Below are 452,181 nucleotides of genomic sequence, written 5' to 3' on the forward strand. Positions count from 1 at the left end.
ACAGGCCAAGCCCCATTACCATCACCACCTGGAGCAGGCTCTTGTAGCCCCCGTTGCCGGTCCAGGCGGCGACCGCCTGGAAGACGTTGACCAGATAGTCCCCGCCGCCGACCGTGAAAATCTCGACCATGTCTGTTGTCCCGCCTGGATGTGGTTGGTCCGGTCAGTGGGTGAGGGCGCGGTTCTGGACGCCGCGCGACCAGTCCAGCGATGCGGCCATTCCGGGCGACATCGAGGCGGCCAGCACGTTCTCGATGAAGGCCGTCTTCTCGATGATCTGCAGCACCGCATTGACCTTGAGGTGCGTGTTGGCCTGCCGGTCAGCGAGAGCCTGACGCACGACATTGACCTGATTCTGCCACATCGCGATCTTGGCTTCGTCGGCCCCGATGAAACTCGACATCGAGCGGCCCGCCTCGCTCACGATCCGGTCGAGCACGGCAAACAACAGGTCGACACTGGCGATCTCGGCCAGGGTCTCCCGGTCGTCGGTCGGCATGCCCCGGCCATAGGCCGCCTGGACGGTCAGGATCTTGTAGAGCGGGATAGACGCGACTTGCAGCAGTTCCTTTTGCTCTTCGCTGATCGCGGTGTCGTCCCGGATGGCCTGAACCATACCGCCGATGAGCGCAGCCACGCGCGGCCGCAGTGCTTTCGATGCCGGCAGGCTCAGCGACTTGAAGCCCGGGTTGAGGCACTTTTCCGGCTCGTCGCAGTCGAAGATGAGGACGTTGCCATTCGAGGTGCCATCCAGCAGCGAAGTCACGAGGGTGGACGATGCCTCACCAACGATCGGCACGAACTTGCCCGGCTCGTCGTCCTTGGGGGGCACGTAGATGATTGTGCCCAGCAGCGTCATGGCATATTCGGCGAGCTCCTCGTCGAAGCGGCCGCCAGGCGAGAAGAACGCCGACTGCTTGAGGATCGTCCAGGTGTAGTTTCGCGGCACCCCGGGATTGACGTCGTCATACTTGCCCGAGCCTTGCGCGGTCGTGCTCGATCGCTGCCCCTTGGTGCCGCACCCATGCTTGGCCGCGGCATAGTCGGTGAAGATCCCTTCGGAGTTGCCGATCGCTTCGCAGATCGCCTTGTCGGCAAGGTCGCCCTTCGGCCAAATCCCGCCCACCAGACCCTGCGCCATTTCGCAGGAGTTGATGTTGAGGTTGTTCATGAGCTGAGCCTTCTGGCTGAACTCCTGCATGATCTTCGAGCATTCCGGGCAGACCGTGTCGATCGCCAGGCTGAAGGCAAAACCGACGGCATTGTTCGCGACTGCCTTCAGCATCGCGACGATCTCGCTCGCGTTGATGAAGCTGAAGGACCCGGCAAAGATGTCGATGCCGCCGCAACCGGCGCGGGCGCGCGGCAGCTGTAGATTGGCGATGTTGGTGGTCTTCTGCGGGAACCGCGTCCAGACATTGCCGAGGCTGTAGTAGCCGGCAGATTGCCCCTGGAACGCGGTCGGTCCGTTGACGTTGGCAGCGCCCCCGACGTCGTTCAGAAACGAGTCCATCGAACTGCCGACGTCGGCCGATGCGCCAGACAGCGGGAGGGCGAAGGGGAGGGCGGCTGCCAGAAGCGCAGCGACGGCTCTTTTCATCCTAGTAGTCACGTCCAGCTTCCTTCGATGTGAGGAGGTAAATCCGGTCCTGAAGCTCGTCGGCGCTCATGACGCCGTAGCCGATCGGAATGGGGCGGCCGGTCCGCGCGTCCCAGAGCACGACCGCTGGCGTGATCTTGGGCTCGAGCCCCATGCGGCTGCGCTGGTTGGTCTCGACCGTGTAGTTCGGGAAATGCCGCGACGGGCCGCCATCGGTCGAAATCGCGCGCACCGCGATATGCCAGGTCGAGGCAACGCTCTGCACGATCGGCGACATGACTTCGCAAGCGCCGCAGCTCTGGGCGAAGAAGTAGAAGAGCCCGTAACGCTCGGAAAGCTGGGCCATCGCGGCGTTGCGTTCCGCGCTGCGCGAATCCTGCCACTGGCGCTTGCCAAGCGTCGAGACCGGGCGCTGCAGCGTGTAGTCGAGCTCGGGATCCTGCCAGATCGCCCGCTGCCAGACGTCGCTGAAGAGCGACGCGCGGTCGAGCTGGGCGCGCTGGAAGCGGATATAGGCCGTTACATTCGCTGGCGTCGGCTCGAGGATCGCCTTGGCCTTCAGTTCGCGCAAGGTCGCCGTGATCGCATCAAGTTGGCTGGTCGCGCTGGCCGCAGGCGCTGGCGAGGGTGAATTCTGGTCCGGCGTCTTGGGCCGCTCGCAGTAGAACCAGTATCCGAGCCGCCGCTCCTCGCAATAGAAGCTATCCTGGCGCTCGGCCGATTGTGCGCTGGGAGGCGCATCGGTCCGGCTTGCGACCGGCTGGGCGGTCGCCGGAGAAAGCTGGCAAACGGAATTGGCAATCGCGCAGGCGGCGAGCAGCCGCCACGCAGCCTTACTGGCGGGCGCGGGCATAGTAGTCCTCGATTTTCTGTTGGATGTCCTGGGTGGCCTGCAGCTCGTCAGGCAGGCGGGCGGCGTCGGTAAACTCGGCGTAGACCTCGCTGAAGTCCATTTTTGAGAGGTCGAGCCGGGCAAACTCGTCGATGGTGAAGCCCTGGCATTGCTCGGTCTTCGGCTTGCCCCAGGGCTTGTTTAGCTGCTGGCGGCCTTGCTCCTGCAGGATCCGCGAGAGCTTGGACTCAAAGCAGCAATAGACCTTGCGCTTGGTCAGGCACACGCCAAGGAACGAGGACGAGCAATAAGTGCCGACGTAGGCGCACAGACCCTGCGCATCCTTCTGGTGCAGCAGCATCTCCTCGCGGCTGCAGCCCAGCGCCACGAGCAGCTGGATGCCCGGGATAAGCGGGAAGCCCTTGCCCTTGCAGCAGTTGAGCACGCCGAAGACCTTGGACGAGCAGCTTTCCCGGGTCCCCTTGAACAGAGTGAGGTTGTCCGGATCGAATTCGCGGCGCGCCTGGTTCATCGCGTTCAAGGCGACGGCCGCGTCCTTGAACTCGTCGTTGGCCTCGCGCTGGATGGTCTCGCATGAGCCATCGATGCAGTAGACATCGCCGTCGCAGATGAACTGGCCGGTGTTCGCAGGCTGGTCTGGAACCGGGCAATCATAGACCCGCTCCCAGGTGCGGCAGGGCTCCCCCGCGAGGCAGTCTTCGCGCACCAGCTTGCAGCCCGGAGTGGCTTCAAGTGTCTGGCAGTCCTGTGCCTCTGTGAACTGCGCACAGCTGTAACTGCGGCTCCACGCCCAGCACGGCTGCGTCACGGCGATGCCATCGACGATGCGGGTCACCGGATCGCTGTCCGTGCACGTCTCGGTGTCCTGCTGGCACGAGGTATCAGCTGCGAGACCAGCACACTGGCTTTCATCGCGCGCCGTTGTGACGACGTTCTCGCCTGTCACCGTGTAGGGCGTCGCGCCATCGACCGGCGCCGTGCAACTCACGAGATCGACCCTCAGATCGCCCGAGTTACAGCCCCAGTAGATCCCGAAATAAGGATCGCACAGGTTGATCGGATAGGACTGCGTGACCGTGCATTGCGGCGCGGGGTAGCGGTTGCAATTGTAGACCGAAGCCGGATCGACCCCGCTGCCGCCGACGCAATAGTAGCCGTAGACTTGCCGCTGTTCGACACGCGCGGTCAACGTCACGGGGCAGGTTCGCGTTTCCTGTGTCGCCGTATAGCCGACATTGCAGGTCGCCATGTAGCGCGCCGCGGTTCCGCTGGCCGGCGGCAAGGGCACGCAGCGTCCCTGCGAGCCGCCGATGGCCATTCCGCTCGTATAGGCGAGCGGGTCATCGCTGATCACATTGCTGCGCGCGATCGTTGCATCGAGATCCTGCGGCGCAAATCGGGCGCGCCGGTCCATCGAATCCCGCATGGCCTTGTAGCCGGTGTTGGTCGTCGCCTGGCTCGCCGCTTCGCGTCTCATCCGGTCAGGATCGTCGAAGTAACCCGACTGGCTCGGCGTGCCGCCGAAATTGGGAATGCGGCTTGCATCGGGGTTCGTCGTTGCCGCGCCTTGCGCCGAGGCTGTCTTGTCCCGCCCGAAAGCCTTGCCATCGGCCTTGGCAGCATCGGTTGTGGTTTGGGCGTAGAGCGGGCCGGCGAGGGCGAGCAGAAGCGCGCCCACGCCAGCGAGAGAGAGGACTGGTCGTTTCATGGAACCTGCCTTTCAAGACGGGCGAGGTGCTGGGCCGCGAGCAAGGCGCCCGGCCCGCCACCGCGCGCGAAGGTCTCGAGCGCGTAAGCTGCGCTGACATTGCCGCTCATCCGGTCGTGCGGCGGCACCCGCGTCTGGCAGTCGAACCCGTCGCACAGATCGAAGTCGCTGCTGGTGACGACGTAGGTGGGCACCGCCTCGATCCCGAAGGCGCGGAACAGCCGCGGGTCAATGCCGACGCCGTCCAGCTGCTCGCCGGGCTTGGCAACTTTGGCCAATGCCGCCGTGAGAGCCTTGGCGCTGTTGCCGGGCAGGCCGCGCAAGGCAACAACACCGCCAGCCTTGGTCACGTCATCGATCATCGCACGCAGCGCTGCCGGCGGCATCGATAGCGAAGCAAAGGCGATGAACCTCGGCGCCTCGCCCATGCCTTCGCTGGTCATGGCGCCTGCATCGGCCACCATTCGGTCAAAATCGAATGTGCTGGCCTCACCAGGCTTCGTGTTTGCGGCGGCCTCACGCATGTAGCGGCGAGCGTGCGCCTCGGCCTCGTCGGAGCTGGTCCTCGCCTCCCGCGCCAGGGCTTCGGCTCTGGCGCGGGCATTGGCAGACAGCGCGTCGGCATCGGGGGCACCAGCACTGGCCCGCGCCCGGATAGCGGCCAGATCGAGGTCCGGTTCGGCCGTCTGCGCCGAGGCGCCAGCCAAAGCAGCAAGGCTGGAAAGCGATGCGACGACAAGAAGATGAGGAAGTTTGTTCATAGCGCACAGCAATTCCGCTTGCGCCAGACCAGGTAGCCCATGTCCTCGCCAATGGCGGGATAGACCTGGCCTGCCGACATGAAGGTGGTGGAGGCACCGAGGGCTGCGCAGGCATAGCGGCCCTTGGTCTGCGGATTGGGATTGGTGGCCTGGAAGCGGTACTGCTGCTTGCGCATCACCGGCATCAGGTACTTGCCGCAAAGCCCTTTGCTGCCCATCGTCCCCCAAGCGACGAGTTCGCGGTGGAGCTTGTAGGAGAAGCGGGCGAGCGCGAGCCGCGATGCCTGCACATGGCCGATCGTTGCCGAAACATTGCCGTTGAGCGGATACATCGTGCCCTGGCAGCCCGCGCACCAGAACAGCTCATCGGTCGGCTGCTTGGCCGTTGCCGCCACGCAGTCCGCTGCACATGCGGCAAGCGCCAAGGGATTGGCGAAGAGGACCGCCTCGGGATTGATGATCGCGGTGAGCTCGCTGTCCTGCCACAGCGGGTCAATCTCGGTGATGTAGAGGATGTCGATCGAGCCGGACTCGAGGCACAGGAAATCGGCGACGATCTCCATCCAGTAGATCAGCGGATAGGCATACCAGTGGACATGCCACTGCGAGTTGTACTGGGTGTTGCCGCCAACCGCCGATGGTCCCGCCATCGACTTGAAGCCGATGTCGAATCCCGGATCGAGCTTCATCCCGCCGAGATTGACGAAGCACCATGGCTTCATGCTGACGTCGGCAAGCCGGACCGGCTCCCAGAACCCCATGGCGATGCCGGGCCGCAGCCCGCACAGGCAGACGGGGGAGTCGGGATTGTCGGTGTCGGGCCGCCCTGACGGCCAGATCTTCAGGCCGCCGACCGAGATCGGGAACAGGCACGACCAGCAGATGTCGGTGATCGGGTTGACGAACTTGCCCGTGCAGCGCCCGGGGCCGGCCGCAGCCTGGGCAGGAGCACTGGACACGACGCTCAGGCTGGTGAGCAGAAGCGCTCCGCAAAGCCATGACAGAAAGCGTTTTTTCTTGCTCATGACGGCGCACGCTCCTTGAGAGGGGGCTGTTCGGTGATGATGAGCGCGCGGCCCTGCTGCTCGACGGTTGCGGGCACCGCGCGAATGCCGAAGTGTTTCACCAGCGTGCCGCCCTGATCGAAGTAGAAGCGCCGCTGACGGGCCTTCATGAGTTCGAGCGGCGCACCGGCTACGAGGATGAGCTTCGCCTTGGTGCTGGCATAGCGACGGGTGGCCCAGGCGAGCTGTGCCGGGTCGTCCCCATCGAGAAAGACGAGCGGAGCCCGGAGCGGCACGGTATCGAGCGGATTGACCCGCGTGCCTGCGGCAATGATGAGCCGGCCCTTGTCGTCGGCAACATCGCGCGGGACGGTGATCGTCGGATCGAAGCGCCAGCTGCGCAGCGCAGAGGCGAGGGTGACGCCAGCGACAGGCTCTGGCCGGTTGACCCGGGCGATTGTCCGCCGCTTCAGCTCTTCGTTGAGACGGGCCGTTTCGCCGGTCTTCTCAAGCTGGGTGAGCCTGGCATGGATCTGCTGAAGCAGGTCCGGTTCGATGACCGGCCATACCGCGCCGTGCTGGCCGTAATCGCGAGCCATTGCCTGTGGTGCGATGGCCAGCGCCAGCGCAGTGGTGCAAACCGGCAGAGTCAGGAGCCTCACAGGATTGGCCTCCCGACTCCGAGTATGCGCGGTCCACAGATCCAACCGATCGCGGCATAGCGACTGTCGAAGCCATCCTTGTGTTCGCTGGTGACGAAGTAGCAGCCTTTCGGCACGCGCCCCGTAGGTCCAAGCGCCAGCGGTTCGCCGAGGCGGCTCTCAAGCTTGGCCTTGGCCACGGCCTCACCGTTGACGAAGTAGATGCGGTTTTGCTCGGTGATGATGTCGCCCGGAACACCGCTCACCCGCTTGCCGAACGGCTTGGGCTTCGCCCCGAAATGCTTGACTAACAAAGGCGAGGTAGGTGGGTCGAACAGGATGATGTCCCCGCGATGTACGGGTGCCCCCCGCGTGACCCAGATGGCCCAGTAGGGCAGGCTGGGGCTCACATTGATCATAAGCGCATGGCCCTGCGCGAAGGCGGCAAGCGAGGAGAGCGCCAGTGCCCCGGCGCCGAGCCCGCCCCAAAGCACGAGCCGGCGCGCCGATGCTGAGCGGATCAAGAGATCAGCGGGCTGCATCGGGAAGGGCTCCCATGCGGCGCACGACGTCGGCACGCACAGACCCGGTCAGGTCCGGCGTGCTCCCGGCGACCACTGCTTCGGCAACCAGAACTGTCCGGCCTTCGCGTCCGAGCTTCTGTACCGAGGCTTCCACGGCCTTGAGGTAGGCCTGGACGCGCAGTCTGGTTTCTTCAGGCGGCCGACCGGCACGTGCTTCGGCTTCGATGAAGTCGCCCATGATCCGGCTCAGCTGGACCGTGACGACCTCACGCTTCTCCAGGGTGAGCAGCTTGTCGGTCGCCCAGACACCCCACAGCACCTGACCAACCATGCCGACGCCGACAGCGATAGCGGTGAGATTGATCGATGCTAGCCGTACGCGCAGGCTCGATGTTGCCAGAATGTTCTTCACAGCTTTTCTCCGGAGAGTTCGCGGTCGAGATCACGGATGAAGCGCGGCATGCGTGCCATCACGATTAGCGTCGCGAGAGCGACAGCAACGAACTTGAATTCCCCGAGGAACGTCACGCGCCGCTCGAGATCGGCCCCCAGGAAGCGGTCAGCGAGATTGGCGACATGGGCGAAGAAGGCATCGGGATTGCCGCCTGACAAAAGCAGGAAGAAGAGCAGCGGCAGGCCCAGCGCCATCAGATAGGACGAGCCCAGAAACAGGCTGCCGCGAAGCACAATGTAGCAGCCATCGGCCATGCGCGAGCGCCAGTTGGGCACTCGATGGCTGGCGGGCTGTTCGACTTCGGACGGGGCGGTCCGGTCGAAAGGGGTGACGAGATGGAGAGGCATGGAAATAGGGATCCTTTGGTGAAGAGGTGTCAGCGGTTGGGATGAGCGATGCGCTCGATGGCATCGGCGAGCTGGTGGCCGCGCGCGATCTCGGCATCGATGGCGGCGAAGGTCTGGGGCGAACTCGAGAAGAGCGTTGCCGAATAGTCGTCGAGCACGAGCCGCCCGATCGCCTCGGTCTCCGGTCCTTTGATGAACACCTCGGAATAGTCGCTGCCGGAGCGCTTGAGGCTGCGGATCAGCGTCTCGGTGCGATCGTCCATGTCGAGGCGCTTGCTCGCCTTGAAATCGGCGATCGTCTCCGGCTTCTGCTGCAGGATCAGCATCCAGTCGCTGTTCTCGAGCGCTGCCGTCGCCCCGTCGGACTTGTAGTAGTCGTTGAGCGACTGGGTGGCGGTCGCAAGCGCGCCGCCATACTTGCGGCAGGTGCGGGCATAGGTTTCGACGAATTCACCCATCGAACCGCCCTTCAGCATCGACCAGGCTTCATCGATCAGCAGGAGTTTGCGCAGCGACCGCGGGCTGCGCGTCATCGCCTGGCTGGTCATGAACATGATCGCGGAGAGCACCACGCTGCGCAGGTCTTCCCGGCTCGCGAGGTCGGACATCTCGAAGACGGTGAAGTCTGCATCGAGGTCGAGACTGGCCTGGCCTTCGAAGAAGGCGCCGTAGGTTCCGCCAGCCATGTAGGGGGCAAGCGCAGTCGCAATGTCTGCGGCCGTGTCATGGCCGAGATTAGCCAAAATCTCGCCGACGGTGGTGACTGTGGCCGCCGCGCCATGTTCCGTCCAGACGAGGTTGACCGCCCGGTCGATCAGCCCGCGCTCGGTATCGGTCAGCTTCGCGCTGTGGCGGGCCATTTGCCCGACGATCGCCTTGATCATCCCGAAGCAGTCGAGGCGGTAATCTTCGTCCTCGGCGGCGCGCGTTCCGTCGATCATCGAGAAGGGGTTGAGGCAGAAGCCCGCTTTCATCGTGAACTCGACAAAGCGACCGCCCTGCAGCTTGACCGAGTGCTCGAAGCTGCGGCCATCGTCGATCACGACAACCTGTGCGCCGGCGCCGCGCAGCGCGGCGCACATCTCCTGGAGCAGCACCGACTTGCCCGATCCCGACTTGCCGCAGATCGCAACATTGTGGTTGCCGGCCTCGTTCTCGAACGGCGACCAGAAGAAGGGCTGGCCGCGCCGCCCGACGAAAAGCAGGTGGGGGTGGGCGCTGCCGAGATACTCGCCCTGCATGGGCGCGATATTGGCTGCGGTCGTCGACAACACGGTCTTGAACCGCTTCAGCCTTTCCATGTCGGCGCCGAGCCCGTCAGCCAGGGTGAGCGGCATCGCGGCGAGCAATCCCTGGATCTGGAGGTAGCGCTCGTCGGTAAGGTCCCAACCCGCCGCCTTGTAGATTGATTTGATCGCGCGTTCGTGGCGGTCGCCCTGGCCCAGCGGTGAATAGGTCGTGACACCGTAGAAGACCCGAACGAGCCGGCGGCCTTCCTGGAGCTCGGCCTGCACATGCTGCCACTCAGCCGCCTGTTCCCCGATCCGCGGCAGAAACCGGGCGCTGCGGGTTCCGGCGAGGCTGGTTGTCCGCATGAACTTGAACCCGGCTTTCGCCGAAGCCGCCTCCTGGTCCGGATAGACGAGACAGAGAATGGTGGCGGCCGGGCAGGGAAAACGCAGCTTGTCGGTGAAAAGGTCGCCGATCAGCCGCGCGCATTCCCACGGAGCCCAGCGCGATGGCATATTGCGTACGGCAAAATGCCGGACATCGAAGGCATCGGGATAGACGGTCCCGATTTCGGGCACGCCGTCATTGACCCTGCCAGTGGGGCGGAAACGCTCGGTCACGAGCCGCATGCGGTCTTCAGCCACCACCAGTTCGATGTCGTGGCGGATCGCCTGGGAGGCGATCGAATCGTTCGGGTTGTAGGGCACCGCATCGTCCTGCGGGGCGGTGGTAGGCGAAGTCAGATCATCGATGACAGCGATGAGCGCTTCCGGCCCGACTTCGACCACGCCGAGATTGAGCGACTTGAGCATCGCCACCAGGCCATCGCGGGTCTGCTTGAGATCCTCATTGCTGACCGACTTGGACGTCGGCACCCCGACCGAGACGATGACCTGGTGATGCCGCGCATGGAAGGGCGCGTCCGGCGAGCCGGACTCCCAGACGAGCGAATAGAGCCGCCGCGCCCGGTGCCGGGCAATCGCCTCGTACACCCCGCCCTGGATGTATCGTGGGGCGAACCACGGGGCGATGATCCTACTGATGCGCGGGCTTGCAAGGTGGAGTACCTGAAGGCAGGCGCCTGCTGGCAGTCCTTCCGAGAAGAACTGTCCCAGGATTTCCCCGGTGCGCTCGTCGGCTCCGATCAGCGGCGTAACCGAAAGGACAAAGCCCTTCGAGCGTGCGTTGAAGTAAAGGCGGGTTGCCGGATCGTAGACCCGGTAGGGGAGCCAGTCGGAGAGCATGTCGACCATGAGCTGCGGGCGGGCTCTGTCGGCGTGCTCGGCATCACCCAGCAATCCACTGAGCAGCCGATCGACGACGGTCTTGAGTTGTTCGGCCATCACTTGGGCTCCTTGGGCTGCGAGGTGCTGACGATGGGCTGTTCGCCGGTTCTGACTGCCGGGCGGATTGCAGCTTTCGCGGCTTCAATCGCCGCTGCGCTCGGGAACAGCGGAGCGCTCTGCCCCGCCTCAGGCCGAGGGGCTCGATCACGCGGGGGAGGCGACGTGTCGAACCCCTCGACCGCCGGTGTCTTGGCACCGGCAACGGCCTCGCGCGCCGTGGAGGGGAGGACCAGCGGCGAGGCATCTGAAGTTTCAGTGAGCAAATTGGGGGCTTCCGCGGCCAGGGGTTGCTCGGCCCCGGTTTCGGCAGTGCCGGCAGACGTGAAGGGCGACAGGTCGTCAGCAACGTCCGTGTGTTGGTCCGCCCCGTCTTGCGATGCGACTGCCTGAGCAGCCTTCAGTTGCCGACGCACCTGGCGCATCAGGGATCCGCCCTGATCCTCGCCCGCCTTGCGGCGCAGCTCGGTGGCCCAGCGCGGATTTTCGACGACGGTCCAGGCGACCGCTTCGTCATGCAGCGTTCCAGCTTCATCGACATGAGCGGGGAAGACGACGCGCAAGGTGCGTTCCGCTGTGCGGCTGGTGTCGGCATCCACGACGCCTGACCTCTGCCGCGCGTCAGCATGGAGCAGCGCGCCGTTCGACAGATTGTCCGTCGCCTTGGCATCGATGATGTGAGCCGGTGCGCAGTCGCCCTTCGGCGCGCGGCAGGTGAAATCGCCCTCGACGTTGGTGCCGAACGTGGCGCAGCCACTGGCAAGACCAGCCAGACAGGCGCAGGCAAGGAGACGTGTCGGAAAACGCATGGGTCTATCCTTTGGGAGCAGGGGTGGGGGCCAGGGAGGGGCCAGCGCGCAGGAAGTCCCGGAGCACAGCGGCAGGCCGGAAGCCTTCGAGAACGGCGCCATCGGCGGGGCGCACGATCACAGGGGTGCCGCCAAAACCGTGGGCCCGCGCGAAGGCCTCGTTGGCATCGAGCCCGCTCGTGTCGCAGGGTTTGGGATTGGCGAGCGCCAGACCCGAATAGGCCATATGCAGCGCCAGCTCAGGCCGCGGCGAGCACAGCACCCGTTCGGCATCGCGCCGGCTTTCCGCCCCGAAGATCGAGATCGGCCGCTCTTCAACCCGCGCCCCGATCGCCTTCAATTCGGCCTCGAGCTTCTTGCAATAGCCGCAGTGGAAGTCTGAAAAGACGACGACACGTGGACCATCGGCCGGTCCCCAGGTGATGGCGCCTTTGGCGGGAAGCTTGCCGAGCGGGACATGTCGCGGTGCCGCGTTTCGATCTGAAGCTGCGGCTGCGCTCGGGCCGCCTTCCGCTTGCGTCTCGGGATTGCTGCGCCGCGCTGCCCCCGCTGCCAACAAGTCCGGATTGAGGGCAAGCAAGCGGGCAGCCGTCAGATCCTGACGGGCTTCCATGTCGTAGACCCGGCCGATCACCAGATACTTTGCGGCCCGATCGACGTAAAAGAGCGTCGATTTGGAAGCGACCTCGCACAGGCCGCCAAGGCCCTTACAGTTGATCGCGTCGATCGGCGTCTTGGGCAGGCGCAGCTTGAGCGCCTCTCGAACCTTCGCCGTGTCCGGAGCGGCAGCAGGGGCAGCAAGGCTTGCCACACCCCATCCCGTCGCGGCCGACACGGCGATGATCGCCGCCAGTCCGGCGCTGGCACGCAACCAGCGGCGCCGACGATTGTCCTGCTCGAGGAGAGTATTTTCAATCATTGGGAGTTCCTCACGTAGACGCCGTCGAGGAACACGATCTCGACATCGATGCCGGTCGGCATCTCGACGACAGGTTGGTACTGTTCGGCGCGCTCGATCAGGTATTTGCTGACCGTGTCGGCCGCATCGGCGGCACCCTGGCCAAGCCCGCCGCCGAGAATGTCGCCCGCCGATAGCTTGGAGCGACTGCCGTCGGGGTTGGTCGTGACGCCGGAAAAGACGCTGTTGGCATTGGCCGAGAAGCCGCGCCCAAAGCCGCCGACGATCCCGGCCAGCAGGGCCTGGCTGACAAGGCTGCCTTCGCGGCTTACGACACGGCCGCGGACCCCGGACTTGCCAGCGAAGCTGATGAAGCCTTTGACCTCGCTCACTGCGACCCTGCCGCCAGGCTGATCGCAGGTCATGCGGGCGAGCTTCACATAGACCTTCTCACTGCTGAGATCCCCGCGTGCCGCGCCGTTGACAACGCAGCCCTGGATCCGGGTGGTCAGAACCTTTCCGTTCTGCATGACCGAACGAGCAGGGCCGGTAATCCGAAGCACCACAGGCAGCGGATCGTTCTGGCTGGCGACGCCTGCCGAGGCATCGACGCCGACGATTACGCGTGCCGGCGCGTAGGAGTTGGGCGGCAGGTAATCAGGCGAATCCTCGACGACGACCGGTGGCGCATCTGGCCTGCCCACACGGAGGCCATTGGTCGCTGCCTTGTCGGAGCTGAAGCTCATCAGCTTCACCTCGCCAGGCGAAGGGATCATGCCGCCCTGCGGATCGCCTGCTGCGGCGCCGGTACTGGTTTGGGGTGACCGGGCCCTTGCGTCATAGCCGCCTGCCTGCGGCCCATAAGCCGGTGGCGGTACAGCCGGTGCCGGTGATGCAGGCTGCGCGGCAAGCCGGGTCTTGAGCTCGGCGTTCTCTGCCGAGATAGCATCGATCGCAGCCTGTCCGTCGACACGCATGGCCTGGTTCTCGGCTTTGAGAGCCGCCAGCTGCGCTTCGATCTCGCTTCGCGGGATGCTGCCGTCTTTCAGCGCCTTCTGTTCGCGCGTGACCGCATCCAGCCGGTTGCCATAAGTCGCGACGAACTCGCGCTGGGATAGGTCGCGGTTGACCAGGCCTGCCGTGTCGATCGTCTGCGCCGCATTGGGATCGCCGGTCTTGGCCTTGTCGTCGCCGCCAAGGATGAACCAGCTTCCGCCGATGAGGGCGAGTGCTCCAAGCGACCCCAGCAGCAGCTTCTGACGGCGCGCGGTACGGGCGTTGAGCCCGGAAAGTTCGGACGATGCTGCGCTCTCGGCCTGCAAAGGGGCAGTGCCTGGCGTATGGGTTGCATCAGTCATGGCCGGTCTCCCCGCTTGCGCCGACAACAAAGGCCGTGGTGCTGGCCCCGGGTTCGAGCTTTGGCTCGGCGATCGAGACGGCGAGCGTGTCGCGCGGTGCGAGATCGCGTTCGGCGAGCGTCACGGGTTTCGCTCCGCGATTGTGGATGCGGACGACCTTCCCAGTGAGGCTGGCGCCGCGATAATCAGCGATGAGCTGGACTTCGAGATCGCCGACCCGTGCGGGTATGGCAGTCGATTGGCGGACCTCGAAACCGTCGACCGTCCGGTCATTGGCCATCGCCTGGATGAGCCTGACGGCGCTGGTCTCGATCGGGGTCTGGCTTTCCCAATCCGCCGCCCGGTTCTTCGCAATGGCGGGGTTGGTGATGAAGACCTGGGTTGCCGGAATTTGCTCAACTCGGCACGCGACCTTGTAGACAAAACCCTTCTTCGTGGTGGTGAAGAAGCTGATCGACCGTGCCGCGTAAGTTTCCGGCACCGACACATATATGTCGCCGCGCACAGGCTCGTTGGTCACTGCAAAGTCGTTGTAGGGCGTCCCGGTCGAGATCTTCGAGACGCTGGCGAACTGGTCGTCGACCAATGCGAAGCGGGTCAGCTCTCGCGCTGAAACGCTGCATTCGATCGCCGCGCCATCGGCGCCCTGTTTGAACTGGTCGGCCGCATGGGCGGATGTCGTTGCTACGGCGAGCAGCGCGGCCGCGCTCAGAAGTAGGACCCGTGCGTGGGCCGCTGGTCGGTAAGCCATCACTGGGCCTCCTTGGATTTGTCCTGTGGGGGGAGCTGCGCAAACCCGGAGAGCGCGAGGCGCAGGCCGCGGTAAGTCCAGCTGAAACGGAAGCGGCGTTCGTCACTGGCAATCACCTGCGCGCCGACGAAGGTCTTGAGCGTGCCGGTCACATCCGAGGTGAGGCCATTGGGATCGACCGTCATTGACCGGATTACGAATGCCTGGGTGACATCCGAGCCCCGCTGCTCTTCGACGATCCGGACGAGCTCGGCCTTGAGGCGGCCATAGCTTGCAGGATCAGCGAGCTTCAGGATCTCGTTCATCCAGTAATCGAGGCCTTCCGGACTGCGATTGAGAAGAACAAGGGCCGCATCGCGGGTGACGAGCTCGAGATAATCGGCCTCGACCCCGGCACTGCTCACGGTGAGCGCTTTGGGAACGGTCGGAACCAGCACCACTTCGCGGTCGCGGGTGGCGGCAAGGCTCCCGGCGACGACCAGTGCAAGGCCAAGGCCGGCACTGGTGAGCGCAAAGAGGTTCCGCTGGCGCAGCAGCGATTGCTGCCGTTCGTGGGATATGTCGGAATACATGGAAGTGCCCCTCAACCGGCGAGTAGTCGGCAGTGAGAAGGCGGCGTTGCCTTGAGGCCCAGAAATCCTGCAGGCAGATACCAGTATGCGGCGTGGGCTACCCAGGAGCTGGCGCGTCCTGCTTTTGCCTTTCGCAATGCGAACCAGGCGCCGAAGGCGACTATGATGCCGATAAAGATATGCTGGGTGAGGATCCCCCAGGTGAAGGGGGCCAGCATTCCCGCGAACTCGTCGATGGTCCAGAAGCCGATAAGCTCCGGGTCATCGAGCCGCCGAGGAATGATGTAAGGGTCTGCCATGGCGACGCCGCCTTCCCTTGCCGCGCTCAGATGACCGCGGTCACAACCGAGGTGACGATCGGAACACCCGTGCCGACACCGATGCCGACACCCACCGGAACGGCGACCTGGCCGAGCGAAAAACGCCCGGATGCCAGACCGATCAGGCCGCCAGCGAGGCTGAGGACCGTGATGATCTTGCCGCCCGAGCCTTCCAGAAAGTCGGTGAACTTCGTGAGGGCAGGGGTGAAGGTCGTGTCAGCGCCGGCATAGGCGGCGCTCGCCGCAAGCGCCGCGATTGCGACCGGGATAGCAATGTTGAGGGTCTTGCCGAGACCCTTGACGCTGGCGCGCCGGGGGAGGGTGAGAGACTGCATGTGAAGCTCCGGTTGGAGGGGTGGTCACAGCGTTCTTGCGTTCGCTGTGTGTTCCACATGCATCTAGGAAATGTTGGTAGGAAAGTGTTCAGCAGCAATACCGTCTGGAGGTGGAAGGATGCGGACGCATCTTTTCCAGCTCAACGCATAAAATCGACGATAAGGACGTAAAGTCAGAATTTTTGTGTCGGTGAAGCCCGTCACGGCAGCCGGGATTTGGCGACGACTCGGATAGAGGAACTGATTCGCCTCTAAACGAGATGTTCCATGTATGTTCTTTTCATTTTCCTACATGGGATGCTTCGCGATATGCCTGCGAATCGCATCAGTGCAGATGCAAGGAGACAGCCATGCACCATCCAACCACCGTTGCCAGACCGGCTAATCAAAGTCTGGCTCGCGTGCTCGCCCATGCGATCGATGCCGGCGGCAAACCCCGCCACAGGATTGCCAGTGAATGCGGGATGCACCGCGAGACCCTGCTTCGCGTAGCGCGTGGCGAGCGGCCTATCGGGCTCGACGAAGCGGCACTAGTGCTCGCCGCCTGTGGAGCGCACCCCCGCGCGACCATTATCCTTGCTCTTGCCGGGCAAGAAGAGCTCGCTTGCGAGTGGATGCATGGCGAGATGGGCGAATTTCTCGAAGAGTTCTTCACCAGCCTCCCAGTCCATCTTCAGCGGACCCTGGGGCGGCGGATTGAGGATCTGCGGCCTCGGTGGGCCAACGGCACCTCACAGCTCGTGGCACGAATGCTTGCCAAGCACATCGATGATTTCGTGGGCCGAGACATCACGATGTCACTGTCGCGGTAGCCTGAGAGTTCGGAGGGGACCGAACCCAAGCAAATGAGATCAACAATGCCGCATGCAACACCAGATGAAATGCACATGCCTCAACCGCCCGAAGCAGCGCCGCCGGCGAGGCTTTTACGCCTGCCGGAAGTGATCGCCCGCGTCGGACTGCGCCGCTCCGCCATCTATCAGCGTATGAGCGAGGGGCGGTTCCCGAGATCGCGATCGCTGGGGCCGAAATGCGCAGTTTGGGTTGAAGCCGAGATCGATGAATGGATCCGCGCCGTCTCCCAAATTCCAAGCTGATGTCGCTGTGATCTATTCGGTTAGGATTTCCAGCGCTAAGCTGTGCCAATGGTTTACCGTTACCCCCTTGGCAATTCTCTCCATCCCGAAGCCTTGAAAGAGAAGCAGCGCTCGCTGCGTGAAGGTTTTCAGACCCCCTTGGCACTGCGCGTTCATCGCGCGCTATCCTGGCTTCGGCGTGCGGAAGCTGAGGATCAGGACCATGACGTCCGCTTCATTCTTCTCTGGATCGGGTTCAACGCGGCCTATGCCGGTGATGTTGAGGCTTCAGCCAGTAGCTCTGCACCGGAAGGCGAACGCGGACTGTTCCAGGCTTTCTTCTCGACCTTGGTAAAGTTCGACGCGCGCCACCGGGTCTACGATGCTGTTTGGCAGCGGTTCAGTCAGGAAATACGGCTGTTGCTGGACAATCGCTATGTCTATCACCCGTTCTGGCAGCACCAGAATGGGGCCGCAGGCCACGCGGATTGGGAGCAGAAGCTTGAACGCAGCCGAACCGCGATCAAGCATGCCTTGCGCGATCATGACACCGCGCGGATCCTCTCGATCTTGTTCGATCGGCTCTATGTCCTGAGGAACCAATTGGTACATGGCGGCGCAACCTGGAACAGCGATGTCAATCGCGATCAAGTGAGGGATGGTGCCTCAATTCTGGGCTGCCTTCTGCCAATCTTCATCGATCTGATGATGGATAACCCGGAACACAGGTGGCCGATGCCGAACTATCCTGTGGTCGACTGACGCAGGTCTATTCTCTCGGTTTCATGCTGCTTCGTCCAACCGCTCTGCTCGTCGGGGTGGCGCAGTGTCCGAGTGGATGTGAAACCCCATCGTGCCCCTTGCGCGGTCGCCGCGTGCTTCAATCTCGTCACGCAGCCAGCGCACCAGGACAGCAGGATCTCGTTCCGCCAACAGATTTGCGCGGTGCGCAACAACGGCAAAGTCGCCCGGGGTTTGGCCATGGTGGATGGGCCACTCCAAAGGCCAGTCGATTCCGAATCTGGCTTTGAAAAGCTGGCTGGCCTGAGCGGGTGTCATGGCATTGAACGTGGCACGGATCGTGAAGCGGCGCTGTGTCGCCGGATCAAGGTTATCGGCCAGATTGGTCGTCGCGACGAAGGGAGTGCGGAGGTGTTCGAGCTGCACCAGCATCTCGTTGACCTGGCTGACCTCCCAGCTCCTCTGACCCACCTCGCGGCGATACAGGAAGCTGTCGACCTCGTCGATCAACAGCAGTGCGCCGCGCTCTGCCGCCCTGGCAAAGGCTTCGGCGATGTTCTGTTCGGTCTCACCTACATAGGGGCTCATGAGGTCCGAGCACCGCCGCTCTTCGATCTCCAATCCCATGACCTGGGCGAGATGCCTTGCAAAAGCGGATTTGCCAGTACCTGAAGGCCCAGACAGCAGCAGGCTCCAACCGCGGTCTGGGGTGGCGGCAAGGCGCTCAGCAAGGCGAGACAAATCCGTGTCCGCACGCGACAGATTGGGGTCGTAGACTGAGCAGCCGGACGCTTCCGGCGTGCAGGACTGTCCCAGAACGCGCATGACGCTATGGATCGCAGTCTTCGCGACATCTGCCCCGCCATTGGCAAGATGGGCAGCCTTCATACCTGCAGCCACCACGGCAGGGGGCGCTTTCAGGCAAGCAATATCGCGCAGTTCAGCATCGCTGAGGTCAACCGATGCGGCTTCAGCGGACCTTTGGGCTACTCGCTCTCGCACAGCCAGGCGCGGGCGATCGAAGCCGATCGCAAGGGTCATGCGTCGCAGGACGGCGGGGTCCAATCGCGAACGCTGGTTGACGATCCAGATCGTGGGAACCTGCGGTGCTTCGACGAGACGGTTAATCCATTGCTTGGAACTGCCTTTGCGCTCGCTCATCATCAGGACATCGTCGGCTTCATCGACGACGATGACCCTGTCGCGGTGATGACGGCACATCGCCCGCAAGATCATCAGATGATCGAGGCGCTCAGAGCGATCGGGCTCGTTGCCGAAATCGTCGCTCAAACCGGCAAAGATCGCGCCGCTTCCGGCCTCTGTGGCAAGGGTGCGCGCAAACTCGGTTTTGCCGGTGCCCGGCTCCCCGAACAGCAAGATGCTGACAGGCTCTTTGCTCGTGAGGACTTTGAGAGCGATACTCCGCAACGGATCGAGGTGCTCGAAGTCATGCCAGAGCAATCCCCCTCGCTCCGGTTCGGGCATGAGCCAGCGTAGCATCTCGTCCCGGCTTTCCGCGTGGATCCGAATGAGGCGCCTGAGCAGGGGGCTCAGGCTGTATTCTCCGTCGCGGTCGTCATGCAGAAGGCGCGAGGAAAACAGCGGTGCACCGGGCATCAGTTTTCGGTCGACGGTGTTGCCGGCGAGACCGGAGAGTTGGGCGACAGCACTCGGGGTGAGGTTGCTGCATGAGATGGGTGCCCGGCGCACGAGCTCTCGCCAGCAGTCAAATTTTCCCCAGCGGGCAAAGATGCTGAGGATGGTGACCTCAGCGGAATCGAGGCCGAACAGCTCGCCGACCCATGCAAACACGCTGTCCAACTGGGTTGGCACGGCGCGCTTCGCTGCCAATTGCCGAGCGACAGCCCGCATTTCCGCCACTGAAGGCTTTTCCCGATTGGTGAGCTTATTTAACGCAGCAACAGGCACCTCGCGGTCAATCAAGTCGATCAGATCCTCGCCGCACCGCTTGACCTGATTGACACTCAACGCCTGCAAAACGCGCGCAGCAGCGTGAGCGAAATGCGTTGCTTCACCCTGCTCGCTCTGGCTGAATTCCGCCTGTGCTGCCCTTTGACGTGCCATCTTGCGCGCAATCTCCCTGAGTTCTGGTTCCATTTGGAGATTTCAAACACAGAGGTGCGACAAATATGGTCGTATAACTTGGGGGTTGTGCGTGATGCGACTTGCGCTTGCAGGACAGGCAGTTAGCAGTGGCTGTAATGACAAAGCGCCTCAGTAACCTCGATCGTACACTCAAACTCGTGCATGCGTTGACGCAAAGCATCGAAGGCTTGTCGCTCGATGAGATGGCTGCATTGCTTGGGGTGAATCGCCGAACTGTCGAGCGACTTCGCAACGTCATACTCATTCATTTCGACTTGGACGAAGCCGTCGATGGGCGCATCAAACGATTCAGGATCAAGGATAGCCCGGGCCGGGCCTATGCTAGGCCAAACGCTGCCGAAGTCGCCGCGCTCCAGGCAGTGGTCGAAGCCGGGCGGATCGAGGGCACAGCCAACACCGAAGCGCTTGAGAAGCTGCTCTCCAAGATCAAGATCGCCTTTGACAGCGCTGAGCGGCGCCGGCTGGACAATGACCTCGATCTGCTCACCCGGTTGCAGCGATCCCGCGTTGCGGCAGGGCCAGCCGTCATCGCTTCGCCCGAGGATCTGACAACGATCCAGTCAGCGATCCTTGCCGCCCATTGTGTGGATTTTGATTATCAGCCCGATTGGGCTGCTGCGCCAGCATGGCGGCGGGTCATCCCATACGGCCTGATCCATGGCCCCATCACCTATCTGCTTGGCAAAATGCCTGACCGGGATGATCCCCCATTCACCTTTCGGCTCGATCGCATGAGCAACGTTCGAGATAGCGGGGTAGTCGGTTGCCCACCGGATGATTGGGATCTCGACGCCTGGATGTCCCGCAGCTTCGGCATCTGGCAAGAGGAAGATCACGATATTGTGCTGCGGGTCCGCCCGCATGCGGTCGAGCGAGCGCGGGCATGGCGGTTCCACCCGCATCAGCAATTCGAAGATGATGGCGAGGAGCTGCTGGTGCGATTTCGATCCGGAGGGCTCTTTGAGCTCGCCAATCACCTGTTTGGATGGGCGGGCGATTTGCTGATCGAAGGGCCAGCGGCATTGCAGGACACGATGGAGCAGCGGCTCGCGGCGGCTCAGGAAATGTTGCGACCGAAATTGTCGTAGCTAATGGGCAGAGAGCGTGTTGGGCGTGGCGTGACAGTCGTCGGGGGATTAGTTTGAATGTTTGAGAACTGCCATCTGCGGATCGGCCACGCGCCATTTGCGAGCTGCATGCCGCTCAGTCCGCAGCTCCTGGCGAGCCTCTATGCCTTGCCTCATTGTGCCGAGATGCCGCTGCGCGAGGTTCTTGAAGCGCAGAGTAAGGATGCCCCATGGGCGGAGAGTTTTACTGTCGCCCCCGAACAGACAGCCACGGCTGTTGCCGCAATGCTGCGCCATCTGATGATGGCCACGCGGGACCTCGAGCCTGGATCCATTGCGACCGCCGCCCTGGCAACTGGCCGGAGGGCGCGCACCCATATCGAGGCGCTACGGGATCTTTGGTTTGGTAATCCAGCAATCGTTCCGTCCGAACTGGCGATATTGAAGGCATTCCTCGCCTGTGAGGCAGGCGATGCGTTGCAGTCGCTTCAGGTGATCTGGGATCGGAATAGCACCCAGCTGACATCTCTCGAGCGCGCTGTGCTCGAGCATCTCGAAAGTCACTACGGCAAGCTGGACGAGGACGATATTGATTACGTCCGCCTGGTCTCGGCCCCCAAGACGTGCCGAGCGCCTGAATCGATCCTCGCCGGGCATGTCCAAAGGCATCTGCTTGATCCGTCGGCGCCAACGGTACCCATGGACGACAGCCTCGCGGTTTGTTCCGTCCGCGATGCACTCACGGAATGCGAAGCCGCCGCCGCCATCATCCAGCGCTGGCTTGCCGAGGATCGAACTTTGTCGGCGAGCGAGATCGGCATCATCCTGCCATCGGGGCCGGAGTATACGCATTACCTGTCGGAAGCCTTCGCGAATGCGGGCCTTACGGCATCATCGCTCCCTGCTGCGCCGGATCGAAGAAATGTCGGGGGTGAAGCGCTCCTGCATTTCCTGCAGTGCAGGCGGCGGCCTGCCCCCGCCATGGCGCTCGCCTCGTTATATTGTTCCCCCGTTCTGTGCTGGTCCCCGGATGTTGGATCGGCCTTGGCAAATGCGGTCATGGCCGGCGATTTTCAGCCGATGTTGATGCAAGACTTGAACGGAAAACAGGCTGCGCTCTTCTCGCTGATCCGGTCAGCGTCACCTACGACGAACGGTCAGCTCAAGGAGCAAATCCGTTCCTTCCTGAGATTGCTCAGTGAGGACGAGTTGCTTGCGTCCGATGTCGCTGAGACGAAGCAGCTGGCTTCGCGCCTTTTGGCCGCCCTCGGCAACGCCAATGATGCCGCCGGAGCGGAGCTTGAAAAGGCCATCCAATTGGCCGCAGCATACCAGGCACCGCCTTGCCCACGTGGACCTTACTACCTGGGCGGTATCTCGGTCATGTTGGCGCATGAAATGCCTAAGCGGCAGTTTCGCAAACTTCTCATCCTCGGCTTCAACGACGGTGCCTATCCGCCCCCGCCTTCGGGGAATCCGTTCTTCCTCGACAGCGAGGTTGAGGCGATCTCAAACACGATCGGCTTGCAGCTCCCGTCCCAGGCCAAGCAGCTCGATACATCGCTCGACCTTTTCGCGCGGCAGATTGGAGCCGCAAGTGACCAGGTCATATTCCTCCTGTCAGAACGCGATCGCAGCGGCAGCTTTCTCTCCGCCTCGTCAAGTTTGCCACTCATCTCCCGGCTCATCACCGGCATGGATGATCCTGAATCTTTGGTCGTACCACTCACGCATAGTGAAGGTACGATCTGGGACAGGCTGGTGGCCTGGAAGCCGCGGCCAGTGGTCGACCCCCTCGAGCCCATCGAAGTGCTAACGCACTATGAGTTTGATCTCGATCTCCTGAGCCTGCGCAAGAAGGATGATGGCACCCCGAGAGCGCAGAGCCCGAGCCGGCTTGAAAAGCTCCTCATCAGCCCGCTGGCCTGGGTCTTGGCTGAACTCGGCGCCGAGCACGTTTCGTGGCAGCCGGAAGCGCTTGACGTCATGCTGCGCGGCTCTCTCGCCCACGAGGTATTCGAACGCCTCTTCCCGCCGGGCAAGGACCACCCGTCCGACGAAGTGATCGAAGAAAAGGTGCCCGAGCTTCTTCTGGAACGCATTCGTGCAATTGCGCCGTTCCTGCAGACGTCGGCCTGGGCTGTCGAACGCAACACGCTGGAGGCGGAAATCACCAAGTCCGCCAAGCACTGGTCGATGGTACTGAAATCCCTCGACGCCGAGATCGTGGGCAACGAATTCTGGCTCTCGGGGACCCTGTTCGAGCATCCCGTACATGGCAAAGCGGATTGCCTGCTTCGCCTTCCCGATGGGCAGCCGATCGTCGTCGATTACAAAAAAAGCAGCTCCGGAACCCGCAGACAGCGCTTGCAGAAGGGCTGGGACCTGCAGGTCGATCTCTATCGGCGCATGACCGTTCGGATCGATGAGCGCAGCCACGAAGCTGTCGTTCGCATTGGCGAGACCTTGAACGGCTGGTCCAAACAGCCAGCGGTTGCCTATCACACGCTCAACGACGGCAACGTCCTTCTCAATGGCATCGAGGTGTTTGACAGCACTGATGTCGAACTCGTCGCAGGTGACATCGCCGTGAATGCACTTGCTCTGATTTCGGCGAGATTCGACGCCCTCAAGGCTGGCCGGCTCGAAACGAACACCACGGCAGACGCCAAATTCTTCCAGAAAGCCGCCGCACTTGGCACTTACGCTCTCGAAGACAGTCCGTTGATCACCGCATTCATGCGTGACGATACCGCTCCTTCTGTAATCCTCCCGGACGAACTCGATGACTGAACTTTCGATTGTGCCCGCAGGCGCCGGGGCTGGCAAAACGCACCATATCCAGGAAACCCTCACCCAATGGGTCAGGGACGGCAAGGTTCGCCCAGAGAAGATCCTCGCGGTCACCTTCACAGAAGCCGCCGCCGGGGAGTTGCGGCAGCGGATCCGGGGCGCTCTGATTGCGGACAGCAATCTGTCGGCAGCGCTGGCTGTCGAGAGAGCTTATGTCTCCACCATTCACGGGCTGGGGCGCCGATTGCTGATCGAGCACGCCTTCGCATCGGGTTCATCTCCGCAGCAGCGTCTGATCGCTGAAGACGAGCAGGACTTGCTGATCCGTCGCTCGATCGAAGAAAATCCTGCATTGAGCGAGCTTTCCCGAAACCTCGCCGCCCTTGGCTATCAAGGAAGCTTCTCCTCGGACCAAACCGCAGAGGACAGCTTCCGCAAGAAGTTGCTCGGCGTCATCGCCTTGCTGCGAACGCTCGGTCCGCGAGGCAGCGATCCGGCGATGGCCGACTTTGTCGAGGCATCCATCCGGACCGGATACGGTGCACCTATCGGCAAATCTGAGACTTTGGCTGCAGCGCTCCAGAAGACTGTCGATGCCTTGCTTCAGGCCTTTCCTCGCTCGCTCGCTGACGATGCTGGTAGTGCCACCGCCAAGACAGCATTCCGCGAGAACTTCCGCGCTCTGAAGCAGGCTCAGCAGCTGCTCGCATCCGGCGGTACAGACTGGCGGCTGTGGCAGAAGCTGCGGGGCCTGCGTCTGTCGATGCGCGGCAATCCGACCCCTGACGGCTACGACGATCTTGCATCTGCGGTCATGCTGGCGGCTGACAACCTGGTTTTTCACCCCGGACCGCTCGAGGATGCGGTTTCGCATGCGCGCGCTCTCGTCGAAGGCGCACAGTCGGCGATGACGGACTACGAGACCCGAAAACGCGAGCTCGGCGTCATCGACTTTAGCGACATGGTGACCAACGCTGCGCGGATACTCGATGAAAAGCCCGCCGTGCTTGGCGCCATCATGGACGAGGTCGACTGCGTCATTGTCGACGAGTTCCAAGACACCAACCCGATCCAGTTCACCTTTCTGTGGGCGCTGGCCCGCAAGGCCAAACGCGCCTTGATCGTCGGCGACACCAAGCAGGCGATCATGGGCTTCCAGGGCGCGGATCCGCGACTGACCATCGCCCTTACACAGCAATTTGAAACCAGCCCGCTCGACCGGAACTGGCGCTCTGATCCGCGCATCATGGCTTTTATGAACGCACTGGGGCCGTGCCTCTTCGGTGAGGACTATACGGCGCTTGCCGCGCAGAATGCCTCGGGACACGACACCGCTCTGGAGGTCATCGGGCTGGCCAACAAGCGCGGTGCCCGCTCCGGCGGAAAGCCCCAGCATTTCATCGCTGATCGTCTCCTGTCCCTGCTGACGGATGATCGGGTGACCATCGTGGACAGGCATTCCAAGGCCTTGCGCGACCTGGAGCCCCGGGATGTTGCCATCCTGTGCCCGACGCATAGCCACTGCGCGAGCTATGCCGCCGCGCTGCGGGCCCTGGGCTTGCCGGTCCGCGTTGCAGAAGGAGGCTGGTGGCAAAGCAAGATCGTTCAGGCAGCATGCTTCGCGCTTCGTTTCGCCGTCGATCCGGCAGACAACCATGCAGCGATCTGCACCGCAACGCTCGGCCCGGGCGCAACGCCGCTCGGCGATGCTCTTGGCGCTCTGGCCCGGGACGGCCGGATCGAGACACCAGAACTCATGGCATTGCAGGGACTTTGGCCTGACTCGCTTGCGACGCCGGTGGACAGACTGGTCCATCGGGTGATCCAGGTTGCCGGGCTGCGAGACTGGTGCGACCGGCTTGACGATCCCGCCCAAATGAGAGCGGACCTTCTTCGCTTCGAGGCTGAAGCGGCGGCATTCTTGGATGCACACCGGGATATGCGCGAAGCCTCAGGTTTCTATGGCCAGAGTGCCAACGTTTTCCTTGGGTGGCTCGAGAACAAGGTCGGCTTGAAGGGTGAGGATCTCCGTCCGAATCCCGCTGGCGCGGAGGCCGATGGCATCGAGATTGTAACCTGGCACGCCTCGAAGGGGCGGGAGTGGCCGGTCGTGGTCGTTTGCGGCCTCGATCACAAACTCGACCCGCGCGCCGGCACATTCAGCACAAAGTTTCCAGATTTCGACGATCTCGATCATGTGATCGAACAGGCGACACTTGCCTATGCGCCTGATTTTGCTGCTCCCGAAGCGACAGCTCGCTTTCTAGACGGACTGTATCCCGAGTGCGAGGAAACAGCGCGCCGATTGCTTTACGTCGCTCTGACCCGTGCGCGTAATCGCCTGATCATCGAATGGCCGCAGGACGACGACAAGGTTGAGCCGCCACTACCGATCACGGCGCGCCGTCTTTTGAACGACGGCTGTGGCATCAAGTTGCAGGGCAATCAGATCACTGTCGGGGCGGCGCACTTCCCGTCGCGCATGACGATTTGTGGCAAGGAGATCCCAGCGTCGTTCGACAGGGAGGACAGAGTTCGCCTTGAGAGCAACGATCGAGAACCCAGATTTGCCATTGAAAGGCGAGCTATCGGCCTCATTACCCCAGTCATCAGTCCTTCGCAGGCAATGGCCACCACTCGGCCGCTGCCTTTGCAAATTGAGACCCGGCCGATTTCAGCGGGTGTCCGGCTCACCGGATCGGATCTCGCACAGGCAACGGATAAGGGAACTGCAGTCCACGAGGCATTGCGGATTTTGCTATGCAGGCCGGATCTGCGGCACAGGGTGGGCCAGCATTGTCGGATCGCCGTGGCTGAAGTCGAGCTGCTCGCGCAACAGGCGCAAGCTCTCCGGCAGACTCTCACTGAGCTTGGTTATTCGCGCCTGCATATCGAACAGCCAATCGACATCGCTTTGTCTGATGGCGGACGCCAAATCATCATCCTCGACCTTATCGCTGAAGGTCCAAACGGCATCATCATCGTCGATCACAAAAGTGGGGCGGTGGCAGACCATGCAAAGCGCTTCGAAAGCTACTGGCCGCAGTTGGCAGCCTACATCGATGCGGTCGGTACCAAGGGTGAAAAGGCCGTTGATGGTGCTGCCGTTTTTTGGACGGAAACCGGCGAGCTGACCATCGGAAGGGATTGCCTGCCGAATGCTTGAAGCTTGAACTGCGGGCAGGTTGTTTGGGAAGCCGTCACCATGATAAGCGCCTCTGATTTTCAGTTACACTTTGACCGGTTCCAGCAGCTGATCACTGCGGAGAGCAAGGGGCATCCCTTCATCGATTTCGCGGAAGGGAAAATCGCTGCCTGGGAAGGCTATAAGCCAACTTTGCGTAACGCTGCCCTTGGAAAGCTATCCCTCGATGCCTGGTCGCGCGAGACCATCGGGTCTGGTGCGATCGTTCAGCATGCCATCGACAGTATCGAGATACAGGACAACAAGGCAAATTTGGTCAACAACCTTGTCTTTTGGCAAAACCGATTTGGGCATGCCAATCGAGATCATCGCGTCCTTCTCGAAGCCCGGACTAACCGCGGTTTGAAGGAAGCGCTCGATACACTTTTCTACGAACTCTATCTGGGAGATCGTGCAGAAGGCGCGGTCTTCGAGGAGCTGGCCGAACTCACCGGGCGCAAATACCCGCTGATAGCCTATCTCTACTTCCTGAAGGACATGAACCGCTTCATGCCCATTCAGCCAACGGGTTTTGATCGCGCTTTTGCGGCCATGAACTTAGAGTTTGCGACGCGGCAGCAGTGCTCCTGGGAAAACTACAAGGCGTTCAATGAGATTCTGTTGCAGCTCGTTCCGCTAATTGAGGAAGCTTGTCAATCGGCGTTCAATCGGGACCCCCTATCGGCGCGCAAAAGGGACCCCCTTGCTGAGATGTTGGGTGGTTGATGCTGGGCGCGGTTTTCGCGCTGCTGGCGGCGTAGGGAGGGCGTAGCCCGACCGGAGGCGTCAGCAGCGCGAAGGCGGTTTTCTGGCTGGGTCAGCTGCGGTTTTTGAAGCGCCAGCTGTCGTTGCCTGTCTCGACGATATCGCAATGGTGGGTGATGCGGTCGAGCAGCGCGGTGGTCATCTTGGGATCGCCGAACACGGTGGGCCACTCGCCGAAGGCGAGGTTGGTGGTGATGATGACCGAGGTCTGCTCGTAGAGCTTGCTGATCAGGTGGAACAAGAGCTGCCCGCCGGATCGGGCGAACGGCAGATAGCCCAGTTCATCGAGCACCACGAGATCAAGCCGGCTGAGCTGCGCGGCGATGGCGCCGGCCTTGCCGATGCGGGCTTCTTCCTCGAGCCTGGTGACGAGATCGACCGTGTTGAAGTAGCGCCCGCGGGCCCCGGCACGCACGACGCTGGCGGTGATCGCAGTGGCCAGATGGGTCTTGCCGGTCCCTGTGCCGCCGATGAGCACGATGTTGCGGCGACCGGGTAGGAACGAACCTGCGTGCAGGGAGCGCACCAGCTCTTCGTTGATCGGGGTGCCCTCGAACGCGAAGGCGTCGAGGTCCTTGATTACCGGCAGCTTGGCTGCGGTCATGCGGTAGCGGATCGAGGCGGCATGACGATGCGCGGCTTCGGCGCGCAGCAGGTCGGTCAGGATCTCGTGGGTCGTGCGCTTGCGCTGCAACCCGGTGGTGACCGCCTCGTCGAAGGCTCCTGCCATGCCCTTGAGGCCGAGTGAGCGCATCGCCTCGATCATCTCATGCCGCTGCATGGAGGCCTCGCACCGTATCGTAGCGCGCGCAGTCCGCGATCGGCGGGTGGCTGAGCTTGAGATCGGCGACCACATCCAGGGGGCGCTCGGATGGCGGGTCCCGGTATCGGGCCAGGATGTTGAGGATCACCTCGTCGCTGACGGCACCGCTATCAAGCGCCTCCCGGATCGCGGCCTCGACCGCTTCCAGGCCATCGGTCATTACCGATGCCAGCACGCGCACGAAGCGGCGGTCGGCGTCATCACCGCCGCCCAGCTTGCGCCGCAACCGCGTCAGTGCCGGTGGCAGGTCCCACCCCTGGAAGGGTGCGCCGTTCCGCAAGGCCCCAGGCTTGTGCGCCAGCACTGGCAGGTAATGCCAGGGATTATAGATCGTCCGGTCGCGGCCGAAGTGCCGGGCATGCTCGGCGATTACCTCGTCGCCTAGGCGCACGACGATGCGGTCGGCATAGGCGCGGACCTGAACGGCCCGCCGCGCCGCCTTGGCCATGACCGAGTAGCGGTTGCGGTCGAAGCTGATCAGGCACGTGCCGGTCACGGCATGGGTGGTCTCGTGGAAGCCGTCGAAGGGCGCCAGCATCGGCTGCAGGGCTGGCCGCTCGAGCTCCAGCGCCTCGGCGACGGTCAGCTCCTTCTGCTCGGGATGGGCGTGCGTTGCGGCCCAGCGCAGGCACTCAGCTTCCAGCCACCCGTTGAGCTCCTCGATGCTGGCAAAGCGCAGGCGAGGCTGGAAGAAGCGGCCCCGGATGGTCTGCACCTGGTGTTCAACCTGACCCTTCTCCCATCCCGCAGCCGGCGAGCAGGCCGTGGGCTCGACCATGTAATGATCGGACATGACCAGAAAGCGGCGGTTGAACACCCGCTCCTTGCCGACGAACACGGTGGTGACCGCGGTCTTCATGTTATCGTAGATGCCGCGCAGGGGAACGCCGCCGAAGAAGGCAAAGCCGCGCGCATGGGCGTCGAACACCATCTCCTGCGTCTCGCGCGGATAGGCCCTGACGTAGACCGCGCGCGACGCGCACAACCGCATCTGCGCCACCTTCACCCGCATCGGCTTGCCCGCGATCTCCACATCCTCGTGGCTCCAGTCGAACTGGTAGGCCTCGCCTGGCTTGAACATGAGCGGGATGAACGCGGGCGCCCCATCACCCGCATCCTTGCGCCGCGCTTGTGTCCAGCGCCGGGCGTAGCGCCGGACCGCGTCGTAGGATCCCTCGAACCCCTCACGGCAAAGCAGGTCATGGATCCGCGTCATGCGCAGCCGGTCACGCCGGTGCCGGGCCTCGTTCTCCGTCAGCAGCACGTCGAGCCGCTCCTGGAACGGCCCAAGCCGGGGCAGGGGTTGAACCGTGCGGCGATAATCGAACGCGCCTTCCGGCGCCCGGATCGCCTTGCGAACCACCTTGCGCGACAGCCGCAGATCGCGCGCAATCGCCTTGATCGCCTTCCCGCTCGCGTGCTCCCGCCGTATCCGAACAACCGTCTCCACCACCAACATCCCGAGGTCGCGTCCGTCAAGGTGGTGTAATTTCGGCTGTGGCCGTGGGCCATCGTCAGGCGGCTTTGGCGGTGATGTGTAGGGGCTGATTTTCCTCCTCGATCATGGGTTGGTTGAGTTCGGCCATGCCTTCGATCTGCATGTATCGGTGCTGGAGCTGCCACTCGTCGTTCTGCTCCATCAGCACAGCCCCGACGAGGCGGATGATGCTGTCTTCGTTCGGGAAGATTCCGACGACGTCGGCGCGGCGCTTGACCTCCTTGTTGAGCCGCTCGAGCGGATTGGTTGAGTGTAACTTCGTGCGGTGCTGGGTGGGGAAGCCGGTGTAGGCGAGCACGTCGGTTTCGGCCTCGTCCATGCAGGCGCCGAGCTTGGGCCAACGGGTGCGCAACTGGTCGGCGACCTGTCGCCAGACCTGCGTTGCGCTTTTCTGATCGGGCTGCAGGAAGACCTGGCGGATCGCGGCGGCGACGACAGTGTTCTGGCCCTTGGGCACATAGGACAGGGCATTGCGCATGAAGTGCACCCGGCAGCGCTGCCAGGTGGCGCCCATGACGCGGGTGATCGCGCCCTTGAGGCCCTCGTGAGCATCGGAGATGACCAGCTTCACGCCGGTAAGACCGCGCCGAACAAGGTCCTTCAGGAAGTCGGACCAGAAGACCTCCGCTTCCGAGGGGCCGATATGCAGGCCGACGATCTCGCGCCGGCCCTCGGTGTTGACGGCCATGGCGATTATTGCGGCAACGCTGATGATCCGCCCGCCTTCGCGTACCTTGAGATAGGTGGCATCGAGCCAGAGATACGGCCATTCGCCGGTGAGCGGGCGTTTCAGAAAGGCATGGACGCGCTCGTCAATGTCCTTGCAAAGCTTGGAGACGGTGGACTTGGAGATGCCGGTCATGCCCATGGCCTGGACGAGTTCATCGACCCGCCGGGTGCTGACCCCGCCGATCCACGCTTCCTGGATCACCGCAACCAGCGCTTTCTCGACCATCTTGCGGGGCTCAAGGAAGCCCGGAAAATAGGACCCAGCACGCAGCTTGGGGATTTTCAGGTTCAGCGTGCCTACCCGGGTATCCAGCGAACGGTCGCGATAGCCGTTGCGCCAGGTCGCGCGCTCGCTGCTGCGTTCGTGGCGACCCGCGCCGATCAGGCCATCAACGTCGGCCTCCATGATCAGCTGCAGCACGTTCTCGGCGATGGTGCGCAAAAAATCCGGTTGGCCGCCCTTTGCAGCCAGCTCTTCGATCAGTAATCTGTCCTCGGTCATCGGGAACTCCTCTTCGTCACGGTTGAAGTGTGCAAACTCCACCATAACGATGAACCCGGTGGCCACCAGCGACGCCGCATTCCGGGGTGGGGCATGCCCCACCCCGGAATACACCATCGCCTACACCGGAAATTACACCACGAGCGCGGACGCTAACCATCCCGATCTCACCACCTGGAAAACCAGGCAGCCTGCTACACCATCAGAATGAGGGGTCCCTTTTAGACGCCGATCACCCCGCTAACGGGGTCCCTTTTGCACGCCGGTCCACACTTTTGGCGGCAAACTTGGGTGACGATGCCGACACCACAGCTGCTATCACAGGCCAGTTAGCTGGAGCCCTTTATGGATCCTCGTCCATTCGGCCGTCATGGTTGGAAAAGCTGGCATGGCGCGAGGAAATAGAGGGTCTTGCTCGCAATCTGGCTTTCCCGACAACCGCGCCGCCGAGCCGGCACTGATCGATCTCAATGATCGAATCGCAGCACAGTTCACCAGTATGAGTTCGGGTGAAATCCGCGATCATCATTGCTACAAAGCACGTTTTGCTCCCGAGGCAGTTCGTCCAAACCGACTGCACTCAATCTGCGATCCGCAGAAGCAAGCTGCTTTCTGGTCCAGGCCACGGACTCGGAAACCCGGAGGTCCTGATCTCCGCAAGTTCTTCCTCACGCCTTGCGACAAAGTTCCTCAAGCGATCCCTGTCATCGAGGAAGGCCAGCCCATCAGCTTATGAGCGGAAAGCCGTTGATCTCGAGTTCACCACCCAGCGCAATGCGGACCTCTACCGCTGGCCGATCCCGGTCCGATGTTTCAATTGATGGGTCATATCGCTGAGACAGATAGTGAAATCGCTGGTTTTCAGATCCCACCCAGTTTCGCTGCGTATCGAGTTTGCCGGCAACGAATGGCCCGTCGACGACAACGTCTGCGTGAGCCAGCAATTGCTCAACTCCTGGGAGGGCTCGTCGACGAAGCTGATCCAATCGGAATCCCGTGAACAGCATTACCGACAGGTCCTGCAATTTGCAGAATTGGGCTATCTCGGCGAGTGCCTTCGCTTGGTACGCTGGCTCGCCGCCTAGGAAGGTGACACCTTCAATCGCATGGATTTCGCGTGCCAGCTCAATCTCGGCGATGATCTCGGTCGATGAAATCACTTGCCGGCGCACAAAGGGTAGCAGCTCTTGGTTGCAGCATCCGGGACAGTCGATGTCGCAACCCTGCACCCAAAGCGCGTAGCGCGAGCCCGGCCCTTCGACCGATGTGCACGGGATCCGCTTCGCAACGTTGAGGAAGCAGGTCATACCACCTCGAGGGATACGCGGACCGATCCGTCTAGGTCTTGAGCTATGACAAGAGCCTTGCCGATGCAGACGCTTCGATCTGCGACCTCAGTGAACAAGAAATGCGACACCGGGTCGATCAACCATTTCGTCAAAGCTGTTATTGCGCCGCGCCCGCCCATTGTTGCATCGATTTCGCCAGCTACACTTTCCAAAAACGCGCGTTCATTCGCGATCCGAACCGTTCGGATGCCGTACTTGTCCTGCAGTTGTGCTCTGAGAGGGCCGATCTTGCTGCGCAAAATCTCGACCAAGAAGCCCTTATCGCGCACGAAATTGAATGCGACGATATTGTCGCCGATCCGGTTCAGCAGCTCTGGTCGTCCCATCTCGCGTACAAAATGGTCTCGCACCCTGCGTTTGAAAGCGGCTCGGGTTTCCTCGTCACTGGCCGCTGGGTCGATCTCGGCCGCGCCAATATTCGAAGTGAAAATGATGATTGCCTCGGAAAAACTGACCGTTTGTCCGCGGCCATCCGTGAGACGGCCGTCCTCGAGAATCTGCAGGAACTTATCGAGTATCCGTACGTGGGCTTTCTCAATCTCATCGAAGAGAAGCACGCAAAACGGTCGCTTGCGGATCGCATTGGTGAGCTGTCCGCCTTCCTCGTAGCCGACGTAGCCCGGTGGTGCGCCAATCAGCCGCTGATCGCTGTGCTCGTGATTGAACTCGGACATATCGAAGCGAATGAAGGCTTCCTCATCTCCGAACAGAAATTCAGCGAGAGCCTTGGCCAATTCCGTCTTGCCAACACCGGTCGGCCCTACAAAAAAGAGGGTTCCCTTGGGCATGCGCTGCCGTTTGGAATGTTGAAGTCCTGCCAGCCCGGTAAAGGCTCGTATCGTAGCCGCAGTGACCTTATCGATGGCGTGAGATTGACCCTTGACCCGCTCCGCGAGCATTTCCGGCATCGCGAGGAGCTTGTCGCGGCTAAGAGCCTCCCACGCACTTGTTTGAATGCCATGGCGATACAGACTTAGCAGTTGCTCTGAGGTCAACTCTTCGGTTGCCGCGGATTTACGGGACAATTCTTCAATATTGAGGAGGTCCTGAAACGACATCCCGTCGAGTGCATCGACGAGATCCTCGTAGGCTACCTGCCCAGGCTTGGGCTGATTCTTCAATTTCCATCCATGGAGCCGATCTCCAAGTAGCATCAGTCGCTCTTCTCGATCAGGCAGAGGAACAACAACCTCGCGGACATGGGCAGGGCCCGGTAACATTGAGAGCGGAAGTGCCTGTGCGTTCGGCGAAACCAGAATCAGAAGATTGGCTGTCCCCCTCGCTTCCGTATCAGCCCGTCCGATGATCGCCTTGGCAAGCCGGGCCAGGATATCGCGTTCTGCCTGAGATGGCTGCTGACCAGAAAAGAAGGCAAAATTTGCCAGATTGACGACGAACGCTGTTGGCCGATCTGTGCCATCAACCATCGCTGTCAGCATAACCGCAACGAAGTCGTCGATGGTTACGCGGGTCGATTTGGGTCCGCTGTCGAAATGCTCGTCTGGGGCAATCGCATAGGCAGAGCCTTGCGTTTCAGCCGGTCCTACGGCGCTCGCAAGATCCTCCCATCTGGCCGCATCGCGCCCGCTCACCCCCGTCACGAGATCCCACTCGATGACCGTTTCAAACGGACCTTCCCTGAGAGTTTCGGCGACGAGCAGCGGCACACGCTGATATTCCATCGTCCATGGATTTCTACGCAGATCATGGACTTCGCCGTGGACCACGATGCATGGGACCAGCCCTGCGTGGGTTTCGAGACTGCGCAACCAAACCGGACGGTGCACCGTGCTCATTTGCTGCGCCCCCCCGCGCTATCGGGCAAACGCTTTTCCGATTTTCCGATCATGTCTGGGTTTTGCCAGGAGATGCTCTCCTCTCCGAGTTCAATGCCGTAAATATCCTGCAACTTGGGCAAAACCTTATCTGCGTCCTCGAGGCAGGCCTGCCCCTGATAGTGGTCAAATTTGTAGCTCATCTCATCCAGCTTCACTCGAAATGCCGCCTGCGCACCCGAGGGACGCTGTGCCTTGATCACCACGGCGCCAGCTTCTCCGCCTTCGAGCTTTGGCTCGGCAATAACGAAGCCTGCACTGCGCAACTCGCGTAGTAGTCCGCTGACTACATGCCTTCGAGCAGCTTCCTGTAGGGCGCGATCGTCAGCCGCCTGGCGTATCGCCGAAAGGTGGTCATCCAGACTTTGCATGTCCATCTGACCGCCAATGACCCGAGACTGCAATTGCCGGATCTCAGCCAATGCCACATCGTCGTGCAGTTGTGAGAACACGGCCAGTGCGTCTTCCAAGACTGCTTCCATATCGCGCTGCGCCTCTTCGCGTTGTTCAGAAAGCTGCAGTGCTTCGGCTTTCGTTCTGGCGCTCGCCGTCACCGCCTCGAGGCGGACCTTGAGGTTACTCTGGATTTGATCCAGCTCTTGCAGATTAATCTCACTCCGCTCGATTTCTTGGCGCAATGCCATCAGGTCTGACTGGCCGAGATCCCGCTCAACCGGTCCGGCCAATGACAGACGTGCTTGGTGGATCATGGCGAGCAAGTCTTCGCGTACAGCCTGCTCGCGAACCATTGCCTCTGCGCGAGCATCGCGTTCGAACGCCATTCGGTCCCGTGCGGCGTCACGTTCCGCTTGCAATGCCGCTTCGGTAGCATCTCTCTCGGCTACCTGCGCCGTACGACGATTTTCACGTGCCCGCGAGCCAATTGACCGCATCATGGCTGAGAGGCGCTTGTTCTCTTCTCGCGCCGCCTCTGGGTCTTGTACAAGCAAGCGTTCGACCTGAGCGAGCACGTCGCGGCAAGCGGCATAGTCGCCTGCAACGTAGATATCCAATTCCTGCGCCCTCAGAGCATCAAGGCGCTCCCTGTTTTTTGCAGCGAAGGCCTCTGTCGTGCTCCTGACCCGATTGAGATACATTTGCCTGCGTTGACGAGCCTCGATCGCCCAGCGTCGATCCGCGACATAGCTCATTGGTTTACACCTGTTTTGATGCTCTTGGATGCGCTGAGAAAGCTCTTCGCGTTCATCCAGTGGATGCCATAAGGTTTACAGCGCAGCAGGAAGTCGTGGTCTTCGCTCACGAGAACGACCTCATAGCCTCGCTGTCGGTATGGGATCAGGGCAGCAATAATCGCCCCGTCATTATTCCGATTGTCTCCCGGGGCGAGCAAGCTGCGATCAGAAAATGGAGCTGTCCAGCGCTCTCGCGGCAATTCATCAATGGCGCGTAGATTGCTGCGGCTGGCGATACGAAACGCTGCGCTATCAGTCTTTTTCCGCTCGACCTCGGCAGCTACGACCTGCGGGTTCACCAGGAAATCTGTCGGCTGGAGGCTTGCAACGAGTTCACCATTCTGAATGAAGGACGATGTATCAAAGGCGATTACCCTCGTGCACGACTGCGGGACAGGCGCAATATCTTTGCTGCCTGCTGCAGGCCCGGACATCATGGCCTGTGAGGAAGGGAAAAGTTCTGCAAATCCAGGATAAGCCGCGCGGAGACGGACCAATCGCTCATCGCTGGGTAGCCTGTCTCGCAAGGTCGCAAGAATCGAAGGAGGAAGGCTCTTCAGAGCGTTGACGATCCCTATCGTCCATTGCTTCCCATCCAACGGGCTAGCTGGCCTTTCATCCAATCTGCGCCAGAATTCTGCCGGATCGAGCCAGAACGCTGGCAGGATGGCGATCTCCGGAGAGTCCGAGTACTGGCATTCGGTTTCAAGCGCCTCGACCACATCGCTCCAGGCCGACCCATCCCGTGCGAAACCGGGTGCGGGCCGGTAAACACCGATATCTGCGTGCAGACCATTCCATGTGACCGGGAGGCGCAAGTATTCTTGCCCTCCATTGGTATAAAAAATTCCCGAAAGGCCTGAATTATCACTGCGCGGGTACGCGACCTGTCGAGCTCGCTGCGCCGAAGTGCCTTCAAGAAATGACGGTTCAAAGGCTTGCTCTGCCGCATCGAGAACGACATGAACAACTGATGGCGGCAAGGCGAGGCTGGCAAGCGCCTGGGCGGGAATGCCGCGTGTCAAAACTAGACCGCTCAGATTGTCCGGTACGTTAAGGTCAATCGAAAGGCCCGTGCCTCCCAGCGACGACCAATCGACAGTTGCGCTGGGAGTGCTCGGCAGAAGCCAGGAGCCTCGAACTCGCTGGCTGAGCCCACGTAGATAGTCGGTCTGCCGGGGATCTTCACATTCGACAGATAGTTCGCCGTCTTGGACGACAAGCCCCGCCGTCACACGCCGCCAGCCATGACCAAGCAGTTTCGGGACAGCGGAGTAAAGCTGCACATCGTCGCGCAATTCGCTTCGGAGTTCGCGCTCGACCCAATGCGTGGGCAAATGGGCCAGGAAGGGTTCGGCCGGTACGCAGAAGTCGCGCACCTCGTTCTCGTCGGGTGCTAGAGTGGCGACGTCGACGATCTCATCTAGAACCGGATCAAAGAATCGCTCTATTTTGCGGGCCTGGGCCGCATGGAGGTCGATCATCGGTGACCCGCTTTGACGCGCTTTATCCCCCGCACTTCGTCCTGGGGCGAGGTCAATGATCCGCAGCGAGGATGGATCGATCCCAACTTCTCCAATCTGATGAACCCGGCCACGTTCGATCAAGTCCTCCAGCACGTCGGGCAAGATTTCTCGGGCACCAGACACCCCGTAGAGCAGGCGAAAAAGCTCAGGAATGGGCACAGATGCCAGCGCGTTTCCGCTGCGATGAAACTCCAGCACAGCAGCTTCCAAAGCCCTATGGAGTGGCGTTAATTCCGGAAGGAGACGGTACGATGCCTCCGCCTGAAGGTGCAGGACCGGAAACCAAACAGAAAGTGATCCAAGCCTCATGCGGGGCGATCCCCTGATCGGCGCGCCCGTGGCCCGAGGATGTCTTGCGCTCGCCAGAGCCCGCCTGCATCCCTGATATCGTCGATGATCTGGCCGTAAACGCGGGTCCGCCGCGGCGGGCCGCCATCGACAGGCTCGATCGCAACCTCGAAGCTCTCAAACGTCTTTCGCGCACCGATTACGACCAAAAGGTCGCGCGCACGGGAAAATGCGACATTGATTCTCTCGAATTTCGCCGGGTTCGAATTGCGCCCCAAGCGCCCCTTTTGTGGAGATCGGTTACGGACCATGCTGACGATGACGATATCTGCTTCCTTGCCCTGCAACCGGTCCACAGTCTCGACATCGATCCGTTGCTCATTGAATCGGGAGCCGAGCTTTTCCCGAAGGCTTGCCTGGATCAGGCGCTTCTGACGATTGTAGAAGGTCGCTACTGCGATAGTCTTCTTGCGCTGCTCCCTCGCGCAGCCATCGACAATGTCCGCGACTAGTTGGGCAACCAGCCGCGCCTCAAGTTGGTTGCCGATGCCGCCGTTTTCACTGTCTTCAAAGGCTGGCTTGCCCGCATCATCCTCAGAACTATCAACCCAGAGCGCATGTTGGTGCGGGGACAGATAGTGCCCCCCGGTCCGCGAGTGTAGGGTGAGGCCGTGCGTTCGCCAGGACCACTCGGCAGTTTCGTCTGAACCATCCGGGTCGACCAATCCGGATTCCAACCGGCCGTCGTAGAAACGGTTGACCAGCGCCATGATCTGCGGGTGCATGCGGTATTGGGTATGCAGCGCGGCCCTGGACTTCGCATCGATTTCGGCGAAGCCGTCACGGAACAGCGAAGCGGTGGTCAACCGCTCGTACTTGCGAAGCAGTTCGACTTCGCGCTCAAGCGCTTCAGGATCCTCATCTTCGGTCCGCAATCTGTCTGATTGCCCGCTTGTCGCGAAATCGAATGTTGGAGGAAGCTGGCGATGATCTCCCACAAGGATGGTCTTGGGCGCCAACAGCATTGGCCGCAGCAGCTCAAGAGGGGTCGCCTTGCTCACCTCGTCGATGATCACCACGTCGAAGCGCGAGAACCCGGCATCCGAGAGGACACTGAAGTCGGAATTGCAGGTGATACCGATGACGTTGGCGTTGCGGATATATCGCTCCCCCATTCGGTCGGTAGCAGACGGATTTTCTGCCTGATTTTTGGCGTCGAGTACCCATTGATCGAGCAGCGGCAACCACGCTTTGAGCGGATCAAAGTCGTTAAGGCGAGCCTCCTGCAAGTCGGCATGATTTTGAACAGCGCCAATCGCTGCGGAGAGTTCACTTGGAACTTGATTCTGGTTGAGAAACCCTTCGATCTCCGACAGCAGTTTTCCAACTTTTTCTCCAACCGCATTCGCACGGCCTTGCGCATCGTCCAGCGACTGTTGTGCCCGCCGGAGTTGGCTCTCGGCTTGCGCGACAGTTAAAGAATTCTCCTCTTGCCCCTTTCGGTCTGGTTGACGTGACGATGGCAAATCCGGCCAGTCGGCAAGGACCGCAGTCCTCACCTGCAACATTGCTGTCTCGCGGTGATTATCTTCCGAATTCAATTGAGGCTGGAGTGCGCGAACCCTCTCTTGCACTTGGCGATTTAGAGCCCCTGGTGAAACATCAAGGCGCACCGCTTTTCCATCAAATTTAGCCAATAACTTGAGGAGATCGGCTGCATCCGCAGCGAGAGCAGGCAAAAACAGCGATGGATCCCAGTCTGAGGCATGGGCCAAGGCATCATGCGCCATAGCCCACCATTTTATGCGCGCATCGCTCTCCAACTCGCACCCCTCGCGGTGAAGAAGTTCAGTGAGCCGCTCTTGTGCTGCGCTCAAATCGCGCTCGCGGCGCTGGAGGTCTGATCCAATGGCCGCTCGATCACGCTCGAGCTTCCGGGCGCGTTCCAGCCAAATCTGCCAATGCTCAACGTCGTCCGCCAGTCCATGGAAAGGATCGCGGACTGCAGCTTCCACGTGATCTGCGGCCAAACGATACCAGTCGCCGATCGCTGAAGACTTTTTCTTGTCACCCTCAACCCTGCTTAGCCAAAGAGGGCGAGCCTCAGGATCTTCGATTAATCGCTCAAGTGCATTCTCAACCGCGAGGTTCGTCTGCGAGGCAATAAGGACCCGTTGTCCAGATCTAACGAAATGCGCGCAGGCCGCCGCAATCATCGTCGTTTTTCCGGTTCCGGGCGGTCCCTGAATGTAGGCAATTTCGGGAGCCGCAAGCATGACTTCCACCGCACGAGCCTGATCTTCGTTAAGGCGGTACAGGGTGGCAATTCCCGCATTGAGAAGTCGGCCTGATTTTGCCATCGGCCTCGACACTTGCGAAACATTAAAAATCGACGCCATCAAGTAGGGTGCGGCGGTCAGCCGGCTCCTATGCTTGCCTCCAGGCGCGAGGAATTGAAGCTGTCTCAGCGCATCTCGGTATCGTGCAATCTGTGTGCGAGCGCCGGCCGCTTCCGACATATTGCGCAATCCGAAAGATGCATCGTCAGGGAGTTCCGCTAGAGCTGCCGCATCTCTGACCCCAAGCACAATGCGAACAGATCTGGCTGCGCCATTAGGCCAAGGACAGTGCCTTGAGATATCGATCGTTGGGTTTTCTTCGACGACTTCGACACTGTCGCATCGAAAACTGCTTGCGGTGCTACCCAACTGTTCTTGAGCGCCCCATTGGAAAAGTTCCATACGCGGCTGTGAGCCAGCAAACTTCGGCCCGGATGTGAGCATCCGTGCAACCTGCTTAGTCTCGCAGAAGAGGTATCCTTCCCAGATGCGTCCCTTCCATTCTCCCGGACCAAGAATCGCCGAGGGAGCCCTTCGAAGGATCTGTTCATCGGCCCAGTCAAGGTAGCCGCGCCAGTCACGAAGGCGACCTTCGAGCTCAGTCAGCAAGACTGGCGCCGGAGATGCGGCTTGGCCCAGAAGATCTTCCAGAGGGTGCGCGGCTGCCGGAAGCCTGTTCCTGGACGTATGCCGGATCAATGTAATGACCCGCTCAAACGGGCGCGGCTCGCTGTCGGGAACAAGAGCGGCGTCTAGGAAATAGATGGTGGTATTGCCCGGGGTTCTTTCCTCGTCGTATGCGAGGCGGCACAAGACGCAGATCGACATTGCGTCCGGTAACGCGCTTTTCAGTTGGGGAAGAACCTTCGCAGGCCGGAAAAGTGCGAGTGTGCCGCGCTTCTCTTCCGAGACGACGGACACAAAGAACGCCCGCTCTTCTCCCTCATCGCCAAAAAATTTATCACAAAAATCATCAATGAAGTTCGCCCGATCTTCTTCGGCCGGCTCATCGGCTTCGAAAGATGAAGCAAGGACTGATGCCAATCTTTCATCGTCCCTGTTCACGTAGCCGGTCTGCGAGCGGCGCTGCAGAAGGACTGGCAACGAGGCAAGCGTCAGCGGTTCGTCGCTCGCTCGTCGATAGGCCATGTGGCCCATCGGCGTTGGGTTCCCCAGAGCTTCTTTTTCCCGGAACGATGAAGTGGTGGGGTCATAAACCATGCCCGCGCGTGGCGCGCGATCCTGAAGTCGAACACGCCATCTTTGCGCCTCGCTCTCGAGGCCTTCCAGTTGAGCATTTTCCTGACGCTCGCAGTCACGAAGGTCATCATTTAGCTTCGCGCGTCGTTTTTCGAGCAAGCATTGCAGCCGCTCTTGCTTGCGCCCAGCGCGAAGATGTCGGGAGTTCATCGTGGCAATGCTTGCCTCGATCGCTTCGAGGCTCAGCTGTGCCTTCCTAAGCCGATCATCGAAGTAGGCATCAATGAGTTTACGTTGCTCATCCTCGTAGCGCGCTTCTTGCAGGGAGATTTCGGATAGCTGCGCGGTGAGACTTGTCGAGATTCCCGCAGACATGCGTTCGATGTCAGAGAGATGTGCCGCCGCTTCGTTCGAGTCATGCAAGGCAATGTCTGTGAGTTTTTGGCGCACGGAATTTGGCAGTGATGCAAGTTGCCGTTCGTGCGCACGACGGCTTTCATCAAGCTTCAGATCGAGATTCGTAATCGTCGCCTGGGTCGTGCTCAATCTGCTCTGACATGCCTTCAGGTCTCTCGCGATTTCGTCTTCGCTGCGCGAAAGTAAGTTCCATGGATTCAGGCGGCGTGCAAGCCAGCCTAGTCCCTCGGCTGATGCTAACTGCGAGGCGCGCGCACGCGCTTCGTTGAGCTCCTTCTTCAGCTGCGAGAGCTCCCCTTCCGCGGCCAACTGCACATCACGCTGTTCTGCCAAAGAGTGTTGTAACTCTTGCGAAATTTTCCGAAATTTGATTTCGCAAGCGTCAATTTCCGTAGCAAGCGCATCTCGGTAGGGTTGCGGCTCCAGCCCTGCAATAAGAGACGAAAATAGGGCATCGCTATCGAACTTGCGTGTCGCAAAGGCCTGTTGCTCGTGGGCAAGCTCGTCACTGCGTTTCAGCAGCGCATCAATCTGACCTTTGCGCCGTTCAATCTCTTTGTCAGCGTCGGTCAAAGCTGCGTCAGCATGAGCCTTCGCCGTCGCTATTTCCGCTTCAGACCATTGATGTGCCTTGCCCCGTTCGAGAAGGAACCGAAGCTCATTGCGCTCTTCGGTGAGTCGTCGAACGCTGGCAGCAATCTGTTCACCTTCGCTGACCGTCTGCTCCAAGAAAACGTGCAGCCTGCTGAGCCTGGAATTGGCGCGTTGTTGCAGCTTGGACGCAGATAATTGAGCATTATTTCGGACATCTTCCGATCTCTGAGAAAGCGATTGCAGTGCAATTTCGTCGGCTCGGAAAAGGGCGCGAACATGATCAACAAGGAGGCTTTCAATCCCTTCGGAAAACCGGATCGCTGATGAACTACGGGACTTTTCGATCAATTTATTTGCCTTCGCGCTCTGCGCCTGTCGCGCTTACATCTAAATTGACCAATTGGATTTTAAAACGCATCGAGTGGCAGCAGTTTACGTTATCCAGATTAAAATTCGGCAACAGGTGTTATCGTAATTTTCGCTCGCCTCGTCCCGTGCCTTTAGCTGTCCTTGAGGCAAGCGGACATGGCAGCGAGATCCGAATCTAGAGCGGCGCGCAAGCCCAAAGCAGCTCGTGTTACATCGATGTCGCTGAAACCGTCTGCCATCACCAGGACATGGCCGGCTCCGCCGGCGGGACCCTGATGGTCAGGACAGTCGTAGAGCGCATCCACGGCAGGAATGGCCCCGACGATTTGATCGACCGAGTCGGCCTGGAAACATAGCTCGGTAGCTCCGCTCCCGAAATCGACGACGACGCACCGCCCGACTGCCTCCAACTCATCGGCGAGTTGTGCGTAAGTCCAGAAGTCAAACCCATTGAGGGGCGCCAGTGCTGCCTCGAAAGCGGCGTTCCCGTCGAAAATCAGACCCAGGAAACTCGGGATCTGCTCTGGTCCTTCGTCATCCGTGTAGTTGTCTGGTTCTATCAAGGGTTGCCTCCAAATGGCCCAGTTTTCGGATGGTCGTTACGGGTCATGCCGACCGACCGCAAAACGGTCGCCGACCAACTGTCGGACCATTGAGCCACCGCAGCCGCCCATCTGTTCGGGATTGCGGCTCTCGCTTGCCTTCTCGCGCAACGTAGGCTAGCATCTGGTGGTCATCAAGAGTTGGGTCGACGCCCACACCAACCTGCCGTTCCGGGCAAGGTGGTTTTGCGAAAGCAGATGTGGCCCACATCCGGGCAACGAAGCGGAAGCTGTGTCGACCCTCCAATCTGGAGGGTTTCCATGTCCAAGACATCACTCGATCCTACCCTTATTCAGGCCTATCGGCGAACGCGCTACAGCGCAGATCTGGGCGGTGAGGCCATCGTGCTGCGGATCGATGTGCCTTCTGTAGTGGTGGCCGCCGCGATCCAGGCGAGCAGTTCTCCCGGAGCTGCCTTCATCACCGCGGAGAATCCCTACAGCAGCCCGAACTCTGCACAGGAGAACGCGGCATCGATGGCGTTGCTGAAAGGTGAACTCGAAGCCCTGGGAGCCACGGTTTTCGAAGGGGTGGGGCAGGGGGACGACCCCGCTTGGCCTGGTGAGGCGAGCTACCTTGCTCTTGGCCTTTCGCGCGATCAGGCCTGCCTGCTTGGACGAAAGTACCAGCAAAACGCGATCGTATGGATCGGCGTCCATGGGACGCCCGAGTTGGTTTTGCTGCGCTGACCTGTCGGCCCAGGCATTGATTGGTTTGGCCCGCCCAAGGGCCGGGGGGATTTGTTCCTGATTGCCGCCCCCGACATCGTCAAAGCGGCTAAAACTGGAGACTTTTATGTCTGTTTTTGAAGGGTTGTTCACCTCTGAAGCCGTATCGGCCGGGCATCCTGATAAGCTCTGCGATCAGATTTCGGACGCCGTTCTCGATGCCTTCCTGAGGCTCGATCCCAATGCCCGAGTCGCTTGCGAGACCTTCGCTGCAAACGACAAAATCATCGTGGCTGGGGAGTTCCGGACCACCCGACCGGAAGACTTTGCCGCGGTTGAGGCAGGAGCACCTGAGCTGGTTCGCGCTGTCCTGCGCGAGGTAGGCTACGGCCACGAAGCCACTGATATTGATCCAGCTACTTGTGAAATTGAGGTCCGCTTCAATCGTCAAAGTCCGGAAATCGAGGCGGGAGTCGATGGCGGAGAGGAGACGGGTGCCGGCGATCAGGGCCTCATGTTTGGTCATGCCGTTGCTGAGACCGAACACTTCATGCCGCTGGCCTGGTCGCTCGCGACGGATCTTGTCGCTCGCGCCAGTGAGCTTGTGGGGGAGGGGGGCAGCGCGTTGAGGCCTGACGGCAAAGCTCAGGTCACTGTGCGTTACCGCGAGGGCAAGCCGGTCGGCGTGGAGACGGTCGTGTTGTCATGGCAGCATCAGTTTGAGAGCGAGCTCGAGGCGGTCAGGGCTCTGCTGCAGGCCGAAGTGATTGACCAGGTCATTCCGTCCCACCTGCGGACCCCTCAGTTCAAGGCGCTCATCAACCCGGCCGGGCCATTCACCGTAGGCGGGCCCAAGGGTGACACGGGCCTTACCGGACGAAAGATCATCGTCGACACCTACGGCGGCGCTTGCCCCCATGGCGGGGGCGCCTTCTCCGGCAAGGATCCAACAAAGGTCGACAGGTCGGCCGCCTATGTCGCAAGGCACATCGCCAAGAATATTGTGGCTGCCCGCTTGGCAAACCGTTGCACCGTTCAGCTGGCCTATGCGATCGGTGTCGCCGAGCCTGTGTCGGTGAACGTCGAGACCTACGGAACCGGCACAATTCCCGATGCCGCGCTGGCGACCGCAGTTCGAGCTGCGTGGGACCTGACACCTGCGGGGATCATCCGCGATCTCGACCTGCTGCGTCCCATCTATTCCGACACTGCCGTGCTCGGCCATTTCGGGCGTTGGCGCTCACCGGCGCACCATCGCTGGGAGCGCCTCGATAAGGCCGCAGCATTGGCTCACCAACTGTCCCAGGACAGCTTGGAGGCTGTAGGCTGACGCTTGAGAGGCGCGCGGGTCGAACCTTCGCATCCTCGGTACCGCGATGCCGCGCGCCCTCCTGCGACCTATTTTGTCATAGCTATTGCCTATCGAGCGCCAGCCAGAATGTCCCGCTTCGTCACTCAACAGGAGAAAAGCCTATTCGCACTTACGTTTGTCCACGCTGCCGGACCAAGTCGGGCGTCAACATCATCTACGGCATGCCGGGCCTAGACCTCATTGACCGTTCCGATCGCGGTGAAATCGTGTTGGGCGGGTGCGTCATGGGTAAAGATATGCCTGATCATAGGTGCCGCGATTGCGGCCATGAATGGCAAATCACTAATCGCTCGGAACGCCTTGGCGGGCAGTCTCTTGCGGGCCACGCCAACGGTAACGCTTTGGCTCTGGTTCTCGACGCGGCAAGCTTCGCCGCGGACCGGCACCGGCAGCAGCGTCGCAAGGATGTTGATGCTTCGCCCTACATCAACCATCCGCTCGCCCTCGCTCGCATTCTCGCCCTCGAGGCAGGCGTCTCTGATCCCCAAGTGATTGCCGCCGCGCTCCTTCACGACACGATCGAGGACACGGAAACGTCTCTTGAGGAGCTCGAAACGAGGTTCGGAGCGCTGGTCGCAAGGATTGTCGCGGAAGTGACCGACGACAAGTCCAAACCCAAGGCGGAGCGCAAACGGCTCCAGGTCGAGAAAGCTGCCACGAAATCGTCCGAAGCCAAACTGGTGAAGCTTGCGGACAAGATCAGCAACCTTCGGGACATCGTCGCTTCCCCTCCGGCAGATTGGCCGCAGCAGCGGAAGGCTGAGTATTTCGAGTGGGCGAGGGATGTCGTATCTGGCCTTCGTGGCGTAAGCCCGCAGCTCGAGGTCGCCTTCGACACTATTCACGCGCAGGGCACCGCGCTGTTTGAGTTGCCACAGGCACCGGGTTCCGAAGTCTCGACGAGGACGCCGTCAAACTCGAACAAAGGCCATACCTTCATCGTTGAGGATGGTGCAGTTGTGGCTGACTACTACCACTTCGGCGCCGACGTCGATTACGAGTTCGCCGTGCAGATCCGCTTCGGTCCGGACGCGCAAGAGCGGCTGGCAGAACTGCTGGTGCTCGCACAGCCGGTTTCGCCTGACGCACTGGCTGAGGCTCTGCGAGACCGGTTCGGCACCTATTACGCCACTCGTGATTTCGCCGATGAGAATGGCATCAGCTATGAGGCGCGGCGGGACATGTGGCCATGAGGGGCTGCGATCCTTCCACGCCGTAGCCACATACAAGGAAGCGGACGGGGGTGTAGCTTCGCGGATTCGCAGCTTCAGATGCACATCTCTGGTCTTGGTTTGGCTCTCAAACCGGTTGGCCGCATGGGAGGTGCACCCCATCGCAAAAGGACCAAAAACGGGGGTATGGGTGGGGGTATTTCAGGGCTCAGTGTTAGCGTCCGCGCTCGTGGTGTAATTTCCGGTGTAGGCGATGGTGTATTCCGGGGTGGGGCATGCCCCACCCCGGAATGCGGCGTCGCTGGTGGCCACCGGGTTCATCGTTATGGTGGAGTTTGCACACTTCAACCGTGACGAAGAGGAGTTCCCGATGACCGAGGACAGATTACTGATCGAAGAGCTGGCTGCAAAGGGCGGCCAACCGGATTTTTTGCGCACCATCGCCGAGAACGTGCTGCAGCTGATCATGGAGGCCGACGTTGATGGCCTGATCGGCGCGGGTCGCCACGAACGCAGCAGCGAGCGCGCGACCTGGCGCAACGGCTATCGCGACCGTTCGCTGGATACCCGGGTAGGCACGCTGAACCTGAAAATCCCCAAGCTGCGTGCTGGGTCCTATTTTCCGGGCTTCCTTGAGCCCCGCAAGATGGTCGAGAAAGCGCTGGTTGCGGTGATCCAGGAAGCGTGGATCGGCGGGGTCAGCACCCGGCGGGTCGATGAACTCGTCCAGGCCATGGGCATGACCGGCATCTCCAAGTCCACCGTCTCCAAGCTTTGCAAGGACATTGACGAGCGCGTCCATGCCTTTCTGAAACGCCCGCTCACCGGCGAATGGCCGTATCTCTGGCTCGATGCCACCTATCTCAAGGTACGCGAAGGCGGGCGGATCATCAGCGTTGCCGCAATAATCGCCATGGCCGTCAACACCGAGGGCCGGCGCGAGATCGTCGGCCTGCATATCGGCCCCTCGGAAGCGGAGGTCTTCTGGTCCGACTTCCTGAAGGACCTTGTTCGGCGCGGTCTTACCGGCGTGAAGCTGGTCATCTCCGATGCTCACGAGGGCCTCAAGGGCGCGATCACCCGCGTCATGGGCGCCACCTGGCAGCGCTGCCGGGTGCACTTCATGCGCAATGCCCTGTCCTATGTGCCCAAGGGCCAGAACACTGTCGTCGCCGCCGCGATCCGCCAGGTCTTCCTGCAGCCCGATCAGAAAAGCGCAACGCAGGTCTGGCGACAGGTCGCCGACCAGTTGCGCACCCGTTGGCCCAAGCTCGGCGCCTGCATGGACGAGGCCGAAACCGACGTGCTCGCCTACACCGGCTTCCCCACCCAGCACCGCACGAAGTTACACTCAACCAATCCGCTCGAGCGGCTCAACAAGGAGGTCAAGCGCCGCGCCGACGTCGTCGGAATCTTCCCGAACGAAGACAGCATCATCCGCCTCGTCGGGGCTGTGCTGATGGAGCAGAACGACGAGTGGCAGCTCCAGCACCGATACATGCAGATCGAAGGCATGGCCGAACTCAACCAACCCATGATCGAGGAGGAAAATCAGCCCCTACACATCACCGCCAAAGCCGCCTGACGATGGCCCACGGCCACAGCCGAAATTACACCACCTTGACGGACGCGACCGGGCTCAGTCTTCCGAATATCTCTTTAATACAGTGTGATAAGGTGGTTCTATAGATCCCTCCTCCGCTACCATCCGCACGCTTCCACAAAAGTCCGCATACCACCGATTTCAAGAGACATGGTATTATGGCCTTTATGGATAGTGCCCGCTACCGTCGGTCGGCTTCTTCCATGTTAAGGAACTTCGTTCAAAATTATTCAGATGCATCCACTTCTTTCGGGGGCAGTGCTGGGGGCACAAACGCGGCGTATCCGATGTCCAAAGCGCTAAATGCAAGGTTTGAAGCCTTGAATTCGAATCCCTCCCTCTCCGCCACTTTCCTGAGTAATTTCCTAAAGCCGGCGCCTAGTCCGGGAACAGCTTGAACTCGACAAGCCGGGTCGCCTTGCCGCTTGGCTGGGTCAGGAGCAGGCAGACCTTGCCGGTGCGGACGGCGGGCCAGCGCCCCTCGGCCAGATGGAAGCCGGTGGCGTCGTTCAGACGGGCATAGGGATGCCGTTGCCAGTCGACATCGCAGGAACTCGGTGGAGATGAAGCCTTCTTCGCCCAGGTCGCGCTGGTGCGCCCGGAAGAGGGTCCAGCGATAATAATGGACCGCGTCGATCCCGGGGTCGGCGGATTCGAAGAAGGGGATGCGCCGCTCATACCAGGGCGCGTCGTTGCCGAAGCGCTGGACGGCGATGCGGTGATTGTCCATCGCGGGAGGGGGCAGGGCGGCTCCGGTCGCGATCAGCGTCGCGCCCTGCCAGCAGGGCTTTCGCCAAAGCGCGTATCTTTCCACTCCCCCTGTCGTCACAAACAAAATGGCGGCCGGTCCGGGGATGGAGAGGGTCCCGGATCGGCCGCCATGGAAATGGGATGCGGTGAGGAGACACCGCATCCCATCGGGCACTCATTTATCGGCCGCTCTCACTTGAACGTGTAGCGGACGCCCAGCGCGAAGGTGCGCGCCAGCAGAGTGGTGCCGAGGTTGAACTGATCGGGGCCGCCGACATCCTCGAACTTGTAATAGGTCTGCTGCTTCGACTTGGTCAGGTTCACCGCGTCGAAGGTCACGCCCAGACGGTCGTTGACGTTCCAGGTGAGCTGAAGGTCCAGGCTCTTTTCGGGGTTGCGCCACACGCCGATCGGGTTGGCGAACAGGCGGGCTTCGTTGTTCGCCAGAAACTCCTTGCGCCAGATATAGGACAGGCGCGCGCCGATCGGGCCGTTATCATAGGCGAGCGTCGCGTTGTAGCTGAGGTCCGACACGCCGAAGAAGGATGAGGTGGATTCGCCGGTGACGACGCCCGCCGAGTTGGTTTCCGGAATATTCTGCTTGGAATCCAGTACGGTGACGCTGCCCACGAAGCCCAGGCCATTGAGCGGTCCCGGCAGGTAGCTGGGGAAATAGGTCAGGCCCAGTTCCAGCCCCTTCAGCACGCCGTTCGATGCGTTGACCGGACGGGTGATGGCGAAATTGTTCGTCGCGCCGGCGACGATGCCGTTGTTCGGAATATATTCCTGAACCGTCAGCGGCACGACCAGACCCTGAATCTCGCGACGGAAGCCGGTCAGCGTGATGGCGCTGTTGCGTTCGAAATACCATTCCAGCGCCACGTCGAAATTCTTCGAATGGGTGGGTTTGAGCGTCGCCGTGCCCGCCGTGCCGCTGCCATAGCCGACATTGGTGAGGTCGCCGGTCAGGTTGTAATTGGGGTTGATGTCGCTGAAATTCGGACGGCGCAGGGTTTCGCCATAGTTGAAGCGCAGGCGCAGATTGTCGAAAATCTCGTAGCGCGCGGTGAAGCTGGGCAGGAAGCGGTCCGACCCAGACGACACGCGGGTCTGTGCGCCGCCATTGTAACGGTCGAAGAAATTATAATCGGTGTCGACCGTCACATAGCGCACGCCCGCCTGCAATTTCAGCGGGCGGCCGAAGATCGACACCTCGCCATCGGCCTGCAGATACATGGCGATGGTGCTTTCATCGATGTCGAACGTCTTTTGCAGCGCGAGCTGGTCGGATGTCTTCAGGCCATAAAGGCCGCGGACGGTGTCGGCATTGTCATACAGCCAATAGCCATTGGCCAGGGTCCAACTGGACGGCACATCGGCGCGGCCCTGATAGAAGTCGGAATTGGTGAAGGCGGCGCCTTCGCCCAGCCCGGTCAGCGTGGTCCGGACCAGCGGGCCACCGGCATCCTGGGTACGCACGGCGGTCGACGCCTTGCGCTGGTCGATGCGGATGCCTGCCTTGATCTGGCGCAGAAAGCCTTCGTCCCAGCTATAATAGCCGTCGAGCGTGCCGGTGATGGCGCTGCCCTTGTCGCGATTGGCATTGTCGTAAAGCTGGGCGACGTTCCAGACGCCGGGATCGGCCAGCAGGCTGTCATCGTCGAAATGATAGGAAGGGATGCCGCCGCCCGCGTTGAAATCCACGTCGATCGAGTTCGCGACGCGATCCGTCCGCATGGCGAGGAAGGAGGTCTTCACCTTGCTGGTCTGATAGGCGATGTCACCGATGATCTTGCCGCGATCGCCCAGATCCCATTTGCCGTTCAACGCATAGACGAAGCTGTCGGTGCTGGTCTTGGTGAAGTCGCCGCTGTTGAAGCCATAGACGCTGTTCGCGGTGCGCGCCTTGACGATGTTGGTGCCGTCATAGAGCGTGGGCGCTTGCGGGTTGGCCCAATAGTCGACGAAGCTGAATTGCAAGCTGTTGAACGTCTCGCCCCGGAATCCCGCATAGAAGACCTCGGCGGTGTAGACCGAGCTGCTGTTGGGCGCCCATTGCAGCGCGATGTTGAAGGAGGGGCGCTCGCGCTTGCCGTAGAGATCGGAGCTGAAGGCCGCGTCGCGCGACAGATAATAGGGCGTTTCGACGCCGTTGACGTCCATCGTCGCGCCGGCCGCCGTCGAAAGGCCGCTGTTGAGGCCGGGATCCCACGCGCCCAGCGCCGGCGCCCGGCCGAATTCTCCGGTGATCGGGTCGCGGCCGACCGGGAAGATGCGCTGGAAAGCCGTCAGGCCCGTTCCGGCGGGCGGCGTCATCGTCGCGAAGGGCACGAAGGCGCCTGCCGTTACGGTCTGGTCGCGATATTTGGTGCGGCTGTAGCTGCCGTTCACCAATAGGCCGATGTCGCCAATGCCGGTTTCCCAGCGGTCGCTGACCAGCAGCGCCACGTTCGGATTATAGCTGTCGGCTTGCTCATTGTAGATGCCGCGGGCAAGGCCGGAAATGGCGAAGCCGTTAAAGTCGAACGGGCGCCGGGTTTCGACATCGACCTGCCCCGCAAGGCCGGTTTCGATCTGGTCGGCGGAGCGGGTCTTGAACACGTCGACGCGCTTGACGAGGTTGGCCGACACATCCTGCAACTGGAAGGACTGGCCGGCGGCGGTGAAGATGTTGCGGCCGTTGAGGGTGGTCAGCGCATCGGGCAGGCCGCGGATCGAGATCGCCGCCGCTTCGCCGCCGGTGCGGTTGGTGACTTGAATGCCGGTGACGCGCTGGAGCGCCTCGACCACATTATTGTCCGGCAGTTTGCCGACATCTTCCGCAACGATCGAATCGACGATCTGGGTCGATTCCTTGCGGACGTTGAGCGCGCCGACGATCGAGGCGCGGACGCCGGTGACGACGATGTCATTGGTTTCGTCCTGCTGCGGGACGGCCTGCGGTGCGGCCTCAGACTGGGCGTGGGCGGCGCCCGCCAGCATAAGGGCGAGCAGGGATGCAGACGTGAAAGCGACTGGCTTCATGGCCATGGTTGATCCTCCCCTTGGAGATTTGGGTGCGTTGGGCACTGGAATTACTCAGACTAATTATTTCTCGGAGTAATAGAAGGCAAGAGGGAATCTGTGCCGCTGCTTAAGAAAAAATATCCGCTTGTGGCAAATTTGTCTCAGCCCGAAAAATGGAGGTTCATGCGGGATGGCGCCAGCATGAAGAAGCCGTCCCCCGAGAAGGGAGACAGATTTATTCCTTTTATTTGTCAGACTTAGAAGTGGGTCAGTCGGCAATCCAACGCGCAGCAGCGTCGCGGCTGCCGACGAGGCGGACCTGCCCATTCGCCAAGCCGAGCGCCTTGCCGGTGACGGCGATCGATACGAAGCGGACCGTGCCCGATTTGTCGTCGGGGAATCGGACGAACTGGCTGCGCATCGCGAAGTCGGCGCTGCGGTCGTCCCTGGTAAGGGCGACGGAACCGTCCCTGGCCGCGACCAGATAATGATCGGGCAGCAATATGGGGGACAACATCACACTCTGCGGCCCCGCACGGCCTGCGGTCTGGCGGAACTGGGTGGCGGGCAAAGACGGATTGCCCGCGATCAGGCGGGTGCCCTCATGGGCGAGCAGCAGCTTCGGATCGGCGGCGGAGGCAAAGCGCTCGGGCAGTGGGCCGTTGCCGACGGGGACGCCGAAATCGGGCGCGCCGTCGGCCTTGTAATAGAGGCGTTGGATGCGGGTATGGCGGTCGGGGTTGAACAGCGGATCGCCCTTGATCGCCGCATAGTCGCGGCCATGATAGACGAGGATGTCGCGGCCTTTTTCGTCCACGGTGAAGCTGTTGTGGCCGGGGCCGTAGACGCTGGTTTCCTTGCAGGTGGTGAACACCGGCTGCGGCGACTTCACCCAGACATTGGGGTCCATGATGTCGGCATTTTCGTCCGCCGTGAGCAGGCCGAGGCAATAACGCGCATCGGTGGCGCTGGCCGAATAGGTCATGAACAGGCGGCCGTTGCGGTGGAGGACGGCGGGGGCTTCGGCCACCTTGTAGCCGCCTATTTCCCAGTCGAGCGTCGGAATGGTGAGGCGCGTGGCCTTGGCCGCCAGTTTCAGCGGTGATGCCAGCGGGGCGATATAGAGGTTGGAGTTGGTCTCGATCCCCGGCTCGCGCTGCGCCCAGGCTAAATAGCGCTGGCCGCAATGGACGAAGCTGGTGGAGTCGAGGTTGAAGCTGTCCCAGGGCGCCTGGAACTGGCCAAGGACGGTCCATTTGCCGGTCATCGGGTCGGGGCCATCGCAGACCACGGCATAGGTGCGGATACGGAACACATCCTCTCCGCCGCCGCTGGGACCGGCGGCGAAATATAGGGTCCACCTCCCGTCGATCCTGTGCAGTTCGGGCGCCCAGATGAAGCCCGACAGCGGGCCGGTCTTCTCATGGCGCCAGAGGACGCGTTCCTCGGCGGTGGTCAGGCCCGCCAGGGTCTTCGATCGGCGCAGGACCAGCCGGTCATATTCGGGGACGGAGCCGGTGAGATAATAATAGCCGTCTTCATGGCGGAAGACCTGCGCGTCGGCGCGCTGCTTCACCAGCGGGTTGACCGGGACCGGGGCAGGTTGCGCTGGCTGGGCGGCGCGCGCAATGAGTGGTGTTGCGGACAACGCGGCTGTTCCAGCGAGGAAGTGGCGGCGGTTCATGGGGTTCATTCAAAGCTCTCCTCTTGGGTCGCCCTCACCCTTCCGGCGCTTCGCGCCTCCCTCCCTCTCCCGCTGGGAGAGGGAAAGGGTGAGGGCGAGTTGTCAATAATCTGCAACGGGCCAGCCATCCGCACCCCAGCGAACCGGCGCGATCCTGAGCGTGGGCGCGCCGTTCGCCTGCTTGTCATAGGCGTGGTAGACGACATACTCCTTGCCATCCCGGTCATGCAGCCAGCCCGCATGGCCGGGGCCGCGCCAGCGCTGCTGTTCCTGAAGGTCGGCGCGCAGGAAGATGGTGCCGCCGCCCTGCATCATCGGGCTGCCATCCTTGCCCAGATAGGGGCCGGTGATCGCCTTCGACCGGCCGATCACGGTATAATAGCTGCTGTTCACGCCCTTGCAGCAATAGTCGTAGGACGCCATCAGCCAATAATAGCCCCCGTGATCAACGATGAACGGCGCCTCGACCGGAGCCGGACCGCCTGCTGGCGCGGGGCGGCGGGCGATGGAGATCGGCTTTTCGCCGGGATGCAACGGTTTCCCCGTTTTCCTGTTCAGTTCGAACAGCTTGATGCCGGTCCAGAAGCTGCCAAGCGTCAGCCAGTGGCGGCCTTCGCGGTCGATGACGAAATTGGGGTCGATGGCGTTATAATCGTCCGCTTTGGTCGACATCACCACCAGCCCCTCGTCGCGCCAGCCATAGTTCGGCGCCTTTGGATCGAGCGTCGGACTGGTGGCGAGGCCGATGGCGGAACGGTTCGAACCGAAGGTCGAAACCGAATAATAGAGCCGGTAGCGGCCGTTCACGAAACTGATGTCGGGCGCCCACATGCCGTCGCTGCTGGGGATCGCTCTGGTCGCCCATGCCGGAAGCGCGGTGAAGACCGGATCGCCCGCTGTCCAGTAGATCAGATCCGGCGAGGTGCGGGTTTCGATCAGGCGCTGGCCGTGGCCGGTGCTGAAGACGTGATAGCTGTCGCCCTCGCGGATGATGACGGGGTCGTGGGTCGGCGTCAGGTCGCCCGTAAGGCGGCTGTTTAGCGTCTCAGCCCCCGCGATGCTCGCGCAGGCGAGGAGGGCGAGGCTCGCCATTTTCAACATATTTGACAGCGCCATGCGGACTCTCTTCGACAGCGGTTCTGGGCGTCATGTGCTCCTGCGAAGGCAGGAGCCCAGTTCCGCCGTTTCAACTGGGTTCCTGCCTTCGCAGGAACACGGAACCCCTAAAAAGGATGGAGCGGGCGGCCATTCCACCCTCCGCCCGCTCCAAGGGCTTTATTGCAGTTCCAGCACCACCACCGATTTGGGCGGCAAGGCGACGGTCAGCGTGCCGCCGTTCACCTGCGCGCCGGTGAAGGCGGCGGGCTTCACCACTTGCGGATCGTCGAAACTGTTGTGCGCATTGATCGCCGGGGCCGTCAGGATGCGGCCCGACACGCTCGCCGCGTTCAACCCATCCAGCTTCACCGTCACCATGTTGGTCTGGCTGGGGTCGAGGTTCGACAGGCCGACATGGACCTTGCCGTCCTTCCCCTTGACCGCCGAGCCGCTGACGGCGGGCATCACGAACTTGTCCTTGTGATACCAGGGCGTGTCGATGTCGATCGGCAGCACCGTGGCGTCCTGCCAGGGCTTGTACATTTCGAAGACATGATAGGTGGGGGTGAGCACCATCTTCTTGCCTTCGGTCAGGATCATCGCCTGAAGCACATTCACCATCTGCGCGATCGCGGTCATGCGCACTCGATCGGCATGTTTGGCAAAGAGATCGAGGTGGATCGAGGCAATCAGCGCATCGCGCAGCGTGTTCTGCTGGCGCAGGAAGCCCGGATGCGTGCCGGGATCCTGCGTATACCAGGCGCCCCATTCATCGACCGCCAGGAAGACGCGCTTGTTCGGATCATATTTGTCCATGATCGCGCTGTGCCTGGTGATCAGCTCGTCCATCTTGAGCGCGCCCGCCAAAGCATCCGCCCAGCCGGTTTCGTCAAAATCGACCGCAGGCGCACGCGGCGGCCAGCCGCCCGCTGGGTGGACATAATAATGCAATGACAGGCCATCGAGCCGGTCGCCCGCCACCCGCATCATCGTCTCGGTCCAGTTATAGTCGTCGACATTGGCGCCCGAGGCGATCTTCATGATTTTCGTGCCGCGCGGCGCCTTCACGAAGGTCGCATAGCGGCGGGTTTCGTCCGCCGCGAATTCCGGCCGCATATTGCCGCCGCAGCCCCACAGCTCATTGCCGACGCCGAAATAGGGGACGGCCCACGGCTCCTTATGCCCGTTTTTGGCGCGCAGGTCGGCTAGGCTGCCTGCGGGCGCGGTCATATATTCGACCCACTCGGCCATTTCCTGCGGCGTGCCGTTGCCGACATTGCCCGCAATATAGGCCTGCGCGCCGACCTGACGGAGCAGTTCGAAAAACTCATGGGTGCCGACCGAGTTCGGCTCGGTCACGCCGCCCCAATGGGTGTTGACCTTGACCGGGCGGTCCTTCTTGGGGCCGATGCCCTCGCGCCAATGATATTCGTCGGCAAAACAGCCGCCCGGCCAGCGGATGATCGGCACGGACAGATTGCGCAGCGCCGCGACCACATCGTTGCGGAAGCCGTTGGTGTTGGGGATCGACCTGTCATTGCCGACCCACAGGCCGCCATAAATGCCGTTGCCCAGATGCTCGGCAAACTGGGTGAAGATCGCCTTGTCATAGGTTGGGCCGGGCTTGTCGGCATGGATCGTCGCCATCGTCGGCTTGCCATCGGTCTGGGCCTGTGCGCCGGTGAGCGCGGTGGCGCAGAGCAGAAGCGCGGCAGTCGTGCGGCGCAGGGCTTTCAACATTCCTCTCTCCCTTGAGATTAGTCGTAAAAGGCGTTGGTCGTTTCGCGCCGACCGCGCAGGAAGGCATCGGCAACCAGCCGCAGCGGGGCTGTGTCCACATCGCTCCGTCCGCCCCGAATCAGCGTGGCGAAGCGGCTGTAGAGGCCCGCATATTCGATATCCTCGCCATGCTCGGTGCCGCTGGGCAGCGACAGCACGGCGCCGCCTTGGCTCAGCTTCAGCATGCCTGCATCGGTTTCGACGATGATGTCCCAGCTTTGTGGGCCGGTCTGGCGCCAGTCGAGGTCCATGTGGATGTCCGCGCCCGCCGTGTCGCGAAAGACGATATCGGCGGCGATCGGCGCGGCGCGATTTTCGGGCAGCACCAGCGTCGCCTGCCTCAGAAAGAAGGGGCGCGGCAGGATATGGGTGACGATGGAGAGCGCATTGATCCCCGGATCGAATACGCCCAACCCGCCCGGTTCCCAGATCCATGCCTGCCCCGGATGCCAGACGCGCACATCCTCGCGCCAGACAATGGACACTTTTTCGATCTTCCGTTCGGCCAGCCATGCGCGAGCCGGAGCTACGCCCGCAGCAAAGCGCGAATGCCACGCCGCGAACAGGCTGACGCCAACCTTGTCCGCCTGTGCTTCGAGCGCGGCCACTTCGGCCAGCGTGGCGCCGGGCGGCTTTTCGAGGAACAGGTGGATGCCCCGCGCCAAGGCCTGCGACGCCAGCTCGTACCGAACCTGCGGCGGGGTGCAGAGCGCGATGGCGTCGACCGCCGGTCCCTCCGCCAGCAAAGCGTCGAGGCTGGCGAGATGCGGCACGCCGTCGAGCCCCGCATCCTGCGGGCTGACGGTCGCGGCGAGGCTGAAGGCACTGTTGCCCCGGATCGCGGGGACATGCTGGTCCCGCGCGATCTTGCCGATGCCGACGATAGCGATGCGGATCGGATCCATCGCCTTAGAGGACTTGGACCGTCACTTCGACCGGCGCGGCGCGCTTGAGCGGATTACGCACCGGCAGGGTGAAGGGCGCGGCGAGGATTTCGAACACATCGCCTTCCTGTGTCGCCACGCCGTCGGTGAAGGACAGGGTAGCCGTGCCGAAGAAATGGACATGCACATCACCGGGGCGGCGGAACAGCTCATATTTGAAATGATGATGTTCGAGGTTGCTCAGGCTGTGCGACATATTGCCCTCGCCCGAGAGGAAGGGCTTTTCCCAGATCGTTTCGCCATTGCGCAGGATGCGGCTGCTGCCCTCGATATGCTCCGGCGCGGGGCCGACCAGCAGTTCCGGGCCAAGCGACGCCTGACGCAATTTGGAGTGGGCAAGCCAGAGATAATTGTGCCGCTCGGTCACATGGTCGCTGAACTCATTGGCGAGCGCGAGGCCGAGGCGATAGGGTTGGCCATTAGGACCGATGATGTAGATGCCCGCGATTTCCGGCTCCTCGCCGCCATCCTGGGCGAAGGCGGGCATGGTCAGCGGATCGGTCGGGCCGACAAGCTGCGAACCGTCGCCCTTGTAGAACCATTCGGGTTGCTGACCGACGGCGCCGGGGGTGGGCTTGCCGCCTTCCAGACCTTCCAGGAACATGCGCATCGAATCGGTCTTGGTCTCGGCGGAGGCGGCCTCGCGGTGCATCTTGTCGCGGCCTTCGGCGGAACCGAGGTGCGTCAGGCCGGTCCCGGTCAGTTGCACATGCGCGGCGTCCTCATGGTCGATCGGCGCGAGCAGGCGGCCAGCCTCATATTCCGCGGCGATGTCGACGGCGTCGCCCTTGGCGGTGGCGGCGACGATTTCGGTCAGCGAAACGCCCTTGGCGATGGCGTCCAGCGCCAGGGCGCGGATGGTCTCAACACCGACAAGAAAATGCGCCGCATCGCCTTGGGCAGCGATGACGGAACGGGCACCGCTGTCGGCACGGTGCTGCAACAGGCGCAAAGTCATGAAAAAATCTCCTCCCGCGCGCCTCTGCCGGCGCTGGCTAAATTTCATCAAAAGGTCGAATTGTCAGTCATTTCATGCGCGCAAGATTGTCACGCGCCATCCCGCCTGCCCCGGCGGTTCGAAAGACGGGGCTTTATCCGTCCTGTGAATCTCCTTATTACTCCGACATATTACAGGAAGTCGGGGAAGGCAATGATTGTGTTTCGCCTTGCCCGATCGACTGCTAAGAAGGCGGTCGGAGGAGCAAGAATGGCTGATGAAAAGCGGCTCTTGAAGGGAGCTGGCGGGGGCGAAGCGGGTACAGCCAAGGAGGCTCGTGGGCCCGGCAGGCGGCTGCATGGCGCCATTGCGCACAAGTTGGGGACGGCGATCTTGTCCGGCCAATATGCGCCGGGCGACGTGCTCTCGGGCGAAGTCGCCTTTGCCGAGGAACTGGAAGTGTCGCGCAGCGCCTATCGCGAGGCGATTCAGGTGCTGACCGCCAAGGGGCTGGTGGAAAGCCGGCCCAAAGCGGGGACGCGGGTGTTGCCGCGCAACCGCTGGAACCTGCTCGATCCCGAAGTGCTGGCCTGGGCCTTTGCCGGTGAGCCGGATGTGCAGTTCGTCCGCGACCTGTTCGAATTGCGCGCCATTGTCGAACCGGCGGCGGCGCGGCTGGCGGCGACGCGGCGGACCAAGGATGACATCAGGCTGATGAAGGACGCGCTGGCCGCGATGCGCCGCCATACGCTGGCGACCGAGGCCGGGCGGGCGGCGGACCGCGATTTCCACAATGCGATATTGAACGCGACCGGCAATGATGCGCTGCAGACGCTGTCGGCCAGCATCGGCGCCGCGGTCAACTGGACGACCCAGTTCAAGCAACGCTCCCGCGCCCTGCCGCGCAATCCGATCCCCGACCATGTGCGCGTGTTCGACGCCATCGCGGCGGGCGACGCGGCGGCGGCGGCCGAGGCGATGGGGGTGCTGGTCGACCTCGCGCTGGAGGATACGGCGAGCGCGATGGCGCGGTGAAACAGGCCGCCATGCTTCTGCCGTCGCAGGAGCACGGAGCTTAAAAAAACCGGAGCAGGGTGTCCGCTCCGGCCTTTTCCATTGGCTCAAGACAGCTTCAAGCCAAATGCTGATCCGGCAGCGCGTGGGTCGGCTTCGACCCCCACAGCGCGTAGAACAGGATGTAAAGCTCGCACACCGCCGTCAGCAGGAAGCTGGTCTGCAACCCGAAATGGTCGGCCAGATACCCCTGCACCACCACCAGCGCGCCCCCGGCGATCGCCATGATCAACAGGCCCGATCCTTCTTCCGTCAGCGGCCCCAGCCCCTTGATGCCAAGGGTGAAGATCGTCGGGAACATGATCGAGTGGAACAGGCCCACCAGGATCAGCGACCACATGGCGACCGGCCCATGGGCAAAGACGGTGGTTATCATCACGATGAACGCGCCGATCGAGAAAGCCGCCAGCACCTTGCCCGCGTCGAAGCGCTGCATGATCGCGCTGCCGGCAAAGCGGCCGACCATCATCCCGCCCCAGAGGAAGGTCAGGTAACGGCCCGCCTGCTCATGGGTGAGGTTGGCGATGCTGGGCTGGCTGACGAAGTTCACGAACAGATTGGCAACGCCGATTTCCGCGATCAGATAGATGAAGATCGCGGGAATGCCGAACACCAGATTGCGATGCGACCAGAGCGAGAGACGCTTGCGTTCCTCCTTGGCAAGCCGCGAGGTGGAGGTGCCCATGTCGGGCAGCGGGAAGCGCGCGATCACCACGGCCAGCACGACCAGCACGACGGCCACCAGCGCATAGGGCAGGACCACGGACTGGGCGTCGGCCAGGCGTTCGGCCTGGGTCAGCACGATTTCGCCCTGCGCCGTGCCGCCCTTCGACCGGCCGAGGATCAGATAGGCGCCGAACATCGGAGCCAGCATGGTGCCCGCAGAGTTCATCGCCTGCACCAGATTGAGCCGCGAGGAGGCGGTTTCGGGCTTGCCGACCACCGCGACATAGGGGTTCGCCGCGACCTGGAGCAGCGTGATGCCGCTGGCGATGACGAACAGCATGACCAAAGTCACGCCATAGGAGGGGATGGACGCGGCCAGCATCATGCCCAGCGCGCCCGCCGCCATGATCAGCAGGCCCGTCACCATCGACCTCTTGTAACCGATCCGCTCGATCAGCTTGGCCGACGGGATGGAGGCGAAGAAATAAGCGATGAACCACACCGATTCGATCAGCGTCGTCTGGGTGTAGCTGAGTTCGAACACGCTGCGCAGATGCGGCAGCAGCGTGTTGTTGATGACGGTGATGAAGCCCCACATGAAGAAGAGGCTGGCGAGCAGCGTCAGGGCAGGGCCGTAGCGCGTGCCGGGATTATAGGCCGCGGTGGGCGCGGCTGCAGAGGAAACGGGTCCTGCCATTCATCCTTCTCCGGAAGTGTCGAAACGGAGCGCCGCCGGAACAGGGTTGCGTCCGATTATTATGTAGGAGTATATCCCCGTCCGCGGCGCGTCAATGGCGTCGGGGAGGAACTGCATGCGAAAGGCCTTTATGAAAAGATCAGTCTTGGCAACGTTGTCATACGGCAGCCTCCTCATGATGACAAGCACCGCGGCTCTTGCGGCGGAAGCGGGCCGCGCCCCCGCCGGCAAGCTGGCCGACGGCACCGCGATCGAGGCGATCACGCTCAAAAATGCGCAGGGCGTGTCGGCCACCATTCTGACCTATGGCGCGACGTTGCAGAAGCTGGCCGGGCCGGACCGCAGCGGGAAAGTGGCCGACGTGCTGCTGGGCTATGACGATCTGGCCGGCTATGTCGACCATCCCAATTATTTCGGCGTCACCGTGGGCCGTTATGCCAATCGCATCGCGGGCGGCAAGTTCACGCTGGACGGCAAGAGCTATCAGTTGCCGCTCAACGACAAGGTCAATTCACTGCACGGCGGCGGCAAGGGTTTCGACAAGCAGGCGTGGAAGGTCGTGTCGCTGAAAAGCGGGCCGACCGCCACGCTGGTCCTGTCGCTGACCAGCCCGGACGGCGATTCGGGCTATCCGGGGCAGCTCGACGCCACCGTCACCTATACGCTGGACGAGGCGGGCAATCTGGGCATCGCCTTCGACGCGAAGACCAGCAAGCCGACCATCGTCAACATGACCAACCACGCCATCTTCAATCTGGCGGGCGAAGGATCGGCGGATGGGGCGCTCGGCCATATGCTGACCATCCCGGCCAAGGCCTTCACCCCGGTCGACGCGAACCTGATCCCGACCGGCGAATTGCAGCCGGTGGAAGGAAGCGTATTCGATTTCCGCGCACCCCGCCGCGTGGCGGACGGCATTCGCGACGGCCGCGATGCGCAGATCGTCGCCGGGCGCGGCTATGACCATAATTTCGCGCTGGACAAGGGCGCGACCAAAACGCCCGGATTGGCGGCGCGGCTGGAAGACCCGGCTTCGGGCCGCGTGCTGGAGGTGCTGACCACGGAACCCGGCGTGCAATTCTACGCAGGCAATTTCCTCGACGGCACGCTGGTCGGCAAGCAGGGGCACCTTTACCGCATGGGCGACGGCATCGCGCTGGAGCCGCAGAAATTCCCGAACTCGCCCAACCAGCCGCAATTCCTGTCGGCGCGGGTCGACCCCGGCAAACCTTATCATCACCAGATGATCTATCGCCTGTCGGTCCAGCGCTGAGGGGCTGACCATGGCTGAATGGCGTAAGATCGAGCGCGAGGCGCGAGACACGCTGGGCGAAGGGACGCTGTGGTCCGCGCGGGAGAATGCGGTCTACTGGACCGATATTCTTGGCAAAGCGCTCAACCGGCTGTCGCTTGATGATGGCGCCATTCAGCGCTGGGCCATGCCCGAACCGCTCGGCTGGGTGGTCGAGCGAGCGGGCGGCGGCTTCATCGGCGGGTTCCAGAGCGGCTTTGCCCGGATCGCGCTCGATCCGCTGGCGATCACGCCCCTGGGCGACCCAGAGCCGCATCTGCCCGGCAGCCGCATGAATGACGGCAAGGCGGACGCCAGCGGCGCCATCTGGTGCGGCACCATGGATATGGCGGAAGAGCGGGATGTGGGGGCGCTTTACCGGCTCGATCCCGATGGGAACTGGGCGGTGATGGACAGCGGCTATCGCGTGCCCAATGGACCGGCTTTCTCGCCCTGCGGCCAGTGGCTCTACCATAGCGATACGGCCAGGCGGCAGATGTACCGCTTCGCCCGGACGGCCGAGGGTGGCTTGACCGATCGCCAGCCTTTCATCCGCTTTGCCGAAGAAGACGGCTATCCCGACGGCATGACCGTGGATGCGCAAGGGCATCTCTGGGTCGCGCATTGGGGCGGCGGACGGATCAGCCGCTTCACGCCCGAAGGGAAGCTGGACCGGTCGATCGCCCTACCCGCCAAGCAGGTGACGAACATCTGCTTCGCCGGGGAGAGGCTGGACCGGATGTTCGTCAGCTCGGCGGCGACCGGCTTGCCCGAGAGCGAATATGATGGGGCGTTTTTTGAGGTCTTCCCCCGCGTGCAGGGCCTGCCGACTTATCCATATGCGGGTTAGGTGCAGGCTGCTAGCGACCATTCATGGCCATTCGCTTCTTACGCTGCGCCGCCCGAAAGCGGCCTATCGGCTAGTAAATCGACGCCGGAGTTTTTCAGCGACTAAAACGGCCAGGACGGCAGGTAATCCGCCGACAAGACAGCCTATTGCAACCCAGAGTGCGAGCATGACAAGCATAACAGCGAACATGCCTAGATGCTCCCACGCCGACATTCTCCATGGCTGCATGAAGATCACGCCCAATACGTAGGAGAGCAAAAACGGTGAGCGGAAGCCGGGGCTGGGTTTTGACAGGATGCTTGCGCCAACAATCCACACGGCCGTAACGACCGCAGCGAGCGGAGTCAGCAGGAAGCCGGAGAAATCCATGGCCGTATTCTAGCGTCAGCTTTCTCTACTTTCCAGCATGTAAGCCGCCAGTCCGCCTTCCACCCTAAACCGGCGCCGGCCCAGAACTATCCCGCCGCACCAGAGTAAAGTCGAACTGCGGCGCATCTGCCGGGCCGCCTGCCAAGGCATCGATCACCGCGCTGCCCATCGCCTCCAGCGGCTGGCTGACGGTGGTGAGCGGCGGCCAGGCGGTGAGGCCGGCGGGCGTGTCGTCGAAACCGACGACCGACAGCTCTGCCGGCACGCGCAATTTCAGCCGATGCGCGACGGTCAGCGCGCCGAGCGCCATATCGTCATTGGTGGCGAAGATAGCGGTCGGGCGGTCGCTTCGGATCAGCAGATGCTCGCCTGCCTTGATCCCTGACTCGAAATCGAACGCGCCTTCCACGAACAATGCTTCATCCAGCGGCAGGTCCGCCGCGGCCAGACCGTCGCGAAAGCCCTCGACACGCTGCATGGCGGCCTTGTGGCTGGCGGGCGGGGTGATAACGCCGACGCGGCGATGGCCAAGGCCGATCAGATGATCCGCGATCATCCGCCCCCCCGCGCGTTCGGGCGTCGGGATGTTGAAGCTTTCCGCCATCACCGATCCGGCGATGCGGGCGCAGGGCAGCTTCAGTTCGGACAGGCGCTGGAGCAAGGGCGCGTCGTCGGACAGCGGCGGCACCAGGAAGACGCCATCGGGCCGCAGCGCTGCGACCAGCCGGTCGAGAATGGCGAACCGCTCCTCGCCCGCCAGCGGCATCGGTTCGACCACCAGATGATAGCCCAGATCCCGGCACCGGCTCGCCGCGCCCGACTGGATGCCGCTATTATAGGAGGGGGCCGGGTTGTTGTAGAGGAAGGCGATCATGAAGGAGCGGCCGCCCGCCAGCCGCCGCGCCGACTGGTTGGGCCGGTATCCGAGCTGGCGGATCGCGGCTGTCACCCGCTCCCGCAGCTCCTCGCTGACATTGGGCGCCTTGTTGACCACGCGGGACACGGTCTTGATCGATACGCCGGCCAGCGCCGCGACGTCATGGATGCTGGGCATCAGCGGCGATGCGGGGAGCGAAGGACGAGCATCCGCCGCTCTTGCCATGGAAGGCTGGGCAAGGAAACAACGTTTACCCGCGACAGCGCCCTGCCCGCTCCTCCTATTTCGTGCGGGAAGCGTAAATATCGCAGCATCCCAGAAAATGCTCGCGAGGCGCATGGAAAGAAAGGCCTTGATCGACCCTCGGCAAAAGGTTAGAGCGTTGAGACAACGTTGTCATACTCTCCAAGCAAGGCAACGGCTGTCATCCCGGGCGGCGGTCGGATGAACTGCACGCGTCAGGCCATCGTCCGGGATGCGCTTTTCTAGAGCAGAATCCGACCCGATTGCATCGGATCGGCTGCTCTAGACCTTTGTTTTGCCGCGTTTTCCGAGTCAGCAGATGATTGGCTTCGCCGAACTGCCGTTTCTATCTGCTTAGAAAACGCTCTAGTTCTTTGTTGTCGCATCGTTCTTGGCGCAAAACCGGTTCCCACTTTTGCGCTCGATGCTTGTCTTATGACATTGTTGTCCGTTTGGGTCAGGATGAGATGCCCGTTCCGGGGTGGCCACCCCGGAACGGGTGGAAGGGGACGGATCGCGCATCGATGCCGGTCGATCAGGGACCGGGTTAGAGTTGGATCGCCCCTTTCTTTTCCTTCAGGCCCGAACGGATACCGGGGCTTTGTGGCCCGGATGACAAGCATGGGACACGGAAAAGATGAGCAATGATCTACCACAAACCCTTGGCATCGACATCTCCAAAGCAACACTCGATTGCCATGCCCACCCTGCCTCAGCTGCCCGGCAGTTCCCCAATACCACCAAGGGCCACAAGGCGCTGATCGCATGGCTCGAACAATGGACAGTCGCGCAAATCGCCTATGAAGCAACGGGAACTTACCATCGTGCAATAGAACAGGCGCTCGCTCACATACCCTGCGTCAGGCTCAATCCCGAACGAGCCAGGCGCTTTGCTCAGGCCACCGGCACCCTCGCCAAGACCGACCGCATCGATGCCGCCCTGCTGGCCCGCATGGCAGCCACCGTGCAACCTCCCATCAGGCCAGCGCCATGTGCAAATCAGGTGCTGCTGGCCGAACTCATCAATGCCCGCGACGGACTAGTTCGGGATCGTACTGCACTCAAGAACCGAGATCAGAAACTCACCATTCCTTTCCTGAAGCGCCAGTGCAGGCAGCGCCTCGACCAGATCGCACGCCATATCGAAGCACTCGATGCTGAAATCGCCCAGATCATCGCTGCTGATCCGGCTCTGGTCCGCCGCCATAACATCCTCACCAGCATCGATGGCCTCGGAACGCTGACCGCCAATCAACTCATCGCCATCATGCCCGAACTCGGCAGCCTTGATAACAAACAGGCCGCATCACTCGCCGGTCTCGCTCCTGTCGCCAGACAGTCCGGCCAGTGGAAAGGCAAGAGCTTCATTCGAGGCGGCCGCGCAAACGTCCGCAAAGCCCTCTATATGCCTGCCCTCGTCGCTGCCCGCTTCAACCCCAATCTCAAGGCAAAATATCGACAACTCATCGCCGGCGGAAAACCACCAAAACTCGCCATCACTGCCGTCATGAGAAAGCTCATCGTCACCGCAAATGCCCTGCTCAAGGCAGATCGCATCTGGCGCAAATCACTCGCTTGACCATCACGGATACTCTATGGTCGCAGCAGGGTCAGCATGACCCGCAGGCCGGGGCCATTCTCCGCCAGCGTCACGCCGCCATGGTGCAGCCGCGCCACCGCTTCCACGAGCGACAGGCCCAACCCCGATCCGGGCTTGCCCCGCGCCGGGTCGAGCCGGCCGAAGCGTTTGAGCGCGGCGGCATGGCTTTCCGCCGGGATGCCGGGGCCGTTATCGGCCACGCAAATCAGCAAATGACCGTCCTCCAGCGCGGCGCTCAGGTCGATGCGGTCGCCGCCCTCCGCATAATGAAGCGCATTTTCGATGAGATTGGCGAGCGACTGGCTCACCAGTTCGCGATGGAGCGGAAAGACCAGCGATTCAGGCGCGGAAACGGTCAGCGCAAAGCCGCTATCCTCCACCAGCGGGCCATAGATTTCGCCCACGTCGCGCAGCAATTCCCCGACATGGGTGTCGCGCCGCTGATCGCCGCCAAAGCCCGCCTCGGTCCGGCTGATCAGCAGCGCCGTGGTCAGCATGGAGCGCAGCGTCTGCGCCTCATGATGCACCTTTTCCAACGCATCGAGCGCGATGTCGTCGCGCGTCTGGGCGCTGGCCTGTTCGACGACGGAGATCAGGCGCGTCACCGGCGACTTGAGGTCATGGGCCAACCCGTCGGTCATCATCCGGAGCTGCGTGACCAGCGTGTCGATCCGCTCCAGCATGGCGTTGATCGATGCCCCAAGCCGGTCGAAGGCGTCGCCGCTACCGTCTGTCGGCACCCGCCGGTCGAGCGCGCCCACCGCGACATCATTGGCGGTCTGCGCGATGTCGGACACTTGCCGCGCCAATATGCGGCCCAGCATGATGGCGATGCCCAGCGCCAGCACCAGGCTCATGATGAAGGCGACGCTCAGCGCCTCCTCATAGATGCGCGCCAGTTGCAGGCTGTTGGAAATGACCATGCCGGTCAGCAATTGCCCGCCGCCCTTCAGCTTCACGGGGATGACGCCGATCGGCTCCGGCTCGTCGCGGCCGATGCGGTAGAGCGATATGATCCGCCAGCGTCCGTCGGCGGACAGGCTGGCGGGCCAGGCGCCCAGATTGCCGCTGACCGGGCGCCCCGCCGCATCGGTCTGCAGCAGCACGGCGCGTTCCCCCTCCACACCGCGGAAGCGGCGCGCGATTTCGCTGCGCAGGGCCGCCGCGCCGCCGCTTCGATGGAGGGCGAGCAGGTCGTCGCGGGTATCCTCCACCGCCTGCTGGTCGGCGGCGACGACGGTGCGCTGGCTCGCCTGCTGGACGAACAGCAGCACGCCGCCCGTCACCAGGAACTGGCAGAGGAAGGCCAGGCCCACGAACCGCCCGATGGTCGAGCGGGCAAAGGCGAACCAGCGGCGGGAGGGGAGGTTTTTAGCGATTGCTCCTTGGGCTCCTAGCCATGACGTAACACTAATGGCAAACGATCCGCCCTAATTCTCCGGCCCCAGCCGATACCCCATGCCGCGCACCGTATGCAGCAGCGGCCTGGAACCACCGGCCTCGCCGCCTTCGTCCAGCTTGCGGCGCAGGCGGCTGACATGCACGTCGATGACGTTCGTACCCGGATCGAAATGATAATCCCACACCCCTTCCAGCAGCATGGTGCGCGTCACCACCTGATCGGGATGGCGCAGGAAGAATTCCAGCAGGCGGAACTCGCGCGGTTGCAGGTCGATGGTGCGCGATCCCCGCTTCACCCGGCGGGAGAGCAGGTCCATCTCCAGATCCTCATGGCGCAAATTGGTGACGACCGCGCTGCCGCTGCCACCCCGGCGCAGCAGCAACTGCACGCGGGCCAGTAACTCGGCAAAGGCGAAGGGTTTCACCAGATAATCGTCGGCGCCGTTGGTCAACCCTTCCACCCGGTCCTCCGGCGTGCCAAGCGCGGACAGGATGATGACCGGCGTCTCGATCCCCGCGGCGCGCAGCGCCTTCAGCATCGCCATGCCGTCCATCGCCGGCATCATCCGGTCGAGGATGATCGCGCCATAGCTGCCGTCGCTCGCCAGGAACAGGCCGTCGCGGCCATTGTCCGCCTGGTCGACGGTGAAGCCCGCCTCGCTCATGCCCTTGGCGACATAGGCGGCGGTGGCGGCGTCATCCTCCACCACCAATATCTTGTGGCTCATCGTCCCCCTTCCGGCCGGTCCAGCATCACCACGCGCATGTGATCCGCATGTTTCAGCCCCAACGCTATCCGTGGCTGGGGATGGTGTAACAGATAGGCGCTGGCCTGATCCAGCGAACTGATCGGCGTGCCGTTCAGGCTGACCACGCCGTCCCCGACGCTGATGCCCAGCCGTGCCGCCTGGCCATCGGTTTCCATGCTGGTGACGATGACGCCGGGATGACCGTCCGTCAGGGTCACGCCGGGCAGGGCGCGGGCCTTGGCCGCGGCCGCTTCGAAATGGCCGTCCGTGGCGCGGCGCAGGTGCAGGAAGAAGGCGCCGCTCATCAGCAGCGCGCACAGGGCAAGCCCGGCCAGCAGCAATCCGGTGGCGTTCCTGTCGATCGAGCGCTTTGCCATCCGCCTCACTCCCCCGTCTCGCAAGGGCCGGGGAAGGATGTCGGGAGTCCATCCTTCCCCGGATGTGCTGACGTCAGGACGATTTCGGCGCGGGCCTGGCCTTCATGGCGTGATGGGCGGCATGGGTCATGTGATGCGGCCGGTGATGCGCTGCCATCTTGCGATGATGGGAGATTTTGCGATGGGACGGGCGCATGGCGGCGTGGTGCATCATGTCGTGCGATGAGCCCATGCATTCGTCCGTCACGCTTTTCGAGCAGGGCGGATAGGATTTGGGCGCGCTGGGGGCAGGCTGTGCCATGGCGCCCGTGCCCAGGCCCAGCCCCAGGGCGACGAGAGGGAAGATCAGATATTTCATGGATCGTCTCCTTCACTTTCCGGCGGCATGACATCTGCCTTTCTGCCGCCGGATGAAGGATGATGCTCATGGGGAGCCAAGTCATGTTAAGCTTTGTTCATGCCCCGGACGGAACGGGCGCGACGGCGACCCGCCCGGTCCGCTCCAGCTTACCCCAGCCCACGACCCAGCCGCCAATGGCCGAGGCGATGGCCCGCACCACCACCCAATACATGATCTGGCGATAGACGAAGCGCTGCGCGACCAGCAGATGCGGCGGATAACCCACGTCGCGATTGTCGAGCGCATAGGCGACCCAGCCGCAGAGCACGTCGATGCTGGTGAAGGCCAGCCAGTAAAGCCCCATGGTCCACACGTCGTTGCTGGTCTGCGCCCAGCCATGCTGATGCACCCGGACGATGGTGCCGATGATCGAGGTGACGAGCGCCAGATCGATGAGGGGAGAGATGGCGGCGAACAATATCTGGAACAGCCAGGCTTGCGGCAAACCGACCAGAGCAAGCCCCGTGGGCCGCCGATCGCGCAGGATGCGGCGATGCTTCCACAGGCATTGCAGCGTGCCGAACGCCCAGCGATAGCGTTGCTTGGCGAGCGTCCTGAAGCTTTCGGGCGCTTCGGTCCAGGCGACGGCTTCGGGATCGTAGGTGACGCGCCAGCCTGCGCGCTGGATCGCGATGGTCAGATCCTGATCCTCCGCCAGCGTATTTTCGGGATAGCCGCCCACCGCGTCCAGCGCCGCCCGCCGCCACGCGCCGACCGCGCCCGGCACGACCGTCATGGCGTCGAATCCGGCCAGGGCGCGGCGCTCCAGATTCTGCGCGGTGATATATTCGACCGCCTGCCAGCGGGTGACGAGGTTGACCCGATTGCCGACCCGCGCATCGCCCGCGACAGCGCCGATGGCCGGATCAGCGAACCAGCGGGCAAGGCGGGTTATGGTCCACGGCTCGAACTGGGTATCGGCGTCGAGGGCGATGACGATCTCGCCCGTGGCCTCGCGCAAGGCCCGGTTGAGCGCCGCCGCCTTGCCGCCATTGGGGAGCGTCAGCAGCGTCACGCGGGGATCGCCGGCAAAGGCCTGCGCGACGATGGCGCTGGTCGCATCCTTCGATCCATCGTCCGCGACGATCAGTTGCAGCGCCGGATAGTCGCTGGCCAGCACGCGGCGGACCGAGGTTTCGATGACCCGCGCCTCATTATAGGCGGGGATGATGACCGAAACGGTCGGCTGATATTCCGGCGGCACAGGCCGTCCCCGCCGCGCCTGGAACCAGGCGAGCAGCGTCATCAGCACCGCCCGCGCCAGCCCCAGCGAGATCGCGACATAGAAAATCCAGCCAAGCAGCGCGGAAAGCGCCGCCAGAACCACGAACACGGCGACATCCACGCGCACCGCCAGCAGGTCGCTGGCCTTGACCAGCGGCATGGCGGCCTGCGCGGGAAGCCCGGCAAGCTGCGACACCGGCACGAAGCGATAACCCTCCGCCCTCAACTGCGCGATGATCCGGGGCAGCGCCTCCACCGTCTGCGACCGTTCGCCGCCGCCATCGTGCAGCAGGATGACATTTTCCGATCGGTCGGCGCTGTTCGAATGCACCTGATCGATCACCTGCCGCACGATCGCGTCGGTCCCGGGGCGCTGCCAGTCATTGGGATCGACGTGCAGGCCGACCACCGTATAACCCAGCTTCTGCGCCGCCAGCGCCGGTTCCAGTTCGTCCGCCGTGGTCGGCTCCGCATCCCCGAAATAGGGGGCGCGGAACAGCCGCATGCTGTGCCCGGTATAGGCCTGCACCAGCCGCTGCGTGGCGTTGAGCTGCAACCGGGTCGGCTCCTCGGACCAGGTGGCGAGGTTGGGGTGGTCGTAGGTGTGGTTGCCGATCTCATCCCCGTCCGCGACGATCCGTTGCAGCAGCCCCGGATGTTCCAGCGCATTTTCCCCGATCACGAAGAAGGTCGCGGGCGTATGCATCTGCTCCAGCACTTTCAGGATTTTCGGCGTCCAGTCCGCATCCGGCCCGTCGTCGAAGGTCAGCGCCAGCATCTTCGGATGCTGCGCGCCGGTGCGCTGTACCTGATAGGGCGTTGGCAGCGCATCATAGTTTTCATGCTCGATCGCCCCCTGCGGCCCGAAGGCGACGGCGCGATGGCCCTCCGTCGGCGTGGCGGTGATCCGCAATATCTCGCCCGCCCCCTCGACATCGGTGCTGAGCATACTCGTTACGATACTCAGGTTCGGGCGGCCGCCATTGCGCCAGGCGGTCAGGTCCGCCCAGATGCCGGGGTCTTCGCTGCCCAGCCGCCACAAGGCGACGCTCTGGATGCCGAGGCGCTTCAGCACCAGCAGTTCGTTCCAGCTCGCGGCGGCGTCCAGCATCCAGATCTGGTGGCGCTGCCCCGCCTCGTCATAGGCGAAGCCCGCATTGCCGCTGGCCGCGTCGTAAAGCGGGCGCGCATCGCTGTCATGCGCGGCGAGCCAGGCTTCGTCCAGCGATAGCGCATCGGCGGTGCTGCGGCCTTCGGCGCCATGCCAGTCATAGGCATAGCTGCCGAGCGCGACGATGATGTGATTGGCGCCGATCTCGTGCAAGGCGATCTCCGCCTGCCGCGCGAACCAGCCCTGCGCGGCGATCGGACCGGGCTCGCCGCCCTGCCAATGCTGGTCGTAATCCATCAGGATCACCCGGTCGGCCACGGCGGCGAAGCGGGCGAGCGGCCAGCCTTCCTCGCCGGCGGGCACGGTCAGCGCGATTTTCGTGCCATGGGGCATGGCGGCGCGCAGCATGTGGAGGAAGCGCAGATAGCCGGGCATGGCGCTGCCCGGCAGCGATTCGAAGTCCATGACCATGCCGGCCTCATGGCGGCGCGCGACATAAGCGCCGAGCTGCCGGGCGAGCGCCTGCGCGGCGGCGGGATCGCGCAGCAGTTGCGCCGCGCCCGCGCCGTCCCAGCTTTCCTTGCCGATATTCTGCACCATCGGCAGCACCTTGGGCGGACGGGGCATGGCGGCGATCATGCGGTCGAACGCCGGATCGGTCGCGACATGGATCGGCTTGCCGGGGCCGGGCACGGCGATCAGCGCGGGCACCACCCAGTCGAGCTGTCCGACATGGCGGCGCAGCGACGCAATGCTGCTTTCTTCGCCGGGAACGTAGAAGCCGACATTCAGCGGCCGGGCCTGGACCTGATGCTTGCCCCAATGCGGCAGCCATTTGGCGATGTCCCGGCGCAGGGTGGAGATGCCCGACAGGCGCGCCGCATGGGGCTGAGGAAGCGGCAGGGCGAGATCGCGCTCCGACGGCACGGCGACCAGCGTGGTGGCAAAGGCGATGGCGGCGAGCAGGATCGAAAGCAATCCGCCCGCCAGCAGGCGCCGCGCCCAAAGCCCCCTGCGGCCGGTGGGATCGAAGAAGATCGGTCTGCTCATGGTTCGCGCTGTCGCCCTGTTTTAGGGGTCCGCCTTTACGCGCCAGGCCTTGCCGGGCCGATGAGCCGTTCATGAAATATTGGTCATGATCGGGAGTGGGGGAGGATTTTATGTCCGCCCAATCAAGCTTTTCTACCCCCTCGATCAGCAAAGCTTGAAAGACAAATCTCTACCTGCAAACTAGATAAGAAGCCGTCTCGATTCGGCAGGGGAGAGGACAGATGGAATGGCGCTCGGCAATCGGTCGGCATTGGGGTCGCTGGAGCGACGCCATGAAGCGTGAATTGCTGCGGGAGCCGGACCGCGTCCTGATCGATCGCGGGCCTGACGCCGTCGCGCTCATGCAGGACAACGCCAGCGATAGGGCGGAGATTTTGGAACCGTCGCTCGATCTGCGGTGAAAATGCTCTAACGGGCTTGTCCTTCCCGACTCCGCTTCCGATATCGCGGCCATCGTCCGGACGGCTTTCGCGCCGCTCCATCCATGGATTTCAGGGAGATATTATGTCAGCCACCGCCCGCGCCGTGACCCGCGCCGTCGAACCGCTTTTCCTTGACCGCTGGTCGCCGCGCGCCTTCGATTCCTCCGTGATCCCGCAGGAGGATCTGGACACCATCTTCGACGCCACCCGTTGGGCGCCCTCCGCCTTCAACTATCAGCCCTGGCGCCTGCTCTACGCCACCCGCGACAGCGCCGACTGGAACCGCTTTCTGGGCGTGCTGCTGCCCTTCAACCAGAGCTGGGTGCAGAATGCCTCGGCGCTGGTCTACATCCTGTCCGACACGCTGATCGCCGCGCCGGGTTCGGAAGAGGCCAAGCCCTCGCACAGCCACAGCTTCGACGCGGGCGCGGCCTGGGCGCTGCTGGCGTTGCAGGCGACGCGGCTCGGCTATCACAGCCACGCCATGACCGGCGTCGATTTCGACAAGGCGCGGGTGGAACTGGGCGTGCCCGACCGTTTCCGCATCGAAGCCGCCGTCGCGATCGGCCGCATCGCGGACAAGGCGATCCTGCCCGAAGCGCTCCAGTCACGCGAAGCGCCGAGCGGCCGCAAGGATATCGCGGAGTTCGTCACGGCGGGCAATTTCCCGGCGTAAGGCGGGATAGAGTCGCTTAAATCTTATTTGCACACCGTGCTCCTGCGAAGGCAGGAGCCCAGTTCCAACGTCTGATCTGGGTTCCCGCCTCCGCAGGAACGCGGTGCTGCATGAAGCCCCCCCCCTCAAATCCGCGCCAGCGCCTCCGCCGTCGCGTCCATCGTCCCCGGCTCCTGATCGCCGGTCAGGGCGTAGGACATGTCGCCGCGCCGCCAATAGGCCACCGATTGCCTGCCCTCCCGCACCGCATCGGGATGTTCGGGCGCGGCGGTTTTTTCATGCACGGCGAAGATCGTCATCCTGTGCCCCGCATCGGTGCGCACCGCCATCAGCAGCGCGGGAGCCTTGTCGGTCGGGAATAGCTGGACGTCGGTGACATGCCAGTCGTCGGGCAGTTGCGGCATGGCGATGCGGGTGTTGAGCGCGACTTCCCGCGCATCGAAGCGGGGCGCTTCGATCTGCGAATTCATGTCGGCGCGCAGCATCGCGATCCGGTGCGAGGCGACCGCATAGCTGACATAGGCAGGCGGGCGTTCGAAGCCCACCATCCACACGGCAAAGGCCGCCGCCAGCCCCGATGTCGCCAGGCCCATCGGCATCATCCGGCGCCAGCGGCTTTTCGGCGGGTGCGCCAATCGTTCGGCCATTTCCGCCAGACCGGCAGGCACCGGCCGGCCGTCCTGCGTCAGCATGCAAAGCCCGCTGCGGACGCTGAGGTCGCCCATGACCCGGGCGGCAAGGTCGGGCTGATGCGAGAGATGGGTTTCGACGACGAAGCGCCGCTCCACATCCAGCTCGCCGTCGACATAGGCGTCAATCTCCTGATCGGTAATTTTCAGATCGGTTGGGCGATCAGTCATCGCTTCCTCCTATCAGCCGGAGGCCAGCTCCACCCGGCTGCCCCTGTTCCCTTTCTCTCAATGCCGCGCGCGCCCGCGCCAGCCGCGACATCACCGTGCCCACCGGCACGCCCAGGGTTTCCGCCGCCTGCTGGTAGCTGAAACCCTCTATCGCCGTCAGGTGCAGCACGGCGCGATGATGTTCGGACAAGGCGGCAAACTGCCGCGCAATCTGGACCAGCCGGGCATGTTCCTCCTGCCCCGGCTCCAGCCGGTCGACCAGCGTTTCGGCAAAGCGGCTGTTGCGCCGCGCCTCCGCCGCCTCGCGCCGCTTGGCGGAGAAGAAGACATTATGGACGATCGCGAGCAGCCAGCGGCGGCGGTTGCGGTCGGGCTGGAACGTCTCCTGCCGCTCGATGGCGCGGACGAGGGCGTCCTGCACCACATCGTCGGCCTCCTGATCGTCGCGGGTCAGCGACCGGGCATAGCGCCGCATCGCGGCCAGATCGTCCCTGATGTCTGAACCGTCGTCCATCATCCTGCTGTCATGCCGCCCAGGCCGCCGGGGTGGCAAGCGGCATGTGCAACGCCTCGGCATAGCTGCGCGCCACATCCTCCAGCACATCGTCCCAGGTGAAGCGCGCCGCCGCCTCGGCCGCCGCAGTGCCCAGCGCGGCGCGGCGATGCGGCTGGCGGACCAAACCGGCAACCGCCGCCGCATAGGCTCCGACATCCTTGGGCGGCACCAGCAGGCCGGTGCGCCCTTCGGTTATCAGGGCCGACGCGCTGGGCACATTGGCGGAGACGATGGCGAGGCCCGATGCCATCGCCTCCAGATTGACGTTGCCGAAGGCTTCCGTGACCGAGGGGTTGATGAGGATGTCGGCGCTGGCGACGGCGCGGCCCAAAGCCTCGCCCGACAAATGGCCCATGAAGGTGGCGTTGGGCAGCCGTTCGGCCAGCCAGCCCCGCGCCGGTCCCTCCCCGACGATCAAGGGCCGGACGGCCAGCCCCTGCGCCCGGACGGCGTCGATGGTTTCGGCAAAGATGCGCAGACCCTTTTCCAGCACCAGCCGGCCGAAGAACAGCGGCACCATATCCTCCGCATCATAGCCGAGGCTGGACCGCAAAGCCTGATCGCGCAGCGCCGGGCGGAAACAGGTGGGGTCGATGCCGCGCCCCCACAGGGCGACGCGCCCGGTTCCGAGCCGGGCCTCCATGTCCCGCGCGATCGGCCAGGTGGGACAGAGAATCCGGTCGCAATCGCCATAGAAGCGGTCGAGATAGCGCTCCACCGGCCCGCGCAGGAAGGACAGGCGGTAATAGTCGAGATAGGTTTCGAAGCGGGTGTGCAGGCTGGCGACCACCGGAATGCCTTGTGCGCGGGCATGTTTCTGCGCCTGCCGCCCCAGCAGGTCGGGGGCCGAGAGATGGACGATGTCGGGCGCGAACGCCTCAAAATCCTGCCGGGTGGCGGGAGGGAAACCCAGCGCGACGCGATATTCGGGACGGCCGGGAATGCTGATCGATCGGACGGAGCGCACATCGCCCACCGACTCGAACGCCTTGCGCGGCGCGGTGGGCGAATAGATGCGCACCTGCGCCCGCACGCGATGCAGCAGATAGGCGACCAGCCGGTTGAGCGCCTGATTGGCGCCATCGCGCACGCAATCATAATTGCCGGAAAACAGCGCGACACGCAGCGGACGGCCCAGCGCGCCCGTCAGCGCGAGGCGGGATTCGGGAAGGCGCATATGGTCGGCGCGAAGGTCGGCGGCGTTGTTCATGCCCGGTATACGCGGGGCGGGGGCGGTCTATTCCCTCCGGATGCGGGGCGTTTACAGGAAAATGACCGACGCTAGGCCGTAAACTCATGAATGTCGCGTTCGAGGCGCCAAAATGGCGAACATATCGGGCCGAAATGCGCGCCGCGAAGGTTGGACACCTTTGCAAGCGCATTTTGGTTCGAGATGGAAGCCATTTTGGCGTCCTGCGGATTTGACCAAAAAGGCCCATCCCGGCGTCGAGAGGGCTTGAAATATCGACATATTCCTGCGCCCTCTCTCCTTGTGCTGGGCCTTTTTGCCTCAAACCTCGAGCGCGACATTAATGAGTTTACGGCCTAGATTGAAGATGTGACTCGGCTCCGACCTCGCTTCATTCTGGCGCTCGCATTCCTGGCGGCGCTGCTCGCGGGCGCTGCCGCCTATTGCCGCTATCTCGGCTATCCGAACGGACGGGTCTTCACCGTCGTTCCGGCTACGACACCAGGGGAGGGCGGCACCGTAGCGGTCTTCTTCTCCGGCGATATGGGGTTCAATGCGGGCATGGGGCCAGTGATCGCCGGTCATATGGCGCAGGGCGGTCTGCCGGTGCTGGGCTTCAATTCTCTGACCGCCTTCGCCCGCCGCCAATCGCCGGAGGAAAGCGGCAAGCTGGTGGAGCAGGCGGCCCGCCGCGCCCTGGCCCTGCCCGGCGCGCGCAGGCTGGTGCTGGCCGGGCAATCCTTCGGCGCGAACATGCTGCTCGCCGGGCTGGAACGCCTGCCGCCTTCGCTGCGCGCCCGGATAGCCATGGTCGCGCTGATCGTGCCCGCCGACACCATGCTGTTCCGCGCAACGCCGGGCGGGGTGTTCGACTTTGGCGACGACGGCCCGGCCGCGCCCGCCGCCCATGCGCTCGACTGGGCGCCGGTGATCTGCATCCACGGTCTGGCGGAGAGCGGCAGCCTCTGCCCCGGCTGGCGCCAGTCCAATGTCCGCATCATCGGCTTGCCCGGCGGCCATTTCCTGCGCGACGACAGCGCGCTGGTGGCGGCAACCCTGCTCCGCGCCCTGCCAACCGCCCCGAACATTGCCAAAAGTTCAGACAGAGCAGAGCCTCCCGCAATCTGAAAGGGTCCAGAAGCGGTGATCGTTCCGGGGAAGGATGGGTCATATGGCGATGGGGAGGCTTTGGGCAGCGCTGGCGCTTCTGGCTACGGCCGCAAATGTGCCGGTCCCTCAGCCCGAAGGCCGACAACCCCAAGGATTGTGGCTCGGCCCGCATAATAATGTCGCCGTGCGCACCGGACCCTGCGGCGACCGGCTGTGCGGCTGGATCGTCTGGGCCGACCGCGAAGCGCAGGCCGATGCGCGCGACGGCGGCACAGCCCGGCTGGTCGGCACCGAATTGCTGGAAGACTATCGCGCCGAGGGCAAGGGACAATGGCGCGGCACCGTCTTCGTCCCCGATCTGGGCCGCCGCTTCAGTTCGCAGATCAGCCAGCTTTCGCCGGGCCAGTTGCGGGTCAAGGGCTGCATATTGGGCGGTCTGATCTGCAAGTCGCAGCTCTGGACCCGGATCGAGCGGTTGCCGGGGCAGTCATGATCGATTTTCGCCACGCCCGTCTCTGGTTGATACCCGGCCTGCTGGCGGGGGCGGGCTTGCTGCTGTCGACCGTCAACGTAATGAACCCGGCGCGGGCGGCGGCCGATCCTGTGCCCGGCGCGACGGGACCGATCGCGGAAAGCCGCTACAGCCTTCCGCCCATGGGGCTAATCGCAGTCTACCGGCCCGCGGGCGTGCCGAACGGAGTGGTGCTGGCGCTCTCAGGCAGCAATGGCTGGGACGATGACAGCGCCGACACCGCCCGCGCCCTGGCGGCGCGGGGCGCGCTGGTGGCGGGCATCTCCACCCCCTCCTTTCTGACGGCGTTGCAGGCTTCGCACCGCTGCATCAATCCCAATTACGGCATCATCGCCCTGGCTCGCGACCTGCAACACCGGCTGGCGCTGCCCATGTACAGCAAGCCGATCCTGATCGGCCGGGGCGAAGGGGCGGCGCTCGCCTATGCGACGCTCGCCGCCGGACCCAATGGCGCGTACAAGGCGGTGTTCTCGCAGGACTTCACGCCGCTTCTGGACGGTGGCCGGTCCTGGTGCCGGTCGGGCAGCCTGAAGGTCGCCGCCATCGCTCGTCCCCATCATGGCTTCGCCTTCGCCCCCAGCCGCCGACTCCCTTCGCCCTGGATCGCGCTGGCCGAAGCCCCGCGCCCCGCATTGCAGCGCTTCGTCGCCCGCACCGGCAGCGGCAGGCTGGTAACCGTCGCGAGGGGAGAGGGGGAGGTCGCGCTGCTCTCCCAGATTCGGCCTTTCCTCGCCGCGCCACCCGCCGATGCCGCGCTGCCCACCGGATTGCCGCTGAACATCGTCACCGACGCCGCCGCGCCGCGCACCGACATGATGGCGGTCATCTATTCGGGCGACGGCGGCTGGGTCGGGCTGGACAAGGATGTGGCGGGCCAGCTCGCCCAAGCGGGCATCCCCGTCGTCGGCGTGGACAGCCTGTCCTATTTCTGGAGCGAGCGCACGCCCCACGGCGCCGCCCGCGATCTCAGCGCCATCATCCGGGGCTATTCCCGCCATTGGCGGCGGCCCCGCGTCCTGCTGGTCGGCTACAGCTTCGGCGCGGATGTGCTGCCCTATATCGTCGGCGGCCTGCCCGCGCCCCAGCGCGCTCAGGTGCGGCGTCTCTCGCTGCTGGGCCTCAGCCCCAGCGCCGATTTCCAGTTTCACATGAGTAGCTGGCTGAACATGGATTCGAACCGCCAATATCCGACCATTCCCGCCATAGCGCGGCTGCGCGGCCTGCCCATGCTCTGCGTGCGCGGAACGCTGGAAAATGACAGCGCCTGCCCCTCCATCCCCCAAGGATTGGCGCAGATGGTGGTCGTGCCCGGCGGCCATCATTTCGACCGCAACGCCCCGCTGCTGGTGACTCATATGCTCAAGGGGCTGACGATATGATCCTGGTCGAACGGATCAAGGCCTGGAAAGCGCCGCTGACGGTCGCCGTCACGCTGGCAGTGGCGGCGCTGGGGCTGGTGACGCTGCACGGCCTGCTGGCGGAGGTGCGGCTGAAGGATATTCGCCATGCCGTGCACCTGATCGCGGGCTGGCGGCTGGCCGGGGCGCTGGCGCTGACGGCGGCGAGCTATGTCGCGCTCACCTTCTACGACTATGTCGCGCTGCGGATCGTCGGGCGGCCCTTGCCGTGGCGGACGGCGGCACTCGCCTCCTTCTGCAGTTACACGCTCAGCCATAATCTGGGCCTGTCGCTGCTGACCGGCGGGTCGGCGCGCTACCGCATCTACACCGCTGCTGGCCTTGAGGGCGGCGACATTGCGCGCATCATCGCCTCGGCGGGCCTGTCCTTCTGGGGCGGGGTGTTTGTGCTGGCGGGCGCACTGATGCTGGTCCATCCGGCGGATATCGGCATCATGGGATGGACGATCGGCATGCCGTTGCAAAGGCTGGCGGGCGGGGCGATCCTGATCCTGACGATGGCGGCGCTGTTCGTCCTTGGCCCCGGCCGCGCACCGCGCCTGTTCGGCTGGAGGCTGGCGTTGCCGACCAGGACGCAGGCGGCCGCCCAGATCGGCGTCGCCAGCATCGACCTCGCCGCCGCCAGCGCCGCGCTGTTCATCCTGGTGCCGGGCATCGCACCGGCGCTCTATCCCACGCTGTTCCTGGCCTATGCGCTGGCGATCATCGTCACTTTGGTCAGCCATGTGCCCGGAGGCCTCGGCATATTCGAGGCGGTGATCCTCGCCGCCCTGCCCGATGTGGACAGGCCCAGCCTGCTGGCGGCGCTGATCGCCTATCGCCTGATCTATTATCTGATCCCCTTGCTGCTGGGCGTCATCGCCATCGCCCTGCATGAAGGCAATAGCTGGCGCCATCCCGTCAGCCGGGTGCTGGATGGGGCACAGGCGGCTGCATCCGGCATGGCGCCGGTCATGCTGTCGCTGCTGGTGGCGGTGGGCGGCGTGATCCTGCTGATTTCCGGCGCCTTGCCCGCGATCCAGCACCGCATGCACATCGTCACCGACTGGCTGCCGCTGACCTTCGTAGAGGCGTCCCACTTCGCCGCGAGCATCATCGGCACGCTGCTGATCCTGCTGGCATCGGGCCTCTATCGCAGGCTCGACGCCGCCTTCTGGATGACCCGAGCGCTGCTGCTGGCGGGCGCGCTCTTCTCGCTGATCAAGGGACTGGACTATGAGGAAGCGAGCGCGCTGCTCCTCATCGCCGCGCTGCTGCAATGGACGCGGGGCGCCTTCTACCGCCGCACCAGCTTCACTGCCGAAGCGCTGACCCCCGCCTGGATCGCGACGCTGGCGGTGGCGGTCGGCCTGTCGATCTGGATCGGCTTTTTCGCCTATAAGCATGTCGATTATCAGAACGACATATGGTGGCATTTCGGCCCGCACGCCAACGCCGCCCGCTTCCTGCGCGCAGGCCTCGCGAGCGCGGTGCTGGCGGTCGGCGCCGCCTTCTGGCGCATGTTCCGCCCCGCGACCGCGCCCCTGCATGTCGACCGCCCCTCCACCGCCTTCAGCGCGGACGCTTTGGCGCTGGCTGAGCGGACCGACGCCTTCCTTGCGACCACCGGCGACAAGCTGTTCCTGACCTCCGACACTGGCCGGGCCTTCGTCATGTATCAGGTGCAGGGGCATAGCTGGATCGTCATGGGCGACCCTGTCGGAGACCGGACGGAATGGCCCGACCTGCTCTGGCAATTGCGCGAGATGGCGGATGCCGAACAGGGCCGCCTGCTGCTCTATCAACTGAGCCTCGACGCCCTGCCGCTGGCGATCGACCTGGGTTTCGCCATCGTCAAATATGGCGAGGAGGCCCGCGTCGACCTGCATCATTTCACGCTGGAGGGGCCGGACGCCAAGCCGCTGCGCTATGCCGAACGCCGCGCCATGCGCGAAGGCGCGATCTTTGAGATCGTGCCCGCGCCCGCCGTCCCGCCGTTGCTGGAGGAACTGGAGGCGATTTCCGACGAATGGCTCACCGCCAAGGGCCATGGCGAAAAGGCGTTCAGCGTCGGCCGCTTCGACCCGGCCTATATCGCGGCCTGCGATTGCGCCCTCGTCCGGCAGGATGGGCGCATCGTCGCCTTCGCCAATATCTGGGCGACCGCCAATCGCCGCGAGTTATCGGTCGACCTGATGCGCCATGCGACGCAAATGCCCTATGGCGCGATGGACTTCCTGTTCATCCGCCTGATGCAATGGGCGCGCAGCCAAGGCTATGACTGGTTCACCCTGGGCCTGGCCCCGCTTTCGGGCATAGAGGCGCGGCGTCTCTCGCCCTTCTGGGCCAAGGCGGGCGCCTTCTTCTTCCGCCATGGCGAGAGCTTCTACGGCTTTGAGGGGCTGCGCGCCTATAAGGACAAATATGCCCCCCGCTGGGAGCCGCGCTTCATCGCCGGGCCGCGCGGCATCTCCCTGTCCCGCGGGATGATCGACCTGCAAAAGCTGGTCGGCGGCGGACCGGGAAGCGCGGCGACACGGACAAGGCGGCGCAGGCCGGTTGCATCGCCTGCGGTGGGATTGAACGATGGGAACGACGCGTTGTCGGAGCCTCTGGCGTCGATGGGCGTGGGTTGAGATTTTCGGTGGAGCGAGCCGGAATTGAGCGACGCTAAAAGGGTGGATTGGCGACAGTCCGGTTCTGGGAGCCGAGTGCGAATTCCTGCCGAGATATGTCCAGCATCACGTCCTATGGCGTATCAGTCGCAGTTTTCATGATCTTAGGAAAGCTAAACCCCACGTAATCGATGATTCCTTGTTCTCGAACGGAAAGGGCAATTTGCATTTGCTTTTTACCATCGCGGGCGGCTTTTGCATCATTCAAAGAAAATTCACAGACTAAAATGAATTTATCAGGTTCAAGTTTAGTGATAAACTGGCATGATATTAAACGAATATCTCTGAATTCTGAATAGATAATCCGTGAACTATCCTTAATGCCTTTCAATCCTGATTGACTGGAAAAATCATTTTTACCATTTTTATAATTGATGGTTGATCTTTCATCGATATATTTTTCGATGCTTCCCCAGTTTTGCATCGTGAAATCATGGCTAAATCTCTTAGCGACGTCACAGTTGAGGACATCCATTCGATCACAGAACGAAGTCGATAAAAAGACCGGAGGCTTGGGTTGGGCGCGAACACACTCTACGGGAAGAACTGAAGCGGCCCCATATATCAACAGCCCTAGGTTGGCCCCGATTATTGCTTTGCCTCTATAAGCCATTCGAATAATCCTAAATCTCCAAACCGACATCTGCTTTCGGGGAATATGACTGTCAATCTGGATGGCCATTTCTGGTCGCCAGCAGCCATGCCCAAACCCCACCCCAAAAACGGTGAGGCCCGGTCCTGCTAGCGCAGGCCGAGCCTCATTCCCTCTCCAAACTGATGAACGGGATCAGCCGTCGTAATCGCCGCCGATATTCTGGTTGCGCGGCGGCGCGGCGGCGGTCAGGCGCAGAGCCTCCGCCGACTGGGCGATCGAACCGATTTCGTCCGGCGTATCGTCGTCGTCGATCTGCACCTTCTGCAGCGAAGCGACGAGCGAATCATGCAGATCGACCGGCAGGACGGTTTCCTCCGCGATCTCGCGCAGGGCGACGACGGGGTTTTTGTCGCGGTCGCGGTCCAGAGTCAGCTCTGCGCCGCCCGAAATCTCGCGGGCGCGCTGCGCGGCAAGCAGGACGAGGTCAAAACGGTTGGTAACCTTGTCGACGCAATCTTCGACGGTAACGCGGGCCAAACGGGCGCTCCTGAACCAAGAGAAATCGTGAAAGGCGCGCCTAACAGCGCCCGCATCAAGAGTCAATGAAAAGCCCATAAAGTCGTGGCCAGCCGCCCCAAATGCGGGCATGAACGGAGCATGGCAAGCATCGGGCAGGCAGAGCCGCGGCGTGGCGAGGAGCAGATCGGCCTGTCGCTGCACGCCAACCGCCTGCGCGTGATCGAGGCGGGACCGGCGCTGCGGCAGGCGCTGGTCGACCTGATCGACGGCGCGCATGAGAGCCTCAAGCTCTATTATTACATCTTCGCCGCGGACGGCAGCGGGCAGTTGATCCTCGACCGGCTGGTCGCGGCGCGGGCGCGGGGAGTGGCGGTCACGCTGATGATCGATGCCTTCGGATCGGGGGCCACGCCGCTCGCCTTTTTCGATCCGCTGGCGGCGGCGGGCGGGCATTTCGGCCGCTTCGGCGCGCGCCGCTCGATGCGCTATCTGATCCGCAATCATCAGAAACTGGCGATTGCCGACGACCGACGGCTGCTGATGGGCGGCTTCAATGTCGAGGACGGCTATTTCGGGATTCCGGCGGAGGATTGCTGGCACGACATCGGGCTGCTGGTGGAAGGGCCGCAGGTGCAGGCGATGGCGAGCTGGTATGGCCAGCTCTGGCGCTGGGTTTCGACGCGCAAGCAGCGTTTCCGCACGCTGCGCCGCATGGTGCGCAACTGGCACAGCCCCCTCCACAGCGTTGCGGGCGAGCCGATGCGCTGGGTGATCGGCGGCCCGACCCGGCGGCTCAGCCCCTGGGCGCAACTGGTGAAGCATGATCTGGAGCGGGCGCGGCGGCTCGACATGGTGGCGGCCTATTTTTCCCCGGGCCGGGGGATGCTGAAACGCCTCGCTTATGCGGCGCGGTGGAAGGGGTCGCGCCTGGTCCTGCCCTCCCGGTCCGACAATGGCGCCACCGTCGCGGCGGCGCGGCTGCTCTACGGCCCCCTGCTCAAGCGCGGGGTGGAGATATGGGAATATCAGCCCTGCAAGCTGCATATGAAGCTGATCGTGGTGGACGACGCGGTCTATATCGGCTCGGCCAATTTCGACATGCGCAGCCTGTTCCTCAACCTGGAGATCATGCTGCGGGTGGAGGATGCGGGCTTTGCTGAAGCGATGCGCGCCTTCATCGACCGGCGCGTCGAGCAAAGCCGGCAGATCACGCTGGCGACACACCGCGCCCAGCGCAGCCTGCCGACCCTGATCAAACAGTGGATCAGCTATTTCCTGGTCGGCGTGCTGGATTACACCGTGACCCGCCGCCTCAACTTCCGCAATCCGGACGCCGATTAGGGCGGGGGGAGTAAGCCGGTGGCGGGCCACGCCCGATGAGGATGGGCACTTTACCTTCGCCATAGCACTACCCTAGAGCCGCCGGGAGATGCCAACTATCGTCTATTGGCGCCGTCTCGCGCCGCTCGATCTACGAACCCGACAATGGCTTAGCCGACGTTTCGACGAGTCGGGTTCTGGGCGATGCACGAACCCGCTGCGCGGGAGGGGTGCTCGGGAACAGGTTAAGGCCCAGGCGGTAGGCAGGTCCTGAGTTGAGGGCGGTAGGGCGCGAGCAGACCATCGAGGTTCCTTCAACTGAGGAGCCTCACGATGACCGACCTCATACCCGTTGTCCCCCATAGCCCGCTGCGCCAGCGCCTCATCGACGACATGACCTTGCGCCGCTTCTCGCGCGAGACGCAGCGCAACTATCTCCGGGACGTTGGGCGGTTCGCGACCTGGCTGGGACGTTCGCCGCATACAGCCACGGCGGAAGATGTCCGCCGGTTCCAGATCGAGCAGCAGGATGCTGGCGTGCCGGTGCCGACGATGAACAGCGTGGTGGGAGCGCTACGGTTCTTCTTCACCCATACGCTCGACCGACCTGAGCTCGCCCGCAAGCTGGTTCGGACCGCTCACATCCGCAAGATACCGGTGGTCCTGTCCCTTGAGGAGATGAAACGGCTCCTCGAAGCCACCACGTGCCTGAAGCACCAGGCGGCATTGTCCGTGGCTTATGGCGCGGGCCTGCGCGTATCGGAGGTCTCAGCGCTCAAGGTGAGCGATGTCGACAGCAAGCGCATGCTGCTGCGCATCGAGCGTGGCAAGGGCGGGCGCTATCGCAACGCCATGCTTCCCGAGGGGCTTCTCCTGCTGCTTAGGGACTGGTGGCGTGCTGGTCGCCAGCAAGGCATCATGCGAGAAAATGGCTGGCTCTTTCCGGGGCAAAACGCCCAGGTGCCGCTGAGCACGCGGCAACTCTATCGTGTCGTCGTCGAGGCGGCTCTGGCGGCCGACATCAACAAGCGTGTCGGCATGCACACCTTGCGGCACAGCTTTGCGACCCACCTGCTCGAAGACGGTGTCGATATCCGCGTCATCCAGGCGCTGCTCGGCCATGCCAAGCTCAACACCACCGCCTTTTACACGCGCGTCGCCACCAAGACGGTGCGCTCCATCACCAGTCCACTCGACAAGCTGCTGCTGCCGTCTGGAGCCGCAACGGACGGCTGAGCCAGGTGCGGACCTCGCTCGAGGTCGCCGACATCTTCAGGAGTGCGGGCCCGGCATATCGCAGCGCGCGCGCCGGTCATCTGAGCTTGCACCAGCTGAAGATCATGTCGGCGGTTGAATATTGTCGTACGTCAGCGATGGGCGGGCATGTGGAAGCCTGCACAGACTGTGGTCATTGGCGCATCGCCTATAATAGCTGTCGCAACCGGCACTGCCCAAAGTGCCAAAGCGCAGCCGCACGCACATGGCTGGCCGAGCGCGAAGCCGACCTGCTGCCGGTCGGCTATTTCCATGTCGTCTTCACCCTTCCCGCTGAGGTCGCTTCCATCGCGCTGCAGAACAAGAGGGAGCTCTACGACCTGCTGTTTCGTGCCGCATCTCAAACCATGCAAACCATCGCTGCTGACCCAAAACACCTCGGCGCGCGCATCGGCATCACGGCGGTGCTCCACAGCTGGGGTTCAGCCCTGACCCACCATCCGCATATCCACATGATAGTGCCCGGAGGCGGGCTCTCGCTCGACGGCGAACGTTGGATCTCAGCCCGCCCGGCGTTCCTGCTACCCGTGCGCGTATTGGGAGCTCTTTTCCGCCGCCTGTTCCTGACGCGGCTCCTCGATCTCCACCAGGCCGGCAAGCTTGGCTTCTTCGGCGGTATGGCACATCTCGCCGACCGCCGGGCTTTCCTGCGTCACCTGTCTCCGGTGCGAAAGAAGCGCTGGGTGGTCTATGCCAAGCCACCCTTTGCCGGTCCCGAAGCGGTACTCGCCTATTTGTCGCGCTACATCCACCGCGTGGCCATTTCGAACAGCCGGCTTCTCGCCTTCGACGGGGACAAGGTCGTCTTCCGCTACAAAGACTACCGCCGCAACGGCACAGACCGGCAACAGGTCATGACGCTTGCCGCCGAGGAGTTCATTCGCCGCTTCCTGCTGCACGACCTGCCCAGAGGCTTCCATCGTATCCGTCATTACGGCCTGCTCGCCAGCGGTGCTCGAAGGGAGAATCTCGAACGGGCTCGCCGCCTGCTGGGGACGGAGCCACCCGCCGCCGAAGAAATGCCGCCGGACGCTTCAGGCTCATGTCCGCCATGCCCATGCTGCGGTGGCAACATGGTCATCATCGAGACCTTTGAGCGACGGTATCACCCACGCGGACCGCCATCTCCGCCGGCGCCCACCGGGAGAACAACGTCGTGACCCGGCGCGGCATATCGTTTCCACCCTCCGAAGGCCTTGTGCTCCGGAGGACCGCTACGCTCGTGCCTCGTCACCCGAAAAGCAGACGAAGTCGCCTCATAAGCGGACCGTCTTCATTGAGACGACCGTCAGAGGTGCTCAAAAACCGCCGGTCTGCTTTCGATACCGTCCACTTTGGGGCAGACATCCATCACCCCAAGGCTCGCGCAAAACGCAAATCCCCATAGATCACGCGCGGGAACCGCGGGTTCGGGCACCGTCGACTTTCTGACGCCTCACGGCGTCTGAAACTCTCAACGATTGCGGACAGGCAGACTTCCGTCAGGCGACTAGCGGAAGCAGACGGCGCGCGACGCGGCACACCTTTTCCAAAAAAATCGTGTATGTCCGGGAAGTTTGGGCCGATGCCCGCATACGCCGAATGCGTCGCAGTGCTCCGGGAAGACCGCCAGCCTGCGTGCGGGTATGTCGGGCGAAAGTCTGACTGGCCGTTAGTTTCGCTTGCGTCTCCATTGCTTGAGACGGCTAGAGAGAAAAAGTCGGGGGAGTGAGCAATTGATCGAGGGCACGAAAGTTGGCGCGGTTTGCTGGCGAGACGATAACGGCAATCCTGCGCTTCGACGATCCCTTGGGTTCATCAAAACGCAATACGCGCTGTCTTTTGATTTTCCACCGAGATTCCAGTAAGATGAGCCAGTGATCTTTGGAGTGCAAAGCCATGTCGCAAGGTAAGACAATCATCGTCTTGATCGTCACTTTGGCGATCGGTTTCGCGGGCGGATTCATCTTGCGGCCTGTCATCTCGCCATCGCCTGCAACCGTCGTCGCCAGTGCGCTGACACCCATGTCACCGGCATCGAGCGAGGCGCGCGGGACAAAGTATTTCATGGCGCATCTCGACGAAGCGCGACAGGTCGTGGCCGGATGCCGCGACGGCTCGGTGCGCGGCGGCGAATGCGCCAATGCCGAGGAAGCGATTATCAAGGTCGATGCCCAGGAGCGCCGCAGACGGTTCTTGGGTAATTGACCCTAGCCGGACGGCTCAGCCCTTGGTATCATGGCGGTGGGAGAGCCCCGGTCGCTCGCCATAAACTTCGCCAGCATCGGCGAAGCGAGCTTTTCGGGAGGAATGGCGTCCCCGCCGGTCTCGGCCGCGAGCGCAGCGGCGTAACTGTTTCCCTCCCCCACAGGGATCTTTGATTACAGCTTCCGGAGGCCGGGGACGTGGCATCGCTATCGACGGTCGCCAATGTGCACAGCTGCGGCTGGCCTCGATCGAGGCGGACGCCGCGGTGCCTATCGTGCCGGGTCGCCTTAGCCTTATGCGCGCTGGGCTATTACGATCGGTCTTCGATGATCGAACGACGTTCGCAAACCTGCTGACGGGCGTGACGCGCGACGGCGTCGCCAATCGGACGATGATCGCTGATCCTCGCAGCCGCTTCAAATCGATTAGCGGCGAGTTGCGGGTGACGCGCAGCTTCATCGAAGGACGGCGGCTGCACGTCATCCACCTCTCAGCGCGCGGGCGCGATTTGCGGCAACAATATTCCGGCTCGGCGGTGATCGACTACGGCCCAACCCGGATCGGGGAGCAGGCCGGTCGAGCCTGAATTCTCTTTCACCGAGCGAATCTAGAACCGCGTGCGCCAATGGACAGGTGGGATCACCTATGAAGGTCGCTGGCAGGGCGTCGGTGAACTGAGCTTTGGCGTGTCGAAGACCGACTATACCAAGCGGTTGGAGCTGCCGGGCCCGCCGCCGCTCGAGACGCACTCACAGCCTTGGCTCTACAATGTCACCGCGGCAGGTCTCCTCGGTCCACGGCTGACAGTCTAAGCGGGCTATGCTCGGGCTTGGAGGATAGCGGGGTTGCCCCGAACAACGCGGTGAACCGTCGCGAGATCCTATGGCCGAGCCCTTCCGCATTCCAATTTTTTATCCTCTTATTTCTGGCGGTTAAAGTTTCACCGCCCCTTTTTTCGCACCTAGGACACTAGGCCATGACCTAGGCCGCGTTGACAAAGTGTGGCAACCATCTGCGAATGGCGGCGAGGTTCAGGAAGCTTGCGAAGGATAGGGCTGTTTTGTCGTAACGGGTTGCGATCCGGCGGAACTGCTTGAGTTGGCCGAACATGCGCTCGATGCGGTTGCGGTCACGATAGCGGCGGAAGTCGCAGTGAATGGGTTCGCGGCGATTGGCCTTGGGCGGGATGATCGGCAGGATGCCGTGCATCAGCAGATTTTCGCGGACAGCATCACTGTCATAGCCCTTGTCGGCCAACAGCGCCTTGGGCTTGGCGACGGGGATCGCCATCAGGGCATCGACAGCGCCATAGTCGGACGCTTCACCGCCCGTCAGGATGAAGCCGATAGGGCGTCCCTGATTGTCACAGCGGGCGTGGACCTTGCACGTAAAGCCGCCGCGTGATCGACCAAGAGCCTGCGCAAAGGCCCCCCTTTATGGATGGCCCGCCCCTTAACCGAACCGTTGTTGCTTAACCGACATCGGATCGTTTGAGGAAGGAGAAGGTCATGGAAGTTTCAGTTCTGGGGATCGACCTCGGCAAGAACAGCTGCAGCGTGGTGGGGCTGGACGGCACCGGTAGGGTTGTCGTTCGCAGGCGTATGCGACGTGAGACGGTCATCGCCTTTGCAGGGTCACTCGCGCCATGCGTTGTGGCGATGGAGGCCTGTTGCGGTGCCCACCATATGGGCCGTGCGCTGGTAGCGCATGGACATACCGTCCGGTTGATGTCGCCGGAATATGTCCGTCCATACGTGAAGTAATGCTCACCTATCCATTACTTGACTAATCATCAGGTTCTCAAAATGCGAAGGAATGCGGGCTCGGTGTAGGAAATCCGCGCATTTCTGGCTTGGATCGGCAATTTGCTCCGCATTATTTTGCTGCGAACCTCTGCGGTCGTTTGACCAGCAGAGGAGGAATTGATGTTGCAATCCGAGCATGAGCTGCTCACCGAGCTCAGAGCCATACTGACAAACCAGCGTTACAATCCGACGGTAATCCGAAATCACTGTACCTATGCGCAGGAGTTTCTCGACTATCTCCAGCATCGAGGAATCTGTGTCACGGACGTGACTGAGGCGCAAGTTGAGCGATATCTGGATTATGCGATCGCGTTATTCCGGAAACGTCGTGGCAGGCATCCCAGCGAGCGCTGGCACGCAGTTCCGCGATCTGCAATTCACGCGTTGCTACGGCTTGGGCAGGGTCAGTGGCCACCCTCTGAAAAAGTAACATGCGACGCCGATGCGCTGCGGATTACGATCTGCAATGAATATGAAACCTGGCTTCGTGAGGAGCGTGGCCTTGCCCAGGCCAGCATCGACGCGTTCCTGTGGGAAGCGCGCTACTTCCTTGCCTGGCAACTCAACCGGTGCGGGGCCGATGGCCTCGAGGCAGTGACCGTGGGTGAAATTGACAGCTACATGGACTTGCGCGGTTCGAAACTGACGCGCAGTTCTCTGAAATCCACAGCCGAGCGGCTGCGCTCGTTGCTGCGTTACCTGCATTGGACGGCCCGCGTTGCGGAAGACCTGACACCGCATATCATCGCGCCGCGGCTCTACGCTTACGAAGGGGTGCCGTCGATTTTGGAGCGCGACCAGATCGCCGCGGTTCTGGCAAGTGTGAGCAAGGACAAGACGGCTGCCGGTTTGCGTGACCACGCGATATTACAGGTCCTCGCCACCTATGGCCTTCGCGCAAGCGAAGTCCGCAACATGCGGATCGAAGACATAGACTGGCGGGCCGAAGTCATCCGCGTCCGCCACAATAAAACGCAAGCCTACACGTTCCTGCCATTGATGGGACCGGTTGGCGAAGCGATCCTCGCCTATCTGCGGTCTGGTCGGCCCGCCACTGATGCCAGGGAACTCTTCATCCGAACGCGCGCGCCCTATTGCAAGCTTGAGAAGATATACAGCCTGATTCGGCAGCGGCTCCGGGATGCCGGCGTCAAACCCTCAGGCAGGAGCGGGCCTCACATCTTCCGTCACGCTCGTGCGACCGAGTTGCTGCGCGCCGCAGTGTCGAAAAAGGTAATCGGTGATCTGTTGGGACATCGCTCCGTTGGATCGACGGCGCCCTATCTCAAGCTCGCCACGGAGGATCTGAGAGCCATCGCTCTGGATGTGCCGGGACCGGAGGTGCTGGCATGACCTCCCGTTGGCCCGATTCCGATCGCGCGTGCATTGGCCGCTTTGTCTCAAGCCTTGATCTGCGCAATCCCAAAAGCCGCGTCTGCTATCAACAGGTCCTGCATAGCTTCCAGGATATTGTCGAACGGCATGGAGCGCTCGATCAGCAAGCCCTGCAGGCCTGGTTGCGCGAATTAGCCACTCGCTGGGCGACATCTACCCTTCTGCATCGCACCCGAATCATCGACCGGTTCCTCGATCATCTGCTCGCAACCGGGGGGATCGATCACCACCCGGTCAAAGCTCTACGCGAGGCATGTCATATCAAGCAGTGCATGCCGATCTGGCGCGCGCTGATATCGCGTGATCCAGAACAGGCTCTTGCCAGACTGCGCAAGCCCAAACCGTTCGGCAGCGTGCTGGGCGAGGCCATGGCCGAACATGTCGCGATGATGCGGCGCAGGGGGTACAAATATACTTCGCAACCCGAGCGGTTCTTGCAGTTCGACCGGTTCCTACAGTTGAATCCGCAACTGGAAACCGAGCCGCTGAGCGTTATGATCGATCAATGGGCGGCCACAAAGGGCACCCGCAACCATGCATATGAACGCGAAAACCTCGAACGTATCTTCGCAAAAATCCTACGGCGCCGCGACCCGTCAGTTCCTCGGCGTCGGCCGGATCCGCGACCCCGGAAAGAGGTGCGCAAGCAGTGGCGCCAGCCCCATATTTACTCTCCTGGTGACGTTCGGCGAATGCTCGACATTGCCCGTTCGTATCCCTCGCCACGCGCAACCCTTCGACCATTGTGCATCTACACCATGCTGTTGCTGGCCTACTGTGCGGGTCTGCGACGCGGAGAACTGGCCCGGCTGGATCTTGGTGACGTTAATCCCCGAGACGGCACCATCACGGTTCGGCAGACCAAGTTCTTCAAGACCCGAATCCTGCCGCTCCCCGACAGTGTGATGAACGAGTTGCGGACCTACATCGCAGCCCGACGTCGGGCTGGTGCATCGCAGGATCCGCACTCCGCCCTGTTCTGGCACGTCCAGGGTAGGTCCCGCTACACGCCCGAAATGATAACCTGGGTGCTTACAGACGTCATACGTCGCGCCGGGTTGAAGCCATTGCAGGGGCACGACGGACCTCGCGTTCATGATCTTCGGCACTCGATGGTCGTGAACCGCATCCTTGAATGGTACCGTCTGGGGATCAACCCGCAGGATCGGCTGCCGTTCCTCGCGACCTACCTCGGACATCGAGATATCAACTCCACGCTGGTCTACATCACCGTTACGCAGGATCTGCTGCATCTCGCGAACGAACGCTTCAGGGCCCTGGGCGCGCCATGCCTCAATCCTGAACGGGAGGTGCGGCCATGAGCAGGACCAATCCATTCCCGGAACTGATGCGCGCATTCTTCTACGAATGGCTCGTTGAGCAGCGCAATGCGTCGGTCAACACGGTCCGTTCCTACCGCGACACTTGGCGGCTCTTCCTCCGGTTCGTCGCTGATCGCGCGGAAAAGAAGGTTGCGATGATCTCGCTGGCCGATCTGACTGCCGCGCAGGTCACGGCGTTCCTGAGGCACGCCGAGCACGAGCGCGGTGGTACGATCGGTACCCGCAACTGCCGGCTTGCTGCAATCCGCAGCTTCTTCAACTTCGTGGCTACCAGGGATCCCGCATCGATCGCGCAATGCGTCGAAATCCTCAACATCCCGATCAAGCGGGCGCCGGTATCGGAACCCTGCTATCTGGATCCGCCGGAAGTGGCGGCGATCCTTGCCCAGCCAGACCAATCGACCCTAAAAGGCATGCGCGACCATGCGTTGCTCTCGTTCCTCTACAACAGCGGCGCGCGAATACAGGAAGCGCTCGATGTGTGCCCCGAAGCGATCCGGTTCGATAGTCCCAGTTGCGTCCGACTTATGGGCAAGGGCCGAAAAGAGCGCATCTGCCCGCTTTGGCCGGAAACCGTACTGTTGCTGGAAAGGCTGCTTGACCGGCAGCCGCGAGCACCAGACCAGCGGCTGTTCGTTAACCGCTACGGCGAGCCGCTCAGCGCTTCGGGCGTCCGGTTCAAGCTTGCCGCCTATGTGAAGGCGGCGGCTGAAACCATGCCGTCGCTTCAAACAAAGCACGTAACGCCTCACAGCTTCCGCCACGCGACCGCCGTCCACCTTGTATCGGCGGGCGTGGACATCACGGTCATCCGCAGTTGGCTTGGACATGTGAGTCTCGACACCACCAATCACTATGCCAAGGCCAATCTGGAAACGAAGCGGAAGGCGCTGGAGCAGGTCGCCGTGCCGTCGGCGACGGGGCGTTCACCATCCTGGAAACGCGATACGAGCCTGCTCGCCTGGCTTGATACGCTGTAAAATAATGCGAAGGAGTGTTGGGCAGAAACGCCGATAATCGGCCGATCTGTCCACGTTCCTTCGCATTTTGAGAACCTGATGATTAGTGAAGGCCCAGAAGAACGACGATCGCGATGCCGAAGCTATCGCAGAGGCGGCGACACGGCCGACTATGCGGTTCGTGGAGCTGAAGAGCCAGGAGCAGTTGGACATGCAGACACTGCACCGGATTCGCGACCAGCTCGTCGGCGAGCGGACCTCACTGATGAACCAGATCAGGAGTTTGCTCCTCGAGCGCGGGCATATCGTCCCGCAAGGGCGTGCGAAGCTCGCGGTTCGGCTCGGCGAGATGCTCGAAGCCGAAGAACCCGTTCTGGGGTTTCGCATTCATCGGCTCGTCGCGGACATGCGCGCCCGCTGGATAGCGCTTGACGAGAGGATTGCGGACCTCGACGCCGAGTTCGCGCAAGCAGCGCTGACCGACGAGCGAACGCAGCGCCTGCTGACCATTCCCGGCATTGGCGCCCTCAACGCGACTGCACTGGTCGCTGCCGTCGGCGATGCCCGGACCTTTGCGCGTGGTCGCGATCTTGCTGCATGGTTGGGCCTGGTCCCGCGTCAGGCCACCACCGGCGGCAAACCTCGGTTGCTCGGCATTACCAAACGCGGCAGCCGATACCTGCGTAAGATCCTTATCCAGGGTGCACGTTCGTCGCTGCCGACGATGAGCAAGAGCGATACACGTCTGGGCGCATGGGTGCGCGGCCTGCTCTCGCGAGCGCATCAAAACACCGTCGTCGTCGCTCTTGCGGCCAAAATGGCGCGGATCGTCTGGGCACTTCTGCGCCACGGACGGACCTACGAACCCACATTGCTGGCGGCGTGAACGAGATCGGCCGATGCCCTTGGCATCCGCTGCATGATGTCTGCGGGAGGTGAGAAGAAGATGGCCTGACAGTCGACCGGTGTCTTGGAACCCTATGGCGCAAAATGGCACTTCGATGCCGGCCCCTTTATGAGGACCAGGACGCGCGGATCTCCATCTTGGCCAACGGCATCATGCCGAAAGGCCGGATACGTTTTCGCAGACTGCTCAGATCGTCAGAAACAAACCGCTTGCCGACGGGGCGGGCCATACGTTTCCGCCCACCGCCGATACGTGGCCGCGGACTATGGTGCTGTCGATCATATGCTGCCAGTCGTCGGTCAGTCCCAATTCCACCAATGTCGCCAGGATCGCATCCCACACGCCTTGCTCGGCCCAGCGCCGGAACCGCACATAGACTGAGTTCCACAGACCATAGCGTTCGTGCATATCCCGCCACGGACAGCCGACCCGCAAAACATGCAGCATGCCGTTGAGGAAACGCCGGTTATCATGGGCAGGACGGGACTTGCGACCGCGCTCCGATGGCAGCAGTCCCGCGATCACATCCCATTCCTCATCCGTCAGATCGCCCCGGCCCATCGTCGCTCCTCGCAAAGAGAAGCTCTGAATCAGAAATCAGGCCGATTGGGAATCCACTTTGTCAACGCGACCTAAGTGTGGTTTACAATTGATACTCAATGGACTATCTATTGACTAATGATGGGAAGTATGCGAGTTACCCAGCGTGCACCAAAATAGGATCGGCTAGGTCAGGACGATGCAGGAGCCGTTCCGTCCGCGAAGGAGCACCGGAAGCTTGCGCGCCAGGTTTTACTCGAAAGGGGAGATATTGGGATGAAAGCCCATAGATCAGGGATACTAACGCTATGTCTGGGATCGGCGTCGCTGTACGCTCTAATGCCATGTGCCGCGCTCGCGCAGGACGCGGTCGATAGCGGCACCGATATCGTCGTCACGGCAAACAAGCGCGAGCAGTCGATCAACAAGGTGGGCCTGGCGATCACGGCGCTTAGCGGCGACACGCTCAAGAGCCAAAACATTGTCTCCCTGAGCGACCTGGCAAATTCCATTCCCGGTCTCAGCTATGCCCCTTCGGCCACACAGACCCCGGTCTATACATTGCGCGGCGTCGGCTTTTACGAGACTTCCCTTGCGGCCTATCCGACGACCAGCGTCTACGTCGATCAGGTTCCGCTGTCGTTTCCGGCGCTCTCTACCCATGCCAATTTCGACTTGGAGCGGGTGGAAGTTCTCAAGGGACCGCAAGGGACGCTGTTCGGCCAGAACTCGACAGGCGGCGCGATCAACTTCATCGCAGCCAAGCCGACGAACAGCTTCGAAATGGGCGGCGATATATCCTATGGCCGCTTCAATCGTATCGAGGGGAATGCCTATGTCAGCGGACCGCTGACGGACACTCTGCGCGCTCGTCTTGCCGTCACCGGCGCGCATGCCGATGACTGGCAACGCAGCTATACGCGTAATGACAAACTGGGCGAAGTCGCTTACTACGGCGCACGTCTGCTACTCGACTGGGATCCGGTCGATACCGTCAGCGTCGAGATCAACCTCAATGGCTGGCGCGACCGGAGTGATCCGCAGGCCCCGCAATATCAGACCTTGTTGTCACAATCCCCGGCAACCACGGTTCCGGGTTTGCGGGCATTCCCCTTCTCCCCGTTCAATGCGCGCGCGGCCGACTGGACTCCCTCGACCCGCCCGCATGCAGACAACCGTCTGCTGCAAGGGTCGGCGCGTATCAATTGGGATGTGACAAGCGATATCACCGTGACCTCGATCACATCCTATGTAGACTACAAGCCCGATCAGGGATTCGAAACCGATGGCACTACTCTTATGGCCGATGATTTCATCGTCGACAAAGGGCGCATCAAATCCTTCAGCCAAGAGCTTAGAATCGCGAACAGACCGAGTGGTGCCCTCCGGTGGGTCTTGGGGGCGAACTACGAAAAGAGTCATGTCTACGAATATCAGTTGCAGACACTTTCTGACATCAGCACCGCTCCCATATTTGGTTACACCGGTGCTTATGTCTATTCAGACCAGCGCATGCGTAACTACGCGTTCTTCGCCAACGCCGAATACGACATCAACGAACGGATTACGTTGAAGGGCGGCGCCCGGTATACGAATGCGCGAAGGACCGCAGCGACCTGTACGGGCGATCCCGGGGATGGCACCTTCGCCGCTGCATTCGACGGTCTGGCAAATGCGATCCAGCTCGGATCCTTCCCGGTCGCCGGCTTCACCCCCACCGGCGTTCCCGTGCCGCCCATTGGCGCGGGTTGCGCGCCGCTCGACAACACCACGCTCGACGGAACGCCGGCGACCTATCTCCCCGGCGAATTCCGGGACATGCTGAAGGAAGACAATGTCTCCTGGCGCGCGGGTGTCGATTTCAAGGTGTCGGGGAACGCGCTGCTCTACGTCAATGTCGCAAAGGGGTACAAGGCGGGCAGCTTCCCTATCGCATCGGCCGCGACTTTCGAGCAGTTCCTGCCGGTGACGCAGGAATCGCTGCTGTCCTATGAAGCCGGCTTCAAACTGTCTGCGCTTGAGCGGCGCCTTCAGATCGTCGGCGCTGGCTTCTATTATGACTACAAGGATAAGCAGCTTCGTTCGAAGATCGTCGACCCGATTTTTGGCGTACTGGATGCGCTCGACAACATCCCCAAGTCCCGGATGATCGGTGCCGAACTGGATGTGACGCTCACGCCCGTTCCCGGCCTGACGCTTGCCGCGTCGGGCTCCATCCTCGACAGCAAGGTCACGAAATTCGTTGGCCTGGATACAGCCGGCGGGCCGATGGACTATAAGGGATCAGTCATTCCCTATACGCCTAAAATCAGTTGAGGTTGGCTGCCGACTATAAATGGCAGATGGGCAACGCCGAACCCTTCGTGGGCATCGTCTTCTCGACGCGCAGCAAGGCCAATGCCAATATCGGCGGGGCGCGCGGACTGGTGATTACACCCGACTTCGCATCGTCCGTAGCCCCCCAAGATACCTACACCATCCCCGGCTATTCGCTGGTGGACGTGCGCGCCGGCGCATCCTTCAACGATGGCCGCTATCGCGTGACGCTGTTTGGCAAGAACGTGTTCAACAAATACTATGTGACGAGCATATTCACCGACTACGACACCATTGCGCGGTTCGCCGGACAACCGGCGACATATGGTGTGACGGTCGCATTCAAATTCAATTGAGCGGCGGGGCAGGTATGAGACGAATCGGAGCACTGAATTCATGAAGTTTCCGCCTTTTTCTTATGCCTGTCCTACGTCCCTCGCAGATGCGATCGAATTGCTGAGCGATGATGAGGATGCCCGTCCGCTGGCGGGCGGGCAGTCGTTGCTTCCGATGATGGCCCTGCGCGTCGCCGCGCCCCGGATGCTGGTCGACCTTGGAGGCATAGACGGGCTTCGGCAAAGCAGCGTCCTCCCGGAGTCGATGCGGATTGGCGCGATGGTCACGCATGCTGCCAATGCGTCATCACTGGATATCTGGATGCATTTCCCGCTCATGTCCGAGGCGCTGCATCATGTAGCCCATCAGGCAGTACGAAGCCGGGGAACGTTCGGGGGAAGCCTCGCCCATGCGGATGCCGGGGCGGAAATGCCTCTCGTGGTGTCTGCGCTGGACGGCATGTTGCTGCTTGAGGGGCCCGGGGGATCGCGCTCCGTTGCAGCGGTTGATTTCTTTCAAGGCCACTACACCACCGCGATCGAGCCCGGCGAGATATTGACCGGCGTAGAGGTCCCCTTTTCTGACATGGAATGGGCGTTTGAGGAACTGGCACGGCGGTCGGGCGATCTCGCGATCGCGATGGCGGCCGCGGGCCTACGTATCGAGGACGGGATCTGCCGCAAGGCCCGGTTGATGCTCGGAAGCATTTCCGACCGCCCCATCCGCGCGGTAGCCGCCGAGGCCTATCTGATCGACCGGGAACTGACCCCATCGGTCATTCGCGAGGCGTCCGCTCTGGCGACGACGGACATTCATGCGCGGTCCGACACCCATGCGAGCGCCGAATACCGGATGTCACTGGCCACGACGTTGATGCGCCGCGCGCTCACCCGCCTCGCAACGGGAGCGTTTTGATGCGCAGGGCCGAAGAAGACCAAACGCTGGAGGTGATCGCCACCATCAACGGGCGCGAGCGGCGCTTCAGCGTCTTACCGCGTCTGAGCCTTGCGGACACATTGCGCGAGGAACTGGGCCTCTATGGAGTCCGGACGGGCTGCGAACACGGCGTCTGTGGCGCGTGCACCATCATCGTTGACGACCTGGCGGTCCGCTCATGCCTGATGCTTGGCGTACAGGCGGACGGCAAGACAATCCGGACTGTCGAAAGCCTGGCCAAGGGCAATACGCTGCATCCCCTGCAGGAGGCATTCCGCAGGCATCATGCACTGCAATGCGGTTTCTGCACCGCAGGTATCCTCGCGACGACACAGGCCTTGCTCGCGGAAAACCCCCATCCAACGCGCGGTGAGGTGCGCGAAACGCTGTCGGGCAATATCTGCCGCTGCACAGGGTACCAGACGATCGTGGATGCGATCATGGACTATGCGGAAACCGGACGGCCCGACATCGCTGACGGCGATCGGGAGTGTGCCGAATGAGCAAGAGCGAAGTCGCCCAGCTCAGACCCCAATCGATCGGCACGTCGATCCCGCGCCGCGAAGACCCCGGTCTGTTGACGGGTCGGGCACGTTACATCGCCGATATCGTCTTGCCCGACATGCTGCACGTTGCGATCCTGCGCAGTCCTGTCGCGCATGGCAGAATCAGGCACATCGATACTGCCCCAGCGTTGGCAATGCCCGGAGTGGAGCTGGTCTGGACAGGCCAGGACAGCGGCGCGCGCTGCCCGGGAATTGCGTCTGCGCTCGAACATAAGGGCTTCGTCGCGACCATCCAGCCGCTGCTTGCCTATGATGAGATCTGCTTCGTCGGCGAAAGCATTGCCGTCGTGGTCGCGCATAGCCGGGCCCAGGCGGAAGACGCGCTCGAACGGATCGAAGTCGACATCGAGGAGCTGCCCGTCGTCACCGATGTCGTAACGGCCATCGGCACGGACGATCTGGCCAATGCCGCGGTGCCGGCCAATCTCGTCTATCGCTCGCATCGGGTGGCGGATCCGGTGGAGGATGTCTTCGCCCAAGCCGCCCTGTCGGTCGAGGGAAGGTTCCTCACGCCACGCATCAACGCATCGCCGATGGAAACGCGCGGCTTCGTCGCCCGGCACGAATGGACCACGAATATGCTGACCTGCTGGTCGGCAACGCAGATGCCCAGCTTCATTAAAACGATGACAGCGATCTTTCTTCAGTTCCCCGAGCAGAATATCGAAGTCATCACGCCGATGGTCGGTGGCGGGTTCGGGCAGAAGGCGCATCTTCATCCCGAAGAATTGCTGACGTGCCTGCTCAGCATAGAACTGGGGCGACCGATCAGCTGGATCGAAGACCGGCAGGAAAATCTCTTCCGTGCCCCCCAAGCCAAACAGCAGATCAACGAAATTGCGCTCGCGCTGGACGATCAGGGCCGTTTTCTCGCGCTGCGCGATCGTGTGACGACCGACAGCGGTGCCTATAATTCCCTGCCGTGGACTCCATTGGTCGAGGGCCATTCCGGCATGCTGGTTGTTGCCGATCCCTATAAGATCGAACTTCTGTCCGCCGAATCCTTCTCCGTCACGACCAACAAATGCCCGATTGGCGCGTATCGCGGTGTGGGCTTTACCGCGCCTACTCTCGCGCGCGAGGTGTTGATTGACCGAGCGGCGCGGAAACTGGGCTTGTCGCCTTTCGAGATCCGACGGCGCAATGTTCTGCGACAGGAGGATTTTCCTTATCAGACCCGGGCCGGCATGACGATCCGCGAAGGTACTTTCCTCGAAACCGTGGACCGGCTCGAGGCAATGGTCGGCTACGAAGACTTTCGAGAGCGGCAGAAGGAAGCTCTCGGGCAAGGCCGTCTGCTCGGCCTGGGCATCTCGATTTTCAGCGAGATCAGCGGGATCGGCACGCGCGCGCTCAATTTTCTCGATTATCCGCTGACCTCTCACGATACGGCGACCGTTCGTGTCGAGCCCACCGGTAAGGTAACGGTCACGACCGGCATTGTCACATCCGGTCAGGGCAATCCAACCACGCTTGCCCAGATCGCGGCAGACGCCTTTGGCGTGTCCGTAGACGATGTCACCATTTTGGCTGGCAGCACCAATCATGCGGTCGGATTCGGCAACGTGGCCAGTCGGTCCGCCGTGTTCGGAGCGGGGACAATCGGCCGTGCCGCCGAAATCGTGCGAGGGCGGATGCGCGCCGTCGCCGCGCGGCTGCTTCAGGCTTCGCCCGACGAGATAGAGATGAGCGGCGGCATGATCCACGTCCGTGACGATCCTGGCCGCAAGATGCCGTTCGCAGCCGTTGCCGGCGCGGCCTATTTTGCTGAGGCGACGCATCCCGACAATTTCGATCCGGCGCTGGAAGCCACTGCCGCGTTCGACCCGTCCGACATCGTGCTCGCCAATGGCGGCCATGCGGTGATCGTCGAGATCAACATCGAGACCTGTCTGGCGCGCGTCGAGAAGGCCTATGCCGTCGAGGACTGCGGTCGGATGGTCAATCCGATGATCGTTGAGGGCCAGATCAGAGGTGGCCTGGCACAAGGAGTGGGCATGATCCTGCTCGAAGAACTGGTTCATGACGAGCGGGGACAGCTCATAACGTCCACGTTTCAGGACTATCTGCTGCCGACCAGCCTCGACATCCCGGACATTGAGATATCCCATCTGGAAACGCCGTCCTCGCTCGTGCCTGGCGGGATCAAGGGCATGGGCGAGTCCGCGATGATTTCGGCGCCTGCGGCTGTCGCAGGTGCGGTCAACGACGCGCTCGCCTGCCTCGACGCCAAGATCGAGCAGTTTCCTGCCTCGCCCCAGCGGATTTTCGAAGCCCTGTCGAAAGCCGGTGCGTGGGCACGGGCCGAACACCTCGACGGCATTAAGGAGGAACCAGACCGGTGAATTTCCAGTATCGTTTCAAACTGCCCGTACCGGTCGAACGAGCATGGCCCATCCTCCTTGATGTTCGTCGCGTGGCATCCTGCATGCCCGGGGCAGGCATCGAATCCGGCGAAGGGGACGATTATGTCGGCCGCATGAAAGTGAAGGTCGGCCCGATCGAGATGGCCTATAGTGGAGATCTCCATTTCGTAGAGCGGGACGGAGCCGCGCATCGCATGAAAGTGGAAGGCGTGGGCCGCGAGGTGCGTGGCGGCGGCGGCGCCAAGGCGGTTGTGACGATGCAGGCCTCGTCTGTTCCGGGCGGCTGCGACATCGCAATCGACAGCGAATATGAACTCAGCGGTCGCGCCGCGCAATTCGGCACGGGTATGATAGATGAGATCGGCGCCAAGTTGATGCAGGAATTTGCCCGGCGTCTTGAGAAACTGATCCTAGGCAGTGGTTCGCAGGAGTCCGTCCCGGCAGGAGCTACCTCAAAGCCACCATCAATGCCGCAACCTGCGATGGCCACTGCATCATCGGCTCGACAGGACTGGCCGGAAGAGGAGAATGAAGCGCTCGACCTCGTCGGCTTAGCCTGGGCACCGGTGCTTCGGCGTAGCCTGCCGATCATTCATCTGCTGATCTCCGCGGCGACGCTGATCTATTTGATCGTTCGCCTGCAATGACCCGCAGCGATTGAACGAGCGTTTGCCATGAAAGGTGCCTCGGCCCTCTTCCGGTTTCTGAACGATGCCGCAGCCCGCGGCGAACGCACCGCGCTGGTGACGATCACCGGCGTTGTTGGCCAATCCTCGCGTGCGCCAGGAACACACATGGCCGTCGCCGAAAGCGGGACCTATCACGGCTCTCTTTCGGGCGGCTGTGTGGAGGCAGCCGTCGTTGGCGAGGCGCTCCGCATCATGAAGTCGTGCATTCCGGAATGTGTGCGTTTCGGTGCAGGTTCGCCCTATATCGACATTCGGCTCCCCTGCGGCGGCGGACTGGACTTGCTGATCATTCCCGATCCGGCCCAGGAGAGCATAAAGGCGGCGCAGCGGATGCTGGACGGCCGCGTCGCGGTCGCGCTTGTTGTCGGGCGTGACGGCGGCCTTGCTACGGAAGAGATTCATGCCTCCACAATCGGTTGGCGTGGGAATGCCTTTGTTGCACATCATCATCCCGACCTCCGTCTGGTCATCGTTGGACACGGCACAGAGACCGAAGTCCTGGCTCAGCTCGCTTACCCTTATGGCGCGCAGGTCACCGTCATCAGTCCCGACGCGGACCTCCTCGCCAGGGTGGCGGAATGGGGCGTGCCGGGCTTCTTGCTCAAGACACCGGCGCGGTCGGATCATTTGCGGATAGACGGTTATACGGCTGTGGTGATGCTGTTCCACGATCATGACTGGGAACCGGATCTGATCATGCAGGCATTAGAACAGGACGCATTGTTCATAGGCGCCATGGGAAGCCGAACAACGCATGCGCGGCGCCTGGCGGAACTGCGGTCACGCGGTGTCGAAGACGTAGCGTTGAAGCGTCTGGTCGGGCCGATCGGCCTGATCCCGGCAACACGTGACCCTGAAACGCTGGCGCTTTCGATCCTCAGCCAGATTGCGGCGCTGTATCAGTCGCTGATCCTTGCACGCAGACTCCAGCCTGCGAGCAGGTCGACCGACATGGAAAATAATCCGCTCAGGAGGGTGGCAGTTCGTTCGGCGTGATGGTTGCGCTGTCACGAGCAGCCTCTTCATAAACTCCCGTCAGTATCGAGAGAAAATTGGTGAGCATTTCCAGCTTTTCTGGCACATCCTGAATCTGCATCAGGCGATTCATTAAGATCTGCGCCTTAATACCGTGGTATTCGTCGGTAACTTTTTCGCCCTTTTCAGTGACCGCATAGGCGAATTGATTTCCTTTTCCTTCACGGATTTTTTGGACCAGGCCAGCCGATTCAAGTTTCCGAAGACAATATTGTATATTCGGAAGATCATCCCGGTTCATAAGTCGAGCAATGGTAGCGCCATTCTTCGGCCGATCCTGCATGCGAATTATGTGCAGAATTATATGTTCCGACATCTTCAGGTCACTTGTGAAGATGACTGAACCCGTTTCAGCGACAAACCGGGCAAACGATTCTGAGAAGCGCAGCACCGACCATTCGAAACCGGTAACGCGATATTCGAAATCTGATTTCGCCAAGTGCCAGCCTCGATAATATTTTGGTTCCATGACGCTGTTCATCTCGATTTTTCAGGACCTTCTATGAAAATCGCATGGCGCGCGGCCTACCGCAACGGGACAATCCCTTCAAGTTGCGAATCCTTTTTATCCATGCTCGATTGAAAATCTATTGACTTTCTCTTGATAAACTGGCTTCTCGCCTTCGAGTGCAGCCATGTCCCTTAGCGCGATGCGGGGGGGGGCGGCCGGGCATCAAAAATGGCGGAGAGACTAATGAGCGAGAGCGATACTTCGATCGTGCGACGGCGCCAGGTCCGTGGAGGCGACGACGCTGGCGCGGCCCGGGTGAACGATACCGGTCTTCAAAGCCAGTATCAGCCATACAAGGACGCAGCCTGGGGTTTTATCAATCACTGGTATCCCGCGCTGTTCAGCGAGGAACTTCCTGAGGAAGCTGTCGAAGGAATTCAGATTTGTGGAATCCCCATCGTGCTGCGCCGGGTGGAGGGCAAGATCTATGCATTGAAGGATCAGTGCGTTCACCGGGGAGTCCGTCTGTCCGCCAAGCCGACCTGCTTTACCAAGGATTCGATCAGCTGTTGGTATCATGGCTTCACCTTCGATCTTGAAAACGGCAAGCTTTCGACGATCGTCGCCAATCCCGACGATCCGCTGATCGGCACGACGGGATTAACCACCTATCCGGTGGAAGAGGTGGCGGGCATGATCTTCGTGTTCGTACGCGAGGATGACTTTGCGCTCGAAGACGTGCCGCCGCTGGCCGAAGATTTACCCTATCGGTTCCCGCAGAACAGCGAGCGTTTTCCGCACCCGCTCTGGCCTGCGGCGCCCAGCATTCTGGATGAGGGTGCGGTGACCAAGGGGATGCATCGCACTGGCTTTGGCGACTGGCGCATCGCGTGCGAAAACGGCTTCGATAACGCACATATCCTTGTCCACAAGGATAACAGCATCGTCCATGCGCTGAACTGGACGCTGCCGCTCGGCATTTTGCCGACCTCCGAAGACTGCATTGAGGTGGTCGAGGACGAGGGGCAGCCCAAGGGCATGATGCAGTGGCTGTTCACCGACAAGTGGGCGCCGGTTCTCGAGAACGAGCGGCTCGGCCTCAAGATCGAAGGGATGAACGGACGTTTCTATCGAACCTCGGTTGTGCTGCCCGGCGTTCTGATGGTCGAAAACTGGCCGGAAGAACATGTCGTCCAGTATGAATGGTATGTTCCGATCACCCACGACACCCATGAATACTGGGAGGTCCTGGTGAAGATATGTCCCGCCGAGGAAGACCGGAAGGCTTACGACTATCGCTACAAGACATTCTACAAGCCGCTGGCGCTGAATGGCTTCAATGACTGCGATATCTACGCTCGTGAGGCGATGCAGGACTTCTATGCCGATGGTAGCGGCTGGGATGACGAACAACTCGTCTCCACCGATGTTTCACCGATCACCTGGCGCAAGCTCGCCTCGCGCTGGAACCGTGGCATCGCCAAGCCGCCGCGCGGTGTGGAGGGCAAAATTCCGACCACGAGCCTTCGCATGCGCCGCACAGCCGAGGGCGTGCCTCCCGGTTACAAAGTCCAGAAGATCGAGGACTGATCGGTGGCCGGCTCTGCCGACGTGCTCCTGGCTTTCGCTGACGGTGTCGAGCGCACCGTCAGTGTAAAGCCGGGTGAGAGCATACTGGATGCAGGCATCGCTGCCGATCTGCCGCTGCTCTACCAGTGCCGGTCGGGAAGCTGCTCCAGTTGCGTTGCCCGGTTGATCGCCGGGGAAACGCGGCAAGCGGGTGGACACACCACGTTGCTCCGCAGCGAATACGAAGCTGGAATGCGGCTGCTGTGCCAGACGCAGGCGATCGGCTCTTGCCGGTTCGAACTCGGCTATGACAGCGAGGCAGGCGCGGTCCGGGCGACCAAGGCGAAGGCTTTCGTCAACGAGGTCGAGCGCATTGCCTCCAATGTCGTGCGGCTGCGGCTGGAACTGGCGGACGGCTTCTGGGTGGATTTCCGTCCGGGGCAGTTCTTCCAGATTTCAGTTCCCGGCGCCGAGGCTGTGCGCAGCTATTCGCCCGCCAGCACCCCGAAGGATCTGCCGCATCTGGATTTCCTCATCCGGCTCCTGCCGGGCGGCGTTATGTCGCAATGGCTGACTGACGAAGCCAAACCGGACGATGTGCTGGATATCGAAGGTGCGTTCGGCGCCTTCTTTCTGCGCGACAAGGTACGTGCGCCGCATATCCTGGTAGCTGGCGGTACTGGTCTTGCGCCGATGCTCTCCATTCTTGACGGACTGCGAGCCCAGTCCGGTCCGAAACCCAGGACCGTCTTGAGCTTCGGTTGCACCGATCCCGATGCGTTGTTCGGTCTCGATGCAATCCGCTTGCGCGAACAGTGGATGCCGACCCTGCGCTCGCGCATATCCGTCGATCGCGGGGCAACGGGTTCTTTGCTGGCGGGCAATCCGGTGGACGCGCTGGGGCCGGATGACGTCACCCACCCCGATACGGTCGCTTATCTGTGTGGTCCGCCCCGGATGATCGAGGCCGCCTTCGCCCGGTTGGAGGAGCTGGGCGTCAACCCGGACAACATCTTTGCCGAACAGTTCGTGCCCAGCGAAGCCGCGGGAGGAAATCCATGAAGCCCACAGTGCAGGTGCCTTTCGGCGAACAGCGTCAGCAATGGCTGGATGCGACGGTCGCACGGCTTGATCCCACGCGGCTCCAGCGGCTGATCTTCGATCTGACGGATATTCATAGCCCGACGGGCGCAACCCGCGAAGCCAGCGAGTTCATGGCATCCCGGCTTGGCAAGATCGGCATGAATGCGCGCTACATGCCGATAAACGAGATCACCGGCAATGTGCTTGCCGAAAAGCGTGGCAGCGGCGGCGGTGCAGCGGTGATGCTTTATTGCCCAATCGATACGCATCTGGAAGGCAATGCGGACGATCAGCCATGGGTCGGTCCGTCCCACTTCATTGATCTTCATCCGCAGGCGAAGATTCTGGGGGACTGGGTCTATGGTTTGGGAGCATCCAATCCCAAGGGGATGATCGCCACGCTGACCGAGGTGGCGACCGCGCTGATCGAGGCGGAAGTGCCGCTTACCGGCGATCTGCTGTTCGGCCTTGCCGATGGCGGCATGCCGGTGGACATTGCCGCGCGCGATCATGCGGGCATGTCCAATGGCCTGCATCACCTGCTGGCGCGCGGCGCGGCGGCGGATTTCGCCATTATCATGAAGCCGTGGAACTTCGTCTATCACGAAGAGCCGGGCATCGGCTGGTTCCGCCTGCGTGTTCTGGGCAGCTATGGTTACGCCGGAGTACCGCGCGGAACGCCGGGCTTTCGCAGTTCCATCATTCCGGCGGCCACAGTCATTCCTGAACTGGAACAATGGCTGATCGACTATGCCGATCGCAATGAGTCGGGCGTCATCAAGCCGCACGGCTGGATAGCGGGCATCCGTTCCGGCTCTGACGAGCGGCCCTCGTTCCCTTCGGCGGTGACCGAGCTGTTCTTCGACTTGCGGATCAACCCGCGCACCAGTCCGGCGGAAGTGAAGGCGCAGTTTGCGGCTTTCGTGCGCGATCTTTCGGCGCGTTTTCCCGATCTGGAGCTGGAATGGGACATGTATGGTTCCGTGCCTGGCGGCACGACCGATCCCGATAATTGGATTATCCAGTCTGCCCGGCGTGGCTGGGAGACGGAGGAGGGGCGTCCGCATCCCGTGCCCGATCCGCTGGGCGGGCAGACCGATGGCGCCGCGCTGCGCCGATATGGGGTACCCACTGCACGGATCGGCTGGCCTTGGCCAGCGAGTGGATCGCCCGAACCGGTGGCGGAAGGACTGGGTGGCATGGGCGCGACTTACGTGCCCGATCTGATGCCCTGCGCGCGCAAGATTGCCTACGCACTGATCGACACATTGACCCGCCCGCGCAGCGAACTGGGCCTTTGAAAACACGAACCGACGACGAGGAGAGAAGCAAATGGCCAAGATGAACGCGGCGCGTGTCCACGCGCCCGGCGGGTCCTTTCTGGTAGATGAAATCGATCGCCCTGCGCCCCGCGCGCTCGACGTTGTGGTCGCGGTCAAGGCGGCTGGCGTTGTTCCCAATCTGCGCAACGTGATGAGCAATTATGGTGACCGGGCCTATCTCACGGTGCCGCCGCTTCCGGCTATTTATGGGCTGGATGCCGCAGGCGTAGTTGAGGAAGTGGGAGAGATGGTGACGGGCATCGCGCCCGGTGATCGGGTTTATATCAATCCCGGCCGCTCATGCGGATCGTGCCACGCCTGCCGTTCGCTCGATGCGATCAATTGTACGGCCTATACCTTTCAAGGCTATTTCGGCTTTGGTCCGGCATCAACGGAAGTCTATCGCAATTATCCCTATGGCGGTTTCAGCCAGTATGCGACCGCGCCTGCCAACGGACTGGTGAAACTGCCCGAAGCGGTGAGCTTTGAGCAGGCGGCGCGATTCGGATACCTCGGCACCGCCTATTCGGGCCTTGTCAAAGCCGGGGTTGGACCGGGGCGGACGGTGCTTATCAACGGGGCGAGCGGCACGCTGGGCCTTGGCGCTGTCTTGCTGGCGCTGGCCATGGGCGCGACGCGGGTTCTGGGCGTGGGGCGGAATAAGGAACTGCTGGGGCGGGTGCGGGCGATCGATCCTTCGCGAATATTTGTGCTGTCATCTGGTGAGGAGCCTGTTGGCGATTGGGCCAAGGGGCTGACCGATGGGCTGGGCGTGGATGCCGTACTCGATACAATGGGGCCGGGTGCGCCCGCGCAAGTGATGATCGATGCCATCGACGCGCTGCGGCGCGGCGGCAAACTGGTCGACGTGGGCGGGATGAACGCGCCGATTTCGGTCAACATGCATCAATTGATGTGCGCGCAGATCAGCCTTGTAGGCTCACTCTGGTTCACCGTGGCTGAAGGGCAGGACGTGGCCGCGATGGCTGCTGCCGGAACGCTGGACCTGTCCGTTTTCGAACATCGTGTTTTCCCGCTCGATCAGGTGAACGAGGCGCTTGCCGTCGCTGAAAAGCGCGCGGGCGGCTTCGTCAACGTGGTCGTCCAGCCCTGATGCACGGCGCTTGAACGCGCAAGGAAAGGAAAATTGAGATGGTAAGACGTGTGGTAACGGCGGAGCGCGATGGACGTTCCTATGTCATGTCTGATGGACCGGTCAGCAACACGCACAACTTTGCTGCGGTGCCCGGATTCCAGACGACGCTGGCGTGGGAAGCTCCAGCGGTGCCCAGCCTGCCTTTTGACGGGAAAGATCCTGTTGCGCAGGTGGTTTCCATGCTGCCTTCGCCGCACGGTTCCTCGTTCATCATCGTTCAGTTCCCGCCTGACAGTGTGATGGCTTCTCCCGATTTCGATCCCGAAGCCGCCGGCGCCGAACAGATGAAGTTCCTGCCCGGTCTTGCCGAGACGTTCGATCCCGATGGTTCGGGCAAGCACAAGACCATGACGGTCGATTACGACATCATCCTCGAAGGGGAACTGTGGATGGAGCTGGATGATGGCGAGCTTACCCATCTCAAGGCCGGGGATGTCGTCATCCAGAACGGCACGCGCCACGCGTGGCGCAATCTTGGCGACAAGCCTGCGCGCATGGCGTCCATCCTGATCGGGGGCGGGCAATAAGACCTGCGGGGCGGTGTTGCCGCCTTCGCATTTTGGCATCGGACAGAACGCTACCATGATTGTCAACGACCTCCATTATGCTGATCTGGCGACTGTGGATATTGGCCGCGAAGCTTCGGCCATGACGTGTCAGCCGTGTGCGCCAGCGGCGAACGGAGCGCCGCTTGGCTTTCAGCTTGCGGCGGCGCGGGGGCGTAAAGACCTTTTATTGCGCGCGGGAATCGCCTTCCAGCGCGAGACGCTCTGGCACCTGAACCGCCCGATTGACTGACAGCAAGACGCTCTGGGAACTGAACGAAATGGAACTGCGCGGAAAATACGGGATCGTAACCGGGGGCGGAAGTGGCATGGGCCGCGCTGCGGCTCTCGCCATGGCACGAGAGGGCGCGACGTTGCTTCTGGTCGGCCGCCGTCTTGCGCCGCTGGAAGACCTTTGCTCGGAGATCGCGGGCCTGGGCGGCACAGCCTTTGCTCACAGCGCGGACGTTTCGGTACGTGACGGGATCAAGGGCGTAGTGGACGCGGCGGTCAGCCGCTTCGGGAGGCTGGATCTCGCTTTCAACAACGCAGGCGGCCATGCCGATTTCAAGCCAATCGACCAGATCCCTGAGGACGAGGCCGAATGGGTGATCAACCTCAATTTCAAGGCCGTTTACTGGGGCGTGAAATACCAGTTCGAAGCGATGGCGGAGACAGGCGGCGCCATCGTCAACAATGCCTCGATCTTCGGGCTCAAGGCGATGCCGGGCCTGTCCCACTATGTCGCGAGCAAGTTCGCGGTCGTCGGGCTGACCAAGGCGGCCGCGCTGGACGGCGCCAAGGCGGGTATCCGGGTCAACGCGGTCTGTCCCGGCGGCACACTTACCCCCAATTTCCTGAAAGTCACCGGCGGAGACGCACATGCGATGGATGATGCCGTGCCCATGGGGCGCATCGGCCAGCCCGCGGAAGTGGCCGAAGCAGTTGTTTGGCTCATGTCCCCACGCGCTGCCTATGTGACCGGCGCGGCGCTGCCGGTCGATGGCGGCATGTCCGCCGGGTGATGCGCTCTTCTTCTCAACTCTTGGTTCGTCAACACAAAACCGGATACCGATAAATGTCCCAGCAACACATAGCCGCCGAGCGCTTGCGTGAAGCCTATTCCAATGGAGCCGTTGCGCCCTTGCGCGATATCCTCGCGGTTGATGATGGCGCGGGCGCTTACGCCATTCAGTCGATCAACACGCGTCACTGGATTGATCAGGGCCGCCGCGTGGCGGGGCGCAAGGTCGGACTGACGGCCAAGGCGGTGCAGGCGCAGCTTGGCGTGGATCAACCCGATTTCGGCGTGCTGTTCGAAGACATGGCGGTGGCCGATGGTGGCACCGTTCCCGTCAGCCGCCTGCTCCAGCCCAAGGCGGAGGCTGAAGTCGCGCTGATCCTTGGGGCTGATTTGCCGGATCGTACGGTAATTCGCGAGGAACTGGAGGCAGCTATTGCCGAGGTGGCGGCGGCCATCGAAATCGTCGACAGCCGGATCGCGGACTGGAAGATCAGTTTCGCAGATACCGTCGCCGATAACGGCTCATCAGGTCTCTACGTGCTGAGCAATACCCGCCATGAACTCGCCGGGCTCGACCTGTGGACCTGCGGTATGGTGCTCGAGAAGAACGGGGAGATCGCGTCGCTTGGCGCGGGCGCAGCGTGTCTGGGCCACCCCCTCAACGCAGCCATTTGGCTCGCAAACCTGCTTGCCGAGCAGGGAGAACCGCTGCGCAAGGGCGACTTGATCCTTACCGGCGCGCTCGGCCCAATGGTGCCGATCGCCGCGGGCGACATTGTCAGGGCCACCATCGGTGGCCTTGGCACTGTCTCCTTCTCTTACAGGGACTGACTCATGAGCGACAAACTTCCCGTTGCGATCATCGGATCCGGCAACATCGGGACCGATCTTATGATCAAGGTGATGCGTCTTTCCGACAGTCTGCAGATGGGTGCCCTTGTCGGCATCGACCCTGAATCGGATGGCCTGAAGCGCGCCGAGCGGCTCGGCGTCCCCACCACTGCTGAAGGTGTCGCTGGCCTGGTAGCAATGCCCGGGTTCGAAAAGATCGGCATCGTCTTCGATGCGACGTCTGCAGGAGCCCATTCCCGGAACAACGAGATCCTCCAGCGCCACGGCAAGCATGTGGTCGATCTGACGCCCGCTGCCATCGGCCCGCACGTCATACCGCCGGTCAATGGTGACGATCATCTCGATGCCCGCAATGTGAACATGGTGACCTGCGGCGGTCAGGCAACGATCCCGATCGTCCACGCGATCAACCGTGTCGCCAAGGTCCACTATGGCGAGATCGTAGCGTCAATTGCGTCGAAAAGTGCTGGGCCCGGCACCCGCGCCAACATCGACGAGTTCACCGAGACGACCAGCCAGGCCATCGAGCAGGTCGGCGGCGCGACGCGGGGCAAGGCTATTATCGTTCTCAATCCCGCCGAACCGCCGCTGATCATGCGCGACACGGTCTATTGCCTCACCGAGGTGGCCAATACGGCCGCCATCGAACAGTCGGTGGCGCAGATGGTGGCGCAGGTGCAGGACTATGTTCCGGGCTACCGTCTGAAGCAGCCCGTTCAGTTTGAACATGTCGGATCCAATTACCCGCTCCGCATCCCGGAAATGGCGGACACCGGTCAAACCGAGTTCACCGGACTGAAGGTCAGCGTGTTCCTCGAGGTCGAGGGCGCCGCCCATTATTTGCCTGCGTATGCTGGCAATCTCGACATCATGACGTCCGCGGCGCTCCGGACCGCCGAAAAGATCGCGCAGCGTCTTCGCGAAGGAGTTTCGGCATGACCTTCGATCCAACCCGCGACAAGCTGTATATCCAGGATGTCACTCTGCGCGATGGTATGCACGCCGTGCGACATCAGTACGGAATCGATCACGTGATCGCGATTGCAAGGGCGCTGGACCGTGCGAAGGTCGATGCGATCGAGGTCGCCCATGGCGATGGCCTTTCAGGTTCCTCCTTCAACTATGGCTTTGGCGCACACACCGATTGGGACTGGATCGGCGCGGTGGCCGAAGTGTTGGAGCACAGCGTACTCACGACGCTGCTTTTGCCTGGTATCGGCACGATCCATGATCTGAAACGTGCTCACGAGATGGGCGTGCGTTCGGTGCGGGTGGCGACCCACTGCACCGAGGCTGACGTCGCGAAGCAACATATCGAATATGCGCGCGGCCTCGGGATGGACGTGTCGGGCTTTCTGATGATGAGCCACATGTCAGAACCGGAGGCGCTGGCCAAACAGGCGCTGCTGATGGAAAGCTACGGCGCCCACTGCGTCTATGTGACGGACAGCGGCGGTGCGATGACGATGGACCAGTATGCCGCGCGCCTTGCGGCCTATGACCGCGTGCTGAAGCCGGAAACCCAGCGCGGCGTTCATGCGCACCACAACCTCAGCCTTGGCGTCGCGAACAGCGTGGTTGCGGTTCAGGGCGGTGCGGTGCGTGTCGATGCCAGTCTGGCGGGCATGGGCGCCGGGGCAGGCAATGCGCCGCTCGAAGTATTCATTGCGGCCGCTGACGTGATGGGCTGGAACCACGGCACGGACTTGTTCGCGCTGATGGACGCCGGTGAAGAACTTGTCCGCCCCTTGCAGGATCGCCCGGTGCGGGTGGACCGGGAGACGCTGACGCTCGGCTATGCGGGGGTCTATTCCTCTTTCCTGCGTCACGCGGAAAAGGCGGCGGCCGAATATGGCCTCGATACCCGCGCAATTCTGGTCGAACTGGGCCGCCGCAAGATGGTGGGCGGACAGGAAGACATGATCGTCGACGTTGCTCTCGACATGCTCAACGACAAGGCCGGCTGATGCGCCACGCCCCACACACATTCTGGCTGGAGCCGTGATGATGACCATCAGTGAAGAAAATGCGAGCCATTTCGTCACCGTTGCGGAAGGCGATGGCGAACTGAATATTCACTATAACGACTTCCGCGCCGGATCGCGAGTGGTCGTGATGCTGCACGGGTCCGGTCCGGGCGCGAGCGGCTGGGCGAACTTTCACCGCAATGTCGAGCCGCTGGTGGATGCTGGCTTTCGCGTCCTGCTGATCGACGTGCCGGGTTGGGGGAAGAGCGACAGCATCGTCAACGCCGGTTCGCGTTCTGACCTCAATGCCCGCATCGTGAAGGGCGTCATCGACGCGCTCGGAATCGACCGGGTGGATATGCTCGGGAATTCTATGGGCGGGCACAGCGCGGTCGCCTTTGCGCTCACCTATCCCGAGCAGACCGGCAAGCTGGTGCTGATGGGAGGCGGAACAGGCGGGGCCAGCCTGTTCGCCCCGATGCCGACCGAAGGCATCAAGTTGCTCAACGCGCTATATCGCGACCCTACGTTGGAGAACCTGAAGCGGTTCAATGACGTCTTCGTGTTCGATCCCAGCGTGCTTACAGGCGATCTGCTCAATGTTCGGCTTGCCAATATGCTGGATCGGCGCGACCATCTGGAGAATTTTCTAAAGTCCTCTGAGCTCAATCCGCGCCAGTTCCCGGACTTCGGCCCCAGACTGCCCGCCATCGCTGCACCGACGCTGATCGTCTGGGGGCGTCAGGACCGGGTTGTCCCCATGGACGCAGGCCTACGCCTGGTCGCGGGCATCCCGGATTCGCGGCTGCACATCTTCAACCAGTGCGGACACTGGGCACAGTGGGAACATGCCGATGAGTTCAACCGGATGGTGCTGGATTTCCTGCGCCACTGATCGGTTACGGCTACACCTGCACCATGAGCCCGCAAAAGCGGGGAGAGGAACGAGGCGATGATTATGGGGGCCATCTGCATGAGCCATTCCCCGCTCATGGACCGTAACCGCACCGAGCCGGAAGCCGAGCAGCGTTTCCACGCGGCCGTGGCGGAGAGTGCGCGAATATTAGAGGAGATGCGCCCCGATCTTCTCGTCGTCTTCTATCCCGACCATATGAACGGCTTTCAATACAACATCCTGCCGCCATTCTGCATCGGTGCCCGGGCTCGCTCGCTAGGAGACTATGGCTCCGTGCCGGGAGCAATGCCGGTGGACGAGGAAGCGGCCCTTTCGCTTTCGGCCTCGGTGATAGACCAAGGCGTGGATGCTGCCTTGTCGTTTGACATGCTGGTCGACCATGGCGCGACCCAACCGCTCGAGCTGCTGTTTTCCAAAATAGGGGCGGAATTGCCGCGGCTCGTCCCGATATTCATCAATTGCGCCGCCGCACCGCGCCCGCCTTTCCAGCGTACCCGTGTGCTAGGCGAGGCCGTAGGCGAATGGGCGAAGGGCCGACCCGAACGGATCGTGTTCATCGGCTCCGGCGGCCTGTCGCACGATCCGCCGCTCCCCAACATCGCCACTGCCAGCCCCGAAGCGCGGGCACGGATGATCGCGGGGGGCGAAACATCCTTTGCCGATCGCGCCGCGCGACAGGGCAATGTCTTCCGGGCCGCTGCGGCTTTCAAAAGCGGCGGGACAGGTTTGCGGAACCTCAATCCCGAGTGGGACAGGCATTTCATGGCCGCAATGGCGAATGGAGAGATCAGCATCGCAGACCACTGGAATGAGTCCGATCTAATTGAGTCGTGTGGGGGCGGCGTCAATGAAGTGCGCTGTTGGATTGCCGCCATGGCAGCGCTTGCCCGGTCCCGTCCGTACCAGGTTGTCAGCCAATATTATGAACCCATACCTGAATGGATCACCGGCATGGGGATGCTAACAGCGCGATCAGGACAAATCTGATGCTACTAAACTGCATTTGATATCGGAATAGTATCTACAGATGTATTTAATAGGGGGGGGATATTTATTTTATGTAGAAAATGTATGATTGGCGGAGTGGTAGTTGCCTTTCAATATTTGTCAGCTTCGTTATGCAATCGCCGCGGCGGATCATGGCAGTTTCTACCGGGCTGCGCGCGTGCTGAACGTGGAGCAGTCCACGTTGAGCCGGGCTATCCTCAAACTGGAGCGCGTCATCGGCGGCCGGATTTTCAACCGCTCGCAGGCCGGTGTCAGCATAACGCTCGCCGGCGCACAGTTTATTCGCGCGGCGCGGCACATGGTGGCGAGCGCGGACAAGATGGTTACGACCATGCGGGCGGCGGGTCAGGGCCGCGCCGGCGGCCTCGCGATCGGGCACAACAGCGCGATCTCGACGGGTTATCTGCGGGCGGCGATGCTGGGCTGGCTGGCGGCCAATCCAGATGTAGAGATCGACGGTATGGAAGCCGATCGGGGCGCGCTGCTGGCAGGGTTGGACACGGGTGAGATCGATATTGCCATCCTGATCGGGGAAGCAAACCATGTCGATTTGCGCCGCGAGCCGTTTTGGACTGAGCGTGTCATGGCCGCGCTGCCGGCCAATCATACCCTTGCCGCGAGCGAAACCGTTCACTGGACCGATTTGCGGCGCGAGCGCTTTCTGCTGCCCGCCGCCGATCCCGGCCCGGAAATTCGCGACCTGCTGCTCGGCCGCCTGATGGTGGCGGGCGAGCCTCCCGACATCAGGATGCATCAGGCCAGCCGCGAGGCGATCCTGAGCGTGCTGGGCGGCGGGTCGGCCGTGTCGATCGTCTGCGAGGGCGCGACGGGCGCGCGCTATCCCGATGTCGTCTATCGCCCCGTCCAGGGCGAGCAGGGGCCGGCCTTCATCAGCTATTCGGGCTACTGGCGAAAGGACAACTGCAATCCCGCGCTGAGGCGTTTCCTCGCCTTCGTGCGCGACCGCCATGCGCTGTCCTTCGACATCCCGTGAACGCGCGATGCAGTGAGATGTGACGTTAACAGGCCGGATCGCAACCAACGGCCGGACTGATTTGGAACCGGACAAAGAAGCGCATCATGGCGCAAGGCGAGATAATCACCATCGTGCTGCTTACGCTGGTCGTCCAGTTCGGAGCGGGCTTCGTCATGCTTGGGGACCTGACCGAAATCCTTCGGTCCCGACGTGATGGTCTAGGATGCGGCGCGGCTTTCGGTATTGCAGAGTTACTTGTCCGCCTTTTCCTCTTTGGGCGCGATAACATCGCAAAGCGAGCCGCTGAGGCTGCGGCCGACCACTACGCCGAACGCGGCCAGCGCCTTCTTCGACAGGCACATGACGCGCGGCCCCGGCCCACGAAGCTGGACGCGCAGGAGCGCCGCAGGCGGTTCTTGGGTAACTGACCCTAGCCGGACGTCTCAGCCCTTGGCGTCACGGCGGCGGGAGAAGCCCCGGTCGCTCGCCATAAACTTCGCCAGCATCGGCGAAACGAGCTTTTCGGGAGGAATGGCGTCCCCGCCGGTCTCGGCCGCGAGCATAGCGGCGTATGCCGCAAGATCGCGGTGGACGGAAGCCGGCAGCTCCACTGTCAGCTTCACGGGGCGGTCGTCGGCGAGCGGACCCAGCTTTAACTTCGTCATCTTGTTGCTCCCACCGGTTCAAGCACCAGGTCGCGGGTGAGAACCACGCGCAAAGGATGCCCCGGTCGTATTGTGAGCGTCGGCTGCACGTTGAGCTGCCGCCGAACGATCTGCTGGCCGGTCTGATTGATGGTGTCCTGCGAGCCGCGTCGCAACGCGCGGGTCAGGTTGTCTTCATCGTCCGCGCCTAGCTCGGCGCCCGCGCCAAGCAGGGTCGAGATGGCCGCGGCCTTGAGCAGATTGCCCCAATGCTGGTTTACGCGGTCCTGTAGGCCCGCGAAGCCTGCACCGTCGGCGCCGGGCTGGCGCTCGAGAACGACCGAGCGGCCGTCCGGCATGATGAGCCGATCCCAGGCGAGCAGCACGCGGGTCTGCCCGGCGGCGATCTTGCTGTCATACTCGCCGATCAGGCGGGCGCCCTGCGGGATGAGCAGGATGCGGCCGGTTGGGCTATCATAGACGTTGGCCGTCACTTGGGCGGTGATCTGGCCGGGCAGGTCCGAACGGACGCCGGTGATGAGCGCGGCCGGGATGATGCTGCCGGCCTGCACGAGGTTCGGGGATGCCGGCGCGGTCAGTCGCTCGACGCTGACCGTGCGCTGGTTGGCCGCCGGCGCCATGAAGGCGCGCTTGCCGGCCTGATCGCCTTGCGCTTCCTGCTGAGTCGGTTCCTGCGCGGAAGGCGCCGGCAAGCCCGGCGTCGAGACCGGCTCCGCACCCGCGCGCGGGCCGCCGCTGCCGAGGAACACCGAGCTGGTGCGGGCCGCATCGCGCTCCTGCGCCGCACGTTGCCGAGCCGCCTCCGCGGCCTGCGCGCGCGGATCGGGCGGACCTGGCCGCGCGCCGATCGGCGGCACGGGCACGTCCTCGCCGCGCTGCTGCGCCGACACGATCGGGCGGCCGAGGTCGCCGGGGAGTGGCGGGCCTAGCCGGGGCGCCTGCGCATAATCGCGCGGGCCGGACGTGATCGTCTCGGACGTAGCGCGACTGTCGGTGTTGTAGAGTTCCTGCGCGGCTCGATCGCCCGGCGGCCGTAGCGCGTATATCAATGAACCACCTATGCCGAGCCCGGCGGCCACGCCGACGACGGCGAGCGCCTTGCGGGACAGCCGCATGACGCGGGGCGGATGGCCGCGAAGCTGGAACGCGGCGGGATCGGGGCGAGCGGCCTGCGGCTCCGACCGCGCTTCGGCTGGCGCATCGTGGCTGTCGGTCACGGCCGCCCCCTCCGCCCGTCGTCGCGCACGATGCGGACGCGCTGCTCGGTGCGCCGGTCGCCCAGGCGCAACTCGGCGGCGGCGAATAGGCGATCGACCACCATGTAGCGGCCCTGCACCCGGTAATTGACCAGCTCGGCGTCGCCGTGCGCGCCGGTCACGAACAGCGGCGGCATCTCGCCCTGCGAGATCCCTGCGGGAAACTCGATGAACACCTGCCGCCCGTCGTCGAACGCACGGGCTGGCGTCCACGGCACGCGGTCTCCTTCGATCCGGTAGCGGAAATTGAGCACCGTCACGTCCACGCCGGTGGCTGCCGGCGCGGCGGCAACAGCAGCCGCATTGCGACCCTGTAAGGCGATGAGCTGGTCCTGCGGATAGGACCAGGACACTGACGCCATGTAGGTCGCGGGCGTGGCGCGCAGCTCCAGATGATAGGTGCGACGGTCGGTGTTGATGACAAGATTGGTGGCGAGGTCAGGCCGGGTGGGCTTCACCAAGATATGCACGCGCGCGGTCGCGCCGCTGCCGCTCACCGTGTCGCCGATGATCCACCGCACCGTGTCGCCGGCCGCGACCGGCCCCGGCCCGACGAGCTGCTCGCCTTCCTGCAAGGCGATGTCCGTCACCTGGCCGGGCGCGGCATAGACTTGATAGAGCGCGCCTTCGGTCCACGGATATTGCTGGATGGCGTTGAGGAAGCCGTCGCGCACCGGCTGGATGCGCGCGGCGTCGTTGGCGTCGCCGACGCGGCGGCGTGGATCGGCGGGCTCCGCCGGCCGCGGACCTTCCGTCACCGGCTTCAACTGACCGGGCAGCGGCAGCGGCTCGGGGATCGTGACGATCTCGACCGCGCGGGGCGGCTCGGCCGCGGGCGTCGCCACGATCGCCGGGGGCGGATCGTCGAACGCGATGACGGGCGGCCTGGCCGACGTGGTGGCGCAGCCGGTGTGCGCGGATGCGGAGACGAACAGCGCGGCCGTGGCCGCGCGGCGGATGGGTATGCCGGTCATTGCGACAGCTCCTTCGACCAGTTGAGGGCATTGACGAAGACGCCGAGCGGGTTCTTGCGCAGGGCGTCGGGCGTTCGCGGCGGCTGCACGACGACGGTGAGGATCGCCGACCAGCGCTCGGTCGCGGCGAGGCTGCCGTCCTGATAGCGCCGCTCGGTCCAGGCGACGCGGAAGCTGTCGGACGAAGCACGGATCACGCTCGACACATCCACCGCGACCTGCACCTTGCCGACCTGCGCGAACGGGTCGTTGGCGCGTGCATAATCGTTGAGGAACAGCGCGCCCTTGTCGGTCGTGAAGTCGTAGGCGCGAAGCCAGTTCTGGCGCACGATGACCGGATCGGCCGGAACCGCGCGAACCTGCTCGATGAAGCGCGCGAGATGGAACGCGACTTGCGGATCGGTCGGGCGGTAGCCGCCCTCGGCGGGCGCGAGCGCCTGCGCCTCGCCGAGCCGATCGACCTGCACCACCCACGGGACGATGTGGCCGCGAGCCGATTGCCAGATGAGGCCGCCGGTTAGACCGCCCGATAGCGCCAGCGTCCCGAAGAAAGCGAGCCGCCAGTTCTTCGCCTGCACGCGCGCGGACCCGATGCGGTCGTCCCATGCCTGCGCCGCGCGCTGATAAGGGGTCGCGGGTTCGGGCGTCTGGCCGTAGCGGATGCTGGGGCGCTTAAACATGGATCAATCCTTCTGGCTGGTGTCGACGGACGCGCCGCTGCCGCCGCCGTCGCCGGAGCGCAGCGTGTGGGCGGCGATGGTCCCGCCGTGGGTCATGGTCTGGCGGTTCTTCATCGCGGACGCCCAGGCCGGAGCGCCAGCCGGTGCGTCCGGCGACGGCGTGGAGCTGCCGCCTGAAATGGTCCCGCCCGTTGCGGTGACGGCGGCGCGGCCGCCGGAGCGGTAGCTGTCCTTAAGCGAGGCGGCTGCCTTGCGCAGCGGCGACATGGCTGCGCCCACAGCGGCCTGACCGACGCCGCCAGCGCCACCGCCAACGGCTGCCGCGCCGGTCTTGCCGGCCGAGCCGAGCGCATAGGCGCTGTTGGCAGCGCCAGACGTAAATGCAGCGCCGCGGGCCGCGCCGCCGACTGCACCCGCCGCCGCGCCGACGCCGAGGCGGGCGGCGGCAGCGCCACCGGCGAGCGCGCCGCCGGCCGCGAGCGCGGTGCCGGCCGCGGCGCCTGCGCCGAGCGCCGGGCCGCCCGAGACGATGCCATTGGCGATCGACGGGCCGAAGATGCCGAGCCCCAGCAGGCAGAGCGAGGCGAGCGCGACGGCCAGCGCGTCCTCGATGCTTGGCTGCGCGCCGCCGAAGCCGGCGCGGAACTCGTCGAACAAGGTGGAGCCGATGCCGACGATGACGGCGAGCACCAACACCTTGATGCCCGACGAGATCACGAGCCCCAGCACGCGCTCGGCCATGAAGGCGGTCTTGCCCAACAGGCCGAACGGGATGAGGACGAAGCCGCAGAGCGTCGCCAGCTTGAACTCGATCAGGGTCACGAAGAGCTGGATCGCCAGAATGAAGAAGGCGAGAATGACCAGCAGCCAGGCGATCAGCAGCACGGCGATCTGGATGAAATTCTCGAAGAACGCGACCCAGCCCATAAGGTCGGAAATCGACTGGAGGATGGGCTCGCCGGCTTCCAACCCGACTTGCGCGACCCGGCCCGGCTGGAGCAACTCGGCGGCGGTGAAGCCCGTGCCGGACGCTTTCAGGCCGAGCCCGGCGAAGCTCTCGAAGACGATCCGCGCCAGGCTGTTCCAGTTGCCGATGATGTAGGCGAAGACGCCGACGAACAGGGTCTTCTTGACGAGGCGCGCGATGATGTCGTCGCCTTCACCCCAGGTCCAGAACAGCGCGGCCAAGGTCACATCGATGACGATCAGGGTGGTGGCGATGAACGCCACCTCGCCGCCGAGCAGGCCGAACCCGCTGTCGATGTAGCGGGTGAAGACATCCAGAAAGCGATCGACGACGCCGGTGCCGCCCATATCAATTCTCCTGCGGGGTAGCGCCATCGGCGATGCGGGCGGCGGGGCGCGCGCCGGGCGCGAGGAACCGGCGACGGTTCTCCCCCCAGGCGCGCAGGCAATCGGGATCGCTTGCCCCGGCCGCGCCGATCGACTGGCAGCGGCGCAACTCGATCAGCAGCGGGTCCGTCGCCGAGGTATCGGAGACGGCCGCTGGCGCCGCGCGCGGTGGTTCGGGCGCACGACTCATCTCGATCGCCGTCATCGTGATGGTGATGGCGATGAAGACAATGGCGCCGATGCGCGCGAGGAGCTTGCTGTCCACGGGCGTCAGTCGTGGAACATGCGGGCGTTGCCCGGCTGATAGCCGGTGGAGCGCGTCAGGAAGCGGCGGAGCCGTTCGCGGCTTTCGGCTTCGACGGTCGCGTTGCGCGCCGAGTCCAGCGCCTGCGCACGGCCCTGCGCGGCGAGCAGCGCCGTCAGGTCGGCGAGCTGCTGCGATTGCAGCGCGAGAAGCTGGTTGCCTGCCTGCGCCGCCTGGAGCGCACCCGTCGCCGACTGGCTGGACGTGACCAGGCCGTCCATCGTGGTGCGCGCGCCGTCGATGTTGCCGACGACACCGGCCTGAACGCGCAGCGCGTCCTCGAACGCGCCGACGCTATCCTCCCAGCGCGCATTGGCGTTGGCGACCATCTGCGCATGGGTGCCGGTCAGCGCCGCGCCCTTGTAGCGGCCATTGAACACCTGCTGGACGTTCTGCACGTCGTAGGCGATCCGCTGCGCCTCGCCGAGAAGCTGCTGGGTGCGCTGCACCTGCTGCTGCAATTGCTGGAGGGAGCTGAACGGCAGCGAAGCCAGGTTGCGCGCCTCGTTGATGAGGCTGGTCGCCTGCTGCTGGATTTGCTGAATCTGGTTGTTGACCTGCTGGAGCGACCGGGCGGCCGTCAGCACGTTCTGCGCATAGTTGGTCGGGTCATAGACGATCCCGCCGAACTGAGCGTGCGCCGGCGTGGCGGCGGTGATGCCGATCATGCTCGACGTGGCGATGGCGCCCGCCAGCATGGCGCGGCGCAGGATATCGGGTTTCATGGGGTCATGTCCTTCAAGGCAAGGGGGAGCTGGCCGGCATCTTCCCGGCGACCGGCCAGCGGATCGGGTGGGGGTTCGGGAAGAAGATCGACCGCCCAGGCGAGGCCGCGATGGCGCAGCCATTCGGCGGCAAAGCGCTCGCGGCCGTGGGTCTCGACCAGCTCGGCGATGCGGAGCTGATCGGTCTTGGAAGATGCGGCGGCGAAGGCCAGCGCGACCTCGCCGAGGCCTAGCTCGAACAGCCGGTTGCCACGCCGGGACTGGCAGTAATAGTCGCGCTTGGGCGTGGCCCGGCTGAGGATTTCGATCTGGCGGGCGTTGAGTCCGAAGCGCTCGTAGATGGCGGCAATCTGCGGTTCGGCCGCGCGCTCGTTGGGCAGGAAAATGCGCGTCGGGCAGCTCTCGATAATGGCCGGCGCGATGTTCGAGCTTTCGATGTCGGCGAGGCTCTGCGTGGCGAACACCACGCTGGCGTTCTTCTTGCGCAGGGTTTTCAGCCATTCGCGGAGTTGTGCGGCGAAGTCGGGGCTATCGAGGACAAGCCAGCCCTCGTCGATAATGATGAGCGTGGGCGAGCCATCCAGCCGGCCTTCGATCCGGTGGAATAGGTACGACAGGACGGCGGCGGCGGCCGATCCGGCGCCGACCAAGCCCTCCGTCTCGAACGCTTGGACCGACGCCTCGCCGAGACGCTCGGCCTCGGCGTCGAGCAGCCGGCCCCACGGCCCGCCAAGGCAATAGGAGGCAAGCGCCTGCTTGAGCTGCTGGCTCTGCAACAGCACGGCGAGCCCGGTCAGCGTGCGTTCCGGCACGGGCGCGCTAGCAAGGGAACCGAGCGCCGACCACAGATGCTCCTTGGCCTGCGGATCGACCGCCACGCCTTCGGACGCGAGGATCGCCGCCAGCCATTCGGCCGCCCAGGCGCGCTCGGTCGGATCGTCGATGCGGGCGAGCGGCTGGAGCTGCACGCCGTCGCCGGCCTCGTCGGCGAGCATCCCGCCAAGATCCTGCCAGTCGCCGCCCATCCCGATCGCGGTGGCGCGGATGCTGCCGCCGAAGTCGAAGGCGAAGACTTGGGCCCATTCGTAGCGGCGGAACTGCATTGCCATGAGGGCGAGCAGCACCGACTTGCCGGCGCCGGTCGGGCCGACGATCAGCGTGTGGCCGACATCGCCGACGTGAAGGGAAAACCGGAACGGGGTCGATCCTTCGGTCTTGCCGTAGAGCAAGGGGGGAGCACCGAAATGATCGTCCCGTTCCGGCCCCGCCCATACTGCTGACAGGGGGATCAGGTGGGCGAGATTGATGGTGGAAATCGGGGGTTGGCGGACATTGGCGTAGGTGTGGCCGGGGAGACTCCCCAACCATGCCTCGATCGCGTTCATTCCCTCGGGGATGACGGTGAAGTCGCGACCCTGGATGACCTTCTCGACCAGCCGCAGCTTCTCGGTGGCGATGGCGGGATCGCGGTCCCACACCGTCACCGTCGCGGTGACATAGGCCATGCCGGCATAGTCGGCGCCCAGCTCTTGCAGGGCGGTGTCGGCGTCGGCCGCCTTGTTCGATGCGTCGCTGTCCATCAGGACCGACACCTCGTTGGTCATCACCTCTTTCAAGATCGCCATGACGCTCTTGCGCTTGGCGAACCACTGGCGGCGGATGCGGCTCAGCAGCTTGGTCGCGTCGGTCTTGTCGAGCATGATCGCGCGGGTGGACCAGCGATACTCGAAGGCGAGCCGATTCAGCTCGTCCAGCAAGCCGGGGAACGTGACGTTGGGAAAGCCGACGATGGTGAGCGTGCGGAGATGATGATCGCCGAGCTTAGGTTCGAGCCCGCCGGTCAGCGGCTCGTCGGCGAGCAGCGCGTCGAGGTGCATCGGCGTTTCCGGCACGCGCACGCGCTGGCGGCGGGTCGAAACCGTGCTGTGCAAGTAGGTCAGCGTCTCGGCGTCATCGAGCCAGCGGACCTCGGGCACGAAGCCTTCGACCAGGTTGAGCACCCGGTCGCTGCGGTCGGTGAAACCCTTGAGCAGCTCCCAAGGATCGACGCCGGATGTGGAGCGGCCCTCGTAGAGCCAGCCTTCGGCGCGCGCGGCTACCTCGGCCGGCGGCATCCACAGCAGGGTAAGGAAATAGCGGCTCTCGAAGTGCGTGCCTTCCTCACGGAATTGCTCGCGGCGCTCGAACTCGACCAGCTCCGACACGGGATCTGGAAACGCAGCTTCGGGATAGTCCAGCGCGGGCGAGCGCTGCGCCTCGACGAAGATCGCCCAGCCGGAGCCGAGCCGACGCAGCGAGTTGTTCAATCGCGATGTCGTGGCGACCAGTTCGGCGGGCGTGGCGCTGTCGAGATCGGGGCCGCGGAACCGAGCGGTGCGTTGGAACGAGCCGTCCTTGTTCAGCACCACGCCTTCGCCGACCAGTGCGGCCCAGGGCAGGAAGTCGGGAAGGTTTGCAGCTTTGCTGCGATATTCACGCAAGCTCATCATGGCCGCATCCATGTCGGGTAGCGGAGGTGGCGCCGGGCCACGTCCACGAATTGCGGGTCACGGCGGGCGGCCCAGACGGACAGCCCGTGGCCGATCGCCCAGATCACAAGGCCGGCGATCCACAGGCGCAGGCCGAGGCCGATCGCGCCCGCCAGCGTCCCGTTGACGATGGCGAGCGAGCGCGGGGCGCCGCCGAGCAAAATCTGCTCGGTCAGCGCCTGGTGGACCGGGGCGAAGTAGCCGGGGATTGGCTCGGCCCCGTCCGCCATCAAACCAGCGCTCCACCGCCGAAGCTGAAGAAGCTGAGGAAGAAGGAGCTGGCGGCGAACGCGATCGATAGGCCGAACACGATCTGGATCAGCCGGCGCGAGCCGCCTGACGTGTCGCCAAAGGCCAACGTCAGGCCGGTCACGATGATGATGATGACCGCGACGATCTTCGCCACCGGACCCTCGATGCTTTCGAGGATGGATTGCAGCGGGGCTTCCCACGGCATCGACGAACCGCCCGCGCGGGCCGGGACGGCGAAGGTCAGCGCGATCACGCTGGCGGTGGCGGTGAGCATGGCGCGGCGTGCGCCATGCCGAAGGGCATGGATCATGGCAGGTCTCCGGGCTTGGGGGTGGTGAAAGGTGCGAGGCGGTAGTCGCCGGTCGCGGGGTCGAGCCCATCGACGCGGGCCAGTTCGGTCAGCCGGCGTCCGTGCGCATCGCGGACCAGCACGGCGATCAGGTCGATCGTCTCAGCAATCAGCGCGCGCGGAACCGTCACGACGGCTTCTTGGATGAGCTGCTCCATGCGGCGCAGCGCGCCGAGCGCTGTCCCCGCGTGGATCGTGCCGACCCCGCCGGGATGGCCGGTGCCCCAGGCTTTGATGAGGTCGAGTGCTTCGGCGCCGCGCACCTCGCCGATCGGGATGCGGTCGGGCCGAAGGCGCAGCGACGAGCGGACCAGCTCGGACAGCGACACCACGCCGTCCTTGGTGCGCATGGCGACGAGGTTCGGCGCGGCGCATTGCAGCTCGCGCGTGTCTTCGATCAGGACGATGCGGTCGTTGGTCTTGGCGACCTCGGCCAGCAGCGCGTTGACCAGCGTGGTCTTGCCCGCGCCGGTGCCGCCCGCGACAAGGATATTGGCGCGGGTCTCGACGCCGTGGCGCAGCGCCTCGGCCTCCTCCGCCGACATGATGCCGGCACGCGCATAGTCGTCGAGCGTGAACACCGCGACTGCGGGCTTGCGGATCGCGAAGGCCGGCGCGGCGACGACGGGTGGCAATAGACCCTCGAATCGCTCGCCGCCCTCGGGCAGCTCGGCCGAAACGCGCGGGGACTTAGCGTGAACCTCAACGCCGACGTGATGCGCGACCAAGCGGACGATGCGCTCGCCGTCCGCCGCGCTGAGCAGCTCGCCGGTGTCGCTGATGCCTTCGCCGAGCCGATCGAGCCACAACCGGCCGTCCGGGTTCAGCATCACTTCGATGACGGCGGGGTCGTCGAGCCATCCCGCGATCGACGGCCCGAGCGCGGTGCGCAGCATCCGCGCGCCGCGTGATTTCGCCTCGGATCGGATCGGGTGGACGGTCAACTACTGGCCCCTGCAAAGGACCGGGCGAACCGCCGCCCGGCTGTCGGGGCACATCAAGAGACGCAGGAATACTCGGGCCGCAACAGCCACTTGTCGGCGTAGTAGAGGGGGCGGCAGATACGGTGCCGAGGGCGGAAGCGGCTTTCCGCTACATCATGATCGGCCGTGCAATTCAGTCCGACTCGGACGATATCGAGCGCGGCCAGACATCTTCGGGAATCTCGTCCATTAAGGTCTTGCCGCTGGCGAAGCGCCGGCCGAGCGTTTCGATGAAGCCCTCGTAGCGCTTGCGGCCTTTGACCTGCGCCGCCGCCTGATCTTCGTCGGGCAGCGGCGGCGTCACCGCCAGCCAGAACCGGACGAACAGGGACAGCGCCTCGGTGGAAAGGCCGGTGTTGCGCTCCAGCCGCTGCACCTGTCGCGACAGCCGATCGAGCCGGCGCGCGAAAGCCGCCTCCATCCGGTCGGCGCCGTCCGGGGACAGGTAAGACGCAACCGCCGCCTCCACGATCGCGGATCGCGAGATGCGTCGGCGGATCGCCAGCTCATCGACCTGCTTGGCGAGTGCGGGCGGAAAATAGACGTTGAGCCGGGTTCGCATGTCGGCCTCCTACAAGTCGATCCCGTCGCCAGGATCGAGCGACGCCTGCCGCGCCATCCCCTGCATCCGGCGGCGCACAGCCGCCTGCCGCGCCGCGTCGTCCTGCTCGTCCTCCACGATCGCAAACTCTTGGCTCGGTGTGGCCGGCGTCTCCGGCGCAATCGCGACGTGCTCGGGCAGCTCGGGCTCGCGGCGCAGACCGCCATTGGCGGCGTCTTCCGCATCGCGGACGATGCGCGCGACCTGCTTCGGGTCAGCGGCCGCCTGCCGCCCGGTCCAGTCGTCCGCTCGCGCCTTGACCGCCTCCGGGTTCGGCGCCTGGGTGATGCGTTCGGACAGCCGGCGGTCCTGAAAGTAGCGCGCCTTCTTCGCGCGGATCGGGTGGACGCCCGCCACCATGACGATCTCGTCGTCGGGCGGTAGCTGCATCACCTCGCCGGGCGTGAGGAGCTGGCGGGCGGTCTCCGACCGCGACACCATCAAATGCCCGAGCCACGGCGACAGGCGATGCCCGGCGTAGTTCTTCATCGCCCGCATCTCGGTTGCCGTGCCGAGCGCGTCCGACACGCGCTTGGCAGTCCGCTCGTCGTTGGTGGCGAAGCTCACGCGGACATGGCAATTGTCGAGGATCGCGTTATTCGGGCCGTAAGCCTTCTCGATCTGATTGAGGGACTGCGCGATCAGGAACGCCTTGAGCCCGTAGCCCGCCATGAACGCCAGGGCGGACTCGAAGAAGTCCAGCCGGCCGAGCGCGGGAAACTCGTCGAGCATCAACAGCACGCGATGACGGTTGCCTTTGGGCGTCAGCTCCTCGGTCAGCCGGCGTCCGATCTGGTTGAGGATCAGGCGGATCAGCGGCTTGGTGCGCGCTATGTCGCTGGGCGGCACGACTAGGTAGAGCGTGGCCGGTCGCTCGCCCTCGACCAGATCCGATATGCGCCACTGGCACGCCCGCGTGACCTGCGCGACGACGGGATCGCGATAGAGCCCGAGGAACGACATGGCGGTGCTGAGCACGCCCGATCGTTCGTTGTCCGACTTGTTCAGCAACTCGCGCGCCGCGCTGGCGACGACCGGATGGACGCCGGCTTCGCCGAGGTGTGGCGTCGCCATCATCGCCGCCAGCGTCTGTTCGATTGTGCGGGAGGGGTCCGACAGGAAGCCCGCGACGCCGGCCAAGGTCTTGTCGGGCTCGGCATAGAGAACATGAAGGATCGCGCCGACCAGCAGCGAGTGCGAGGTTTTCTCCCAGTGGTTTCGGCGCTCCAGGCTGCCTTCGGGATCGACCAGCACGTCGGCGACGTTCTGCACGTCGCGCACCTCCCACTGGCCGCGCCGCACCTCTAGTAGCGGATTGTAGGCCGCCGATTCCGCATTGGTCGGGTCGAAGAGAAGCACGCGGCCGTGCCGTGCGCGGAAGCCGGCGGTCAGCGTCCAGTTCTCGCCCTTTATGTCGTGAACGATCGCCGAGGCCGGCCAGGTCAGCAGCGAGGGCACGACCAAGCCGACGCCTTTGCCCGAACGGGTCGGCGCAAAGCACAGCACATGCTCGGGGCCGTCGTGGCGCAGATAGTCGCGCGCGAGCCTGCCGAGCACGACGCCGTTCGGCCCCAGCAACCCGGCAGCATGAACCTCGCGATCGGTCGCCCAGCGCGCCGAGCCGTAGGTCTCGGCGTTTCTCAGTTCACGCGCGCGCCACACCGACATCCCGATCGCCACGGCGATCGACGCGAACCCGCCCGATGCGGCGATGAACGCGCCGGTCTTGAAGATTTCCGGGGCATAGGCGTCGAAGCTGAACCACCACCAGAAGAAAGCCGGCGGCGGATAGACGCGCAACCCGAACGCCTCGAACCAAGGCGGCCCAAGCTCGGGCTGGTAGGCGAGCGCGGCGGCGGTCCACTGCGTCGCGCCCCACACCCCGGCGAGCACGATCAGAAACACGATGATGATCTGGCCCCAGAGGATTTTGGTCGCGGACATGGAAGGTCTCCTGAGTCAGATGCCGAGGCCGCGCTTGCGGCCGAGCGTCCAGTCGATGCCGCCGCCGGCGCGGACGACGCCGGACACCTGACGGCCGAGTTGCTGTTCGAGGGTGCTGGCCCACGGCACGAGCCTGAAGCCGAGGCCGTCGTCGATCATGGCGAAGCGGCCGGAGGCGAGCGCGAGACGCTGGCGCACGATGCCGGCGATCTTCTCGCCGGACGCGGCGGGGCGATAAGCAAGGCCGGTCTCGCCCGCGATCTTCGCGCCAACCGCGTCCAACTCGCGCTTTCGCAGCGTGTCGAGCATCCCGCGCTCGAACACCGTCCGCTCGCCGAACCGGCGCGCGAGCCCTTCCTTGACGAGATGGTCGGTTCGCGCGTCCATCGCGCGTCGCACCTCCGCGCCAAACCCGCCATCCGCGACACTCGCGCCGCGCTCGATCAGCCGGTGGTCGAGCCAGGTCGCGCCGGGCGCCTTTACCTGCGCGGCGAGGTCGAGGTCCGACCGCGTGGCGAGCATCAGCGTCAGCTTCTCCTCGCCCGGCCGCCCGATCGCACGCAGCTCGACGATGCCGCCGAGCTTCGGTGTGTGCTCCAGCGCCTCGACGCCGGGCAGCCGGACATGGTGGGTGCGGCCATCGGTGCCGTCGATCACGGCATAGGCCGTGCCGATCAGTTCGTCGTGCAAGCCCTTGTCGATCAGCCTGCCCGCGATCGGCTTCTCGGGCGCGCTGGTGACGACGGCATAGCTATCGAGCGGCCGGTCCTGACCATGCTCGCGGAGCGCCGCGCCGATCGTGCGGATAATGTCGCCGCGCGTGCCCAGCTCGCGCAGCTTGGCCGCCGCGCCTTCGGCAACCGCCCACTCGCCCGGCTCGCCCTGCGCGGCGAGCCCCATCGACTCCAGATGCTGCAACCGCCCGACCATCAAGCGGCGGAGGCGCGGATCGTCCGGGCCGGGGCGCTCGGGCCGCAGGTCGATCACGCCCAGCTCGTCGGCCGAGCGTTTGATCTCGGTATCGAGCCGGGTCCAGCGCTCGGCCGCCACGTCGCGTTCGAGCGTGCGCTGAACCTCATGCTCGGGCTTCGGGCCAAGTTCGGCCTGCGCTAGTTCCTCGGCGTTGGAGCGCAGGTTGTGGCTGATGTAGTCGCGCGCCATGACGAGATCGGCGCCGGTGTCGGTCACGCCGCGCACGAGCAGATGGACATGCGGGTTGTCGGTGTTCCAGTGATCGACCGCGACCCAATCGAGCCGCGTCCCCAGGTCCGCCTCCATCTGGCGCACGAGGTCGCGGGTATATTCGCGCAGGTCCGTCAGCTCGGCCGCATCCTCGGGCGAGACGATGATGCGAAAATGATGCCGGTCGTCATTGCAGCGATCGGCGAAGCCGCGATCGTCGGCGTCGTCGCCGGCCGCATCGAACATGCGCGTCGGCGAGCCGTCGCGGGTGACGCCCTCTCGCTTCAAGTAGGCGACATGCGCGGACAGCGGCGCCATGCGGTATCCGCCCCGGCCGCGGTGATTAACGGGCAGCGCCTTCACCAGCACCCGCCGGCCCGATCCGAACAGTCGGCTGCGCGCGAATGCGGTGCGGCCCCGGCCGAAGTTGGACTGGCCGCGGCGGGACGGCCCGCTCCAGGCGCGGCGAGGGTTGCCGCCGCTCATGGCGGCGGCGCGCAGCACCTCGGCGACTAGGCCGCGGGCGTTGCGGCCCTGCGCCTTGCTGCGCTTGGCCTTACCCGGCCGGACGCGGAAGTCGCTGTCCTCGCTCATGGCCGGGCCGCTTTCGGCCGAAAATGGCCTGTGGTGCCATTCGAGGCGTTGTTTTTGCTGGCTTTTCTCTTCCGCGCGGCACGCGCGCCGACCGATGCCCCCGCGTGAAGCCTCGGAAAAGCCTCGGCTTTTCGGCGAAACGGGGCGGGCCTTGTATCTTGCCCTCGCACTATTCGGCCTTTTCCTGCCCCTTCAGTCACTTTCCTGACTGCAACCGGCAATCTGAAACGACGGGCGATCATTGCGGTCGGCCCGCGCGGGCGCGGGACACGAACAGCGTATCGGCGGGTTCACGGCGAGACCGATCGGCCGGCTCCACCTCGCCGGACTCGGGGCGATCGGATTGCGGTTCGGACGCGGTTTCGGAGCCGCCGCCCTGCGCCCCGACCGCATCAAGAGCAGCAGTCGCGGTGCGGACGAACAGCCCCGCACGGCGCCAGGCGAACGGATCGGGCAACGGCGCGGCGGCAAGTTGAAGGTCGTCACTGCCGCCGGTGATCGACGCGAGACGCGAGAGATAGGCGCGCGTTTCGGCAGGCAGCGGACGGCCGCGCGACAGATAATCGTCGTAGCGGCCCGGCCCCGCATTATACGCCGCCAGCATCGCGGTCGCGTTGCCGTAGCGGTCGTGCATGGCGCGCAGATAGGCCGCGCCCGCCATGATGTTGGCGCGAACGTCGAACGGATCGGACCCGAGGCCGTAGCGGGCGCCAAGATCGGTCCAGGTCGCGGGCATGATCTGCATCAGGCCCATCGCCCCGGCCGATGACACAGCGCGCGCATCGCCGTTGCTCTCGACGCGCATCACGGCCCAAATCCACGCTTCGGGAATGCCGAACCGGCGCGCGGCCTCGGTGACATGGCCCGCGTAGGGATGGACGGGGACCGATCGTGTGGCCGGCGCATCCTGCGCCATCGCAGGGACAGGCGCAGCGCCGCCGGACAGCAGCAGCACGGCAAGCGCCGCCGCCGATCCGACTCCGCTCCGCCGCCAGCCTGCCAGCGTGCTCGCTGCGGTAAAGGGTGCGCGCGGCGCGCCGGCCTTCGGCCGCCCTTGACCTTCGCTGCGCGCGCCGGCCGGCCTGCGACCGAGCGGGACGAAGGGATGAGACGGCCTTCCCGCGAACCAAGGGATGATGGACAATCGCACGATCTCAATCCTGCTCGCGCGACTTCGGCTGGCGGTTCCAGCGCAGCGACCAGGCCGATTTGTCGCCGGTGTTCTGAAACAGCGCGGCGCGGATGGGCTGCGCGAAGGCGGGATCGTCGATGCGCAGCGAGACGTAATCGCCGGCGCGCTCGCCGGTCTCGTTCCAGCCCGCGCCGATCTCCGGGCCTTCGCCGCCGTCGCCGCGATGAACGCGCCAGTCGGGCGCCTTATCGGCGTCGCCCGGCTCGGCCGGGACGATGGAAATGCGGATGTCGAGCGTTGCCGTCTCGATGATGCCTTCATAGCCATTGGCTGTGCGGATGAAGCTGCCGATCTGCATGGGACTCTCCTTTGGGTTGGCAGTGGGAAGTTGGGTCAGCAGTCGCAGCAAGGGGGGCAGGCGCTGCGCGGAGCGTGATCGCGGGCCAATGCCGGGCGCGCGGGCGGCCGGTCATTCGATTTTCCAGCGGCCCGAAGGCTTGGACCAGAACAGGTCGTGCCGGCCTCCGCCGAGCAGCGACGGATAGAGCGTCGCGCGGATCGGCGCGGCGAAGCTGGGATCGTCGAGCAACAGCTCGATGCACGGGCCGAGCGCGCCGTTCACGCGGGAAACGCCGCATCCGATGCGCGTCCCGAAAGCGTCGGGACCGAGCCGAACGTCATAGCCGGATATGGCGCGATCGTGGGACCGGAGCGCGTGAACGACGATTTCGGCGTCGAGGCAGAGCGTGCGGATACGCCCCTTGAAACCGTCGTCGACGACTTCGAATGTGCCGATGTCGATCATGGCAATGTCCTTTCTGCGGTTCGATCACGCGCCGTCCCGCGCCACCGCAGCGGCGCATCGGGCGTGTCACGGGTGAGGATCGGGATCGCGCGGCCGAGCACCGACGCGGCCGGCAGAGGACCGAAATAGCGGCCGTCCAGGCTGTCGGGACGATCGGCATTGAGCAGCAGCAGTTCGCCGGCCGCGAGCGTGCGGCAGCCGTGCCAGACCGGCAGCGGGCGGCCGATCCGGTCGCGGATCAGGGCGACGACAACCGCCCGTCCATCGACGCTAACCGTCACGCCGATCCGGCAAACCCGCTGCCCCGGCTTTGCCGCGACATGCTTCAACAGCGGCACATCCGTGCCGAGATATCCGCGCCCGGCCATCCACCGGGCCAGCGGTTCCGGCGGCGTGACGGCAACCAGCGATCCAAGCGATGGATTGCGATCGGGCTTGATCCGGTAGAGGCCGAGCGGCGCGCTCGCGCTGGCGTTCCAGAGAACGCGCGGCAGCGGATCTGTCATCGCGATGGTGACGAACGACGCGGCGAACGCCGACGCGGCGGCGGCGGTCGCGCGGAGATAGAAGCGGCGCGTCATCCCTCGATCTTCCGGCGCTTGAGCCAGGCGCGATGACGCTCCAGCGTGTAAGGGCGCGGGGCTTGTCCGGCGGCGATGCGGTTATGGACGTGCCGCCAATGGTCGGGCGCGGCGTCACACGGATCGACGCCGGCCGCTTCGGTCGCGTCGATCGCCGCGAGAACCTGACTGACTTTGGGCCAGCCCTCGATCTTGAGCAGGATGTCGCCACCCGGCCGCACGAACGGCAGCGTCGTGAACGGCTCGTCCGCGCCGACCGCGCGCACGATGTCGATGCGCGAGACTACCGTGCCGTAGTCGTTCGCCGCCCAGCGGATGAACGCGAAGATCGCGCCGGGCCGGAAGCGGACGATGCGGCGGCGGCGATCGACGATCTCGTCCACGGCGACGCGGCCGAACCTGATCCAGTGCTCGATCTGCTTCTCGATCCAGGTCAGTTCAACGCGTGTCATGCCGTCATCGGACGGCTGGCGGTGACGCATGGGTGACGGCGGGACGGTCATCGCCGGCTCCGGGCGATGGCCGAATCCGCGCGTGGCATGAGGTCGTCCTGACCCGGATCGGAGGTCGAATGCTTGATGCCGATGTCGGCCCAGGCGCGCAGGTCATCGACCGAATAGACGACGCGGCCGCCGATGCGGCGGTAGGCCGGGCCGGTTCCGAAATAGCGGTGCTTTTCGAGGGTGCGGCCGGAGAGGCCAAGAAAGCGCGCGGCTTCCGGCGTGCGCAGGAAGCGGGGCGGTAGGTTGGAGGGCGTATCGGACAAGTGACGACTCCTGCGGGCAGTGGCGGCAGGAGGCGTAAATGGCAGATCGGATTGCCCGCCGTAGGGGACGTAGATTTGTAACCGCACGGATATGACCACCCCCTCGCAGGGGGCCGTCGCCGTGGAAAATCAGCGGATACGGAGCAGTTTGCGGTAGTCGGCCTTCATCAGCGCGAGGCCGTCACGGACGAGGCGCACGGCGAAGGAACGCGAGGCCGACATTTTCCAGTCGCTGGACGACATTCGCTCCGCATCGTCGCGTCCCAGCGCGATCGCGATCTCACGATAGGTCGCGCCGCTGTCATGCAGGTCGAGCGCCCGCAGGATGAGGTCGAGCCGCGCGAGCTTTTGCGCCGTGAGCGGCCAGCCACGCGGAAATGGCCCCGTCGCCCGGCCAAGCAGGCGGCGATGGAAGCGCAACAAGCTCAACACCCTCGTGATGAAGTCCTTGTCGAGCGGAACGACGGCGGCGAGCGGCCGGCCGGGTTCGGGAGCCCGCAGCCACAGGCGATGCTCGCCGGCCGCGTCCTCGACGATGACGTGGCGACCTACGATGCCGGCGTGGTCTGCGAGCAGTGCGCCAAGCATTTGCGGATCAACAGGTGTGGCGTGCTCGAACCCCTCCGGTGCGACGTCCAGGATGACCGTGACAGCGGTCAGTTCCGGCCGCCAGACAACCGGCGCCGACAGGTCATCCGGCGACGTGGCGAAAGGACAACCCCCAGCGCCGCGCGAACGCGGCTTCCGCTGCGTCCTTCGCGACGGCGCCGCTGGCGATGCGTGTCTGCATCTGCGCATGTTCGGCGCGATAGGTGCGGTTTCGCCGCAGAAACTCGGCGGCAATATCGGCGCGCCCGAGGGCGTCGGACAGTCTTCCGGCGCCGCGCTGGCGACGCCCAGGTGGCGTCGGCATGGCATCCTCCCAACCGCGCTGCTGCGCGGATTTTTGGAGAGGCGACCATCTGCGGCGGCGCCACCAAAAACTAGAGCGGAGAGCGCACACAACCATGCCGGGCAGGCGGCGGGTTTGCGCCGAACTCGATCCATAATGGTGCGTAATTTTAACGCTTTGCCGGTCGTTCGCAGCCAAGTAAATGCACGTAGCCGACTTCGGTCATCCACCGGGCGCGGGCGAGATGGGTATCGTGCATGACCTTGGCACGATCTGGTTCGGCGTTAGGGTCGATGCCGAAAATCAGCCCCGCCGCCTCGCGCCAATCGGCTCCGTCCGTTTCGGCGTCGAGCAGCCGCAGATAGTCCGTCAGATGGCGCTCGTCGTAGCTGGTAAGCTGCGGCGACTCGGGCGCGCGATCGTCGAAACTCATCTTGTCCATCATACCCCCGATCCGCGCCCGCGTTAACCAATAGACCGGGAGCGCAGCATTTTCGATGCGCGTAATCGGCATGATTGCTTGCGGAATTTGCGCTGCCAATACCTTCTCAAAGGGGCTGCTGGTCTGCGGTGCGCCCCCGCAAACAGCTCCTGGACCCGTGATCGGGGAGTTGGAAAACCGGAATATCTCGGTCCCTATGACCTTTAGCCCGAGAGCCTGTTGTATACGTCACAGGCTCCCCGACCATGTGGTCAAGGATGGCGGCATCGTCACGGCCGACGCCAAACCGGATATTCCGGGGTTTCCACGCCCCAGGCCGCCGCGTAGCGACCCACGCTTCTTTTAAGTCAGCAATAGCGAGAATGCCACTACCAACCGCGAGCCGGGCGGAGCCCGGCGAGCGCGTTTGCGGCCGCGCGGACCTTGGGACGCGCTGCCGCCGCCGATCCGCCACAGCGGATCGGCGCGAGATGGGCCAACCGCAGGGCCGAAATTCCGACCCTGCGGTGACGAACGATCATACGGCCTTGAGGCGTTGCATTCCCTCGGCCAGCGTCCAGAGCGCCCGGTTGAGCGTCACATTCTGGTCGATGCCGTTGATGGCGCGGGTCTGCGCCCGGCGTATGCGGCCCTCGGCGTTGCGCTTGCGGCCCTGCAAACCGCCCCGCACGACATTCTCCTGAATGACGTTGAAGGTGGTCCACAGGCTATCGCCCATGTCCTCGCGGCGGCGCGGTTCGATGATCTGTTCAGGCCGTAGCGGGCTTTCATCCTCGCCATAGCGGGCGACCAAGCTGACCTCGCCAAGCAACCGCCGCTCGTCCTCGGAAAGCCGGACCTCTTTCATGGCCTCGCTCGCGCCGATCAGGCGGGGGAAGTCCTCGGCGACGGTGTAAACGCCTTCGATAATATCATGCTCGATATTGCCCTTGTGCGGCACGCGGACCTCCTCGAACCGCTCGCCCGCGATCATGGAATTGGTGCAGACGAAGCGCAGCATCCCGGCGAACATCTGGTAGGCGCTGGTCCCGTCATGGCTGTTCACGATGATGACTTCTGCGGCCTCGGCTTTGCCGATACCCTCGTCACGACGAAGGCGCAGCATGTGTTTTGCGTGGCCGTGGCGCGAACCGTCGCGCGGAACCGACTGGACGGCGAAGAACGGGAACCATCCTTCCCGGCGCAATCCCTCCACGATGTCGATGGTCGGGACATAGACATACCGCTCCGAACGGCTGTCGTGCGCCTCGCGGGCGAAGATGGACGGGACGTGGCGATATAGCGCCTCGTTGTCGAGCGGCTCCCAACCGCTGATCTGATGGGCGTTCCGGCCGAACCGGGTGGCAAGCTGATGGTACATGGCTGAACTCCTTGGGCTTGGGTTTCCGCGCAGCGGAGCGCCGCGCTGAAACCCTGCCCGTCGGCGAGACCGGGGGTGCAACCGGAGTGGGCGGCTTCGCGGGGAACCGGCTGCACGTAACGCGCAGCGTGGAGGAAGCTGGGCGGAAGCCGCTCCGAAGGGCGCTCGGGGCGGCGCCCCAAGCACCTCACAACATGCCGGGCCACTGGCCCGTCCATATTATGAACTGGCGGACCAGCACACGAAGGCGCCCCGCTCCGAGGGAGCGGGGCGCCGTGTCGAGGTCAGCGCGACCAGATGAGAGCGTATTCGCCGGGGGTCTCGGTTTCGACCAGAGTGGCGTAGATTGGAGCCGCGAAGGTCGGATCGTCCAGTTTGACCGAGATGTAGTCGCGGTTCTCGCGGCTGGTCTTTTTCCAGCCCGCGCCGCATTCGACCGTGCTGACCGCGAGGCGGAAATCGGGGGCCTTCTCGCTCTCCTTGTCGATCGGGCGAAGAGCCGCCTTGGCGTTGAGGGTGAGCGTCTTGAGGGTTCCGGTGAAGGAGCCGTTACCCGCCTGGGTGAAGGTGCCGATGGTCGCCATGTCGAAGTTCCTTTCGCTTTCGGGCCACGACCGCCGCGGCCTCGATGGCGATCGGTGAAGCGGGGATGATCGGACGCGCACCGCTTGCGGCCGGAGCGCAGCGGAGGATGGCGACGCGCGGCTTTTTTGTTTCGCGATGCAAAGCCGAAGGCAGCGGAAAAAAGCCGCGCGGCACCGTTGCGTCAGGCCGATCAAGGCGAAGCCGGCCCCGGTTAGATCAAGCCAATCGAGAGGCCGCGCGGTTGTCGCCGAACCGGAAATTCTACGCCGTGGCTAGGACGGGCACTGTCAGTCGGAGGCATTGGCTGCGTTGCTAACCTTCGCTGGATGACCTTGCCAGTAACCCTTCGCAGAAATGACGACAGAGCGGACGCGCCGATTCTTTGCCCATGTGTTTGCCGAGATCCAGCGTGAGGCTGGAATGGACGTCGCTCACCGCGCGCATCATGGTCGCCAGGTGATTCTACCGCGCGGGTCTGAAATAGCAATCGGCGAACCGAGCCCCAGAAACGCGACAGTCGATCCGCCATCAGAACGGCGCCCCGCTCCCTCGGAGCGGGGCGCCTGTGCAATGGGAAAGCGGCCGCGCCCCAACGGGCGCGGCCACGATTTCAGCCGGGGATGATGGCGCTGCGCGCGTTCAGCGCTGCGCCTCGCGCCAGCGGCGCGCCGCCGCCGCGTTGAACAGCGGGCTTCCCATGCAGGCGCGATGCTCGATCACGAAGGCAGCGCAGCCGTGCAGAACATAATCATGCGTGACGACGCATTCGTCGGAAAAGTCGTTGATCGGTTCGCCGCAGCGGATGCAGCACAATCTTCCGGGCTGGCTTTTGCGGCGCTCGATGACTCGGAACAGACGGCGCATGATCGACCTCCCTACAAGCGAGCGCTCCGTTAGCCGGGCCAGCGGAGCGCCGGGCACAAAAGAAGGCCGGGACCGCTTGCGCGGTCCCGGCTCCGTGCCGCTATTCGGCGGCGACAGCATAGGAGGCTTCGCTGTCCTCCGCTTCGGGCGGTTGCTCCACGCTATCCGTATCCTCCGGCTCCACAGGCGCGGGGACCGCTCCCCCCGGTTCGGGCGTCCGCAACACAGCGGGAAGCCATCCGGTCCCGGCCAGAAGCTGCTCGGCGGCCTGCGCCATGTCCGGCTTCTTCATGTCCGCGATGCGGCGTGCGGCGTCCTCGGACACGCCTTCGGTCACGGCCTCCACGATATGCGCCTTGGTGACACGGCCAAGGTAGCTGTCCACCGTCGGCGTCCAGTCCTTCGCCATGTCCAGCGCCAGCGCGCCCGCCAGCCTGTCCGCCGTTTGCAGCGACCGGGGTTTGCGATCCCACGGCAACCGCAGAGCATTGACGGTACGAGCCGCGCAATGCGCCAGGAGCAGGGTCCGTTTCGCCTCGTCCAGCCCCACGATGAAGCCCCACAGGTCCGCCACATCGCGCGGCATCCGTTCGGCCCATGCCTCGTGCTGCTCGCTCGCTCGCGCGGCCAGCGGGGTATCCTCGATCCCGTCCGCATGGCTCCCCAAGGGAGTCACGGTCGGACGAACCTCAAGGCAACCGGCCTCCGCATAGCTGTAGAACAATTGTGCGGTGAGCGTGTGGGTCAGCGCGATCAGCGCCATATCGGGCTGCTCGGCCAGCGCTACGCGAAGCGCCAAGGTCCGATGGGCGGACAGGTCGCGGGTGAGGCTGTCGGAAATCGGCTTGCCCGGTTCCTCGTCCTCTTCCTCGATCTCCTGCACGTCCTCGTCGCCGCCCTCGGCCTGCTCGTCCTCCACCGCCTCGCGGTCGATGGCTTCACCTTCGCCCCCATCCTCCGGCTGCGGGTCGGCCAGCGCCTCGTCTTCGGCTCGGACGAAACCGCGCTCGATCCTGACCGTGCCGTCATGGTGAAGGACGACGAACGCGCCGCCATGCGCGATCACGCTTGCGTCGTAGGCCGAACGCTTAGCCGAAATGGCGTCGATCTCGTCGGAAACCACCTCCAGCTTCGCCGCCACGTCCTCGGGCATCTCGTCATAGGACGAATAGCCTTCGGCCAGCGTGTCATGCTCGGTGGACAGCGCATCCAGCCGCGCCTCGTCCTCGTCAGACAGGGGAACCGTCTGCGGATAGAAGCGCCGCATCCCGTGGGCGTGGGGATAGTCGATATGCGCCTCGGTCCATTTCCAGCCCTCGTCCTGCACGGTCCCGGCGATCTCGCGCAGCTTCTCGGCGGCGAGCATGTCAAGCAAGCTCGCATCCTCGAAGAACCCGCCCCGGTCCTCGCTGAACAGGTCGCGGATGATGTTGCCGCCCGCCTCGATATAGGCATCGGCTCCGACGAATACCGCGCGCCGGTCGGCGGCGGGCACGTTGGCAGCGGTCATGTCGCGACGGATGATCCACGGCTCGCGATTGTGGTGCAGGTTCTCGAACACCTGCTCCTGACGGGCATGGTCCTCGTTGATCGCAAAGGCCATAAGCTGGTCCAGCGTAAGGCCGTCCTCGCGATAGACCTGCAAAAGCTTGGGCGAGACAGCGCCAAGGCGAAGCCGCTGCTTCACCACGCCAGCCGACACGCCGAACCGCGCGCCGATCTCTTCCGCGCCCCATCCCTTCTCGTTGGAAAGCTCCACGAACCGCTCGAACTGGTCGGCGGGGTGCATCGGCGTCCGGGTGACGTTTTCGTCAAGGCTCACCTCGGAAGGATCGTTGGCCGTGTCCAGCCAGCAGCGCACAGGTTCGGATTTCTTGCACTGCTTGCGCTTGGCGCGCAGCAGCATCGCCAGCCTGCGGCCCTCGCCTGCGGTGACGAGGTAATAGCCGGTCGGCGTCCCGTCCTCCTTGGTCTCCGGCTCGATCACAAGGTTCTGGATCAGCCCCTTGTGCTGGATCGACGCGGCCAGCGCCTCGATAGCAGCCTCCCCATGCGGCACCTTGCGGGCATTGCGCGGGGACTTCTTGAGCTTGGCGAGCGGTACGAAAATCTCGACGCCCGACACAGGCTCGGTGGCAACGGTTTCGATAACGGCGTTCATCTTCCTTACTCCTTCAAAACCACACACACCCCGGAATGGGGTGGGCGGCGAAAGAGCGACCGGCAGGCCCGCCGGCGGAGCCGGGCAGCATCCGTGAGGACCGGAACGCAGAGAAGGTAAGCGCGGCACGCGCGTTGCGGCCCGGCGCGGCGGGCCTAGAGGGAAGCGACGCCCACCCCATCTCGGGGAGTGCAACGACCGTCAACGCGATCGGGCCGGCGCAGCCTTGGCCCGATCTCCGCAGACCGGAAAGACGACAATCCGCGCGGCGGATTGCCCGAACGGCGCAGCGGCGCCACCCCGCCATGCGGATCGTCACCCGACAGGGAGTGCGCCGTTGTGGCGCGAAGAAGAAAGGAGTGTTCGAATGAACTGAGCTTACTGGCGTAGCTTATGCCTGACCGACTTACCGGTGCTGGTGATGAACCGGCTGAGATTCCGAAAGGGAAACGGGACCATAGCATGTCGGGGAATGGATCGAAGTCGGGTGCCGCAACCTGACGGTTGACCAACAGGCAAGGTGTGCATGGTGAAGACTGGATTGTCTGAATCCCAGATTCCAGCGGCTATCAGGTTGGCGATGGTGAACGCGGTTGTCACACCATTCCGAGCGGAGCGAGGAGCACGTCCTAGTGAATCGCTGCCAGTCCGCTCGGCGCAGCCCCGGTAAGGGGATTAAGGAAACGAACGGGGCACCTAAACACGCCGCGACTCCTCACTCGCGCAACTGCGGGATCGCCTAAACAGGACGGCTTGTTCGGACCTGCATGGCGACGGAGCCGTCATAGTAGTCAAATGCCCGGTGTAATGGCCGGGATAGCCGCCGCGAGGCGGACGGAGCAGCGGTATAAGCGGGAGTGATCCTTGTCGAAATCCGCAGCATCCGGGCGAAGGACGGCAGTTCTGTAACCTCGATGGATCAAGGGAAAGGGATTGCTGATGCAGACCGCTACTATCCTGAGACGGATCGAGACGCTTCCGGCCCTGTCGCGGGCGGGCAAGCGGATCAATGGTCTCCACCGCCTCATGCGGTACCGCTGCTTATATGAGCGGGCCTATGACAGAGTATCCCGGAATCGGGGTGCCATGACGCCGGGAGTAGACGGCCAGACCTTCGACGGCATGACGCTGGCAAGGCTTGATCGTCTGGTCGAACGCGTGGCGGATGGCCGTTACCGCCCTCGTCCAGTGCGGCGGGTCTATATCCCCAAGGGCAATGGTAAAATGCGCCCATTGGGCATCCCTACGGCGGATGATCGCATCGTTCAGGAGGCGGCGAGAATGATCCTCGCGGCGATCTATGAGCCTGTGTTCTCGAAACATAGTCATGGGTTCCGCGCGGGTCGCTCCTGCCACACGGCTCTCGAGGAGATCCGCAAAACCTGGACGGGTGCGAAATGGCTGATCGAAGTGGATGTTCGCGGGTTCTTCGACAACATCGACCATGACATCCTGCTCGGCCTCTTGGCCCGGCGCATCGATGATCCTGTGTTCATCGATCTGATCGGAACAATGCTCAAGGCAGGGTGCATGGACGAATGGAAGTTCGAACGGACCTATAGCGGCACTCCACAGGGCGGGGTCATCTCGCCCTTGCTTGCCAACATCTATCTCCATGAGCTTGACTTGTTCATGGAGGAAATGCGGGCGGGCTTCGACAAGGGCGTCAAACGGCGGGCCAATCCTGCCTATGCTGCTCAGGGCCAGCAGATCGCCGCACTTCGTAAGAAGATCGACGCAATCCGTGCCGGTGGCGCGGACGAGGCAGAAGTCCGGGCCTGTCTGGCTCGGATCGAAGCCATCAATCGGGATCGACGGAAAATATCATCCGTCGATCAAATGGACCCCAACTTCCGCCGCCTGCGCTATTGCCGCTATGCCGACGACTTCCTTGTCGGTGTGATCGGCAGCAAGGCGGACGCCGTCCGGATCATGGCCGATATACAGCACTTCCTCGCTGAGCGGCTCAATCTGGCGGTATCACCGGAGAAAACCGGGGTTCGCGATGCGTCGAAGGGATCGCCGTTCCTTGGCTTCCATGTATGCGCCTTCACGTTGCGCTCCGCCGGCACGATGGCGGGACGGCAGAAGGTCGGCGGTGGGATGCGTCGCGTCCTTCGTCGGCCAACGCGGGGGAATATCAAGCTGTGGGTGCCACGGGATCGGGTCTATGGGTTCTGCAGGCGGAAAAAGCTCGGCAACCTCGACAAGAGGAATGGCCGAGCACGTCCGCAGTTCCTCGACTCCAGTGTCGCGGAAATTATCGTTGCCTATAACTCGGAGTTCTGTGGCTTCGCCAACTATTATGCGATCGCCGACGGCGTAAAAGCGTCGCTCGACAAACTTGAGCTGGTCATGTTCAGGAGCTTGTTGGCGACGATAGCCTGTCGACGGCGTACGAGTAGAAAGCAGGTCATGAAATCCCTGAAAATGGGGGCGGACTATGGTGTCACCACCACGGTCCGGGGCAAACCGCGCGTCCACAAGGTGTGGAAGCTGAAACATCTGATCGTGAAGACGTGGGGCAATCCCATCGTCGATACCATCACGGTCGGCTCGCGCATTGCGCAGAGTTCGAACGACCTCGTTACCCGCCTCACCGCTGAAGAATGCCAAGCATGCGGCGATACCGATGGACCGTTCGAGATGCATCATCCCAACCGCCTGAAAGACAAACGGGGCGACCAACTGACACTGTGGAAACAATCGGCGCGGCGGCGCAGGACCATCGTTCTGTGCCGCAAATGTCACGTCGCACACCATGGTGGTCGGATGCCCGACAGAATGGAGAGCCGTGTGCATTGAAAGGTGCAAGCACGGTTCGGGGGGAGGCGCTGGGGCGTCCTCGAAAGAGGCGTCTCGCGCCCACCCTACCGAGACCCGTCAGGGGCTCGGTCGGAGCGCAGCGGAGATAGAGCGGCGGTCCCGTAGGGAGGCGCCAACCCTTCCTTGATTTTCTCAGCCTCATCGACTAAAATGCTGTCATTGACTTATGGAGGTTTGCATGGCGGTCATGACGATCCGAAACATCGACGACGCGATCAAGAATCGTCTGCGGCTGCGGGCGGCCATGCATGGTCGATCGATGGAAGATGAGGCCCGCGACATCCTGCGCTCGGCGCTCTCGACCGAAATCCCGCGCCCCCGCAATCTCGGCCAGGCGATCAACGAACGCTTCGGTGAGCTGGGCGGCGTCGATCTGCCTGTGACGCCGCGCGAGGCGATGCGGCCTCCGGTGGACTTTGGGGAATGATCGTCCTCGACACCAATGTCATATCCGAACTGATGCGGCGCGAGCCCGATCCGAGGGTCATGGCGTGGATCGCCGACCAGCCTATGGCGGGCGTGTTCACCACGACGCTGACCCAGGCGGAGATCTTCTACGGACTGGCGCTGCTGCCCGATGGCCGCCGCCGCGACGATCTGCTCGCGGCCGCACGCCCGATGTTCGATGTCGATCTGGCAGGGCGCGTCCTGCCGTTCGATGCCGAAGCCGCGACGGCCTACCCCGACATTGCCGCTGGTCGCAAACAGGGCGGAAGGCCGATCAGCCAGATTGACGCGCAGATTGCGGCCATCGCGCGCTCGCGCGGGGCGCGGCTGGCGACTCGCAACGTCCGTGATTTCACCGACTGCGGCATTACGGTCGTGAACCCGTGGGGCGAGCCATGAACCGCGCCGCCGTCCGCCCCTATCTGCGCTACGACACATCGGAGCCTTTGCACCAAGGCAGGACGGGCGGCACCATGCCCGCATGGCCACGTTTCGCAAGCCTCGTCGCCGAACGCCGCGCTGTCCCGCATACTGCCCGGACGATTTGCTCGACTACGCCCGATCGCCGGTTAACTCGGCTCGGCCCTGTGCCGGTCGGCCGTCCAAAGACGACATTTCCACCTGGACCGTTACAGACGACTGGCCTGATCGGGTGCCGGTCACGAGTGTCGAAGTGGACGTGTTCGAGGCATGGTTCGGCGATGTCTTCGACGAGTTGTTCGGGCCATGCCAATGATGTGAGGAAGTTGCCATGACTGTGCCGCTGCGCGCCGCCCTTTATCTGCGCGTCTCGACGGCGCGGCAGGCCGAGCATGATGTTTCGATCCCCGATCAGCGCAAGCAGGGCGAAGCCTACTGCGTCGCGCGCGGCTATGAACTGACCGAGACGTTCGTTGAGCCGGGCAACACGGCCACGAATGATCGCCGTCCCGAATTTCAGCGGATGATCGAGGCTGGCACGAGCAAGCCTTCGCCCTTCGACGTGGTGGTCGTCCACAGCTTCTCGCGCTTCTTTCGCGATGCTTTCGAGATGGAATATTATTACCGGAAGCTCGGCAAGAATGGCGTTCGCCTCGTCTCCATCACGCAGGAGCTTGGCGACGATCCGATGCACGACATGATGCGGCGGATCATGGCCCTTTTCGATGAGTATCAGTCCAAGGAAAACGCCAAGCACGTCCTGCGCGCGCTTAAGGAAAATGCCCGACAGGGCTTCTGGAATGGCTCGCTGCCGCCGATCGGCTATCGAATTGTCGCGGCCGAGCAGCGCGGGGCCAAGGTCAAGAAGAAGCTGGAGATCGACCCGCTTCACGCCGACACGGTGCGGCTGGCGTTCAAGCTGGCGCTGGAAGGCGACGGCACGTCCGGCCCGATGGGTGTGAAGACGATCACCAAGCATCTCAACGAACGCCGCATCTTCACCCGCGACGGCGGGCGCTGGGGCATCGGAACGGTGCATCGGATGCTGACCCGTCCGACCTATGCGGGGCGGCATGAGTTCAACAAGCGCGGCAAGAACAAGGAATTGAAGCCCGCCGAGGAAGTGATCGCGGTGGAGGTTCCGGCGATCATCGACCAAGCCACGTTCGATGCGGTGCAGGCGCATTTGAAGGCGCGTAGCCCGAAGGTCGCGCATCCGCAGGTCGTCGGTGGCCCGACGCTGCTGACGGGGTTGATCCATTGCGGCAAGTGCGGCGGCGCGATGACGATCCGCACCGGCAAGGGCGGACGCTATCGCTACTATACCTGCTCGATGAAGGCGCGGCAGGGCGCGACGGCCTGCGAGGGCATGACCGTCGCGATGGAGCGGCTGGACGATCTCGTCGCCAATCATCTGGCCAAACGGCTGCTCGATCCCGATCGACTGGAGAACGTGCTGTCGGAAGTTCTGGATCGGCGACAGGAACGATCCGAGCGACGCCGGGAGCACATCGCCGAGTTGAACAAACGAGCTGCGGAGACCGAGCTTCGTTTGAAGCGGCTTTACGATGCGATCGAAAGCGGAGTCGCCGACCTCGATGACCCGGCGCTCAAGGATCGCATCGACGGATTGAAGGCGACCCGCGATCAGGCGCGAGCGGACGCCGAGCGCGCCTCGGCGCTGCTCGTAAGCTCGGCGCAACAGACGATCACGCCGACGATGCTACGCGACTTCGCCTCTACCGCGCGGCGACGTATCCGGCGGGAGGGCGGCGGTTACCGACGCGACCATCTCCGCGCGCTCGCACAGCGGGTCGAAGTGGACAAGGGCGAGGTTCGCATCATGGGCAGCAAGAGCAACCTGTTGCGTGTGCTTGCCGCTAACGGCGTAGCCACGGCGGCGGGCGGAGTGCCCACCGTTGTACCGAAGTGGCGGAGCGGGAGGGATTCGAACCCTCGATACGCTTTTGACGTATACTCACTTTCCAGGCGAGCGCCTTCGACCACTCGGCCACCGCTCCGCATTGCACTGGAGGCGGCTCCCTATCGTGCGTCGGCGCGCTAGGCAAGGGGATGCTTTACTTTCCTTTCTCTCCCATGCTTGATTGCGCCATGCCGATCCGTTTCCTCGCTTTCCTGACCGCGCTTTTCCTGCCTGTTCCGGCCCTTGCCGCTCTTCCGGCGACCCCCTCCGCCATCGTCGCGCAGGCGCCTGCCACCGCATGGCGGACCATCGCGCCCGACACGCTGCTGATCATGACGCTGGAAGGGGGCAGGCGCGTGGTGATTCAACTCGCCCCGGATTTCGCGCCCGCCCATGCCGCCAATATCCGCGCGCTCGCCCGCGCCGGCTGGTGGGACGGCGAAAGCGTCTATCGCGTGCAGGACAATTATGTCGCCCAATGGGGCGATGTGACCGAGAAGAAAGCCCTTCCCGCCGGCATCGTCACGGACATCAAGCCGGATTATGTCCGCCCGCTCGCCGCACTCAAAACCGCCCCGGTGCCTTTGCCCTATCCGGACGCCTATGCCCCGCGCACGGGCTTTATCGACGGCTGGCCAGTGGCGATGGACAAGGCGTCGGCCTGGCTGCCCCATTGCTACGGCATGGTGGGCGTGGCGCGGAACCTGTCGCCCGATGCGGGGACGGGGGCTGAACTCTATGCCGTGATCGGCCAAGCCCCGCGCCAGCTCGACCGCAATATCGCCGTCGTCGGCCGGGTGATCCAGGGGATGAGCCTGCTCGCCAGCCTGCCGCGCGGATCGGGCGATCTGGGCTTCTACGCCGCGGGGGAAAAGCGCCTTCCCATCGTCTCCGTCCGTCTTGCCAGCGATCTGCCAGCCGCGCAGCAGCCGCATTATCAGGTCATGGACGTGACGTCGCAGAGCTTTGCCGACTACATCCGGCTGCGGGCGAACCGGAAGGATGATTTCTACGATCGTCCGGCGGGCGGGGTCGATCTCTGCAACGCGCCGGTGCCGGTGCGGCAGGCGCCCTGAGGCTCCGGTCGGTCAAAACGGGCAAATTGCCGGAACGATGCCTATCTAAAGGACATTACAGCTTCGCCGGCAAGGATGGAGAGGATGGTCATGATCGTAGGCACCGTCAGGGAGATCAAGAATCACGAATATCGCGTCGGCCTGACGCCGGAGAGCGTGCATGAACTGACCGCCCACGGCCATCGCGTGCTGGTGGAAAGCGGCGCGGGGGAGGGGATCGGCGCGCATGACCGCCTCTATGCCCGCGCCGGGGCGGAGATTGTGGACGATCCGGTCAGCATCTTCGCGGCGGCCGAGATGATCGTGAAGGTCAAGGAACCCCAGCCGGAGGAGCGCGCCCTGCTGCGCCCCGGCCAGATTCTCTACACCTATCTGCATCTGGCGCCCGATCCGGATCAGACGCGGGAGCTGATGGCGTCGGGCGCGATCGGCATCGCCTATGAAACGGTGACGGACGCCCATGGCGGCCTGCCGCTGCTCAAGCCCATGAGCCAGGTCGCCGGACGCATGGCGATCCAGGCCGGGGCGACCGCGCTGGAAAAGGCGCATGGCGGGCGGGGCGTGCTGCTGGGCGGGGTGCCGGGCGTCCTTCCGGCGAAGGTCGCGGTGATCGGCGGCGGCGTGGTCGGCTTCAACGCGGCGCAGATGGCGGCGGGCCTGGGCGCGGACGTCACCATTCTCGACCGTAGTCCGGAAGTGCTGGAGCGGCTGGGCATCCATTTCGAGGCGCGGGCGAAGACGCGCTTTTCCAACCGGGCCAATCTGGCGGAATGCGTCGAGGAGGCCGATCTGGTGATCGGCGCGGTGCTGATCCCCGGCGCCGCCGCGCCCAAGCTGGTGTCGGCGGATATGCTCAAGACCATGAAAAAGGGAGCGGTGCTAGTCGACGTCGCGATCGACCAGGGCGGCTGTTTCGAAACCAGCCATCCCACCACCCATGACGACCCCACCTATATCGTCGATGGCATCGTCCATTATTGCGTCGCCAACATGCCGGGCGCGGTGGCGCGGACCAGCACCTATGCGCTCAACAATGTGACCTTGCCCCACGCGTTGAAGATCGCGGACCTGGGGTGGAAGGAAGCGCTGCGGGCGGACCGGCATCTGCTGGACGGGCTGAATGTGTGGAACGGCCAGATCACCTACCAGGCCGTGGCGCAGGAGCTGGACCTGCCTTACACGCCGGCGGAAGAGGCTATTGGATAGAGGGCCGTGGCGGCAGGTTTGGTCAGTTCCAGCCATTGAGAGGCACGTGTTCCTGCGAAGGCAGGAACCCAGTTCCTACGGTGCGACGATCCACGAACGGCGGGACTGGGCTCCTGCCTTCGCAGGAGCACGGTGCACTTCAAGGAAAGCGACGCAAAAGCGGACCTTCCGCTTCCCACCCATCTCCGTTTCCTCCCCCCACTCTCCACAATATTGCTCCTCCCTTTGCGGGTTCCCCGGCTTCGTTCGTTTTGCGTGGATGTGGGGGCTGTTGATCGTCCCTGCCACGCACGTTCCGCCGAAGAGAGGCATGGGTTTCCAACATGGTCGATTGCACAGCTTCCGCCGCCTTGATCCATAGAGGCATCTTCCCCAACAGTGCCGCCTGCGCCATAGCGTCGGGGGAGCAGCGCTGATGCAGGGTGACATGATGACTTGGCTAGTACCCCTGGTCGCGATGCTGGGCGCGGGCCTGTTCGCCGGTTTCGCGGCGGGGATTTTCGGGATTGGCGGCGGCTTCGTGGTGGTGCCGGCGCTCTTCGTGGTGCTGCCGCTGCTGGGCGGCACGCATGATGCCATCGCCCATGTCGCCATCGGCACATCGGCGGCGACGATCATCGTGACGTCGATCCGCTCGCTGCTCGCCCATGCCAAGCGCGGCGCGGTGGAGTTCGAGGTGCTCAAGACATGGGCGCCGTGGATCATCCTGGGCGACGGCGCCGGTGTGCTGCTGGCCGGTCATGTGGACGGGCACATCCTGACCATGATCTTCGCGGTCGGCGTGTTCCTTATGTCGCTCAATTTCCTGCTGCCCAAGGTCGGCGGCAAGGTGATCAGCGACACCATGCCTTCTGGCATCGCGCGGGTCGGCATAGCCGGGGGCTTGGGCACCTTTTCCGCGCTGCTCGGCATTGGCGGCGGCACCATCGCCATCATGGTGATGACGCTATGCGGCCGCTCAATCCACCGCGCCATCGCCACCGCATCGGGCATCGGCACGCTGATCGCCATTCCCAGCGCCATCGGCTTCGCGCTGATCGGCCTCAAGGAAAGCGGCTTGCCCTGGGGATCGCTGGGCTATGTCAACATTCCCGCGACGCTGGCCATCGCCTCCATGTCGATCCTCACCGCGCCGCTGGGCGTGGCGGCGGCGCACAGCCTGCCCGCCGCACCGCTCAAGAAATTCTTCGGCGTCTATCTGGTCGTCATCGCCTTCGTCATGTTCCGCAACGCCATCAAGATGTGACTTCCTCCGACCGCCCGTGGCCCCTGCACAGGCCACGGGCGGATTTTATTCAAACTATTGATATTATTTGATTTAATGTCATTTTATGCGCTCCCCCGGTCGACGCTGGAGCGCATTTCATCCATTCTGCACATCCGTTCATGCACAAAATCCTCCTTTTCGGACGTTGACCCAGCAGAGTTCGCATCAGGAAGAGGAGAAGAGACATGAACCGCTCGATTGTCGCCAGCGCCCTTGCCATCCTCGCCATGGCGCCGGTTTCCGCGATGGCCGCGCCCTATGGCGCGATGAGCTATGAAGAAAGGCTCGCCGCCGCCGAGGACGACATGACCTTGCCCGCGCCGATTGCGGGTGTGCAGAATAAATATTGGTTCAACTATCGCACCGACCTGGCCGAAGCCCGCAAGGAGCTGGCCCACGACCTGCGCCACGCCACCGATGCGGAGGATGAGCGGGACGCCTGGGACGAATATCGCATCGAACTGGCCGATGCGCGCCATGATTATGTGAAGGAAATGCGCGAGAAAGGCTATCGCCCCGGCCAGGTGCGGGTCTATGGCTCCGGCCGCTAGCCGGACATGTCCCGCTTGCTAAGCCGCGTGCGGCTTGACATTTAGGGGTGGATGCGGGGCGAAAGCTATTCTTCCATCCGGCAAGCGCTTGCGCAGAACCCCGCGCAGGCGCTTGCGCTGTGCCTCGACCGGCTTGGGCAGGCCGCCGGGGATGCCGAAGCCCATCGCCTCGCCGCCCGCGCCCTGCGCGCCCTGAAGCGGGATGGGGAGGCGGAACGGCATGAATCCGCCGCGATCGACGCCGCCGCCACCGACCCGGCGCTCCAGCAGGCCGCCGTCGCCCTGCTCGACAACCGCCTGCATCTGGCCGAACCGATCCTGCGCGGGCGGCTCAAGGACAATCCCTTCGATGTCGCGGCGATCCGCATGCTGGCCGAACTGGCGGGCCGGATCGGGCGCAATGCCGATGCGGAAAAGCTGCTGCGCCGGGCGCTGGAACTGGCGCCCGCTTTCACCGCCGCCCGCGCCAATCTGGCGACCGCGCTGCACCGCCAGAACAAGACTGGGCAGGCGCTGGAGGAATTGGATCGGTTGCAGGACCAGTCCAACCCCGCCCACGCCAATCTGCGCGCCGCGGTACTGGGCCGGCTGGGCGATTTTGACGAAGCCATCGCGCTCTACGAGCAGATATTGGCTCAGGTGGCGGGCCAGCCGAAAATCTGGATGAGCTACGGCCATGCGCTCAAGACGGTGGGCCGCACGGCGGACAGCATCGCCGCCTACCGCCGCGCCACCGCGCTGCGCCCGGCTTTTGGCGAGGCGTGGTGGAGCATCGCCAATCTGAAGACGGCGGCCTTCGACGCCACCGACATCGCCGCCATGTCCAACGCGCTCAACGACGCGCATGCCAGCGCGGAGGACCGCTTCCACCTCCATTTCGCGCTGGGCAAGGCGTTAAGCGACCAGGGCGAGGCCGGCGCCGCCTTCACTCATTATGCCGAAGCGAACCGCCTGCGCCGCATCGCCCAACCCTATGAGGCGGCGCGCACCACCCGCGCAGTCGATGCGGCGGTCAGCCTGTTCACCCCGGATTTCTTCGCCACGCGGCAGGGCAGGGGCTGCGCCGCGCCCGACCCGATCTTCATCGTCGGTCTGCCCCGCGCCGGCTCCACGCTGATCGAGCAAATTCTCTCCAGCCACAGCCAGGTCGAAGGGACGATGGAACTGCCCGACCTGCCCGCGCTGGTCGCGGAACTGCGGCAGGAGGGCGATTGGCCCGCCATGCTGCGCGACCTCGACCCCGCCCGCCTCCGCGCCTTGGGGGATGCCTATATCGAGCGCACCCGCATCCAGCGGCGCGAAGGGCGGCCCTATTTCATCGACAAGCTGCCCAATAACTGGCTGCATGTCGGCCTTATCCACCTGATCCTGCCCCATGCGCGGATCATCGATGCGCGCCGCCACCCGCTTGATTGCGGCTATTCCAATTTCCGCCAGCATTTCGCGCGGGGGCAGGCGTTCAGCTACGACCTTGGCGACATCGGCCATTATTATGCCGACTATGTCCGGCTGATGGCGCATGTCGACGCCGTGCTGCCGGGGCGCGTCCACCGCGTCGTCCACGAACGGCTGCTCGACGATCCGGAAACGGAGGTGCGCGCCCTGCTCGCCGCGCTAGGTCTGCCGTTCGAGGAAGCCTGCCTGCACTTCCACCAGAACCGCCGCGCCGTGCGCACCGCCAGCAGCGAACAGGTCCGCCGCCCGATCAACCGCGATGGAGAGGGTCAATGGCGCGCCGTCGAAGCGCAGCTCCGGCCCCTGATCGCTGCCCTTGGCCCTGTGCTGGACAGCTATCCCGACGCGCCCTGACCGTGGCTTTCGGGTAACAATCGCCTGAAAAAGCGCATGATTGTCGGGACGCAACGATTTTCCATTGCGCGCTTCCGGCAGTTGATGACAATTTCCCGCAGAAACTCGTGCACCTGAGGGGAGGTAGCCGATGTCAGGTCGCTTACGCTTGATGGAGTTTTCGTCCGCATTGCTGGTGACCAGCGCGCTGGTCTTTCCGGCTCTCGCGCAGGAACCGGCGCAACAGGCCGCGCCGCCCGCCTACAGCGACGTGATCGTCGTCACCGCCCAGCGCCGCGAGGAACGGTTGCAGGATGTGCCGATCAGCATCAACGCGCTCGGCCAGGCCAAGCTGGAACAGGCCAATGCCAAGGCGCTGGACGATTATGCCAAGCTGCTGCCCAGCGTCTCCATCCAGTCCTTCGGCCCCAGCCAGGCGCAGGTCTTCTTCCGCGGCGTAGCCACCGGATCGGGCGGCCCGCCTCTGCATATCGGCCCGCTGCCGACCAGCAGCACCTATGTCGACGAAATCCCGGTCACGACCATCGGCGGCATGGTCGACGTCCATCTCTATGACGTCGCGCGGATCGAGGCGCTGGCCGGGCCGCAGGGCACGCTGTTCGGCGCCAGTTCGCTGTCGGGCACGCTGCGCATCATCACCAACCGTCCGGAACTGGGCAAGACGACCGGCAGCATCGACCTGCAAGTCAACAAGTTCAGCAAGGGCGATTTCGGCGGATCGGCGGAAGGCTATATCAACCTGCCGATCAGCGACAATGCCGCGCTGCGCGTCGTCGGCTTCTATGACCGGGCCGGCGGCTATATCGACAATATCCCCGGCACGCGCACCTTCACGCTGGACGATAACGACCCCAGCACCAACCTCACCGTCAACAACAACGCGCTGGTCGAAAACGACTATAACGACGTCGAAACCTGGGGCGGCCGCGCCGCGCTGCGCGTCGACCTGGACGACAATTGGACGGTCACGCCGCAATTTCTCTATCAGAGCCAGATCGCCCATGGCGGCTTCTTCTACGATCCGACCAAGGGCTATCTGAACGTCACCGACTATCTGCCCAGCCGCAACAAGGACCGCTGGTGGCAGGCTGCGTTGACCATCCAGGGCAAGCTCAGCGACTGGGACATCACCTATTCGGGCGGCTATTTCGAGCGCAAGGTCGATAATATAGCCGATTATTCCTATTATTCGGTCGCTTACGACAGCTACACCTATGTCGACGATAACGGCGTGACGCAGCCGGGCTTCACCACCTTTTTCCCGGACGCCAACGGCCATCCCATCGACCCGACGCAAACCGCGCACCAGTTCGACAAATATACCAAGCACACGCAGGAATTGCGCGTGAACTCGCCCACCGACAAGCCGTTCCGGCTGGCCGCGGGCATGTTCCTGCAAGTCCAGACCGACAAGATCGGGGCCGACTATCAGACGGTCGGCATCGGTTCGATCCCGACGCCGATCTGGCTCACTCCCTTCGGCACCAGCGACACCGTGTTCCTCACCCGCGTCAAGCGCAAGGACCGCGACTATGCGATGTTCACGCAGGGCGAATATGACATTGTGCCCAATGTCACGCTGATCGCGGGCGTTCGCGGCTATGTGGCCCACAACACCATCTACGGCTTTTCCGGCACCAACAGCGCCAGCAATCTCGATCCGGCCAATTGTTTCCCCACCAGCCTACCCGACGTCCCCTGCGCCAATGTGCACAAGAAGCAGGTGGAATCGGGCGTCATCTGGCGCGGCGGCATCAAATGGCAGGTGTCGAGCGACATCATGCTCTACGGCACCGTTTCGCGCGGCTACCGGCCGGGCGGCAACAACCGGCGGCCAGGGGTCAATCCGTTCAAATCGGACAAGCTCGACAATTTCGAACTGGGCTGGAAAAGCCGTTTCGGGCGCTTCACCTTCAACGGCGCCGCCTTCTACCAGAAATGGCGCGACCTCCAGTTCGGGCTGGTGCCGGTGGGTCAGAATGGCGTCACCAACACCTATAATGCCGGCAACGCGCGCATCTATGGCGTGGAGGGCGACCTGTCGGCCCGCTTCGGCGGCCTCAGCCTGTCGGCCAGCGCCACCTATGTCGACGCGCAGCTCACCAGCGATTTCTGCGAAGTCGATCCGGTGACGAAGAATATCGTCTGCAACCCCGGCGTCCCGCCCGCCGCGGCCAAGGGCACGCGCTTGCCGATTATGCCGCGCTTCAAGGGTTCGGCCACGGCGCGCTATGAATGGCCGCTCGGCGCGATGACGGCCTTCGTGCAGGGATCGGTGTCGCATCAGGGCGGCACGCGCACCTTCCTGACCGACGCGGACTATGCGGCGGTCGGGCCGACCAAACCCTTCACCACCGCCGATTTCTCGATCGGCACCCATTGGGATAGCTGGCGGATAGAGGCGTTCATCCAGAACGCCTTCAACAGCCATGGCGCGCTGGGCAAGAACACCATCTGCGCCACGGAAATCTGCGGCGCCTATGCCCGGACCTACCCGACCAAGCCGCAATTTTTCGGGCTGAAAGTGGGCTATGATTTCGAGTAGCAAATAGGTTCCGGTGCTCCTGCCTTCGCAGGAGCACGTGGTGCGAGCCTCTAAACCCGCTCCTCCTCCGGCATGACGTCCACCATCACCTGGACATTCTGCCCGGAGCCGCCCACGAACAGCCCATCCATCGGCGCGACGTCGGCATAGTCCCGCCCCATGGCGACGAACAAATGCCCGTCCCCGGTTATCACCCCATTGGTCGGATCGAAGCCGATCCACCCCCGCGTCGGCCCGCACCACAGCATCACCCAGGCGTGCATCGCGTCCGCGCCGACCAGCCGCGCCATGCCCGGCGGCGGATCGGTGCGCAAATAACCGCTCACATAGGCGGCAGGCAGCCCGAACCAGCGCAGCGCCGCCACCATCACATGGGCAAAGTCCTGACACACCCCATGGCGCGCCGCAAAGGCCTCCGCCACTGGCGTCGCCGCATCGGTCGCCCCGCTCACATAGGCGAACGCGCCCTTGATCCGCTGCGCCAGTTCCAGCGCCGCCCCCACAATCGGCCGCCCGGGCGCAAGCAAATCCCCCGCCCAAGCCCCGATCTCCGCCGCCAATGGCACACGCGGCGAGGCGTAGAGATAATGCGCCGGCCCCGCCGGCCCCATGTCCCGCGCCGCCAAAGCCGCCTCCGCCACCGCGCCGACGGTTGGATCATCCTCTTGCGGTTCGATGGGCGGGCCGCCCTGCACCCCGGCACGGAAGCTGCTTTCGATGCTGATCCGGCGCAACGGACTGTCGATCTCCAGCCGGGCGACATTCACCGGCCACGCCCCCGGTCGCGATTCGATGGAAGCGGGCGCGGGATCGACCGCCAGATGATAATCCGACGTCCACTGCCCCGGCCATGGCGCGGGCCGAAGCCGCAGGTTGAAGCGCGCCAACTGCACCGGCGCATCATAATGCACGATGGTCTGATGCCGGATGTGGTAGATCATGACAGCAGGCTGACGCCCTCATTCTTTTCCTTGCGCCGTTGCAGGAAATAGCGCTGCCCGATGGCATCCGAAAGACCGAGCAGCCGGCTCTCCGTGTCGGCCAGATCGGCCATGCCCAATGCATCCCCGGTCAGCGGCACCAACCGCGCCGCCAGCATCGCCGCCAGCCGCTGCGGTTCCTCCGGCATGCCGTCGCCATGCAGCGCGGGCAGCGCCGCGACATGCTCCGCCAACCTCTGCACCTGATAGACGATCGAGCGCGGATTTTGCGGTTCCAGCGCCACCAGATCGCGCACCGGCGCCAGCGCAGGCCCGGCGAGATAGCGGTTGCGATAGCTGATCTGGCTGTCGTTCAAATCCAGCAGCACGGTCAGATCATCCGCCGACGCCCAGTCGGCCCCGAACAGCATGGCCAGGCGGCAGCCGTTGATCGCCCGCTCCATCCGCCGCCCCATGTCGTGGAAACGCCACCCTTCGGTCCGCCCCATATTCTCCGCCGCCAACCCGGAAAGCGCCGAAATCCGCTCGATCATGCGGGAAGAGGCTTCCAGCAAAGTCTCCGTCACCCCGCCGTCGAAATCGGGCAGGGGCAGGCGCACCAGCCGCCAATAATCCACTGCCAGCCGGTCGCGCAGCCCTTCGCCAATCCCCGCCACCGCCGCCAGCAACGCCCGCACGCTGCCCGGCTGCACGCCGTCGCCCAACGCCTGCGCGCAAAGCGGCCCGACCGCCCCCGCCGCGTCGGGAATGGCCCCCCAAAGGGCAAGCTGCCCCATCAGCCGATCCATGGTGGGCGATCCGACGGCCGGTCCCAGATCGGCCTCGATCGACCCGCCGACGATCGACCGGATCACCCGCGCCGTCATCTCCGTGCGCTCGATATAGCGCCCTAGCCAATAGAGATTGTCCGCCGCCTTGGCGGGCAGCATCCCGCCCACGCGCCGGATCGCGGGCGCTGCGGCCACCGCCGACAGCCCGTCCTGCGGCACCGGCTTGCCGTCCAGCACGCACATGTCCGCTGACAGGTCGCCCTCGCCCATCAGCGCGGCGCGAATGTCGCCATGCGCCGCCAGCCGGGTGAAGGCGCCCGGCATGATCCGCCATTGCCCCAGCTCGTCCCGCGCCACGAACACGCGCAGGGTAAAGGGCAGGGGGGTCAGCTTTCCGTCCACGATCGCAGGCGTGGTCGACAGCCGCACCACCTCCTGTCCCACATAGTCCATCGGCCGCCGCGCCATGGCGTCGAGCAAGGCCGCCCGCTGCGCCGCATCCATGGCCGATCCGGGCAGGAAGCGCGTGCCCGTCAGCCCGGCCACATCGCGGTCGAAGGCCGATCCCACCACCAGCTCGTCCATCGCGTCCGCGACATGCGCCCGCTCCGCGCTCTGCCCGCACCACCAGGTCGCGATATTGGGCAGGATGAGGTCCGCCCCCAGCACCTCCCGCGCCAGCCCCGGCAGGAAGGCCGCCATGGCCCGCGATTCGATCACGCCCACGCCCGGCCAGTTGGCCAGCATCAGCCCGCCCTTCACGCAGGCGTCGAACAGGTCCGGCACGCCGATGCGCGATTCCGCGTCGAACGCCAGCGGATCGATGAAGCGGCTGTCCATCCAGCGCCACAGCCCATCGACCCGCTTCAATCCCTGGATCGTGCGCACGAACAATTGCCCGTCGGACACGATCAGATCCTCGCCCTCGACCAGCAACAGGCCCAGATAGCGCGCCAGATGCGCCTGCTCGGCATAGCTCTGGTTGAACCGTCCCGGCGACAGCAGGCCGATGCGCGGATCGCTCCGCTCGCAATCGGCCGCCAGCCCGCGCCGCAAATCGCTTAGAAAAGGCGCCAGCCGCCGCACATTGAGCGCGCCCAGCAAATCCCCGGTCGCCCGCGACAAGGCCAGCCGGTTCTCCAGCGCATAGCCCACGCCCACCGGCGTGCGCACCCGGTCCGCCAGCACGCGCCATTCGCCATCCGGCCCCCGCGCCAGATCGGCGGCGTAGAAATGGATGAAATGGCCATGGGGCGGCGGCGCGCCGGTCATCACCCGCCAATGATGCGGGCTGCCGGTGATGACGCTGGCGGGCAGCTTGCCGTCCCGGACCAGCGATTGCGTGCTGTATATGTCGCTGATGACGCGCTCCAGCAACTGCGCCCGCTGGACCAGGCCTTGCTCGATATGTGTCCATTCCTGCGCGCCGATCAGCAGCGGAACGGGGCTGAGCGGCCAGGGCCGTTCCTGCTGATCCCCGGTCAGGCGGAAGGCAAGCCCCAGATCGACCGCCTGCCGCTCGACATTGCCCGCCAGCACCGCCGGATCGCCCTGCGCCTGAACCGACAGCCGCTCCAGCATGGCCCGCCAATGGCCCGCCATCTCCTTGCTGGCTCCGGCGAACAGATCGCCCTTCGGCGCTCCCGCCAGATAGGTCTCGGCCCAGCCCGCCGCGTCTACAGGAAGGGCGTCCGCCATGCTCATGGATGCCGGAAACGCAGGTCCAGCGTCATCGGAAACTCGCTCGGAGCCTCGGCGGGCGGCATGTCGACCGGGCCGGGCGTATGGCCATGATCCTGGAACCGCGCCTTGCGCCGCGCCTCGGCCTCATAGGCGTTGATCGGCAGCGTGTCGTAATGGCGCCCGCCCGGATGCGCGACATGATAGACGCAGCCGCCCAGCGACCGCCCGCTCCAGCTATCCAGCACGTCGAAGGTCAGTGGCGCATTGACCGGCAGGGCCGGGTGCAGACAGGCCGCCGGCGCCCAGGCCTTATAACGCACGCCGCCCACCGCTTCGCCCGGCACGGCGGTCGGCGTCATCGGCACGCGCCGCCCGTTGCAGGCGACGACATGCCGCCCGGCGATCAGGCCCGTCGCCCGCACCTGCAACCGCTCGGTCGAGCTGTCGACATAGCGTACCGTGCCGCCGATCGCGCCCGTCTCGCCCAGCACGTTCCACGGCTCCAGCGCGTGGGCGATCTCCAGCCCGACGTCGCCCGCATCGACTGCGCCATGGATCGGGAAGCGGAACTGCTTCTGCGCCTCGAACCAGTTGGCATCGAAGTCGTACCCCGCCCCGCGCAGGTCGCCCAAAACCTCTAGAAAATCCGCCCAGACGAAATGCGGCAGCATGAAGCGGTCGTGCAGCGCCGTCCCCCAGCGCACCAGATTGCCCTGCTGCGGCTGGCGCCAGAACCACGCCGTCAGCGCCCGCAACAGCAATTGCTGCGCCAGACTCATCTTCGGCTCCGGCGGCATTTCAAAGCCGCGAAACTCCAACAAGCCCAGCCGCCCGGTCGGCCCATCGGGCGAGAACATCTTGTCGATGCAGATTTCGGTGCGGTGGGTATTGCCCGTCACATCGACCAGCAGATTGCGGAACAGCCGGTCGACGAGCCAGGGCGGCGGCGCATCACCCTCGCCCGGAGCAGGCACCTGCGCCAGCGCAATCTCCAGCTCATAAAGCCCGTCATGCCGCGCCTCATCGATGCGCGGCGCCTGACTGGTCGGCCCGATGCACAGCCCCGAAAACAGATAGGAGAGGGAAGGATGCCGCTGCCAGTACAGCACAAAGCTTTTCAGCAGATCGGGCCGCCGGATGAAGGGCGAGTCGATGAGGCTCGGCCCGCCCAGCACGATATGATTGCCGCCCCCGGTGCCCACGGATCGCCCGTCGACCATGAACTTGTCGGCGGTCAGATCGCAGGTCCGCGCCAGCGCATAGAGCCGCTCGGTGATCGCCACCGTCTCGTCCCAACTCGCGGCGGGCTGCACATTCACCTCGATCACGCCCGGATCGGGCGTGGCCTTGAGCACCTGCAATCGCGGGTCGGGCGGCGGCGCATAGCCCTCGATCCGCACCGGAATCCGCATCGCTTCCGTCGCGCCCTCGATTTCCGCCACCAGTTCCAGATAATCCTCCAGCGCCTCCACCGGCGGCAGGAAGATCGACAGGAAATGCCCGCGCGGCTCCACCGTCACGGCGGTGCGCACCGCCCCTTCGATATGGAACTGCTCGACCCGCTCCTGCGCGACAGTCCCGCCCGGCGCATCCGGCACCCGCTGCACCGGCTGGGCATGAACCTCATCCAGCGTGGCGCGGAAATCCGGCAAAGGTCCACGCGGCTCGCTCGGATCGCGGGGATGGATATAGGGAAAGGCCGCCTCCGGCACATGCGGCAGCGACCCCAGCGGCAAGCGATAGCCCAGCGCCGAATCCCCCGGCACCGCGAACAGCCTGCCACGCCGCAACTGCCATATCTCGCTCTGCCAACGCGGCGTCGGCACTTGGCTCTGCCAACGCTGCACCGGCAGCACGAAACCCACCGGCTGGTCCAGCCCCCGCTCGAACGCCCGCACCATTCTTGCGCGGGCTTCGGGATCGGAAATCTTGGGATCGTCGGGCGATGTGTTGACCGGCAGGTCCGCTTCCTTGACCGCCCAGACCGCCGGGTCTTCATAGACCGGCTGGATATGCTCGGACGTAAAGCCCATCGCGCCCGCCATATGCGCGATAAAGGCCTCGGCATCCTCTGCCGTCACCGCCCGCGCATCCTCAGCCGCCACCTCATCGGCGATCAGCCCGGCATCCCGCCAGATCGGCACCCCATCCTGCCGCCAATATACCGCATAGGCCCATCGCGGCAGGCTCTCGCCCGGATACCATTTGCCCTGCCCATGATGCAGCAGCCCGCCCGGCGCGAACGTCTCCCGCAGCCCCCGGATCAGCCGGTCGGCATAGCCCGCCTTGGTCGGCCCGACGGCATCGCCATTCCACTCGCCTTCGTCGCCGCCATTTTCCGCCACAAAAGTCGGCTCGCCCCCGGTGGTGAGGCGAACATCCTGCGCAGCCAAGTCGGCATCGACCTTCGCCCCCAGCGCCATCACCGCATCCCAGCGCGCATCGGTAAAGGGCTTGGTGATCCGCACCGCTTCGGCAATGCGGCTGACCCCCATGGAAAAGTGGAAATCCACCTCCGCCGGTTCGGCCATGCCGCTGATCGGCGCGGCGGATCGATAATGCGGCGTCGCGCAGAGCGGAATATGCCCTTCGCCCGCGAACATGCCCGACGTCGCATCCAGCGCCACCCAACCCGCGCCCGGCACATAGGCCTCCGCCCAGGCATGCAGGTCGACCACGTCCTGCGAAACCCCCTTCGGCCCCTCCAAAGGCTCGACATCCGCCACCAACTGGATCGAATAGCCCGACACGAAGCGCGCCGCAAAGCCCAGCCGCCGCAGCAATTGCACCAGCAGCCAGGCTGAATCCCGGCATGATCCGGTGCCGATCTCCAGCGTCTCCTCCGGCCCCTGCACGCCGGTTTCCATGCGGATCACATAGCCGACCCGTTGCTGAAGCTGCCGGTTCACCTCGACCAGAAAATCGATCGTCCGCCCCTCGAAACCCTGATGGCTCTCCACCAGCGCCTCGAACAGCGGCCCCTGATCCTCCAGCTCGAAATAGGCAGCAAGGTCGGTTTTCAGCTGTTCGTCATAGGCGAAGGGATACTCCTCCGCATAAGGTTCCACGAAGAAATCGAAGGGATTGATGATGTCGAGATCGGCCAGCAGGTCGACCTCGACCGAAAAATGGTCGACCGGATCGGGAAAGACGATCCGCGCCAGCCAATTGCCATGCGGGTCCTGCTGCCAGTTCAGGAAATGTCCGGAAGGCTCGATCTTCAACGCATAGTTGGGGATTTTCGTCCGGCTGTGCGGCGCGGGCCGCAATCGGATCACCTGCGGCCCAAGCCTGATCGGGCGGCTGTAGCGATAGGACGTCAGGTGGTGGAGCGCGGCCTTCAGCATGGAAGCGATGAAACGCCACCCCCTGCTGCAATGCAATATACAATCGTTTTGCGCCCAAAGATTCTGTCAGGGCAACAAATCCACCCGCTCCGCATCCGGCATCACCGCATCCAGCAGCAGCGAGCGATGGCACGCCGCCGCATCCCGCTCGAAACAGAGCACAGCCACCGGCTGCTCCTGCGCCATTTCAATCAGTTGCGCCGCCTGCACCATCGCCTCAGGCAGCGCCAATTGCCCTTCATAAATCTCCGCCAGCCGCTTGTGATCGCCCTTGCGCGCCGCCTCGCGCCCGGCGGCGGGCGTGCCCAGCGCCTTCAACCCCACATAGTCGATCCCCGCCTCCCGCAGCCCGGCGGCCAGGATATTCTTGGAAAAACCCGGCCGCCGCGACAAAGGCACCGCCCGCACATCGGCCAACAGGGTAACACCCGCCGTCTGCAACGCCGCGATCACCTCGTCCTGCGTCGCGCCCTCATAGCCGATGGTGAAGATTCGCATGCTCGGCAAGATACCGTGTTCCTGCGCGGGCAGGAACTGACTTAGTCTCCGTCCCCCTCAGCCCGCTCCATCATCTCCATGAAGTCCCGTGCCGCGTCCCGGTCGGCCGGGTCCGCGAACGCCTCGTCCAGATCGGGCGCATCGCCCAGCAGGAACATCAGCGACCAGAGCGCAAAGCGCCGCCGCCCATCAGTCTCCAGCCCGAAATCCACCCGCATATGCTCGATCCCGGCCGCCAGCGCGTCGGGCGTCAGCGCGTCCACGTCCCGCACCCCGAAATAGCGGTGCAACTGATCGTCGAAATTCATGGCACCGGCACCGTTTCAGGCAGACCCCAGTCGATCGACCCGCGCCCTTTCTCGTCCAGAAAGGCGTTGGCCTTCGAAAAATGCCCGCAGCCCAGAAAGCCGTTATGCGCTGAAAGGGGGGAGGGGTGCGCCGCCTTCAGCACCAGATGCCGCGTCCCGTCGACAAACTCCGCCTTGCGCTGCGCATAGGCGCCCCACAGCAGGAAGACCACCGGCTCGACCTTCTGGTTGACCAGCCGGATGATGGCGTCGGTAAACTGTTCCCAGCCGCGTTTCTGGTGGGATGCGGCCTTGCCCATCTCCACCGTCAGCACGCTGTTCAGCAGCAGCACGCCCTGACCCGCCCAATGCTCCAGAAAGCCGTGGCGCGGCGGGCGCAAACCCAGATCGCTCTGCAATTCCTTGTAGATATTGACCAGCGACGGCGGAGTCCGAACCCCCGGCTTCACCGAAAAGCACAGCCCATGCGCCTGCCCCTCGCCATGATAGGGGTCTTGCCCCAGCACCACCACCTTCACCTTGTCGAGCGGCGTCAGGTCCAGCGCCCGGAAATATTCGCTGCCCTTGGGAAAGACGCGCTTTCCCTGCGCCTTCTCCTCTTCCAGAAAGCGCTTCAGCCCCTGCATATAGGGGCTTGCGAATTCCCCGCGCAGCGGCGCGCGCCAGCTCTCGTCCAGCTTGATAGTGTCGCTCATGGCCCGGCGTGATGAACCGGGGCGTGAACCGATGTCAACGATCCTTCTTTCCCGCCCTTGCGCTGGACCGGCGAATCGGGAAAATAAGCAGGATGCTGCGCCTTCGTACCAAGCTGATCGCCTTCCTCGGGCTTTTCCTCGCCCCCTTGCCCACCGCCGACGCCTTCGGGCCGACGGCGAACCCGGTCGAACATAACGCGCAATCGCGTCTGATGGCCGAATTCGCCCGCTTCTCGACGCTGACCGACGGCACGGTCGGCATCGCCGTGCGCGACCTCGGCACCGGGGAGACGCTGGCTTATAATGGCGACACGCTGTTCCCGATGGCCAGCACCTACAAGGTGGCGGTCGCGGCCAAGATTCTCTCGCTGCTTGACGCGGGCAGCCTCAGCCTCGACGAACCGCTGCTTCGCCTCGGCCGTCCGCTGCCGGTGCGCACGCTGCTGGAAATGAGCCTGACCTTGAGCGACAATGAGGCGACCGACGCCCTCGTCGCCCGCGCAGGCGGTCCGCAGGCGGTGAACGATTGGGTCCATGCCGCCGGGATCAAGGGGCTGCGCGTCGACAGCAACACCCGCGACCTGCTTGCCCGCGCCAAGGTGGCCGGCGTGAGCTTCGGGGATGAAGCCGCCATGGAGTCGGGCCTTTCCGCCGCCCAGCGCGACGCGCGCGACATGCCCAATATCGGCTTCACCGCCGACCCCCGCGACACCGCCACGCCGCGCGCGATGGACGACCTGCTCGCCGCGATCCGCCTCGGCAAATTACTCAAACCCCAGACGACCGCGCTGATGCTGTCGATCATGGAACGCTGCAAGACCGGCAAGGCCCGGCTGCGCGCCATGCTGCCCCCCGGCACGCGCATCGCGCACAAGACCGGGACGCTGAACGGCCTTGGCAATGATACGGGCATCATCACCCTGCCGGACGGGCGGATATTCGTCATTTCGGTCTTTGTGATGAAGGACTATAAGGGGCATGAGATGCGCGACCGCATCATGGCCGAAGCGGCGCGGGCCGCTTATGATTATTTCCTGTTCGCCCCCGATCGGCACACGGCCTGACGCATCGATCTTAACTTCGATCACCTTTCCCGTTAGCCTGAAAGGCGATGGAGGAGGGGGAGTGCGATGGACGGCAAGGCTGCGTTCAGGGACTTCTGGCCCTATTATCTCCAGGAACATGCCCATGCGGGCACGCGGGCGATGCACTATGCGGGCACCAGCCTGGTCGTGCTGCTGCTCGCCGCGCTGCCCATCGCGGGAAGCTGGTGGATGGTTCCCGCGCTGCCGCTGGCGGGCTATGGCTTCGCCTGGGCAGGCCACAGCCTGATCGAACATAACCGCCCCGCGACCTTCCGCTATCCCCTCTGGTCGCTCCGCGCCGATTTCGTGATGTGGTTCCGTTTCATGACCGGCCGCATGGGCCGCGATCTCAAACGCGCGGGCGTCCGCCCCGACGGTTCGGTCGATCCCGCCCTGCGCCGCCAATTATAGTCCCTTGATCCTCGCCACGGCTCTGCCAAAAGGGCCGCAATGGCCCTCACCGCCCAATTCACCCGCCTCCCCGATCCCGCGATCCTCGCCACCCGCTGGCAAGCGCTGGAGTCCCGCGCAACCCCCAGCTTCTTCCTCGGCTGGACGTGGACCGGCGCCTGGCTGGAAAGCTACGGCGTCCGCCCCGAACTCCTCGCCCTCACCGACCCGCAGGGACAGGACATCGCGCTCGCCTTGTTCGGCCACGCCATGCAGCCCCGCCTGCTCGGCCCCACCGCCACATTGTCGCTCAACCAGTCGGGCGATGCCGCCGCCGATCGCCCCTTCATCGAATATAACGGCCTGCTGATCGCGAAGGGCAGGGAAGGGGAGGCGACCGAAGCCGCCCTTCAAGCCCTCCAAAAACGCAAGGACTGGCGCACCCTCCGCTTCAGCGGCATCGCGCCCGGTTCGCCGCTTCTCGAAATCCCCGCCCGTCGCAAGACCCGCCTCGACCGCTCCCCCGTCTATCAGGTCGACCTCGAAGCCGTCCGCGCCTCCGATTATCTCGCGCTGCTCAGCGCCAACAGCCGCAGCCAGATTCGCCGCGCTATCAAGGATCATGACGGCGCGCTCCCCACCATCACCAAGGCCAGCGCCGCCGAGATCGAGCCATGGCTGGCGGAGATGCAGGCTCTCAACACCGGGCGCCACGCCGACAATGCCTGGGACGACCCGGCCTTTCGCCGCTTCGCCGCGACGCTCGCCACCCGCAGCGATAAGGTCGAACTGCTCCGCTTCACCGATAGGGAGGGAGTCGTGGGCCTGCTCCTCAACTTCCTCCACGACGGCACGGCGATGAACTACCAGTCCGCCTTCGCCGCCCCGCGCACCGCGAAGGACAAGCCCGGCCTGCTCTGCCACGCCGCCGCCGTCGGCCATTATGCAGCGCGCAACCTGAAACTCTACTCCCTGCTCGCCGGCAAGGATCGCTACAAGCAAAGCCTCGCCACCCGCGAGGAAGCACTGGAATGGTGGCAGATCGACCGCTTCAGCCCCCGCCTCGAGGCCGAAGCCATCCTCCGCAAAATCCTTAAGCGCCCAGCTTCCGCATGATCCGATAGGCGATCCGCCGCACCCCCTGCGCCTCCGGCCTCGCGCCGATCCGCGCCGTCGGCAACCTCCGCCGCCGCAATAGCGCGTTCAGGCTATGCAACTCGCCCTCGGCCACGCTCCGCTCCGACCGCCAGGTGACGGACAGGCTGACCGAGACGGACGGCCCGTTCTCCACGAAATGCGGCGCCTTCACCGGCACATGAAGGGCATCCCCAGGCAACAGAGTCACCGCCATGCCCCGGTCGCGAAACCCCTCCCGCCAGTCCAGATTGCGATGCCCGCCCGCATGGAAGGCCTCGCTCTGCACCGCCGGCACCAATTCCTCGTCGCCCGCCGGAAAGACCGTCATGGTCTTCTCCCCCCTGATCTGGAGCAGGATATTATGCTCCGGATCCATGTGGAACGGCGTCACGCTCCCCGGCGAGGACAGGAAGATAAAGGCTTCCCGGTGCAGCATCGGCCCGGTCTCCCGCTCCACCAGCACCGCCAGCTCGCCCAGCGCCCGGTCCAGCAAAGCGCCATAATCCGCATCCCGCTCGACATTCTTCAGCACCGCCCAACTGCCGTTGGTCTCGATCGTCCGGATCGTCTCGCCCAGGCTCAGCCCGTTGGAAGGCGTATCCTCCGCCCGCACGCCCAGCGGCAATTTGCCCAGATTATACTCCACGCAAGCGGCAGGCATCCGCTCCGCCAGCCCGGCCAAAGCCTCCAGCGTCAGCAGCTCATGCCCCACCAGCCCATGGCTCAATTGCGCCGCCCGATCAGGATAGGCCGCCGCAAAATCCGCCCGCGCCCCTTCCGAAAACACCGCGTTCATAGCTGCCCTCTCAATCCTGACCTTTCAGGCGCCGCCCCAGCGCCTCGACGCCATTGGCCAGCGCAAAGGCCGCACTTCGGCCCGCGCCGCGCAAGGCAATGCGATATTGGGTAATCGTCCGCCGCTCGGCCCACAGGCTGTCGATCATCGGATGATCCGCCGCCGCGCAGCTATCCATCCAGCCGATGCCGGGATCGCCCAGCACCGCATGCAGATTGGCGATCTCGATCAGCACCCCCGGCGAAAAGCGGCCCAAAGCCTCGTCGAATGCGATCTTGAAGGAAAAGGCGCCTTCGCCATGCCGGAAATTGACCAGCATCGCGATCGCCCGCCCATCCAGGTCCATGCGCAGAAAATGCAGCCGTCCGCTCTCGAACGCCGCCGCGCAGGCTGCGCGGAAGAAAGCCGCATCATCGACCTTGCAGGCCAATGCCGACCCTTCCGACCCCTTCCAGCCCGAAGCCTCCAGCGCCAGAAATTCGCCGCACCACGCCGCGAGTTCCGCCCCATCGGCCAGCAACCGGCTCTCGACCGTGCCCATATCCGCCAGCCGCTTCTGCAAGCGCCGCAATTCCTTGCGCTTCTTGGCGCGCACATTGGCTTCCCAATAGGCATCCGCGTCCATATCCGACCGCAACATCGCCCGGTCGTAGCGATGCACCTCGCGCCGCCCCCGCCGCTGCTCGACGCACAACGCCTCCAGCGCCGCCGCATTGGCGCCCGCCGCATCCAGCCCGCGCAGGTGCAGGAAGCCCGGCGCCCATGGCGCGTCGTCCAACTGCCCCAACAGGCTGCGCCAGGCCGCGATTTCCTCGCCCCGCCGAATCAGCGGCGCGCCGAAGAAAATATGGTCGTGCATCCAGTTGGTGACGCAGCTTACCGGCAATCGCCCATGCCGCGGCGCGACCACCACCGGCATCAGCCCGATCAGATCGCTGCCCCGCTGCGCTTCCAGCACCCGCACGATCCTGTCGCCCGCCAGATGATCCAGCGCCGCGCACAGCATTTCGGGCATGTAGAAGGCATTGGCCTCCGCCGCCTCGTCCGCCAGCGCGGCCCATCGCGCGCGCTGCACCGGGGCATAGGCGCGCGCATTCGCCAATGCGGGATGGGAAGCCATGTCCATGGCCCCGGCCTTAGCCGCCAATGATTAGGGAAAGGCTAATCCGGGTGGATCATGGCCATTTCCGGACATTTTCGAAGTTCGTCATCCCCGCGAAGGCGGGGATCCATCTCCTGACCTAACCGCTTGATGCAACGCTGGGAGATGGATTCCCGCCTTCGCGGGAATGACAAAACAGGAAGCGTCCGCCTTCCACCTTCCACCCATGACCGGCCCCAATATTCCCATCCCCAACCCCAACAATTTTAGGGACTGATACGCCCCTTATGGGGAAAGCCCTTTACATCCCCCACCGGAAAGTCTGTGAAGAACCGAGCCAAGCAAAGACAGGAACAACGCGGCATGACAATCCTCGTGACCGGCGCCGCCGGCTTCATCGGCATGGCCGTGGCGGACCGGCTGCTGGCGCAAGGGCGCGCCGTCTTCGGCATCGACAATATGAACGACTATTACCCCGTCTCGCTGAAGCGCGACCGGATCGCCGCCCTGCATGATCGCCATGGCGGCCTGTTCACCTTTGCCGAACTGGACTTTGCCGACATGGACGCGCTCCAGGCGGCGCTGCACGACCATCCCATCGACGCGATCATCCATCTCGGCGCCCAGGCGGGCGTGCGCTATTCGCTGATCAACCCGCACGCCTATGTCCGCTCCAACCTGGCGGGCCACGTCAACATGCTGGAAGTGGCGCGGGAACGGCGGGTGCGGCATCTGGTCTATGCCTCCTCCTCCTCCGTCTATGGCGGCAACGACACGCTGCCCTTCCGGGTCGAGGACCGCGCCGACCATCCCGTCTCGCTCTATGCCGCGACCAAGCGCGCCGACGAGCTGATGAGCGAGACCTACGCCCATCTCTTCCGCATTCCGATGACGGGCCTGCGCTTCTTCACCGTCTACGGCCCCTGGGGCCGCCCCGACATGGCGATGTGGATCTTCACCTCGAAAATCCTCGCGGGCGAGCCGATCCCGGTGTTCAACCATGGCCGGATGCAGCGCGACTTCACCTATATCGACGATATCGTCAGCGGCGTGATCGGCTGCCTGGACCATGCGCCGGAGGATGACGGCGCGCCCAAGGCGGGCGGCAGCCGCTCGCCCCACCGGCTCTACAATATCGGCAACAACCGCCCCGAAGAGCTGATGCACCTCATCGCCGTTCTGGAGGATGCCTGCGGCCGGAAGGCGGAAATCGACTTCCAGCCGATGCAGCCGGGCGATGTCCCCGCGACCTTCGCGGACATCAGCGCCATCGCGCAGGATATCGGCTTCGCGCCGGCCACCGGCATCGAAACCGGCGTGCCGCGTTTCGTCGACTGGTATCGCGCCTATCACGAATGAAGGTGGCGCGCCGCAAAAAGCAGCGCAAAACAGCCCCGGCGGCAAAAGGTTCCGCCATCGGCCGAACTTATTGAGCGATTGATCGCTTTTTGGTCCATTGTGGCGTTAATGGCGCGTAAATCTTCATTCGCACTTGCGAAATAGATTGCCAATTCTAAGGGAAGACGCCTATCCACATCAGCCGGGTGCCGGTTGGTTCCAACCGGTCGGGTCGCGGAACGAGGTAAGGGCGGAACACCGTGGGGCGGTGGTTCGTCGCCGCTATCGTAAGCTGGGAACCAGGCGTCAGTCTGGAAAAACCGGCGTCGATGGTGGAAAAAAGGGCTTACGCGTGTCGACAGTAACGAAGATCGTGCCATTCGGCTCAGGCGGGCGGATCGCGGAAACCGCGCGACGCACCTTGTCCATCGCGGCGGAGGGGCTGAACGCCCTTGAGGCGCAATTCACCGATCGGGAATTTTCGGCCAATTTCCTGCGGCTGATCGGCGTCATCATGAATGTCCGGGGCCGCGTGATCGTCACCGGCATGGGCAAGAGCGGCATCGTCGCGCGCAAGATGACGGCGACGCTGACCTCCACCGGCACGCCCGCCATCTTCCTGCACCCCGCCGACGCCGGTCATGGCGATCTGGGCATGGTGACGCCGGACGACGTGGTGCTGATGCTGTCCCATTCGGGCGAGTCCAACGAACTTGGCCCTATCATCCAATATTGCAAGCGCTTCGCCATCCCCCTGCTGGGCATGACCGCGCGGTCGCACAGCACGGTCGCGGCGGCATCGGACATCTGCATCCTGATGCCCAATGTGAAGGAAGCCTGCCCCAATTCGCTGGCGCCGACGACCTCCACCACGATCCAGATGGCCTTTGGCGACGCGCTGGCCATCGCGCTGATGGAAATGCGCGGTTTTTCGGCGGACGATTTCCACAAATTCCACCCCAATGGCCGGCTGGGCGCGCAACTCGTCAAGGTGCGCGAACTCATGGCCTCGGGCGGCGACGTGCCCCGCGTGGAGGAAGACGCCTCGCTGCTGGACGCGACCATCGAAATGACCCGCGCCCGTCTGGGCGGCACGGCTGTCGTCAACGGCAGGGGCGAACTGATCGGCGCCTTCACCGATGGCGACCTGCGCCGCACCGTCACCGGCACCCGCCATATGAACGAGCCGGTCGGCCGTCACATGACGGTGGAACCCGTTTCGGTCAGCCCGGAAGAACTGGCCTCCGAAGCCCTGCGGCTGATGCACGACCATAATATCACCCTCCTTTTCGTTTGCGAAAAGGATCGGCTGGTCGGCGCTGTCCATATGCACGACCTGCTCCACGCAGGCGTCGCCTGAGAGGCGCTCGTCACTCGCCCCAAGAGCAACCGTGCTCCTGCGAAGGCACTGGCGCGAGACAAGTGGCTTGCGACAGCCCGGTCCCGCCGCCTGACTGCTTTTCTTCACATGCCATTTCGCACAGCCCCTCAACGCCGCTCCACCTGAGATGACCTCTCCCACGCTCGTCGTCATTCCCGCGCGCGCAGGCTCCTCCCGCCTACCGCGCAAGCCCCTGCGCCTGATCGCAGGCCGCACGCTGCTGCACCGGACCATCGCCATGGCCCGCGCCGCAACCGCCGGTCTCCCTCACGCGAAACTGCTGGTCGCCACGGATGACGAGGAAATAGCCGCCCACGCCCGCGCCGCAGGCTGCGATGCCGCCATGACCGACAGCGCCATCGCCACCGGCTCCGGCCGCGCCCTCGCCGCTGCCCGCCAATGCGAGAACCAACCTCGCTTCATCGTCAACCTCCAGGGCGACAGCCCCTTTCAGCCCGAAGGCACGGTCCGGGCCGTCATCGCCGCGCTGGAATCCGGCGCCGATGTCGCCACTCCGGTCATCGCCCTCGACTGGCCCGCGCTCGACGCCCTGCGCGACCACAAGACGCGCTCGCCCTTCAGCGGCACCACCTGCGCCCGTGCCCCCGACGGCCGCGCCCTCTGGTTCTCCAAAACCATCATCCCGGCGATCCGGGACGAGCATGTCCTTCGGCAAAGCCGGGATCGGTCCCCGGTCTGGCGCCATGTCGGCCTCTACGGCTATACGCTCGACGCGCTGACCCGCTTCGAATCCACCCCGCCGACGACGCTCGAAAATCTCGAAGGCCTGGAACAACTCCGCCTGCTGGAACTCGGCATCCCCATCACCACCGTTCCGGTCAGCCCGCCCAGCTTCGACAGCTCCGGCATCGACACCGAAGCCGATATCGCCCGCGTCGAAGCCCTGATCGCCACCCACGGCGACCCGACGCCGCCACTAGTCCCGTAACATGCGCCGCATCTTCATCATCCGCCACGGCAACACTTTCGAAAGCAGCGCCGATGCCCGCCGCATCGGCGCAGGCACCGACATTCCGCTGGTCGAAAGCGGCCGCGCCCAGGCCGATCGCCTCGGCGCCTGGTTCGCGACGCAAAATCTCCTGATCCGCCGCCTCCACAGCAGCCCGCTCCTCCGCGCCCGGCAAACCGCCACCCGCATCGCCGCCGCCACCGGCCACCCCGTCGACGGCCCGCTGCCCTGGCTCAACGAAATCGATCATGGCCCCGACGAAGGCCGTCCCGAAGCGCAAGTCCTCGCCCGCCTCGGCGCGCAAGCTCTCACCGCCTGGGACGAGCAAGGCATCGCGCCCAAAGATTGGATCGTGGATGCCGAATCCCGCATCGCCGCCTGGAAAGACTGGTTCGCGCAAGCAGGGGAGGGCGCCGACCTCCTCGTCACCAGCAACGGCGCCGCCCGCTTTGCGCTCCTCGCGCTAGGCCTGCCGCTGGCGAACCTCAAACTCCGCACCGGCGCTTTCGGTGAACTGGCGATCGACGAAACGGGCCGCGCCCAGCTCATCCGCTGGGACGAACGCCCGCTCAATTCTTCCGCTGCGGCACCGTAAACGTCCCCGACACGCGCCCGCCGGAGCTGCCCGTCACACCCGAACCGCCACCCCCGGCAGCCCGCCCATCCACGGTAGAGCGCCCGCTGTTGAGGTCGATCACCAGCCGCCCGCCGGTCAGCCGGTTCGCCCCCTGCGTCAGCGACACATTGCCCAACATGGTGATCAGCCGGCTGTTGAGGTCGTAGATGGCGACATTGCCCTTCGCCGTCTCATTCCCCTTGGTCACGACGACATTGCCCGAAGCATCGATCCGGTCGATCTCAACCCCGTTGGTCCCGCCGCCCGGCTGGTTCCGGTAGGCCACCGTCATCCGCGCCGCATTCAGCGTCATGCCCGCCTGCGTCACCTCGACATGGCCGGACACGACGACGCGGTCGGCGCGGTCCTGCACCTCGATCCGGTCGGCGGTGAAGTTCACCGGCGCATTGCTGTCATGATTCTTCAGCACCTGCGCATCCGCCCCGACATACATCAGTCCGGCCGCACCCAGAACGCTCAAGGACACCAAAAGAAGGGGCTTTTTCATCACTTTCGCCCTTTGAGGCCATTTTGTTCGATACGCAAGCTCGCTCGCCCGTTCAGCGTCACCGTCCGCGCGCCCAGATCCGCTTCCAGATGGTCGCCGCTGAACGTGCCGATCGGTATCCGCCCGTCCACGCGCCCGGCGCTCTGCATCCGCCGCGTCTTGAGGTCGACGCCCACATCCCGCGTCGTCATCCTGTATCCGCCCTCAGACTCGAACTGCACCGGCCCGTCGATCGCGACCCGCTCCGTATCCATGTCGTACCGGCCCTTCTGCGCCCGCAACAAGGCCTGCCCATCGGACAGCAATATCCGCGCCGACATATCGTTCAGATCCACGATCGGCTCTCGCGAACTCTTCTGCACCGCAGAGCCTGCCCGCAGCGAAAAGGGCTGCCCCTTGCTGTCCTCCCCGCGATAGAGCGCCTCGGTCACGCGCATCCGCTCCTTCGCCACCTCGACCTTGTTCTTGTCGAGCACGAAGCTGACCTTGTCCCCGCCGGTAAAGGGCGCCGTCGCCAGCAACGCCGCCAGCACGCCCACCGCCGCCGGCAGCCAGTTCTTGAGCAGCCCGACCAGCCGGTCATGGCTCCCCCCCGGCCTAGCCCAATGGCGGCGCAGATTGCGTTGCTGATCGGCCTGAATCGACATGGAAACCCTTACATATGCGCGAAGATATCGATCTCCGGCCATCCTTCCAGGTCCAGCGCGGCCCGATGCGGCAGGAAATCGAAACAGGCCTGCGCCAGCTCCATCCGCCCTTCGCGCACCAGCCGCTTGTCCAGCTCCGCCTTCAACGCATGCAGATAGCGCACGTCGGACGCCGCATATTCCTTCTGCGCGTCGGACAGCACCGGCCCGCCCCAGTCGCTCGACTGCTGCACCTTGGACAGCTCCTGCCCCAGCAATTCGCGCACCAGTTCTTTCAGGCCATGGCGGTCGGTATAGGTCCGCACCAGCCGCGAGGCGATCTTGGTGCAATATACGGGCGCGGCCACCACGCCCAGATAATGTTTGAGCGCCGCAATATCGAACCGCCCGAAATGATAGAGCTTCAGCCGCTCCGGATCGGCCAGCACCGCGCGCAGATGGGGCGCGGCATAATCGCTGCCGGGGTTGAAGCGCACCAGATGCTCGTCCCCCTTGCCGTCGCTGATCTGCACCACGCACAGGCGGTCGCGGGGCGTGATCAGCCCCATGGTTTCGGTATCGACGGCGATCGGGCCGGGGGCAAGGACGCCCTCGGGCAGATCCTCTTCATGGAAATGGACGGTCATGATTCCCCTCTATGGCTAAAGCCGCCATATCGCAATCACCGCCTGCATGGGGGAACGAAAGGCGCCCAATCGGTCCCAAAATCGCCATTTCCGGCCCTTTGCCTGCCTCAAAAATCATTCGCGCTCCCCTGAAAAGTTGATATAGTGAGTCCCAAACCGCGTGCTAGCGGTGGATTCTGCATGTCATTCGCCCGACATGTTTGTCCGGTTTAGTCTGGGGCGAAGCGAAAGTGACCAACAGGGCATGAGTTTTGATAGAGGTCGCCGCGGCGGGCGCGGCAAGGACAAGCGCGACGGTTTCGGCGACGAAGGTTTCTATGAGGGTGGCCGCGGCGGCTTCGGCGGTGATCGCGGTGGCTTTGGCGGTGGCGGTTTCGGCGGTGATCGTTTTGGCGGCGGCGGCGGCGGTGGTGGCTTCGGCGGTGACCGCGGCGGCTTCGGCGGCGGCGGTGGTGGCCGCGGCGGCTTTGGCGGCGGTGGTGGCGGCTTCGGCGGTGGCGGCGGCGGTGGCCGCGGCATGCCTGCCCAGGTCGTCGGTGAAGGCACCGGCGTGGTCAAGTTCTTCAACGGCCAGAAGGGTTTCGGCTTCATCGTCCGTGACGATGGCGCGGAAGACGTATTCGTCCACATTAGCGCTGTCGAGCAGGCGGGCCTGACCGGCCTGGCCGAAGGTCAGCAGCTCGGCTTCACGCTGGTCGATCGCGGCGGCAAGGTGTCGGCAACCGACCTCAAGATCGAGGGCGAACCGCTCCCCGTCACCGATCGCGCGCCTCGCGAACCCCGCGCAGGCGGCTTCGGTGATCGTCCGGGCGGCGGCGATCGCGGCCCGCAGCGCCAGCTCACGGGTGAGCGCGCCAGCGGCACGGTCAAGTTCTTCAACGCCATGAAGGGCTTCGGCTTCATCCAGCGCGACGACGGCCAGCCCGACGCGTTCGTGCACATCAGCGCCGTAGAACGCGCCGGCATGAGCGCCTTGAATGAAGGTGATCGTCTCGATTTCGAACTCGAAGTCGACCGTCGCGGCAAGTACGCGGCCGTGAACCTTCAGTCGAAGGCCGACTGATAAACATCTGACCGCTTTCGCGGAGAGGATAGAAGGGGTCGCCTGCCCGGCGGCCCCTTTTTTCGTACTGGAACAAGATTTGTAAGCCGTATGTTTCACTTGGCGTTCCTGCGCCAAGAAGTTGTCCCGGTAGCTGTACGGCTTCCCGTTCTATTGGGGCCATCTGAGGGCTTAAATTACCCTTCTAAAGCGGCTGCCAAGGGTGGTTAGCGGAAAGTCAGCTTACCGATCAGCAAAGTCGATTTGGACGCTAGCGGGGATTAGCAGATATGGGTGTGTCCGTGGGCGAGGTTTTCAGCCATTGGTCGGCTGGGAGCCGAAATCGGACCGTCTGCTCAATCGTGGTAGAACTGACCGAGAATTTTCCTTTCTCTCTCGTAATATTTCACAGGTCTTTTCCTGCAATTGCTTGGGAGCATCGCTCTCAAGCACTTCGCAGTTCGAGGCATGGGAGTCTGCATCGATCGTTAATTTTACCCGTATGAAACCACTGTTCATTGGCGGCTCACTCTCGCCAGCAATGATCCGTGCCGAATTCGGTTCGGCACTATCCTTTTTGAGAAGGAAGTCACCGCCTACAGTCCGCAATCGATAGTCACCGTTCGCATTCTTAGGTAGGCTAATCTGGCTGACAGGACTTCCCATGGCATAAAGCCTGAGTTGCGCGGTGTCATTCTTCCAATTGAGAAACCGATACTCAAGGATCGGCTTGATAGGCAGTTCCACGGCTTGACGCTTAAAAATGGGGGTGTTCACATAATCAAACGTGCCGGTCATCGGCGAGAAGTGGTCCCATAGATAAGGGTTCATTCTCGTAGGGGCTATGGCTGCGCGTTTCGGACTATTGCGCAACAGACATATGTTCTCTCGTTTCCCGCCAACGACGCGCGGTAGAAAGCACCACATGTCCATTGGTGGCGTTTGACCGAAACCTATGTAGCCGCCCGACACGACAAATGAGCCAGCATAATAGCCTGGCGAACCTGCTGGTGCCTGAACCCCTCCCACCGTGAAACTGAAACCCTTTACATCCTCGGTAACGATGGCCGTATATCGATAGGCGTAAGGGATGGTCAGCAGAGTATCATCCGGGCCAATAGCACCGTTCGCAACAATCGGCTTTCCCTTCGCCTCAATAACATCAGAAAACTGGACGCCAGGAATTCCCACATTACGCTCGACCTCCGTTAGAGGGGGAGGCGAACCCGGAGGGGCAGGCTCCTGTTTTGTTGCAGCGATACTTGATGAAAAGTGGATTGTGACAGTTACGGCAATTGCCACAACAAATGAACGTGCCTCGATCATTCTACGCTTCCCCCATGTGGAGCCTGTTATAGCGCCAAATTCAAATAAGCTAATGTAATTTCTGGCAAAGGTGTTTTGATTTGCTCGGTCGACGGGGAATGTCCGCTTTTGAGAACGCTGATCGAAATCTCAAGCGACTTACATTGGTCGCTAGCAGCCAAAGCCTCCTCGTCATGCCGGGCTTGACCCGGCATCCCGCTTTCTTTTCCACGCGTCGTAGATGAGGAAGCGAGACCCCGGCTCAAGGCCGGGGTGACGTTGGTATGAACGCCTGCCTTTGGTCGGAACCTGCCATTTTGGAGTCAGCTATTCCCTCAAACCCGCCGAAACGGAAACGGCGCCACCGTCCGCTCATAGCCATGTAAATCCAGCGCCCGCGTCACCGGGGGCAGGGCTCGGTCGGGGCAGTTGCGCCGCTCGCACAGATGGCAGGTCGGCCCCACCTGCGTCGCCGCGCCTTTCTCCACATCGATCCCGTCGGCATGCACGATCCTTGGCCCATGCTTCGCCTCGCAACCGAGCGCGATCGCGGACCGCCCCCGCGCGCCGCCCTCCATTGGCAGACCGATGGTCAGACTGACGAAGCGCCGCCCATCCATCGTCTCGATCAGTTGCGGGCGCACCGCGTCCGGCTCCTGGCTTTCATGCGCGTCCCAGCGCGGGCAGGTGCCGCCCAGCCGCGCAAAAGGCCAGGCCTCGCCATCGAAGCGCTTGGAGACTTGTCCCGCCCGGTCCACCTTCGCCATGAAGAAGGGCACGCCCCGCGCGCCCGTCCGCCCCAGGCTGGTCAGGCGATGCGCCAGTTGCTCCATCGACACGCCGAAGCGCGCCCGCAACAGCGGCAGGTCGTGCCGGCTCTGCTCGGCCGCCTTGGCGAAGCGGTCATAGGGCATGATCAGCGCCGCCGCGGCATAGTTGGTCAGCGCGATCCCGGCGAGGCGGCGGCTGTCCTCGTCCGGCGGCCCCGCCCGCGTCACCTGGCTGCCGATCGCGTCCGCCAGTTCCTGCGCGCAAAGCTGATAGGCGACCGCGAACAGCCGCCCCGAAGAGGCCAGCCGCTCGCTCAGCAACAGCCGCCGCCGGTGCATGTCATAATGGCGCAGCGTCCCGGCAAGCACATCCTCCCGCACGATCTGCACCGCCATGCCATGGCGTTCCTTCAGCCGCGCCCTGATGCCCGCCTGCATGGCCGAGGGATCGTCCCCCAACTCCTCCGCCAGCGATTCCGCCGCGGCGTCCAGTTCGGCAAAATGATTGCCCGCCCGCGATATCGTCTCGCGCAGCCAGTCCAGCGGCGCATGCAGCGGCGCCGCGCTTCCCGGACCCGCCGCGACCTGCTCGGGCAGGCGGCGCAAGTCGCTCAAGGCGCGGTAGAACCGACCGATCGCCTCGCTGACCCCCGGATAATTTTCCGCGACCTCCAACACCTCGTCGCGGGCGATCCCGATGTCGCGCACCAGCGCATCGGACAGGATTTCCCCCAGTGCGCTGGCCGCGCCTTCCTGCGTGCTGGCGACGAAATCGCGGATATCGATGTCATAGACATTGGCCAGCCGCAGCAGCATCTGCGCGGTCAGCGGCCGCTGGTTGCGCTCCAGATGGTTCAGGTAACTGGGCGAAACCCCCAATTCCTCCGCCATCCGCGTCTGGTTCAGCCCCAGCTCCCGCCGCAACACGCGCAGCTTGGGGCCAAGATAGAGTTTCCGGTCGTCAGCCATATTGTCACTATGTCAAATAATGACAGTATGAACAAGTCACCTCATGACACCGCGCCACTAATCGCCCTTACCTTGTGGGGTCATTCATGGTTTCTGATGTCATCCCAACGGAAAGGAACCCCAGATGGAAACGACCGAAACACGCGAACCCACCCGTTCCCGCGCAGTTTTCTCGCAGGAAGATTTCGGCCTGATCCGCACCGCCATCGCCCATTATCTGCGCGAGGTTCAGGACAAGCCGGAATCCGTCAAATACGCCAATCTCTACCACCGCCTCGGCCGGGTGAGCTGATCGTTCCCAAAGGTTCAGGAGAGGAAGGGTGCGGTCGTCAATCGACCGCACCCTCTTCGTATCAGAACAGCCGGGTCAAGCCATAGAAAGCCGCCCCAATGACGGCGGCGGCGGGCAGGGTCACGACCCAGGCGACGATGATGCTCGACGCCACATTCCACCGCACCGCCGACAACCGCCGCGAAGCCCCCACGCCGACGATGGCGCCGGTGATCGTATGGGTGGTCGACACCGGCACGCCCAGATGCGTCGCCAGGAACAGCGTCATCGCCCCACCGGTCTCCGCGCAGAAACCCTGCGCCGGGGTCAGCCGTGTGATCTTCGACCCCATGGTGTGGACGATCTTCCACCCGCCCAACAGCGTGCCCATGCCCATCGCCGCCTGACAGCTCAGCACCACCCAGAAGGGCACGTGGAAATCGCCGGTCAGCATGCCCTGCGAATAGAGCAGCACGGCGATGATCCCCATGGTCTTCTGCGCGTCATTGCCGCCATGGCCGAGCGAATAGAGCGAAGCCGACACGAGCTGCAACTTGCGGAACACCCGGTCCGCGCCCTGCGGCGTGAAGCGGCGGAAGATCCAACTGATGATCAGCACCAGCAGCAATGCCAGCACCAGCCCGATGGCGGGCGACAGCACGATCGCCGCGCTGGTCTTGAACACCCCGCTCCACACCACGGCGGAGAGTCCCGCCTTGGCCGTCCCCGCGCCCAGCAACCCGCCGATCAGCGCATGGCTGCTGGAGGAAGGTATGCCCAGCCCCCAGGTGATCAGGTTCCACGCAATCGCCCCCATCAGCGCGCCGAAAATCACCTGCGGATCGATGATGCTGGCGTCGACAATGCCCTTGCCCACCGTCTCCGCCACATGCAGGCCGAAGAACAGGAAGGCGATGAAGTTGAAGAATGCCGCCCAGGCGACCGCATATTGCGGCTTCAGCACCCGCGTCGACACGATGGTCGCGATCGAATTGGCTGCGTCGTGCAGTCCGTTCAAAAAGTCGAACAGCAGCGCGACGCCGATCAGCGCGACCAGCAGCGGTAAAGCGATATGGGCTTCCATGATTTTGCTCTGGCCGGGTCAGGCGTGGTCGATGACCAGGCCGGAAATCTCATTGGCGACGTCCTCGAACCGGTCGGTCACCTTTTCCAGATGGCTGTAAATCTCGTTCCCGACGACGAAGTCCATCGGATTGCCCTGCCGCGCCTGGGCATAGAGCGCCTTGAGGCCCGTTTCATGCAATATGTCGGCGTGACCCTCCAGCTTCACCAGCCGCTCGGTCAGGTCATGCAGCCGCGCCGAATTGAGGTTCAGCGACCGCAGCAGCGGCATCGCCTCCGCCGTGATCCGCGCGCATTCGACGATCAGCGCGCTCATATCCTGCATCTGGGCGGGAAATTCCTTCACCTCGAACAGGGAGATCGCCTTGGCGGTCTTGTTCATCTGGTCGATGGCGTCATCCATCACCCCGATCAGGCCCGTGATGGCGCTGCGGTCGAACGGCGTCACGAAGATGCGGCGGACGTCCTGCAGCACTTCGCGGATGATGTCGTCCGCCTCATGCTCGCGGTCCGAAATCTCCTTGATATGGGCATCGATGTCCGGCCCGCCCTTGAGCAGCTTGGCGAGCGCATCGGCGCCGGCGACCAAGGTCACGGCATGATCCTCAAACTGCTCGAAAAAGCGCCCTTGCTTGGGCATCAGCGCGTGAAACCAGCGCAGCATTCCAGTCCTTTCGGTTTGCCATTCCCTGATCCGCAACAACGTCCGCACGAACAGGCCCGGGTCTTTCGGGGGTTCGCGAAAGGCTGCGATAATGGATTGCAGATCGGGTTCGTCGACGGCCTTTGCAGCTTCGGCCACGGGGAACCAACGCAGTTCCCGCTGCCCTTGTTCGGGCCATTGCGGCAACTGGCCGGTCACTGCAAGCGGGAAAACCTCGACCGTCGCCTCTTTGGTGTCGCCCCGCCGCCGCTTCTTGTCATAGCGATAGCGGCCGATCGGCGCGGGGCAGGCGATGCCGTGAATGCCCGCTTCTTCAAAGGCTTCCAGTTCGGCGGCGCGATGGCCGGCCATGCCCTTGATGCGATTGCCCTTGGGAATCACCCAGCGCCGCGTTTCGCGCGAGGTGATCAGAAGAATGCGCATCGACCCATCGGGATCGGTCGCATAGGGAAGGGCGGCGATCTGACGCATCAGCCGCCTTTATACGCCGCGAGGCGTGCATGACTTATGAATGGCCACCCCTGAATCACCGGCGCCTTGTAACAAAATCGTCACATTGCGCAATCGATCCGCTTGTCAGATCGACAGGCGGGCCGTCACCCGGATGTCGCGTCCCGCCAAGGGCGCGTAATCCTTGAGGAAACTGGCGGCTCGCCGCGCCTCGACATCGAAGATGTTGTTGGCGGACAGGGTGATGGTCGTCCGGTCATTGCCCTTGATGGGCTTGAAGGAAAGCGACGCATTGACCAGCGTGAAGCCGTCAGTCGGCGTCTCGGTGTCGGCAATGCGATCCTGCGCGAAACTATGTTCGACCTCGCCGCGCAGGTTCAGCCGATCGCCCTGCAATTCAACGCCCCCCAACAGGCGGAGCGGCGGAATCCGCGGAGCCGGGCCAGATCCCTTGATGGTGGCGCGGACATAGTCGGCCACCCCATCGAGATTGATGGCATAGCCGCCGATCTGCCCGACTTTCAGCGTGCCTTCCGCCTCGAAGCCGAGATAGCGGGCATTGGCCTGGAGGTTCTGATAGCAGGGGAAGTCGAGCGGTTCGCCGCCATTGACCGCCATGCAGACGCTGTCATCGGCCAGGGAATCATAGATATAGCCGTCGAACCAATTGTGATAGGCGGACAGCGAGATCGTATAGCCCTTGCCCTGGCCGCGTAGCGTGCCTTCAATGCCCCAGCTTTTTTCCGGCCCGAAATTGGGGTTGCCGAGCTCGAAGGCCTGTGTGCCCGCATGGTTGCCGCGCGCGAACAATTCCTCCGCCGATGGCGCGCGTTCGGTGCGGGACAGGTTCAGCCCGGCGCGCCAGCCGGGGATGATTTCCTGACTGATCCCCAGAGAACCGGACAGCGCGTCGAAGCTGCGATGATAGGTCGGGTTGAGCAGCGTTTCGTCGGCATCCGCGCCGACCCGCGTATGTTCGTAACGCCCGCCCAGTTCGACCCGCGTCGTGCCCAGGTCGAAGGACTGCAGCGTGAAGAATCCGAGCTGCTCGGTCTGGTTGCGCGGCAGGAATTTCTCTTCCCCCACGACATGGAAATTGCGGGCGAAGAACTGCGCGCCGATCGCGCCGTCCCAGCCGCCCCGCTTGGCTTGCACCAGTTCCAGCCGCGATTCGATCGACTGGTTGTAGAAGGTCGTGCCGACCGCGCCCGATTCCTCGATTTCCTGATGCTGGTAATCGGCAAAGCCCGCGCGCAGGCGGATGGATTCCAGGAAGCCGCCATTGACCGGCAGTTCTGCGCGCAGATCGGCGCGGTCCTGCTTCATGTGCAGCCGAACCTGCTCCGCCGTGCCACTGGGATCGAGCGAATAACGCACCGGCACGCCGTAGAAATTGTCGGTATGCGCGACCGAGAAGCCCAGATTCCCCCCGTCGGTGATCAGCGCCGCGCCGCCCGCCACTTCCCAGGTCCGCGCCGCGCTGTTGGGCAGCTTGCCGCGCAGACTGGCCAGCTCCTCAATCGCCGGATCGCTGCTGGCGGCGGCCTGTGCGCGTAGGGCGGGGGTCAGAATGTAATTGCCGGTATCGAGATCGCCGCTCTTCGAATAGCTGCCGTCGAAATGGACCACGATCTTGTCACCGATCGGTGCCTCGATCTCGCCCGATCCGGTGCGCTCATTGGCGGCGCTGCCATAGGTGGCGATGCCGTCGATATGGACCGGCTCGTCGGGCACGCGGCGCGGGATGCGGCTGTCGATCACATTGACCACGCCGCCAATGGCCGACGACCCGTAGAGCAGCGCTGCCGGTCCGCGCAGCACCTCGATCCGATCGGCGGTCAGCGGGTTGATCGCCACCGCATGGTCGACCGAGGTGTTCGACACGTCGAAACTGCCGATGCCGTCGGTCAGGATGCGGACGCGCTCGCCCTGGAAGCCGCGAAGGACGGGGCGGGAGGCGTTGGGGCCGAAGGAGGTCGCTGAAACGCCCGGTTGGTGGGCCAGCGTGTCGCCAATGGTGGGGCGCAGCGCGCGGGTCAGCGCTTCGCCCGAAACCACGGAGGTGCCCGACAATATGTCGCCCTGCCGTCGGGGGATGATGGCGGTAACGACGATGTCCGCTCGTTGATCATGATAGGCCTGTGGCGCGGTGTCGCTGGCGGCGTCTTGGGCAAATGCAGGAAAGGCGGCAGAAAGTGCGGATAGGGCGCAACCGGCACGCAACAGCGCGGAACGACACATTCGGTTCGTCATCCTTGAATCGGGAGGAGATGCGCTCTCCTATCTGAAATGATATAGCATATCAATACCGCTTCGGCGTATGAATAAGCATTGGCCGCGAAATCGCCTCATCCAGCCGCAAATAACAGTTAAAGAAAGAGAAATTCTGCCAGCGCGGCGGCGGCGGCAGGGCTTTGCGGACGGACGGCCTGCCGCACTTCTATGGCTGGCAGAGGGCGTTCGAGCGCAATCCGCCTGATCCCCGTCATCCGCCCCAGATCACGCGCCAGCGGGCCGAAGGCGGCGAAGCAACCGGCCCCTTCGCGCAGGATGGTCATGATGTCGAAGAGATTGTCGGTTTCCAGAACGGGATTGCCCAGCCGCACGCCGCCGCGCATTAGCGCCTCGTCGATGATCAGCCGCAAGCCGTTGCGCGGTTCCATGGCGAGCGTCGGCATGTCGGCCAGCTCCGCCATCGCCACGCTTTCGCTGCGGGCGAGTGGGTGGTCGACGCCGGCATAGAGGTTGATCTGCTCCGACCAGCCATAGCGGGAGGGCGGGTCTTCCGTTTCGCCCAAAGCGTAGAAATAGGCGATGTCGGCCTTGCCCCGATGCAGCGCCCATGCGGCTTCGTCGGCCAGATGGACCGTCAGGTCGAGCGTGATCGCGATATCGTCATTTGCCGCCTCGAAAGCTGCCAGAGCCTCCTGAAAATGGCCGAAGACCGGCGCGGGCGCGGCCAGGACGATGGTCTCCCGCGAGGGCGATGGGGGCGGGAGGGAAGCGCCGGACGGCGGTGGCGCGATGTCGTCGGCCTGATCGACTTGCCAATTGTCCGGCTGATCCTGCGACAGCAGGGTCATGGCCTGCGCCGTTTTCCGACCCGCCGCGGTGAGGCGGGCTTCTCCGGCCAGATCGTCGAACAGGCGGTAGCCCAGGCGCAGTTCCAGCGATGCCAAATCCCGCGCCACGTCATCAGGAGTGACGCCCAGATCGCGAGCGCATCGCGAAAGGCTGCCCGATGCCACCATCTGCGCGAATATGTCCAACTGGCGCAGGGAAGGCGTGGTCATGCCACCTGTTAGTGCAAATATCGCGTGGGGTTAAGGCGGATATTGGCCCCTTTTGTCACTTTGCCATATTGACGAACCCTGTCCGATGATGGCAGGGCGCTCAACCTGACGGGCGGGTATAGCTCAATGGTAGAGCACTAGCCTTCCAAGCTTGTGATGCGGGTTCGATCCCCGCTACCCGCTCCACCGTTAAAATACATTTCCTCATAGAGGCCCGTCCTTCTTATGGGCGACATCATCAATCTTCGGCAGGCCCGCAAGGCCAAGGCGCGTGCGGACAAGGACCGTCTGGCGCAGAGCAACCGCGCCAAATTCGGGCGCACAAAGGCCGAACGTCAGGCGCAGTCTTTGGAAGAAGAACGGAAGAACCGTCAGATCGAGGGCGCGCGTCTGGACAATAAGGACGATGATCCCAAGTAACCGTTCCTTATTTCCTATGGAAATGGAAAATATGCCGATCGCTGAATGTGTTTGATAAGGATGAACGGCTGCTAAGATTGGTCGCGTTCGGATCAACTCGTCGGCAGTTTCGCCCGATTGGTCTGGAATGGTGGCGGAGCATTGCGCTGAATCGTCAAGCTTGCGGGTTCAACCTGGGCTATGACTGGATACACTCGCTCAGTTCGCCCGGCCAGGGCCGCGATTGCCGCTGTTCTGGCCTTCAGTTCCCCCGCGCTGTTGGCGCAGACCGTCATACCGCCCCCCGACCCGGCGGTGGCGGTTCCCCAGGCCGAACCCGCGCCGCAGGCTGCCGCGCCTGCTCCGGTTTTCGCGCCGACACAGCCGATGGTCCAACCTACACCCCCGGTCGAGCAGCGTTTGGATGCCGCCATCGCGGCTTCCAAGGCTGAGAATGCTGAACCCGCACCGCCTGTCGCGGTGAAGCGTGCCGTGCCCAAGCCTGCGGTCAAGACGGTGGCGCGGACAGTTGAACCGGCTGCGCCTCGCGCCGAACCGCCGGTACAGCGTGCCGCATCCTCTCCGACACCGCCGCCGCCCGCCAAAACCGCGGCCCCGGCTGAACCAGCAGTGCCTGCGCCCCAGGCGCCCGTTCCACCGTCGGAAGCCGGGATCGATCCAGCGCTGTTATGGGCCTTGGGCGGCGGTTCTCTGCTGCTCGTCGGGCTGGCGGGCGCGGCGCTGTTGCGCGGGCGCAAGCGGCGCGTTGTGGAAGAGGAATGGGTGGAAGAGGTGAGGCAGCCTGCGCCGATGGAAGCCGTACCTGCGCCTGCTCCGGCCATGCCGCTGATGACTCCGCCCCCGGTGAGCGTCACCGCGCATAGTGAAGAGGATCGCACCCTTGAGGCGATGGTGGCAGCGCCGCCCAGCCCGGAGAACCCGTTCCGCACCCATGCGAAGCGGATGACTCGCGCGAGATTCCTGCTTGCCCAGCAACAGAAGCAAGCGGCAATCCAGTCGGCTCCGGTCACGGCCCCGGCCGATTCGCCCCGGCCGATGACGACGCCCGCGCAGACGGTCTATCGCTTCGGTTCCGACCGGAGGCGCGAAGGCGTCTTCAAGCCACGGACAAGCTGAGTCCGATCGACTTCTGTCGAAAAGGGGATGCCGGTTTCGATCGGCGTCCCCTTCGTCATGCTATAGTTCCGTCGATTCGGTTGCACTGGAACGTCCGGCCTGATACCGGCCCGCCGGTAATTGCATGGCCGCTCAGGCCCGCCTCAAGGAAAGTTGCCCATGTCCGACAAGATCAACCGCATCGTTCTTGCCTTCTCAGGTGGGCTGGATACCAGCGTGATCCTGAAATGGCTGCAACAGACCTACCAGTGCGAGGTGGTGACCTTCACCGCTGACCTCGGCCAGGGCGAGGAACTGGAGCCGGCGCGCGCCAAGGCGCAGCTCATGGGCGTCAAGGAAGAGCATATCTTCATCGACGACCTGCGCGAAGAGTTCGTGAAGGACTATGTCTTCCCGATGATGCGCTCCAACGCGCTTTATGAAGGGCTCTATCTGCTCGGCACGTCGATCGCCCGCCCGCTGATCGCCAAGCGCCAGATCGAGATCGCGAAAATGGTCGGTGCCGATGCGGTGTCGCATGGCGCGACCGGCAAGGGCAATGACCAGGTTCGCTTCGAACTGGGCTATTATGGCCTCGCGCCCGACATCAAGGTGATCGCTCCGTGGCGCGAATGGGATCTGACCAGCCGCACCAAGCTGATCGAATTCGCAGAAAAGCACCAGATTCCGATTCCCCGCGACAAGCGCGGCGAAAGCCCCTTTTCGACCGACGCGAACATGCTGCACACCAGCTCCGAGGGTAAGGTGCTCGAAGATCCGTGGGAGGAAACCCCGGACTATGTCTATTCGCGCACGGTCAATCCGGAGGATGCCCCCGACGCGCCCGAATATATCACCGTCGATTTCGAGCGTGGCGACGGCGTGGCGATCAACGGCGTCGGCATGTCGCCCGCGACCCTGCTGGAGACGCTGAACGACTATGGCCGCAAGCATGGCATCGGCCGTCTCGATCTGGTCGAGAACCGCTTCGTCGGCATGAAGTCGCGCGGCATGTACGAAACGCCGGGCGGCACCATCTATCATTTGGCCCATCGGGGGATCGAGCAACTGACGCTGGATCGCGGCGCCGCGCATCTCAAGGACGAGTTGGCGCCGCGCTATGCCGAACTCATCTATAACGGCTTCTGGTTCTCGCCGGAGCGCGAGATGTTGCAGGCCGCGATCGACCATAGCCAGGAAAAGGTGACCGGCACCGTTCGCCTGAAGCTCTACAAAGGCGGCGTCTATGTCGTCGGCCGCAAATCGCCCAACTCGCTCTATAGCGAAAAGGTCGTGACTTTCGAGGACGATGCCGGCGCCTATGACCAGCGCGACGCGGCGGGCTTCATCAAGCTCAACGCGCTTCGCTTGCGTTTGTTGGGACGCCGCGACCGCTGAAGAAAGTCCGTCACCCGATACAAATTGCGACATTTTATCGGGTGACGTGACAAATTTGCGGGACAAAACTCCCCGATAAGCGTTTTCATGGACGGCGAGGCGCCGTTCGTGACAGGCGTTTTGAAGGAAGACCCCAATGATCCGCAAATTCATGACCACGGTGGCTGTTGGTTCGCTGTTCGTTGGCGGGCTCGCCGCCACGCACCTAGCCTTCGCGCAGGATGACGGCCCCCACGCTGGTGGAGCGCGTGGCGGCGGCATGTTGATGATGGCCGATGCCAATAAGGACGGCGCCGTCACCAAGGCGGAACTGACCGCCGCGCTGGAAGCCCGCTTCGCCAGACTCGACGCGAACAAGGACGGGACGCTCGATCAGGCGGATCGCGACATCCTCCGTCAGCAACGGCTCGATGAACGTTTCGCCGCGCTGGATACCGACAAGAACGGCCAGATCAGCAAGGCGGAATTTGCCGCCGGGCATCAGGGCCACGATGGCATGCATGACCATATGGGCAAGCCCGATGGGCCGGACGGCCGGGGCCATCGCGGATGGGGACACGGCATGGGGGGCGGTCCGGGCGGCGAGATGAAGAAGGACGGCGCCATCACCAAGGCCGAGTTCATGGCCCGCCCGCTCGCCATGTTCGACAAGGCCGACGCCAATCATGACGGCAAGGTGACCGCCGACGAAATGAAGGCGGCGCGGCAGGCCTTCCGCGACGGCTGGCGCGACCGCAAGGGTCCGCCGTCACCGCCACCCGCGAACTAAGGGCAGGGGCGAAGGCGTTGATCGCACGCCTTCGCCCTTCCACCCCACACCAGCCATGACAAGAACTGGACCATGAGCGAACGACCCCATCTGCTGCTCGTCGACGACGAGCGTTCGATCCGCGAGCCGCTGGCGCAATATCTCGTCCGCAACGGCTTTCGCGTCACGGCTGTCGAAAATGCGGGGGAAGCGCGGATGCGCCTCAACGCCAATGCGATCGATCTGGTGATCCTGGACATCATGATGCCGGGCGAGGACGGGCTGTCGCTCTGCCGCCATATCCGTGAAACCAGTGAGATCCCGGTCATCCTGCTCACCGCGAAATCGGAAGAGACCGACCGCATCGTGGGCCTGGAAATGGGGGCGGACGATTATGTGCTGAAGCCCTTTTCCCCGCGCGAACTGGTCGCTCGCATCAAGGTGATCTTCCGCCGCGTCGCGACCGGCGGCCAGCGCGTCACGGCGCCTGATGGCGCCACCTATGCCTTTGCGGGCTGGCTGCTCAAGACGCAGGAACGCACGTTGGTCGACGGCGAGGGGGTGGCGCTGCCGCTCTCCACGGCGGAATATAATCTGATGCTGGCCTTCACGACGCGGCCCAATCAGGTGTTGAGCCGCGACCAGTTGCTGGACATCACCCAGGGGCGAGAGGCCAATGCCTTCGACCGGGCGATCGACAACCAGATCAGCCGTCTGCGCAAGAAGATCGAGCCGGACCCCAGAAATCCCACCTTGATCAAGACGGTCTGGGGCGGCGGCTATACTTTGTCCGCGGATGTGCGCAGGCTGTGAAGCGGCTGCGTCTTTGGCCGCAAAGCCTTGTCGGCCAGATCATCATCCTGGTCGCGCTGGCGCTGTTCGTGGCGCAGGCGATCAATTTTGCCCTGCTGCTGCGCGAACGCCAGCGGATCGAGTTGACGTCCCAGACCGCGCCGGGCGTCTATCGGATCGTCGACGCGCTCGACAACCGGCCGGACCGGCGCGGCGATGACACCGACCGGCGGGGCCGCGTGCGTTTCCTTGCCGCCGCGCCGGTGTTGCAGGGACAACCCCGCCCCGATGTCGAACGTCGTGCCAAGGCGATGTTCGACGATATCGGCCTTGCGGTCCGTTCCATTCATGCGGTCGAACAGAGCCAGGCGCTGCCGCCGCGGCGCTGGGACAATTTCCGTCGGCGGGCGGCCGGGGGAAGGCCCGGCAATATGCGCATGGCGCGCCTCGCCATGGCGGTGGAATATGAGCCCGGCAAATGGGCGCTGACGCAGGCGCGCATCGGGGACCGGCCGCCGCGCTTTGGCGGATGGCTGGTGGGGCAGACGCTGATCCTGTACGGGATCGTGCTGCTGCCGCTGCTGTGGGTGGGGCGCAGATTGGCGCGGCCATTGAAACAGTTGACTGGGTCGGCGGAGCAATTCGCCCGCACCGGATCGGCGGACCCGGTCGAGGAACGCGGTCCCGGCGATGTCCGACAACTCACCATGGCCTTCAATGCCATGCGCAGCCGCATCTTCGCGATGCTGAACGAGAAGGACCGGATGCTGGGCGCGATCGGCCATGATCTGCGCACGCCGCTGGCATCGCTGCGGGTGCGGGCCGAATCGGTCGAGGACGAGGGCGAGCGCGCCCGCATGTCCGAGACGATCGAGGAAATGAACCGGATGCTGGAGGATATCCTCTCGCTGGCCCGCGCGGGCCGCAGCAGCGAGGCCCGGCAGAAGGTCGACCTGTCGGCGCTGGCCGATGCGGTGGTCGAGGATTTTCTGGAATTGGGTTCGCCGGTCGATCTGGCCGATAGCGACCGCGCAGTCGCCAATGTGCGCCCGCAGCAGATTCGCCGGGCGCTGCGCAATCTCATTGAAAACGCCATCGTCTATGGCGAGCGGGCGCATGTCTCGGTGGAGCGGGGCGAGGATGTGATCCGCATGATCGTGGCGGATGACGGCCCCGGCATATCCGAGGATCGGATGGAGGAGATGATGGAGCCGTTCACCCGGCTCGAAGGCTCGCGCAATCGGGAAACCGGGGGGGCTGGGCTGGGTCTGGCGCTGGTGCGGGCGATCATGGCGGAGCATGGCGGAGCGTTGAAACTGGCCAACCGGGCGCAGGGAGGGTTGGAGGCGAGTTTGGTTTTGCCGGCTTGAAATGGCCATTTTCCGCCGAAGTTCACAGTGTATGCGCGCGCGTGCCTGGGCGCGCGTAGGCGTGAGGGCGTGATGTGTCGGACGTTTCAAAGAAGGGATGTGGGATAGGCCGGTCGGCGCGGAATAGGACAGGCTTAATTGTGCGTTGATGGAGTAATAGGATGTTTTTGTGAGGAGCCTGTGGCCATTGGGTTACGGGTGAGTTGAGGCTTGGCTTGGGCCATAAGGGGAGGGGCTGAAATCGACCACTAGCGGACGTTAGACGATCGAGCTTGTGCCGCACATAGCGGACGCTATTCCTTTAACTCGCAAAATAAATATTTTTTGAGCATGGGTGCGGCTTTATTCGTCCATCGATAAGCGCTCGCAGCGGATTGCTGCGATACTTCCTCTAAATAGCCCAACGCCGATATTTGCCGCAGAAGTGCGTTGACCTCATTGTCCCTCTCGTCGTTGCCAGTTTGCAACCGAAATTCGCCATGTTGAGATAGGCTCAAATAATTAAACCGATAAGCCAGTTGCATTACCAGAAAACCTAAAACTTCTTCGAAATCCAAACCCCTTGTGAAGTCGGCGTCGGCCACTTCATCAAGTTTATCGAATAGAAATTCGAGCCGGTGAGCGTGATTATGCCCCTCGCTCATCAATCCTCTGCCTCGAAGGTAATCAAACACCGCTTCATCATGAGACATGGGTGAGATATAGTTCAATGCCCCGTCGTGCCAAAAAACGGGATTGGACTTGGCATTGTCGAGATCGACGCCCCAAACGAGGGTGACGCGCAGCAAACTCCGATATATGGCTTTCTGAAATTGTTGCTGTTGATCCGATATCACAGGTTCAATAATCCCTCTGACGCATGACTGCTATGGACGTTTTTGTATCGAATTGCAGTCAGTCGCAAAGCCACCCAAATCAGCCAATTCGCCTCAATGCTTGCCAGGCTTGTTCGAGGTGCCCTTCGCGGTTGGGTTGAGCAACTGCGCCCCGGCAGGCAGACTCGTTCCGCCCATGTCCAGCTTCTGCGCTTCACTGCGGGCGATGGTCATCGGATTGTCGCGTTCCTTGATCGCCGCCTTGGTTTCCGCGTCAACCTGCTCATCCGAATCGCTGTCCCCCGCACCCCGGCTCCACCCCAGGATGATCGACATGCGCCGGTTGCGCGGATCGTAGACATCGCCCTTCGCGAAAGGCTCGCGGTCGGCCACGCCCTCGATCCGGGCGAAGCGGTCATTGCCGATGCCGCTTGCAGCCAGCGCCTTGCGGGTCGCTTCGGCGCGGGCGGATGACAGCATCCAATTGTTCATCGTCTGGCCCGAGCTATAGGGCAGCCCGTCCGTATGCCCGCGCACGATCAGCGGATTGGGCATGGTCTGGATTGTCTTCGCCACCTCGTCCACCAGTTCGCGGGCCTGCGGCAGCAGCCGGTCGGTCCCCATGGCGAACATCGCGAAATCGGCCTCGTCGATCAGGTCGATGCGCAGCCCTTCGCGCGTTTCGGTGAAGCGGACATTCTTGCGCAGCTTGTTGATGCCCTGGCGGCGGGCCATGCGCGCCTCCAGTTCCTTCTTGATCGATTCGAACTTGGCGCGGTCGGCCGCCTTGGTGGCCTTGCCGCCCTGATCCTTCGTGCCCGACGCGTCGCGCGGCATGGTGATGGCCAGATTGCCCTGACCGCCGGTGGTCGGGTAATTTTCCTTGCCCATCATGCTGTCGCCGCCGAACATGCCGTTGGAGCCGGCCGAATTTTCCTTCATTTGCACCAGCGTCGGCGTGAAATAGTCCGCCAGCCCCTTGCGCTGCTTTTCCGTGGTCGCGCCCAGCAGCCACATCAGCAGGAAGAAGGCCATCATCGCCGTCACGAAGTCGGCATAGGCCACTTTCCACGCGCCGCCATGATGGCCGCCATGGCCCTCGACGATGATCTTCTTGACGATGATCGGCCGGGGTTCGGGCTCGTTCGCCCCGCGCTTCTTCTCCGCCATGGCTTATTTGCCCCGCATGCCGTCGAACACTTCGGCAAAGGCCGGCTGGTTCGCATGGGTCAGGCTGGAGCGCGCCGCCTCGATCACCAGCGGCTGCGGATGACCGTGCAGCGAGGCGACGATGATCTGCTTGACGACATGGTACATCGACCCGTCCGCCTCGATCACGGCGCGGCAGCGATTGGCGAAGGGATTGACCATGCCATAGGCGAGCAACACGCCCAGGAAAGTGCCGACCAGCGCCGAACCGATCATGCCGCCCAATATGGCCGGGGGCTGGTCGATCGAACCCATGGTCTTCACCACGCCCAGCACTGCCGCGACGATGCCCAGCGCGGGAAGCGCGTCGGCCAGTCCCTGAAGATTGTCGGCGGGCTTCAGCGACTCATGATGATGGGTCTTGAGCGCATTATCCATGACCTCCTCGACCGCATGGGGATCGAGCGTGCCGGAGGAGACGACCACCAGCCGCAGCGTGTCGCTGATCAGGTGGATCAGCGTCTTGTCGCCCATCAGGCGGGGATATTCGGAGAAGATGACCGAGCTGCTCGGGTCCTCGATATGCGGCTCCAGCGCCACCGGCCCTTCAACCCGCAGCGTCTTCATCAGCTTGGAGACGAGGAAGATGCAGTCGAGAAAATCCTGCTTTTTGTATTTCGGCCCTTTGAACACCTTGCCCAGTCCGCCGCCCAGCGCCTTCAGGTCCGCCCCCGAATTGCCGATGATGAGCGCCCCGACGGCCGCGCCGCCGATGATGATCATTTCATGGGGAAGCGCATGCAGAACCGGGCCGATGTCGCCGCCTGTAAAGATGAAGCCGCCGAACACCATGGCGAGCAGCACGACCAGGCCGATGATTGCGAACATGATTATCCCCGAAATTCTGCCCGAAGGCGCCGTCTTGATCGAAGCATCGCATGAAAGACGCTCTCGATTGGTTAATACGGCTTGGTTATCTGATGGTTTAGGGCGCCAGTCGAAAAATCCGTGGCGGTATTGCCGACAGGAAATAAAAACATTTCAGTATGTTATAGGGGGATGGCGTCATATAAGCGCGGCGTGCTCCCGCGAGAGCAGGAGCACGGAGCCAAGTCAGCCCGACAGCTTATTGCTTATTTGATCAGATCGAACAGCGTCTGCTGGTTGATCCGCGCAAAGGCGGATTGCGCTGCATTCAACTGGAGCAGTTTGGCCGATACCGAGGAAATGACCTCGGTCAGATCGGTCGATTCCAGATCGGCGCGCCGTTCCTTGAGATCGATGTCGATATCGGTGAGGCGCGTGCCGATCACGTCCAGCCGGTCGCTGCGCACGCCCTGCTTGGTCTGTTCCAAGATGACGTGATTCTGCCCCGCCTTTATGGCGTCCAGCGCGGCGATGACATCGGTGTCGGTGCCGCTTTGCAAGGCTGTGATGCTCTGGCCCAATATGTCGTCCAGCGTCATCGGCGTGCCGTTCACGTCGATCCCTTCGGACACTTCCTGCCGGGTGCCGACCACCGCGAGATTAAGGCCGCGGCTCACCGGAACGAGCACGCTCTGCCCGTCGTCGAAGGTTGGGACGCCGTTATAATCCTTTTGGTTGAGCAGCGAATCGACCGTCGTGCGGATCGTCTTCATTTCCTCGATGATCGCGGTCTTGCTGGCGTCGTTCAGCGATCCGTTGCGCGCTGCCGTCACCAGTTCCTGCGCGCGGGTCAGCAGCGTGTTCATCTCACCGAGATTGGATTCGGCATTGGCGGCGCGTGTCGTGCCGGTGCTGACATTGGACTGCCAGGCGGCCTGTTGCGCCTGCGCCCGGCCGATGTCCGACACCTGCACCCAGGCGAGCGCATTGTCCGATGGCTTGGTGAGCGTCTTGCCGGTCGAAATAGCGGTCTGGCCGTCGACAATGCCCTGGGAGAGCTGCTGCTGACGGCGGATTTCGGCCAGAAGGGTCTTGTTGGTGATGCCTACCATGGTTCGGTTCCTTGCCCTTCAGATGATCTGCAGGATCGCGTCGACGGTTTCCTTCGCGACCTGAAGGATCTTCGCGCTGCCCGAATAAGCCTGCTGGATGCGCAACAAATCGGCCGCCTCCATGTCGAGGTCGACGCCGCTCACCGCTTCGCGCGCGGACACGGCCTGATCGCTGCGGCTCTGCGCCGTGGTCTGCTCGGCCTTGGTGGAGGAGAGGAGGTTGGCATGGGTCGCGATCAGCGCGGTCCAGCCCTGTTCGACGCTGCCATTGCCGCGCAGAGACGCCGAAACGGTCAGCAGATTGCCGTTCGGCGTGCCGTCCGACGATTTGGCGGCAAGCTGGGCCGGGTCGCTGATCAGCGCGGTGACGCTGGCGGCGGTGGTTCCGGACAGCAGCGCCGCGCCGGCGGCGCCTGCATCGGTGCGTCCCTGGGCATGCCACGCGTTCATGTCGGTGACGAACTGCTGCGCCAGCGTGTCGAGGCTGGCGTGCCGATCGGCCACGGTAACGGCGACGGAAAAAAGTCCGCCCAGCGCGCCGCTGGTCGGCACGGCGAGCGCGGTGCCGCCGCTCGTCGCCAGCGCCAGCGTGCCGTTGCTATTGACGGTAAGGGCCAGAGGTGTGGCGCTGCTGCCCTGCACCAGCGTCTGGCCGTTCAGCGTGACCTGCGCCTGATCATGCGCGCCGAAGCTGACGTCGATATTGAGATTGGACGACAATGTGCCCAGCGCCGCGTCGCGCCCGTCGAGCAGTTGCGCATAGGCCGAAGTGCCCGGCGCCGCGCGCAGCAGGCTGTTGTTGATGTCGGCCAGCGCCGAGAGCGCCTGGTTGATCGTCGTCACGGACGCCTGCGCTTCGGTCGCGATGCCGCTCGACACCTGGGTCAGATCCGCCGCCGTCTGCTGGAACGCTTGCGCGACGCGGCTGATGCTGTCCAGCGTCGTCACGCGCAGGGAGTTGTCGTTCGGGCGGGCGGCCAGCTTGTCCATATTCTGGAACATGCCGGTCATGAGCTGGCCGACGCCGGTTTCCGTGTCGTTGAGCGCCGTTTCCGAATCGGTCAGCCAGCGCATCCGCGCCACCGCGCTGCCGAGCTGCATATTGGTATAGCGTACCGTCGCATCCAGATAGGGATCGGTGGCGCGGTTGACGCTCTTGACATCAGTGCCGCCGAAATTGCCGCGGGAAATATAGACGGCCATGGTCGCGGTGGAGGAACCGGACTCGATCGTCGTAACCGACCGGCGCGAATAGCCTTCCGTGCTGGCGTTGGCGATATTCTCCGCCACCGCCGCCATTGCGGTGCGATAGGCCTTTGTGCCGGACGCGCCGATGATGAAGAGGTCGCTCATTCAACCTTGCCTTCAGCCTGGCCCGCAGCGGCGGGGCTGGATGCGCCCAGCTTCGCGCCGAACTGGTGCATCAGCATTTCAGCGATGCCGAGCGTGCCCCGGCTCGCCATGCTGTCTGCGGTGCGGGCGTCGGCCATGTCGCGGAACTGATCGGTGGCGCTGGAATCGCTGATGCCTTCGGCCAGGCTGGCAGAGCGCATCGCGCCCATCATCTGGCGCAGGAAGATCGCCTCGAACTGCTGCGCGGCTTTTTCCAGCGACGCCTTGCTCTGGGTTCCGCCGGCCTGAGCCGCCGCCGTCGAAGTCGAGTGTATCTGCATCACAACACCACCAGTTCAGCCTTCAACGCGCCCGCCTGTTTCAAGGCTTCGAGGATCGCGACCATGTCCGCGGGGGAGGCGCCGATGGCGTTCACCGCTTTGACTATATCGGCCAAAGAGGCTCCACCTTTAAAATTAATCATCGGTCTCTTTTCCTGATCGATCGAAATCGAACTGGATTGCTCCACTGCCGTCTGTCCCTGAGAGAAGGGCGCGGGCTGGACGACGCGGGGCGATTCATTGACGCTGACCGTGATTTTCCCGTGCGCGATGGCGGCGGGATGGATCTTCACCGCGCCGTTGATGACGACCGTGCCGGTGCGGGCGTTGACGATCACCTTGGCGGGCGCATCGGCGGGCGAGACCTCGATATTCTCGATCAGGCCCATCATCATGACGCGGTCGGTGGCACCCGGCGCGGCGTCGATGGAGACCGAAACGGCGTCCGTGGCCTTGGCGCGGTGATCTCCGAAGGTGCGGTTGATGCCGTCCGCCACCCGGAGGGCGGTGGTGAGGTCGGCTTCCGAAAGGTTGAAGGTGAGGGTAGGCGCGGTGTCGAAGCCGGTGGCTACGGCGCGTTCGACGGTCGCTCCGCCCGGAATGCGCCCGGCGGAGGGAATGTTGACCGACACCTGGCTGCCGTCCGCTCCGGACACGCCGAGGCCGCCGACGGCGAGGTTGCCCTGCGCCATGCCGTAAATTTCGTTATCCGCGCCGCGCAGCGGGGTCATGATCAGCGTGCCGCCGCGCAGCGACTTGGCCTTGCCGAGCGCCGAGACGGTGACGTCCAGCCGCTGGCCGGGCTTGGCGAAGGCGGGCAGGTCCGCCGTCACTAGGACCGCCGCCGCGTTCTTGAGCGCCGGATTGATCCCCTGCGGCAGCGTCAGGCCGAAACGCGAGACCACGCCCTTCATGCCCTGCGTCGCATAGTCCAGGCTGTCGTCGCCGGTGCCCGCGAGGCCGACGACGATGCCGTACCCGGTGAGCTGGTTGGGACGCACGCCCTGGAAGGTGCCGAGATCCTTGATCCGCTCGGCATGGGCGGGAGCCGCCAGCAGCGCCATCAGGGGCAGGAGGAAGCGAAACAGGCGGGTCATGGCTTGCATGTCCATCAGAAGGGGCTGATCATGGAGAAGAAGCGCTGCAACCAGCCCTGACGGCTGGCGCGGGCGATCTCACCCTTGCCGGTGTAGATGATCTTGGCGTCGGCCACGCGGGTCGAGGCGATGCGGTTGTCCGGGCCGATATCGGCCTGACGGACGAGGCCGCTGATCTGGATATATTCGTCGCCGCGATTGAGCGTCAGCGCCTTCTCGCCCTTCACCAGCATCGTGCCGTTGGGATAGGTCGCCGCGATCGTCACGGTGATCTCGCCATTCAGCGCATTGGACTGGGTGGCGGCGCCCTTGCCGGTGAAGGCATTGCTGCCGCTGGAGCCGATGTCGCTGGCGGAAAAGAGCTTCGACAACGGGCCGGTGCTGGGCGGCGTCAGCGCAATGCTGCCGTCGCGTTTGGTGTCGGCGCTGTTGCTCTTGGTCGCCTGCGTCCTTTCGACCAGGACGATGGTGATGATGTCGCCGACGCTGGTCGCCCGCGCCCCGCTGGTGAGTGGGGTGTAGCCCATCGACGCCTGGAAGATCGAACCGTTGGCCGCAGGCGCGGCAGGAGCGGCAACGACCGTGGGGGCATAAAATTGCCGCTCGGCATCGCGCTTCTTGCCGGCCATGGCCGGGGAGGCGGCAAGAGTGACCATCGACAGGGCGAGCAGGGAGGCCAAAGCGAGGCGCATCGTCATCCTCACAATTGCTGGTTGACGTACTGGAGCATCTCGTCGGTCGCCTTGATCATCTTGGAATTGACCTCATAGGCGCGCTGGGTTTCGATCATGTCGACCAGCTCCTCCACGACATTGACGTTCGAGGTTTCGAGATAGCCCGAGCGGACAACGCCCCGGCCATCCAGCCCCGCGACGCCGACCTGCGGCGTGCCGCTGGCGGCGCTTTCCTTGAGCAGATTGCCGCCGACAGCGGTCAGGCCCGCCGGATTCATGAAGCTCGCCAGTTCGATCTGGCCGAGCTGGGTCGGTTCGGTCTGCCCCTGAAGCGTGGCGGAGACGGTGCCGTCATTGCCGATGGTGACGCTCGCGCCTTGCGGCACGGTGATCTGCGGGATCAGCGGCAGGCCGTCGCTGGTGACGACCGTGCCTTCGGCCGTGGTCGTGAAATTGCCCGCGCGGGTGTAGGCGATGGAGCCGTCGGGCTGCTGCACCTGGAAATAGCCCGAACCCTCGATCGCCATGTCCAGCGTATTGCCGGTCTGGTTCAGCGTGCCCTGCTCGTTGATCTTGCTGGTGCCCTGCAACGAGACGCCCGAGCCGAGGTTGAGGCCGGTGGCGAACTTGTTCTGGCTGTCGCTGTTGGCGCCCGCCGCCACGATCTGCTGATAGGCCAGCGTTTCGAAATCGGCGCGGTCGCGCTTGAAGCCGGTGGTGTTGACGTTCGCCAGGTTGTTGGCGATCACACGCATCTTCGTGTTTTGCGCGTCAAGGCCGGTGCGGGCGACATGAAGGGCTGCGTTGGTCATCGTCTATCTCCGTGAGGCAGGCTCATGCGGACTTCAAAGCAAAGATCGTGCCAAAATTAACCATTAACTGTCGAGGCGCATCAGCGATGCGCCGCCGTCGTCGAGCTGCTTGGCGGTGTCGATCATCTTGACCTGGGTTTCCCAGGCGCGGCTGGCCTCGATCATCTGCACCAGCGCGGACGTCGCGTTCACGTTCGATCCTTCCAGCGAACCGCCGGTCACGCTGGCGAGCGGATCGTCGGGCAGCGCGCCGCCATTCACTTCGCGGAACAGCCCGTCCGTGCCCTTGGCGATGCCGGAGCCGACCGGGCTGACCAGTTTCAGCTTGTCGACCTGCTGCGGATTGGCGGGGTCGCCGCCCTGCGGCACGCCCCAGATGCTGCCGTCCTTGGCGATGGAGACGCTGTCCATCTGCGGCAGGGTGATGGGGCCGCCTTCGCCCAGCACGGGCAGGCCGTCGCCGGTCGTGAGCAGGCCGCTGTCGGTGACCTTCAGGTCGCCGCGGCGCGTATAGGCTTCGCCGCCGTCCGGACCCTGAACGGCAAGCATTGCATCGCCGTTCAGGGCCACGTCCAGCGGATTGCCCGTTTCCGTGACCGCGCCTTGCGCCATGTCGGCGGCGATCACCTGTTCGGACGCTTGCGCCCGCGTGTTGAGGCTGTCGCCCTTGATCCAGCGCGTCTCGGCATTGGCGATTTCGGCGCGAAAGCCGGTCGTGTTGACGTTCGCCAGATTGTTGGAGATCGCCGCCTGCCGCGCCATCGCGCCGCGCATCGCGGTGAGTGCCGTGTTGACGAGCCGGTCCATGGGTGAGTCCTGTTCTTGCGGGTGCCGGAAACAATCCTGTCATCCCCGCCTACGCGGGAATGACGAAGGAGTTTAGGTGCGCATGTTCACGATGGTGGTCGACAGCGTGTTGGCCGCTTCGATCGCCTTCGAGTTCGCCTGGAAGTTGCGCTGGGCCGAGATCAGGCTGACCAGCTCTTCCGTGATATCGACGTTGGAGCGTTCCAGCGCGCCCGAGCGGACGGAACCATAAAGCCCGCTATTGCCCATGCCGAGCATTGGCGTGCCGCTGGCGTTGGTGGCGGTCCAGTGCGCGTCGCCCTGCTGGCGCAGGCCTTCCTGACTGTTGAACGCGGCCATGGCGGTTGCGCCCAGATAGACGGTGGTGCCGTCCGCATAGACGCCGGTGATCTTGCCTTCTTCCGACACGCCGACGCTGGAAAGCTGGTTGCCGGTGCCGCCGTCGGGCCAGTTGGTCGGAACCTTGAGGTCGGTGAGCGACGCGGTGGTCACCGTGCCCGTCACCGTCGAAACGCCGGTGACCGGATCGAGCGGGATCACCTGGAGCCGGGCGCCGGTGGTGTCGACGGCATAGCGGCTCTCATCGACCGAGAAGGCGCCGTTGCGGGTATAGCTGACCTGATTGTCGGCGGTGCGCTTGACCGTGAAGAAGCCTTCGCCGGTGATGGCGAGGTCCAGCGTCTTGTCGGTGGTTTCGATTGTGCCCTGGGTGAATTGCTGGTTCACGCCCTGCACGCGGACGCCCTGGCCCGACACCTGCGTCGTGGTCTGCATCGGCGCGGACGAGAAGATGTCACCGAACACGGCCTTGCTCTTCTTGAACGCGGTCGAATTCACGTTGGCGACATTGTTGGAGATGGTCGAGAGGTCGGACTGGGCCGCCTTGAGACCGGAAAGCGAGATGTAGAAGGACATGGCGTTGCTCCTTGGGTGAAAAGGATCTTGGGGTTGAAAAGGATTCGAGTGAAGTTAGGCGAGGGAAATGGCGTCGGACGGGCTGTAGGTGCCCAATGGGGTAATGAGCTTGGACGAACTGCCGTCGGCGGGTGACTGGACGGCGGCGATGGTAGTCCAGCTCGCGACGCGGCTGGGCGTGGCGCCGTTGACCTTGATCTTCAGCGCATCGGTGGCGACGGTGTTGCCTGCGTCATCCTTGCCGTCCCAAAAGAAATTGACGTTGCCCGCAGGCTGATTGCCAAGGTCGATGGTCTTGAGGACGTTGCCGTTGCCGTCGACCAGATCGACGCTCGCGCCGCTGGTGGCGTCGGCAAAGCTCAGCTGGCCCATATATTGGCCGGCGGCGTCGGGCGCGGCGATATTGCTCTGGACCAGCATCGACTTGCCGATCCAGCTCGCCGCATCGCCCAGCCGGGTGCCGCTCAGTTCGGACGCCAGGCCTTTCAACGTCTGATTCATTTCCGCGATGCCGCTGCTATTGGTGATGGTCGCCATCTGCGAGACCATCTGGGCGTTATCCATTGGTTCGAACGGATCCTGCGTCTGCATCTGCGCGGTCAGCAGGCGCAGGAAATCCGCCTGGCCCATTTCCGACTTGCCGGTGCCGACATTGGCATAGGGGTTATAGACCGAAAGCCCCGCGCTGTCGGTTGCGGTGGTGGTCGTCATTTGCCGATCCTTATGGTTTCGAGCATCAGGGATTTGGCGGTGTTGAGCACCTGCACATTGTTCTGGTACATGCGGGCGGTCTCGATCATGTCGACCAGCTCCGCGCTGCTATCCACGGCCGCTTCCCAGACATCGCCATTCTTATCGGCCAGCGGATGGTTGGGATCGTGGCGCTTGGTGGGCTGCGCATTGGTTGTGACGACATTCTGGACCTTGACGGTCGAGACGCCGGGGCTGTCGGTGACCGACTGGAACACCGGCTTGATCGCGCGATAGGCCTCCGCTGCGCTGCCGGTGACATTGCCGGCATTGGCCATGTTGGATGCGGTCGCGTTCAGGCGCACGAGCTGCGCGCTCATGGCGCGGCCGGCGATGTCGAAGACGTTCAAGGGGCCAGAACCCGAAGATCCGTAACCGCTCATGCTCATTCTCCCTTCAAGGCGCGCGTGATGGTGTTGATGCGGCCCTCAAGGAAGGAGAGGGTCGTGCGATATTTGACGGCGTTTTCCGCAAACAGCGTCTGTTCGGTGCTGAGTTCGACGGTGTTGCCGTCAAGGCTGGATTGCAGCGGCACGCGATAGCCCATCGAGTCATCGACAGCTTGCGACACGTCGGCGGCCGACTTGCTCTGCTGCGTGGTGGCTTCCTTCAGCGCGGACTCGAAATCGATGTCGCGCGCCTTGTAACCGGGCGTCGAGGCGTTCGCGATGTTGGACGCGAGCAGGGAGAGCCGCTGCGAGCGAAGCGCCAGCGCCTTTCCATGTATCCCGAACAATCCGTCTTCCAGCGACATTTTCGTCTTTCCGTTTTTTCGACCCTGAAGGCCTAAAACTTGCCGATCCTCCGCCGTTCTAAGGCCTGATGGCGTGAACTGCGGCTGATCCAGCCTGATATTCGCAAAAGCCGTGCCAATTTGCGTGGGTGACGCATCGGCAAGGCAGAAATGGCGGAAATCCGGGGGTTCGCATGGGCATGGCGGCAAGGGCGGCAGAAATTTGCCGGTCGGTGGCAGGGCTTTGCCGCCTGACCGGAGGATGAGTTGGGGACGGTGATATGATCGGTATCTTGGCGCATTTGTTCGATCCCCTGACCTTGCTGGCGATGATGGCCGGCATCGGGATCGTTGCGCTGTTCCAGAATGGCGGGCGGGCGCTGGGCCGCGCCTTTGCGGCGTTGGCGCCTTTGCTGAGCGCCGATCCGGCCAAGGATCGCGACGCCGCGCGGGCGGCGCTGCTCAAGATCGATCAGGTGGCGCAACTGCGTGGCCTGGCCTGCACGGACCGGGTGAAGACTGCCAATCCTTTCCTGACCCAGGCTGCGCGCAAGCTCGCCAATTGCGAGAAGACCGATCAGTTCGAACTGTGGGCGGCGCAGACCCTGGCCGACCGTGCGCAGCGGCATGCAAGCGCCCGCAACGTCTGGCTTTCGATTGCCGATGCCGCGCCCGCTTTGGGCATGGCGGGGACGATCATCGGGTTGGTCGGCATGTTCGCGGGGATGGACGATCCCGCCAGGCTGGGGCCGTCCATGGCGCTGGCCCTGCTCACCACTTTCTATGGCGTCGTGATCGCCAATATCATGGCCGCGCCCATCGCTGCGCGGCTGGCTGACCTGTCGGAACGTGAACTGGCCTGGCAGAAGGAAGTGGCGGACCGCATGGCGGCGATTGCGCGCCGGGAAAATGTGCCGCTGCGCCGCGCCTCGATCCGTGAGGTCGCATGAGCATCCTGACATCCTCCGGCGCCCGGCGCAGCCGCTGGGCGCTCAGCTTTGCCGATCTGCTGCTGCTGCTGCTCGGCTTTTTCGTAATGTTGCAGGCCAGCGGGCAGCGCCGGGACGCGATGCTGGCGCAGGTGCGTCAGCAATTTGGTGGACGAGCGCTTGCCAAGGCGACGGAAATGCGGGCGGCCGAACTGTTCCTGCCGGGCGAGGCGCTGCTCACGCCAGCGGGAGAGGCGCGTCTGGCGGCCTTGGCGGGACGTTTCGCTTCGGGCCGGACTCGGCTGGAGATCAGCAGCCAGGGGACCGATCCAGGGCGGCAGCGCTTCGATTCGTGGGATTTGGCGGCGGCGCGGCTGGGGGCCGTGGCGCGGGGCTTGAAAGGCCATGGCGTCGGCCGGGACCGGCTGGTCATTCGCGGGTTGGACCAGCTCGACGGTGCTTCGGGCAAGGGGCAGGTCATCCGGGTCATGCCGGGCAGGTAATGCAGCTTGGCACGATATTTGCTTTTCTCAATGGTTGATGCTGTCCGCTTCATCGGAGAGAAACCGTGACGAATTTCCCCAAGATCCTCCTTCTGGCGCTGTCCATATCGGCGTCCGATCCTGCGCTGGCGCAGCAGAAGTTCGAGAATCTGGATCGTATCGACAGCTTGGTTGCGATGACCGTGGGCGCCAATATAGGCGAGCCGGGCGGCCCCATCGCGCCGGTGGACCGGCGGTTGCGGCTGGCCGCCTGCCCCACGACGCCCGGCGTCGAAGGCCCGGTCTTCGGTGCGGCGATCGTCAAATGCGACGCCTTGGGCTGGCGCATCCGCGTGCCTTTGGGCGCGGGTGCGGCGGCGGCGTCTTCCGGGCCGGTTGCGCGCTACGCGCCTGCCGCGCGGGCCATCCCCAAGGAGGCCGTCGTGAAGAAGGGCGATCCTGTCCAACTGATGGCGGGCAATGCGAGTTTCAGCGTCTCGCGCATGATGGTCGCGGACGAGGACGGCGCGGTGGGTCAGACGATCCGCGTGCGCGAGGACAAGAAAGCCGCGCCGATTCTGGCGCAGGTCGTGGAAATGGGAATAGTTCGTGTTCCGGGATTTAATAATTTTTGAACCCGGCCGTATATAGGCTGTGCGGGACGAATGAAGGATTGAAACGATGATCAAGTCTGTCGGCCAGAATATCAGCGCCGCCCTGGAGGCGACCCGCCTGAAGGAAGGCGGCAAGACGACGCGTGCTTCGGCGGCCGGTTCGGCTGTCAGCGCATCTTCGACGGCCAGTTCCGCCAGTCCTGCTGCCCGCATGGCGGCGGAAGGCGCGCCGGTCGACATGGATCGGGTGGCCGCCATCAAGGCTGCGATCGCGTCGGGCAATTATCCGGTCGATCCGGCGGCGATCGCTGATCGCATGATCGCCCTCGACCTGCCGGTCGCGGACTGAACCGTCCCATGCCGCTCGGTCTTGCAGCGCTGGATGCGTTGAACGCGGCTTTCGAAGAGCTGCGGTCGGTGCTGGACGGCACGGACGTTGCGGCGATCGAAGCGGCGACCCGCCGGATTGCCGCAGCCGCCTCCACCGTCCGCGCCATTGGCGTGTGGCGTTCCGATGAGGTGGTGCGGGAACGGCTGAAGGCTTTGCAGCCCCTGATCGAATCGGCGCGGGTTCGCACCAACCTGCTCGCCGATCATGCGAATCAGCGGTTGACCATTCTCGCCGCTCAGGGCGCGGAAACCGCGCCGCTGGTATACGGCCGCTAAAAAAACCGCCATTTTCTGCTTGTTTCCGCAAGGCGCCCACGGGCGCCTTTTTTGCGTCGAACCGAACGCGAAAAGCAAATTATGACCGCGCGTTAACCAAATCTTGGCACGTCACTTGCTCTATTGACCCTCGATACCAATGGGGATTTGAGCAACCAGTGTCGGCTTTCGCAGACATCACCGCAACAGGCGCTTCGGCGGGCAATCGCGTGACCAACGCGATCGCCATGGCCAGCCGCAGGACAGGCGTGGACTTCGCCTATCTGCTGGGGCAGGCGAAGATCGAAAGCAGCCTGAACCCCACCGCCCGCGCCACGACTTCGTCCGCGACAGGGCTGTACCAGTTCGTCGATCAAAGCTGGCTGGCGGTCATCGACCAGCATGGCAGCGAATATGGCCTGGGCTGGGCCGCCGACGCGATCAGCCGGGGCAGCAATGGCCATTATTATGTGTCCGACCCCGATTTGCGTCAGCAGATCCTCGACCTGCGCAAGCATCCGGAAACCGCCTCCGTCATGGCGGCCGAACATGCGGCCGACAACAAGGCCACTCTGGAACAGCGGCTGGGCCGCGAGGCTGAGCCGGTCGATCTCTACATGGCCCATTTCCTGGGCGTTGGCGGGGCGAGCAAATTCCTGGCGATGAACGACCGCGCGCCCGACGCGACGGCAGCGTCGATGTTCCCGGCGGCGGCGCGGGCCAACCGCTCGATCTTCTACGACCGCCAGGGCAATGCCCGCAGCTTTGCCGAAATCCGTGATCGCTTTGCCTCGAAGCTCCAGAAGGGTTTCGATTCGATCGGCACCGGCGATATTCAATATGCCGACAACGCGCTGCCCTCCGGCGCGAAGACGGTCCAGCCCGCCGATTATGTGCGGATCGAAACCCAGCGCCTTGCGACCGCCGCCGACGTCACCGTCCGGCCGGAACCGCAGACCGCGCGCCTCGCCTATCTCATGCTCGCCACCCTCGGAAGGTAACGGCCAAAGATGACTCCTGCCCAAGTCAAAGCGAAGATCTGGACGAGCGCCGCCAAGGGAGCGGTGTTGCCCTTTGCGACGCTGATGGTCGTGCTGTTCATGATGGTGCCGGTGCCTGCGTTCATGCTGGACGTCGGGTTCATCACCAACATCATGATCAGCCTGGCCGTGCTGATGGTCGCGCTGAACGCCGCCAAGCCGCTGGATTTCTCCAGCTTTCCAACGGTGCTGCTGTTCGCGACGCTGCTGCGGCTGGCGCTGAACGTCGCCTCGACCCGCGTGGTGCTGGTGCAGGGGCATGAAGGGTCGGACGCGGCGGGCCATGTCATCGAGGCGTTCGGGCATTTCCTGATCGGCGGCGATTATGTCGTCGGCATCTTCGTCTTCGCCATCCTGATGATCATCAACCTGGTCGTCATCACCAAGGGCGCGGGCCGCGTGTCGGAAGTGTCTGCGCGTTTCACCCTGGATGCCTTGCCCGGCAAGCAGATGGCGATCGACGCCGATTTGAACGCCGGCCTGCTGACGCCGGAAGAAGCCAAGGTCCGCCGCCGCGAAGTCGCGACCGAGGCGGATTTCTACGGTTCCATGGACGGTGCCAGCAAGTTCGTGAAGGGCGATGCGGTTGCGGGCATCCTGATCCTGGCCATCAACATCGTCGGCGGCATCATATTGGGCGTGGTCAGTCATGGCCTGTCGATCGGAGAGGCCGCGCAAACCTATATCGTTCTTGCCATCGGTGACGCGCTGGTCGCGCAGGTTCCGGCGCTGCTGCTCTCCATCGCGGCGGCGGCCATCGTCACCCGCGTCGGCAGCGAACAGGATCTGGGCGGCCAGATCACCAGCCAGTTCGGTTCGGGCAAGGCCTGGATTCCGGTGGCGGCGATCCTGACTTTCCTCGGCATTTTGCCGGGCATGCCGCACATGATCATCCTGTCCGCCGCCGCGATCGCGGGGGGCATCGCCTGGCAGCTCCGCAAGGCCGGTCAGCGCAAGGCGGCCGAACCTGAACCGGTTGCCCCGCCGCCGAACCCCGCGCTGATCGAATGGAACGACGTGTCCGATGGCGCGGTGCTGGGGCTGGAGATCGGCTATGGCCTGATCGGCCTGGTCGACGAGCGCAAGGGCGCGCCGCTGATGGCCCGCATCACCGGCATTCGTCGCCAGCTTTCGAAGGAACTGGGCTTCGTCGTGCCGATGGTCCGCGTGAAGGACAATCTGGCGCTGGAGCCGAACCAGTATCGCATCACCATCGCCGGCGTCGTCGTGGGCGAGGACGAGATCTTCCCCGACGATCTGCTGGCGCTCGACAGTGGCGCGCTGGAGAGCACAGTGTCCGGCCGCGAGGCCAAAGACCCGACCTTCGGCCTCGACGCTGTCTGGATTTCGCCTGCCAAGCGCAGCGAGGCCGTGGTCGCGGGCTATACCGTGGTCGATCCGCCGACGGTGGTCGCCACCCATCTCAACCAGCTCATCGCGATGAACGCCAGCGAGATGTTCGGCCTGGACGAAGCGCGCAAGCTGCTCGACAACCTCAAGGAAGCCGCGCCGCAACTGGTCGATGGCCTCACGCCGGGGCTGCTGAACCTGACGCAGATTTCCGCGCTTTGCCGCGCTCTGCTGGCCGAAGGGATCGCGCTCAAGGACTTCCGCCGCATTTGCGAGGCGATGGTCGATGCGGCCCGCCCGGATATGAACCTCGACCAGCTTGTCGAAGCGGTGCGTCAGCGCATCGGCTCGCTCATCATCCAGGGGCTGGTGCCGGTGAAGATGCCGCTGCCGGTCATCACGCTGGACGGCGATCTGGAAGCGCTGCTGGCGCAGGCGATGCGCGTCGCGGGCGATGCGCGTCACCCGATCGAGCCCGCGCTCGCCAACCGCATCATCGAGGCGGTGGTGCAGGCCGCCCGCCCGTTGCTGGGACAGGCGCGCAACTTCGCCATCGTCACCTCGCCGCTCGCACGCCGCGCGCTGGCTCGCCTGTTCAAGCCGCATCTGCCGGAGACGCCCGTGCTGTCCTTCCTGGAAATCCCCGATGGCAAGGGCGTGGAGGTCGTCGCCGTGGTCGGCGGCGAGCAGCGGCCTGCGCCACGCCATGATCCTTTGCCCAGAGAGTCCGCCGCCCGAGAGCGCGTCGCCTGAGGAGCCTGACCAATGTATATGAACAGGGTCGTCGCCGGTTCCGATGCCAACACCTATGGCCGCACCGGCAATGCCAATTCTCCCGAACAGCTCGCGCGCCGCTATATGCCGCTCGTGCGCAAGACCGCCTGGCACGTCCATGGCCGCGTATCCAGCGCCATAGAGATTGAGGACTTGCTCCAGATCGGCATGGTCGCGCTGGTCGAGGCGGCCAATGGTTTTGAGGATCGGGGCCTGGGTTTCGCCTCCTACGCGCAGTTGCGCGTGCGCGGGGCGATGATCGACCATCTGCGCCGCCATGCGACGATGACGCGCTCCGCCATGGCCCAGCGCAAGCAGTTGGCGGGCATACGCGGCCGGCTGGAACAGAAGCTGGGCCGTGCGCCGCTGGAAGCGGAAATGTCCGCGGAGATGGGGCTGGATGCCGCCGCCTATCGCGAAGTGGCCGACAGTTGCGAGATGGTGCAGCATAGCAGCATGGATGAGGTCTATTCCGACCAGTCCATGTGGTTCGCGGATGTCGAGGATCGCGCCGACGATGTGATGGAGCGGGAGGCGCTCAAAGGCGCTCTCGCCAAATGCATCGGGGAATTGCCGCAGCGCGAGGCGCTGGTGCTTCAGCTTTATTTCGTCGAGGAACTCAATCTGGAGGAAATCGGCGCGACGCTGGATATCGGCGCGGCGCGTGTCTGCCAGATCAAGAAGGCGGCGCTCGACAAGCTGCGCGAGAAGCTGCGGGACTGGGACTGATCAACTATCGTTCGCCGGGTTCGACAATCCATCGAACGGCGGCTTTGCATTATCGAGCTGCAACTGCCGATAGCGCGTCTTCTGGTAATTCTGCATCCGCCACCAGGGCTCCGCTACCTGGAACAGCCCGCTTTTCGCGACATGGCCGCCCAGATCCTTGCGCGCCGTGAAGGCCGCGAAAAACGGCGCCAGCACCAGTCCCGCCGCCACCGGCATGATCCAGCCGAGCGAGGTGCCGGATTTGACCGCCAGCAGCGTCAGCCCCGCGCCCAGCAGGATATGCCATTTGAACAGCCAGATGGCGGGCAGTATCGCCATGCCGTCACGGTCGCGGGTCTGGCCGTTCCAACTGCTCTTGCGGCCCATCAGGATGCCGAACAGGTTGATGGTCTGGGTCAGCATGCTGACCGGCGCCATCAGGATCGACAGGGCGATGTCCGCGATCACCCCGCGCACCATCCTGACGCCGCCGCCAAAGCCGATGCGCCGCGCCGGATCGGCCAGCGCCCAGAGCAGCGCCAGCAGCTTCGGCCCGAACAGCAGCACGGCGGTCAGCGCCAGCAGACTGCCCGAGGGCAGGATCGCGCTCGGCGGCCACACGCCCGCCGCCGCGCCGCCCAGCACCACCAGCATCAGCGCTAGCCAAAGGGGGGAGGTGCAATAGGCCGAAGCGCCGACGAAAAGCTGGAACTTGCTGACCGGATGCATGCCCCTGATCTTCGTGAGCAGGGGAACATGCTGGATATTGCCCTGGCACCAGCGCCGGTCGCGGGTGGCGAGATCGGGCAGGGAGGGCGGAAATTCCTCGAAACTGTCGTCGGCCATGACGATATGCACGTCCCAGCCACGGCGGCGCAGCAGCGCAGCCTCGACCATGTCATGGCTCATGATATGCCCGCCAAAGGGCGCGCGGCCCGGTAGTTCGGGCAGGCCGCAGCTTTGTGCGAAAGCCTTGGTCCGCAGGATCGCGTTGTGGCCCCAGAACATGCCTTCCGACCCTGCCCACCAGATCATGCCGGCGGCCGAGATCGGCCCGAAGAGGCGGCTGGCAAATTGCTGCCAGCGGGCGAAGAAGGTCGTGGCCCCGACGATCGACGGCACGGTCTGGATCAGGCCGACATGCGGATGCCGCTCCATATCGGATGCCAAACGCGCCATGGTCTGGCCGCTCATCACGCTGTCGGCGTCCAGCACGATCATATAGTCGTAAGCGCCGCCGAAGCGTTCCACCCATTCCGCGATATTGCCGGGCTTGCGGCCGATATTAAGAGCGCGGCGGCGGTAGTGGACCGGGCGGGAGAAGCCCTTGCGCATTTTCATATAGGCGGCGCGTTCGATCTCGCCATTTTCGGGGTTGGAATCGCTGAGGATGAAGAATTCGAAGCGCTCGCCGCCCATCACCTGCGCCAGCGAGCGCTCCATGATCGACAGGCGGCCCAGTACGCCCTGAAAATCCTCGTTGCAGACGGGCAGCAGCACGGCTGTCTGCCCGCGCAGAGGTGGAGCGGTACGCGTGCGATAGGGCCGCACGCCTTGCCCTTTGCCCATGGTCAGCAGCAGAAAGCCGATCAGGCTGGTCGCGAAGCCGAAGGCGATCCAGGCGAAAAGAGGGATGAACAGGGCCAGATAAACCCCCTCCCACGCCGAAATGCCATCGAGGCCAATCGACCGCCGCATCTCATGCGCCGCCATGGATGCGGGCAGCAGCGCCAGCAGCACGACCAATGTCCGTCGCGCCCAGAGATCGATGTTGAAGGAGCGATGCGGCAGGTCGCGTGGAGTCGCGGAAAAATCCTGCGCGGGCATGGCCAGCGGTCGTTCCACGGGAAGATGCTCGAACGCCCGTACAGGCGCCGATCCCATGGTCTTATCCGTGTGCCTGCCGCCTGTTGCTTTCATGTCCGACCCATTTTCCGGTTCACCGCCTTATGCAAACCGGCCCAAACCCGCCGGGTTCCACAACAAGCCCTGCCGTCAGGCGCCGAGCGGGTAATGCACATATTCGCTGAACGGGCGATTGCCAGTGCGAAGTTGGGCGCGAATATCGGTCGACTTGCCCCGGTCCCGACGAATATCCAGGACCATCCGGAACATGTCCTTTTGATGCAGCACGGGATAACCCGCCTTTTTGACCAGCGTTCCTCCTGCCAGGTCGACCCATATGTCCGGGCGAGTCTGGGCCGGAACCCCGGCAAAGTCGACAAGAAAGCGTTCGACCCCGGTCTCGCCCGATTGCCCGGTCCAGATATTCTCGACCGTGGCAAGGCCGCTCGAACCGGGCGTTCGCGCCGCTGACCAGTCGAGCCGGTAGCTCGCCTCGATCCGGCTGCCTGCGCGGATGGAGGCGGCGGGCGTCCAATAGGCCGCGACATTGTCGGTATATTCGCTGTCGGTCGGGAAGGCGTAGAGTCGCACCTGCCCGGCGCCCAGCGGCTTGCGGCTGGTCGCCCAGAGCGACGGGCGCCGTTCGTAAAAGACGCCGTCATCCTGATAATGGTCGAAATCGCGGTCGCGCTGGAGCAGGCCAAACCCCTTGGGATTGCGCTCGGCAAAGACATCGACGCGTGGCGCGGAGGGATTGACCAACGGGCGGCAATGGGCGGTGCCGTCGGCGCTGGCGATGGACAGCATGTCGCTGTCATGGATTTCCGGGCGCCAGTCGGTGCGCTTGGCGCGGTCGGCCTGATCGTACCAGAACATGCTGGTCATCGGCATCAGTCCCAGTTCGGCTATGGGCTTGCGCGCGAACAGCACGGCATCGACATCCTGCCGCACGCCCTGCGGCGTCAACTCGTTGGCGAAGCGGAAGGCGCCGGTCAGCGAGGCGCTGTCCATCAGCGCATAGACGGTGACGCTGCTCCGCCCGGTCCGTTCCAGCCAGAAATGAGTGAAACGGGGAAATTCTTCCTTGCCCGAAATGCTGGTGTTGATCGCGACGGCGCGGGCCGACAGGCCGAACTGCTTTTCGGCGGGCGCCCGGAAATAGGTGGCGCCCAGGAAGGACAGCCAGTCGCCGTCCCGCGCCGCGTTCATGATGCGGAAACCCGAAAAGCCGGCATCGGGGCCAAGATTGCGCACCGCATTGCCGGGCGGGGCGTCGAACATGTCGGGATCGTAGCGGAGCGGCGTTGCCCGCCCTCTTTCGACCAGCGCGATCTCAACCGGCTGCTGCACCGTGCTGCTCAGAGGGAAAAGGCGAAGGCCGGTGTCGCCGCCCAGGTCGTTCCAGATCGTCCGTTCATCGCGGAAGCGCGCCTGGTTAAAGGCGTCATAGCCGATCTTGTCCGCGCCAGGGAAAAAGGGCGTCACGGCAAAGGGCGCGCGCGTCAGCCGCTGCGCCCGGCCGATCACCATGTCCCAGGAAAAAGCGCCGCCGCGGGGTTGAGCGAAAAGGGCGCGGGGAAGCAGCAGCGCCGCGCCGGAGGCGGCGATCATGGCGCGCCGCCCCATCCCGGTCGAAGAAATCTTGGTCATGGCGATCATCATGGGTGCGACAACTGCCAATGCAAGTGTTTCGATCCCGCATTGACTGGAAAATGGCCGATCGACAAATACGATGAAGCCTCCGCCCGGGGGGACGGAGGCTTCGTTAAGCTGGTCGTTTCATCGAAGTCTTTGCCCCCGGCACGGTGGGGACTGATAATGTGCCGGGGGCGGCATGACTGGCTGAGGTGACCAAGACCCCAGCCGGTCAATCTCTTGTCAGGCCTTAGCTGATCAGCTTCAGCACGCCCTGCTGGCTCTGGTTGGCCTGGGCCAGCATTGCGGTCGAAGCCTGGCTCAGGATCTGCTGCTTGGCGAGCGCGGTCGTTTCGGCCGAGAAGTCGGCGTCTTCGATGCGGCTGCGGGCGTCAGTCAGGTTGGTGACGTTCGCCGTCAGATTGTTGACCGTCGATTCGAGGCGGTTCTGCGCGGCGCCGAGATCGGCGCGCTTGGTCGCCACCGTTGCCAGTGCCGTGTCATAGGCGGCGAGATCGCCGGCTGCGAAAGCGGGGGCGGCCACGGTGCCGCTCAATGCGCCGCCGGCCGAGGTGGCGACGGCAGACAGGTCGAGCTGACCCAGGGTGAGGGAAACGGTGTCGGTGCCGCTGGCGCCGGCCTGGATGTCGATCGTGGCCGGGGCGGACGCGGAGAACAGGTCCTTGCCGTTGAACTGGGTCTTGCTCAGGACCGAGTCGATCTGCTTGCCGAGCTGGTCGATTTCATTCTTGATGTTGCCCTGCGACTTCGTGTCGTTGGTGCCGTTCAGACCCTGAACCGTCAGTTCACGCATACGCTGCAGCATGTTGCTGACTTCGCCCAGCGCGCCTTCCGCCGTCTGGGCGAGCGAGATGCCGTCATTGGCGTTGCGGATGCCCTGGGTCATGCCGCGGATCTGCGAGGTCATGGTCGATGCGATGGCCAGGCCGGCGGCGTCGTCCTTCGCGCTGTTGATGCGCTTGCCGGTCGACAGGCGTTCCATCGCGGTGCTGAGAGCCTTGTTGGCCATGGCCGAAGCATTGGTGGCGCGCAGCGCCGAGGAGTTGGTTCCGATAACAGTCATGATAATCCCTTTCCGTTCACTATCAGGTCGCTGCCATCAGGCTGCTTGCGGCCTCGAAAGGGGATAACGGCAGGGGCGAAAGAGCTTTTAGGCCGTTGCGCGTTTTTTCTGATATTTTTCAGGAAAGCCCGGAAAACCGGGGCTAAATGGACCCTTATGGGCGCCCCTATATACAGAAGCGGGGGAAAAGTTCCGGCAAGGCGGAAAAAAATTGCCGTTATGCGGCAAGGGGTTTGCCGCATTAACCATATGCTAACCACAGTCCGGCAGTTTCAAACCATCGAAGGGGTCAGGGGCGTGCGGGGGCACAATCCTACCAAATCATGGGGACAAAAGTTCATGTCATCGTTGGACGTGAGCCGAGGAGTCTGCGCGCTCGTTCCGGGCCTGCAGCACTGGCTGGAAAATGCGTTCTATTCCGTGCGGATCGTGGACGCGCAAAGTCCGCGTGAGCGCGAGGGCGCTGAACGGGATAATCGGCGCGTCCTGCTGGCGACCGAGATCGGCCATGCGACCCATCGCGACATATTGATCAACCTGGTGGACGGAGCGCCTTCGCTGGTGCCCGCCGCCAGCGGCCTGCCTGCCCGCGTGGCTTTCGGTCTGGAAGATATGGGCTTTGCCTTCGCGTTGATCGCGGAACTGGCCCGTCCGGCGGCTCTCCCGGCGGTGGGCGACAATGCCAGCGCGCGCCTGATGACGCTGGCCGGCCGCGTGGCGCGCAGCGACGCCACCGTGCTGATCCAGGGCGACACCGGCACCGGCAAGGAAGGCATGGCGCGCTTCCTCCACGCCCAGTCGGGCCGCACCACCCATGACTTCATCGCCGTCAACTGCGCGGCGCTCCCCGAAACCATGATGGAGGCGATGCTCTTCGGTCATAAGAAGGGCAGCTTCACCGGCGCGGCCAATGCTTCGGAAGGCCTGTTCCTGGCGGCGGACGGCGGCACCTTGTTCCTCGACGAAATCGCGGAACTGCCGCTGGCGCTTCAGGCCAAGCTGCTGCGCGCCATTCAGGAAGGCGAAGTGCTGCCCGTCGGCGCGACTCACCCGGTGCCGGTCAATGTCCGCATCATCGCGGCCTGCAACCGCAACCTTGCCGCCGAAGTCGCCGCCGGGCGCTTCCGCGAAGATCTTTACTGGCGCCTCAACGTCATGCCGCTGGAGCTGCGCCCGCTGGCCGAGCGTCCGGGCGACGTGACCGCCATCGCCGCCGCCATGCTGCTGCGGCATCAGGATATGGCGAAGGCTGCCTTTGTGTGGCCGACCGCCGCCGCTCTGGAAAAGCTGACCGCCCATGTCTGGCCGGGCAATGCCCGTGAGCTGGGCAATGTGCTGCAGCGCGCCGTTGTCCTGCGGGATGGCGACCGCATTTCCGCCGACGATCTGCACATCACCGGCGCGCCGCAGCTTCGCCTCGTGGAGCAGGTTCTGGCGCCCGCCGATCCGATCCGCCTGCGCGACGTGGCCCATCATTCGAAGCTGGAGGCTGTCCGCGCCGCGCTGCGCGAAACCGACGGTCACCGTGCCGCCGCCGCGCGCAAGCTCGGCATTTCCGAACGCACCTTGCGCTATCGGCTTGCCGAGATGCGCGAGCTGGCTGCTTAAGGGGAGATAGGGCATGTCCGGCATTTCTCCGACCGACAGCGTGATGGCGATCCGCAACGCCATCCTCCAGAAGAACGCCGCGCTGCGCGATGTCGCGCAGACCGGCAACACCAACGGCCCTTCCGCCGTCGGCACCAACGGCGCCACCGCGCCGGGCGGGTTTACCGACGCGCTGAAATCGGCGCTAAGCCAGGTCAACGGCCTGCAAAATCAGGCGGGTGAAGCAGCCGCCTCGTTCGAACGGGGGGAAACGACGGATATCGCCGGGGTCATGCTGGCCAAGCAGCAGGCGTCGGTGAGCTTCGAAGCCACCCTTCAGGTCCGCAACAAATTGTTGTCCGCTTACAAGGACATCATGAGCATGCCGGTGTAATATGAGCGAGAACGCACTCACCACCAATGTTGGCGGCGCTGCCGCTCTCCCCGCCACCAGCCCCGCCTTTGGCGGCGCCAAAGGCATGGATGCGCTGAAGGCGCGCTTCACCGGCTTCGTCAGGCAACCGGCCGTGGCGAAAAGCCTGCCGCTGCTGGGCCTGCTGGGCGTCGTCGCCATGGCTGGCGCCGCCTGGCTGGCGCTGCGCGAACCGCCGCAGCGCGACCTGTTCCGCGCTTTGCCCGATGCCGACAAGTCGGCGGTCGCGCAGGTGCTGGACCAGAATGGCATCCGCTACGACTTCGACAATTCGGGCAGCATGACTGTCGGAGAGGATGATTATTTCAAGGCGAAGATGATGCTCGCCGCCCAAGGCCTGCCCAAGAGCGCGCCCGACGGCAACAGCATGATCGACAGCCTGCCCATGGGGGCCAGCCGCGCCGTCGAGGGCGAGAAGCTCCGTTCGGCCCGCGAAATGGACCTCGCCCGCACGATCGAAGCGATCGACAGCGTCGAGAGCGCCAAGGTCCACCTCGCGGTCGAGCCGCCGAGCGTGTTCCTGCGCGAACGGGCCAAGCCCTCAGCTTCTGTGATGCTGCGTCTGGCGCAGGGCCGCCAGCTCACCGACGCGCAGGTCAGCGCCATCGTGCATCTGGTCGCTTCCTCGATCCCGGAACTCAATCCGGAGGATATTTCGGTCGTCGACCAGAATGGCCGCCTGATCAGCAACAATGACAGCAACGCCGCCGACGATCGTCAGCTCGCCATCCAGACCCGGATGGAGGATCGCTATCGCCAGTCGGTGATCGCACTGCTGACCCCGATTTTGGGCGCTGGCAAATTCTCGACCGAGGTGCATACCGAACTCAACTTCGCGGAACGCCAGGCGACCCGCGAAACCTATCCGCAGGACGAAGCGCGTCTGCGCAACGAAACCGGCAGTTGGCAGTCCGACCCGCGCGGGCAAGGAAACGGAGCCGGTAGCGAGGCGAGCGGCATTCCGGGCGCGCTCAGCAATCAGGCTCCGGTCAACCCGACCGTGACCCAGACCAATCCCAATGGCCAGGCCGTAGCCCAAGGCTCGACAAATCAGGGCACCACTAGCGCGCAAACCGCCGCCCAACCCGGCACGCCGCCCAATCCGCTGATGAAGACGGAAGAGACCTTCAACCGCAGCTTCGAACTCGGCCGCGAAGTCTCCGTGACCAAGGACGCCATCGGCACGGTCAAGCGCCTGTCGGTCGCCGTCGCGCTCGACAACGGCCCGGACGGCAAGCCGCGCAGCGCGCAGGAGATCGCCGCCCTCGAAGCGCTGGTGAAGGGCGCGGTCGGCTTCGATCAGGCGCGGGGCGACGTCGTGGCTTTGTCCTCGCGCAGCTTCGCCAAGGAAGAGGTGGTTCAGGCGCCCTGGTATGAGGCCGAATGGGTGTCGCCGCTGGTGCGCAATGTTTCGGCGCTGCTGGTCGCGCTGCTGGTGATCTTCGGCATCGGCCGCCCGCTGCTCAAGCGCCGCGCCGCCGCCCAGGCCGCCGTTGCTGAACAGGTCGCCGCGGAGGGGAAGAAGATCGGCCGCGAAATCTCGACCGAGATCACGCGCCAGGTGACGGTGAACCCCGATGGTTCGACGCCCATCACGCTCGACATGATCTCGTCGACTTATGACTACGCCCAGCGCGCCGACCTGATCCGCAATTTCGTGAAGCAGGATCCCGACCGCGCCGCCCTGGTCGTCCGCGACCTTCTGAAGGAAGGGAAGAAGGAAAATGCCTGAAGCCGCCGAAGCCACGGCGCTCAAGGGTAGCGCTGCCGCCGCCGTCCTGCTGATGCTGTTCGACGAGGATGAAGCCGCGCAGATCCTCTCGCGCCTGGAGCCTGATGAAGTCCGCCAACTCGGCTATGCGATGTACGATGTCGCGGATGTGCAGGTTGAGGAAGTCAACGAAGCGCTCGACCATTTCGTCACCAAGGCGAAGAAGCGCACCACCATCGGCTATGGCGCGACCCGCCATATCCGCGGCGCGATGACCAAGGCGCTGGGCGAGGAGCGGGCCGAGAATATGCTGGCCCGGATCACCCCGCCGACCCGCTCCACCCAGCTTGAAATGCTGAAATGGATGGACGCCAAGGAAATCGCCGTGCTGATCGAGGTGGAGCATCCGCAGATCATGGCGATCGTGCTCGCCCATCTGGAGGCGCCGATCGCGGCCGACGTGCTGCAATTGCTGCCGACCGAATATCAGGAAGAGATCGTCTATCGCATCGCCACGCTCGGCCCGGTGTCGAACGAAGCGCTGGACGACCTCGAACAGCTTCTGCTGCGCGGCAACATGTCGAAGAAGCAGGGCGGCGCCTCCCAGCGCGGCGGCACGGTCGAGGCGGCGGCGATCATGAACAATGTCCGCAAGGATAATGAGCAGCGCATCATCAAGGCGCTGGCCAAGCGGGACAAGATGGTCGCCCAGACGATCGAGGAGGAAATGTTCGTCTTCGACAACCTCATCGACATGGACGACAAGAATATGGGCACGCTGATGCGCACCGTCGACAGCGCCGTGCTGGTCGTGGCGCTGAAGGGCGCGAACGACATGCTCAAGGCGAAGATTTTCGGGTCCATGTCGGCCCGCGCCGCGCAGGCCATATCCGACGAGATCGAGGAACGCGGGCCGATCCGCCTGGCCGAAGTGATCGACGCGCAGAAACTCATCATCGGAACCGCGCGCCGCATGGCCGATGCGGGCACCATCATGCTGGGCGGCAAGGGGAATGATTTTGTCTAAGCTTTGGGCCAATGCAGAGGTCGCCAGCATTCCGCTGGGCGGCATGGGACAGGTGACGAGCGGCGGCTTCCGCAGCCTGTTCGCGCCGGTGCATGCCGCGCCCGGCCAGCCGGTGCATGACAGCGTGCCGCAAAGCGAAGAGGAAGTGCTGGAACAGGCCCGGATCGAAGCCTTCGCCATGGGCTTTGACGAAGGCAGCCGCGTGACGGCGGAAGCCAATGCGGCCGACGCCGAGGCGCGCAAGCGCCTTGCCGAAGCGCTGGAATTGTTGGCTCCCGCGCCCAGCGGCATGTTGTCGACCATGCTGTCCGCCACCGTGGTGCGGCTGGTCGAACAGATTGTGGGCGAGGTCGAGATCGACATCGAACGCTTGCTCCAGCGTTGCGACAGCGTCGCCGCCTTCATCGAGGATAATGACGAGAAGGGCGCGCTGCACCTGCATCCGGACGATATCGAACTGCTGGACGGCGAGAATATCGGCGTGAAGCTGGTCGCGGACCACGGCATGCAACGCGGCTGCGTCCGGCTGGAAACCGCTGACGGCTGGGTCGAGGACGGCCCCGACATACGCCTGTCGCGCCTGCGTGCGTTGCTTGACGATATGGAGGGTAAGGCATGATCAATGCCGCGCTCGCCCAGGCGGAGACGCTGTTCGACCATATGCAGGTGCAGAACCGCCAGCCGCGCCATGTCGGCCGGCTGGTCAGCCATGATGCAGGCATGCTGGAAGTCACCGGTTTCCGTCGCCCCATCGGCGCGGGCGCGCGGGTGATTGCATCGGACGGGTCGATCTGCCGAGCCGAAGTCGTGGGCTTTCGCGGCGACAAGACCCTGTTGGTGCCGCTCGACAGCGACGCGCCGCTGGAAAATGGGGCGCGGGTCGAGCCGGACAGCCAGGCGACCATGGTGCAGGTGGGCGAAGGCCTCATCGGCCGCGTGATCGACGCGATGGGCCAGCCGCTGGACCGCAAGGGGCCGATCATCGCGGGCGGTTCGTGGCCGCTCAACGGCGTCAAGGGCAATGTGCTCGACCGGGGCCGCGTCACCGAGCCGTTCGATCTGGGCGTCCGCGCCGTCAATGCGCTGCTGACCGCCGGGAGGGGACAGCGCATCGCGATCATCGCGGGTTCGGGCGTCGGCAAGTCGGTCCTGATGGGCCAGATGATCCAGGGCGCCGAAGCTGACATCGTCGTCGCGGGCCTGATCGGGGAACGCGGCCGGGAGGTCAGCGATTTCCTCGAAACCAAGCTCAAGGGCGCGATGCACAAGAGCATCGTCGTTGCCGTCCCCGCCGATCATCCGCCGGTGCTGCGTCTGCGCGCCGCCGCCCGCGCCACTGCCATTGCCGAATATTTCCGCGCCCGCGGCAAGAAGGTGCTGCTGCTGATCGACAGCCTGACCCGCTGCGCCCATGCCCAGCGCGAGATCGGGCTGGCGCTGGGCGAGCCGCCTGCGATGAAGGGCTATCCGCCTTCCGCTCTGGCGCTGATCCCCCGGCTGGTGGAACGCGCTGGCGTCGATAGCCGGACCGGGGGCTCGATCACCGCGCTTTATACCGTGTTGGCCGATGGCGACGATACGGACGATCCGATCGTCGATGCCGCCCGCGCCATTGTCGACGGCCATTTCGTGCTGTCGCGCCACCTTTCCGAGCAGTCGATCTTCCCCGCCATCGATGTCGGCAAGTCGCTGTCCCGCGTCATGGCCGATGTGGTGCCGGACGAGCATCGGCTAGCCGCCGCTTCCTATCGCCGCCTCTGGGCCGCCTATGAGGAAAATCGCGACCTTATCCTGATGGGCGCCTATCGCCCCGGCAATGATCCGGTGATCGACGAAGCGGTGCAACGCCGCCAGGACATCCTCGACTTCATCCGCCAGGATCAGAAGAGCTTCATCGACCTCGACACCAGCGCCAACGCCCTTATCGCGGAGTTCGGCGCGTGAAGGGAGAAGTCGCCCGCCGCCAGCGCGTGCTGCGCGTCCGCCATGTGCAGCATGCCATGGCCGTGGCCGAAACCGCGCGCGCCCGCGACGAGGCGGAAGGCATCGCCCGCAATGTCGATCGCCTGCGGACGGTGCGCGATGATCTTTTTACCGGGCAGGGCATCGCAACTGGCGCGAATTTTGCAGCGATGCAGGAACTGGCGGGCCGTCTGGAACAGGCGGGGCGTCAGTTGGACGGTGCGCTCTACGATGCGCGCCGCAAGGTGGAGGTCAAGGAAGGCCTTAGCCTGGCGGCCAATCGGGATCGCGAAATCGCCGTGAAGCTCAAGGATCGCGCCCGCGCGGACCTGGAGGAATGGCGGGAGAATAAACTCGCGGCCCTGCCGCGCTATCGCCGGATGCAGAGGACAGGAGATGTCTGACGTGAACATGTTGACCAGCCTCAAGGCTCTGCTTTTTTCGTCGGCCTCGACGCAGATGCCCGCCGATGGCGCGGGCGTGCTTGCCATGCCGGTGGAGGGCGCGGTGGATTTCGCCAAGCTGCTGAACGGCACAATGGAAGCCGCGCCCGAGGGTAAGCAGGCGGCGGAGATGCCTAGCCTCCCGCAAGTGGCTGCCCCGACCGTCACGGCTAATGCCGTTGCAGTCGAAGGCGTGGAGATGGAAGGAGCAGGTATCGCACCGGCCAAGGTCGATAGCGCCAAGGCTGAAAAAGGGGGGGTCGAAACCGCCACTCCCTTGCCCTTCGGTTTGGCGAACGCCCTGAAGGCCGTGCAGAGCCATCGCAAGGAGACGCTGCCGCTTCCGCCCGGCCTTGCCAAGAAAATCGAAGCGCCCGCTGAGTCTGCGGATGCGGTTCCGGCGCCTGTTGTTGATGGCGAGCCTGTCGAAGAGGTCGCGGCGGAAACGCCAGCGCCCATACTGGTGCCAGTGCCCGTGGCTGTAGAGGATAGCGAAGTCGACGCGCCGGAACTGCCCGACATCAAGCCTCATGCGCAGTCCAAGGCGGCTCGCCCCGTCAAGGAAGCCAAGCTGGAAAAAGCCGAGGCTTTGCCCGAAGCGCCTGCAACGGAACAGTCGGATGAGCCGGTGAAGGCCGATCAGGGCGACAAGGACAAGCCGAAAGAGCAGGGCGAAGCCGCGCCGCTTCCGCCGCCCGTTGTCGCCGTCGTGCAAACGCCGACGCTGCAAAGCGTTCCGGCGCAGCCGCTGCCGACATCTGCAACTGTGGCCACATCCGCGCCACTGCCGGAGACGGCAGCGGTGAAGCTGGATAGCGGCAAGACTCTGCCGGCGGAGGCGCAGATGCAGCCCCAAGCCGCCGAGCAGCCCGTCCCCGCTCAGGCGACGGCCGAAAAGCCGCGCGTGGTGGAGAGCAATGCGCAGTCGGCCATTCCCGCCCCGGCAATATCGGCGCCTGCCGACCGCCCGAAAACGACTGTCGCAACATCGACCACCGATAGTGCGCCCGTTCCGGTTGAACTGCCCGTCCCGGCAACGCCCGCAGTCGAGAGCCGTCAGGTGAAATCCGAAGCTCTTGCCTTGCTGCAACTGGTCCGCGATCAGGTCGCCGCCCGCCAGCCAGGCACGCCGGTCCGGGCAGGGGAACCGCTCGCGGTCCGCGCCAAAACCGGCCGCGCCGCCATTCCGGCCGAGCCTGCACCTGCCAACACCGCCCAACCGGTTCCGACCGACGCGGCGCCTCAAGCCCCGCTCGCCCAGCCTGGCACTGCTCCCTCAGTCCAGCCGACCGTCGCCACGCCGCCGGTAGTGGACCTGTCGGCTAGCCTTGGCGCGCAGGTCGTCGACATGGGTGTTTCCGGCCAGTGGATCGATGGTCTCGCCCGCGATATTGCCGGGCTGTCCGCCAATGGGGCGCAGGGCCGCTTCCAGATCAATGCCGACCAGCTTGGCCCGGTGCAGGTCGATATCCGCCAGGGCAGCGATGGCGCGGCGGTCAGCCTGACGGTCGCCAGCGAGGCCGCCGAAATGGCGCTGCGCCAGGACAGCGACCGGCTGCGTCTTGACGCCAGCCTGTCGGCGGTGCGCATCACCGAAGTGAAAATCGAGCGAACCCCGCATATCGGGGAAACCGCGCGGCCGGACAGCGCGAACCAGCAAGGATCGCAGCAGCAATCGTCCCAAACCGCCAATGCCTGGGCGAACAACAGCCAGAGCATGGCGCAGTCGCAGGGCCAAGCCCAAGGTCAGGGCCGTTGGCGCGCTCAGGAAAATGGCAATTTTGCCCCTAAAAATACCGGCGATCCTGCCGTTCTTAACCATGACGAGACGCGCCGGGCGGGTAATGACGCCGTGCGTGCGCGTTATGCCTGAGATGCGGGATTTACGGGGAACTTTCCATGAGTGACGATGCGAAGCCGAAGAAGAAAAAGGGCGGGGGCATGAAGATGATCCTGCTCATCGTCATCGCCATGGTCGTGGGCGGCGCGGGGGCCGCTGGCGGCCTGTATGCTGCCGGTTTCTTCAGCCCGAAGGAAGAAGGGCCGAAGGAAGACCCGAACAAGCCCGTGCTCGTCCTGGCGGGCGAAAGCGCGGAGGACGTCGCCAAGGCCCATGGCTATGCCGGCGGCGGCGGCGGTGGCGGCGAAGGCGGCGGTCATGAAGGTGGCGGCGGCGGTCATGTCGCGTCCGGCGTCCATGTTCCGGCCAAGGGCATCGACCTGCCCGTCCCGGCGAACCCGGCGGCCTATCAGGCGACCTATTTTCAGTTGCAGACGCCCTTCACCTCCAACATGTCGGATACGGACGCCTTCGCGCAGATTTCCATCGCCATTTCGACCTATTACGACATCCGCGTGGTGGAAGCGATCAAGGCGCACGAGACGGCGATTCGCAGCCAGGTCTTGATGATGCTGGCCGAACAGCCGGTGGAGGCTCTCTCCACGCCGGCGGGCAAAAGGGCGCTTCAAGGCAAGATCAAGGCCATCATTAACGACATTTTGAAGCAAAAGACGGGCTATGGCGGCGTCGATAACGTTTATTTTACCAATTTCGTTATTCAATAGGGCTGCCTGAACGTGCGGGAAGTCCCCCGCCCTGGACGGCAGGGGACTGAAATGACCGACGTTCAAGCCTATGCCTTCGGGCGGGGGGAATCGCAGGCGCCGCTGATGCTGTCGGGGCTGGACCGGCTGGGCGAAAAGCTCGGCCGGCGTTTGCGTGCCCTGATCGAGCCGATTGCCGGGGTCCGTCCGCATGTCGTCGCGCAGGATGCGCGCGCGCTGGAATTCGGAACCTGGAGCCAGGACGTGCCCGCCTCCTCCAGCATTGGCGTCTATCGCCTGTCTCCGCTGAAGGGACAGGTGTTGCTGCGGCTGGACGCGGCGATGATCTCGACGCTGGTCGATTGTTTCTATGGCGGCATCGGCAACCGTTCGCTGCCGCCGCGTGGCGAATTCACCCCGACCGAAGACCGGCTGATCGCCCGCATTTCCGACGCCTTCATCGCCCGGCTGGTCGAATGTTGGAGTGATATGCTGGCGCTCGACGCGGGCCTGATCGTGCGGGAAACCGGCATCGGCTTTGCCGCCGCCGCGCAGCCGGGCGAACAGATGGTGCTGCAACGCTTCCTGCTCAGCATCAGCCGGGACGCCGAATGGCCGATCGACCTCATCTTCCCGCTTTCCGCGCTGCGCGGGGTCGAGCCGCTGATGGGCGCCAGGATTCCGATCGATGACGAGCGCGCCGACCCTGTCTGGCAAGCCCGCATCGCTTCGCGCATGCGCGACATCCGCCTGCCTGCCCGCACGGTGCTGGCGCGCCCCAATCTTTCGCTGGCCGAACTGATGCAGCTCAAGGCCGGGGACATTATTCCCGTCACCATCAACCGCAGCCTGCCGCTCATCGTGGGCGACCGCATCGTCGCCCATGGCTCGATCGGTGAACAGGACGGCCGCGCCGCATTCCAGATCGAAAAGCTGGCCAACAATCAACCTTCATGGGGATCCGAACAATGAGCGACATGAGTGAAGCCCCGCGCCTCGACAGCGTGGGCGAGGACAGCATTTCCCGCATGGTGAACAACCGCCAATTCCGCCTGCTGGCGGACATTCCCGTCCGCATGTCGGTGGAGGTTGGATCGACATCGCTGCGTCTGGCCGAGGTTATGGACCTGGCGGAAGGCAGCGTGGTGGAGCTGGACCGTCAGGCCGACGATCTGTTGGACATCATGGTCAACGGCGCACTGATCGCCAAGGGCGAGGTGGTGACGGTGAACGGCCGTTACGGCATCCGCATCGTGGAGATCGCGGCAACGGAAACGCGCCTTGCCGGCATCGAACGGCGCGGTTGATCGCCCGGAACAGCAATATCGCTGAATTTTACCGCTTGCCTTGCGCGCCATTATCGGCAGACCGCATGACGGATTAACCATAGTCGCGAAAGCCCATCCATGATCTGGTACTTCGTCAAGCTGCTGATATTGTTGCCGCTGGTGGGTGGCATGGCCTTTGGCGCATTGTGGCTGTGGCGCAAATATCAGCCCGGCATGATGGTCGGGCAGAATGACCGCTCATTGAAATTGCTGGAAGCGCTGCCGATGGGGACTTTCGGCAAGCTCGCCGTGGTGGAGTTCGAGGGCAAGAAGATCCTGCTCTCCGTCACTCGCGGCCGCATCGAGAAGATCGCGGAAGGCGATACCTATCGTGCCGGGCGCTAATTCTGCTGTCGTTCCCGCGGAGGCGGGAACCCATCTCCCAACAGTAGCGTCCAGATGCGAAGTACGGGGATGGATCCCCGCCTTCGCGGGGATGACGAAATGGGCGTGGGCAGGATTGCTGCTCGCGGCGTTGTTCATCGCCATCCCCGCCTTCGCCCAAGCCGCGCCCGCAGCCCCGCCGCCCGTCGACAATGGCGGCGCGCTAACCCGCGCCATGGGGCAGATCGGCGGCGACGGCCGCTCACTCTCGCTCTCCCTGCAAATCCTGATCCTCATGAGCCTGCTGACGGTGTTGCCGTCGCTGATCCTCATGATGACCAGCTTCACCCGCATCATCATCGTGCTGTCGCTGCTGCGTCAGGCGCTGGGATTGCAGCAGACGCCGCCCAATCAGGTGCTGGTCGGCCTGTCGCTGTTCCTTTCCCTCTTCGTGATGCGCCCCGCCATCGACCAGATCAACGCCCAAGCCTTCGACCCCTATGGCAAGGGCCAGATCCCCATCGAGGAAGCGGTAGGCCGATCGGCCAAGGTGCTGCACGGCTTCATGACCAAGCAGACCCGCGAAACCGACCTCAAGCTGTTTGCCAATCTGGCCGAGGCGCCTGCGTTCCGCACGCCCGCTGATATTCCCTTTTCGATCCTGTTGCCCGCTTTCGTGACGTCGGAACTCAAGACCGCGTTTCAGATCGGCTTCATGATCTTCCTGCCCTTCCTCATCATCGACCTTGTCGTCGCCTCCACGCTGATGGCGCTCGGCATGATGATGCTTTCCCCCACCATCATCTCCATGCCGTTCAAGCTGTTGCTGTTCGTGCTGGTCGATGGCTGGGCGCTCACCATGGGGTCGCTTGCCGGCTCCTTCGCGACATAGAGGTGGGGCGATGGAGAATGCCGATTTCTTCATGGGGCTGGCGCAACAGGCGCTGTGGATCACGGCGCTGGCGGCAGCGCCGATCCTGATTCCGGCGCTGGTCGCGGGCGTGCTGATCGGCATGATCCAGGCGGCGACCTCCATCAACGAACAGACGCTGGCCTTCATTCCCAAAATCATCGTCGTCGGTGCCATGCTGGTGCTGTTCGGCGGCTCCATCATGGTGCTGATCGCGGATTTCACGCGCGAGATTTTCGAGCGCATTCCGGATCTGCTCCAATGATCGCGCCGGGCTTCGCCAATGTGGAAGTCCAGCTCTGGATCTGGCTGATCGCCATGATCCGTCCCGGCGCGGCCTTTGTCGCCGCCCCGGTCTTCGGCGCGCCTGCCGTGCCGCTGCAACTGCGCCTGATCCTCTCGCTCGCGCTGGGCATGGCGGCGCTCAACAGCGTGCATATCGTGCTGCCCGCCGATGGCGTCGCCAGTTTCCAGGGCGTGATGCTGGTTGCGGGCGAGGTGCTGGCGGGGCTCGCCATCGGCTTTGCGGTGCAGATCGGCTATGCCGCCGCGCTGGTCGCGGGCGAGGCGATCGGCAACACTATGGGCCTCAATTTCGCGGCGATGGTCGATCCGTCCTCGGGTCAAGCGACGCAAGCGGTGGGGCAGTTTCTTTCCATCCTTTCGACCTTCCTGCTGCTCGCCATGGACGGCCATCTGATGCTGGTGAGCTTCGTGGTGCAAAGCTATCAGGCGATGCCGCCCGGCGGCGCGATGCTGAGCAATGACGCCATCTGGCATCTGATCGAATTTGGCGGCGCGCTGCTGGGCGCGGGCGTCACCATTGCGCTCCCGGTCGGTTTCGCACTGGTGCTGGTGCAGATCGTCATGGGCATGCTGGCGCGCACCGCGCCCGCGCTCAACCTGTTCGCGGTCGGCATGCCGGTGGCGCTGATGGCGGGCCTCATCCTGCTGGCCGTCACCGCGCCGATCATGGGGGAGGGGATCACCGCCGCGCTCAAGGCCGGGCTGGACCAGGCCCAATATATTGCGGAAGGGCACTGACCCATGGCACAGAGCAATGGCGGCGGCGAAAAGACCGAAAAGCCGACAGCCAAGAAGCTGAAGGACGCCGCGAAAAATGGCGACATCCTCCAGTCCCGCGATCTGGCGACGGCGCTGGTGGTGATGGCGGGCATTGGCTGGATCGCGGTTACCGGCCCCTCCGTCGTCGAATCCCTGTCCGACATGCTGATCGAGGCGCTGCGCTTCCGGCGGGAGGATGTGGTCAATTTCGCGCCCGCCGACCGGGGGTTTGCGCTGTTGTCCGGCATCGCCCTGCCAGTGGCGGGGATCATGCTGGCGACGCTGCTCGCTGCCATTGCCGGACCGGCGCTGCTCGGTTCGCTGGGCTTTCGACCGGGCGCCTTCGCGCCCAAGGCGTCGAAGCTCAATCCCGCCGCTGGGCTGAAGCGCATGTTCGGGCTTCAGGGCCTGATCGAACTGGTGAAGTCGATCGCCAAAGTGTCGCTGCTCGGCGCGATCGGCGTCTGGATGATCTGGGACCGGCTGACGCAGATCGTCGGGCTCGGCAAGGCGGGTCTCGCCCCCGCCATGGCGGACCTGGGCAATATGTTCATCATGACCTGCCTGGTGATGGCGGGCGGCCTGTTCCTGATCGCGGGCATCGATGTGCCGGCGCAGCTCATCCAGCGCTCGAAACGCCTGTCGATGAGCAAGCAGGAGATCAAGGACGAGCATAAGGAGAGCGAAGGCTCGCCCGAGCTCAAGGGCCATATCCGCCGCCGCCAGTTCGAGGTGCTGAGCGGTTCCACCCGCAAGGCGGTGGCGGAGGCCAGCGTGATCATCACCAACCCGACCCATTTCGCCGTCGCGCTGCGCTACAAGCCGGGGCATGACGCCGCCCCGGTCGTGGTGGCGCGGGGTTGCGACGCGGTGGCCGCCGCGATCCGCGAACTGGCCGACCAGAATGGCGTGACGGTGCTGCAATATCCCGACCTTGCCCGCGCCATCTACTTCACCTCGCGCGCCGGACAGATCGTCAATGAGGGGCTGTACATGGCCGTCGCCACGGTCCTCGCCTTCGTCTTCCGGGTCGAGAACCGCATGGCGAGCGAGATGGACCGCCCGTTCATCACCGTGCCGGACGATCTGCGCTTCGATGCGGAAGGCAAGAAAACGACCTGATTTCAGACGGTTGATTTGCAATCGAAAAATGACACATGCTTAACTAAAGCTTAGTGCTTCTTGTCCGTATAATATTCACGGGGACGCATTACGATGGTGCGTCATGAACGACTATTTTTCGCGGGGCGAGATATCGCCGGTTGAACGCAGCGCCACTCGCGCGCCTTCCGCCGTGTCCGCCGTTCAGCCTATTTCCTCCTCCGCGACGGTTCGTCAGGGCGGAGGATCGTCGGCGCAAACCGCCTCGGACGATCAGGCACCCTCGGAAGGCCGCATCGCCAGCAGCGCTGAATATGCCAAGGTGCATGCCCGCATAGCCGACATATTGGCCGAATTGAGCACCCAAGGCACGACCAAGACGGTCGATGGAGCGGCGGAGGAAATCCAGTCCATGCTGCCCGCCCCGCAGGTTCTGGTACCGCTGCCCCCCGCTTCGAAGGAAGCCGTGGAAAGCTCCATCCGCATCGCCAAGCGCATTGCCGAACAGGCGGCTATCGCCCATGTCGCACAGGCCAATATGCGGCACGGAGCGGTCGATCAGATCATAACCGTCGGCGGCTGAAGCGTTCTGATGATGTCTCAGCGCGTTCTTGCGCTGAGATGTCCCGCCTTTTCCGGCTTTTTCCATTCCCGTGAAAATCATTCCTAAAGGTCTTGGGCTTAGGGCCGTTCTCATATTTGAAAGGACGGCCCATGACTTCGGTGAGCAGCAGCATCTTGACGGCGCTTGGCGCGGGATCGGGCATCGATACCGCCTCGCTCGTCTCCAGCCTGGTCAGCGCAAGCAAGGAGCCCAAGCAGACGGCCATCACCAGCCGCCAAACGCTGAACAGCGCGCGCATTTCCGCGCTGGCCTCCGCTTCCAGCTCGCTCGATACCTTTGCCGATGCGTTGAACAGCCTGCTCGCGGGCACCGGCTATTCGGGCACGCCTGCCTCCAACGACGCCAGCATCGCTTCCGTCAGCGCGCTGCCCGGCGGCGCGCCGACCGGCCTTCCCGCGCAGGTCGTCGTCAATCAGCTCGCTTCGGCGCGGACCCTGGTCTCTACGGTCAATGCCAATCAGGACGCCGCGCAGGGCGCTGCGGCTACCGTCGGCATCGGGGAATTGTCCCTGCAGGTCGGCAACGGCAGCCCCGTTTCCATCACGATCAGCGCGGCCAACAACAGCTATACGGGCCTGGCTGCCGCGATCAACAGTTCGGGGGCGGGCGTGACCGCGACCGTCGTCACGGACTCCCAGGGCACGCGGCTGATGCTCAAGGGACCAACCGGCGCGGCGAATGATGTTTCGCTGACCACGGTTTCTTCCACCACCGATGCGACGACGGGCGCCGACCTGTCCCAATTCGCCTGGTCCGCGACCACCCCGCCTGCCGGCAGCAGGATGAGCTCCGCCGCCCAGCCCAAGGATTCGATCATCCTGCTCGACGGGGTGGAGCAGCATTATGCCGGGAACACGATCGACAGCGCGATCCCCTATCTGCGCATCGACCTGAACAAGGCAGCGCCCGGCACCAGCGTCACGCTCTCCACGGCCGAGCCGACGACCTCCATGCGTGACCTGATGGTCGAGTTCGTCAACGCCTATAACACGCTGATGAAGGCGCTGAACACGGCGACCTCGACCGGCACGGACTCTTCCAATGCGGGAGTGCTGAACGGCGAATCCTCGATCCGCGACATGAAGCGGCAATTGTCGCAGATGGTCTCGACGCAGCTCACCTCGACCGGCGCCTACAAGACGCTGAACGATCTGGGCATCAGCACCAATCGCGACGGCACGATCTCGCTGGACACGGCCACGCTCGACAAGGCGATCGCGGCCGACCCGAAGGCGATCACGCAGATGCTGAACCCCTCGGCCAAGACCGCCACCAATATCGGCCTCGCCGGGCTGATGGACAGCGTCCGCGACAATATCCAGAAGACCGACGGCCCGCTCGCCGCCTCGCAAAGCAAGTACAAGGCGCTGGCCGACGATCTGGCCAAGCAGCTTGAGAAGCTCGACACCCAGATGACGGATTATCAGGCGCAGCTCACCAAGGTCTATTCGGCCATGGAAACCCGGCTGTCCGCCCTCAAGGCAACGCAGAGCTATCTGACGCAACAGGTGGCGCTGTGGACCAAAAGCGACAATTGATAAAAAAGGGTCAGGAAGATCATGTTCTATAATCATGGCGGTTTCGGTGGCGCGGCGGCGCGGCGTTATGCGGCGGTCCACACCGGCAGCCGGATCGAGGGCGCGACGCCCCATGCGCTGGTCAAGGTGCTGTTCGACGAACTGGTGCTGGCGCTGGACGCGACGGCCCTGGCTGAACGCAATGGCGACCGCCTGAAGGTGTCGGACAAGCAGGCCCGCGCCATGTCGATCCTGTTCGCACTCGAATCGAGCCTGGACTTCGACAAGGGCGGCGACATCGCGACCGGCCTGGCGCAAATCTATCGCGAAGCCCGCCGTCTGCTGCTGGCCGGCGCCAAGGAGCATGATGCCGCCCCGGTCGATCAGGCCCGCGTCATGATCGGTGAGATCGCGGAAGCGTGGAACCAGATCGGCTGAAAATATCTGTCATCCCAACGCAAGCTGGGATCTCGGGAGGCTAGGCCGTGCCCTCTCGTCTGAGATCCCGGCCTGCGCTGGGATGACGGACATGTTGCATGGGGTTGCGCCATCAAAGGCGCGCCTGTATAGGCAGCGCTCGCAAAGGGCGGCCCGGCGGGGGCCGCCTTTTTGCGTTTCGGAAGTGTTTGCATCAGCCCAGAAAGGGAAGGATCATGTCGATTACGCCGCTCATGCCCGTTTACCCCCGGTGCGATGTACGCCCGGTCCGAGGCGAGGGCTGCTATCTGATCGGGGAGCGCGGTGAGCGCTATCTGGATTTCGCCAGCGGCATCGCGGTCAACCTGCTGGGCCATGGCCATCCCAAGCTGGTCAAGGCGATCGCGGATCAGGCCGCGACGCTGATGCATACGTCGAACCTTTACGGCATGCCGCTGGGCGAGAAATTCGCGCAGCGTCTGGTCGACACGACCTTTGCCGATACGGTGTTCTTCACCAATTCGGGCGCCGAGGCCGTGGAATGCGCGATCAAGACGGCGCGCCGCTATCACTATGCCAAGGGCGAAGCGCACCGGCATAAGATCATCAGCTTCGACAACGCCTTTCACGGGCGGACGCTGGGGACGATTTCGGCCACCAGCCAGCCCAAGATGCGCGACGGCTTCGAACCGCTGCTGCCCGGCTTTACCGTGGTGCCGTTCAACGATCTGGAGGCCGCGACGGCCGCCGTCGATCAGAACACCGCCGGTTTCCTGGTGGAAACGGTGCAGGGCGAAGGCGGCGTGACCCCGGCGACCCAGTTATTTCTCGCAGGGCTTCGCAAGCTGTGCGACGAGCAGGGCCTGCTGCTGATCCTGGACGAAGTGCAGTGCGGCTATGCCCGTACCGGCACTTTCTTCGCCCATGAGCAATATGGCCTTAAGCCCGACATCATGGCGGTGGCCAAGGGTATCGGCGCGGGCTTCCCGCTGGGCGCTTGCCTCGCGACCGAGGAAGCGGCCAAGGGCATGGTGTTCGGCACCCATGGCTCGACCTATGGCGGCAATCCGCTGGCCATGGCGGTCGGGCTGACCGTGCTGGACGAAGTGCTGGGCGAGGGTTTCCTCGATCATGTGAACATGATCGGGGCGCGCCTGCGCTCTGCGCTGGAGCAGCTCATCCCCAATCATGACATGTTCGAGGATGTGCGCGGCCTTGGCCTGATGCTGGGCGTCAAGATGAAGGACAGCTACGACGCCCGCGCTTTCGTGGCGCATCTGCGCGACAATCATGGCCTGCTGACTGTGTCGGCGGGGCAGAATGTCGTGCGCATCCTGCCGCCGCTCGTGATCGAGGAAAGCCATGTCACGGAGTGCATAGAAAGGCTTTCGGCCGGCGCGCGGAGCTTTGCGGAGCCCGCGACAGCCTGACACCGGACATCCCCCTCCGTTCGCTGGAAACGAACGGAGGGCGGGAGTGGGGGTTATCATGACCAGACATTTTCTGAATCTGAGTGACGCCGGCGGCGATGCGATTGCCGCCATGATATCCGACGCCATCGACCGGAAGGCGGCGCGCAAGAGCTGGCCCAAGGGGCGGGCCGATGCGGATGCGCCCCTGGCCGGGCATACGCTGGCGATGATCTTCGAGAAGAATTCGACCCGGACCCGCGTATCGTTCGACATGGCGATCCGCCAATTGGGCGGCACGTCGCTGATCCTGGACGGCGCGACCAGCCAGCTCGGACGCGGAGAAACCGTTGCCGACACGGCGCGGGTGCTCAGCCGCATGTGCGACGCCATCATGATCCGCACCGACGATCATGCGAAGATCGAGGAAATGGCGCATCATGCCAGCGTTCCGGTGATCAACGGCCTGACCGACCTGTCGCATCCCTGCCAGATCGTCGCGGACCTGCTGACCGTGGTGGAACATGGTGTGGCGCTGCCCGGCAGCCAGTGGGCGTGGCTGGGCGACGGCAATAATGTGCTGCATTCGATCGTCGAGGCGGCGGGCCTGATGAAGTTCGATGTGCGGATTGCGGTGCCCGAAGGCTATGATCCCGACCCGTCCTTCGAAGCCGAAGCCCGCGTGCGGGGCGCGCAGATTATCCACAGCCGCGATCCGCAGGCGGCGGTGGCGGGCGCCGATATCGTCGTCACCGACACCTGGATCTCCATGGGCCAATCTCATGCCGAGGAAAAGCTGGCGGCGATGATGCCCTATCAGGTGACGCCCGAATTGATGGCGCTGGCCAAGCCGACGGCGAAGTTCCTGCACTGCCTGCCCGCCCATCGCGGCGAGGAAGTGGTGGAGGCGGTGATCGACGGCCCGCAGTCCGTGATTTGGGACGAGGCGGAAAACCGCATCCATGCCCAGAAGTCGGTGCTGCTCTGGGCGGTGGGCCGGCTTGGTTGAGTTTGGGTGAGCTGTTGTTTGAGTTGTTAGGCGCCGTAAGCGCGTCGTGTTCCTGCGCAGGCAGGAACCCAGTTCAGACGATGTGATGATATACGGAGGGCGGAACTGGGCTTCTGCCTGCGCAGGAGCACGGTTTACCCAGACCGAACATCCAGTCGGCTTCCCACCCAACCCAGCCAAAGCCCATTTGCAAGCCCGACGATCGCCCCCTATCTAAGCGCCTTTGCATGACCGGCCCGCTCTGGCGCGCCACACGGAGCCTGATTTGACCTCTTCCGCCTCACTCGACCAAGCCTTGGGCTTCACCATCCCTTCGCGCCATGCGCGCGGGCGGATCGTGCGGCTGGGGCCGGTCCTCGACGATGTTCTGGCCGCTCATGCCTATCCGCCGCAGATCGAGCGTCTGCTCGCCTCCGCGCTGGTGCTGGCGGCGCTGCTCGGCACGATGCTCAAGGATGTCGGGGGGCAGCTCACCATGCAGGCGCAGACCGAAAATGGCGTCGTCAGCCTGCTGGTTGCCGATTACAAGGGCGGCGAAGTGCGCGGCTATGCCAAGTTCGACGCCGACCGGCTGGCCGAACTTGGTCCCGATCCAACGCTGTTCGGCCTGTTCGGCAAGGGCTACCTCGCCATCACCTTCGACCAGGCGGTTTCGGGCGAACGTTATCAGGGGATCGTGCCGCTGGACGGCGAATCGCTGGCGGACGCGGCGGAGCATTATTTCTTCCAGTCCGAACAGATTCCCAGCATCATCCAGATCGCGACCCGCCACGATCCGGGCGAGGGATGTCTGGCGGCCGGGCTGCTGCTCCAGCATCTGCCCGAAGGCGAGGTTGGGCGCGAGCGGCTGCACGTCCGCCACGACCATCCGGAATGGGAGCATGTCCAGGCGCTGGCCCATACGCTCAAGGATGCGGAGCTGACCGATGGCGAGCTGCCGCTGACCGATATCGTCTGGCGGCTGTTCCATGAAGAGGATGAGGTGCGCGTCACCGATTCGACAGCGCTCAGCAAGGGCTGCCGCTGCGATCTCGACCATATCCGCAGTGTCATTGGCCGCTTTCCGGCGGCCGAGCGGGCGGAAATGGCCGACGATCGGGGGGTCATTGGCGTAGATTGCGCCTTTTGCTCACGCCTCTTCCCGGTGGCGCTCGACAGTTTCGGATAGCGTCGGACCTTTCGATCCTGCGCCATTATGGCCGGTCGATTCGGTTCCGCTATCAAATTGCCGCAATTGACGGGCAAGGCGGATGCGGATGGACGGACGATCGACAGGGGGATCGCGATGATGGCAGGACGGCGCGCCCTTGCGGCGGCCTTGGCGATGATGATGGTCACGAGACCTGCCGTCAAAGCGGCGGCGCCCCTGCCGCGCCTACCCAAAGGGCTGGAGGCGGGCGAGTGGGAATTGCGCGAGCGGGGGCCGGATGGCCCGATCCGCAAGCTCTGCATCGCCCATCTGAACCAGCTTCTGCAAAGCCGCCATGCGGGCAATAGCTGCAAAAGCTTCACCGTGAGCGAAACGCCCAAGCGGCTGGTCGTCACCTACGAATGCGGCACGGCGGGCAATGGACGGACCGATCTTCGCATCGAAACCGCGCGCCTGGTCCAGATCCAGTCGCAGGGCATCGCCAATGGCGCGCCCTTCGCCTTCGCGCTGGAAGGGCGGTGGGCGGGCGCCTGTCATTAGCCCACATTTCCCAAGTAAGGCGCTGATTTCGCTGTCCTGACCATTATATTTCCTATATAAAACATGGTGTTGAAGGCTGCGAGGGGCGCGTTTCATGGATCACCCAGAGGGTGCGGGCTTGCAACGGGCAGATCGGGTGGATTTCGACCCTCGCGTGCGGCTGGAATTTCGCGGCACGCAGCTCAGTTCCGACGGCGGCCTTCTGGTGATGCGCGAGCTTGATGACGCGCTCGGGTTGTCCGATTTGGCGTCAGCGGCGCTGCGCGATACTCGCTCTGGCAAGAACACGGTCCATCGGCTCGACGGCCTGTTCCGGCAATCAGTCTTTGGGCGGCTGGCCGGATACGAGGATGTCAACGACGCCAACCGTCTCGCCTGCGATCCGGTCATGCGCCAAGTTGTCGGCGGCAGAGCGGTCGATGCACAAGCGGCCTCGGCATCGCAGATGGGACGGTTCGAGACCGAGACGCTGGCTCTGGCCGGGAACCGTGCCGCGCTGGCCGACCTGAACGGGCAATGGATCGACCGGTTCCATGACCGTAACGGGCTGAAGTACATCGTTCTGGACATGGACAGCTCGGTCAGCCCGACCCATGGCGACCAGGAAGGGTCCGCCTGGAATGGCCATTTCGACTGTAGCTGCTATCACCCCAACTTTCTGTTCAACCAGTTCGGGATGCTGGAACGCTGCGCCCTGCGCCATGGCAACGTCCACAGCGCCGATGGCTGGCGTGATGTTCTCGACCCCGTCATTGCGCGCTACGCGGAGCGCGACCTTGGTGGCAGGTTCTTCCGGGCCGATGCTGCCTACGCGATCCCGGCGATCTATGAGCGATTGGAAGAAGCGCGGTTCTTCTACGCCATCCGGCTGCCCGCAAACGCGGTCCTCAAGGACAAGATCGCGCATCGGCTAACGCGCCCTGTCGGGCGGCCGTCACTGACCAAGGTCAAGCGGTTCTTCGAGGAATTCGAGTATCAGGCGGCGTCCTGGGACAAGGAACGCCGGGTGATCGCCAAGATCGAATGGCATCCGGGCGAACTGTTCCCGCGTGTCGGCTTCATCGTCACCAACCTGCCGATGGAGCCGGACTGGGTGGTGCGGTTCTACAACCAGCGCGGCACCGCCGAGCAGCACATCAAAGAGGGCAAATACGCCTTTCGCTGGACGCGGCTGTCGTGCCGGAAGTTCCGCGACAATGAGGTGCGGCTGCAACTGCACGCCCTGGCGTACAACCTGGCCACCTTCTTGCGCTGCATCGAGCTGCCCGAGGCCATGGCCGACTGGTCGTTGACCAGCCTGCAACTGAAGCTGATCAAGATCGGGGCACGTGTGGTCCGTCACGCCCGCACCATCACCTTCCAGCTGGCCGAGGTCGCTGTCACCGGCACGATGGTACGCGCCATCCTCGCCGCTATCCGCCGATTGCGAGCGCCACCGCTATGCGCATGATCGCGATCCACGCTCAAACTGAACGAAAGCGGCTGGACAGATCTGTCCGCTGCGCTGAAAAACGCCGCCCCTGGGCAAGGAAACAGCGGCTTCGCGGTCTGATCCGTCCAGATCCAGCAGTCTGCGCGACCGCAGGTGCCGCTTGCGGCAGAAAATCCTTGTCTAGCGCTCGGATACAGGCGATCTTCACCTCAAACGACACGCCACTTGGGGAATGCAGGATGAAGTGGGCGACGACCGATGCGATGTCGTGGCGGCGGATCGGGCTGGCAGGCTCGGTCTTTCTCGCCACCCTCGCGCTGTTCGGTGGGCTCGCTTATCATTTCGCGATCGTTGCGATGTGGATGCCGCTGGTCAATTCGGTCGCGTTGATTGCCACGACCCCCTCGGCTCCCTCGGCGCGGCCCTGGCCGATCATGGCGGGGCATGCCGCGACCGCGTTCGTCGGTTCGCTGGCCGGCTGGATGTTCGGCGCTTCGGTGCTGGTCGCGATCATCGCCGCCACGCTCGGCCTGCTGCTGATGATGGCGGCCCGTGCGGTCCATCCGCCCGCGGCGGCGACGGGGCTCGTCTTCACGCTGCATCCGGTGCCCCCGCATGTCGCGGTGCCGCTGCTGATGCTGGGCGCCGGTGCGGTGACGCTGATCGGCATGGCGCTGCGCCGCTGGGATCGCCCGTCCGCATGACCCCCGGATTGGGCATCGCCTGAATTTCGGCTAGGAGCCGGCGGATCGGGACTTCTATGATTTCCATCGTCAATACCGAATGCCACGTTCCCAAAACGTTCTCCGACTTGGCCAAAATCGCAGCTTGGGGCCGACTGGGCCTATACGGCACGATCCCGGCGCTCCGGCGCTTGATCGTCTTGCTGCGCTTGCCGACGGCATAGGCCGCGAGCTGGGGCACCAAAAGACCATCTCGAAACCGATCCGCCCTGCAGATCGCGGTGAGATCGAACGCTGAATCTTGTCATAAGTCGTCGGCCTTGACTCGACCTGCCATCCTTTGATGGAATCACCTAGCAGGAAGGAGGAATTATGTTCGACGATCAAGACCGCGCTTATTTTGCTCGGCGAGCAAAGACGGCCCGTGAATTGGCCTCAGAGGCTACCGATCCCGCCATAAGTAAGATTCACGCCGATATGGCTGAAGAATATGAAATTAGGCTGGACGCGCTTGCGCTGACGCGTCGGGAGGGGTAGCGCGAGGCTTATGGTTGCCAATAGCGGAAAATTCGCCGTCGTCCTGCTGTCGGGCGGGCTCGACTCCATGGTTGCGGGCGGGCTGGCGCGCGAGGCCGGCTATCGCGTGCTTGCGCTCTCGATCGATTATAATCAGCGCCACCGCCTGGAATTGCGGGCGGCGGGCCGGGTGGCGACGGCGCTCAACGCGATCTCGCATATCGTGTTGCCGCTCGACCTCACGGCCTTTGGCGGGTCGGCGCTGACCGCCGACATCGCCGTGCCCAAGGGCGGGGTCGGCCCCGGCATTCCCGTGACCTATGTGCCCGCGCGCAACACCATCTTCCTGTCGCTGACCCTGGGCCTGGCGGAAGTGGCGGGCGCGAGCGATGTGTTCATCGGCGTCAATGCGCTCGATTATTCGGGCTATCCCGATTGCCGCCCGGAGTTCATCGACGCGTTCCAGAAGATGGCGGCGCTGGCCACCAAGGCCGGGGTCGAGGGCCATCCTATCCGCATCAACGCGCCGCTCCAGCATATGAGCAAGGCCGATATCGTGCGAGAGGCGCATCGGCTGGGGCTGGACGCGGGGCTGAGCTGGTCCTGCTACGATCCGACGCCCGACGGCAAGCATTGCGGCCTGTGCGACAGTTGCCGCCTGCGTTCCAAGGGGTTCCAGGAAGCGGGGCTGCCCGATCCCACCATCTATGCAGTAAAGCCCTGACGCCATGAGCTATGCCGTCAAGGAAATGTTCCTGACTTTGCAGGGAGAGGGCGTCCATGCCGGACGCCGCGCGGTGTTCCTGCGCTTTGCCGGCTGCAATCTGTGGAGCGGGCGGGAGCAGGACCGGGCAAGCGCGATCTGCCAATTTTGCGACACGGATTTCGTCGGCACGGATGGCGATGGCGGCGGCAAATTTGCCGACGCGGACAGTCTGGCCGATGCGGCTCTGGCCTTTTGGGGCGAGGGGCGGGAGGGGCGCTATATCGTGCTCACCGGCGGGGAGCCGATGCTCCAGATCGATGATGCGCTGGTCGATGCGCTGCATGCGCGCGGCTTTGCCATCGCGATCGAGAGCAACGGCACTTTGCCCGCGCATCCCGGGCTGGACTGGGTGTGTATCAGCCCCAAGGCGGGTAGCGAGGTGGTCCAGCGCAGCGGCAATGAGCTGAAGCTGGTCTGGCCGCAGCCGGGGTTAGGGCACAGCCTGGCCGATGTCGAGGATATGGAAGGCTGGGCCTTCGATCATTTGCTGGTGCAGCCGCTGGATGACCCCGATGCGGCGAAAAACGCCCAGGCTGTGGTGGACCTGGTGATGGACAGGCCGCGCTGGCGCCTCAGCCTCCAGTCGCACAAATATCTGGGGTTGCGATAAAGAGTGCTGCCTGAATTGGGTGGCTGCCGGACATCATTTCCGTCATCCCAGCTTTCGCTGGGATGATGATCGTTGACGTCAGCAATAGGCCATTACAGCCATCAATCTATCAGGGCTGAACGCCGGTCTTCTGGTTCCACGCGATCTGGCAGGCGGGCAACATCTTGCCCTTCTTCCAGCATTTGGGGTCGAAGGACGGCAGTGTCAGCGAATAGCTCCGGCCCGGATCGCCATAAAATTGCTCGCCGGCCAGGATCAGCGACTTCTTGATCGAGCCAAGACCATTGCGCGCCACGTCGTTGAGCGTCCCGCGCTGGGCGAAGATCGCCTGCCGCCCCACCAGCGCCGCCGCCTGACAGAAGCCGCGCTGCGCCTGCACCGTCGAATAGCCCGAATAGATGCGCGTGCCATATTGGTCCGACGCCATCTGGCCGGGCTTGCCCTTGCCGACGGTGCGCTGGAAATAGCCGAGCAGCGTGGCCTGCGCCGCGTCGAGTTCGGCGTCATGATGGGCGATCATCGCATTATAGTTGCTGATCGACAGCAGGGTCGGTTCGAACTGGCATTGCAAAGCCGCTACATTGAGCGCGGCGCGCAGGTTCCACACCAGCCCTGCCTTGATCTCCGCCGGGTTTGCACCCGGCAGGCCGAGCGCGGTGGCTGCCTCCGCATCCGTCAGGGGCGGGGTGGAGAAATCGGGTGGGGACCAGAAAAATTGCGCGGCGGCCGGCTGCGTCAACAACGGCGCCGCCAGCGCGGCCAATCCCAGGACGGCCCTGCGCCCAAAGAATCCGTGCACTATGGAACGGAATGTCATCGAAATCCCTCTTTGAAGCGACCGCTGCGAACTATCTCCGGTTCGTCTGTATCACGCCTGAACGTGGACGCCAGCCTATTGATCCGACAGCACTTCCGTATCCGCGGCGGGCTTTTCCGCGCTCTCATTCTTGGGAGCGGGAGCCGGAGCGGCCGCATTGTCGCTGCGGTTCGCGGGCACGGCCATGGCGGTGCCCTCGCTCTGCACGCCGTCCAGATCGGTCATGGCGTCGGTTGCGGTGCCATCCACCACTTCCAGATTGTTCATCGGAACGGCGGTGCTGCTTTCCTTCTTGCTGCCGCATCCGGCAAGCGCGATGCAGCCCGTCAAAATCAGCGTCTTCACCATCGTCTTCGCGTCAGGACGCATCCGGGTCTCCTCAAGCGTTCAAGCATGCCCGGCAGCCCCCCACCTGGCGAAAGCGGCGACCCTAGCGGCCCATCTCGCATTGCTCAACCCCCGTGGGGTCGCCTGTCCCGCAGCGGCGCAGGCGGCCGATAAAGGCCGGGAGATGCCGGGCTAGCGCCGCGTCAAGCTCCGTCATCGACGCTTTTTTGCCGAGCGCGGCGATGCTGGTTACCGGATATTCGGCCAGGCCGCACGGCACAATGCCTCCGAAATGGGACAGATCGGGATCGACATTGATCGAAAAGCCGTGGAGCGTGACCCAGCGCCGTACCCGGATGCCGAGCGCGCCGATCTTCGCCTCGCGCCCTTGCAGATCGTCGGTCCAGATGCCGATCCGCCCCTCCGCGCGGCGGGCGGCAATGCCCAGGTCGCCCAGCGCATCGATCATCCAGCCTTCCAGATGATGGACGAAGTTGCGCACATCCTTGCCGCGTTCCCGCAGGTCGATATTGAGATAGCCGATGCGCTGGCCCGGCCCATGATAGGTATAGCGTCCCCCGCGCCCGGCATCATGGACCGGAAAGCGCGGGTCGAGCAGTTCGGCCGGATCGGCGCTGGTGCCTGCCGTATAGAGCGGCGGATGTTCAAGCAGCCAGACCCGTTCGCTGGCCTGCCCCTCGAAGATCGCCGCCGCCCGCGCCTCCATCTCCGCCAGCGCCGCGGGATAGTCGACGGGCGCGCTTTCCACGCGCCATTCCATGGTTTCGGCTAAGGGCTGGGGCAGGGACGACATGGCGCTTCCTTGACTTGGCGTGAGCGAGCGATCAAGTCTCCTCCGCGTTTTTCCAAAAGCATCGCGGGCAAAAGTGGGAACCGGTTTTGCGCAAGAAGCGATGCGGCAGCAAACAACAGGGTTAAAGATATGGCGACAATGTCCATCGGCAAGGCTTGGGAGGAGGCGGTCGCCTTCGTCTCGCGCGAAAGCAGCCTGCTGTTTCCGGTCGCCCTGCTGTTCGTGGCGCTGCCGGGCTTGATCCTGCAGGAAATGACGCCGCCCGAACTCGCCAAATGGAACCTGTCGGAAGCGAGCATGCCGCAGGTGCCGGGCAGCTTCTGGCTGGCGATGATGCTGGCGGTCGTCATCATCTGGTTCGGATCGCTGACGCTGTTTGCGCTGGCCCTTCGTCCCGGCATCAGCGTGGGGGAGGCGCTGCGGCTGAGTTGCGCGCGCTTGCCGGTGCTGCTGGGCACCGCGCTGGTGGTCGCGGGCTTTCTGGCGGGGGCGGTGATCGCAGCGACGCTGGTCGTGACCGCGCTGTCGCTGGTCGCCAAGCCGCTGGGCGCGACCCTGGCCCTGCTGCTGGGCGCGGGGGTGGTCGCCGTCACCATCTTCGCCAGCGTGCGGCTGCTGCTGCTCAACCCCGTGGTGATCGACGGGACGGAGGGGGTGATGGCTTCGCTGCGCTACGGCTGGGCGCTGACACGTGGGCATTTCTGGCGGCTGCTGGGCTTCGTGCTGGCGCTGACGCTGCTGTCGGCCATTATCGGGGGCGCCGCGCAGTCCGTTTTCGGCGTCATCGGCACGCTGGTCGGCGGGCAAACGGGGGGGCGGCTGATCGGCGGCGTGGCCGCCGCCGCTGTCTCGACGGTGGTGCAGGTCTATATGCTGGTGATGCTGGCGCGGCTCTATCGTCAGGCCGTAGCCGACTGACCCAGCATCGGCACATGGGGCGCGGCGTCGGGCGGCAATAAACCAGCCAGTCGCGGATCGGCAAAGATCTCGACCTCGCGCTTGGTCGGCACGAAGCCTGCCTTCTGGTAAAAACCCAGCGCTGCCGGACTGTCCAGCGTGCAGCTATGCACCCAGAAGCGCATGACATCCTTGCGCCAGGCCAGCGTCTTGGCCTGCGCGATCAACCATTTGCCCAATCCCTTGCCGTTCAGCGTCGGGATCAGCCCGAAAAAGGCCAGCTCGCAATCGGGCAATGAGCGGAAATCCAGCTCCAGCAGCCCGACCTCCACGCCGCGCGGGTCGGTCACGGCGTAGACCTCGACAGCGGGATCGTGGATGATCGCCGTCAACGCCGCATCGTCCATCATCAGGCGAGAGAACCATAGCCACGGTTCGCCCACGCGCCGGAACAGCGCGCGATAGGCGTCGGGCGTCGGGGTCTTCCACGGCACCAGCCGCAGCGGGGTGGGCGGCATCGGTGCGGGCCGGGGCCGCTCCCGCATTTCCAGATGGGTGACGATCGTCGCGATCTGGCCGTCGGGGACGGTTGTCAGACTCATGGGCGGCGTCAGCTCCAGCTTGCCATCGGCGGCAGGCTCATCAGGATCGCGTCGACATTTCCCCCGGTCTTGAGCCCGAACAGCGTGCCGCGATCATGCACCAGGTTGAATTCGGCATAGCGGCCGCGCCATTCCAGCATGCGGGCATACTCTTCCTCCGACCAGCTTTCGTTCATCCGGCGGCGGACGATGGGCGGGAATGCCTTGACGAACGCTTCGCCCACATCCTGGGTAAAGGCGAAATTGGCGTCGAAGTCGCCCTCCAGATGATCGTAGAAAATCCCGCCGACGCCACGATGTACGCCGCGATGGGGGATGAAGAAATAGTCGTCCGCCCATGTCTTGAAGCGGGGATAATAGTCCGCGTCATGGGCATCACAGGCGGCCTTTAGCACATCATGGAAATGGGCCGTGTCCTCATCGCGCGGCAAGGGCGGGTTGAGGTCGGCACCGCCGCCGAACCAGCTTTTCGACGTCACCAGATAGCGCGTGTTCATGTGCACGGCGGGCACATGGGGATTGGCCATATGCGCGACCAGGCTGATGCCGGTGGCGAAGAAGCTCGGGTCGTCGCTCGCGCCATGGATGGTCTTGGCGAATTCGGGCGAAAAGGCGCCGCCGACGGTCGAGACGTTGACGCCGACCTTTTCGAACACCTTGCCCTTCATGACGCCGCGCACGCCGCCGCCGCCTTCTCCGGCAGCTAGGCCGGGAGCCTCGCGATCCCAGGCTATATAGTCGAAGCGGGCATCGGAACCTGCCTCGCGCTCAATCGCCTCGAATTCGGCGCAGATGCGATCCCGAAGCGATTCGAACCAGTTGCGGGCGGCTTGCTGATGCGGATTGAGAGACAATGTCATGTTGGAAACTCGGTCATTGCGGGAAACGTCCAGTCTGGCGAAGAGCCTCGGCAATCGCGATGCCCGTGGAAACGGCGATGTTCAAGGATCGAAAGCCCGCCGCCATCGGAATGCGCACGCGCACGTCCACCAGATCGCGGACGGTATCGGGCACGCCGGCGCTTTCCGACCCCATCAGCAATATGTCGTCGGCACGGAATTCGACGTCCGGCAGACGCTGCGAAGCATGGCTGCTCATCAGCATCAGCCGCCGTCCCTGCGCCCGGCGAAGGGCATCGAACGCCTCGAAATTGGCGTGGCGCGTCACATCGGCCGACGCGCCATAATCCATCGCCGCCCGCTTCAGCTTTGCGTCGGAAAAGGCGAATCCCATCGGCATGATGATGTCCACGGGCACGGAAAAGCAGGCGGCAAGGCGCAGAATTGCGCCGACATTGCCGGCGATTTCGGGTTGGTAAAGGGCGATACGCATAGCCCGCGCCATAGAACAGCCCGGTTAATTCTCATAGCCTGTCTAAATTGCTTGGCAAATGGCGCATCCTACGGTTATCAGGCCTGCAAACCGCGCCAGGGGGAAAAGCGCGCCCATTTATATGGGCGCTGCGGCTCTCCTGATAACATAGCCATAAGGGGCGATGCGGCGGGGCCAGGGACGTTCTTGCAAGGGTTGAGGTGCATGGCGATCGTTGAACATGTGGAGAGTGAGGCGGCATCCGTCTCCGGTGGGGGCGGCGATGGTGTTCGCCGGCGTGATTTCATCAATATCGCCGCGGTGAGCTTCGCCGGCGTCGGTGCGGTCGCGGTTGTCGTGCCGCTGGTCGACCAGATGAACCCCAGCGCGGATGTGCTGGCGCTCGCGTCGACCGAAGTCGATATCTCGTCGATCCAGCCGGGTCAGGCGATCAAGACCACCTTCCGGTCGCAGCCGCTGTTCGTGCGGCACCTGACCGACAAGGAAATAGCCGAGGCCGACAAGGTCGATCCGTCCACGCTGCGCGATCCGCAGACGCTGGAGCAACGCACGGTCGACGGCAAGAAGCAGTGGCTGATCACCATGGGCGTCTGCACCCATCTGGGCTGTGTGCCGCTGGGCGCGGGCGAGGGTGAGAATCGCGGCGAGTTCGGCGGCTATTTCTGCCCCTGCCACGGTTCGTCCTACGACACCGCCGCCCGTATCCGCAAAGGCCCCGCGCCGAAGAACCTGGAAGTGCCGAAGTACAGCTTCACTTCCGACACCGCCATTCTCGTGGGTTGAGGGGGACTGTCATGAGCTTTCCATGGGCTGAACATTATACTCCCAAGCATCCCGCGATGCAGTGGATCGACGAGAAGCTGCCGCTGCCGCGCCTCGTCTACAACGCCGTGGGCGCCGGCTATCCGGTGCCGCGCAACCTCAATTATTTCTGGAACTTCGGCGTGCTCGCCGGTCTGGCGCTGATGATCCAGATCGTCACCGGCGTGATCATGGCGATGCACTATGGCGCGAACGCTGCGGTTGCATTCAGCACCGTCGAACACACGATGCGCGACGTGAATGCGGGCTGGCTGATGCGCTACGCGCATGCCAATGGCGCCAGCTTCTTCTTCATCGTCGTCTATCTGCACATCTTCCGCGGTCTCTATTTCGGCTCCTACAAGGCGCCTCGCGAAATGGTGTGGCTGCTGGGCCTCGTGATCTTCCTCCTCATGATGGCGACCGCCTTCATGGGCTATGTGCTGCCCTGGGGTCAGATGTCCTACTGGGGGGCGAAGGTGATCACCGGCCTGTTCGGCGCGATTCCCGTGGTGGGCGAGCCGATCCAGACCTGGCTGCTCGGCGGTTTCGCGCCCGGCAACGCCTCGCTCAACCGCTTCTTCTCGCTGCACTTCCTGCTGCCCTTCGTGATCGCGGCGGTGGTGATCCTGCACATCTGGGCGCTGCACATTCCGGGCTCGTCCAACCCGACCGGCGTGGAAGTGAAGGGGCCGCAGGACACTGTGCCCTTCCACCCCTATTACACCGCGAAGGACGGCTTCGGGGCGGGCGTGTTCCTGATCATCTTCGCGATCCTGCTGTTCTATGCGCCGAACTATCTGGGGCACCCGGATAACTATATCGAGGCGAACCCGCTCTCGACGCCCGCGCATATCGTGCCGGAATGGTATTTCTGGCCCTTCTACGCGATCCTGCGCGCCTTCACCGTCGACTTCTTCTTCGTTCCGGCGAAGCTGCTGGGCGTGCTGGCGATGTTCGCGTCGATCCTGCTGCTCTTCTTCCTGCCCTGGCTTGACACCTCGGGCGTGCGTTCGGGCAGCTATCGCCCGACCTTCAAGAAGTTCTTCTGGATCCTGATCCTCGATGTATTTGTCCTGGGTTATTGCGGCGGCGCGCCGGCGGCGGAACCCTATGTGATGATCTCCCAGGTCGCTGCGGCTTATTATTTCGCGCACTTCCTGATCATCCTTCCGCTGATCTCGCGCTTTGAAAAGCCGCTGCCGTTGCCGAACTCGATCACCGAGGCGGTGCTGGCGAAATATGGCAAGACCGACGGCGAACCCGTCGCGGTTCCGGCCGAATAAGGGGGTAGACAGAAGATGGTTCGCATTGGCGCATTTCTCGTCGGCCTCTTTTTCGCTGGCTGGCTGTTGGTTTCCTTTCTGGTGGGCGCGGTGGCCTATGTCACCGATCCGCCGGCGGTCACGGTGGAACATGAATTCCACCGCGATCCCAAGCATGTCGCTTTCTCGTTCGACGGCCCCTTCGGCAAGTTCGACCAGGCGCAGCTCCAGCGCGGGTTTCAGGTCTTCAAGGAGGTCTGCTCGGCCTGTCACAGCCTGAAGTTCGTGGCTTTCCGCGACCTCAAGGGCATTGGCTATAACGAGGCGGAGATCAAGGCGATCGCCAAGCAGTGGGCGATCAAGACCCCCGACGTCGATCCCAAGACGGGCGAGATGTCGACCCGCGATCCGATCCCGGCGGATTATTTCCCCAAGCCCTTCGCCAACAATGTCGCGGCGATGGCGGCGAACAATAACGCGATCCCGCCGGATTTGTCGCTGATGACCAAGGCCCGCCACCATGGCAGCGCCTATGTCTATTCGCTGCTGACGGGCTTCCAGGCGCAGCCGGCTGAGTTGCTGAAGGAATTCCCCGACGCCAAGACGCCGGAGGGGCTGCACTTCAACCCCTATTTCGCCAACCTGAACTTGGCCATGGCGCCGCCGCTGACGGCCGATGGTCAGGTGACCTATGGCGACGGCACCAAGGCGTCGGTCGACCAGATGGCGCAGGACGTCGCGGCCTTCCTGACCTGGACGGCCGAACCCAAGCTGGAAAACCGCCGCCGCGCGGGTCTGGCGACGATCTTCTTCCTGCTGATCGCGACGGGCTTGGCTTATATGGCCTATCAGAATATCTGGGCGGACAAGAAAAAGGCCGCCTGATCGCGACCTGAAACGGACATGGGAGGGGGCACGGGAAACCGGGCCCCCTTTTTCTTATGAGGCAAAGATGAGCGCTGACAGTCTGGCGGCCCTGGTCCGCACCATCCCCGACTTCCCCAAGCCCGGCATCCAGTTCCGGGACATCACGACCCTGCTGGCGGACGGGGCCGGTCTGGCAGAACTGGTGGAGCGCATGGCGGCGGTCGCCCGGCCGCTCGATCCGGCGTTCATCGTGGGGATCGAGGCGCGGGGTTTCATTCTGGGCGCGGCGTTGGCCCATGCGCTGGGGGTGGGATTCGTGCCCGTCCGCAAGAAAGGCAAGCTGCCCGGCAAAACCGTCGGCATCGATTATGTGCTGGAATATGGCACCGACAGGCTGGAACTGCATGAAGGGCAGATTCCGGATGGCGCGCGGGTGGTGCTGGTGGACGATCTGATCGCGACCGGCGGCACCGCGCTCGCGGCGGCTCAACTGGTCCGTGAGCAGGGTGCGACCGTGTTGATGGCGCTTTTTGCCATCGATCTGCCCGATCTGGGTGGCATGGCGGCGCTGGAAGCGGACGGCGTGGCGTCTGCGGCGATCATTGCCTTTGAAGGGCATTGATCAGTTAAGGCCGCAATTGGCCAATTGCTGACGAGAGATATCCGTTCGGGCTGAGCCCTTCGTCTGCCTGCCAAGGCAGGCGCTCAGGATAAACTTGCCTTCGGCAAGTCGAAGTCCTCAACCGAGCGGAGTGAGGCTCCCATGCTTCCCCTTCGCTCAGCAAGACCCTTCGACAAGCTCAGGGCGAACGGAAACTGAAAATCCGCTCCCCACCCATTGCTCCGCTATGAGGTTAAACGTCTACCCTCCAAGCGCGCCCTCCAGCATGTCCACCGCTTTCGCCAGGCGCTCGTCCAGCAGCGCCAGCAATTGGGTCCATCCCAGCATGTCGCCCAGTTCGCCGGGGCCATCGGAAATGCCCCGCAGCCCCATCACCGGCACTCCGAAGCGCTGGCAGGCGCGGACCACCGCAAAGGTTTCCATGTCGACCATGTCGGCATCGATCGCGGCATAATCCTCCCCACCCACGATATTCGCTCCCGTGGAGAGCCGGGCAGCGCGCAGTTCCAGCGGCGTATGCAGCGGCATGTCGACCGGATGATCCGAAAAAGGCGTGACTCCCTTGGGAAAGCCGAGGCGGGAGGCATCCATGTCCCGCCAGGACACGCTGGCGACCTGATACACCTCCCCTAAAGTGCAGTTGCGCGATCCCGCCGAACCCAGCGAAACGACGAGATCCGGCAAGGACTGATCCTGGTTCAGCCGCTGGAGCGCCAGCCCGGTGCTGAGCGCCGCTTCCACCGGGCCGACCCCGATCATCAACGGATCGAATCGTGCCTTGAGATGAGGCCCATATTCATCCTCGACCGCCATCACGAACAGAACCCGCTTGTTCGCGATCATTTCTCCGCTTGGCATGGCCGTCCCCCTCTCCTTCATTGATGTCCGCTCAGGGCAGGCGGGCAAGCAGCGCGCTCATGCCGGTGTCGATGGCAAGGTCGGCAGTCCCTTCGATCAGCCAGCATTCGCCCTGCCGCCAAGCCTGCCCATCGATCGTGCCGGAGCCCGCCAGCGGAATGAACCACAGCATCTTGCCCTCGATCTGCCGGACGGTTCCTGCCTTGCCCTGCACCATGTCCAGGATGAAGGGCGCATCGGAGCTTGCGACCAGCGTCTCTTCCGCAGTGATCGGAACGATGCGGTCCGGCATCGCATGGGGCGTGGCGATGCTGACGGCCATCGCCTCGTCCAGATGCAGTTCGCGCGGACGGCCATAGTCGTAAAGGCGGTAGGTCACGTCGTTATTCTGCTGTATTTCCACCAGGGTCACACCGCCGCCGATCGTATGCACCGTACCGGCGGGGATATAATAAAAGCTGCCTGCGCTCACCGCCTTCCAGTCCATCAGCGCTTCGATTTTGCCGTCCAGGGCGGCGGTGCGCAGTTCCTGCACCGGCAGGTCGCGTGTCAGGCCGATGCCTAGCCGTGCATCGGGCTCCGCGTCCAAAATATACCAGCATTCGGACTTGCCGCCCGCCAGCCCTTGTTTCTGCGCCTGCGCATCATTGGGGTGAACCTGCACCGACAGCTTCTCGCTGGTGAAGATATATTTGACCAGCAGCGGCAGTGGCCTGGCCTGACCGGCCTCCTTTGGCGGCGAGAACCAGACTTCGCCGATGCGCTTGCCTTCGGTCGAGGCGATGGCGGAGGGGATGTCGGTGCGGCCCCAGGGTTTTTCGACCAAGTGAGTGAGAAGGCGGGTCGTGGTCATGTGGCTCTTTATGAGCGGTCGTTCCCGGCAGGCAAGCGCTCTTGTCGGGACGCGGCGGAATGCGTGTTGGAAAAACGCGCGGCGGTCGGCAACGGTAATGCTCCGCAATGGCGGGAGAAAGGCCGCAGACCATTCCTCCGTCCGGACTGGAAACGATGCGTAGCGATCTTCGCGTCTGGAAATTGGATTTCCAGTTTCTATATGAAACTAGTATTTTCAGCGAGGATAAAAAAGAGATGAACCGGCCCGGCAAGGACAGGAAGTTCGGCGTGCGCCTGCCCGACCGGCGCGGCCTAGGCCAAGGGGAGGGGTCCATCATGGCCCGGACCCGGCAGGTTCTTCCAAGGGTGGAGGAAGGCTTGGTTCGTGTCCTCTTCCCTCTTCTGGCAGGGGCGGCGGTCCTGGTGTTCTTCACGATTGTCTATCGACTGGTCGACGATCCCTTGGTCGCGGGCGTGATCGCCCTGATCGTGCCGATGATCTTCCTGCCGCTCTTCCGCGGGCACAGAGTCAATTGATCCCCGCCCCCTCCAACGCATCCATGGCCAAGGCCACCGTGCCCAGAGGGCCGGCCTGATCGCCCAGCAGCGGCGCGGTAACGATTCGACTGACGCTGTCGCTGTCGACATGCGGCAAATAGCCTCCAAGCTGGGCGACGACCTTTTCGCGGATCCGATTCAGCAGATCGACCCGCCCCATGCCGACGCCGCCCCCGATCAGCACCTGGCGGGCCGCAGTGCTGAGCAGGATGGTCGAAACCAGATGCGCGATATCGTTCGCCACATCATCCCAGCGCGGATCGGCGGCATCGATTTCATGGCCTGGAACGCCGAAGCGTTTGGCGAGTGCGGGGCCGGACACCAGCCCCTCGATGCAGTCGCCATGGAAGGGGCAACTGCCTGCGAAGCGGTCGCCTGGAGCGCGGGGCACGCGGATATGGCCGATTTCCGGATGCATGGCGCCATGGACCGTGCGGCCGTTGAAGGCGAAACCCCCGCCCACGCCGGTGCCGATGGTGATGTAGCACAGGCTGTCGGATGGCCCATCGGCTTGCGCGCCTGCTCCCCATCGCGATTCCGCCAGCGCGGCGCCGTTGACGTCGGTATCGATCGCGGCGGGGCAATCGAAAGGCGCGGTCAACGTGCCGAAAATATCCGCGCCTGCCCAATCGGGCTTGGGCGTTGGCAGCATGAAGCCGAAATCGGGCGCGCGGCGGTCCAGACGAAGCGGACCGAAGCTGCCGATCCCGATCGCTGCGAAGGGCGTCTCGGCATGCCAGCGCTCCAGGATCGCGACGGCCCTGGATAGCGTGTCTGCGGGGGTCGTGGTGGGAATTATCTCCCGGCCCAATATCGTCCTGCCGCGTGCGCGCAGCACGAAGACCTTGGTTCCCCCGAGTTCGACCCCGGCCAGCATCGGTTCAGCGTTCATCATCGCGCACCAATCATATTGGCCCAATCCTCTCAAGTCCGGAAGCGCCCCGCTTTACCGTCCATCCCGAAGGTGATGGTCCAGTCCCGGCTTCATGCGGAATATGGCTCAGGCTGTTGATGGGGATCGGCCCAAATCAAAAACCCCGCTGGCCTATCGAGGTCAGCGGGGTTTTCAATGGTGGGCGTGGCAAGGATTGAACTTGCGACCCCTGCGATGTCAACACAGGGATGAAAACGTAAGTGATTGAAAAACGTCACGTTGTCCTCGTAGCAAACGAGTACAAGAAGTGAACAGACGGTGGTTTAGAAGGATTTACACGCAAGTTTCACGCAAGCTCTGATTGTCGAGGATCGAGGCAGATGGCGGGGGAAATCAGGCAGGCCGTTACGTCTCACAGGGCGGCGAAGCCAGTCCCGGCATCCCGAGTGAAGCTCGCTCTCAGTGCAACGAAAAAAAGCGCTCGGCAACCTACCGATCACTTTTGCACACCGATCGTGACGCACCATCGCATCAATCTCAGGCGGTGTTCGCCACCGAAACAGCGGTAGTCGAGCGAGGCGGCACCTTTGCTCCAGGAGGGGGATGAACGGTTAGGATTAGCATTTAACTGTGCGCGCCGCGCACCTCTGACAACAATCAGACCATCGCAAGGCTTTTCCGCCGCCGCGTTTTTCTTTCGGATATCATTGGGAGACCGGATAGCTGTCAGGCTCACAGAGATAAGGCACGCCATACGGTTATCGAGTCTTGGCGGCGTCGACAGCGGATATCTCGCTACCATGAAGTGATCGGTTGCTTTCGCTTTGTTTCTATCCGCCAATCCGCTAACGCACCCGGCCATGCCGTCGAACAGGACAGAAACCTACCCAACCGCAAGTCCCGGCCTCTGGTTGAAGCTGTGCATCCATTTCGATGCCTTCCTTGCTTCGCCGCGGGGCTATTCGATGGCTGCCTGGTGGCGCCTGCGTCGAAAGCGGCTGCGCTCTCATAGCCAGTTTGCGCGGCTGCTCGGAGGCTCGCGCCGAGCCTACGACATGTGGTTATCATTGGAGGAGAAGAACGCCCTTCCTCCGGCGAATTGCGATGCGGGGCCGCCGATCCTAGCTCTTGTTGAGGTCGGAGCGGGTAAGCGGGAACTGGAGAAAACCCTCCTTAACCTATCTGCTGAGGGCGTGCGGGCGCTAGTGATTGGTTCCATGGACGTGCCCTCCCTTGTGGAGGCAGCCCGACAAATCCATTGGGAGGGTGAGCCTTGGTTGCTGCCTATGGCAGCTGGCGATCAGCTCGCGCGGGGAGCGATGCAAACTTACCGAACCGCCACTGACGGTACGGATGCGCGGATCGTATACGCCGATGATGATCTTCTGAACGGGAAAGGGCGCCGAACCGCGCCGCATTTCAAGCCAGATTGGAACAGCGAGCTATTCCACTATTTCGACTATCTGACTGGCGCTTGTATCTTGCGCTCCTCGCGTCAGGAGTTGGAGGCGGTTGCCGAGGCACCTGACTGGGCGCGGCAGCTGGTAACGCGCAAAGTGGGGGAGGCGGATCCTCTGCATGTTCGAAAAATTCTGCACCATCGCGGGAGCCGTCCTCGTCCTCAGGTCCCTGCAGTTCCTTGCCAAGTGAAGGGGGAGCTACCGTGCGTCACTGTCATCGTGCCTACGCGCAATCGACTGGACCTGTTGCAGACCTGTCTGAAGGGGATAGCGGCGACTGACTATCCCGATGTCGAGGTGATCGTCGTAGACAATGACAGCGATGATCCGCAGACTCTTGCGTTTCTCGCCGGCCTCGACCTGCCCCGCCATCGGGTACTGCGCCATGCGGGTGCATTTAACTATTCCGCGATCAACAATCGCGCTGTGGGAGAGGCGCGGGGGCAACTGCTGTGCCTCCTTAACAACGATATCGAGGTGATTGAACCCATGTGGCTGGCGACGATGGCTGCCCAGGCCTTGAGGGCGGATGTCGGAGCTGTGGGTGCGCGGCTGCTTTATCCAGATGGGCGGATCCAACATGCCGGTGTCGTGATCGGTGTGGGAAATGCGGCAGGTCATGCCCATCGTTTTCTCAAGCCGGATGAAGAAGGCTATTTCTATCGCCACGCGCTTCCGCAGTTCACCACAGCGGTGACGGCCGCTTGTCTGGTTGTATCGCGCGAGCGCTTCCTTGCGACGGGTGGTCTAGACGAGTGCAATTTTCCTGTTGCCTTCAATGACGTGGATCTTTGCATGCGGCTCAATCAGCGAGGCTGGCAGTCGCTCTATGAACCGCGTGCGACGCTGATTCACCATGAATCGGTTTCACGCGGCTTCGATCGTGACCCAGTCGGAGCGGCCAGATTCGCGGGGGAGCTTGCGGCGCTTCAACGGTCGTGGGGAACGGCGAAGGTCGTTGATCCATTCCATCACCCTGAACTCAGCCGTGCGAGCGAACGTTTTGTGGTGGGGCTGTAGGACGCTGTGGCGGCGTTACCCTCCAGACGACTCGCTTTGCCACAAGTGACGCTGTGCGCGGTCACCTCGGTCAACGTGCCGGCAACGTTACGGGCGCTCGAATTATGTTTGGCCCAGATCGATTTCGCTGCTTGCAAGCTGTTAACTGACGCCCCCGTAAGGCCTGATCATCCCGAAATTTCCGTCATCCCCATCTCTCGGCTCGACTCCTCCGCAGCCTATTCCGAATTTGTTCTGTCGCGGATGGTGGATTATGTGGCCACTTCCCATTGCCTGATAGTCCAGTGGGATGGTCATGTGCTCGACGCAGCAAGATGGCGTCCTGAGTTTCTCGATTATGACTATATCGGCGCGAGTTGGCCGCAGTTCGATGATGGCCATGATGTAGGCAATGGCGGCTTTTCCCTTCGCAGCCGGTGCCTGCTTGAGGCTTGCCTCCATCCGAGGTTCAGCGCGTCCCATCCCGAGGATCTTGCTATCGGGCGCGCCAATCGCTCTTGGCTCGAAGGGGAAGGGATGCGCTTTGCTCCACGTGCGCTTGCCGACTTGTTCGCCACCGAGCGAAATGGCGATTTGGAAAGGAGCTTTGGCTATCATGGCGTGTGGAACATGCCTCGCGCAATCGGCATGGAGGCTTTCTGGCGGGTTTATCGAGGTCTTGATGACCGTGGAACGATAAAGCATGATCTCACCAGCATTTTGAACGATGTCCGGCATGGCCCTGGCGGTTTCTTGCGCATGGTGAGGATGATTGTGGACTACGTGAAGCAGTACACCGGATCCAAAGCAACTGTGGTAACCCACAGTCTGCTGAAGCCATCCAGCAGAAGGCGTGACAATCTGTGACCAACCCATTACCTGGTTTACCGCTGATCGAGTCTCCGCTGTTTCCCGTGCTCAAGGCAGAGCAAGGGCTAAATGCTGAGGAAGAGGGGATCGCCGCCAGCCTGTACGAAAAGGGCTACGCGGTGTTCGATTTTCCGGACGCGGATCTCGATGCGCGAATTGATCGGATTAAGCGCAATTTGTCACCTCGTTACGGGATCGATTTCGACGATCCTCAAAGCGACAAAACGATAGGCGAACGCCGCATCCAGGATGCTTGGGCCGTCAACGAAGATGTTCGTGCTATTGCCGCAAACGAGGCGGTGCTGGATCTACTGAGTAAGCTATATGGGCGTCGTGCCTTTCCATTTCAGACACTCAACTTCCCGGTCGGCACGCAACAGGATGCCCACTCAGACTCCGTGCATTTTTCGAGCCTGCCGGAACGATTTATGTGCGGGGTATGGCTGGCCATGGAGGATGTCGGTCCCGATGCAGGGCCGTTACTCTATTATCCCGGATCTCATCGCTGGCCGATCATGTCGAATGCGCTGATTGGGCGGCGGGGTTATGGGGGCGATCTGAGTTCGGCACAGGATCCTTACGGACCGGCTTGGCGCGCACTGTGTGAAGTTCATGACGCAAAGGAGGAAGTTTTCTTGGCACACAAGGGGCAGGCGCTGATCTGGTGCGCGAACCTGCTGCATGGTGGCAGCCGCCAGGCTGATCATCGTTTGACGCGCTGGTCACAGGTGACGCATTATTATTTCGATGATTGCATCTATTACACGCCAGCCTTTTCCGACGAAGCGCTGGGAAGGCTGGCTCTGCGCGAACTGGCATCAATCAGCGATGGCCAGCCACGGATAAGCCATTATCAGGGAGAAGATGTCAGGGCGCCGCCGCCTGAAAGGAAGGCCAAGGGCCGGTCCATCTGGCGGAAACTGAAGCGGGTCATGTCGTCTGCCTTTTAGTCCAGCCACGCCGCGCTCGGTTCAAATCCTGCAAATTGGCTATGGCACCGAACGATTTGCCGGGCGACCGCTTCCACTCTCGTCCGCAGATAGGGGGTAGCGACCAGAATGTGATAATTATGCTGACCGACATGTCCGTTCGTCGTCAAGGCGCGTCGAATTCGTCGATGAAGTTTATAGATTAAGAATATCTATTCGCTACGCATCATCATGCCATTAATATTTATATATATATGATTTTCAGAAATCTATCGCGACAATATAGGCGTATAGCTCAGGGGGTTATTAACCTTGCGGTTGAAAGGGCACGCCCGACATGGAGGGGGTCGTTCATTGGAATTTACTGTCCGCCTGAGAGCCTGTCTTGAATCTCATGCATAACGAGCGATGCGCCTGATGAGGACGATGGCAGTAGCGGCATAGAGTAGGGCAGTTGCGGATTTGATGGTTCGCTCGAAGTCCTTGGCCAAGCGGCGATTTCGATTGAGCCATGCGAAGGTTCGTTCGATCACCCACCGTCTGGAATGGACGACGAACCCGGTCTGGTCGGCGAATTTCCGAACGATCTCTATCGTGATGGAGGTAGCGTCTCGGACGCGATTGCTGTTGTAGGCGCTGTCGGCATAGGCGTGCGCGACCAAGGGGTGCCGCTGGCGTGATTGCCTGAGCAAAGGCACTGCGCCGTCTCGGTCCTCCACATCAGCGTCATGGGCCAGCAGTTCAAGCGCACGGCCATCGGTATCGACCATGGCGTGGCGCTTGCGGCCCATGATCTTACCCGCATCATAGCCGCGCGGTCCGCCCGCTTCGGTGATCTTCACACTCTGGCTGTCGATGGCCGCTGCTGACGGCATCGGTTCTCGCCCTGTTCGGACGCGGTCCATCTGGACGAGATGGTGGTTGAGACGTTCGAATATCCCGTCATCACGCAGTGTGCAGAACCACCGGTAGACCGGTAGACCGTGCGCCATGGTGGAAAGCTGTCAGGCAAAAGCCGCCAAGGACATCCTGCCCGCAGCAAATAGAAAATGGCCTCATGATCTCCCGCATCGGCCAACGCCGTCGCCGTCCGCTTTGGCATGACGCGGGCGAATAGGGTTCGATCAAATTCCATTCCGCGTAGTAAGATCGCTTCCTGTGGACCGGCGTGCAAAAGGGACCCCGTTAGCGGGGTGATCGGCGTCTAAATGGGACCCCTCATTCTGGTGGTGTAGTTGACTGCCTGGTTTTCCAGGTGGTGAGATCGGGATGTTGGTGGTGGAGACGGTTGTTCGGATTCGGCGGGAGCACGCGAGCGGGAAGGCGATCAAGGCGATTGCGCGGGATCTGCGGCTGTCTCGCAAGGTAGTGCGCAAGGCGATCCGGGCGCCGGAAGGCGCGTTCGATTATCGCCGCACGGTTCAGCCGCTGCCCCGGCTTGGTCCGTTCCAGGAGCGGCTTGATACGCTGCTGGCGGAGAACGAGGTCCGGCACCGGCGTGATCGGCTGCGCATGACCCGGATCCATGATCTGCTGTGCCGTGAGGGGTTCGAGGGATCCTACGACGCGGTCCGGCGCTACGCCCGGCGCTGGACGGAAGCGAGGCGCAAGGATGCGGGTGATGGGGCGCCCGCGTTCATCCCGCTCATGTTCAAGCCCGGCGAGGCCTACCAGTTCGACTGGAGCCACGAGGATGTGGAGATCGCGGGCAAGCCGATGCGAGTGAAGGTGGCGCAGATGCGGCTGTGTGCGTCGCGGGCTGTCTACGTCCGGGCCTATCCGCGCGAGACGCAGGAGATGGTGTTCGACGCCCATGCCCGGGGCTTTGCCTTTTTTGGCGGCGTTCCCCTGCGCGGCATCTACGATAACATGAAGACCGCGGTCACCACCGTGTTCGTCGGCAAGGAGCGCGTGTTCAACCGCCGCTTTCTGGTCATGGCCGATCATTACATGGTCGAGCCGACCGCTTGCTCGCCGGCGGCGGGATGGGAGAAGGGTCAGGTCGAACACCAAGTCCAGACGATCCGGGGCCGGTTCTTCCAGCCTCGCCTGCGCTTTGCCAGCATCGAGGAGCTCAACGGGTGGCTGGAGGCCGAGTGCCTGCGCTGGGCCGCAACGCACGCGCATCCCGAGCAGAAGGAGCTGACCGTTGCCGAGGCGCTGGCTCTCGAACGGCCAGCCCTGCAGCCGATGCTGGCGCCCTTCGACGGCTTCCACGAGACCGCCCATGCCGTGACCGGCACGTGCCTGATCAGCTTCGACCGCAACCGCTACTCGGTCATGGCCAAGGCTGCGCGGCGGGCCGTCCAGGTCCGCGCCTATGCCGACCGCATTGTCGTGCGCCTCGGCGACGAGGTCATCGCCGAACATGCCCGGCACTTCGGCCGTGACCGGACGATCTATGATCCCTGGCATTACCTGCCCGTTCTGGCGAACAAGCCCGGCGCTTTGCGGAACGGCGCGCCCTTCCAGGGGTGGGACCTGCCACCGGCACTAACGCGGTTGCGGCGCAAGCTGGGCGGCGGTGATGAAGCCGACCGCCGCTTTGTGCGCGTGCTGGCAGCCGTAATGACCGATGGTCTGGAAGCGGTCGAGGCCGCGATCCGGGAGGCGCTCGATAACGGGGCCGTCAGCGACGAGGTGATCCTCAACATCCTGGCCCGATACCGGGACCCGCCATCCGAGCGCCCTTTGGACGTGGTCGTTGATCTCAAGCTCAGCCACCCGCCGGTTGCGGACTGTGCGCGCTATGACACAGTGCGAGGCCTCCATGCAACGGCATGAGATGATCGAGGCGATGCGAGCGCTCGGGCTCAAGGGCATGGCAGGGGCCTTCGACGAGGCGGTCACCACCGGGTTGCAGCGCAAGCGCACGACCAACGAGATCCTGACCGACCTGCTGCGGGCAGAAGCGGCGCATCGTCATGCCGCCTCGATCCGCTATCGCATGACCGCGGCCAAGCTGCCTGTAATCAAGGACCTCGATGCCTTCGTGTTCGAGGGCACCCCTATCAACGAAGGGCTGGTGCGTTCCCTGCACGCAGGTTCGTTCCTGCCCGGTCGCCGCAACATCGTGCTCATCGGCGGCACAGGGACGGGCAAGACCCATCTGGCCACCGCAGTCACCGCCAGCGTCGTGCGTGCCGGTGCCCGTGGGCGCTACTTCAACACGGTCGATCTCGTCACCCGGCTCGAGGAAGAGGCGCGCATCGGCAAAGCCGGATCCATCGCCGCCCAGCTCAGCCGGCTTGATCTCGTGGTGCTCGATGAACTGGGTTATCTGCCGTTCGCCCGATCCGGCGGGCAGCTCTTGTTCCACCTGATCAGCAAGCTCTACGAGCAGACCTCGGTCATCATCACCACCAACCTCGCCTTCGGCGAGTGGCCCACCGTGTTCGGCGACCCGAAGATGACCACCGCGCTGCTCGACCGCATCACCCACCATTGCGACATCGTCGAGACCGGCAACGACAGCTGGCGCTTCAAAAACCGCAGCTGACCCAATCAGAAAAACGCCTTCGCGCTGCTGACGCCTCCGGTCGGGCTACGCCCTCCCTACGCCGCCAGCAGCGCGAAACCCGCGCCCAACATCGATCGATCTATGCAACGCTAACGGGGTCCCTTTTGCGCGCCGATAGGGGGGCCCGATTGAACGCCGATTGACAACCTCGCCGACATTGGCCTGGCGCCGACGTCCGGGGATCCCTGCGATCTTGTGACCGATAAAGGCTATCATTCGCGCGAGCTCCTCAAGGGTCTCGACGGCGACATCTGGAAGACGCGCATCGCCGAGCCGGCACCGCCGAATGGATATCTGCGCTGGCACGGCGACGAGGCTGCCCAGAAGGCCGTCTACGCCAATCGGTCTCGCCTGAAATCCGCCGTCGGACGCAAGGCGATGCGCAAGCGTGGTGAGATGGTCGAGCGTAGCTTTGCCCACGTCCTGGATCGCGGCGGCATGCGCCGCGCGTGGCTGCGCGGGCGCGAGAATGTTCACAAGCGTTATTTGATCCACGTCGCCGGGTTCAATCTTGGCATTCTCATGCGCGCCCTGTTCGGTTGCGGCACTCCGAGGGGCGCCAGGGGCGCATCCAAGGCATTCTTGTTCGTAGTTCAGACCGATGTTGCGCTCGTCATCGCCCTCGTCGCCGAGTTCGACGGAGAAAGGGCCATGCTCCTCATCGTTTTTACCCCTGAAGGCGCTGACAGACCCGGCTGAAAACCGACTTCGTCACCGCGCTGTTAGCATGAACAGATAGCGCAGATGCCGCCATCCGTCGCGCCAAGGACGAAGATGGGGTGCTCGCATTCGCAGGTCCGGTGACAGCGTGGCCGGAACCTCATCTATGCGAAGGCGATGGAGGCTCGCCTTGATGATCATCTCGCTCGCAAATTCCATGCCCGAGCTCTGCAGGTTGAGACGGGCGCATGCTTCGCGTCGGATCGCCCGTAAACCGCAGTGAGCATCTTCTACGCCAGCCCGGAAGAACAGGTTCAGAATCGCGGTCAGCGCGGGATTTCCGATGTAACGGTTCTTCCAAGGCATGGCACCTGGGCCGATACCTCCTTTGAAACGGGAGCCCATACAAAGGTCGGCTCCGTCGAGTAGGCGGCCAATCATCTTCACGCCATCAGTGAAGTCGTAGCTGCCATCACAATCGCCCATGAGGATGTAGCTGCCATAGGCGCCGCGACAGCCGCCGATCAGCGCAGCTCCGTAGCCTTTCTCCGCAACCGGGACGACCCGCGCGCCAAGGCTGAGCGCCAGCGCCTGACTGCCATCAGTCGATCCGTTGTCCGCGACTAGAATCTCGCCGGTAAGGCCGTACTCTGCCGCAATCTGGTCAAGGGCGTCCTGCGCATTTGCGATGCAGTGAGGCAGGCATTGAACCTCGTCTAAACAGGGCATGACTATCGATACGTCGACGCCGCCTTCCTCTGGTAAGGCAAACACCGTCTTGAGCGATTTAATCATGCCGTTTCCCCCAAGGTGCATGGTAGACGGCTACGAGAAAATGGTAAATGAAACTTAAATGTCTTTGAGAGCAGACCTAACAGGCCGCGAAGCGCCTACAGGCTGAGTACAACCGAGTGCCCAATCCGCGTCTAACCGCGCAGGGATTAGCCGGTGAACCGGCTGGTTCGCTGGAGGTGATTTAGGTTTGAGCTATGCTGCAGGGTCTGTCCTCCAGCGTCGCATGATATTGCGCTTCAGCTTCTGCCGGAGGAATATGTCTCGCGGCTGTCTATGTGAACCAATCGATTGGTTCAGCGTGGAACGCTGCATTGCTTGGAGCGAGCGCCATGGTGTGCGCTGGTGTATCGCCCCCGTTGCTATTGGAACTTAAGCGGACTGCCTTCGAGTATTGAGGTGAAGGACTCAGTGCGCTCCCAAAGAGCTATCTCTCCGAATCACATCCCCTGCCTGTGAAACAGATGGGCCTCTGCAACAATGGAGGTACCTATGCAGGACTATCAGAATGAAATGTTCCCTGACGTTGTCGGCATCACTGACGCGGACATGATCCCGGACCCGAAGCCGGAATTCACTTTGAGCGCGACGCCCGCCTTCTCGCCCAAGTCCCTCTTCGTTGACGCGGAGAAATGCGTTGTCTGGCAGCATACCGCACGCGACGCCGATAAGCTGGTCGATGCGGATATCCGTCCGCTGGCGGAATCGATCAAGGCGTCGGATCAGCAGGTTCCCGTCCGTGTCCGCCGCCTTGAAGATGACCGCCTCGAAATTGTCGCGGGGGTGCGCCGCTGGAAAGCCATTCGCTTGCTCAACGATGAAGGCTATCCCGTCAAGCTGCTGGTCCAGATCGTCCAGATGGACGAGGACGCTGCGTTCCGCTTCGCTGCCGCCGAAAATGGCCCCCGCTCGGATCTCACGCCGATCGAGCGCGCCCGCTTCTACCAGGCCGCCATCGATCACCAGTATCACACCGGAAAGGCGTGCGCCGATGCGTTCGGCTTGCACAAGGCATCGATCTCGCGAGTTCTCGATGTTCTGCGCGTGCTCCAGTTCGTCGGCAAGAAGATCGATGATCATCGCGCTATCTCGGCAGCGCAGGCCAGTTGGCTGATGAGCCTGCTTCGCAACGTGAATGACGAGGCCGATCCGACAGACGAGGGTTTCGAGGGGGATCGACACGCCGAGGTCATCGCCGCGATCGATGCGGCCGCGCCGGGCAGCGCAGCGGAGGTTTTCGGCCAACTTCGTCAGGCGCTCGCTCCCTCCCACAAAGATGGCGGCATCGACATCGTCGTCGATGACGACATCATCCTCGGTTCGGTCACGCGCTCCAAGTCGGGGGCGGTTCGTATCGCCATCGGCCCCGAGGCGGGGTCTGTCGAGTTGCCGATGCTGATGGCTTCGATCCGGGTGGCGCTGACCACGCTGCGTGCTGGCTAGGGCGGCAGAGTATGGAGGGCGGTTGCGTGCGCGCAACCGCCCTCTTTTTTGCCGGTCGAACGGAAAAGATCCGATCGGTCCCAGCTTTGAAGGGTGAGAAGACTAATTAAAGTTATGGGCGCGCGATAACGTGTTCTCCTCCGCCGCAGGGGGTGGAGGACGGTGTGGCCCATAACTTTCCGAGAGAAGGGGTGGGGTAGGTGACAGGTCATGCTTGGACGATCGGAGGCAGATCCGCTGATATGCATGCCTTGCGTGAGGCACTCGCGCTCGAACGCCAAAGCCGCAAGAAGGCATCGGTGCTCGAATATGAGCGACTTCAGGCAGAGCGCAATGCGCGCAAGGTCGGCACTGCCATTCGCCGCCAGATGCGCGAGGCTGGCATGACGCCGACCTGGATCCAGGTCCATCCACGATCGCTGAGTGGATACCGCGATGGTGGGCGACGCTGCCGGCGTATCGAGATCATGTCCGGGCTGATCGTGGCAAAGCGGTCCCATCGCGGTAGCGACGGGCTATCGTCATTCCATTTCAAATGGACCTCGCGCGGCCTCGGCAACCGGCGCAAGCACGGTTCCCACCGCTATCGCCGGGGCGAGGCAGTCCGGCATCTGCGTTATATCCTTCGTGAACAGGCGCGCGAGATCGACGGCGGGGGCCTCGTTAGCAACATCTCCACCGACCCAGACACGCTCGCCAGCGTCTTTGACGCCCTTGAAGAGTTGGAAAGCCACGGCCGCACGAATGCTAACGTCTATGTGTCAATCGTGCTCAGCCTACCAAACGAGCTGACATCCGCCGAGCGACAAGTCCTTCTCTCGAATATTTGCGCGATATTCGAGCGCGAAAAGCTGCCGCATGCCGCGGTGCTGCATGCGCCTGACCCGGATGGGGATCAGCGCAACAATCACGCGCACATAATGTTGAGCCTACGGCCCTTTCGCGCCGAGGCCGATGGGGGTTTCGCCTTCGGCGTCGGCACGGCGGCCGACCTCAACGACAAAGAGTTCATCAAAGCGATGCGCTTGGAGATCGCGGCGCTGATGAATGCTGCGATGATCGAAGCCGGCCATGAGCGCCGTTTCACTGCTCTGAGCAATCAGGAACGCGGACTGCTCGTCCGACCCAAAAGCGAAGGCAAGTCGTCACCTGGCCGCAAGCATCGCGAGCGCCGACAGGAGCGGATAGACTTGATGGCCGGTGAGAAAGCCTATCGCGAGGAACGGATTAACGCCCTCGGCGTGGTACAGGAGGAACTGATCGCCGCCCTGGTGGCGCCGCAGGTTGACCGCAACGCTGAACTCGAAGCCATGCGCGCCAAAGTTCACGCTGCCCCCGCTGCTACGACAGTTTGCGCTGCAGTCACGATCTCGCCGGTTGCGCGCGTGCAACCGCCGGCATCACCGCCGGTCAGGTCCAATATGGCACCGCAGCAGACATCACCGGTTCCCGCTCCTGTCCCGCCGGACCTTGACATATTACTTGCCCGCCTCTCGGAAATGCGATGGCCGCCGCTCGAACGGCAGAATGGGCGCATCGTTCTAGGTTCGCCCACGCGCTATCTCCACGAAAAGGCCGTAATCGATCGCTTGCGACCGGCGCAGATGGACCAGCGCGTCCAAGCGAGGCTCGAAGAAGAATGGGCCGTTGCGATCGACGCACTGCGTAAGCGCCTGACGCAGTCAGAGCCCTTCGGCCGGGCACTCGAAGCCGATTTTTCCGACCAGGCACTGATCGACAAGGCCGCCAAATCATTCTTCGAATGTAATCAGCATGATCCTGATGTGATCGCGTTGGTCGTGGCGCAAAGGTCGGCGGCGGAACGTCGTGTTCTTGAGCTGCAAGAACGGAAGCGGGTCGAGAAGCAAAAACGCCAGCAACGCGCTAAAAAAGTAGGAGCCGCCGTGGCACGGATCTGTGGTGCTGCCGGCGCGGGGCGTGTCAGCGAAACAGACAGGGCGCCGCTACGACCACTGATCGCCCTTCTGGAGGAGCCTCTCATCGATGGCAGGCTAGCCCTCTTCATTAATAGCGGGAAACTCTATGTGCAGGCCCGCGATCCTGAACTGATCGATTTAGCAGGCAAGCTCTTCGACATGAAGGCGGGATCAGCCGCGCTGGCACTCCTGGCACAGGAGACCAACGGTCTACTCTCGCCAATCGCGCAGCCGTTCCAGACGTCTTACGCCTTGAACCCGGTCGGCGTCGATACCCCGCAGACGCCGCTAGGACGCGCGGAGAGAGGGCGAGAATGACCAACAAAGGGCGAGGGCTATTTGCGCCGATCACCATGAACAGTCGGAATTCGCTGCCATCGGCCCGATGAGCAGCACTGACTTATTGGAGCTTGGATGAGGGAAGTGGCTGACGCTGGAAAGTGAAAGACATCTCCCGAGCACCGGGATCGCAGCCGACCCTGTGCCGACCAATGAGTACTAACTGCATGATCTACCTCAACGAAGAAGACCGCCAACGCGAAGCGCAGGCGAAGGAGGGCGCGATCGCCCTTGCTACCGTCGCGAGCTGGCAGACGGAGCCATGTCCCATTATGCTGCCGCCGGTGCTCGCAGGATTTGTTTACTGTCGGACGGTTGACCTTGTGCTGGCGCACTGGCGCCGGAACGTGTCGCTCGGCAGGCTTCTTGCGGTGGCACGCGAGACGCGGCTGGACGTGCTGCTGGTGGAGCCCGCCTGGATGGCATCCGGATCAGACTTCCGGGTGTCTGCGATCCTCTGCCGCAGCGGCGAGACGCACGTCTATCGGGGCTTGCGGCTGTGGGCCGCTGGCGTGGATGGTCCAACTTGGCTGATCCCCGATCCTGCCGACAGGGATCTGGATCCATCCTGCTTCGACCTAAGCCTGAAGCGGATGACTCCAGATGAACAACGACCCTTTAGCGATCTCGAGACGCGCGATCTCGGTCTGCTGGTGGGCGGTATCCGGTGGAAGGCGATAGCGGGGGGGCACCTAGTATGAGCATGGCCTGCGAATTTGCGCAGCGCTTGCCAACCAACGGGAGGCAGCGTGCCTGCGATCGCTTTGATGGTCAGCGGCTGGGCGGCTCCTGTCGGCGGCAGCGTTAAGAAGACAGGAAGTTCAGACAGCTGAGCACTGTGAAATGAAATAGGGGAAAGGCGTGGGACCGGCTCGGCGGCCATGCCCCCTGCTGAAATAAGGTCCACATCAAATGAACATGCCCATCATGTCGCGTCCTGCACGGGACGCGACAACCCTTCCGTTCGTCCGCGAAGCGGTGCGCCGCCGCTTGTTTGCGGTCGCGCATCAGATCGGCGGGTTGATTGATTTCGAGCCGCACCACAGGATTCCGGGTGCAGAAGGAGGAATCCTGCTCATGGAGCGGAACCTGCTCGTCATGTGCACATCGCAGTTCCGGCCGCTCGGCTGGGATTTGGCGGAGGAGATCTGCATGCGGCAGGGCCTGGATATTCTGCTGCTTCGTTTTGATGCTTACCAGCTGACTTTTGACATCTGCATGCACAGCGGTAGTGCGTGGCTCAGCCACTATCGCGGTTGGTCGGCCGACGGAGAATTCTGGTTCGTTCCGCGTGTCGATGATGGCAGCCGCTATGTGAAGGCCAGTCGATATGGTCTCCTTCTTACCGATCATCCACCCTATGCAAACGCTCGGCAGCGCGAAGTGGGGCTGGCCACTGCTTGCCCTTGGGACGCGCGAATGGAGGTCCGGGCATGAGTCCGAAGGCCAAAACGAAGGTAGTGACGAAGCCTGAGCCAGAAGCCCTGTCGCGCTATGTCGCCGATGCGAGCGATCATCCCGGATTTCGGTATGCGCGCTATTTCTGGAAGGAGAATAATCTGAAATGTGGGATCAAGACGGCCGTCCTGGCGAAGCTCCAGCCCGCGGGTCACCCTGCTGCGCGCCACGACCTGTTGCTGCCTGCAACAGCCGCTGGAGAATATGCGGACCTCGATTACCTGCTTACGCGCTATGATGCGACGCAGCCCCTCATCGAGCGCAATGCCTATGTCCAATATACGGTCGATCTTCCGGCCGACCGCCCGGTCCACGCCAGTTGGGAGGAGGTTCGCGAATGGGTGATGGGCTATTTCGTGCGGGAGTTGCAGCTTGCTGCCCTGTTGGTGTTGCACATGCCTTTCCGCGCCGGATCCGCCAATGCTAGCCATGTTCACATCCTGCTGCCCGCACGCCGGTTAGGCCCCGATGGATTCGGATTTCATGCGAGAGCGACCTGCTCAGACTCGGGGTTCAAGGATGGACTCACCAATTGGATGGCATTCCAAGCAATGAAGACACGTCCAACATAGCTATCGCGCAGCAGACTGCCAGAGTCGTTCAGCCGCCTGGCGGTATAGTGGCAGTCAGGCGGTGCGCTTTAACCCGCATTATCTCCAATCGGACATTTGCGGGTTAAACGCCCGCTATGATGCGGCGACGCTGGAAATTGGCCAATGGCCCGTTCAGGCGACAGCGGGTCCACCCGGCTATGAGCACGAGCACCACGTGCTCCCATGCGCCCATCGGGTCGCCATTGCGCGTGTCGGGGTCAGGTCTTTCGGAGGCTTCCCCTGGCCTCAGCGGTAGGGCGTTGGATGATGTATGACTATGCTTTTAGGACGTAATTTGAAGCGTTATTAAATATCAAATGTTGAAAAATAGAGCGAGGATGATGTATATAAGATTATTATTCTGAGTAAATGATATAGAAATGGACATCAACTCTATGATTCTTGAGGAGTTTGGGCAAAAGGTGCTCGATGCGCGTAGGCGCAAGGGCCTCAGCCAGCGCGCTGTGGCGGAGCGAACCGGCGTCCCCCAGGCGCACATCTCCAAAATCGAGCAAGGTCGGGTCGATATCCGGCTGTCGAGTCTGGTTGAGCTCGCACGCGCACTCGATCTCGAAGTCCTGTTGCTACCGCGTCAGGCCCTACCTGCGGTTGAAGGCGCTGTACGGGCCGTTGAAAGCGAAGCTAGCGTCGGGGCGGAACGCCGCGCGCTGGCGACGCTTGCCCAGCATGAGCGGGCGCTGGAGCAGATTCGCGCTGCCAATCCCAGTTTAACCCTCGTGGAGAAGCTACTATCGACGAGCAGGGAACTGAAGCTCATGCCCTATGATGCCGAGACGCTTAAGGCGCTGCAGCGCGCGCTTGCGCCGGTGGAACAGATCAGGCAGCAACTCGCCTCGGCTGGCCCGGACGACGCTAAATTGGGGAAACTGCTCGATCGAGTGAACCGGAGTTTGCGGGCTTTACGCAACGCGCAGGTCAGTGCGCTGCCGCGACCCGCGTCAAGGTCAGCGCTCCCGGCCTATCGCCTAGATGAGGATGATGATGACTGAGACACGCGTGCTCGACATCTATCTCGCCGATCGCAAGATCGGCACCATTGTCGCGCTCGACGGCGATCGCGCCATCTTCAGTTTCGCCGACGATTACGCCGCCGATCCGGATCGGGCGACGCTCAGCCTCGGCTATCGCGACACGTATGGAGCCCTGATTGACGAGCCTCGGGCGCATCGCGTCCGGCTCGAGCCGTTCTTCTCCAACCTTCTGCCCGAAGGCGCGCTCAAGGAATATCTTGCGCGGCGCGTCGGTGTGAAGGCATTGCGCGAGTTCCAGCTCCTCGCAGCCTTAGGTGGCGATTTACCGGGCGCCGTGCGAGCGATGCCGAGCGAGGTGGCGTCGGCGGACCTAGCTCAGGTTTCCGAGGTGGCCGCGGCGCTTCCGCCGCGATTGCGCTTTTCGCTTGCCGGGGTGCAGCTCAAATTCTCCGCACTTAAGAATCAGGGCAAGAAGGGCGGGCTGACCCTTCCCGTCGAGGGTGAGAGCGGAGAATGGATCGTCAAGCTCCCTTCAACGAATTTTGCCAACCTTCCCGAGAACGAATTCTCGATTATGACGTTGGCGAGATTAGTCGGCATTGACGTGCCCGAGATCGAATTGCTCCCCATCGACAGGGTCGAAGGCCTACCGGCGGGCGTCGAGCAACTGGGCGATAGCGTTTTCGCTATCCGCCGGTTCGATCGGTCTCCGCAGGGGCGCATCCACATCGAAGATTTCGCCCAGGTGTTTCGTGTCTATCCGGACGACAAATATGAAACCGCCAGCTACCGCAACATCCTCGCGGTGCTCGCCGACGCGACTGATGACCGGAGTATCGACCAGTTCATTCGTCGGCTGACGTTCAGCGTGCTAGTCGGCAATGGCGACATGCATCTGAAAAACTGGTCGCTCATCTATCCCGATGGCAGGAGTCCCATTCTCTCACCGGCCTATGATCTACTGTCGACCATCGCCTATCTACCGGGTGATCAGGCGGCGCTGAAATTCCGGCGGTCCAAGGAATGGGGCGAGTTCAACGAAGGCACCCTTATCCGCCTCGCTGATAAGGCGCGCATCGCGACGCGGCCTGTCCTCAAGGCTGCGCGCGAAACAGTAGAGAGGTTCGACACCGCCTGGTCCGAAGAGAAAACGAAACTGCCGCTGCCGACCAAGCTGATCGAAGCTATAGAAAAGCATCGCGGTGGCCTGGCCATTTGACGGTGGTCACATCGCTTTTGGATATTGGAGAGGGCGACGAACCGCCATTATGCTGACTAAAGCGATCTGGCCTGCTCCGCTACGCCCTACTGGCTGCGCTTCACAGGCCATTGTTTCATCCGCGCTCATGCGAACAAATGACGCTGTCCCGCGGGTGACGATCAGACGCTAAGCTGGATGAGGATGCTTCCCGCCATCTCGCCACGAATGCGGACGTGTTCCGGGCGATCCGGGTCGTCCTTCATTTGCGCGAGCAGAACCGACGCTGAAGTGGAAGCCGCATGCGAAAATGGCTCCGCACCAGCAGGCTTGCCAGCCTCAAGCTCCCAAAGAATGTCGGTGAACTCGTCGAAGCTCTTTCCGGCGTCCTTATTGAACTTGCTCGCCGCCGGTGAGCGGGGATCGGCCACGAAATAGTTGCGCAGCAGGAAAAACAGGGATCGAATATCGCCAACATCCTGTTCGTGTGAAGTAGGCTGAAGGATAGGCCGGGATTGGCGAGCCTCCTCCAAAGCACGGCGGAGCGGAGCGACCGGATCGCGAGCACAACTGGCCCACGCCACCGCTTGCGTCACGGCGAGCCAGAGAATTGTCAGCGCGTCGGGACCATGCAGGCGGTGCAGCGGCCTGCGATACGCATCCCGCTGCCGGGCGAACTGTCCAGCATGGCGCTTGATGTGTCGTGTCCAGAGGCGTGCCCGGTTGGCCAACAGGTCAATATAGATATTTGCGTATTCATCGCCGAGGGCATTGAAAATCCGCGCCTCATCTATGCGAGCCACTCCTACTTCCGGGTGGGCCTCCAATTGCCCCAACTCGTCTTCAGTCAGGTTACGATGTTGAGCGGTCTTATAGAGATCCAATGCTGAAAGCGCCCGGCTGGCCTCGGTGGTGAGATAACGCGCACCGGATGCCTCCGACGTAATCTTACCATTGTTGTAATCGAGACCATCGTGCCCCGTCGGCTCGAAAACGCGCCGAAACCCGTCTTCACCAGCCCGGATAAGGTTGGCAAGCAGATGGTAGCGAGCGAGCAATTCCAGCACGTCCAGGACTGCCTCGGCCGACAGTTCGCCGATCCCAGTCGTCGGGATCGCGATCGAAGCGCTGGCGAGGCGCCCTTGCATGGCGAGAAGAAGAAATTCACGGTCTGTGTTGCCAATCTCCGCGAGATCCACGGCAAGTTCGTGCGGGCAGCCGAGATCCAAGACATCGCGCATGCGCCGAGCGACGCGACCCTTGCCCCCGGTCCGCTTGGTTAGCGTCGCCGCGAGAGATGCAGGGCTGCGACCGAGGTTGCGGCAGTCGAAGATGTGACGCTGATTAACCAAATGCACCTTGGTGGCCTCGGTGATGTTCGGCGCGGAGGCAGGGATTTCGAAGCCCTGGCCCAGCGCTTCGGCCATATAAGGCGCGATCTTGTGTCCAACTTCGTACGCGAGAATTTCGTCAGCGACAGCTGCGAAGTCATGATGATATTTAGTCATAATAGTCCCCAAAAAATGGACGGTCCTCCAAATTGAAAAAGGATCGCCGTGCTTTGCCCAACAAACGCTGCACTTGAGGAGACAAGCGCATCAAATGAGATGTGAAGATGCGCTCGGGGGGAAGCACATCAGCCGAGGTGTAAAGATACACTCGGGGGGGAGCACATCAGCCGAGATACTTGCTCTCGACGTCTATAAGCTTGGACCATGTAGAGATTAGATCAAGCGGTTTTTTGAATGGCCGAAAATTTTTTAAAAGGTCTCAAAGCTGACTGACCGAATCGTGCTGACCAACCTGCGATGATGCGGCCATGACGACCGACGAACTCACAGCCGATCTGCGCGAAAAAATGGGCGCGCTCCTCAAAACTTCGGGTGAAGTACGCATCGCCGAGGAGGCACGGGTCAGCCTTCTCGATGATGAAATTAGGGAGGCGCAGACTTGGGCCTTTCGGCGGGCAGCCTACCATGAGCGCGATCGTCGCTGCTATCGCGTCGGTAGTGCTTTTGAACCGGGCGGCGGCTTGGACCTCGATGATGTCGCGCTGACCGGGCTCGACTGCCTTGGCATCCGTGGCGTGCTGCTGGTCGCTGCCACTGCTCGGCAGCATCCGAACCTTCCGCTGAACGGCATTCTGAAGAAGCTGTTTGCGTCCGAGGCAGGCCAACAGATCCGCGCATGGGGCGCATGGCGCCGCTGGCACTGGCTCTCCGACCTTTATCGCGCAGAGACCCAGACTTTCCTCAATTCTAAAAAAGGCAAGGATCCGGCCCAGCAATGGCGCAGCGGCAAGCCAACGGCTGCACAGGAACATATCATCCGAGAGATTGCGCGACTCCTGCAAATTGATCGGCCTGCGTTTGCGCGACGCGGTGACGCCTTTGAATGGATCAAAGCCGCGGGCGGCAATCCCCGCTTTCATGAGCCGCCACCCCTTCCGGATCTGCCCGAAATCGGTGAATGAAAATGCAGGATCATCAAAAGGACGCACCCGGAGCAGCGGAACTTTACTTCGCGGAGACGGCGCTGCTTGCAGCCGGCGCCGCAAGGCTACGTACCCTCCGACGCGAGCATGGTCAGCTCATGTCAGCCTTTGTGGCAGTGACCGTCGGCGCAGCCACAGCGGATGCGCTGGAACAGGCGAGCGCCTTCCATCGCAGGCTGACTGAGCTCGAGCAGTTGCTTGCCGACAATATTGAAGAACTCCAGATTCTGATCTGCCCAAGTTGGCACCCCGCCAAAGCTATCTGACCGAATCGCCCGTTCCGGTGAGGGTAAAGCTTACGCCATGAAGAAATCAGCAGATATTGAGGGACAGCACGAAAAATGCACAGGATGCAACGTACCATCATCACGTCGCCGGGCACCGCCGACGCCAGCTCGCGAGAAAAGATCTCGCTCTTCGATGGACAGATTTTGGAAGGCACGCAGCCCGAGGTGGCCCGCGTTAGCGCCGATATCATCAAGTTAGATCGGAAAATCACCAACGCCGTCCAGGCGCAGCGGGGAATCAACCTCAGTCCGGCGGATCTCGATGTGCTCACCCTCATCGGTGTTTTGGAATTGCTGGGAGCAGCTAGGAACATAGTAATAAAGGAAAATGCACAATGGCGATCCAGGGCGGCCTCTACGCCAGAGGCGGATATTACCTCGACTACATCAGGGGGAAAGGGGGCAAGCTTGCAAGCTCCAAGCTATACATCTGCTGGTACCAAAAAGAGGCAGGTCGGATCCGACGAAAGAGCACAGGCACGAGCGATGTTCGGCTAGCCAGCGAGGCGCTGGATCGCCATTTTCTGGAAGCCACGAAACCGTCGTCGCCCGCTGCCGTAGAGGTTTATACGGTTAGCAAGGCCCTGACAGATTATTGGCTGACGACGGGTAGCAAGCGCGTCAGTTCCGACGCCATTCGCGCGAGGCTGAAGCTTTTTTCGCGGTTCCTGGATCATGAGGTGGAAAACGGTCGCATGCGGGACCCCATTCTTCCGATGGATCTTGACGATGATGTCATTGATCGTTTCCGCTCGTGGGGCGTCGCAGACCCCATCCTGACGCGCAAACGCGGCCTATCAGGGGAATGGACGGTTTCGAGCCGATCCCGGGCCGCATCAACTGTCGAAGAAAGTGTCATCCAGCTCAAGGCGGCGCTGAATTATGCAGCCGTGAAGGGGCGGGCAGCCGTACCCCAGCTGAAGCATCTGACCCGCGACGAAGTGACTGCTCCGCGCAGCTACAGGCTTTCGATTGAGATGCTAGCTAAGATGCTGGATTATACCGCCACGGGGGCGGGAAAATACGCAGGACATGCTGATCGCCTGGTTCCGCTCAGGAGGTACCTCATCGGGGCGATCTCTACGTTGGCAAGACCGGACGCGATCATGGATATGTCCGTGCAGAGCGATCGATCCCAATGGTATGCCGATGCCATGGTCTTTGATTTGAATCCGGCAGGCCGGATCCAAACGCGCAAGCGGCGATCGGTGCTTCCTATCCCACCGATGCTCGATCATTGGCTGCGGGCCACCGATGGTAAGCTGGTGTGCCGCGAGGTTACCCGACGTGGCTCGGACGGGAGGGAATGGATTGAGCAGATACCTGTCACGTCTGTCAAAAAGGCCTGGAGCGCCATGGCGCAGGACTTGGGGATTCCGACAGGATGGGGGCCAAAGCTCATCAGGTATTCGGTCGCGACGATCATTACCAAGAACCGGGTCGACCTTTTCGAACTCGAGATGGCCCTTGGGCACCGCGTGCTGAAAAGGACAACCAGCATCTATGCGATCTTCGATCCCGATTACCTCAGCACCGTCCGGTCTTGTATCACTTCCCTCTGGGAGGAACTGGAACGCTTATGCGAACATCCTTTACACGCAACTCTTACGCAAGTTGGCGAGGATGGGCGGCGACGGCGATTATAGACAAGGTCCGCTAAGCTGGACAACAAACCCCCCGTCTACCAGGTACAGGATGAAAGCTGGCTCGGAAGCAGGGCATGGCTTCTCATGCCAGCCTTGGGTAAATGCAGCCTTTAAGTCGGCGAGCCTCACCATCCGTTAACCATTCCAGCCCATAGCATGGTGTCAATTTTCGGGTGGATCAGGCCAAGGCCCATGCGCATTTCGCTGTCGATCATCGTTCCGGTCTTCAACGAACAGGAAAGCATCTCGCTCTTCCTGGACGCAGCGCGTCCGGCGGTCGCCGAAGCGCTCGACCTCATCGGTTCAGACGCTCGCGCCGAGTTTCTCTTCATCAACGATGGCAGTACAGACCGCACCGGCGACATATTGACGATCCTTGCCCGTTTTAACCCCGATGTCCGTTTGGTCACCCTGTCACGCAACTTCGGCAAGGAAGCGGCGCTCGCGGCCGGCATTGACCGGGCGAGGGGGGACGCCGTCATCCCGATTGACGTGGACCTTCAGGACCCGCCTGAGGTCATCATCTCGATGGTGCGCCACTGGCTGGCGGGGGCGAAGGTGGTCAATGCGCGGCGCGCCGACCGGTCGAGCGACGACTGGTTCAAGCGCTGGAGTGCCCATGGCTTCTATCGGCTGATCAACCGCCTTTCCGATCATCCCATTCCGGAAAATGTCGGCGACTTCCGGCTGCTCGATCGCCAGGCCGTGGACGTCATCAAACAACTTGGCGAGCAGGCGCGCTTCACCAAAGGGCTCTTCTCCTGGGTGGGGTTTCGGGTCGCCACCATCGATTATGAGCGTGCGCCGCGCGAAGCCGGAAGCAGCAAGTGGCGCGTCAGCAAGCTCTGGTCGCTCGCCGTCGACGGGATAACCGCCTCCACCACCATGCCGCTGCGCATCTGGTCCTATATCGGCGGCGGGATCGCGCTTATGGCCTTTGCCTATGCCGCCTTCCTGGTGGTGCACACGCTGCTGACCGGGGTGGATACGCCCGGCTATGCCTCTATCATGGTTGCGGTGCTGATGTTGGGCGGCCTTAACCTCATGAGCCTTGGCATTATTGGCGAATATCTGGGCCGCGTCGCGCAGGAAGTGCGTCATCGCCCGCTCTATGTCGTGGCTGACGAAAGCGAAGCGGCAGCGTCGCCCCTTACCCAGTCCCATTGCAAGGAAGAGGACGAATGGACCGATCAGCCTATGCGAGCATGAGCGCGCAGGAGCATGATCATTGGTGGTTTGTCGCTCGCCGCACCATCATCGATCACCTGGTCCGTGCCCATGTGCCGCTGCCGTCCGATGCTCGCATCCTTGAAGCGGGCTGCGGCACCGGCGGCAACCTCGCCCTGCTGGCCCAATATGGCGCGCTCGATGCCATGGAATATGACGAGGATGCACGCGCCTCGGCGACTGCGCGCGGTCTCTGCCGGGTGGAGGCGGGCGCCTTGCCTGACGCGATCGGCTTTGCCGAAACCCGTTATGATATGATCGCGCTGCTCGACGTGCTCGAACATATCGATGAGGATGAAGCATCCGTTCGCGCCTTAGGCGCCCGGCTGGCGCCGGGCGGACGGCTGCTGCTGACCGTGCCGGCAGCGCCTTGGCTCTGGTCGGATCACGACGTGCTGCATCACCACAAGCGCCGCTATACGCATGACGGTCTGTTGGAGGTTATTAGTGCAGCGGGATTGAAGGTCGAAGTTTCTGGCTACTTTAATAGCTTGCTCTTCCCGCTCGCGGTGGCGCAGCGCTTCGCTCACCAACTGCTGCTGCGTGACACACCGCTCGATGCGCGTCCCGCGCCTTTCGTCAATGCCGCGCTTCAGCGGGTCTTTGCGGCGGAACGACACCTGCTTGGCCGTGTTCCTTTCCCCATGGGCCTATCACTTTATGCCATTCTCTCTGTCTGATGGAGCATTGCGCGGGTCATAGGGGAGTTTCCACGAGCCATCCCAGCAACGCGCCGGCTCGCGTGCATCGGCACGAGCCGGATCAACAGGGCGGATAAGTGCAGGAACCTTGTCCACCGGGGCAAGATAGGATCCTTTGGGAAAGGCTGCGAAGTGCTGGTCCCAGGCTTTGAAGAAGCTGCAGCGCACTTCAGGTGCTGCGGGATAGACCAGCGCGCGGCGGATTTCGGCAAAGCCGGTCAGGCTGCCGACGGCAAGCACCACCATGAACCAGGGCCGTCTCTCGCCCCGCTGCACCACATGGTCGCTGACCATCACTGCAAGCACCGCGAGTGCCGTGATCGAGCCGCGCATCATGAAATCGGTGGACCAACCGATCTGCACGAAGGGGATGATCATCAGCCAGGCAAACATCAGCCACAGACTTTCCCGGCCGAACCGCGTCGATCGTCCAGCGATGGCCAGAGGGATCAGGTAAGGCAGCGTCTCGAAGGATTGGAACAGCAGCCATTGCACGAATGGGATCGGCTGGAAATGAAAGCCGACATCGTCCGATGCGGCGCCCAGATAGATCAGCGAAGGAAGGCTGAGGAGAAGCGAAGCTGCCGGCGCTATAAAGTCGCGCAGGCGAAGCGCACGCGTGACCAGCGCCCGCACGCCTGCCAAAGCAACGAAGGGCATGGCTCCCATCAATCCTAACGGCGACCAGACCGCCGTCAGCGGCAGCACCGCCAGCCAGGGGGCAAGAGGTACGCGGCCCTCGCGCCACAGCATATAACCGACGGCGCCTACCCAGCCGGCAATGGCGTGTTGCGGCACCCAGAAAAGCAGTGTGATGGTCGAGGAATATTGGATTTCAGCCCAATCTTCCATGTGACCGGTGAGCATTCCCTGCATGAGCAGATCGCCGATCGCATCCATGCCGGAGAAAATGATAAAGATCGTCAGACCGATCAGGCGTGATCGCCGATCGGCGAACAGCTGGCTGGCGAGGGCGAGCAGGAGTGCGATCAGCGTCGCATTCTGCACCAGCAGTGCCATATCCGCCGCCCTGGAGCCAAAGACCTTGAAGACCAGCGCCGGCACCAGGAACATGCCGATCGGCGCGCGCAGCAAGTCAGGCTCCGGGCGCGCCGTATATATGAACGGCCAAGGGTTGATACCCATATCCCGCAGCACGGCAAAGCGCACCTGCCAGTCCACATTGGCATAGAAGAACCGACCTTCGCCGCTCAAGAGCAGCAGCGACAGCGCAACCAGAATGCAGGTCAGCACCGTGCCCCAGCTAATCCTGCAGCTATCTCTCGTGACTTTGACGGTGACGACGCAAAGTGCTGCAATGACCAACCCGCCGAAGGCGTAGGCCCAGACAGGCACGATATCGAGAAAACGCCAGAGCAGTAGCTGACTGCAGCCAAACCAGGCGATAAGTATTGCCCATATGCAGCCGGGCTCGGTAGGTGTGACACGCCATGACCTTCGCAACGCTGCAGCCGAATCAACGTTGCGGAACTGCTCTGACATTTGCGCTACAATTGATGCTTCCCCCATGCGTGTAACTTAGAGGTTTTTGATCTGCAGGTCGATGATGTGTCGAAATTCGATCAGTTAGCGGATGCTAATTATTTTCTCATGCCGGTAATATCTTCTGGTGCTTCGGCCACCGCCCGCTGCACCACCTGTTCCATTCCGGCGATCTCGGGATCGGTCAGTTCGTCGAACTGACCACGCTTGCTGTTGGAAAGACGTCCGCCGTTCTGAAGCATCAGGCGGATCAGCAATGCAGCCCGGCGGTCCGGCATATCGACTATTTTGCGGACACCTTCCATGGCGCGGTCAAACAAAACCGAGAAGGCCAGTTCTTCGCGCAGGTCCCTACGGACGGTATCGACTACGCGGTCATAGAGATATTCGGCGACAGAGGTGGCGTCGATCGCGCCTAACAGGGGTCTTGAGAAGCTCTCCAGAACTGCGTCATAGCTGCGCTGATCGTGGACGATGATGGCCCAACCCAGCTGCTTCGCGGCACAGATATGGGTTATCGCTATAGGCCGCCCATTCCGTCACTCATTGGACGCCGACCGTTCTTATCCTGCAACCTTACATGTAAAGGCGCGGGAACAATGTTTCTAACGTGTCACTCGGAAAGCGAAGGGAAACCGGCCCCTTCGGTTTCTCGGAGGCGAGCAGCCCCTCGTCGGTCAGTTGTTTGAGGACCCGACGGGCAGAACGTTCAGGCAATTGCGTGATCCGTTCCGCCTCACCCCGGTCAAATTCTCCGCGGATCAGCGCTTCCTGCAGAAGACGGCTGCTCTCTTTTGGCAGTGTCGGGCTGAGCGCAACATATCGATCGAGCCGTTTGGCCAACACGTCCAGTTCGAACAGGCTCGACATATAGGCCAACTGATCGAGGCACACTTTGAGGAACCAGGTCGTGAAAAGCTCCAATCCCTTCAGCGACAGATGCCCGCGACCATCACGCTCCCCCTGCCGGACCTCGTCCGCCCAGGCCATATGCCTTTTATACTCGCTGCGCCCATCAAGCCCCGGCTCCAGTCCACGCGCCAGTCCGCGAGAAATGGACCACAGACCATGGGCGCCGATGCCAGCTTTATGGGCCATGGCGTGGCTCATGAGGCGGCTGACCCGGCCATTGCCATCGGGGAAAGGGTGAATCCAGTTGAAGCGATGATGCGCAGTCGCCATGGCAAGGACGCGTTTCGCCTTTCCAGGACCGACGCCTTGTAGAACTCGTCCAGGGGCAGGCTCAAAGGCGAAGCGCAGATTGAAATAATCCATGAACGCGGGCACGCACCGGCTGCTCGGCGGCAGGTGTCGGCCGATCTCGACATCCTGATCAGGTCCCGCCCGCCATTCCCCGGGCGTCATCATGAAGGATCGATCGCCATTGCGTATGGTCAGTATCTCAGGTGATGCATCCGCGTAGAATTGCCGGTGTAGTTCGCGTATATAGTCCGGATCGGCAGGGTCGGGGAGAGTGCCCGTGGCCGCTTGCCGGTCGATATGTTCCTGCAGGCGATAGTGGGCGACGGCTTCCTGCTGGAGATCGCGCTGCCCTTCGTCCCTTGCTCCCTCCAGTGCTCGCTCGATATCGCGCGGACGTGTGTTGTGGCCTTCGATCAGATTACTGTAATAGGTGTTCATCAGCCGTACGAGGTCGGCTAGGTTCGAAGCGGTCGTAGGATGGAGCGATCGCCCGAGGCGCTCTGCGTTGGCCGCTACCTCGGCAATCAGGTCGGGCAAGTCTCCATTTAACGTATCGATCCGTGCAGGCTCAATGCGGCTAGGGCTTTCATCAGGCTGTTGAGCGATCATTTGGCCGATCTTAGCAAGTGCACGAAATTAAGGCAACAGCCCGAGTTTCCTTGGGTAAATGCCTTGTATCCTCTCTTTTTGGCCGATCATTTGGCCGATCTACTGGCCGGTCAATCCAGCCGGGTCACTTCGCGAGCAGCGACCATTTGCGCTTAAAATCGGATGTGGCCGCACTCCACTATGCCCAGGAGTGAGATGACGACCGAAAGAATGTCGCCCACTTGGCCGTTGAGGCGTGCCAGGAGATCGCGGGATACTCCCACGCCATCGCTTATCTTATAATAAAAGCGGTGGTTATGCGACAGTTATATCGTTCGAGCAGGCGGGCAGCGAGGCGGGGTCGACGCGTCATGATCGATAACCACCCCTTTCATAAATCACAGATCAAGCATATCATGATTTATAGAAAGGCATTTCATCGATCATGCTCTGGAACTGGCAGCTCCCTGACTGGACCCAATTCGGCTTCGATGAAACCCGCTTGCGCGAGGCGGAGGCGCGCTTTCTCAAGAGCGCCGGTATCGTCGTTGGATCGATGCATCATCTCGATCGTGAGGCTCGTCAAGAAATTGTGATCGAGCTAATCTCGCAGGAAATGGTCGATAGTTCGGCCATTGAGGGTGAGATTCTGGATCGCGACAGCGTCCAGTCCTCCATTGCCCGCCAGCTTGGCTTCGCGGCTGACAAGCGTCGTTCGAATCCCGCTGAGGCCGGTGCGGCTGAGTTGATGGTTGACCTCTATCGGCATTATGGGGAGCCGTTGACCGACCGGCTTCTGTTCAACTGGCACAAGATGCTGATGAATGGTCGCTACGATTTGGCCGACATCGGCACATATAGGACCCATGCCGATCCCATGCAGATCGTGTCCGGTGCGCTGCATGCGCCGCGTGTTCACTTCGAGGCGCCGCCGTCAGACCGGCTGCGGGAAGAGATGGGACCGTTCATTGCTTGGTTCAACGATAGCGCGCCGCAGGGCAACTCTCCCATGCCTGCGATCACGCGGGCGGCAATAGCTCATCTCTGGTTCGAGACCATCCACCCTTTCGAGGATGGCAACGGTCGACTTGGTCGCGCAATAGCGGAGAAGGCTTTGGCGCAAAGTCTGGAGGCGCCGACGCTCACCGCCTTGGCGGCCACCATCAACCGCCACAGGAAGGCCTATTATTCGCAACTGCATCGTGCCAGCCAGACCAACCAGATTGATGCTTGGATGGGTTGGTTTGCCGACATCGTGCTGGAGGCGCAGACGCGTACCATTGAGAGTATCCGGTTCTTAATCGAAAAGACCCGCCTGCTTGATCGTCTGCGCGACAGGATCAATGCACGGCAGGAAAAGGCGCTGATCCGCATGATGGCGGAAGGGCCGGATGGCTTCGTCGGTGGGCTGAGCGCCCATAATTATCGCACGATCACCGATGCCGCCTCGGCGACAGCAACTCGTGATCTGGCGGAACTTGTCACACTCGGCGCGTTGAATCGGGTCGGCGAGCGGCGCTACGCCCGCTATCATCTCGCGATTGCCACTAGAAAGGGTAGTGAAGGCGCGAGCGGGTAACGCTTTGCTAGCTCAATACCTGCTTGATCGTCGCGTCGAGTCCGCTGCGCGGCCTGCCGAGTCAATGATGATGACCGGTGCAAAACCCTTACAAGCCCAAACGCTTCGGCGAAGCCCTACGCGAGTTGGAGAAGGACGGGATTAACCGCAAGGCGCTTGACATCATGCGCTTGTGGATGCTGACTGGATGCCACCGCGAGGAGATCGCGAGCCTCAAATTGCAGGAAGTCGATTTCGAGCATGGCTGTCTGCGCTTCGGCGACACCAAGACCGGTAAAGCGGTGCGGCCGATCAGGGCGGCTGCGATCGCGGTATTCGAGACGATTGAGCGCGCCGACGATTCGGCATTCGTTTCCCCGCCGGAGAGGGCGACGGCTATTTCCGGGGCTACAAGACGCCATGGAAAAAGGTCGTCGAGAAGGCTCGCCTGCCCGGCGTAACGTCGCACACCCTGCGGTACACAATAGGTTCGACCGCGATTCCCTCGGACGAAGCGATGGCATTCACCGGAGCGATCCTGGGACACGCCAATCCGCAATTGACGGCGATCTATGCACACGTCCAGCACAACCCGGCTCGCCGCGCGGCTGATCGCGTGGCGGAGAGGATCGCCGCAGCGCTCGCCGGCATGAGCGACCTTGAAGTTGATGCCTCGGCTCCCGACAAGAATGAGGATCTGCTCCGCAGGGTGGCCGAAACGCCCATGAGGGCGGCGTGGAGTCCGATCATCTGCGGAACGTGCTCGCCGTCATTGCGGAATAAGCCACGCCAGACCGAGCAACCATCATTGCGCGCAAAAGCTTTAGTTGCGCAAAATCAGATATGGTTGCGCATTGACACTCTTAATTGCGCGGTTCACTTTGCGCGCAAGTAGGAATTACCATGGCCCGCCCGATCCCCGAACCCGAACTGGAGGCAATCACGGCTGCTGTCGCCGGCCACACGGACGGAGCGTCGATTACGCAGATCGAGGAAGCCCTCGCAGTGCCTATCGCCCGTCGCACGCTGCAGTACCGACTTCGGGCTCTGGTCGATGGCCGCCGGCTGCGCGTTACGGGCGAAAACCGCGCCGCGCGATACCATCTCCCGAGCAATGCGCCGCAGGGTCAGAAGGCACAAGCCGACATCGTCCCTCTGTCAGAGGAGGGCCAAGCCGCCCTTGTCTATGTCCGGCAGCCCGTCGAAGCACGCCGGCCCGTAGGCTATGACCGTGCTTTTCTCGATGGCTATCGTCCCAATACAAGCTTCTACCTGACCACAGCCGAACGCGCTCATCTTGCTGGCCTGGGCAAGCCAGGCGTCGTAGCGGCACCCGCAGGTACCTATGCGAAGCAGATTCTAGGCCGCTTGCTGATCGACCTGGCCTGGAATTCCAGCCGCCTTGAGGGAAACACCTATTCACTGCTCGATACTCGGCGCCTGATCGACTTCGGCGAGGCGGCCGAAGGTCATGCGCAGCGCGAAGCGCAGATGATCCTCAATCACAAGGACGCAATCGAGTTTCTTGTCGCATCCGCCGACGAGATCGGCTTCAACCGCTATACCATCCTCAACCTGCACGCGCTGCTCGCCAATAACCTGCTCGCCGACCCGGCCGCTGTCGGACGGCTGCGTCACATCATCGTCGGCATCGATGGCTCGACCTTTCATCCCCTCGAAATCCCGGGATTGATCGAGGATTGCTTCGACGAGTTGCTCGCGACCGCGGCCGCGATCGAAGACCCCTTCGAACAGGCCTTCTTCGTCATGGTCCAACTGCCCTATCTCCAGCCCTTCGACGATGTGAACAAGCGCGTGTCGCGCCTCGCCGCCAACATTCCGTTGATTAGAGCCAATCTGGCACCTCTGGCGTTCACCGACGTACCGGGCGATCTTTACACCCGCGCGATGCTCGCCGTGTACGAGTCGAACGACATCACCTTGCTCCGCGACGTGTTCCTCTGGGCCTATGAACGCTCCGCCCAGCGCTATGCCGCCGTGCGCCAGTCGATGGGCGAGCCGGACCCCTTCCGGCTTCGCTACCGCGAACCGCTGCGCGATATCGTGCGCGATGTTCTGCGCACACCGATGAACCGCAAGGCCGCGCGCGCACATCTCGTGGCGGTCACCGCTGAGCTCATTCGCGCCGAAGACCGCGAACAGTTCATCGAAGTCGCGGAGACAGAACTGCTCGGGCTCCATGACGGGAATTTCGCTCGTTACCAGGTGCGACCATCTGAATTCGCAGCGTGGCGCGCAGTCTGGAATCCGTCCTGAGCATTCTTCAGCGAGGCGGAGATCGGCAGGACGGCGCGGGACGAATGTCTCATCAGTTTCCTGATCGTGTTTCCCGTGACGTTCGACAGGTCAGTCACTATGTTCCTGCTCGCCCGCATCGAACGGGAGGACGGGCTGCTTGACCGGGCCGCGCTGGAGCAGGTCTATATCCGCGAATATTTGGGCGATATGCACCAGATGGACCGGCGCATCCAGGAACAGAGCCTGTTGGGCAACATTCACGTTGAACAGGGACGCATTCACATGACGGCGCAAGGCAAGCGCTTGCTCGAAGGCGGCCGCATTATTGGCGGCTGGTTCGGGGCCGATCCCCGCTTTCTCGATGCCGCTGCGGTCCGCTAGCATCAGGATCTGTAATTGCGGAGCTAGGCGGTTTGACCCCTTGAGGGTTTTATGGATCTGTCCGACTGGCCGAAGCCTGTACCGGAGCAAACCCGTTTGGAAGCATGGGGTCCGCTCAATGGCATGCTGGTGCTGGCGCATGCCTTTGCGTATAAGGCGCCAAGCAGCACGCTGATTGGCGCCGATCCGCCCCCTCCACTCTCCTTTGCGCGGAATTATCGCGCATGTGAGATGCGAGATAAGTCTTGCCTTCCATACCCCTCGCGGCTGAGGCCGAAGTAACTTGGCACAGCATGGCGGCCATCTCGGACAACCGAAGCGTCGATCTTATGGATCTTGAGATTGCGTCTCGCCAAGCAAGGTCTCCAATCGCTGCGCGAGCTTCGATCTGAGCACTGTCAGAGAGGGAAATGAGGATGTTGGTGCCGACCTCAGTTGGAAGGTTGGTCGATCCTTCACGCAAGCCTCACGCAAGGTCACGGCAATGTCACCGTGCTGAAAGCATAGAAAAAGCCCGCCAAGTCATTGACCTAGCGGGCTTTTCCATGGTGGGCGTGGCAAGGATTGAACTTGCGACCCCTGCGATGTCAACACAGTGCTCTACCACTGAGCTACACGCCCACGGTGGAGTGGGCCAATAGCGGGGGGCGGCAGGCAGCGCAAGCGGGAAATTGAGCGCTCCCGCTATTCTTCTGGACAGCAGCCTGCCAAGCCATATGCTGCGGTGCGAAAAAGGGGACGCCAACCACCATGTTGCCATCGACCATGCCGTCCGATCAGGCCGTCGTGCGCCTGCCATTCTATCGCCAGCTCTACGTCCAGGTGCTGATCGCCATCGGGCTGGGCGTGGGGATCGGGCATTTCTTTCCGGAAACCGGCGTGGCGCTTCAACCTTTGGGAGAGGCCTTCATCAAGCTGGTCAAGATGATCATAGCGCCGGTCATCTTCCTCACCATCGTGACCGGCGTTGCGGGGATGAAGGAACTGGGCGCGATCGGCCGGGTGGCGGCCAAGGCCTTCGCCTATTTCCTGACCTTTTCCACTCTGGCGCTGATCGTCGGGCTGATCGTCGCCAATGTCGTGCATCCGGGCTCGGGCCTCAATATCGATCCGGCGACGCTGGATGCCGGCAAGGTGGCCGAATATCAGCAGCAGGCGCACAGTAGGACGCTGACCGGCTTCCTGATGGACATCATCCCCGGCACGCTGATTTCGGCCGTGGCGGATGGGCATAATATCCTGCAGGTGCTGTTCGTCGCGATCCTGTTCGGCATCGCGCTCACCATGATCGGGGAAAAGGCCGATCCGCTGATGACCGTGCTCGAATCGGCCAGCCATGCCATCTTCAAGCTGGTATCCTTTCTGATGAAGGCCGCGCCTTTGGGCGCATTCGGCGCGATGGCCTTCACCATCGGCAAATATGGCGTGGGGGCGCTGGCCAATCTGGCGGGGCTGGTGGCGACCTTCTATCTGACCTCGCTACTGTTCGTGCTGGTGGTGCTGGGCGTGGTGGCGCGGCTGGCGGGGTTCAACATCCTGCATCTGATCCGCTATCTGAAGGCGGAACTGCTGTTGGTGCTCGGCACCTCCTCCTCCGAAGCGGCGCTGCCGAGCCTGATCGAGAAAATGGAGCGCGCCGGATGCCGGAAATCGGTGGTCGGACTGGTGGTGCCGACGGGCTACAGCTTCAACCTCGACGGCACCAACATCTACATGACGCTGGCGGCGCTGTTCATCGCGCAGGCGACCAATGTCCATCTGAGCCTGGAGGAGCAATTGCTGCTGCTGCTGGTCGCCATGCTTTCCAGCAAGGGGGCGGCGGGCGTGACCGGGGCGGGCTTCATCACTTTGGCAGCGACCCTCTCGATCGTGCCTTCGGTGCCGGTGGCGGGCATGACGCTGATCCTGGGCGTGGACCGATTCATGAGCGAATGCCGGAGCCTCACTAATTTCATCGGCAATGCGGTGGCGACCGTCGTGGTGTCGGCATGGGAAAAGGGGCTGGACCGCGAGCGATTCGCCGCGGCCATGGCCGGGCAGCCGCTGCCTCCCACGCTGGATATGGAAGAGGTCGTATCGGGCTGAACGACTCTCAGTTGAGTCCGGTCAGGCTCTCCGTGCCGAACATCCGCTCGACCTCCAGCACCAGGTCGCGCAGGTGGAAGGGCTTGGACAGAACCTTTGCCTGCGGCACAGCCTTGCCCGCCTTCAGCGTGACGGCGGCAAAGCCGGTGATGAACATGATTCGCATGTCGGGCGCCACGGCGGCGGCATGCTGGGCGAGTTCGATCCCGTCCATTTCCGGCATGACGATGTCGGTCAGCAACAGGTCGAACCGGTCGCTGTCGATATGGGGCACCGCCTGCGCACCCGTGGCGACGGCGACGACGTCATAGCCCGAACGCTCCAGGGCGCGAGCCAGATAGGCGCGCATGCTTTCATCATCTTCGGCTAGCAGAATTCGAACCATTGCCCCGTACGTCTCGTCCCCAGGCCTTTAAGGCCGCCCCCGGATGCCCCCTTCGCGGATGGCGTGAAGCGGCTATATATGCGACAAGGTGTAAATATTATCCAGCCGAGTAACCATTTTTGGGCGGCGGCCTTTGGAAACGGGCAGGGAAGGAGCTTTTTTGGGACATAGCGCGCCGCCGGTTCCGACCGAAACAACGCCCGCCTATGATCTTTACGAGCCGGATGTCTCTTCCGGCCCGGTCGTCATTTCCGTGCCGCATGCGGGGCGGGATTATGATGAGGCGCTGTTGGCGCAGGCGCGGGTGCGGCAGGATGTGTTGCAAAGGCTGGAGGATCGCTGGGCCGATCTGATCGCCTATCCGCTGGTCGAACGCGGCTTTCCGGTGCTGGTGGCGCGGGTGCCGCGCGCGACGATCGACCTCAACCGGCATGAGCGGGAAATCGATGCGGGCATGGTCAGCGGCATTCCGCGGGACATGGCCTTGCAGAGCAGCGTCAAATTGCGCGGAGGGCTGGGCCTGATACCGCGCCGCTTGCCCGGCGCGCATGAACTCTGGCTGCGGTCGCTCGGCTGGGCGGAGGTCGAACGCCGGATCGATCAGTTCCACAGACCCTATCATGCGACGCTGGGCCGGTTGATGCGGGCGGCCCGCGATGCCCATGGCCATGCGATCCTGATCGATCTGCATTCCATGCCGCCGCTTCCGCCACCCACTGCGGGGCAGGTCGCGCCGGGGCTGGTGCTGGGGGACCGATTCGGGCGCAGCGCTTCGGCCCGGTTGATGACGCTGGCGGCGGACGTGGGGGCGGCCCATGGTCTGACCGTCGCGCAAAATCACCCCTATGCCGGTGACCATATGATCGAGCGCCATGGCCGCCCCGCCCACGGCCTTTATGCGATCCAGTTGGAATGCGACCGGAGCCTCTATCTGGACAGCGCCCTGGATCAGCCGGGGGCTGGGCTTGCCCGCTTGCAGCAAGTGGTGGGCGCCATCGTGAACGCGCTTGCCCATGAGCTGCCGCGTTCGACCTACGCTTTGGCGGCGGAATGAATGTCATAAAAATGTAATCAAACAGACGCTGAATCGTAACCTGCTTTTCATATTGGCGTCCTGATTTTCAGGGGACCTTCATGAATCGAACCTCCCGATTGGCCGGTGGGCTGGCGATGTGCATCATGCCTTCGCCGGTTGCGGCCCAGGCCATCAGCGAAACCGAAGCCGTCGAACTGAGGGCGCAGATCGCGGCGCTCAAGGCGCAGGTCGAACGGCTGGAAGCGCGGCTCGGCAGCGCGCCGCCGCCGCCTCCCGTTGGCCAAGCCGCTGCCGCCGCGCCGAAGTCGGAAGCGACCAGCATCAGTTGGAAGGGCGGGCCGGTCTTCAGCAAGGGGGCGGCCAGCTTCAAGGTGAAGGGGCGCATCCAATATGACGCCGGGTTGCTGATGACGCCGCAGAGCGTGCAGGATCGGGCCAAGGGCTATTCCAATGAGCTGCGCCGCCTGCGCCTGGGCGGGGAGGGGCAATTGGGCGGCGGTTTCGGTTATAAGCTGGAACTGGAACTGTCCGATAACAGCGTCGATCTGGTCGACACCTTCATCACCTATGAGAAGGACAAGTGGCTGGTCACGCTGGGCAACCACAATGCGTTCCAGTCGCTGGACGAGCTGATCAGCGACACCGGCGGATCGGTGATGGAGCGCGCCGCCTTTACCGATGCTTTCGGTTTCGAGCGGCGGCTGGGGCTGTCGGCGCAATATCGTTCCGGCATGCTGCTGGCGCAGGCGGGCGTCTTCTCCGACAGCGCGGATTCACTCACCAATGATGCGGATGGGCCGGAGGGGGGCGATGAAAATAACAGCTATGGCGTCGATGGCCGCATCGTGCTGGCGCCCAAGCTAGGCAAGACCCAGTTGCATTTCGGGCTTTCTGGTCACTGGCGGGACTTTCAGCGCTTGTCGGAAACGCCGCAGCGTTACCGCCAGCGCGCCTATCTCCACACCGCCAACAGCCGCTTCCTTTCGACGCCCCGCATGGCGGCGGATGGCGAAACCCATTATGGCGCCGAATTCGCCGGCGCGCGTGGGCCGCTCTGGTGGGCGGGCGAGGCGCATTGGCTGCGTGTGTCGTGGCCTGGCCTGGCCGATCCGACCTTCTTCGGCGGCTATGGCGAAGTCGGCTATGTGCTGACCGGGGAATCGCGGGGCTACAAGAACGGGATATTCGGCATCGTGAAGCCCGACCGCCCGGTCGGCAGCGGCGGCTGGGGCGCGCTCCAGGCGACGGTGCGCTATGATTATCTCAGCCTCAACGACAAGGACATCGTCGGGGGCACGCAGAACGGCATCATCGCGGCGCTGGTATGGACGCCGGTCGAATATCTGCGCTTCAACGTCAATTACGCGCATCTGGACTATAGCGACGCGGCGATCCTGGCCGGGGGGCGCAATGATTATGGCGTGGATGTCATCGGCTGGCGCGCGGAGCTGGATTTCTGATCCGGTTGGGTTGGGGTGCGGACATGCGATAATATCGTCATCCTAGCTTTCGCTGGGATGACGGAAATGAGGTCTGCCTTCCACCCAAAGTCGTTGTCCAAAGAAAAAGGGTGGCGCCCGAAGGCACCACCCCAATTTCCTCCGGCCGAAGCCAGACAGCGGCCCCGCTTGCGCGGGAACTCGACCGAACTTACTTGAGTTCGACGGTCGCGCCGGCTTCTTCCAGCTGCTTCTTGACCTTCTCGGCCTCGTCCTTGCTGACGCCTTCCTTGATCGCCTTGGGCGCGCCTTCGACGAGCGACTTGGCTTCGGTCAGGCCCAGGCCGGTGATGGCGCGGACTTCCTTGATGACGTTGATCTTCTTGCCACCGTCGCCGGTGAGGATCACGTCGAATTCGGTCTGCTCTTCAGCGGCCGGAGCGGCGGCGGCAGCGGCCGGGCCAGCGACGGCGACGGCAGCGGCGGCCGAAACGCCCCACTTTTCTTCCAGAGCCTTCGAGAGTTCAGCGGCTTCGAGGACGGTCAGGGCCGAGAGCTGATCGACCAGTGCGTTGATGTCTGCCATGTTAGTTTTTCCCTTCTGGGCGGGGCATATGCCCCATAAATTGAGTTGAAAACGTGACTTTCGAAAAAGCCGTGGCCCTTAGGCCGCGTTCTTTTCCGCATAGGCGTTGAAGACCCGCGCGAGCTGCGCAGCCGGCGCCTGGGTGACGGTCGCGAGCTTGGTCGCGGGTGCAACGAGCAGCCCGACGATCTTCGCACGCAGTTCATCCAGCGACGGCATCGAGGCGAGCGCTTTCACGCCCTCCGCGTCCAGCAGCACTTCGCCCATCGCGCCACCAACGATCTCAAGCTTGTCGTTGGTCTTGGCGAATTCGACTGCAACCTTGGCGGCTGCAACCGGATCGGCCGAGGAGGCAAGACCAACCGGGCCGGTCAGCAGGCTGCTGAGGCTGGTATAGTCGGTGCCTTCAAAGGCGATGCGAGCGAGGCGGTTCTTCGTAACCTTGTAGGTGCCACCGGCTTCACGCATCTTCTGACGCAGGACGGTCGACTGGGCGACGGTCATGCCGAGGTTGCGGGTCACGACGACCACGCCAACCTCTGCCAGATGTGCGTTCAGCGCGGAAACGACCTCAGCTTTCTGATTACGATCCATGCCATTCTCCACTTCATGTCCATCGGACGACCCGATGAACGGCAAAACCCGCGACGAATCGCGAGGCATTGGTCCGAAGGGGAGAGATCGACTGGCCCATATCCTCAAAAGGAACAGGCAGACCCGGACAGGCGCTTGCGCCCGGCCGGCAAAGAACTTTTCCCCGTCTAGGCCGGAAATTAAGAAGGGCATATTCCCTTCACCGACTGTCTCGGACGGAAGACCACCGGCATTGCTGCCGGGGGTCCGCTGCGGGCGCCCCTACAGATTTGGAGGCGCGCTGTCACGCAGAATCTGGCGCTGGCTGTGCAAAGCGGCGGAAAAGCGTCGTTTTTCGCCGAAGTTCACACCATATGCGCGCGCATATGCAGGCGCGCGTAGGCGTCGTGGGAAGCGGATCGACATTTCAAAGACGGGGCTGCGATAGGCACGTCTGAGGGGAGTAGGACAGGATAAAAGCGGCACCGGGTCAGGCAATAGGATGTTTTTTCGCCAGCCGTGGCACGGAGGTTACAGTTGGCGGAGCGAGGGCCGATTTCGACCAACGACGGACCCTAGCAGAATTGGCCCGTTATCCTAAAAGCTGCCCGTGAAATTAGCTTGCACGGTCTGGATAAAGATAAACTTTTTTGAAAAGATTGATTCCACTTGAAGTGAGACGGAATGACGGTTCATAATTGCATGGAATGGTAGCAACATAGTTTAATCTTATCAAACCGTGTATGAACGCTAGAATCTCGTCTATTTCTCTTTTAGGCACTGGTATTTTTCGGATCGAATTTCGTCGATGTACTGAAATTATATCTCCTTCTAAGAGGCTGTGTCAGAACGGTCTCGTAATGGTGGACGATCGGGTTTCGATATGATTCCGAGGGGTTGCGACACCAACCTTGGAAGCCATCATGTGGAACCCGACCGCCCGCGTGCATCATAGCCGCGCACAGCTTCGCTATGGAAGCGATCTTACCGACGCGGAATGGCATTTGATCGAGCCATATTTGCCTGCGCCGTGCCAGCGCGGACGACGGCGATGCTGGCCGATGCGCGAGATCGTCGAAGCCATTTTCTATCTGCTGCGGACAGGATGTCCCTGGCGGCTTTTGCCCGACAGCTTTCCACCATGGCGCACGGTCTACCGGTGGTTCTGCACCTTGCGTGACGATGGGGTATTCGAAAGCCTCAATCATCATCTCGTGCAGATCGATCGCATCCGGACAGGGCGAGAACCAGCACCATCGGCCGCAGTCATCGACAGCCAGAGCGTGAAGACCTCCGAAGCAGGCGGACCTCGCGGTTACGACGCAGGCAAGAAGACCATGGGACGCAAGCGCCATGCAATGGTCGATACCGATGGTCGCGCCCTTATGATGCTGGTCCATCCTGCCGATGTGCAGGACCGCGACGGCGCGGTGCCCTTGCTCCAGCAGTCTCGCCAGCGGCATCCCTTCGTCGAGCGCACCTATGCCGACAGCGCCTACAACAGCGATCGCGTCCGGGACGCCACCTCCATTACGATCGAAATCGTCCGCAAATTCGCCGATCAGACCGGCTTTGTCGTCCATCCCAGACGATGGGTCGTCGAACGCACCTTCGCATGGATGAACCGCAATCGTCGCCTCGCCAAAGACTTCGAGCGGACTATCAAATCCGCAACCGCGCTTCTCTATGCCGCCGCTGCCATCGTCCTCATCCGACGCATCGCTCGTTACGCATGAGATTCAAGACAGGCTCTAAAATGGTGAGCCATCCGGCCATATAGGAGATCACCCAAAGCATCTCCTCCAACGCGGAATCCAAATCTATTCCTTTGTCATAGGCTGCATCTGTCGCGTCGCCTAACTCGTCCAGCGAACATGTAAGCACGTTATCCTTAAGCAACCCAACTTTATGAAGGTATTCATAAGCACCAGAGTAAGATGAATCATGATGGTAATAATATAGCTGCCCATCCGTCACGGATTCTGGGCCTGCCGTGAAACTATTTTTGTCTATTCCCCAAACTAGTGCAGACCGAACAAGGCAATGAAATACAATCCTCGCTGGATCGCATTTATCAATTTCCTTAAGAGAAGGTATTTCTATGTCGCGGCAGGGTCCCGCTTCCCATTCAGCAAGCCTTGCTAGGCGGGTAAAGCGCTCTTTTGCACCTCGCCGGTATGAACGGAACAAGCCAATGGCGGGGAAAATTGCTCCGGCCAATAATCCTATAATAACCCATGAGATCAATGACATTGGGCCTCGCGATCTAAGTAGCCCCATCTTTCGTCAATTTGGTTGTTCTGCAATCGTTTTTGTCGACTTTGCCGGGATGGCGTCTCCGAAACCGCCCGTCCGCAAACCACCCTTCTTTGCCCTAAACCCGATCCGCCTGAACCACCGTGTCCAGCCCGCGCAGGGCTGAAAGGATGCGGTTGAGATGCTGGGCGTCGGCCACTTCCAGGTCGATGATATCGGTGTGGAAGGGGCCTTCGCGGTTTACCAGTTGCAGGTTGAGGATGTTCGCCTTGGTCGCGCCGAACACATTGGTGACGGCGGCCAGCGCGCCCGGCTGGTTCTTCACGATCACCTGGAGCCGCGCCGTGCCGCCCTTCGACTTGCTGTCCCAGCTCAGATCGACCCAATCGTCATTCTGATCGACTTCCAGCGAGCGGCAGTCGATGGTGTGGACCTCGATCGGCTCGCCGGTGCGGCGGACGCCGACGATGCGGTCGCCGGGGACGGGGTGGCAGCAATCGCCCAGATTATAGGCGATGCCTGGCGTCAGGCCGCGGATCGAGACCGGGGCATGCTGGCGCGGATGGGCTTCCTCCATCCCTTCCCCGCTGGTGGAGCCGGGGACGAGAGCCTCCATCACTTCCGAATCGAGCAGCCGGTGCGTGGCGATGGCGACCATCAGCGAGGCGCGGTCGTCCAGTTTGAGCCGTTTCAGGGCGGCCTTCAGTGCCTTGTCGCCCAGTTCGCTTGCCAGTTCGGGGGAGAAGCGGCCGATAATCTCCTCATAGAGCTTCTCGCCCAGCGCCACTTCCTCGCCGCGCTGTTTCTGGCGGATATAGCGGCGGATGGCGGCGCGGGCCTTGCCGGTGATGGCGAAGGTCAGCCAGCCGGGCTGCGGCTCCTGCCCCTCCGACTTCAATATTTCGACCTGATCGCCATTTTCCAGCGTGGTGCGCAGCGGCACGACGCGGCCGTTGACCTTGGCGCCGACGGTCTGGTTGCCGAGCGAGGTGTGCACCGCATAGGCGAAGTCAACCGGCGTCGATCCCTTGGGCAACTGGTGCAGCTCGCCCTTGGGGGAGAAGGCGAAGATTCGGTCCTGATACATCGCCATGCGGGTATGTTCGAGCAGCTCGTCCGCATCCTGACTCTGCTCCAGGATTTCGACCAGATCGCGCAGCCAGGCGGCATGGTGGTCGCCCGCATCGCCCTTCTGCTTATAGGCCCAGTGCGCGGCGAGGCCGAGTTCGGCGTCATTGTGCATGTCGCGGCTGCGAATCTGCACCTCGATCCGGGCATTGTCCTGATGGATGACGGTGGTGTGCAGCGATCGGTAGCCGTTGCGCTTCGGGGTGGAGATGTAGTCCTTGAAGCGGCCGGGCACCATTTTATAGGTCTGGTGGATGACGCCGAGCGCGCGGTAGCAGTCCTCCGTCGTCTCGGTGATCACGCGGAACGCCATGACATCGGTGAGCTGCTCGAAGCTGATGTGGCGTTCCTGCATCTTCTTCCAGATGGAATAGGGATGCTTTTCGCGGCCCGAAACGGTAACGGGCAAGCCCTTGCCGCCCAGCAGCAGTTGCAGTTCCGCGCCGATCCGGTCGACCTTGTCATGGCCGCCTTCCTTGAGCTGTTCGAGGCGCTTGGTGATGCTGTCATAGGCTTCCGGCTCCAGCTCGCGGAAGGCCAGAAGCTGCATCTCGCGCATAAAGTCGTACATGCCGATCCGCTCCGCCAGCGGGGCGTAGATGTCCATCGTCTCGCGGGCGATGCGGCGGCGCTTCTGCTCATTCTTGATGAAATGCAGCGTGCGCATATTGTGAAGGCGATCGGCCAGCTTCACCAACAGCACGCGGATATCGTCCGACATGGCGAGCAGGAATTTGCGCAAATTCTCCGCCGCCCGCTCATTTTCGGACATGGCCTCGATCTTGCTGAGCTTGGTGACGCCGTCGACCATTTTGGCGACGTCCTTGCCGAAGGCGTGCTCGATCTCCTCATAGGTGACGAGCGTATCTTCTATCGTGTCGTGCAGCAGAGCCGTCACGATGGTCTGGTCGTCCAGATTGAAGTCGGTCAAAATGCCTGCGACTTCAATCGGATGGCTGAAATAAGGGTCGCCGCTGGCGCGCTTCTGGCTGCCATGTTTCTGGACCGAAAACACATAGGCGCGGTTGATCATCGCTTCGTCCGCATCCGGATCGTAGCGTTTTACCCGTTCAACAAGTTCGTACTGGCGTAACATCCTACTGCGATTGTCCGCGATGCCCCTTGCTGTGCAACAAAAAAATCCCATTTTAGGTGAATAGCGCTGCGCTTTTGCAACGCAGGTGGCTTTGAGCTATCAAGTGAAGACGATGACACATAATCTGGCGCAGGATCTGGAACAATGCGCGCTGCCCAGCGCATTGGAGGCGATGGGTGAACGCTGGTCGTTCCTCATCTTGCGGGGCGCTCTATCGGGAATCCGGCATTTCGAGGAGTTTCAGTCGACTCTCGGCATTGCCCGCAACATCCTGGCGAACCGGCTCGCGCGGCTGGTGGAAAACGGCATCATGGTGCGCCAGCCGATGCAATGCGACCGGCGCAAGGTCGAATATCGCCTGACCGAAAAAGGGCAGGATCTGGCGCCTGCCATGATCGCGCTGCGCCAGTGGGGCGAGAAATGGGGCTGCGGTCCCATCGCCTGCCAGGTGCTGGCCGACAGCCGTGACCGGCAACCGATCCGTCAGATGATGATCCAGGCGCATGATGGCCGTCCGCTGGAACCCAGCGATCTGGTCTGGCTGTGCGTCGATGAAGTGACGCTGATGACGCAGGAAGCGGCGGCGGCCTGAGGGCAGCGCTGGCACATCCCCTGTCGTTCAGTCATGCCGGCCCGGTTTCCGCATGGCGAATTGCCTTCGTTTTTTTCGCCTGCCTGCGCGCCATTCGCAAAAAACCGGTTCCCACTTTTTTGCCTGATGCTTTAGGCTGAATGCAATGTCAGTCCATCGCTTCCAGCCCCAGCCCTTTTTCGCGGACAAGAACCGCGCATTCTGGAACCTCCAGTCGGTGGGGTGGGCCGGTGCCTTCCTGCTGCGCGGTTCCTCCACCATCGCCAATGGGCAGCCGCTCTCCAGCCTGATCCCGGTGATGATCTCGACCGTGTCGGGCTATTCGGTGACGCTGCTGATCGCGGTGGTGTTCCGTTTTCTCCAGCGCCAGCGGCCGATCGTGACCTGGGGCGCATCGATCGTGACGGTGGTGATCGCCGCCGGGCTGGTGGCGTTCATCGATGCCTGGGTATTCTCGACCCAGAATCGGGGCAGCGATACGGCGGGCGTGCAGCTTTTCTTGGGCGCCTTCTATCTCAGCATGACGTTGCTGGGAGCCTGGTCGGCGCTTTATTATGCGATCAACTTCTACCTGACGGTGGAGGAGCAGGCGGACCAGCTTCTGCATCTGGAAAGCCAGGCATCGAGCGCGCAGCTCGCCATGCTGCGCTATCAGCTCAATCCGCATTTCCTGTTCAATACGCTGAACAGCATCTCGACCCTGGTGCTGCTCAAGCAAACTGACCGGGCCAATGCGATGCTTTCCCGCCTGTCCTCCTTTTTGCGCTATACCCTGATCAACGAACCGACCGCGCAGGTGACGATCGAGCAGGAGATCGAGACGTTGAAGCTTTATCTGGAGATCGAGAAGATGCGGTTCGAGGATCGCCTGAGGCCGGTTTTCCATATCGATCCGGCGGTCGCGCAGTCGCGCCTGCCCTCTCTGCTGCTCCAGCCGCTGGTCGAAAATGCCATCAAATATGCCGTCACGCCCAAGGAGGAAGGCGCGGAAATCTCCGTCACGGCGCAGCCTGCCGGTGAAAACGTCCGGATCATCGTATCCGATACGGGTCCGGGATTGAATGAGGGGTTCACCCGCCCGAACAATCCGGTGAGCGAAGGAACGGGCGTCGGTCTGGCGAATATCCGCGACAGGTTGATTCAGGCCTTCGGGGAACGACAGAGCTTCGAAACGCGTTCAACGCCTGGCGGCTTTTCGGTCCTGATCGAAATGCCGCTTAATTTGGATGAACCATCGAGAGTGGCCGCATGACCATCAGAACAATCCTCGTCGACGACGAAAGCCTGGCTATTCAAGGCCTCAAGCTGCGTCTGGAAGCGCATGAGGATGTCGAAATCGTAGAAACCTGCTCCAACGGCCGCGAAGCGATCCGCGCCATCAAGACGCATAAACCCGACCTTGTGTTCCTCGACATTCAAATGCCTGGCTTCGACGGATTTTCCGTGGTGCAGGGGTTGATGGAAGTCGAACCGCCGCTTTTCATCTTCTGCACCGCTTACAGCGACCATGCGATCCGCGCGTTCGAGGCGCAGGCCGTCGACTATCTGATGAAGCCGGTGGAGGAAGGCCGTCTGGCCGATGCGCTGGACCGGGTGCGGCAGCGGCTTTCCGAAAAGCGCCAAGTGCAGGAAGCGGAAAAGCTGCGCGAGGTGCTGGCGGAGGTCGCGCCCGACGCGATGAACGACTTTTCGGGCGATGGCGATGCGCCGGCCGCCAACCGCTTCGAAAAGCTCATCAACATCAAGGATCGTGGGCAGATTTTCCGCGTGGATGTCGATTCGATCGAGCGGATCGACGCGGCGGGCGACTATATGTGCATCTATACCGCCGACAATTCGCTGATCCTGCGCGAGACGATGAAGGATCTCGAAAAGCGTCTGGACCCGCGTAATTTCCAGCGCGTGCACCGCTCCACCATCGTGAATCTCAGCCAGGTACGGCAGGTGAAGCCGCATACCAATGGCGAATGCTTCCTGGTGCTGGAATCGGGCGCGCAGGTGAAGGTCAGCCGTTCCTATCGCGACGTGGTGGCGCGCTTCGTGCATTGATTCGCCCCTCCCTTCCGAGAGAGGCTCAATTTACCGAAACACCCATTGCCGGTTGAGGCCGAACATCACGGCCGGCGTCACGAAGAGCATGGCCGGGATGGGCGACCATTCCGGCCAGCGCATATGGGTGACGCACAGCCACACCCAGAGCGCGTTGAGGGTATAGCTGATCAGCGACACCGCGACGAAGCGGACGCCGCGCGCCGCCTGATTGTCGCGGCTGCCATGGCCGCGGAAGGTGAAGCTGCTGTGCGTGACATAGCCGATCGCCACCGCCGCCAGATAGCCGATGCCGTTGGCGATCTGCGGATGCAGTCCGGCGGGCGCGGCCAGCGTCCAGTAGATCGCCGCCTGACAGGCCGTCACGAACAGCCCGGTCACGCCATAGCGGACGATCTGCCAGAACAAGGCCTGCTTTTCCGCTGTGAGGATTTGGAGGATTTTCATGCGGCCCCGTTGCGCTTTGATGCGAAGCCTCTAATCGAGCCATCATGAAACTGCAAAGCTGGCCTGTCCTGCGCGCTCATATCGTCCCTCTCGCGGCGAAATTTTCCCTTTATGCCGAGCGAAATTGGAAGTGGCTGACCGTCCTTTTGTGGATGTTCGCCATGGCCTGTCTGATCGCCACGCGCTGGCCGCAGATTCATTGGCTGACGCTCAGCGATACGGACGACAATATCCGCTATTTGCAGGTGAGGGACTGGCTGGCCGGGCAGGGCTGGTACGACCTGCGGCAATATCGGCTCGATCCGCCCGCCGGGTTCAACATCCACTGGTCGCGGCTGGTGGACCTGCCGCTCGCCGGGCTGATGCTGTTCTTCCGCGCTTTCCTCGATCAGGGGCTGGCCGACCGGCTGGCTTGCGGGATCGCGCCGATGCTGCCGTTATTGCCGCTGATGCTTGGGCTGGGCTTCATCGCGCGGCGGCTGGCGGGGGGAAATAGCTGGTTCCTGGCCGCGCTCGCGCCCTTCGCCGCGCAAATGGGCATCAGCATGTTCATGCCGATGCGGATCGATCATCATGGCTGGCAATTGGCCTTCACCGTGCTGATGCTGGCAGGGCTGATCGACCGCAACTGGCTGCGCGGGGGCATCGTCGCGGGCGTGAGCAGCGCTCTCTCCATCGCTATCGGCATGGAGATGATCGTCTATCTGGCGGCGGGCGGCGCGCTGATCGCGCTGCGCTGGGTGTTCAAGGAGGGCGCGGCGCGGCGGATGCTGCCCTATGCGATCAGCCTTGGCGGAGCGACGTCGGTGCTGTTCGTGCTGTTTGCCAGCTATGCCAATCGGCAGATGGTGTGCGACGCGATCTCGCCCATCTGGGTCGCGATCTTCGCGACGGCTTCGGCGGGGATGGTGCTGCTGGCGCTGCTGCCGCTCAGAAGCTGGCCCGCGCGGCTGGGGGCTGGGATCGTGGTCGGCGCGGCGGTGGCGGCCTTTGCCTGGGTGAACTGGCCGCAATGCCTGTCCGGCGCCTATCAGATTTCGCCCGAACTGGAGAGACTGTGGCTCGCCAATATCCGCGAGGCCAAGCCGATCACGGTGCAGGCGCGCAGCCTGGTCGTGCCGCTGATGGCCATCCCGGTGGCGGGCCTTTTCGGCCTGATATGGGCGTTGTGGGATTCGCGGCGGGACGGGGACCGGCTCTGGGCCTGGGCGACCGTGGGGCTGATGATGCTCTTTTCGACCGCGCTGCTTTTCTGGCAGCTCCGCGCGGGTCCGGCGGCGCAATTGCTGGCCATTCCGCCTGCGGCCTGGGCGGCCTATCGCCTGCTGTGTCTGATCGGGGCGGGCAGGCCGGTGGCGCGTCTGGCGGCGGGGCTGGGCGTGGCGGCGTTGGCCGTGGCGGCCTTTGCGACGCCGCTCTATCCGCAGATCAACCAGTTCTGGGTCAAGACGACCGGCGAGAAGCCCAAGCCGCAAAAGCCGACGGTGCAGGCGCGCAGGAAGGCCATAGACAAGGCCAATGGCCGCTGCCGCACCCTGCCCGCGTTGGAGGTGCTCAACCAGCTGCCGCCCGCCACCATCTTCACCATGGTCGATCTGGGGCCGCGCCTGATCGTCGCCACGCACCACAGCGCCTTGGCGGGCCCCTATCATCGCAACGGCGCGACGATCCTCGACATGCACCATGCCTATGACGGTCCGGCGGAGGCTTTCCGGCCGATCGCGGCGAAGCATCATGCGACCTATTTGCTGGTCTGCCCCGGCTTTCCGGAGGGCACCATCTATCAGGCGCGCAGTCCTAGGGGCTTTTACGCCGGGCTGATGCGGGGCGAAGTGCCGGGCTGGCTGAAGCCGGTGATGCTGCGGACCGGGATGACGCTGCCTTACACGCTGTATCGCATCGATTATTCAGCGCCGGGCTAGGAAAAAATCCCGCAGCAGCGTTGATGCCTCGGCTTCGGCCAGGTCGCCATAGACATCCGGCCGGTGCAGGCATTGCGGATGGGTGAAGAGGCGCGGTCCCTGCTCGATCGCGCCGCCCTTGGGGTCGGATGCCGCATAATAGAGGCGGGCGATGCGCGCGTGCGAGATTGCCCCGGCGCACATGGCGCAGGGCTCCAGCGTCACCCAGAGATCGCAGCCGGTCAGGCGGAAGTCGCCCAGATGCGCGGCGGCGGCCCGAATCGCGACCATTTCGGCATGGGCGGTGGGATCATTGTCGCGGCGGTTGCGGTTTTCGCCTTCACCGATGATCCGGCCGTCGAGAGTGATGACCGCGCCGATGGGCACTTCCCCCGCGTCGGCGGCGGCGCGGGCAAGGTCCAGCGCGCGCCGCATCGGTTCAGGCAATGGGAAGGGCGAAACCATGGCTTCGCCCATACAGGATCATCGCACCGTTCGGAAAGGGTCAGGGCTTTTTGACGTCCACCGTCGGCACTTCGACCGTTTCCTTGCGCTTGCCGACCTCCACCTTCGCCACATTGGCCTCATATTTGGGCAGGGAGCCGCCCTTGATCGCGACTTCGGGCAGGCGTCCTTCCTGCGTTTTCTGCAGGTCGATGAAGCCGGTGGCGATGCCGCCAGCCAGGACCAGCAGCAAAATCAGCAACAAGCCACCAATGAATCGCATTTCGGCCTCCTTTGGCTTATGGGGCGTCAACGCTCATGAGTCGGAAAGGGTTGCGGCGCTTGATGGCTCTGGGCGGGTTGACGTGCGCGGGGAATCCCGTTATCCGCGCCGCTTTCCGAACGAACCCGAATTACAAGGTTGATTGACTATGTCGCGCATTTGCGAGCTGACCGGCAAGGGCCGCCAGGTGGGTCACAATGTTTCCCACGCCAATAACAAGACCAAGCGTGTGTTCCTGCCCAACCTGCAGAACGTGTCGCTGATCTCCGAAGCGCTGGAAACGACCGTGAAGCTGCGCGTGTCGACCCATGGCCTGCGTTCGGTCGAGCATAATGGCGGCCTGGACAACTGGCTGCTGAAGACTAACGACGACAAGCTGTCGCTGAAGGCTCGCCGCCTGAAGCGCGACATCGTGAAGAAGAAGGCCGCCGTAGCCGCCTGATTCGGTTCGATCCGTTCGCATGAGGAGCGGCCTGGCGACGGGCCGCTTTTTGCGTTGGTTTGGACCTTGGGTCCTATTCCTCTGCATTCCAATCCAGCGTGAATTTCAGCAGCAGGGTGCGTTGGAAGAATTCGTGATTGTCGTCGGAGGCGATCCAGATGACCCGGCGGCCCCCTTCCTGCGTGACCGCCAGCCCTTCGAAATTATCGGCCAGCAGGGGCGGCGCCAGCCGGGCGAGGGCGCGCGCCTTCAATCGGTCGCCGGGGCGTGGCCTTTCCGGCAGCTCGACGATCGCCAGCGTGGCCGTGAACAGCTCCTGCAAGGTCAGCCGCCGGTTGAGCACCAATATGTGCCGATCGTCGAGGGCGATAGCGTCCGTCGGGCGATAGCCACGCGGCGGCACATAGCGCAGGTGCATGGGGGCGGCCGTCGTGGCTTCGGCAGGGTCGCCCGCGAACAGCAGCGTGTCGTGGCTGCCGTCGGCGGTCATGCCCATCTCCGCCAGGACGAGAAAGCGGCCATCGGGCAGCCGCGCCAGCGATTCGATCGATCCGGTCTCGGGCCAGGCTTCGATCTCCGGCCAGGTCCGGCAGGCTTCGACGCGCGCGAAGCCGGGCGAATAGCGGCAGATCATCTGTTGCAGTTCGAAGCCTACCCAATAGCGCTGGGTCGCCGGATCGTGGGTCATGGCCTCCGAATCCCAGGCCCACCAGGGGCGGTCGCGGTCCTGCGGGCGGATGGGAAGGGGGGCGATGAACGGGCGCCGATCCGCTTTGCCGGGGCCGATGTGAAAGCCCATCAGCGTGCCGGAATCGCTGAGCGCCAATATCTGACCGTCCGGTTCCGCCAGCAGCGAGGAAATGCCGCCAAAGCCATGATGGGTGCTGTTGAGCTGCCATCCGCCCAGATAATGGAGGCGCCCCAGGTCGCGCTGGGCAGGATCGGCGGCGTTCAGGGACAAGGCGCGCGCCCGGACCAGCAGCGGGCCGGCGCCGAAGGGCTGGGGCTTGTTCTTGTGCGGCGCGGGGAGCAGCAGGATCGCGAGCAACAGGACGATCAGGATTCGGCGCATCGCCTTCGCCATAGGGGATTATCCGCCCTTGTGCAGGGTTTTTCGCGGCTCTGGCATCGCCCGTGAAAAAGCGTGATACTGCGTCCTTTCGGCCGGACCAATACTGAACGATGGCTGACATCGCCATTCAGGCTTGGCTCAATGCGAATCGGGCAAAAGGGCTTCAATCGATGGCGAGTCCTCCTTTGGAAGATCTGCCTGGATCGATGGCAAATTGAGGAGCAACGCCATGAAGACGAAGTTTCTGATCAATCTGGGGGCGGCGCTGGCGATGGGCGCTGCCTCTCTGGCCGCCACTGCGACGCCGGCCATGGCCCGCGACGGCTGGGGCCGCCATTATGAACGGGGCGATTATTATCGCGGCGACCGGGGCTATCGGGGCTATCGCGACGGCTACTACCGTGGCGACGGCTATTATCGCGGCGATGGCTATTATCGGGGCTATCGCGGTTATCGCGGCGGCTATCGCTGCCGGGACAGCGGCACGGGCGGCACCATCATCGGCGCGATCGCCGGTGGCCTGCTCGGTAACGAAGTCGGCAAGGGCAGCGGCCGCTATGGCCGTCGCGGCGACGGCACCACAGGCGCCATCATCGGCGCGGGCGTGGGTGCGCTGGCCGGCCGGGCGATCGACCGGGATTGCTGACCCGCTTATCCTTCGGGAGAAAGTGACGAGGGCCGCTCCATTCGGGGCGGCCCTTTCATTTTGCCGGGGGCGGTGCCTGCCGCGGATCGATCCGCTGATGATCGGAGCGGTTCGATCCGGCTTCATCGCCCGAACCCGGCGCGCAGGCGGCCAGGGCCAGCAGCAGTCCGCCGATCCAGGGACGGATCATCGCATTTTCCCCTTCCCCAAAAGAAAAAGGCCGCCCCGTTTCCGGCGCGGCCTCTTCCAGACAATTCCCCGATAGGGAATTACATCGCGTTCGCGGCGGCGTTGCCCGCAACGTTGGCAGCGTTCGAAGCGGCGTTCGAAGCGTTGTCGGCAGCGTTCAGCGCGGCATTCATGGCGTTGTCGGCAGCGTTCGAAGCGTTCTCGGCAGCATTGGCCGAAGCGTTGGCGGCATTTTCCGCACCGCCCGAGCAGGCGGCCAGGCCGAGCGACGCGGCGAGAACGAGCGAAAGAGCAATCGACTTGGTCATGGGTTAACCCCTCTCTGAGAATAAAAACGGTGCAGACCACTCTCGGAGAAAAGTTCACCCCCCATTGCGTCTGCGCCGCGATTCGTAATGAATCCGGCGACTCATGGCAATCCCATTCCTGCTTCAAGCCCCTGATTGGGGGCGTAAGGGGGTTGGAACGGCGCGGCCCGAACGGCCATTGACGCATATAAAGATTTCTTTATATGATCCTTTCATGAGCGCAGCACTCGACATTTTCCGGGCATTGGGTGACCCGACGCGGCTGCGCATCATCCATCTGTTGCGCGCCATGGAACTGGCTGTCGGAGAGATCGCGCAGGTCGTCGGGCAAAGCCAGCCGCGCGTCTCCCGCCATGTCCGCATTCTGGCCGAAGCCGGTCTGCTCGAACGGCGCAAGGAAGGCAATTGGGTTTTCCTGCGGTTGCGCAAGCAAGCGGAAATCGCGCCCTTTCTGGTCCTTTTCGATCAGTTGGTGCCGTCGGAGGCGGAGCTGTTGTGGCAACGCGCCGATCTGGCGCGGCTGGCGGCGGTGCGGGCGGATCGCAGCCGTGCAGCGGAAAGCTATTTTTCCGAACATGCCGAGGAATGGGACGCGATCCGGTCGCTGCATGTGCCGGAAGGCGATGTCGAGACGGCGATGACCGTTCTGTTGGGGGCAGAGCCGATCGGGCATCTGCTCGACATCGGCACCGGGACAGGGCGGATGATCGAGCTGTTCGGGCCGTCGGCGGACCAGGTGACGGCGCTGGATCGCAGTCCGGACATGTTGCGGCTGGCGCGGGCCAAGCTGCCGGAGGATGCCGGCGACAAATATGCGCTGGTGCTGGGCGATTTCGGCGCGCTGCCGCTGGAGACGGGCAGCGTCGATACGGTGGTGCTGCATCAGGTTCTGCATTATGCGCAGGAGCCTGAACGGGCGATCACGGAAGCGGCACGGGTTGCGGCGGCGGGCGGCCGGGTGCTGATCGCTGATTTCGCGGCGCATGAGCGGGAGGAACTGCGGCTGCGCGACCAGCATGCGCGGCTGGGCTTTTCCGATGAGCAGATCGAAAGCTGGTTCGCGGATGCGGGCCTGGTGCTGGAGCGGGTGGAGGTGCTGCCCGGCCAGGAACTGACGGTACAATTATGGCTGGGACGGCGCCGGGGCGCGCGCATCCTGCGACACGAAGGACGACTTTCCGCATGACCTTGAGCTTCCCCTCCGTCGAAGAGGCGCGGCGTGCGCTGGATGCGCCGCTCTACGCCGATCTGGCGGGCGACCTGAACGTCAGCTTCGAATTCTTCCCGCCCAAGACGGAGAAGATGGAGGAGCAGCTCTGGTCCGCGATCCAGACACTGACGCCGCTGGCGCCCAAATTCGTGTCGGTGACCTATGGTGCGGGTGGCTCGACGCGCGAGCGCACGCACAATACCGTAGCGCGGATCGCGAAGGAAACGCCGCTGTCGGCGGCGGCGCATCTGACCTGCGTGGCGGCGAGCAAGGCCGAGATTGACGAGGTGGTCGACGCCTATTGGGAAGCGGGCGTTCGGCATATCGTTGCGCTGCGCGGCGATCCGCCGGAAGCGGGGACGAAGTTCGAGCCGCATCCCGATGGTTACAAGGGCGCGGCGGAACTGGTCGAGGGGCTGGTGAAGCGGCATCCGTTCGAGATTTCGGTGGCGGCTTATCCGGAGACGCATCCGGATGCTTTGAGCGCGCAGAGCGATATCGACAATCTCAAGCGCAAGCTGGACGCGGGCGCGACGCGGGCGATCACGCAATTCTTCTTCGAGCCGGACACCTTCTTCCGCTTCCGCGACACGGTGGCGGCGGCGGGGATCGATGCGGAGATCATCCCCGGCATCATGCCGGTCAGCAATTTCGCGGCGGTCCAGCGCATGTCGGCCATGTGCAACACCGATGTGCCGGGCTGGATGGGCAAGCTGTTCGAAGGGCTGGACGATCTGCCCGCCGCGCGGCAGCTCGTGTCCGCCACGCTGGCGGCGGAATTGTGCCGCAAGCTCTATGCGGGCGGGGTGCGCGACTTTCATTTCTATACGCTCAACCGGGCGGAACTGAGCTATGCGATCTGCCATTTGCTCGGGCTTCGGCCCGCCACATTGGAGAAGACGGCATGACCGCCGAAGCACGTTTTCGCGCCGTTGCGGCGGAAAAGATCATGATCTTCGACGGCGGCTACGGCACGTCGATCCAGAAACATGGGCTGACCGAGGCGGATTATCGAGGGGATCTCGATCTGGCGAAGGATCAGAAGGGGAATAATGACCTGCTCTGCCTGACGCGACCGGACATCGTCGAAGGCATCCACACCGCCTATCTCGACGCCGGCGCGGACATGATCGAGACGAATACTTTCTCGTCCACGAAGATCGCCATGGCCGATTATGGCTGCGAGCATCTGGTGCGGGAGATCAACATCGCCGCTGCCCAGATCGCCCGGCAGGCTTGCGAGGCGGCGACGGCGAAGGATGGACGGCCGCGCTTCGTGGCGGGGTCGATCGGGCCGACGAACAAGACTTTGTCGATTTCGCCGGATGTGAACGACCCGGCCTATCGCGAGGTCGATTATGATACGCTCAAGGCCGACTATCGCGAGCAGTGCGATGCGCTGATCGAGGGTGGCGTGGACTTTCTGCTGGTCGAAACCTGCTTCGACACGCTGAACGCCAAGGCGGCGGGCATGGCCGCGCGGGAGGCCGAGGCGGCGGCGGGGCGGCCTGTGCCGCTGATGCTGAGCTTCACCATCACCGATATGTCGGGGCGGAACCTGTCGGGGCATACGATCAACGCCTTCTGGTATTCGCTGCGGCATTTGAAGCCGCTCACCATCGGGGTGAATTGCGCTTTCGGGGCGGATTTGCTGCGGCCTTATCTGAGCGAGCTAGCGAAGAATGCCGATACGCTGATCCTGGCTTATCCCAATGCGGGCTTGCCCAATGAGCTGGGGCAATATGATGAGCTGCCCGAGACCACGGCTTCGCTGATCCGCCAGTGGGTGGATGAGGGGCTGGTGAATATGGTCGGCGGCTGCTGCGGCACCACGCCCGCGCATATCGGCGCGGTGGCGAAGGCGCTGGCGGGGCAGAAGCCGCGTATCGTTCCGGAACTGCCGGTGGTGACGCGGCTTGCGGGTCTCGAACCGATGCACATCGCGGCTTAAACAGAATATCGTCATCCCCGCGAAGGCGGGGATTCATCTCAGACGTGAGCGTCTGGACGCGAGGTAAGGGAGATAGATTCCCGCCTTCGCGGGAATGACGGAAGAGAAGAAATGACCACCCAATCCACCGCCACTTTCGTCAATATCGGTGAGCGCACCAACGTCACCGGATCGGCCAAGTTCAAGAAGCTGATCATGGCGGGCGACTATGCAGCCGCCATCGACATCGCACGCGATCAGGTGGAGAACGGCGCGCAGATCGTCGACGTCAACATGGACGAAGGCCTGCTCGACGCGGTCGAGGCGATGACGACCTTCCTGAAGCTCATGACCTCCGAGCCGGACATCAGCCGCGTGCCGGTGATGATCGACAGCTCGAAATGGGAAGTGATTGAGGCGGGGTTGAAGTGCGTCAGCGGCAAGCCGGTCGTCAATTCGATCAGCATGAAGGAGGGCGAGGAGGCCTTCTTGCATCATGCGCGGCTCTGCATGGCCTATGGCGCGGCGGTGGTCGTCATGGCCTTCGACGAGACGGGGCAGGCGGACACGAAGCAGCGTAAGGTCGAGATTTGCGAGCGGGCTTACAAGCTGCTGATGACCATTGGTTTCCCGCCTGAAGACATCATCTTCGACCCCAATATCTTCGCGGTGGCGACGGGGATCGAAGAGCATAATAATTATGGCGTCGACTTCATCGAGGCTTGCCGCGAGATCAAGAAGCGCTGCCCGCATGTCCATATTTCGGGCGGACTGTCGAACTTCTCCTTCTCCTTCCGCGGCAATGAGCCGGTGCGGCGGGCGATGCATTCGGTCTTCCTCTACCACGCCATTCCGGCGGGGCTGGACATGGCGATCGTCAATGCGGGCCAGCTCGACGTTTACGACGCTATCGATCCGGCGCTGCGCAAGGCCTGCGAGGATGTGCTGCTGAACAGCGATCCCGAAGCCGGGGATCGCCTGGTCGCGCTGGCCGAGAGCTTCAAGGGCAAGGATGCGGCTTCGGAAAAGGCGGCGCAGGAATGGCGCGGCTGGCCGGTCGCCAAGCGGCTGGAACATGCGCTGGTCAAGGGCATCGACATGTATGTGGTTGAGGATACGGAGGAAGCCCGCCTCGCCGCCGCCAAGCCGATCGAGGTGATCGAAGGCCCGCTGATGGACGGCATGAACGTCGTGGGCGACCTGTTCGGCGCGGGCAAGATGTTCTTGCCGCAGGTCGTCAAATCCGCCCGCGTCATGAAGAAGGCGGTGGCGCATCTGCTGCCCTTCATCGAGGCTTCGAAGGAACCCGGCGCCAAGGGCAAGGGCAAGATCATCATGGCGACGGTGAAGGGCGACGTCCATGACATCGGCAAGAATATCGTCGGCGTCGTGCTCCAGTGCAACGGCTTCGAGGTGATCGACATGGGCGTGATGGTGCCCTGGCAGGACATCATCAAGGCCGCGAACGATCATGATGCCGACATGATTGGGCTTTCGGGCCTCATCACGCCCTCGCTGGACGAGATGGTGACGGTGGCGGTGGAGATGCAGCGCGCGGAGATGACCATGCCGCTGCTGATCGGCGGCGCGACGACATCGCGGGTGCATACGGCGCTGCGCATCGATCCGGCCTTTACCGGGCCGGTGGTGCATGTGCTGGACGCGAGCCGCGCCGTGGGCGTGGCGACGGCCTTGGTGTCGGAGACGCAGAAAACCGATTTCGTCCAGAAGACCAAGGATGATTATGAGCATGTCCGCGTCGCCCGCGCCAATAAGGGGCAGAGCGCGCTGGTGCCGATCGAGGATGCGCGCGCCAATGGCTTCGAGATTGACGAGAGCCTGAAGCCCGGCAAGCCGCGCCTGCCCGGCGTCCATCGCTTCCCGGACTGGGATCTGAAGGACCTGCGCAACTATATCGACTGGACGCCCTTCTTCCGCGCCTGGGAGCTGGCGGGCAATTATCCGGCGATCCTCGAAGACAAGGTGGTGGGCGAGAGCGCGACCAGCCTGTTCAACGACGCGCAGGCGATGCTCGACCGCATCATCAACGAGAAGTGGCTGACGGCGCGCGGCGTGTGCGGCCTGTGGCCCTGCCGCCGTGAGGGCGACGACATCATCGTCCATGTCGAGGATGAGAAGCATTTCACCCTGCCCATGCTGCGCCAGCAGATCGCCAAGCGGGAGGGGCGGGCCAATATGTGCCTGGCCGACTTCATCAGCCATGACGGCGACTGGATGGGCGGCTTTGCCGTGTCGATCCATGGCATTGAGCCGCATCTGGCGCGCTTCAAGAACGCCATCGATGACTATTCGGACATTCTGTTGAAGGCGCTGGCCGACCGTCTGGCGGAAGCCTTTGCCGAGCGGCTGCACCATTATGTCCGCACCGCGCTTTGGGGTTATGCCGAGGGCGAGCAGCTCACGAACGAGGCGTTGATCAAGGAGCAATATCGCGGCATCCGTCCGGCGCCGGGCTATCCGGCCTGCCCCGAGCATAGCCTCAAGCCGCTATTGTTCGACATGCTCGACGCGCACCATGCGACCGGCATCACGCTGACGGAGAGCTTTGCGATGCTGCCGACGGCTGCGGTCAGTGGCTTTTATTTCGGGCATCCGCAGGCCGAATATTTTGGCGTGGCGCGGGTCGGGCGCGATCAGCTGGAGGATTATGCGGCGCGGCGCGGCGTGGATCTGGAGACGGCCGAGCGCTGGCTGCGGCCGAATCTGGATTGAGCTGCCGCATAAAGGTTTTGTGTTCCTGCGTACGCAGGAACCCAGTCCCACGGTAGCCATGATACGGAGACGGCGGAACTGGGCTCCTGCCTGCGCAGGAGCACGGTGGTTAGCTATTCAACGTGCCTCGTGGTTGGCCGCGACTGCCTTGGCCACCGCCTGCATCAGTTGCCAGCGCGTCGGGATCGGTTCGGTCGTGCTGCCGATCATCACCGCGACCGCATAGCTGGTGCCGTCGGGCGCGGTCATGATGCCGATGTCGTTGAACCCGGTCGACCGCGCGCCCAGTTCCTGCCCGGTGCCGGTCTTGTGCAGATAATGCCAGCCCGCCGGCACGCCGCCCTTGATCCGCTGCGGGCCGGTTTTCGCCTCGCTCATGATCGACATCAGCAGTTGCGAGGAAGCGGGCGAGAGCATGTCGTTCTGCTTGAGCTTCGCCAGCGCCTGCACGATCGAGGAGGGCGCCGCCCCGTCCGGCGGGCTGGCGAGATAATTGTCCAGCGCCTTCTGCCGCACCGATAGGGGCAGCTTGGCGCGGGCGGCGTAGAAATTGCGGCCGATCGAATAATCCTGCCGCCAGTCCAACCCTGCCGTCGTCGATTGCAGCAGCCGCTCGCCCGGACCGAAGCGGATATCCTTGATGTACCGCCGCGCCAGATAGCTCCGCACCGCATCCGGCCCGCCGACGGCGCGCAGCAGCGTGTCGTTGGCGGTATTGTCGCTCTGCGTCATGGCGCGGCGCATCAGGTCGGAATAGGTCGTGGTCCAGCCCGAATTCCCCACCAAAGCGGCGGTCGGCTGGTGGAAGAGGGTCAGATCCTTCTTCGTGATCGTCGTGCTGTCGCTGAGGCGAATCTTGCCCCTGTCGACCGCGTCGAGGAAGGTCATCGACACCCAGAGCTTCGACACGCTCTGCTGCGGAAAGAGCAGGTTGCCGTTCCAGGCGACGGTCCAGTCGCTGCCGACGCGGCGCACGGCGATGCCGACCTTGCCGTTGAAGCTTTGGCCGAGATTGCGCACGACGCTGACCAGCGCGGGCGGCGGCGTTTCCCGCTGATCGACATCGAGAGCCTGGAAGGATTTGGGCGGATTGGCGACCGGCTTGATCGGATAGGTCGCCGTCGTGGGCTGCGGCCGCTGGACCGCCGCATAAGGCTGCTGCGGCGCGCTGACGCAGGCCGAAAGCGCCGCCATCAACAGGACGAGGCGGGCCGAGCCGCTATTGCCGCCGCCATTTGGGCGCTTGCCGCGCCCTCCCTTCAAAATGGTCATCAAAATCCCCGCACTCTCCTTTCGCATTAGGGTTCAGACCCGCGCCGGGTGACAAGAATCATGCGACGAATGATTCTACAAATGCGATGTAAGGAGGCTGAACGAGGCGTGCCTTAACTCAGTTGAGGTTCAGGCGGCAGGCTGCAACAAAGCGCGCATGAATCGAGCGATGAACAGACGGATCATGATGCGGGCCATGATGCAGGGCGCGGCGGCCCTGCTGGCGGGCGGTGTGCTGGCGTCGAAGGCGTGGGCAGCGCCCTTCGCTTCCCGCCGAATCGCGGTGACGACGCGCGGGGCGGGGCGCGACGTCGTGCTGATCGCGGGGCTGGCGAGCGGGCCGGGGCTGTGGAACGGGGTGGTCGGCGCGCTCCCCGGCTATCGCTGGCATCTGGCCCATGTCCGGGGCTTTGCGGGCCTTGCCGCAGACGCCAATGCCAGCGGGCCGCTGGTTCAGCCGCTGGCGGATGAGATCGCCCGCTATATCGCGGCGGCGGGGCTGGAGCGGCCCGCGATCGTCGGCCACAGCATGGGCGGCACGCTGGCGATGATGCTGGGCCTCAAGGGACTGGCGGGGCGGCTGATGGTGGTCGACATGTTGCCCGAAGGCGCGGCGATGGTCGGCGGCACGGCGCAGGGCATGGGCTTTCTGGCCGATCAACTGGGCCAATATTTTACGGGAACCGAGGCGGGGCGAGCCTATCTGGCGCAGATGCTGGCGGACATGCCCGGCGCCAGAGGCAGCGATCCGGATGTCATCGCCAATGCGTTGCGCGATCTGGCCAATGTCGATCTGGGGCCGCAACTGGCGCGGCTGACGGCGCCGATGGAGGTGGTCTATGCCGTGGGCAGCGATGCGGCGCAGGCGGGCGAGATCGGCAGAACCTTCCGCGCTGCCTATGCGGCGAAGCGCGGCGTCCGGCTGGTGCCCATCGGCCCCAGCGGCCATGTCGTCATGGCGGACCAGCCCGCGCGCTTCAACGCGGTGCTGGGCGATTTTCTGAAAGGCTTTTGACGCCGATCAAAGGCGGGGCGTCATAGCCGGGCTAGAAGGAGTTCGACGCCGACCTTCGCGTCACTCCTCCCCTAATGGCGCAGCGCGATGGACCGCTGCGCCATTTTTTTCATGGCGTCAGCACCGTGTCGACGGCTTGCGGCAGCATGTCGGGATAGTCGAGCGTATAGTGCAGGCCCCGGCTTTCCTTGCGATGCAGCGCCGAACGGACGACCAGGCGCGCCACTTCCAGCAGGTTGCGCAGCTCGATCAGGTCGGGCGTCACGCGGAAATGGCCGTAATATTCGTCCACTTCCTTGGCCAGCAGGTCGATGCGATGCTGGGCGCGCTCCAGCCGCTTGGTGGTGCGGACGATGCCCACATAGTCCCACATGAAGCGGCGGATTTCCTTCCAATTATGCTGGACGATGACCTCCTCGTCCGAATCGGTCACGCGGCTTTCGTCCCAGGGGCGGATCGGTGGGGGCGAGGGCAGATCGTCCCAATGGGCGCGGATGTGCCGGGCGGCGGCTTCCCCAAAGACGAAGCATTCGAGCAGCGAATTGGAGGCGAGGCGATTGGCGCCGTGCAGGCCGCTTTCCGTGACTTCGCCCGCCGCGTAGAGACCCGGCAGGTCGGTGCGGCCATCAAGGTCGATCACCACGCCGCCGCAGGTATAATGCTGCGCCGGGACGACCGGGATCGGTTCCTTGGTGATATCGATGTCGAGGTCGAGCAGGCGCGCATAGATTGTGGGGAAGTGGGTGCGCACGAATTCCGGCGGCTTGTGGCTGATGTCGAGATGGACATAGTCGAGGCCGAGCCGCTTGATCTCATGGTCGATGGCGCGGGCCACCACGTCGCGGGGCGCCAGTTCGGCGCGCTCGTCGAAGCGGGGCATGAAGCGCTCGCCGCCGCCAGGGACGCCGGGGGGGAGCTTGAGATGCCCGCCTTCGCCCCGCACGGCCTCGGTGATGAGGAAATTCTTGACCTCCAGATTGTAGAGGCAGGTCGGGTGGAACTGGTTCATCTCCATGTTGGAGACGCGGCAGCCCGCGCGCCAGGCCATGGCGATGCCGTCGCCGGTCGCTCCCCTGGGCGCAGTCGAGAAGAGATAGGTGCGGCCCGCGCCGCCGGTGCACAGGATGGTCGCGCGGCCCACTATGGCATCGACATGGTCGGTCTGCTTGTTGAAGGCGTAGATGCCCCAGACATGGCCGTCGCCCGAATATTTCTCGCCATGGCGGCTGGTGATGAGGTCGAGGGCGACCATATCCTCCAGCAGCGTGATGTTCGGATTGGCGCGGGCCGCTTTCAGCAGCGCGACCTGCACGGCATGGCCGGTGGCGTCGTCGACATGGACGATGCGGCGGTGGCTGTGGCCGCCCTCGCGGGTCAGGTGCCAGCGTTCGCCAAACTCCTCGCCGCCCTCTTCATTGGCGTTGAAGGGGACGCCGAGTTCCGCGAGCCGCTCGATCGCGGCGGGAGCTTCGGAGACGACGAACTCCACCGTGCTGCGGTCGTTGAGGCCAGCGCCCGCGACCATCGTGTCTTCAATATGTGCCTCGAAACTGTCACCGGCGTCGAGTACGGCGGCAATGCCGCCCTGCGCCCAGTTGGTGGAGCCACCGTCGAGCGCGCCCTTGGCCAGAACCACGACCTTGCGGTCCTGCGCGAGGTTGATGGCGGCCGTCAGCCCTGCCGCGCCGGAGCCGATGATGACGACGTCATAGGTGGTGATGGGCATCTTCGTCCTGACGTTTTTCTTATGTGCGGGCTAGGCTGCGGCCGTTAGGTTGAGGAACACATCCTCCAGGTCTGGGTCGCGCGTTACGACGTCCACGATCGAAAGTCCGCTCGCCTGCACGGCGCTCAGCACCTGACCCGCATTGGCGCGGTTCTTCATATAGGTGATGGTCAGCGTGCGTTCGTCCGACAGTTCGATCTTCTCGAAGCTGGGGTCGGCGGGCGGCGTCACGATGTCGCGGTCGACCGTCACCTGCACCACCTTTTCCTGCGCCATGGCGATCAGTTCGCGGGTCGGCTTGTCGGTGATGACCTTGCCATGGTTGATGATGGCGATGCGGTCGCACAGTTCCTCGGCTTCCTCCAGATAGTGCGTCGTCAGCACGATCGTCACGCCCTGCCGGTTGAGTTCGCGGACATAGGCCCAGAGCTGCTGGCGAAGCTGCACGTCCACGCCTGCAGTCGGTTCGTCCAGCACCAGGATCGGCGGGCTGTGCACCATCGCCTTCGCGACCAGCAGGCGGCGTTTCATGCCGCCCGAGAGGGTGCGGGCATAGGCATTGGCCTTGTCCTCCAGATGCACGGCGCGCAACAATTCCATCGAGCGGCGGCGCTCCTTGGGCACGCCATAATAGCCAGCTTGATTCTCCAGCGTCTCGAACGGGGTGAAGAAGGGATCGAAGACGATCTCCTGCGGCACGATGCCGATCGAGTTCTTGGCGTTGCGGGAGTTCTGGTCGATGTCGAAGCCCCAGATCCTTGCGCTGCCGCTGGTCTTGTTCACCAGCCCCGCGAGGATGTTGATCGTCGTCGACTTGCCCGCGCCATTCGGACCCAGCAGGCCGTAGATCTGCCCGCGCGGGATCGACAGGTTGATATTGTCGAGCGCTCGCTTGCCGCCCTTATAGTCCTTGGTGAGGTTGGTGATCTCGATGGCGGGGGGCGGGGCGGGGGAGGGGGCGGTGTCGGTCATGGCTGCCTATTTGGTGGGGAACAGCGGAAAATTAAAGCACCGTGCTCCTGCGAAGGCAGGAGTCCAGTCCCACTGTTCGATCTGGGCTCCTGCCTTCGCAGGAGCACGGAACACTGTAAAGGCGATGCAGCTTCAAAACTCGTCCGCAGCGTCTATCAGGGTTGTGAGCTTCCTCGGCGCCACCTCCCTCCAACTGCGCTCCAGCCGCTCGCTGATCTGGTCCCAGTCCGTGTCGCCCAGGTCGACGCGGATGCCGACCCAGCCGTCACCGAAATAAGCGGGGCGGTAATAGCGGGCGGGGTCGCTTTCGATCAGCATCGCCTGTTCCTCGGGCGCGGTCGTCTTGACGAGGACGGCTATGATGCCGTCGCCATGATGATCCTGCGTGAAATAGGCGAATTTCTTGCCCTTCTCGATACCGAAGCAGGGCATGCCGTGGGAGGTGACCTCATCCGTTTGCGGCAAGGCGAACACGCGTTCGCGCACCTTGCCCAGCAGCCATTCGGGCTGCCGTTCGCGGGTGACGAAATCGGCCAGGGTGCGGGAATAGAGCTGATGTTCGGCCATCAGGATGCGCGCGGCGAGACTGTCGGCGGTGTCGCCGGGCAGGATCGCGACTTCGGTCTGGCCCAGCACCGGGCCGTCGTCCAGTTCGGCGGTCACGATATGGACCGAGCAGCCCGCATGGCTGTCGCCCGCGTCGAGCGCTTTCTGGTGGGTATCGAGACCCTTATATTTGGGCAGCAGGCTGGGGTGGATGTTGAGCATCCGGCCTTCCCATCCGGCCACGAATTCCGGCGAGAGCAGGCGCATATAGCCCGCCAGCGCGACATATTCGGCGCCTGCCTTGCGCAGTTCGCCGTCGATGATCCGGTCGAATTCGGCGCGCTTCATCCCCTTGTGGCTCTGGCCGAAGGTCGCGATGCCCTCCGCAGCGGCGAGGGTCAGGCCGGGGGCTTCAGGATCGTTGGCCGCGACCAGCACGATCTCATAGGGGCAGGACGGGTGCTTGGCGGCGTAAAGCAACGCCGCCATGTTCGAACCGCGCCCGGAAATCAGAACGCCGACCTTGGCTTTTTGCATGAGGCTACCCCAGATGCGTGGCGGTCCAGTCGGCCTTGGCGCTCCATGTGCCTTGGCTTCCCTTGACCGTGCAGCCCTTTTCGCCCGCTTCCACGACACCGACGCGGACGACGGTTTCGCCTGCCGCTTCCAGCTCGGTGGTAACCGCGTCGGCGGCATCCGCATCGACCGCCAGCACCATGCCGACGCCGCAGTTGAAGGTGCGCGCCATCTCCTCCGGCTCGATATGGCCCTGCGCCTGCAGGAAGGCCATCAGGCGCGGCTGTTCCCACGCGTCGGCATCGACCACGGCATGACAGCCGTCGGGCAGCACGCGCGGGATATTCTCCAGCAGGCCGCCGCCGGTGATATGGGCGAGGGCGTTGATTTGGCCAGCCCGCACCAGCGGCAACAGCGATTTCACGTAAATGCGCGTCGGCGCCATCAGCGCGTCGATCAGCAGCACTTCATTGTCGAAGATCGCCGGGCGGTCGAGCTTCCAGCCCTTGTCGGCAGCCAGGCGGCGCACCAGCGAGAAGCCGTTGGAATGCACGCCCGAGGAGGTGAGGCCGATCAGCACGTCACCCGCCTTGACCTTGTTGCCGGTCAGCGCCTGGGACCGCTCCACCGCTCCGACGCAGAAACCGGCGAGGTCATAGTCGCCCGGCGCATACATGCCCGGCATTTCCGCCGTTTCGCCGCCGATCAGCGCGCAGCCCGCTTGCTTGCAGCCTTCCGCTATGCCCGCGATCACGCGTTCGGCCACGCCGCTCTCCAGCTTGCCGGTGGCGTAATAGTCGAGGAAGAAAAGTGGCTCGGCGCCCTGTACGATCAGGTCGTTGGCGCACATGGCGACCAGGTCGATGCCCACGCCGTCATGGGCGTTGTGGTCGATGGCGAGCTTCAGCTTGGTGCCGACGCCGTCATTGGCCGCGACCAGCAGAGGGTCGTCATAGCCCGCCGCCTTCAGGTCGAAGAAACCGCCAAAGCCGCCCAGTTCGGCGTCGGCGCCGGGGCGGCGGGTGGCCTTGGCAAGCGGGGCGATGGCGCGGACCAGCGCATTGCCTGCGGCGATGTCGACGCCAGCCTTGGCGTAGCTATAGGATTCGGTGTCGCTCATAAGGACGCGCCCTAGAACAAAGCTCAAGAAAACGGAACGGGAAATGGGTTGCCGCTTGGCAGGGCAGGCAAATCTCGCCAAAAGGGCGCGCGTGAATGTGCCTCATGTCCTTCGTGGCCTGTCTTTTCGGCCTCTGAACCTGTTTCGCGTGCGCTCTCTTCGGGTGTTGGCGCGACCACTCCAGATTATGGGGGCGATCGCGCTCGGCCTCGCCGCAGCAGCGCTGGTGGCGCAGATGGAGGGGGAGCGCGGGGTTCCGCCGATCGCCAGCGGCGGCGACTTCCAGGTGAGCCATGTGAAGGTCGACGTCTTCGCCAAGGATGCCGACAGCGCGCGCAAGGCGGGCTGGCGTCTGGCGCAGCGGCGGGCCTGGCAGATGCTCTGGACGCGGACTCATGGCGGCACCGGAGTGCCCTCGCTCTCCGATTCGCAGTTGGAAGGCATGATCTCCGGAATTGAGATCGAATATGAGCAGGCCGGGCCGAACCGCTATGTGGCGACGCTGGGGGTGATGTTCGACCGGGCGCGCACCGGGCAGTTGCTGGGCGTTACCGGCAGCAATGTGGTGCATTCGCCGCCTTTGCTGGTGATCCCGGTGATGTGGGATGGCGGATCGGCCGTGTCCTATGAGCGCATCAATGAATGGCAGAAGGCCTGGGCGCGGTTCCGCACCGGCGACAGCGCGATCGATTATGTGCGCGTGGCGGGCTCGATCGCTGATCCGATCCTGCTGAACGCGGGGCAGATCGGGCGGCGCGGGCGGCTGTGGTGGCGGGTGCTGCTGGACCAATATGGCGCGGCCGACGTGGTGATTCCCATGGCCCGGCTGGATCGCCAATATCCCGGCGGCCCCGTGACCGGCACCTTCACCGCGCGCTATGGCCCGGACAACAGCCTGATCGGCAGCTTTTCGCTCCGCGCCTCCAATGACAGCGCCATCCCGCAGATGCTGGATCAGGCGACGCAGCGGATCGACCAGCTTTACACGCAGGCGCTGAACGATGGCCGTCTGCGGCCCGATCCGTCGCTGATTATCGAGGAGCCGGTCGATCCTGACGCTCTGGCCATCGAAAATGCAGCCGATCTGCCGGTGGAAACCCTGGACGTGCCCACGCCGGCCGCCACGACCGGCAGCTTCTCGATTCAGTTCGACACGCCCGATGTCGGATCGGTGGCGCAGGGCGAGGCGGCGCTGCGCTCCATCGCGGGAGTCCGTTCCGCCGCGACCAGCAGCCTGGCGCTCGGCGGCACCTCCGTCATGCAGGTGAGCTTCGACGGCACGGTCGATGCGCTGCGAGCGGCTTTGGCGGCGAAGGGTTATAGCGTCGCGGTGTCCGGCAATACGCTGCGCATCCGCCGCGCCGCTGCGACGGGAGCCGCTCCGGCACAATGAGACAGATCAGCCTGCCGTTCGACCGGCCGGGCCAGGGAGCGGGCGACGAATTCCTGGTCAGCGAAGCCAACCGCATCGCCGTTCGCCATCTGGAAAATTGGCAGGGCTGGCCGCTGGCGATCAGCGTGCTGACAGGGCCGCCTCTGTCGGGCCGCTCCACCCTGGGCCGCCATTTCGTCGCGATGAGCGGCGGCGCCGTGATCGACGACGCGCCTGGGCAGGACGAACAGATGCTGTTCAACGCCTGGAACGAGGCGCAGACGACGCGGCGGCCATTGCTGATGATCGGTGACGTTCCGCCGGAGCAATGGCCGGTGGTGCTGCCCGATCTTCGCTCCCGCCTTGCCGCGGTGCCGCATGTCGCTTTGGAGGAACCGGACGAGGCGCTGGCCCATGCGCTGATCGAGCGGTCTTTCGTCGTCGCGGGCGCCAAATATGCCGCCGATCTGCCCGACTGGCTGCTGCGGCGGATTGAGCGCAGCTATGCGTCGATCGCAGCGGTCACGCGGCTGCTGGACGAGGCCGCATTGTCATCCGGGCGTAAGATTTCTATCGCTATGGCGAAAGATGTCCTGCAAGGCGCGGGATTTTTGCCTATAGTCCCGGACTGACCATCCGGTTCTGAAAAATATGAGAGATATGTGGCCGAAGCTGACCCCTCCGCCAGCCTGACCCTGCCCGGCGACCGCTATTTCAACCGGGAGCTGTCCTGGCTGGCTTTCAACCAGCGCGTGCTGGAGGAAGCGATGAACCGGGCGCATCCCCTGCTGGAGCGCCTGCGGTTCCTGTCGATTTCCGGAGCCAATCTGGATGAGTTCTTTTCCGTACGCGTGGCGGGCCTTAAGGGTCAGCAGTTGCAGGATGTCGACATGCGCTCCGCCGATGGGCTGACCCCGGCGCAGCAACTGGCCGCCATTACCGATGAAACCGCCCGGCTGATGGGTGCGCAGCAGAAGGTCTGGGGCGCACTGCACGGCGAACTGGGGAAGGTGGGGATCGAAGTCATCGGCCCATCCAGCGCGCTCGACCCGAGCTGCGAGAATTGGCTGCGGGAGCATTTCCTGACGCAAGTCTTCCCGATCCTGACGCCGCAGGCGCTGGACCCGGCGCATCCCTTCCCCTTCATCCCCAATCAGGGGCTGTCGATCGTCTTCGATCTGGAACGGTTGTCGGACAAGGAATCGATTCGCGAACTGGTGATGATCCCGTCCTCGCTCGCCCGCTTCGTGCGGATGCCGGGGGAAACGGCGCGCTATATGGCGCTGGAGGCGGTGATCCGGCGCTTTTCCGCCGATCTCTTCCCCGGTTATCGGGTGCGCAACAGCGGTGTGTTCCGCATCATCCGCGACAGCGATATCGAGATCGAGGAAGAGGCGGAGGATCTAGTCCGCTATTTCCGCAGCGCGATCAAGCGCCGGCGGCGGGGCCGTGTGATCCGCATGGAGATAGAGGAGCGCATCCCCGAGCCGGTCGAGGAGATGTTGCAGGACATGCTCCAGGGCCATGAGGCGATCATCGCGGAGGTGGAGGGGTTCGTCGGGATCGGTGACCTGAGCGGGATTGTCGAAGAGGACCGGCCCGACCTGAAATTCGAGCCCTATGCCCCGCGCTTTCCGGAGCGCATCCGCGAATATGGCGGGGATTGCTTTGCCGCGATCCGGGCGAAGGACATTGTCGTCCATCATCCCTACGAAGCCTTCGACGTGGTTGTTTCGTTTCTGAAACAGGCGGCATCCGACCCCGATGTGGTCGCGATCAAGCAGACGCTCTACCGCGCGGGCAAGCAGTCCGCGATCATCCGCGCCCTGATCGACGCGGCGGAGGCGGGCAAGTCGGTGACCGCCGTGGTGGAACTCAAGGCCCGCTTCGATGAGGAGCAGAATCTGATGTGGGCCGACGCGCTGGAACGCGCGGGCGTGCAGGTGGTCTATGGCTTCATCGACTGGAAGACCCACGCCAAGGTGTCGATGATCGTCCGGCGCGAAGGCGGGCAGTTCCGCAGCTACTGCCATTTCGGCACGGGCAATTATCATCCGGTGACGGCGCGCATCTATACCGATTTGAGCTTCTTCACGGCTGACCCGGCCTATAGTCGCGATGCGGCGGCGTTGTTCAACTACATCACCGGCTATGTCGAACCGCAGCGGCTGGAAAAGCTGGTCATGTCGCCCCGCGACCTGCGCAATCGCCTGTGCGAGCTGATCGATGCGGAGATCGAGCATGTCCGGGCCGGGCGGCCGGGAACCATCTGGGCGAAGATGAATTCGCTGGTGGACCCGGCGATCATGGAAAAGCTTTATGCGGCGAGCAATGCGGGCGTGCAGATCGAACTCATCGTGCGGGGCATTTGCTGCCTGCGGCCGGGCGTTCCGGGCATGTCGGAGAATATCCGGGTGAAGTCGGTGGTCGGCCGCTTCCTGGAACATAGCCGCATCACCGTGTTCGGCAATGGCAAGGCGCTGCCGAACAATGGCGCCAAGGTATATATCAGCTCGGCCGACTGGATGCCGCGCAATTTCGACCGGCGCGTGGAGTTTCTGGCGCCGGTCGAGAATCCGACCGTGCACGACCAGATTCTCGACCAGGTGATGGTCGCCAACCTGATCGACACCGAGCAGAGCTGGGAACTGGATTGCGACGGCCAATATCATCGGGTCGAGGCGACCGACCGGCCGTTCAACCTGCACCGCTATTTCATGACCAACCCATCGCTGTCGGGCCGCGGCGCGTCGCTGGACAGCGGGGCGGTGCCGACCCTTCGCCTGCGCGGGCGGGCCTGAGGTCCATGAATTCCATGCTGAGCCAGGTCCGGGCGCTCGCCCCCGGCATGGCGACGTCGCCGCAGCAGGCCAAGGCGCGCACGGCGATCATCGACATCGGCTCCAACAGCGTGCGTCTGGTCGTTTATGACGGGCCGCGCCGCATTCCCTTCATCCTCTTCAACGAGAAGGTGATGGCGGGGCTGGGCGCGTCGCTGGGCAAGACCGGGCGAATCGAGCCGGAGGCGATGGACCGGGGTCTGCGGGCCGTGGGCCGCTTCGCCCATCTCTGCCGCGAAATGGAGGTGCAGGAGGTGCGCTGCGTCGCCACTGCGGCTGTCCGGGATGCGGACAATGGCGACGAGTTCATCCAGCGTGCAAAGGCCATGGGGCTGGACGTCGAGCTGCTGTCGGGTGGGCAGGAGGCGATCGCGGCGGCGCATGGCGTGCTGTCGGGCATTCCCGGAGCGGACGGCATCGTCGGGGATCTGGGCGGCGGCAGCCTGGAACTCGCCCGTATTCGCGATGGCGCGGTGCATGAGACGGTCTCGCTGCCGCTGGGCGTGCTGCGCCTGCCGCAGATCCGGGCCAAGGGGCCGGCCGTGCTGGAGCGGCTGGTCAAGAAGATGCTGGTCAAGGCGGGATGGGACGCGCCCGCGGACCTGCCCTTCTACATGGTCGGCGGGTCGTGGCGCGCGCTGGCGCGATTCGACATGGAACTCACCCAATTCCCGCTGCCGGTGGTGCATCAATATGATATGCCTGCCGGGCGCGCCGAACAGTTGACGCGCATCGTGTCCCATGTCGGCAAGGCGCGGTTCAAGGATATTCCCCAGATCACCGGATCGCGCGTGCCGACCCTGCCCAACGCGGCGGCGCTGCTGTCAGTGATCGTGCGGCAGTTGAAGTCGAGCCGGCTGGTGGTGTCGGCTTACGGTCTGCGCGAAGGGTTGCTGTTCAGCGATCTGCCTTCGGACATTCAGGCGCACGATCCGCTGCTGATCGCGGCCGAGGCGGAGGGGGAGGCGCAGGGCCGCTTCGCCGGTCATGGCGACATGATCGAACGCTGGATCGCGCCCCTGTTCCTGGAGGACGGCAGCGCATGGCGCCGGATAAGGCGGGCGGCTTGCCTGCTGGCGGATGTCGGCTGGCGCGCCAATCCCGATTTCCGGTCGGAACGGGGGGTCGAGATCGCACTGCACAGCAATTGGGTGGGCATCACCGCGGCCGAGCGAGCGATGCTGGCGCAGGCGCTGCACAGCAATTTCGGCGGCGGCGTGTCGACGCCGCCCGGGATCGAGCGGCTGGCTTCGCCCGAAGCGCTGCAGCGCGCTACCTTATGGGGGCTGGCCATCCGATTGGGCCAGCGGCTTTCCGGCGGGGTCGAAGGGCCGCTGCTCGCCTCCCGGCTGGAGATGGAGGGCAATGTGCTCGAACTGCGGTTGCGGGGCGTGGACGCCGATCTGTTCGGGGAAGCGGTGGAGCGGCGGCAGCGTCAACTCGCGCAGGCCATGGGCGTGAAGTACCGCCTGGCTTGGTAGGGATTGGGTGGAGAGAGCGGGCTGGTTGGTCGGAGCAGGTATCATTTAGTGGCGGCAATTGGCCATTGGCAGCCATTGAGCGCATCCGTGTTCCTGCGAAGGCAGGAACCCAGTTCCGCCGCTTGTGGATCATCGCGCCGTAGGAACTAGGCTCCTGCCTTCGCAGGAGCATGATGTGTTTCTAGAGCATCGTGCGGAAAAGTGGGAACCGATTTTCCGCTTAAAACGATGCGACAACAAGGAATTAGAGCGCGCGCCCTGCGTCTGATCACCGTACACGACAGAGTGTCGAAGGGCGGCATGATGTGCTTGAACTGAAGATTCTCGACCAAGAGGATCTACGATGTTCACAGCTTGTCATGCCGCCCTGATGAAGACGTTATGCCGCCAGTTCAGGCTGGGCAAGAGCCGGCTTGAAACATTGGCGGTGCTTGTGATGGCGCTTGCGCAATCGCGGACAGTGAACCTGACACATCTGGCCTGTCATTTGCCCGGGCAAGCAACGCACGCTTCGGGCTATCGCCGACTGCAGCGCTTTTTCCAGCACGTTCAACTGGAATCGGATCGGCTGGCGCTGCTCGTGGTGAGCATGCTCAATCTGTCCCGCAAGAAATGCCTGGTACTCGATCGGACCAACTGGAAGATCGGCTCGACCGACGTCAACATCCTCATGCTGGCGATCGTGACGCGCCGTTTCCGAGTGCCGTTGCTGTGGAGCATGATCGGACATCAGGGCTGTTCCGATACCGATCAGCGCATTGCCTTGATGCAGCGCTATCTGGCCCTGTTTCCCGCTGCTTCAATCGAACTGCTGCTCGCCGACCGCGAGTTCATCGGCGCACAGTGGATGGATTTCCTCAATGAAAACAATATTCCCTTTGCGATCCGCCTGAAGGAAGACATGACCCTCAACCTGGCTAACGGCACAACATGGTCGTTCCGCACGCTCTTGCGGCGAAAGCGGGTGGGCGGAACGGCAATATGGGAAGGGCGGCTCAATGGAACGACAGGCGCCACCAGCCAGCCACTGCGGATCGCCGCAAAACGCTTGGCCGACAAGCAGGTTTTGATCGTCGCGACCAACCAGCCGGAGGCAAGGCAGGCTCTCAATCTCTACCGCAGGCGCTGGGGCATCGAATGCCTCTTCGGTGACGCCAAAACCCGCGGTCTCAACCTGGAAGACACCCGCATCAAAAACCCACGCAAGCTCGACTGTCTGCTCGTCGTCGTCACCCTCGCTATAATCTGGGCATATCGATGCGCCACCCGCGTCATGGGCATGAAAGCCATCCCGCGCAAAACCCATGGGCGACGCCAAAAATCATGGTTCCGGCTCGGCTTCGACAGCCTCAGGCAATGGATTATCAACGATCAACCCAAAGCCGCCTCCGCATGGAGCGACGCCGCTCCCATACGGCTACTCATTCCGCTCCATTCCCGATGAGTCGTGTACGGTGGCGTCTGATTTAGCGCAGCGCGCTCTAGGAAACGGTGCGAGTAGACCGTCCGCCTTCCACCCTCATCCCGCCTTCCACTCGTCCGGAATGCCTCAGCCCACCATCCCTGCGCCCAGCAGCAGCAGTAGTTTCACATCGATTGCTAAACCCTCCGCCCGCCATGCCGCGATCCGATCATGAATCCCATTCAGCGGCACGCGGTGGACGCGGATATCCTCCCCCGCGACGCCGCCGCCTTCGCCGGTTTTCTTAAGGTCATGGGCGCGGAACAGGGTGAAGCTTTCCGACACCATGCCGGGCGAGCTGTAGAACTCCCCCAGCGATTCCATCCGGCCGGGAAGATAGCCGGTTTCCTCCTCCAGTTCGCGGGTCGCGGCGAGCACGGCTTCCTCGCCCTCGTCATGGTCGCCCACCAGTCCCGCGGGCAGTTCGATGCAGCGGCGGCCCAGCGGTACGCGATATTGGTCGACCAGCAGCACATGGGGGCCATCGGCTGCGTCCTCGACGGCCAGGATGACGGCGGCATGGATGCCCCGCGCCCTGCCGACATATTCCCAACGCCCCCGCCGCTTGGCCGTGATGAAGCGGCCTTCCCACATGATTTCTTCGGGGGAGATCATGTCCTGCTCGCTCATAATTCGATCAACCTGTCGGGCAATTCATTGGGATTGTCGCCGGTCGCCGGGAAATGCCGGGCCAGCACCACGCCGACCTGCCGCACCGCTTGCGCCATGCCGTCGGCGGCGCGGCCTTCCCGCACGCCGTCGATCAGCGCGGCCATGGCCTCGCCCCAGATTTCGGGCGCGACCTTTGCGTTGATGGCGGCATCCGCGACCAGTTCCGCCCGATGCTCGTCCAGCGAAAGGTAGATGAGCACGCCGGTCTTGCCGCGCGTGCGCCCCTGGGCGACGGCGCGGAACAGGGTGATGGCGCGGCGGCGCACGCGGCGCGCCTTGGTGGCTTTCGGGGTTAGCGCCATGCGCAGCGGCATCCAGGCCAGCGCATAGCGGACGATCAGGAATTTGAGGATCAACAGGCCCAGCAGAACCGTCAGCAGCTTCCAGTCCTCGACCTCATGCTCCCAGCTTTGCAGCAGCCAGGAGCAAAGCGCCCGGAACTGCTGCGGAAAAGCCGCAGCGGCGGACAGAGCCAGGAACACCGCGCCGATCGCCCAGTGCAGCCCGGCATCATGATAGGCATCCGAGCGGCGCGCGACGATGGTGACGATCTCGCCGTCGGTCGCCTTTTCCGCTTCGGCCACCGCGGCGGTCACGCGGTCATGGTCGGCTTCGTTCAAATGCAGACGCATCACCAATCCCCCGAAGCGCCGCCGCCGCCGAAGCTGCCGCCGCCGCCCGAAAAGCCGCCGCCGTCTCCGCCGCCCCAACTTGATCCACCGCCGCTGCCCCAGCCGGAATCGCCTGGTCCCCAGAGGATGATCGGGCCGGACCCACCGCGATAGCGGCGGCCTTTGCCCCGGCTGGAGAACATGGACAGGACGATGATCGCGACCACGAACAGCCAGAACACCAGCATGAAACCACCGCCATCGTCCGACGCGTCCCGCGCCTTGGCCTCCGCTTGTGCCGCCAGCGCCTTCGCCTCCTCAGGCGGGAGGGTGAGCAACCTGCCGATCGCGTCCACCCCCGCATCGATCCCGCCGGGCATGTCGCCGGCCTTGAAACGGGGCGTGATGTCGTTGCGGATGATCTGGGACGACAGCGCGTCGGTCATGATGCCTTCCAGGCCATAGCCGACCTCGATCCGCACCTTGCGCTCATTGGGCGCGACGATCAGCAGCGCGCCGTTGTTCTTTTCCTTGTCGCCTATCCCCCAGGCCCGGCCGAGCTGATAGCCATAATCGGATATGTCATAGCCCTGAAGGTCGGGCAGCGTCGCGACGACCAGTTGCCGCCCGCTCTGCTGCTCCAGCGCCGCGAGCTTGTCGGTCAGCGCCTGTTCCTGTTGCGGGGAGAGCAGGGCGGCGTCATCCACCACCCGCCCGGTCAGTTTGGGAAAGCTCTGCGCTCCCGCCGCCGCCGGGATGAACAGCAGCAGCGACATGATCAGGAGCAGGCGGCGGAGCATCACCGGCTCAGTTGCCGAAATCGACCTTCGGCGCTTCTTCCGCGCCCGGCGTGGTGGCCTGGAACGGGGTCATGGGCTTGGCGCCGTGGATGATCTTGGCGCCGATCGCGTCCGGGAAGGTGCGGATGCGGGTATTATAGGCGCGCACCGCTTCATTATAGTCGCGGATGGCGACGGCGATGCGGTTCTCCGTCCCTTCGAGCTGCGATTGCAGGTCGAGGAAATTCTGGTTGGTCTTGAGGTCCGGATAGGCTTCGACCGAAGCGAGCAGACGGCCCAGACCTTGTGAAAGCTGCGCCTGCGCCTGTTGGAACTGCTGCACCTTGGCGGGATCGGACAAATCCTCGGCGCTGACCTGCACGGAGGTCGCCTTGGCGCGAGCCTCCGTCACCTTGACCAGCGTGTCCTGTTCCTGCTTGCCCGCCGCCTTTACCGTGGCGACGAGATTGCCGACCAGATTGGAACGGCGCTGATATTGCGCCTGCACGTCGGCCCATTTGGCCTTGGCAACCTCCTCGGCGGCGGGGACGCTGTTGATGCCGCAGGCGGTTAGCGCAAAGGCGCCCAACAGCGGCAGGAGGAACAGGCGGAGTTGGCGCAGGATCGTCATGGAACATCCTTAAGCTTGTTTCGCTGACGGAAATAGGCGGTTGTGGAAGTCTTCGCAACGGCCCATGCTGTCAATATCGCAATCAGGACAAGGGGTTCACCATGGGGCTGATTTCCGAATTCAAGACGTTCATCGCTCGCGGCAATGTCATGGACCTGGCCGTCGGCGTGATCATCGGCGGCGCCTTCGCCACCATCACCAAATCGCTGACCGATGACCTGATCATGCCGGTCGTCGGCTATGTTTTCGGCGGCGCGGATTTTTCGCGCTACTTCATCCGGCTGGGCGATATTCCCGCCGGGTTCAAGGGCAATCCGGAAAGCTATGCGGACCTGAAAGGGGCGGGCGTCGCGATGCTTGGCTGGGGCGAATTTCTGACCGTGTTCGTCAATTTCCTTATCCTGGCCTTCATTATCTTCCTGCTTGTCAGGGCGGTGAACAAATTGATGCCCAAGCCCGAAGACGCGCCCGCCGCTACGCCTGAAGACGTGCTTCTGCTTCGGGAAATCAGGGATTCCCTCAAAAAATAAGTCGTTTCCGCGACGAAAGGAGCGTGCGGCGGGAACCATCCTTCGCGCGACCAGTTGATGGGCGTCAGGGTTCCGGGCATCCGGTCCCCTTGCCGCATGACGTCAGCCCATGGGGGCGCAACAGGAGAAAACGCCGTGAAAACCTTCGTATCAGTCCTTGGCCTTGCCAGCCTGATCGCGCTTGCTGCGTGCGATTCCAAGCAGGAGAACAAGGTCGAGAACGCGTATGAGAATCAGGCGGACGCCATCGACAATCAGGCCGATAATATGGAAGCGATGGCCGACAATCTGAGCGGCAATGCCGAAAATGCCGCTGAAAATGCTGCTGACGCACTGGAGAACAAGGCCGACGCCACCCGCGAGGCTGGCGAAAAGGCGGCTGATGCGGTTGAAAAGACCGAAAAGCATTAAATCCAGCGCCGCTGCCAGATCCGCAAGGGGCGTCGCGACGACAAGTCGCGGCGCCCCCCTTTTATTGCGGATTTTCTGTCTTTAACGGGGATTTAACCACAGCTCCGCCATGGTCCGCCCGCTATCCATTGAGGCGGTGGAATGGACGAGTTACTCCAGGAATTCATATCCGAAACGCAGGAAACGCTTGAGGCGTTGGCGGGGGAAGTCGTCGCCTGGGAAGCCGATCCCACGGATCGCGACCGGCTGGACGCCATTTTCCGCTTTTTCCATACCGTGAAGGGGAGTTGCGGTTTCCTGAATCTGCCGCGCTTCGAACGGCTGAGCCATGCGGCGGAGGATGTGCTGGCCGAGATACGCGCCGACAAGCGCATTGCCGATCCCGCCACGGTCAGCGCCGTTCTGGGGATCATGGATCGCATCGCTGAACTGGCCGAAGCGGTCGCCATCGGCGCCGCGCTGCCGCATGAAAATGACGATTATCTGATCGCCGCCCTGACCGAGAAGGAGGCTGCGGCGCCTGAGGAAAGCGAGGCTCCCACGGCGCCTGTCGCGGTGGCGCGGACATCGGGGGGGCAGGCGGCGCCGCGCACCATCCGCCTGCCGCTATCGCTGATCGACCAGTTGATGAACGGCGTGTCGGACATGGTGCTGGCCCGCAACGAACTGTCACGCAAGCTGCGCGAGCGGTCGGGCGATCCGGAACTGGAAAGCGCCTTCGAACGGCTGTCGACCTGCGTTGCGGACATGCGCGACGCCATTTCCAAAACGCGGATGCAGCGGGTCGACCGCCTGTTCACCGCGATCCCTCGCATGGTCCGCGACCTGGGCCGCGATCTGGGCAAGCGCATCGACCTGACGCTGGAGGGCGGCGATGTCGAGATGGACCGGGAAATGGTCGAGATGGTGGTCGATCCGCTCACCCATATCGTCCGCAACAGCATCGACCATGGCATAGAGACGCCGGAAAAGCGCCGCGCGCTGGGCAAGCCCGAAACGGGACGGCTGAAGCTGGAAGCGCGCCAGTCGGGCAACCAGATCGTCATCGAGATTTCCGACGACGGGCAAGGCATCGACACGCGCAGGCTGGTCGACAAGGCGATCGCGGCGGGCCGGATGACGCCGGAAGCGGCGGCTCGCATGAGCGAGGCCGAAAAGCTGGACCTGATCTTCCACCCCGGCCTTTCGACCGCGAGCGAGGTGACGGCCATTTCCGGGCGCGGCGTCGGCATGGACGTGGTCCGCGCCAATGTGGAGCGGATCGGCGGCGTCATCGCGCTCGACAACCGGCCGGGCTGTGGTTTGACGATCATGCTGCGGGTGCCCCTGACGCTGACCATCATTCCGGGGCTGATCGTCCGGGCGGGGGGTCTGCATTTTGCGATTCCCCGTTCTGCGGTGGTGGAAATCCTGCACGACAACAATGAAACGCTACGCATCGCGGAAGTCGGCGGCGCCAAGATCGCCACGATCCGATCCATCCGTCATTCGATGATCGATCTGGAAGAGGTTCTGGGCATGGAACGGATCGCCCAGCCCGGCCCGCGCGCGATCATGGTCGTGCGATCGGCAACCGGCGTTCCCTTTGCCATGGGCGTGTCGGCGGTGGAAAATCATGAGGAACTGGTGATCCGTCCCGCCTCGCCGCTGGTGATGGCGACGGGCGTCTATGCCGGCATGACCCTGCCCGACAATGGCAAGCCGATGCTGCTGCTGGATGCGGCGGGCCTCGCCAACGCGGCGCGCCTGCCCAATATCATCGACGATCAGGCGGCGCGCCGGGCCGAAGAGACGCAGGAGGCACAGGGCGGCGTCGAGATGGTTTCCGCCTTGCGGTTCGAGGAATATTCGGGCGAGCGGCGGTTGCTCAAGCTGTCGCTGATCGAGCGGGTCGAGGATATCGACGCGCGGCTGTTCGGCCGGTCGGGCGGGCACGGCTTCGTGCGGCTGGACGGACGGCTGGTGCCGGTCGCCAATGGCCATCACGACTTTGCCGGGGAAAAGGTTGCGGCGCTCCGCCTGCGCGATGGCGCCCGCGAAGCCTGTTATCCTGTCGCTGCGGTACTCGACATCGTGGACATGCCCGCCGTGCCGGACATGGTCGCGATGCACGGTTTGTTGAGCGGCGTCGCCGTCATCGACGGCGAGCATCTGGAGGTGATCAATCCCTTCGCCCTGTTCGCCGCCTTGCCGGATGCGCCGATTGTTGAACGAACTGGCGGCCGCTGCCTGCTGGCCGACAGCGAGGACGGTTGGACGCGTGAGATATTGGCGCCGCTGCTGCGCCAGGCGGGGCATGAGGTGGTGATGGGCCTGCCCGGCGATGCGGCGGTCGATCCGCAGGATGTCGTGCTGTTCACTGGATCGGAAGCGTCGGAGGCGAGCGAATTGCTGGGTTGCCGCGTCGTCCATCTGCGCGCCACCCCCCGGCCCAACGGCCCGCAGGACAGCAGCATCTATCGCTATGATCAGGACGCGCTGATGGCGGCGCTGTCCGGATCGCGGCGGTAAAGGGAGGAGCATAGCCCCATGAACCAGCTTTATCTCTTCGCCACGCTGGCCGGCACGCGGGTCGCCGTCGAGGCTCGCGAGGTCGAGGCGGTGGTCAAGCTCACCGACATCTCGCCGGTGCCGGGCATGGGCGCGCATGTCGCCGGGCTTTCCGCGCTGCGCAGCCGGGTGCTGACCATCATCGATGTCGCGGCGCTCGTCCGGGGGCGGCCGACGCCCGCGGAACAGCGCGGCTTTGCGATCATCGCGGACATTAGCGGCCACAGCTATGGGCTGATGGTCGATGCCGTCTACGACATCTGCCAGGTGCCGGAGGGCGAACTGCCGCTACGCGGTCAGCTCGATCCCGTCTGGTCGCCCTATGCCCGCGGCCTGGTGGAGCATGAGGGCCAGCCCTATCTGCTCGTGTCGCTGAGCGGTTTCATCGAGGCGGGCGCCATGGCCCAAGCGGCATGACCGCAGCCGGCATGACGATATTGTACCGGCGTTTACCAAATGCTCGCCTTTGCCGGTTAGGCTCGTGAAGATGGGACGCAAAACAAGGGACGCTCTATGAAAAACTGCCTGGTCGTGGATGATTCGAAAGTCATCCGCAAAGTTGCCCGCCACATATTGGAATCGCTCGACCTTTCCGTGAGCGAGGCGGTCGATGGCCGTGACGCCCTCACGCAATGCGAAACGTCCCTGCCCGACGTGGTTCTGCTCGACTGGAACATGCCGGTGATGAGCGGCATGGAATTTCTCCAGGCGCTGCCGGGCGCCAATCTGGCCGCCCGGCCCAAGATCATCTTCTGCACCACGGAAAACGGCATCGGCCATATCAAGGCGGCCGTCGAAGCGGGGGCGGACGAATATGTGATGAAGCCGTTCGACCGGGAAACGCTGGAAAGCAAGCTGACGATCGTCGGCGTGATCTAGCGCTGACTGGCGATCGATCGCCCTGCTCCTGACCTGATTTCTTGCCTTCGTTCAGAAAGATTTCCCTCGATGACCGTTCACGTGCCGATCATGGCCAGCAACCGGGACGAAGACAGGGCGTTGCGCACCCTGATCGTCGACGATTCGGTCGTGGTCAGGACGGTCATCGAACGGATATTGAACGCTGACCCGAGATTTTCCGTCTCCCACAAGACCAACAGCGCCGAACATGCGCTGGGATATCTGAGCGAGCATGAGGTCGATCTGGTCCTGCTGGACATCGAACTGGCGGGGCAGAGCGGGCTGATGGCGCTGCCCGCGATCCTGCGGACCAATCCGCGCGCCAAGGTCGTAATCCTGTCGGGCAATTGCGAGGAGGGGAGCGCCGCGGCGGTCGAAGCGCTGGCGCTGGGCGCGAGCGATATATTGGCCAAGCCTGGCAGCGGCAGCTTTGGCGAACATTTCCCCCAGGCCTTGATCGATCGGCTGTCGCGCCTGTTCAACGGCGACGCGACGCCTGTCATCGCCCGGCCCCCGCTGCGGATCGAACCGGAGCAGGCGGCCCAGCCGCTCGCCTGCCTGGGCATCGGCGCATCGACTGGCGGCATCCATGCCTTGGGACAGCTTTTCGCCGGTCTGGCCGCGCCGCTCGGCGTGCCGATCCTGCTGACCCAGCATCTGCCGGCCAGCTTCACTCATTATTTCGTCCAGCAATTGGGCCGCATGACCCCCTTGCGCGTCAAGGCGGCGGAACAGGGCGAAATCCTTGCCCCGGACACCGTCTATGTCGCGCCCGGCGACGCCAATCTCCAGTTGCGGCGGGGGCTCTATGGCCGGGTTTCCATCATGCTGAATCCGGACCGCACGCCCGCGGGCAATCTGCCTGGCGTCGACCCGATGTTCGCCAGCATGGCGCACGTTTACGGCGCGGGGGCTGCGGGCGTGGTCCTGACCGGCATGGGACGGGACGGCACGGTCGGCGCGCGGGATATCGTGGCGGCGGGCGGCTGGATTGTGGCGCAGGACGAAGCGAGCAGCGTCGTCTGGGGCATGCCCGGATCGATCGCGGGCGAAGGATTGAACTGCGCCCTGCTGGAACCCCATGCGATCATGGATTTCGTGGCGCGAAGAGGAAAGAACAGAAACTGATGGCATTGCCCCCTTCGGCCCCTTCCGTCTCGTCCGGTTCCGCTTCGTCCGCTTCCTCATCGTCCGGGGCGGCGCGCATCTTTTCCGGCCTGCTGGAAGCGCGCACCGGGCAGATATTGTCCGAAAGCCGCGCCTGGCGGATGGAAACGGTGCTGAAGCCGGTGCTGCGCGCCCATGGCCTTGGCGATATGGACGCGCTGGCGTCCCGGCTGATGGCGCGCAAGGACGCGGCGCTCGAAAATGACGTGGTCAACGCGCTGCTCAACAATGAAAGCAGCTTTTTCCGCGATTTCCAGATTTTCGACATGATCCATCGCCACATCCTGCCGCACATTCAGGCGCAGCGGTCCGACCGGACGCTGCGCATCTGGAGCGCGGGTTGCTCGACGGGGCAGGAGGTCTATTCGCTCGCGATCCAGCTTTGCAACGACATGGCGCGCTGGCGCGGCTGGCGGATCGAGATATTGGCAACCGACATTTCCACCGCCGCCATCACCCAGGCGAAAGCGGGCACCTTCACCCAGATGGACGTGCAGCGTGGCCTGCCTGTGAGCGACCTTCTCAAATGGTTCGAACCGTCGGGCGATGACTGGTGCGCCAATCCGGAGTTGCGCCGGATGATCGATTTCCGCACCGACAATCTGTTCGATGCGCAGGCGCCGAAGGGGGAATATGACCTTCTGCTCTGCCGGAATGTGCTGCTCTATTTCACGCCCGAACGTCGGCAGAACGTGCTGCGCCTGCTGTCCCGGCACAGCCATGGGCGGTCTGTCCTGCTGCTGGGGGCGGGCGAGACGGTGATCGGGCATAGCGACGAGTTCGTTCCCCATGCCGAATTCCGCGGCGGTTATGGCCGCCGCGCCGACGTTACGGCACAGACGGAGGGAGCGATGCGCCGGGCGCTTTGATCCTGCCGACCGCAAAATGCTGCGAGTCCGCTTGATTGGCCTGCCGCTGTCGGTCATGGTCTGCCTTGCGCCCGATGGCGGCGCTGACAGATAAGTGCGAGTGACTGGCCCTTCGCGATGACCGACTTTCCGATGATCGATACGCCGTCGCCCAATTTCGACGAGCGCAGCCTGCCGGTTTCCATGCTGGTGCTGCACTATACCGGAATGGTCGACGCGGCGACCGCGATCCACTGGCTGGTCAGCCCGGAATCCAAGGTGTCCGCCCATTATGTCGTGACCGAGGATGGGCAGGTCATCCGCATGGTGGATGAGGACAAGCGCGCCTGGCATGCAGGCCGGGCGCATTGGCGGGGCATTGACGACATCAATTCCGCCAGCATCGGGATCGAGATCGTCAATCCGGGCCATGAATGGGGCTATCGGCCGTTTCCGGATACGCAGATGGGGTCGTTGATCCCGCTGATCCACCAGATCGTCCAGCGCCACAAGATCACGCGCGGCAATATCGTCGGCCATAGCGACGTCGCCCCGGCGCGCAAGCAGGATCCCGGCGAGCTTTTTCCCTGGGGGCAGTTGGCGCGGCTGCGGCTGGCCCTGCCGCGCCCGACCAAGAATCTGATGGACCCCCATTGGAGCGACGGCGGCTTCATGCTGGCGCTGGAACGCTTCGGCTATGACATAGCCGAGCCGCAGGCGGCGGTGGTCGCGTTCCAGCGGCGCTTCCGGCCCGAACTGATCGACGGGATCATCGACGGCGAGTGCCGCGCGATCCTGCTGGCGCTGCTCCTCCCCAAACCGCGAGGGGATGATGATTAAGTGGGGATGACGGGGGGGGCGGACCTGTGTATAGGCGCCTCTGCCAGAGGGCCGGGCGGCCGCGGCGTGGAGGGGTACTTCCACGGCGAGGAAAGTCCGGGCTCCACGAAATGACGGTGCCGGCTAACGGCCGGCTGGAGTGATCCAAGGGACAGTGCAACAGAAAGCAGGTCGCCCAGTCTTTACGACTAAGCCTTCGGGCGGGCGAAATTGAAAGGGTGCGGTAAGAGCGCACCGCGTCTCCGGCAACGGAAGGCGGCACGGTAAACCCCACCGGGAGCAAGACCGAATAGGGGCGGCGCGCAGCTTGACTGCTAGGCTAAGTTTCGGCTGAGACCGCCCGGGTTGGTTGCTTGAGGGACGGAGCAATCTGTCCCCTAGAGGAATGGTCGCCACTCTCCTTACGGGGAGGACAGAACCCGGCTTACAGGCCCTCTGGCATTGGGACCGCATGATTTTAACCCCGCCGGGGGTGGCTTTCCGTCGGCGCCTTACCTAGTTTGAGTCGATGGCAAGAAGCAGCCGATCCAATGACTGGGGCTTTCCCCGCTGGCGCAGTTATGGCGCATCGCGAGAGGCGCAACAGGTGCGCCTGTGCGATCGGCATGGCTGCGACCGGCCGGGCGACTGCCCCGCGCCCAAATCGCCCAACAGCCGCGAGCGCTGGTATTTCTGTTCCGATCATGCGGCCGAATATAACCGCAACTGGGACTATTTTGAGGGTCTCGACCAGGAAGAACGGGAACAGCGCGAGCGCGCCGAGCGGCGCGATGCCGGTGGCTATCAGAACAGCGCCTATCATGGCTGGGGCGGTCCGGGCGATGGCACCCGATCGCGGGACGAGATGCATGCGCTCCAGGCGCTGGAGCTGGAGGACGATGCCGATTTCGAGGCGGTGAAGAAAAGCTGGCGCCGTCTCGCCAAGGAATATCATCCCGATGTGAAGCCCGGCGACGCGCAGGCGGCTGTGCGCTTCCAGACGATCCAGGCCGCCTATGAAGTGCTGCGCGCCGCCGAGGAACGGCGGACATGGAAGCCGCGGGAGCGGGCGGATTGAAGGATCATGTCCGGTCGAACTGGGATCATGCGGTGCTTGTCTGCCGCAAATGTTCGAAGAAACTGGACGGCGGCTTTGGCCGCGATGGCGACGAGCGGTTGGCCAAGGCGCTGCGCCGCCATCTTTCGCTGAAAAAGGGGCGTAAGGCGGCGGCGGGGATCGTGGAGGTCAATTGCCTGGGCGTTTGCCCCAAGGGCGCGGTGACGGTCGTTAACGGCGCCAGCGCACGCCAATGGCTGTTGGTGCAGCCCGATGCCGACCTTGATGAACTGGCCGCTACGTTGGGTCTTTTGCCCCACGCCTGAACCAATGGTCAGCCGGCACGGCGAACCGAGATGGGCGAAGCCAGATTTTTGTTGAGCATGGGGATCAGCGTCCGTTCCTCCTGATCGATCCGGCTCATGAGGCTTTTCACGATCTCGCGCGTCTCCTGGCAGAAGTCGGCCCATTCGCCGGCGATCCGGTGGTCGCTCCAGCGGGTCATATAGGCGGCAAAGGCCTCGCCCAGCGGTCCCATCTCGATCTGGAGACGCTGGGCGGTGGTGCGCAGTTGTTCATCGGCCATGCGCTGAACGCCGGGGTAGAATATCCGGTCCTCCAGCGCCAGATGGGCCATCAGCAGGCGCGCAAACTGCCAGCGCAGCGCGCCGATGGCTTGCGGCACGCGGTCATCCGCCACGGCGCGGGACAATTTGCCCGCCAGCACATGCAGTTCTTCATGTTGTCTGCACAGTTCAGTGAGATCCATCGCCGCTTCCTCGCTACCCTGAAGGCATCATGCGCGGCGTGCCTTAACAAAGGGTTGTGCAGACCTTCGGCAAAGCGGAAGGGCCGTCCGCCACCCGTCCCGGGCGGCGGACGGCCTGCCCGATCAGGCGGGCTGGTCGGCGCGGCTGACGCCTTCGCCGTCCAGGTTCAGTGCGACGAAATCCCAGTCGATCGCTTCCTTCAGCAGCTTTTCGGCATAGTTGGGGCGCAGGTTGCGATAGTCGATATAATAGGCATGTTCCCACACATCGAGGATCAGCAGCGGCGTGTGGCCATGCGCGACCGGCGTGTCGGCGTCATGATAGCTGGTGACTTCCAGCTTGCCGTCCTTCAGGATCAGCGCGGCCCAGCCGCTGGCGAAATGGCCGACGGCTTCGGCCTTAAGCTTGTCGACCAGAGCGTCGACCGAGCCGAAGCCTTCGTTGATGAGGTCGAGCAGCTTGCCAGAGGGCGCCTTCTTTTCGGGCGAAAGCGACAGCCAGTAGAATGTGTGGTTCCAGATCTGGCCGACCTGGTTGAACAGGCCGCCCTTGCTGGTCTTGATCAGCTCGACCAGCGACTTGCCCTGGAGCGAGGCGTCGGCGGCGACCAGTTCATTGGCCTTCACGACATAGGCATTATGGTGCTTGCCATGGTGAAAATCGAAGGTTTCAACCGAAAGAATATCGCCAAAGGCGTCTTTGGGATAGGGCAGGGGGGGCAGAATAAATGCCATGTCGGAACTCCTCGGTTCGTGATGGGATGGCCGCATAACGTTGATGCGGCCGGAAGGCTCCACGCCCCTAGCAGTCTTATTGCGCTGCGGAAAATACGATATTTTCTTTCAAGAGCGCGGAAATATCCATGTGACAGGACCGTAATGATGACATAGACTTAACGGTTAGGATCGGATGGCCGAATGGCGACCGGTTCGGAGGCCGCCCCGAAGAATGCGGCGGTCATAAATGGGGGAAGGGTCCAATGGCAAAATTCTTCGGCAATCTGCATCTTGTGCTGATCGCGGGGCTGCTGCTCGCGATCGTGGTGATGTTCGGCGCGCATGCCGGGCTGGTCGACGCCAACAGCATCTTTCGCTGGCTGCACCTGTTCTTCGGCATCACCTGGATCGGGCTGCTTTATTATTTCAACTTCGTCCAGATCCCGACCATGCCGGAAATCCCGGCGGAACTGAAGCCGGGCGTGTCCAAGCATATCGCGCCGGCGGCATTGTTCTTCTTTCGCTGGGCGGCGGCCTTTACGGTTCTGACGGGCCTCATCGTCGCCTGGCTGGCCGGTTACATCCACCAGGCGCTGCTGGTTCAGGCGCCCTATACGCTGATCGGCATCGGCATGTGGCTGGCGCTGATCATGGCGTTCAACGTCTGGTTCGTGATCTGGCCGAACCAGAAGAAGGCGCTCGGCATCGTTCCGGCAGAGGATGATGTGAAGGCGAAGGCGGCGACCACGGCGATGATCGCCAGCCGCACCAATACGATCCTGTCGCTGGCGATGCTTTATTGCATGGTCAATTTCAGTTGAATTGGCAGGGGCGGGCGTCCCGTGACGCCTGCCCCTATCCCTGTGGCGGGGTGGTTTCGCCAATCTCTTCGCTGTCCAGCTTTTCGCCCAGGTCAAGGCCGTGGCGCATCAGCATGGGAATGTTGGCGGCGGCGAAGACGACCGACACGATGGTCACGCCCCACACTTTGACGGCGAGCCAGCTATCGAAGCTCATGGAGCGACGCATGATTTCATTGGCGAGCGCCATGGCGACGAAGAAAAAGGCCCAGTTGCGCGACAGCTTGCGCCAGCCGGCTTCGGTCAGGCCGTCATAGGCGGCCTGTAGCAGATATTTGAGCAGCGGCTTGCCGCGCATCAGCCCCGCGAACAGCATCAGCGCGAAGAAGGCGTAGATGATGGTCGGCTTCAACTGGATGAAGCTCTGGTCGCGGAAATAGATGGTGAGGCCGCCGAAAAAGAGGATCAGCATTGCCGACAGCCAGAGCATTGGGGAAACGCGGCCGAGCTTCACCTTGGAGATGAGGACGGCGATGACGATGGCGGCCATGAAGGCGGCGGTGCCGAAGGTCATGGCGGTGATCGGATTGCCCGGCCCCCAGACCCAGCCCGCGCCCTTGTAGGTGAGGAAGAAGACCAGCAGTGGACCGAAGTCCAGCGCGAGGCTGAGATTGCCGCCATGGGTGGGTTTTTTCGGGTCAGCCATGACTAGACGCTCCGTTGCTCCTGCGAAGGCAGGAGCCCAGGCCCGCCGTCTGAACTGGGCTCCTGCCTTCGCAGGAGCACGTTGTTACGCCACGGGAAGGCCATTCACCGCGCATAGGCCGTCCCCGCAATCGCCCGCGCCATGTCGCCGGGATCGAAGGGGCGCAGATCCTCGATCTTCTCGCCCACGCCGATGGCATGGATGGGCAGGCGATATTTCTCCGCCGCCGCGACCAGCACGCCGCCGCGCGCCGTGCCGTCCAGCTTGGTCATGACCAGCCCCGTCACCTGCGCGACTTCCTTGAAAACCTCGATCTGGCTCAACGCATTCTGCCCCGTGGTGGCATCCAGCACCAGCACAACGTCATGCGGCGCTGCCGGGTTCAACCGGCCGAGCACGCGGCGAATCTTGGCCAACTCGTCCATCAGCTCGGTCTTGTTCTGAAGTCGGCCCGCCGTGTCCACGATCAGCACGTCGATGCCGGTGGCAGTCGCCTGCTTGACCGCATCGAAGACGATGCCCGCCGCGTCGCCGCCTTCCTTGCCCGCGACGATGGGGATGCCGAGGCGCTCCGCCCAGACCTTGAGCTGGCCGATCGCGGCGGCGCGGAACGTGTCGCCGGCCGCCAGCATCACGCCATAATCCTGTTCAAGGAAGAGGTTGGCGAGCTTGGCGATAGTGGTGGTCTTGCCCGATCCGTTGACGCCGATGACGAGGATGACCTGCGGGCGGGGAAAGGCTTCGATCTCCAGCGGGCGGGCCACGGGGGCGAGGGTCTTCTCGATCTCCTCCGCAATGATCTCGCGCAGATAGTCTTCGGTCAGTTCGCGGTTATAGCGGCCTTCGGAGAGCCGGTCGCGCACGCGGGCGGCCATGGCCGGGCCAAGGTCGCTGACGATCAGCGCTTCCTCGATCTCGTCCAGGGTCTGCTCATCGAGCGCGGCCCTGGTGAACAGGCCGGTGAGATTTTCTCCGAGCTTGTCGGAAGTGCGCTTGAGGCCGCCGAAGAGGCGATCGCGCCAGGATGTTTCAGCCATTATGCAATACCGTCATTCCCGCGAGGGCAGGAATCCATCTCCCGCCATATCCGTAAAGGGCTTGCGCCGGAGATGACGAAGAAATGGAAATCCCAATCACGCCGCCTCTTGCGCGATCAGCGCGCCATTCTCAAGGCCTGTGATGGTCGCGCGGACGATGGAGGAGGGAGGCTGGGGCACGGCGAACCGCACCGGGGCGAAATTTTCCGCATGGCCCGAAAGCCCGTTGCGCTCCACCAGCACCGATTGTTCGGAGCCGAGGAGGCTTTTGAGCCAGTCTTCCCGCTGCGCCTCGCAGGCCGAGCGGAGGCAGGCGGCGCGCTCCTTGACGCGCAAGCGATCGACCTGCGGCATGCGGGCGGCAGGGGTTCCGGTGCGCGGCGAATAGGGGAAGATATGGCCGTGGACGATGGCGCATTCCTCGACCAGCTTCAGGCTGTTTGCGAACATCGCTTCATCCTCCGTCGGGAAGCCCGCGATGATGTCGGCGCCGATGCTGATGTCGGCGCGGGCGGCCTTGAGGCGTTCCACGATGCGGATCGCATCGGCGCGGCTGTGGCGGCGCTTCATGCGCTTGAGGATCATGTCGTCGCCCGCCTGGAGCGAGAGATGGAGGTGCGGCATCATGCGCGGCTCATGGGCGAGCAGGTCGAAGAGGCGCTCGTCAATCTCCACGCTGTCGAGCGAGGAAAGGCGCAGGCGAGGGAGGTCGGGCACGCCCTTCAATATGCGTTCGATCAGCAGGCCGAGCGAAGGCGCGCCGGGCAGGTCGGGGCCGTAGCTGGTGACATCCACGCCGGTCAGGACGATTTCCTTATAGCCCGCATCGACCAGAAAGCGGGCCTTTTCGATGACCGCGCCCGCGGGGACCGAGCGGCTGTTTCCGCGGCCATAGGGAATGATGCAGAAGGTGCAGCGGTGGTCGCAGCCATTCTGCACCTCCAGAAAGGCGCGGGCATGTTCGGCAAAGGCGCTCGCCATATGCGGCGCGGTTTCGCGCACGGCCATGATGTCGGAGACCTGGACTTTTTCCGCCGCCCCAAGATCATTCGTCATCCCAGCATAGTGGCTGGCCTCCATCTTCTCGCGATTGCCGATCACGGCATCGACTTCGGCCATGGCGGCGAAAGTCTCAGGCTCGGTCTGCGCCGCGCAGCCCGTCACCATGATCCGCGCATCGGGCCGATCCCGGCGGGCGCGGCGGATGGCCTGCCGGGTCTGGCGCACCGCCTCGGCCGTCACGGCGCAGCTATTGACGACGATCAGATCTTGCCTGTCGCCCGCCATTTCGCGGCCAGCAATCTCCCGAATCGCCTCGCTCTCCGCGATGTTGAGGCGGCAGCCTAAGGTGATGATCTGCGGCGCGTTTTTGGTGGGGGTAGGCATCTAAAAGCGCGCCCAGTCAGCCTCGCCGTCAAAGACATGGGTGGCAGGCCCGGTCATCAATATGTGCCCGCCCGGCGCCCAGTCGATCACGAGATCGCCGCCGGGCAGCGTGACTCGGGTGGGGCCGCTCACCAGCTTGCGGCGCACCGCCGCCACCGCCGTCGCGCAGGCGCCGGTGCCGCAGGCGCGGGTGAGGCCTGCGCCGCGCTCCCAGACGATCAGGCGGATATGATTCTCACCCATAATTTGCGCGAAATTCACGTTCACTCGAGCCGGGAACAGCGGGTCCGTCTCGATAAGCGGTCCCAGCCGCTCGATATCCACCGCGTCCAGATCGTCGCAGAAGAAGATGACATGCGGATTGCCGACATTGACCGCTACTGGCGCGGGCAGCTCTTCCCAGCTTACCGGCATGACCAGCGTGTCCATGGCGTAGGCGAGGGGGATCGCATCCCACTCCAGCCGGGGTTCGCCCATGTCGACGCTGGCGCCGCCGTCCACGCCCTTCGCGTCCAGCAGTCCGGCCTTGGTTTCGATCAGCACGTCCCGCCCGACGAACAGCGGCACGCAGCGGGTCGCGTTGCCGCAAGCCTCCACTTCGCTGCCGTCGCTGTTGAAGATGCGCATCGACACGTCGGCGCGGTCGGAATGGCCGATGAGGATGAGCTGATCGCAGCCGATCCCGGCATGGCGGTCGGCAATGGCCTGCGCGCGCGCAGGCGTCATGTCGAGCGCCGCGTCCCGCGCGTCGATCACGACGAAGTCGTTGCCCAAACCATGCATTTTCGAAAAACGGCCCATAGCGCGGCGCATGTAAGGCCAATGCGGGGAAAAGACCAGCCTATCCGGCGTGCCTATCCCGTATTCAGGGCCGCACGCTTGCGTCCATAGAGGAAATAGACAGCCAGCCCGATCGCGTTCCAGATGAAGCAGGCGAGGATGGTCTTCACCGGCAGGCTGATGAACAGATAGGCGCAGCCGCCAATCGCGCCAAGGCCGACCAGCCATCCCGCAGGGGCGCGGAAGGGGCGCTTGAGGTCGGGCATCCGCCGTCGCAGGATCAAGAGGCAAGCGCCCACGGCGGTAAAGGCGATCAGCGTCCCCGCATTGGCGAGCGCGGCGATCTCATCGATGGGTAGCACGCCCGCTATGATCGCGACCAGCACGGCGGTCATGCCGGTGATCCGGGCGGGCGTGCCGCGCTTGGAGATCAGCGCCAGCCTCTGCGGCAGGAAGCCGTCCCGCGCCATGACGAGGAAGATGCGGCTCTGCCCATAGAGAAAGCCGAGCAGCACCGTCGGCAGCGCAATCACCGCCGCTATGGCGACGATCCTGGCCACCTGTCCCTGCCCCATCTCCCGCAGGATCAGCGCCAGCGGCTCCGGGCTGTCGGCAAAGCGGGTGAAGGGCATCGCCCCGATCGCCGCCGCCGCTACAGCCACATAGATCAAAGTGCAGACGATCAGCGACCCGACGATGCCGATGGCAAGGTCGCGATCCGGGTTCTTCGCTTCCTCCGCCGCGGTCGAGATCGCGTCGAAGCCGTAAAAGGCGAAGAAGATAATCGCCGCCGCCGCCATGACGCCGCGCTCGACGCCATCCGGCCCCATCGACTTGGCGAAGCCGAAGGGCATGAAAGGCGAGAGATTCTGCGCGTCGAAGGCGGGCAGAGCGATGGCGACGAACAGGCTGAGGGTGGCGATCTTGATGAGGACCAGCAGCGCGTTCAGTCGCGCGCTTTCATGGGTGCCCAGCATCAGCAGCCCCGCCACCACGGCGATGATGAAGATGGCAGGCACATTGACGAGACCGCCCAGTTCCGGCCCCTTGGTCAACAGCTCGGGAAAGCCCACCAAGGTCAGCAGCGGCGCGGCATAGCCCGACCAGCCCACCGCCACGGTCGACACCACCAGCGAATATTCGAGGATCAAGCTCCATCCGACGATCCAGGCGATGCCTTCGCCCAGGACCACATAGCTGTAGCTATAGGCACTCCCGGCCGCGGGCATCATGGTGGAAAGCTCGGCATAGGCCAGCGCCGCGCAGGCGCAGATCGCGCCCGCGATGGCGAAGGACAGCAGCACCGCTGGCCCCGCCCGGTCCGCGCCGACGCCGATCAGCGTCAATATGCCGGTGCCGACGATCGCTCCCACGCCCAGCGCCAGCAGATGCGGCCAGGACAAGGTGCGTGCCAGCCTATGCCCTTCCTGTGCGGGCATCATCGCCCCCATCGGCTTGCGGCGCGTCCAGCTCATGTCCTTTTTCTCCCCCTTTTGCGGGCACCTTGCCGTTGCAGGAGCGGCTGGCAAGAAAAATTTATACAAATGTAAATCAACTGATCGCCGCCTCTCGCGACTCCGCTGATATTCTGTTACAGGGCCGTAAACAAAGGTCGCGACAGCTTTAATCTTCCAAGGGGGGCGTCCGATGGATGCTGCTGCGTCGACCGTTCCGGTATCGGTCCGGAACAATGGCTTTTATCTGGGAATGTCGGTCGCCATCGCGGCGACGGTGATTGGCGGTTTCGGTTCCTTCGCGCTGCGCGGGTTCGTGGATGTCGGACGCGTGCCCTATTGGGTGCATGTCCATGGCGCCGTGTTCGTGAGCTGGACGCTGCTGTTCGTGATGCAGAACGCCTTCGCCCATCGCGGGTCGATGGCCCTGCATCGGCGCATGGGATGGGTCGCTGTCGGGCTGGCCACGGCGATGGTGCCGCTGGGCGTCGTTACCGTGTGCATGGCGGTGGTCCTCGATCGGGTGCCGCCTTTCTTCACCCCCACGATCTTCCTGGCGTTGAGCGTGCTGGAGCTGATCGGCTTCATCACGTTGCTGACTGGCGCGATCCGGCTGCGGCGCTCCACCGAATGGCATCGGCGGCTGATGCTGTGCGCGATGGTGGCGATTATCGGACCGGCCTTCGGGCGCTTGCTGCCGATGCCGCTATTGGGGCCTTGGGGCGGGCTGGCGGTCATGAGCGGGCAGATGCTGTTCGTGGCGGTCGGCGTCGTCCATGATCTCGCCTCGCGTGGGCGGGTGCATCCGGCCTATGCGGTGGGCGCGGCGGTGATTTTGGCGGAAGGGCTGGCGGTGCCGATCCTCGCCGCCACGCCGCCCATCGTCTGGCTGGCCTCCGCTTTGGCAGGCTGAGCCGCTTTCGGTTGCGTCGGGGGCGTGCTTGCGTTAAGGGCGCCCCTGCAATCGGACGGCTTGCCGTTTGATACCCTGACAGATCCATGGCGCTTGAAATGGGGCACCGGATGGACGCTGGCCGGCGAGGATTCGCCCGCCGGCGATTTTGTCGTTTGGCGGGGTAAGCACAGTTTTCCGGGCTTTTCGGCCCAAATGAGGTGATGATGTTCGATTCGCTAAGCGATCGTCTCGGTGGGGTATTCGACAAGCTGCGTGGGCGCGGTGCGCTTACGGAGGACGATGTCCGCGCCGCGATGCGCGAGGTGCGAATCGCGTTGCTCGAAGCCGATGTCGCCCTTTCCGTCGTCCGCGAGTTCGTCGAGGATGTGACCGAACAGGCGGTCGGCCAGAACGTCCTGCGTTCGGTGACGCCGGGCCAGCAGGTGGTGAAGATCGTCAGCGACGCGCTGACCGCCGTGCTGGGGTCGGAAACCTCCGATCTGCTGATCGACGTGACGCCACCCGCCGTCATCATGATGGTCGGCTTGCAGGGGTCGGGCAAGACCACCTCCACCGCCAAGATCGCCAAGCGCCTCAAGGAAAAAGAGCGCAAGAAGGTGCTGATGGCGTCGCTCGACGTCCAGCGCCCCGCCGCGCAGGAGCAGTTGGCGGTTCTGGGCACCCAGACCGATGTGGCGACGCTGCCGATCGTGCCGGGCCAGCAGCCGGTCGAGATCGCCAAGCGCGCCTTGCAGGCGGCGAAGCTCCAGGGTTTCGACGTGGTGATGCTCGACACCGCCGGGCGTCTGCATGTCGATCAGGCGCTGATGGACGAGATGAAGGCTGTCGCTGACGTCTCCAACCCGGCGGAAATCCTGCTGGTGGTCGACTCGCTGACCGGCCAGGACGCGGTGAATGTCGCGTCCAGCTTTACGAGCCAAGTGCCGCTGACCGGCGTGGTGCTGACCCGTATGGACGGCGACGCCCGTGGCGGTGCGGCGCTGTCGATGCGCGCGGTGACCGGCCGTCCGATCAAGTTTGCGGGCACCGGCGAAAAGCTGGATGCCATTGAGCAGTTCCATCCGCAGCGTGTCGCGCAGCGCATTCTGGGCATGGGCGACGTCGTGTCGCTGGTCGAGAAGGCGGCCGAGAGCATCGACGCCGAGGAAGCCGACAAGCTCGCCAAGAAAATGGCCAAGGGTCAGTTCGACATGAACGACCTGCGCGCCCAACTGGGTCAGATGCGCCGCATGGGCGGCCTTGGCGCGCTGGCGGGCATGTTGCCGGGCTTGAAAAAGGCGCAGGCGGCGATGGCCAATAGCGGCGCCAACGACAAGACGCTGATTCATCTCGACGCGATGATCGGCTCTATGACGCCCAAGGAGCGGGAAAAGCCCGCCCTCATCAACGCCAAGCGCAAGATTCGCATCGCCAAGGGTAGCGGCACCACGGTGCAGGAAGTGAACCGTCTCCTGAAAATGCATCAGGAAATGGAAACGGCGATGAAGAAGATCCGCAAGATGGGCGGCCTGAAGGGGCTGGCCAAGATGTTCACCGGTGGTGGGCTCGATGGGATGCTCGGCGGTGGCGGCGCGCCTCCGCAGGGTCTGCCGGGGCTGGGGGGCAATATGCCCAACCTTCCGCCCGGTTTTCAGAATTTCCTCAAGAAATAAATATTTTCAAGCAATTAGATTAGTCAGAAAGGTAAGGTCAGTTATCCATGGCAACGTCCATTCGTCTTTCGCGCGGCGGTTCCAAGAAGCGTCCCTATTATCGCATCGTCGTGGCCGACAGCCGCGCCCCGCGTGACGGCAAGTTCATCGAGCGCATCGGCAGCTACAACCCCGTCCTGCCCAAGGGCGACGAAAAGCGCGTCGTGATCGACGTCGAGCGCGCCAAGCACTGGGTTGCCGCAGGCGCCCAGCCGACCGACCGCGTGGCCCGCTTCCTCGATGCCGCGGGCGTGAAGGAACGCGCTGCCCGCAACAACCCGAAGAAGGCCGAGCCGGGTCAGAAGGCCAAGGATCGCGCCGAAGACCGCGCCGCCAAGGCTGCGGAAGCCGCTGAAGCTGCCGAAGCCGCCAAGGCTGCCGCCGCTGAAGCCGCTGCCGCTCCGGCCGTGGAAGAAGCCCCGGCTGCTGAAGAAGCGGCTCCGGCTGAAGAACAGGCTGAAGGCTGAATCCTTTGACCGACACGCCCGTCACTCTCGCCGTCATCATCGGTGCGCATGGGGTGGCGGGCGAAGTCCGTCTGAAGCTCTTTGGGGAGGGGGCTGAGGCTCTCAAATCCTATAAGGGCTTCGATGCGGCGGGGCGCACGCTGACCTTGAAGTCGGTGCGCCCCGGCCCCAATGGCGCCGTCGCGCGCTTCGCTGAGATTGGCGACCGGAGCGCTGCCGAAGCCCTGCGCGGGACCGAACTCACCGTGCCCCGTTCCGCCCTGCCTCCGCTGGGGGAGGGCGAATATTATCATGCCGATCTCATTGGCTTGCCCTGCCTCTCCAGCGATGGCGAGGCGTTGGGCCATATCGTCGCGGTCGAGAATTTCGGCGCGGGCGATATCATCGAAGTCGAACGGACAGCTATTGATGGCAAGGGCGGCAAACGCTTCATGGCGCCGATGCACGCCGTGACCATCGCGGATGATCGGGCGGTGATCGAGGTGGCATTCGCCGTCTGATTGATCGAGTTTAGTGAAGCATGGAAGATCGTGCTCCAGCCTTTGCAGGAGCGCGCATAGTTGAAAACCACAGTAAGGCGCCCAACCATGCCGAAAATCCTTGCTGCCCTCTATCTGCTGTTGATGGTCGCCGCTGGCTGGCGGCTGTTCACCATGTCCTGGTCACGCGGGCTGAAAATCGCTGCGGCGGTAGGGCTGATCATTCCTATTCCCATGCTGTTCCTGCTGCCGGCGCTGATGCAGCCGGATCGGCCCTTCGCCGATCTGCTGCGCGCCATCGGCGTCGCATTGATGGGTGGTGGCGCGGTGTCGCTGCTGGGCGGCATGGCGGGGGCATGGCTCAAGGCGCGCAAGGCATGAGCTTTCATGCGCAGATACTGACGCTTTATCCAGAGATGTTTCCGGGGCCGCTTGGCCTATCGCTTGCGGGACGGGCGCTGGTTGAGGGAAAGTGGGCCTGCGACCCTATCCATATTCGCGACTTTGCCACTGACAAGCATCGCACGGTGGACGATACTCCGGCGGGCGGCGGTGCGGGCATGGTGCTGCGCGCCGATATCCTTGGCCTCGCCATCGACCATGCGCTGGAAAAGGCGCCCGATCTGCCCGTCATCGCCATGACGCCGCGCGGGGCGCCGATCACCCAGCGCCGTATCCGCCAGCTCGCCGCCGGACCCGGAGCCACCATCCTCTGCGGCCGGTTCGAGGGTTTTGACGAACGGATTTTCGAGGCGCGCCCGGTCGAGCAGATCAGCATGGGCGACATCATCCTCTCCGGCGGAGAGATGGGCGCGCTGATGCTGCTGGATGCTTGCATCCGCCTGCTTCCTGGGGTAATGGGCGCCGCTTCCAGTGGGGATGAAGAGAGCTTCGAAAGCGGCCTTCTCGAATATCCGCACTATACCCGACCCGCTGAGTGGGAAGGGCGCACGATCCCTGAAGTGTTGCGATCGGGGGATCATGCGAAGATCGCCGCCTGGCGGAAACAAAGGGCGGAGGATGACACACGGCTAAGGCGGCCGGACCTTTGGGAACGCCATATCGGCGTTCGGGACCAGTCGCCCTCTGGTGCGCAACGCGAAAAGTAGGACTAAGCTCATGAACTTGATCCAGCAGATCGAGGCTGAAAACATCGCGGCTCTCGCCAAGGATATTCCGGAATTCCGTCCGGGTGACACGCTGCGCGTCGGCGTGAAGGTCATCGAAGGTGAGCGCAGCCGCGTTCAGAATTATGAAGGCGTCTGCATCGCCCGCTCGAACAAGGGCATGGGCAGCAACTTCACCGTGCGCAAGATCAGCTTCGGTGAAGGTGTGGAGCGCGTTTTCCCGCTCTATTCCCCGAACATCGATTCGATCACCGTCGTCCGCAAGGGCGTGGTGCGTCGCGCGAAGCTCTATTATCTGCGCGGCCGCACCGGCAAGCGCGCTCGCATTGCCGAGCGCCGCGACGTGCGCAGCGAGGATTGATCGCTTTTACGCCGTCTTGACAGTTGTAAAAAAGAGACAGGCGGCGTCCCATCGGGACGCCGCCTTTTTCTTTATATCTCAATGATTTGATGAAAGATGAACGCGTTTTTCGTCTTCCGTTTTCCAAGAGATTTTGCGCCGCAGCAGAAATTCATTTTTCTTTGATGGCGGTTTTGTGTCAGCGTTCCGTTTCCAGAGATTGCTCAATATTTCCAAAATTCAATCCTGCGGGTTTGGAGCAGGATCAATGCGTCTCAAATAATTTGCCGAAAACGGATAAATAATAACGAGAAAATATCGGTCGGGAGAGGCTCTCTTCATAATGAAGCAAGGGGCTGGTTCATGAACCGTAAGAGTTTCGTTTCTCGCGCAGCCATGGTTATAGCGCTGTCTTCTCCAGCGGCCGTTCTGGCACAGACCGATCCGCAGGCGGCCTCCGCTACCGATGGCGCGGCGATCATCGTCACCGGCACACGCGCGACCGGCGTCACGGCGGCCGAAAGCGCTGCGCCGATCAAGGTTCTCGATAGCGAAGCGCTGACCAAGGTCGGGCAACCCAATCTCAACCAGGTGCTGACGCAGCTTGTTCCTTCCTTCACTGCGGAAGCCTTTGGCGGGGACACGGCGAACCTGACACTCTCGGCGCGTCTGCGCGGCCTCAGCCCGAACCATGCACTGGTCCTGGTGAACGGCAAGCGGCGGCACGGCACGGCCAATCTTCACGTTCTGGGTGGGCCCTTCCAGGGTGCGGTGGCGCCCGACCTCGACCTGATCCCGCCGGGCGCAATCGGCCGGATCGAGGTGCTGGAGGACGGCGCGGCGGCGCAATATGGGTCCGATGCGATCGCGGGCGTCATCAACATCATCCTCAAGGAAGACAAGGGCTCCATCTCCGGCAATCTGACCGCCGGGCAATATTATAAGGGCGACGGCAACACTTATTCGGGCAGCGTGACCTTCGCGCCGGACGTCGGGCCGGACGGCTATCTCAACTTCACCATGTTCCATCGCTTCCACGGTTTCTCGCAGCGCGGTGGCGTTGATTCGCGCATCTATAATGAAGACGGCACGCTGCGGTCCGATCTTGGCGCCGCGCATACGGCGATGGCGGCGATCGGCCTGCCCAATGCGCCCTATACCAACCGCATCGTTGGCGATTCGCGCTCGACGCTCAGCACTATCATGTATAATGCGGGCTATGATTTCGGGGGCGTCGAACTTTACGCTTTCGGCAGCTATGGGCGGCGCGAGGCGAGCGCCTATGAAAATTACCGCCAACCCTGGCGCGTCTCTCGCTCCCCGGTCCTGGGCGTTGCTGGCGAGCAGATTCTATATAGTGCCACCGGCTTCAACCCGCGTGAGGCGATCAAGGAGGATGATTTCTCCAACACCGGCGGGATCAAGGGCGAGGCGGGCGGCTTCCGCTGGGATCTCAGCACCACCTATGGGCAGGATTATGCCAAGCTCTACACGCTGGATTCCGCCAACCGGAGCCTGTTCATCAACACCGGATCGACGCCGAGCAATTTCTATGACGGCTTCCTGAAGGCGACGGAATGGACCAGCAATCTCGACATCGCAAAGGAGTTTGATGTCGGCCTGGTGCAGCCGGTCAATCTGGCCTTCGGCGCGGAATATCGGGAGAATACATTCTCCATCGGCAAGGGCGACTTCGCATCGACCTATTTCGAGGGGGGCCAGTCCTATCCGGGCTTCGTGTCGACCGACGCTGGCAAGCATAAGCGGCACAACGTCGCGGCCTATGTGGACCTGGCGCTGAATCCGATCGACATGTGGAAGATCGACGGAGCTGTCCGTTACGAGGATTATAGCGATTTCGGCACAAAATGGACGTGGAAGGTCACGACCCGCTTCGACTTTACCGAGCAGTTCGCATTGCGCGGTACGGTCAGCACCGGCTTCCGCGCGCCGTCGCTGCTGGAGGAATATTATTCCTCGACCAATGTCGGGCCGACGACGGCCTTCGTTCAGTTGCCGCCCAACTCGGCCGCGGCGAAGCTGCTGGGCTATGACGACCTGAAACCGGAAACGTCGACCAATTTCAGCGCTGGCCTGGTCATCCGGCCAATCCCCAAGCTGAACGTCACGATCGATGCTTATCAGGTGAAGGTGAAGGACCGAATCGTCGGGACAGGGTCCATCTTCGGTCTCGTCGGTGGGCAATTGGCGCCGAGCAACGGCCAGTTTTCAGGTCAGGACGTGCTCGATGCCATTGCCGCCCATGGCAATGTTCTCGATCCCTTCGTGCTGCAGAATGGCGATGCTGGCATCACGCTCTTCACCAACGGTGCCGACACCCGGACGCGCGGCGTCGACGTGACGGCCAGCTATCCGACGCCCATCGGGGACGGCAGCATCCTCTGGTCCCTGTCAGCGAATTATAATGAAACGAAGATCACCCATCTCAATCTGACCGATGCCTTCTTCGCGGCGGACTCGCGCAGCATATTGGAGAACGCCTCACCCAAATATAAGGTGATTCTGGGCGCTCTGCTGACCTGGGGCGGCTTCAGCATGAACCTGCGGGAGACCTTCTACGGCAAAGCCTCGCAGGTGGTGCTGTATAATGGCACGACTCCCACGGTGAAGTCGGGGGCCGCCGCGCTCACCGATCTGGAAGCGAGCTACGACCTGACCCCGGCGATCAAGCTGTCGTTCGGCGCCAACAACCTCTTCAACAAGAAGGCGGATACGGTGCCCAATGGGGCTGACGGCCTGCCGATCGATGGTGGAGCGGTGCTGAATGCGCCGGTCACGTTCACGCCCTATGGCATCAATGGCGGCTATTATTACGGCCGTATCAACTTCAGCTTCTGACGGCACCTTGGGCGGTCACCGGCTTTCGGGCCGGTGGCCGCTTTCCTTTCGGGGATATGGCCGCCAACCGGGCCGATCATGACCTTACTGACTCACAGGCTGGCCACGCTCACGGATGAAGCATCGCTTTCCGCTGCTATGACATTGGCCATTGACCGGTTGCAGGATGATTTCCTCACGCCGGCACAGGTGAGGGCCAGCCATGCCTTCATGGGGCTGGACAGCCGGTTGATCAGCGACGGCACTTATTTCGTGATCGAGGATCGGGGGCAGATCGCCGGTTGCGACGGCTTATGGCGGCAATCATAGCGCAGGCCGTGACGACCGGCTGCTCGATCCGGGGACAGAGGCGGCCAAGGTGCGGGCGATGTACACGCATCCCGACCATGTGCGCAAAGGCGTTGGCAGGTTGATCCTGTCGCTCTGCGAACAGGCGGCGCGGGTGGAGGGTTTCTCCGCGCTGGAACTGTCCGCCACCATGGCGGGCGTGCCGCTTTATCGCAGCTTCGGTTTCATCGATGTGCACGCGTTCGAGGATCGCGGCGTGCCGCTGATCTTGATGCGCAAGCCTATTGCCGACTTGTGAACCAGAGGCCGATCAGGCTGAGCGCCGCTGCCGCCGACATATAGAGGCCGACCAGTTCCACCCCCTGAACCTGGATCAGCCAGGTCGCGACGATCGGCGCCAGCGCGCCGCCGATGATCCCGCCCAGATTGAAGGCGAAGGACGCGCCGGTATAGCGAAGCTGCACCGGGAAGAGATGCGGCAGATAGGCGCCCAGCGGGCCATAGACGAAGCCCATCAGAAACAGCGCGAGGCTGAGGATCAGGAAGATCGGCAGCAATTGCCCGGTGCCGATGGCGGGGCCGAAAATCACGCCCATCAGCACCGTGCCGATGCAGCCCGCCACCAGCACGCGGGTCGGGCTGCTCCTGTCCGCCCACCAGCCGGCGAGGATGATGCTGAGCGCCATGAACAGGATCGCGCCGAGCTGGATCGCCAGGAAGGTTTCCCGGTCGATCATGAGCGTGGCGGTGCCGTAGCCAAGGGCAAAGGCTGTCGCGATATAATAGACCGCGAAGCAGGCGGCGCAGGCAAAGGTGCCCGCGATCGCGGCGCCCAAATGGTTCTTGAACAGCGTGGCCAGCGGCACGGCGGGCGGCGGGGCTTCGGCTCTGGCGGCGGCGAATTCCGGCGTCTCGGTGAGTTTCAGGCGAATCCACAGACCCAGGAACACCAGGACCGCGCTGCCCAGGAAAGGCAGGCGCCAGCCCCAGGCGAAGAAATCCTTGTCGCTGAGGAAGGTGCCAAGGATCAGGAACAGCCCGTTGGCGGCGAGGAATCCGACCGGCGCGCCCAATTGCGGGAACATGCCGAAGCGCGCCCGCCAGCCAGGCGGGGCGTTCTCCACCGCCAGCAGAGCCGCGCCGCCCCATTCGCCGCCCAGCCCGAACCCCTGACCGAAGCGCAGGATGCAGAGGATCAGCGGCGCCCACCAGCCGATGCTCTGATAGGTCGGCAGGAAACCGATGGCGAGGGTCGATCCGCCCATCAGCATCAGCGACGTCACCAGCGTCGTCTTGCGCCCGATGCGGTCGCCATAATGGCCGAACACCGCCGCGCCCAAGGGCCGGGCGAAAAAGGCGAGGGCAAGGCTGCCATAGGCCGCCAGCAATTGCGCGGAAGGGGAGGAGGAGGGAAAGAAAAGCGGGCCGAAGACCAGGCTGGCGGCGGTGGCGTAGATATAGAAGTCGTAAAATTCGACCGCCGTGCCGATCAGGCTGGCCGCCAGCACCCGCTTGTGGCGCAGCATCGCGTCCATCCCGCCCATTTTCCCGGCCCCTGCCTCCACCGCTTGCACGCCCCCCGTCGCCATTATTTCGTCGCCCGCTTCTGGTTCAGCAATTCATAGGCCATGACCGCGCAGGCGACCGCCGCGTTCAAACTGTCGGCCTTGCCCAGCATCGGCATCTTCACCAGCAGGTCGCATTCGGCCTCATAGCTTTCAGGTAAACCCTGCGCTTCATTGCCGACCAGCAGGAAGCTGGGGCTTTGGTAGCGCGGCTCCTGATAGTCGTGCGTGGCCTTCAGGCTGGTGCCGATCAGTTCGCCCGGCCCCTCGCGCAGCCAGTGCATGAACTCGCCCCAGCGCGCCTGGGTGATACTTTGGGTGAAGAGGGCGCCCATGCTGGCGCGCACGGATTCGACGGAAAAAGGATCGACGCAATCGTCGATCAGGATCAGCCCGCCCGCGCCCACGGCATCTCCGGTGCGCAATATGGTGCCCAGATTGCCGGGATCGCGCAGCGACTGGGCGACGATCCAGATATCGGCCTTGCCGCGGTCGAGCTTCGCCAGCGGGGTCAGCCGGTCGCGATAGACGCCGACCACGGCCTGCGCATTATCCTTGCCGGAGATTTTCGAGAGGATATCGGGCGTGGTTTCGATGACGTCGCCGCCCGCCGCCTCCATCGCCGCGATCAGATCGGCGGCCAGCGGGTGGGTCGACCCGGCATGGAACAGCATTTCTGGCAGCACGCCTTCCTCGCGCGCTTCGGTCAGGATGCGCAGCCCTTCGGCCAGGAACAGCCCCTCGGCCTTGCGGAATTTCTTCTCCCGCAGGGAGCGGACGCGCTTCACCAGCGGGTTGGAAAATCCGGTGATTTCTCGCGCCACGATCCTGTCTCAAACCTTTTGAATGTCCGCCGAAACGGCCTCTCTATAGGGGGATCGCGGAAAAGGGTAGGGGGCTTGGATGTGAAGGGATTTGGTCGGAAATGGCCAGAGATGGCTATTTGCAGTCCGTCATTCCCGCACCCTAGGTCGCGTGGGACGCGTCATGCCGTGCGACGGCGATCCGGTTGCGGCCGGAGCGCTTGGCTTCGTAGAGCGCCATGTCCGCCACCGCCATCCAGCTTTCGCCGGTCGGCCAGTCGCCGCGCAGTTCCGCCACGCCGAAGCTGACCGTGACGTGCAGCGGCGGCGTGCCGGGGATTTCGGTTACGGCAATCGCCTCGCAGAAGCGTTGCGCCGCTCTGGCGGCATCGTCTTCCCCGGTTTCGGGCAGCAATATGCCGAATTCCTCACCGCCAAGCCGGCCAAGCGAATCGCTGGGCCGTTGCAGGCTGGTGCAGAGCCGGGCGATGCCGCGGATGACCTGGTCGCCGGCGGGGTGGCCGTGGGTATCGTTGATCCGCTTGAAATGATCGATGTCGAACAGCAGCAGGCTGGCGGGCCGCTCATGCCGTTCGAACAGCGCGATGGCGCGGTTCATTTCGTTGAGGAAGGCCCGGCGGCTGAGCGCGCCGGTCAGATGATCGCGTTCAGCGATGCGGCGCAGTTCGAGCTGCTCGACCACCAGCGCCGCCAGATTCTGGAGGATGGCGATCTGGCCGGGGTCAAACTGGCGCGGCACCGTATCGATCGCGCAAAGCGAGCCGATATTATAGCCGTCGGGCGTTTCCAGCGGGATGCCGGCATAGCTGCGGATATTGGGATCGCCCGTCACCAGCGGATTGTCGCGAAAGCGCGCATCTTCCCTCGCGTCGGTGACGACCATCGGCGCCCGCTCGCGGATGGTATGGTTGCAAAAGGCGACGTCGCGCGCCGTTTCGCTGCCGTCGAGACCGGCCAGCGACTTGAACCATTGCCGATCGGCGTCCACCAGCGAGACGGCGGAAATCGGCACGCCCAAAATGCTGCGGACCAGATCGGTGATGCGATCGAAAGAGGGTTCCCGTGGCGTGTCCAGAACTTCGTAGCGATCAAGCGCGGCGAGACGCGCCGGTTCGTCCATCAGCTTTGGATCGAGCATGGCCAATTACCCTCAACTGGCGAGGTGGCCTCTCCCACGTCCCGCGATTCTCGTTCAGTCTTCTCGTGATAATCGCCTGCCGATATTTAACAAAGGCTTGGCGGGCGCAGCCTGCCTTATTCTTCCCCGAACTTGTCCTCGACCAGCGTCACCAGCTTGCCCAGCGAATCGGCCGCTTCCGGACCAGTGGCGCTGATGGTGATACTGTCGCCCATCGCCGCGCCCAGCATCATCAGGCCCATGATGGACGTGCCGGTGACTTCGCTGCTGTCCTTGCGCACGGTGATCTGGGCGGGCAGGCCGCTGGCCAGCGTCACGAATTTCGCGCTGGCGCGGGCATGCAGGCCGCGCCGGTTGCTGATCCTGACTTCCTGGCTGATTTCGCTCATGTGGTGCTGCCCAACAGTTCCGATGCAACGCTGATATATTTCTGGCCCGCTTCCCGCGCGGCGGCGACGGCCTGGCGCACGTCCATGACCTTGCGGGCGCTTTCCAGGCGGATCAGCATGGGCAGGTTGATGCCCGCGATCACCTCGATCTCGCCCGCCTTCAGCAGCGAAATGGCCAGATTGGACGGGGTGCCGCCGAACAGGTCGGTCAGCAGGATGACGCCCGACCCGTCATTGACGCGGGCGACCGCATCCGCAATGTCGGCGCGGCGCATCTCCATATCGTCCTCAGGGCCGATGCAGATGGTCTCGATCTGCTGCTGCGGACCGACCACATGCTCCATCGCGACGACAAATTCCGTCGCCAGCGCCCCGTGGGTGACGAGTACCAGTCCAATCATCTTGCTTACGTGGCCCACCTGTTTTTCATGGATTACGCTTTCGGGCCTCCCGGTCCGCGCTTCTCCAGGGCGTCCTGGGGCGCTGATTCCATATTGCGGTGCGAGACCGTGGGCGAAAAGCCCGCATCTTGCAAGTATCTGGCGACGCGTTCGGTCACATGGACGGAGCGATGACGGCCCCCCGTACATCCGAAAGCAACGGTAATGTAGCTTTTTCCGCCCCCCGCATAGCGCGGCAGCAGCAGGGTCAGCAATTGTTCGATGCGCCCGATCGCCTCCTCATAGGCCGGATCTTCCATGATATAGGCGGCGACATCGGGATCGAGGCCGGTTTTCGGCCGCAATGCGTCCTCCCAATGCGGATTGCGCAGGAAGCGCATGTCGAACATCAGGTCGGCGCTCAGCGGCACGCCGCGCGAATAGCCGAAGGACATGATCGTCAGAACCGGGTCCGACAGCCCCTCGCGGGAGAAGCGGTTGCGGATTTCCTGCTGCAATCCATTGCTGGACAGGCTGCTGGTGTCGATCACCTGATTGGCCCAGCGGCGCAGCGGCTCGGTCAGTTCGCGTTCGCGGGCGATGCCATGGGCGGCGGGGCGGTCGGCGGCCAGCGGGTGACGGCGGCGCGTCTCGGCAAAACGGCGCTCCAGCTCCGCGTCCGAACAATCCAGGAACAGCGTCTCCACGTCATGGCCGTGGCGGGACCGCAGCGCCTTGATCCGCTGGACGATGGCGCCAGCGTCGAAGCCGCGGGTACGCGCATCGATGCCCAGCGCGAGCGGCCGGTCGATCCCCTCGTTATGCCCTTCGGGCAGGGGAGTGTCGAGCAGCCGGCCGAGCAGCACCAGCGGCAGATTGTCCACCACTTCCCAACCCATATCCTCCAGCGTCTTGAGCGCGGTGGTCTTGCCCGCGCCAGACAGGCCGGAAACGAGCAATATGGTCTTCGGCGTTTCGAAACTCACGATAGGCTCATGGTCTTCAGGCCCATGTTCCTGACGGCCAGTTCCACCTTGATCGCGGCGGAGGCTTCGAACGGGGCGAGCCGGACGACGGGGACGTCGATACCGGCGATCGGACGCATCGCGGGTTCCAGCGGCATGCGCTCCACCATGTCGCTAAGGTCGACGGCGAGGGCGACAGGGGCGTTGTCGGCATGGGGCATGTCGATGAGGCCAATCCCGCGCACTTCCATCATGCCGACGATCCGGTCGGGCGCGCGGGCGAACAGGCGGCCCTCGATTTCAAGCACGCGGGTATAGTCGTCGCTGACGAGCACGGCGCCGCGATCGATCAGGCGCAGCGCCAGATCGGATTTGCCCATGCCGCTGGGACCGCAGAGCAGGACGGCCTGGCCATTGATCGCCACGCTGGTCGCATGCAGGGTTTCGGAAGAAGGTGTCGACGCCATATCGCCTTATCGCTTTGACGTCATATTAGCTCTTGTTGGCGCTGGTGGGAATGGAATTAACCGGGGCGTTTCTCATTATGGTGCACGTTCAATGCACGAAGCGGTGCGCCTATTCCGAAATCATGCCGGGGTCGCGTTCCACCGCCATGGGCAGGCGCATGATGAAGCAGGCGCCGCTCTGCGCATCCTGGCGGTCGGCAATGCTGATCTTGCCCTGATGCCCCTCCACGATCGAGCGGGCGATGGCCAGGCCAAGGCCCGAATGCTTGCCGAACGCCTCATTTTCCGGACGGACGCTGTGGAAGCGGCGAAAGACATGTTCGCGCTCGGATTCAGGGACGCCCGGTCCCTGATCCTCGACGCTGACCAGCACTTCATTGTCCGCCACCGTCGCGACGATCTGGACCAGCCCGCCATCGGGGGAGAAGGACACCGCATTGTCGATGAGATTGTCGAGCACGCGGATGATCCGCTGTTCCTCGCCCAGCACCACCGCGACATTCTTGCGCGGGCGGGCGAAGGCCAGGCGGACGCCGCGGCCGACGCCGCGCGCCTCCCGCGCGACGACCATCTTCTCGATCAGCAGGCCAAGGTCGATCGGCTCGAACCGGGTGCGCGACAATTGGGCGTCGATGCGGGAGGCTTCGGCAATGTCGGTGACCAGCCGGTCGAGCCGGCGCACATCGTCCTGCGCGATCGCCATGAGCTGGGCGCGCAGCTCCGGCTTGTCCACCCGGTCCAGCGCGTCCAGCGCGGAGCGGAGCGAGGCGATCGGGTTCTTGAGTTCATGGCTGACATCGGCGGCAAAGGCGTCGGTCGCGTCGATCCGCTGGCGCAGCGCATGGCTCATGTCCGACAGGGCGCGGGCGAGCATGCCGATTTCGTCGCGCCGGTCGGGCAGGCGCGGCACGGTGACTTCGCGCGCCCGGCCCAGCCGCACCCGCACCGCCGCGCGGGCGAGGCGCTGCAACGGCTGCACGATGGTCCGCGCCAGGAAAAGCGATAGCAGCACCGAAGCCAGCACCGCTGCCGCCAGCACCATGCCCAGGCGGAACCGCTCGGCCCGGACGACGCGGGTGATGTCGCGGGCATTTTCGGTCCCGAGCAGGTTGGTGCCGTCCTTCACGATGACGGCGGCCGAAATCATGAAAGTGCGGTCTGGCGCATAGCGGTTCACCGCCTGGGTCCGGCCGCTTTTCCGCGCCAGCACCAGTTCGGGCCAGGCCTGCGCCCGGTCGACTGCCGGCTCCTCGAAATTGGGCGGCCGGTCGGCGGAGACGACGCGGTCGATCACCTTGTCCAGGAAGCGGGCGACATGGCGCTGCCATTCTTCCTCATCGGGCAGGCGCAGGCGATAGCGCGGCGCATTCATGGTGAAGCTGTCCGCGATCAGCCGCCCCGCGCCGTCATAGCGGCGGACGCGATCCCCCGTCTGCCACGCATAAGTGGCGATGAGCGCGTTCTGCCGGTCCGCCGGGGCATTTTCCAGGCCGATCGCCAGCAGCTCCAGTTCCCGCGCCGATTGCTCCAGCCGGTCGTCGACGATGCGCGTGCGATAGCTGTCGAGATAGAAGAAGCCCCCCGCCAGCAGCGCCAGCGCGAACACATTGACCGCCAGGATGCGCGGGGTCAGGCTGATCCGGCCGGACCAGCTCCACCCTGCGCCCGCGTCATACTTCTTCGGAGAAGCGGTAGCCGGCGCCATAGAGGGTGTCGATTGCGTTGAATTCGGGGTCGGCTTCGCGGAACTTGCGGCGCAGGCGCTTGATGTGGCTGTCGATGGTGCGGTCGTCGACATAGACGTCATCCTGATAGGCGGCATCCATCAACTGGTTGCGGTTCTTGACCACGCCGGGACGCTGGGCGAGCGTTTCCAGGATCAGGAATTCGGTGACGGTCAGCGTCACGTCCCGGCCCATCCATTTCACCCGGTGGCGGGCCGGGTCCATTTCCAGCCGTCCGCGCACGATCGGTTCCGCGACCGGCTCGTCGGGCGCGGCATCCGCCTTGCTGACCTCCGCCCGGCGCAGGATGGCGCGGATGCGCGCGATCAGCAGCCGCTGGGAGAAGGGCTTGGAGATATAGTCGTCCGCGCCCATGGCCAGGCCCAGCGCCTCGTCCAGCTCATCGGCCTTGGACGTCAGGAAGATGACCGGCATATGGCTTTTCTCGCGCAGCCGCCGCAGCAGTTCCAGGCCGTCCATGCGCGGCATCTTGATGTCGAACACGGCAAGGTCGGCCGGATTGTCGATCAACGCCTTCAGCGCGGACTCCGGATCCGAATAGAGGCGCGTCATGAACCCCTCCGTCTGCAACGCGATCGAGACGGAGGTCAGGATATTCTTGTCATCGTCCACCAGAGCGATGGTTGCGGTCATACTGCGCCCCGAAAATCGTCGGCAATGGAAATGTGCCCATGCGTTAGACGAAGGTGGCTCCCCCCGCAAGGAAGCTCGGGCAGGCGGGTTATGCGGCGTACCCGTGGGAATTCGGGATAAATGCAGCGGTTGCGGCGTTTTCCGGGGTTTGACGCACCATCTGCAAAAGCTTATGCCCGCTTCGTCTGCAGCAGATGGCGCCACGCGGCACGAAGATCGCGGCGCTGAGAGGCGGACCGGTCGTGAACATGATAAGATGGCGGCCGGACATAATGATATTCAGGAGCAAAGGCGTGCAGGCCAAATCCTCTTTCACCCTCGATCAGCAGGGCATTTCCACCAAGGCTGATCAATTTTGGAATCTGGGCACCGCGCCCCTCGTCGAAGCCGCGCTCGCCAATGGCGAAGGCATTTTGGCCAAGGACGGCCCGCTGGTCGTCAAGACCGGCAAGCATACCGGCCGCAGCGCCAGCGACAAGTTCATCGTGAAGGATGCGGAAACCGAAAGCACCGTCTGGTGGGGCAAGACCAATGTGCCCATGACGCCGGAGCATTTCGCCGCGCTCAAGGCCGATTTCTTCGCCGCTCTGGGGCAGAAGGACAAGCTCTACGTCGCTGACCTGTTCGGCGGGTCGCAACCCGAACATCGCGTCAATGTGCGCGTCATCAACGAATTGGCCTGGCACAATCTGTTCATCCGCACGCTGCTGGTCCGTCCGGGCGCGGATGAGCTGAGCGGCTTCGCGCCCGAATATACGATCATCGACCTGCCGACCTTCAAGGCCGATCCGGCCCGCCATGGCAGCCGCAGCGAGACCGTGATCGCGGTCAACTTCACCGAGAAGCTGATCCTGATCGGCGGCACGCGTTATGCGGGCGAGATGAAGAAGTCGGTCTTCGGGATCTTGAACTATCTGCTGCCGACCCACGGCGTGATGCCGATGCACTGTTCGGCCAATATCGGCCCCAATGGCGACACCGCCGTCTTCTTTGGCCTGTCGGGCACCGGCAAGACCACCCTGTCGGCCGACGCCAGCCGCACGCTGATTGGGGACGACGAGCATGGCTGGTCGGACACTGCCGTCTTCAATTTCGAGGGTGGCTGCTACGCCAAGATGATCAACCTGTCGGCCGAGGCCGAGCCGGAGATCTTCGCCACCACCAAGCGGTTCGGCACGGTGCTGGAAAATGTCGTGATCGACGAGGAAACCCGCGAGATCGACCTGGACGACAACAGCCTGGCCGAGAACAGCCGAGGTTCCTATCCGATCGATTTCATCCCGAACGCGTCGGAAAAGAATCTGGGGCCGGTGCCGAAGAACATCATCTTCCTCACCGCTGACGCTTATGGCGTGCTGCCGCCGATCGCGCGGCTGACGCCGGATCAGGCCATGTATCACTTCCTCTCGGGCTATACCGCGCGCGTCGCGGGGACCGAGATCGGCGTGACGGAGCCGTCGGCCACTTTCTCGACCTGCTTCGGCGCGCCGTTCATGCCGCGTCATCCGTCCGTCTACGGCAATCTGCTCAAGGAACGCATCAACAAGGGCGGCGTCACTTGCTGGCTGGTCAACACCGGCTGGACCGGCGGCAAATATGGCGTCGGCAAGCGCATGCCGATCAAGGTCACGCGTGCTTTGCTCAACGCGGCGCTCGATGGCAGCCTGAATAATGCCGAATTCCGGACCGATCCGAATTTCGGCTTCCAGGTGCCGGTAGCGGTGCCGGGCGTAGATTCGACCATGCTCGATCCGCGGGCGACCTGGACCGACAAGGCGGCTTATGACGAAACCGCCGGCAAGCTGGTGAAGCAGTTCGTGGACAATTTCGCCCAGTTCGAGGACCATGTCGACGCATCGGTGCGCGAAGCGGCGCTGACGGCTGCCTGACGCCAGAGCGATCCGTAACGAAAGAGGCCGGGGGAGCAATCTCCCGGCCTCTTTCGCTTTCTGTCGGCGGCGCGGAATGCTATCATGCATCGAATTTTCAGCGGGATATTTCCTATGGCTATGTTTGATGATCTGATGGGCAATTTCGGTGGTCTGGAGGCGGTTGCCGCGAAGATCGGCCTTCAGCCTGAGCAGATGCAGGCGTTGATGAGCGAAATCGGCGGCAAGATCGCTTCGGGCGAAACGGATGTCGCTGCCCTGGCGACCACGGCTGCCGAACATGGCGTTTCGGCGGACAAGCTGCAGGAACTGTTCGCGCATTTCGGCGGACCCGAGGCCATATTGTCGAAAATCGGCGGCCTGTTCGACCGTGACGGCGACGGCAATCCGCTCAATGAACTGGGCGGGCTGGCCAAAGGCCTGTTCGGCTAATCTCCGTCATCCCAGCGCAGGCTGGGATCTCGTGAGGCCGGGTCGTGCCCTATCGCCTGAGATCCCAGCTTGTGCTGGGATGACGTTTGGCGGAAATAGCCGGACATACCCATGATGAGGTATGCTTTTCGATAGGGAAGCGGCTATGGCCTTGCTGCGGGGACGGGCGTGTCGGCGCTCGGCAAGCAGGGGAATTCATCATGATGGGGGATATGCTGCGCGGCAGCGCCGCCATTGCAGCCATATTAAGCGGCAATGCACAGGCGCAGAGCCAATTTTTGTCTGGGGAATGGATGCAGGACGGCGCGTGCGCCCCCAGCTATCGCGCGCTGCATGCTGCGGAGCCGCGCAATCTTCCCTGCTGCGTTCCGGCGCGCCGGGCGGTGCCGCCCCTTTGCCCACGATCCTGAATCGGGCGCGGATGATCGTCAGCTTTCGCACCGACAAGTTTTTTTCGCCTTGCCTTGAAACGTCCCAGGGGGCATTCGCGCTGCATAGCTTATTGCGAAGCCCACGCAACTGACGCTCTTACCGGCGACGGTCGCCCTGGATTTGGCAGGGGAAAAGGTTTTGAACGACGTGACGATCGAAAAGCCGGTGCTGGAACCGACCGGCGCGCTTTCAGTGGAAACCGTGCTGTCGGTGCGGCATTGGAACGAACATCTTTTCAGCTTCCGCATCACGCGGCCGGCAAGCTTCCGCTTCCGTTCGGGCGAGTTCGTGATGATCGGCTTGGCTGGCGACAATGGCAAGCCGCTGCTGCGCGCCTATTCGGTCGCCAGCCCCGCCTGGGACGAGGAACTGGAATTCCTGTCGATCAAGGTGCAGGACGGCCCGCTGACCTCCAGGCTGCAATTGATCCAGCCTGGCGACCAGATTTATCTGGGCCGCAAGCCGACCGGCACGCTGGTGACGGACGCGCTGCTGCCGGGCAAGCGGCTGTTCATGCTGTCGACCGGCACCGGGCTTGCGCCGTTCCTCAGCCTGGCGCGCGATCCGGACGTCTATGAATTTTACGAGCAGGTCGTGGTCGTCCATTCCGTCCGCCGGGTGAGCGATCTGGCCTTTCATGACGAACTGTCGGGCAAGCTGACGGAGGATCCGCTGGTGGCCGAACAGGCGGCGAGCCAGTTCCATTATGTGCCGACCGTGACGCGCGAGCCGTTCCGGAACAATGTCCGCATCGACACGCTGATGGAGACGGGCGCGCTGTTCGAAGGCATAGCGGGCGAGGCCAAGTTCAATCCGGAAACCGACCGGATCATGATGTGCGGCAGCATGGAAATGATCAAGCAGTTCGGCGCCTGGTTCGAGGAACATGGCTTTGCCGAGGGCTCCAACGCAGCCCCGGGCGCTTATGTGATCGAGCGCGCCTTTGTCGGCTGATGGGGTTGTTGTCATAACGGGAAAGAAGGGGCTGGCGGCGACGCCGGCCCTTTTTGCTTTTTGGGGAATTGTCTGAATTTAGCCGTCGCGGCCGTCGCTTGGCCGTGCCGTTCCGATAATTTCTCGACCCCACCAAGCTTTTTGCGTCTGCAAGGAAATGCCCTATACTGTTCGCTTGATGCCAGGACTCAGGACAAGCATGAAATCCAATTTCTTCCGGGGCGCGGTTGCCCTTGGCGCGCTCGCGCTTATTCCCGCCACCACCGCGGCGCTCGCTGACGGGGAAGCGAGCAGCTACAAGGCGCTCGACGAGTTCATGGACGTGTTCCAGAAGGTCCGCAGCGACTATGTCGAAAAGGTCGACGACGAAAAGCTGATCAAGGGCGCGATCGACGGCATGCTTGCCAGCCTCGACCCGCATTCCAGCTTCCTCGACGCGCGCGATTTCCAGAATCTGCGCACCCAGACCGAGGGCAGCTATGGCGGCCTCGGCCTCTCCGTCACGCAGGAGGACGGTGCGGTCAAGGTGATCGCGCCGACGCAGGATACTCCGGCCTGGCGCGCCGGGATCAAGGCGGGCGACTATATCACCCATCTCGACGGGCAGCTCATCTATGGCGGCACGCTGGATGAGGCGGTCGACAAGATGCGCGGCGCGCCGGGCACGCAGATCAAGCTCACCATCGTCCGCCCCGGTCGCGACAAGCCGATCGACCTCACGCTCACCCGCGAGATCATTCAGCTCAAGCCCGTGAAATGGGAAGTGAAGAACGGCATCGGCGTCATCAACATCGTCAGCTTCTCTGCCAATACTGGCGCCGACGTGCGTCAGGCGATCCGCAGCATCGACAAGAGCCTGGGCCGCAAGCCGACCGGCTATATTCTCGACCTGCGCTCCAACCCCGGCGGCCTGCTGGATGAAGCCGTGTCGGTCAGCGACACCTTCCTGGAACGTGGCGAGATCGTGTCGCAGCGCGGTCGTCAGAAGGGCGATGTCGAGCGCTATTATGCCAAGCCCGGCGATGACGCGAAGGGTCTGCCGATGATCGTGCTGGTCGACGCAGGGTCCGCTTCGGCGTCTGAAATCGTCGCGGGAGCCTTGCAGGACCAGCATCGGGCGCTGGTGATGGGCGAGCGCAGCTTCGGCAAGGGCAGCGTCCAGACTATGCTCCCCCTGAGCAACACCACGGCGCTCAAGCTGACCACGGCGCGCTATTACACGCCCTCGGGTCGTTCCGTGCAGGAAGGCGGGATCGAGCCGGATGTGCGGGTGCCGCAGCTTAGCGATCCCGATTACAAGAACCGTCCGAAGTTCCGCGAGAGCGACCTGCGCCGGCATCTGATCAATGAGATCAAGACCGACAATGCCGCGCTGGAAGAGGACAGCAAGGACGATCCGCGCTTCGCCGCGACGGCGGAGGAATTGAAGAAGAAGGGGGTCGAGGACTTCCAGCTCGACTATGCGCTAAAGACCATTTCCCGCCTGGCAGCCAAGCCGGGGGCTGCCGTCGCTCAGGTCGATCCCAAGGCCCAGCCGGCGCGCAAGCCTGCGACGCGCTGACAACAAAATGACCTTACCGGCTGAACTGCTCCTGCCTTCGCAGGAGCACAACGGATAAAAACGATGTCCTTCCGTCCGCCCGCAAGTTCAGCATGACGAAAGGTGCGGGACGGTTTAAGCGAACGCTATGAAAAGCCTGCCCCTCGCCCGCGCTCTGGCGCTGATCGTGCCCTTGGCCATGCTGGCGGGCGCTTATGCCTTTCAGTTTATCGGCGGCCTGCACCCTTGCGAAATGTGCTGGTGGCAGCGTTATGCCCATATTGCGGCGATTCCGCTGGCGCTGATCGCCTATGCGACGCGGGGCAAGGCCTGCATCAGCGCGCTGTTCACGGGCCTTGCGGGCTTCGCCATCGGCATTGGCGGCGGCATCGGCCTGTTCCATGCGGGAGTCGAATATGGCTGGTGGCAGGGGCTGACCGCCTGCTCGACCAGTCCCGGCGGCGGCAGTTCGGCGGACATTCTCAACCAGATCATGGCGACGCCCATCACCCGCTGTGACGTCGCGCCGTGGAGCCTGTTCGGCATCTCCATGGCGGGTTATAACGGCCTCTTGTCGGGGGCGGCCGCGCTCCTCATCTTGGTGCTGCTGCTCGGAAAAGGGAGCAAGGTATGAGCGCAAAGGATTTCCCCCGCCCCGGCCGCCGCGTCACCGACAGGCAGCGCGCTTCCATGCTGCGCGTCGATCAGGCCGGCGAGTTCGGCGCGACCCGCATCTATGCGGGCCAGCTCGCCGTGATGGGGGACCGCCATCCTGATTCCCGCGTCATCGCCGGCATGGCTGTGCAGGAAGAACGGCACCGCAAGCATTTCGATGCGATGATCACGCGGCGGGGCGTGCGGCCGACGGTGTTGCAGCCGATCTGGAGCGTGGCGGGCTTTGCCTTGGGCGCGGTGACGGCGGCGATCGGGCCGCGCGCCGCCATGGCTTGCACCGCCGCGATCGAGACCGAAATCGACCGCCATTATGCCGAGCAGCTCGAGCAATTGGGGCAGGACGATCCGGAACTCTCCACCGCCATCGCGGATTTCCAGGCGGAGGAGGTGGAGCATCGCGACGCCGCCATTGCCCATGGCGCTGAGCAGGCTCCGGTCTATCCCTTATTGTCGGGCGTCATCCGATTGGGCTGTCGTGCCGCCATCGCCCTGTCGAAGCGCATTTGAGGAGAAGCATGATGAAGACCCGCCTGATCGCCGCCATGCTTTTGCTGGGCGCCGCCTCTCCCGTCATGGCGCAACAGGGGCCGAGCGTTCCGCAGGAGCAAGCCCCTGCCGCCCAATCGGGATCGGAACGCGTCAATCTGGTCATCGTCTACGGCGATGATCCCTGTCCGCAAAGCCAGGGCAGCGACATCGTCGTCTGCGCGCGCAAGGGTGAGGAGGAGCGCTATCGCATCCCCGAACCGCTGCGCGGCGATCCGAATCAGCCGAGCCACCAGGCCTGGGGCGAACGGGTGAAGTCGATGGAATATGTCGGCCGCAGCGGCACCGAAAGCTGCTCGCCGGTCGGCGGTGGCGGCGCGACGGGCTGCTTCGCGCAATTGGCGCGGTTGGCCAAGGCGGAACGGCAGGCGGCGGACAATGCAAGCTGGAAGGATCTTGTCGCGGCGGAGCGGGCCCGGCGTCTTTCCACCATCGATGTGGAGAGCAAGGCGATCGAAGCGCAGGCCGTGGCCGAGGAGAAGGCGCAGGCTGCCCAGCAACAGCAGCAGCAAAGCCAACCACAGGGTGCGGGGCAAGGAACGGCGACGCCGCAGCCCTGACGGCATTTGCCGTCGGGCGGCGTCTCGCAAAAAGGCTGCCGGCAACCGGATAATCCGGACGGCGGAAACAGGGGACGAACAAGGAATATGAATCGATGCGTCTCCTCACCACCCTTTCCCTGGCCGCCGTCGCGCTTGCGCCCTTGACGGTCGGCGGGGCGGCCCATGCCGAACCGCCGCAGAAAATCTTCAACCTGGTCGTCTATGGCGACGATCCCTGCCCGAAGGGGCAAGGCGACGAGATCATCGTCTGCGCGCGCAAACCCGAATCCGAACGCTACCGTATCCCCAAGAAGCTGCGCGAAAAACCCGAACCGGCGGGTGGTCCCGGTTGGGGCAGCCAGGTCGCGACCATGGAACAGGTGCAGCGGCAGACCTTGCCGGGCAGTTGTTCCGCCATCGGCAGCAACGGCTTCACCGGCTGCACCGCCAAGGCGCTGGAGCAATGGTTCGCGGAGCGGCGGATGCAGGAATCCAAGGGCGAGCCTTGAGCCGTCCTATTTGAAGCTCGCGATGCACTCGATTTCCAGCGGCGCGCCCCTTGCCAGCCCATCCGCGCCGAACGCGCTGCGGGCGGGCAGTCGCTTGCCCTGGTAATAGCTGACATAAACGTCATTGAAGCGCGGCCAGTCCGCCATATCGTCCAGCATCACCGTGCATTTGACGACATGGCCGAAGTCGAGGCCGTTATCCTTCAATATCTTGCCGATCGAATCCATCGAGTTGCGGACGGCAGCGTCGAAACCCTCCTTATGCGGGTCCATGCCGGTGGGCACCTGCCCGATCTGGCCGGAAAGATAGAGGGTATCGCCTGCCCGCACCGCGGGGGAGAAGGGAAGAGGCTGCTGGGCCGCCAGCGGCGCGGCGCCGAGAGCCAGGAACAAGGCAAGCCATTTCTTCATGTGCAAGTTTCCCCAATGCAAAAAGGGCCGGTCCTTTTCCGGACCGGCCCTTCCTTCGTGACGCTTTAGAATTTGAAGTCGAGGCGGGCGTAATAATAGCCGCCCGACGTGCTGTAGGGACCATGGCCATAATAGCTGTTATAGGCGCCGGCGCCGTTGATATAGGGTGAAACGCCCGCGCCCGGCGTGACGCCTTGCATCAGCGCCGGGATTTCAGGCCGCTTGTTGAATAGGTTGTTCGCGCCCACCGAGAAGGTGACGGAATCGGTGAAGTCGTAGCTCGCCTCCAGATCGGTGAGCGCGGTCGCCTTGACCACGCCGTTGAAATAGAGCTGGTTGGCGTTCACCCCGTTCACGAGGGCGCCGTCCGCAATCAGGAAGCCGCCATTCGGAATGAAGCCCCCGGCGGGCGTGAAGGCGGGACGGACAAGCACGCTGGTCTTGCCATAGAATGTTTCCCGCAGGTTGAGCGCGAACTTCCCGCTCTTGAACAGCGCCCCGGCGACGATCTTATAGTCGGGATTAGAGCGTTCGATATTGCTTTCCGACGCGGCGTTGAAGATGGGATAGCCCACCTTGTTGTTGGTGATCTTCGTCTTATTGTAGTTCGCCGTCAGCGACAGGTTCAGCGTGCCAAAGTCCAGCGCGACCGGATAGGCGGCCGAGAAATCGATGCCCCAGGTGCGGGTGTCGATGCCGTTGGTGAAGCTCGACACGCCGATCGTGCCGTTCGTGAACAGGGCACTGTCGAGGACGATACCCGCCGCGTTCAGGGCGTTCAGGATTTGCGCCCCGCCCGGCTGCGGCACGCCGTTGAGGACGGCGTTGCGCGCCGCCGTGCCGGTGATGCGATCCTTGATCTTGATGATGTAGCCGTCGACCGTGACGGCCAGCTTGGGCACCGGACGCAGCACGACACCGGCCGAGAAGTTCTTCGACTTTTCCGGCTTCAGGCTGCCGAAGCCCAGCAACGCCGCCGCTGGGGTTCCGGCGGGGAGCTGGGCGATGGCGCTGGTCGGGCCGACGTTGATGGTCGAATATTTCTGTTCCGCCAGCGTCGGTGCGCGGAAGCCGGTGCTGACCGTGCCGCGAAGCGCGAAGGCGTCGCTGAAGTCGTAGCGCGTGGTGATCTTGCCGATCGTCGTGTCGCCGAAGTCGGTATAATCCTCGTAACGGCCGGCAAGGTCGACGGACCAATGTTCGATTGGTTCTGCGATCAGGTTGATGTAGCCCGCGCGCGAACTGCGGCGGAACTTGCCTGCGTCGGTCGCCTTGTAGCCGGGGAAGGACTGAACGCCGGTCTTGTAGGTCGAATAATAGTCGCCCGCGACGATCTCATAGGTGTCGCGGCGATATTCGCCGCCGAACGCGAAAGTCAGCGGCCCGGCTAGCCCGGCTTCGAATTCCTTGCGGATGTCGGCGGTGACGGTGGTCTGGCTCAGGCGGAAGCCTCCGTCATAGGCCTTGTCCACCGTATTCGGCGCGCCGATGCCTCGCAGCGATGCGGCATAGCTTTCCTGCCAGACTTCGCGGTGGGCGGACGATTCCGTCCAGATGTCGTCCTTCTGATGGCCGTAGGTGGTGCTGAGGTCGTAATTCCAGCCCGAAACCTCTCCCTTGGCGCCAACGGTGAAGCTGTATTCGTCCTCGATCACATGTTGCAACGGGACCATGCCATTGATGCCGGTGTCGCCATAGCAGACATTCGGATTATAGGGCGCAGTCGTGATGCCGCCGCCCGCGTTTGTCTGAGTGATGACACCACCGACGTTCGTATATTCGTAGCAGATGCGCTTGGGATGACGGTAGCCCTGCTTGGCATAGCCGATGCGGCGGGCATAGTCGCCAAAGCTGTAGAGTTCGATGCCACCGAAATCATAGCCCATATTGTAGAAGGCTTCGGTCAGATAGGTTTTGGGCTGGCCGCCATTGATGCCCGACAGCGCGTCGCCGGCCAGGTTCGACCATTGGGCGGGCGTGTTGGGTTGAAGCGTGCCGTCCGGCTTGGTGATCTGCACCTGCCCGGTGCCGACGGTGGTGTAATCCTGGCGGCGGTGGAACAGGCTGAGGTTGAAGAAGCCGTCCTCGCCCAGCTTGAAGCCCATATTGCCGGAGACGGAGAACAGCTCGCCCTCGCTGTCATAATATTGGCCGCCAGTGACCTTGAAGCTGCCGCCTTCGTTGTTGTCCTTGAGGATGAAGTTGATGACGCCCGCGATCGCGTCCGTGCCGTACACGGCCGCCGCACCTTCCTGAAACACTTCGACGCGGGCGATGGCGTCCGGCGGGATCAGGTCGATGCTGGGCGCCGCCGAACCCTGGAAGGCGCCGGAGATCACCTGGAGGATGCCGTTGCCGTGGCGGCGCTTGCCGTTGACCAGCACCAGCGTGTGGTTGGGGCTGAGGCCGCGCAGACGGGCGGAGAGGGAGAAGCTGGAAAGGTCGGTGCCCTGCGTTTGCGCGGTGAAGCTCGGGACGATCTGGGTCAGCACCTGGTTGAGGTTCGGCTGGCCGACGTGGCTGATCGCTTCCTGGCTCAATACCTGGATCGGCGCGGCGCTTTCAGCGGCCTGCATGCCGACGGCGCGGGTGCCGGTGACGATGATGGCGGCGCCTTCATCGGCCTGCGCGGTTTGCGCTTCTTGCGCCATCGCGCAGGCCGACCAGGACGAGGCCAGCGCAAGTGAAAGTCGAAGAGCGGATAATCTTGTCATCTATGCCCCCTGTTTTGCATTTATTCATGACAAGGGGATCAACGAACTTTTCGGATTAAACCTCTATTGCGCTGCACAAAAATTTAAGAAAAATGACATGTTTCTCGTTTATTTCCATGATAAAATCACGCCAGATTGCTATGTTGCAGGGCGGCTTGGCAATTGATTAGGACGCACGTGGCCATGCGCATTTTGCAAGCAATGCGCATAGCGGGTTTTTGACGTAGGTTCGTTTCAGGCAACTTCACCTCTAATTCAGCATGACGGTGGGGTAAGGGGCGTCAGCTCGCCATCGCCGCATCGATCAATGCACGGCCTTCCTTGCTGCTCCAGTCCATCGCGCCGACCACCCGCGCCATTTCCTTGCCCTGCGCGTCATAGATGACGGTCGTGGGCAGCATCCCGGTGTTGTAATGGAAACCGAACTGGTTTTCCGGATCGATCCAGCCCTTCAAATGCGGCAGCGGGTGCTTCTCGAAAAAGGGCTTGATGACCGTTTCGCCCTGGCTGTCCTGCGAGATGGTGAGGACGGCCAGGCCTTTCTTGCCATATTCCGCCGCGACCGCATCGAGGGTGGGCATTTCCGCCACACAGGGCGCGCACCAGGTCGCCCAGAGATTGACCAGCATCGGCTTGCCCGCGAAATCCTTGAGACTGGCGTCGCTGCCGTCTGGGTTCTGGAAGGTGAAGTCGGGCGCGGGGGTGCCGGCCTTCGACCTGTCGAGCGTGTAGCTGAACTCGCCTCCCTTGCCCGGAGCGCCGCTTTGCGCGGGTCCGGTCGCCTCCCCGCTGGCGTTCGGGCCTTGCCCGGCGGGCGGCGATTGCTTATCGCACGCGCCAAGGCCAGCCAGCAGGAGCAGTGTCATTACGCAGGGTAAAGATCGGAACGGGGAAGATCGCACGGGAAAAAGCTCCAACAGCATGTGGGGCGGACGCTTTGCGGCCGGTCCGGCTTCGGTCATGCGGGAGATAAATGCCTCCATCCCCTTCGACAAGCGCTTGTGGAAACAGGATATCGCCGGATCGAAGGCGCATGTCGCGATGCTGGCCAAGCAGGGCATCGTCGACGGCGAGGACGCGCAGGCGATCACCGAGGGGCTGAACCGCATCGCCGCCGAATATGAAGCGGACGGCGTGCCGGTCGATCTGGACCTGGAAGACATCCACATGGTCACGGAATCGCGGCTGGCCGAACTCATCGGTCCGGCGGCGGGGCGGCTGCACACGGCGCGCTCGCGCAACGATCAGGTGGCGACGGATTTCCGCCTCTGGGTGCGCGACGCCATCGATGAGGTCGAGGCGGGGTTGGAAGGCTTGCAGGCGATGCTGCTGACCCGTGCCGAGGAACATGCCGATGCGGTGATGCCGGGCTTCACCCATCTCCAGTCCGCGCAGCCAGTGACCTTGGGTCATCATCTGATGGCCTATTATGAGATGGTTCGCCGCGACCGCAGCCGCTTTGCCGATGCGCGCGAGCGGTCGAACGAATGCCCGCTGGGCGCGGCGGCGCTGGCGGGGACGGGCTTCCCCATCGACCGGCATGCCACGGCGGCGGCGCTCGGTTTCGCCAAGCCGACCGACAACAGCCTCGACAGCGTATCGGATCGCGACTTCGCGCTCGATTATCTGATGGCGGCGACCCAGTGCAGCCTGCACCTTTCGCGGCTGGCGGAAGAGTTCATCATCTGGGCGAGCCAACCCTTCGGTTTCGTCAAGCTGCCCGACGCTTATTCGACTGGCAGCTCGATCATGCCGCAGAAGCGCAACCCCGACGCCGCCGAGCTGGTGCGCGGCCATGCCGGGCGGATCATGGGCTGTATGAACGCGCTATGCGTCACGATGAAGGGCCTGCCGCTCGCTTATTCGAAGGACATGCAGGATGACAAGCCGCCGGTGTTCGAGGCGCATGACCTGCTGGGCCTGTCCATCGCGGCGATGACCGGCATGATCGAGACGGTGACGTTCCGCACCGACCGGATGCGCGGGCTGGCGGAGAGCGGCTTCGCCACCGCGACTGATCTGGCCGACTGGCTGGTGCGGGAGGGCGATATTCCCTTCCGTGAGGCGCATCACATCACGGGCCGCGCCGTGGCGGCGGCGGAGGCGGCGGGCGTGCAGCTTGCCGATCTGCCGCTGGAAACGCTCAAGGCCATTGATGCGCGGATCGATGAGCGTATCTATGCGGTGCTGACGGTCGACGCCTCGGTCGCCAGCCGCAGGAGCCATGGCGGCACCGCGCCCGATCAGGTGCGGGCGCGGATCGCGCAGGCCCGGAACGACGCGAAAGGGCAGAAGAAGTGATGACGGCACGGATCGCCAAGGGAGTTGCACTAGCCGCGCTGGCGCTGGCTTTGGCGTCCTGCGGCGGTCGCCAGCCGTTGAAGCCGGTACAGGGGCAAAACCTGCCCGCCGTGCCGGTGGGTGCGGCGACGGCGCCGACCGCTGCGCAACTCACCACGCCCTCTATCCAGGCGCGGCCGGAACGGAACGTCGAACTGCTGACCCAATCGAGGGTGCGCGGCGACGACCCGTTCGACCTGCCGCCGGAGAGTGACCCCCGCTGATTTTAGCGAAGATTTCTAGGATAGACTGACTTGGACCATTTTACCTATGTCGACGGCGCGATGCTGGTGGAGCAGGTGCCGATGGCGGAGATCGCCGCGCAGGTCGGCACGCCCGTCTATATCTATTCGACCGCGACGCTGACTCGCCATGTCGGCGTGTTCCGCGACGGGTTGTCGCAGCTCAATGATCCGCTGATCGCCTTCGCGGTGAAGGCCAATCCCAATGCCGCCGTGCTGGCGACTTTGGCGAAGCTGGGTCTGGGCGCGGACGTGGTGTCGGCGGGCGAGTTGCTGCGCGCCATCGCGGCGGGCATTCCGGCGAACCGTATCGTCTTTTCCGGCGTCGGCAAGACTGCCGAGGAAATGCGCATCGCGCTGGAGCAGGGCATCTACCAGTTCAATCTGGAGAGCGAACCCGAAGCCGAGATGCTGTCCGAAGTGGCGCTGTTGATGGGGAAGAAGGCGCCGGTCGCCTATCGCATCAATCCTGATGTCGATGCCGGAACCCATGCCAAGATTTCCACCGGCAAATCTGAAAACAAGTTCGGCATCCCCTATGACCGTGCGCTGGCCAGCTATGCCGCCGCCCGCGCGCTCCCCGGCCTCGATGTGCAGGGCGTGGCGGTGCATATCGGCAGCCAGCTTACCGACCTCAGCCCGCTGGAAGCCGCTTTCATCAAGGTCGGCGCGCTGATCGAGAAGCTGCGCGGCGAAGGCCATGACATTCGCACCGCCGATCTCGGTGGCGGGCTTGGCGTGCCCTATGATCCTTCGCAGCCGTTGCCGCCCAGCCCCGCCGCCTATGGCGCGATGGTGACGAAGGTGACGCAGGGCTGGAATGTCCGCCTGATGTTCGAGCCGGGCCGCCTGATCGTCGGCAATGCGGGCGTGCTGCTGTCGCAGGTGGTGCGGGTGAAGCAGGGCGCGCAGGCGCCTTTCGTGATTGTCGATGCGGCGATGAACGACCTGCTGCGCCCCAGCCTCTATGACGCCTGGCACGACATCCGCGCCGTGCATCCCAAGGGCGACCGCGCCGCCGCCAATGTCGTCGGCCCGGTCTGCGAGACGGGGGACACCTTCGCCATGCATCGCGACATGGACGTGGTCGGGGCGGGCGATCTGATCGCGTTCATGACCGCCGGAGCCTATGGCGCGACCATGGCGAGCACCTATAACAGCCGCGCGCTGACCCCGGAGGTGCTGGTTTCCGGCGACAAATGGGCCGTTGTCCGCGCCCGCCCGCCGATCGAGGCGCTCATCCAGGGCGACAACATCCCCGGCTGGGTGAATGATTGATGCATAGCCTGCCCGTCTTCCTGCGATTGCATGGGCGGGCCGTCATTCTGACGGGCGAAGGTGAGGCTGCAGACGCCAAGCGCCGCTTGCTGGAACGGGCAGGGGCGCGGATCGTGGGCGAGGCGGAAGACGCCGCACTCGCCATCGTGTCGGATGGCGACGAGGTGACGGTAGCCCGGCTCCAGGCACGCGGGATATTGGTCAATGCGACCGACAAACCAGAGCTTTGCGACTTCACCCTGCCTGCGATTGTCGATCGCGAGCCGGTGTTGATCGCCATCGGCACGGGTGGCGCTTCGGCGGGGCTGGCCAAGGCCTTGCGTCAGCGGATCGAGGCTTTGCTGCCTGCACGGCTCGGCACGTTGGCAACGGCACTTTACGATGCGCGTGCTGCGATTCGGGCGCGTTGGCCGGATGCGGCGGCGCGGCGACGGGCGATCGATGCCGGGCTGGCGGTGGGCGGGCTGATCGATCCGCTGTCGGACAAGGCGGCCGACGCCGTGCCGGACTGGCTGGCGGGAAGTGCCGATGTCGGTGCCGACCGGCTGGAAACGATCCGGCTGCTCTCCGCCGATCCGGATGATCTCACCCTGCGCGCTGCGCGCCTGCTGGGCGAGGCGGACCGTGTCTATCATGCGCCCGATGTCCCTGCCGCGATCCTCGACCGGGCGCGGGCCGACGCCGTGCGGATCGAGGCGAGTACGCCGCCCGATCGGCCGGGCGAAGGTTTGTCGCTCTGGCTGGAGAGAGTGCCATAAGCCGGGTCTTTCTCTTCGATGGCGGCAAGGCGCACGAAATCTCGCTGGAGGCTTTCTGCGCCAGGACCGAAGATGCGCCGTTTAGCTGGGTTCACGCCGATGGCTGGCGGGAGGATGCCCGCGCCGTCGCTTCCCGATGCGACCATATGCCTGAAGCTGCGCTTTCCGCGCTGCTCGCGCAGGAAACCCGGCCGCGCTGCACGCTGATGGCCCATGGCGCGCTGGTGAACTTGCGCGGGCTCGGCGCGGCGGATGACGATGTGGGCGATCCGCTGGTGTCGATCCGCCTGTGGGCCGAACAGGCGCGTGTCATCTCCGTCAGCTATCGCCCGCTTGCAGCGATGGAACCGGTGACGGCGCAGATGCTGGGCGGCCTGATCCGCGATCCGGGCGATCTGATCGCCGCCTTCGCGCAGCAGATCACTGAAGCGCTCGACCCCGAAGTCGCCGATTTGGGCGACGGCCTGGACGAGATCGAAAGCGCGCTCACCGCACATGGTCCGGCCGAAGCGCGGCGGCGCGTGTCGGAAATCCGCGCTACCGCGATCAGCTACCGCCGCTTTATCGCGCCTCAAAGGCAGGCGCTGGAAAGACTGTCCACCGCCGACGCGCCGTGGCTGGAACCTGACGACCGGCTGCATTTGCAGGAAGCCGCCGACCGCTGCGCCCGCATGGCCGAAGAACTGGAAGCGGTGCGCGAACGGTCTGCGCTCGCCCATGAAGAGCTGACCGATCTGCGTGCCGAGCAGATGAACCGGCAGGCGCTGATCATTTCCGTCGTGGCTTTGGTTTTCCTGCCGCTGACCTTTCTGACCGGCCTGCTCGGCATGAATGTCGAAGGCATTCCTTATGCCCATGAACCCTGGGCCTTTTGGGGCGTGGTTGGAGTCTGCGTTGCCATGGCGGGTGGGATCGCTGGCTGGTTCGCCGCAACCCAATGGCTGAGGTGAAGGACGTCAGTTCCGCGCCGCGTTGAGGCGGGCGATCTCGTCATGCAGCGCCTGGATCGAGGAGACCAGACGTGCCCGGTCCGCCTGCATTTCGGCCAGGGCATCGCGTGTCTCGCCCAGTTCCAGCGCGCGGCGGGCGATCCGGGCGTCCAATTCCGCATTGTGCCGGGCCATCGTGCCGATCTGCTCGGCCCGCGCGCACAAATGGCGTAGCCGCGCATCCAGGAGGTCGAAGTCGAACGGCTTTACCACATGGTCGTCCGCGCCCGCGTCCAGCGCCTCGACGGCGGACACCTTGTCCTGCCGCCCGCCGATCATGACGAAGCAGGCATTGTCGGCCAAGCCCGCCGCGCGAATCTTCCGCATCGTCACCAGTGCCGGCAGCAGCGTCAGCCCCATGTCGATCAGGATGATGTCCACCGGCCGCGCCACCAGCATGCTGAGCGCGCCAAAGCCGTTTTCCGCCAGCGCCACATCATAGCCCAGATGCGACAGCCGCCGGGCCACGACCGCGCGCGACGTGGCGTCTTCATCGACCAGCAGAAGCCGCAATCGCCGGGCCGAGCGCGCCGTTTCCGGAGCCTGTGCCGGTTGCAGCCTGCTGATGCTGTCGCGTTTCCAAAATTGCATGACGTCCCACCTCTTGCCACCGCGCAGCATAGGATTGGGAGCCAAAGAAATGGTTAACGGGCGTCCGGCGCATAGGCGCGCATGAAGCAGTCGAGCCCATGGTCGACATCGGCCGCGATCTGGTCCGGGGTCGCCTGTGGGATCTGTCCCCAGATGACCAGTTGATGGCAGCCCGAAAGCATCATCATCGTGAAGGTGCGCGCCGCCAGTTCCGGGTCGGCCCGGCGCAGCAGGCCGCGATCCATGGCCCGTTCCAGAAATTCAGCGACCAGCCGCCGCGTATGGCCGGGGACGTGTTCGTAGAAGATGGCGCCCATTTCGGGAAAGCGTCCCGATTCGGACACGACCAGCCGGTACAGGGCAACGCTGTCGGACGAGGTGATCTTCGTGAGCAGGTTCAGTCCCAGCCTGCGCAACGTTTCCACCAGGTCGCCGCCAGGATCGAGGATTTCGGCCAGGCGGGCGAGATAGGCGGTGGTCGCGTCATCCAGAAAGGCGGCGAACAGGGCTTCCTTGGACGGGAAATAGCTCCATAATGTGCCCTTCGACCCGCCCAGCGTCGCTGCGATCCCCGACATCGTCGTCGCGGCATAGCCATTTTCCAGGAAGGACCGCGATGCCACCGCCAATATGGCTTTGCGCCGGTCGCGGCGACGCGCTTCTCGTCGGCTGAGCGGAGGGAGGAGCTTTGTCATAAAACCGTACCATATAGTACGCTATTTCTGTTGACAAGGATTCGCAACCGGCGCAAAGGCCAATTTCATACTATTTGGTACGGTTTGCTAATGTCCGTGAGTCGCCCCCCGAGTCTTCCCGCTCTTTCCGGTCGCGCCGGGCTTCTCGCAGGAGGCTTGGCGCTGCTCTCTGCCTGCGCGGCGGTGCCGGATCTGGGATCCCAGCCGGCGGTGCGCGCGCCTGGCAGCATTGCGGCGGAGCGCAGCCTTCAGGCTGACTATGCCACGCAATGGCCGTCCGAAGGCTGGTGGACGGCTTATGGCGATCCGCAATTGGATGCGTTGATCGAGGAGGGGCTGAAGGGATCGCCGGACGTGAGCGCTGCCGCCGCCCGCTTCGCCCAGGCCAACGCGGCCGCGCAGCAGGCGGGGGCGCCGTTGTTGCCGTCGGTCGATCTCGACGCCAATAGTGGCGTGACCAAATCCAGCTACAATATGGGCATGCCCAAGGAATTCGTGCCCAAGGGCTGGCTCGGTACGGGCCGGGTGGGCCTGAATTTCGGCTTCGACCTCGATCTTTGGGGCAAGAATCGCGCGGCGCTGGCGGCGGCGACGTCCGAAGCGCGCGCGGCGGAGATCGACGCGCGGCAGGCGCGGCTGGCGCTGGCGACCGGCGTGGCCGATGCCTACGCCGATCTCGCCAGGCTCCATGATGAGCGCGACATTCAGGCGCGGGCGCTGGAAATCCGTACCGCCAGCCAGAAGCTGGTGGCGGATCGCCGCGCCAACGGGTTGGAAACGCGTGGCAGCGAGCGGCAGGCCGATGCTACCGTCTCCTCCGCCAAGGCGCAGCTTGCCGCCGCCGATCAGGCGATCGCGGTGCGCCGGCATCAGATCGCGGCGCTGATCGGCGCGGGGCCGGATCGGGGCATCGCCATCGCCCGGCCGCAACTCCGCAAGCCCGGTCCGCTGGGTCTGCCCGCCGATGTGACGACCAATCTGGTCGCCCGCCGTCCGGACATTGCGGCCGCGCTCGCCCGGACCGAGGCGGCGGCCAAGGGGATCAAGGTGGCGCGGGCCGATTTCTTCCCCGCCATCCGCTTGAGCGCGCTGATCGGCGTGCAGTCGCTGGGCTATCAGACCCTGCTCCAGAACGGCGCTTTTTCCGGCGGGGCCAGTTCCTTTGCGGACACGCTGTTTAAGAAGGATTCGCTGTTCGGCAATGCCGGGCCCGCGATCAGCCTGCCGATCTTCCATGGGGGTGCGCTGAGCGGCCAATATCGCGGCGCGCGCGCCTTCTATGACGAGGCGGTGGCCAGCTATGACAAGACCGTGCTCGGCGCCTATCAGCAAGTGGCCGACGCGGTGACCGGGCGGCGGACGCTCGACCAGCGGCTGATCGACGCCCGCGCCGCGCTGACCGCATCGGAAGAAGCCTATGGCATCGCCCGCCAGCGTTATGAAGGCGGCCTCAACACCTATCTTGACGTACTGAACGTGGAAGACCAGCTTCTGGCCGCCCGTCAGACCGTCGCGGAGCTGGAGGCCAGCGCCTTCACGTCCGACATCGCCCTCATTCGCGCGCTGGGCGGCGGCTTTGCCGCCAGCGACGCCCAAATATCGCACCAGTTGTCCAAGGATATCCCCAATGGCTGATGCCAGGCCCGAATTCACGTCCGAAGCGAGCAAGGCCGAGGGTGCCACGCAGCGTCAGGACACCCGCAGAAAATGGCTGGTGCGGCTGGCGCTGGTCGTGCTGGTCGTCGGCGCGGCCTATGCGATCTGGTATCTGCTGATCGGGCGCAATCATGTCAGCACCGACAATGCCTATGTGAATGCGGAAGTGGCGCAGGTGACGCCGCTGATTTCCGCGCAGGCGGTCGAGGTGCTGGTGACGGACACCCAAGCCGTGAAGCGCGGCGACATATTGGTGAAGCTGGACCCCACCAACGCCCGCATCGCCATGGCGCAGGCGGAGGCCGATCTGGCCGAAGCCCGGCGCAAATTCCGCCAGACCGTCGCGACGAGCGGCGCGCTGGCCGCGCAGGTCGAGGCGCGTGGCGCCGACATCAACCAGGCGCGTGCCCAGCTTGCGACGGCGCAGGCTGATTTCGACAAGGCGCGCATCGACCTTCGGCGGCGCGAGGCGCTGGCGCCCAATGGCGCTGTCTCGGGCGAGGAACTGACCAGCGCGCGCAAGGGCTATGCCGCGGCGCAGGCGGCGCTCGACCTGGCGAGGGCCGGCGTGGCGACGGCGGAGGCGACACGCGGCGCGGCCAGCGGCCAGCTTGCCGCCAATGACGCGCTGGTGCGGGGTTCTACCATCGACACCGATCCCGCCGTGCTGGCGGCCAAGGCGAAGCTGGACAATGCCCGGCTCGATCTTGGCCGCTCCGTCATCCGCGCCCCGATCGACGGCGTGGTGACGCGGCGGCAGGTGCAGGTCGGACAGCGCGTCGCGCAGGGCACGCCGATCATGAGCATCGTGCCGCTCGCCCATGTCTATGTCGACGCCAATTTCAAGGAGCGGCAGCTTGGCCGGGTGAAGCCAGGCATGCCCGCCACCGTCACGTCCGACCTTTATGGCGGCGGCGTCGTCTATCATGGCAAGGTGGTCGGTTTTTCGGGCGGCACGGGGGCTTCCATGGCGCTGATCCCTGCGCAGAACGCAACCGGCAACTGGATCAAGGTGGTGCAGCGCCTGCCCGTGCGCATCGCGCTCGATCCCAGGGAACTGGCTGAGCATCCACTGCGCGTCGGCCTCTCCATGGAAGCCGAGATCGACCTCTCCGGCGAATAAGGAAGCCTTTGGTGAGCCGTCCGGCAGAGACATTCTCGCTCCTGTCGCCCCGTCACCGCCTGCTGGCGGGGCTGACGCTGGCGCTCAGCAATTTCATGGTCATGCTCGACCTGACCATCGCCAATGTGTCGGTGCCGCATATTGCCGGCAATCTGGGCATTTCCGCCGATCAGGGCACCTGGATCATCACCAGCTATGCCGTGGCGGAGGCGATCTGCGTGCCGCTGACCGGCTGGCTGGCGCAGCGGTTCGGCGCGGTCAGGCTGTTCGTCTTCAGCATGTTGGGTTTCGGCCTGTTCTCGCTGCTGTGCGGCCTGTCGATGAGCCTGACCATGATCGTGGTCTGCCGCATTGGCCAGGGTCTATGCGGCGGTCCGCTGATGCCGATGTCGCAGACCTTGCTGATTCGTATCTTCCCGCCGGAGCGGCGCGGGCGCGTCATGGGGTTGTGGGCGATGACGACTCTGCTCGGCCCGGCGCTCGGCCCGATCGTCGGCGGCTATATCAGCGACAATTGGAGCTGGCACTGGATCTTCTTCATCAACCTGCCGATCGCGGCATTGTGCGTCTTTTCCGCGCTGCTGCTGCTGCGCCCGGTGGAAACGGAGCGGGTGAAGCTGCCCATCGACTATATCGGCCTGGGGCTGCTGATCTTCTGGATCGGCTGCCTGCAGATCATGCTGGATATCGGGCGCGACCATGATTGGTTCGGTGACCCGCTGATCGTCGTGCTGGCGGTGCTGGCGGCCATCGGCTTCTGCGTGTTCATCATATGGGAACTGACGGAGGAGCATCCGATCGTCGACCTGCGCGTGTTCCGCCATGTCGGCTTCACTTCGGGGGTGTTCACGCTGGCGCTGTGTTTCGGCGCCTATTTCGCGGGCATCGTCATCATCCCGCAATGGCTGCAGATATCGATGGGCTATACCGCCGCCTCGGCCGGCCTGGCGACGGCGTTCACGGCGATGACGGCCATGCTCGTGGCGCCGATCGCCGGGCGGCTGGTTGACAAGGTCGACGTGCGCATCATGATTTCGGGCGCGGTCGCCTGGATCGGGTTGATGACGCTGTGGCGGGCGCATTGGACCACCGATGCGGATTTCTGGACGATCGCGATGCCGCAGTTGGTGCAGGGCTTCGGCATGCCCTTTTTCATGATCCCGCTGACGACGCTGACCCTGGGGTCGGTCCGGCCGGAGGAAACCGCCTCGGCTGCGGGCATGCAGAATTTCCTCCGCACGCTGGCCATCGCCATTTCTACCTCCATCGTGCTGACTGGCTGGGGCGATGGACAGCGCATATCGCGCAACGAGATGGTCGGCACGCTCCACGCCGATACGACCATGGCCGACCTGACGAGCAGGGGTTTCACCCAGGACCAGGCGCGGCAGATGGTGGCCAATCTGGTCGACGCGCAATCGCTGGTGCTGTCGATGAACCATGTCTTCTTCATCGCCGCCATGGTGCTGTTCCTGGCCGCGGCCGTGGTGTGGCTTGCCCCGCGCCCGACTAGAACCGTGGATCGCTCGGCAGCGCACTGAGCCCGACCGATGCGCCGTCATGGGCGAGCGTCGCGCATCGCGCCCGATTGACGCGGCGCGGCATCGCCGTCACTGAGTGGCAAAAAGGTGGGGTCCATGCGAATCGTCATCATCGACGACAGCGGCTTGCGCGCGACAGTCCTGGAAGAAGGCCTGCGCGAGGCGGGCTATGACGATATTCACATCGTCCCTCCGCGCGGCGGCTTCGTCGCGCGGCTGGAACGCATGGCGCCCGACGTCGTGCTGATGGACCTGGGAAGCCCCAGCCGCGACACGCTGGAGGAAATGCTGACCGTCAGCCGCGCGCTGGCCCGGCCCATCGCGATGTTCGTCGACCAGTCGGACGAATCCATGATCGGCGCGGCCATCGACGCAGGCGTGTCGGCCTATGTCGTGGATGGGCTGCGCAAGGAGCGGGTGAAGCCGGTGCTGGAACTGGCGGTGCGGCGCTTCAACGCCTTCGCCCGGCTGCAGACCGAACTGGACGAGGCGCGCACGGCGCTCTCCGACCGCAAGATCATCGACCGCGCCAAATCCATCCTGATGAGTCAGCGCGGCCTTTCGGAGCCGGATGCCTATGCGTTGCTGCGGTCGAGCGCGATGAATCAGGGGAAGAAGATCGTGGATGTCGCTCAGGCCCTCATCACGGCCAGCGATCTGTTGGGAGGGATGTGATGACGACCGACCTGCGCATCGCTTTCCTGCCGTTGACCGACGCCGCCGTGCTGGCGGTGGCACGGGAAAAGGGTTTCGCGGAAGAGGAAGGGCTGCATCTCGACCTCGTCCGCACGACGAGCTGGGCGACATTGCGCGACCGGCTGGTGTTCGGGCAGGTGCAGGCGGCGCATATGCTGGCGCCGCTGGCCGTCGCGGTGACGCTGGGATTGAGCCAGCAGGCGGCGCCGCTTTCCGCGCCCTACAAGCTCAACGTCAACGGCAATATGCTCGTGATGGCGAACGAGTTCGCGCAGGCGCTGGATCCCGACATATCGGCGCGGCTGGACGATCCGCTGGGCACCGCGCATGATTTCGCGGCGGCCATCGGTTTGTGGAAGCGCAAGCCGGTGATCGGCGTCGTCCATCGTTATTCCAGCCATTCGATGATGTTGCGCTACTGGCTGGCGAGCGCGGGCGTCGATCCGGATCGCGACGTGGTGCTGCGCGTCCTGCCGCCGTCGCTTACCGTGGAGGCGATGCGCGCCGGGGAGGTCGATGGGTTCATCGCAGGCGAGCCCTGGGGCAGCGCGGCGGTCGACGCGGGCCTGGCCGAAGCGGTGGCGATCGGGGAACGCATTTGGCGGCGCGGCGTGGAGAAGGTCCTGGCCTTCCGCACGCCCTGGCTGGATGAAAATCCCGACAGCGTCGACCGGCTGCTCCGGGCGCTGGTGCGGGCTGCGGCCTGGTGCGACGAGCCGGACCATCATGAGGCGCTCGCCCACCTCTTGTCGCAACCTCATTATGTCGACCAGCCCGCCGAGGTGATCCTGCGCGCTCTGTCGGGCGGGATCGTGGCGCGGGTGGACATGGCGCCGCTGTCCATGCCCGATTTCATGCTCTTCTCGCGCGAGGCCACGCCCTTTCCGTGGCGCAGCCAGGCGCTGTGGATCTATTCGCAGCTCGTTCGCTGGAAGATGGTGGAACATAGCCCGGAAAATGCCGCCAAGGCCGCGTCGGTCTTCCGCCCGGACATCTTCCGCCGCGCACTGGCCGACAGCGATGTGGCGATGCCGGGGGCCAGCATGAAGGTGGAGGGAGCGGTAGCCTCTCCGCTGGCAGTGGGATCGAAACGGGGTGAATTGACGCTGGGGCCTGACAGCTTTTTCGATGGGCGGGTGTTCGATCCCGAGCGGATCGAGGATTTTCTGGCAAGTTTCTAAAATCCGCCCCAAGCCTTCGGCGCAGGGAGGATTGGATTGGCTTTCGCAAATTTGTGCCTTGCAACATGAGGCGAATCACGAGATAAGATAAGAGTCGCGCGATGAAGCGCGTTTTCCGGGATGAGCCCTTCCCAAGGCTGGGATCGCGTTCTCCCTACGATTTTACAGCAAAGCCGCTGGCCGGATTTCGCAAAGAGCGAGGTCCGGACGCGGCTTTTTTCGTGTCCATTTTACAAGATTCGAGGGACATCATCATGGCAACTGCTCATTGGGAGAGCCCGGAAGGGGGCGAAGGGCCAGAAGGTCAGAAACAAACCGGCCAGACCAGTTTCTGGAAGGCTGGGCATACGCCGACCCTGATAGCCGCTTTCCTCTATTTCGACCTCGCCTTCATGGTGTGGGTGCTGCTTGGGCCGCTGGCGCCCTCCATCTCCAAGACGCTGGGCCTGACCCCGGCTGAAAAGGGGTTGATGGTCGCCGTGCCGACGCTGGCGGGGGCCGTGCTGCGCGTCGTCAACGGCCTGCTGGTCGACCGGATCGGCTGCAAGCAGGCGGGCGCAATCAGCCAGGTGATCGTCATCCTCGGTCTTGCGACGGCGTGGTTCATGGGCGTCAACAGCTTCGGCGGCACGCTGGCGCTGGGCGTGATCCTGGGCTTTGCCGGGGCGAGCTTCGCGATCGCGCTGCCGCTCGCCAGCCGCTGGTATCCGGCCGAGCATCAGGGCAAGGCCATGGGCCTGGCCGGCATGGGCAATTCCGGCACGGTGCTGGCCTCGCTGTTCGCGCCGATGCTGGCCAAGCTGTTCGGCTGGAACGCGGTGCTGGGTCTGGCCTGCATTCCGCTGACCATCGTCTTCGTCATCTATATGATCATGGCCAAGAACGCGCCCAATGCGCCCGCGCCCAAGAAGCTGGTCGACTATTTCCACCCGCTGAAAAGCGCCGACGCCTGGTGGCTGATGGGCTTTTACTCGGTGACTTTCGGCGGTTTCGTAGGGCTGGCCGCCTCGCTGCCGATCTACTTCACCGACCAGTTCGGGCTGACCCCGGTGGTTGCCGGCTATTGCACGGCTGGCTGCGTGTTCGCAGGGTCGCTGGTGCGTCCGATGGGCGGCGCGCTGGCTGACAGGATCGGCGGCGTCAAGGCGCTGATGATGGTCTATATCGCCGCCGCGCTGGCGCTGTCGGGTGTTGCTTATGCGCCGACGCTGGTCTCCGCCCTTGGCTTCTTCGTCGCCGCGATGCTGGCGCTGGGCGTGGGCAATGGCTCGGTGTTCCAGCTCGTGCCGCAGCGCTTCAAGGAAGAGATCGGCGTCATGACCGGCCTGGTCGGCATGGCGGGCGGCGTCGGCGGCTTCTACCTGGCATCCTCGCTGGGTATCGCAAAGCAGCTCACCGGCAGCTTCGCGCCCGGCTTCCTGATCTTCGCGGGTCTGGCCCTGGTCGCGTTCCTTGGCATCTCCCTGGTTCGCGCCCGCTGGCGCACGACTTGGACCAGCGCTGCCCGCATCTGATTGTTTCACGCTCTGACAGGAGGGGAGGCGGCGGCCCGCGACAGGCCGCCGCCCTTTTCGCGTTTGCGATAAAATGCGGTGGCGCGGAAGCAAAATACATCGTGCTGCGAGGAATCGCTTGACCTCGTCGCGATTCGGAATATGCTGCAATGCAAGGGACAGGGTTGTCCTTCTTCCATAGCTGCGGTGGTCCAGGGACGGACGATCAAGGCGCTTATGATGGCAAGGCCGCCATCCAGACCTTCGGTTTCAAAGCCGAGGGTCCGGATGGCGGCCTTTTTCTTTTTCTGGAGTCAAGGGATGGATTTTCAGAACAACGGACCGGAAGCGGCGAACGAAGAGGACATCTTCGTGCCGTCCGAGGATGTTCAGGAACATCTGGTTGTCGTGGGCAACGGCATGGCCGGTTGCCGCGCGGTCGAGGAACTGCTGGCGCGCGACAAGGATCGCTATCGCGTCACCATCTTCGGCGCAGAGCCTTATGTGAACTATAACCGCATCATGCTCTCGCCGGTTCTGGCCGGGGAAAAGAGCTTCGATGACATCATCATCAACAGCCGCGAATGGTACTCGGAAAATAATATCGAGCTGATCGCGGGTGATCCGGTGACGGCCATAGACCGCACCGCAAAGACCGTCACGAGCCATTCGGGTCGCACCGTCGGCTATGACAAGCTGTTGATCGCCACCGGGTCGGACCCCTTCATCGTCCCGGTTCCGGGGAAGGATCTGCCCGGTGTCATCAGCTTCCGCGACATGAAGGATGTCGACACCATGCTGGAGGCCGCCGATAAGGGCGGCAGCGCGGTGGTGATCGGCGGCGGCCTGCTCGGCCTGGAAGCCGCGCACGGCCTGACGTTGCGCGGCATGAAGGTGACGGTCATCCACCTCATGGACACGCTGATGGAGCGGCAGCTCGACGAAGCGGCGGGCTGGTTGCTCAAGAGCGCGCTGGAAGGACGGGGCCAGACCATCCTGACCGGCGCCAATACCGAAGCCATCTATGGCGACGGCAAGGTCGAGGGCGTGCGCCTTAAGGACGGCACCGAAATCCCGGCGAGCCTGGTGGTGATGGCGGTGGGCATCCGCCCCTCGACTGCTCTGGCGCGGGAAGCCGGCCTCGACGTCAATCGCGGCATCAAGGTCGACGATCACATGGTGACGAGCGACCCCGATGTTCTCGCGGTCGGTGAATGCGTCGAGCATGACGGCAATGTTTACGGCCTCGTCGCGCCGCTTTGGGAAATGTGCCGCAGCCTCGCGGACGGCCTGACGGATCAGCATACCGGCTACAAGGGCTCGGTCACTTCGACCAAGCTGAAGGTCGCGGGTCTGGACGTTTTCTCCGCCGGTGACTTCTCGGGCGGTGAGGGCTGCGAGGATATCGTCCTGCGCGACGCTTCGCGCGGCGTGTACAAGCGCGTCGTCGTCAGGGACGATAAGGTCATCGGCGCCGTGCTCTATGGCGACACGGCGGACGGCGGCTGGTATTTCGACCTGCTCAAGAAACAGGAAGACGTCGCGGACATCCGCGACCTGCTGATCTTCGGTCAGGCTTTCGCCTCGGGAGGGGGCGCGCTGGACCCTAAGGCGGCCGTTGCGGCGCTCTCGGACGATGCCGAGATCTGCGGCTGCAACGGCGTCAGCAAGGGCCAGGTCGTCGCCTGCATTGCAGCGGGCAATTGCAGCCTCGACGCGGTGCGCGGCACCTGCAAGGCTTCGGCAAGCTGCGGAAGCTGCACGGGGCTGGTCGAAAATCTGCTGGCGGTGGTGCTGGGCGATGACGTCCAGTCCGGGCCGAAGACGATGTGCAAATGCACCAGCTTCACCCATGATGATGTCCGCCGCGAGATCGTGGCGCAGAATATGCGCTCCATCCCCGAGGTGATGCAGCTTCTGCACTGGTCGACCCCGGACGGCTGCTCTTCCTGCCGCCCGGCGCTGAACTATTATCTGCTCTGCGCGCTTCCCGGTGAATATCAGGACGACCAGCAGAGCCGCTTCGTCAATGAGCGCATGCACGCCAATATCCAGAAGGACGGCACCTATTCGGTCGTTCCGCGCATGTGGGGTGGTCTTACCAACCCGCGTGAATTGCGCGCCATTGCCGATGTGGTCGAGAAATATGATGCGCCGATGGTGAAGGTCACCGGCGGCCAGCGTCTCGATATCTTCGGCATCAAGAAGGAAGATCTGCCCGCCGTCTGGGCCGACCTCAATGCCGCGGGCATGGTGTCGGGTCACGCCTATGGCAAGTCGCTGCGCACGGTGAAGACCTGCGTGGGGTCCGAATGGTGCCGCTTCGGCACGCAGGACTCCACCGGCCTTGGCGTCAAGATCGAGCGGATGACCTGGGGATCGTGGATGCCGCACAAGTTCAAGATCGCGGTGTCGGGCTGCCCCCGCAACTGCGCGGAGGCGACGATCAAGGACTTTGGCGTGGTCTGCGTGGACTCGGGTTACGAGCTGCATGTCGGCGGCAATGGCGGCATCCATGTCCGCGCTACCGACCTCTTGTGCAAGGTCGCGACCGAGCAGGAGGCGATGGACTATTGCGCTGCCTTCACCCAGCTCTATCGCGAGGAGGCGCGCTATCTGGAGCGCACTGCGCCGTGGATCGAGCGTGTCGGCGTCGACTATATCAAGCAGCGGATCGTGGAAGACGATGCGGGCCGCGAGGCGCTCCGCAGCCGCTTCCTCTATTCGCAGAGCTTCAGCCAGGATGACCCCTGGGCGCAGCGCGCAGCGGGTGCGGATAGCGAACTGCACCAGCCTCTCGCCCCTATCGCCATCGCTGCGGAGTGAACGACATGACCGATTGGATCGACATCGGAACGCTGGCCGACATTCCCCAGCGCGGCGCTCGCACGGTTCAGATCGCCGGGGAGAAGGAAATCGCCATATTCCGCACCGGCGACGACCATGTCTTCGCGCTGGTCAACGAATGCCCGCACAAGCAAGGCCCGCTGAGCCAGGGCATTGTGCACGGCCACAGCGTCGCCTGCCCGCTCCATAATTGGAACATCGCCCTGAAGACGGGCGAGGCGCAGGGCAATGACGAGGGCTGCACGCCGACCATCGAGGTCAAACAGGAAGGCGGTCGCATCCTGATCGCCCGCCCGGCCAAGCTCAAGGCGGCAGCATGAGCTTCCGGTCCCTGCTCTTGCCGGCAGGGGCCAGGGTGGAGGGGACGTGCTGTCCATCCCTTGCGGCACGCACCTCCACCCAATTCTCTCTCAAGGAAGATGAGGTAAGGGCATGAATCAGGCCATCCGCACCACCTGCGCCTATTGCGGCGTCGGCTGCGGCATCTCGGCCACGCCGACCGGCCCGCGGTCGGTCACGATCAAGGGCGATGAGGCGCACCCGGCCAATGGCGGGCGCCTCTGCTCCAAGGGCACGCATCTGGGCGAGACGGTGGGCCTGACCGGCCGCCTGCTCCACCCGATGATCGGCAACAAGCGAGCGAGCTGGGACAAGGCATTGGACCTTGTCGCCAAGCGTTTTCGCGAAACCGTCGAGCGCTACGGTCCCGACAGCGTGGCTTTCTACGTCTCCGGCCAGTTGATGACCGAAGACTATTATGTCGCCAACAAGCTGATGAAGGGCTTTATCGGCTCGTCCAATATCGACACCAATTCGCGCCTCTGTATGTCCAGCGCGGTCGCCGGTCACAACCGTGCCTTTGGCGAGGATGTGGTGCCCGCCAGCTATGACGATCTGGAGGAAGCCGACCTGATCGTGCTGGTCGGCTCCAACACCGCCTGGTGCCACCCCATCGTTTATCAGCGCATCCAGGCGGCCCGTGCCGCGCGTGGCACCAAGCTGGTCGTCATCGACCCGCGCCGTACCGAAACCTGCGAAGGCGCCGACCTGCACCTCCCGGTGAAACCCGGCACCGACGTCGCGTTGATGAACGGCCTGCTGGCATGGTGCGACGCCGAGGGGATCACCGATCCCGGCTATGTGGCCGATCATGTCAACGCCCCCGAAGGCTTCTGGGAGCATATCCGCACCGGCCACGATCTCTGGAGCACGGCCAAGACCTGCGACATCGCGCCCGCGCTGCTGGAGCAATTCTACAAGCTGTTCGCCGCGACTCCGCGCACGGTCACGATGTTCAGCCAGGGCATCAACCAGTCGATCCGCGGCACCGATCAGGTCAATGCGATCATCAATGTCCACCTCGCCACCGGCCGCATCGGCAAGCCGGGCGCGGTGCCCTTCTCGATCACCGGCCAGCCCAACGCCATGGGCGGGCGCGAGGTGGGTGGCTTGGCCTCGACGCTGGCCTCGCACATGGACTTCGCGCCGGAAAATGTGGAACGGGTGGGCCGCTTCTGGGCCGCGCCGGCCATGGCGACCAAGCCGGGCCTGAAAGCCGTCGACCTGTTCCGCGCCATCAACGAAGGCCGGGTCAAGGCGCTGTGGGTGATGGCCACCAACCCCGCCGTGTCGCTGCCCGATGCTGGCCGCGTGCGCGAGGCGCTGGAGGGCTGCCCCTTCGTCGTGGTGTCGGACATCATGGCCGACACCGATACCGGCGTTCATGCCGATGTTCGCTTGCCCGCCGCCGGCTGGGGCGAGAAGGACGGTACCGTCACCAATTCGGACCGCACCATCAGCCGCCAGCGGCCCTTCCTCGCGCTGCCCGGCGAGGCCAAGCCCGACTGGTGGATCGTCAAGGAAGTCGGCCGCCGCATGGGCTGGCGCAATGCCTTCGCCTATGACCGGCCTGCCGATATCTGGCGCGAACATGCCCGCCTGACTGCCTATCAGAATGACGGCCAACGGGTGCTGAACCTGCGTGCCCAGGCGACCATCGGCAATGATGCCTATGACGCCATGGAGCCGTTCCGCTGGGGCGATACGCCCTTCACCGATGGTCGCTTCCCGACGCCCGACGGCAAGGCGCGGCTGGTGTTGACGAAGCAGATGGAGATTCAGGAGCCGCTGAAGCAGTGGCCGATGACGCTCAACACCGGCCGTTATCGCGACCAGTGGCACACGATGAGCCGCACCGGGCTTTCACCGAAACTGGCTCGCCATCGCGAGGAACCGCTGGTGGAAATCCATCCCCAGGACGCCGAAGCGCTGGGCATTGTCGACCACGACCTCGCCCGCGTCCAGACGGCGCAGGGCAACAGCATCTTCCGCGTGAGCCTGAGCGAAGGCCAGCGCTTGGGGGAAATCTTCACCCCCATTCACTGGACCGATCAGATGTCGAGCGGCGGCCGCACGGGCCTGCTGCCCCGTCCGCTGGTCGATCCGCATTCGGGCCAGCCCGGCTTCAAATCCACCCCGGCCAGCGTCGAGAAGGTCGCGACCGAGTGGAAGGGCTTCCTGATCCTGCATGGCGATCAACCCGTCAAATTACCTTGTCTCTGGTCCACCCGCATCACCGTGCCGGGCGGCGCGCTGTACGAGATCGCCGGCAATGGCGACCCCGTGCGGCTTGAGGCCTGCCTGCCCAAGGGCGACCGCGTCGAAGCCATCGACCAGACGCGTGGCACGCGCCGCATCGCCATCATCAGCGAAGGCCGCCTTGCGGGCGTGCTGTTTGTCACCCGCACCGGCCTGCTACCCTCGCGCGACTGGCTCATCAGCCAGCTTGAAGTCGAGGGGGTGGGGGCTTCCGTCCTTGCTGCGCGTGGGCCGGGCAATCAGCCGGACAAGGGGCCGACCGTCTGCGTCTGTTTCGACATCGGCCTTTATCAGATCATGGCGGCGATCCGTGAACAGCAACTGGTCGATGTGCCCGCCATCGGCAAGGCGATCGGCGCCGGGACCAATTGCGGGTCTTGCCGTCCCGCGCTCGCCAATATCCTTGCTCAAACCACGCAGGAGACGCTCCATGCAGCCGAATGAACTGATCGCCCCCGGTGAGGTCTGGCTGGTCGGCGCAGGCCCCGGCGACCCGGACTTGCTGACCCGCAAGGCCGAAAAGCTGATCGCGGCGGCGGAGATCGTCTTTTACGATGCGCTGGTGGGGCCGGGCGTGCTGGACCTGATCCCCGAGGGCGTGGAGCGCGTGAGTGTCGGCAAGCGCTCCGGCCGCCATTCGAAAGCGCAGGAGAGCATCAACGACCTGCTCCTCGCGGCGGCGAAGGCGGGCAAGCGCGTCGTGCGCCTCAAGGGCGGCGACCCGTCGGTCTTCGGCCGCTCGGCGGAGGAGATGGAGCATCTGGCGGCGGATGGCATTTCTTTCCGCATCTGCCCCGGCATCACCACGGCCAGCGCGGCGGCGGCGAGCGGTCATGCCTCGCTCACCCTGCGCGGCGTGGCGCGGGGACTGACGCTGGTGACGGCGCATCTCAAGGCGGGTGAGCCATTGAAGCTGGACTGGGAAATGCTGGCGCGGCCGGGCGGCACGCTCGGCATCTATATGGGCCGCGCCGCTGCGGGCGAGATCAGCCGCTCGCTGATCGCCGCCGGGCGTGATCCCGAAACGCCGGTGATGGTGGCGGTCAACGTCTCGCTGCCCAGTGAACGGCTGATCCGGGGCCAGCTGTCGGCGCTGGCCTTCCTGGTGGCGACGATCAGCGATGAAGATCCGACTTTGCTGATGATCGGTGAGGCGGTGGCGGGCACTTACTCTTCGGCGGACATGTCGGTGAGTGCTACGCTGACGGTTTGAACTGAAGCGATGTGCTCCTGCGGAGGCAGGAGCCCAGTTCGAACGCCTGATCTGGGTTCCTGCCTTCGCAGGAACACGCTGCTTTGTCGATTCTATTGATTACTCTTTTCCAACTTCTCCAAATCTTCGGGCCGATTGATATTGGGCAATATAAACTCCGGCCGCTCGACGATCCGCGCGCCGATCCGTTCCAGCCAGCCATAGATTGATCGGTTGTTGTCCTCGGCCAGATGCGTGTCCAGTTCGGTCGCCAATGAAACAGGCCAGAACCCCGCCAACTGCTGGCCTTTGAGGATCGCCGCACCTTCCCCGATCAACGCTTCCGCCAGCCCGTCCGGATAGGCGGGAACATCGCACCCCGTCGTCAGCACCGCGTCATAGCCCTCCGCCAGCGCGTGATGCAGCGCTGCATTCAGTCCGCCCAAAGGCCCCATATCCGCCGCCGGTCGATCCGGCAGCCCGGTCATTCCGTCCACCTGTCGTCCGCAAATCACGACCGCCTCGACATGGCGCCCTAGCGCCGCCGCCGCATGGTCCAGCAGGGTCCGCCCATCCAGCATCGCCAGCGCCTTGTCGCTCCCGAACCGGCTGGATCGCCCCCCGGCCAGAACCGCTCCCAGCAACCGCATCATGCCTCTCCCGAGATGATCCGGGCATAGGCGTCCGGGTCGACATTGCTCCCCGAAATCACCACCACGCTGGCGTCCTCCGCCGCCGGAGCCAGCCCCGCCAGCATCGCCGCCAGAGCGACCGCGCCGCCCGGTTCGACCACCAGCTTCAATGCTGAAAAGGCCAAGCGCATCGCTTCCCGCACCTGATCGTCGTTCACCACCAGGCCACCGGACAGCAACGCCCGATTGATCGGAAAGGTCAAAGCCCCCGGGGTGGGTGACAGCAAGGCATCGCAGATCGACCGTGCATCGGGCGAGACGCTTTCCCGCACGCCGCTGGCGAGCGCCCGCGCCGTATCGTCGAACCCTTCCGGCTCGACCGCATAGATCGCCACGCCGGGCTGCCGCGCTTTCACCACCGTCGCGATCCCCGACACCATGCCGCCGCCGCCGCAATTGACGAGGATCTGCCCGATCTTCGCGCCCCATTCGGCCGCCTGCTCCATTATCTCCAGCCCGATCGTCCCTTGCCCCGCCATGATGAAGGGATCGTCGAAGGACGGCACCAACACCGCGCCGCGCTCGGTCGCCAGCGTCGTCGCGATCTCCTCCCGGTTTTCGGTGAAACGGTCATAGGCGACGATTTCCGCGCCCAGCGCCCGCGTATTGGCCGTCTTGATGGCGGGCGCGTCGGCTGGCATCACGATCGTCGCCGCGATCCCCAGCAGCCGCGCGGCAAAGGCCACCCCCTGCGCATGATTGCCCGACGACCAGGCGACGACCCCCGCCTTGCGCTCCGCCGCGCTCAATCGCGCCAGCCGGTTATAGGCGCCACGGAATTTGAACGAACCGCTGTGCTGCGCGCCCTCGAACTTCACCAGCACCCGCCGTCCGCAGCGCTCGTTCAGCACCGCATTCTCCAGCAGCGGCGTGCGGATCGCCGCCGGCGCGATGATCCGCGCGGCGTCCTCGACATCGGCGGCGCTAATGGCGAACGGCATGCAATCTCCCTCCGTGGCCGCCTCTTGGCATGGCCAATGCTTTCCCTTATGGCGCGGGGCGCGGGCGGGGCAAACCCCGTACGCAAAGAAGATCGCGCCGGTGCCCGAAAGGGCTGAAAACGGGAATGTGGTGCGGACGGGAAACCGTCCTATTCCGCGGCTGTCCCTGCAACTGTAAGCGGTGAGCGCGATGCATTTCGGTCGAACGACCGGCCACTGGGCGACAAGTCCGGGAAGGCGTGCATCGCTGCATTGACCCGCGAGCCAGGAGACCTGCCGGCGCATGGTCGCTCTTGCCCTGGCCCAGGGGTTGGCCATGGCACGGTGTTTTCCGTCTGAGCGACGAAGCGGCGCAGGGCCGCATCGGTGCGGGGGGAGGGCATTGGCGTCGACTTCCCCCAGTTCCGACCGCGCGAGCGGATGCCCTGAGCCATGAAGTCGCAGCGGCGCTCAGGGAAACAGATATAATGTTGAAAGCCACCATCTCTCTTGCGGCTCTGCTCGCCGCCACGCCCGCGCTCGCGGAGGATGAGATCATCGTCACCGCGCTGGGCATCGAGCAGCCCCGCGACGAAGTCGGCCAGGCCGTCACCGTCATCGACGCCGAAACCATCCAAACGCGCCAGAGCGTGAGCGTCGCAGACCTGCTCGCCACCACGCCCGGCGTCCGCTTCAACCGGGCCGATGCGGTCGGCGGCGTCACCGGCATTTCGCTGCGCGGCGCGGAAACGACCCAGACGCTGGTGCTGATCGACGGGGTGAAGGTCAACGATCCCAGCAGCATTGGCGATGCCTATGATTTCGGCAATCTGCTGGTCGGCAACATCCGCCGGATCGAGGTGCTGCGCGGTTCCAACTCGGTGGTCTATGGCAGCCAGGCGATCGGCGGCGTCGTCAACATCATGACCGGCACGCCCGCCGAAGGATTCGCGGCCAACGCGTCGGTCGATTATGGCTATAGCGATACACTGAATGCCAAGGCGGATGTTTCGGGCACCAGCGGCATCGCATCGGGCGGCCTTGGCGTCGCCTATTTCCGCACGGACGGCATCTCCGCCGAGGCTGGCGACGCGGAAAAGGACGGTTATGAGAATATCGCCGCCAACGCCAAGTTGAAGCTCGACTTCAGCGATGCCTTGAGCCTCGACCTGCGCGGCTATTATATCCATGCCGATCTCGACACGGATCTCTTTTCTTTCCCCCCGATAGACCGGACCGCCACCAGCACGCTTGATCAATATGTCGGCTATGCTGGCCTGAACCTCAGGCTGTTCGATGGCAAGCTGACCAATCGCGCGGCGGTGACATGGTCCCGCAACGATCGCGACTACACCTCCATTTTCGGCCCTTATGGCTATTCGGGCACGAATCTGCGTTTCGAATATGAAGGCGTTTATCAGCCGGTCGAACAGGTGACGCTGGTGTTCGGCTATGAGCATGAGCGGCCGGACTATGATTTCGCCGGCTTCGGTTCGCATGACCGCGCGAAGATCGACATCGACAGCGTCTATGCCGTCGCCGTTGTGAAGCCGGTGGAGGGTCTGACGCTGACGGGTGGCGTGCGCCGCGACGACCATAGCCAGTTCGGCGGTGCGACGACCTTTGGCGCCAACGCGAACTACACGCCCAATGGCGGCCGCACCAACATCCGCGCCAGCTATGGCGAGGGTTTCAAGGCGCCCTCGCTCTATCAGCTTTACGATCCCTTTGTCGGCAATAGCGGGCTGCGCCCGGAACGGTCCAAGAGCTATGATATCGGCTTCGACCAGAAGCTGGCCGGGGATCGTGCTATCTTCTCCGTCACCGCCTTCCGCCGCGATACGCGTGACCAGATCGACTTTGACGGCGCCTTTGGAGCATTTGGCGGCTATAACAATCTCGATCGCACCCGCGCCAAGGGAGTGGAAGCGTCCTTCGCGCTGAAGCCGGTCGACGCGCTGACCGTCACGGCATCCTACAGCTATGTCGATGCGCGCAACCGCTCGCCGGGCAGCCCGGACGAAGGCCTGCGTCTGCTGCGCCGGGCGCCCAATGCGGCCAGTGTGTCGGCGGACTATGTCTGGCCTTTCGGCCTGTCGACCGGCGCAACGATCACGATGGTGGATGACAGCGTCGATATCGATTCCAGCACGCATAAGCGTGTCCAGCTCGACGGCTTTGCGCTGGTTGGCGTTCGCGCGTCCTTCCCGATCAATGAGCATCTGGAAGTCTATGGCCGCATCGACAATCTGTTCGATGAAGGATACGCCACGGCTTATGGCTATGGCACCTATGGCCGGTCGGCCTTTGGCGGCGTGCGTGTCCGCTTCTGATGGAACAGGCGAGGGGCGGGCGTGACGCTTGCCCCTTCAGCGTCAGGGCGCAGCGTTGACCTGCGTCACGATATAGCGCGCGGCCTCGACATAAGCGGGGCCGCCGCACACCGTCCATGCCTGCGGCACGCGGATGCGCGGGATGGCGCGCAGGATCGGATGGTGCAGCATTTCCGTCCCCTGGTCGACGATTGTCTCGCTGCCGCTTTCGACGATCAGCCAGTCCGGGCGGGCGGCGAGCATCTCTTCCAATGGAAGCTGCGACAAAGCGGGCTTCCCCAGCTTCCCCGCCAGATTGACGAGGCCTGCGCGCTTCATGAGGTCATCGACCAACGTGCCTGTCCCGGTCATATAGCCGCGCCGCTGATAATAGGCGGCAACCCCGCCGCGCCTGGATCGAGGCAGGGCGATGAGGTCGCGGTTCATGCGCGCAATCAGCGCTTCGCCCCGTTCGGGATGGCCGACCGCCGCCGCCACCTGCCGGATCTGCGCCAGGATCATGGGATAGCTGTCCGCGCTCGCCAGTCCCAAAGTCCGCCATTGGCCGGGAGGCGCTCCGACGACGCCGTTTCCGGAAGGAAAGCCGACCAGCAGATCGGGCCGGAGCGCCATCACTTCCTCGGCGGGCCGCTTGAGCGTCTTGAAGCGGCGCGCCTTGTCGACCGCCGCAGAGAGTTCCGGATCATGGCCATAGGGGCTGAGCGCCGCGATCTGCCCCGGATCGGCCAGCGCCAGCACATATTGGTCGGCGCAGGTATTGAGCGACACGATCCGTTTCGGCGGAGCGGGCGCGGCGCCGGTCAGCATGAGCGCGCAGAGCGCCGTCGCGATTATTCTGCCGCGCATCCATTTGCCTCTAAGTCTTGCCTCGAAAAGCAGCCGTGCTCCTGCCTTTGCAGGAGTAGGGAGCGCTGTAGCAAGCAACGCGAGGCGCGCAAGCCATGAGCGTGCGCCGCCATCCCCTGCTGATCCCCGCGCTGATCGCGCTGGCCCTGCTTGCCGCCCTCGGCTCTGTCACGCTTGGCGCCGTGCCGCTCTCTCCGGCGCGCATCTTCGCGGTCCTGATGGGCGGTGGCGATGATGTCGCCCGCGCCATCCTCATCGACCTGCGCCTGCCGCGCATGCTGCTTGGCCTGATCGTCGGCGCGATGCTCGGCCTGTCGGGCGCGGCGCTTCAGGGCTATTTGCGCAACCCCTTGGCTGAACCCTCCGTACTGGGCGCGTCCAATGCCGCGGCCCTCGGTGCTGTGGGCGCGCTCTATTTCGGCCTGGCGCAGATGCACCCGCTGGCGCTTCCGGCCTTGGCCATCGCGACCAGCCTCATCGGCATCGGCGCGCTGTTCCTGCTTGCCGGACCGGCGGAAAGCCCGCTCACCCTGATCCTCGCCGGGATAGCCATCGCCACGCTGGCGGGGGCGGGGATCAGCCTGTCGCTGAACCTCTCGCCCAATCCCTTCGCGGCGATGGAGATCATGAGCTGGTTGATGGGGAGTCTGGAAAACCGTGCCTACGGTCATGTCTGGATCGCGCTGCCCTGCGTGGCGGTCGGGGCGGCGCTGCTGATCGCGGATGGCCGGACGCTCGACGCGCTGACCCTGGGCGAGGATGGCGCGCAGGCGCTTGGAATCGATCTCCGCCGGGCGCGCCTGCGGCTGATGCTGGGCGTCGCCATAGGTGTGGGCGGCGCGGTGGCGGTGTCGGGCGCGATCGGTTTCGTCGGCCTGATCGTGCCGCATCTGGTGCGGCCGTTGACCGACCGTTCGCCCTCCGCGATCCTGCTGCCTTCCATGCTGGGCGGCGCGGTGCTGCTGACGCTGGCGGATATCGGCGTGCGGCTGATCCCGACCAGCAGCGAACTCAAGCTGGGCGTGCTGACGGCCTTGCTCGGCGTGCCCGTTTTCCTGATCCACCTGATGCGGGAGCGGCGGCTATGGTGACGATCCGCACGCAGGGGCTTTCCGTCCGCCTTGGCCGTCATCCGGCAGTGAACGGCATCGACCTTCATCTGGAGCCGGGACAGCTTGTCGGCATCATCGGTCCCAATGGCGCGGGCAAATCGACCCTGATCCGCGCGATGCTGGGCCTGGTGAAGCGGGAAAGTGGCATCGTCCTGATCGACGGCGCCGACAGTGCGCGCCTGACCCGGCGGGAAATCGCCCGACGCATCGCCTATCTGCCCCAGGGCCAGACCCTGCATTGGCCGCTGGCGGTCGAGCGGCTGGTGGCGCTGGGCCGGATGCCGCATCTGGGGCCGCTCTCGCGCCTCTCGACAGAGGATGAGGCGCAGATCGACGCAGCGCTTGCCCGCGCCGATGTGCTGCATCTCAAAGGGAGGGTGGCGACCGAACTGTCAGGCGGCGAGCGTGCCCGCGTGTTGCTCGCCCGCGCGCTGGCGGTGGGCGCGCCTGCGTTGATTGCGGATGAGCCGCTGGCGGCGCTCGATCCGGGGCATCAGATCGATGTCATGGATTTGCTCAAGGCTGAAGCGCGGGCGGGTTCGCTGGTCGTTACCGTGCTGCATGATCTCGGCATGGCGGCGCGCTATTGCGATCGGCTGGTGTTGATGGATCGCGGTTCGCTGGTGGCCGATGGCGCGCCGCTGGCTGTGCTGACCGAGGCGAGCCTCGCCAGCGTCTATGGCATTTCCGCCTGTATCGAGGCGGATGGAGACTGGCCGCTGATCCTGCCGACGGGGCGTATCAAAAGCTGAACTTGCCGTCGTTCCCGCGCAGGCGGAAACGACGAGAGGGTGTACGCCCGTTACTCCGCGAAAGCCCGAGGCGCGGGCGCGACCACCGTGAAGGTGCCCGCACCGATCTCGGAAACCTCCAGCGCCCGCTCGGCTATCCCGTCGCGTCCGAACCGGAACGCCCCGTCGATTCCGGCAAAGCCCCCCGCATCGCGCAGCCGCGCCGCCGGGAAGGTGGTGCCCGGCTTCCAGTCGCGCGCGATCCGCACCGTCAGTAGCACCGAGTCGTAACCCAAAGCCGACAGCCGAAACGGCGCATTGCCATAGCGCGCCCGATATTTGGTCGCGAGTTGGCCGTAGAGGCCATCCGACACGCTGGCGAACCAGGCGCCGCGCAGCGCCGGGCCGGATGCCAGACCGCTGTCGGTGTTCCAGAGTTCCGTGCCCAGCAGCCGCGCCGTCGCGCCGCCATTTTTCCGCACGATCGGCGCCACCTGCATCGCCACCTTGCCGCTGTCCGCGATCAGCAGCGCGTCATAGCTGGAAGAGGCCTGCAATTTCTTGACCGCCGCGGTGATCGAGCCCGGCGTCCGGTCGAAGCTCTGCATCGACACCACGGTCCCGCCCACACCCTCGACCGCGCGCAGCAGGGCCGTGCCCGACCGCTCGCCATAGGTCCCCTTGGGCACCAGAGCGGCGAAATGCGACATGCCCTTGCCCTTGGCGAACTGGACAACGCGCTCGATCGACTGGTTGGGGTTATAGCCCATGATGTAGACGCCATTCCCGGCGACGCTGGTGTCGTTGGAGAAGCTGATCACCGGCACATTGGCCCGCGCCGCGATCGGCCCCACAATCCGCGCATCCTCCGCCAGCAACGGTCCCAGGATCAGCTTGTTGCCGTCCGCCAGCGCCTTGTTGACCGCCGCCGCCGCGCCGATGCCGGTGTCATAGGTGGTGATGCGCACCTTGTCGGCCTTGGTATCCAGCAGGGCGAGGGTGGTCGCATTGGCGATGGACTGGCCGACCCCCGCATTGGGTCCGCTCATCGGCACCAGCAGCGCGACGCGATGGCGCAGCGTATCGGTGGGCAGGCCTTCGGTGACTTCCGGGCCGGTCTGCGTGGGTCCGGGCTGAGCCGGACCTGGCCCCTTGGGCACGATCGACTGACAGGCGGCGACCAGCAGCGCAGTGGCCGCGAACAAAATCCGCCCGGCGCGTTGCATCCCCACCCCTTTTATCAAAGCGAACAAGTCCGCTTGCCGGGGGGCATCCGTCTCTGTCATCTGGCGTCCTTATGGAAACTGATAAGAATCTTGGTTCTTTGGGGCTTGAGGCTGGGCTTTACATTGTTGCAGGGCCGATCGGCAACCTTGGAGACCTTACCCCCCGCGCGGCGGAAGTCCTGCGGCTGGCCGATGTAGTCGCCGTGGAAGATACACGGGTCAGCGCACGGCTGCTGCGCCATGCCGGGTCTGACCGGCCGATGGTGCCCTATCACGACCATAGCGCCGAAGGGGTGCGCGCCCGCCTGATCGAGCGGATGGCGAGCGAATCGGTCGCGCTGCTGTCCGATGCGGGAACCCCGCTGATCTCCGATCCGGGCTATAAGCTGGTGCGCGACGCCCGCGCCGCCGGGCGCAGGATCACGACGCTGCCCGGCCCGAGCGCCGCCATTGCCGCGCTGACCTTGTCGGGTTTGCCGACCGATCGTTTCCTGTTCATGGGCTTCCTGCCATCGAAGCAGAAGGCCCGAGGGGATGCTCTGGGCGAGGTCGCGGCCCTGCGCGCCACGCTGGTCTTCTACGAAAGCGGCCCGCGCCTGTCCGAAAGCCTTGCCGCCATGGCCGAGCATCTGGGCGACCGTGAGGCCGCCGTCTCCCGCGAGATCAGCAAGACGTTCGAGGAAACCGCCACTGGCACGCTCACCGAACTTTCCGCCCGCTATGCCGACGCGCCGCCCAAGGGCGAGATCGTCGTCATTGTCGGCCCGCCTGGCGAAGCCGCTCCCGCCAGCGCAGAGGATGCCGACGCGGCATTGCTCGAAGCCATGGAACGCCTTCCTGTCTCCAAGGCGGCGGGAGAAGTCGCCAAGAAACTCGGTCTCGACCGCCGCGCCCTTTACGACCGTGCGTTGGAACTCAAAGCGTGAAGAAGCCCCTAAGTGCCAAATTGGCGGCCGAAAAGCGGGGACGGCAGGCCGAACGCATTGCGGGCTGGTGGCTGCGGCTCAAGGGCTGGCAGATCGTCGGCCGCCGCCTGCGTACGCCCGCGGGGGAGGTCGATCTGGTCGCCCGGCGGGGCAAGATGCTCGCCTTCGTCGAGGTCAAGGCCCGCGCAACCGGAGCCGATCTCGACCTGGCCATCGACGAACGCCGCCTTTCGCGGGTCGCGGCGGCGGCGGAAATTCTCTTCCACGACCTTGCAAAACCGGGCGATGACATGCGAATCGACGTGATGCTCCTTGCGCCCGGCCGCCCGCCGCGCCATCTGGCCAATGTCTGGCACGGGGGCTAAAGGCCTTCCTGCTCTGGAAGGGAATTGAACACGCCTATGACCCAGCTCAATCCGCTCACCGTCGCCGTGCAGATGGACCCGATGGAAGGGATCAAGATCGGCGGCGATTCGACCTTCCACATCATGCTGGCGGGACAGGCGCGGGGGCACAGCCTCTATCATTATCTCGCCACCGACCTCACTTACCGCGACGGCCGCGTGCTGGCCAAGGCGCGCCCGGTGAAGGTGCAGAAGGTCGAGGGCGATCATTATGTCTTCGGTGAGCCGGAAACGCTCGACCTTGGCCGCGATGTCGATGTGGTGCTGATGCGCCAGGATCCGCCCTTCGACCTCAGCTACATCACCGCCACCCATTTGCTGGAGCGGGTGCAGGCAGAAACGCTGGTGGTGAACGACCCGGCCTCCGTCCGCAATGCGCCCGAAAAGCTGTTCGTGCTGGATTATGCGCGCTTCATGCCGCCGACGATGATCACCCGCGATCTGGATGAGGTGAAATCTTTCCTCGCCCAGCATGGCGAAGTCGTGGTGAAGCCGCTCTATGGCAATGCTGGCAATGCCGTCTTCCATGTGGGGCAGTCCGGCGCGAATCTCTCGGCGCTGGTGGAACTGTTCAACGCCTCCTGGGTCGAGCCCTTCATGGTCCAGGCTTTTATTCCCGGCGTCGCGGAAGGCGATAAGCGCATCGTCCTGATCGACGGCGAAGTCGCGGGCGCGGTCAACCGCATCCCCGGCGCGGGCGAGATTCGTTCGAACCTTGCCGTCGGCGGTTCGGCGGCGAAAACCGTGCTGACCGAGCGTGAACTGGAAATTTGCGAAGCCCTCAGTCCCGAACTCAAGCGCCGCGGCCTGCTGTTCGTCGGCATCGACGTGATCGGCGGCGAGTGGCTGACGGAGATCAACGTGACATCTCCCACCGGCATCGTCTCGATCGACGCCTTCAACGGCACCGACACAGGCGGCATGATCTGGGACGCGATCGACGCTCGGCTCGCTGCGCGGGCTGCTGCTTGATTTTGTGTTCGTCATCCCGGCGAAAGCTGGGATCTCGCGCCCCAGCCCGTGTCCTATGGAGAGAGATGCCAACCTCCGCCGGAATGACGCGTAAATGACCGACTGGGTTCTCCGCCTGATCGACGCGGGCGGCTATTGGGGCATTTTCGCCCTGATGGTGATCGAAAACCTTTTTCCGCCAATCCCGTCCGAACTCATCATGGGCATTGGCGGCATCCGCGTCGGACAGGGGCGGATGGACATGGGCTGGCTGCTCTTTGCGGGCACGATCGGCACGACCATCGGCAATTATTTCTGGTATCTGGTCGGCCATGTTCTGGGCTTCGGCCGATTGAAGCCGGTGATCGACCGCTATGGCCGATGGGCGACGCTGGAGTGGAAGGATGTCGAGGCGCTCGACCATATTTTCGGCAAATATGGTCAGATCGTGGTGTTCGTCTTCCGCTTCATGCCTGCCTTCCGGACGATGATTTCCTTGCCTGCCGGTCTGTTCCGCATGGGCCATATGCGCTTCCTGCTATGGACCAGCGGCGGCGCGTTGGTGTGGAACGTCATCCTTGCCTATGCGGGCTATATTCTGGGCCAGAATTTCCGCGACATCGACAAATATGTCGGTCCTGTGGCGACGGCCTGCGTGGTCGGCGCGATCGTCTTTTACCTCTGGCGTCTCGCCACCTGGAAACCGCGCGGCTAAGCTCGCGGATGCGCATTCCGGTAGATGTCGAGCAGATGCGCCGCATCCACCTGCGTATAGATTTGCGTCGAGGACAGGCTGGCATGGCCCAGCAACTCCTGCAACGACCGCAAGTCCGCCCCGCGCCCCAGCAGATGCGTCGCGAAGCTGTGCCGCAACGCATGGGGCGTCGTCCGGTCGGATAGCCCCAGCCGCCCCCGCGCACTCTGTACCGCCCGCCGGATTAACGCTGGCGATAGCGGCCCGCCCCGCGCCCCCCGGAACAGCTGCGCATCCCTTTCCTGCCGGAAGGGACAGAGCGCCACATAGGCCTCGATCGCGTCCCGCACCTGGGGCAGCAGCGGCACGATGCGCATCTTGCCCCGCTTGCCCGTCACCCGCAGCGTCTCGCCCAGCGGCAGCACCGCTCCGGTCAGCCCAATCGCTTCCCCGATGCGCAGGCCCGCCCCGTAAAGCAGCAGCAGCACCGCCCAGTCCCGCGCCCCGATCCATGGCTCGCGCGCCGTTTCGGCAATGTCGCCCGCCAGCGCGATGGCCTCATCGGGCGACACCGGGCGGGGCAGGCCGCGCTTTACCCGCGGACCTTTCATCATCGGCACGCGGGCATCCTCGCCACCGACAAATTTCAGGAAGCCCCGCACCGCCGACAATTCCCGCGCCGCCGAGACATTGCCGATCCCGTCCATCCGCCGCGCCGTCAGATATGCGCGCAGATCGGCCTGCTCGACCCCGGCCAGCAACGCCGCCGTCACCGCTTCGCCGCGATGCTCCTCCAGAAAGGCCACCAGCCGTTCGGCGGTCGCCACATAGGCGCGCACCGTATGTACCGACCGCCGCCGGTCGAGCGCCAGATGCCGCCGCCACTGTTCGCAAAGATCGCCTGAAGCCGTCATGGCGCCACTGTAGGGCAGGGGATCGCCCTTGAAAACCGCCCGGAAATGGGCACATGGGGGATATGGCACCTCCCTTCGACCTGGACGATCTCCCCACGGGTACGCTTATGCGGCTTTCTCCGCTGGTGGGGCGCGTGCTGGCGCCCAATCCGTCGCCCTTCACCTATACGGGCACGCAGACCTATGTGGTGGGCGGGGAGGATGTGGCGGTCATTGATCCCGGCCCGGACGATCCGGCGCATCTCGACGCGCTGCTGGCCGTGATAGGCGGCCGTCCGGTCAGCGCGATTCTCTGCACCCACACCCATCGCGACCACAGCCCCGCCGCCGCGCCGCTCAGCGCGCAGACCGGCGCGCCGATCATCGGCTGCGCGCCGCTGACGCTGGACGATGACGGCCCCCGCGCCGATGCCGCTTTCGACGCCGCCTACCGGCCCGACCGGGTGCTGGCGGACGGCGAACGGCTGGGCGGTCAGGGCTGGACGCTCGCCGCCGTCGCGACCCCCGGCCACACCTCCAACCATCTCTGCTTCGCATTGCTGGAGGAAAAGGCGCTCTTCACCGGCGATCATGTGATGGGCTGGTCGACCAGCGTCGTTTCGCCGCCCGATGGCGACATGGCCGCCTATATGGCGTCGATGCAGCGCCTGCTGGAGCGCGATGATGCGATCTATTATCCCGCCCATGGCGAGCCGGTGGAAAGCCCTCAGCGGCTGGTGCGCGGCATGATGGGCCACCGCAAGCAGCGCGAAGGCCAGATTCTTCGCTTCCTGGAACGCAACGGTGCATCGGAAATCCCGGCCATGGTCATGGAAATGTACAAGGGCGTCGACCCGCGCCTCCACAGCGCGGCGGGGCGATCGGTGCTGGCTCATCTGATCGACCTCGACGGACGCGGCATCGCCGGCGCGACGGGGGATGGACGGTGGCAGTTGCGTTGAGAAAACGCCATGCCGTCTCGATCGCCTGTCAATGAGATGCTGGCCAACAAGCGCAACGCCCGCTAGGGGCGCGCATGGAGGCCGAGAGGAGTGAGGCACATGACTGCGATGACCACTATCCCGCAGGGGATCGACCTGCGCGCGGAAATCGACCGGCTGCGCAAGGAACGCAACGCCGTCATCCTTGGCCATTATTATCAGAAGCCGGAAATCCAGGATCTGTCCGATTTCGTCGGAGACTCCCTTGAACTCTCACGCAAGGCGGCGGAGACGGACGCGGACGTGATCGCCTTCTGCGGCGTGCGTTTCATGGCGGAAACGGCGAAGATCCTCAGCCCCGAAAAGATCGTGGTGTTGCCCGACATGGACGCCGGCTGCAGCCTGGAGGACAGTTGCCCACCGGCGCAGTTCAAGGCCTTCCGCGAAGCCCATCCCGATCATATCGCCTTGAGCTACATCAACTGCTCGGCGGAGGTGAAGGCGCTCAGCGACATCATCGTCACCAGTTCGTCGGCGGAAAAGATCCTCTCGCAGATTCCCAAGGACCAGAAGATCATCTTCGGCCCCGACAAGCATCTGGGCGGCTATCTCAAGCGCAAGCTTGGCCGCGATATGCTGCTCTGGCCGGGCGTCTGCATCGTGCATGAGGCGTTCAGCGAGACCGAACTCCTAAAGCTCAAGGCCCAGCATCCCGACGCGCCGGTCGCCGCGCACCCGGAGTGCCCGCCATATATTGTCGACCATGCCGATTATGTCGGTTCGACCAGCGGCATCCTGGAATTTTCCAAGACCATGCCCGGCGACACGCTGATCGTCGCCACCGAACCGCACATCATCCACCAGATGCAGAAGGCGGTGCCTGAAAAGACCTTCATCGGCGCGCCCGGCGCGGACGGCAATTGCAACTGCAATATCTGCCCGTACATGGCGCTCAACACGATGGAAAAGCTCTATCTGGCGCTGCGCGACCTCCAACCGCGCATAGAGATGGACGAGCAGCTTCGCCTCGGCGCGAAGAAGAGCCTCGACCGCATGCTCGAAATGGCGAGCGGTACGGTGGGGCAGGGCGACCTCGGCAACCGTTGATCCAGGGGAAGGGCGGGATCAGCCCCCGCCCATTTCCGCCGCCAATTCCGCTACGCCCTCTTCCAACTGGTCGAGGCCGCTGTTCGTCCCTTCCTCGAAGCCCTGACCCAGATAGTCGTCCCGCATCGCCTTGCTTTCGAAGACGGTGTGATGGGTGAGCAGCGTGCGCCCCTCCGCATCCTCGTCAAAGCTGATCGTCGTCACCATCACCGGCGATCCCGGTTCCTCGAAACTATTGTCGTAGCGGATGCGGCGATGGGGAACGATCTCCAGATAGGTGCCGCCAAAGGGCGGGCCCAGCTCGCCCTTATCGCTGGTCATCTGGAACCGGAAGCGGCCTCCCACCCGAAAATCCATCTCGCATTTGGTGAGCGGCCAGCCCACTGGCCCGAACCAGCGCTTCACATGGACCGGATCGGCATGGGCGGCGAAGACCAGATGGGCGGGGGCGTCGATCAGCCGGGTGATGAAAATCTCGCGGACGGATTGCGGTTCGTCGCTCATGTTTCCTCTCCATTCAGATAGGTTTCCAGCCGGTCATAGCTGGCGTTCCAGAAGACCTCATAATCGCCCAGCCAGTGCGCTGCCGCCCGAAGCGGAGCGGGTTCCAGCCGTACTGGACGGGTCTGCGCGGCCCGTCCCCGCGACACGAGGCCCGCCTGCTCCAATATCTTCAGATGCTTGGAAACGGTCGGCTGGCTGAGGCCGGACGGCTCGACCAGCGCATTCACGGTCGCTTCGCCTTTGGCAAGGCGGCTGAGGATCGCGCGGCGCGTGGGATCGGCCAGGGCGCTGAAAATCCGGTCGAGCTGGGCAGGCTGCAAAATATCGCTCTCTATCTATATAGCTAATAGGCTATATAATGAATCAGGGGCTGTCAACCGCCTGGCGACTATGCCACATCGCTCGGCATGACCGCTGATTCTTCCTCCTTTTCGCTCCCTGGCTTCGATCTCGACGCCTTCATCGCTTCCACCCTGGCGGAAGATCTCGGCCCAGATCGCCGCGACGTGACCAGCGAGGCGGTGATTCCCGGCGATGCGATCTTCGATGGCGTGATGGACAGCCGTGACGCCGTGACGCTGGCGGGCCTGCCGATCGCCGCCGCCTTCTTCCGCGCGCTCGACCCCGATGTGGAGGTCGAACTGCTGAAACAGGATGGCGACCGCGTGGCGGCGGGCACCGACATCATGCGCATCCGGGGCAAGGCCCGCGCCATGCTGACTGCCGAGCGGTCCGCGCTCAATACCGTCCAGCATCTGAGCGGCATCGCCACCATGACCCGCGCCTATGTCGACGCGATCCTGGGCACCGGCACGACCCTGCTCGACACGCGCAAGACCATTCCCGGCCTGCGCATATTGGAAAAATATGCGACCCGCATGGGCGGCGCGACCAATCACCGCATGGGCCTGTGGGATGCGGCGATGATCAAGGACAATCATGTCGCCGTCGCCGGATCGGTCGAGGAAGCCGTCCGCCGCGCCGCCGCCGCCGGCATCGCTAGCATCATCGTGGAAGTCGACCGTATCGACCAGATCGAACCGGCGCTTGCCGCCGGAGCCACCCATCTCCTCCTCGACAATATGGATGCGCCCACCCTGCGCGGCGCTGTCACGCTGGTCGGCGGCCGCGTTCCCACCGAGGCGTCGGGCGGCGTGACGCTGGAAACCATCCGCGCAAAGGCGGAAACCGGCGTCACCTATATCAGCGTCGGCCGTCTGACCCAGTCGGCTCCGGCCGCCGATATCGGCCTGGACTTCGCTTTCGCATAGGGGGTGGGCTTTTTGCTTAAACTTGCGCTGCCGCTGCTCCTGCTCGCGGCGCCCGCGAGCGCTCTGGCGCAGGCGGCGCAGTGCAGCCTGCCAGCACAGATGCCCCGACCGCGTCCGGACCTGCCGAGCGAGAGTCAGGGCCGGCGCCTGCTGCCCATAGGCGGCTATACCCTGGCGCTCACCTGGTCGCCGCAATATTGTGCCGGTGCTAAAGGTGGCGACGACGCCTTCCAGTGCAGCGGCCGCAACGGGCGTTTCGGCTTCACCCTGCATGGTCTTTGGCCCGACGGCGTAGGCAAGGAATGGCCGCAATATTGCCGTGCGACAGACCTGCTGCCGCGTCCGGTGATCTGGCAAAATCTCTGCGTCACCCCTTCGGTCCAGTTGCTCCAGCATGAATGGGCCAAACATGGCACCTGCATGGCGACGAGGCCGGAACTCTATTTCAATCTTTCCCGCGCCTTATACCAGTCGATCCGCTATCCTGATATGGCCGCGCTGGCCCGCCGAAAGACGTTGACGGTGGGACGGTTTACCGAGGCCTTCGCCGCCGCCAACCAGGGGATGCGGGCCGATATGATGCGCGTCACCGCGACCCGCGACAATCGGCTGAGTGAGGTCTGGCTCTGCATGGACAAGGCGCTGGAGTTCGCCCGTTGTCCAAAGCATCAGGGCGGGACAAGCAACCAAACCAGCCTGCGCATTGCGCCCGGTCCGAATATTCCCAATCCGAAGCGTGCCAAGCCTGCGCCGGCAAGTCGGTCCGGCCTGATCCTGCACCTCGATCCCAATGCCGAATTGCCGGAGAATTAGGAGCGACGTTCGCGTCCGTCAGCGGCGAGAGAGGCTAACCGTCGATCACCACCGTCGAGGGGTGATGCCTGTCCAGATGCTTGCGGATGATCCGCAGATTCTTCGTGTTGGACTTGTAGAAAAAGTCGAAAATATCCCCGGCGAAGGGAATGGCGCCGATCAGCGTATCGAAGCCGACATTGGCCGCCATGCGGGTGAGTTGCCATTTCGACATGCCCAGATTGCGCGCTTCCCACACCATCCATGCGCCCATCGCCGCCGTGGCGAAATCGCCCACCACCGGGATCAATCCCACTAGGCTGTCCAGCCCGACGCGCCGGTTTGTACCGGGCAGCACGAACAGCCCCTCCAGCAGCGCCTCCATCGCCTCTATCCGTTTGCGCACCGAGGCGGGATCGCGGCCGAACCCCGGCATGTCGCGCACGATCCGGTCGAACTGGTCCTGCGAAATCGCCATCATCTTGTCCTCCAGCGACCTTAATTGGTGCTCTTGAACAGATGGTTCAATGGGTGTCGCGCCCGTGGCGAGGCCATGAAGCCCGTCAGCCGCCGCGCCACCAGCGACCAGCGAACCGGCGCGCCCAAGGCGACGAAGCCGTTATGCGCCTGCATCAGCGCCTCGGCCTGCGCCACCCGCGCCATGCGTTCCTCCAGGCTGCTGGCGAGGCTCGCCGCCTGCAATTGCGCGTCCGCTTGCAGCGAACAATGCACTTTCCGCGCGCAGCCGATCCGGCCCAGATACCAGAGCGCGCTGTCATAGGCGGCGACCTCATCGACCAGCCGCAGGTCGGCATCCGCCGCCATGTCGACCCGCTCGACCGCCAGCCCGATCATGCCGAGATCATGCCGCACCAATCCGAACAGCATGGTCGCGCCCGGCCCCTTGGGCAGCGCCACGCGCAGCACCGGCGGATCGCCATGCTCGCTGCGCCAGCGTTTCATGACCGCCTGCCCTTGCGCCCAGCGATCCTCCTGCGACAGCCCTGTCCAGTCGGGCACGGCGGGCGGCACAGGCAGGTCGAGTTGCCCCGGCACGATCTGCTCGGTCGTGGCCCATCCGCCGACCGGGAACATCACCGGCAACTGGCTGCGGTCGATCGCCATGTTGATCGCCCGCCGCACGCCGTCATCGTCCAGCAGCTTGCCTCTGTCTCCGCCCTGGCCGGTTATCGCCAGCCCCAGCAGCCCCTGCACCGGATCGATCCGCACATCGTCCCGGTCGACCCCGGCAGGCACCAGCAGCGGCAGGTCGGAAAAGCGCCCGCCCAGCACCAGCGCGGATTTCCCCTGCTGAAAGCGGGTGATGGCCAGCGCCGCCCGCTCTGCCCGGACGATCCGGGTCTGCCAGGTGGGCACCGGCAATTCGTCCCCGGATTCGTTCGTCGCCCGCTCCACCGGCGTCAGCACAAGCGCCTTGCCCCGCATCGCGCGGCGATAGGGGCCGGTGCCCCCGTCGCGCGACAGGATCGCCATCTGGGGCTGGGCCAGCATCTGCAGCACATAGGGGCGCGGCGCGGCAAGGCGGATTTCGATCACTTCGCCGGTCATCGCCACGACATCCTGCACCGCGTCCAGCGGCCCGGCCGGGTCCAGCCGCCGCAGCGCCTCTATCCGCGCCATCAGCAGCCGCCCGACATCCTTCGCCATCACCTTGCTGCCGTCCGGCCAGAAGGCTCGGCGCAGGCGGAAGATATAACTGCGCCCGTCATCCTCGACGATCCAGCGTTGGGCCAGCGCCGGCAATATCTCCCCACTGGCGTCGAACGCCACCAATCCCTGCGCAGTGGTTTCCAGGAACAGTTTCGCGCCGGGATCGGGCAGATTCTCCAGCGGTTTGGCGAAATCGGCGGGGGCGCCCACGACACTGACCGTCACCGTTCCGCTGCCTTCGTCCGAACAGCCGCCCAGCATAGCCGCCATCAGGGCGGCCCCGCCCAGGGTCAGGCAGGCAAAAGGCGAGCGGGGGCGGCCGGAAATCATGTCCGGACAAGGCTTAACCCGCAACCGCGTCCGCGCCAACCATCATGACGTGCCTTTTGCGCGCGGACGAAAGGTCATGAAATCCAACCGTCCCGGTCGATGCAAGGGCGGTTTCCCGGCTGTCCCATAGCGGAACAATATTTCGTTAACCATGACTCCGCATTGCTGATGGCCGCTGTGTCCCTATAACTTTCGTTATGCGCCTCTTCTCGGCCGTCCTGCTCCTGTCCGCCGCCGCGGTGGCGGCAACCGCGCTGGCGCAGGGCGTCGCCTCGCCCTTCACCGTGGCCGAAAGCGGGCGCAGCTATGCGACGCTCAGCGATGCGATCAAGGCGATCGGCAATGGCCGCGGCACCATATTGGTGGCGCCCGGCAGCTACGCCCAGTGCGCGGTGCAGCAGGGCGGCGACCTTACAATCCGCGCGCAGAAACCCGGCACCGCGATCCTCGACGGGGTGGCGTGCGAGGAAAAGGCCGCGCTTGTCCTGCGTGGCCGGTCGAGCGCGATCGACGGCCTCATCTTCCAGAATCTGCGCGTGCCCGACGGCAATGGCGCGGGCATCCGGCTGGAAAGCGGCAATCTGACCGTCGCCAACAGCCTGTTCCGCAACAGCGAGGAAGGCATTTTGACGGGCGATGCGCCCGGCAACAGCGTGCAGATCGACAAATCGACCTTCCGCCATCTGGGCCGCTGCGACCGTGACCTCGCCTGCGCGCACGGCATTTATGTGGGCCGTTATGCCAGTCTGACCGTCACCCGTTCGCGCTTCGATCAGGGGGATGGCGGCCATTATCTCAAAACACGGACGCCGCGCGTCACCATCACCGACAACAGCTTCGACGACAGCGCGGGGCGGCTCACCAACTACATGATCGATCTGTCCAATGGGGCCAGCGGCACGATCAGCGGCAATGAAATGGTGCAGGGCAAGGATAAGGACAATTACAGCGCCTTCATCACTGTCGCGCCTGAAGGCCGAGAGCAGGACAGCGCCAATCTCTCCATCGCCAACAACAGCGCCTCCTTCGTGTCGGGGCTCCAGCGCAGCAGCAGCTTCGTCGCCAATTTCACCGACGATGCGGTGAAGATCGGCCCGAACCGGCTGGCGAGCGGCATAAAGGTCACGGATCGGCGCTGAGCGGGTTTGGCCAATACAAGCCATTAAGTGATACGTGTTCCTGCCTTCGCAGGAACACGGTGTACTTCAAGAAAACAGCGCGAAACAGAACGTCCGCCTTCCACCCAAGAATGCATCCGACTTGCGCAACGGTATCGCCGGGCCGATAATCCTGCTCATGCGCACCACCTATAATTCGGCCACTGTTCGCCTTTATCATCTCAGCGACGCCGATGGGGGCGGCGCGGCGACAACGCTGTTCTATGGTCCCTTGAGCGAAGCGATGCTGATTGCCGGACAACAGCCGCAGGATATGCAGGACGGCCTGTTTCTCGCCACGGACAATGACGTCGTGGCTTATCTCGATCTTATAGAGGGTTAGCCTTCTCTTTTTCCGAAGGCCCGGAGGCAGTCGGAACAAAGCCCGTCAACACTGGTTGATCCCTTGCAGGCGGCGGGCGTCGATTGCGGCTTTCCAAGGGCCGCGAGGAGAGAGATGTCATGGTCACTCTGACCCCGCTGGAAGTCGGTTTGGCGCTTCTGGCCCTTGTTCTGGTCGCCGCAATTGCCGTCATGATCGTCACCAACCGCCGCCGCGCCAATCTGCGCGCCAAATTCGGCCCGGAATATGGCCGGACCGTGGAAATGACCGGCAGCCCGCGCAAGGCCGAGGCGGAATTGCAGGAGCGCGAGAAGCGCGTCGCCGCCTTCACCATCCGTCCGCTTTCGCCGCAGCAGGCCGACGCCTTCACCGATGCCTGGGTGCGGGTTCAGGCGCAGTTCGTCGACGATCCCCAAGGCGCGGTGTCGCGGGCCGACGTGCTGCTGACCGAAGTGATGGAGGTGCGCGGTTATCCGATCACTGACTTCGAGCAGCGCTCCGCCGACCTTTCCGTCGACCATCCGGAAGTGGTCCAGAATTACCGCTCCGCCCATGACATCGCCGTCCGCCATGCGCGGGGCGAAGCCGATACGGAAGATCTCCGCCGGGCGATGATCCATTATCGCGCGCTGTTCGACGATCTGGTCCATGAGCCGGTCGATCATCGCATGGCGCCCTCCGTCTCGCGATTGAGACAGGATGATTTGCGCGGGTCTGATCCGCGCTAAAAGGAAAAAGGGGCGGACGGGTCCGGCTCAGGTCAGCCGGACCCGCCACGATCGGCAGTCATCCCGGATTACCCGTCCGCAAAGCCGAAAGGCGCGTGAGTCCGCCGGAAATCCTCCGGCAGCATGTCGCGCCCGATCGGCGGGGCGGATCGCGCCATGCACTGGCTGCGATGGCACAGGCGGCAAGTGACGCCGATCGGGGTTGGTTCGGACGGCGTTTCGCCCGCCGTATATATCAGCCGATGGGCATGTTCCGCCGCGCAGCATAGCGCGATCGCCCGCTCGATCTTCGGCACGCCCCAGCCGCCGCCGCCCGCCGTCACCGTCCGTGCGATCGAAAAGAAGCGCTGCCCGTCCGGCAATTCCAGCCATTGCGTCAGCAATTCCCTGGGACGCTCAAAGGCGTGATGCACCGACCAGAGCGGGCATGAACCGCCATGGCGGGCAAAGGGAAAGCCTGCGCTGTCCAGCCTCTTGCTGACATTGCCCGCATGATCGACACGCAGGAAGAAGAAGGGAACGCGCTCCTGTCCCGGCTTTTGCAGCGTGGTGAGGCGGTGCGCGGTCTGCTCGAAGCTCGTGCCGAACTGCCGGGCCAGCGCCTCCACGTCATAACGTCGCGCCTCCACCGCCTTGGCGAAGGCGGTATAGGGCATCAGGATCGCCGCCGCGCCATAGCTGGCGAGCGCCCGCCGGGTCAGCCTCCGGCCGCTTTCGCTGGCGAATTGGCCATCCTTCAGCACCGCGTCGAAATCGCGGCGCATCTCCAGATAGGCGATTTGCAGCGCCAGTTGGAATTGCGTGCTCGCCCCGTCCAGCGCATCGTCCAGCAGCACCGCGTCGCGATGCCGGTCCAGCCGCCGCATCGACCCCGCCATGACATCCGAAGGCAAGCGCCGGACGCGCAGATTATGCTTTGTCTTCAGCCAGCCGGAGAGGCCGCCCGCCGCCTCGACCTCTTGACCCAGCTTTTCCCCGGCATCGTCCAGCAGGGGAAAGCTGTTCCGCCGCGCACCCAGAAAGCGCCGGGATTCGGCCACGGGATCGGGCGCTTCGGCGGCATCCTCCCCCTCCATGCCCGTTGATCCCGCATCTCTGTCGGCCAGCGCAAGTTGCTCCTCGCGATAGGCGGTGTGCAACCGCAACAGGGCTTCGGTAATGCCGGGATAATTGACCGCAACATCCCCGGTCGCCAGCGTGGGCAGGTCGATGTCCGCGAACATCGGATCCTTCAGCACCGCCTGCAAACGCGCCGTCTGCTCCGCGCCGCCGTCGCCCGCCAGTTCGCTCATGTCCATCTTGTATGTGCGGGCGAGGCGCAGCAGCATGTCGGCGGTCAAGGGCCGCTGGTTGCGCTCCAGCAGGGCGACATAGCTGGCGGAAATCTCCAGATCCGCCGCCATGTCCGCCTGGGTCAGGCCCAGCTCGCGGCGCAGCCTGCGCAGGCGCGGCCCCATGTAAACCGGACGATCCTTGGCCATCTCGTAAAGCGCTCCTGTGCAGCCTTTACAACTTTACACGCAAATATTGTAAAGTTCTACAACTGAACTTCGCGCCCTCTGCCGCGCCGCACAAAAGGCGATTAGGTCGGCTTCATTCCCCATCGAGCGACCAAGGACTGAGCATGACCTACCAACAGGAAATCACGAAGGCTGGCACCGCCATCGAGGGCCAGGGCCATTGGGACGGCATCGCGGCCGAATCGGTCGCTCGCATGCGCCTCCAGAACCGTTTCCACACCGGCCTCGACATCGCGCGCTACACCGCCGGGATCATGCGCCGCGACATGGCGGCCTATGATGCCGATCCGGCCAATTATACCCAGTCGCTGGGTTGCTGGCACGGTTTCATCGGTCAGCAGAAGATGATCAGCATCAAGAAGCATTTCGGCACGACCAAGGGCCGCTATCTATACCTGTCCGGCTGGATGGTCGCGGCGCTGCGCAGCGAATTCGGCCCGCTGCCCGACCAGTCGATGCACGAAAAGACCAGCGTTCCTGCGCTGATCGAGGAACTCTACACCTTCCTCAAGCAGGCCGACGCCCGCGAGTTGGGCATGATGTTCCGCGATCTGGATGCCGCCCGCGAGGCCGGTGATGAGGTCAAGGCGCAGAAGATTCAGCACGACATCGACAATTACGAAACCCATGTCGTTCCGATCGTCGCGGACATCGACGCCGGGTTCGGCAATGCCGAGGCGACCTATCTGCTCGCCAAGAAGTTCATCGAGGCGGGCGCCTGCTGCATCCAGATCGAGAACCAGGTCTCGGACGAAAAGCAGTGCGGCCATCAGGACGGCAAGGTCACCGTGCCGCATGAGGACTTCATCGCGAAGATCCGCGCTGTCCGCTACGCCTTCCTGGAGCTGGGCATCGATGACGGCATCATCGTCGCGCGCACCGACTCGCTGGGCGCAGGCCTGACCAAGCAGATCGCCTACAGCAAGGAAGATGGCGACCTGGGCGACCAGTATAACAGCTTCCTCGATGTCGAAGAGGTGACGGACATCAACAGCCTGCGCGGCGATGTCGTTCTGGCTCGTGAGGGCAAGCTGTTCCGTCCGAAGCGCTTGCCGTCGAACCTCTTCCAGTTCCGCTCCGGCACCGGCGAGGACCGTTGCGTTCTCGACTGCATCACCTCGCTCCAGAACGGCGCGGACCTGCTGTGGATCGAAACCGAAAAGCCGCACATCCAGCAGATCGCAGGCATGGTCGACCGCATCCGCGAAGTCGTGCCCAATGCGAAGCTGGTCTACAACAACTCGCCCAGCTTCAACTGGACGCTGAACTTCCGTCAGCAGGTGTTCGATAGCTGGGCTGCCGAGGGCAAGGACGTCAGCGCCTATGACCGGGCGAAGCTGATGAGCGCGGACTATGACGCGACCGATCTGGGCCGGGAGGCCGATGAGAAGATCCGCACCTTCCAGAAGGATGCGGCGGCGCGGGCCGGCATCTTCCATCACCTCATCACCCTGCCGACCTATCACACGGCTGCCTTGTCGACCGACAATCTGGCCAAGGAATATTTCGGTGAGGCGGGCATGCTCGGCTATGTCGAGGGCGTCCAGCGCAAGGAAATCCGCCAGGGCATCGCTTGCGTCAAGCACCAGAACATGTCGGGCTCTGACATTGGTGACGATCACAAGGAATATTTCGCGGGTGAAGCGGCGCTGAAGGCTGGCGGCGTGCACAACACGATGAATCAGTTTGCGGCCTAAAGGCCGCGGGGGAACCAGTTTGCGGCCTGAAGGCCGAGAGGGAACCGGCTTGCAGCCTGAAAGCTGCTGACAAGTCCGGGTCGTGGGGGTGCAAGCCTCGCGATCAGGGTGGAAGGACTGGACGGCCCGGAGCTGCATGCTCCGGGCCGTTTTTTCATAAGCGCAGCTTGTGTGACCCTCGCTCGTTCCGGCTTTTGTCCCGAAGCGGAGGCGCCTATTCTTCGCGCGCCTTTCAACAAGGGGAGAAGCCGATGTCCTACGCCCTCATCACCGCCAACCGGAATTATTCGAGCTGGTCGCTGCGCCCCTGGGTGCTGATGAAGGTGCTGGGCATTCCGTTCACCGACCGGATGGAGCCTTTCGCCGCCGCTGAAAATTACGCGGCCTTTCGTGAGTTTTCGCCAACGGGTCAGGTGCCGGTGCTGATCGACGGCGACCGGACCGCCTGGGATTCGCTCGGCATCACCCTTTATCTGGCGGACCGCCATCCCGGCGTCTGGCCGCAGGAAGCGGCTGCGCGGGCCTGGGCGCAATGCGCCGTCGCGGAAATGCACAGCGGCTTTGCCGCGCTGCGCAACGATTGTCCGATGAATGTCGGGGTGCGGGTGGAACCGCATCTGCCTTCGCCCGCGCTCAACCGGAACATCGCCCGGCTAACCGAATTGTGGGGGGAGGGGCTGTCCCGTTTCGGCGGGCCTTTTCTGGCCGGGGACGGCTTTACCGCCGTCGACGCTTTTTACGCGCCAGTGGTGTTCCGGGTGCGGACCTATGGGCTGGACGTCGGGCCGGTCGCCATGGCCTGGGTCGATCTTATGCTGGCGCTGCCTGCCTTGCGCGAATGGGAAAGCGCGGCGCTGGCCGAAACATGGCGCGAGGAAAGCCATGAAGCGGAAGTCGGCGCCACCGGGCGCATCGTGGAGGATCATCGCGCCGCCACTCTTTCGATGCCGCATTTTCCAAGCCGTTGACCGTCAACGGTCAACTTGAAAATGCTCTAACTGTCTGACCTTGCATCATCGCAGCGCGGCTATCTGCGAAAACAGGAAAAATTGGCCGCTTTCCCCCTTTTCCCCCGTCCTGTCTGGGTCTAGGGGGAAGGGATATGGTAAAGCCCCGCACGCTCTATGAGAAGATTTGGGACGCGCACGTCGTCGAACGCCGTCCTGACGGAACCTGTCTGATCTATATCGATCGCCATCTCGTGCATGAAGTGACGAGCCCGCAGGCATTTGAAGGGCTGCGCCTTGCCGGCCGCAAGGTGCGCCGCGCCGATCTGACGCTGGCGGTGCCGGATCACAACCTGCCGACCACGGCGCGCCGTGATGCGGCGGGCAACCGCATTCCGATAGCCGATCCGGAAAGCGCGCAGCAACTCGCCGCGCTGGAAAAGAACGCGCCCGAATTCGGCATCCGTTACTTTGGCGATGCCGATGCGGAACAGGGCATCGTCCATGTCGTCGGGCCGGAACAGGGCTTCACCCTGCCGGGCACGACGCTGGTCTGCGGCGACAGCCATACCAGTTCGCATGGTGCGCTGGGTGCGCTGGCCTTCGGCATCGGCACGTCGGAGGTCGAGCATGTGCTCGCCACCCAGACGCTGCTGCTGAAACAGTCCAAGACGATGGAAGTCCTGGTCGAAGGCGAATTGGGTTTTGGCGTCACGCCCAAGGATGTGGCGCTGGCGATCTGCGGCCGCATCGGCACGGCGGGCGGCACCGGCTATGTCATGGAATATCGCGGTTCGGTGTTCCGCGACATGTCGATCGAGGGGCGTCTGACCGTCGCCAACATGTCGATCGAGGCGGGCGCGCGTTCGGGCCTGTTCGCGCCCGATGAGAAGACCTTCGCCTATTTGAAGGGCCGTCCCATGGCGCCCAAGGGCGCGGATTGGGATGCCGCCCTTGCCTATTGGAAGACGCTGGTGACGGACGAAGGCGCGGCGTTCGACAAGAGCGTCGTGATCGACGCCGCCGACATCGTGCCCAATGTCACCTGGGGCACCAGCCCCGAGGATGTGGTGCCGGTGACGGGCGTCGTGCCCGATCCGGAGAGCTTTGCCGATGCTTCCAAGCGGGCGGCTGCGCAGAAGTCGCTCGACTATATGGGCCTGACCGCCGGGCAGCGGATGGAGGATGTGGCGATCGAGCATATCTTCATCGGAAGCTGCACCAACAGCCGGATCGAGGATCTGCGCGCCGCGGCCACGCTGCTCAAGGGCCGCCATATCGCCAGCGGCATCAAGCACGCCATGGTCGTTCCCGGTTCCGGTCTAGTCAAGCGCCAGGCGGAAGCCGAAGGGCTGGACCGCATATTCACCGAAGCCGGTTTCGAATGGCGTGAGCCGGGCTGTTCGGCCTGTCTCGGCATGAATCCGGACAAGGTGCCCGCAGGCGAGCGCTGCGCGTCGACCAGCAACCGCAATTTCATGGGCCGGCAGGGGCCGGGGTCGCGGACGCATCTCGTCTCGCCCGTCATGGCCGCCGCCGCCGCCATCACCGGACATCTCACCGACGTGCGCGAACTGTTGGGTGAAAAAAGGGGAGAGGCGGTCGCATGAAAAAGGTTTTCTGGCTGCTGGCGCTAGGCGCGCTGGCGAGTGCCGCCATGGCGGCGACCTTGGGGCGCGCGGAAGACTCGCATCGCTCCGCCGTCAAAAACGCGAGCAAACAGGCGCATTGATGGAAAAGCTGAATATCGTCGACGGCAAGGCCTATCCGTTCGGGATGAAGAATGTCGACACCGACATCGTCATTCCGGCGCATTGGTTGAAAACCATCAGCCGTGCGGGTCTGGGCAAGGGCGCGTTCGAAGTGCTGCGCAAGGAACCGGGCAATGTCTTCGACGACCCCGACTATGCGGGCAGCCCGATCCTGATCGCGGGCGACAATTTCGGTTGCGGGTCCAGCCGCGAACATGCCGCGTGGGCGTTGGCGGACCTTGGCATCAAGGTGGTGATCGCGCCCAGCTTTTCCGACATTTTCTCCGGCAATGCGTTCAAGAACGGCATATTGACGGTGGTGCTGCCGCAAGAGGCGATCGACCGGCTGATGGAGGTTGCCCAAGGAATCAATGGGACTCCTGACCCGATCCATGTCGATCTGGAGCATCAGACCGTCACGACGCAGTTCCAGGACCGCTTCCAGTTCGAGATCGACCCGTTCCGCAAGCATTGCCTGCTCGGCGGCCTGGACGAGATCGGCCTCACGCTGGGGCAGGCGGACACGATCGGCGCGTTCGAGGCGAAGGACGCCGGAACGCGTCCCTGGCTCGTTCCCGCCGTTGCGTAAGCATCCCGATCTTCCTATTTCGGACGAGACGATCCGTTTTTTATACAGGGCACAGGCATGACCACCTTCGACGACCGCGAAAAGGCCTTTGAAAACATGTTCGCGCACGACCAGGAGATGCAGTTCCGCATCCAGGCGCGGCGCAACCGTCTGCTCGGAGAATGGGCAGCGGTGAAAATGGGCCTGACCCCCGAAGAGACCGACGCCTATGCCAAGGCGGTCGTGCAGGCCGATTTCGAGGAAGCGGGGGACGAGGATGTCATCCGCAAGCTGCTGGGCGACATGACCCAGGCCGGCATTGAAATCGACGAGGCTGGCGTCCGCGCCGCGCTGGACGAGCAGCAGGTCATTGCCCGCCGCACGTTCATCGAAGCCCAATAAGCGTCAGGATCCTCCCGCCGTGCCGATGGCCTCCGACGAAATTGCGGACATGATCCGCGCCGCGATCCCCGATGCGGAGGTCGAGATCACCGACCTTGCCGGAGATGGCGACCATTATGCGGCGCGTGTCGTTGCGGAGAGTTTCCGGGGCATGAGCCGCGTCGCGCAGCAGCGGGCGGTCTATGCCGCGCTCGGCGGGCGGATGGGCGGCGTGCTTCATGCCTTGCAACTCACCACTGCCGTTCCCAATTAACGGCCATCGGACAAAGCGCGCGCCGAATTGCGGCGCCTGACAGGAATGGACCAGATAATGACCGACGCCGTGCAGCAGCGGATTGCTGATATCGTCACTGGCAATGACGTTGTGCTTTTCATGAAGGGCACGCCGCTGTTTCCGCAATGCGGCTTTTCCAGCCGCGCCATCGCGATCCTGGAGCATCTGGGCGTCGCCTATGAAAGCGTCGACGTCTTGCAGGATCAGGCCGTCCGTCAGGGGATCAAGGCCTTTTCCGACTGGCCGACCATTCCGCAGCTCTATGTGAAGGGCGAATTTGTCGGCGGCAGCGACATCATGATGGAAATGTATGAGGCTGGCGAATTGCAGCAGTTGATGGCCGATCAGGGCGTCGCCTTGGCCAACTGAGCTTTTCTTGCGCGAGATTGGAGGCGGTCCGGTTTTCCGGGCCGCTTTTTTTATGCTCCGCCGAGTTCCTGCCTTCGCGGGAACATCGTTCGCTGAACCGGATGAGTCAGGGAAACCCGGGTGGGAGAATGCGGCGGAGACTGGTGCCACATCCTCCCGGTAGTTGAACGGTTCGGGTATGACTGAAACATAGCAAAGTCAGTGCCAGTTTCAGCAAAGGCTGCATTCCCAGGCTTCAGAAAGGTTAATCGGCTCTGGGCGGGAACCTCCCGTGTAAAGCGCACCGACAGTTTATGTCCGCGCGCTTGACTACGGATGTAATCAATGCGATTACGTCTGTAGTCGATTCTGGACGCGGATGATTGCTGTGAGCGAGAAGATCAGCGAAGCGGAACTGGTGGTGATGGAGGCGCTGTGGGAACGCGCGCCGCAGACCGCCACCGATGTGGCGGACCGCGTTGCCGCCGGGCGCGACTGGAGCGTCCAGACCGTCAAGACGCTGCTTTCCCGCCTGATGGCGAAGGATGTCATCGCCGCCGATCAGGATGGCCGCCGCTTTTTGTATCGCCCGCTCGTCGCGCGGGAGGAGTATGTTGCCATCGAGTCGGGACGGCTGGTCAACCGGCTGTTCGGTGGGCGCGTCTCGCCCCTGGTGGCGCAGCTTGCCAGCGCGGACCAGTTGACGGCGGAGGATATAGCCGAGCTTGAGGAAATCCTGAGGGGATTGAAATCATGAGCGTCTGGATCGCAGAAACGCTGATCGCCACGACCCTGCTGATGGCGTTGGTCATGCTGTTGCGTGGGCCAGTGGCGCGATGGCTGGGTGCGGGAGTGGCCTATTGGCTGTGGTTGCTGCCGCTGGCGCGCATGATGTTGCCCGCTCTGCCGCAGGAGGTCTCCAGCCCTTCGCCCCTGCAGCGGGCGGTGGACCAGGCGGGCCTGTCGACCTTGCTGGATGCGGCGCCGTCCGCGCTTCCCGTCCAGTCGCAATGGAGCATCCCCTGGCTGGAGATCGCGGCGTCGCTTTGGCTGCTGGGCGTTGCTGCCTTCCTGATCGTACAGGTGATCGGCTATGTCCGCTTCCGGCGTTTCATCCTGAATGGCGCGACGCCGATCGGTGAGGAAGGACGCATTCGCCTGATCACCAGCCCACGGGCAAGCGGGCCGCTCGCCTTCGGGGTGCTGCGGCCCATTATCGTGCTGCCCGCCGATTTCGCGCTGCGCTTCGACCCGCAGGAGCAGGCCATGGCGATCGCGCATGAGCGCGCCCATCATCGGGGCGGCGATCTGGCCGCCAATATGATCGCGCTGCTGCTGCTGGGCCTGCACTGGTGCAATCCCATCGCCTGGCTCGCCTATCGTGCCTATCGGGCGGATCAGGAACAGGCCTGCGATGCACGGGTCTTGTCGCTCTACGGGCAGGATCAGGCCCATGCCTATGGCCGCGCCATATTGAAGGCTGCCGGAGGGCGCCAGTTCGCCGGCGCCTGTCATCTCAATCGCATCACTGCGCTCAAAGGGAGGCTGAAAATGCTGTCTGCCCATGAAATGTCGCTGCGCCGGATTAGCTGGGGCATGGCGGCGGTCGCTCTGGTGACTGCATCGGGCTTGGTGCTGACCGCTTCGGGGAGCCGTGCGGCGCAGCAGGTCGCCGCGATCACCGGCAAGGTCGATTCGATGAATTTCGGCCGGCTTGCCGATCTGGTCGCGCAGCCTGCCTCCGCCAGCGAGATTGCGTTGCCGCAACCGCCGGTCGCGCCCGCTGCGCCCCAGCCGCTATCCCATGTCAGGGCTGCGGAGGAAGCCGATGGCGTGCCCCCGGCACCTCCCGCCCCGCTTGCCCCTCCAGCGCCCGTCGCCGACATGGTGCCGCCGATCCCGCCGGTTCCTCCCGCGCCGCCCATGGATATGCGCGATGAGGGCGACCGGGCCTTGTCCCACGCCATCCCGAGCGAAGCCGAGATCCGCCGCATGGTGCCGCATGTCGATGTCGCCAATGGCTGCGAAGACGGCAAAAGCGTGAACCGGCGCGAGACGGTCGATGCCGATGGCCACCGCCACATCCGCGTCCGCATTTGCGAGGCGCAGATCTCGGCGCAGGCGCACCGCGCCGCCCGTGCCGGGCTGATCGCTGCACGGGCGCAGATCGCCGCCGCTGCCAGGATGTCGGACAAGATCAAAGCCGATGTGCTGCGAGACCTGGACAAGGAAATCGCGCAGATGGATGGAGAGGAATGAGGGGTCTTAGACCGCCACAATTTCCGGCAGGATAGCGTCCAGCAATAGCATGCCGGAAGGTTCGACGTACAGCCGCTGTCCCTGTCGCCGGACAAGCCCATGATCGGCCAATCGTGCGACCGCGTTCCCATCGACAAGAGCCTCGACCGCCAGGCCTGAGAGGCGCGAGATCCGGTCCAGATCGACGCCTTCCCCAAGCCGCAGCCCCATCAGCAGCGCTTCCCTGGCCCGATCGTTCCCATCCAGCGGTTCCTCGCTTTGCAGGCCGTGCCCGTTGCGGATGACCGCATTCATCCAGTTTTCCGGCTTCTTGTGCCGCAGCGTCGCCAGCCCTCCGCGCCGGCCATGTGCGCCCGGCCCCACACCCGCATAGTCGCCATAGCGCCAATAGGTGAGGTTATGGCGGCTTTCCTGCCCCGGCCGGGCATGGTTGCTGATCTCATAGGCGGGAATGCCGGCCGCTGCGGTCATCGCCTGTGTCTGCTCATAGAGATTGGCGGCATGGTCCGGATCGGCAAGCGTCAGCTTGCCCTGCGCCACCAGTGTCGCAAAGCGGGTGCCGGGCTCTATGGTGAGTTGATAGAGCGAGAGATGGTCGGTGCCGAAGGACAGTCCCTGCGCCAGTTCTGTTTCCCAATCCGCCTCGCTCTGGCCGGGCCGGGCGTAGATGAGGTCGAAATTCACCCGATTGAAAACCGATTGCGCGATATCCAACGCCGCCAATCCCTCACGCACGTCATGGGCGCGGCCCAGGAAATGCAGCGCTTCATCGTCCAGCGCCTGGAGACCAAGCGACACCCGGTTCACGCCCGCCGCCGCAAGATCGGCAAAGCGTGCAGCCTCGACCGAGCTGGGATTGGCCTCCAGCGTGATCTCGATATCGGACGCGGGCGCCCAGTGGCACGCCGCCGCCTCGATCAGCGCTTCCACGATTCGGGGCGGCATCAGCGAGGGCGTGCCGCCGCCGAAGAAGATCGAGGAGAGCGGCCGCCCGCCGTTCAGTGCCGCTTCATGGGCAAGATCTTTTAGCAGCGCATCGCGCCACGCATCGCTGTCGATGTCCGTCCGCACATGACTGTTAAAATCGCAGTAAGGACATTTCGAAACGCAAAATGGCCAATGCACATATAGGGCTATGGGGTCGGCCAAGTCCGATGCGTGAGGCGCGGGAGCGGGTATCAAGGGGTCGGGTGACATGAGTGGGGGCGTTCTTAAAGGGCTTTGGCCTGCGCGGCTAGCGTGGGCTGCTGTTTTGCTGACGGTTGCGGGGCAGGGCAGTGCTGCGCCTTCCCGTGGAGCGCCTTCCCTGCCGCCCGCCATGCCTGCTTCCTATTACGGCATGGAGGAAGCGGATCGCGATGACGGCCTGATGCGCGAAGTGATCCTGGGCATGCATAATGAGGAACGCGAATCGCTAGGGCTTTCGCCATTGGCGTGGGACAGCGCCTTGGCGGCGGATGCGGCGCGTTATGCGCGGCAGATGGCGCAGACCAATATCTTCCGCCATTCCGCCCGTGCCAGCCGCGCCATTCCCAGCGGCGAAAATCTCTGGATGGGATCGCGCGGCCTCTATGATTATGAGGTGATGGTCGGCTCGTTCCTGGATGAGAAGCGCTATTTCCGGCGCAGCGGGACTTTGCCTGATCTCAGCACCACCGGCCGATGGGAAGATGTCGGCCATTATACCCAGATCATCTGGCGCGGCACGCGCAAGGTGGGCTGCGCGTTGGGCGAAGGGCAGAGCTACGACTATCTCGTCTGCCGCTATTTTCCCGCCGGGAATGTCTTTGGGCGGAACCCGCTGGACCGGGATGACGGCGCGCCGTCGCAATATGCCAGTGGGGGACGTTGATCGAGGGACAGCCTGTTCCTGCGCAGGCGTACGGCTCGGCTAAAGAGGCGCTCGTCAGAAAACCGTCGCCACCAATTGCGCGAAGGCATCGGCTCGGTGGCTCATGCCGTGCTTCTTCTCCGGCTCCATTTCTCCGAAGCTGATGCTGTGACCATGCGGCTGGAAGATCGGATCATAGCCGAAACCCTTGTCCCCGCGCGGCGGCCAGGTGATGGTGCCGTCGACGCGACCTTCGAACACCTCCACATGCCCGTCGGGCCAGGCCAGCGCCAGAGCGCAGATGAAGTGGGCGCCATGTCCCGCATCCGGTCCCTGAGCCTGGATATTGTCCCAGACGAGCTGCATGGCGAGGCTGAAATCCTTCGTCTCGCCAGCCCAGCGGGCGGAGAAGATGCCCGGATCGCCGTTTAGCGCCTCGACGCACAGGCCGCTGTCGTCCGCCAGGGCGGGCAGGCCGGAGAGGTCCGCCGCCTGCATCGCCTTCAGCTCCGCATTGGCGACGAAGGTCGTGCCGGTCTCGTCGGGTTCGGGCAGGTCCAGCGCGGCGGCGGAGACCGTCTCTATGCCATAGGGCGCCAGCAGCTCGCCAATTTCGCGCACCTTGCCGGGATTGTGGCTGGCGATCACCAGCTTGCCCGGCCCCAGCTTGCGGATCGCCTGTTCCTGTCCGAACTCGTCGCTCATCTTATCGTCCCGTAGCCTTGTCCTGCGCCGCGAAGATCTGCGCGCAGCCGATGCGGGCGAGGCGCAGCAGGCGCAGCAGCTCTTCCTCATCATAGGTAGCGCCTTCCGCGGTCGCCTGCACCTCGGCAAATTTGCCGTCGCCGGTCAGGATCAGATTGGCGTCGGCCTCGGCATTGCTGTCCTCGACATAATCGAGGTCGAGAACCGGCGTGCCTTTGTAGATGCCACAGCTTATCGCCGCGACCTTCTGCACGATGGGGTCTTCGGTGAGGGCGCCCGAAGCGAGCAGCTTGTCGATGGCGATGCGCAGCGCGACCCAGCTTCCCGAAATGGCGGCGGTGCGGGTGCCGCCATCGGCCTGGATCACGTCGCAGTCGACGACGATCTGGCGCTCGCCCAACTTGGCCAGGTCGACCACGGCGCGCAGCGAGCGGCCGATCAGCCGCTGGATTTCCTGGGTGCGGCCGGACTGCTTGCCCTTGGCGGCTTCGCGGCTGCCGCGCGTGTGGGTGGCGCGGGGCAGCATGCCATATTCCGCCGTGACCCAGCCCGAACCCTTGCCACGCAGGAAGGGCGGCACCTTTTCCTCGATAGAGGCGGTGCAGAGAACGCGGGTATCACCGAAGCTGACGAGGCAGCTACCTTCGGCATGGATGGTGAAGCCGGGCTCCATGGTGATTTCGCGCATCTGGTCGGGCGCGCGGCCGGAAGGACGCATAAATTTTCTTCTCCGAAGCGTTGTGTTGGTGCGGCTTAGCGGCAGGTGTGCAGTCTTGCCAGTGGCGATCGAGTCGAAAGATGGTAGAGAGTGGGGCATGGGGACGAAAGCGATAGTTATGTTGGCGGCCACCGCACTGCTGGGCGGTTGCGCGACGGAACAGACCGAACTGGAAAAGCCGACAAAGGTTGGCGACACCATTCGTTTTTCCGCCGGTCCCTGTTTTGGAGCTTGCCCCAGCTACACCCTGCGCGTGACGCCGGACGGGTCGGGCCTGATCGAGCCGGAGCGCTTCACCGCCGTGCCGGGGCCAACGCGCTTTACCGTGACGCCAGTGCAATATCGCCGCTTCCGCGCCGCGCTGGCGCAGTTCCGGCCCGCGTCCGGCACCGTCAAGCGAATCACGCATGGGGAAAATTGCACTCGCTTCGCGACCGACATGCCCGGCTATGTCATCGAATGGACCCATGGCGAGGCGCAGCCCACGCGGCTGGAATTCCAGTCGGGCTGCATGGACGCAAGCTATGGCAAGTTGCGGGCGACGATCGCATCCATCCCCCGGATGCTGGATATCGCCGCGATGGTGAAGCCAACCCCCGCCAAGGGCAAATGAGCGTGGGCTTGAGCGCCGCCCGCTGCTTGCCTAGATAAGCGTCATGGCGGTCACCCCGATCACCGAGCTTAACGAGCGCGCGCGCGACGTTTTCCGTCTGGTGGTCGAGAGCTATCTCGGCACCGGGCTGCCGGTCGGCTCGCGTACGATCAGCAAGATCGCGTCGCTCAGCCTGTCGCCTGCGTCCATCCGCAATGTGATGCAGGATCTGGAGGAGCTCGGCCTGCTCGCCGCGCCGCATACTTCGGCGGGGCGGATGCCGACCGAAACTGGCCTCAGGCTTTTCGTCGACGGCATGATGCAAGCGGCGGAGCCATCCGTTGAGGAACGGCGCGCGATCGAGGCGGGCATTTCCGAGGGTGGACCGATCGAGGAGGCGCTGTCGGCGGCGACTGCTGCGCTGTCCGGCCTGTCCGCCTGCGCCGGGATCGTGATGGTGCCCAAGCGCGAGCCGGTGCTGCGGCAATTCGGCTTCGTGCCGTTGAACGAGCGGCAGGCGTTGGCGGTCTTGGTGGGGCAGGACGGGTCGATCGAGAATCGCGTGGTCGACCTGCCGCTGGGCATCACACCGATGATGCTCAATGAAGCGGCCAACTTCATGTCGGCGCGCTTTGGCGGGCTGACGCTGGCGCAAGCGGGGGAGGCTTTGCAGCGCGAGCTGGAGCATGAACGCCATGCGCTCCAGGGCGCGGCGCGGGAGCTGGTGGAGCGCGGCATCGCGATCTGGTCGCAGGATGCCGATGAGCGTCCCGTATTGATCGTGCGCGGCCAGGCGCATCTGCTGGATGACGGAACCGCCGCCGATCTGGAGCGGGTGCGGCAATTGCTTGAACAGCTGGAGGGCAAGCAGGAAATTTCGCGGCTGCTGGAAAGCGCGCTGGCGGGCAGCGCGACCAAAATCTTCATCGGATCGGAAAACAAGCTCTTTTCCCTTTCGGGTTCTTCGGTCATAGCCGCGCCTTACCGGGGCGGTGACGGCCGGGTGGTCGGCGTGGTCGGCGTAATCGGCCCCACGCGCTTGAACTATGCGCGGGTGATCCCCATGGTGGACTTTACCGCACAGACGCTGTCGAGATTGATGAGATGAGCGAAGACAAACAGAATATCGAGAATACCGAAGTCGTGGATGAACTGCCCGAGGATGCGGCGCCTGCTGGCGACGCGGCGGCGGAGCGGATCGCCGCGCTAGAGAATGAACTCGCGACCGCCAGGCAGGACGTGCTCTACGCCCATGCCGAAACGCAGAATGTGCGGCGGCGGCTGGAAAAGGAACTGGCCGACGCGCGCGCCTATGCCGCGACGGCCTTTGCCCGCGACATGCTGTCGGTGGCGGACAATCTGGCGCGCGCGCTCCAGACGATCCCCGCCGACCTGCGTGAGGATGAGAAGTTCAAGGGGCTGGTGGTCGGTCTGGAAGCCACCGGGCGCGAGTTGGAGGCCGTTTTCGGCCGCAACGGTATTGAAAAGCTGGTGTCGGTCGGTCAGCCGCTCGACCCCAACAAGCATCAGGCGATGATGGAAGTGCCCTCCGCCGATGCCGAACCGGGCACGGTGCTGGTGGAAATGCAGGCGGGCTACACGATCAAGGATCGGCTGCTGCGCCCGGCGCTGGTCAGCGTGGCGAAGAAGCCCGACTGATCTCAGGCTCCTTGCGAGATAAAAGGCCCGCCGAACCAATGTTCGGCGGGCTTTTTTGTTTGCCGGCGCGTGGCTCTGCTACCCGCTCCTGCCTTCGCAGGAGCCCGCGAGTTTTCCGGCAGGCGTCTCTTCGATATAAAAAGATATATCGTAAATCTTGACGTTCGCTATTTTTAAGATATATCTCAAACCATCATAAATCAGTTTGAAGGTTCACATATGCATTTTCATCATTCTCACCACGGCGGACGTCGCGGCTTTGGCTATGGCCGTTTTGCCAGTCCGGAAGGCTTCGATCGCGGCGGCTTCGGCGGTCGTTTCGGGGACGGACCGTTTGGAGGTGGCCGGGGCGGACATTTTGGTGGCGGTCGGGGCGGTGGCCGCCGTCGTCTGTTCGGCAATGACGCGCTCAAGCTCATTCTGCTCAAGCTCATCACGGACAATCCGCGCCATGGCTATGACCTGATCCGCGAGATTGAAGCGCTGTCGGGGGAGGTTTACGTGCCGAGTCCCGGCGTCGTTTATCCGACCCTGACCTTGCTGGCGGACATGGGTCTGATCGCTGAACAGCCGGGCGAAAGCAGCCGCAAGCTGTTCGCGATTACCGAAGCGGGCACCGCCTATCTGGCCGATCATGACGAAGGCGTGAAGCTGGTAATGGATCGTCTGGGTTCGCTTGCTCAAAAGGCGGAACGCACGGATGGCGCGCCGATCCGGCGGGCGATGCACAATCTGGGCATGGCGGTCCGGGCGCGGCTCGAAAAGGAAGGGGCCGACGCTCAGACCATGTTCGACGTCGCGTCGCTGATCGACGAGGCCGCCAGCAAGATCGAAAGGCTGTAACCCATGGTGTTGACCGCTCATGTTCCGACCGCCAGCGCCAGCCGCTCTCTTCAGCAGCTATGCAAGCATTGAGGCCACAAGTTCGAAACCGAATTTGATGCGCAGCAGGGCGTGATCGCCTTTCCCATGGGGTCGATCCGGATGGCGGCGGGGGCGGAAGCGCTCACCGTCACCATCGAACCGCAGGAGGGCGCTGATGTCGAGCGCTTCAAGCAGGTGGTGGCGGACCATCTGGACCGCTTTGCCTTTCGGGAGGCGCCGTTGACTTTCGATTGGCAGTAATGGGTGGAGAGCGGACGGTAGGCTTAGCGCTTTTTCTTGAAGCGCATCGTGCTCCTGCGAAGGCAGGAGCCCAGTTCCTACGGTGCGATGATCCACAAGCGGCGGAACTGGGTTCCTGCCTTCGCAGGAACACGGATACGATCAATGTCTTGGAATGGCCACTTCCTGATACCTATTGCGAAGGCGCCGCCTTACTTGCGCGGAATCCGACGCGCGCTCGCCAGATGATGGGCGTGTGTAATGGCAACCGCCAAAGCATCCGATGCATCCGGCCCCGCGACTTTCGCGCCGGGGAGAAGGCGGGACACCATGGCGTGGACTTGCTCCTTGGAAGCATTGCCGACGCCGACGACTGATTTCTTGACCAGCCGGGCGGCATATTCGCCCACTTCCATGCCGGATCGCGAGGCTGCGAGCAGCACGACGCCGCGCGCCTGCCCCAATTTCAGCGTGGATTGCGGATTCACGTTGACGAACACTTCCTCGACCGCGGCGCCATTGGGCTGATGTTCGAGGATCAGGTCCGTCAGCGCCAGATCCAGCACCAGCAGGCGCGATGCCAGCGCCATCTCCGAATCGGTCTTGATCTGTCCATTGGCGATATGGGTGAGGCGATTGCCGTCCGCGGCGATCAGTCCCCAGCCGGTGGTGCCGAGACCGGGGTCGAGGCCAAGGATGATCATGATCTTTTCCTCGCCGCTTCAAGGGAGAGGATAGGGGCGCTTAGCAGCTTGCCGCCTAGCGAAACTTGGAGAGGGGCGATGCAACGATCGAATGCAGCGCTCCCGCCTCTCCCAACTTCGCCCAGGCGGCAGAACCGCCAAGGCTGCGTAACCCTCTCCCTCGCGGGGAGAGGGACGCGCATCGTCAACCCAGCTTCTCCATGACCTCGTCCGAAACCTCATAATTGCCCCAGACGGTCTGGACGTCGTCATCTTCTTCCAGCGTGTCGACCAGCTTCATCAGCGTCGCGGCGTTGCTTTCGTCGACTTCGACGGTGGTCTGCGGTCTCCAGGCGAGCTTGGCGCCTTCAGCCGGACCGAGCTTGCCTTCCAGCGCCTTGGCGACTTCATGTAGCGCGTCCATGGCGGTCCAGATTTCATGCTCGTCTTCGTTCGAGGACACGTCTTCCGCGCCCGCTTCCAGAGCAGCTTCGAAGATCGCGTCGGCATCCCCCGCGCTCGCCGGATAGGTGATGAGGCCCATGCGGTCGAAACCGTGGCTCACCGCGCCCGACGCGCCCAGATTGCCGCCATTCTTGGAGAAGGCGGTACGTACATTGGTCGCGGTGCGATTGCGATTGTCGGTCAGCGCTTCCACGATGATCGCGACGCCGCCGGGGCCATAGCCCTCATAGCGGATTTCCTCGTAATTCTCCGTGTCGCCGCCGATCGCCTTGTCGATGGCGCGCTGGATATTGTCCTTGGGCATGGACTGCGCCTTGGCGGCGTTGATCGCCAGGCGAAGGCGCGGGTTCATGTCCGGGTCGGGCATGCCCATTTTCGCCGCCACGGTGATTTCGCGGCTCAATTTGGAGAACATCGAGGAGCGCTTCTTATCCTGCGCGCCCTTGCGATGCATGATGTTCTTGAATTTGCTATGGCCGGCCACGGCCTGCTCCTAAACTTGTCTGTGATCCGAAGCGCGCTCTCTAGCGGGCGCGCCCGGCAAGCGCAACTCAGACAAGGATCGCGGTGCCTGAGGCCGTCACCATCAGCATCGATCCGCTTGAACCCACCGTCTCATAATCGAGATCGACGCCGACCACCGCATTGGCTCCCAGCGTTGCCGCACGAGTGCGCATTTCGCTGATGGCCTGTTCGCGGGCGCGCTGGAGCACATCCTCATAGGCGCCCGAGCGCCCGCCGACGATGTCGCGCACGCTGGCGAACAGGTCGCGAAAGAGGTTGGCGCCCACGATCACCTCGCCGGTGACGATGCCGAGATATTCCTTCGCGGGCCGGCCCTCCAGAGAAGGGGTGGTGCTGACGATGATCTCGGAATTTCCAGGCATCGGGACGCTCTCCTTGGTTTGTGGGGTTATTCCAGCCCAAGCGCCGTTTTGTATGTATCCAGCAGCGCTTCGGCTTCCATCCGGGCGTTGCGCTCCATCTTGCGCAGGCGCACGATCGACCGCATCGTCTTCACGTCATAGCCATTGGCCTTGGCCTCCAGATAGACGTCCTTGATGTCGTCCGCGATGCCCTTCTTTTCCTCTTCCAGACGCTCGATGCGCTCTATGAAAAGGCGTAGCTGTTCGGCGGCGACATTGCCATCGCTCATGAGAATCTCCAGTCAGTGTGAATCGGTCGGGACACGCTCCTAATGGCTGTCGGCGTTCTTCGCCACACTCTCCTGCATGCGGGCGATCTGTTCCGGCGTCGTTTCGCTCTGATAGCGGGCCTTCCATTCGCCAAAGGGCATGCCGTGGACGATCTCCCGCGCTTCATCCTTGCCGAGAGTGCCGTCGGCCTCGGCAATCCAGTCGGCCAGACAATTGCGGCAGAAACCCGCCGCGCCCATCAGGTCGATATTCTGAACGTCGGTGCGGTGCTGCAAATGCGCCACCAGCCGTCGGAAGGCGGTTGCGGCAACCGCGTCGCTGAGTATGTTGTCGCTCACGGCGAACCCTTTCGCTGATCTACATCATCCTGTCGTGCAGCACGGATAATCGAAAACCGCGCCCTGGCAACCCAGAGGCGACCATGACGGTCAGGAGTTTGAGAATGACAAGATTACCGCCCCGTTCGCGCAAGGTCCGCATCCTCGCGACCCTTGGGCCCGCGAGCGACAGCCCGGAGATGATCCGGGCGCTGTTCGTGGCCGGGGCAGACGCTTTCCGCATCAATATGAGCCACGGGGCGCATGAGGATCATGCCGCGCGCATCGCGGCGATCCGGTCGCTGGAGAAGGAATTCGGCCGCCCGACGACGATCCTGGGCGACCTGCAGGGACCAAAGCTGCGTGTGGGCACCTTCGAGCGTGGACTGGCGGTGCTGGAAACCGGCGCTGCCTTCGTCCTCGATAGCGATCCGGCGCCGGGCGATGCCAGCCGCGTGAACCTGCCGCATCCGGAGATTTATGCCGCGCTGGTGCCGGAAACCCGGCTGCTGCTGGACGACGGCAAGATGGTGCTGCGGGTCAAGAAGGTGGCGGAGGATCGCATCGACACGGTAGTCGAGGTCGGCGGCACGCTGTCCAACCGCAAGGGCGTCAATGTGCCGGACGTGGTGGTGCCGGTGCCGGCGCTGACGGAGAAGGACCGGCGCGACCTCAGCTTCGCGGTGGAGCAGGGATGCGACTGGATCGCCTTGAGTTTCGTGCAGCGGCCCGAGGATCTGGCCGAGGCGCGCAAGCTGATGGGCGGCCATGGCGCGCTGATGGCGAAGATCGAGAAGCCCTCCGCCGTGCAGCGGCTGGAGGAGATCATCGAGCTGGCCGATGGCGTGATGGTGGCGCGTGGCGATCTGGGCGTGGAGCTGCCGCCCCAGGCTGTGCCGCCGCTCCAGAAGCAGATCGTGGCGCTGGCCCGGCGCATGGGGCGGCCTGTCGTGGTGGCGACGCAGATGCTCGAATCGATGATCAAGGCGCCGACGCCGACCCGCGCCGAAGTGTCGGACGTGGCGACGGCCGTCTATGACGGGGCGGACGCGATCATGTTGTCGGCGGAGACGGCGGCGGGCGACTGGCCGGTCGAGGCGGTGACGATGATGGACAGCATCGCCCATAGCGTGGAGCGCGATCCGGGCTATTTCGGGCGCCTGCACTATACGGAGACCAAGCCCGATCCGACGACCGCCGACGCACTGGCGGAGGGCGCGAGCAGCATCGTGTCGGTGGTCGGGGCAAGCGCGATCACCTGCTTCACCTCCTCGGGCAGCACCGTGCGCCGCGTGGCGCGCGAGCGGCCGATGACGCCGATCCTGGCGCTGACGCCGCGGGCGGACACGGCGCGCAAGCTGGGGCTGACCTGGGGCGTGCATGCGGTGCGGACCAAGGATATCGGCACGTTCGAAGAAATGGTCGGCAAGGCCCGGCGCATGGCGCTGCGGCATGACATGGTCGGGAAGGGCGGCAAGATCGTCGTGCTGGCGGGGGTGCCCTTCGGGACGCCGGGGTCGACCAATGTGTTGCACGTCGCGGCGATTCGGGGGGATGAGCTCAGAGGGCGGGACGAGAGCTGATTGGGGACGGGGTGGATGGAGGTGCCCCGGTCTTCATCCGTCATGTTGAACAAGTTCAGCATGACGGGTGGTGGTTGGCTATCCTTGCGCGCTGAATGGGGCGTCGATCAGGCCCAGCGCGGCGAGTTCGTCCCGCAATGTGGCTGCATCGCGAAACAGGTGCCCGCGCATTCCCTCTGCCTCCGCCGCTATCACATTTTCTTCCCGGTCGTCGATGAACAGCGCTTGTGCCGCGTGCAGGCCGAATCGCTCAAGCGCTAGCCGGTAGATGGCGGGATCGGGCTTCACCACCTTTTCCACGCCAGAGACGACGATGTCGCGGAAGGGCGCAAATAGTGCGGCTTCGCGGGCATGGAAGGGCGGCCAGAATTCATCGCTGAAATTGGTGATCCCGAAGAGCGGGATGCCGCAGTCGTCCAGTTCACGGACGATTTCCTGCATGCCCGCGATCGCTGGCCCCACGCTGTCGATGAACTGCTCGCCCCAGAGGCGAATCAGGTCGGCGCGCTCTGGATGACGGGCGATCAGTTCGGCGCTGGTTTCCGCGAAAGGGCGGCCCCGATCATGCTGCAAATGCCAGTCCAGCGTCACCACATCGTTGAGAAACGCGTCGAGCGCCTGATCGTCGTCGATCAGGCGCTCATATAGAACCCTGGGGTTCCAATGGTAGAGGACATTGCCGACGTCGAAGATGACGGCGGCTATCCCCACCCCGCTAATCAGCCCTGGCGGGCCTTGAAGCGGCGGTTGGTCTTGTTGATGACATAGGTGCGGCCGCGACGGCGGATCACGCGGTTATCCCGGTGACGGCCCTTGAGCGACTTGAGCGAATTGCGGATCTTCATGGAACCAGCCTTTGAATGAATCTTGCGTGATCGAAAAATCGAAGCGCAGCCCCTATGGGCGAGGCAGCCGAAAGTCAAGGGTAACTACCGCAATTCGCCGCCGTTCATCCCCCATGCAGCAAAGCCATGGCTTCAACGCTTTTAGGGGATTGGCGGCGCGGTGTCGTGTAGAGGATGATATCCTTCGGAGTTCAAGCCATGTTGAAAAAGATCGCCTTTCCTTCCCTGTTGGCCCTTTCCCTGAGCGCCTGCGCCACGGCCATTCCGGCGGTGGAGGTGACGCGATTCCATATCGACAATCCGGCGCGCAGCGGGACGGTCGCCATTGAGGAAATGGCGGGCAATCCCGATGTCGGCCTTGAATTCCGCACCTATGCCGCCGCCGTGGACCAGGAATTGCAGCGGGTGGGCTTCACCCCCGCCAGGGAAGGGGCGAAGAGCGACTATGTCGCGCTGGTGGGCTTCCGCCGAATCTTCCGCGAACCCAGCAGCTATGGCGCCAATGGCAAGCCGGTGAGCGTCGGCGTGGGTGGGGCCGTGGGCAGCGGCGGCTATTCGGGGCTTGGCCTGGGCATCGGCATCAATCTGTCGGGCAAGCCCAAGGGGCAGGTGATCACGGAATTGCAGGTGCAGATCCGCCGCCGGGCCGATTCGACCACCATCTGGGAAGGCCGCGCGCAGACCGAGGCGCGTGAAGGAACGCCCGCCTCTCAACCCGGTCTGGCGGCGCAGAAGCTCGCGGCGGCGCTTATCGGGGGCTATCCGGGAGAATCGGGCCGGACTATAACCGTCAAATGAGCATCTCCATCACCAGCGCTTTCGACAGCGGCAATATTCGCGTTATTTCCCTTGATGATAGCCCGGCAGGCGTTCGCGCCGAGCTGGAGATCGTCAAGGACCGGCAGAGCGACTTCTACCAATGGTTCCACTTCCGCGTGGCTGGCGTGGCCGGGCGGGAAGTCGAGCTGGCGATCACCAATTGCGGCGCGTCGGCCTATCCCGATGGCTGGCCCGGCTACAAGGCGCGGCTCAGCGAGGATCGGGAGAACTGGCTGCTGGTGGACACCAGCTATGCCGATGGGACGCTGACGATTCGCCTGTCGCCGGATGTCAATGCGGTCTGGCTCGCCTATTTCGCGCCCTATTCGATGGAGCGGCACCATGATCTGGTCGCCTGGGCTGCGTCCCAGCCGGGGGTGGAGCATCGGGAACTGGGGCTGACGCTCGACAAGCAGCCGCTCGACCTGCTGGTGGTGGGCGAGGGGCCGAAGAAGGTCTGGCTCTATGCCCGGCAGCATCCGGGCGAGAGCATGGCCGAATGGTGGATGGAAGGCGCGCTGGAGCGGCTCTGTGATGAGGAGGATGCCGTGGCGCGGCTGCTGCGGAAAAAGGCGACCTTCTACATCGTGCCGAACATGAATCCCGATGGCAGCCGTCGCGGGCATTTGCGGACCAATGCGGCGGGGATCAACCTCAACCGCGAATGGCATGAGCCATCAATGGAGAAGAGTCCCGAGGTTTTCCTCGTGCGGGGGGCGATGGACGAGGTCGGGGTGGACTTTGCCATGGACGTGCATGGCGATGAGGCGATCGCGGCCGTGTTCCTGGCCGGGTTCGAGGGGATTCCCTCGATCACCGAGCGACAGTTGACCCTATATCGCCGTTACCGCGATACGCTCGCTGCCCGGACGCCTGATTTTCAGACGAAGAAGGGCTATCCTTCCGCGCCGGAGGGCAAGGCGAACCTGTCCATGTCCACCAACCAGTTGGCCGAGCGCTTCGGCGCGGTGGCGATGACGCTGGAAATGCCGTTCAAGGATAATGACGACCTGCCCGATGCGGACTTCGGCTGGTCGCCGGCGCGGTCGATCCAGCTCGCCAAGGATTGTCTGGGTGTGCTGGTGGAGATGATCGGAGAGATCTGACCCGACAGGATTTTTCCAGGACGGAAAGAGGCAAACTTCCCCTAAAAACTTGCCTTCAGCCCGTCGATCACGAACTGCGCGGCCAGCGCCGCCAGCAATACGCCGAGCAGCCGGGTGATCACCGCCTCGATCTTGGCGCCCAGCAGCGCCATGATCGGCCCGGCCGCCAGCAGCGATCCCAGCATCAGCATCAACGTCACGACCACCGCGCCGATCACGACCAGCCGTTCGCTGATCCCCTCAGCGCGCGACATCAGCAGCATGACCGTGGCGATCGATCCCGGCCCGGCGATCATCGGCATCGCCATGGGAAAGACCGACACATCTTCGACTTCCGGCGTTTCCGCGATCTTCTGCGCCCGGTCCTCACGCCGCTGGGTGCGCTTTTCAAACACCATGTCCATGGCGATAATGAACAGCATGATCCCGCCCGCAATGCGGAAGCTGTCCAGCTCGATCCCCAGCACGCCGAGCAACTGCTTGCCCCAGAGCGCGAACAGCAGGAGGATCGCCGCCGCGATGCCTACGGCGCGAATCGCCATGCCGCGCCGCTGAGCCATGGTCGCGCCGGTGGTGAGGCTGGCATAGATCGGCGCGCAGCCCGGTGGATCGATCACCACGAACAGCGTGACGAAGGCGGAGATGAACAGCTCCGTCATCCGCCCGCCGCCACCTTGTCGTCGATCACGGTTTCATAATCCGCGCCGTTCCACATGCGCACGGTCACGCGGCGGCTGCCGTCCGTCGCGACGTCGGCGCTCCAGGTCAGGCTGTCGTCGCCGGACATCGGCGGCGTCTCGCCCTTGTCCGGCTTGCCGCCTGGCGGCGGGCCGACGGGCCGGGAACCCTCCCCGTCGCGGCTCCGCTTGCAGGTAGCGACCTTGCCAGTCAGGAATTCCGGCGCTTCACGGGCAATGGCGAGCGTGTCGCCATGGTCCATGATCCACTTCCATTCGCCTTTCTTGTCGCGCCGCCAGATGGTGGTGAAATAGCCGACCGACCCGTCCGGCCTTTTCCAGTTGCCGGTGCTGGCGGCCAGATTGCCGTCGCAGGACACGATGATGGTCGAAGCTGTCCAGCTTACCGAGGCAGGCGGATCGGCGCGGCCCTTGAGCCACTGCTTCGCCAGTACCCGTTGCGGCGTGAACATCACCGCCTCGTCCGCCGCCGTCTCGCGGAAGGCGGTCCATTGCCCCTTCTGCTGCGCCAGCCGGTTGAAGGCGAGTTCGGCGGCAAAGACGGAGCTGGGATCAGGCTGATAGCGCATCGGCGGGCGCGCGCCCGTCAAGGCCAAAAAGGTTAGGGCAAGAAACGCACAGCGCGCCTTCACACCCCCTCCGGCTTCGCCAGACCTGCCCGCGCATGCGCCGCCACCAGCGTATTGCGCAGCAGCACCGCGATGGTCATCGGCCCGACGCCGCCGGGAACCGGGGTGATGGCGCGGACATGGGCAAGCGCCTCGGCAGTGGCGACGTCGCCGACGATCCGGCTTTTGCCGTCCTCCGTATCGGTGACGCGGTTGATGCCGACGTCGATCACGGTCGCGCCGGGCTTGATCCACTCGCCCTTGACCATCTCGGCCCGGCCCACCGCCGCCACCACGATGTCGGCGCGATGCACGACCGAGGCGAGATCGCGGGTCCGGCTGTGCGCGATGGTGACGGTGCAATTTTCCGCCAGCAGCAATTGCGCCATCGGCTTGCCCACGATGTTCGAGCGCCCCACGACCACTGCTTCCAGACCCGACAGATCGCCCAGTTCATCCTTCAGCAGCATGATGCAGCCCAGCGGCGTGCAGGGCACCAGCGCCTCCTGCCCCGTCGCCAGCCGACCCGAATTGACGACATGGAAGCCGTCCACATCCTTGGCCGGATTGACCGTCCCGATCACCGAGGCTTCGTTGATATGGGCAGGCAGCGGCAACTGGACCAGAATGCCGTCCACCCGCTCGTCCGCATTCAGTTCCTCGACCAGATCGAGCAACTCTTCCTCACCGATGGAGGCGGGGAGCTTGAACTCCATGCTCTCCATGCCGACGGCGACGGTCATCTTGCCCTTGTTGCGGACATAGACCGAACTCGCCGGGTCCTCGCCCACCAGCACCACCGCCAGTCCCGGTTTTCTCCCGGTTTTCGCGATAAAGGCCGCCACCCCGTCCGCGACCTTGCCGCGGAGCGTCTCTGCGAACGCCTTGCCGTCGATGATCTTGCCGATGGTCATGATGCTTCAACCTGTTCCTTGATGATGGCGGAAAGTCTTGCGAACGACAACAGCTCACCGCCCCCCTTGATCCGCAGCCGCTTTAGCCGGTTGGTGTCACCCGATTCCAGCGAAATCGCGCTGCGCGGCCAATCCAGCCGCTTCGCCAGCAGAGCGATCAGCGCCGCATTGGCCTTGCCCTTTTCCGGCACGGCGCGAACGCGGGCACCCAGCCACTGCGCACCCTTTTCATCCGTCCAGACGCCGCCGATCTCCTCCTTCGTTGCCCCCGGCGTCAACCGGATGGAAAGGACGAGATCGCCGCCGTTCTGGCTCCAGACCGTCACACCAACCCGAAAAGCGGCGGCAATATGGCCTGGCGGATGATGAGAATGCCCAGCAGCACGACCATCGGGGACAGGTCGAGCGCGCCCAGATCGGGCAGCACCCGGCGGATCGGATTGTAGATCGGCGCCGTCATCCGATCCAGCGCGACCATCACCGTGCGCACGAAGTCATTGGAAAGATTGACGACATTGAAGGCGATCAGCCAACTCATAATGGCCTGAATGATGATGATCCACCACAGCACATCGAGCAGGATGACGATGATCTGATAGAGGGCGTAGGCCATGCGATCTCCGAATTGATGGGAATTCGCTCTAGCCGACGGGATGCCCGCGCCACAAGCGCCGAACCGGATTATTCCACCAAATGCAGGGCTTGTTCGGCCAAGAGCATGGATTTCACCAAGCCGCCATTATACCGCCATGCCATGGACTTTCGCGACGCCACCCTGGATGACGCCCCGGACTGGTGGTCGAGAATACGCAAAAGCTTGGCCCCGATGGCCGAACCCAGCCGGAGCAGCGCTATCATTGGGCTGATCCGGCGGTGCTGATCAAAAAGCCGATTACCGGCGCACTAAAGTCCCCGCACCGCGATCGGTGAAGATTTCCAGCAGCATCGCATGCGGCACCCGCCCGTCCAGGATGACGGCGGCGTCCACCCCGCCCTCAACCGCGCGCACGCAGGTTTCCAGCTTCGGGATCATGCCGCCGCTGATCGTGCCGTCGGCCTCCAGCCCCTCGATCGCCTTGGGATCGAGATCGGTCAGCAACTGCCCCTGCTTGTCCAGCACCCCCGCCACATCGGTCAGCAGGAAGAAGCGCGACGCGCCCAGTTCCGCCGCGATCGCGCCCGCCATGGTGTCGGCATTGACGTTGTAAGTATGCCCATCAGCGCCGATGCCCACCGGCGCGACGACGGGGATGATGCCGTCCCGCGACAGCGTGTCGAGGATGCTGCGGTCGACCTTCACCGGATCGCCGACGAAACCCAGGTCGACATTGCGCTCTATGCCCGAATTAGGGTCCGCTTCGCGCTTGCCCAACACCTTTTCGCAGAGGACCAGGCCGCCATCCTTGCCCGAAATGCCAACCGCCCGGCCGCCGGCGCCGGCAATCCAGCCGACGATTTCCTTGTTGATGGAACCGGCCAGCACCATTTCGGCAATCTGCGCGGTTTCCTTGTCAGTGACGCGCAGCCCGCCGACGAACTGCGATTCCACGCCCAGCTTCTTGAGCATCGCGCCGATCTGCGGCCCGCCGCCATGAACGACGACGACATTGATGCCGACCGCCTTCATCAACACGACGTCTTCGGCAAAATCGCGCGCCGCCTCGGGATCGCCCATGGCATGGCCGCCATATTTGACGACGAAGGTCTTGCCCGCATATCGCTGCATATAGGGCAGTGCCTCGACGAGGGTTTCGGCCTTGGCGAGGAGCGCCGGATCGGGGGCGTGCTTGCTGTTCATGCGCGGGCGCATAGGGCCAATGGCGCGCTATCGCAAGTTAGCGATCCAATCGCCGTCCCAAAGCGACCAGCGCATAGATGACCGGAGGCACCAAAATGGCCGATAGAGCAACCTTCGCCAGCATCTGCCCCAGCAGCAGTTCCCCGATCGGAAAGACGCCGTAAAAGGCGATGGAAACGAAGAGAAGCGTGTCCGCGATCTGGGAGAGGATGCTCGCCACCGCCGCGCGCAGCCAGAGCAGGCGGCTGTCCTTCCGCCCCTTGAGCGCCGCGAAGAGCGTGACATTCAGAGTTTGCGAAATGCCATAAGCGATGATCCCGCCCAGCCAGATGCGCGGTGTGCCGCCCATCATCAGCGCAAAGGCGTCGCGCCGGGCCGGGTCCATGTCGCCCGCCGCCGGGACGGACAGCACGACGATCGAGAGCAATATGGAAGCGATCAGCGGCAGGAACCCCACCTGCACCAGCCGGTTTGCGACCGCCCGGCCATGCAGTTCCGCGACGGCGCTGGAGATCGTCACCAACAGCAGGAAAGCGAAGATTCCCGCCTCCACCGCCAGTGGTCCCAGACCGAACCACGGCCCTATGGCGGAAAGCGGCCCCAGCGTGACCTGCTTGTTCCCCAGCACGCCCGCAATGCAGACCATGCCGCCATAGAAGATCGAAAAGACGAAGAGCGAACGCGCAATCGGCGTGGGAGGGGAAGCCATTGCAGGCACTTACCGGCATTTCATCGGAGTGGGAAGGGATAGGAGCTAACCGGTTTTGGCTATTCCGTTCCCTTACCCTTAGCTACCGGTTCATCCAAAGAGATCGCCCAGGAAATCGGCCATCGAGCGAAAGCTGCGGTGGTCGGCGTCCGGTTGATAGGCCAGGCTCCTTTCCGGCATGTTTGCGTCATGGTCCGTAAAGGCGTGGCCGGTGTGCCCATAGGCGTGAATCTGCCAGTCGCAGCCCGCTTCGGTCAGTTCTTTCGCCAGAGCGACGGTGGCTTCCGGTGGCGCGATCGGGTCGTCCCAGCCGTGGCAGATCAGCAGCCTGGAAGTGATCTTCGCGTTCGGGAAGGGGGGCGCTTCATAGACGCCGTGGAAGCTGACGCCGCCCGCTATGTCCGCGCCGGAGCGGGCGAGGTCCAGCACGCATTTGCCGCCAAAGCAGAAGCCGATCGCGGCGGTGCGGGTTTCGTCGGCTTCGTCGAGGGATTTCAGCAGGGCATGGGCGGCGTTGACGCGATCACGCAGCAGGGTGCGGTCGGCGTTCAGTTCGGCCATGTAGCGGCCCATGTCGGGATCGGCGCGGGTGGTGCGCTTGCCCTGGCCGAAGACATCCGTGACGAGGACAGTATATCCCAGCGCCGCGACCTTTTCGGCATAGGCGAAATCGGCTTCCTTGGTGCCCAGGACATTGGGGAAGAGCAGGATGCCGGGGCGCGGGGCGCTCGCGCTGTCATCGAACACCACCATGCTCTCGAACTGGCCGCCGGGACCTTCATGCACGGTGACGCGGCGGGTGATGGTCATGGGGTGGTTCCTTGTTTTGGGGATGGGGCAGGATGCGACATTAGGATGTCGTGAAGGATCGGCAAGGGGGGAGGGTTTCGGCCACAGGTGGATATTGATGACGGAAAAGAATGGCCGCTATCCACCCCTCCTAAATGTCAAAGGCTACCAAATCCCGGTGCTTCGCCACGGGCGTTGCTGTCGATGCGGGTCGGGCGTTTCCAGCCGATCCGGGGGCGTTTGCGCAGGCGCAGCGTCGGCCAGTCGCCCCTGTCGGTGCGTTCGGCCAAGCGCATGCCCTGGGCCCGATAGGCGGCCAGAACTGCATCGGCCTGTTCCTTGAGCAAGCCTGCCAGGATGATAGTGCCGCCTTCCTCCACCAGCGCGCAGAGCGATGGGGCGAGTTCGATCAGCGGGCCGGCCAGGATATTGGCGATCAGCAGGTCATAGGGCGCGCGCGTGGCGATGGCCGGGTGATCCACCCCCGCCGCCGTATAAAGAGCAAGCTGTCCCTGGCCCCTCCCGGTCGCGATGCCGTTGGCGGCGGCGTTTGCCGCGCTGATCTCTACGGCGACCGGATCGATGTCCGATGCCGTGGCATAAGCCCGTGGCCAAAGGTGCAGCGCGGCGAAGGCAAGCAGGCCGGTGCCGGTGCCGACGTCCGCGACATTGCCGAACCGCATGCCGACGCGGCGCATCCGGTCGAGCATGATCAGGCAACCCGCCGTGGTTTCATGCTGGCCGGTGCCGAAGGCGCGGCTTGCCTCGATCAGGAAATTGACATGGCCTGACGCTTCCGGGTCGCCGGGAAGGTTGCGGACGTGGAAGCGGCCTGCGGTGACGGGTTCCAGACCCTGCTGGCTCAACGTCACCCAATCTTCGTCGGGGAGCTGTTCGACCTGTGGCTTGGTGCCGGCGGCGCTGGGGACCAGGGATCGGAGCAGCTTGATCGCGGCGGGGCTGGGCTGGCCTTCGAAATAGGCGTCGAGGCGCCATTTGTCTTCATTGTCCGGTTCCGCCTCGCTGGTCATCAGCACGGGCGGGCGATCCATCAGGGCGAAGGCGGCGATGTCGCCGTCCAGCGCCTCAGCCTCGGCGCGGGTGCAGGGGAAGGTGACTTTCCAGCTTTGCGCCTTGGCTTCGCTGGGCGCGGAAGGGGTGGCAACATCGTTCATGCCGCCGCCTTTAGACCTTTGGAGGAAAGAGGGGAAGCGGAGTAGATGGCGGACATCATTTCCGTCATCCCAGCTTTCGCCGGGATGACCATATTATCAACGTCCCCTATTGGCCCCAACCGGCCGTCAGGCCACTTGGCGGCCAAAGTCGGAAGAGGCGGCGCGCAGGCTGGAGAGCTTGCCTTCCACGCTCATGAAGCCGCGTTCGAGCTGGTCGATTTCCGACGCGACCACTTCGGTATCCTGGCGGATCGCGCTGATGGTCGAGGACATGGAGTCGGCGGCCAGCGCGGTTTCGTCCACCGCCGCGGTGATCATCGTGACCGTCTGGGCCTGCGCGTCCATGGCGTGGCGAATGCGTTCGGCGCTGGCCTGAACCTCGCCCACCGTGTTGCGGATGCGTTCGTTGGTTTCGACCGACTGACGGGTCGAGGCCTGGATGTCAGCGATCTTGCCCGCGATCTCGTCCGTGGCGCGGGCGGTCTGGTTGGCGAGGCTCTTTACCTCCTGCGCGACCACCGCGAAGCCGCGCCCGGCATCGCCAGCCCGGGCCGCCTCGATCGTGGCGTTGAGCGCGAGCAAATTGGTCTGGCCCGCAATGTCGCGGATCAGGCCCAGGATCGATTCGATCGATTTCGCATGGTCGGACAGGGTCGTGGACATGGCGACGGCATCGCCCGACTGGCGGGCGGCGCGCTGGGCGACGTCGGCGGCGCTCTCAACCTCGGTCCGGGCATCCTCGATGGCGCGGATCAACCCCGCCGAGGTGCGGGCGGCTTCGCGCATGGCCAGGGCGGATTGTTCGGCGGCGGCGGCGACTTCCGACGCCTTGCCCAGCATGCCGCGCGTGGCGGCGGAGGCATCCTTCGCCTGTTCGCGCAGCGATTCGCCCAGTTGCGAGGCGCCGTCTATCTCCCCCACGATCCGCTGTTCGAACATCGTGCCGAAACGCTGGCGCTCGTTGCGCTGGGCTTCGGCTTCGTCGCCGGCGATGACGTTCGCCATCAGCCCGGCATCGACCATGCTGACCTGCATCATGATATGGACCAGCCGGCGGCGTTCCGCTTCCTCCTCCGTACGCTGCCAGATAAGGTCGATCAGCTTTTCATTGGCGGCGGCCACGGGCATCAGCACCGCGCGCAAAGGAGCGCCTTGCTTGCGGGCGTGACGGACGCAGGCAATCGAGGAAATCGCCCATTCGCCCGCTTCATAATAGCCAAGCTTCTGGCGCACATATTCATGCGCCTCCGTCTCTATCTTGGCGAGCGTGGCCGGGCTGAGCTTTGCTTTGAGGTTCGTCTGCTCGACATAGCTGTCGTAGAAGGTGCGCGCCGCCACCGTCACGTTTTCGCCCACCAGATCGCGAACCTGGCGCAATCCCTGCGCCAGTTCTCCATGCGGATCGACCTCCCTCATCATCGCAAGGATGGTGCTTTTGGGCGTGGCGGCTGAAGTCATGTGCGGCAGAACCCCAAATTAGTCTCGTTGTAGCGTCGGGAGATAGCGCCATTTGGTTAATCACTTCTTAGGGCCGACCGACATTCGGCGCCAAAGGCTTGTTCAACGGCGATTACGTGCGCTTTGGGCGACGAAAAAGCCGTATTTCCGGCTTGTGATCATCGGAATGCGGAGTGGCCCGGATCGCGATCGACTGGTCGCTGGGTCAGGGCGGCTTGCCCTCTTGGCGGTTCGCTCCTAAGGGGACGGGACTCGAGGGACAAACATCAGGGACGTAGGGAAGATATGGCGCGAACCACGAGCCGGCCGCTCTCGCCGCATTTGACGATCTGGAAATGGGGGCCAGCCATGGCCGTCTCCATCATGCACCGCGTGACCGGCAACGGTCTGGCGACGGCGGGGGCATTGGGTCTGGTCTGGTGGCTGATGGCCGCCGCTTCAGGGCCGGAAGCCTATGCGACCTTCGTGAAATGCGCGACTTCGCCTATCGGCTATCTGGTGATGGCGGGGCTGAGCTGGTTCTTCTTCCAGCATCTCTTTTCGGGGCTGCGCCACTTCGTGCTCGACATGGGCGCGGGCTATGAGCTGAAGAACAACAAGATGTGGTCGCTGCTGACCTTTGTCCTGTCGACGCTCGCCACCCTGGCCTTCTGGGCCGCCATCTGCACGGGGAAATTCTGATGGGTACCGGAACCGGAATCGGCCGCGTTCGGGGTCTTGGCTCGGCCAGGCACGGCGCGCATCACTGGCTGGCGCAGCGTTATACCGCCATCGGCAACCTGCTGCTGGTGCTGTGGCTGCTGTTCAGCCTGATCGCCCTGCCGGGCCTCGATTATCAGAGCGTCACTGGCTGGATCGCCCATCCGCTGGTCGCCGTGCCGCTGATGCTGATGATCGTCAGCATCTTCATGCACCTGCGCCTCGGCATGCAGGTGATGCTGGAGGACTATGTCCATGACAAGGGTCTGGCCTTCTTCTCCATGCTGGTGCTGAACTTCTATGCCTTTGGCGGCGCGGCCGCGGGCGTCTTCGCGATCGCCAAGATCGCCTTCACGGGGATCGTCAAATAATGAGCGAAGCCTACAAGATCATCGACCACACCTACGACACGGTCGTCGTCGGTGCTGGCGGCTCCGGCCTGCGCGCCACCATGGGCAGCGCCGAGGCGGGCCTGAAGACCGCCTGCATCACCAAGCTGTTCCCCACCCGCTCGCACACCGTTGCGGCGCAGGGCGGCATCGCGGCTTCGCTGGGCAACAATTCGCCCGACCACTGGACCTGGCACATGTACGACACCGTCAAGGGGTCGGACTGGCTGGGCGATCAGGACGCGATCGAATATATGGTGCGCGAAGCGCCGGCGGCCGTGATCGAGCTGGAACATGCCGGCGTGCCGTTCAGCCGCAACGAGAATGGGACGATCTACCAGCGTCCCTTCGGCGGCCACATGCAGAATATGGGCGCTGGCCCGCCGGTGCAGCGCACCTGCGCCGCCGCCGACCGTACCGGCCACGCCATGCTGCATGCTCTGTATCAGCAGAGCCTGAAATATGACGCCGATTTCTACATCGAATATTTCGCCATCGACCTCATCATGGAAAATGGCGAGTGCCGGGGCGTGATCGCCATCTGCATGGAAGATGGCTCGATCCACCGCTTCCGCAGCAAGGCGGTCGTGCTGGCGACCGGTGGCTATGGCCGTGCTTACTTTTCCGCCACCTCGGCGCATAGCTGCACCGGCGACGGCGGCGGCATGGTGCTGCGCGCGGGGCTGCCGCTTCAGGATCTGGAGTTCGTGCAGTTCCACCCGACCGGCATTTACGGCGCGGGCGTGCTGATTACCGAGGGCGCGCGCGGCGAGGGCGGATACCTCACCAACTCCGAGGGTGAACGCTTCATGGAGCGTTATGCTCCATCGGCGAAAGACTTGGCGTCGCGTGACGTCGTGTCGCGCTCGATGGCGATGGAAATGCGCGAAGGGCGCGGCGTGGGTCCGAACAAGGATCACATCTTCCTGCACCTCGATCATATCGATCCCAAGGTGCTGGCGGAGCGTCTGCCGGGCATCACCGAAAGCGGCAAGATTTTCGCGGGCGTCGACCTGACCCGCCAGCCGCTTCCCGTGACGCCGACCGTCCACTACAATATGGGCGGCATCCCCTGTAACTATCATGGGCAGGTGGTGACCAAGGTCGGCGACGATCCGGAAGTCGTGGTCCCGGGCCTCTACGCGGTCGGCGAAGCGGCCTGCGTGTCGGTCCACGGCGCCAACCGCCTGGGTTCCAATTCGCTGATCGACCTTGTCGTGTTCGGTCGTGCTACGGGTCTGCACCTCAAGGAAACGATCAAGCCGAACGGTTCGCATCGTCCTTTGCCGAGCGACGCCGCCGATCTGGCGCTGTCGCGTTTGGATCATTATCGCAACGCCAAGGGCGGCTCGCCAACGGCGAAGATCCGTCTCGAAATGCAGCATACCATGCAGAGGCATGCCGCCGTGTTCCGCGACAGCGCGCTGTTGGCCGAAGGCGTCACCAAGATGGCTGAGGTCAATCAGAGCATGCAGGATGTCGGCGTGTCCGATCGCTCGCTGATCTGGAACACCGACCTGATCGAGACGCTGGAACTGGACAACCTCATGTCCCAGGCAGTCTGCACTATGGTGAGCGCGGAAAACCGCAAGGAATCGCGCGGTGCTCATGCGCATGAGGACTTTCCCAACCGCGACGACGGCGAATGGATGAAGCACACCGTAAGCTGGTTCGAGGGCTGGGGCGGCAAGGGCGGCAAGGTGACGCTCGATTACCGTCCGGTGCACGATTACACGCTCACGGACGAAGCGGAATATATCAAGCCCAAGGCCCGCGTTTACTGAGACGCGCTGCCAGCAAGACAAGAAGAGGGCGGGCCGCAAGGTTCCGCCCTTTTTCTTTGGAACGGAGGCGGGATCGTCTTCCGCTTGCCGAGCCACAGGCGGAGTTTGTGGTAGCGGGGGTGGTTCAACGTCATGTCCGGAACCGACCATTTCACGCCGAAGTTCACAGTGTACGCGCGCGTGCCTGCGCGCGCGTATGCGGGGTGACGCGATATGTCGGACGTTTCAAAGAGGGAAGAGGGGTCTGGGAACGACCACTAGCGGACATTTTCGAAGTTCGTCATCCCCGCGAAGGCGGGGATCCATCTCCTGACCTAACCGCTTGATGCAACGCTGGGAGATGGATTCCCGCCTTCGCGGGAATGACAAAACAGGAAGCGTCCGCCTTCCACCCATCACGTCCCTAAGCCAAAGTCTCACCCTTAGCTCACACGCCCACATTCCAACGGTATGAAATCTAAGCCCGGGCGCGCAACTGATCTGTCGGGAAGAGCGCTGCCGCGTCCGACGCCGGCATGGGCCGCCCGAAATAGAAGCCCTGCACCTTGCGGCAGCCAAGGCCGCGGACCATCGCCAGTTCCGCCTCGGTTTCGACGCCTTCGGCCGTGGTCGCCATGCCCAGGCTGTCGGCCAGCGTCACCACGGCCCGGATGATCGCCAGGCTCTCCGCCTTGTTGTTCGACGCACCCACCACGAAGCTGCGGTCGATCTTGATCGTGTCGAAGCGCGTACGGCTCAAATAGCCGAGGGAGGAATAGCCCGTCCCGAAATCGTCGAGCGACAGCCGAACCCCCAGCCCCCGTAACTGATCGAGGATCTTGAGCGCCCCCGTATCGGCATTGACGAACACGCTCTCGGTCACTTCCAGTTCCAGCCGCCGTGCATCCAGCCCGCTTTGCGCCAGCGCCGACACCACCGCGCCCACGAAGCTCGGATGCGTCAGTTGCTCCGCCGAGACATTGACGGCGATCCGCGCGGTTTCAGGCCAGCGCGCAGCTTCCTTGCAGGCGGTCCGCAGCACCCATTCGCCAATCGGCCCGATCAACCGTGCTTCTTCCGCGACGGGTATGAACTTGACCGGTGAAATCGGCCCCATTTCCGGATGGGTCCAGCGCACCAGCGCCTCGAACCCGACGATTCCACCCTCCTGCGCTTCCACCACCGGCTGGAACAGGACGTGCAACTGGTTCTTCTCCAGCGCGTCGCGCAGCGCCAGTTCCAACAGGCGCCGTTCCTCCGCCTGAGCGTGCAGTTGCGGCTCATAGGCGCAATGCATGCCGCCGCCATCGCTCTTCGCGCGATAGAGGGCCAGGTCCGCGCTGCGGATCAGCGCTTCGGATTCGCTGCCGTCCTGTGGCGACACCGCCGAACCGACTGACGCGCCGACATAGAGCGTATGTTCGTCCACCTGATAGGGGGCGGAAAGGCCGCTGATGATCTTGATCGCCAGCTTCTCGATACCGTGATGTTCCCCCGCCTGCGGGACGACGACGGCAAATTCGTCGCCGCCGATTCGCCCGCAAAATTCCGCGCCGGAACAGATATGCCGCAACCGCCGCGCCACCTGGGTCAGCAGCTTGTCCCCGATCTGATGGCCCAGCGTGTCGTTCACCGCCTTGAACCGGTCGAGGTCGATCATCAGGAAGGCGCAGCCCGGGCCGCGCCCCGCGCCGCCCGCCATCGCCTTGTCCAGCACATCGCGCAGATGCGTGCGGTTGGGCAGGCCCGTCAGCGGATCGAAACGCGCAAGTTGCGCGATCCGCTCGGCCGATTCCCGCTGCTCGGTAATATCCGATCCGACGCCCCGGAAACCCAGGAACGTCCCTCCCTCATCATAGCGCGGGGACGCCGACAGCTCCCACCAGCACACCACGCCCGCCAGTTCGACCGGCAGGACGATGTTGCTGAAACTCTCCCGCCGCTTCAGATGATCGGCAAGGGCGTGCAATTCGGTCGGAAACAGGCCGCTTTCCCAAGAGCTGCCCGCCAGCAACTGCACCAGCAGCACGCCCTCCGCCTCGGCCGGCGTGCGGCCCAGCATTTCGGCAAGGCGCGGCGACACGCCGTTCAACCGCCGCGCAGCATCGGTCTGCCACAGCCAGTCCGACGCGCCATGTTCATATTCGCGCAGCAGCAGGCTGACGACCTCGCTCTTTTCCTCCAGTTGCACGCTGGCGCTGTGCTGGCGGGCGAAGGTCCGCGCATAAAGGAAACAGCCGACCAGCAGCGACAGCGCATAGCTGGTGGCGAGCGCCAGCAGCGGCGCCTGATCCCGTCCGCCGAACATGGCGAACAGTCCGACGATGCAGGGCAGCAGGAAGCCGGTCGCGGCCAGCGGGGTCGGGGCATAGCTGATCGCGCCGCAGACCATGACGCAACTGATCAGCGTCCAGTGCGCCACCAACTGGCCCGCGCCATGACCCGAGGACAGCGACATCATGCACGCCGCCCAGACCAGCCCATGGAGCAGGCCGGTAAAGCCGTGAACCCTGAGATCGGTCGCGCTCACCCCGCCGGCGGTCCGCTTGCGTCCCAGAAAGGCGCCGACGCCCATGGAAAGAACCAGCGCGACGCTCCACAGCATCAGGCGGGGGGCCGAACCATGATGCCCGAAAACCTGCCACAGAAACACGAGGCCGAAGACATTCATCGCCTGCCGCAGCAGCGCGACATGATCGGCCGAACGCAATTGCGCGGCCAGCACCCGTTCCGCCGCATCGCCCGGAACGGCGATAAGGCCCATCATCGCCCGAAGCGATATCCGCTCCTGACGAGCCTGTTCAGAGGATGGCCTTTGCCCGCTTTTCACCCTGCCGGTTTAACAGCAAGCGGTTATCAATCCGTAACGCTGGGGCGAAAAAAGCGCAGCGCCCGGCAGGCGCCGTGCGAAGGGGATCAGGCGGCGATGTCGTAGGGCCGGATTTCGCCGGTCAGATAGAGGTTGCGCGCCTTCGACCGGCTGAGCTTGCCCGAGCTGGTGCGGGGCAAGGTGCGCGGCGGCACCAGTTCGACCACGCAGTTCATGCCGGTGATCGCCCGCACCCGCTCGCGGATCTGGTCGCGCAGCCGCGTGCGCTCGTCATTGTCGGAGGTGCGGCAATGCACCAGCACGGCGGGCGCTTCCTCGCCGCCCGGCGTGGTGATGGCGAAGGCGGCGATGTCTCCCTGCTTGAAACCGGGAAGCTGCTCCACCGCCCATTCGATATCCTGCGGCCAGTGATTCTTGCCGTTGATGATGATCATGTCCTTGGCGCGGCCGACGATGTAGAGATAGCCGTCGCTCAAATAGCCCATGTCGCCGGTGTCGAGCCAACCGTCGAGCATGCAGGCGTCGGTCGCCTCCTGATCGCGGAAATAGCCGACCATCAGGCTCGGCCCGGTGGTCCACACCTTGCCGATCTGGCGCTCGTTCAGCTTGGCGCCATCCTCGTCGCGGATTTCCACGATCATGTCGCGCGCGGGCTTGCCGCAATTGACGATGGAGCGGAAGCGCTGCGGGCGCCCTTCGGTCGCGTCGCCGCCCGACAGGTCGGTCTCCTCGACCAGCTCGACGATGATGCCCTCGCCCGGCGGCATGATGGTGACGGCCAGCGTCGCTTCGGCCAGGCCATAGCTCGGCAGGAACGCCTTGGGGCTGAAGCCCGCATCGCCAAAGGCATCGACGAAGCTCTGCATCACGTCGGGGCGGATCATGTCCGCGCCATTGCCGGCCAGCCGCCAGCGCGACAGGTCGAAACGATCCTGCGCCTTGGTCTGGCTCGACATGCGGCGCGCGCAGATGTCATAGCCGAAGGTCGGTGAATAGCTGATCGACGTGCCTTCATTGCGGCTGATGAGGTCCAGCCATGCCAGCGGACGGCGGGCAAAATCCTCTGTCTTCATATAATCAGTCGACACCTGATTGGCGACGACCGACAGGAAGCAGCCGACCAGGCCCATGTCATGATACCAGGGCAGCCAACTGATGCAGCGGTCGCTGTCCTGCACCTGCATGCCATGGCTGTGCGCGGCGAGGTTGCTGAGCAGCGCATGATGCGTCACCGCCACGCCATGGGGGAAGCGGGTCGAACCGCTGGAATATTGCAGATAGGCGATTTCTTGCGGCTGCGCCTGCGGCAGGGCGCAGGGCACGGCGTCACGGGCGATGAAATCCTCGAAAGCGATGCTCTCGACATTCATCTGGCGGCCGGACTCGCCCGCCATCTCCTCCAGTTCCTTGGGAAAGAGGAACAGCATCGGATCGCAGCTCGACAGTTGGACATTGAGCTGGTCGATATAGCTTTCCTTGCCGCCGAAGCTGGTCGGCAGCGGCAACGGAACCGGCCATCCGCCAGCATAGACGATGCCGAAGAAAAGCTGGGCGAAATCCGCACCCGTTTCCGCCACCAGCGCCACGCGATCTTCCGGCTTCACCCCATGGGCGATCAGCCGGTGGGCGCAGCGAAGCGCGTCCGCGCGCAGTTCGCTGAACGGATAGGGCCGCGCCAGATTCCCCCGCGCATCGTGGAAGTTCAGGCCACGCCGTCCGGCCGCAGCATAGTCCAGCGCTTCGCCCAGCGTCTCGAAGTCCGAAAAACGGCGGGGCAGATCGTCGGTGGTCGGCGTAGGTGCCATCATGCTTTGCGAACCCGTCATATTGGTGTCACCCAATGTCATGTTTGTCATATTCCGGCGCGCCGCTAACAGCTTTCGCGTGACTTTGCACCGGATAGTTGCATTCCAGTCTGGGCTTCTACTCCCAAAGGGGCGGTAAAATTCCGGCCCCACTGTGGCATAATCAAGGCGCCAAAGGCATAAGCACCACATGAAGCGTTGCCATGGCCGATAAACGTCCCCCTTCTCCCCTCGACGAAGGAGCCCTGCGCGAGTTGGCGCTGCGCTATGTCGGGCGTTTCGCGACCAGCCGGGCCAAGCTGCTCGCTTATTTGGGCCGGAAAATCCAGGAACGCGGCTGGGGAGGGGAAGAGCCCGCCAACCCGCAGGCGCTGGTCGATCGCCTCACGGAACTGCGCTATGTCGACGACGCCAGCTATGCGGTGATGAAAAGCGCCTCGCTTGCCCGCCGCGGCTATGGTGCGCGCCGCGTTGCCGAAACGCTGCGCGCCGACGGCATAGCGCAATCCGATCGCGAGGAAGCCGACACTCAGACCCGGAACGAAGGCTGGACCGCCGCCGACCGCTTCGCCCGCCGCAAGCGCATCGGCCCCTATGCGCAGGCACGCCCGGACCCGAAACAACGCGAAAAATGGATCGCCGCCTTCCTGCGCGCCGGTCACAGCTACGCCACGGCCCGCCGCTGGACCGACGCCGCGCCTGGGGAAGTGCCGGAAGCGGACATATAGCCCTTTGCCGTTCCCGCGCAGGCGGGAGCGACGATGGAGGAATCGACCGTTCCCGGCGAATAGGCTAACTCCATCCCCATGAAGCGCCTCCCTCTCCTCATCTTCGCCTTCCTCGCGGCCTGTTCCCAGAGCGCCCCCAAAACGGAAAACGCCGCCACCCTGCAGACCACCCTCCTTCCCCTCGCCATCCACACCGCCAAAACCACCCACCGCTTCGCCGTCGAAGTCGCCCTCACCGAAAAGCAGCAGGAACAGGGCTTGATGTTCCGCAAGTCGCTGGACGCCGACTCCGGCATGCTCTTTCCCATGTCGCCGCCGCGCACCGCGAGCTTCTGGATGAAGAACACGCTGATCCCGCTCGACATGCTCTTCATCCACACCGACGGCAGCATCGCCTTCCTGAAGGCCAATGCCGTGCCCTATTCCCGCGAGCCGGTTTCGGCGGGCATCCCCGTCGCCGCCGTCCTCGAACTGCGCGGCGGCCGCGCGGCCGAACTTGGGATCAGGGAAGGCGATCGCGTCAACTGGGGCGATTGCGACCGGCCGGCCCCATCAAACCCCCTCAATTTCTGCCCTCGCTGACCAGAACGACCTTGCCAAGCGCCAGCCCCAACGGCTAAGCGCTTCGCCCATGGGAATCCTTGGCAAGATCTTCACCTGGTGGGATGGCGCGACCATCGGCACTTCGCTCTACACCTCCCGCAAGGGCACCAAGGTGGGCGAGGATCATCAGGGCAATGTCTATTATGAAGGCGGCACCGACCCCAATGGCCTGACCCGTCGCTGGGTCATCTATAACGGCCCCAATGACGCGAGCCGCGTGCCCGCCGAATGGCACGGCTGGCTGCATCATACGATCGAGGGCGCGCCGGAAAGCTTTCTGCCGCCGCCGCGCATCTGGGAAAAGGACTTCACCCCCAACGCCACCGGCACCGCCCAGGCCTATCGCCCCTCGGGCGCGCTGGAAAAGGGCGGCCAGCGCCAGAAGGCGACCGGCGACTATGAGGCGTGGAGCCCCGACGCATCATGACGCGGCGCCCGGTGGGACGCTTCCTGCCGATTCTCGGCTGCACGCTGATTCTCGCAGGCTGCGGCGGCGACGACATGCCTACGGAGAACCGGACCGGCCCCGTCCGCATCGAAGGGCAGAAGATCCGCGACGGCGACGAGTCGGCCCTGTCCGGCACGCCGATGAACGAGCGGGTCGCCGTGATCGGCCTGCTCAACAAGCGCAACGGCATCACCACCGATCTGAAGATGAAGCCCGGCGAAGCGCTGCGCGTGGGCGACGCCATCGTCCGGCTGCAAGCCTGCGAAACCACCGCGCCCTGGGAAAATGTTCAGGAAACCGGGGCTTTCGTGCAGCTAGACGTGCGCAGCACCGCCGACAATAAATGGCGCCGCAATTTTTCCGGCTGGCTGTTCAAGGAACGGCCGGACCGCAATGTGGTCCAGCACCCGATCTATGACGTCTGGGTGAGAAGCTGCACGATGGCCTGGCCCGAAACCGGCCCCGACACGGTGAAGCTGGGCGACAAGGGCGAGGTATCGGACGGCGGTCCGGCCAAGGCGTCCCCGGCGAGCGGCGAAAATGCCAGTTCCGCCCAGACGCCGGAGCCGCCCGCCAGCACGGCCCGTCCAGCCCCCAGCGCCACGCCGTCGAGCGCCCCCGCCAACGATTGAAGATAATCCCGCTGGCTGATTTCGATCGCGCCCAATGAGCGTAGATGATCGGTCATGAACTGGCAGTCGAGCAGGGTGAAGCCACCGAAGCGCATCCGCGCCGTCAGCCAGGCAAGCGCGACCTTCGACGCATCGGTCCGCCGCGACACCATGCTTTCCCCGAAAAAAGCCTGCCCCAGCGCGACGCCATAAAGCCCGCCGACCAGTTCCTCGTCCTCCCACACTTCGACGCTGTGGGCGAAACCGATCTCGTGCAAATGGCGATAGGCGCGCTCGATCGGATGGTTGATCCAGGTCGAGGGCCGATCCGGCGCGGCTTGCGCGCAGAGCTGAACGATCCCGGCGAAGTCGCGATTGGCGGTCACCCGAAACCGTTCCTGCCGGATCGTCTTGGCCAGCGAATGGGAGATGTGGAAACCATCGAGCGGCATGATCGCCCGCCGCTTCGGCTCGATCCAGTAAACCTCGTCCGCCTCGCGATCGTCGGACATCGGAAACACGCCGATCGCGTAAGCCTGCAACAGCACCAGCGGGTCAATCGTCATCAAGCAAAGACTTAACGCGGGACGCGGCGACGCGCCAGAGCGTTTTCCAACCAGATAGAATCGTCTGCTGACTCGGAAAACGCGGCAAAACAAGGGTCTAGAGCAGCCGATCCGATGCTATCGGGTCGGATTCTGCTCCAGTAGAACTCACATGCTCCCTTTAGCGTCGCTGTATCTGCCGCTCGATCTTCGTCCACAGCCCGGCAAAGGCCTGGGCGGACGGGGATGAAGCCGCGAAGGCGCCCAGCGGCTTGCGGCGAACCGCCATCTGCTCGACCGTGCTGGCCATGGGTATGGCGGGCCAGCCGGGTTGGGATTCCAGTGCGGCGCGGTGCAGGGCGCGGCGGCGGTCGACCATGGAATAGACCGGCATGATCGGCGGGTGGCTGCCGCCGCGCTGGACCAGATAGCGGGCGACTTCCCCCATGGCGCGCTGGGCAAGGGGGGAGGGGATGACCGGGATGACGATCATGTCGGCGGCGCGCAGTACCTGTTCGCTGGTTTCGGTGAGGCCGGGCGGGCAATCGAGGATGATGCGGTCATAATCGCGCCCCAGCGTGTCGATCAGCTTGGCGAGGCGTTTCTTCTTGTCCATCTCGCGGAACAGATGGTCGAGGTTGCGCAGCGAGGTATCGGCCGCGATCAGGTCGAGGCCCGGCACGGTCGAGGGCTGGATCAGCTTGCTGACCTCCACATCCTTGCTGAAGATCGCCTGCGCGGCGTCGCGGCTTTGCATGTCGGTGGAGATCAGCCAGCTCGCTGCCGCCTGCGGATCGAGATCCCAGAGCAATGTTCGCCGTTTCGAGATGCTTGCGGATGCCCAGGCGAGGTTGATCGCGAAGGTGGTCTTACCCACGCCCCCCTTGAGGCTGTAGACGGCGATGGTCGCCAATTGCGGTTCCTTTGCCATGCGCGGAAGCTATCTTGCTGCACCGCCAAAGCAAGGGCTGAATCATGACAATGTTACGACGTCGTGACAGTGAGTGCCGATGACGGGTTCGGGCAACGTCCGCCATCCCCGCTAAAGCGGGAATGATGGTGAAGAATGGGGAGTTCAGGCGGGACGGTAGATGGCGTAGACTTTCTTCACATGTTCGCGGCTTTCCCAACTGCAATGCGCGCCTTGTTCGACCAGGAAGATGTCGCCCTTGCGGAAAGTGCCTTCCCGTCCGTCGCCGTCGACGAAGGTGACGCTGCCGTCGAGCAGGTGCATCAGCTCATAATGGCGATAGGGCATGGAAAGGCGATGATAGGGCGTCGAATCCCAGGTGCCGCAGACGAATTCGGTGTCGGCCGAGCGATAGTCGGTGAAGTTGCGACAGTCGGGCGTCGGGCCGACCAGCAGTTCGGCCAGCGGTGGGTTGGACGGTTCGAGCGGGGCGCTTTCGTCGATGGAGATGATGGCGGGGCTGCTGTCCGGGCTGCCGTTGCGGCGCATGGCGATGAGGCGGGCGCCCTCGCGGGAGGACCAGGCAAAAGCTGTGCCCTTGGTGATGACGGCGCTCTGGTTGGCGGCTAGCTGGGTTATGCTGTCGGCCGTTTCGAGGGTGATCGCGCCGTCGAGGAGGATGAGGAATTCGTCGTCGGGCAGGGCTTCGACGCGGCCGCGACCCTGGGGCAGGACGACGAGGCTGATCGAGATCGGGCCTTGGGGGAGATCGAGCGCGGCGCGACTGGCGAGAAAGGGATCGCCATGGGCGTCGGCGGGGATCGTCGCGTCCGCCGCAAAGGCGCGCAGGTCGCGGAAGCTGCGGGTTTCGACGGCCAGTGCTTGCGTCATTGATGGTCCCTTATCCTGTCGAGCAAGGGAAGGGAGTAGGTCGGCAAGCGCGGTATATTTCGCTCAAGGCGTCAGTGCTGGCCGGGGATTCTGCTGTATTTACTCATGATTGAAGCGTTTCCGTACTCCTGCGAAGGCAGGAGTCCAGTCCCAAGGTTCGAACTGGGTTCCTGCCTTCGCAGGAACACGAAAGCGCTTTTTCCCTCACGCCGCGGCGCGGCGCTCCTTCAGTTCCTCGTTCAGCATTTCCGCGAGCAGGAAAGCGAGTTCGAGGCTCTGCGCCGCGTTGAGGCGCGGGTCGCAATGGGTGTGGTAGCGGTCCGCCAGTCCTTCGTCGGTGATCGCCACAGCGCCGCCGGTGCATTCCGTCACATTCTGGCCAGTCATTTCGGCATGGATGCCACCGCCGAAGCTGCCCTCGGCGCGGTGGACGGCGAAGAAGCCGCGCACTTCGGCCAGGATGCGGTCGAAGGGGCGCGTCTTGTAGCCATTGGCCGCCTTGATCACATTGCCGTGCATCGGGTCGCAGGACCAGACCACCGGATGGCCTTCGCGCAGGACTGCGCGGACCAGTTTGGGCAGGCCCGCCTCGATCTTGTCATGACCATAGCGGGTGATCAGCGTGATGCGGCCCGCCTCTCGCGAGGGGTTGAGGATGTCGAGCAGGCGAATGAGCGCGTCCGGCTCCAGGCTGGGTCCGCATTTCATGCCGATCGGATTGCCGATGCCGCGCAGATATTCGACATGGGCCGAACCCTCGAACCGCGTGCGGTCGCCGATCCAGAGCATGTGCGCGGAGGTATCGTACCAGTCGCCGGTCAGCGAATCCTGCCGGGTCAGCGCCTGCTCATAGGGAAGCAGCAGCGCCTCATGGCTGGTGTAGAAGCTGGTTCCGCCTAGCTGCGGTACGGTTTCGGGCGACAGGCCGCAGGCGCGCATGAAGTCGAGCGCCTGGCCGATCTGGTCCGCCATCGCCTCGAACTTTGCGGCCCAGGGGCTGCGGCCCATGAAATCGAGCATCCAGCCATGGACGCGGTCCAGGCTGGCATAGCCGCCGGTCGAGAAGGCGCGCACCAGGTTCAGCGTCGCCGCCGATTGGTTATAGGCGCGGATCATGCGCTGGGCGTCGGGTTCGCGGGCCTCGGGCGTGAAAGCGATGTCGTTGACATTGTCGCCGCGATAGCTGGGCAGCTCCACGCCGCCGATCGTCTCGGTATCGGCTGAGCGCGGCTTGGCGAACTGGCCCGCCATGCGGCCGACCTTCACGATCGGCAGCTTGGACGCGAAGGTCAGCACCACCGCCATTTGCAGCAGCACGCGGAAGGTGTCGCGGATATTGTTCGGGTGGAACTCCGCGAAACTTTCGGCGCAGTCGCCGCCTTGCAGCAGGAAAGCCTCGCCGGCCGTGACCTTGGCGAGTTCCGCCTTCAGGTTGCGCGCTTCGCCGGCAAAGACGAGCGGGGGAAACTGGCTGAGCTGTGCCTCCACCGCGCCAAGCGCCTGGGCATCCCGATAGACGGGCATCTGAATGCCCTTATGCTCCCGCCAGCTTTCCGGCGTCCACTTCGCCGCCACTTTGAGTCTCCCAAAAAGTCTAAAATAGGGGCCGCACCTACGCGCAACCAGAGCCTGACGCAAGTTTATAGCGGCGGTGGCGCGTGCCGGGTTCCTATAGCGGCGCGGCCGGGGCGACCGGCGTTATTTCTCGCAAGGATAATGTTCGTTGAGCGCGACGCTGACCAGGACGGAGGCGGGCGCCTTTCGCTGGTCGGGATAGCGGTTGAGATAGGCGATGACGATGCGCTTCACTTCCTCCGCGTCCATCTGCGCGGGCCAGCAATTGGGCCTGGCGCGGCCGATGAACACGTCCTTCTTGATGCCGTCCACCGCGCCGACGATATAGGCGGTGCAGGCGAGCGCATATTCGGGCGCCTTGTTGCGGCATTTGGCGAGCAGGGTCGTGCCCGTCTCGAACATATAGGTCTGAGCAGGTGCAGCAATTGGGATTGCCGCCATTGCACTGAGCGCGATAAGCGCTGCCGTTGCGTGTTTGAGCATGTGCGGAATCTGCCCGTTTCGGCGCGGCCTGTCCAAACGGACCGGCCTTCCCCGCGCACATCCTGCCTCAGATGAGGGACGTTTTCCAGCGCGCTCCGTGCAAACGCCTGCCGGCAAGCTTTAGGCGAGGTTCAGGCGCCAGTCCCAGCGGAGCGGGTCGCCGTCCATCACTTCGACGCCGCGGGCGATCAGGGTGTCGCGGATTTCGTCCGACAGGGCGAAGTCCTTTTCGGCGCGGGCGGTCTGGCGGCGGTCCAGTTCGGCTTCGATCTCTTCCGGCGTGATCTGGGTGTCCTTGGGCTGGATACGCAGGTCGACGCGGCTGATCGTCAGCAGGTTGAGCCCCAGTGCCTGATCGAAGGCGGCCAGCAGGCAGAGTTTTTCGTCCACCGGCACCTTTTTCAGGGCGATCGTCTCTTCCAGCAGCGGAAGGGTGCGGGGAGTCATCAGATCGTCGCTGATCGCGGCGTCGAACTGTTCGAGCAGCGGCGCGAGCTTGGGGTGGAGATTGGCGCGCAGCCAGTCCAGTCGCAACGACTGCCAGGTGATGCCTTCAGCGCGGGCCTTGAGATTTTCGACGCCCATGACGAGGCGCTTGAGGCGGGTGAGGGCGGCGCTGACGCTTTCCGCGCTGAACTCCAGTTCGCTGCGATAATGGGCGCCCAGGCACAGCAGGCGGTAGGCGAGCGGATGCACACCCACGTCGATCAGCGAGAAGAGGGTGGTGAAGCCGCCCTTCGACTTGCTCATCTTGCCCTGACGGTCCACCAGGAAATTATTGTGCATCCACCACTGGGCGCCGGTGAAGCCTGCGGTGGCAGCGTCCGGCTCGCCGCAGCAGCTATGGAAAGCCTGATTCTGGGCGATCTCGTTGGGGTGGTGGATTTCGCGATGGTCGATGCCGCCGGTGTGGATATCGAACGGATGGCCAAGGCGTGCCTCGCTCATCACCGAGCATTCGAGGTGCCAGCCCGGCGCGCCCTTGCCCCAGGGGGAGTCCCATTCCATCTGGCGCTGCTCGCCCGGTGGGGACTTGCGCCAGATGGCGAAGTCGGACGGGTTGCGCTTGCCCGCGACCGGATCGATGCGGGCATGGGCTGCGTCGTCGCGGCCGCCGGCAAGCGCGCCATAGTCGGGGACGGTGCTGCTGTCGAAATAAAGGCCGGTTTCCAGTTCGTAGCAATGCTGGGGCGCGATCTTCTCCGCAAATTCGATCATCTGCGGGACATAGTCGGTGGCGACCGTCCATTCGCTGGGCGCGATGATGTTGAGGTCCGCGATGTTGCGCTTGAAAGCATCGGTGTAATGGGCAGCGATGTCCCAGATGCTCTTCGCCTGGGCGCGGGCGGCGGCCTCCATCTTGTCGTCGCCCGCGTCGGCGTCGCTGGTCAGATGGCCGACATCGGTGATGTTGATGATATGGGTGACGTCCAGCCCCTTCCACAGCAGCGTCCGGCGCAGCGTGTCGGTGAAGACATAGGCGCGCAGATTGCCGAGATGGGCGTAATTATAGACCGTCGGGCCGCAGCTATAGACGCGGGCGTGGTTGGCTTCGATCGGCGTGAAGGGCTCGACCGTGCGCGTCAGGCTGTTGAACAGGCGCAAGGGGGCGTCGGCATGCTGCTCGGCAGGGGTGAACTGGTCGCTCATGGCGCAGAGCCATGCGGCTGTTCGGGATTGCCGTCAACAGGGGAGGGGAATTGTAACAAATTGTTGCTGACGGGCCGATCGCTTGCCCCGACCCTTGCACTTAAGCGTTCCCCCACCGATATTGCTCGTGCGGGCCGGGCCCCTCTGGCGGTTGGATTGGTGTGACATGATCCAGCCGCGATGTCGGACCGCATCGAGTGTGCTCGGTGCAGGTTCGTGAGCGTTTGCCCCCCTCTGACCTCACGAAGACCGCGCCGGGCCACTCGATCCCAAGGCTGTTTTGGCCGTAACTGACTGTTGGATGGAGTAACAACGCCGTGAACAATCCCGTTCGTATGCCGGGCTATGGTGCGAGCCAGACGGCGCAGACCGATGCCGGGCTGCGCGCGCACATGCTGGGCGTTTTCCGCAATATGGGCATTGGCCTGGTCATCACCGGGCTGGTCGCCGCCTTCATCGGCAATACGCCGGTGCTGGCCGCCGCGATCTTCGGCACCCCCTTGAAGTGGGTGGCGATCTTCGCGCCGCTGGCCTTCGTGTTCTTCTTCAGCTTCCGCATCGAAAAGATGACGACCGCGGGCGCGCGCATGGCCTTCTACGCCTTTTCGGCGGTGATGGGCGTGTCGCTGGCCAGCATCTTCCTGGTCTTCACCGGCGGGTCGATCGCGCAGGCCTTCTTCTCCGCCGCCGTGA

446 protein-coding genes, 3 tRNA genes, 1 other RNA gene, 10 pseudogenes and 2 riboswitches (2 of these 462 cut by a window edge) are annotated in these 452,181 nt (G+C 63.6%); of the genes and pseudogenes, 250 read left to right on the forward strand and 210 right to left on the reverse strand.

The annotated features are described in order from the left end of the window. The 18 genes in view from K426_RS04310 to K426_RS04395 are tightly spaced (at most 33 nt apart) and all read right to left on the reverse strand, a layout consistent with a single transcriptional unit that may run on beyond the window. Positions 1–130, reverse strand: the beginning of a protein-coding gene (locus K426_RS04310; protein ID WP_066554213.1) for a conjugal transfer protein TraG N-terminal domain-containing protein. It extends 2,573 nt beyond the left edge of the window; 130 of the gene's 2,703 nt are visible here — the first part of the coding sequence; its start codon is at positions 128–130; the stop codon falls past the left edge of the window. Positions 131–163: 33 nt separating this feature from the next. Further along, the gene (locus K426_RS04315; protein WP_066554215.1) at positions 164–1,600 is read right to left on the reverse strand and encodes a conjugal transfer protein TraH; all 1,437 of its coding nucleotides are present in this window, start codon (positions 1,598–1,600) and stop codon (positions 164–166) included. A gap of 1 nt (position 1,601) precedes the next feature. Continuing rightward, positions 1,602–2,453, reverse strand: a complete 852-nt coding sequence (locus K426_RS04320) for a conjugal transfer protein TraF (protein WP_066554217.1) — start codon at positions 2,451–2,453, stop codon at positions 1,602–1,604. Next, a complete protein-coding gene (locus K426_RS04325) occupies positions 2,434–4,161 on the reverse strand; it encodes a conjugal transfer protein TraN (protein WP_066554220.1) in 1,728 nt (575 codons plus the stop codon). Before K426_RS04325 ends, K426_RS04320 begins: the two co-directional genes overlap by 20 nt. Next, a complete protein-coding gene (trbC, locus tag K426_RS04330) occupies positions 4,158–4,922 on the reverse strand; it encodes a type-F conjugative transfer system pilin assembly protein TrbC (protein WP_066554225.1) in 765 nt (254 codons plus the stop codon). The genes K426_RS04325 and trbC overlap by 4 nt, the downstream gene beginning before the upstream one ends. Then, positions 4,919–5,947, reverse strand: a complete 1,029-nt coding sequence (gene traU / locus K426_RS04335; protein ID WP_066554226.1) for a conjugal transfer pilus assembly protein TraU — start codon at positions 5,945–5,947, stop codon at positions 4,919–4,921. The genes trbC and traU overlap by 4 nt, the downstream gene beginning before the upstream one ends. Next, on the reverse strand, positions 5,944–6,588 hold the full coding sequence (traW, locus tag K426_RS04340; protein ID WP_082748415.1) for a type-F conjugative transfer system protein TraW: 645 nt from the start codon (positions 6,586–6,588) through the stop codon (positions 5,944–5,946). The genes traU and traW overlap by 4 nt, the downstream gene beginning before the upstream one ends. After that, positions 6,585–7,109, reverse strand: a complete 525-nt coding sequence (locus K426_RS04345; RefSeq protein WP_066554231.1) for a S26 family signal peptidase — start codon at positions 7,107–7,109, stop codon at positions 6,585–6,587. The genes traW and K426_RS04345 overlap by 4 nt, the downstream gene beginning before the upstream one ends. Continuing rightward, positions 7,096–7,503, reverse strand: a complete 408-nt coding sequence (locus tag K426_RS04350; RefSeq protein WP_066554234.1) for a type-F conjugative transfer system protein TrbI — start codon at positions 7,501–7,503, stop codon at positions 7,096–7,098. The genes K426_RS04345 and K426_RS04350 overlap by 14 nt, the downstream gene beginning before the upstream one ends. Beyond that, positions 7,500–7,892, reverse strand: coding sequence for a hypothetical protein (locus tag K426_RS04355; protein WP_066554236.1), 393 nt, complete (start codon positions 7,890–7,892; stop codon positions 7,500–7,502). Before K426_RS04355 ends, K426_RS04350 begins: the two co-directional genes overlap by 4 nt. Before the next feature lie 29 nt (positions 7,893–7,921). Beyond that, entirely contained in the window at positions 7,922–10,465 is a 2,544-nt protein-coding gene (gene traC, locus K426_RS04360; RefSeq protein WP_066554239.1) for a type IV secretion system protein TraC, read from the reverse strand. Further along, positions 10,465–11,274, reverse strand: coding sequence for a conjugal transfer protein TraV (locus K426_RS04365; protein WP_066554241.1), 810 nt, complete (start codon positions 11,272–11,274; stop codon positions 10,465–10,467). The genes traC and K426_RS04365 overlap by 1 nt, the downstream gene beginning before the upstream one ends. Positions 11,275–11,278: 4 nt before the next feature. Continuing rightward, positions 11,279–12,193, reverse strand: coding sequence for a DsbC family protein (locus tag K426_RS04370; protein ID WP_066554244.1), 915 nt, complete (start codon positions 12,191–12,193; stop codon positions 11,279–11,281). Further along, a complete protein-coding gene (locus K426_RS04375) occupies positions 12,190–13,530 on the reverse strand; it encodes a TrbI/VirB10 family protein (protein ID WP_066554247.1) in 1,341 nt (446 codons plus the stop codon). The genes K426_RS04370 and K426_RS04375 overlap by 4 nt, the downstream gene beginning before the upstream one ends. Next, entirely contained in the window at positions 13,523–14,281 is a 759-nt protein-coding gene (locus tag K426_RS04380; protein ID WP_066554249.1) for a type-F conjugative transfer system secretin TraK, read from the reverse strand. The genes K426_RS04375 and K426_RS04380 overlap by 8 nt, the downstream gene beginning before the upstream one ends. Then, positions 14,281–14,853, reverse strand: a complete 573-nt coding sequence (locus tag K426_RS04385; RefSeq protein ID WP_066554251.1) for a type IV conjugative transfer system protein TraE — start codon at positions 14,851–14,853, stop codon at positions 14,281–14,283. Before K426_RS04385 ends, K426_RS04380 begins: the two co-directional genes overlap by 1 nt. 11 nt (positions 14,854–14,864) lie before the next feature. Further along, positions 14,865–15,152 carry a type IV conjugative transfer system protein TraL gene (traL, locus tag K426_RS04390; RefSeq protein ID WP_020819170.1) on the reverse strand — a complete coding sequence of 96 codons (288 nt, stop codon included), beginning with the start codon at positions 15,150–15,152 and terminating at the stop codon, positions 14,865–14,867. 26 nt (positions 15,153–15,178) lie between these two features. After that, positions 15,179–15,508 carry a hypothetical protein gene (locus K426_RS04395; protein WP_011445803.1) on the reverse strand — a complete coding sequence of 110 codons (330 nt, stop codon included), beginning with the start codon at positions 15,506–15,508 and terminating at the stop codon, positions 15,179–15,181. A 350-nt stretch (positions 15,509–15,858) separates the two neighbouring features. On the opposite strand from K426_RS04395, the gene K426_RS04400 reads away from it, so the two are divergent. Genes K426_RS04400 through K426_RS04410 form a run of 3 tightly spaced genes read left to right on the forward strand, consistent with a single transcriptional unit; the run spans position 15,859 to position 17,346 of the window. After that, a complete protein-coding gene (locus K426_RS04400; protein WP_030089677.1) occupies positions 15,859–16,320 on the forward strand; it encodes a hypothetical protein in 462 nt (153 codons plus the stop codon). A gap of 45 nt (positions 16,321–16,365) precedes the next feature. Then, complete coding sequence (locus K426_RS04405) at positions 16,366–16,605, forward strand: AlpA family phage regulatory protein (protein ID WP_237229944.1); 240 nt, start codon at positions 16,366–16,368, stop codon at positions 16,603–16,605. A gap of 48 nt (positions 16,606–16,653) precedes the next feature. Next, entirely contained in the window at positions 16,654–17,346 is a 693-nt protein-coding gene (locus K426_RS04410) for a HEPN domain-containing protein (protein WP_066554256.1), read from the forward strand. A gap of 21 nt (positions 17,347–17,367) precedes the next feature. On the opposite strand, the gene K426_RS04415 is transcribed toward K426_RS04410, so the two are convergent. After that, positions 17,368–19,443 (reverse strand): AAA family ATPase, encoded by a 2,076-nt coding sequence (locus K426_RS04415; RefSeq protein ID WP_066554258.1) that lies wholly within the window; start codon positions 19,441–19,443, stop codon positions 17,368–17,370. Between the two features lie 68 nt (positions 19,444–19,511). Here K426_RS04415 and K426_RS04420 point away from each other — a divergent pair, with 68 nt between their 5' ends. The 4 genes from K426_RS04420 to K426_RS04435 are packed head-to-tail and all read left to right on the forward strand — an operon-like array spanning position 19,512 to position 27,222. Beyond that, positions 19,512–20,540, forward strand: a complete 1,029-nt coding sequence (locus K426_RS04420; RefSeq protein WP_237229945.1) for a helix-turn-helix transcriptional regulator — start codon at positions 19,512–19,514, stop codon at positions 20,538–20,540. A gap of 57 nt (positions 20,541–20,597) precedes the next feature. Then, positions 20,598–23,312 (forward strand): PD-(D/E)XK nuclease family protein, encoded by a 2,715-nt coding sequence (locus K426_RS04425; protein WP_066554263.1) that lies wholly within the window; start codon positions 20,598–20,600, stop codon positions 23,310–23,312. After that, entirely contained in the window at positions 23,305–26,478 is a 3,174-nt protein-coding gene (locus tag K426_RS04430) for a UvrD-helicase domain-containing protein (RefSeq protein WP_066554265.1), read from the forward strand. Before K426_RS04425 ends, K426_RS04430 begins: the two co-directional genes overlap by 8 nt. 39 nt (positions 26,479–26,517) lie before the next feature. Beyond that, the gene (locus K426_RS04435; protein WP_145907182.1) at positions 26,518–27,222 is read left to right on the forward strand and encodes a hypothetical protein; all 705 of its coding nucleotides are present in this window, start codon (positions 26,518–26,520) and stop codon (positions 27,220–27,222) included. Between the two features lie 91 nt (positions 27,223–27,313). On the opposite strand, the gene istB (K426_RS04440) is transcribed toward K426_RS04435, so the two are convergent. From istB (K426_RS04440) to K426_RS04450, 3 genes are read right to left on the reverse strand one after another with little or no spacing between them, the layout of a single operon-like run. Continuing rightward, entirely contained in the window at positions 27,314–28,042 is a 729-nt protein-coding gene (gene istB, locus K426_RS04440; RefSeq protein WP_066110604.1) for an IS21-like element helper ATPase IstB, read from the reverse strand. Continuing rightward, entirely contained in the window at positions 28,029–29,543 is a 1,515-nt protein-coding gene (gene istA / locus K426_RS04445; protein ID WP_066554198.1) for an IS21 family transposase, read from the reverse strand. The genes istB (K426_RS04440) and istA (K426_RS04445) overlap by 14 nt, the downstream gene beginning before the upstream one ends. Before the next feature lie 55 nt (positions 29,544–29,598). Continuing rightward, the gene (locus K426_RS04450; RefSeq protein WP_006954973.1) at positions 29,599–30,813 is read right to left on the reverse strand and encodes an IS256-like element ISSpma2 family transposase; all 1,215 of its coding nucleotides are present in this window, start codon (positions 30,811–30,813) and stop codon (positions 29,599–29,601) included. Positions 30,814–30,899: 86 nt separating this feature from the next. On the opposite strand from K426_RS04450, the gene K426_RS32420 reads away from it, so the two are divergent. Next, positions 30,900–31,274 carry an ADP-ribosylglycohydrolase family protein gene (locus K426_RS32420; RefSeq protein WP_237229946.1) on the forward strand — a complete coding sequence of 125 codons (375 nt, stop codon included), beginning with the start codon at positions 30,900–30,902 and terminating at the stop codon, positions 31,272–31,274. A gap of 264 nt (positions 31,275–31,538) precedes the next feature. Here K426_RS32420 and K426_RS04455 read toward each other — a convergent pair whose 3' ends face one another. From K426_RS04455 to K426_RS04480, 6 genes are all read right to left on the reverse strand, one after another. Further along, positions 31,539–32,120, reverse strand: a complete 582-nt coding sequence (locus tag K426_RS04455) for a 4Fe-4S single cluster domain-containing protein (RefSeq protein ID WP_066554269.1) — start codon at positions 32,118–32,120, stop codon at positions 31,539–31,541. Next, positions 32,117–33,958 (reverse strand): AAA family ATPase, encoded by a 1,842-nt coding sequence (locus tag K426_RS04460; RefSeq protein ID WP_082748417.1) that lies wholly within the window; start codon positions 33,956–33,958, stop codon positions 32,117–32,119. The genes K426_RS04455 and K426_RS04460 overlap by 4 nt, the downstream gene beginning before the upstream one ends. Next, the gene (locus tag K426_RS04465; RefSeq protein ID WP_066554273.1) at positions 33,955–35,148 is read right to left on the reverse strand and encodes a hypothetical protein; all 1,194 of its coding nucleotides are present in this window, start codon (positions 35,146–35,148) and stop codon (positions 33,955–33,957) included. The genes K426_RS04460 and K426_RS04465 overlap by 4 nt, the downstream gene beginning before the upstream one ends. After that, complete coding sequence (locus K426_RS04470; protein ID WP_158511724.1) at positions 35,145–36,914, reverse strand: PIN domain-containing protein; 1,770 nt, start codon at positions 36,912–36,914, stop codon at positions 35,145–35,147. The genes K426_RS04465 and K426_RS04470 overlap by 4 nt, the downstream gene beginning before the upstream one ends. Before the next feature lie 107 nt (positions 36,915–37,021). Further along, entirely contained in the window at positions 37,022–41,902 is a 4,881-nt protein-coding gene (locus K426_RS04475) for an AAA domain-containing protein (protein ID WP_145907184.1), read from the reverse strand. A 152-nt stretch (positions 41,903–42,054) separates the two neighbouring features. Further along, on the reverse strand, positions 42,055–42,486 hold the full coding sequence (locus tag K426_RS04480; protein ID WP_066554281.1) for a hypothetical protein: 432 nt from the start codon (positions 42,484–42,486) through the stop codon (positions 42,055–42,057). Positions 42,487–42,651: 165 nt separating this feature from the next. Further along, positions 42,652–42,758, forward strand: a riboswitch (SAM-I-IV-variant riboswitch). Positions 42,759–42,786: 28 nt separating this feature from the next. On the opposite strand from K426_RS04480, the gene K426_RS04485 reads away from it, so the two are divergent. From K426_RS04485 to K426_RS04500, 4 genes are all read left to right on the forward strand, one after another. Continuing rightward, on the forward strand, positions 42,787–43,215 hold the full coding sequence (locus tag K426_RS04485) for a DUF3293 domain-containing protein (RefSeq protein WP_066554284.1): 429 nt from the start codon (positions 42,787–42,789) through the stop codon (positions 43,213–43,215). Positions 43,216–43,321: 106 nt separating this feature from the next. Beyond that, on the forward strand, positions 43,322–44,524 hold the full coding sequence (gene metK, locus K426_RS04490; RefSeq protein ID WP_066554286.1) for a methionine adenosyltransferase: 1,203 nt from the start codon (positions 43,322–43,324) through the stop codon (positions 44,522–44,524). Positions 44,525–44,790: 266 nt separating this feature from the next. After that, complete coding sequence (locus K426_RS30170; protein ID WP_197672761.1) at positions 44,791–45,759, forward strand: HD domain-containing protein; 969 nt, start codon at positions 44,791–44,793, stop codon at positions 45,757–45,759. 349 nt (positions 45,760–46,108) lie between these two features. Next, complete coding sequence (locus K426_RS04500; protein WP_006954973.1) at positions 46,109–47,323, forward strand: IS256-like element ISSpma2 family transposase; 1,215 nt, start codon at positions 46,109–46,111, stop codon at positions 47,321–47,323. A 396-nt stretch (positions 47,324–47,719) separates the two neighbouring features. On the opposite strand, the gene K426_RS32425 is transcribed toward K426_RS04500, so the two are convergent. The 7 genes from K426_RS32425 to araD1 form a co-directional block, all read right to left on the reverse strand. Next, positions 47,720–48,019 (reverse strand): hypothetical protein, encoded by a 300-nt coding sequence (locus K426_RS32425; protein WP_066554289.1) that lies wholly within the window; start codon positions 48,017–48,019, stop codon positions 47,720–47,722. A gap of 264 nt (positions 48,020–48,283) precedes the next feature. Continuing rightward, positions 48,284–51,121, reverse strand: a complete 2,838-nt coding sequence (locus tag K426_RS04510; RefSeq protein WP_066554292.1) for a TonB-dependent receptor — start codon at positions 51,119–51,121, stop codon at positions 48,284–48,286. Positions 51,122–51,365: 244 nt separating this feature from the next. Further along, positions 51,366–52,790 carry a glycoside hydrolase family 43 protein gene (locus K426_RS04515; RefSeq protein ID WP_066554293.1) on the reverse strand — a complete coding sequence of 475 codons (1,425 nt, stop codon included), beginning with the start codon at positions 52,788–52,790 and terminating at the stop codon, positions 51,366–51,368. 93 nt (positions 52,791–52,883) lie between these two features. Continuing rightward, the gene (locus tag K426_RS04520) at positions 52,884–53,897 is read right to left on the reverse strand and encodes an arabinan endo-1,5-alpha-L-arabinosidase (protein WP_082748423.1); all 1,014 of its coding nucleotides are present in this window, start codon (positions 53,895–53,897) and stop codon (positions 52,884–52,886) included. 159 nt (positions 53,898–54,056) lie between these two features. Beyond that, entirely contained in the window at positions 54,057–55,619 is a 1,563-nt protein-coding gene (locus K426_RS04525) for an alpha-N-arabinofuranosidase (RefSeq protein WP_066554295.1), read from the reverse strand. A 17-nt stretch (positions 55,620–55,636) separates the two neighbouring features. Beyond that, complete coding sequence (locus K426_RS04530; RefSeq protein WP_066554297.1) at positions 55,637–56,563, reverse strand: Gfo/Idh/MocA family protein; 927 nt, start codon at positions 56,561–56,563, stop codon at positions 55,637–55,639. 4 nt (positions 56,564–56,567) lie between these two features. Then, positions 56,568–57,560, reverse strand: a complete 993-nt coding sequence (araD1, locus tag K426_RS04535; RefSeq protein WP_066554298.1) for an AraD1 family protein — start codon at positions 57,558–57,560, stop codon at positions 56,568–56,570. Positions 57,561–57,809: 249 nt separating this feature from the next. Between araD1 and K426_RS04540 the strand changes: the two genes are divergently transcribed. After that, positions 57,810–58,574 (forward strand): FadR/GntR family transcriptional regulator, encoded by a 765-nt coding sequence (locus K426_RS04540; protein ID WP_237229947.1) that lies wholly within the window; start codon positions 57,810–57,812, stop codon positions 58,572–58,574. Positions 58,575–58,671: 97 nt separating this feature from the next. On the opposite strand, the gene K426_RS04545 is transcribed toward K426_RS04540, so the two are convergent. Continuing rightward, entirely contained in the window at positions 58,672–59,976 is a 1,305-nt protein-coding gene (locus tag K426_RS04545; RefSeq protein ID WP_066554299.1) for a sugar MFS transporter, read from the reverse strand. 115 nt (positions 59,977–60,091) lie between these two features. Between K426_RS04545 and K426_RS04550 the strand changes: the two genes are divergently transcribed. Both K426_RS04550 and K426_RS04555 read left to right on the forward strand, forming a co-directional pair. Then, the gene (locus K426_RS04550) at positions 60,092–61,249 is read left to right on the forward strand and encodes an aldose epimerase family protein (protein WP_066554301.1); all 1,158 of its coding nucleotides are present in this window, start codon (positions 60,092–60,094) and stop codon (positions 61,247–61,249) included. A gap of 10 nt (positions 61,250–61,259) precedes the next feature. Further along, complete coding sequence (locus K426_RS04555) at positions 61,260–62,117, forward strand: SMP-30/gluconolactonase/LRE family protein (RefSeq protein ID WP_066554304.1); 858 nt, start codon at positions 61,260–61,262, stop codon at positions 62,115–62,117. A gap of 63 nt (positions 62,118–62,180) precedes the next feature. Here the strand turns inward: K426_RS04555 and K426_RS04560 are convergent, their stop codons facing one another. Further along, positions 62,181–62,486 (reverse strand): hypothetical protein, encoded by a 306-nt coding sequence (locus K426_RS04560; protein WP_066554307.1) that lies wholly within the window; start codon positions 62,484–62,486, stop codon positions 62,181–62,183. A 64-nt stretch (positions 62,487–62,550) separates the two neighbouring features. Further along, complete coding sequence (locus K426_RS04565; RefSeq protein ID WP_066554310.1) at positions 62,551–63,540, reverse strand: LacI family DNA-binding transcriptional regulator; 990 nt, start codon at positions 63,538–63,540, stop codon at positions 62,551–62,553. A gap of 703 nt (positions 63,541–64,243) precedes the next feature. Between K426_RS04565 and K426_RS04570 the strand changes: the two genes are divergently transcribed. Beyond that, positions 64,244–65,185, forward strand: coding sequence for an IS110 family transposase (locus K426_RS04570; protein ID WP_066554315.1), 942 nt, complete (start codon positions 64,244–64,246; stop codon positions 65,183–65,185). A 14-nt stretch (positions 65,186–65,199) separates the two neighbouring features. On the opposite strand, the gene K426_RS04575 is transcribed toward K426_RS04570, so the two are convergent. The 5 genes from K426_RS04575 to K426_RS04595 all read right to left on the reverse strand — a co-directional run bounded on the left by K426_RS04575 (position 65,200) and on the right by K426_RS04595 (position 71,518). After that, a complete protein-coding gene (locus tag K426_RS04575) occupies positions 65,200–66,522 on the reverse strand; it encodes a sensor histidine kinase (RefSeq protein ID WP_269465590.1) in 1,323 nt (440 codons plus the stop codon). A 114-nt stretch (positions 66,523–66,636) separates the two neighbouring features. After that, positions 66,637–67,335, reverse strand: coding sequence for a response regulator transcription factor (locus K426_RS04580; protein WP_066554316.1), 699 nt, complete (start codon positions 67,333–67,335; stop codon positions 66,637–66,639). Continuing rightward, positions 67,332–67,733: a PDZ domain-containing protein gene (locus tag K426_RS04585; protein ID WP_066554317.1), complete on the reverse strand. Its 402-nt coding sequence runs from the start codon at positions 67,731–67,733 to the stop codon at positions 67,332–67,334. Before K426_RS04585 ends, K426_RS04580 begins: the two co-directional genes overlap by 4 nt. Before the next feature lie 73 nt (positions 67,734–67,806). Beyond that, complete coding sequence (locus tag K426_RS04590; protein WP_066554319.1) at positions 67,807–68,091, reverse strand: hypothetical protein; 285 nt, start codon at positions 68,089–68,091, stop codon at positions 67,807–67,809. A gap of 97 nt (positions 68,092–68,188) precedes the next feature. Further along, entirely contained in the window at positions 68,189–71,518 is a 3,330-nt protein-coding gene (locus K426_RS04595) for a glycosyltransferase (protein ID WP_066554325.1), read from the reverse strand. Between the two features lie 221 nt (positions 71,519–71,739). Here K426_RS04595 and K426_RS04600 point away from each other — a divergent pair, with 221 nt between their 5' ends. Both K426_RS04600 and K426_RS04605 read left to right on the forward strand, forming a co-directional pair. Further along, the gene (locus K426_RS04600) at positions 71,740–71,919 is read left to right on the forward strand and encodes a hypothetical protein (RefSeq protein WP_066554327.1); all 180 of its coding nucleotides are present in this window, start codon (positions 71,740–71,742) and stop codon (positions 71,917–71,919) included. Positions 71,920–72,022: 103 nt separating this feature from the next. After that, positions 72,023–72,616 carry a nitroreductase family protein gene (locus K426_RS04605; protein ID WP_066554329.1) on the forward strand — a complete coding sequence of 198 codons (594 nt, stop codon included), beginning with the start codon at positions 72,023–72,025 and terminating at the stop codon, positions 72,614–72,616. 125 nt (positions 72,617–72,741) lie between these two features. Here the strand turns inward: K426_RS04605 and K426_RS04610 are convergent, their stop codons facing one another. Genes K426_RS04610 through K426_RS04620 form a run of 3 tightly spaced genes read right to left on the reverse strand, consistent with a single transcriptional unit; the run spans position 72,742 to position 75,209 of the window. After that, positions 72,742–73,476: an anti-sigma factor family protein gene (locus K426_RS04610; protein WP_066554337.1), complete on the reverse strand. Its 735-nt coding sequence runs from the start codon at positions 73,474–73,476 to the stop codon at positions 72,742–72,744. Next, positions 73,469–73,990, reverse strand: a complete 522-nt coding sequence (locus K426_RS04615; protein WP_066561363.1) for a sigma-70 family RNA polymerase sigma factor — start codon at positions 73,988–73,990, stop codon at positions 73,469–73,471. Before K426_RS04615 ends, K426_RS04610 begins: the two co-directional genes overlap by 8 nt. Positions 73,991–74,000: 10 nt before the next feature. Continuing rightward, entirely contained in the window at positions 74,001–75,209 is a 1,209-nt protein-coding gene (locus K426_RS04620) for a glycosyltransferase family 4 protein (RefSeq protein ID WP_066561365.1), read from the reverse strand. Between the two features lie 381 nt (positions 75,210–75,590). Here K426_RS04620 and K426_RS04625 point away from each other — a divergent pair, with 381 nt between their 5' ends. The 4 genes from K426_RS04625 to mprF are packed head-to-tail and all read left to right on the forward strand — an operon-like array spanning position 75,591 to position 80,896. Continuing rightward, positions 75,591–76,349: a virulence factor gene (locus K426_RS04625; RefSeq protein ID WP_237229948.1), complete on the forward strand. Its 759-nt coding sequence runs from the start codon at positions 75,591–75,593 to the stop codon at positions 76,347–76,349. A 43-nt stretch (positions 76,350–76,392) separates the two neighbouring features. After that, on the forward strand, positions 76,393–76,824 hold the full coding sequence (locus K426_RS04630) for a DUF2147 domain-containing protein (protein WP_066554341.1): 432 nt from the start codon (positions 76,393–76,395) through the stop codon (positions 76,822–76,824). Continuing rightward, positions 76,821–78,242, forward strand: a complete 1,422-nt coding sequence (locus K426_RS04635; protein ID WP_066554344.1) for a virulence factor family protein — start codon at positions 76,821–76,823, stop codon at positions 78,240–78,242. The genes K426_RS04630 and K426_RS04635 overlap by 4 nt, the downstream gene beginning before the upstream one ends. Then, the gene (gene mprF / locus K426_RS04640; RefSeq protein ID WP_237229949.1) at positions 78,239–80,896 is read left to right on the forward strand and encodes a bifunctional lysylphosphatidylglycerol flippase/synthetase MprF; all 2,658 of its coding nucleotides are present in this window, start codon (positions 78,239–78,241) and stop codon (positions 80,894–80,896) included. The genes K426_RS04635 and mprF overlap by 4 nt, the downstream gene beginning before the upstream one ends. A 112-nt stretch (positions 80,897–81,008) precedes the next feature. On the opposite strand, the gene K426_RS31175 is transcribed toward mprF, so the two are convergent. Next, a complete protein-coding gene (locus K426_RS31175) occupies positions 81,009–81,617 on the reverse strand; it encodes a hypothetical protein (protein WP_140404649.1) in 609 nt (202 codons plus the stop codon). A gap of 105 nt (positions 81,618–81,722) precedes the next feature. Next, positions 81,723–82,067 (reverse strand): DNA-directed RNA polymerase subunit omega, encoded by a 345-nt coding sequence (rpoZ, locus tag K426_RS04645; RefSeq protein WP_007688625.1) that lies wholly within the window; start codon positions 82,065–82,067, stop codon positions 81,723–81,725. Positions 82,068–82,187: 120 nt separating this feature from the next. On the opposite strand from rpoZ, the gene K426_RS04650 reads away from it, so the two are divergent. The 3 genes from K426_RS04650 (at position 82,188) to K426_RS04660 (ending at position 85,804) form a co-directional block, all read left to right on the forward strand. Beyond that, a complete protein-coding gene (locus K426_RS04650; RefSeq protein ID WP_066554347.1) occupies positions 82,188–83,390 on the forward strand; it encodes a phospholipase D-like domain-containing protein in 1,203 nt (400 codons plus the stop codon). Positions 83,391–83,702: 312 nt separating this feature from the next. Continuing rightward, positions 83,703–84,605 carry a tyrosine-type recombinase/integrase gene (locus K426_RS04655; protein WP_066554352.1) on the forward strand — a complete coding sequence of 301 codons (903 nt, stop codon included), beginning with the start codon at positions 83,703–83,705 and terminating at the stop codon, positions 84,603–84,605. 5 nt (positions 84,606–84,610) lie between these two features. Continuing rightward, on the forward strand, positions 84,611–85,804 hold the full coding sequence (locus K426_RS04660; RefSeq protein WP_066554355.1) for an IS91 family transposase: 1,194 nt from the start codon (positions 84,611–84,613) through the stop codon (positions 85,802–85,804). A gap of 525 nt (positions 85,805–86,329) precedes the next feature. On the opposite strand, the gene K426_RS32430 is transcribed toward K426_RS04660, so the two are convergent. Continuing rightward, positions 86,330–86,692, reverse strand: a complete 363-nt coding sequence (locus K426_RS32430) for a hypothetical protein (protein ID WP_237229782.1) — start codon at positions 86,690–86,692, stop codon at positions 86,330–86,332. On the opposite strand from K426_RS32430, the gene K426_RS32435 reads away from it, so the two are divergent. Next, on the forward strand, positions 86,691–86,831 hold the full coding sequence (locus K426_RS32435; protein ID WP_237229783.1) for a hypothetical protein: 141 nt from the start codon (positions 86,691–86,693) through the stop codon (positions 86,829–86,831). The two genes, K426_RS32430 and K426_RS32435, sit on opposite strands and share 2 nt — an antisense overlap. Before the next feature lie 2 nt (positions 86,832–86,833). On the opposite strand, the gene K426_RS30180 is transcribed toward K426_RS32435, so the two are convergent. After that, positions 86,834–86,992, reverse strand: coding sequence for a DUF2274 domain-containing protein (locus tag K426_RS30180; RefSeq protein WP_443018189.1), 159 nt, complete (start codon positions 86,990–86,992; stop codon positions 86,834–86,836). 113 nt (positions 86,993–87,105) lie between these two features. On the opposite strand from K426_RS30180, the gene K426_RS04670 reads away from it, so the two are divergent. Both K426_RS04670 and K426_RS04675 read left to right on the forward strand, forming a co-directional pair. Then, positions 87,106–87,417 (forward strand): hypothetical protein, encoded by a 312-nt coding sequence (locus tag K426_RS04670; RefSeq protein ID WP_158511725.1) that lies wholly within the window; start codon positions 87,106–87,108, stop codon positions 87,415–87,417. 31 nt (positions 87,418–87,448) lie between these two features. After that, the gene (locus K426_RS04675; protein ID WP_066554362.1) at positions 87,449–87,643 is read left to right on the forward strand and encodes a hypothetical protein; all 195 of its coding nucleotides are present in this window, start codon (positions 87,449–87,451) and stop codon (positions 87,641–87,643) included. Positions 87,644–87,812: 169 nt separating this feature from the next. On the opposite strand, the pseudogene K426_RS04680 reads toward K426_RS04675, so the two are convergent. Next, positions 87,813–88,244: pseudogene (locus tag K426_RS04680) on the reverse strand (IS5 family transposase); the annotation flags it as partial. Between the two features lie 95 nt (positions 88,245–88,339). Here K426_RS04680 and K426_RS04685 point away from each other — a divergent pair. From K426_RS04685 to K426_RS04705, 5 genes and pseudogenes are all read left to right on the forward strand, one after another. Further along, positions 88,340–88,591: pseudogene (locus K426_RS04685) on the forward strand (IS110 family transposase); the annotation flags it as partial. A 165-nt stretch (positions 88,592–88,756) separates the two neighbouring features. Beyond that, positions 88,757–89,989 carry a site-specific integrase gene (locus tag K426_RS04690; protein ID WP_048574961.1) on the forward strand — a complete coding sequence of 411 codons (1,233 nt, stop codon included), beginning with the start codon at positions 88,757–88,759 and terminating at the stop codon, positions 89,987–89,989. Next, on the forward strand, positions 89,986–91,353 hold the full coding sequence (locus K426_RS04695) for a tyrosine-type recombinase/integrase (RefSeq protein WP_053085586.1): 1,368 nt from the start codon (positions 89,986–89,988) through the stop codon (positions 91,351–91,353). Before K426_RS04690 ends, K426_RS04695 begins: the two co-directional genes overlap by 4 nt. Continuing rightward, positions 91,350–92,354 carry a site-specific integrase gene (locus tag K426_RS04700; RefSeq protein WP_048574814.1) on the forward strand — a complete coding sequence of 335 codons (1,005 nt, stop codon included), beginning with the start codon at positions 91,350–91,352 and terminating at the stop codon, positions 92,352–92,354. Before K426_RS04695 ends, K426_RS04700 begins: the two co-directional genes overlap by 4 nt. An 85-nt stretch (positions 92,355–92,439) precedes the next feature. Next, positions 92,440–93,219: pseudogene (locus K426_RS04705) on the forward strand (IS110 family transposase); the annotation flags it as partial. Positions 93,220–93,477: 258 nt separating this feature from the next. Here the strand turns inward: K426_RS04705 and K426_RS04710 are convergent. After that, positions 93,478–93,801 (reverse strand): annotated as a pseudogene (locus K426_RS04710) (IS5 family transposase); the annotation flags it as partial. Between the two features lie 408 nt (positions 93,802–94,209). Between K426_RS04710 and K426_RS04715 the strand changes: the two are divergent. Genes K426_RS04715 through K426_RS04745 form a run of 7 tightly spaced genes read left to right on the forward strand, consistent with a single transcriptional unit; the run spans position 94,210 to position 101,985 of the window. Continuing rightward, on the forward strand, positions 94,210–96,096 hold the full coding sequence (locus K426_RS04715) for a TonB-dependent receptor (RefSeq protein WP_158511726.1): 1,887 nt from the start codon (positions 94,210–94,212) through the stop codon (positions 96,094–96,096). Between the two features lie 2 nt (positions 96,097–96,098). Next, the gene (locus tag K426_RS32800) at positions 96,099–96,452 is read left to right on the forward strand and encodes a TonB-dependent receptor (protein ID WP_066554375.1); all 354 of its coding nucleotides are present in this window, start codon (positions 96,099–96,101) and stop codon (positions 96,450–96,452) included. Positions 96,453–96,492: 40 nt separating this feature from the next. Next, positions 96,493–97,347: an FAD binding domain-containing protein gene (locus K426_RS04725; protein ID WP_066554377.1), complete on the forward strand. Its 855-nt coding sequence runs from the start codon at positions 96,493–96,495 to the stop codon at positions 97,345–97,347. Then, complete coding sequence (locus K426_RS04730) at positions 97,347–97,871, forward strand: (2Fe-2S)-binding protein (RefSeq protein ID WP_066554380.1); 525 nt, start codon at positions 97,347–97,349, stop codon at positions 97,869–97,871. The genes K426_RS04725 and K426_RS04730 overlap by 1 nt, the downstream gene beginning before the upstream one ends. Next, complete coding sequence (locus K426_RS04735) at positions 97,868–100,279, forward strand: xanthine dehydrogenase family protein molybdopterin-binding subunit (RefSeq protein WP_066554385.1); 2,412 nt, start codon at positions 97,868–97,870, stop codon at positions 100,277–100,279. Before K426_RS04730 ends, K426_RS04735 begins: the two co-directional genes overlap by 4 nt. Next, complete coding sequence (locus K426_RS04740; RefSeq protein ID WP_066554390.1) at positions 100,276–100,947, forward strand: SRPBCC family protein; 672 nt, start codon at positions 100,276–100,278, stop codon at positions 100,945–100,947. The genes K426_RS04735 and K426_RS04740 overlap by 4 nt, the downstream gene beginning before the upstream one ends. Before the next feature lie 27 nt (positions 100,948–100,974). Next, positions 100,975–101,985 (forward strand): XdhC family protein, encoded by a 1,011-nt coding sequence (locus K426_RS04745; RefSeq protein ID WP_066554392.1) that lies wholly within the window; start codon positions 100,975–100,977, stop codon positions 101,983–101,985. On the opposite strand, the gene K426_RS04750 is transcribed toward K426_RS04745, so the two are convergent. Then, on the reverse strand, positions 101,957–102,505 hold the full coding sequence (locus K426_RS04750) for a winged helix DNA-binding protein (RefSeq protein WP_237229785.1): 549 nt from the start codon (positions 102,503–102,505) through the stop codon (positions 101,957–101,959). The two genes, K426_RS04745 and K426_RS04750, sit on opposite strands and share 29 nt — an antisense overlap. A 213-nt stretch (positions 102,506–102,718) precedes the next feature. Between K426_RS04750 and K426_RS04755 the strand changes: the two genes are divergently transcribed. The 14 genes from K426_RS04755 (at position 102,719) to K426_RS04820 (ending at position 115,321) form a co-directional block, all read left to right on the forward strand. Next, positions 102,719–104,065, forward strand: coding sequence for a Rieske 2Fe-2S domain-containing protein (locus K426_RS04755; protein WP_066554396.1), 1,347 nt, complete (start codon positions 102,719–102,721; stop codon positions 104,063–104,065). Between the two features lie 3 nt (positions 104,066–104,068). Next, entirely contained in the window at positions 104,069–105,106 is a 1,038-nt protein-coding gene (locus K426_RS04760) for an FAD-binding oxidoreductase (RefSeq protein ID WP_066554398.1), read from the forward strand. Continuing rightward, positions 105,103–106,428 carry a M20 family metallopeptidase gene (locus tag K426_RS04765; RefSeq protein ID WP_066554414.1) on the forward strand — a complete coding sequence of 442 codons (1,326 nt, stop codon included), beginning with the start codon at positions 105,103–105,105 and terminating at the stop codon, positions 106,426–106,428. Before K426_RS04760 ends, K426_RS04765 begins: the two co-directional genes overlap by 4 nt. A gap of 31 nt (positions 106,429–106,459) precedes the next feature. Continuing rightward, positions 106,460–107,563 carry an alcohol dehydrogenase catalytic domain-containing protein gene (locus K426_RS04770; protein WP_237229786.1) on the forward strand — a complete coding sequence of 368 codons (1,104 nt, stop codon included), beginning with the start codon at positions 106,460–106,462 and terminating at the stop codon, positions 107,561–107,563. Between the two features lie 38 nt (positions 107,564–107,601). Continuing rightward, on the forward strand, positions 107,602–108,132 hold the full coding sequence (locus tag K426_RS04775) for a cupin domain-containing protein (protein WP_145907190.1): 531 nt from the start codon (positions 107,602–107,604) through the stop codon (positions 108,130–108,132). 55 nt (positions 108,133–108,187) lie between these two features. Beyond that, complete coding sequence (locus tag K426_RS04780; protein WP_066554421.1) at positions 108,188–108,403, forward strand: hypothetical protein; 216 nt, start codon at positions 108,188–108,190, stop codon at positions 108,401–108,403. Continuing rightward, complete coding sequence (locus K426_RS04785) at positions 108,396–109,175, forward strand: SDR family NAD(P)-dependent oxidoreductase (protein ID WP_197672708.1); 780 nt, start codon at positions 108,396–108,398, stop codon at positions 109,173–109,175. The genes K426_RS04780 and K426_RS04785 overlap by 8 nt, the downstream gene beginning before the upstream one ends. 53 nt (positions 109,176–109,228) lie before the next feature. Continuing rightward, a complete protein-coding gene (locus K426_RS04790; protein WP_066554429.1) occupies positions 109,229–110,005 on the forward strand; it encodes a 2-keto-4-pentenoate hydratase in 777 nt (258 codons plus the stop codon). Between the two features lie 3 nt (positions 110,006–110,008). Continuing rightward, the gene (locus tag K426_RS04795; protein ID WP_066554432.1) at positions 110,009–110,965 is read left to right on the forward strand and encodes an acetaldehyde dehydrogenase (acetylating); all 957 of its coding nucleotides are present in this window, start codon (positions 110,009–110,011) and stop codon (positions 110,963–110,965) included. Continuing rightward, entirely contained in the window at positions 110,962–111,993 is a 1,032-nt protein-coding gene (gene dmpG / locus K426_RS04800; protein WP_066554435.1) for a 4-hydroxy-2-oxovalerate aldolase, read from the forward strand. Before K426_RS04795 ends, dmpG begins: the two co-directional genes overlap by 4 nt. 37 nt (positions 111,994–112,030) lie before the next feature. Beyond that, entirely contained in the window at positions 112,031–112,888 is an 858-nt protein-coding gene (locus tag K426_RS04805) for an alpha/beta fold hydrolase (RefSeq protein ID WP_197672709.1), read from the forward strand. 63 nt (positions 112,889–112,951) lie between these two features. After that, positions 112,952–113,896 carry a 3-carboxyethylcatechol 2,3-dioxygenase gene (locus K426_RS04810; protein ID WP_257721814.1) on the forward strand — a complete coding sequence of 315 codons (945 nt, stop codon included), beginning with the start codon at positions 112,952–112,954 and terminating at the stop codon, positions 113,894–113,896. A gap of 103 nt (positions 113,897–113,999) precedes the next feature. Further along, entirely contained in the window at positions 114,000–114,911 is a 912-nt protein-coding gene (locus K426_RS04815) for a LysR family transcriptional regulator (protein WP_082748433.1), read from the forward strand. Between the two features lie 86 nt (positions 114,912–114,997). Beyond that, complete coding sequence (locus K426_RS04820) at positions 114,998–115,321, forward strand: hypothetical protein (RefSeq protein WP_066554438.1); 324 nt, start codon at positions 114,998–115,000, stop codon at positions 115,319–115,321. Between the two features lie 15 nt (positions 115,322–115,336). On the opposite strand, the gene K426_RS04825 is transcribed toward K426_RS04820, so the two are convergent. The 27 genes from K426_RS04825 to K426_RS04955 form a co-directional block, all read right to left on the reverse strand. Next, positions 115,337–115,558 carry a DUF2274 domain-containing protein gene (locus K426_RS04825; protein ID WP_066554441.1) on the reverse strand — a complete coding sequence of 74 codons (222 nt, stop codon included), beginning with the start codon at positions 115,556–115,558 and terminating at the stop codon, positions 115,337–115,339. Continuing rightward, on the reverse strand, positions 115,555–116,775 hold the full coding sequence (locus K426_RS04830) for a TrbI/VirB10 family protein (RefSeq protein WP_066554444.1): 1,221 nt from the start codon (positions 116,773–116,775) through the stop codon (positions 115,555–115,557). Before K426_RS04830 ends, K426_RS04825 begins: the two co-directional genes overlap by 4 nt. Further along, entirely contained in the window at positions 116,772–117,788 is a 1,017-nt protein-coding gene (gene trbG, locus K426_RS04835) for a P-type conjugative transfer protein TrbG (protein ID WP_066554446.1), read from the reverse strand. The genes K426_RS04830 and trbG overlap by 4 nt, the downstream gene beginning before the upstream one ends. After that, positions 117,785–118,468 carry a conjugal transfer protein TrbF gene (trbF, locus tag K426_RS04840; RefSeq protein ID WP_066554451.1) on the reverse strand — a complete coding sequence of 228 codons (684 nt, stop codon included), beginning with the start codon at positions 118,466–118,468 and terminating at the stop codon, positions 117,785–117,787. Before trbF ends, trbG begins: the two co-directional genes overlap by 4 nt. A 3-nt stretch (positions 118,469–118,471) precedes the next feature. Further along, positions 118,472–119,782 (reverse strand): P-type conjugative transfer protein TrbL, encoded by a 1,311-nt coding sequence (trbL, locus tag K426_RS04845; RefSeq protein ID WP_066554453.1) that lies wholly within the window; start codon positions 119,780–119,782, stop codon positions 118,472–118,474. Between the two features lies 1 nt (position 119,783). Further along, positions 119,784–120,086: a putative entry exclusion protein TrbK-alt gene (trbK-alt, locus tag K426_RS04850; RefSeq protein ID WP_066554455.1), complete on the reverse strand. Its 303-nt coding sequence runs from the start codon at positions 120,084–120,086 to the stop codon at positions 119,784–119,786. Positions 120,087–120,091: 5 nt separating this feature from the next. Beyond that, positions 120,092–120,850: a P-type conjugative transfer protein TrbJ gene (gene trbJ, locus K426_RS04855; RefSeq protein ID WP_066554458.1), complete on the reverse strand. Its 759-nt coding sequence runs from the start codon at positions 120,848–120,850 to the stop codon at positions 120,092–120,094. Continuing rightward, positions 120,847–123,339, reverse strand: a complete 2,493-nt coding sequence (trbE, locus tag K426_RS04860) for a conjugal transfer protein TrbE (protein WP_066561377.1) — start codon at positions 123,337–123,339, stop codon at positions 120,847–120,849. The genes trbJ and trbE overlap by 4 nt, the downstream gene beginning before the upstream one ends. Then, entirely contained in the window at positions 123,336–123,608 is a 273-nt protein-coding gene (locus K426_RS04865; protein ID WP_066554464.1) for a VirB3 family type IV secretion system protein, read from the reverse strand. The genes trbE and K426_RS04865 overlap by 4 nt, the downstream gene beginning before the upstream one ends. After that, complete coding sequence (locus tag K426_RS04870) at positions 123,608–123,940, reverse strand: TrbC/VirB2 family protein (RefSeq protein WP_066554471.1); 333 nt, start codon at positions 123,938–123,940, stop codon at positions 123,608–123,610. Before K426_RS04870 ends, K426_RS04865 begins: the two co-directional genes overlap by 1 nt. Then, positions 123,937–124,923, reverse strand: a complete 987-nt coding sequence (gene trbB, locus K426_RS04875; protein ID WP_066554473.1) for a P-type conjugative transfer ATPase TrbB — start codon at positions 124,921–124,923, stop codon at positions 123,937–123,939. Before trbB ends, K426_RS04870 begins: the two co-directional genes overlap by 4 nt. A gap of 172 nt (positions 124,924–125,095) precedes the next feature. Continuing rightward, complete coding sequence (locus K426_RS04880) at positions 125,096–125,524, reverse strand: CopG family transcriptional regulator (RefSeq protein WP_066554474.1); 429 nt, start codon at positions 125,522–125,524, stop codon at positions 125,096–125,098. 9 nt (positions 125,525–125,533) lie between these two features. Further along, positions 125,534–127,507, reverse strand: a complete 1,974-nt coding sequence (locus K426_RS04885) for a conjugal transfer protein TraG (RefSeq protein ID WP_066554476.1) — start codon at positions 127,505–127,507, stop codon at positions 125,534–125,536. Positions 127,508–127,522: 15 nt separating this feature from the next. Continuing rightward, positions 127,523–129,283, reverse strand: coding sequence for a relaxase/mobilization nuclease domain-containing protein (locus K426_RS04890; RefSeq protein WP_066554481.1), 1,761 nt, complete (start codon positions 129,281–129,283; stop codon positions 127,523–127,525). A gap of 238 nt (positions 129,284–129,521) precedes the next feature. After that, a complete protein-coding gene (locus K426_RS04895; protein ID WP_443018219.1) occupies positions 129,522–130,199 on the reverse strand; it encodes a lytic transglycosylase domain-containing protein in 678 nt (225 codons plus the stop codon). A 238-nt stretch (positions 130,200–130,437) separates the two neighbouring features. After that, positions 130,438–130,773, reverse strand: coding sequence for a DUF736 domain-containing protein (locus K426_RS31185; protein WP_066561381.1), 336 nt, complete (start codon positions 130,771–130,773; stop codon positions 130,438–130,440). Between the two features lie 111 nt (positions 130,774–130,884). Then, entirely contained in the window at positions 130,885–131,220 is a 336-nt protein-coding gene (locus K426_RS04905; RefSeq protein WP_066554488.1) for a DUF736 domain-containing protein, read from the reverse strand. Further along, the gene (locus K426_RS04910) at positions 131,217–131,801 is read right to left on the reverse strand and encodes a S26 family signal peptidase (RefSeq protein WP_066554490.1); all 585 of its coding nucleotides are present in this window, start codon (positions 131,799–131,801) and stop codon (positions 131,217–131,219) included. Before K426_RS04910 ends, K426_RS04905 begins: the two co-directional genes overlap by 4 nt. Beyond that, positions 131,798–132,304 carry a DUF2840 domain-containing protein gene (locus K426_RS04915; RefSeq protein WP_066554492.1) on the reverse strand — a complete coding sequence of 169 codons (507 nt, stop codon included), beginning with the start codon at positions 132,302–132,304 and terminating at the stop codon, positions 131,798–131,800. The genes K426_RS04910 and K426_RS04915 overlap by 4 nt, the downstream gene beginning before the upstream one ends. Further along, positions 132,301–132,567 (reverse strand): helix-turn-helix transcriptional regulator, encoded by a 267-nt coding sequence (locus tag K426_RS04920; protein ID WP_066554494.1) that lies wholly within the window; start codon positions 132,565–132,567, stop codon positions 132,301–132,303. The genes K426_RS04915 and K426_RS04920 overlap by 4 nt, the downstream gene beginning before the upstream one ends. 129 nt (positions 132,568–132,696) lie before the next feature. Continuing rightward, positions 132,697–133,365: a DUF2285 domain-containing protein gene (locus tag K426_RS04925; protein WP_443018214.1), complete on the reverse strand. Its 669-nt coding sequence runs from the start codon at positions 133,363–133,365 to the stop codon at positions 132,697–132,699. Beyond that, positions 133,259–133,480, reverse strand: a complete 222-nt coding sequence (locus K426_RS04930; protein WP_066554501.1) for a transcriptional regulator domain-containing protein — start codon at positions 133,478–133,480, stop codon at positions 133,259–133,261. Before K426_RS04930 ends, K426_RS04925 begins: the two co-directional genes overlap by 107 nt. Before the next feature lie 148 nt (positions 133,481–133,628). Next, entirely contained in the window at positions 133,629–133,901 is a 273-nt protein-coding gene (locus tag K426_RS04935) for a DNA -binding domain-containing protein (protein ID WP_066561383.1), read from the reverse strand. 517 nt (positions 133,902–134,418) lie between these two features. Then, positions 134,419–135,261 carry a DUF932 domain-containing protein gene (locus K426_RS04940; protein ID WP_066554503.1) on the reverse strand — a complete coding sequence of 281 codons (843 nt, stop codon included), beginning with the start codon at positions 135,259–135,261 and terminating at the stop codon, positions 134,419–134,421. A gap of 284 nt (positions 135,262–135,545) precedes the next feature. After that, a complete protein-coding gene (locus K426_RS04945; protein ID WP_066554505.1) occupies positions 135,546–135,845 on the reverse strand; it encodes a DUF736 domain-containing protein in 300 nt (99 codons plus the stop codon). Positions 135,846–136,485: 640 nt separating this feature from the next. Further along, entirely contained in the window at positions 136,486–136,710 is a 225-nt protein-coding gene (locus K426_RS04950) for a hypothetical protein (protein ID WP_066554507.1), read from the reverse strand. Positions 136,711–136,810: 100 nt separating this feature from the next. Further along, on the reverse strand, positions 136,811–138,871 hold the full coding sequence (locus tag K426_RS04955) for a ParB/RepB/Spo0J family partition protein (protein WP_066554511.1): 2,061 nt from the start codon (positions 138,869–138,871) through the stop codon (positions 136,811–136,813). A 939-nt stretch (positions 138,872–139,810) separates the two neighbouring features. Between K426_RS04955 and K426_RS04960 the strand changes: the two genes are divergently transcribed. The 4 genes and pseudogenes from K426_RS04960 to K426_RS32440 all read left to right on the forward strand — a co-directional run. Further along, positions 139,811–141,676, forward strand: coding sequence for a reverse transcriptase/maturase family protein (locus K426_RS04960; protein WP_066553268.1), 1,866 nt, complete (start codon positions 139,811–139,813; stop codon positions 141,674–141,676). A gap of 199 nt (positions 141,677–141,875) precedes the next feature. After that, positions 141,876–142,124, forward strand: a complete 249-nt coding sequence (locus tag K426_RS04965) for a FitA-like ribbon-helix-helix domain-containing protein (RefSeq protein ID WP_145907196.1) — start codon at positions 141,876–141,878, stop codon at positions 142,122–142,124. Continuing rightward, positions 142,121–142,543 (forward strand): type II toxin-antitoxin system VapC family toxin, encoded by a 423-nt coding sequence (locus K426_RS04970; RefSeq protein WP_066554514.1) that lies wholly within the window; start codon positions 142,121–142,123, stop codon positions 142,541–142,543. The genes K426_RS04965 and K426_RS04970 overlap by 4 nt, the downstream gene beginning before the upstream one ends. 352 nt (positions 142,544–142,895) lie before the next feature. Beyond that, a pseudogene (locus tag K426_RS32440) lies at positions 142,896–143,921 on the forward strand (recombinase family protein); the annotation flags it as partial. Between the two features lie 573 nt (positions 143,922–144,494). Here K426_RS32440 and K426_RS04980 read toward each other — a convergent pair. Then, positions 144,495–144,585: transfer RNA gene (locus tag K426_RS04980), tRNA-Ser, on the reverse strand. Positions 144,586–144,637: 52 nt separating this feature from the next. Between K426_RS04980 and K426_RS04985 the strand changes: the two genes are divergently transcribed. The 6 genes from K426_RS04985 (at position 144,638) to K426_RS05010 (ending at position 152,942) form a co-directional block, all read left to right on the forward strand. Further along, complete coding sequence (locus tag K426_RS04985) at positions 144,638–145,564, forward strand: peptidylprolyl isomerase (RefSeq protein ID WP_066554522.1); 927 nt, start codon at positions 144,638–144,640, stop codon at positions 145,562–145,564. Between the two features lie 90 nt (positions 145,565–145,654). Continuing rightward, positions 145,655–146,770, forward strand: a complete 1,116-nt coding sequence (ald, locus tag K426_RS04990) for an alanine dehydrogenase (protein WP_066561385.1) — start codon at positions 145,655–145,657, stop codon at positions 146,768–146,770. A gap of 415 nt (positions 146,771–147,185) precedes the next feature. After that, complete coding sequence (locus tag K426_RS04995; protein WP_066554529.1) at positions 147,186–148,016, forward strand: sulfite exporter TauE/SafE family protein; 831 nt, start codon at positions 147,186–147,188, stop codon at positions 148,014–148,016. 206 nt (positions 148,017–148,222) lie between these two features. Then, on the forward strand, positions 148,223–148,588 hold the full coding sequence (locus K426_RS05000) for a hypothetical protein (RefSeq protein ID WP_066554530.1): 366 nt from the start codon (positions 148,223–148,225) through the stop codon (positions 148,586–148,588). Between the two features lie 51 nt (positions 148,589–148,639). After that, positions 148,640–150,397: a tetratricopeptide repeat-containing sulfotransferase family protein gene (locus K426_RS05005; protein WP_066554531.1), complete on the forward strand. Its 1,758-nt coding sequence runs from the start codon at positions 148,640–148,642 to the stop codon at positions 150,395–150,397. A gap of 130 nt (positions 150,398–150,527) precedes the next feature. After that, entirely contained in the window at positions 150,528–152,942 is a 2,415-nt protein-coding gene (locus K426_RS05010) for a TonB-dependent receptor (RefSeq protein WP_066554538.1), read from the forward strand. Positions 152,943–152,992: 50 nt separating this feature from the next. Here K426_RS05010 and K426_RS05015 read toward each other — a convergent pair whose 3' ends face one another. The 6 genes from K426_RS05015 to ung form a co-directional block, all read right to left on the reverse strand. Further along, positions 152,993–153,883: a transglutaminase family protein gene (locus K426_RS05015; RefSeq protein WP_066554543.1), complete on the reverse strand. Its 891-nt coding sequence runs from the start codon at positions 153,881–153,883 to the stop codon at positions 152,993–152,995. Further along, positions 153,880–156,357, reverse strand: a complete 2,478-nt coding sequence (locus K426_RS05020) for a circularly permuted type 2 ATP-grasp protein (RefSeq protein WP_066554545.1) — start codon at positions 156,355–156,357, stop codon at positions 153,880–153,882. The genes K426_RS05015 and K426_RS05020 overlap by 4 nt, the downstream gene beginning before the upstream one ends. After that, a complete protein-coding gene (locus K426_RS05025; protein WP_066554548.1) occupies positions 156,354–159,683 on the reverse strand; it encodes a transglutaminase family protein in 3,330 nt (1,109 codons plus the stop codon). Before K426_RS05025 ends, K426_RS05020 begins: the two co-directional genes overlap by 4 nt. A gap of 66 nt (positions 159,684–159,749) precedes the next feature. Further along, positions 159,750–160,181: a DUF488 domain-containing protein gene (locus K426_RS05030; RefSeq protein ID WP_066554550.1), complete on the reverse strand. Its 432-nt coding sequence runs from the start codon at positions 160,179–160,181 to the stop codon at positions 159,750–159,752. A 41-nt stretch (positions 160,182–160,222) separates the two neighbouring features. Next, entirely contained in the window at positions 160,223–160,489 is a 267-nt protein-coding gene (locus K426_RS05035; RefSeq protein ID WP_066554552.1) for a hypothetical protein, read from the reverse strand. Beyond that, positions 160,486–161,184, reverse strand: a complete 699-nt coding sequence (gene ung, locus K426_RS05040) for a uracil-DNA glycosylase (protein WP_066554554.1) — start codon at positions 161,182–161,184, stop codon at positions 160,486–160,488. The genes K426_RS05035 and ung overlap by 4 nt, the downstream gene beginning before the upstream one ends. A gap of 92 nt (positions 161,185–161,276) precedes the next feature. Between ung and K426_RS05045 the strand changes: the two genes are divergently transcribed. The 3 genes from K426_RS05045 to K426_RS05055 all read left to right on the forward strand — a co-directional run bounded on the left by K426_RS05045 (position 161,277) and on the right by K426_RS05055 (position 163,775). Continuing rightward, complete coding sequence (locus tag K426_RS05045; RefSeq protein WP_066554555.1) at positions 161,277–162,248, forward strand: serine hydrolase; 972 nt, start codon at positions 161,277–161,279, stop codon at positions 162,246–162,248. Positions 162,249–162,314: 66 nt separating this feature from the next. Beyond that, the gene (locus K426_RS05050; RefSeq protein WP_066554557.1) at positions 162,315–162,680 is read left to right on the forward strand and encodes a DUF962 domain-containing protein; all 366 of its coding nucleotides are present in this window, start codon (positions 162,315–162,317) and stop codon (positions 162,678–162,680) included. A gap of 39 nt (positions 162,681–162,719) precedes the next feature. Then, positions 162,720–163,775, forward strand: a complete 1,056-nt coding sequence (locus K426_RS05055) for a GNAT family N-acetyltransferase (RefSeq protein ID WP_066554560.1) — start codon at positions 162,720–162,722, stop codon at positions 163,773–163,775. Here the strand turns inward: K426_RS05055 and K426_RS05060 are convergent. Together K426_RS05060 and K426_RS05065 are read right to left on the reverse strand one after the other, a co-directional pair. Next, on the reverse strand, positions 163,753–164,592 hold the full coding sequence (locus tag K426_RS05060) for a cupin-like domain-containing protein (protein ID WP_066554562.1): 840 nt from the start codon (positions 164,590–164,592) through the stop codon (positions 163,753–163,755). The two genes, K426_RS05055 and K426_RS05060, sit on opposite strands and share 23 nt — an antisense overlap. Positions 164,593–164,602: 10 nt before the next feature. Further along, positions 164,603–165,718: a GNAT family N-acetyltransferase gene (locus tag K426_RS05065; protein ID WP_066554564.1), complete on the reverse strand. Its 1,116-nt coding sequence runs from the start codon at positions 165,716–165,718 to the stop codon at positions 164,603–164,605. A 339-nt stretch (positions 165,719–166,057) separates the two neighbouring features. On the opposite strand from K426_RS05065, the gene K426_RS05070 reads away from it, so the two are divergent. From K426_RS05070 to K426_RS05085, 4 genes are all read left to right on the forward strand, one after another. Beyond that, complete coding sequence (locus tag K426_RS05070; protein WP_066561387.1) at positions 166,058–167,053, forward strand: NAD-dependent epimerase/dehydratase family protein; 996 nt, start codon at positions 166,058–166,060, stop codon at positions 167,051–167,053. 331 nt (positions 167,054–167,384) lie between these two features. Next, positions 167,385–168,392: a KpsF/GutQ family sugar-phosphate isomerase gene (locus K426_RS05075; protein WP_066554567.1), complete on the forward strand. Its 1,008-nt coding sequence runs from the start codon at positions 167,385–167,387 to the stop codon at positions 168,390–168,392. Positions 168,393–168,540: 148 nt separating this feature from the next. Further along, positions 168,541–169,362 carry a 3-deoxy-manno-octulosonate cytidylyltransferase gene (locus K426_RS05080; protein WP_066554570.1) on the forward strand — a complete coding sequence of 274 codons (822 nt, stop codon included), beginning with the start codon at positions 168,541–168,543 and terminating at the stop codon, positions 169,360–169,362. A 1-nt stretch (position 169,363) separates the two neighbouring features. Next, a complete protein-coding gene (locus tag K426_RS05085; RefSeq protein WP_066554573.1) occupies positions 169,364–169,978 on the forward strand; it encodes a histidine phosphatase family protein in 615 nt (204 codons plus the stop codon). Here the strand turns inward: K426_RS05085 and K426_RS05090 are convergent. Genes K426_RS05090 through K426_RS05100 form a run of 3 tightly spaced genes read right to left on the reverse strand, consistent with a single transcriptional unit; the run spans position 169,953 to position 171,780 of the window. After that, the gene (locus tag K426_RS05090; RefSeq protein ID WP_066554578.1) at positions 169,953–170,507 is read right to left on the reverse strand and encodes an LptA/OstA family protein; all 555 of its coding nucleotides are present in this window, start codon (positions 170,505–170,507) and stop codon (positions 169,953–169,955) included. The genes K426_RS05085 and K426_RS05090 overlap by 26 nt on opposite strands. Further along, the gene (locus K426_RS05095; protein ID WP_066554580.1) at positions 170,507–171,154 is read right to left on the reverse strand and encodes an LPS export ABC transporter periplasmic protein LptC; all 648 of its coding nucleotides are present in this window, start codon (positions 171,152–171,154) and stop codon (positions 170,507–170,509) included. The genes K426_RS05090 and K426_RS05095 overlap by 1 nt, the downstream gene beginning before the upstream one ends. Positions 171,155–171,162: 8 nt before the next feature. Next, a complete protein-coding gene (locus tag K426_RS05100) occupies positions 171,163–171,780 on the reverse strand; it encodes a ribonuclease D (protein ID WP_066554583.1) in 618 nt (205 codons plus the stop codon). A gap of 244 nt (positions 171,781–172,024) precedes the next feature. Between K426_RS05100 and K426_RS32910 the strand changes: the two genes are divergently transcribed. After that, positions 172,025–172,843 carry a cold-shock protein gene (locus tag K426_RS32910; protein WP_066554585.1) on the forward strand — a complete coding sequence of 273 codons (819 nt, stop codon included), beginning with the start codon at positions 172,025–172,027 and terminating at the stop codon, positions 172,841–172,843. A gap of 294 nt (positions 172,844–173,137) precedes the next feature. On the opposite strand, the gene K426_RS31195 is transcribed toward K426_RS32910, so the two are convergent. Next, positions 173,138–174,148: a hypothetical protein gene (locus K426_RS31195; protein ID WP_145907200.1), complete on the reverse strand. Its 1,011-nt coding sequence runs from the start codon at positions 174,146–174,148 to the stop codon at positions 173,138–173,140. 314 nt (positions 174,149–174,462) lie between these two features. Further along, positions 174,463–175,866: a helix-turn-helix domain-containing protein gene (locus K426_RS05110; RefSeq protein ID WP_066554588.1), complete on the reverse strand. Its 1,404-nt coding sequence runs from the start codon at positions 175,864–175,866 to the stop codon at positions 174,463–174,465. Between the two features lie 124 nt (positions 175,867–175,990). Between K426_RS05110 and K426_RS32080 the strand changes: the two genes are divergently transcribed. Continuing rightward, complete coding sequence (locus K426_RS32080; RefSeq protein ID WP_169576117.1) at positions 175,991–176,158, forward strand: hypothetical protein; 168 nt, start codon at positions 175,991–175,993, stop codon at positions 176,156–176,158. Positions 176,159–176,219: 61 nt separating this feature from the next. Here K426_RS32080 and K426_RS05115 read toward each other — a convergent pair whose 3' ends face one another. The 4 genes from K426_RS05115 to K426_RS05130 all read right to left on the reverse strand — a co-directional run bounded on the left by K426_RS05115 (position 176,220) and on the right by K426_RS05130 (position 181,627). Beyond that, positions 176,220–177,221, reverse strand: a complete 1,002-nt coding sequence (locus tag K426_RS05115; protein ID WP_066554590.1) for an inorganic phosphate transporter — start codon at positions 177,219–177,221, stop codon at positions 176,220–176,222. A gap of 18 nt (positions 177,222–177,239) precedes the next feature. Beyond that, the gene (locus K426_RS05120) at positions 177,240–178,355 is read right to left on the reverse strand and encodes a DUF47 family protein (protein WP_066554592.1); all 1,116 of its coding nucleotides are present in this window, start codon (positions 178,353–178,355) and stop codon (positions 177,240–177,242) included. A gap of 105 nt (positions 178,356–178,460) precedes the next feature. Continuing rightward, entirely contained in the window at positions 178,461–180,575 is a 2,115-nt protein-coding gene (locus K426_RS05125; protein WP_066554595.1) for a TonB-dependent receptor domain-containing protein, read from the reverse strand. Positions 180,576–180,703: 128 nt separating this feature from the next. Beyond that, a complete protein-coding gene (locus K426_RS05130) occupies positions 180,704–181,627 on the reverse strand; it encodes a LysR family transcriptional regulator (RefSeq protein ID WP_066554598.1) in 924 nt (307 codons plus the stop codon). A gap of 112 nt (positions 181,628–181,739) precedes the next feature. Here K426_RS05130 and K426_RS05135 point away from each other — a divergent pair. The 7 genes from K426_RS05135 (at position 181,740) to K426_RS05165 (ending at position 187,450) form a co-directional block, all read left to right on the forward strand. Beyond that, a tRNA-Gly gene (locus K426_RS05135) sits at positions 181,740–181,813 on the forward strand. 39 nt (positions 181,814–181,852) lie between these two features. Beyond that, positions 181,853–182,047: a DUF4169 family protein gene (locus tag K426_RS05140; RefSeq protein ID WP_066554600.1), complete on the forward strand. Its 195-nt coding sequence runs from the start codon at positions 181,853–181,855 to the stop codon at positions 182,045–182,047. A 180-nt stretch (positions 182,048–182,227) separates the two neighbouring features. Continuing rightward, positions 182,228–183,163: a hypothetical protein gene (locus tag K426_RS05145; protein ID WP_145907202.1), complete on the forward strand. Its 936-nt coding sequence runs from the start codon at positions 182,228–182,230 to the stop codon at positions 183,161–183,163. Between the two features lie 159 nt (positions 183,164–183,322). Continuing rightward, complete coding sequence (locus tag K426_RS05150; protein WP_066554604.1) at positions 183,323–184,540, forward strand: argininosuccinate synthase; 1,218 nt, start codon at positions 183,323–183,325, stop codon at positions 184,538–184,540. 136 nt (positions 184,541–184,676) lie between these two features. Further along, positions 184,677–185,309: an EF-hand domain-containing protein gene (locus tag K426_RS05155; RefSeq protein WP_066554607.1), complete on the forward strand. Its 633-nt coding sequence runs from the start codon at positions 184,677–184,679 to the stop codon at positions 185,307–185,309. Between the two features lie 72 nt (positions 185,310–185,381). Continuing rightward, positions 185,382–186,101, forward strand: coding sequence for a response regulator (locus K426_RS05160; RefSeq protein ID WP_066554609.1), 720 nt, complete (start codon positions 185,382–185,384; stop codon positions 186,099–186,101). Beyond that, positions 186,098–187,450 (forward strand): sensor histidine kinase, encoded by a 1,353-nt coding sequence (locus K426_RS05165; protein ID WP_066554611.1) that lies wholly within the window; start codon positions 186,098–186,100, stop codon positions 187,448–187,450. The genes K426_RS05160 and K426_RS05165 overlap by 4 nt, the downstream gene beginning before the upstream one ends. Positions 187,451–187,743: 293 nt before the next feature. Here the strand turns inward: K426_RS05165 and K426_RS05170 are convergent, their stop codons facing one another. The 14 genes from K426_RS05170 to flgB form a co-directional block, all read right to left on the reverse strand. Then, complete coding sequence (locus K426_RS05170; RefSeq protein WP_087575505.1) at positions 187,744–188,286, reverse strand: hypothetical protein; 543 nt, start codon at positions 188,284–188,286, stop codon at positions 187,744–187,746. Positions 188,287–188,379: 93 nt separating this feature from the next. Further along, a complete protein-coding gene (locus tag K426_RS05175; protein ID WP_066554617.1) occupies positions 188,380–189,435 on the reverse strand; it encodes a flagellar motor protein MotB in 1,056 nt (351 codons plus the stop codon). Positions 189,436–189,438: 3 nt separating this feature from the next. Beyond that, entirely contained in the window at positions 189,439–190,302 is an 864-nt protein-coding gene (motA, locus tag K426_RS05180) for a flagellar motor stator protein MotA (protein ID WP_066554621.1), read from the reverse strand. Between the two features lie 245 nt (positions 190,303–190,547). Next, complete coding sequence (locus K426_RS05185; protein WP_066554627.1) at positions 190,548–191,393, reverse strand: flagellin; 846 nt, start codon at positions 191,391–191,393, stop codon at positions 190,548–190,550. 18 nt (positions 191,394–191,411) lie between these two features. Next, the gene (gene flgK / locus K426_RS05190; RefSeq protein WP_066554629.1) at positions 191,412–192,746 is read right to left on the reverse strand and encodes a flagellar hook-associated protein FlgK; all 1,335 of its coding nucleotides are present in this window, start codon (positions 192,744–192,746) and stop codon (positions 191,412–191,414) included. After that, entirely contained in the window at positions 192,743–193,066 is a 324-nt protein-coding gene (locus tag K426_RS05195) for a rod-binding protein (RefSeq protein WP_066554631.1), read from the reverse strand. Before K426_RS05195 ends, flgK begins: the two co-directional genes overlap by 4 nt. Next, positions 193,066–194,163, reverse strand: coding sequence for a flagellar basal body P-ring protein FlgI (locus K426_RS05200; protein WP_176392355.1), 1,098 nt, complete (start codon positions 194,161–194,163; stop codon positions 193,066–193,068). The genes K426_RS05195 and K426_RS05200 overlap by 1 nt, the downstream gene beginning before the upstream one ends. Before the next feature lie 14 nt (positions 194,164–194,177). Beyond that, complete coding sequence (locus tag K426_RS05205) at positions 194,178–194,861, reverse strand: flagellar basal body L-ring protein FlgH (RefSeq protein ID WP_443018215.1); 684 nt, start codon at positions 194,859–194,861, stop codon at positions 194,178–194,180. A gap of 2 nt (positions 194,862–194,863) precedes the next feature. Next, positions 194,864–195,649, reverse strand: a complete 786-nt coding sequence (gene flgG / locus K426_RS05210; RefSeq protein WP_066554635.1) for a flagellar basal-body rod protein FlgG — start codon at positions 195,647–195,649, stop codon at positions 194,864–194,866. Positions 195,650–195,712: 63 nt separating this feature from the next. Beyond that, positions 195,713–196,456, reverse strand: a complete 744-nt coding sequence (locus K426_RS05215; RefSeq protein ID WP_066554641.1) for a flagellar basal body rod protein FlgF — start codon at positions 196,454–196,456, stop codon at positions 195,713–195,715. 72 nt (positions 196,457–196,528) lie between these two features. Further along, entirely contained in the window at positions 196,529–197,371 is an 843-nt protein-coding gene (locus K426_RS05220) for a flagellar hook-basal body complex protein (protein WP_066554644.1), read from the reverse strand. Between the two features lie 54 nt (positions 197,372–197,425). Beyond that, positions 197,426–198,082: a flagellar hook assembly protein FlgD gene (locus K426_RS05225; RefSeq protein ID WP_066554647.1), complete on the reverse strand. Its 657-nt coding sequence runs from the start codon at positions 198,080–198,082 to the stop codon at positions 197,426–197,428. Next, positions 198,079–198,504 carry a flagellar basal body rod protein FlgC gene (gene flgC, locus K426_RS05230; RefSeq protein WP_443018216.1) on the reverse strand — a complete coding sequence of 142 codons (426 nt, stop codon included), beginning with the start codon at positions 198,502–198,504 and terminating at the stop codon, positions 198,079–198,081. Before flgC ends, K426_RS05225 begins: the two co-directional genes overlap by 4 nt. Before the next feature lie 2 nt (positions 198,505–198,506). After that, a complete protein-coding gene (gene flgB / locus K426_RS05235) occupies positions 198,507–198,875 on the reverse strand; it encodes a flagellar basal body rod protein FlgB (protein WP_066554657.1) in 369 nt (122 codons plus the stop codon). A 260-nt stretch (positions 198,876–199,135) separates the two neighbouring features. On the opposite strand from flgB, the gene K426_RS05240 reads away from it, so the two are divergent. The 8 genes from K426_RS05240 to K426_RS05275 all read left to right on the forward strand — a co-directional run bounded on the left by K426_RS05240 (position 199,136) and on the right by K426_RS05275 (position 205,417). Next, positions 199,136–199,804 carry a MotA/TolQ/ExbB proton channel family protein gene (locus K426_RS05240; RefSeq protein WP_066554659.1) on the forward strand — a complete coding sequence of 223 codons (669 nt, stop codon included), beginning with the start codon at positions 199,136–199,138 and terminating at the stop codon, positions 199,802–199,804. Continuing rightward, positions 199,801–200,286 (forward strand): flagellar motor protein MotB, encoded by a 486-nt coding sequence (locus K426_RS05245; protein ID WP_066554661.1) that lies wholly within the window; start codon positions 199,801–199,803, stop codon positions 200,284–200,286. The genes K426_RS05240 and K426_RS05245 overlap by 4 nt, the downstream gene beginning before the upstream one ends. 65 nt (positions 200,287–200,351) lie before the next feature. Next, entirely contained in the window at positions 200,352–200,900 is a 549-nt protein-coding gene (locus K426_RS05250) for a flagella basal body P-ring formation protein FlgA (RefSeq protein ID WP_066554670.1), read from the forward strand. Positions 200,901–200,946: 46 nt separating this feature from the next. Continuing rightward, on the forward strand, positions 200,947–201,228 hold the full coding sequence (gene flgM / locus K426_RS05255) for a flagellar biosynthesis anti-sigma factor FlgM (protein WP_066554672.1): 282 nt from the start codon (positions 200,947–200,949) through the stop codon (positions 201,226–201,228). Positions 201,229–201,236: 8 nt separating this feature from the next. Further along, positions 201,237–201,545, forward strand: coding sequence for a hypothetical protein (locus K426_RS05260; protein WP_066554674.1), 309 nt, complete (start codon positions 201,237–201,239; stop codon positions 201,543–201,545). Between the two features lie 158 nt (positions 201,546–201,703). After that, a complete protein-coding gene (locus tag K426_RS05265) occupies positions 201,704–202,525 on the forward strand; it encodes a flagellar biosynthesis protein FlgJ (protein WP_066554676.1) in 822 nt (273 codons plus the stop codon). Positions 202,526–202,534: 9 nt separating this feature from the next. Beyond that, entirely contained in the window at positions 202,535–204,667 is a 2,133-nt protein-coding gene (flhA, locus tag K426_RS05270) for a flagellar biosynthesis protein FlhA (RefSeq protein ID WP_066554679.1), read from the forward strand. An 18-nt stretch (positions 204,668–204,685) separates the two neighbouring features. Further along, positions 204,686–205,417, forward strand: a complete 732-nt coding sequence (locus tag K426_RS05275) for a sigma-70 family RNA polymerase sigma factor (RefSeq protein ID WP_443018220.1) — start codon at positions 204,686–204,688, stop codon at positions 205,415–205,417. Here the strand turns inward: K426_RS05275 and mdoH are convergent, their stop codons facing one another. The 3 genes from mdoH to K426_RS05290 all read right to left on the reverse strand — a co-directional run bounded on the left by mdoH (position 205,418) and on the right by K426_RS05290 (position 209,960). After that, entirely contained in the window at positions 205,418–207,316 is a 1,899-nt protein-coding gene (mdoH, locus tag K426_RS05280; RefSeq protein ID WP_066554684.1) for a glucans biosynthesis glucosyltransferase MdoH, read from the reverse strand. Positions 207,317–207,391: 75 nt separating this feature from the next. Next, on the reverse strand, positions 207,392–208,903 hold the full coding sequence (locus tag K426_RS05285; protein WP_066554688.1) for a glucan biosynthesis protein: 1,512 nt from the start codon (positions 208,901–208,903) through the stop codon (positions 207,392–207,394). Between the two features lie 223 nt (positions 208,904–209,126). After that, a complete protein-coding gene (locus tag K426_RS05290; RefSeq protein ID WP_066554690.1) occupies positions 209,127–209,960 on the reverse strand; it encodes a flagellin N-terminal helical domain-containing protein in 834 nt (277 codons plus the stop codon). Between the two features lie 339 nt (positions 209,961–210,299). Between K426_RS05290 and K426_RS05295 the strand changes: the two genes are divergently transcribed. From K426_RS05295 to queE, 28 genes are all read left to right on the forward strand, one after another. Beyond that, positions 210,300–211,568, forward strand: coding sequence for a sigma-54 interaction domain-containing protein (locus tag K426_RS05295; RefSeq protein WP_066554692.1), 1,269 nt, complete (start codon positions 210,300–210,302; stop codon positions 211,566–211,568). A gap of 13 nt (positions 211,569–211,581) precedes the next feature. Continuing rightward, positions 211,582–211,941, forward strand: a complete 360-nt coding sequence (gene fliE, locus K426_RS05300) for a flagellar hook-basal body complex protein FliE (protein ID WP_066554694.1) — start codon at positions 211,582–211,584, stop codon at positions 211,939–211,941. A gap of 1 nt (position 211,942) precedes the next feature. Next, positions 211,943–213,712, forward strand: a complete 1,770-nt coding sequence (gene fliF / locus K426_RS05305) for a flagellar basal-body MS-ring/collar protein FliF (protein ID WP_066554696.1) — start codon at positions 211,943–211,945, stop codon at positions 213,710–213,712. Continuing rightward, entirely contained in the window at positions 213,705–214,718 is a 1,014-nt protein-coding gene (gene fliG, locus K426_RS05310) for a flagellar motor switch protein FliG (protein WP_066554698.1), read from the forward strand. Before fliF ends, fliG begins: the two co-directional genes overlap by 8 nt. Continuing rightward, on the forward strand, positions 214,705–215,337 hold the full coding sequence (locus tag K426_RS05315) for a FliH/SctL family protein (RefSeq protein ID WP_066554700.1): 633 nt from the start codon (positions 214,705–214,707) through the stop codon (positions 215,335–215,337). The genes fliG and K426_RS05315 overlap by 14 nt, the downstream gene beginning before the upstream one ends. Next, the gene (locus K426_RS05320) at positions 215,334–216,662 is read left to right on the forward strand and encodes a FliI/YscN family ATPase (protein ID WP_066554702.1); all 1,329 of its coding nucleotides are present in this window, start codon (positions 215,334–215,336) and stop codon (positions 216,660–216,662) included. Before K426_RS05315 ends, K426_RS05320 begins: the two co-directional genes overlap by 4 nt. Next, a complete protein-coding gene (locus K426_RS05325; RefSeq protein ID WP_066554703.1) occupies positions 216,659–217,084 on the forward strand; it encodes a hypothetical protein in 426 nt (141 codons plus the stop codon). Before K426_RS05320 ends, K426_RS05325 begins: the two co-directional genes overlap by 4 nt. Positions 217,085–217,091: 7 nt before the next feature. After that, positions 217,092–218,996: a flagellar hook-length control protein FliK gene (locus tag K426_RS05330; RefSeq protein WP_237230034.1), complete on the forward strand. Its 1,905-nt coding sequence runs from the start codon at positions 217,092–217,094 to the stop codon at positions 218,994–218,996. A gap of 26 nt (positions 218,997–219,022) precedes the next feature. Continuing rightward, on the forward strand, positions 219,023–219,688 hold the full coding sequence (locus K426_RS05335; protein ID WP_066554713.1) for a flagellar basal body-associated FliL family protein: 666 nt from the start codon (positions 219,023–219,025) through the stop codon (positions 219,686–219,688). A 51-nt stretch (positions 219,689–219,739) separates the two neighbouring features. Continuing rightward, a complete protein-coding gene (locus tag K426_RS05340) occupies positions 219,740–220,639 on the forward strand; it encodes a flagellar motor switch protein FliM (RefSeq protein WP_066554716.1) in 900 nt (299 codons plus the stop codon). Continuing rightward, the gene (fliN, locus tag K426_RS05345) at positions 220,636–220,974 is read left to right on the forward strand and encodes a flagellar motor switch protein FliN (protein WP_066554719.1); all 339 of its coding nucleotides are present in this window, start codon (positions 220,636–220,638) and stop codon (positions 220,972–220,974) included. The genes K426_RS05340 and fliN overlap by 4 nt, the downstream gene beginning before the upstream one ends. Positions 220,975–221,073: 99 nt before the next feature. Continuing rightward, positions 221,074–221,340, forward strand: a complete 267-nt coding sequence (locus K426_RS05350; RefSeq protein ID WP_066554722.1) for a FliO/MopB family protein — start codon at positions 221,074–221,076, stop codon at positions 221,338–221,340. Positions 221,341–221,431: 91 nt separating this feature from the next. Further along, a complete protein-coding gene (fliP, locus tag K426_RS05355; protein ID WP_066554724.1) occupies positions 221,432–222,211 on the forward strand; it encodes a flagellar type III secretion system pore protein FliP in 780 nt (259 codons plus the stop codon). Between the two features lie 10 nt (positions 222,212–222,221). Beyond that, positions 222,222–222,494, forward strand: coding sequence for a flagellar biosynthesis protein FliQ (gene fliQ, locus K426_RS05360; protein ID WP_046761916.1), 273 nt, complete (start codon positions 222,222–222,224; stop codon positions 222,492–222,494). Further along, the gene (fliR, locus tag K426_RS05365) at positions 222,491–223,273 is read left to right on the forward strand and encodes a flagellar biosynthetic protein FliR (RefSeq protein ID WP_066554727.1); all 783 of its coding nucleotides are present in this window, start codon (positions 222,491–222,493) and stop codon (positions 223,271–223,273) included. The genes fliQ and fliR overlap by 4 nt, the downstream gene beginning before the upstream one ends. A gap of 3 nt (positions 223,274–223,276) precedes the next feature. Continuing rightward, a complete protein-coding gene (flhB, locus tag K426_RS05370) occupies positions 223,277–224,416 on the forward strand; it encodes a flagellar type III secretion system protein FlhB (RefSeq protein ID WP_066554733.1) in 1,140 nt (379 codons plus the stop codon). A 103-nt stretch (positions 224,417–224,519) separates the two neighbouring features. Then, a complete protein-coding gene (locus K426_RS05375; protein WP_066554744.1) occupies positions 224,520–224,978 on the forward strand; it encodes a hypothetical protein in 459 nt (152 codons plus the stop codon). 131 nt (positions 224,979–225,109) lie between these two features. Then, positions 225,110–226,558 carry a flagellar filament capping protein FliD gene (fliD, locus tag K426_RS05380; protein WP_066554746.1) on the forward strand — a complete coding sequence of 483 codons (1,449 nt, stop codon included), beginning with the start codon at positions 225,110–225,112 and terminating at the stop codon, positions 226,556–226,558. A gap of 21 nt (positions 226,559–226,579) precedes the next feature. Continuing rightward, positions 226,580–226,975, forward strand: coding sequence for a flagellar export chaperone FliS (locus K426_RS05385; protein WP_066554750.1), 396 nt, complete (start codon positions 226,580–226,582; stop codon positions 226,973–226,975). Positions 226,976–227,190: 215 nt separating this feature from the next. Continuing rightward, positions 227,191–228,384 (forward strand): aspartate aminotransferase family protein, encoded by a 1,194-nt coding sequence (locus K426_RS05390; RefSeq protein ID WP_066554757.1) that lies wholly within the window; start codon positions 227,191–227,193, stop codon positions 228,382–228,384. A gap of 58 nt (positions 228,385–228,442) precedes the next feature. Continuing rightward, positions 228,443–229,372 carry an ornithine carbamoyltransferase gene (gene argF, locus K426_RS05395; RefSeq protein ID WP_066554759.1) on the forward strand — a complete coding sequence of 310 codons (930 nt, stop codon included), beginning with the start codon at positions 228,443–228,445 and terminating at the stop codon, positions 229,370–229,372. A 265-nt stretch (positions 229,373–229,637) separates the two neighbouring features. After that, the gene (gene hslO, locus K426_RS05400; protein ID WP_066561391.1) at positions 229,638–230,540 is read left to right on the forward strand and encodes an Hsp33 family molecular chaperone HslO; all 903 of its coding nucleotides are present in this window, start codon (positions 229,638–229,640) and stop codon (positions 230,538–230,540) included. Between the two features lie 117 nt (positions 230,541–230,657). After that, positions 230,658–231,062, forward strand: a complete 405-nt coding sequence (locus tag K426_RS05405; RefSeq protein ID WP_443018221.1) for a DUF3617 domain-containing protein — start codon at positions 230,658–230,660, stop codon at positions 231,060–231,062. Positions 231,063–231,156: 94 nt separating this feature from the next. Then, positions 231,157–232,512, forward strand: coding sequence for an IS1380-like element IS1247 family transposase (locus K426_RS05410; protein WP_006473457.1), 1,356 nt, complete (start codon positions 231,157–231,159; stop codon positions 232,510–232,512). 221 nt (positions 232,513–232,733) lie between these two features. Next, the gene (locus tag K426_RS05415; RefSeq protein ID WP_020817765.1) at positions 232,734–233,198 is read left to right on the forward strand and encodes an HPP family protein; all 465 of its coding nucleotides are present in this window, start codon (positions 232,734–232,736) and stop codon (positions 233,196–233,198) included. A gap of 351 nt (positions 233,199–233,549) precedes the next feature. Then, positions 233,550–233,714, forward strand: coding sequence for a hypothetical protein (locus tag K426_RS31795; protein ID WP_158511728.1), 165 nt, complete (start codon positions 233,550–233,552; stop codon positions 233,712–233,714). A gap of 10 nt (positions 233,715–233,724) precedes the next feature. Continuing rightward, entirely contained in the window at positions 233,725–234,417 is a 693-nt protein-coding gene (gene queC / locus K426_RS05420; RefSeq protein ID WP_066554761.1) for a 7-cyano-7-deazaguanine synthase QueC, read from the forward strand. 4 nt (positions 234,418–234,421) lie between these two features. After that, positions 234,422–235,069, forward strand: coding sequence for a 7-carboxy-7-deazaguanine synthase (gene queE, locus K426_RS05425; RefSeq protein ID WP_066554764.1), 648 nt, complete (start codon positions 234,422–234,424; stop codon positions 235,067–235,069). Positions 235,070–235,178: 109 nt separating this feature from the next. Here the strand turns inward: queE and K426_RS05430 are convergent, their stop codons facing one another. The 3 genes from K426_RS05430 to lipB all read right to left on the reverse strand — a co-directional run bounded on the left by K426_RS05430 (position 235,179) and on the right by lipB (position 237,027). Continuing rightward, on the reverse strand, positions 235,179–235,886 hold the full coding sequence (locus K426_RS05430) for a hypothetical protein (RefSeq protein ID WP_066554767.1): 708 nt from the start codon (positions 235,884–235,886) through the stop codon (positions 235,179–235,181). A 75-nt stretch (positions 235,887–235,961) separates the two neighbouring features. After that, positions 235,962–236,255, reverse strand: a complete 294-nt coding sequence (locus K426_RS05435; protein WP_066554771.1) for a hypothetical protein — start codon at positions 236,253–236,255, stop codon at positions 235,962–235,964. Between the two features lie 61 nt (positions 236,256–236,316). Continuing rightward, positions 236,317–237,027 carry a lipoyl(octanoyl) transferase LipB gene (lipB, locus tag K426_RS05440; protein ID WP_066554774.1) on the reverse strand — a complete coding sequence of 237 codons (711 nt, stop codon included), beginning with the start codon at positions 237,025–237,027 and terminating at the stop codon, positions 236,317–236,319. A gap of 129 nt (positions 237,028–237,156) precedes the next feature. Here lipB and K426_RS05445 point away from each other — a divergent pair, with 129 nt between their 5' ends. Continuing rightward, positions 237,157–237,945: a hypothetical protein gene (locus tag K426_RS05445; RefSeq protein ID WP_066554775.1), complete on the forward strand. Its 789-nt coding sequence runs from the start codon at positions 237,157–237,159 to the stop codon at positions 237,943–237,945. Here the strand turns inward: K426_RS05445 and K426_RS05450 are convergent. The 3 genes from K426_RS05450 to K426_RS05460 are packed head-to-tail and all read right to left on the reverse strand — an operon-like array spanning position 237,927 to position 239,870. Then, positions 237,927–238,526 carry a GNAT family N-acetyltransferase gene (locus K426_RS05450; RefSeq protein ID WP_066554778.1) on the reverse strand — a complete coding sequence of 200 codons (600 nt, stop codon included), beginning with the start codon at positions 238,524–238,526 and terminating at the stop codon, positions 237,927–237,929. The genes K426_RS05445 and K426_RS05450 overlap by 19 nt on opposite strands. Positions 238,527–238,534: 8 nt before the next feature. Continuing rightward, on the reverse strand, positions 238,535–239,386 hold the full coding sequence (hemF, locus tag K426_RS05455) for an oxygen-dependent coproporphyrinogen oxidase (RefSeq protein WP_066554780.1): 852 nt from the start codon (positions 239,384–239,386) through the stop codon (positions 238,535–238,537). A gap of 13 nt (positions 239,387–239,399) precedes the next feature. After that, positions 239,400–239,870 (reverse strand): tRNA (cytidine(34)-2'-O)-methyltransferase, encoded by a 471-nt coding sequence (locus tag K426_RS05460; protein ID WP_066554782.1) that lies wholly within the window; start codon positions 239,868–239,870, stop codon positions 239,400–239,402. 192 nt (positions 239,871–240,062) lie between these two features. On the opposite strand from K426_RS05460, the gene petA reads away from it, so the two are divergent. The 4 genes from petA (at position 240,063) to K426_RS05480 (ending at position 243,413) form a co-directional block, all read left to right on the forward strand. Beyond that, complete coding sequence (gene petA, locus K426_RS05465; protein WP_066554783.1) at positions 240,063–240,641, forward strand: ubiquinol-cytochrome c reductase iron-sulfur subunit; 579 nt, start codon at positions 240,063–240,065, stop codon at positions 240,639–240,641. Between the two features lie 11 nt (positions 240,642–240,652). Continuing rightward, positions 240,653–241,945 (forward strand): cytochrome b, encoded by a 1,293-nt coding sequence (locus K426_RS05470; RefSeq protein WP_066554784.1) that lies wholly within the window; start codon positions 240,653–240,655, stop codon positions 241,943–241,945. Positions 241,946–241,960: 15 nt separating this feature from the next. Then, positions 241,961–242,809 carry a cytochrome c1 gene (locus tag K426_RS05475; RefSeq protein ID WP_066554786.1) on the forward strand — a complete coding sequence of 283 codons (849 nt, stop codon included), beginning with the start codon at positions 241,961–241,963 and terminating at the stop codon, positions 242,807–242,809. Positions 242,810–242,876: 67 nt separating this feature from the next. Further along, complete coding sequence (locus K426_RS05480) at positions 242,877–243,413, forward strand: adenine phosphoribosyltransferase (RefSeq protein WP_066554788.1); 537 nt, start codon at positions 242,877–242,879, stop codon at positions 243,411–243,413. Between the two features lie 240 nt (positions 243,414–243,653). Here K426_RS05480 and K426_RS05485 read toward each other — a convergent pair whose 3' ends face one another. Together K426_RS05485 and K426_RS05490 are read right to left on the reverse strand one after the other, a co-directional pair. Next, positions 243,654–244,256, reverse strand: a complete 603-nt coding sequence (locus tag K426_RS05485; protein WP_066554789.1) for a 5'-methylthioadenosine/S-adenosylhomocysteine nucleosidase — start codon at positions 244,254–244,256, stop codon at positions 243,654–243,656. A 46-nt stretch (positions 244,257–244,302) separates the two neighbouring features. Beyond that, positions 244,303–245,124, reverse strand: a complete 822-nt coding sequence (locus K426_RS05490; RefSeq protein ID WP_066554790.1) for a class I mannose-6-phosphate isomerase — start codon at positions 245,122–245,124, stop codon at positions 244,303–244,305. Between the two features lie 107 nt (positions 245,125–245,231). Between K426_RS05490 and K426_RS32455 the strand changes: the two genes are divergently transcribed. Beyond that, positions 245,232–245,642: a hypothetical protein gene (locus tag K426_RS32455; RefSeq protein WP_237229953.1), complete on the forward strand. Its 411-nt coding sequence runs from the start codon at positions 245,232–245,234 to the stop codon at positions 245,640–245,642. On the opposite strand, the gene K426_RS05500 is transcribed toward K426_RS32455, so the two are convergent. Continuing rightward, positions 245,635–246,540 (reverse strand): ROK family protein, encoded by a 906-nt coding sequence (locus K426_RS05500; protein WP_066561397.1) that lies wholly within the window; start codon positions 246,538–246,540, stop codon positions 245,635–245,637. The two genes, K426_RS32455 and K426_RS05500, sit on opposite strands and share 8 nt — an antisense overlap. An 857-nt stretch (positions 246,541–247,397) precedes the next feature. Between K426_RS05500 and K426_RS05505 the strand changes: the two genes are divergently transcribed. Genes K426_RS05505 through K426_RS05515 form a run of 3 tightly spaced genes read left to right on the forward strand, consistent with a single transcriptional unit; the run spans position 247,398 to position 250,816 of the window. Further along, positions 247,398–249,017 (forward strand): glycosyltransferase family 2 protein, encoded by a 1,620-nt coding sequence (locus K426_RS05505; RefSeq protein WP_066554798.1) that lies wholly within the window; start codon positions 247,398–247,400, stop codon positions 249,015–249,017. A 6-nt stretch (positions 249,018–249,023) separates the two neighbouring features. Then, complete coding sequence (locus K426_RS05510) at positions 249,024–249,863, forward strand: DUF5672 family protein (protein WP_237229954.1); 840 nt, start codon at positions 249,024–249,026, stop codon at positions 249,861–249,863. Continuing rightward, positions 249,860–250,816 (forward strand): phytanoyl-CoA dioxygenase family protein, encoded by a 957-nt coding sequence (locus tag K426_RS05515; protein WP_066554801.1) that lies wholly within the window; start codon positions 249,860–249,862, stop codon positions 250,814–250,816. The genes K426_RS05510 and K426_RS05515 overlap by 4 nt, the downstream gene beginning before the upstream one ends. A 371-nt stretch (positions 250,817–251,187) precedes the next feature. Here the strand turns inward: K426_RS05515 and K426_RS05520 are convergent. After that, positions 251,188–251,935: pseudogene (locus K426_RS05520) on the reverse strand (IS5 family transposase); the annotation flags it as partial. 129 nt (positions 251,936–252,064) lie between these two features. On the opposite strand from K426_RS05520, the gene istA (K426_RS05525) reads away from it, so the two are divergent. The 3 genes and pseudogenes from istA (K426_RS05525) to K426_RS05535 all read left to right on the forward strand — a co-directional run. Next, a complete protein-coding gene (gene istA / locus K426_RS05525) occupies positions 252,065–253,579 on the forward strand; it encodes an IS21 family transposase (protein ID WP_061939592.1) in 1,515 nt (504 codons plus the stop codon). Beyond that, positions 253,566–254,294 (forward strand): IS21-like element helper ATPase IstB, encoded by a 729-nt coding sequence (gene istB, locus K426_RS05530; protein ID WP_061939590.1) that lies wholly within the window; start codon positions 253,566–253,568, stop codon positions 254,292–254,294. Before istA (K426_RS05525) ends, istB (K426_RS05530) begins: the two co-directional genes overlap by 14 nt. A gap of 153 nt (positions 254,295–254,447) precedes the next feature. After that, positions 254,448–255,014, forward strand: a pseudogene (locus K426_RS05535) (transposase); the annotation flags it as partial. A gap of 12 nt (positions 255,015–255,026) precedes the next feature. Here K426_RS05535 and K426_RS05540 read toward each other — a convergent pair. Then, on the reverse strand, positions 255,027–255,770 hold the full coding sequence (locus K426_RS05540; RefSeq protein ID WP_237229958.1) for a glycosyltransferase family 2 protein: 744 nt from the start codon (positions 255,768–255,770) through the stop codon (positions 255,027–255,029). Positions 255,771–256,259: 489 nt separating this feature from the next. On the opposite strand from K426_RS05540, the gene K426_RS05545 reads away from it, so the two are divergent. The 7 genes from K426_RS05545 to K426_RS05575 all read left to right on the forward strand — a co-directional run bounded on the left by K426_RS05545 (position 256,260) and on the right by K426_RS05575 (position 263,748). Further along, positions 256,260–257,210, forward strand: a complete 951-nt coding sequence (locus tag K426_RS05545) for a ParB/RepB/Spo0J family partition protein (RefSeq protein WP_066554804.1) — start codon at positions 256,260–256,262, stop codon at positions 257,208–257,210. A gap of 200 nt (positions 257,211–257,410) precedes the next feature. Beyond that, a complete protein-coding gene (locus K426_RS05550; protein ID WP_082748447.1) occupies positions 257,411–259,465 on the forward strand; it encodes a MobA/MobL family protein in 2,055 nt (684 codons plus the stop codon). A 188-nt stretch (positions 259,466–259,653) separates the two neighbouring features. Further along, positions 259,654–260,187, forward strand: coding sequence for a hypothetical protein (locus K426_RS05555; RefSeq protein ID WP_082748764.1), 534 nt, complete (start codon positions 259,654–259,656; stop codon positions 260,185–260,187). A gap of 211 nt (positions 260,188–260,398) precedes the next feature. Next, a complete protein-coding gene (locus tag K426_RS05560) occupies positions 260,399–260,923 on the forward strand; it encodes a hypothetical protein (RefSeq protein WP_066554819.1) in 525 nt (174 codons plus the stop codon). Continuing rightward, positions 260,920–261,516 carry a hypothetical protein gene (locus K426_RS05565; protein WP_065846398.1) on the forward strand — a complete coding sequence of 199 codons (597 nt, stop codon included), beginning with the start codon at positions 260,920–260,922 and terminating at the stop codon, positions 261,514–261,516. The genes K426_RS05560 and K426_RS05565 overlap by 4 nt, the downstream gene beginning before the upstream one ends. Positions 261,517–261,917: 401 nt before the next feature. Continuing rightward, positions 261,918–262,547 carry a helix-turn-helix domain-containing protein gene (locus K426_RS05570; RefSeq protein WP_066554821.1) on the forward strand — a complete coding sequence of 210 codons (630 nt, stop codon included), beginning with the start codon at positions 261,918–261,920 and terminating at the stop codon, positions 262,545–262,547. Beyond that, positions 262,540–263,748 (forward strand): type II toxin-antitoxin system HipA family toxin, encoded by a 1,209-nt coding sequence (locus K426_RS05575; protein ID WP_066561400.1) that lies wholly within the window; start codon positions 262,540–262,542, stop codon positions 263,746–263,748. Before K426_RS05570 ends, K426_RS05575 begins: the two co-directional genes overlap by 8 nt. 161 nt (positions 263,749–263,909) lie before the next feature. Here the strand turns inward: K426_RS05575 and K426_RS05580 are convergent, their stop codons facing one another. Next, positions 263,910–265,235, reverse strand: coding sequence for a hypothetical protein (locus tag K426_RS05580; RefSeq protein ID WP_066554822.1), 1,326 nt, complete (start codon positions 265,233–265,235; stop codon positions 263,910–263,912). A 311-nt stretch (positions 265,236–265,546) separates the two neighbouring features. On the opposite strand from K426_RS05580, the gene K426_RS05585 reads away from it, so the two are divergent. From K426_RS05585 to K426_RS05605, 5 genes are all read left to right on the forward strand, one after another. Next, positions 265,547–266,200, forward strand: coding sequence for a hypothetical protein (locus tag K426_RS05585; RefSeq protein ID WP_066554824.1), 654 nt, complete (start codon positions 265,547–265,549; stop codon positions 266,198–266,200). Further along, on the forward strand, positions 266,197–266,487 hold the full coding sequence (locus K426_RS05590; RefSeq protein WP_145907204.1) for a hypothetical protein: 291 nt from the start codon (positions 266,197–266,199) through the stop codon (positions 266,485–266,487). The genes K426_RS05585 and K426_RS05590 overlap by 4 nt, the downstream gene beginning before the upstream one ends. 356 nt (positions 266,488–266,843) lie before the next feature. After that, positions 266,844–268,154: a hypothetical protein gene (locus tag K426_RS05595; RefSeq protein WP_066554830.1), complete on the forward strand. Its 1,311-nt coding sequence runs from the start codon at positions 266,844–266,846 to the stop codon at positions 268,152–268,154. A 192-nt stretch (positions 268,155–268,346) separates the two neighbouring features. Then, a complete protein-coding gene (locus K426_RS05600; RefSeq protein WP_066554831.1) occupies positions 268,347–269,363 on the forward strand; it encodes a glycosyltransferase family 2 protein in 1,017 nt (338 codons plus the stop codon). Further along, complete coding sequence (locus K426_RS05605; protein WP_066554832.1) at positions 269,336–270,061, forward strand: class I SAM-dependent methyltransferase; 726 nt, start codon at positions 269,336–269,338, stop codon at positions 270,059–270,061. Before K426_RS05600 ends, K426_RS05605 begins: the two co-directional genes overlap by 28 nt. Here the strand turns inward: K426_RS05605 and K426_RS05610 are convergent. From K426_RS05610 to K426_RS05620, 3 genes are all read right to left on the reverse strand, one after another. Then, positions 270,035–271,585, reverse strand: a complete 1,551-nt coding sequence (locus K426_RS05610) for a hypothetical protein (RefSeq protein ID WP_066554836.1) — start codon at positions 271,583–271,585, stop codon at positions 270,035–270,037. The genes K426_RS05605 and K426_RS05610 overlap by 27 nt on opposite strands. A 98-nt stretch (positions 271,586–271,683) precedes the next feature. Then, positions 271,684–271,890: a hypothetical protein gene (locus K426_RS32085; RefSeq protein WP_066554839.1), complete on the reverse strand. Its 207-nt coding sequence runs from the start codon at positions 271,888–271,890 to the stop codon at positions 271,684–271,686. 271 nt (positions 271,891–272,161) lie between these two features. Further along, positions 272,162–273,325: a Fic family protein gene (locus tag K426_RS05620; RefSeq protein WP_197672763.1), complete on the reverse strand. Its 1,164-nt coding sequence runs from the start codon at positions 273,323–273,325 to the stop codon at positions 272,162–272,164. 496 nt (positions 273,326–273,821) lie between these two features. On the opposite strand from K426_RS05620, the gene K426_RS05625 reads away from it, so the two are divergent. The 5 genes from K426_RS05625 to K426_RS05645 all read left to right on the forward strand — a co-directional run bounded on the left by K426_RS05625 (position 273,822) and on the right by K426_RS05645 (position 277,574). Then, entirely contained in the window at positions 273,822–274,955 is a 1,134-nt protein-coding gene (locus K426_RS05625; protein ID WP_066554843.1) for a Fic family protein, read from the forward strand. Between the two features lie 77 nt (positions 274,956–275,032). Continuing rightward, a complete protein-coding gene (locus K426_RS05630; protein WP_066554846.1) occupies positions 275,033–275,395 on the forward strand; it encodes a hypothetical protein in 363 nt (120 codons plus the stop codon). 56 nt (positions 275,396–275,451) lie between these two features. Continuing rightward, on the forward strand, positions 275,452–275,829 hold the full coding sequence (locus K426_RS05635; protein ID WP_066554849.1) for a hypothetical protein: 378 nt from the start codon (positions 275,452–275,454) through the stop codon (positions 275,827–275,829). 8 nt (positions 275,830–275,837) lie between these two features. After that, on the forward strand, positions 275,838–277,211 hold the full coding sequence (locus tag K426_RS05640; RefSeq protein ID WP_066554852.1) for a Fic family protein: 1,374 nt from the start codon (positions 275,838–275,840) through the stop codon (positions 277,209–277,211). 99 nt (positions 277,212–277,310) lie between these two features. Beyond that, a complete protein-coding gene (locus K426_RS05645) occupies positions 277,311–277,574 on the forward strand; it encodes a hypothetical protein (protein WP_237229960.1) in 264 nt (87 codons plus the stop codon). A gap of 546 nt (positions 277,575–278,120) precedes the next feature. Here K426_RS05645 and K426_RS05650 read toward each other — a convergent pair. Continuing rightward, positions 278,121–278,195: transfer RNA gene (locus K426_RS05650), tRNA-Val, on the reverse strand. A gap of 129 nt (positions 278,196–278,324) precedes the next feature. Between K426_RS05650 and K426_RS05655 the strand changes: the two genes are divergently transcribed. Continuing rightward, positions 278,325–279,659 (forward strand): dicarboxylate/amino acid:cation symporter, encoded by a 1,335-nt coding sequence (locus K426_RS05655; RefSeq protein ID WP_066554854.1) that lies wholly within the window; start codon positions 278,325–278,327, stop codon positions 279,657–279,659. Positions 279,660–279,666: 7 nt separating this feature from the next. On the opposite strand, the gene cpdR is transcribed toward K426_RS05655, so the two are convergent. Continuing rightward, positions 279,667–280,044, reverse strand: a complete 378-nt coding sequence (cpdR, locus tag K426_RS05660; RefSeq protein WP_066554856.1) for a cell cycle two-component system response regulator CpdR — start codon at positions 280,042–280,044, stop codon at positions 279,667–279,669. A 160-nt stretch (positions 280,045–280,204) separates the two neighbouring features. Between cpdR and K426_RS05665 the strand changes: the two genes are divergently transcribed. Both K426_RS05665 and K426_RS05670 read left to right on the forward strand, forming a co-directional pair. Continuing rightward, positions 280,205–281,098, forward strand: coding sequence for an N-formylglutamate amidohydrolase (locus K426_RS05665; RefSeq protein WP_066561402.1), 894 nt, complete (start codon positions 280,205–280,207; stop codon positions 281,096–281,098). 80 nt (positions 281,099–281,178) lie between these two features. Then, a complete protein-coding gene (locus tag K426_RS05670; protein ID WP_066554858.1) occupies positions 281,179–282,540 on the forward strand; it encodes an OprO/OprP family phosphate-selective porin in 1,362 nt (453 codons plus the stop codon). A 190-nt stretch (positions 282,541–282,730) separates the two neighbouring features. On the opposite strand, the gene rplL is transcribed toward K426_RS05670, so the two are convergent. Both rplL and rplJ read right to left on the reverse strand, forming a co-directional pair. After that, on the reverse strand, positions 282,731–283,105 hold the full coding sequence (gene rplL / locus K426_RS05675) for a 50S ribosomal protein L7/L12 (RefSeq protein WP_066554860.1): 375 nt from the start codon (positions 283,103–283,105) through the stop codon (positions 282,731–282,733). Positions 283,106–283,183: 78 nt separating this feature from the next. Continuing rightward, on the reverse strand, positions 283,184–283,699 hold the full coding sequence (rplJ, locus tag K426_RS05680; RefSeq protein ID WP_066561410.1) for a 50S ribosomal protein L10: 516 nt from the start codon (positions 283,697–283,699) through the stop codon (positions 283,184–283,186). Between the two features lie 902 nt (positions 283,700–284,601). Here rplJ and K426_RS05685 point away from each other — a divergent pair. Then, positions 284,602–285,414: an IS5 family transposase gene (locus K426_RS05685; protein WP_066561413.1), complete on the forward strand. Its 813-nt coding sequence runs from the start codon at positions 284,602–284,604 to the stop codon at positions 285,412–285,414. On the opposite strand, the gene K426_RS31200 is transcribed toward K426_RS05685, so the two are convergent. Further along, positions 285,386–285,931, reverse strand: coding sequence for a hypothetical protein (locus tag K426_RS31200; protein WP_145907211.1), 546 nt, complete (start codon positions 285,929–285,931; stop codon positions 285,386–285,388). The two genes, K426_RS05685 and K426_RS31200, sit on opposite strands and share 29 nt — an antisense overlap. 121 nt (positions 285,932–286,052) lie before the next feature. Further along, positions 286,053–288,158 carry a RelA/SpoT family protein gene (locus tag K426_RS05690; RefSeq protein ID WP_066554863.1) on the reverse strand — a complete coding sequence of 702 codons (2,106 nt, stop codon included), beginning with the start codon at positions 288,156–288,158 and terminating at the stop codon, positions 286,053–286,055. Between the two features lie 112 nt (positions 288,159–288,270). Here K426_RS05690 and K426_RS05695 point away from each other — a divergent pair, with 112 nt between their 5' ends. The 3 genes from K426_RS05695 to K426_RS05705 all read left to right on the forward strand — a co-directional run bounded on the left by K426_RS05695 (position 288,271) and on the right by K426_RS05705 (position 290,799). Next, entirely contained in the window at positions 288,271–288,750 is a 480-nt protein-coding gene (locus K426_RS05695) for a winged helix-turn-helix transcriptional regulator (RefSeq protein WP_066561415.1), read from the forward strand. Between the two features lie 145 nt (positions 288,751–288,895). Then, positions 288,896–290,002: a sensor histidine kinase gene (locus K426_RS05700; RefSeq protein WP_066554865.1), complete on the forward strand. Its 1,107-nt coding sequence runs from the start codon at positions 288,896–288,898 to the stop codon at positions 290,000–290,002. Beyond that, positions 289,999–290,799: a LytR/AlgR family response regulator transcription factor gene (locus tag K426_RS05705; protein WP_013848670.1), complete on the forward strand. Its 801-nt coding sequence runs from the start codon at positions 289,999–290,001 to the stop codon at positions 290,797–290,799. The genes K426_RS05700 and K426_RS05705 overlap by 4 nt, the downstream gene beginning before the upstream one ends. Positions 290,800–290,829: 30 nt before the next feature. Here the strand turns inward: K426_RS05705 and K426_RS05710 are convergent, their stop codons facing one another. Continuing rightward, on the reverse strand, positions 290,830–291,246 hold the full coding sequence (locus K426_RS05710; protein ID WP_066554867.1) for a GtrA family protein: 417 nt from the start codon (positions 291,244–291,246) through the stop codon (positions 290,830–290,832). A 44-nt stretch (positions 291,247–291,290) separates the two neighbouring features. Between K426_RS05710 and K426_RS05715 the strand changes: the two genes are divergently transcribed. After that, a complete protein-coding gene (locus tag K426_RS05715; RefSeq protein WP_066554872.1) occupies positions 291,291–293,168 on the forward strand; it encodes a hypothetical protein in 1,878 nt (625 codons plus the stop codon). On the opposite strand, the gene K426_RS05720 is transcribed toward K426_RS05715, so the two are convergent. Together K426_RS05720 and K426_RS05725 are read right to left on the reverse strand one after the other, a co-directional pair. After that, positions 293,154–293,612 carry a nucleoside deaminase gene (locus tag K426_RS05720; RefSeq protein WP_066561417.1) on the reverse strand — a complete coding sequence of 153 codons (459 nt, stop codon included), beginning with the start codon at positions 293,610–293,612 and terminating at the stop codon, positions 293,154–293,156. The genes K426_RS05715 and K426_RS05720 overlap by 15 nt on opposite strands. 40 nt (positions 293,613–293,652) lie before the next feature. After that, positions 293,653–293,874 (reverse strand): hypothetical protein, encoded by a 222-nt coding sequence (locus tag K426_RS05725; RefSeq protein ID WP_066561418.1) that lies wholly within the window; start codon positions 293,872–293,874, stop codon positions 293,653–293,655. A gap of 148 nt (positions 293,875–294,022) precedes the next feature. Between K426_RS05725 and rpmB the strand changes: the two genes are divergently transcribed. After that, positions 294,023–294,316 carry a 50S ribosomal protein L28 gene (gene rpmB, locus K426_RS05730; protein WP_066554874.1) on the forward strand — a complete coding sequence of 98 codons (294 nt, stop codon included), beginning with the start codon at positions 294,023–294,025 and terminating at the stop codon, positions 294,314–294,316. A 73-nt stretch (positions 294,317–294,389) separates the two neighbouring features. Here the strand turns inward: rpmB and K426_RS05735 are convergent, their stop codons facing one another. Beyond that, positions 294,390–295,388, reverse strand: a complete 999-nt coding sequence (locus K426_RS05735) for an esterase-like activity of phytase family protein (protein WP_066561420.1) — start codon at positions 295,386–295,388, stop codon at positions 294,390–294,392. A gap of 229 nt (positions 295,389–295,617) precedes the next feature. On the opposite strand from K426_RS05735, the gene K426_RS05740 reads away from it, so the two are divergent. Then, on the forward strand, positions 295,618–296,034 hold the full coding sequence (locus tag K426_RS05740; protein WP_066554876.1) for a glycine zipper 2TM domain-containing protein: 417 nt from the start codon (positions 295,618–295,620) through the stop codon (positions 296,032–296,034). Positions 296,035–296,089: 55 nt separating this feature from the next. Here the strand turns inward: K426_RS05740 and K426_RS32825 are convergent, their stop codons facing one another. Then, positions 296,090–296,224: a hypothetical protein gene (locus K426_RS32825; RefSeq protein ID WP_254911604.1), complete on the reverse strand. Its 135-nt coding sequence runs from the start codon at positions 296,222–296,224 to the stop codon at positions 296,090–296,092. Between the two features lie 79 nt (positions 296,225–296,303). Beyond that, complete coding sequence (locus K426_RS05745; protein WP_066554878.1) at positions 296,304–296,531, reverse strand: circumsporozoite protein; 228 nt, start codon at positions 296,529–296,531, stop codon at positions 296,304–296,306. A gap of 214 nt (positions 296,532–296,745) precedes the next feature. Between K426_RS05745 and K426_RS05750 the strand changes: the two genes are divergently transcribed. From K426_RS05750 to metH, 4 genes are all read left to right on the forward strand, one after another. Beyond that, positions 296,746–297,717: an ArsR/SmtB family transcription factor gene (locus K426_RS05750; RefSeq protein WP_066554880.1), complete on the forward strand. Its 972-nt coding sequence runs from the start codon at positions 296,746–296,748 to the stop codon at positions 297,715–297,717. After that, positions 297,714–298,649, forward strand: a complete 936-nt coding sequence (metF, locus tag K426_RS05755; protein WP_066554881.1) for a methylenetetrahydrofolate reductase — start codon at positions 297,714–297,716, stop codon at positions 298,647–298,649. Before K426_RS05750 ends, metF begins: the two co-directional genes overlap by 4 nt. Then, positions 298,646–299,692, forward strand: coding sequence for a homocysteine S-methyltransferase family protein (locus K426_RS05760; RefSeq protein ID WP_066554882.1), 1,047 nt, complete (start codon positions 298,646–298,648; stop codon positions 299,690–299,692). The genes metF and K426_RS05760 overlap by 4 nt, the downstream gene beginning before the upstream one ends. Positions 299,693–299,803: 111 nt before the next feature. Then, entirely contained in the window at positions 299,804–302,404 is a 2,601-nt protein-coding gene (gene metH / locus K426_RS05765) for a methionine synthase (protein ID WP_066554883.1), read from the forward strand. Between the two features lie 117 nt (positions 302,405–302,521). Here the strand turns inward: metH and K426_RS05770 are convergent, their stop codons facing one another. Then, positions 302,522–303,676 carry a serine hydrolase gene (locus K426_RS05770; protein WP_066554885.1) on the reverse strand — a complete coding sequence of 385 codons (1,155 nt, stop codon included), beginning with the start codon at positions 303,674–303,676 and terminating at the stop codon, positions 302,522–302,524. Positions 303,677–303,845: 169 nt separating this feature from the next. Here K426_RS05770 and K426_RS05775 point away from each other — a divergent pair, with 169 nt between their 5' ends. Continuing rightward, on the forward strand, positions 303,846–304,691 hold the full coding sequence (locus K426_RS05775; RefSeq protein ID WP_066554889.1) for an alpha/beta fold hydrolase: 846 nt from the start codon (positions 303,846–303,848) through the stop codon (positions 304,689–304,691). Between the two features lie 109 nt (positions 304,692–304,800). Here K426_RS05775 and nadB read toward each other — a convergent pair whose 3' ends face one another. The 4 genes from nadB to purM form a co-directional block, all read right to left on the reverse strand. Next, positions 304,801–306,417: an L-aspartate oxidase gene (nadB, locus tag K426_RS05780; RefSeq protein ID WP_066554897.1), complete on the reverse strand. Its 1,617-nt coding sequence runs from the start codon at positions 306,415–306,417 to the stop codon at positions 304,801–304,803. A gap of 30 nt (positions 306,418–306,447) precedes the next feature. Next, entirely contained in the window at positions 306,448–307,389 is a 942-nt protein-coding gene (locus tag K426_RS05785; RefSeq protein WP_066554899.1) for an ABC transporter ATP-binding protein, read from the reverse strand. A gap of 132 nt (positions 307,390–307,521) precedes the next feature. Further along, complete coding sequence (gene purN / locus K426_RS05790; protein ID WP_066554902.1) at positions 307,522–308,472, reverse strand: phosphoribosylglycinamide formyltransferase; 951 nt, start codon at positions 308,470–308,472, stop codon at positions 307,522–307,524. Between the two features lie 4 nt (positions 308,473–308,476). Next, a complete protein-coding gene (purM, locus tag K426_RS05795) occupies positions 308,477–309,571 on the reverse strand; it encodes a phosphoribosylformylglycinamidine cyclo-ligase (protein WP_066554907.1) in 1,095 nt (364 codons plus the stop codon). 43 nt (positions 309,572–309,614) lie between these two features. Here purM and K426_RS05800 point away from each other — a divergent pair, with 43 nt between their 5' ends. From K426_RS05800 to K426_RS05820, 5 genes are all read left to right on the forward strand, one after another. After that, positions 309,615–310,964 (forward strand): heavy-metal-associated domain-containing protein, encoded by a 1,350-nt coding sequence (locus K426_RS05800; protein WP_206377334.1) that lies wholly within the window; start codon positions 309,615–309,617, stop codon positions 310,962–310,964. Next, a complete protein-coding gene (locus K426_RS05805) occupies positions 310,961–311,575 on the forward strand; it encodes a chromosomal replication initiator DnaA (protein ID WP_066554914.1) in 615 nt (204 codons plus the stop codon). Before K426_RS05800 ends, K426_RS05805 begins: the two co-directional genes overlap by 4 nt. A 30-nt stretch (positions 311,576–311,605) precedes the next feature. Beyond that, on the forward strand, positions 311,606–313,744 hold the full coding sequence (locus tag K426_RS05810; RefSeq protein WP_066554916.1) for an RNA degradosome polyphosphate kinase: 2,139 nt from the start codon (positions 311,606–311,608) through the stop codon (positions 313,742–313,744). Between the two features lie 5 nt (positions 313,745–313,749). Next, a complete protein-coding gene (locus K426_RS05815; protein WP_066554918.1) occupies positions 313,750–315,264 on the forward strand; it encodes a Ppx/GppA family phosphatase in 1,515 nt (504 codons plus the stop codon). Positions 315,265–315,691: 427 nt separating this feature from the next. Further along, positions 315,692–316,708 (forward strand): IS4 family transposase, encoded by a 1,017-nt coding sequence (locus tag K426_RS05820; protein ID WP_237230037.1) that lies wholly within the window; start codon positions 315,692–315,694, stop codon positions 316,706–316,708. A 105-nt stretch (positions 316,709–316,813) separates the two neighbouring features. Here the strand turns inward: K426_RS05820 and K426_RS05825 are convergent, their stop codons facing one another. The 4 genes from K426_RS05825 to K426_RS05840 are packed head-to-tail and all read right to left on the reverse strand — an operon-like array spanning position 316,814 to position 319,419. Then, positions 316,814–317,356 (reverse strand): NUDIX hydrolase, encoded by a 543-nt coding sequence (locus K426_RS05825; RefSeq protein ID WP_066554919.1) that lies wholly within the window; start codon positions 317,354–317,356, stop codon positions 316,814–316,816. Then, positions 317,353–318,030, reverse strand: coding sequence for a TPM domain-containing protein (locus K426_RS05830; protein ID WP_066554921.1), 678 nt, complete (start codon positions 318,028–318,030; stop codon positions 317,353–317,355). The genes K426_RS05825 and K426_RS05830 overlap by 4 nt, the downstream gene beginning before the upstream one ends. Then, entirely contained in the window at positions 318,030–318,809 is a 780-nt protein-coding gene (locus tag K426_RS05835) for a TPM domain-containing protein (RefSeq protein WP_066554924.1), read from the reverse strand. Before K426_RS05835 ends, K426_RS05830 begins: the two co-directional genes overlap by 1 nt. A 7-nt stretch (positions 318,810–318,816) precedes the next feature. Then, the gene (locus K426_RS05840; RefSeq protein WP_066554927.1) at positions 318,817–319,419 is read right to left on the reverse strand and encodes a LemA family protein; all 603 of its coding nucleotides are present in this window, start codon (positions 319,417–319,419) and stop codon (positions 318,817–318,819) included. 101 nt (positions 319,420–319,520) lie between these two features. Between K426_RS05840 and mscL the strand changes: the two genes are divergently transcribed. From mscL to K426_RS05895, 11 genes are all read left to right on the forward strand, one after another. Further along, positions 319,521–319,949, forward strand: a complete 429-nt coding sequence (mscL, locus tag K426_RS05845) for a large conductance mechanosensitive channel protein MscL (protein WP_066554930.1) — start codon at positions 319,521–319,523, stop codon at positions 319,947–319,949. A 135-nt stretch (positions 319,950–320,084) separates the two neighbouring features. Continuing rightward, positions 320,085–320,360: a hypothetical protein gene (locus tag K426_RS05850; protein ID WP_066554932.1), complete on the forward strand. Its 276-nt coding sequence runs from the start codon at positions 320,085–320,087 to the stop codon at positions 320,358–320,360. 141 nt (positions 320,361–320,501) lie between these two features. Then, on the forward strand, positions 320,502–322,871 hold the full coding sequence (locus K426_RS05855) for a chemotaxis protein CheA (RefSeq protein WP_066554935.1): 2,370 nt from the start codon (positions 320,502–320,504) through the stop codon (positions 322,869–322,871). Positions 322,872–322,889: 18 nt separating this feature from the next. After that, complete coding sequence (locus K426_RS05860; RefSeq protein WP_066554936.1) at positions 322,890–323,327, forward strand: chemotaxis protein CheW; 438 nt, start codon at positions 322,890–322,892, stop codon at positions 323,325–323,327. Between the two features lie 96 nt (positions 323,328–323,423). After that, a complete protein-coding gene (locus K426_RS05865) occupies positions 323,424–323,789 on the forward strand; it encodes a response regulator (protein ID WP_066554940.1) in 366 nt (121 codons plus the stop codon). 69 nt (positions 323,790–323,858) lie between these two features. Beyond that, positions 323,859–324,938, forward strand: a complete 1,080-nt coding sequence (locus K426_RS05870; protein WP_066554942.1) for a chemotaxis protein CheB — start codon at positions 323,859–323,861, stop codon at positions 324,936–324,938. Further along, entirely contained in the window at positions 324,938–325,846 is a 909-nt protein-coding gene (locus K426_RS05875) for a CheR family methyltransferase (RefSeq protein WP_066554945.1), read from the forward strand. Before K426_RS05870 ends, K426_RS05875 begins: the two co-directional genes overlap by 1 nt. Positions 325,847–325,963: 117 nt before the next feature. After that, on the forward strand, positions 325,964–326,665 hold the full coding sequence (locus K426_RS05880; RefSeq protein ID WP_066554949.1) for an N-acetylmuramoyl-L-alanine amidase: 702 nt from the start codon (positions 325,964–325,966) through the stop codon (positions 326,663–326,665). A gap of 43 nt (positions 326,666–326,708) precedes the next feature. Further along, an RNA gene (gene rnpB / locus K426_RS05885) (RNase P RNA component class A) lies at positions 326,709–327,108 on the forward strand. A gap of 65 nt (positions 327,109–327,173) precedes the next feature. Further along, positions 327,174–327,722 carry a J domain-containing protein gene (locus K426_RS05890; protein WP_066554952.1) on the forward strand — a complete coding sequence of 183 codons (549 nt, stop codon included), beginning with the start codon at positions 327,174–327,176 and terminating at the stop codon, positions 327,720–327,722. After that, a complete protein-coding gene (locus K426_RS05895; protein WP_066554955.1) occupies positions 327,695–328,027 on the forward strand; it encodes a hypothetical protein in 333 nt (110 codons plus the stop codon). Before K426_RS05890 ends, K426_RS05895 begins: the two co-directional genes overlap by 28 nt. Before the next feature lie 8 nt (positions 328,028–328,035). Here the strand turns inward: K426_RS05895 and K426_RS05900 are convergent, their stop codons facing one another. Both K426_RS05900 and K426_RS05905 read right to left on the reverse strand, forming a co-directional pair. Continuing rightward, positions 328,036–328,470: a hemerythrin domain-containing protein gene (locus K426_RS05900; protein WP_066554957.1), complete on the reverse strand. Its 435-nt coding sequence runs from the start codon at positions 328,468–328,470 to the stop codon at positions 328,036–328,038. Positions 328,471–328,593: 123 nt separating this feature from the next. Continuing rightward, positions 328,594–329,205, reverse strand: coding sequence for a superoxide dismutase (locus tag K426_RS05905; protein WP_066554959.1), 612 nt, complete (start codon positions 329,203–329,205; stop codon positions 328,594–328,596). 245 nt (positions 329,206–329,450) lie between these two features. Between K426_RS05905 and K426_RS05910 the strand changes: the two genes are divergently transcribed. Then, positions 329,451–330,008 (forward strand): urate hydroxylase PuuD, encoded by a 558-nt coding sequence (locus K426_RS05910; protein WP_066554962.1) that lies wholly within the window; start codon positions 329,451–329,453, stop codon positions 330,006–330,008. A 34-nt stretch (positions 330,009–330,042) separates the two neighbouring features. On the opposite strand, the gene ispZ is transcribed toward K426_RS05910, so the two are convergent. The 5 genes from ispZ to K426_RS05935 form a co-directional block, all read right to left on the reverse strand. Continuing rightward, positions 330,043–330,693: a septation protein IspZ gene (gene ispZ, locus K426_RS05915; RefSeq protein WP_066554964.1), complete on the reverse strand. Its 651-nt coding sequence runs from the start codon at positions 330,691–330,693 to the stop codon at positions 330,043–330,045. 104 nt (positions 330,694–330,797) lie between these two features. Beyond that, positions 330,798–331,730 carry a signal recognition particle-docking protein FtsY gene (gene ftsY, locus K426_RS05920; protein WP_066554973.1) on the reverse strand — a complete coding sequence of 311 codons (933 nt, stop codon included), beginning with the start codon at positions 331,728–331,730 and terminating at the stop codon, positions 330,798–330,800. Between the two features lie 96 nt (positions 331,731–331,826). Then, entirely contained in the window at positions 331,827–333,116 is a 1,290-nt protein-coding gene (mtaB, locus tag K426_RS05925) for a tRNA (N(6)-L-threonylcarbamoyladenosine(37)-C(2))-methylthiotransferase MtaB (RefSeq protein WP_066554976.1), read from the reverse strand. Beyond that, on the reverse strand, positions 333,117–333,917 hold the full coding sequence (dapF, locus tag K426_RS05930) for a diaminopimelate epimerase (RefSeq protein ID WP_066554978.1): 801 nt from the start codon (positions 333,915–333,917) through the stop codon (positions 333,117–333,119). 53 nt (positions 333,918–333,970) lie between these two features. Continuing rightward, entirely contained in the window at positions 333,971–335,371 is a 1,401-nt protein-coding gene (locus K426_RS05935) for an amino acid permease (protein WP_066554981.1), read from the reverse strand. Positions 335,372–335,543: 172 nt separating this feature from the next. On the opposite strand from K426_RS05935, the gene K426_RS05940 reads away from it, so the two are divergent. The 9 genes and pseudogenes from K426_RS05940 to K426_RS05980 all read left to right on the forward strand — a co-directional run bounded on the left by K426_RS05940 (position 335,544) and on the right by K426_RS05980 (position 343,815). Continuing rightward, positions 335,544–336,263, forward strand: a complete 720-nt coding sequence (locus K426_RS05940) for a hypothetical protein (RefSeq protein WP_066554983.1) — start codon at positions 335,544–335,546, stop codon at positions 336,261–336,263. A gap of 203 nt (positions 336,264–336,466) precedes the next feature. Next, positions 336,467–337,918, forward strand: a complete 1,452-nt coding sequence (gene ffh / locus K426_RS05945) for a signal recognition particle protein (protein WP_066554985.1) — start codon at positions 336,467–336,469, stop codon at positions 337,916–337,918. Between the two features lie 47 nt (positions 337,919–337,965). Further along, positions 337,966–338,424 carry a 30S ribosomal protein S16 gene (gene rpsP, locus K426_RS05950; RefSeq protein WP_066554987.1) on the forward strand — a complete coding sequence of 153 codons (459 nt, stop codon included), beginning with the start codon at positions 337,966–337,968 and terminating at the stop codon, positions 338,422–338,424. 5 nt (positions 338,425–338,429) lie between these two features. Continuing rightward, positions 338,430–338,924, forward strand: a complete 495-nt coding sequence (rimM, locus tag K426_RS05955; RefSeq protein WP_066554990.1) for a ribosome maturation factor RimM — start codon at positions 338,430–338,432, stop codon at positions 338,922–338,924. 87 nt (positions 338,925–339,011) lie between these two features. After that, complete coding sequence (locus tag K426_RS05960; RefSeq protein ID WP_066554991.1) at positions 339,012–339,284, forward strand: hypothetical protein; 273 nt, start codon at positions 339,012–339,014, stop codon at positions 339,282–339,284. Then, positions 339,281–340,012: a tRNA (guanosine(37)-N1)-methyltransferase TrmD gene (gene trmD, locus K426_RS05965; protein WP_066554993.1), complete on the forward strand. Its 732-nt coding sequence runs from the start codon at positions 339,281–339,283 to the stop codon at positions 340,010–340,012. Before K426_RS05960 ends, trmD begins: the two co-directional genes overlap by 4 nt. A 10-nt stretch (positions 340,013–340,022) precedes the next feature. Beyond that, entirely contained in the window at positions 340,023–340,391 is a 369-nt protein-coding gene (gene rplS / locus K426_RS05970; protein ID WP_066554995.1) for a 50S ribosomal protein L19, read from the forward strand. A gap of 342 nt (positions 340,392–340,733) precedes the next feature. After that, positions 340,734–343,229 carry a TonB-dependent receptor plug domain-containing protein gene (locus K426_RS05975; RefSeq protein WP_066554996.1) on the forward strand — a complete coding sequence of 832 codons (2,496 nt, stop codon included), beginning with the start codon at positions 340,734–340,736 and terminating at the stop codon, positions 343,227–343,229. Positions 343,230–343,307: 78 nt separating this feature from the next. Further along, positions 343,308–343,815 (forward strand): annotated as a pseudogene (locus K426_RS05980) (GNAT family N-acetyltransferase). Here K426_RS05980 and K426_RS05985 read toward each other — a convergent pair. The 9 genes from K426_RS05985 to K426_RS06025 all read right to left on the reverse strand — a co-directional run bounded on the left by K426_RS05985 (position 343,799) and on the right by K426_RS06025 (position 351,623). Beyond that, entirely contained in the window at positions 343,799–345,106 is a 1,308-nt protein-coding gene (locus K426_RS05985) for an MFS transporter (RefSeq protein ID WP_066555000.1), read from the reverse strand. The pseudogene K426_RS05980 and the gene K426_RS05985 overlap by 17 nt on opposite strands. After that, positions 345,106–345,906, reverse strand: coding sequence for a TrmH family RNA methyltransferase (locus K426_RS05990; protein ID WP_066555002.1), 801 nt, complete (start codon positions 345,904–345,906; stop codon positions 345,106–345,108). Before K426_RS05990 ends, K426_RS05985 begins: the two co-directional genes overlap by 1 nt. Before the next feature lie 142 nt (positions 345,907–346,048). Continuing rightward, positions 346,049–347,044, reverse strand: a complete 996-nt coding sequence (locus tag K426_RS05995; protein WP_066555004.1) for a sensor domain-containing diguanylate cyclase — start codon at positions 347,042–347,044, stop codon at positions 346,049–346,051. Positions 347,045–347,160: 116 nt separating this feature from the next. Further along, positions 347,161–347,433: an HPr family phosphocarrier protein gene (locus K426_RS06000; RefSeq protein WP_066555006.1), complete on the reverse strand. Its 273-nt coding sequence runs from the start codon at positions 347,431–347,433 to the stop codon at positions 347,161–347,163. Continuing rightward, positions 347,430–347,834 carry a PTS sugar transporter subunit IIA gene (locus K426_RS06005; protein WP_007687176.1) on the reverse strand — a complete coding sequence of 135 codons (405 nt, stop codon included), beginning with the start codon at positions 347,832–347,834 and terminating at the stop codon, positions 347,430–347,432. Before K426_RS06005 ends, K426_RS06000 begins: the two co-directional genes overlap by 4 nt. A gap of 32 nt (positions 347,835–347,866) precedes the next feature. After that, positions 347,867–348,799 carry an RNase adapter RapZ gene (gene rapZ, locus K426_RS06010; protein ID WP_066555008.1) on the reverse strand — a complete coding sequence of 311 codons (933 nt, stop codon included), beginning with the start codon at positions 348,797–348,799 and terminating at the stop codon, positions 347,867–347,869. Beyond that, positions 348,796–349,245: an HPr kinase/phosphorylase gene (locus K426_RS06015; protein ID WP_066555010.1), complete on the reverse strand. Its 450-nt coding sequence runs from the start codon at positions 349,243–349,245 to the stop codon at positions 348,796–348,798. The genes rapZ and K426_RS06015 overlap by 4 nt, the downstream gene beginning before the upstream one ends. A 109-nt stretch (positions 349,246–349,354) precedes the next feature. Continuing rightward, the gene (locus tag K426_RS06020) at positions 349,355–350,950 is read right to left on the reverse strand and encodes an ATP-binding protein (RefSeq protein ID WP_066555012.1); all 1,596 of its coding nucleotides are present in this window, start codon (positions 350,948–350,950) and stop codon (positions 349,355–349,357) included. Beyond that, positions 350,916–351,623: a response regulator transcription factor gene (locus K426_RS06025; protein WP_066555014.1), complete on the reverse strand. Its 708-nt coding sequence runs from the start codon at positions 351,621–351,623 to the stop codon at positions 350,916–350,918. Before K426_RS06025 ends, K426_RS06020 begins: the two co-directional genes overlap by 35 nt. A gap of 293 nt (positions 351,624–351,916) precedes the next feature. On the opposite strand from K426_RS06025, the gene K426_RS06030 reads away from it, so the two are divergent. From K426_RS06030 to K426_RS06070, 8 genes are all read left to right on the forward strand, one after another. After that, positions 351,917–353,512, forward strand: a complete 1,596-nt coding sequence (locus K426_RS06030) for a phosphoenolpyruvate carboxykinase (protein WP_066561421.1) — start codon at positions 351,917–351,919, stop codon at positions 353,510–353,512. Positions 353,513–353,626: 114 nt separating this feature from the next. After that, positions 353,627–353,944 carry a hypothetical protein gene (locus K426_RS06035; protein ID WP_066555016.1) on the forward strand — a complete coding sequence of 106 codons (318 nt, stop codon included), beginning with the start codon at positions 353,627–353,629 and terminating at the stop codon, positions 353,942–353,944. 570 nt (positions 353,945–354,514) lie between these two features. Then, positions 354,515–355,330 carry a ferredoxin--NADP reductase gene (locus K426_RS06045; RefSeq protein WP_066555022.1) on the forward strand — a complete coding sequence of 272 codons (816 nt, stop codon included), beginning with the start codon at positions 354,515–354,517 and terminating at the stop codon, positions 355,328–355,330. A gap of 199 nt (positions 355,331–355,529) precedes the next feature. After that, positions 355,530–356,891 (forward strand): S41 family peptidase, encoded by a 1,362-nt coding sequence (locus K426_RS06050; protein WP_066555026.1) that lies wholly within the window; start codon positions 355,530–355,532, stop codon positions 356,889–356,891. 127 nt (positions 356,892–357,018) lie between these two features. After that, positions 357,019–357,504, forward strand: coding sequence for a disulfide bond formation protein B (locus tag K426_RS06055; protein WP_066555028.1), 486 nt, complete (start codon positions 357,019–357,021; stop codon positions 357,502–357,504). After that, positions 357,501–358,052, forward strand: a complete 552-nt coding sequence (locus tag K426_RS06060; RefSeq protein WP_066555029.1) for a demethoxyubiquinone hydroxylase family protein — start codon at positions 357,501–357,503, stop codon at positions 358,050–358,052. Before K426_RS06055 ends, K426_RS06060 begins: the two co-directional genes overlap by 4 nt. 8 nt (positions 358,053–358,060) lie before the next feature. After that, on the forward strand, positions 358,061–358,651 hold the full coding sequence (locus tag K426_RS06065) for a hypothetical protein (protein WP_066555031.1): 591 nt from the start codon (positions 358,061–358,063) through the stop codon (positions 358,649–358,651). 95 nt (positions 358,652–358,746) lie between these two features. Next, the gene (locus tag K426_RS06070) at positions 358,747–359,142 is read left to right on the forward strand and encodes a hypothetical protein (protein WP_066555033.1); all 396 of its coding nucleotides are present in this window, start codon (positions 358,747–358,749) and stop codon (positions 359,140–359,142) included. 6 nt (positions 359,143–359,148) lie between these two features. On the opposite strand, the gene K426_RS06075 is transcribed toward K426_RS06070, so the two are convergent. The 3 genes from K426_RS06075 to K426_RS06085 form a co-directional block, all read right to left on the reverse strand. Further along, a complete protein-coding gene (locus K426_RS06075; protein ID WP_066555036.1) occupies positions 359,149–359,553 on the reverse strand; it encodes a RidA family protein in 405 nt (134 codons plus the stop codon). Between the two features lie 65 nt (positions 359,554–359,618). Continuing rightward, on the reverse strand, positions 359,619–362,267 hold the full coding sequence (locus K426_RS06080) for a TonB-dependent receptor plug domain-containing protein (protein ID WP_066555038.1): 2,649 nt from the start codon (positions 362,265–362,267) through the stop codon (positions 359,619–359,621). 281 nt (positions 362,268–362,548) lie between these two features. Then, the gene (locus tag K426_RS06085; RefSeq protein ID WP_066555040.1) at positions 362,549–363,133 is read right to left on the reverse strand and encodes a TlpA family protein disulfide reductase; all 585 of its coding nucleotides are present in this window, start codon (positions 363,131–363,133) and stop codon (positions 362,549–362,551) included. Positions 363,134–363,188: 55 nt separating this feature from the next. Between K426_RS06085 and argH the strand changes: the two genes are divergently transcribed. The 5 genes from argH to K426_RS06110 are packed head-to-tail and all read left to right on the forward strand — an operon-like array spanning position 363,189 to position 367,835. Continuing rightward, complete coding sequence (gene argH / locus K426_RS06090; protein ID WP_066555047.1) at positions 363,189–364,568, forward strand: argininosuccinate lyase; 1,380 nt, start codon at positions 363,189–363,191, stop codon at positions 364,566–364,568. Next, positions 364,568–364,831: a hypothetical protein gene (locus K426_RS06095; RefSeq protein WP_066561422.1), complete on the forward strand. Its 264-nt coding sequence runs from the start codon at positions 364,568–364,570 to the stop codon at positions 364,829–364,831. The genes argH and K426_RS06095 overlap by 1 nt, the downstream gene beginning before the upstream one ends. A gap of 30 nt (positions 364,832–364,861) precedes the next feature. Then, on the forward strand, positions 364,862–366,127 hold the full coding sequence (lysA, locus tag K426_RS06100; protein ID WP_066555048.1) for a diaminopimelate decarboxylase: 1,266 nt from the start codon (positions 364,862–364,864) through the stop codon (positions 366,125–366,127). After that, positions 366,127–366,885, forward strand: coding sequence for a precorrin-2 dehydrogenase/sirohydrochlorin ferrochelatase family protein (locus K426_RS06105; protein ID WP_066555051.1), 759 nt, complete (start codon positions 366,127–366,129; stop codon positions 366,883–366,885). The genes lysA and K426_RS06105 overlap by 1 nt, the downstream gene beginning before the upstream one ends. Continuing rightward, on the forward strand, positions 366,882–367,835 hold the full coding sequence (locus tag K426_RS06110) for a zinc transporter ZntB (protein WP_066555059.1): 954 nt from the start codon (positions 366,882–366,884) through the stop codon (positions 367,833–367,835). The genes K426_RS06105 and K426_RS06110 overlap by 4 nt, the downstream gene beginning before the upstream one ends. Before the next feature lie 6 nt (positions 367,836–367,841). Here the strand turns inward: K426_RS06110 and K426_RS06115 are convergent, their stop codons facing one another. Both K426_RS06115 and K426_RS06120 read right to left on the reverse strand, forming a co-directional pair. Beyond that, entirely contained in the window at positions 367,842–368,465 is a 624-nt protein-coding gene (locus K426_RS06115; RefSeq protein ID WP_066561423.1) for a response regulator transcription factor, read from the reverse strand. A 53-nt stretch (positions 368,466–368,518) separates the two neighbouring features. Beyond that, the gene (locus K426_RS06120) at positions 368,519–369,160 is read right to left on the reverse strand and encodes a TetR/AcrR family transcriptional regulator (RefSeq protein ID WP_066555064.1); all 642 of its coding nucleotides are present in this window, start codon (positions 369,158–369,160) and stop codon (positions 368,519–368,521) included. Positions 369,161–369,250: 90 nt separating this feature from the next. Between K426_RS06120 and K426_RS06125 the strand changes: the two genes are divergently transcribed. From K426_RS06125 to cobA, 10 genes are all read left to right on the forward strand, one after another. Next, a complete protein-coding gene (locus K426_RS06125; protein ID WP_066555066.1) occupies positions 369,251–370,795 on the forward strand; it encodes an efflux transporter outer membrane subunit in 1,545 nt (514 codons plus the stop codon). After that, a complete protein-coding gene (locus K426_RS06130) occupies positions 370,788–371,939 on the forward strand; it encodes an EmrA/EmrK family multidrug efflux transporter periplasmic adaptor subunit (protein WP_066555069.1) in 1,152 nt (383 codons plus the stop codon). The genes K426_RS06125 and K426_RS06130 overlap by 8 nt, the downstream gene beginning before the upstream one ends. A gap of 11 nt (positions 371,940–371,950) precedes the next feature. Continuing rightward, on the forward strand, positions 371,951–373,480 hold the full coding sequence (locus K426_RS06135) for a DHA2 family efflux MFS transporter permease subunit (RefSeq protein ID WP_066561425.1): 1,530 nt from the start codon (positions 371,951–371,953) through the stop codon (positions 373,478–373,480). Between the two features lie 96 nt (positions 373,481–373,576). Then, a complete protein-coding gene (locus K426_RS06140) occupies positions 373,577–374,155 on the forward strand; it encodes an ANTAR domain-containing response regulator (RefSeq protein ID WP_066555072.1) in 579 nt (192 codons plus the stop codon). After that, positions 374,155–375,357: a CmpA/NrtA family ABC transporter substrate-binding protein gene (locus K426_RS06145; RefSeq protein ID WP_066555074.1), complete on the forward strand. Its 1,203-nt coding sequence runs from the start codon at positions 374,155–374,157 to the stop codon at positions 375,355–375,357. The genes K426_RS06140 and K426_RS06145 overlap by 1 nt, the downstream gene beginning before the upstream one ends. A 254-nt stretch (positions 375,358–375,611) precedes the next feature. Next, a complete protein-coding gene (locus K426_RS06150; RefSeq protein ID WP_066555077.1) occupies positions 375,612–376,871 on the forward strand; it encodes a nitrate/nitrite transporter in 1,260 nt (419 codons plus the stop codon). A 300-nt stretch (positions 376,872–377,171) separates the two neighbouring features. Beyond that, the gene (nirB, locus tag K426_RS06155; protein WP_066561427.1) at positions 377,172–379,676 is read left to right on the forward strand and encodes a nitrite reductase large subunit NirB; all 2,505 of its coding nucleotides are present in this window, start codon (positions 377,172–377,174) and stop codon (positions 379,674–379,676) included. A 5-nt stretch (positions 379,677–379,681) separates the two neighbouring features. Next, the gene (nirD, locus tag K426_RS06160; RefSeq protein WP_066555080.1) at positions 379,682–380,017 is read left to right on the forward strand and encodes a nitrite reductase small subunit NirD; all 336 of its coding nucleotides are present in this window, start codon (positions 379,682–379,684) and stop codon (positions 380,015–380,017) included. Positions 380,018–380,129: 112 nt separating this feature from the next. Continuing rightward, positions 380,130–382,739, forward strand: a complete 2,610-nt coding sequence (locus K426_RS06165) for a nitrate reductase (protein ID WP_066555083.1) — start codon at positions 380,130–380,132, stop codon at positions 382,737–382,739. Next, a complete protein-coding gene (gene cobA, locus K426_RS06170; protein WP_066555088.1) occupies positions 382,726–383,508 on the forward strand; it encodes a uroporphyrinogen-III C-methyltransferase in 783 nt (260 codons plus the stop codon). Before K426_RS06165 ends, cobA begins: the two co-directional genes overlap by 14 nt. 92 nt (positions 383,509–383,600) lie before the next feature. On the opposite strand, the gene mobA is transcribed toward cobA, so the two are convergent. Then, the gene (gene mobA, locus K426_RS06175) at positions 383,601–384,137 is read right to left on the reverse strand and encodes a molybdenum cofactor guanylyltransferase (RefSeq protein WP_082748453.1); all 537 of its coding nucleotides are present in this window, start codon (positions 384,135–384,137) and stop codon (positions 383,601–383,603) included. Further along, complete coding sequence (locus K426_RS06180) at positions 384,137–385,120, reverse strand: threonine ammonia-lyase (protein ID WP_066555091.1); 984 nt, start codon at positions 385,118–385,120, stop codon at positions 384,137–384,139. The genes mobA and K426_RS06180 overlap by 1 nt, the downstream gene beginning before the upstream one ends. An 81-nt stretch (positions 385,121–385,201) precedes the next feature. After that, positions 385,202–385,415: riboswitch (cobalamin riboswitch) on the forward strand. 172 nt (positions 385,416–385,587) lie between these two features. On the opposite strand from K426_RS06180, the gene K426_RS06185 reads away from it, so the two are divergent. Continuing rightward, positions 385,588–387,432: a TonB-dependent receptor plug domain-containing protein gene (locus tag K426_RS06185; protein WP_066555097.1), complete on the forward strand. Its 1,845-nt coding sequence runs from the start codon at positions 385,588–385,590 to the stop codon at positions 387,430–387,432. A gap of 42 nt (positions 387,433–387,474) precedes the next feature. On the opposite strand, the gene K426_RS06190 is transcribed toward K426_RS06185, so the two are convergent. Continuing rightward, complete coding sequence (locus K426_RS06190) at positions 387,475–388,278, reverse strand: ABC transporter substrate-binding protein (protein WP_066555100.1); 804 nt, start codon at positions 388,276–388,278, stop codon at positions 387,475–387,477. Positions 388,279–388,373: 95 nt separating this feature from the next. Here K426_RS06190 and K426_RS06195 point away from each other — a divergent pair, with 95 nt between their 5' ends. Together K426_RS06195 and K426_RS06200 are read left to right on the forward strand one after the other, a co-directional pair. Beyond that, complete coding sequence (locus tag K426_RS06195) at positions 388,374–389,369, forward strand: FecCD family ABC transporter permease (protein WP_066555103.1); 996 nt, start codon at positions 388,374–388,376, stop codon at positions 389,367–389,369. After that, positions 389,363–390,142, forward strand: a complete 780-nt coding sequence (locus tag K426_RS06200; protein WP_066555105.1) for an ABC transporter ATP-binding protein — start codon at positions 389,363–389,365, stop codon at positions 390,140–390,142. The genes K426_RS06195 and K426_RS06200 overlap by 7 nt, the downstream gene beginning before the upstream one ends. Positions 390,143–390,192: 50 nt before the next feature. Here K426_RS06200 and K426_RS06205 read toward each other — a convergent pair whose 3' ends face one another. Continuing rightward, on the reverse strand, positions 390,193–391,347 hold the full coding sequence (locus K426_RS06205) for a penicillin-binding protein activator (RefSeq protein WP_087575285.1): 1,155 nt from the start codon (positions 391,345–391,347) through the stop codon (positions 390,193–390,195). A 71-nt stretch (positions 391,348–391,418) separates the two neighbouring features. Between K426_RS06205 and rsmI the strand changes: the two genes are divergently transcribed. From rsmI to K426_RS06225, 4 genes are all read left to right on the forward strand, one after another. Next, the gene (rsmI, locus tag K426_RS06210) at positions 391,419–392,273 is read left to right on the forward strand and encodes a 16S rRNA (cytidine(1402)-2'-O)-methyltransferase (protein WP_066555119.1); all 855 of its coding nucleotides are present in this window, start codon (positions 391,419–391,421) and stop codon (positions 392,271–392,273) included. Beyond that, positions 392,270–392,638, forward strand: a complete 369-nt coding sequence (locus K426_RS06215) for a YraN family protein (protein ID WP_066555122.1) — start codon at positions 392,270–392,272, stop codon at positions 392,636–392,638. Before rsmI ends, K426_RS06215 begins: the two co-directional genes overlap by 4 nt. Before the next feature lie 36 nt (positions 392,639–392,674). Next, on the forward strand, positions 392,675–393,649 hold the full coding sequence (gene gshB, locus K426_RS06220; protein WP_066555125.1) for a glutathione synthase: 975 nt from the start codon (positions 392,675–392,677) through the stop codon (positions 393,647–393,649). 94 nt (positions 393,650–393,743) lie between these two features. Then, positions 393,744–394,343 (forward strand): DedA family protein, encoded by a 600-nt coding sequence (locus K426_RS06225; protein WP_066555129.1) that lies wholly within the window; start codon positions 393,744–393,746, stop codon positions 394,341–394,343. Here K426_RS06225 and K426_RS06230 read toward each other — a convergent pair. Then, positions 394,340–395,236, reverse strand: a complete 897-nt coding sequence (locus K426_RS06230; protein ID WP_066555133.1) for a tyrosine recombinase XerC — start codon at positions 395,234–395,236, stop codon at positions 394,340–394,342. The genes K426_RS06225 and K426_RS06230 overlap by 4 nt on opposite strands. A gap of 62 nt (positions 395,237–395,298) precedes the next feature. On the opposite strand from K426_RS06230, the gene K426_RS06235 reads away from it, so the two are divergent. Both K426_RS06235 and nadA read left to right on the forward strand, forming a co-directional pair. Next, positions 395,299–396,177, forward strand: coding sequence for an MBL fold metallo-hydrolase (locus K426_RS06235; RefSeq protein WP_066561429.1), 879 nt, complete (start codon positions 395,299–395,301; stop codon positions 396,175–396,177). Positions 396,178–396,276: 99 nt separating this feature from the next. Further along, positions 396,277–397,263 (forward strand): quinolinate synthase NadA, encoded by a 987-nt coding sequence (gene nadA / locus K426_RS06240; RefSeq protein WP_066555137.1) that lies wholly within the window; start codon positions 396,277–396,279, stop codon positions 397,261–397,263. Between the two features lie 18 nt (positions 397,264–397,281). Here the strand turns inward: nadA and K426_RS06245 are convergent, their stop codons facing one another. Beyond that, positions 397,282–397,767, reverse strand: a complete 486-nt coding sequence (locus K426_RS06245) for an SRPBCC domain-containing protein (protein ID WP_066555140.1) — start codon at positions 397,765–397,767, stop codon at positions 397,282–397,284. Then, entirely contained in the window at positions 397,764–398,087 is a 324-nt protein-coding gene (locus K426_RS06250) for an ArsR/SmtB family transcription factor (RefSeq protein ID WP_066555142.1), read from the reverse strand. Before K426_RS06250 ends, K426_RS06245 begins: the two co-directional genes overlap by 4 nt. An 87-nt stretch (positions 398,088–398,174) precedes the next feature. On the opposite strand from K426_RS06250, the gene nadC reads away from it, so the two are divergent. Then, positions 398,175–399,038: a carboxylating nicotinate-nucleotide diphosphorylase gene (gene nadC, locus K426_RS06255; RefSeq protein WP_066555144.1), complete on the forward strand. Its 864-nt coding sequence runs from the start codon at positions 398,175–398,177 to the stop codon at positions 399,036–399,038. A gap of 12 nt (positions 399,039–399,050) precedes the next feature. Next, on the forward strand, positions 399,051–399,851 hold the full coding sequence (locus tag K426_RS06260) for a ribonuclease T2 family protein (RefSeq protein ID WP_066561431.1): 801 nt from the start codon (positions 399,051–399,053) through the stop codon (positions 399,849–399,851). Positions 399,852–399,885: 34 nt separating this feature from the next. On the opposite strand, the gene K426_RS06265 is transcribed toward K426_RS06260, so the two are convergent. Continuing rightward, positions 399,886–400,308 carry a DUF4112 domain-containing protein gene (locus K426_RS06265; protein WP_066561433.1) on the reverse strand — a complete coding sequence of 141 codons (423 nt, stop codon included), beginning with the start codon at positions 400,306–400,308 and terminating at the stop codon, positions 399,886–399,888. Positions 400,309–400,328: 20 nt separating this feature from the next. After that, the gene (locus K426_RS06270; protein ID WP_066555146.1) at positions 400,329–401,831 is read right to left on the reverse strand and encodes an ABC transporter substrate-binding protein; all 1,503 of its coding nucleotides are present in this window, start codon (positions 401,829–401,831) and stop codon (positions 400,329–400,331) included. Positions 401,832–402,028: 197 nt separating this feature from the next. Between K426_RS06270 and K426_RS06275 the strand changes: the two genes are divergently transcribed. The 3 genes from K426_RS06275 (at position 402,029) to K426_RS06285 (ending at position 404,059) form a co-directional block, all read left to right on the forward strand. Further along, positions 402,029–402,970 (forward strand): right-handed parallel beta-helix repeat-containing protein, encoded by a 942-nt coding sequence (locus K426_RS06275; protein ID WP_066555147.1) that lies wholly within the window; start codon positions 402,029–402,031, stop codon positions 402,968–402,970. Between the two features lie 157 nt (positions 402,971–403,127). Beyond that, entirely contained in the window at positions 403,128–403,331 is a 204-nt protein-coding gene (locus K426_RS06280) for a hypothetical protein (protein ID WP_066561435.1), read from the forward strand. A 119-nt stretch (positions 403,332–403,450) separates the two neighbouring features. Then, on the forward strand, positions 403,451–404,059 hold the full coding sequence (locus K426_RS06285; RefSeq protein ID WP_066555150.1) for a hypothetical protein: 609 nt from the start codon (positions 403,451–403,453) through the stop codon (positions 404,057–404,059). Positions 404,060–404,127: 68 nt separating this feature from the next. On the opposite strand, the gene K426_RS06290 is transcribed toward K426_RS06285, so the two are convergent. After that, positions 404,128–405,540, reverse strand: coding sequence for a helix-turn-helix domain-containing protein (locus K426_RS06290; protein ID WP_066555153.1), 1,413 nt, complete (start codon positions 405,538–405,540; stop codon positions 404,128–404,130). 143 nt (positions 405,541–405,683) lie between these two features. Here K426_RS06290 and K426_RS06295 point away from each other — a divergent pair, with 143 nt between their 5' ends. The 10 genes from K426_RS06295 to K426_RS06335 all read left to right on the forward strand — a co-directional run bounded on the left by K426_RS06295 (position 405,684) and on the right by K426_RS06335 (position 413,825). Then, positions 405,684–407,276 carry an isocitrate lyase gene (locus K426_RS06295; RefSeq protein WP_066555154.1) on the forward strand — a complete coding sequence of 531 codons (1,593 nt, stop codon included), beginning with the start codon at positions 405,684–405,686 and terminating at the stop codon, positions 407,274–407,276. Between the two features lie 251 nt (positions 407,277–407,527). After that, positions 407,528–408,244 carry a glutathione S-transferase family protein gene (locus tag K426_RS06300; protein WP_066555157.1) on the forward strand — a complete coding sequence of 239 codons (717 nt, stop codon included), beginning with the start codon at positions 407,528–407,530 and terminating at the stop codon, positions 408,242–408,244. A 134-nt stretch (positions 408,245–408,378) separates the two neighbouring features. Beyond that, positions 408,379–409,833, forward strand: coding sequence for a 3-isopropylmalate dehydratase large subunit (gene leuC / locus K426_RS06305; protein WP_066555165.1), 1,455 nt, complete (start codon positions 408,379–408,381; stop codon positions 409,831–409,833). Beyond that, entirely contained in the window at positions 409,830–409,955 is a 126-nt protein-coding gene (locus K426_RS32830) for a hypothetical protein (RefSeq protein WP_254911578.1), read from the forward strand. Before leuC ends, K426_RS32830 begins: the two co-directional genes overlap by 4 nt. Further along, complete coding sequence (gene leuD / locus K426_RS06310) at positions 409,955–410,563, forward strand: 3-isopropylmalate dehydratase small subunit (protein WP_066561437.1); 609 nt, start codon at positions 409,955–409,957, stop codon at positions 410,561–410,563. The genes K426_RS32830 and leuD overlap by 1 nt, the downstream gene beginning before the upstream one ends. A gap of 57 nt (positions 410,564–410,620) precedes the next feature. Beyond that, complete coding sequence (locus K426_RS06315; RefSeq protein ID WP_066555168.1) at positions 410,621–410,944, forward strand: DUF1476 domain-containing protein; 324 nt, start codon at positions 410,621–410,623, stop codon at positions 410,942–410,944. Positions 410,945–410,963: 19 nt separating this feature from the next. Beyond that, on the forward strand, positions 410,964–411,197 hold the full coding sequence (locus K426_RS06320; RefSeq protein ID WP_066555170.1) for a BolA/IbaG family iron-sulfur metabolism protein: 234 nt from the start codon (positions 410,964–410,966) through the stop codon (positions 411,195–411,197). A gap of 57 nt (positions 411,198–411,254) precedes the next feature. Beyond that, positions 411,255–411,587 carry a Grx4 family monothiol glutaredoxin gene (gene grxD, locus K426_RS06325; protein WP_066561439.1) on the forward strand — a complete coding sequence of 111 codons (333 nt, stop codon included), beginning with the start codon at positions 411,255–411,257 and terminating at the stop codon, positions 411,585–411,587. Between the two features lie 358 nt (positions 411,588–411,945). After that, complete coding sequence (locus K426_RS06330) at positions 411,946–412,323, forward strand: BlaI/MecI/CopY family transcriptional regulator (protein ID WP_197672765.1); 378 nt, start codon at positions 411,946–411,948, stop codon at positions 412,321–412,323. Continuing rightward, positions 412,320–413,825, forward strand: coding sequence for a M56 family metallopeptidase (locus tag K426_RS06335; protein WP_066555172.1), 1,506 nt, complete (start codon positions 412,320–412,322; stop codon positions 413,823–413,825). The genes K426_RS06330 and K426_RS06335 overlap by 4 nt, the downstream gene beginning before the upstream one ends. A gap of 6 nt (positions 413,826–413,831) precedes the next feature. On the opposite strand, the gene hemW is transcribed toward K426_RS06335, so the two are convergent. Further along, positions 413,832–415,022, reverse strand: coding sequence for a radical SAM family heme chaperone HemW (gene hemW, locus K426_RS06340; protein ID WP_066555177.1), 1,191 nt, complete (start codon positions 415,020–415,022; stop codon positions 413,832–413,834). A gap of 121 nt (positions 415,023–415,143) precedes the next feature. Between hemW and K426_RS06345 the strand changes: the two genes are divergently transcribed. Beyond that, on the forward strand, positions 415,144–415,677 hold the full coding sequence (locus tag K426_RS06345; RefSeq protein WP_082748455.1) for a CAP domain-containing protein: 534 nt from the start codon (positions 415,144–415,146) through the stop codon (positions 415,675–415,677). Positions 415,678–415,731: 54 nt separating this feature from the next. On the opposite strand, the gene rdgB is transcribed toward K426_RS06345, so the two are convergent. After that, positions 415,732–416,361 carry an RdgB/HAM1 family non-canonical purine NTP pyrophosphatase gene (gene rdgB, locus K426_RS06350; RefSeq protein ID WP_066555186.1) on the reverse strand — a complete coding sequence of 210 codons (630 nt, stop codon included), beginning with the start codon at positions 416,359–416,361 and terminating at the stop codon, positions 415,732–415,734. Between the two features lies 1 nt (position 416,362). After that, a complete protein-coding gene (rph, locus tag K426_RS06355) occupies positions 416,363–417,079 on the reverse strand; it encodes a ribonuclease PH (RefSeq protein WP_066555187.1) in 717 nt (238 codons plus the stop codon). Between the two features lie 97 nt (positions 417,080–417,176). On the opposite strand from rph, the gene K426_RS06360 reads away from it, so the two are divergent. From K426_RS06360 to K426_RS06380, 5 genes and pseudogenes are all read left to right on the forward strand, one after another. Then, positions 417,177–417,692, forward strand: coding sequence for a DUF6438 domain-containing protein (locus K426_RS06360; protein ID WP_066555188.1), 516 nt, complete (start codon positions 417,177–417,179; stop codon positions 417,690–417,692). A 43-nt stretch (positions 417,693–417,735) separates the two neighbouring features. Continuing rightward, the gene (gene hrcA, locus K426_RS06365) at positions 417,736–418,779 is read left to right on the forward strand and encodes a heat-inducible transcriptional repressor HrcA (RefSeq protein WP_066555190.1); all 1,044 of its coding nucleotides are present in this window, start codon (positions 417,736–417,738) and stop codon (positions 418,777–418,779) included. After that, the gene (gene grpE / locus K426_RS06370; protein ID WP_066555193.1) at positions 418,776–419,330 is read left to right on the forward strand and encodes a nucleotide exchange factor GrpE; all 555 of its coding nucleotides are present in this window, start codon (positions 418,776–418,778) and stop codon (positions 419,328–419,330) included. The genes hrcA and grpE overlap by 4 nt, the downstream gene beginning before the upstream one ends. A gap of 219 nt (positions 419,331–419,549) precedes the next feature. Next, positions 419,550–420,173 (forward strand): PadR family transcriptional regulator, encoded by a 624-nt coding sequence (locus K426_RS06375; protein WP_066555195.1) that lies wholly within the window; start codon positions 419,550–419,552, stop codon positions 420,171–420,173. Between the two features lie 3 nt (positions 420,174–420,176). Beyond that, positions 420,177–420,455 (forward strand): annotated as a pseudogene (locus K426_RS06380) (DUF2218 domain-containing protein). Positions 420,456–420,646: 191 nt separating this feature from the next. On the opposite strand, the gene ruvC reads toward K426_RS06380, so the two are convergent. The 5 genes from ruvC to K426_RS06405 form a co-directional block, all read right to left on the reverse strand. Continuing rightward, on the reverse strand, positions 420,647–421,138 hold the full coding sequence (ruvC, locus tag K426_RS06385; protein WP_066555197.1) for a crossover junction endodeoxyribonuclease RuvC: 492 nt from the start codon (positions 421,136–421,138) through the stop codon (positions 420,647–420,649). 184 nt (positions 421,139–421,322) lie between these two features. Beyond that, on the reverse strand, positions 421,323–422,066 hold the full coding sequence (locus K426_RS06390) for a YebC/PmpR family DNA-binding transcriptional regulator (protein WP_066555199.1): 744 nt from the start codon (positions 422,064–422,066) through the stop codon (positions 421,323–421,325). 67 nt (positions 422,067–422,133) lie between these two features. Continuing rightward, a complete protein-coding gene (locus tag K426_RS06395) occupies positions 422,134–422,469 on the reverse strand; it encodes a heavy metal-binding domain-containing protein (protein WP_197672766.1) in 336 nt (111 codons plus the stop codon). A 26-nt stretch (positions 422,470–422,495) separates the two neighbouring features. Further along, positions 422,496–422,738, reverse strand: coding sequence for a DUF2312 domain-containing protein (locus K426_RS06400; RefSeq protein WP_066555202.1), 243 nt, complete (start codon positions 422,736–422,738; stop codon positions 422,496–422,498). Positions 422,739–422,777: 39 nt separating this feature from the next. Continuing rightward, on the reverse strand, positions 422,778–423,077 hold the full coding sequence (locus tag K426_RS06405; RefSeq protein ID WP_066555205.1) for a DUF1244 domain-containing protein: 300 nt from the start codon (positions 423,075–423,077) through the stop codon (positions 422,778–422,780). A 104-nt stretch (positions 423,078–423,181) separates the two neighbouring features. Between K426_RS06405 and pyk the strand changes: the two genes are divergently transcribed. Next, positions 423,182–424,639, forward strand: coding sequence for a pyruvate kinase (pyk, locus tag K426_RS06410; protein WP_082748457.1), 1,458 nt, complete (start codon positions 423,182–423,184; stop codon positions 424,637–424,639). A 78-nt stretch (positions 424,640–424,717) separates the two neighbouring features. On the opposite strand, the gene K426_RS06415 is transcribed toward pyk, so the two are convergent. Both K426_RS06415 and ykgO read right to left on the reverse strand, forming a co-directional pair. Continuing rightward, positions 424,718–425,350, reverse strand: a complete 633-nt coding sequence (locus K426_RS06415; RefSeq protein ID WP_066555210.1) for an HAD family hydrolase — start codon at positions 425,348–425,350, stop codon at positions 424,718–424,720. Between the two features lie 8 nt (positions 425,351–425,358). After that, positions 425,359–425,484 carry a type B 50S ribosomal protein L36 gene (gene ykgO, locus K426_RS06420; RefSeq protein WP_004210176.1) on the reverse strand — a complete coding sequence of 42 codons (126 nt, stop codon included), beginning with the start codon at positions 425,482–425,484 and terminating at the stop codon, positions 425,359–425,361. 198 nt (positions 425,485–425,682) lie between these two features. Here ykgO and K426_RS06425 point away from each other — a divergent pair, with 198 nt between their 5' ends. Further along, complete coding sequence (locus tag K426_RS06425) at positions 425,683–426,282, forward strand: DUF4136 domain-containing protein (protein WP_066561445.1); 600 nt, start codon at positions 425,683–425,685, stop codon at positions 426,280–426,282. Then, on the forward strand, positions 426,279–427,409 hold the full coding sequence (locus K426_RS06430) for a M14 family metallopeptidase (protein ID WP_066555213.1): 1,131 nt from the start codon (positions 426,279–426,281) through the stop codon (positions 427,407–427,409). The genes K426_RS06425 and K426_RS06430 overlap by 4 nt, the downstream gene beginning before the upstream one ends. Positions 427,410–427,450: 41 nt before the next feature. On the opposite strand, the gene K426_RS06435 is transcribed toward K426_RS06430, so the two are convergent. From K426_RS06435 to K426_RS06480, 10 genes are all read right to left on the reverse strand, one after another. After that, positions 427,451–428,068, reverse strand: coding sequence for a MarC family protein (locus K426_RS06435; RefSeq protein ID WP_066555217.1), 618 nt, complete (start codon positions 428,066–428,068; stop codon positions 427,451–427,453). After that, positions 428,065–428,739, reverse strand: coding sequence for a hypothetical protein (locus tag K426_RS06440; RefSeq protein ID WP_066555219.1), 675 nt, complete (start codon positions 428,737–428,739; stop codon positions 428,065–428,067). The genes K426_RS06435 and K426_RS06440 overlap by 4 nt, the downstream gene beginning before the upstream one ends. Next, complete coding sequence (gene folD / locus K426_RS06445; RefSeq protein WP_066555220.1) at positions 428,736–429,629, reverse strand: bifunctional methylenetetrahydrofolate dehydrogenase/methenyltetrahydrofolate cyclohydrolase FolD; 894 nt, start codon at positions 429,627–429,629, stop codon at positions 428,736–428,738. Before folD ends, K426_RS06440 begins: the two co-directional genes overlap by 4 nt. Then, positions 429,626–429,955 (reverse strand): DUF167 family protein, encoded by a 330-nt coding sequence (locus K426_RS06450; protein ID WP_066555221.1) that lies wholly within the window; start codon positions 429,953–429,955, stop codon positions 429,626–429,628. Before K426_RS06450 ends, folD begins: the two co-directional genes overlap by 4 nt. Further along, positions 429,952–430,242 (reverse strand): YggT family protein, encoded by a 291-nt coding sequence (locus K426_RS06455; protein WP_007688568.1) that lies wholly within the window; start codon positions 430,240–430,242, stop codon positions 429,952–429,954. Before K426_RS06455 ends, K426_RS06450 begins: the two co-directional genes overlap by 4 nt. Positions 430,243–430,521: 279 nt before the next feature. Then, positions 430,522–431,439 (reverse strand): acetylglutamate kinase, encoded by a 918-nt coding sequence (gene argB / locus K426_RS06460; protein WP_066555223.1) that lies wholly within the window; start codon positions 431,437–431,439, stop codon positions 430,522–430,524. A gap of 25 nt (positions 431,440–431,464) precedes the next feature. After that, the gene (locus K426_RS06465; RefSeq protein WP_066555230.1) at positions 431,465–432,136 is read right to left on the reverse strand and encodes a queuosine precursor transporter; all 672 of its coding nucleotides are present in this window, start codon (positions 432,134–432,136) and stop codon (positions 431,465–431,467) included. A gap of 90 nt (positions 432,137–432,226) precedes the next feature. Beyond that, positions 432,227–432,946: a dienelactone hydrolase family protein gene (locus K426_RS06470; RefSeq protein ID WP_066555232.1), complete on the reverse strand. Its 720-nt coding sequence runs from the start codon at positions 432,944–432,946 to the stop codon at positions 432,227–432,229. Positions 432,947–433,083: 137 nt separating this feature from the next. Continuing rightward, the gene (locus K426_RS06475) at positions 433,084–434,100 is read right to left on the reverse strand and encodes a 50S ribosomal protein L11 methyltransferase (RefSeq protein ID WP_066555235.1); all 1,017 of its coding nucleotides are present in this window, start codon (positions 434,098–434,100) and stop codon (positions 433,084–433,086) included. A gap of 126 nt (positions 434,101–434,226) precedes the next feature. After that, positions 434,227–435,558, reverse strand: a complete 1,332-nt coding sequence (locus K426_RS06480; protein WP_176392446.1) for a methyl-accepting chemotaxis protein — start codon at positions 435,556–435,558, stop codon at positions 434,227–434,229. A gap of 348 nt (positions 435,559–435,906) precedes the next feature. Between K426_RS06480 and sdhC the strand changes: the two genes are divergently transcribed. The 3 genes from sdhC to sdhA are packed head-to-tail and all read left to right on the forward strand — an operon-like array spanning position 435,907 to position 438,430. Further along, the gene (gene sdhC / locus K426_RS06485; protein WP_409592389.1) at positions 435,907–436,239 is read left to right on the forward strand and encodes a succinate dehydrogenase, cytochrome b556 subunit; all 333 of its coding nucleotides are present in this window, start codon (positions 435,907–435,909) and stop codon (positions 436,237–436,239) included. Then, a complete protein-coding gene (gene sdhD / locus K426_RS06490) occupies positions 436,239–436,628 on the forward strand; it encodes a succinate dehydrogenase, hydrophobic membrane anchor protein (RefSeq protein ID WP_066555238.1) in 390 nt (129 codons plus the stop codon). Before sdhC ends, sdhD begins: the two co-directional genes overlap by 1 nt. After that, the gene (gene sdhA, locus K426_RS06495) at positions 436,628–438,430 is read left to right on the forward strand and encodes a succinate dehydrogenase flavoprotein subunit (RefSeq protein ID WP_066555241.1); all 1,803 of its coding nucleotides are present in this window, start codon (positions 436,628–436,630) and stop codon (positions 438,428–438,430) included. Before sdhD ends, sdhA begins: the two co-directional genes overlap by 1 nt. A gap of 457 nt (positions 438,431–438,887) precedes the next feature. On the opposite strand, the gene K426_RS06500 is transcribed toward sdhA, so the two are convergent. Together K426_RS06500 and K426_RS06505 are read right to left on the reverse strand one after the other, a co-directional pair. Then, on the reverse strand, positions 438,888–441,176 hold the full coding sequence (locus K426_RS06500; protein WP_066555244.1) for a putative bifunctional diguanylate cyclase/phosphodiesterase: 2,289 nt from the start codon (positions 441,174–441,176) through the stop codon (positions 438,888–438,890). A 149-nt stretch (positions 441,177–441,325) separates the two neighbouring features. Next, on the reverse strand, positions 441,326–443,086 hold the full coding sequence (locus tag K426_RS06505) for a fatty acyl-AMP ligase (RefSeq protein WP_066555246.1): 1,761 nt from the start codon (positions 443,084–443,086) through the stop codon (positions 441,326–441,328). Between the two features lie 161 nt (positions 443,087–443,247). On the opposite strand from K426_RS06505, the gene K426_RS06510 reads away from it, so the two are divergent. The 4 genes and pseudogenes from K426_RS06510 to K426_RS32930 form a co-directional block, all read left to right on the forward strand. Further along, the gene (locus tag K426_RS06510; RefSeq protein WP_066555247.1) at positions 443,248–443,772 is read left to right on the forward strand and encodes a regulatory protein RecX; all 525 of its coding nucleotides are present in this window, start codon (positions 443,248–443,250) and stop codon (positions 443,770–443,772) included. A 78-nt stretch (positions 443,773–443,850) separates the two neighbouring features. Continuing rightward, entirely contained in the window at positions 443,851–444,354 is a 504-nt protein-coding gene (locus tag K426_RS06515) for a DUF192 domain-containing protein (RefSeq protein WP_066555249.1), read from the forward strand. Between the two features lie 49 nt (positions 444,355–444,403). Continuing rightward, complete coding sequence (locus K426_RS06520) at positions 444,404–444,802, forward strand: NADH:ubiquinone oxidoreductase subunit NDUFA12 (RefSeq protein WP_066555256.1); 399 nt, start codon at positions 444,404–444,406, stop codon at positions 444,800–444,802. 227 nt (positions 444,803–445,029) lie between these two features. Continuing rightward, positions 445,030–445,200: pseudogene (locus K426_RS32930) on the forward strand (DUF2155 domain-containing protein); the annotation flags it as partial. Between the two features lie 35 nt (positions 445,201–445,235). On the opposite strand, the gene aat reads toward K426_RS32930, so the two are convergent. The 6 genes from aat to cysS all read right to left on the reverse strand — a co-directional run bounded on the left by aat (position 445,236) and on the right by cysS (position 451,488). Further along, positions 445,236–446,000 carry a leucyl/phenylalanyl-tRNA--protein transferase gene (gene aat / locus K426_RS32460; protein WP_066555257.1) on the reverse strand — a complete coding sequence of 255 codons (765 nt, stop codon included), beginning with the start codon at positions 445,998–446,000 and terminating at the stop codon, positions 445,236–445,238. A 160-nt stretch (positions 446,001–446,160) separates the two neighbouring features. Next, positions 446,161–446,910, reverse strand: a complete 750-nt coding sequence (locus K426_RS06535) for a ParA family protein (RefSeq protein ID WP_066555258.1) — start codon at positions 446,908–446,910, stop codon at positions 446,161–446,163. Positions 446,911–447,054: 144 nt separating this feature from the next. Then, on the reverse strand, positions 447,055–447,780 hold the full coding sequence (locus K426_RS06540) for a cupin domain-containing protein (RefSeq protein WP_066555259.1): 726 nt from the start codon (positions 447,778–447,780) through the stop codon (positions 447,055–447,057). 204 nt (positions 447,781–447,984) lie between these two features. Further along, on the reverse strand, positions 447,985–449,355 hold the full coding sequence (locus K426_RS06545) for a class II 3-deoxy-7-phosphoheptulonate synthase (RefSeq protein WP_066555261.1): 1,371 nt from the start codon (positions 449,353–449,355) through the stop codon (positions 447,985–447,987). A 123-nt stretch (positions 449,356–449,478) separates the two neighbouring features. Beyond that, positions 449,479–449,796, reverse strand: a complete 318-nt coding sequence (locus tag K426_RS06550) for a Rap1a/Tai family immunity protein (RefSeq protein ID WP_066561448.1) — start codon at positions 449,794–449,796, stop codon at positions 449,479–449,481. Positions 449,797–449,958: 162 nt separating this feature from the next. Then, on the reverse strand, positions 449,959–451,488 hold the full coding sequence (gene cysS / locus K426_RS06555) for a cysteine--tRNA ligase (protein WP_066555262.1): 1,530 nt from the start codon (positions 451,486–451,488) through the stop codon (positions 449,959–449,961). Positions 451,489–451,823: 335 nt separating this feature from the next. Between cysS and K426_RS06560 the strand changes: the two genes are divergently transcribed. Then, positions 451,824–452,181, forward strand: the 5' portion of a protein-coding gene (locus K426_RS06560; protein WP_066555267.1) for a Bax inhibitor-1/YccA family protein. The gene runs 335 nt beyond the window's last position; 358 of the gene's 693 nt are visible here — the first part of the coding sequence; the start codon lies at positions 451,824–451,826; its stop codon lies off the right edge, out of view.

The organism is Sphingobium sp. TKS (assembly GCF_001563265.1).
Lineage (GTDB): Bacteria > Pseudomonadota > Alphaproteobacteria > Sphingomonadales > Sphingomonadaceae > Sphingobium.

Excerpts from the sequence above, each read along its gene's own strand:
- rdgB (WP_066555186.1), bottom strand. The coding sequence starts at position 416,361 with ATGAGCGACGAGTTCGGACAGGAACAGGCGATCCGCAAGCTGGGGCCG.
- argF (WP_066554759.1), top strand. The coding sequence starts at position 228,443 with ATGACCAGACATTTTCTGAATCTGAGTGACGCCGGCGGCGATGCGATT.
- K426_RS04370 (WP_066554244.1), bottom strand. The coding sequence starts at position 12,193 with ATGATTGAAAATACTCTCCTCGAGCAGGACAATCGTCGGCGCCGCTGG.
- hemF (WP_066554780.1), bottom strand. The coding sequence starts at position 239,386 with ATGACATTGTCTCTCAATCCGCATCAGCAAGCCGCCCGCAACTGGTTC.
- K426_RS06315 (WP_066555168.1), top strand. The coding sequence starts at position 410,621 with ATGACCACCTTCGACGACCGCGAAAAGGCCTTTGAAAACATGTTCGCG.
- K426_RS06125 (WP_066555066.1), top strand. The coding sequence starts at position 369,251 with ATGTCCGTGAGTCGCCCCCCGAGTCTTCCCGCTCTTTCCGGTCGCGCC.
- K426_RS06475 (WP_066555235.1), bottom strand. The coding sequence starts at position 434,100 with ATGAACGATGTTGCCACCCCTTCCGCGCCCAGCGAAGCCAAGGCGCAA.
- K426_RS06330 (WP_197672765.1), top strand. The coding sequence starts at position 411,946 with ATGATTGCTGTGAGCGAGAAGATCAGCGAAGCGGAACTGGTGGTGATG.
- K426_RS04500 (WP_006954973.1), top strand. The coding sequence starts at position 46,109 with ATGACCGAGGACAGATTACTGATCGAAGAGCTGGCTGCAAAGGGCGGC.
- K426_RS06025 (WP_066555014.1), bottom strand. The coding sequence starts at position 351,623 with ATGACCGCAACCATCGCTCTGGTGGACGATGACAAGAATATCCTGACC.
- K426_RS04790 (WP_066554429.1), top strand. The coding sequence starts at position 109,229 with ATGTCCCAGCAACACATAGCCGCCGAGCGCTTGCGTGAAGCCTATTCC.
- K426_RS05115 (WP_066554590.1), bottom strand. The coding sequence starts at position 177,221 with ATGGAAGCCCATATCGCTTTACCGCTGCTGGTCGCGCTGATCGGCGTC.
- K426_RS06335 (WP_066555172.1), top strand. The coding sequence starts at position 412,320 with ATGAGCGTCTGGATCGCAGAAACGCTGATCGCCACGACCCTGCTGATG.
- K426_RS06200 (WP_066555105.1), top strand. The coding sequence starts at position 389,363 with ATGGTGACGATCCGCACGCAGGGGCTTTCCGTCCGCCTTGGCCGTCAT.
- trbF (WP_066554451.1), bottom strand. The coding sequence starts at position 118,468 with ATGTTTAAGCGCCCCAGCATCCGCTACGGCCAGACGCCCGAACCCGCG.
- grxD (WP_066561439.1), top strand. The coding sequence starts at position 411,255 with ATGACCGACGCCGTGCAGCAGCGGATTGCTGATATCGTCACTGGCAAT.
- K426_RS06345 (WP_082748455.1), top strand. The coding sequence starts at position 415,144 with ATGCCTGCTTCCTATTACGGCATGGAGGAAGCGGATCGCGATGACGGC.
- lipB (WP_066554774.1), bottom strand. The coding sequence starts at position 237,027 with ATGTCGTCCCTGCCCCAGCCCTTAGCCGAAACCATGGAATGGCGCGTG.
- K426_RS05570 (WP_066554821.1), top strand. The coding sequence starts at position 261,918 with ATGGACATCAACTCTATGATTCTTGAGGAGTTTGGGCAAAAGGTGCTC.
- fliP (WP_066554724.1), top strand. The coding sequence starts at position 221,432 with ATGACGAAATGGGCGTGGGCAGGATTGCTGCTCGCGGCGTTGTTCATC.
- K426_RS05745 (WP_066554878.1), bottom strand. The coding sequence starts at position 296,531 with ATGACCAAGTCGATTGCTCTTTCGCTCGTTCTCGCCGCGTCGCTCGGC.
- K426_RS05080 (WP_066554570.1), top strand. The coding sequence starts at position 168,541 with ATGACCTCTCCCACGCTCGTCGTCATTCCCGCGCGCGCAGGCTCCTCC.
- K426_RS05460 (WP_066554782.1), bottom strand. The coding sequence starts at position 239,870 with ATGGCGCGGGCTATGCGTATCGCCCTTTACCAACCCGAAATCGCCGGC.
- K426_RS05110 (WP_066554588.1), bottom strand. The coding sequence starts at position 175,866 with ATGGCTGACGACCGGAAACTCTATCTTGGCCCCAAGCTGCGCGTGTTG.
- flhA (WP_066554679.1), top strand. The coding sequence starts at position 202,535 with ATGACTCCTGCCCAAGTCAAAGCGAAGATCTGGACGAGCGCCGCCAAG.
- K426_RS06285 (WP_066555150.1), top strand. The coding sequence starts at position 403,451 with ATGGTCACTCTGACCCCGCTGGAAGTCGGTTTGGCGCTTCTGGCCCTT.
- queC (WP_066554761.1), top strand. The coding sequence starts at position 233,725 with ATGGTTGCCAATAGCGGAAAATTCGCCGTCGTCCTGCTGTCGGGCGGG.
- K426_RS04630 (WP_066554341.1), top strand. The coding sequence starts at position 76,393 with ATGGCGATGGGGAGGCTTTGGGCAGCGCTGGCGCTTCTGGCTACGGCC.
- nirB (WP_066561427.1), top strand. The coding sequence starts at position 377,172 with ATGGATTTTCAGAACAACGGACCGGAAGCGGCGAACGAAGAGGACATC.
- K426_RS05540 (WP_237229958.1), bottom strand. The coding sequence starts at position 255,770 with ATGATTAAATCGCTCAAGACGGTGTTTGCCTTACCAGAGGAAGGCGGC.
- K426_RS06230 (WP_066555133.1), bottom strand. The coding sequence starts at position 395,236 with ATGACGGCTTCAGGCGATCTTTGCGAACAGTGGCGGCGGCATCTGGCG.
- K426_RS05315 (WP_066554700.1), top strand. The coding sequence starts at position 214,705 with ATGATTTTGTCTAAGCTTTGGGCCAATGCAGAGGTCGCCAGCATTCCG.
- K426_RS06480 (WP_176392446.1), bottom strand. The coding sequence starts at position 435,558 with ATGACTTCAGCCGCCACGCCCAAAAGCACCATCCTTGCGATGATGAGG.
- K426_RS06435 (WP_066555217.1), bottom strand. The coding sequence starts at position 428,068 with ATGACGGAGCTGTTCATCTCCGCCTTCGTCACGCTGTTCGTGGTGATC.
- K426_RS04540 (WP_237229947.1), top strand. The coding sequence starts at position 57,810 with ATGGCTGATGAAAAGCGGCTCTTGAAGGGAGCTGGCGGGGGCGAAGCG.
- K426_RS05735 (WP_066561420.1), bottom strand. The coding sequence starts at position 295,388 with ATGCGCCGAATCCTGATCGTCCTGTTGCTCGCGATCCTGCTGCTCCCC.
- K426_RS04610 (WP_066554337.1), bottom strand. The coding sequence starts at position 73,476 with ATGACTGATCGCCCAACCGATCTGAAAATTACCGATCAGGAGATTGAC.
- fliQ (WP_046761916.1), top strand. The coding sequence starts at position 222,222 with ATGGAGAATGCCGATTTCTTCATGGGGCTGGCGCAACAGGCGCTGTGG.
- K426_RS04915 (WP_066554492.1), bottom strand. The coding sequence starts at position 132,304 with ATGACCGTCCCGCCGTCACCCATGCGTCACCGCCAGCCGTCCGATGAC.
- K426_RS05120 (WP_066554592.1), bottom strand. The coding sequence starts at position 178,355 with ATGCGTCAGATCGCCGCCCTTCCCTATGCGACCGATCCCGATGGGTCG.
- mprF (WP_237229949.1), top strand. The coding sequence starts at position 78,239 with ATGATCCTGGTCGAACGGATCAAGGCCTGGAAAGCGCCGCTGACGGTC.
- mobA (WP_082748453.1), bottom strand. The coding sequence starts at position 384,137 with ATGCGGTTGCTGGGAGCGGTTCTGGCCGGGGGGCGATCCAGCCGGTTC.
- istA (WP_066554198.1), bottom strand. The coding sequence starts at position 29,543 with ATGTTGGTGGTGGAGACGGTTGTTCGGATACGGCGGGAGCACGCGAGC.
- K426_RS04700 (WP_048574814.1), top strand. The coding sequence starts at position 91,350 with ATGAGCAGGACCAATCCATTCCCGGAACTGATGCGCGCATTCTTCTAC.
- K426_RS05785 (WP_066554899.1), bottom strand. The coding sequence starts at position 307,389 with ATGACCGACACCGCCCCCTCCCCCGCCCCGCCCCCCGCCATCGAGATC.
- ispZ (WP_066554964.1), bottom strand. The coding sequence starts at position 330,693 with ATGGCTGACCCGAAAAAACCCACCCATGGCGGCAATCTCAGCCTCGCG.
- K426_RS05830 (WP_066554921.1), bottom strand. The coding sequence starts at position 318,030 with ATGCGTCTGCATTTGAACGAAGCCGACCATGACCGCGTGACCGCCGCG.
- K426_RS06145 (WP_066555074.1), top strand. The coding sequence starts at position 374,155 with ATGACGACCGACCTGCGCATCGCTTTCCTGCCGTTGACCGACGCCGCC.
- istA (WP_061939592.1), top strand. The coding sequence starts at position 252,065 with ATGTTGGTGGTGGAGACGGTTGTTCGGATTCGGCGGGAGCACGCGAGC.
- purM (WP_066554907.1), bottom strand. The coding sequence starts at position 309,571 with ATGAGCGACACCGAATCCTATAGCTACGCCAAGGCTGGCGTCGACATC.
- K426_RS06205 (WP_087575285.1), bottom strand. The coding sequence starts at position 391,347 with ATGCAACGCGCCGGGCGGATTTTGTTCGCGGCCACTGCGCTGCTGGTC.
- K426_RS05225 (WP_066554647.1), bottom strand. The coding sequence starts at position 198,082 with ATGACGACCACCACCGCAACCGACAGCGCGGGGCTTTCGGTCTATAAC.
- K426_RS05035 (WP_066554552.1), bottom strand. The coding sequence starts at position 160,489 with ATGAATTTCGACGATCAGTTGCACCGCTATTTCGGGGTGCGGGACGTG.
- K426_RS06185 (WP_066555097.1), top strand. The coding sequence starts at position 385,588 with ATGTTGAAAGCCACCATCTCTCTTGCGGCTCTGCTCGCCGCCACGCCC.
- flgC (WP_443018216.1), bottom strand. The coding sequence starts at position 198,504 with ATGAGCGGTTACGGATCTTCGGGTTCTGGCCCCTTGAACGTCTTCGAC.
- K426_RS04795 (WP_066554432.1), top strand. The coding sequence starts at position 110,009 with ATGAGCGACAAACTTCCCGTTGCGATCATCGGATCCGGCAACATCGGG.
- K426_RS06540 (WP_066555259.1), bottom strand. The coding sequence starts at position 447,780 with ATGACGCAAGCACTGGCCGTCGAAACCCGCAGCTTCCGCGACCTGCGC.
- K426_RS06515 (WP_066555249.1), top strand. The coding sequence starts at position 443,851 with ATGAAGCGCCTCCCTCTCCTCATCTTCGCCTTCCTCGCGGCCTGTTCC.
- K426_RS05695 (WP_066561415.1), top strand. The coding sequence starts at position 288,271 with ATGACACATAATCTGGCGCAGGATCTGGAACAATGCGCGCTGCCCAGC.
- K426_RS06280 (WP_066561435.1), top strand. The coding sequence starts at position 403,128 with ATGCGCACCACCTATAATTCGGCCACTGTTCGCCTTTATCATCTCAGC.
- K426_RS05130 (WP_066554598.1), bottom strand. The coding sequence starts at position 181,627 with ATGACCACGCCTTCCCTGCGCCAGTTGGACATATTCGCGCAGATGGTG.
- K426_RS04905 (WP_066554488.1), bottom strand. The coding sequence starts at position 131,220 with ATGATCGACATCGGCACATTCGAAGTCGTCGACGACGGTTTCAAGGGG.
- traL (WP_020819170.1), bottom strand. The coding sequence starts at position 15,152 with ATGGCAGACCCTTACATCATTCCTCGGCGGCTCGATGACCCGGAGCTT.
- K426_RS06225 (WP_066555129.1), top strand. The coding sequence starts at position 393,744 with ATGACCGACTGGGTTCTCCGCCTGATCGACGCGGGCGGCTATTGGGGC.
- K426_RS05600 (WP_066554831.1), top strand. The coding sequence starts at position 268,347 with ATGCGCATTTCGCTGTCGATCATCGTTCCGGTCTTCAACGAACAGGAA.
- K426_RS06465 (WP_066555230.1), bottom strand. The coding sequence starts at position 432,136 with ATGGCTTCCCCTCCCACGCCGATTGCGCGTTCGCTCTTCGTCTTTTCG.
- fliD (WP_066554746.1), top strand. The coding sequence starts at position 225,110 with ATGACTTCGGTGAGCAGCAGCATCTTGACGGCGCTTGGCGCGGGATCG.
- K426_RS04765 (WP_066554414.1), top strand. The coding sequence starts at position 105,103 with ATGAAGCCCACAGTGCAGGTGCCTTTCGGCGAACAGCGTCAGCAATGG.
- motA (WP_066554621.1), bottom strand. The coding sequence starts at position 190,302 with ATGTTCGCAATCATCGGCCTGGTCGTGCTGCTCGCCATGGTGTTCGGC.
- K426_RS05220 (WP_066554644.1), bottom strand. The coding sequence starts at position 197,371 with ATGTCCTTCTACATCTCGCTTTCCGGTCTCAAGGCGGCCCAGTCCGAC.
- rsmI (WP_066555119.1), top strand. The coding sequence starts at position 391,419 with ATGGAAACTGATAAGAATCTTGGTTCTTTGGGGCTTGAGGCTGGGCTT.
- K426_RS04780 (WP_066554421.1), top strand. The coding sequence starts at position 108,188 with ATGATTGTCAACGACCTCCATTATGCTGATCTGGCGACTGTGGATATT.
- K426_RS04460 (WP_082748417.1), bottom strand. The coding sequence starts at position 33,958 with ATGAGCACGGTGCACCGTCCGGTTTGGTTGCGCAGTCTCGAAACCCAC.
- K426_RS04745 (WP_066554392.1), top strand. The coding sequence starts at position 100,975 with ATGAAAGGTGCCTCGGCCCTCTTCCGGTTTCTGAACGATGCCGCAGCC.
- K426_RS05100 (WP_066554583.1), bottom strand. The coding sequence starts at position 171,780 with ATGACCGTCCATTTCCATGAAGAGGATCTGCCCGAGGGCGTCCTTGCC.
- K426_RS05055 (WP_066554560.1), top strand. The coding sequence starts at position 162,720 with ATGGCCCTCACCGCCCAATTCACCCGCCTCCCCGATCCCGCGATCCTC.
- K426_RS05995 (WP_066555004.1), bottom strand. The coding sequence starts at position 347,044 with ATGCTCGATCCAAAGCTGATGGACGAACCGGCGCGTCTCGCCGCGCTT.
- K426_RS04865 (WP_066554464.1), bottom strand. The coding sequence starts at position 123,608 with ATGGCGGACGGGGCCGAGCCAATCCCCGGCTACTTCGCCCCGGTCCAC.
- trbL (WP_066554453.1), bottom strand. The coding sequence starts at position 119,782 with ATGGGCGGCACCGGCGTCGTCGATCGCTTTCTGGATGTCTTCACCCGC.
- istB (WP_066110604.1), bottom strand. The coding sequence starts at position 28,042 with ATGCAGCGGCATGAGATGATCGAGGCGATGCGCTCACTCGGCCTCAAG.
- K426_RS05895 (WP_066554955.1), top strand. The coding sequence starts at position 327,695 with ATGGAAGCCGCGGGAGCGGGCGGATTGAAGGATCATGTCCGGTCGAAC.
- K426_RS04585 (WP_066554317.1), bottom strand. The coding sequence starts at position 67,733 with ATGGCAAAGCGCTCGATCGACAGGAACGCCACCGGATTGCTGCTGGCC.
- K426_RS04435 (WP_145907182.1), top strand. The coding sequence starts at position 26,518 with ATGATAAGCGCCTCTGATTTTCAGTTACACTTTGACCGGTTCCAGCAG.
- metF (WP_066554881.1), top strand. The coding sequence starts at position 297,714 with ATGACCTTGAGCTTCCCCTCCGTCGAAGAGGCGCGGCGTGCGCTGGAT.
- rpmB (WP_066554874.1), top strand. The coding sequence starts at position 294,023 with ATGTCGCGCATTTGCGAGCTGACCGGCAAGGGCCGCCAGGTGGGTCAC.
- K426_RS05640 (WP_066554852.1), top strand. The coding sequence starts at position 275,838 with ATGGCCCGCCCGATCCCCGAACCCGAACTGGAGGCAATCACGGCTGCT.
- K426_RS05715 (WP_066554872.1), top strand. The coding sequence starts at position 291,291 with ATGAAACTGCAAAGCTGGCCTGTCCTGCGCGCTCATATCGTCCCTCTC.
- K426_RS06550 (WP_066561448.1), bottom strand. The coding sequence starts at position 449,796 with ATGGCGGCAATCCCAATTGCTGCACCTGCTCAGACCTATATGTTCGAG.
- K426_RS05085 (WP_066554573.1), top strand. The coding sequence starts at position 169,364 with ATGCGCCGCATCTTCATCATCCGCCACGGCAACACTTTCGAAAGCAGC.
- sdhA (WP_066555241.1), top strand. The coding sequence starts at position 436,628 with ATGAGCGAAGCCTACAAGATCATCGACCACACCTACGACACGGTCGTC.
- K426_RS05125 (WP_066554595.1), bottom strand. The coding sequence starts at position 180,575 with ATGTGTCGTTCCGCGCTGTTGCGTGCCGGTTGCGCCCTATCCGCACTT.
- K426_RS05015 (WP_066554543.1), bottom strand. The coding sequence starts at position 153,883 with ATGATCTACCACATCCGGCATCAGACCATCGTGCATTATGATGCGCCG.
- trmD (WP_066554993.1), top strand. The coding sequence starts at position 339,281 with ATGAGCTTTCATGCGCAGATACTGACGCTTTATCCAGAGATGTTTCCG.
- K426_RS05415 (WP_020817765.1), top strand. The coding sequence starts at position 232,734 with ATGAAGTGGGCGACGACCGATGCGATGTCGTGGCGGCGGATCGGGCTG.
- K426_RS31795 (WP_158511728.1), top strand. The coding sequence starts at position 233,550 with ATGTTCGACGATCAAGACCGCGCTTATTTTGCTCGGCGAGCAAAGACG.
- K426_RS04950 (WP_066554507.1), bottom strand. The coding sequence starts at position 136,710 with ATGCGCCGTCTGTTCCGAGTCATCGAGCGCCGCAAAAGCCAGCCCGGA.
- K426_RS05145 (WP_145907202.1), top strand. The coding sequence starts at position 182,228 with ATGACTGGATACACTCGCTCAGTTCGCCCGGCCAGGGCCGCGATTGCC.
- K426_RS06075 (WP_066555036.1), bottom strand. The coding sequence starts at position 359,553 with ATGAAGAAATGGCTTGCCTTGTTCCTGGCTCTCGGCGCCGCGCCGCTG.
- K426_RS06150 (WP_066555077.1), top strand. The coding sequence starts at position 375,612 with ATGGCAACTGCTCATTGGGAGAGCCCGGAAGGGGGCGAAGGGCCAGAA.
- K426_RS06400 (WP_066555202.1), bottom strand. The coding sequence starts at position 422,738 with ATGAGCGATGGCAATGTCGCCGCCGAACAGCTACGCCTTTTCATAGAG.
- K426_RS04415 (WP_066554258.1), bottom strand. The coding sequence starts at position 19,443 with ATGGAACCAGAACTCAGGGAGATTGCGCGCAAGATGGCACGTCAAAGG.
- K426_RS06470 (WP_066555232.1), bottom strand. The coding sequence starts at position 432,946 with ATGACCATCACCCGCCGCGTCACCGTGCATGAAGGTCCCGGCGGCCAG.
- K426_RS05285 (WP_066554688.1), bottom strand. The coding sequence starts at position 208,903 with ATGATGATCGCCATGACCAAGATTTCTTCGACCGGGATGGGGCGGCGC.
- K426_RS04315 (WP_066554215.1), bottom strand. The coding sequence starts at position 1,600 with ATGAAAAGAGCCGTCGCTGCGCTTCTGGCAGCCGCCCTCCCCTTCGCC.
- argH (WP_066555047.1), top strand. The coding sequence starts at position 363,189 with ATGTGGGGCGGACGCTTTGCGGCCGGTCCGGCTTCGGTCATGCGGGAG.
- K426_RS06195 (WP_066555103.1), top strand. The coding sequence starts at position 388,374 with ATGAGCGTGCGCCGCCATCCCCTGCTGATCCCCGCGCTGATCGCGCTG.
- K426_RS04695 (WP_053085586.1), top strand. The coding sequence starts at position 89,986 with ATGACCTCCCGTTGGCCCGATTCCGATCGCGCGTGCATTGGCCGCTTT.
- K426_RS05385 (WP_066554750.1), top strand. The coding sequence starts at position 226,580 with ATGTTCTATAATCATGGCGGTTTCGGTGGCGCGGCGGCGCGGCGTTAT.
- K426_RS05445 (WP_066554775.1), top strand. The coding sequence starts at position 237,157 with ATGGCGACAATGTCCATCGGCAAGGCTTGGGAGGAGGCGGTCGCCTTC.
- K426_RS04465 (WP_066554273.1), bottom strand. The coding sequence starts at position 35,148 with ATGAGCTATGTCGCGGATCGACGCTGGGCGATCGAGGCTCGTCAACGC.
- K426_RS06165 (WP_066555083.1), top strand. The coding sequence starts at position 380,130 with ATGAATCAGGCCATCCGCACCACCTGCGCCTATTGCGGCGTCGGCTGC.
- K426_RS05555 (WP_082748764.1), top strand. The coding sequence starts at position 259,654 with ATGATCTACCTCAACGAAGAAGACCGCCAACGCGAAGCGCAGGCGAAG.
- K426_RS05430 (WP_066554767.1), bottom strand. The coding sequence starts at position 235,886 with ATGACATTCCGTTCCATAGTGCACGGATTCTTTGGGCGCAGGGCCGTC.
- K426_RS05670 (WP_066554858.1), top strand. The coding sequence starts at position 281,179 with ATGAATCGAACCTCCCGATTGGCCGGTGGGCTGGCGATGTGCATCATG.
- K426_RS05690 (WP_066554863.1), bottom strand. The coding sequence starts at position 288,158 with ATGTTACGCCAGTACGAACTTGTTGAACGGGTAAAACGCTACGATCCG.
- araD1 (WP_066554298.1), bottom strand. The coding sequence starts at position 57,560 with ATGACTTTGCGCCTGTTGCAGCACCGTGCCGACAGCGGTGCCCGTTCC.
- K426_RS05005 (WP_066554531.1), top strand. The coding sequence starts at position 148,640 with ATGCGGGGCGAAAGCTATTCTTCCATCCGGCAAGCGCTTGCGCAGAAC.
- K426_RS04545 (WP_066554299.1), bottom strand. The coding sequence starts at position 59,976 with ATGGCAGGACCCGTTTCCTCTGCAGCCGCGCCCACCGCGGCCTATAAT.
- K426_RS04510 (WP_066554292.1), bottom strand. The coding sequence starts at position 51,121 with ATGGCCATGAAGCCAGTCGCTTTCACGTCTGCATCCCTGCTCGCCCTT.
- K426_RS05805 (WP_066554914.1), top strand. The coding sequence starts at position 310,961 with ATGAGACAGATCAGCCTGCCGTTCGACCGGCCGGGCCAGGGAGCGGGC.
- K426_RS05770 (WP_066554885.1), bottom strand. The coding sequence starts at position 303,676 with ATGACCATTTTGAAGGGAGGGCGCGGCAAGCGCCCAAATGGCGGCGGC.
- K426_RS05240 (WP_066554659.1), top strand. The coding sequence starts at position 199,136 with ATGATCGGTATCTTGGCGCATTTGTTCGATCCCCTGACCTTGCTGGCG.
- K426_RS04650 (WP_066554347.1), top strand. The coding sequence starts at position 82,188 with ATGGCAAGCATCGGGCAGGCAGAGCCGCGGCGTGGCGAGGAGCAGATC.
- K426_RS05405 (WP_443018221.1), top strand. The coding sequence starts at position 230,658 with ATGATGGCAGGACGGCGCGCCCTTGCGGCGGCCTTGGCGATGATGATG.
- K426_RS04525 (WP_066554295.1), bottom strand. The coding sequence starts at position 55,619 with ATGTTGAAAGCCCTGCGCCGCACGACTGCCGCGCTTCTGCTCTGCGCC.
- nadA (WP_066555137.1), top strand. The coding sequence starts at position 396,277 with ATGACTGCGATGACCACTATCCCGCAGGGGATCGACCTGCGCGCGGAA.
- K426_RS05060 (WP_066554562.1), bottom strand. The coding sequence starts at position 164,592 with ATGAACGCGGTGTTTTCGGAAGGGGCGCGGGCGGATTTTGCGGCGGCC.
- K426_RS06095 (WP_066561422.1), top strand. The coding sequence starts at position 364,568 with ATGACGGCACGGATCGCCAAGGGAGTTGCACTAGCCGCGCTGGCGCTG.
- K426_RS04520 (WP_082748423.1), bottom strand. The coding sequence starts at position 53,897 with ATGGCGCTGTCAAATATGTTGAAAATGGCGAGCCTCGCCCTCCTCGCC.
- K426_RS06290 (WP_066555153.1), bottom strand. The coding sequence starts at position 405,540 with ATGGCCAAGGATCGTCCGGTTTACATGGGGCCGCGCCTGCGCAGGCTG.
- K426_RS06120 (WP_066555064.1), bottom strand. The coding sequence starts at position 369,160 with ATGACAAAGCTCCTCCCTCCGCTCAGCCGACGAGAAGCGCGTCGCCGC.
- K426_RS05705 (WP_013848670.1), top strand. The coding sequence starts at position 289,999 with ATGACCATCAGAACAATCCTCGTCGACGACGAAAGCCTGGCTATTCAA.
- K426_RS05200 (WP_176392355.1), bottom strand. The coding sequence starts at position 194,163 with ATGACCCGCCTGTTTCGCTTCCTCCTGCCCCTGATGGCGCTGCTGGCG.
- K426_RS04345 (WP_066554231.1), bottom strand. The coding sequence starts at position 7,109 with ATGCAGCCCGCTGATCTCTTGATCCGCTCAGCATCGGCGCGCCGGCTC.
- leuC (WP_066555165.1), top strand. The coding sequence starts at position 408,379 with ATGGTAAAGCCCCGCACGCTCTATGAGAAGATTTGGGACGCGCACGTC.
- K426_RS06265 (WP_066561433.1), bottom strand. The coding sequence starts at position 400,308 with ATGGCGATTTCGCAGGACCAGTTCGACCGGATCGTGCGCGACATGCCG.
- K426_RS05410 (WP_006473457.1), top strand. The coding sequence starts at position 231,157 with ATGGATCACCCAGAGGGTGCGGGCTTGCAACGGGCAGATCGGGTGGAT.
- fliF (WP_066554696.1), top strand. The coding sequence starts at position 211,943 with ATGAGCGAGAACGCACTCACCACCAATGTTGGCGGCGCTGCCGCTCTC.
- K426_RS04530 (WP_066554297.1), bottom strand. The coding sequence starts at position 56,563 with ATGGATCCGATCCGCATCGCTATCGTCGGCATCGGCAAGATCGCGCGG.
- K426_RS06015 (WP_066555010.1), bottom strand. The coding sequence starts at position 349,245 with ATGGCGTCGACACCTTCTTCCGAAACCCTGCATGCGACCAGCGTGGCG.
- ykgO (WP_004210176.1), bottom strand. The coding sequence starts at position 425,484 with ATGAAGATCCGCAATTCGCTCAAGTCGCTCAAGGGCCGTCACCGGGAT.
- K426_RS06035 (WP_066555016.1), top strand. The coding sequence starts at position 353,627 with ATGGCTATGTTTGATGATCTGATGGGCAATTTCGGTGGTCTGGAGGCG.
- K426_RS31200 (WP_145907211.1), bottom strand. The coding sequence starts at position 285,931 with ATGTCATTGATCTCATGGGTTATTATAGGATTATTGGCCGGAGCAATT.
- metK (WP_066554286.1), top strand. The coding sequence starts at position 43,322 with ATGTCTGTTTTTGAAGGGTTGTTCACCTCTGAAGCCGTATCGGCCGGG.
- queE (WP_066554764.1), top strand. The coding sequence starts at position 234,422 with ATGAGCTATGCCGTCAAGGAAATGTTCCTGACTTTGCAGGGAGAGGGC.
- cpdR (WP_066554856.1), bottom strand. The coding sequence starts at position 280,044 with ATGGTTCGAATTCTGCTAGCCGAAGATGATGAAAGCATGCGCGCCTAT.
- K426_RS05825 (WP_066554919.1), bottom strand. The coding sequence starts at position 317,356 with ATGAGCGAGCAGGACATGATCTCCCCCGAAGAAATCATGTGGGAAGGC.
- K426_RS04890 (WP_066554481.1), bottom strand. The coding sequence starts at position 129,283 with ATGAGCGAGGACAGCGACTTCCGCGTCCGGCCGGGTAAGGCCAAGCGC.
- ruvC (WP_066555197.1), bottom strand. The coding sequence starts at position 421,138 with ATGATCATCCTTGGCCTCGACCCCGGTCTCGGCACCACCGGCTGGGGA.
- K426_RS04320 (WP_066554217.1), bottom strand. The coding sequence starts at position 2,453 with ATGCCCGCGCCCGCCAGTAAGGCTGCGTGGCGGCTGCTCGCCGCCTGC.
- K426_RS04405 (WP_237229944.1), top strand. The coding sequence starts at position 16,366 with ATGCCGCATGCAACACCAGATGAAATGCACATGCCTCAACCGCCCGAA.
- K426_RS05935 (WP_066554981.1), bottom strand. The coding sequence starts at position 335,371 with ATGAGCTGGACGCGCCGCAAGCCGATGGGGGCGATGATGCCCGCACAG.
- rpsP (WP_066554987.1), top strand. The coding sequence starts at position 337,966 with ATGGCAACGTCCATTCGTCTTTCGCGCGGCGGTTCCAAGAAGCGTCCC.
- ald (WP_066561385.1), top strand. The coding sequence starts at position 145,655 with ATGATCGTAGGCACCGTCAGGGAGATCAAGAATCACGAATATCGCGTC.
- K426_RS32430 (WP_237229782.1), bottom strand. The coding sequence starts at position 86,692 with ATGAAATACTTTGTCCCGCGCGCCTCGCTCGATGCCGGTGACATGGGT.
- dmpG (WP_066554435.1), top strand. The coding sequence starts at position 110,962 with ATGACCTTCGATCCAACCCGCGACAAGCTGTATATCCAGGATGTCACT.
- K426_RS05900 (WP_066554957.1), bottom strand. The coding sequence starts at position 328,470 with ATGGATCTCACTGAACTGTGCAGACAACATGAAGAACTGCATGTGCTG.
- K426_RS05565 (WP_065846398.1), top strand. The coding sequence starts at position 260,920 with ATGAGTCCGAAGGCCAAAACGAAGGTAGTGACGAAGCCTGAGCCAGAA.
- K426_RS05800 (WP_206377334.1), top strand. The coding sequence starts at position 309,615 with ATGGGTTGCCGCTTGGCAGGGCAGGCAAATCTCGCCAAAAGGGCGCGC.
- K426_RS31195 (WP_145907200.1), bottom strand. The coding sequence starts at position 174,148 with ATGATCGAGGCACGTTCATTTGTTGTGGCAATTGCCGTAACTGTCACA.
- K426_RS04600 (WP_066554327.1), top strand. The coding sequence starts at position 71,740 with ATGGAATGGCGCTCGGCAATCGGTCGGCATTGGGGTCGCTGGAGCGAC.
- K426_RS05685 (WP_066561413.1), top strand. The coding sequence starts at position 284,602 with ATGTGGAACCCGACCGCCCGCGTGCATCATAGCCGCGCACAGCTTCGC.
- ung (WP_066554554.1), bottom strand. The coding sequence starts at position 161,184 with ATGAGCGACACTATCAAGCTGGACGAGAGCTGGCGCGCGCCGCTGCGC.
- K426_RS05775 (WP_066554889.1), top strand. The coding sequence starts at position 303,846 with ATGAACAGACGGATCATGATGCGGGCCATGATGCAGGGCGCGGCGGCC.
- mscL (WP_066554930.1), top strand. The coding sequence starts at position 319,521 with ATGGGGCTGATTTCCGAATTCAAGACGTTCATCGCTCGCGGCAATGTC.
- K426_RS05175 (WP_066554617.1), bottom strand. The coding sequence starts at position 189,435 with ATGGCGGAGAAGAAGCGCGGGGCGAACGAGCCCGAACCCCGGCCGATC.
- argB (WP_066555223.1), bottom strand. The coding sequence starts at position 431,439 with ATGCGCCCGCGCATGAACAGCAAGCACGCCCCCGATCCGGCGCTCCTC.
- K426_RS05910 (WP_066554962.1), top strand. The coding sequence starts at position 329,451 with ATGGCAAAATTCTTCGGCAATCTGCATCTTGTGCTGATCGCGGGGCTG.
- K426_RS05595 (WP_066554830.1), top strand. The coding sequence starts at position 266,844 with ATGGCGATCCAGGGCGGCCTCTACGCCAGAGGCGGATATTACCTCGAC.
- K426_RS04485 (WP_066554284.1), top strand. The coding sequence starts at position 42,787 with ATGTCCAAGACATCACTCGATCCTACCCTTATTCAGGCCTATCGGCGA.
- K426_RS05320 (WP_066554702.1), top strand. The coding sequence starts at position 215,334 with ATGATCAATGCCGCGCTCGCCCAGGCGGAGACGCTGTTCGACCATATG.
- K426_RS04725 (WP_066554377.1), top strand. The coding sequence starts at position 96,493 with ATGAAGTTTCCGCCTTTTTCTTATGCCTGTCCTACGTCCCTCGCAGAT.
- K426_RS05215 (WP_066554641.1), bottom strand. The coding sequence starts at position 196,456 with ATGGACCGGCTCGTCAACACGGCACTCACCGCGATGCGCGGCGCGATG.
- grpE (WP_066555193.1), top strand. The coding sequence starts at position 418,776 with ATGAGCGAAGACAAACAGAATATCGAGAATACCGAAGTCGTGGATGAA.
- K426_RS04380 (WP_066554249.1), bottom strand. The coding sequence starts at position 14,281 with ATGGCTTACCGACCAGCGGCCCACGCACGGGTCCTACTTCTGAGCGCG.
- K426_RS05505 (WP_066554798.1), top strand. The coding sequence starts at position 247,398 with ATGCCGTCGAACAGGACAGAAACCTACCCAACCGCAAGTCCCGGCCTC.
- K426_RS06245 (WP_066555140.1), bottom strand. The coding sequence starts at position 397,767 with ATGAGCGACGAACCGCAATCCGTCCGCGAGATTTTCATCACCCGGCTG.
- K426_RS30170 (WP_197672761.1), top strand. The coding sequence starts at position 44,791 with ATGGGTAAAGATATGCCTGATCATAGGTGCCGCGATTGCGGCCATGAA.
- ftsY (WP_066554973.1), bottom strand. The coding sequence starts at position 331,730 with ATGGCTGAAACATCCTGGCGCGATCGCCTCTTCGGCGGCCTCAAGCGC.
- K426_RS05960 (WP_066554991.1), top strand. The coding sequence starts at position 339,012 with ATGCCGAAAATCCTTGCTGCCCTCTATCTGCTGTTGATGGTCGCCGCT.
- K426_RS04930 (WP_066554501.1), bottom strand. The coding sequence starts at position 133,480 with ATGCCGACGCCACCTGGGCGTCGCCAGCGCGGCGCCGGAAGACTGTCC.
- K426_RS05760 (WP_066554882.1), top strand. The coding sequence starts at position 298,646 with ATGACCGCCGAAGCACGTTTTCGCGCCGTTGCGGCGGAAAAGATCATG.
- K426_RS06140 (WP_066555072.1), top strand. The coding sequence starts at position 373,577 with ATGCGAATCGTCATCATCGACGACAGCGGCTTGCGCGCGACAGTCCTG.
- K426_RS05855 (WP_066554935.1), top strand. The coding sequence starts at position 320,502 with ATGGACGAGTTACTCCAGGAATTCATATCCGAAACGCAGGAAACGCTT.
- folD (WP_066555220.1), bottom strand. The coding sequence starts at position 429,629 with ATGACCATCGGCAAGATCATCGACGGCAAGGCGTTCGCAGAGACGCTC.
- K426_RS05340 (WP_066554716.1), top strand. The coding sequence starts at position 219,740 with ATGACCGACGTTCAAGCCTATGCCTTCGGGCGGGGGGAATCGCAGGCG.
- cysS (WP_066555262.1), bottom strand. The coding sequence starts at position 451,488 with ATGAGCGACCAGTTCACCCCTGCCGAGCAGCATGCCGACGCCCCCTTG.
- nadC (WP_066555144.1), top strand. The coding sequence starts at position 398,175 with ATGACCGCTGATTCTTCCTCCTTTTCGCTCCCTGGCTTCGATCTCGAC.
- K426_RS05865 (WP_066554940.1), top strand. The coding sequence starts at position 323,424 with ATGAAAAACTGCCTGGTCGTGGATGATTCGAAAGTCATCCGCAAAGTT.
- K426_RS05700 (WP_066554865.1), top strand. The coding sequence starts at position 288,896 with ATGTCAGTCCATCGCTTCCAGCCCCAGCCCTTTTTCGCGGACAAGAAC.
- K426_RS05580 (WP_066554822.1), bottom strand. The coding sequence starts at position 265,235 with ATGACTAAATATCATCATGACTTCGCAGCTGTCGCTGACGAAATTCTC.
- K426_RS32435 (WP_237229783.1), top strand. The coding sequence starts at position 86,691 with ATGGCGCATCTCGACGAAGCGCGACAGGTCGTGGCCGGATGCCGCGAC.
- K426_RS04455 (WP_066554269.1), bottom strand. The coding sequence starts at position 32,120 with ATGACCTGCTTCCTCAACGTTGCGAAGCGGATCCCGTGCACATCGGTC.
- K426_RS04755 (WP_066554396.1), top strand. The coding sequence starts at position 102,719 with ATGAGCGAGAGCGATACTTCGATCGTGCGACGGCGCCAGGTCCGTGGA.
- K426_RS05905 (WP_066554959.1), bottom strand. The coding sequence starts at position 329,205 with ATGGCATTTATTCTGCCCCCCCTGCCCTATCCCAAAGACGCCTTTGGC.
- K426_RS05725 (WP_066561418.1), bottom strand. The coding sequence starts at position 293,874 with ATGCGATTCATTGGTGGCTTGTTGCTGATTTTGCTGCTGGTCCTGGCT.
- K426_RS04425 (WP_066554263.1), top strand. The coding sequence starts at position 20,598 with ATGTTTGAGAACTGCCATCTGCGGATCGGCCACGCGCCATTTGCGAGC.
- K426_RS04955 (WP_066554511.1), bottom strand. The coding sequence starts at position 138,871 with ATGAACGCCGTTATCGAAACCGTTGCCACCGAGCCTGTGTCGGGCGTC.
- K426_RS06005 (WP_007687176.1), bottom strand. The coding sequence starts at position 347,834 with ATGATTGGACTGGTACTCGTCACCCACGGGGCGCTGGCGACGGAATTT.
- K426_RS04925 (WP_443018214.1), bottom strand. The coding sequence starts at position 133,365 with ATGCGCAGATGCAGACACGCATCGCCAGCGGCGCCGTCGCGAAGGACG.
- K426_RS06115 (WP_066561423.1), bottom strand. The coding sequence starts at position 368,465 with ATGCAATTTTGGAAACGCGACAGCATCAGCAGGCTGCAACCGGCACAG.
- K426_RS05185 (WP_066554627.1), bottom strand. The coding sequence starts at position 191,393 with ATGGTAGGCATCACCAACAAGACCCTTCTGGCCGAAATCCGCCGTCAG.
- K426_RS05625 (WP_066554843.1), top strand. The coding sequence starts at position 273,822 with ATGCTCTGGAACTGGCAGCTCCCTGACTGGACCCAATTCGGCTTCGAT.
- K426_RS05860 (WP_066554936.1), top strand. The coding sequence starts at position 322,890 with ATGAACCAGCTTTATCTCTTCGCCACGCTGGCCGGCACGCGGGTCGCC.
- K426_RS04430 (WP_066554265.1), top strand. The coding sequence starts at position 23,305 with ATGACTGAACTTTCGATTGTGCCCGCAGGCGCCGGGGCTGGCAAAACG.
- metH (WP_066554883.1), top strand. The coding sequence starts at position 299,804 with ATGACCACCCAATCCACCGCCACTTTCGTCAATATCGGTGAGCGCACC.
- nirD (WP_066555080.1), top strand. The coding sequence starts at position 379,682 with ATGACCGATTGGATCGACATCGGAACGCTGGCCGACATTCCCCAGCGC.
- K426_RS04565 (WP_066554310.1), bottom strand. The coding sequence starts at position 63,540 with ATGCCCAGCATCCATGACGTCGCGGCGCTGGCCGGCGTATCGATCAAG.
- K426_RS32825 (WP_254911604.1), bottom strand. The coding sequence starts at position 296,224 with ATGATCCGTCCCTGGATCGGCGGACTGCTGCTGGCCCTGGCCGCCTGC.
- traU (WP_066554226.1), bottom strand. The coding sequence starts at position 5,947 with ATGAGCAAGAAAAAACGCTTTCTGTCATGGCTTTGCGGAGCGCTTCTG.
- K426_RS04355 (WP_066554236.1), bottom strand. The coding sequence starts at position 7,892 with ATGCCTCTCCATCTCGTCACCCCTTTCGACCGGACCGCCCCGTCCGAA.
- K426_RS05150 (WP_066554604.1), top strand. The coding sequence starts at position 183,323 with ATGTCCGACAAGATCAACCGCATCGTTCTTGCCTTCTCAGGTGGGCTG.
- K426_RS04605 (WP_066554329.1), top strand. The coding sequence starts at position 72,023 with ATGTCAGCCACCGCCCGCGCCGTGACCCGCGCCGTCGAACCGCTTTTC.
- K426_RS05470 (WP_066554784.1), top strand. The coding sequence starts at position 240,653 with ATGAGCTTTCCATGGGCTGAACATTATACTCCCAAGCATCCCGCGATG.
- K426_RS04450 (WP_006954973.1), bottom strand. The coding sequence starts at position 30,813 with ATGACCGAGGACAGATTACTGATCGAAGAGCTGGCTGCAAAGGGCGGC.
- K426_RS05295 (WP_066554692.1), top strand. The coding sequence starts at position 210,300 with ATGTCATCGTTGGACGTGAGCCGAGGAGTCTGCGCGCTCGTTCCGGGC.
- K426_RS06295 (WP_066555154.1), top strand. The coding sequence starts at position 405,684 with ATGACCTACCAACAGGAAATCACGAAGGCTGGCACCGCCATCGAGGGC.
- hemW (WP_066555177.1), bottom strand. The coding sequence starts at position 415,022 with ATGTCACCCGACCCCTTGATACCCGCTCCCGCGCCTCACGCATCGGAC.
- K426_RS05435 (WP_066554771.1), bottom strand. The coding sequence starts at position 236,255 with ATGCGTCCTGACGCGAAGACGATGGTGAAGACGCTGATTTTGACGGGC.
- K426_RS04655 (WP_066554352.1), top strand. The coding sequence starts at position 83,703 with ATGACCGACCTCATACCCGTTGTCCCCCATAGCCCGCTGCGCCAGCGC.
- K426_RS05610 (WP_066554836.1), bottom strand. The coding sequence starts at position 271,585 with ATGTCAGAGCAGTTCCGCAACGTTGATTCGGCTGCAGCGTTGCGAAGG.
- K426_RS05635 (WP_066554849.1), top strand. The coding sequence starts at position 275,452 with ATGGCATTCACCGGAGCGATCCTGGGACACGCCAATCCGCAATTGACG.
- nadB (WP_066554897.1), bottom strand. The coding sequence starts at position 306,417 with ATGCCCATCACCACCTATGACGTCGTCATCATCGGCTCCGGCGCGGCA.
- K426_RS05050 (WP_066554557.1), top strand. The coding sequence starts at position 162,315 with ATGGACGGCAAGGCTGCGTTCAGGGACTTCTGGCCCTATTATCTCCAG.
- K426_RS32080 (WP_169576117.1), top strand. The coding sequence starts at position 175,991 with ATGGAAACGACCGAAACACGCGAACCCACCCGTTCCCGCGCAGTTTTC.
- K426_RS05485 (WP_066554789.1), bottom strand. The coding sequence starts at position 244,256 with ATGATCGCGAACAAGCGGGTTCTGTTCGTGATGGCGGTCGAGGATGAA.
- K426_RS05890 (WP_066554952.1), top strand. The coding sequence starts at position 327,174 with ATGGCAAGAAGCAGCCGATCCAATGACTGGGGCTTTCCCCGCTGGCGC.
- trbC (WP_066554225.1), bottom strand. The coding sequence starts at position 4,922 with ATGAACAAACTTCCTCATCTTCTTGTCGTCGCATCGCTTTCCAGCCTT.
- K426_RS05585 (WP_066554824.1), top strand. The coding sequence starts at position 265,547 with ATGACGACCGACGAACTCACAGCCGATCTGCGCGAAAAAATGGGCGCG.
- K426_RS04965 (WP_145907196.1), top strand. The coding sequence starts at position 141,876 with ATGGCGGTCATGACGATCCGAAACATCGACGACGCGATCAAGAATCGT.
- K426_RS04595 (WP_066554325.1), bottom strand. The coding sequence starts at position 71,518 with ATGAGCAGACCGATCTTCTTCGATCCCACCGGCCGCAGGGGGCTTTGG.
- K426_RS06360 (WP_066555188.1), top strand. The coding sequence starts at position 417,177 with ATGGGGACGAAAGCGATAGTTATGTTGGCGGCCACCGCACTGCTGGGC.
- K426_RS05260 (WP_066554674.1), top strand. The coding sequence starts at position 201,237 with ATGCCGCTCGGTCTTGCAGCGCTGGATGCGTTGAACGCGGCTTTCGAA.
- flhB (WP_066554733.1), top strand. The coding sequence starts at position 223,277 with ATGGCACAGAGCAATGGCGGCGGCGAAAAGACCGAAAAGCCGACAGCC.
- K426_RS05335 (WP_066554713.1), top strand. The coding sequence starts at position 219,023 with ATGAGTGACGATGCGAAGCCGAAGAAGAAAAAGGGCGGGGGCATGAAG.
- fliE (WP_066554694.1), top strand. The coding sequence starts at position 211,582 with ATGTCCGGCATTTCTCCGACCGACAGCGTGATGGCGATCCGCAACGCC.
- K426_RS05330 (WP_237230034.1), top strand. The coding sequence starts at position 217,092 with ATGTTGACCAGCCTCAAGGCTCTGCTTTTTTCGTCGGCCTCGACGCAG.
- K426_RS05450 (WP_066554778.1), bottom strand. The coding sequence starts at position 238,526 with ATGAGTCTGACAACCGTCCCCGACGGCCAGATCGCGACGATCGTCACC.
- K426_RS32425 (WP_066554289.1), bottom strand. The coding sequence starts at position 48,019 with ATGAGCGGCGCATCCCCTTCTTCGAATCCGCCGACCCCGGGATCGACG.
- K426_RS05545 (WP_066554804.1), top strand. The coding sequence starts at position 256,260 with ATGCAGGACTATCAGAATGAAATGTTCCCTGACGTTGTCGGCATCACT.
- K426_RS06535 (WP_066555258.1), bottom strand. The coding sequence starts at position 446,910 with ATGGCAAAGGAACCGCAATTGGCGACCATCGCCGTCTACAGCCTCAAG.
- gshB (WP_066555125.1), top strand. The coding sequence starts at position 392,675 with ATGACCCAGCTCAATCCGCTCACCGTCGCCGTGCAGATGGACCCGATG.
- K426_RS05710 (WP_066554867.1), bottom strand. The coding sequence starts at position 291,246 with ATGAAAATCCTCCAAATCCTCACAGCGGAAAAGCAGGCCTTGTTCTGG.
- K426_RS04910 (WP_066554490.1), bottom strand. The coding sequence starts at position 131,801 with ATGACGCGCCGCTTCTATCTCCGCGCGACCGCCGCCGCCGCGTCGGCG.
- ffh (WP_066554985.1), top strand. The coding sequence starts at position 336,467 with ATGATGTTCGATTCGCTAAGCGATCGTCTCGGTGGGGTATTCGACAAG.
- K426_RS04775 (WP_145907190.1), top strand. The coding sequence starts at position 107,602 with ATGGTAAGACGTGTGGTAACGGCGGAGCGCGATGGACGTTCCTATGTC.
- K426_RS04970 (WP_066554514.1), top strand. The coding sequence starts at position 142,121 with ATGATCGTCCTCGACACCAATGTCATATCCGAACTGATGCGGCGCGAG.
- K426_RS04570 (WP_066554315.1), top strand. The coding sequence starts at position 64,244 with ATGAGCAATGATCTACCACAAACCCTTGGCATCGACATCTCCAAAGCA.
- K426_RS31185 (WP_066561381.1), bottom strand. The coding sequence starts at position 130,773 with ATGCAGATCGGCAGCTTCATCCGCACAGCCAATGGCTATGAAGGCATC.
- pyk (WP_082748457.1), top strand. The coding sequence starts at position 423,182 with ATGACAAGATTACCGCCCCGTTCGCGCAAGGTCCGCATCCTCGCGACC.
- flgB (WP_066554657.1), bottom strand. The coding sequence starts at position 198,875 with ATGTCGCTGGAAGACGGATTGTTCGGGATACATGGAAAGGCGCTGGCG.
- K426_RS04615 (WP_066561363.1), bottom strand. The coding sequence starts at position 73,990 with ATGGACGACGGTTCAGACATCAGGGACGATCTGGCCGCGATGCGGCGC.
- K426_RS04385 (WP_066554251.1), bottom strand. The coding sequence starts at position 14,853 with ATGTATTCCGACATATCCCACGAACGGCAGCAATCGCTGCTGCGCCAG.
- K426_RS06275 (WP_066555147.1), top strand. The coding sequence starts at position 402,029 with ATGCGCCTCTTCTCGGCCGTCCTGCTCCTGTCCGCCGCCGCGGTGGCG.
- K426_RS04995 (WP_066554529.1), top strand. The coding sequence starts at position 147,186 with ATGCAGGGTGACATGATGACTTGGCTAGTACCCCTGGTCGCGATGCTG.
- K426_RS06000 (WP_066555006.1), bottom strand. The coding sequence starts at position 347,433 with ATGAGCGAAATCAGCCAGGAAGTCAGGATCAGCAACCGGCGCGGCCTG.
- trbJ (WP_066554458.1), bottom strand. The coding sequence starts at position 120,850 with ATGAAACCCGATATCCTGCGCCGCGCCATGCTGGCGGGCGCCATCGCC.
- K426_RS05560 (WP_066554819.1), top strand. The coding sequence starts at position 260,399 with ATGAACATGCCCATCATGTCGCGTCCTGCACGGGACGCGACAACCCTT.
- K426_RS06505 (WP_066555246.1), bottom strand. The coding sequence starts at position 443,086 with ATGACATTGGGTGACACCAATATGACGGGTTCGCAAAGCATGATGGCA.
- flgM (WP_066554672.1), top strand. The coding sequence starts at position 200,947 with ATGATCAAGTCTGTCGGCCAGAATATCAGCGCCGCCCTGGAGGCGACC.
- aat (WP_066555257.1), bottom strand. The coding sequence starts at position 446,000 with ATGACGATTGACCCGCTGGTGCTGTTGCAGGCTTACGCGATCGGCGTG.
- K426_RS04935 (WP_066561383.1), bottom strand. The coding sequence starts at position 133,901 with ATGGACAAGATGAGTTTCGACGATCGCGCGCCCGAGTCGCCGCAGCTT.
- K426_RS06050 (WP_066555026.1), top strand. The coding sequence starts at position 355,530 with ATGAAATCCAATTTCTTCCGGGGCGCGGTTGCCCTTGGCGCGCTCGCG.
- K426_RS06080 (WP_066555038.1), bottom strand. The coding sequence starts at position 362,267 with ATGACAAGATTATCCGCTCTTCGACTTTCACTTGCGCTGGCCTCGTCC.
- K426_RS04730 (WP_066554380.1), top strand. The coding sequence starts at position 97,347 with ATGCGCAGGGCCGAAGAAGACCAAACGCTGGAGGTGATCGCCACCATC.
- K426_RS32830 (WP_254911578.1), top strand. The coding sequence starts at position 409,830 with ATGAAAAAGGTTTTCTGGCTGCTGGCGCTAGGCGCGCTGGCGAGTGCC.
- mtaB (WP_066554976.1), bottom strand. The coding sequence starts at position 333,116 with ATGCCTACCCCCACCAAAAACGCGCCGCAGATCATCACCTTAGGCTGC.
- K426_RS05290 (WP_066554690.1), bottom strand. The coding sequence starts at position 209,960 with ATGACTGTTATCGGAACCAACTCCTCGGCGCTGCGCGCCACCAATGCT.
- K426_RS04870 (WP_066554471.1), bottom strand. The coding sequence starts at position 123,940 with ATGATCCATGCCCTTCGGCATGGCGCACGCCGCGCCATGCTCACCGCC.
- rplS (WP_066554995.1), top strand. The coding sequence starts at position 340,023 with ATGAACTTGATCCAGCAGATCGAGGCTGAAAACATCGCGGCTCTCGCC.
- K426_RS05500 (WP_066561397.1), bottom strand. The coding sequence starts at position 246,540 with ATGCTGGCCGGGGTCGAACTCGGGGGAACCAAGGTCTTCGTGCTGCGC.
- K426_RS05140 (WP_066554600.1), top strand. The coding sequence starts at position 181,853 with ATGGGCGACATCATCAATCTTCGGCAGGCCCGCAAGGCCAAGGCGCGT.
- istB (WP_061939590.1), top strand. The coding sequence starts at position 253,566 with ATGCAACGGCATGAGATGATCGAGGCGATGCGAGCGCTCGGGCTCAAG.
- sdhC (WP_409592389.1), top strand. The coding sequence starts at position 435,907 with ATGGCCGTCTCCATCATGCACCGCGTGACCGGCAACGGTCTGGCGACG.
- K426_RS06105 (WP_066555051.1), top strand. The coding sequence starts at position 366,127 with ATGCATAGCCTGCCCGTCTTCCTGCGATTGCATGGGCGGGCCGTCATT.
- K426_RS04620 (WP_066561365.1), bottom strand. The coding sequence starts at position 75,209 with ATGCGCCTTCCCGAATCCCGCCTCGCGCTGACGGGCGCGCTGGGCCGT.
- K426_RS04515 (WP_066554293.1), bottom strand. The coding sequence starts at position 52,790 with ATGAACCCCATGAACCGCCGCCACTTCCTCGCTGGAACAGCCGCGTTG.
- K426_RS05815 (WP_066554918.1), top strand. The coding sequence starts at position 313,750 with ATGAATTCCATGCTGAGCCAGGTCCGGGCGCTCGCCCCCGGCATGGCG.
- K426_RS05245 (WP_066554661.1), top strand. The coding sequence starts at position 199,801 with ATGAGCATCCTGACATCCTCCGGCGCCCGGCGCAGCCGCTGGGCGCTC.
- K426_RS04690 (WP_048574961.1), top strand. The coding sequence starts at position 88,757 with ATGTTGCAATCCGAGCATGAGCTGCTCACCGAGCTCAGAGCCATACTG.
- K426_RS04735 (WP_066554385.1), top strand. The coding sequence starts at position 97,868 with ATGAGCAAGAGCGAAGTCGCCCAGCTCAGACCCCAATCGATCGGCACG.
- K426_RS05010 (WP_066554538.1), top strand. The coding sequence starts at position 150,528 with ATGTCAGGTCGCTTACGCTTGATGGAGTTTTCGTCCGCATTGCTGGTG.
- K426_RS05160 (WP_066554609.1), top strand. The coding sequence starts at position 185,382 with ATGAGCGAACGACCCCATCTGCTGCTCGTCGACGACGAGCGTTCGATC.
- K426_RS04375 (WP_066554247.1), bottom strand. The coding sequence starts at position 13,530 with ATGACTGATGCAACCCATACGCCAGGCACTGCCCCTTTGCAGGCCGAG.
- K426_RS32085 (WP_066554839.1), bottom strand. The coding sequence starts at position 271,890 with ATGGAAGGTGTCCGCAAAATAGTCGATATGCCGGACCGCCGGGCTGCA.
- petA (WP_066554783.1), top strand. The coding sequence starts at position 240,063 with ATGGCGATCGTTGAACATGTGGAGAGTGAGGCGGCATCCGTCTCCGGT.
- K426_RS05750 (WP_066554880.1), top strand. The coding sequence starts at position 296,746 with ATGAGCGCAGCACTCGACATTTTCCGGGCATTGGGTGACCCGACGCGG.
- K426_RS05490 (WP_066554790.1), bottom strand. The coding sequence starts at position 245,124 with ATGACCACGACCCGCCTTCTCACTCACTTGGTCGAAAAACCCTGGGGC.
- K426_RS05875 (WP_066554945.1), top strand. The coding sequence starts at position 324,938 with ATGGCATTGCCCCCTTCGGCCCCTTCCGTCTCGTCCGGTTCCGCTTCG.
- K426_RS05870 (WP_066554942.1), top strand. The coding sequence starts at position 323,859 with ATGACCGTTCACGTGCCGATCATGGCCAGCAACCGGGACGAAGACAGG.
- K426_RS04945 (WP_066554505.1), bottom strand. The coding sequence starts at position 135,845 with ATGGCGACCATCGGCACCTTCACCCAGGCGGGTAACGGCTCCTTCACC.
- K426_RS05045 (WP_066554555.1), top strand. The coding sequence starts at position 161,277 with ATGCTGCGCCTTCGTACCAAGCTGATCGCCTTCCTCGGGCTTTTCCTC.
- K426_RS04885 (WP_066554476.1), bottom strand. The coding sequence starts at position 127,507 with ATGTCCGCGACCAAAATCCTCTGGGGCCAGATCATCATCGTGTTTCTG.
- K426_RS06500 (WP_066555244.1), bottom strand. The coding sequence starts at position 441,176 with ATGATGGGCCTTATCGCCGTTCCGGGCGATGCGGCGGAACGGGTGCTG.
- K426_RS04365 (WP_066554241.1), bottom strand. The coding sequence starts at position 11,274 with ATGCGTTTTCCGACACGTCTCCTTGCCTGCGCCTGTCTGGCTGGTCTT.
- K426_RS05275 (WP_443018220.1), top strand. The coding sequence starts at position 204,686 with ATGAACAGGGTCGTCGCCGGTTCCGATGCCAACACCTATGGCCGCACC.
- K426_RS04395 (WP_011445803.1), bottom strand. The coding sequence starts at position 15,508 with ATGCAGTCTCTCACCCTCCCCCGGCGCGCCAGCGTCAAGGGTCTCGGC.
- cobA (WP_066555088.1), top strand. The coding sequence starts at position 382,726 with ATGCAGCCGAATGAACTGATCGCCCCCGGTGAGGTCTGGCTGGTCGGC.
- K426_RS05740 (WP_066554876.1), top strand. The coding sequence starts at position 295,618 with ATGAAGACGAAGTTTCTGATCAATCTGGGGGCGGCGCTGGCGATGGGC.
- K426_RS04550 (WP_066554301.1), top strand. The coding sequence starts at position 60,092 with ATGCGAAAGGCCTTTATGAAAAGATCAGTCTTGGCAACGTTGTCATAC.
- K426_RS04940 (WP_066554503.1), bottom strand. The coding sequence starts at position 135,261 with ATGTACCATCAGCTTGCCACCCGGTTCGGCCGGAACGCCCATCAGATC.
- K426_RS04810 (WP_257721814.1), top strand. The coding sequence starts at position 112,952 with ATGGGGGCCATCTGCATGAGCCATTCCCCGCTCATGGACCGTAACCGC.
- K426_RS05020 (WP_066554545.1), bottom strand. The coding sequence starts at position 156,357 with ATGAGCATGGCGGACGCCCTTCCTGTAGACGCGGCGGGCTGGGCCGAG.
- dapF (WP_066554978.1), bottom strand. The coding sequence starts at position 333,917 with ATGGGCCGTTTTTCGAAAATGCATGGTTTGGGCAACGACTTCGTCGTG.
- rplL (WP_066554860.1), bottom strand. The coding sequence starts at position 283,105 with ATGGCAGACATCAACGCACTGGTCGATCAGCTCTCGGCCCTGACCGTC.
- traC (WP_066554239.1), bottom strand. The coding sequence starts at position 10,465 with ATGGCCGAACAACTCAAGACCGTCGTCGATCGGCTGCTCAGTGGATTG.
- K426_RS05390 (WP_066554757.1), top strand. The coding sequence starts at position 227,191 with ATGTCGATTACGCCGCTCATGCCCGTTTACCCCCGGTGCGATGTACGC.
- K426_RS06065 (WP_066555031.1), top strand. The coding sequence starts at position 358,061 with ATGATGAAGACCCGCCTGATCGCCGCCATGCTTTTGCTGGGCGCCGCC.
- K426_RS04560 (WP_066554307.1), bottom strand. The coding sequence starts at position 62,486 with ATGGATTTCTCCGGCTTCCTGCTGACTCCGCTCGCTGCGGTCGTTACG.
- K426_RS04750 (WP_237229785.1), bottom strand. The coding sequence starts at position 102,505 with ATGAACAGCGTCATGGAACCAAAATATTATCGAGGCTGGCACTTGGCG.
- mdoH (WP_066554684.1), bottom strand. The coding sequence starts at position 207,316 with ATGAAAGCAACAGGCGGCAGGCACACGGATAAGACCATGGGATCGGCG.
- fliN (WP_066554719.1), top strand. The coding sequence starts at position 220,636 with ATGAGCGACATGAGTGAAGCCCCGCGCCTCGACAGCGTGGGCGAGGAC.
- K426_RS06085 (WP_066555040.1), bottom strand. The coding sequence starts at position 363,133 with ATGACACTGCTCCTGCTGGCTGGCCTTGGCGCGTGCGATAAGCAATCG.
- K426_RS06055 (WP_066555028.1), top strand. The coding sequence starts at position 357,019 with ATGAAAAGCCTGCCCCTCGCCCGCGCTCTGGCGCTGATCGTGCCCTTG.
- K426_RS04880 (WP_066554474.1), bottom strand. The coding sequence starts at position 125,524 with ATGCGAACCCGGCTCAACGTCTATTTTCCGCCCGCACTCGCCAAGCAG.
- K426_RS05575 (WP_066561400.1), top strand. The coding sequence starts at position 262,540 with ATGACTGAGACACGCGTGCTCGACATCTATCTCGCCGATCGCAAGATC.
- K426_RS04590 (WP_066554319.1), bottom strand. The coding sequence starts at position 68,091 with ATGAAATATCTGATCTTCCCTCTCGTCGCCCTGGGGCTGGGCCTGGGC.
- K426_RS05720 (WP_066561417.1), bottom strand. The coding sequence starts at position 293,612 with ATGGTTTCGCCCTTCCCATTGCCTGAACCGATGCGGCGCGCGCTGGAC.
- trbG (WP_066554446.1), bottom strand. The coding sequence starts at position 117,788 with ATGACCGGCATACCCATCCGCCGCGCGGCCACGGCCGCGCTGTTCGTC.
- flgK (WP_066554629.1), bottom strand. The coding sequence starts at position 192,746 with ATGAGCGACCTCTTCATCATCGGCGCGTCCGGCACAAAGGCCTATCGC.
- rplJ (WP_066561410.1), bottom strand. The coding sequence starts at position 283,699 with ATGGATCGTAATCAGAAAGCTGAGGTCGTTTCCGCGCTGAACGCACAT.
- K426_RS32455 (WP_237229953.1), top strand. The coding sequence starts at position 245,232 with ATGGCGGGAGAAAGGCCGCAGACCATTCCTCCGTCCGGACTGGAAACG.
- K426_RS05195 (WP_066554631.1), bottom strand. The coding sequence starts at position 193,066 with ATGCAGATACACTCGACTTCGACGGCGGCGGCTCAGGCCGGCGGAACC.
- sdhD (WP_066555238.1), top strand. The coding sequence starts at position 436,239 with ATGGGTACCGGAACCGGAATCGGCCGCGTTCGGGGTCTTGGCTCGGCC.
- K426_RS06430 (WP_066555213.1), top strand. The coding sequence starts at position 426,279 with ATGAGCATCTCCATCACCAGCGCTTTCGACAGCGGCAATATTCGCGTT.
- K426_RS05070 (WP_066561387.1), top strand. The coding sequence starts at position 166,058 with ATGACAATCCTCGTGACCGGCGCCGCCGGCTTCATCGGCATGGCCGTG.
- K426_RS06070 (WP_066555033.1), top strand. The coding sequence starts at position 358,747 with ATGCGTCTCCTCACCACCCTTTCCCTGGCCGCCGTCGCGCTTGCGCCC.
- K426_RS05835 (WP_066554924.1), bottom strand. The coding sequence starts at position 318,809 with ATGCTCCGCCGCCTGCTCCTGATCATGTCGCTGCTGCTGTTCATCCCG.
- K426_RS06020 (WP_066555012.1), bottom strand. The coding sequence starts at position 350,950 with ATGGCGCCGGCTACCGCTTCTCCGAAGAAGTATGACGCGGGCGCAGGG.
- K426_RS04580 (WP_066554316.1), bottom strand. The coding sequence starts at position 67,335 with ATGAGCCACAAGATATTGGTGGTGGAGGATGACGCCGCCACCGCCGCC.
- K426_RS05975 (WP_066554996.1), top strand. The coding sequence starts at position 340,734 with ATGAACCGTAAGAGTTTCGTTTCTCGCGCAGCCATGGTTATAGCGCTG.
- K426_RS05880 (WP_066554949.1), top strand. The coding sequence starts at position 325,964 with ATGACCGACTTTCCGATGATCGATACGCCGTCGCCCAATTTCGACGAG.
- K426_RS31175 (WP_140404649.1), bottom strand. The coding sequence starts at position 81,617 with ATGGCCATCCAGATTGACAGTCATATTCCCCGAAAGCAGATGTCGGTT.
- K426_RS06235 (WP_066561429.1), top strand. The coding sequence starts at position 395,299 with ATGGCACCTCCCTTCGACCTGGACGATCTCCCCACGGGTACGCTTATG.
- rph (WP_066555187.1), bottom strand. The coding sequence starts at position 417,079 with ATGCGTCCTTCCGGCCGCGCGCCCGACCAGATGCGCGAAATCACCATG.
- K426_RS05985 (WP_066555000.1), bottom strand. The coding sequence starts at position 345,106 with ATGGCGACGGGGGGCGTGCAAGCGGTGGAGGCAGGGGCCGGGAAAATG.
- fliR (WP_066554727.1), top strand. The coding sequence starts at position 222,491 with ATGATCGCGCCGGGCTTCGCCAATGTGGAAGTCCAGCTCTGGATCTGG.
- K426_RS05065 (WP_066554564.1), bottom strand. The coding sequence starts at position 165,718 with ATGGACATGGCTTCCCATCCCGCATTGGCGAATGCGCGCGCCTATGCC.
- leuD (WP_066561437.1), top strand. The coding sequence starts at position 409,955 with ATGGAAAAGCTGAATATCGTCGACGGCAAGGCCTATCCGTTCGGGATG.
- K426_RS06510 (WP_066555247.1), top strand. The coding sequence starts at position 443,248 with ATGGCCGATAAACGTCCCCCTTCTCCCCTCGACGAAGGAGCCCTGCGC.
- K426_RS06130 (WP_066555069.1), top strand. The coding sequence starts at position 370,788 with ATGGCTGATGCCAGGCCCGAATTCACGTCCGAAGCGAGCAAGGCCGAG.
- K426_RS05480 (WP_066554788.1), top strand. The coding sequence starts at position 242,877 with ATGAGCGCTGACAGTCTGGCGGCCCTGGTCCGCACCATCCCCGACTTC.
- K426_RS05655 (WP_066554854.1), top strand. The coding sequence starts at position 278,325 with ATGTTGCCATCGACCATGCCGTCCGATCAGGCCGTCGTGCGCCTGCCA.
- K426_RS04825 (WP_066554441.1), bottom strand. The coding sequence starts at position 115,558 with ATGACGAAGTTAAAGCTGGGTCCGCTCGCCGACGACCGCCCCGTGAAG.
- K426_RS06455 (WP_007688568.1), bottom strand. The coding sequence starts at position 430,242 with ATGGCCTACGCCCTCTATCAGATCATCGTCATCCTGCTCGATGTGCTG.
- K426_RS04325 (WP_066554220.1), bottom strand. The coding sequence starts at position 4,161 with ATGAAACGACCAGTCCTCTCTCTCGCTGGCGTGGGCGCGCTTCTGCTC.
- K426_RS05090 (WP_066554578.1), bottom strand. The coding sequence starts at position 170,507 with ATGAAAAAGCCCCTTCTTTTGGTGTCCTTGAGCGTTCTGGGTGCGGCC.
- K426_RS05025 (WP_066554548.1), bottom strand. The coding sequence starts at position 159,683 with ATGCTGAAGGCCGCGCTCCACCACCTGACGTCCTATCGCTACAGCCGC.
- K426_RS05350 (WP_066554722.1), top strand. The coding sequence starts at position 221,074 with ATGATCTGGTACTTCGTCAAGCTGCTGATATTGTTGCCGCTGGTGGGT.
- K426_RS04410 (WP_066554256.1), top strand. The coding sequence starts at position 16,654 with ATGGTTTACCGTTACCCCCTTGGCAATTCTCTCCATCCCGAAGCCTTG.
- K426_RS05840 (WP_066554927.1), bottom strand. The coding sequence starts at position 319,419 with ATGACGATCCTGCGCCAACTCCGCCTGTTCCTCCTGCCGCTGTTGGGC.
- K426_RS04635 (WP_066554344.1), top strand. The coding sequence starts at position 76,821 with ATGATCGATTTTCGCCACGCCCGTCTCTGGTTGATACCCGGCCTGCTG.
- K426_RS05590 (WP_145907204.1), top strand. The coding sequence starts at position 266,197 with ATGAAAATGCAGGATCATCAAAAGGACGCACCCGGAGCAGCGGAACTT.
- K426_RS06060 (WP_066555029.1), top strand. The coding sequence starts at position 357,501 with ATGAGCGCAAAGGATTTCCCCCGCCCCGGCCGCCGCGTCACCGACAGG.
- trbE (WP_066561377.1), bottom strand. The coding sequence starts at position 123,339 with ATGATGAGCTTGCGTGAATATCGCAGCAAAGCTGCAAACCTTCCCGAC.
- K426_RS05030 (WP_066554550.1), bottom strand. The coding sequence starts at position 160,181 with ATGCGAATCTTCACCATCGGCTATGAGGGCGCGACGCAGGACGAGGTG.
- K426_RS05375 (WP_066554744.1), top strand. The coding sequence starts at position 224,520 with ATGAACGACTATTTTTCGCGGGGCGAGATATCGCCGGTTGAACGCAGC.
- K426_RS04985 (WP_066554522.1), top strand. The coding sequence starts at position 144,638 with ATGCTTTACTTTCCTTTCTCTCCCATGCTTGATTGCGCCATGCCGATC.
- K426_RS06520 (WP_066555256.1), top strand. The coding sequence starts at position 444,404 with ATGGGAATCCTTGGCAAGATCTTCACCTGGTGGGATGGCGCGACCATC.
- K426_RS05645 (WP_237229960.1), top strand. The coding sequence starts at position 277,311 with ATGTTCCTGCTCGCCCGCATCGAACGGGAGGACGGGCTGCTTGACCGG.
- K426_RS05605 (WP_066554832.1), top strand. The coding sequence starts at position 269,336 with ATGGACCGATCAGCCTATGCGAGCATGAGCGCGCAGGAGCATGATCAT.
- K426_RS05095 (WP_066554580.1), bottom strand. The coding sequence starts at position 171,154 with ATGTCGATTCAGGCCGATCAGCAACGCAATCTGCGCCGCCATTGGGCT.
- K426_RS05475 (WP_066554786.1), top strand. The coding sequence starts at position 241,961 with ATGGTTCGCATTGGCGCATTTCTCGTCGGCCTCTTTTTCGCTGGCTGG.
- K426_RS04555 (WP_066554304.1), top strand. The coding sequence starts at position 61,260 with ATGGCTGAATGGCGTAAGATCGAGCGCGAGGCGCGAGACACGCTGGGC.
- K426_RS04960 (WP_066553268.1), top strand. The coding sequence starts at position 139,811 with ATGCAGACCGCTACTATCCTGAGACGGATCGAGACGCTTCCGGCCCTG.
- fliG (WP_066554698.1), top strand. The coding sequence starts at position 213,705 with ATGCCTGAAGCCGCCGAAGCCACGGCGCTCAAGGGTAGCGCTGCCGCC.
- flgG (WP_066554635.1), bottom strand. The coding sequence starts at position 195,649 with ATGACCAACGCAGCCCTTCATGTCGCCCGCACCGGCCTTGACGCGCAA.
- K426_RS32910 (WP_066554585.1), top strand. The coding sequence starts at position 172,025 with ATGAGTTTTGATAGAGGTCGCCGCGGCGGGCGCGGCAAGGACAAGCGC.
- K426_RS05155 (WP_066554607.1), top strand. The coding sequence starts at position 184,677 with ATGATCCGCAAATTCATGACCACGGTGGCTGTTGGTTCGCTGTTCGTT.
- K426_RS05205 (WP_443018215.1), bottom strand. The coding sequence starts at position 194,861 with ATGACGATGCGCCTCGCTTTGGCCTCCCTGCTCGCCCTGTCGATGGTC.
- K426_RS06375 (WP_066555195.1), top strand. The coding sequence starts at position 419,550 with ATGCATTTTCATCATTCTCACCACGGCGGACGTCGCGGCTTTGGCTAT.
- K426_RS05000 (WP_066554530.1), top strand. The coding sequence starts at position 148,223 with ATGAACCGCTCGATTGTCGCCAGCGCCCTTGCCATCCTCGCCATGGCG.
- K426_RS05940 (WP_066554983.1), top strand. The coding sequence starts at position 335,544 with ATGGATGCTGCTGCGTCGACCGTTCCGGTATCGGTCCGGAACAATGGC.
- K426_RS06270 (WP_066555146.1), bottom strand. The coding sequence starts at position 401,831 with ATGATTTCCGGCCGCCCCCGCTCGCCTTTTGCCTGCCTGACCCTGGGC.
- K426_RS04400 (WP_030089677.1), top strand. The coding sequence starts at position 15,859 with ATGCACCATCCAACCACCGTTGCCAGACCGGCTAATCAAAGTCTGGCT.
- K426_RS04770 (WP_237229786.1), top strand. The coding sequence starts at position 106,460 with ATGGCCAAGATGAACGCGGCGCGTGTCCACGCGCCCGGCGGGTCCTTT.
- K426_RS04820 (WP_066554438.1), top strand. The coding sequence starts at position 114,998 with ATGGCGCAAGGCGAGATAATCACCATCGTGCTGCTTACGCTGGTCGTC.
- K426_RS04895 (WP_443018219.1), bottom strand. The coding sequence starts at position 130,199 with ATGGCGCAGGATGCGCCGGCCACACGATCGGTCCCCGTCCATCCCTAC.
- K426_RS04805 (WP_197672709.1), top strand. The coding sequence starts at position 112,031 with ATGATGACCATCAGTGAAGAAAATGCGAGCCATTTCGTCACCGTTGCG.
- K426_RS06395 (WP_197672766.1), bottom strand. The coding sequence starts at position 422,469 with ATGCCTGGAAATTCCGAGATCATCGTCAGCACCACCCCTTCTCTGGAG.
- K426_RS06425 (WP_066561445.1), top strand. The coding sequence starts at position 425,683 with ATGTTGAAAAAGATCGCCTTTCCTTCCCTGTTGGCCCTTTCCCTGAGC.
- hrcA (WP_066555190.1), top strand. The coding sequence starts at position 417,736 with ATGGCGGTCACCCCGATCACCGAGCTTAACGAGCGCGCGCGCGACGTT.
- K426_RS06180 (WP_066555091.1), bottom strand. The coding sequence starts at position 385,120 with ATGCCGTTCGCCATTAGCGCCGCCGATGTCGAGGACGCCGCGCGGATC.
- K426_RS06190 (WP_066555100.1), bottom strand. The coding sequence starts at position 388,278 with ATGCGCGGCAGAATAATCGCGACGGCGCTCTGCGCGCTCATGCTGACC.
- K426_RS06300 (WP_066555157.1), top strand. The coding sequence starts at position 407,528 with ATGTCCTACGCCCTCATCACCGCCAACCGGAATTATTCGAGCTGGTCG.
- purN (WP_066554902.1), bottom strand. The coding sequence starts at position 308,472 with ATGCAAAAAGCCAAGGTCGGCGTTCTGATTTCCGGGCGCGGTTCGAAC.